Annotated in this window: 418 protein-coding genes, 1 tRNA gene, 33 pseudogenes and 1 riboswitch (2 of these 453 running past the window's edge); of the genes and pseudogenes, 216 read left to right on the top strand and 236 right to left on the bottom strand. The window is 70.4% G+C overall.

The genetic code is table 11. From position 1 onward, the window contains the following. A protein-coding gene (locus FNV62_RS47910; protein ID WP_143629725.1) for an SRPBCC family protein crosses the window boundary here: on the bottom strand, window positions 1–111 show its start. It extends 303 nt beyond the left edge of the window; the window shows 111 of its 414 coding nt (coding positions 1–111); the start codon lies at window positions 109–111; its stop codon lies beyond the left edge, outside the window. A gap of 29 nt (window positions 112–140) precedes the next feature. Continuing rightward, on the bottom strand, window positions 141–1,151 hold the full coding sequence (locus FNV62_RS47905; RefSeq protein ID WP_060899495.1) for an aldo/keto reductase: 1,011 nt from the start codon (window positions 1,149–1,151) through the stop codon (window positions 141–143). A gap of 147 nt (window positions 1,152–1,298) precedes the next feature. Here FNV62_RS47905 and FNV62_RS47900 point away from each other — a divergent pair, with 147 nt between their 5' ends. Both FNV62_RS47900 and FNV62_RS47895 read left to right on the top strand, forming a co-directional pair. Further along, window positions 1,299–2,198, top strand: a complete 900-nt coding sequence (locus tag FNV62_RS47900; protein WP_143604357.1) for a LysR substrate-binding domain-containing protein — start codon at window positions 1,299–1,301, stop codon at window positions 2,196–2,198. A 50-nt stretch (window positions 2,199–2,248) separates the two neighbouring features. Beyond that, window positions 2,249–2,800, top strand: coding sequence for a hypothetical protein (locus FNV62_RS47895; protein WP_143629723.1), 552 nt, complete (start codon window positions 2,249–2,251; stop codon window positions 2,798–2,800). A gap of 160 nt (window positions 2,801–2,960) precedes the next feature. Here FNV62_RS47895 and FNV62_RS47890 read toward each other — a convergent pair whose 3' ends face one another. From FNV62_RS47890 to FNV62_RS47870, 5 genes are all read right to left on the bottom strand, one after another. Next, window positions 2,961–3,836 carry a PhzF family phenazine biosynthesis protein gene (locus FNV62_RS47890; RefSeq protein ID WP_143604355.1) on the bottom strand — a complete coding sequence of 292 codons (876 nt, stop codon included), beginning with the start codon at window positions 3,834–3,836 and terminating at the stop codon, window positions 2,961–2,963. 245 nt (window positions 3,837–4,081) lie between these two features. Continuing rightward, a complete protein-coding gene (locus FNV62_RS56360) occupies window positions 4,082–4,303 on the bottom strand; it encodes a hypothetical protein (protein ID WP_225900651.1) in 222 nt (73 codons plus the stop codon). 272 nt (window positions 4,304–4,575) lie between these two features. Then, on the bottom strand, window positions 4,576–6,318 hold the full coding sequence (locus FNV62_RS47880) for a hypothetical protein (RefSeq protein ID WP_143629721.1): 1,743 nt from the start codon (window positions 6,316–6,318) through the stop codon (window positions 4,576–4,578). 565 nt (window positions 6,319–6,883) lie between these two features. Beyond that, complete coding sequence (locus FNV62_RS47875) at window positions 6,884–7,774, bottom strand: hypothetical protein (RefSeq protein WP_143652402.1); 891 nt, start codon at window positions 7,772–7,774, stop codon at window positions 6,884–6,886. Between the two features lie 494 nt (window positions 7,775–8,268). Then, on the bottom strand, window positions 8,269–8,832 hold the full coding sequence (locus FNV62_RS47870) for a hypothetical protein (protein ID WP_143629719.1): 564 nt from the start codon (window positions 8,830–8,832) through the stop codon (window positions 8,269–8,271). Between the two features lie 572 nt (window positions 8,833–9,404). Here FNV62_RS47870 and FNV62_RS47865 point away from each other — a divergent pair. Continuing rightward, window positions 9,405–9,827, top strand: coding sequence for a hypothetical protein (locus FNV62_RS47865; protein WP_143629718.1), 423 nt, complete (start codon window positions 9,405–9,407; stop codon window positions 9,825–9,827). Here the strand turns inward: FNV62_RS47865 and FNV62_RS47860 are convergent. Then, window positions 9,728–10,732, bottom strand: coding sequence for a helix-turn-helix domain-containing protein (locus tag FNV62_RS47860; RefSeq protein ID WP_164657676.1), 1,005 nt, complete (start codon window positions 10,730–10,732; stop codon window positions 9,728–9,730). The genes FNV62_RS47865 and FNV62_RS47860 overlap by 100 nt on opposite strands. A gap of 240 nt (window positions 10,733–10,972) precedes the next feature. Between FNV62_RS47860 and FNV62_RS47855 the strand changes: the two genes are divergently transcribed. Beyond that, window positions 10,973–11,470: a peptidoglycan-binding protein gene (locus FNV62_RS47855; protein WP_143604350.1), complete on the top strand. Its 498-nt coding sequence runs from the start codon at window positions 10,973–10,975 to the stop codon at window positions 11,468–11,470. Here FNV62_RS47855 and FNV62_RS47850 read toward each other — a convergent pair. From FNV62_RS47850 to FNV62_RS47835, 4 genes are all read right to left on the bottom strand, one after another. Next, entirely contained in the window at window positions 11,445–12,410 is a 966-nt protein-coding gene (locus FNV62_RS47850; RefSeq protein WP_164331875.1) for a helix-turn-helix domain-containing protein, read from the bottom strand. The genes FNV62_RS47855 and FNV62_RS47850 overlap by 26 nt on opposite strands. A gap of 194 nt (window positions 12,411–12,604) precedes the next feature. Then, window positions 12,605–13,009 carry an actin-binding ADF family protein gene (locus FNV62_RS47845; protein ID WP_063818438.1) on the bottom strand — a complete coding sequence of 135 codons (405 nt, stop codon included), beginning with the start codon at window positions 13,007–13,009 and terminating at the stop codon, window positions 12,605–12,607. Window positions 13,010–13,173: 164 nt separating this feature from the next. Further along, window positions 13,174–14,067, bottom strand: coding sequence for an SCO6745 family protein (locus FNV62_RS47840; protein ID WP_143629712.1), 894 nt, complete (start codon window positions 14,065–14,067; stop codon window positions 13,174–13,176). A gap of 43 nt (window positions 14,068–14,110) precedes the next feature. Then, the gene (locus FNV62_RS47835; RefSeq protein WP_205522478.1) at window positions 14,111–14,647 is read right to left on the bottom strand and encodes a YbhB/YbcL family Raf kinase inhibitor-like protein; all 537 of its coding nucleotides are present in this window, start codon (window positions 14,645–14,647) and stop codon (window positions 14,111–14,113) included. 93 nt (window positions 14,648–14,740) lie between these two features. Here FNV62_RS47835 and FNV62_RS47830 point away from each other — a divergent pair, with 93 nt between their 5' ends. Continuing rightward, on the top strand, window positions 14,741–15,421 hold the full coding sequence (locus tag FNV62_RS47830; RefSeq protein ID WP_097287969.1) for a GntR family transcriptional regulator: 681 nt from the start codon (window positions 14,741–14,743) through the stop codon (window positions 15,419–15,421). A gap of 271 nt (window positions 15,422–15,692) precedes the next feature. Further along, entirely contained in the window at window positions 15,693–16,358 is a 666-nt protein-coding gene (locus FNV62_RS47825) for a nitroreductase (protein WP_143604347.1), read from the top strand. 39 nt (window positions 16,359–16,397) lie between these two features. On the opposite strand, the gene FNV62_RS47820 is transcribed toward FNV62_RS47825, so the two are convergent. After that, window positions 16,398–16,997, bottom strand: coding sequence for a cation transporter (locus tag FNV62_RS47820; protein WP_143629709.1), 600 nt, complete (start codon window positions 16,995–16,997; stop codon window positions 16,398–16,400). Between the two features lie 455 nt (window positions 16,998–17,452). On the opposite strand from FNV62_RS47820, the gene FNV62_RS47815 reads away from it, so the two are divergent. After that, window positions 17,453–18,406 carry an alpha/beta hydrolase gene (locus FNV62_RS47815; RefSeq protein ID WP_143604343.1) on the top strand — a complete coding sequence of 318 codons (954 nt, stop codon included), beginning with the start codon at window positions 17,453–17,455 and terminating at the stop codon, window positions 18,404–18,406. Further along, a complete protein-coding gene (locus tag FNV62_RS47810; protein ID WP_097287966.1) occupies window positions 18,403–19,257 on the top strand; it encodes an alpha/beta fold hydrolase in 855 nt (284 codons plus the stop codon). Before FNV62_RS47815 ends, FNV62_RS47810 begins: the two co-directional genes overlap by 4 nt. Before the next feature lie 75 nt (window positions 19,258–19,332). On the opposite strand, the gene FNV62_RS47805 is transcribed toward FNV62_RS47810, so the two are convergent. Next, window positions 19,333–20,091, bottom strand: coding sequence for a peptidoglycan-binding domain-containing protein (locus FNV62_RS47805; RefSeq protein ID WP_097287965.1), 759 nt, complete (start codon window positions 20,089–20,091; stop codon window positions 19,333–19,335). Window positions 20,092–20,312: 221 nt separating this feature from the next. Here FNV62_RS47805 and FNV62_RS47800 point away from each other — a divergent pair, with 221 nt between their 5' ends. Further along, on the top strand, window positions 20,313–22,730 hold the full coding sequence (locus FNV62_RS47800; RefSeq protein ID WP_143605792.1) for a SpoIIE family protein phosphatase: 2,418 nt from the start codon (window positions 20,313–20,315) through the stop codon (window positions 22,728–22,730). A gap of 24 nt (window positions 22,731–22,754) precedes the next feature. Here FNV62_RS47800 and FNV62_RS47795 read toward each other — a convergent pair whose 3' ends face one another. From FNV62_RS47795 to rpmF, 3 genes are all read right to left on the bottom strand, one after another. Next, window positions 22,755–23,147 carry an SCO5389 family protein gene (locus FNV62_RS47795; RefSeq protein WP_143604336.1) on the bottom strand — a complete coding sequence of 131 codons (393 nt, stop codon included), beginning with the start codon at window positions 23,145–23,147 and terminating at the stop codon, window positions 22,755–22,757. Between the two features lie 68 nt (window positions 23,148–23,215). Then, the gene (locus tag FNV62_RS47790; protein ID WP_097287963.1) at window positions 23,216–24,178 is read right to left on the bottom strand and encodes an ATP-binding protein; all 963 of its coding nucleotides are present in this window, start codon (window positions 24,176–24,178) and stop codon (window positions 23,216–23,218) included. A 1-nt stretch (window position 24,179) separates the two neighbouring features. Beyond that, window positions 24,180–24,350, bottom strand: a complete 171-nt coding sequence (gene rpmF, locus FNV62_RS47785; protein WP_060898204.1) for a 50S ribosomal protein L32 — start codon at window positions 24,348–24,350, stop codon at window positions 24,180–24,182. A gap of 206 nt (window positions 24,351–24,556) precedes the next feature. On the opposite strand from rpmF, the gene FNV62_RS47780 reads away from it, so the two are divergent. Then, window positions 24,557–25,237 (top strand): DUF6445 family protein, encoded by a 681-nt coding sequence (locus FNV62_RS47780; protein WP_143604334.1) that lies wholly within the window; start codon window positions 24,557–24,559, stop codon window positions 25,235–25,237. A 112-nt stretch (window positions 25,238–25,349) separates the two neighbouring features. Here the strand turns inward: FNV62_RS47780 and FNV62_RS47775 are convergent, their stop codons facing one another. After that, on the bottom strand, window positions 25,350–26,852 hold the full coding sequence (locus tag FNV62_RS47775) for an amino acid permease (protein WP_054236592.1): 1,503 nt from the start codon (window positions 26,850–26,852) through the stop codon (window positions 25,350–25,352). A 177-nt stretch (window positions 26,853–27,029) separates the two neighbouring features. Next, window positions 27,030–27,830 carry an SDR family NAD(P)-dependent oxidoreductase gene (locus FNV62_RS47770; RefSeq protein ID WP_143604332.1) on the bottom strand — a complete coding sequence of 267 codons (801 nt, stop codon included), beginning with the start codon at window positions 27,828–27,830 and terminating at the stop codon, window positions 27,030–27,032. 242 nt (window positions 27,831–28,072) lie between these two features. Here FNV62_RS47770 and FNV62_RS47765 point away from each other — a divergent pair, with 242 nt between their 5' ends. The 5 genes and pseudogenes from FNV62_RS47765 to FNV62_RS57720 all read left to right on the top strand — a co-directional run. Further along, complete coding sequence (locus FNV62_RS47765; protein ID WP_063818405.1) at window positions 28,073–28,834, top strand: SDR family NAD(P)-dependent oxidoreductase; 762 nt, start codon at window positions 28,073–28,075, stop codon at window positions 28,832–28,834. A gap of 12 nt (window positions 28,835–28,846) precedes the next feature. Then, window positions 28,847–30,445 (top strand): helix-turn-helix domain-containing protein, encoded by a 1,599-nt coding sequence (locus tag FNV62_RS47760; protein ID WP_097287961.1) that lies wholly within the window; start codon window positions 28,847–28,849, stop codon window positions 30,443–30,445. Between the two features lie 166 nt (window positions 30,446–30,611). Further along, window positions 30,612–31,001, top strand: coding sequence for a luciferase family protein (locus FNV62_RS47755; RefSeq protein WP_060898215.1), 390 nt, complete (start codon window positions 30,612–30,614; stop codon window positions 30,999–31,001). A 361-nt stretch (window positions 31,002–31,362) separates the two neighbouring features. Beyond that, window positions 31,363–31,959: pseudogene (locus FNV62_RS57725) on the top strand (diacylglycerol kinase); the annotation flags it as partial. A gap of 5 nt (window positions 31,960–31,964) precedes the next feature. After that, a pseudogene (locus FNV62_RS57720) lies at window positions 31,965–32,438 on the top strand (YihY/virulence factor BrkB family protein); the annotation flags it as partial. 144 nt (window positions 32,439–32,582) lie between these two features. Here FNV62_RS57720 and FNV62_RS47740 read toward each other — a convergent pair. Continuing rightward, the gene (locus tag FNV62_RS47740) at window positions 32,583–33,242 is read right to left on the bottom strand and encodes a TetR/AcrR family transcriptional regulator (protein WP_143629707.1); all 660 of its coding nucleotides are present in this window, start codon (window positions 33,240–33,242) and stop codon (window positions 32,583–32,585) included. 293 nt (window positions 33,243–33,535) lie between these two features. On the opposite strand from FNV62_RS47740, the gene FNV62_RS47735 reads away from it, so the two are divergent. Further along, window positions 33,536–35,776 (top strand): MMPL family transporter, encoded by a 2,241-nt coding sequence (locus FNV62_RS47735; protein ID WP_143629706.1) that lies wholly within the window; start codon window positions 33,536–33,538, stop codon window positions 35,774–35,776. A gap of 217 nt (window positions 35,777–35,993) precedes the next feature. Here the strand turns inward: FNV62_RS47735 and glpK are convergent, their stop codons facing one another. From glpK to FNV62_RS47720, 4 genes and pseudogenes are all read right to left on the bottom strand, one after another. Next, on the bottom strand, window positions 35,994–37,511 hold the full coding sequence (gene glpK / locus FNV62_RS47730; RefSeq protein WP_143629704.1) for a glycerol kinase GlpK: 1,518 nt from the start codon (window positions 37,509–37,511) through the stop codon (window positions 35,994–35,996). A 22-nt stretch (window positions 37,512–37,533) separates the two neighbouring features. Beyond that, window positions 37,534–38,379, bottom strand: a complete 846-nt coding sequence (locus FNV62_RS47725; RefSeq protein ID WP_143604325.1) for an MIP/aquaporin family protein — start codon at window positions 38,377–38,379, stop codon at window positions 37,534–37,536. A gap of 489 nt (window positions 38,380–38,868) precedes the next feature. Next, window positions 38,869–39,066: pseudogene (locus tag FNV62_RS56350) on the bottom strand (SMI1/KNR4 family protein); the annotation flags it as partial. Between the two features lie 77 nt (window positions 39,067–39,143). Beyond that, the gene (locus FNV62_RS47720; RefSeq protein ID WP_225900650.1) at window positions 39,144–40,589 is read right to left on the bottom strand and encodes an MFS transporter; all 1,446 of its coding nucleotides are present in this window, start codon (window positions 40,587–40,589) and stop codon (window positions 39,144–39,146) included. A 77-nt stretch (window positions 40,590–40,666) separates the two neighbouring features. On the opposite strand from FNV62_RS47720, the gene FNV62_RS47715 reads away from it, so the two are divergent. Further along, the gene (locus FNV62_RS47715) at window positions 40,667–41,146 is read left to right on the top strand and encodes a winged helix-turn-helix transcriptional regulator (RefSeq protein ID WP_143604322.1); all 480 of its coding nucleotides are present in this window, start codon (window positions 40,667–40,669) and stop codon (window positions 41,144–41,146) included. 270 nt (window positions 41,147–41,416) lie between these two features. Then, window positions 41,417–42,424, top strand: coding sequence for a helix-turn-helix domain-containing protein (locus FNV62_RS47710; protein WP_143629701.1), 1,008 nt, complete (start codon window positions 41,417–41,419; stop codon window positions 42,422–42,424). A 143-nt stretch (window positions 42,425–42,567) separates the two neighbouring features. On the opposite strand, the gene FNV62_RS47705 is transcribed toward FNV62_RS47710, so the two are convergent. The 3 genes and pseudogenes from FNV62_RS47705 to FNV62_RS47695 all read right to left on the bottom strand — a co-directional run bounded on the left by FNV62_RS47705 (window position 42,568) and on the right by FNV62_RS47695 (window position 47,658). Then, the gene (locus FNV62_RS47705; protein ID WP_164331874.1) at window positions 42,568–45,945 is read right to left on the bottom strand and encodes a S8 family peptidase; all 3,378 of its coding nucleotides are present in this window, start codon (window positions 45,943–45,945) and stop codon (window positions 42,568–42,570) included. Window positions 45,946–46,233: 288 nt separating this feature from the next. Continuing rightward, window positions 46,234–47,027 (bottom strand): annotated as a pseudogene (locus FNV62_RS47700) (IS5 family transposase); the annotation flags it as partial. Window positions 47,028–47,073: 46 nt separating this feature from the next. Beyond that, complete coding sequence (locus FNV62_RS47695; protein ID WP_097287952.1) at window positions 47,074–47,658, bottom strand: DinB family protein; 585 nt, start codon at window positions 47,656–47,658, stop codon at window positions 47,074–47,076. Between the two features lie 5 nt (window positions 47,659–47,663). Between FNV62_RS47695 and FNV62_RS57295 the strand changes: the two genes are divergently transcribed. Beyond that, window positions 47,664–47,792 carry a hypothetical protein gene (locus tag FNV62_RS57295; protein ID WP_257040535.1) on the top strand — a complete coding sequence of 43 codons (129 nt, stop codon included), beginning with the start codon at window positions 47,664–47,666 and terminating at the stop codon, window positions 47,790–47,792. A gap of 9 nt (window positions 47,793–47,801) precedes the next feature. On the opposite strand, the gene FNV62_RS47690 is transcribed toward FNV62_RS57295, so the two are convergent. Then, the gene (locus FNV62_RS47690; protein WP_143629699.1) at window positions 47,802–48,044 is read right to left on the bottom strand and encodes a hypothetical protein; all 243 of its coding nucleotides are present in this window, start codon (window positions 48,042–48,044) and stop codon (window positions 47,802–47,804) included. 590 nt (window positions 48,045–48,634) lie between these two features. Between FNV62_RS47690 and FNV62_RS56345 the strand changes: the two genes are divergently transcribed. Beyond that, window positions 48,635–48,847 carry a hypothetical protein gene (locus FNV62_RS56345; RefSeq protein ID WP_225900958.1) on the top strand — a complete coding sequence of 71 codons (213 nt, stop codon included), beginning with the start codon at window positions 48,635–48,637 and terminating at the stop codon, window positions 48,845–48,847. Between the two features lie 407 nt (window positions 48,848–49,254). Here the strand turns inward: FNV62_RS56345 and FNV62_RS56340 are convergent. The 4 genes and pseudogenes from FNV62_RS56340 to FNV62_RS47665 all read right to left on the bottom strand — a co-directional run. After that, window positions 49,255–49,575, bottom strand: a pseudogene (locus FNV62_RS56340) (DUF488 domain-containing protein); the annotation flags it as partial. A 92-nt stretch (window positions 49,576–49,667) separates the two neighbouring features. Further along, the gene (locus FNV62_RS47675) at window positions 49,668–53,381 is read right to left on the bottom strand and encodes a S8 family serine peptidase (protein ID WP_225900649.1); all 3,714 of its coding nucleotides are present in this window, start codon (window positions 53,379–53,381) and stop codon (window positions 49,668–49,670) included. 378 nt (window positions 53,382–53,759) lie between these two features. Continuing rightward, a pseudogene (locus FNV62_RS47670) lies at window positions 53,760–54,102 on the bottom strand (SMI1/KNR4 family protein); the annotation flags it as partial. Window positions 54,103–54,114: 12 nt separating this feature from the next. Further along, entirely contained in the window at window positions 54,115–54,621 is a 507-nt protein-coding gene (locus tag FNV62_RS47665; RefSeq protein WP_143629698.1) for a VIT family protein, read from the bottom strand. A gap of 254 nt (window positions 54,622–54,875) precedes the next feature. On the opposite strand from FNV62_RS47665, the gene FNV62_RS47660 reads away from it, so the two are divergent. The 7 genes from FNV62_RS47660 to FNV62_RS47630 all read left to right on the top strand — a co-directional run bounded on the left by FNV62_RS47660 (window position 54,876) and on the right by FNV62_RS47630 (window position 60,292). Then, window positions 54,876–55,850: a LysR family transcriptional regulator gene (locus FNV62_RS47660; protein WP_143629696.1), complete on the top strand. Its 975-nt coding sequence runs from the start codon at window positions 54,876–54,878 to the stop codon at window positions 55,848–55,850. 267 nt (window positions 55,851–56,117) lie between these two features. Further along, the gene (locus FNV62_RS47655) at window positions 56,118–57,095 is read left to right on the top strand and encodes an aldo/keto reductase (RefSeq protein ID WP_143629695.1); all 978 of its coding nucleotides are present in this window, start codon (window positions 56,118–56,120) and stop codon (window positions 57,093–57,095) included. Then, window positions 57,092–58,012 carry an NAD(P)-dependent oxidoreductase gene (locus tag FNV62_RS47650; protein WP_143629693.1) on the top strand — a complete coding sequence of 307 codons (921 nt, stop codon included), beginning with the start codon at window positions 57,092–57,094 and terminating at the stop codon, window positions 58,010–58,012. The genes FNV62_RS47655 and FNV62_RS47650 overlap by 4 nt, the downstream gene beginning before the upstream one ends. A gap of 109 nt (window positions 58,013–58,121) precedes the next feature. Further along, complete coding sequence (locus tag FNV62_RS57290; protein WP_164450336.1) at window positions 58,122–58,454, top strand: MFS transporter; 333 nt, start codon at window positions 58,122–58,124, stop codon at window positions 58,452–58,454. Between the two features lie 35 nt (window positions 58,455–58,489). Beyond that, window positions 58,490–59,557 (top strand): MFS transporter, encoded by a 1,068-nt coding sequence (locus tag FNV62_RS47640; RefSeq protein WP_260691646.1) that lies wholly within the window; start codon window positions 58,490–58,492, stop codon window positions 59,555–59,557. Beyond that, the gene (locus FNV62_RS47635; RefSeq protein WP_225900648.1) at window positions 59,539–59,679 is read left to right on the top strand and encodes a hypothetical protein; all 141 of its coding nucleotides are present in this window, start codon (window positions 59,539–59,541) and stop codon (window positions 59,677–59,679) included. The genes FNV62_RS47640 and FNV62_RS47635 overlap by 19 nt, the downstream gene beginning before the upstream one ends. 43 nt (window positions 59,680–59,722) lie before the next feature. Next, entirely contained in the window at window positions 59,723–60,292 is a 570-nt protein-coding gene (locus FNV62_RS47630; protein WP_143629689.1) for a GNAT family N-acetyltransferase, read from the top strand. Between the two features lie 61 nt (window positions 60,293–60,353). On the opposite strand, the gene FNV62_RS47625 is transcribed toward FNV62_RS47630, so the two are convergent. Beyond that, complete coding sequence (locus FNV62_RS47625) at window positions 60,354–61,193, bottom strand: LysR family transcriptional regulator (protein ID WP_143629687.1); 840 nt, start codon at window positions 61,191–61,193, stop codon at window positions 60,354–60,356. A gap of 93 nt (window positions 61,194–61,286) precedes the next feature. On the opposite strand from FNV62_RS47625, the gene FNV62_RS47620 reads away from it, so the two are divergent. Next, the gene (locus FNV62_RS47620; protein ID WP_144316578.1) at window positions 61,287–62,024 is read left to right on the top strand and encodes an SDR family oxidoreductase; all 738 of its coding nucleotides are present in this window, start codon (window positions 61,287–61,289) and stop codon (window positions 62,022–62,024) included. 30 nt (window positions 62,025–62,054) lie between these two features. On the opposite strand, the gene FNV62_RS47615 is transcribed toward FNV62_RS47620, so the two are convergent. Together FNV62_RS47615 and FNV62_RS47610 are read right to left on the bottom strand one after the other, a co-directional pair. Beyond that, entirely contained in the window at window positions 62,055–63,311 is a 1,257-nt protein-coding gene (locus tag FNV62_RS47615; RefSeq protein WP_144316231.1) for a glucarate dehydratase family protein, read from the bottom strand. A 243-nt stretch (window positions 63,312–63,554) separates the two neighbouring features. Continuing rightward, the gene (locus FNV62_RS47610; protein ID WP_143629684.1) at window positions 63,555–64,496 is read right to left on the bottom strand and encodes an LAETG motif-containing sortase-dependent surface protein; all 942 of its coding nucleotides are present in this window, start codon (window positions 64,494–64,496) and stop codon (window positions 63,555–63,557) included. A 469-nt stretch (window positions 64,497–64,965) separates the two neighbouring features. Here FNV62_RS47610 and FNV62_RS47605 point away from each other — a divergent pair, with 469 nt between their 5' ends. Beyond that, window positions 64,966–65,640, top strand: coding sequence for a TetR family transcriptional regulator (locus FNV62_RS47605; protein WP_164331974.1), 675 nt, complete (start codon window positions 64,966–64,968; stop codon window positions 65,638–65,640). Window positions 65,641–65,772: 132 nt separating this feature from the next. After that, window positions 65,773–66,201 (top strand): Zn-ribbon domain-containing OB-fold protein, encoded by a 429-nt coding sequence (locus FNV62_RS47600; RefSeq protein ID WP_107096582.1) that lies wholly within the window; start codon window positions 65,773–65,775, stop codon window positions 66,199–66,201. A gap of 60 nt (window positions 66,202–66,261) precedes the next feature. On the opposite strand, the gene FNV62_RS47595 is transcribed toward FNV62_RS47600, so the two are convergent. The 3 genes from FNV62_RS47595 to FNV62_RS47585 all read right to left on the bottom strand — a co-directional run bounded on the left by FNV62_RS47595 (window position 66,262) and on the right by FNV62_RS47585 (window position 68,965). Beyond that, window positions 66,262–67,068: a pectate lyase gene (locus FNV62_RS47595; protein WP_143610405.1), complete on the bottom strand. Its 807-nt coding sequence runs from the start codon at window positions 67,066–67,068 to the stop codon at window positions 66,262–66,264. Window positions 67,069–67,103: 35 nt separating this feature from the next. Then, window positions 67,104–68,084 (bottom strand): polysaccharide lyase family 1 protein, encoded by a 981-nt coding sequence (locus FNV62_RS47590; protein ID WP_143629681.1) that lies wholly within the window; start codon window positions 68,082–68,084, stop codon window positions 67,104–67,106. A gap of 356 nt (window positions 68,085–68,440) precedes the next feature. Beyond that, the gene (locus FNV62_RS47585) at window positions 68,441–68,965 is read right to left on the bottom strand and encodes a hypothetical protein (RefSeq protein WP_054236519.1); all 525 of its coding nucleotides are present in this window, start codon (window positions 68,963–68,965) and stop codon (window positions 68,441–68,443) included. Between the two features lie 363 nt (window positions 68,966–69,328). Here FNV62_RS47585 and FNV62_RS47580 point away from each other — a divergent pair, with 363 nt between their 5' ends. From FNV62_RS47580 to sigJ (FNV62_RS47570), 3 genes are read left to right on the top strand one after another with little or no spacing between them, the layout of a single operon-like run. Further along, entirely contained in the window at window positions 69,329–69,754 is a 426-nt protein-coding gene (locus tag FNV62_RS47580; protein ID WP_097287937.1) for a hypothetical protein, read from the top strand. Further along, window positions 69,751–70,575, top strand: a complete 825-nt coding sequence (locus FNV62_RS47575; protein WP_225900647.1) for an SDR family oxidoreductase — start codon at window positions 69,751–69,753, stop codon at window positions 70,573–70,575. The genes FNV62_RS47580 and FNV62_RS47575 overlap by 4 nt, the downstream gene beginning before the upstream one ends. A gap of 7 nt (window positions 70,576–70,582) precedes the next feature. Beyond that, the gene (gene sigJ, locus FNV62_RS47570) at window positions 70,583–71,515 is read left to right on the top strand and encodes an RNA polymerase sigma factor SigJ (protein ID WP_313905090.1); all 933 of its coding nucleotides are present in this window, start codon (window positions 70,583–70,585) and stop codon (window positions 71,513–71,515) included. Window positions 71,516–71,556: 41 nt separating this feature from the next. Here sigJ (FNV62_RS47570) and FNV62_RS47565 read toward each other — a convergent pair whose 3' ends face one another. The 3 genes from FNV62_RS47565 to FNV62_RS47555 all read right to left on the bottom strand — a co-directional run bounded on the left by FNV62_RS47565 (window position 71,557) and on the right by FNV62_RS47555 (window position 73,802). After that, the gene (locus FNV62_RS47565) at window positions 71,557–72,507 is read right to left on the bottom strand and encodes an SDR family NAD(P)-dependent oxidoreductase (RefSeq protein ID WP_143610403.1); all 951 of its coding nucleotides are present in this window, start codon (window positions 72,505–72,507) and stop codon (window positions 71,557–71,559) included. A 225-nt stretch (window positions 72,508–72,732) separates the two neighbouring features. Next, window positions 72,733–73,119 carry a PPOX class F420-dependent oxidoreductase gene (locus FNV62_RS47560; protein WP_099919007.1) on the bottom strand — a complete coding sequence of 129 codons (387 nt, stop codon included), beginning with the start codon at window positions 73,117–73,119 and terminating at the stop codon, window positions 72,733–72,735. Between the two features lie 44 nt (window positions 73,120–73,163). Continuing rightward, window positions 73,164–73,802, bottom strand: coding sequence for an HAD family acid phosphatase (locus FNV62_RS47555; RefSeq protein ID WP_054236522.1), 639 nt, complete (start codon window positions 73,800–73,802; stop codon window positions 73,164–73,166). Between the two features lie 230 nt (window positions 73,803–74,032). On the opposite strand from FNV62_RS47555, the gene FNV62_RS47550 reads away from it, so the two are divergent. Continuing rightward, window positions 74,033–75,379: an NAD(P)/FAD-dependent oxidoreductase gene (locus FNV62_RS47550; RefSeq protein WP_054236523.1), complete on the top strand. Its 1,347-nt coding sequence runs from the start codon at window positions 74,033–74,035 to the stop codon at window positions 75,377–75,379. A 15-nt stretch (window positions 75,380–75,394) separates the two neighbouring features. Here FNV62_RS47550 and FNV62_RS47545 read toward each other — a convergent pair whose 3' ends face one another. After that, window positions 75,395–76,156, bottom strand: a complete 762-nt coding sequence (locus FNV62_RS47545; RefSeq protein WP_054236524.1) for a type 1 glutamine amidotransferase domain-containing protein — start codon at window positions 76,154–76,156, stop codon at window positions 75,395–75,397. Window positions 76,157–76,292: 136 nt separating this feature from the next. Between FNV62_RS47545 and FNV62_RS47540 the strand changes: the two genes are divergently transcribed. Continuing rightward, window positions 76,293–77,123, top strand: a complete 831-nt coding sequence (locus FNV62_RS47540; RefSeq protein WP_143610401.1) for an SAM-dependent methyltransferase — start codon at window positions 76,293–76,295, stop codon at window positions 77,121–77,123. A gap of 115 nt (window positions 77,124–77,238) precedes the next feature. Then, a complete protein-coding gene (locus FNV62_RS47535; RefSeq protein ID WP_054236526.1) occupies window positions 77,239–78,621 on the top strand; it encodes a S1 family peptidase in 1,383 nt (460 codons plus the stop codon). Between the two features lie 91 nt (window positions 78,622–78,712). Here FNV62_RS47535 and FNV62_RS47530 read toward each other — a convergent pair whose 3' ends face one another. Together FNV62_RS47530 and FNV62_RS47525 are read right to left on the bottom strand one after the other, a co-directional pair. Next, entirely contained in the window at window positions 78,713–78,901 is a 189-nt protein-coding gene (locus FNV62_RS47530) for a hypothetical protein (protein WP_060896602.1), read from the bottom strand. A gap of 103 nt (window positions 78,902–79,004) precedes the next feature. Beyond that, window positions 79,005–80,177: an ROK family transcriptional regulator gene (locus FNV62_RS47525; protein WP_143629679.1), complete on the bottom strand. Its 1,173-nt coding sequence runs from the start codon at window positions 80,175–80,177 to the stop codon at window positions 79,005–79,007. A gap of 184 nt (window positions 80,178–80,361) precedes the next feature. Between FNV62_RS47525 and FNV62_RS47520 the strand changes: the two genes are divergently transcribed. Then, entirely contained in the window at window positions 80,362–81,564 is a 1,203-nt protein-coding gene (locus FNV62_RS47520; protein ID WP_143610399.1) for a Gfo/Idh/MocA family protein, read from the top strand. A gap of 25 nt (window positions 81,565–81,589) precedes the next feature. Here the strand turns inward: FNV62_RS47520 and FNV62_RS47515 are convergent, their stop codons facing one another. Beyond that, on the bottom strand, window positions 81,590–82,285 hold the full coding sequence (locus FNV62_RS47515; RefSeq protein WP_060896594.1) for a L,D-transpeptidase family protein: 696 nt from the start codon (window positions 82,283–82,285) through the stop codon (window positions 81,590–81,592). Window positions 82,286–82,466: 181 nt separating this feature from the next. On the opposite strand from FNV62_RS47515, the pseudogene FNV62_RS47510 reads away from it, so the two are divergent. Then, window positions 82,467–83,885, top strand: a pseudogene (locus tag FNV62_RS47510) (pyridoxal phosphate-dependent decarboxylase family protein). Here FNV62_RS47510 and FNV62_RS47505 read toward each other — a convergent pair. Further along, window positions 83,851–84,627, bottom strand: a complete 777-nt coding sequence (locus FNV62_RS47505; protein ID WP_143604287.1) for an SDR family NAD(P)-dependent oxidoreductase — start codon at window positions 84,625–84,627, stop codon at window positions 83,851–83,853. The pseudogene FNV62_RS47510 and the gene FNV62_RS47505 overlap by 35 nt on opposite strands. An 18-nt stretch (window positions 84,628–84,645) precedes the next feature. On the opposite strand from FNV62_RS47505, the gene FNV62_RS47500 reads away from it, so the two are divergent. Beyond that, the gene (locus FNV62_RS47500) at window positions 84,646–85,182 is read left to right on the top strand and encodes a hypothetical protein (RefSeq protein ID WP_143610397.1); all 537 of its coding nucleotides are present in this window, start codon (window positions 84,646–84,648) and stop codon (window positions 85,180–85,182) included. Between the two features lie 2 nt (window positions 85,183–85,184). Here FNV62_RS47500 and FNV62_RS47495 read toward each other — a convergent pair whose 3' ends face one another. From FNV62_RS47495 to FNV62_RS47475, 5 genes are all read right to left on the bottom strand, one after another. Further along, complete coding sequence (locus tag FNV62_RS47495; protein ID WP_143629677.1) at window positions 85,185–86,099, bottom strand: SDR family oxidoreductase; 915 nt, start codon at window positions 86,097–86,099, stop codon at window positions 85,185–85,187. A gap of 123 nt (window positions 86,100–86,222) precedes the next feature. After that, entirely contained in the window at window positions 86,223–86,852 is a 630-nt protein-coding gene (locus tag FNV62_RS47490) for an MBL fold metallo-hydrolase (RefSeq protein WP_054236533.1), read from the bottom strand. Further along, window positions 86,852–87,937, bottom strand: a complete 1,086-nt coding sequence (locus FNV62_RS47485; RefSeq protein ID WP_054236534.1) for an S-(hydroxymethyl)mycothiol dehydrogenase — start codon at window positions 87,935–87,937, stop codon at window positions 86,852–86,854. The genes FNV62_RS47490 and FNV62_RS47485 overlap by 1 nt, the downstream gene beginning before the upstream one ends. Before the next feature lie 31 nt (window positions 87,938–87,968). After that, complete coding sequence (locus FNV62_RS57285) at window positions 87,969–88,298, bottom strand: glycosyltransferase (RefSeq protein WP_240361415.1); 330 nt, start codon at window positions 88,296–88,298, stop codon at window positions 87,969–87,971. Between the two features lie 417 nt (window positions 88,299–88,715). After that, window positions 88,716–88,889, bottom strand: coding sequence for a hypothetical protein (locus tag FNV62_RS47475; RefSeq protein WP_164331872.1), 174 nt, complete (start codon window positions 88,887–88,889; stop codon window positions 88,716–88,718). A gap of 295 nt (window positions 88,890–89,184) precedes the next feature. Between FNV62_RS47475 and FNV62_RS47470 the strand changes: the two genes are divergently transcribed. The 3 genes from FNV62_RS47470 (at window position 89,185) to FNV62_RS47460 (ending at window position 92,668) form a co-directional block, all read left to right on the top strand. Next, on the top strand, window positions 89,185–90,324 hold the full coding sequence (locus FNV62_RS47470) for an inorganic phosphate transporter (protein ID WP_097289442.1): 1,140 nt from the start codon (window positions 89,185–89,187) through the stop codon (window positions 90,322–90,324). A gap of 45 nt (window positions 90,325–90,369) precedes the next feature. Further along, window positions 90,370–90,606 carry a hypothetical protein gene (locus FNV62_RS47465; RefSeq protein WP_143629675.1) on the top strand — a complete coding sequence of 79 codons (237 nt, stop codon included), beginning with the start codon at window positions 90,370–90,372 and terminating at the stop codon, window positions 90,604–90,606. A 154-nt stretch (window positions 90,607–90,760) separates the two neighbouring features. Beyond that, complete coding sequence (locus tag FNV62_RS47460) at window positions 90,761–92,668, top strand: SMI1/KNR4 family protein (protein WP_143629672.1); 1,908 nt, start codon at window positions 90,761–90,763, stop codon at window positions 92,666–92,668. A gap of 48 nt (window positions 92,669–92,716) precedes the next feature. Here the strand turns inward: FNV62_RS47460 and FNV62_RS47455 are convergent, their stop codons facing one another. Then, window positions 92,717–92,863: a hypothetical protein gene (locus tag FNV62_RS47455; protein ID WP_164331871.1), complete on the bottom strand. Its 147-nt coding sequence runs from the start codon at window positions 92,861–92,863 to the stop codon at window positions 92,717–92,719. Window positions 92,864–93,038: 175 nt separating this feature from the next. Between FNV62_RS47455 and FNV62_RS47450 the strand changes: the two genes are divergently transcribed. Beyond that, complete coding sequence (locus tag FNV62_RS47450; protein WP_143629671.1) at window positions 93,039–95,816, top strand: hypothetical protein; 2,778 nt, start codon at window positions 93,039–93,041, stop codon at window positions 95,814–95,816. 63 nt (window positions 95,817–95,879) lie between these two features. Next, a pseudogene (locus tag FNV62_RS58210) lies at window positions 95,880–96,031 on the top strand (TetR/AcrR family transcriptional regulator); the annotation flags it as partial. Window positions 96,032–96,044: 13 nt separating this feature from the next. Here the strand turns inward: FNV62_RS58210 and chvE are convergent. Continuing rightward, window positions 96,045–97,133, bottom strand: coding sequence for a multiple monosaccharide ABC transporter substrate-binding protein (chvE, locus tag FNV62_RS47445; protein WP_143629669.1), 1,089 nt, complete (start codon window positions 97,131–97,133; stop codon window positions 96,045–96,047). An 806-nt stretch (window positions 97,134–97,939) separates the two neighbouring features. Between chvE and FNV62_RS47435 the strand changes: the two genes are divergently transcribed. Next, window positions 97,940–99,694 carry an ABC transporter ATP-binding protein gene (locus tag FNV62_RS47435; protein WP_097287924.1) on the top strand — a complete coding sequence of 585 codons (1,755 nt, stop codon included), beginning with the start codon at window positions 97,940–97,942 and terminating at the stop codon, window positions 99,692–99,694. A gap of 134 nt (window positions 99,695–99,828) precedes the next feature. Here FNV62_RS47435 and FNV62_RS47430 read toward each other — a convergent pair whose 3' ends face one another. Next, window positions 99,829–100,119, bottom strand: a complete 291-nt coding sequence (locus FNV62_RS47430) for a hypothetical protein (protein WP_054236541.1) — start codon at window positions 100,117–100,119, stop codon at window positions 99,829–99,831. A gap of 172 nt (window positions 100,120–100,291) precedes the next feature. Between FNV62_RS47430 and FNV62_RS47425 the strand changes: the two genes are divergently transcribed. Next, window positions 100,292–100,657, top strand: a complete 366-nt coding sequence (locus tag FNV62_RS47425; protein WP_054236542.1) for a nuclear transport factor 2 family protein — start codon at window positions 100,292–100,294, stop codon at window positions 100,655–100,657. A 24-nt stretch (window positions 100,658–100,681) separates the two neighbouring features. On the opposite strand, the gene FNV62_RS47420 is transcribed toward FNV62_RS47425, so the two are convergent. Further along, the gene (locus FNV62_RS47420) at window positions 100,682–101,296 is read right to left on the bottom strand and encodes a MarR family winged helix-turn-helix transcriptional regulator (protein ID WP_263986809.1); all 615 of its coding nucleotides are present in this window, start codon (window positions 101,294–101,296) and stop codon (window positions 100,682–100,684) included. A 59-nt stretch (window positions 101,297–101,355) separates the two neighbouring features. Here FNV62_RS47420 and FNV62_RS47415 point away from each other — a divergent pair, with 59 nt between their 5' ends. After that, on the top strand, window positions 101,356–102,300 hold the full coding sequence (locus FNV62_RS47415) for a hypothetical protein (protein WP_143629667.1): 945 nt from the start codon (window positions 101,356–101,358) through the stop codon (window positions 102,298–102,300). 17 nt (window positions 102,301–102,317) lie between these two features. Further along, a riboswitch (ZMP/ZTP riboswitch) is annotated at window positions 102,318–102,404 on the top strand. 23 nt (window positions 102,405–102,427) lie between these two features. Then, a complete protein-coding gene (locus FNV62_RS47410) occupies window positions 102,428–103,279 on the top strand; it encodes a bifunctional 5,10-methylenetetrahydrofolate dehydrogenase/5,10-methenyltetrahydrofolate cyclohydrolase (protein WP_097287921.1) in 852 nt (283 codons plus the stop codon). A 117-nt stretch (window positions 103,280–103,396) separates the two neighbouring features. Here FNV62_RS47410 and FNV62_RS47405 read toward each other — a convergent pair whose 3' ends face one another. Together FNV62_RS47405 and FNV62_RS47400 are read right to left on the bottom strand one after the other, a co-directional pair. Next, complete coding sequence (locus tag FNV62_RS47405) at window positions 103,397–104,383, bottom strand: CU044_5270 family protein (RefSeq protein WP_143604273.1); 987 nt, start codon at window positions 104,381–104,383, stop codon at window positions 103,397–103,399. Then, on the bottom strand, window positions 104,376–104,939 hold the full coding sequence (locus FNV62_RS47400) for an RNA polymerase sigma factor (protein WP_143604272.1): 564 nt from the start codon (window positions 104,937–104,939) through the stop codon (window positions 104,376–104,378). Before FNV62_RS47400 ends, FNV62_RS47405 begins: the two co-directional genes overlap by 8 nt. Window positions 104,940–104,948: 9 nt before the next feature. Between FNV62_RS47400 and FNV62_RS56335 the strand changes: the two are divergent. The 4 genes and pseudogenes from FNV62_RS56335 to FNV62_RS47380 all read left to right on the top strand — a co-directional run. Further along, a pseudogene (locus FNV62_RS56335) lies at window positions 104,949–105,206 on the top strand (hypothetical protein); the annotation flags it as partial. Between the two features lie 244 nt (window positions 105,207–105,450). Beyond that, a complete protein-coding gene (locus FNV62_RS47390) occupies window positions 105,451–106,650 on the top strand; it encodes an IS30 family transposase (RefSeq protein WP_186003052.1) in 1,200 nt (399 codons plus the stop codon). Beyond that, a complete protein-coding gene (gene ctaD / locus FNV62_RS47385) occupies window positions 106,634–108,229 on the top strand; it encodes a cytochrome c oxidase subunit I (protein ID WP_225900645.1) in 1,596 nt (531 codons plus the stop codon). The genes FNV62_RS47390 and ctaD overlap by 17 nt, the downstream gene beginning before the upstream one ends. After that, window positions 108,226–108,573, top strand: coding sequence for a hypothetical protein (locus tag FNV62_RS47380; RefSeq protein WP_143610390.1), 348 nt, complete (start codon window positions 108,226–108,228; stop codon window positions 108,571–108,573). Before ctaD ends, FNV62_RS47380 begins: the two co-directional genes overlap by 4 nt. On the opposite strand, the gene FNV62_RS47375 is transcribed toward FNV62_RS47380, so the two are convergent. From FNV62_RS47375 to FNV62_RS47365, 3 genes are all read right to left on the bottom strand, one after another. Further along, entirely contained in the window at window positions 108,560–109,519 is a 960-nt protein-coding gene (locus FNV62_RS47375; RefSeq protein ID WP_225900644.1) for a polyprenyl synthetase family protein, read from the bottom strand. The two genes, FNV62_RS47380 and FNV62_RS47375, sit on opposite strands and share 14 nt — an antisense overlap. A 144-nt stretch (window positions 109,520–109,663) precedes the next feature. Then, window positions 109,664–110,344 (bottom strand): HAD family hydrolase, encoded by a 681-nt coding sequence (locus tag FNV62_RS47370; RefSeq protein WP_143629661.1) that lies wholly within the window; start codon window positions 110,342–110,344, stop codon window positions 109,664–109,666. 476 nt (window positions 110,345–110,820) lie between these two features. Beyond that, a complete protein-coding gene (locus FNV62_RS47365; RefSeq protein WP_054236550.1) occupies window positions 110,821–111,492 on the bottom strand; it encodes a TetR/AcrR family transcriptional regulator in 672 nt (223 codons plus the stop codon). A gap of 171 nt (window positions 111,493–111,663) precedes the next feature. Between FNV62_RS47365 and FNV62_RS47360 the strand changes: the two genes are divergently transcribed. Next, on the top strand, window positions 111,664–112,932 hold the full coding sequence (locus FNV62_RS47360) for a YncE family protein (RefSeq protein WP_097287915.1): 1,269 nt from the start codon (window positions 111,664–111,666) through the stop codon (window positions 112,930–112,932). On the opposite strand, the gene FNV62_RS47355 is transcribed toward FNV62_RS47360, so the two are convergent. Beyond that, window positions 112,925–114,793: a cellulase family glycosylhydrolase gene (locus FNV62_RS47355; RefSeq protein WP_225900643.1), complete on the bottom strand. Its 1,869-nt coding sequence runs from the start codon at window positions 114,791–114,793 to the stop codon at window positions 112,925–112,927. The genes FNV62_RS47360 and FNV62_RS47355 overlap by 8 nt on opposite strands. A 116-nt stretch (window positions 114,794–114,909) precedes the next feature. Further along, on the bottom strand, window positions 114,910–116,895 hold the full coding sequence (locus FNV62_RS47350) for an elongation factor G (RefSeq protein ID WP_186003171.1): 1,986 nt from the start codon (window positions 116,893–116,895) through the stop codon (window positions 114,910–114,912). 247 nt (window positions 116,896–117,142) lie between these two features. Here FNV62_RS47350 and FNV62_RS47345 point away from each other — a divergent pair, with 247 nt between their 5' ends. The 7 genes from FNV62_RS47345 (at window position 117,143) to FNV62_RS47315 (ending at window position 124,819) form a co-directional block, all read left to right on the top strand. After that, window positions 117,143–117,613, top strand: a complete 471-nt coding sequence (locus FNV62_RS47345) for a (2Fe-2S)-binding protein (protein WP_054236554.1) — start codon at window positions 117,143–117,145, stop codon at window positions 117,611–117,613. Beyond that, a complete protein-coding gene (locus FNV62_RS47340; protein ID WP_143629657.1) occupies window positions 117,610–120,012 on the top strand; it encodes a xanthine dehydrogenase family protein molybdopterin-binding subunit in 2,403 nt (800 codons plus the stop codon). Before FNV62_RS47345 ends, FNV62_RS47340 begins: the two co-directional genes overlap by 4 nt. Beyond that, the gene (locus FNV62_RS47335; RefSeq protein WP_097287912.1) at window positions 120,009–120,860 is read left to right on the top strand and encodes an FAD binding domain-containing protein; all 852 of its coding nucleotides are present in this window, start codon (window positions 120,009–120,011) and stop codon (window positions 120,858–120,860) included. The genes FNV62_RS47340 and FNV62_RS47335 overlap by 4 nt, the downstream gene beginning before the upstream one ends. A gap of 5 nt (window positions 120,861–120,865) precedes the next feature. Continuing rightward, window positions 120,866–121,750 carry an AAA family ATPase gene (locus tag FNV62_RS47330; protein WP_054236557.1) on the top strand — a complete coding sequence of 295 codons (885 nt, stop codon included), beginning with the start codon at window positions 120,866–120,868 and terminating at the stop codon, window positions 121,748–121,750. Between the two features lie 68 nt (window positions 121,751–121,818). Continuing rightward, complete coding sequence (locus tag FNV62_RS47325; protein ID WP_143652395.1) at window positions 121,819–122,964, top strand: vWA domain-containing protein; 1,146 nt, start codon at window positions 121,819–121,821, stop codon at window positions 122,962–122,964. Window positions 122,965–122,997: 33 nt separating this feature from the next. After that, on the top strand, window positions 122,998–124,188 hold the full coding sequence (locus FNV62_RS47320) for an XdhC family protein (RefSeq protein WP_143629656.1): 1,191 nt from the start codon (window positions 122,998–123,000) through the stop codon (window positions 124,186–124,188). Further along, complete coding sequence (locus FNV62_RS47315; RefSeq protein WP_060898193.1) at window positions 124,172–124,819, top strand: SRPBCC family protein; 648 nt, start codon at window positions 124,172–124,174, stop codon at window positions 124,817–124,819. Before FNV62_RS47320 ends, FNV62_RS47315 begins: the two co-directional genes overlap by 17 nt. Before the next feature lie 5 nt (window positions 124,820–124,824). Here the strand turns inward: FNV62_RS47315 and FNV62_RS47310 are convergent, their stop codons facing one another. The 4 genes from FNV62_RS47310 to FNV62_RS47295 all read right to left on the bottom strand — a co-directional run bounded on the left by FNV62_RS47310 (window position 124,825) and on the right by FNV62_RS47295 (window position 129,814). Continuing rightward, a complete protein-coding gene (locus FNV62_RS47310; protein ID WP_143629654.1) occupies window positions 124,825–125,325 on the bottom strand; it encodes a metallophosphoesterase family protein in 501 nt (166 codons plus the stop codon). 27 nt (window positions 125,326–125,352) lie between these two features. Further along, window positions 125,353–126,519 carry an acyltransferase family protein gene (locus FNV62_RS47305; protein WP_143605785.1) on the bottom strand — a complete coding sequence of 389 codons (1,167 nt, stop codon included), beginning with the start codon at window positions 126,517–126,519 and terminating at the stop codon, window positions 125,353–125,355. 105 nt (window positions 126,520–126,624) lie between these two features. Continuing rightward, entirely contained in the window at window positions 126,625–126,867 is a 243-nt protein-coding gene (locus FNV62_RS54855) for a hypothetical protein (RefSeq protein ID WP_181360961.1), read from the bottom strand. Between the two features lie 502 nt (window positions 126,868–127,369). Beyond that, the gene (locus FNV62_RS47295) at window positions 127,370–129,814 is read right to left on the bottom strand and encodes a SpoIIE family protein phosphatase (protein WP_143610384.1); all 2,445 of its coding nucleotides are present in this window, start codon (window positions 129,812–129,814) and stop codon (window positions 127,370–127,372) included. A 179-nt stretch (window positions 129,815–129,993) separates the two neighbouring features. Here FNV62_RS47295 and FNV62_RS47290 point away from each other — a divergent pair, with 179 nt between their 5' ends. Next, window positions 129,994–132,153 carry a SpoIIE family protein phosphatase gene (locus tag FNV62_RS47290; RefSeq protein WP_143629652.1) on the top strand — a complete coding sequence of 720 codons (2,160 nt, stop codon included), beginning with the start codon at window positions 129,994–129,996 and terminating at the stop codon, window positions 132,151–132,153. Between the two features lie 149 nt (window positions 132,154–132,302). Here FNV62_RS47290 and FNV62_RS47285 read toward each other — a convergent pair whose 3' ends face one another. After that, complete coding sequence (locus FNV62_RS47285) at window positions 132,303–133,712, bottom strand: S1 family peptidase (RefSeq protein ID WP_179858408.1); 1,410 nt, start codon at window positions 133,710–133,712, stop codon at window positions 132,303–132,305. A gap of 669 nt (window positions 133,713–134,381) precedes the next feature. Here FNV62_RS47285 and FNV62_RS47280 point away from each other — a divergent pair. From FNV62_RS47280 to FNV62_RS47265, 4 genes are all read left to right on the top strand, one after another. Continuing rightward, window positions 134,382–134,597 carry a hypothetical protein gene (locus FNV62_RS47280; RefSeq protein WP_054236564.1) on the top strand — a complete coding sequence of 72 codons (216 nt, stop codon included), beginning with the start codon at window positions 134,382–134,384 and terminating at the stop codon, window positions 134,595–134,597. 92 nt (window positions 134,598–134,689) lie between these two features. After that, the gene (locus tag FNV62_RS47275; protein ID WP_144316228.1) at window positions 134,690–135,499 is read left to right on the top strand and encodes an HlyD family efflux transporter periplasmic adaptor subunit; all 810 of its coding nucleotides are present in this window, start codon (window positions 134,690–134,692) and stop codon (window positions 135,497–135,499) included. Next, complete coding sequence (locus FNV62_RS47270) at window positions 135,496–137,718, top strand: NHLP family bacteriocin export ABC transporter peptidase/permease/ATPase subunit (RefSeq protein ID WP_054236566.1); 2,223 nt, start codon at window positions 135,496–135,498, stop codon at window positions 137,716–137,718. The genes FNV62_RS47275 and FNV62_RS47270 overlap by 4 nt, the downstream gene beginning before the upstream one ends. Before the next feature lies 1 nt (window position 137,719). Beyond that, the gene (locus tag FNV62_RS47265) at window positions 137,720–140,545 is read left to right on the top strand and encodes an NHLP bacteriocin export ABC transporter permease/ATPase subunit (protein ID WP_097287904.1); all 2,826 of its coding nucleotides are present in this window, start codon (window positions 137,720–137,722) and stop codon (window positions 140,543–140,545) included. 93 nt (window positions 140,546–140,638) lie between these two features. On the opposite strand, the gene FNV62_RS47260 is transcribed toward FNV62_RS47265, so the two are convergent. Both FNV62_RS47260 and FNV62_RS47255 read right to left on the bottom strand, forming a co-directional pair. Continuing rightward, a complete protein-coding gene (locus FNV62_RS47260) occupies window positions 140,639–141,175 on the bottom strand; it encodes an SRPBCC family protein (protein WP_143604254.1) in 537 nt (178 codons plus the stop codon). A gap of 5 nt (window positions 141,176–141,180) precedes the next feature. After that, the gene (locus FNV62_RS47255) at window positions 141,181–141,534 is read right to left on the bottom strand and encodes an ArsR/SmtB family transcription factor (protein WP_143629648.1); all 354 of its coding nucleotides are present in this window, start codon (window positions 141,532–141,534) and stop codon (window positions 141,181–141,183) included. 210 nt (window positions 141,535–141,744) lie between these two features. Here FNV62_RS47255 and FNV62_RS47250 point away from each other — a divergent pair, with 210 nt between their 5' ends. Beyond that, window positions 141,745–143,244, top strand: a complete 1,500-nt coding sequence (locus FNV62_RS47250) for an MFS transporter (RefSeq protein WP_060900900.1) — start codon at window positions 141,745–141,747, stop codon at window positions 143,242–143,244. A 33-nt stretch (window positions 143,245–143,277) separates the two neighbouring features. Here FNV62_RS47250 and FNV62_RS47245 read toward each other — a convergent pair whose 3' ends face one another. Next, window positions 143,278–144,873: a bifunctional phosphatase PAP2/diacylglycerol kinase family protein gene (locus FNV62_RS47245; RefSeq protein WP_144316227.1), complete on the bottom strand. Its 1,596-nt coding sequence runs from the start codon at window positions 144,871–144,873 to the stop codon at window positions 143,278–143,280. Between the two features lie 143 nt (window positions 144,874–145,016). Between FNV62_RS47245 and FNV62_RS47240 the strand changes: the two are divergent. Continuing rightward, window positions 145,017–145,313 (top strand): annotated as a pseudogene (locus FNV62_RS47240) (STAS domain-containing protein); the annotation flags it as partial. A gap of 19 nt (window positions 145,314–145,332) precedes the next feature. Here FNV62_RS47240 and FNV62_RS47235 read toward each other — a convergent pair. The 6 genes from FNV62_RS47235 to FNV62_RS47210 all read right to left on the bottom strand — a co-directional run bounded on the left by FNV62_RS47235 (window position 145,333) and on the right by FNV62_RS47210 (window position 152,876). Next, window positions 145,333–147,303, bottom strand: coding sequence for a DUF2264 domain-containing protein (locus FNV62_RS47235; RefSeq protein ID WP_225900642.1), 1,971 nt, complete (start codon window positions 147,301–147,303; stop codon window positions 145,333–145,335). Beyond that, a complete protein-coding gene (locus tag FNV62_RS47230; protein ID WP_143604248.1) occupies window positions 147,300–148,493 on the bottom strand; it encodes a LacI family DNA-binding transcriptional regulator in 1,194 nt (397 codons plus the stop codon). Before FNV62_RS47230 ends, FNV62_RS47235 begins: the two co-directional genes overlap by 4 nt. 58 nt (window positions 148,494–148,551) lie before the next feature. Next, on the bottom strand, window positions 148,552–150,201 hold the full coding sequence (locus tag FNV62_RS47225; RefSeq protein ID WP_143629646.1) for an extracellular solute-binding protein: 1,650 nt from the start codon (window positions 150,199–150,201) through the stop codon (window positions 148,552–148,554). A gap of 29 nt (window positions 150,202–150,230) precedes the next feature. Next, window positions 150,231–151,118 carry a carbohydrate ABC transporter permease gene (locus FNV62_RS47220; protein ID WP_097287897.1) on the bottom strand — a complete coding sequence of 296 codons (888 nt, stop codon included), beginning with the start codon at window positions 151,116–151,118 and terminating at the stop codon, window positions 150,231–150,233. Further along, complete coding sequence (locus tag FNV62_RS47215; RefSeq protein WP_143605784.1) at window positions 151,115–151,969, bottom strand: ABC transporter permease; 855 nt, start codon at window positions 151,967–151,969, stop codon at window positions 151,115–151,117. The genes FNV62_RS47220 and FNV62_RS47215 overlap by 4 nt, the downstream gene beginning before the upstream one ends. Window positions 151,970–152,366: 397 nt before the next feature. Continuing rightward, window positions 152,367–152,876, bottom strand: coding sequence for a subtilase-type protease inhibitor (locus FNV62_RS47210; RefSeq protein ID WP_143604244.1), 510 nt, complete (start codon window positions 152,874–152,876; stop codon window positions 152,367–152,369). 309 nt (window positions 152,877–153,185) lie between these two features. Here FNV62_RS47210 and FNV62_RS47205 point away from each other — a divergent pair, with 309 nt between their 5' ends. The 5 genes from FNV62_RS47205 to FNV62_RS47185 all read left to right on the top strand — a co-directional run bounded on the left by FNV62_RS47205 (window position 153,186) and on the right by FNV62_RS47185 (window position 157,707). Beyond that, the gene (locus tag FNV62_RS47205; protein WP_143629644.1) at window positions 153,186–153,737 is read left to right on the top strand and encodes a hypothetical protein; all 552 of its coding nucleotides are present in this window, start codon (window positions 153,186–153,188) and stop codon (window positions 153,735–153,737) included. A 50-nt stretch (window positions 153,738–153,787) separates the two neighbouring features. Then, window positions 153,788–154,615, top strand: coding sequence for an LLM class F420-dependent oxidoreductase (locus tag FNV62_RS47200; RefSeq protein ID WP_097289435.1), 828 nt, complete (start codon window positions 153,788–153,790; stop codon window positions 154,613–154,615). Between the two features lie 64 nt (window positions 154,616–154,679). Next, on the top strand, window positions 154,680–155,126 hold the full coding sequence (locus tag FNV62_RS47195) for a TIGR03668 family PPOX class F420-dependent oxidoreductase (protein WP_375336812.1): 447 nt from the start codon (window positions 154,680–154,682) through the stop codon (window positions 155,124–155,126). Between the two features lie 246 nt (window positions 155,127–155,372). After that, window positions 155,373–156,956 carry a purine-cytosine permease family protein gene (locus tag FNV62_RS47190; protein ID WP_143604240.1) on the top strand — a complete coding sequence of 528 codons (1,584 nt, stop codon included), beginning with the start codon at window positions 155,373–155,375 and terminating at the stop codon, window positions 156,954–156,956. An 82-nt stretch (window positions 156,957–157,038) separates the two neighbouring features. Then, complete coding sequence (locus tag FNV62_RS47185) at window positions 157,039–157,707, top strand: cyclase family protein (protein ID WP_143629642.1); 669 nt, start codon at window positions 157,039–157,041, stop codon at window positions 157,705–157,707. A 320-nt stretch (window positions 157,708–158,027) separates the two neighbouring features. Here the strand turns inward: FNV62_RS47185 and FNV62_RS47180 are convergent, their stop codons facing one another. Continuing rightward, the gene (locus tag FNV62_RS47180) at window positions 158,028–159,206 is read right to left on the bottom strand and encodes a PucR family transcriptional regulator (RefSeq protein WP_143604237.1); all 1,179 of its coding nucleotides are present in this window, start codon (window positions 159,204–159,206) and stop codon (window positions 158,028–158,030) included. 113 nt (window positions 159,207–159,319) lie between these two features. On the opposite strand from FNV62_RS47180, the gene FNV62_RS47175 reads away from it, so the two are divergent. Next, window positions 159,320–160,489: a lactate 2-monooxygenase gene (locus FNV62_RS47175; protein WP_054234226.1), complete on the top strand. Its 1,170-nt coding sequence runs from the start codon at window positions 159,320–159,322 to the stop codon at window positions 160,487–160,489. Next, window positions 160,486–161,505 carry a 2-hydroxyacid dehydrogenase gene (locus FNV62_RS47170; RefSeq protein ID WP_143604235.1) on the top strand — a complete coding sequence of 340 codons (1,020 nt, stop codon included), beginning with the start codon at window positions 160,486–160,488 and terminating at the stop codon, window positions 161,503–161,505. The genes FNV62_RS47175 and FNV62_RS47170 overlap by 4 nt, the downstream gene beginning before the upstream one ends. Before the next feature lie 21 nt (window positions 161,506–161,526). Here the strand turns inward: FNV62_RS47170 and FNV62_RS47165 are convergent, their stop codons facing one another. From FNV62_RS47165 to FNV62_RS47140, 6 genes are all read right to left on the bottom strand, one after another. After that, window positions 161,527–163,434, bottom strand: a complete 1,908-nt coding sequence (locus FNV62_RS47165; RefSeq protein WP_143629640.1) for an RICIN domain-containing protein — start codon at window positions 163,432–163,434, stop codon at window positions 161,527–161,529. A 567-nt stretch (window positions 163,435–164,001) separates the two neighbouring features. Next, the gene (locus FNV62_RS47160; RefSeq protein WP_054234229.1) at window positions 164,002–164,379 is read right to left on the bottom strand and encodes a toxin Doc; all 378 of its coding nucleotides are present in this window, start codon (window positions 164,377–164,379) and stop codon (window positions 164,002–164,004) included. Window positions 164,380–164,382: 3 nt separating this feature from the next. Then, window positions 164,383–164,628 (bottom strand): hypothetical protein, encoded by a 246-nt coding sequence (locus FNV62_RS47155; protein WP_054234230.1) that lies wholly within the window; start codon window positions 164,626–164,628, stop codon window positions 164,383–164,385. A gap of 79 nt (window positions 164,629–164,707) precedes the next feature. After that, the gene (locus tag FNV62_RS47150; RefSeq protein WP_060899227.1) at window positions 164,708–165,022 is read right to left on the bottom strand and encodes a hypothetical protein; all 315 of its coding nucleotides are present in this window, start codon (window positions 165,020–165,022) and stop codon (window positions 164,708–164,710) included. Next, window positions 165,022–165,594, bottom strand: coding sequence for a TIGR03086 family metal-binding protein (locus FNV62_RS47145; protein ID WP_097287889.1), 573 nt, complete (start codon window positions 165,592–165,594; stop codon window positions 165,022–165,024). Before FNV62_RS47145 ends, FNV62_RS47150 begins: the two co-directional genes overlap by 1 nt. A 50-nt stretch (window positions 165,595–165,644) precedes the next feature. After that, window positions 165,645–166,061, bottom strand: coding sequence for an SRPBCC domain-containing protein (locus tag FNV62_RS47140; protein ID WP_143629636.1), 417 nt, complete (start codon window positions 166,059–166,061; stop codon window positions 165,645–165,647). A gap of 119 nt (window positions 166,062–166,180) precedes the next feature. On the opposite strand from FNV62_RS47140, the gene FNV62_RS47135 reads away from it, so the two are divergent. Together FNV62_RS47135 and FNV62_RS47130 are read left to right on the top strand one after the other, a co-directional pair. Then, window positions 166,181–166,492 (top strand): ArsR/SmtB family transcription factor, encoded by a 312-nt coding sequence (locus FNV62_RS47135; RefSeq protein ID WP_097287887.1) that lies wholly within the window; start codon window positions 166,181–166,183, stop codon window positions 166,490–166,492. Next, window positions 166,489–166,947 carry an SRPBCC family protein gene (locus FNV62_RS47130; protein WP_143629634.1) on the top strand — a complete coding sequence of 153 codons (459 nt, stop codon included), beginning with the start codon at window positions 166,489–166,491 and terminating at the stop codon, window positions 166,945–166,947. Before FNV62_RS47135 ends, FNV62_RS47130 begins: the two co-directional genes overlap by 4 nt. A gap of 14 nt (window positions 166,948–166,961) precedes the next feature. Here FNV62_RS47130 and FNV62_RS47125 read toward each other — a convergent pair whose 3' ends face one another. Beyond that, window positions 166,962–167,591, bottom strand: coding sequence for a hemerythrin domain-containing protein (locus FNV62_RS47125; protein WP_143629631.1), 630 nt, complete (start codon window positions 167,589–167,591; stop codon window positions 166,962–166,964). Beyond that, on the bottom strand, window positions 167,588–169,213 hold the full coding sequence (locus FNV62_RS47120) for an MFS transporter (RefSeq protein ID WP_225900640.1): 1,626 nt from the start codon (window positions 169,211–169,213) through the stop codon (window positions 167,588–167,590). The genes FNV62_RS47125 and FNV62_RS47120 overlap by 4 nt, the downstream gene beginning before the upstream one ends. Window positions 169,214–169,386: 173 nt before the next feature. Between FNV62_RS47120 and sigJ (FNV62_RS47115) the strand changes: the two genes are divergently transcribed. Continuing rightward, the gene (gene sigJ, locus FNV62_RS47115; protein WP_143604222.1) at window positions 169,387–170,349 is read left to right on the top strand and encodes an RNA polymerase sigma factor SigJ; all 963 of its coding nucleotides are present in this window, start codon (window positions 169,387–169,389) and stop codon (window positions 170,347–170,349) included. Next, a complete protein-coding gene (locus FNV62_RS47110; RefSeq protein WP_144316226.1) occupies window positions 170,346–171,893 on the top strand; it encodes a cytochrome b in 1,548 nt (515 codons plus the stop codon). The genes sigJ (FNV62_RS47115) and FNV62_RS47110 overlap by 4 nt, the downstream gene beginning before the upstream one ends. Here FNV62_RS47110 and FNV62_RS47105 read toward each other — a convergent pair. Then, window positions 171,804–174,902: a glycoside hydrolase family 2 TIM barrel-domain containing protein gene (locus tag FNV62_RS47105; RefSeq protein WP_143629627.1), complete on the bottom strand. Its 3,099-nt coding sequence runs from the start codon at window positions 174,900–174,902 to the stop codon at window positions 171,804–171,806. The genes FNV62_RS47110 and FNV62_RS47105 overlap by 90 nt on opposite strands. Window positions 174,903–175,156: 254 nt before the next feature. Here FNV62_RS47105 and FNV62_RS47100 point away from each other — a divergent pair, with 254 nt between their 5' ends. The 3 genes from FNV62_RS47100 to FNV62_RS47090 all read left to right on the top strand — a co-directional run bounded on the left by FNV62_RS47100 (window position 175,157) and on the right by FNV62_RS47090 (window position 179,465). Beyond that, window positions 175,157–177,541, top strand: a complete 2,385-nt coding sequence (locus FNV62_RS47100; protein ID WP_097287882.1) for a SpoIIE family protein phosphatase — start codon at window positions 175,157–175,159, stop codon at window positions 177,539–177,541. Window positions 177,542–177,639: 98 nt separating this feature from the next. Further along, complete coding sequence (locus tag FNV62_RS47095) at window positions 177,640–178,896, top strand: arsenic transporter (protein WP_054234242.1); 1,257 nt, start codon at window positions 177,640–177,642, stop codon at window positions 178,894–178,896. 35 nt (window positions 178,897–178,931) lie between these two features. Further along, the gene (locus FNV62_RS47090; protein WP_143604217.1) at window positions 178,932–179,465 is read left to right on the top strand and encodes a universal stress protein; all 534 of its coding nucleotides are present in this window, start codon (window positions 178,932–178,934) and stop codon (window positions 179,463–179,465) included. Here FNV62_RS47090 and FNV62_RS47085 read toward each other — a convergent pair. Continuing rightward, window positions 179,386–180,351, bottom strand: a complete 966-nt coding sequence (locus FNV62_RS47085) for a helix-turn-helix domain-containing protein (RefSeq protein WP_143629625.1) — start codon at window positions 180,349–180,351, stop codon at window positions 179,386–179,388. The genes FNV62_RS47090 and FNV62_RS47085 overlap by 80 nt on opposite strands. Window positions 180,352–180,415: 64 nt before the next feature. Here FNV62_RS47085 and FNV62_RS47080 point away from each other — a divergent pair, with 64 nt between their 5' ends. Further along, window positions 180,416–181,243, top strand: a complete 828-nt coding sequence (locus FNV62_RS47080) for a phytanoyl-CoA dioxygenase family protein (RefSeq protein WP_181360960.1) — start codon at window positions 180,416–180,418, stop codon at window positions 181,241–181,243. Between the two features lie 2 nt (window positions 181,244–181,245). Here the strand turns inward: FNV62_RS47080 and FNV62_RS47075 are convergent, their stop codons facing one another. The 3 genes from FNV62_RS47075 to FNV62_RS47065 are packed head-to-tail and all read right to left on the bottom strand — an operon-like array spanning window position 181,246 to window position 185,576. Further along, window positions 181,246–184,029 (bottom strand): helix-turn-helix transcriptional regulator, encoded by a 2,784-nt coding sequence (locus FNV62_RS47075; protein ID WP_143604213.1) that lies wholly within the window; start codon window positions 184,027–184,029, stop codon window positions 181,246–181,248. Beyond that, complete coding sequence (locus tag FNV62_RS47070) at window positions 184,026–184,949, bottom strand: alpha/beta fold hydrolase (RefSeq protein ID WP_143604211.1); 924 nt, start codon at window positions 184,947–184,949, stop codon at window positions 184,026–184,028. Before FNV62_RS47070 ends, FNV62_RS47075 begins: the two co-directional genes overlap by 4 nt. 21 nt (window positions 184,950–184,970) lie before the next feature. Continuing rightward, window positions 184,971–185,576, bottom strand: coding sequence for an NADPH-dependent F420 reductase (locus FNV62_RS47065; RefSeq protein ID WP_097287878.1), 606 nt, complete (start codon window positions 185,574–185,576; stop codon window positions 184,971–184,973). A 355-nt stretch (window positions 185,577–185,931) separates the two neighbouring features. On the opposite strand from FNV62_RS47065, the gene FNV62_RS47060 reads away from it, so the two are divergent. Together FNV62_RS47060 and FNV62_RS47055 are read left to right on the top strand one after the other, a co-directional pair. Further along, window positions 185,932–186,732: an endo alpha-1,4 polygalactosaminidase gene (locus tag FNV62_RS47060; RefSeq protein WP_375336811.1), complete on the top strand. Its 801-nt coding sequence runs from the start codon at window positions 185,932–185,934 to the stop codon at window positions 186,730–186,732. 114 nt (window positions 186,733–186,846) lie between these two features. Next, window positions 186,847–188,538, top strand: coding sequence for a phospholipid carrier-dependent glycosyltransferase (locus FNV62_RS47055; protein ID WP_181360959.1), 1,692 nt, complete (start codon window positions 186,847–186,849; stop codon window positions 188,536–188,538). 10 nt (window positions 188,539–188,548) lie between these two features. Here FNV62_RS47055 and FNV62_RS47050 read toward each other — a convergent pair whose 3' ends face one another. Both FNV62_RS47050 and FNV62_RS47045 read right to left on the bottom strand, forming a co-directional pair. Beyond that, window positions 188,549–189,082: a flavoprotein gene (locus FNV62_RS47050; RefSeq protein ID WP_054234249.1), complete on the bottom strand. Its 534-nt coding sequence runs from the start codon at window positions 189,080–189,082 to the stop codon at window positions 188,549–188,551. Window positions 189,083–189,131: 49 nt separating this feature from the next. Beyond that, window positions 189,132–189,590 (bottom strand): DUF1348 family protein, encoded by a 459-nt coding sequence (locus tag FNV62_RS47045; protein WP_143604206.1) that lies wholly within the window; start codon window positions 189,588–189,590, stop codon window positions 189,132–189,134. A gap of 124 nt (window positions 189,591–189,714) precedes the next feature. Here FNV62_RS47045 and FNV62_RS47040 point away from each other — a divergent pair, with 124 nt between their 5' ends. Then, complete coding sequence (locus FNV62_RS47040; protein ID WP_143604205.1) at window positions 189,715–190,296, top strand: TetR/AcrR family transcriptional regulator; 582 nt, start codon at window positions 189,715–189,717, stop codon at window positions 190,294–190,296. Between the two features lie 118 nt (window positions 190,297–190,414). On the opposite strand, the gene FNV62_RS47035 is transcribed toward FNV62_RS47040, so the two are convergent. Together FNV62_RS47035 and FNV62_RS47030 are read right to left on the bottom strand one after the other, a co-directional pair. Next, the gene (locus FNV62_RS47035; RefSeq protein ID WP_054234301.1) at window positions 190,415–190,609 is read right to left on the bottom strand and encodes a ferredoxin; all 195 of its coding nucleotides are present in this window, start codon (window positions 190,607–190,609) and stop codon (window positions 190,415–190,417) included. A gap of 19 nt (window positions 190,610–190,628) precedes the next feature. After that, window positions 190,629–191,816, bottom strand: coding sequence for a cytochrome P450 (locus FNV62_RS47030; protein WP_225900639.1), 1,188 nt, complete (start codon window positions 191,814–191,816; stop codon window positions 190,629–190,631). 408 nt (window positions 191,817–192,224) lie between these two features. On the opposite strand from FNV62_RS47030, the gene FNV62_RS47025 reads away from it, so the two are divergent. Both FNV62_RS47025 and FNV62_RS47020 read left to right on the top strand, forming a co-directional pair. Further along, window positions 192,225–192,854: a LysE family transporter gene (locus FNV62_RS47025; protein ID WP_054234253.1), complete on the top strand. Its 630-nt coding sequence runs from the start codon at window positions 192,225–192,227 to the stop codon at window positions 192,852–192,854. 107 nt (window positions 192,855–192,961) lie between these two features. After that, window positions 192,962–193,405 (top strand): nitroreductase family deazaflavin-dependent oxidoreductase, encoded by a 444-nt coding sequence (locus tag FNV62_RS47020; RefSeq protein WP_060895683.1) that lies wholly within the window; start codon window positions 192,962–192,964, stop codon window positions 193,403–193,405. A gap of 66 nt (window positions 193,406–193,471) precedes the next feature. On the opposite strand, the gene FNV62_RS47015 is transcribed toward FNV62_RS47020, so the two are convergent. Then, window positions 193,472–194,458, bottom strand: coding sequence for a cation diffusion facilitator family transporter (locus FNV62_RS47015; RefSeq protein WP_225900638.1), 987 nt, complete (start codon window positions 194,456–194,458; stop codon window positions 193,472–193,474). Window positions 194,459–194,569: 111 nt separating this feature from the next. Here FNV62_RS47015 and FNV62_RS47010 point away from each other — a divergent pair, with 111 nt between their 5' ends. Beyond that, entirely contained in the window at window positions 194,570–194,887 is a 318-nt protein-coding gene (locus FNV62_RS47010) for a DUF4235 domain-containing protein (RefSeq protein WP_079064799.1), read from the top strand. Between the two features lie 45 nt (window positions 194,888–194,932). Here FNV62_RS47010 and FNV62_RS47005 read toward each other — a convergent pair whose 3' ends face one another. The 3 genes from FNV62_RS47005 to FNV62_RS46995 form a co-directional block, all read right to left on the bottom strand. Beyond that, a complete protein-coding gene (locus FNV62_RS47005) occupies window positions 194,933–195,325 on the bottom strand; it encodes a VOC family protein (protein WP_054234255.1) in 393 nt (130 codons plus the stop codon). A 73-nt stretch (window positions 195,326–195,398) separates the two neighbouring features. Then, window positions 195,399–195,860 (bottom strand): pyridoxamine 5'-phosphate oxidase family protein, encoded by a 462-nt coding sequence (locus FNV62_RS47000; protein ID WP_097287872.1) that lies wholly within the window; start codon window positions 195,858–195,860, stop codon window positions 195,399–195,401. Then, on the bottom strand, window positions 195,857–196,624 hold the full coding sequence (locus FNV62_RS46995; RefSeq protein WP_054234304.1) for a TetR/AcrR family transcriptional regulator: 768 nt from the start codon (window positions 196,622–196,624) through the stop codon (window positions 195,857–195,859). The genes FNV62_RS47000 and FNV62_RS46995 overlap by 4 nt, the downstream gene beginning before the upstream one ends. Window positions 196,625–196,821: 197 nt before the next feature. Here FNV62_RS46995 and FNV62_RS46990 point away from each other — a divergent pair, with 197 nt between their 5' ends. Continuing rightward, entirely contained in the window at window positions 196,822–198,315 is a 1,494-nt protein-coding gene (locus FNV62_RS46990) for an APC family permease (RefSeq protein ID WP_143604203.1), read from the top strand. A 12-nt stretch (window positions 198,316–198,327) separates the two neighbouring features. After that, complete coding sequence (locus FNV62_RS46985; protein ID WP_143629621.1) at window positions 198,328–199,995, top strand: amidohydrolase; 1,668 nt, start codon at window positions 198,328–198,330, stop codon at window positions 199,993–199,995. 61 nt (window positions 199,996–200,056) lie between these two features. Here the strand turns inward: FNV62_RS46985 and FNV62_RS46980 are convergent, their stop codons facing one another. After that, window positions 200,057–201,778 carry a fatty acyl-AMP ligase gene (locus FNV62_RS46980; RefSeq protein ID WP_143629619.1) on the bottom strand — a complete coding sequence of 574 codons (1,722 nt, stop codon included), beginning with the start codon at window positions 201,776–201,778 and terminating at the stop codon, window positions 200,057–200,059. 347 nt (window positions 201,779–202,125) lie between these two features. On the opposite strand from FNV62_RS46980, the gene FNV62_RS46975 reads away from it, so the two are divergent. The 3 genes from FNV62_RS46975 to FNV62_RS46965 all read left to right on the top strand — a co-directional run bounded on the left by FNV62_RS46975 (window position 202,126) and on the right by FNV62_RS46965 (window position 204,605). Beyond that, entirely contained in the window at window positions 202,126–203,430 is a 1,305-nt protein-coding gene (locus tag FNV62_RS46975; RefSeq protein WP_143604200.1) for a PucR family transcriptional regulator, read from the top strand. A gap of 261 nt (window positions 203,431–203,691) precedes the next feature. Then, the gene (locus FNV62_RS46970) at window positions 203,692–204,054 is read left to right on the top strand and encodes a DUF1304 domain-containing protein (protein WP_054234260.1); all 363 of its coding nucleotides are present in this window, start codon (window positions 203,692–203,694) and stop codon (window positions 204,052–204,054) included. After that, on the top strand, window positions 204,051–204,605 hold the full coding sequence (locus tag FNV62_RS46965; RefSeq protein ID WP_067360187.1) for a TetR/AcrR family transcriptional regulator: 555 nt from the start codon (window positions 204,051–204,053) through the stop codon (window positions 204,603–204,605). The genes FNV62_RS46970 and FNV62_RS46965 overlap by 4 nt, the downstream gene beginning before the upstream one ends. A 4-nt stretch (window positions 204,606–204,609) precedes the next feature. Here FNV62_RS46965 and FNV62_RS46960 read toward each other — a convergent pair whose 3' ends face one another. Beyond that, a complete protein-coding gene (locus FNV62_RS46960; RefSeq protein ID WP_143604199.1) occupies window positions 204,610–205,464 on the bottom strand; it encodes a hypothetical protein in 855 nt (284 codons plus the stop codon). Between the two features lie 134 nt (window positions 205,465–205,598). Further along, the gene (locus FNV62_RS46955; protein WP_143629617.1) at window positions 205,599–206,555 is read right to left on the bottom strand and encodes a GlxA family transcriptional regulator; all 957 of its coding nucleotides are present in this window, start codon (window positions 206,553–206,555) and stop codon (window positions 205,599–205,601) included. Window positions 206,556–206,624: 69 nt separating this feature from the next. On the opposite strand from FNV62_RS46955, the gene FNV62_RS46950 reads away from it, so the two are divergent. Then, window positions 206,625–207,575 carry an NADP-dependent oxidoreductase gene (locus FNV62_RS46950; protein WP_097287866.1) on the top strand — a complete coding sequence of 317 codons (951 nt, stop codon included), beginning with the start codon at window positions 206,625–206,627 and terminating at the stop codon, window positions 207,573–207,575. Here FNV62_RS46950 and FNV62_RS46945 read toward each other — a convergent pair. Beyond that, window positions 207,572–208,678: an NAD(P)-dependent alcohol dehydrogenase gene (locus FNV62_RS46945; RefSeq protein ID WP_143629616.1), complete on the bottom strand. Its 1,107-nt coding sequence runs from the start codon at window positions 208,676–208,678 to the stop codon at window positions 207,572–207,574. The two genes, FNV62_RS46950 and FNV62_RS46945, sit on opposite strands and share 4 nt — an antisense overlap. Before the next feature lie 32 nt (window positions 208,679–208,710). Continuing rightward, window positions 208,711–210,168 (bottom strand): aldehyde dehydrogenase family protein, encoded by a 1,458-nt coding sequence (locus FNV62_RS46940; RefSeq protein WP_143629614.1) that lies wholly within the window; start codon window positions 210,166–210,168, stop codon window positions 208,711–208,713. A 105-nt stretch (window positions 210,169–210,273) separates the two neighbouring features. On the opposite strand from FNV62_RS46940, the gene FNV62_RS46935 reads away from it, so the two are divergent. Together FNV62_RS46935 and FNV62_RS46930 are read left to right on the top strand one after the other, a co-directional pair. After that, entirely contained in the window at window positions 210,274–210,711 is a 438-nt protein-coding gene (locus tag FNV62_RS46935) for a MarR family winged helix-turn-helix transcriptional regulator (RefSeq protein WP_054234266.1), read from the top strand. A 164-nt stretch (window positions 210,712–210,875) separates the two neighbouring features. Next, window positions 210,876–211,256, top strand: coding sequence for an anti-sigma factor antagonist (locus tag FNV62_RS46930; protein ID WP_054234267.1), 381 nt, complete (start codon window positions 210,876–210,878; stop codon window positions 211,254–211,256). A gap of 44 nt (window positions 211,257–211,300) precedes the next feature. Here the strand turns inward: FNV62_RS46930 and tuf are convergent, their stop codons facing one another. The 4 genes from tuf to FNV62_RS46910 all read right to left on the bottom strand — a co-directional run bounded on the left by tuf (window position 211,301) and on the right by FNV62_RS46910 (window position 215,407). Beyond that, window positions 211,301–212,494 carry an elongation factor Tu gene (gene tuf, locus FNV62_RS46925; RefSeq protein WP_144316225.1) on the bottom strand — a complete coding sequence of 398 codons (1,194 nt, stop codon included), beginning with the start codon at window positions 212,492–212,494 and terminating at the stop codon, window positions 211,301–211,303. Between the two features lie 114 nt (window positions 212,495–212,608). Then, complete coding sequence (locus FNV62_RS46920; RefSeq protein WP_054234269.1) at window positions 212,609–213,562, bottom strand: ribose-phosphate diphosphokinase; 954 nt, start codon at window positions 213,560–213,562, stop codon at window positions 212,609–212,611. A 952-nt stretch (window positions 213,563–214,514) separates the two neighbouring features. After that, complete coding sequence (locus tag FNV62_RS46915) at window positions 214,515–214,895, bottom strand: BlaI/MecI/CopY family transcriptional regulator (protein WP_121413877.1); 381 nt, start codon at window positions 214,893–214,895, stop codon at window positions 214,515–214,517. Between the two features lie 230 nt (window positions 214,896–215,125). Then, window positions 215,126–215,407, bottom strand: coding sequence for a class I SAM-dependent methyltransferase (locus FNV62_RS46910; RefSeq protein WP_164331869.1), 282 nt, complete (start codon window positions 215,405–215,407; stop codon window positions 215,126–215,128). Window positions 215,408–215,707: 300 nt separating this feature from the next. Between FNV62_RS46910 and FNV62_RS46905 the strand changes: the two genes are divergently transcribed. Both FNV62_RS46905 and FNV62_RS46900 read left to right on the top strand, forming a co-directional pair. Next, window positions 215,708–216,136 (top strand): DUF6153 family protein, encoded by a 429-nt coding sequence (locus FNV62_RS46905; protein WP_143629611.1) that lies wholly within the window; start codon window positions 215,708–215,710, stop codon window positions 216,134–216,136. A 75-nt stretch (window positions 216,137–216,211) separates the two neighbouring features. Further along, window positions 216,212–217,846 carry a multicopper oxidase family protein gene (locus FNV62_RS46900; protein WP_143629609.1) on the top strand — a complete coding sequence of 545 codons (1,635 nt, stop codon included), beginning with the start codon at window positions 216,212–216,214 and terminating at the stop codon, window positions 217,844–217,846. 254 nt (window positions 217,847–218,100) lie between these two features. Here FNV62_RS46900 and FNV62_RS54850 read toward each other — a convergent pair whose 3' ends face one another. Next, entirely contained in the window at window positions 218,101–218,724 is a 624-nt protein-coding gene (locus FNV62_RS54850; RefSeq protein WP_205521831.1) for a group II intron maturase-specific domain-containing protein, read from the bottom strand. 1,004 nt (window positions 218,725–219,728) lie between these two features. Between FNV62_RS54850 and FNV62_RS46890 the strand changes: the two are divergent. The 4 genes and pseudogenes from FNV62_RS46890 to FNV62_RS46875 form a co-directional block, all read left to right on the top strand. Then, window positions 219,729–219,923: pseudogene (locus FNV62_RS46890) on the top strand (sulfite exporter TauE/SafE family protein); the annotation flags it as partial. Window positions 219,924–219,976: 53 nt separating this feature from the next. Beyond that, window positions 219,977–221,059 (top strand): IS630 family transposase, encoded by a 1,083-nt coding sequence (locus tag FNV62_RS46885; RefSeq protein ID WP_181360996.1) that lies wholly within the window; start codon window positions 219,977–219,979, stop codon window positions 221,057–221,059. 53 nt (window positions 221,060–221,112) lie between these two features. Next, the gene (locus FNV62_RS46880) at window positions 221,113–222,390 is read left to right on the top strand and encodes an IS701 family transposase (RefSeq protein WP_143629607.1); all 1,278 of its coding nucleotides are present in this window, start codon (window positions 221,113–221,115) and stop codon (window positions 222,388–222,390) included. A gap of 271 nt (window positions 222,391–222,661) precedes the next feature. Further along, window positions 222,662–223,225, top strand: a complete 564-nt coding sequence (locus tag FNV62_RS46875) for an RICIN domain-containing protein (protein ID WP_164331868.1) — start codon at window positions 222,662–222,664, stop codon at window positions 223,223–223,225. A gap of 567 nt (window positions 223,226–223,792) precedes the next feature. Here FNV62_RS46875 and FNV62_RS46870 read toward each other — a convergent pair. Then, window positions 223,793–223,906: pseudogene (locus tag FNV62_RS46870) on the bottom strand (IS5/IS1182 family transposase); the annotation flags it as partial. Between the two features lie 315 nt (window positions 223,907–224,221). Here FNV62_RS46870 and FNV62_RS46865 point away from each other — a divergent pair. Then, window positions 224,222–224,928 (top strand): annotated as a pseudogene (locus FNV62_RS46865) (IS5 family transposase); the annotation flags it as partial. Between the two features lie 99 nt (window positions 224,929–225,027). Here FNV62_RS46865 and FNV62_RS46860 read toward each other — a convergent pair. The 3 genes and pseudogenes from FNV62_RS46860 to FNV62_RS46850 all read right to left on the bottom strand — a co-directional run. After that, window positions 225,028–225,303: pseudogene (locus FNV62_RS46860) on the bottom strand (transposase family protein); the annotation flags it as partial. 59 nt (window positions 225,304–225,362) lie between these two features. Continuing rightward, the gene (locus FNV62_RS46855; RefSeq protein WP_143629604.1) at window positions 225,363–226,838 is read right to left on the bottom strand and encodes a sensor histidine kinase; all 1,476 of its coding nucleotides are present in this window, start codon (window positions 226,836–226,838) and stop codon (window positions 225,363–225,365) included. Continuing rightward, complete coding sequence (locus tag FNV62_RS46850; RefSeq protein WP_143629603.1) at window positions 226,825–227,505, bottom strand: response regulator transcription factor; 681 nt, start codon at window positions 227,503–227,505, stop codon at window positions 226,825–226,827. Before FNV62_RS46850 ends, FNV62_RS46855 begins: the two co-directional genes overlap by 14 nt. A gap of 128 nt (window positions 227,506–227,633) precedes the next feature. On the opposite strand from FNV62_RS46850, the gene FNV62_RS46845 reads away from it, so the two are divergent. The 5 genes and pseudogenes from FNV62_RS46845 to FNV62_RS46830 form a co-directional block, all read left to right on the top strand. Further along, on the top strand, window positions 227,634–229,163 hold the full coding sequence (locus FNV62_RS46845) for a glycosyltransferase family 39 protein (RefSeq protein WP_143629601.1): 1,530 nt from the start codon (window positions 227,634–227,636) through the stop codon (window positions 229,161–229,163). Window positions 229,164–230,613: 1,450 nt separating this feature from the next. Continuing rightward, a complete protein-coding gene (locus tag FNV62_RS46840) occupies window positions 230,614–231,072 on the top strand; it encodes a hypothetical protein (protein ID WP_143629600.1) in 459 nt (152 codons plus the stop codon). Between the two features lie 435 nt (window positions 231,073–231,507). Next, complete coding sequence (locus FNV62_RS56330) at window positions 231,508–231,870, top strand: hypothetical protein (RefSeq protein WP_221939461.1); 363 nt, start codon at window positions 231,508–231,510, stop codon at window positions 231,868–231,870. A 40-nt stretch (window positions 231,871–231,910) separates the two neighbouring features. Next, entirely contained in the window at window positions 231,911–232,048 is a 138-nt protein-coding gene (locus FNV62_RS58205) for a hypothetical protein (protein WP_346014286.1), read from the top strand. A gap of 183 nt (window positions 232,049–232,231) precedes the next feature. Further along, a pseudogene (locus FNV62_RS46830) lies at window positions 232,232–232,471 on the top strand (VIT1/CCC1 transporter family protein); the annotation flags it as partial. 53 nt (window positions 232,472–232,524) lie between these two features. Here FNV62_RS46830 and FNV62_RS46825 read toward each other — a convergent pair. Beyond that, window positions 232,525–232,923, bottom strand: a pseudogene (locus FNV62_RS46825) (DinB family protein); the annotation flags it as partial. Window positions 232,924–233,369: 446 nt separating this feature from the next. Here FNV62_RS46825 and FNV62_RS54845 point away from each other — a divergent pair. Next, entirely contained in the window at window positions 233,370–233,531 is a 162-nt protein-coding gene (locus FNV62_RS54845) for a hypothetical protein (protein WP_186003169.1), read from the top strand. A gap of 107 nt (window positions 233,532–233,638) precedes the next feature. Here FNV62_RS54845 and FNV62_RS46820 read toward each other — a convergent pair whose 3' ends face one another. Both FNV62_RS46820 and FNV62_RS46815 read right to left on the bottom strand, forming a co-directional pair. After that, a complete protein-coding gene (locus tag FNV62_RS46820) occupies window positions 233,639–233,842 on the bottom strand; it encodes a hypothetical protein (protein ID WP_143610344.1) in 204 nt (67 codons plus the stop codon). A gap of 220 nt (window positions 233,843–234,062) precedes the next feature. Further along, complete coding sequence (locus FNV62_RS46815; protein ID WP_097287851.1) at window positions 234,063–234,386, bottom strand: hypothetical protein; 324 nt, start codon at window positions 234,384–234,386, stop codon at window positions 234,063–234,065. A 112-nt stretch (window positions 234,387–234,498) separates the two neighbouring features. Between FNV62_RS46815 and FNV62_RS46810 the strand changes: the two genes are divergently transcribed. Continuing rightward, window positions 234,499–234,828 carry a hypothetical protein gene (locus tag FNV62_RS46810; RefSeq protein ID WP_143629598.1) on the top strand — a complete coding sequence of 110 codons (330 nt, stop codon included), beginning with the start codon at window positions 234,499–234,501 and terminating at the stop codon, window positions 234,826–234,828. 129 nt (window positions 234,829–234,957) lie between these two features. On the opposite strand, the gene FNV62_RS46805 is transcribed toward FNV62_RS46810, so the two are convergent. Beyond that, window positions 234,958–235,533 carry a TetR/AcrR family transcriptional regulator gene (locus tag FNV62_RS46805; protein WP_143604186.1) on the bottom strand — a complete coding sequence of 192 codons (576 nt, stop codon included), beginning with the start codon at window positions 235,531–235,533 and terminating at the stop codon, window positions 234,958–234,960. A 137-nt stretch (window positions 235,534–235,670) separates the two neighbouring features. On the opposite strand from FNV62_RS46805, the gene FNV62_RS46800 reads away from it, so the two are divergent. The 6 genes and pseudogenes from FNV62_RS46800 to FNV62_RS46775 all read left to right on the top strand — a co-directional run bounded on the left by FNV62_RS46800 (window position 235,671) and on the right by FNV62_RS46775 (window position 239,095). Beyond that, complete coding sequence (locus FNV62_RS46800; RefSeq protein WP_143629597.1) at window positions 235,671–236,288, top strand: class I SAM-dependent methyltransferase; 618 nt, start codon at window positions 235,671–235,673, stop codon at window positions 236,286–236,288. A 32-nt stretch (window positions 236,289–236,320) separates the two neighbouring features. After that, window positions 236,321–236,968 (top strand): DUF2218 domain-containing protein, encoded by a 648-nt coding sequence (locus tag FNV62_RS46795; RefSeq protein WP_143629596.1) that lies wholly within the window; start codon window positions 236,321–236,323, stop codon window positions 236,966–236,968. 80 nt (window positions 236,969–237,048) lie between these two features. Next, window positions 237,049–237,289 (top strand): annotated as a pseudogene (locus FNV62_RS46790) (permease); the annotation flags it as partial. Between the two features lie 147 nt (window positions 237,290–237,436). Beyond that, complete coding sequence (locus FNV62_RS46785) at window positions 237,437–237,835, top strand: DUF6153 family protein (RefSeq protein WP_054234285.1); 399 nt, start codon at window positions 237,437–237,439, stop codon at window positions 237,833–237,835. Between the two features lie 85 nt (window positions 237,836–237,920). Continuing rightward, on the top strand, window positions 237,921–238,574 hold the full coding sequence (locus FNV62_RS46780) for a DUF305 domain-containing protein (protein WP_143629594.1): 654 nt from the start codon (window positions 237,921–237,923) through the stop codon (window positions 238,572–238,574). Between the two features lie 65 nt (window positions 238,575–238,639). Then, window positions 238,640–239,095 (top strand): SAM-dependent methyltransferase, encoded by a 456-nt coding sequence (locus FNV62_RS46775; protein ID WP_143629592.1) that lies wholly within the window; start codon window positions 238,640–238,642, stop codon window positions 239,093–239,095. 51 nt (window positions 239,096–239,146) lie between these two features. Here the strand turns inward: FNV62_RS46775 and FNV62_RS46770 are convergent, their stop codons facing one another. Together FNV62_RS46770 and tnpA are read right to left on the bottom strand one after the other, a co-directional pair. After that, entirely contained in the window at window positions 239,147–239,344 is a 198-nt protein-coding gene (locus FNV62_RS46770; protein WP_143604182.1) for a hypothetical protein, read from the bottom strand. 341 nt (window positions 239,345–239,685) lie between these two features. Next, window positions 239,686–239,976 (bottom strand): IS200/IS605 family transposase, encoded by a 291-nt coding sequence (gene tnpA, locus FNV62_RS46765; protein ID WP_240361542.1) that lies wholly within the window; start codon window positions 239,974–239,976, stop codon window positions 239,686–239,688. Here tnpA and FNV62_RS46760 point away from each other — a divergent pair. Together FNV62_RS46760 and FNV62_RS46755 are read left to right on the top strand one after the other, a co-directional pair. Next, entirely contained in the window at window positions 239,975–240,160 is a 186-nt protein-coding gene (locus FNV62_RS46760) for a hypothetical protein (RefSeq protein ID WP_164331414.1), read from the top strand. The two genes, tnpA and FNV62_RS46760, sit on opposite strands and share 2 nt — an antisense overlap. Then, window positions 240,157–241,152, top strand: coding sequence for a bacterial transcriptional activator domain-containing protein (locus FNV62_RS46755; RefSeq protein WP_313905089.1), 996 nt, complete (start codon window positions 240,157–240,159; stop codon window positions 241,150–241,152). Before FNV62_RS46760 ends, FNV62_RS46755 begins: the two co-directional genes overlap by 4 nt. A gap of 82 nt (window positions 241,153–241,234) precedes the next feature. Here FNV62_RS46755 and FNV62_RS46750 read toward each other — a convergent pair whose 3' ends face one another. After that, the gene (locus FNV62_RS46750) at window positions 241,235–242,566 is read right to left on the bottom strand and encodes a cytochrome P450 (RefSeq protein WP_143629589.1); all 1,332 of its coding nucleotides are present in this window, start codon (window positions 242,564–242,566) and stop codon (window positions 241,235–241,237) included. Between the two features lie 286 nt (window positions 242,567–242,852). After that, window positions 242,853–243,329 (bottom strand): hypothetical protein, encoded by a 477-nt coding sequence (locus FNV62_RS46745; protein WP_082417489.1) that lies wholly within the window; start codon window positions 243,327–243,329, stop codon window positions 242,853–242,855. Between the two features lie 143 nt (window positions 243,330–243,472). Between FNV62_RS46745 and FNV62_RS46740 the strand changes: the two genes are divergently transcribed. Further along, on the top strand, window positions 243,473–244,636 hold the full coding sequence (locus tag FNV62_RS46740) for a pentapeptide repeat-containing protein (RefSeq protein WP_143604179.1): 1,164 nt from the start codon (window positions 243,473–243,475) through the stop codon (window positions 244,634–244,636). On the opposite strand, the gene FNV62_RS46735 is transcribed toward FNV62_RS46740, so the two are convergent. Beyond that, window positions 244,609–244,896 carry a hypothetical protein gene (locus tag FNV62_RS46735; protein WP_143629587.1) on the bottom strand — a complete coding sequence of 96 codons (288 nt, stop codon included), beginning with the start codon at window positions 244,894–244,896 and terminating at the stop codon, window positions 244,609–244,611. The genes FNV62_RS46740 and FNV62_RS46735 overlap by 28 nt on opposite strands. Window positions 244,897–244,999: 103 nt before the next feature. Here FNV62_RS46735 and FNV62_RS46730 point away from each other — a divergent pair, with 103 nt between their 5' ends. The 7 genes from FNV62_RS46730 (at window position 245,000) to FNV62_RS46700 (ending at window position 249,059) form a co-directional block, all read left to right on the top strand. Further along, window positions 245,000–245,230 carry a hypothetical protein gene (locus tag FNV62_RS46730; protein WP_143629586.1) on the top strand — a complete coding sequence of 77 codons (231 nt, stop codon included), beginning with the start codon at window positions 245,000–245,002 and terminating at the stop codon, window positions 245,228–245,230. Continuing rightward, window positions 245,227–245,451, top strand: a complete 225-nt coding sequence (locus FNV62_RS46725; RefSeq protein WP_143629584.1) for a LexA family protein — start codon at window positions 245,227–245,229, stop codon at window positions 245,449–245,451. Before FNV62_RS46730 ends, FNV62_RS46725 begins: the two co-directional genes overlap by 4 nt. A gap of 482 nt (window positions 245,452–245,933) precedes the next feature. Then, a complete protein-coding gene (locus FNV62_RS46720) occupies window positions 245,934–246,653 on the top strand; it encodes an ankyrin repeat domain-containing protein (RefSeq protein ID WP_221939460.1) in 720 nt (239 codons plus the stop codon). A gap of 147 nt (window positions 246,654–246,800) precedes the next feature. After that, window positions 246,801–247,748 (top strand): alkylmercury lyase family protein, encoded by a 948-nt coding sequence (locus tag FNV62_RS46715; protein ID WP_143604177.1) that lies wholly within the window; start codon window positions 246,801–246,803, stop codon window positions 247,746–247,748. Window positions 247,749–247,758: 10 nt separating this feature from the next. Continuing rightward, window positions 247,759–248,007, top strand: a complete 249-nt coding sequence (locus tag FNV62_RS46710; protein WP_143604176.1) for a hypothetical protein — start codon at window positions 247,759–247,761, stop codon at window positions 248,005–248,007. A gap of 96 nt (window positions 248,008–248,103) precedes the next feature. After that, window positions 248,104–248,535 carry a heavy metal-responsive transcriptional regulator gene (locus FNV62_RS46705; protein WP_143604175.1) on the top strand — a complete coding sequence of 144 codons (432 nt, stop codon included), beginning with the start codon at window positions 248,104–248,106 and terminating at the stop codon, window positions 248,533–248,535. Between the two features lie 451 nt (window positions 248,536–248,986). Continuing rightward, window positions 248,987–249,059, top strand: a tRNA-Arg gene (locus FNV62_RS46700). A gap of 44 nt (window positions 249,060–249,103) precedes the next feature. On the opposite strand, the gene FNV62_RS56325 is transcribed toward FNV62_RS46700, so the two are convergent. The 3 genes from FNV62_RS56325 to FNV62_RS46685 all read right to left on the bottom strand — a co-directional run bounded on the left by FNV62_RS56325 (window position 249,104) and on the right by FNV62_RS46685 (window position 254,395). Further along, on the bottom strand, window positions 249,104–249,331 hold the full coding sequence (locus FNV62_RS56325; protein ID WP_225900637.1) for a hypothetical protein: 228 nt from the start codon (window positions 249,329–249,331) through the stop codon (window positions 249,104–249,106). A 258-nt stretch (window positions 249,332–249,589) separates the two neighbouring features. Beyond that, window positions 249,590–251,797, bottom strand: a complete 2,208-nt coding sequence (locus tag FNV62_RS46690; protein WP_164331867.1) for a SpoIIE family protein phosphatase — start codon at window positions 251,795–251,797, stop codon at window positions 249,590–249,592. 273 nt (window positions 251,798–252,070) lie between these two features. Continuing rightward, a complete protein-coding gene (locus tag FNV62_RS46685) occupies window positions 252,071–254,395 on the bottom strand; it encodes a SpoIIE family protein phosphatase (protein WP_306459643.1) in 2,325 nt (774 codons plus the stop codon). Between the two features lie 1,299 nt (window positions 254,396–255,694). Here FNV62_RS46685 and FNV62_RS46680 point away from each other — a divergent pair. Next, window positions 255,695–258,724: a SpoIIE family protein phosphatase gene (locus FNV62_RS46680; protein ID WP_225900635.1), complete on the top strand. Its 3,030-nt coding sequence runs from the start codon at window positions 255,695–255,697 to the stop codon at window positions 258,722–258,724. A 515-nt stretch (window positions 258,725–259,239) separates the two neighbouring features. Here FNV62_RS46680 and FNV62_RS46675 read toward each other — a convergent pair. From FNV62_RS46675 to FNV62_RS57280, 4 genes are all read right to left on the bottom strand, one after another. Next, a complete protein-coding gene (locus FNV62_RS46675; protein ID WP_225900634.1) occupies window positions 259,240–259,923 on the bottom strand; it encodes a site-specific integrase in 684 nt (227 codons plus the stop codon). 11 nt (window positions 259,924–259,934) lie between these two features. Beyond that, window positions 259,935–260,237 (bottom strand): MFS transporter, encoded by a 303-nt coding sequence (locus FNV62_RS46670; protein WP_164331413.1) that lies wholly within the window; start codon window positions 260,235–260,237, stop codon window positions 259,935–259,937. Between the two features lie 228 nt (window positions 260,238–260,465). Beyond that, window positions 260,466–261,854: a hypothetical protein gene (locus tag FNV62_RS46665; protein WP_143605774.1), complete on the bottom strand. Its 1,389-nt coding sequence runs from the start codon at window positions 261,852–261,854 to the stop codon at window positions 260,466–260,468. A gap of 237 nt (window positions 261,855–262,091) precedes the next feature. Further along, on the bottom strand, window positions 262,092–262,217 hold the full coding sequence (locus FNV62_RS57280; RefSeq protein ID WP_258320976.1) for a hypothetical protein: 126 nt from the start codon (window positions 262,215–262,217) through the stop codon (window positions 262,092–262,094). 1,212 nt (window positions 262,218–263,429) lie between these two features. On the opposite strand from FNV62_RS57280, the gene FNV62_RS46660 reads away from it, so the two are divergent. From FNV62_RS46660 to FNV62_RS46645, 4 genes are all read left to right on the top strand, one after another. After that, window positions 263,430–263,666, top strand: coding sequence for a hypothetical protein (locus tag FNV62_RS46660; protein ID WP_143604173.1), 237 nt, complete (start codon window positions 263,430–263,432; stop codon window positions 263,664–263,666). Next, window positions 263,663–263,851: a hypothetical protein gene (locus FNV62_RS46655; protein ID WP_143604172.1), complete on the top strand. Its 189-nt coding sequence runs from the start codon at window positions 263,663–263,665 to the stop codon at window positions 263,849–263,851. The genes FNV62_RS46660 and FNV62_RS46655 overlap by 4 nt, the downstream gene beginning before the upstream one ends. 187 nt (window positions 263,852–264,038) lie before the next feature. Next, on the top strand, window positions 264,039–264,479 hold the full coding sequence (locus tag FNV62_RS46650) for a hypothetical protein (protein ID WP_143604171.1): 441 nt from the start codon (window positions 264,039–264,041) through the stop codon (window positions 264,477–264,479). A 963-nt stretch (window positions 264,480–265,442) separates the two neighbouring features. Then, the gene (locus tag FNV62_RS46645; protein WP_143604170.1) at window positions 265,443–265,727 is read left to right on the top strand and encodes a hypothetical protein; all 285 of its coding nucleotides are present in this window, start codon (window positions 265,443–265,445) and stop codon (window positions 265,725–265,727) included. A 238-nt stretch (window positions 265,728–265,965) separates the two neighbouring features. Here the strand turns inward: FNV62_RS46645 and FNV62_RS46640 are convergent, their stop codons facing one another. Further along, complete coding sequence (locus FNV62_RS46640) at window positions 265,966–267,303, bottom strand: YncE family protein (RefSeq protein WP_143604169.1); 1,338 nt, start codon at window positions 267,301–267,303, stop codon at window positions 265,966–265,968. Between the two features lie 121 nt (window positions 267,304–267,424). On the opposite strand from FNV62_RS46640, the gene FNV62_RS46635 reads away from it, so the two are divergent. Together FNV62_RS46635 and FNV62_RS46630 are read left to right on the top strand one after the other, a co-directional pair. Then, on the top strand, window positions 267,425–267,568 hold the full coding sequence (locus tag FNV62_RS46635; RefSeq protein ID WP_205521828.1) for a hypothetical protein: 144 nt from the start codon (window positions 267,425–267,427) through the stop codon (window positions 267,566–267,568). A gap of 563 nt (window positions 267,569–268,131) precedes the next feature. Then, window positions 268,132–268,641: a hypothetical protein gene (locus FNV62_RS46630; RefSeq protein ID WP_225900633.1), complete on the top strand. Its 510-nt coding sequence runs from the start codon at window positions 268,132–268,134 to the stop codon at window positions 268,639–268,641. A gap of 305 nt (window positions 268,642–268,946) precedes the next feature. On the opposite strand, the gene FNV62_RS46625 is transcribed toward FNV62_RS46630, so the two are convergent. Beyond that, window positions 268,947–271,400 carry an Ig-like domain repeat protein gene (locus FNV62_RS46625; RefSeq protein ID WP_143604168.1) on the bottom strand — a complete coding sequence of 818 codons (2,454 nt, stop codon included), beginning with the start codon at window positions 271,398–271,400 and terminating at the stop codon, window positions 268,947–268,949. Window positions 271,401–272,315: 915 nt separating this feature from the next. Here FNV62_RS46625 and FNV62_RS46620 point away from each other — a divergent pair. Then, complete coding sequence (locus tag FNV62_RS46620; RefSeq protein WP_164331866.1) at window positions 272,316–272,477, top strand: hypothetical protein; 162 nt, start codon at window positions 272,316–272,318, stop codon at window positions 272,475–272,477. A 116-nt stretch (window positions 272,478–272,593) separates the two neighbouring features. Here FNV62_RS46620 and FNV62_RS46615 read toward each other — a convergent pair whose 3' ends face one another. From FNV62_RS46615 to FNV62_RS46590, 6 genes are all read right to left on the bottom strand, one after another. Then, complete coding sequence (locus FNV62_RS46615; RefSeq protein WP_097287833.1) at window positions 272,594–273,085, bottom strand: DUF4231 domain-containing protein; 492 nt, start codon at window positions 273,083–273,085, stop codon at window positions 272,594–272,596. A 278-nt stretch (window positions 273,086–273,363) separates the two neighbouring features. Next, entirely contained in the window at window positions 273,364–273,510 is a 147-nt protein-coding gene (locus FNV62_RS46610; RefSeq protein ID WP_164331411.1) for a hypothetical protein, read from the bottom strand. Between the two features lie 154 nt (window positions 273,511–273,664). Next, window positions 273,665–273,958 carry a putative quinol monooxygenase gene (locus FNV62_RS46605; RefSeq protein ID WP_054228394.1) on the bottom strand — a complete coding sequence of 98 codons (294 nt, stop codon included), beginning with the start codon at window positions 273,956–273,958 and terminating at the stop codon, window positions 273,665–273,667. Window positions 273,959–274,013: 55 nt separating this feature from the next. Next, window positions 274,014–276,575: a glycoside hydrolase family 32 protein gene (locus FNV62_RS46600; RefSeq protein ID WP_143604166.1), complete on the bottom strand. Its 2,562-nt coding sequence runs from the start codon at window positions 276,573–276,575 to the stop codon at window positions 274,014–274,016. After that, complete coding sequence (locus FNV62_RS46595) at window positions 276,572–276,715, bottom strand: hypothetical protein (protein ID WP_164331865.1); 144 nt, start codon at window positions 276,713–276,715, stop codon at window positions 276,572–276,574. Before FNV62_RS46595 ends, FNV62_RS46600 begins: the two co-directional genes overlap by 4 nt. A 62-nt stretch (window positions 276,716–276,777) precedes the next feature. Next, complete coding sequence (locus tag FNV62_RS46590; protein WP_143604165.1) at window positions 276,778–277,785, bottom strand: carbohydrate kinase family protein; 1,008 nt, start codon at window positions 277,783–277,785, stop codon at window positions 276,778–276,780. 247 nt (window positions 277,786–278,032) lie between these two features. Here FNV62_RS46590 and FNV62_RS46585 point away from each other — a divergent pair, with 247 nt between their 5' ends. The 6 genes from FNV62_RS46585 (at window position 278,033) to FNV62_RS46560 (ending at window position 283,363) form a co-directional block, all read left to right on the top strand. Further along, window positions 278,033–279,049 (top strand): sugar ABC transporter substrate-binding protein, encoded by a 1,017-nt coding sequence (locus FNV62_RS46585; RefSeq protein WP_143604164.1) that lies wholly within the window; start codon window positions 278,033–278,035, stop codon window positions 279,047–279,049. A 131-nt stretch (window positions 279,050–279,180) separates the two neighbouring features. Next, window positions 279,181–280,176, top strand: a complete 996-nt coding sequence (locus FNV62_RS46580; RefSeq protein WP_054228398.1) for an ABC transporter permease — start codon at window positions 279,181–279,183, stop codon at window positions 280,174–280,176. Beyond that, complete coding sequence (locus FNV62_RS46575; RefSeq protein WP_143604163.1) at window positions 280,173–281,009, top strand: ATP-binding cassette domain-containing protein; 837 nt, start codon at window positions 280,173–280,175, stop codon at window positions 281,007–281,009. Before FNV62_RS46580 ends, FNV62_RS46575 begins: the two co-directional genes overlap by 4 nt. Window positions 281,010–281,084: 75 nt before the next feature. Then, window positions 281,085–282,107, top strand: coding sequence for a LacI family DNA-binding transcriptional regulator (locus FNV62_RS46570; RefSeq protein ID WP_143604162.1), 1,023 nt, complete (start codon window positions 281,085–281,087; stop codon window positions 282,105–282,107). 79 nt (window positions 282,108–282,186) lie between these two features. After that, entirely contained in the window at window positions 282,187–282,486 is a 300-nt protein-coding gene (locus tag FNV62_RS58200) for a hypothetical protein (RefSeq protein ID WP_143604161.1), read from the top strand. Beyond that, window positions 282,404–283,363, top strand: coding sequence for a hypothetical protein (locus FNV62_RS46560; RefSeq protein WP_225900957.1), 960 nt, complete (start codon window positions 282,404–282,406; stop codon window positions 283,361–283,363). The genes FNV62_RS58200 and FNV62_RS46560 overlap by 83 nt, the downstream gene beginning before the upstream one ends. A gap of 584 nt (window positions 283,364–283,947) precedes the next feature. On the opposite strand, the gene FNV62_RS56320 is transcribed toward FNV62_RS46560, so the two are convergent. Further along, entirely contained in the window at window positions 283,948–284,169 is a 222-nt protein-coding gene (locus FNV62_RS56320) for a transposase (RefSeq protein ID WP_211180466.1), read from the bottom strand. 415 nt (window positions 284,170–284,584) lie between these two features. Here FNV62_RS56320 and FNV62_RS46550 point away from each other — a divergent pair, with 415 nt between their 5' ends. The 3 genes and pseudogenes from FNV62_RS46550 (at window position 284,585) to FNV62_RS46540 (ending at window position 288,550) form a co-directional block, all read left to right on the top strand. Further along, complete coding sequence (locus FNV62_RS46550; protein WP_143604160.1) at window positions 284,585–286,420, top strand: FAD-dependent oxidoreductase; 1,836 nt, start codon at window positions 284,585–284,587, stop codon at window positions 286,418–286,420. 894 nt (window positions 286,421–287,314) lie between these two features. Continuing rightward, a pseudogene (locus FNV62_RS46545) lies at window positions 287,315–288,085 on the top strand (transposase family protein). Between the two features lie 99 nt (window positions 288,086–288,184). Further along, window positions 288,185–288,550, top strand: coding sequence for a hypothetical protein (locus tag FNV62_RS46540; RefSeq protein WP_164331864.1), 366 nt, complete (start codon window positions 288,185–288,187; stop codon window positions 288,548–288,550). Window positions 288,551–288,608: 58 nt separating this feature from the next. On the opposite strand, the gene FNV62_RS46535 is transcribed toward FNV62_RS46540, so the two are convergent. Further along, window positions 288,609–289,562, bottom strand: coding sequence for a hypothetical protein (locus FNV62_RS46535; protein WP_373559546.1), 954 nt, complete (start codon window positions 289,560–289,562; stop codon window positions 288,609–288,611). A gap of 393 nt (window positions 289,563–289,955) precedes the next feature. Between FNV62_RS46535 and FNV62_RS46530 the strand changes: the two genes are divergently transcribed. Beyond that, entirely contained in the window at window positions 289,956–290,660 is a 705-nt protein-coding gene (locus FNV62_RS46530; protein WP_097287820.1) for a TetR/AcrR family transcriptional regulator, read from the top strand. A 121-nt stretch (window positions 290,661–290,781) separates the two neighbouring features. Here FNV62_RS46530 and FNV62_RS46525 read toward each other — a convergent pair whose 3' ends face one another. The 3 genes and pseudogenes from FNV62_RS46525 to FNV62_RS58195 all read right to left on the bottom strand — a co-directional run. Then, complete coding sequence (locus tag FNV62_RS46525; protein ID WP_225900632.1) at window positions 290,782–291,186, bottom strand: SsgA family sporulation/cell division regulator; 405 nt, start codon at window positions 291,184–291,186, stop codon at window positions 290,782–290,784. 298 nt (window positions 291,187–291,484) lie between these two features. Beyond that, on the bottom strand, window positions 291,485–291,874 hold the full coding sequence (locus FNV62_RS46520; protein ID WP_143629581.1) for a hypothetical protein: 390 nt from the start codon (window positions 291,872–291,874) through the stop codon (window positions 291,485–291,487). Window positions 291,875–292,104: 230 nt separating this feature from the next. Then, window positions 292,105–292,266 (bottom strand): annotated as a pseudogene (locus FNV62_RS58195) (IS701 family transposase); the annotation flags it as partial. A 465-nt stretch (window positions 292,267–292,731) separates the two neighbouring features. On the opposite strand from FNV62_RS58195, the gene FNV62_RS46510 reads away from it, so the two are divergent. Then, window positions 292,732–292,869 (top strand): hypothetical protein, encoded by a 138-nt coding sequence (locus FNV62_RS46510; RefSeq protein WP_164331863.1) that lies wholly within the window; start codon window positions 292,732–292,734, stop codon window positions 292,867–292,869. Window positions 292,870–292,975: 106 nt separating this feature from the next. Continuing rightward, a pseudogene (locus tag FNV62_RS54840) lies at window positions 292,976–294,169 on the top strand (IS3 family transposase); the annotation flags it as partial. Window positions 294,170–294,500: 331 nt separating this feature from the next. On the opposite strand, the gene FNV62_RS46490 reads toward FNV62_RS54840, so the two are convergent. Both FNV62_RS46490 and FNV62_RS46485 read right to left on the bottom strand, forming a co-directional pair. After that, complete coding sequence (locus FNV62_RS46490; protein WP_225900631.1) at window positions 294,501–294,929, bottom strand: hypothetical protein; 429 nt, start codon at window positions 294,927–294,929, stop codon at window positions 294,501–294,503. A 185-nt stretch (window positions 294,930–295,114) separates the two neighbouring features. Then, window positions 295,115–296,074: pseudogene (locus FNV62_RS46485) on the bottom strand (DUF1152 domain-containing protein). A gap of 188 nt (window positions 296,075–296,262) precedes the next feature. Between FNV62_RS46485 and FNV62_RS54835 the strand changes: the two are divergent. Together FNV62_RS54835 and FNV62_RS46475 are read left to right on the top strand one after the other, a co-directional pair. Next, window positions 296,263–296,805 (top strand): hypothetical protein, encoded by a 543-nt coding sequence (locus FNV62_RS54835; RefSeq protein WP_186003168.1) that lies wholly within the window; start codon window positions 296,263–296,265, stop codon window positions 296,803–296,805. A gap of 344 nt (window positions 296,806–297,149) precedes the next feature. Next, window positions 297,150–297,341 (top strand): hypothetical protein, encoded by a 192-nt coding sequence (locus FNV62_RS46475; RefSeq protein ID WP_164331404.1) that lies wholly within the window; start codon window positions 297,150–297,152, stop codon window positions 297,339–297,341. An 85-nt stretch (window positions 297,342–297,426) separates the two neighbouring features. On the opposite strand, the gene FNV62_RS46470 is transcribed toward FNV62_RS46475, so the two are convergent. The 3 genes from FNV62_RS46470 to FNV62_RS46460 all read right to left on the bottom strand — a co-directional run bounded on the left by FNV62_RS46470 (window position 297,427) and on the right by FNV62_RS46460 (window position 299,117). Then, window positions 297,427–297,666: a DUF5302 domain-containing protein gene (locus FNV62_RS46470; protein ID WP_143610317.1), complete on the bottom strand. Its 240-nt coding sequence runs from the start codon at window positions 297,664–297,666 to the stop codon at window positions 297,427–297,429. A gap of 389 nt (window positions 297,667–298,055) precedes the next feature. Further along, window positions 298,056–298,151, bottom strand: coding sequence for a DUF5131 family protein (locus FNV62_RS56315; RefSeq protein WP_225900926.1), 96 nt, complete (start codon window positions 298,149–298,151; stop codon window positions 298,056–298,058). A gap of 66 nt (window positions 298,152–298,217) precedes the next feature. Beyond that, window positions 298,218–299,117, bottom strand: coding sequence for an alpha/beta fold hydrolase (locus FNV62_RS46460; protein ID WP_143604154.1), 900 nt, complete (start codon window positions 299,115–299,117; stop codon window positions 298,218–298,220). Window positions 299,118–299,199: 82 nt separating this feature from the next. On the opposite strand from FNV62_RS46460, the gene FNV62_RS46455 reads away from it, so the two are divergent. Next, the gene (locus FNV62_RS46455) at window positions 299,200–299,679 is read left to right on the top strand and encodes a MarR family winged helix-turn-helix transcriptional regulator (protein ID WP_143629580.1); all 480 of its coding nucleotides are present in this window, start codon (window positions 299,200–299,202) and stop codon (window positions 299,677–299,679) included. A 269-nt stretch (window positions 299,680–299,948) separates the two neighbouring features. Next, window positions 299,949–300,761, top strand: coding sequence for a hypothetical protein (locus FNV62_RS46450; protein ID WP_143629578.1), 813 nt, complete (start codon window positions 299,949–299,951; stop codon window positions 300,759–300,761). Between the two features lie 114 nt (window positions 300,762–300,875). On the opposite strand, the gene FNV62_RS46445 is transcribed toward FNV62_RS46450, so the two are convergent. Beyond that, window positions 300,876–301,325 (bottom strand): hypothetical protein, encoded by a 450-nt coding sequence (locus tag FNV62_RS46445; protein ID WP_144316224.1) that lies wholly within the window; start codon window positions 301,323–301,325, stop codon window positions 300,876–300,878. A gap of 31 nt (window positions 301,326–301,356) precedes the next feature. Between FNV62_RS46445 and FNV62_RS46440 the strand changes: the two genes are divergently transcribed. Continuing rightward, window positions 301,357–301,494 carry a hypothetical protein gene (locus tag FNV62_RS46440; protein ID WP_164331862.1) on the top strand — a complete coding sequence of 46 codons (138 nt, stop codon included), beginning with the start codon at window positions 301,357–301,359 and terminating at the stop codon, window positions 301,492–301,494. A gap of 682 nt (window positions 301,495–302,176) precedes the next feature. Here FNV62_RS46440 and FNV62_RS46435 read toward each other — a convergent pair. Continuing rightward, window positions 302,177–302,560 (bottom strand): hypothetical protein, encoded by a 384-nt coding sequence (locus FNV62_RS46435; protein WP_143629574.1) that lies wholly within the window; start codon window positions 302,558–302,560, stop codon window positions 302,177–302,179. 262 nt (window positions 302,561–302,822) lie between these two features. Here FNV62_RS46435 and FNV62_RS46430 point away from each other — a divergent pair, with 262 nt between their 5' ends. Next, window positions 302,823–303,518, top strand: coding sequence for a TetR/AcrR family transcriptional regulator (locus FNV62_RS46430; protein ID WP_097287810.1), 696 nt, complete (start codon window positions 302,823–302,825; stop codon window positions 303,516–303,518). A 197-nt stretch (window positions 303,519–303,715) separates the two neighbouring features. Here the strand turns inward: FNV62_RS46430 and FNV62_RS57715 are convergent, their stop codons facing one another. Then, window positions 303,716–303,922: an Arc family DNA-binding protein gene (locus FNV62_RS57715; RefSeq protein WP_143604152.1), complete on the bottom strand. Its 207-nt coding sequence runs from the start codon at window positions 303,920–303,922 to the stop codon at window positions 303,716–303,718. Between FNV62_RS57715 and FNV62_RS46420 the strand changes: the two are divergent. After that, window positions 303,921–305,023, top strand: a pseudogene (locus FNV62_RS46420) (RNA-guided endonuclease InsQ/TnpB family protein). The gene FNV62_RS57715 and the pseudogene FNV62_RS46420 overlap by 2 nt on opposite strands. A gap of 132 nt (window positions 305,024–305,155) precedes the next feature. Here FNV62_RS46420 and FNV62_RS46415 read toward each other — a convergent pair. Then, a complete protein-coding gene (locus FNV62_RS46415) occupies window positions 305,156–306,799 on the bottom strand; it encodes an APC family permease (RefSeq protein WP_143604151.1) in 1,644 nt (547 codons plus the stop codon). A 710-nt stretch (window positions 306,800–307,509) separates the two neighbouring features. On the opposite strand from FNV62_RS46415, the gene FNV62_RS46410 reads away from it, so the two are divergent. After that, window positions 307,510–308,118 carry a response regulator transcription factor gene (locus tag FNV62_RS46410; RefSeq protein WP_143604150.1) on the top strand — a complete coding sequence of 203 codons (609 nt, stop codon included), beginning with the start codon at window positions 307,510–307,512 and terminating at the stop codon, window positions 308,116–308,118. A gap of 282 nt (window positions 308,119–308,400) precedes the next feature. On the opposite strand, the pseudogene FNV62_RS56305 reads toward FNV62_RS46410, so the two are convergent. The 6 genes and pseudogenes from FNV62_RS56305 to FNV62_RS57275 form a co-directional block, all read right to left on the bottom strand. After that, a pseudogene (locus FNV62_RS56305) lies at window positions 308,401–309,447 on the bottom strand (ATP-binding cassette domain-containing protein); the annotation flags it as partial. Between the two features lie 416 nt (window positions 309,448–309,863). Beyond that, entirely contained in the window at window positions 309,864–311,576 is a 1,713-nt protein-coding gene (locus tag FNV62_RS46400; protein ID WP_143629572.1) for an ABC transporter ATP-binding protein, read from the bottom strand. A 166-nt stretch (window positions 311,577–311,742) separates the two neighbouring features. Next, window positions 311,743–311,859: a SapB/AmfS family lanthipeptide gene (locus FNV62_RS46395; RefSeq protein WP_054233519.1), complete on the bottom strand. Its 117-nt coding sequence runs from the start codon at window positions 311,857–311,859 to the stop codon at window positions 311,743–311,745. 81 nt (window positions 311,860–311,940) lie between these two features. Further along, window positions 311,941–314,589, bottom strand: a complete 2,649-nt coding sequence (lanKC, locus tag FNV62_RS46390; RefSeq protein ID WP_144316223.1) for a class III lanthionine synthetase LanKC — start codon at window positions 314,587–314,589, stop codon at window positions 311,941–311,943. A gap of 238 nt (window positions 314,590–314,827) precedes the next feature. Beyond that, window positions 314,828–315,076 (bottom strand): annotated as a pseudogene (locus FNV62_RS56300) (IS630 family transposase); the annotation flags it as partial. A gap of 124 nt (window positions 315,077–315,200) precedes the next feature. Next, window positions 315,201–315,251: pseudogene (locus tag FNV62_RS57275) on the bottom strand (hypothetical protein); the annotation flags it as partial. 243 nt (window positions 315,252–315,494) lie between these two features. Between FNV62_RS57275 and FNV62_RS46380 the strand changes: the two are divergent. The 3 genes and pseudogenes from FNV62_RS46380 to FNV62_RS46370 all read left to right on the top strand — a co-directional run. Further along, a pseudogene (locus FNV62_RS46380) lies at window positions 315,495–316,350 on the top strand (SAM-dependent methyltransferase). Between the two features lie 311 nt (window positions 316,351–316,661). Beyond that, window positions 316,662–317,339 (top strand): LAETG motif-containing sortase-dependent surface protein, encoded by a 678-nt coding sequence (locus tag FNV62_RS46375; RefSeq protein WP_143610308.1) that lies wholly within the window; start codon window positions 316,662–316,664, stop codon window positions 317,337–317,339. A gap of 420 nt (window positions 317,340–317,759) precedes the next feature. Continuing rightward, a pseudogene (locus FNV62_RS46370) lies at window positions 317,760–318,098 on the top strand (IS5/IS1182 family transposase); the annotation flags it as partial. On the opposite strand, the gene FNV62_RS56290 reads toward FNV62_RS46370, so the two are convergent. From FNV62_RS56290 to tatA, 8 genes are all read right to left on the bottom strand, one after another. Continuing rightward, window positions 318,095–318,319, bottom strand: coding sequence for a hypothetical protein (locus FNV62_RS56290; protein WP_225900630.1), 225 nt, complete (start codon window positions 318,317–318,319; stop codon window positions 318,095–318,097). The pseudogene FNV62_RS46370 and the gene FNV62_RS56290 sit on opposite strands and share 4 nt — an antisense overlap. Window positions 318,320–318,329: 10 nt before the next feature. Next, entirely contained in the window at window positions 318,330–318,632 is a 303-nt protein-coding gene (locus FNV62_RS56285; protein ID WP_240361541.1) for a hypothetical protein, read from the bottom strand. A gap of 176 nt (window positions 318,633–318,808) precedes the next feature. Further along, window positions 318,809–319,900 carry a fatty acid desaturase family protein gene (locus tag FNV62_RS46360; RefSeq protein WP_225900629.1) on the bottom strand — a complete coding sequence of 364 codons (1,092 nt, stop codon included), beginning with the start codon at window positions 319,898–319,900 and terminating at the stop codon, window positions 318,809–318,811. A 124-nt stretch (window positions 319,901–320,024) separates the two neighbouring features. Then, window positions 320,025–320,228: a cold-shock protein gene (locus tag FNV62_RS46355; RefSeq protein ID WP_143629568.1), complete on the bottom strand. Its 204-nt coding sequence runs from the start codon at window positions 320,226–320,228 to the stop codon at window positions 320,025–320,027. A 407-nt stretch (window positions 320,229–320,635) separates the two neighbouring features. Further along, on the bottom strand, window positions 320,636–320,758 hold the full coding sequence (locus FNV62_RS57270; RefSeq protein ID WP_258320975.1) for a hypothetical protein: 123 nt from the start codon (window positions 320,756–320,758) through the stop codon (window positions 320,636–320,638). A gap of 134 nt (window positions 320,759–320,892) precedes the next feature. Further along, a complete protein-coding gene (locus tag FNV62_RS46350; protein ID WP_143629566.1) occupies window positions 320,893–323,694 on the bottom strand; it encodes a SpoIIE family protein phosphatase in 2,802 nt (933 codons plus the stop codon). A gap of 622 nt (window positions 323,695–324,316) precedes the next feature. Beyond that, a complete protein-coding gene (locus FNV62_RS46345) occupies window positions 324,317–326,020 on the bottom strand; it encodes an LCP family protein (RefSeq protein WP_225900627.1) in 1,704 nt (567 codons plus the stop codon). Between the two features lie 643 nt (window positions 326,021–326,663). Next, entirely contained in the window at window positions 326,664–326,948 is a 285-nt protein-coding gene (gene tatA / locus FNV62_RS46340) for a Sec-independent protein translocase subunit TatA (RefSeq protein WP_060895339.1), read from the bottom strand. Between the two features lie 212 nt (window positions 326,949–327,160). Here tatA and FNV62_RS46335 point away from each other — a divergent pair, with 212 nt between their 5' ends. The 3 genes from FNV62_RS46335 to FNV62_RS58190 are packed head-to-tail and all read left to right on the top strand — an operon-like array spanning window position 327,161 to window position 327,757. Beyond that, window positions 327,161–327,340: a hypothetical protein gene (locus FNV62_RS46335; protein ID WP_097287800.1), complete on the top strand. Its 180-nt coding sequence runs from the start codon at window positions 327,161–327,163 to the stop codon at window positions 327,338–327,340. 8 nt (window positions 327,341–327,348) lie between these two features. Then, complete coding sequence (locus FNV62_RS46330) at window positions 327,349–327,531, top strand: hypothetical protein (RefSeq protein ID WP_211179161.1); 183 nt, start codon at window positions 327,349–327,351, stop codon at window positions 327,529–327,531. Further along, window positions 327,497–327,757: a transposase gene (locus tag FNV62_RS58190; protein WP_143604141.1), complete on the top strand. Its 261-nt coding sequence runs from the start codon at window positions 327,497–327,499 to the stop codon at window positions 327,755–327,757. The genes FNV62_RS46330 and FNV62_RS58190 overlap by 35 nt, the downstream gene beginning before the upstream one ends. Here FNV62_RS58190 and FNV62_RS46325 read toward each other — a convergent pair. After that, window positions 327,690–328,082 carry an undecaprenyl-diphosphate phosphatase gene (locus FNV62_RS46325; protein WP_240361412.1) on the bottom strand — a complete coding sequence of 131 codons (393 nt, stop codon included), beginning with the start codon at window positions 328,080–328,082 and terminating at the stop codon, window positions 327,690–327,692. The two genes, FNV62_RS58190 and FNV62_RS46325, sit on opposite strands and share 68 nt — an antisense overlap. Window positions 328,083–328,318: 236 nt before the next feature. Continuing rightward, the gene (locus FNV62_RS46320; RefSeq protein WP_143604140.1) at window positions 328,319–328,981 is read right to left on the bottom strand and encodes a lytic transglycosylase domain-containing protein; all 663 of its coding nucleotides are present in this window, start codon (window positions 328,979–328,981) and stop codon (window positions 328,319–328,321) included. Window positions 328,982–329,773: 792 nt separating this feature from the next. Here FNV62_RS46320 and rodA point away from each other — a divergent pair. Next, window positions 329,774–330,973 (top strand): rod shape-determining protein RodA, encoded by a 1,200-nt coding sequence (rodA, locus tag FNV62_RS46315; RefSeq protein ID WP_097287797.1) that lies wholly within the window; start codon window positions 329,774–329,776, stop codon window positions 330,971–330,973. A gap of 30 nt (window positions 330,974–331,003) precedes the next feature. Here the strand turns inward: rodA and FNV62_RS46310 are convergent. The 3 genes and pseudogenes from FNV62_RS46310 to FNV62_RS56275 all read right to left on the bottom strand — a co-directional run. Then, window positions 331,004–332,188 (bottom strand): annotated as a pseudogene (locus FNV62_RS46310) (cation-transporting P-type ATPase); the annotation flags it as partial. 49 nt (window positions 332,189–332,237) lie between these two features. Further along, window positions 332,238–332,594, bottom strand: coding sequence for an ArsR/SmtB family transcription factor (locus FNV62_RS46305; RefSeq protein WP_143604139.1), 357 nt, complete (start codon window positions 332,592–332,594; stop codon window positions 332,238–332,240). Between the two features lie 24 nt (window positions 332,595–332,618). Continuing rightward, window positions 332,619–333,134, bottom strand: a complete 516-nt coding sequence (locus FNV62_RS56275) for a hypothetical protein (protein ID WP_225900625.1) — start codon at window positions 333,132–333,134, stop codon at window positions 332,619–332,621. Between the two features lie 83 nt (window positions 333,135–333,217). Between FNV62_RS56275 and FNV62_RS46295 the strand changes: the two genes are divergently transcribed. Next, window positions 333,218–333,559, top strand: coding sequence for a LytR C-terminal domain-containing protein (locus FNV62_RS46295; protein ID WP_164331859.1), 342 nt, complete (start codon window positions 333,218–333,220; stop codon window positions 333,557–333,559). Window positions 333,560–333,731: 172 nt separating this feature from the next. On the opposite strand, the gene FNV62_RS46290 is transcribed toward FNV62_RS46295, so the two are convergent. Then, window positions 333,732–334,391 carry a zinc ribbon domain-containing protein gene (locus FNV62_RS46290; protein ID WP_143610301.1) on the bottom strand — a complete coding sequence of 220 codons (660 nt, stop codon included), beginning with the start codon at window positions 334,389–334,391 and terminating at the stop codon, window positions 333,732–333,734. A 195-nt stretch (window positions 334,392–334,586) separates the two neighbouring features. On the opposite strand from FNV62_RS46290, the gene FNV62_RS46285 reads away from it, so the two are divergent. Beyond that, on the top strand, window positions 334,587–334,883 hold the full coding sequence (locus FNV62_RS46285; protein ID WP_143629564.1) for a hypothetical protein: 297 nt from the start codon (window positions 334,587–334,589) through the stop codon (window positions 334,881–334,883). A 159-nt stretch (window positions 334,884–335,042) separates the two neighbouring features. Here the strand turns inward: FNV62_RS46285 and FNV62_RS46280 are convergent, their stop codons facing one another. Beyond that, window positions 335,043–335,207: a TerB family tellurite resistance protein gene (locus FNV62_RS46280; protein WP_143629562.1), complete on the bottom strand. Its 165-nt coding sequence runs from the start codon at window positions 335,205–335,207 to the stop codon at window positions 335,043–335,045. Between FNV62_RS46280 and FNV62_RS56270 the strand changes: the two are divergent. Both FNV62_RS56270 and FNV62_RS46270 read left to right on the top strand, forming a co-directional pair. Beyond that, window positions 335,207–335,359: pseudogene (locus tag FNV62_RS56270) on the top strand (TerB family tellurite resistance protein); the annotation flags it as partial. The gene FNV62_RS46280 and the pseudogene FNV62_RS56270 overlap by 1 nt on opposite strands. Window positions 335,360–335,730: 371 nt before the next feature. Then, window positions 335,731–336,996, top strand: coding sequence for an alpha/beta hydrolase family protein (locus FNV62_RS46270; RefSeq protein ID WP_164331858.1), 1,266 nt, complete (start codon window positions 335,731–335,733; stop codon window positions 336,994–336,996). Between the two features lie 255 nt (window positions 336,997–337,251). Here FNV62_RS46270 and FNV62_RS46265 read toward each other — a convergent pair whose 3' ends face one another. Continuing rightward, on the bottom strand, window positions 337,252–337,773 hold the full coding sequence (locus tag FNV62_RS46265; protein ID WP_225900624.1) for an SMI1/KNR4 family protein: 522 nt from the start codon (window positions 337,771–337,773) through the stop codon (window positions 337,252–337,254). A gap of 326 nt (window positions 337,774–338,099) precedes the next feature. On the opposite strand from FNV62_RS46265, the gene FNV62_RS46260 reads away from it, so the two are divergent. Next, the gene (locus FNV62_RS46260; protein ID WP_143629556.1) at window positions 338,100–339,398 is read left to right on the top strand and encodes a serine/threonine-protein kinase; all 1,299 of its coding nucleotides are present in this window, start codon (window positions 338,100–338,102) and stop codon (window positions 339,396–339,398) included. 92 nt (window positions 339,399–339,490) lie between these two features. Then, a complete protein-coding gene (locus tag FNV62_RS46255) occupies window positions 339,491–339,634 on the top strand; it encodes a hypothetical protein (RefSeq protein WP_164657675.1) in 144 nt (47 codons plus the stop codon). Between the two features lie 125 nt (window positions 339,635–339,759). Here the strand turns inward: FNV62_RS46255 and FNV62_RS46250 are convergent, their stop codons facing one another. After that, window positions 339,760–341,829: a SpoIIE family protein phosphatase gene (locus FNV62_RS46250; protein ID WP_225900623.1), complete on the bottom strand. Its 2,070-nt coding sequence runs from the start codon at window positions 341,827–341,829 to the stop codon at window positions 339,760–339,762. 45 nt (window positions 341,830–341,874) lie between these two features. Here FNV62_RS46250 and FNV62_RS54830 point away from each other — a divergent pair, with 45 nt between their 5' ends. The 3 genes from FNV62_RS54830 to FNV62_RS46235 all read left to right on the top strand — a co-directional run bounded on the left by FNV62_RS54830 (window position 341,875) and on the right by FNV62_RS46235 (window position 344,100). Then, a complete protein-coding gene (locus FNV62_RS54830) occupies window positions 341,875–342,432 on the top strand; it encodes a hypothetical protein (protein WP_179858391.1) in 558 nt (185 codons plus the stop codon). Further along, window positions 342,433–343,245: a maleylpyruvate isomerase family mycothiol-dependent enzyme gene (locus tag FNV62_RS46240; RefSeq protein ID WP_143629554.1), complete on the top strand. Its 813-nt coding sequence runs from the start codon at window positions 342,433–342,435 to the stop codon at window positions 343,243–343,245. It begins immediately after the preceding gene. 249 nt (window positions 343,246–343,494) lie between these two features. Beyond that, window positions 343,495–344,100 carry a dihydrofolate reductase family protein gene (locus FNV62_RS46235; RefSeq protein ID WP_164331857.1) on the top strand — a complete coding sequence of 202 codons (606 nt, stop codon included), beginning with the start codon at window positions 343,495–343,497 and terminating at the stop codon, window positions 344,098–344,100. Between the two features lie 15 nt (window positions 344,101–344,115). Here the strand turns inward: FNV62_RS46235 and FNV62_RS46230 are convergent. Further along, window positions 344,116–344,883 (bottom strand): annotated as a pseudogene (locus tag FNV62_RS46230) (IS5 family transposase). A 175-nt stretch (window positions 344,884–345,058) separates the two neighbouring features. Here FNV62_RS46230 and FNV62_RS56265 point away from each other — a divergent pair. From FNV62_RS56265 to FNV62_RS46210, 4 genes and pseudogenes are all read left to right on the top strand, one after another. Next, complete coding sequence (locus tag FNV62_RS56265; RefSeq protein ID WP_143629552.1) at window positions 345,059–346,192, top strand: serine hydrolase domain-containing protein; 1,134 nt, start codon at window positions 345,059–345,061, stop codon at window positions 346,190–346,192. 65 nt (window positions 346,193–346,257) lie between these two features. Next, window positions 346,258–346,689, top strand: a pseudogene (locus tag FNV62_RS56260) (GTP-binding protein); the annotation flags it as partial. A gap of 185 nt (window positions 346,690–346,874) precedes the next feature. Then, window positions 346,875–347,537, top strand: coding sequence for a DUF4230 domain-containing protein (locus tag FNV62_RS46215; RefSeq protein WP_097287784.1), 663 nt, complete (start codon window positions 346,875–346,877; stop codon window positions 347,535–347,537). Between the two features lie 231 nt (window positions 347,538–347,768). Next, window positions 347,769–348,350, top strand: a complete 582-nt coding sequence (locus tag FNV62_RS46210) for a VanZ family protein (protein WP_097287783.1) — start codon at window positions 347,769–347,771, stop codon at window positions 348,348–348,350. Window positions 348,351–348,454: 104 nt separating this feature from the next. Here FNV62_RS46210 and FNV62_RS46205 read toward each other — a convergent pair whose 3' ends face one another. The 4 genes from FNV62_RS46205 to FNV62_RS46190 all read right to left on the bottom strand — a co-directional run bounded on the left by FNV62_RS46205 (window position 348,455) and on the right by FNV62_RS46190 (window position 350,499). Beyond that, window positions 348,455–348,832: a peptidase inhibitor family I36 protein gene (locus tag FNV62_RS46205; RefSeq protein ID WP_054233494.1), complete on the bottom strand. Its 378-nt coding sequence runs from the start codon at window positions 348,830–348,832 to the stop codon at window positions 348,455–348,457. Next, complete coding sequence (locus FNV62_RS46200; RefSeq protein WP_143604127.1) at window positions 348,829–349,557, bottom strand: hypothetical protein; 729 nt, start codon at window positions 349,555–349,557, stop codon at window positions 348,829–348,831. The genes FNV62_RS46205 and FNV62_RS46200 overlap by 4 nt, the downstream gene beginning before the upstream one ends. Window positions 349,558–349,560: 3 nt before the next feature. Further along, window positions 349,561–349,947 carry a hypothetical protein gene (locus FNV62_RS46195; RefSeq protein WP_097287780.1) on the bottom strand — a complete coding sequence of 129 codons (387 nt, stop codon included), beginning with the start codon at window positions 349,945–349,947 and terminating at the stop codon, window positions 349,561–349,563. Between the two features lie 288 nt (window positions 349,948–350,235). Further along, window positions 350,236–350,499: a hypothetical protein gene (locus tag FNV62_RS46190; protein ID WP_054233491.1), complete on the bottom strand. Its 264-nt coding sequence runs from the start codon at window positions 350,497–350,499 to the stop codon at window positions 350,236–350,238. 127 nt (window positions 350,500–350,626) lie between these two features. Here FNV62_RS46190 and FNV62_RS46185 point away from each other — a divergent pair, with 127 nt between their 5' ends. Further along, window positions 350,627–351,664, top strand: coding sequence for a PHP domain-containing protein (locus tag FNV62_RS46185; protein ID WP_143629548.1), 1,038 nt, complete (start codon window positions 350,627–350,629; stop codon window positions 351,662–351,664). Between the two features lie 512 nt (window positions 351,665–352,176). Then, entirely contained in the window at window positions 352,177–353,136 is a 960-nt protein-coding gene (locus FNV62_RS46180) for an SDR family NAD(P)-dependent oxidoreductase (RefSeq protein ID WP_143629546.1), read from the top strand. A 13-nt stretch (window positions 353,137–353,149) separates the two neighbouring features. Here the strand turns inward: FNV62_RS46180 and FNV62_RS46175 are convergent, their stop codons facing one another. Then, entirely contained in the window at window positions 353,150–353,983 is an 834-nt protein-coding gene (locus FNV62_RS46175; protein WP_143629544.1) for an alpha/beta fold hydrolase, read from the bottom strand. A gap of 115 nt (window positions 353,984–354,098) precedes the next feature. Then, entirely contained in the window at window positions 354,099–354,464 is a 366-nt protein-coding gene (locus FNV62_RS46170; RefSeq protein WP_143629542.1) for a MerR family transcriptional regulator, read from the bottom strand. A 91-nt stretch (window positions 354,465–354,555) separates the two neighbouring features. Here FNV62_RS46170 and FNV62_RS46165 point away from each other — a divergent pair, with 91 nt between their 5' ends. Together FNV62_RS46165 and FNV62_RS46160 are read left to right on the top strand one after the other, a co-directional pair. Beyond that, window positions 354,556–355,044 (top strand): hypothetical protein, encoded by a 489-nt coding sequence (locus FNV62_RS46165; protein WP_143652384.1) that lies wholly within the window; start codon window positions 354,556–354,558, stop codon window positions 355,042–355,044. 297 nt (window positions 355,045–355,341) lie between these two features. Then, window positions 355,342–355,893, top strand: a complete 552-nt coding sequence (locus FNV62_RS46160; protein ID WP_143629540.1) for a DUF3455 domain-containing protein — start codon at window positions 355,342–355,344, stop codon at window positions 355,891–355,893. Window positions 355,894–355,918: 25 nt separating this feature from the next. Here FNV62_RS46160 and FNV62_RS46155 read toward each other — a convergent pair whose 3' ends face one another. Further along, window positions 355,919–357,301, bottom strand: a complete 1,383-nt coding sequence (locus tag FNV62_RS46155) for an ROK family transcriptional regulator (protein ID WP_143604125.1) — start codon at window positions 357,299–357,301, stop codon at window positions 355,919–355,921. Between the two features lie 169 nt (window positions 357,302–357,470). Between FNV62_RS46155 and FNV62_RS46150 the strand changes: the two genes are divergently transcribed. The 4 genes from FNV62_RS46150 to FNV62_RS46135 are packed head-to-tail and all read left to right on the top strand — an operon-like array spanning window position 357,471 to window position 362,077. Beyond that, the gene (locus FNV62_RS46150; RefSeq protein ID WP_097287772.1) at window positions 357,471–358,787 is read left to right on the top strand and encodes an ABC transporter substrate-binding protein; all 1,317 of its coding nucleotides are present in this window, start codon (window positions 357,471–357,473) and stop codon (window positions 358,785–358,787) included. 14 nt (window positions 358,788–358,801) lie between these two features. Then, window positions 358,802–359,803 carry a carbohydrate ABC transporter permease gene (locus FNV62_RS46145; protein WP_143629538.1) on the top strand — a complete coding sequence of 334 codons (1,002 nt, stop codon included), beginning with the start codon at window positions 358,802–358,804 and terminating at the stop codon, window positions 359,801–359,803. Beyond that, window positions 359,796–360,689 (top strand): carbohydrate ABC transporter permease, encoded by an 894-nt coding sequence (locus FNV62_RS46140; RefSeq protein WP_143604123.1) that lies wholly within the window; start codon window positions 359,796–359,798, stop codon window positions 360,687–360,689. Before FNV62_RS46145 ends, FNV62_RS46140 begins: the two co-directional genes overlap by 8 nt. A gap of 29 nt (window positions 360,690–360,718) precedes the next feature. Then, window positions 360,719–362,077 (top strand): GH1 family beta-glucosidase, encoded by a 1,359-nt coding sequence (locus FNV62_RS46135; RefSeq protein ID WP_097287770.1) that lies wholly within the window; start codon window positions 360,719–360,721, stop codon window positions 362,075–362,077. 78 nt (window positions 362,078–362,155) lie between these two features. On the opposite strand, the gene FNV62_RS46130 is transcribed toward FNV62_RS46135, so the two are convergent. Next, entirely contained in the window at window positions 362,156–363,139 is a 984-nt protein-coding gene (locus FNV62_RS46130; protein ID WP_143629536.1) for a phosphotransferase family protein, read from the bottom strand. 21 nt (window positions 363,140–363,160) lie between these two features. Next, a pseudogene (locus FNV62_RS46125) lies at window positions 363,161–366,340 on the bottom strand (cytochrome P450). A gap of 160 nt (window positions 366,341–366,500) precedes the next feature. Between FNV62_RS46125 and FNV62_RS46120 the strand changes: the two are divergent. After that, entirely contained in the window at window positions 366,501–367,133 is a 633-nt protein-coding gene (locus FNV62_RS46120; protein WP_143652380.1) for a PAS domain S-box protein, read from the top strand. On the opposite strand, the gene FNV62_RS46115 is transcribed toward FNV62_RS46120, so the two are convergent. Both FNV62_RS46115 and FNV62_RS46110 read right to left on the bottom strand, forming a co-directional pair. Then, the gene (locus FNV62_RS46115; RefSeq protein WP_225900622.1) at window positions 367,073–367,966 is read right to left on the bottom strand and encodes a DUF3626 domain-containing protein; all 894 of its coding nucleotides are present in this window, start codon (window positions 367,964–367,966) and stop codon (window positions 367,073–367,075) included. The two genes, FNV62_RS46120 and FNV62_RS46115, sit on opposite strands and share 61 nt — an antisense overlap. 85 nt (window positions 367,967–368,051) lie before the next feature. Then, window positions 368,052–369,050 carry a quinone oxidoreductase family protein gene (locus tag FNV62_RS46110; protein ID WP_143604118.1) on the bottom strand — a complete coding sequence of 333 codons (999 nt, stop codon included), beginning with the start codon at window positions 369,048–369,050 and terminating at the stop codon, window positions 368,052–368,054. A 135-nt stretch (window positions 369,051–369,185) separates the two neighbouring features. Here FNV62_RS46110 and FNV62_RS46105 point away from each other — a divergent pair, with 135 nt between their 5' ends. Beyond that, a complete protein-coding gene (locus tag FNV62_RS46105) occupies window positions 369,186–369,815 on the top strand; it encodes a CGNR zinc finger domain-containing protein (RefSeq protein ID WP_143610285.1) in 630 nt (209 codons plus the stop codon). A 122-nt stretch (window positions 369,816–369,937) separates the two neighbouring features. Here FNV62_RS46105 and FNV62_RS46100 read toward each other — a convergent pair whose 3' ends face one another. After that, window positions 369,938–370,534 carry a TIGR03086 family metal-binding protein gene (locus FNV62_RS46100; protein WP_097287764.1) on the bottom strand — a complete coding sequence of 199 codons (597 nt, stop codon included), beginning with the start codon at window positions 370,532–370,534 and terminating at the stop codon, window positions 369,938–369,940. 117 nt (window positions 370,535–370,651) lie between these two features. Between FNV62_RS46100 and FNV62_RS46095 the strand changes: the two genes are divergently transcribed. From FNV62_RS46095 to FNV62_RS46085, 3 genes are all read left to right on the top strand, one after another. After that, a complete protein-coding gene (locus FNV62_RS46095; protein WP_054233474.1) occupies window positions 370,652–371,923 on the top strand; it encodes an aromatic acid exporter family protein in 1,272 nt (423 codons plus the stop codon). Between the two features lie 52 nt (window positions 371,924–371,975). After that, the gene (locus FNV62_RS46090; RefSeq protein ID WP_143629534.1) at window positions 371,976–373,016 is read left to right on the top strand and encodes a hypothetical protein; all 1,041 of its coding nucleotides are present in this window, start codon (window positions 371,976–371,978) and stop codon (window positions 373,014–373,016) included. 137 nt (window positions 373,017–373,153) lie between these two features. After that, window positions 373,154–374,383, top strand: coding sequence for a lactonase family protein (locus FNV62_RS46085; RefSeq protein ID WP_181360957.1), 1,230 nt, complete (start codon window positions 373,154–373,156; stop codon window positions 374,381–374,383). Here FNV62_RS46085 and FNV62_RS46080 read toward each other — a convergent pair. Then, entirely contained in the window at window positions 374,351–375,076 is a 726-nt protein-coding gene (locus FNV62_RS46080) for a DUF2470 domain-containing protein (RefSeq protein WP_143605764.1), read from the bottom strand. The two genes, FNV62_RS46085 and FNV62_RS46080, sit on opposite strands and share 33 nt — an antisense overlap. 98 nt (window positions 375,077–375,174) lie before the next feature. Next, window positions 375,175–375,792, bottom strand: coding sequence for a TetR/AcrR family transcriptional regulator (locus FNV62_RS46075; RefSeq protein WP_054233471.1), 618 nt, complete (start codon window positions 375,790–375,792; stop codon window positions 375,175–375,177). A gap of 122 nt (window positions 375,793–375,914) precedes the next feature. Here FNV62_RS46075 and FNV62_RS46070 point away from each other — a divergent pair, with 122 nt between their 5' ends. Beyond that, the gene (locus FNV62_RS46070; protein WP_097287762.1) at window positions 375,915–377,399 is read left to right on the top strand and encodes a cytochrome P450; all 1,485 of its coding nucleotides are present in this window, start codon (window positions 375,915–375,917) and stop codon (window positions 377,397–377,399) included. On the opposite strand, the gene FNV62_RS46065 is transcribed toward FNV62_RS46070, so the two are convergent. The 10 genes from FNV62_RS46065 to FNV62_RS46020 all read right to left on the bottom strand — a co-directional run bounded on the left by FNV62_RS46065 (window position 377,367) and on the right by FNV62_RS46020 (window position 388,875). After that, the gene (locus tag FNV62_RS46065) at window positions 377,367–378,209 is read right to left on the bottom strand and encodes a pentapeptide repeat-containing protein (RefSeq protein WP_143604115.1); all 843 of its coding nucleotides are present in this window, start codon (window positions 378,207–378,209) and stop codon (window positions 377,367–377,369) included. The two genes, FNV62_RS46070 and FNV62_RS46065, sit on opposite strands and share 33 nt — an antisense overlap. A 282-nt stretch (window positions 378,210–378,491) precedes the next feature. After that, a complete protein-coding gene (sigJ, locus tag FNV62_RS46060) occupies window positions 378,492–379,394 on the bottom strand; it encodes an RNA polymerase sigma factor SigJ (protein WP_143604114.1) in 903 nt (300 codons plus the stop codon). Window positions 379,395–379,425: 31 nt separating this feature from the next. Next, window positions 379,426–380,727 (bottom strand): alpha/beta fold hydrolase, encoded by a 1,302-nt coding sequence (locus FNV62_RS46055; RefSeq protein ID WP_143629532.1) that lies wholly within the window; start codon window positions 380,725–380,727, stop codon window positions 379,426–379,428. Between the two features lie 134 nt (window positions 380,728–380,861). Next, complete coding sequence (locus FNV62_RS46050; RefSeq protein ID WP_067360334.1) at window positions 380,862–381,887, bottom strand: LacI family DNA-binding transcriptional regulator; 1,026 nt, start codon at window positions 381,885–381,887, stop codon at window positions 380,862–380,864. 76 nt (window positions 381,888–381,963) lie between these two features. Continuing rightward, a complete protein-coding gene (locus FNV62_RS46045; RefSeq protein WP_143604112.1) occupies window positions 381,964–383,388 on the bottom strand; it encodes a BNR repeat-containing protein in 1,425 nt (474 codons plus the stop codon). Between the two features lie 77 nt (window positions 383,389–383,465). Next, on the bottom strand, window positions 383,466–383,786 hold the full coding sequence (locus FNV62_RS46040; RefSeq protein ID WP_143605763.1) for an L-rhamnose mutarotase: 321 nt from the start codon (window positions 383,784–383,786) through the stop codon (window positions 383,466–383,468). A 17-nt stretch (window positions 383,787–383,803) separates the two neighbouring features. Continuing rightward, on the bottom strand, window positions 383,804–384,886 hold the full coding sequence (gene rhaS / locus FNV62_RS46035) for a rhamnose ABC transporter substrate-binding protein (protein WP_054233463.1): 1,083 nt from the start codon (window positions 384,884–384,886) through the stop codon (window positions 383,804–383,806). A 100-nt stretch (window positions 384,887–384,986) separates the two neighbouring features. Continuing rightward, window positions 384,987–385,967 (bottom strand): ABC transporter permease, encoded by a 981-nt coding sequence (locus FNV62_RS46030; protein WP_054233462.1) that lies wholly within the window; start codon window positions 385,965–385,967, stop codon window positions 384,987–384,989. Then, window positions 385,960–387,000 (bottom strand): ABC transporter permease, encoded by a 1,041-nt coding sequence (locus FNV62_RS46025; protein ID WP_054233461.1) that lies wholly within the window; start codon window positions 386,998–387,000, stop codon window positions 385,960–385,962. Before FNV62_RS46025 ends, FNV62_RS46030 begins: the two co-directional genes overlap by 8 nt. A 357-nt stretch (window positions 387,001–387,357) precedes the next feature. Then, on the bottom strand, window positions 387,358–388,875 hold the full coding sequence (locus FNV62_RS46020; protein ID WP_054233460.1) for a sugar ABC transporter ATP-binding protein: 1,518 nt from the start codon (window positions 388,873–388,875) through the stop codon (window positions 387,358–387,360). A 329-nt stretch (window positions 388,876–389,204) separates the two neighbouring features. Here FNV62_RS46020 and rhaI point away from each other — a divergent pair, with 329 nt between their 5' ends. The 7 genes from rhaI to FNV62_RS45985 all read left to right on the top strand — a co-directional run bounded on the left by rhaI (window position 389,205) and on the right by FNV62_RS45985 (window position 398,239). Beyond that, entirely contained in the window at window positions 389,205–390,365 is a 1,161-nt protein-coding gene (rhaI, locus tag FNV62_RS46015; protein WP_054233459.1) for an L-rhamnose isomerase, read from the top strand. 172 nt (window positions 390,366–390,537) lie between these two features. After that, a complete protein-coding gene (locus FNV62_RS46010; protein WP_143604111.1) occupies window positions 390,538–392,577 on the top strand; it encodes a bifunctional aldolase/short-chain dehydrogenase in 2,040 nt (679 codons plus the stop codon). Further along, a complete protein-coding gene (locus FNV62_RS46005) occupies window positions 392,574–394,022 on the top strand; it encodes a rhamnulokinase (RefSeq protein ID WP_211179159.1) in 1,449 nt (482 codons plus the stop codon). Before FNV62_RS46010 ends, FNV62_RS46005 begins: the two co-directional genes overlap by 4 nt. A 141-nt stretch (window positions 394,023–394,163) precedes the next feature. Beyond that, on the top strand, window positions 394,164–394,919 hold the full coding sequence (locus FNV62_RS46000) for a (Fe-S)-binding protein (RefSeq protein WP_143604110.1): 756 nt from the start codon (window positions 394,164–394,166) through the stop codon (window positions 394,917–394,919). After that, window positions 394,916–396,418: a LutB/LldF family L-lactate oxidation iron-sulfur protein gene (locus tag FNV62_RS45995; RefSeq protein WP_097287753.1), complete on the top strand. Its 1,503-nt coding sequence runs from the start codon at window positions 394,916–394,918 to the stop codon at window positions 396,416–396,418. Before FNV62_RS46000 ends, FNV62_RS45995 begins: the two co-directional genes overlap by 4 nt. Further along, complete coding sequence (locus FNV62_RS45990; protein WP_054232485.1) at window positions 396,415–397,062, top strand: LutC/YkgG family protein; 648 nt, start codon at window positions 396,415–396,417, stop codon at window positions 397,060–397,062. The genes FNV62_RS45995 and FNV62_RS45990 overlap by 4 nt, the downstream gene beginning before the upstream one ends. Window positions 397,063–397,084: 22 nt before the next feature. Further along, a complete protein-coding gene (locus FNV62_RS45985) occupies window positions 397,085–398,239 on the top strand; it encodes an ABC transporter ATP-binding protein (RefSeq protein WP_143629528.1) in 1,155 nt (384 codons plus the stop codon). Between the two features lie 198 nt (window positions 398,240–398,437). Here FNV62_RS45985 and FNV62_RS45980 read toward each other — a convergent pair whose 3' ends face one another. Beyond that, a complete protein-coding gene (locus FNV62_RS45980; RefSeq protein WP_143604108.1) occupies window positions 398,438–399,154 on the bottom strand; it encodes a hypothetical protein in 717 nt (238 codons plus the stop codon). A gap of 151 nt (window positions 399,155–399,305) precedes the next feature. Here FNV62_RS45980 and FNV62_RS45975 point away from each other — a divergent pair, with 151 nt between their 5' ends. Then, a complete protein-coding gene (locus tag FNV62_RS45975) occupies window positions 399,306–400,145 on the top strand; it encodes a DUF1206 domain-containing protein (RefSeq protein ID WP_143610277.1) in 840 nt (279 codons plus the stop codon). Window positions 400,146–400,188: 43 nt separating this feature from the next. Here the strand turns inward: FNV62_RS45975 and FNV62_RS45970 are convergent, their stop codons facing one another. The 3 genes from FNV62_RS45970 to FNV62_RS45960 are packed head-to-tail and all read right to left on the bottom strand — an operon-like array spanning window position 400,189 to window position 402,469. Then, a complete protein-coding gene (locus FNV62_RS45970) occupies window positions 400,189–401,124 on the bottom strand; it encodes an ABC transporter substrate-binding protein (protein WP_097287750.1) in 936 nt (311 codons plus the stop codon). Further along, entirely contained in the window at window positions 401,121–401,792 is a 672-nt protein-coding gene (locus FNV62_RS45965; protein ID WP_097287749.1) for an ABC transporter permease, read from the bottom strand. Before FNV62_RS45965 ends, FNV62_RS45970 begins: the two co-directional genes overlap by 4 nt. Next, window positions 401,789–402,469 (bottom strand): ABC transporter permease, encoded by a 681-nt coding sequence (locus tag FNV62_RS45960; protein ID WP_097287748.1) that lies wholly within the window; start codon window positions 402,467–402,469, stop codon window positions 401,789–401,791. The genes FNV62_RS45965 and FNV62_RS45960 overlap by 4 nt, the downstream gene beginning before the upstream one ends. Window positions 402,470–402,630: 161 nt before the next feature. On the opposite strand from FNV62_RS45960, the gene FNV62_RS45955 reads away from it, so the two are divergent. The 3 genes from FNV62_RS45955 to FNV62_RS45945 all read left to right on the top strand — a co-directional run bounded on the left by FNV62_RS45955 (window position 402,631) and on the right by FNV62_RS45945 (window position 405,240). Continuing rightward, on the top strand, window positions 402,631–403,422 hold the full coding sequence (locus FNV62_RS45955) for an ABC transporter ATP-binding protein (protein WP_060899305.1): 792 nt from the start codon (window positions 402,631–402,633) through the stop codon (window positions 403,420–403,422). A 3-nt stretch (window positions 403,423–403,425) separates the two neighbouring features. Then, window positions 403,426–404,736 carry an FtsX-like permease family protein gene (locus tag FNV62_RS45950; protein ID WP_143629526.1) on the top strand — a complete coding sequence of 437 codons (1,311 nt, stop codon included), beginning with the start codon at window positions 403,426–403,428 and terminating at the stop codon, window positions 404,734–404,736. Between the two features lie 210 nt (window positions 404,737–404,946). Beyond that, complete coding sequence (locus tag FNV62_RS45945) at window positions 404,947–405,240, top strand: ANTAR domain-containing protein (protein WP_225900924.1); 294 nt, start codon at window positions 404,947–404,949, stop codon at window positions 405,238–405,240. Window positions 405,241–405,409: 169 nt separating this feature from the next. Here FNV62_RS45945 and FNV62_RS45940 read toward each other — a convergent pair whose 3' ends face one another. After that, a complete protein-coding gene (locus FNV62_RS45940; protein WP_143604101.1) occupies window positions 405,410–406,204 on the bottom strand; it encodes a SigB/SigF/SigG family RNA polymerase sigma factor in 795 nt (264 codons plus the stop codon). A gap of 634 nt (window positions 406,205–406,838) precedes the next feature. Here FNV62_RS45940 and FNV62_RS54825 point away from each other — a divergent pair. The 3 genes from FNV62_RS54825 (at window position 406,839) to FNV62_RS45925 (ending at window position 408,719) form a co-directional block, all read left to right on the top strand. Next, window positions 406,839–407,153, top strand: coding sequence for a hypothetical protein (locus FNV62_RS54825; protein ID WP_205522323.1), 315 nt, complete (start codon window positions 406,839–406,841; stop codon window positions 407,151–407,153). A 91-nt stretch (window positions 407,154–407,244) separates the two neighbouring features. Beyond that, the gene (locus FNV62_RS45930) at window positions 407,245–408,534 is read left to right on the top strand and encodes a cytochrome P450 (RefSeq protein ID WP_143629524.1); all 1,290 of its coding nucleotides are present in this window, start codon (window positions 407,245–407,247) and stop codon (window positions 408,532–408,534) included. Next, on the top strand, window positions 408,531–408,719 hold the full coding sequence (locus FNV62_RS45925; RefSeq protein WP_054232492.1) for a ferredoxin: 189 nt from the start codon (window positions 408,531–408,533) through the stop codon (window positions 408,717–408,719). Before FNV62_RS45930 ends, FNV62_RS45925 begins: the two co-directional genes overlap by 4 nt. A 48-nt stretch (window positions 408,720–408,767) precedes the next feature. On the opposite strand, the gene FNV62_RS45920 is transcribed toward FNV62_RS45925, so the two are convergent. Further along, a complete protein-coding gene (locus tag FNV62_RS45920) occupies window positions 408,768–409,079 on the bottom strand; it encodes a DUF1330 domain-containing protein (RefSeq protein ID WP_060896013.1) in 312 nt (103 codons plus the stop codon). Window positions 409,080–409,146: 67 nt separating this feature from the next. Here FNV62_RS45920 and FNV62_RS45915 point away from each other — a divergent pair, with 67 nt between their 5' ends. After that, window positions 409,147–410,133: an LLM class flavin-dependent oxidoreductase gene (locus tag FNV62_RS45915; RefSeq protein WP_143629522.1), complete on the top strand. Its 987-nt coding sequence runs from the start codon at window positions 409,147–409,149 to the stop codon at window positions 410,131–410,133. A 49-nt stretch (window positions 410,134–410,182) separates the two neighbouring features. Here the strand turns inward: FNV62_RS45915 and FNV62_RS45910 are convergent, their stop codons facing one another. Next, window positions 410,183–411,019: an SDR family oxidoreductase gene (locus FNV62_RS45910; protein ID WP_143629521.1), complete on the bottom strand. Its 837-nt coding sequence runs from the start codon at window positions 411,017–411,019 to the stop codon at window positions 410,183–410,185. Next, a complete protein-coding gene (locus FNV62_RS45905; protein WP_225900621.1) occupies window positions 411,016–411,552 on the bottom strand; it encodes a VOC family protein in 537 nt (178 codons plus the stop codon). The genes FNV62_RS45910 and FNV62_RS45905 overlap by 4 nt, the downstream gene beginning before the upstream one ends. Window positions 411,553–411,809: 257 nt before the next feature. Here FNV62_RS45905 and FNV62_RS45900 point away from each other — a divergent pair, with 257 nt between their 5' ends. After that, window positions 411,810–412,604, top strand: a complete 795-nt coding sequence (locus FNV62_RS45900; protein ID WP_097287737.1) for a hypothetical protein — start codon at window positions 411,810–411,812, stop codon at window positions 412,602–412,604. A gap of 127 nt (window positions 412,605–412,731) precedes the next feature. Here the strand turns inward: FNV62_RS45900 and hypE are convergent, their stop codons facing one another. The 17 genes and pseudogenes from hypE to FNV62_RS45820 all read right to left on the bottom strand — a co-directional run. Beyond that, complete coding sequence (gene hypE, locus FNV62_RS45895; RefSeq protein ID WP_225900923.1) at window positions 412,732–413,721, bottom strand: hydrogenase expression/formation protein HypE; 990 nt, start codon at window positions 413,719–413,721, stop codon at window positions 412,732–412,734. Window positions 413,722–413,815: 94 nt separating this feature from the next. Continuing rightward, on the bottom strand, window positions 413,816–414,940 hold the full coding sequence (gene hypD / locus FNV62_RS45890) for a hydrogenase formation protein HypD (protein WP_054232498.1): 1,125 nt from the start codon (window positions 414,938–414,940) through the stop codon (window positions 413,816–413,818). Next, entirely contained in the window at window positions 414,937–415,245 is a 309-nt protein-coding gene (locus tag FNV62_RS45885; RefSeq protein ID WP_097287735.1) for a HypC/HybG/HupF family hydrogenase formation chaperone, read from the bottom strand. The genes hypD and FNV62_RS45885 overlap by 4 nt, the downstream gene beginning before the upstream one ends. 20 nt (window positions 415,246–415,265) lie before the next feature. Continuing rightward, on the bottom strand, window positions 415,266–417,668 hold the full coding sequence (gene hypF / locus FNV62_RS45880) for a carbamoyltransferase HypF (RefSeq protein WP_143610272.1): 2,403 nt from the start codon (window positions 417,666–417,668) through the stop codon (window positions 415,266–415,268). After that, a complete protein-coding gene (gene hypB / locus FNV62_RS45875) occupies window positions 417,665–418,435 on the bottom strand; it encodes a hydrogenase nickel incorporation protein HypB (RefSeq protein ID WP_060896006.1) in 771 nt (256 codons plus the stop codon). The genes hypF and hypB overlap by 4 nt, the downstream gene beginning before the upstream one ends. Before the next feature lie 3 nt (window positions 418,436–418,438). Next, window positions 418,439–418,834 carry a hydrogenase maturation nickel metallochaperone HypA gene (hypA, locus tag FNV62_RS45870; protein WP_097287732.1) on the bottom strand — a complete coding sequence of 132 codons (396 nt, stop codon included), beginning with the start codon at window positions 418,832–418,834 and terminating at the stop codon, window positions 418,439–418,441. A gap of 160 nt (window positions 418,835–418,994) precedes the next feature. After that, window positions 418,995–419,099, bottom strand: a complete 105-nt coding sequence (locus FNV62_RS58185; RefSeq protein WP_371643157.1) for a DUF6893 family small protein — start codon at window positions 419,097–419,099, stop codon at window positions 418,995–418,997. An 11-nt stretch (window positions 419,100–419,110) separates the two neighbouring features. Beyond that, window positions 419,111–419,671, bottom strand: a complete 561-nt coding sequence (locus FNV62_RS45865) for a hydrogenase maturation protease (protein ID WP_054232503.1) — start codon at window positions 419,669–419,671, stop codon at window positions 419,111–419,113. Beyond that, on the bottom strand, window positions 419,668–421,110 hold the full coding sequence (locus FNV62_RS45860) for a hypothetical protein (protein WP_143610271.1): 1,443 nt from the start codon (window positions 421,108–421,110) through the stop codon (window positions 419,668–419,670). Before FNV62_RS45860 ends, FNV62_RS45865 begins: the two co-directional genes overlap by 4 nt. Next, entirely contained in the window at window positions 421,107–421,805 is a 699-nt protein-coding gene (locus tag FNV62_RS45855) for a DUF6084 family protein (RefSeq protein WP_097287730.1), read from the bottom strand. The genes FNV62_RS45860 and FNV62_RS45855 overlap by 4 nt, the downstream gene beginning before the upstream one ends. After that, entirely contained in the window at window positions 421,802–422,458 is a 657-nt protein-coding gene (locus FNV62_RS45850; RefSeq protein ID WP_143610270.1) for a DUF5947 family protein, read from the bottom strand. The genes FNV62_RS45855 and FNV62_RS45850 overlap by 4 nt, the downstream gene beginning before the upstream one ends. Continuing rightward, the gene (locus tag FNV62_RS45845) at window positions 422,455–423,069 is read right to left on the bottom strand and encodes a hypothetical protein (protein WP_143610269.1); all 615 of its coding nucleotides are present in this window, start codon (window positions 423,067–423,069) and stop codon (window positions 422,455–422,457) included. Before FNV62_RS45845 ends, FNV62_RS45850 begins: the two co-directional genes overlap by 4 nt. Next, entirely contained in the window at window positions 423,066–424,850 is a 1,785-nt protein-coding gene (locus tag FNV62_RS45840; protein ID WP_054232508.1) for a nickel-dependent hydrogenase large subunit, read from the bottom strand. The genes FNV62_RS45845 and FNV62_RS45840 overlap by 4 nt, the downstream gene beginning before the upstream one ends. Before the next feature lie 83 nt (window positions 424,851–424,933). Further along, window positions 424,934–426,022 (bottom strand): hydrogenase expression protein HypE, encoded by a 1,089-nt coding sequence (locus FNV62_RS45835; protein WP_060895999.1) that lies wholly within the window; start codon window positions 426,020–426,022, stop codon window positions 424,934–424,936. Between the two features lie 49 nt (window positions 426,023–426,071). Next, window positions 426,072–427,883 carry an enoyl-CoA hydratase-related protein gene (locus FNV62_RS45830; protein WP_143629519.1) on the bottom strand — a complete coding sequence of 604 codons (1,812 nt, stop codon included), beginning with the start codon at window positions 427,881–427,883 and terminating at the stop codon, window positions 426,072–426,074. Window positions 427,884–428,042: 159 nt separating this feature from the next. Further along, window positions 428,043–428,357 (bottom strand): hypothetical protein, encoded by a 315-nt coding sequence (locus tag FNV62_RS45825; RefSeq protein WP_164331971.1) that lies wholly within the window; start codon window positions 428,355–428,357, stop codon window positions 428,043–428,045. A gap of 120 nt (window positions 428,358–428,477) precedes the next feature. Then, window positions 428,478–428,750: pseudogene (locus tag FNV62_RS45820) on the bottom strand (family 43 glycosylhydrolase); the annotation flags it as partial. A gap of 124 nt (window positions 428,751–428,874) precedes the next feature. Between FNV62_RS45820 and FNV62_RS45815 the strand changes: the two are divergent. From FNV62_RS45815 to FNV62_RS45805, 3 genes are all read left to right on the top strand, one after another. Further along, window positions 428,875–429,765: an LLM class F420-dependent oxidoreductase gene (locus tag FNV62_RS45815; protein WP_143629517.1), complete on the top strand. Its 891-nt coding sequence runs from the start codon at window positions 428,875–428,877 to the stop codon at window positions 429,763–429,765. Window positions 429,766–429,938: 173 nt separating this feature from the next. Continuing rightward, window positions 429,939–430,337, top strand: coding sequence for a hypothetical protein (locus FNV62_RS45810; protein WP_143610265.1), 399 nt, complete (start codon window positions 429,939–429,941; stop codon window positions 430,335–430,337). 71 nt (window positions 430,338–430,408) lie between these two features. After that, the gene (locus tag FNV62_RS45805) at window positions 430,409–430,813 is read left to right on the top strand and encodes a hypothetical protein (RefSeq protein ID WP_143629515.1); all 405 of its coding nucleotides are present in this window, start codon (window positions 430,409–430,411) and stop codon (window positions 430,811–430,813) included. Window positions 430,814–430,815: 2 nt separating this feature from the next. Here FNV62_RS45805 and FNV62_RS45800 read toward each other — a convergent pair whose 3' ends face one another. The 3 genes from FNV62_RS45800 to FNV62_RS45790 form a co-directional block, all read right to left on the bottom strand. Continuing rightward, window positions 430,816–431,694 carry a class I SAM-dependent methyltransferase gene (locus FNV62_RS45800; protein ID WP_143629514.1) on the bottom strand — a complete coding sequence of 293 codons (879 nt, stop codon included), beginning with the start codon at window positions 431,692–431,694 and terminating at the stop codon, window positions 430,816–430,818. 92 nt (window positions 431,695–431,786) lie between these two features. Further along, window positions 431,787–432,380: a helix-turn-helix domain-containing protein gene (locus FNV62_RS45795; protein WP_097287718.1), complete on the bottom strand. Its 594-nt coding sequence runs from the start codon at window positions 432,378–432,380 to the stop codon at window positions 431,787–431,789. A gap of 129 nt (window positions 432,381–432,509) precedes the next feature. After that, on the bottom strand, window positions 432,510–433,175 hold the full coding sequence (locus FNV62_RS45790) for a lamin tail domain-containing protein (RefSeq protein ID WP_313905088.1): 666 nt from the start codon (window positions 433,173–433,175) through the stop codon (window positions 432,510–432,512). A 421-nt stretch (window positions 433,176–433,596) separates the two neighbouring features. Between FNV62_RS45790 and FNV62_RS45785 the strand changes: the two genes are divergently transcribed. Continuing rightward, on the top strand, window positions 433,597–434,055 hold the full coding sequence (locus tag FNV62_RS45785; RefSeq protein ID WP_054232515.1) for an ATP-binding protein: 459 nt from the start codon (window positions 433,597–433,599) through the stop codon (window positions 434,053–434,055). Between the two features lie 70 nt (window positions 434,056–434,125). On the opposite strand, the gene FNV62_RS45780 is transcribed toward FNV62_RS45785, so the two are convergent. The 4 genes from FNV62_RS45780 to FNV62_RS45765 form a co-directional block, all read right to left on the bottom strand. Continuing rightward, on the bottom strand, window positions 434,126–434,461 hold the full coding sequence (locus FNV62_RS45780) for a hypothetical protein (protein WP_097287716.1): 336 nt from the start codon (window positions 434,459–434,461) through the stop codon (window positions 434,126–434,128). Between the two features lie 240 nt (window positions 434,462–434,701). Continuing rightward, complete coding sequence (locus FNV62_RS45775; RefSeq protein ID WP_164331856.1) at window positions 434,702–435,070, bottom strand: hypothetical protein; 369 nt, start codon at window positions 435,068–435,070, stop codon at window positions 434,702–434,704. A gap of 97 nt (window positions 435,071–435,167) precedes the next feature. Then, window positions 435,168–435,602 carry an ATP-binding protein gene (locus FNV62_RS45770; RefSeq protein WP_054232518.1) on the bottom strand — a complete coding sequence of 145 codons (435 nt, stop codon included), beginning with the start codon at window positions 435,600–435,602 and terminating at the stop codon, window positions 435,168–435,170. A gap of 113 nt (window positions 435,603–435,715) precedes the next feature. Continuing rightward, the gene (locus FNV62_RS45765; RefSeq protein WP_054232519.1) at window positions 435,716–435,976 is read right to left on the bottom strand and encodes a WhiB family transcriptional regulator; all 261 of its coding nucleotides are present in this window, start codon (window positions 435,974–435,976) and stop codon (window positions 435,716–435,718) included. Window positions 435,977–436,234: 258 nt separating this feature from the next. Between FNV62_RS45765 and FNV62_RS45760 the strand changes: the two genes are divergently transcribed. The 3 genes from FNV62_RS45760 to FNV62_RS45750 all read left to right on the top strand — a co-directional run bounded on the left by FNV62_RS45760 (window position 436,235) and on the right by FNV62_RS45750 (window position 437,585). Continuing rightward, window positions 436,235–436,939 carry a GAF and ANTAR domain-containing protein gene (locus FNV62_RS45760; protein WP_060895989.1) on the top strand — a complete coding sequence of 235 codons (705 nt, stop codon included), beginning with the start codon at window positions 436,235–436,237 and terminating at the stop codon, window positions 436,937–436,939. 132 nt (window positions 436,940–437,071) lie between these two features. After that, window positions 437,072–437,338, top strand: coding sequence for a DUF6400 family protein (locus FNV62_RS45755; RefSeq protein ID WP_097287714.1), 267 nt, complete (start codon window positions 437,072–437,074; stop codon window positions 437,336–437,338). Further along, a complete protein-coding gene (locus tag FNV62_RS45750) occupies window positions 437,325–437,585 on the top strand; it encodes a hypothetical protein (RefSeq protein ID WP_054232522.1) in 261 nt (86 codons plus the stop codon). Before FNV62_RS45755 ends, FNV62_RS45750 begins: the two co-directional genes overlap by 14 nt. A gap of 10 nt (window positions 437,586–437,595) precedes the next feature. Here FNV62_RS45750 and FNV62_RS45745 read toward each other — a convergent pair whose 3' ends face one another. From FNV62_RS45745 to FNV62_RS45730, 4 genes are all read right to left on the bottom strand, one after another. Next, window positions 437,596–438,696, bottom strand: a complete 1,101-nt coding sequence (locus tag FNV62_RS45745; protein WP_143604081.1) for a PP2C family protein-serine/threonine phosphatase — start codon at window positions 438,694–438,696, stop codon at window positions 437,596–437,598. A gap of 362 nt (window positions 438,697–439,058) precedes the next feature. Further along, on the bottom strand, window positions 439,059–439,655 hold the full coding sequence (locus FNV62_RS45740; protein WP_205522475.1) for an ester cyclase: 597 nt from the start codon (window positions 439,653–439,655) through the stop codon (window positions 439,059–439,061). A 95-nt stretch (window positions 439,656–439,750) separates the two neighbouring features. Next, window positions 439,751–440,782 (bottom strand): medium chain dehydrogenase/reductase family protein, encoded by a 1,032-nt coding sequence (locus tag FNV62_RS45735; protein WP_143629510.1) that lies wholly within the window; start codon window positions 440,780–440,782, stop codon window positions 439,751–439,753. Between the two features lie 218 nt (window positions 440,783–441,000). Beyond that, window positions 441,001–442,647 (bottom strand): APC family permease, encoded by a 1,647-nt coding sequence (locus FNV62_RS45730; protein WP_143629509.1) that lies wholly within the window; start codon window positions 442,645–442,647, stop codon window positions 441,001–441,003. 200 nt (window positions 442,648–442,847) lie between these two features. Between FNV62_RS45730 and FNV62_RS45725 the strand changes: the two genes are divergently transcribed. Further along, the gene (locus FNV62_RS45725; RefSeq protein WP_143629507.1) at window positions 442,848–444,020 is read left to right on the top strand and encodes a S1 family peptidase; all 1,173 of its coding nucleotides are present in this window, start codon (window positions 442,848–442,850) and stop codon (window positions 444,018–444,020) included. A gap of 76 nt (window positions 444,021–444,096) precedes the next feature. Here FNV62_RS45725 and paaK read toward each other — a convergent pair whose 3' ends face one another. Next, entirely contained in the window at window positions 444,097–445,452 is a 1,356-nt protein-coding gene (gene paaK, locus FNV62_RS45720) for a phenylacetate--CoA ligase PaaK (protein WP_097287711.1), read from the bottom strand. Continuing rightward, on the bottom strand, window positions 445,449–445,901 hold the full coding sequence (gene paaI, locus FNV62_RS45715) for a hydroxyphenylacetyl-CoA thioesterase PaaI (RefSeq protein ID WP_143604077.1): 453 nt from the start codon (window positions 445,899–445,901) through the stop codon (window positions 445,449–445,451). The genes paaK and paaI overlap by 4 nt, the downstream gene beginning before the upstream one ends. 84 nt (window positions 445,902–445,985) lie before the next feature. On the opposite strand from paaI, the gene paaN reads away from it, so the two are divergent. The 4 genes in view from paaN to FNV62_RS45695 are tightly spaced (at most 38 nt apart) and all read left to right on the top strand, a layout consistent with a single transcriptional unit that may run on beyond the window. After that, complete coding sequence (gene paaN / locus FNV62_RS45710; RefSeq protein ID WP_143629505.1) at window positions 445,986–447,710, top strand: phenylacetic acid degradation protein PaaN; 1,725 nt, start codon at window positions 445,986–445,988, stop codon at window positions 447,708–447,710. After that, a complete protein-coding gene (locus tag FNV62_RS45705) occupies window positions 447,703–448,926 on the top strand; it encodes a thiolase family protein (protein ID WP_143629504.1) in 1,224 nt (407 codons plus the stop codon). Before paaN ends, FNV62_RS45705 begins: the two co-directional genes overlap by 8 nt. Window positions 448,927–448,964: 38 nt before the next feature. Then, a complete protein-coding gene (locus FNV62_RS45700; protein WP_060895981.1) occupies window positions 448,965–449,711 on the top strand; it encodes an enoyl-CoA hydratase/isomerase family protein in 747 nt (248 codons plus the stop codon). Beyond that, window positions 449,708–450,164, top strand: the 5' portion of a protein-coding gene (locus FNV62_RS45695; RefSeq protein WP_143629502.1) for a 3-hydroxyacyl-CoA dehydrogenase family protein. The gene runs 419 nt beyond the window's last position; only the first 457 of its 876 coding nucleotides appear in the window; the start codon lies at window positions 449,708–449,710; the stop codon falls past the right edge of the window. The genes FNV62_RS45700 and FNV62_RS45695 overlap by 4 nt, the downstream gene beginning before the upstream one ends.

Genomic DNA, 450,164 nt, shown 5'->3' with positions numbered 1-450,164 from the left:
GCTCGTGGGAATGTAGGGCAGCCAGTCGGGCAGGGAGTCGAAGCCGCCGATGAGCTGCCAGACGCGCGCGGCGGGCGCGGGGATGTCGATGGTTGCGGTCGTAGTCGCCATGGTCGTCTCCTGAACGGGTGAGGTAGAGGTCAGGCGCTGGGTACGGGGGCGTCCTGAGCGATCAGCCCCTCCGTGCGCAGAGCCGTCCAGAAGGCAGCCGGGACCTTCTCGCCGCGTGCGGCGACGTCCTCTACGATGCGGCTCGGCCGGGAGGCACCGGGGACGGCCGCGGCGACCGCGGGGTGAGCAAGGGAGAACTGTAGCGCGGCCGCCTTGATGCCGACGCCGTACTGCCCTGCCAGTGCCTTGATGTGCTCCACCTTGGTGATGACCGGGGCGGGGGCCTTCTGGTACTCGAAGTGCTGCCCGCCGGCCAGGACGCCGGAGCTGTACGGTCCGCCGACGACGATGTCCACGTCCTGGGCCTCCGCGGCCGGCAGCAGCCGCTGCAGGGCGCGCTCATGGTCGAGCAGCGTGTAGCGGCCGGCGAGGAGGAACGCGTCCGGCTTCGGCTCGTCGAGGTCCAGCGTCAGCTCCAGGGGCTCGACCCGGTTGACCCCAAGGCCCCAGGCCTTGATGACACCCTCGTCGCGCAGCTTCTGCAGGACCCGGAATGCGCCGGTACGGGCGGTCTCGTACGCGGCGAGCCACTCGTCGCCGTAGAAGTCCTGCGCGACGTCGTGCACCCACACGATGTCGAGGCGGTCTGTGTTCAGCCGCTTGAGGCTGTCCTCGATGGAGCGCAGCGTGGCGTCGGCCGAGTAGTCGTTGACGATCTTGTTGGGGCGTCCGTGTTCGAACAGTCCGCCCTTCTCCCCCAGGTCGCGGGCAGCGGGGTCCTCGATCTCGTCGAGGATGACGCGGCCGACCTTCGTGCTCAGGACGAACTCGTCGCGGGGGCGGCCGGCCAGGGCTTCACCGAGCCGGATCTCGGACAGGCCCGCGCCGTAGAAGGGCGCGGTGTCGAAGTAGCGGATGCCGTTGTCCCAGGCGGCGTCCACGGTGGCCGCGGCCTCCTCGTCGGGTATGGCCCGGAACATGTTGCCCAGCGGTGCGGTGCCGAAGCCCAGGCGACCGGGCAGGAAGGACTTGATGGCCATGGTGCGGATCCTTGCTGTACGAGTTGCGACGGATGTGCTTTATGCGCCGTTCGCGCGGTCCGTCTGTCTGACACCTTCGAGGCTAGGATCTAGACTTGAGACTGTCCAAGACTTACTTGGACACACTTGAGTCCCTAGAGGTCTGACATGCTTGACCTGCGGCAACTCCGCTACTTCGTCGCCGTCGCCGAGACCGAACACGTCGGCCAGGCCGCCGAGCGGCTGCACATGTCCCAGTCACCACTCAGCCGGCAGATCGCGCAACTCGAGCAGAACCTGGGCCTCACCCTGTTCGAGCGGGGTCAGCAGAGAATCCGGCTCACCCGGGACGGCCAGGTGTTCCTGGCCGAAGCCCGTGCGCTACTGCGGCATGCTGATCGTCTGGAGAACCTGGGCCGACGGCTGGGTCGGGGAGAAGAGGGCGGCCTGTGCATCGGCTACGTCGCCGACGCCATGCACACCGGCATCCTGCCCGGCGCACTGCGCGCTCTGCACAACGAACGCCCCGGCATCCACGTCGCGCTGTACAACCTTTCGCCCATCGAGCAGTTTGAGGGCCTGCGGCAGCGCAGCCTCGACATCGCGCTCGTCCATGAGCCTCCGACCACGGATGACCCTGACCTACTGGCCGCACCCCTGCTCGAGGACCCGCTGCTCCTGGCCCTGCCCGCGGGGCATCCACTCGCCGACCAGGAAAAGGTGACTCCCGGGGACCTCGATGGTCAGCCGTGGATCGCAGTCGAGAATGCCCAGGACCCCGCCTGGCGGGACACGTTCGTCGCCACCTGCACGGCAGCCGGCTTCACCCCCGACATCCGCCTCGAAGCCGCCGAGCCACTGACCGCGCTCGGGTTGGTCGCGTCCGGGCTCGGCCTCGCACTCGTGCAGAAGAGCATGGTGCGCGCCACCACTGAGGATGTCGCGGTGCGCGAGCTTCCCTGGCATGACACATGCATCCAGCTGTGGGCCGCATGGCACCGAGTCGACCTGCGGCCCCTGGTGACATCGTTCCGCGCCACAGTCCTGCGCACCAGCAGCACCGCCTAGGGCCTGTCCAACAGCCGCTCGCCCTGGCACAGAGCCGATACCGTGCGGCCATGCCCGACCACGCAGAGCGCCCGCTCCTCTTCCTGGATGTCGATGGAACGCTTCTGCCCTATCGCGGAGCGCGGCTCCCCTCGACCCCTCAAGGATGGGAGGAGTGGCAGGACGTATCGAATCCTCAGCTGGCGAAGATCGACCTCGGACACGGTCCGCGTCTGCTCGCGCTGCCCTGCGTTCTGATGTGGGCCACCGCATGGATGGAAAGTGCCAACGAGGTGATAGCTCCGCTGCTCGGTCTGCCTGAGCTTCCGGTGGCCGACTTGCCAGACGCGCCGCAGGAGTACGAGGTCGGCGTGCTGAACTGGAAGACCCAAGCCCTCGTCCAAGCCGCAGCGGGGCGCCCGTTCATCTGGGTCGACGACTCGATCACCGAGCTCGATCAGACATGGGTGTCAACACGCCATCGCGGGCACGCGCTTCTCCATCGTGTCGATTCCACGATCGGCCTGATCGATACGGACTTTGCGGTCATCGACAACTGGCTGCGAGACCGGCGCACTCAGGCTCAGCAGCGGGAGGATGGGCAGGGAGAGCAGCAGGGATAGAACGGGCTCCGCCCTTTCGGCGTCGTCGCCCGGTACCAGCCGGGAAGGTTACGCGCCCGGTTTCTCCGGCCGGGCTTCTCGACCACCTGGCTGAGATAAGGCCGTTCGGATCACCCTCACCGTGACGCCGATCCGAACGGCCGCAAAGCGGGCCGGCGCTTCAGCTGATGCGAGCTCCCGTGCCGCTGACACGGACGCGCGCGTCACCCGCGCGCAGCATCACCGTGAGTTCGCCGGGGCGGCCCAGGTCCTCGCCCTGATGCAGGGTGAGGACGGCGTCCTCGGGGACCAGGCCGAGTTCACGGGCGTACGCCCCGAACGCGGCGGCCGCGGCGCCGGTTGCCGGGTCCTCGACGACGCCGCCGACGGGGAACGGGTCACGGACATGGAAGACGGTGGCCGACTCCCGCCACACCAACTGGACCGTGGTCAGGTCCAAGCGGTGCATCAGGGCTTCGAGGCGCGCGAAGTCGTACGCCAGATCTGCGAGGCGCGCGCGTGTCGCCGCCGCGAGAACGAGATGGCGGGCACCGGCGAACGCGATACGGGGCGGGAAGGCGGGGTCGAGATCGGCGGCCGGCCAGCCGAGCGCGGCGAGTGCCTCCGTGAGGTCGGCGTCGGCGATCTCCTCGATGTGCGGCTCGACACTGGTGAGAGTGGCCCTGACGGTCCCGCCCTCCTCGGCCACCTCCACCGGCACGGCGCCGACGCGCGTCGCGAACACCAGCTCCCCGGGGCCTATCCGCTCGGCGAGCGCGACGGCGGTCGCGACGGTGGCGTGCCCGCAGAACGGCACCTCGGCCTTGGGGCTGAAGTAACGGATGCTGTACGCCCGTCCCTCCTGGCCGCCGAGGCCCTCCGGGGGCGCGGTCAGGAACGCGGACTCCGAGTATCCGAGGTCGGCGGCGATGGCCAGCATGTCATTGTCGTCCAGGGCGGTGGCATCCAGCACGACACCGGCGGGGTTTCCACCGTCAGGGGCACTGGAGAAGGCGGTGTATCGCAGTACCTCGGGTCGCGGCGCATTCGTCGTCATGCTTGCGGCAACGCGGGGCGTGCTCGCGGCTATTCCTGGACGCGAGTGGAGGCGAGCATGGGCCCCTGCGGGGAGCCGCACATCGATACATGGCCGTGAATTGGTCCCCGAGCGGTTCGGTCAGCCATGAGGGAAACGGGGGCACAGGTCTCCCCGGTGATCACAGAGCGTCGCAACTCCGCGATCACCAGGGGCGAAGCCGTTCTGTCACCGAGGTACCCCACCGCCCCGATCCGCGCGGTCTCTTAGATGGTGACGCAGATGTTGTCCTCGATGGTGCGGCCGTCGCGCTCCAGGCCGCCGCAGACGAGACGGTTGGACTGCTCGTAGCCCACCGTCCACTTGTGGGACGCGGCGCTGACTCGAGGAGAGCGGAATTCACCCCAGTAGGCACGCAGAGTCCCAGGCAGGCCGTCCTTGGTGTAGACGGTGATGTCCTGGACGAACTTGTTCTGATGTGCGGTCATGACGCAGATGTACGTGCCGCAGTGGGAATCGACTCCGCGCGTCGCCGCGCCGGCCGGCACTGCGGCTGCGAGAGGGGCGACGGAAAGCGCCGCCGCGAGGATGAGGCCGAAGCGAGTGATCTTCACGCCCGGCCCAACGCCCGAAACAGCCGGCAGACACGCAAACATCACCCTCCGGCTCGCTGTGGCACCGCCGACTGCGGTCGTTCCCACATAGAGGCGGCCCCGCTCAAGCTCGCCACGTCAGTCTTTCGCCGGCATCGGCAGGCCTCTCACCCCTCCAGGTCCGCCGCCAACTCCGCCCTCCAGTGCGCGGACATCCGCCGGCTCAGGATCGTCGCGGCAGCCGCCGGCGCCCCCGCATGGACGAACTCGCGCAGTGCGCGAGCCGCCTCCACGCGCAGGGCCCACGCGCTGAAATCGGACTGGGTCACGGGGTCGTTGTCGTCGCGCCAGGCGCGCTGCCCGCTCACCCTCTGCCGGGCCGCCCACGCCTCGGCGGTGAGAGTACGTATACGCAGGTCAAGGAGGCTGTCCGGGGTGAGGTCGACCGTCTCGCCGAAAGAGGTGCGGGCCAACGCGTCGCTCACTTCGTCGTACACGTCGAACCGGGTCTCCGCCGCCAGTCGCCTCAACTGAGCGGCCATCGCCGTACGCAGCCGGGCCGGCGGTGTCCGTTCGATCAGTGCGGCCAAGTCGAAGTCCCGGACTGTGCCGACGTACTGGCCGGCGGCCCTGTCGACGTCCTCCAGCACGGGCAGGAGCAGAGCGCTCGTCAGCTCCGCGTCCGTATCGTCGTCCGGCCGGTACGTGATGCCGAACTCCTCCTCCAGTCCGGCCAGGAAGCGGGCGTACGCCGCCGTCGACCCGGGCCAGAGGTCACCGCCGCCCTCGCGCGGCGACAGGACATGACGCACGTCCTCCGGCCCCGGTACGCCGTCCTCGGCGACCGTGACCTGGACCTCCGGCCCCCGTCTGGTCAGGGCGACCGCGCGCGTGCCCGCGGACACTCTGCGCAGCACCTCAGGGCGGGCGAACTGGGCGGCGCCACCCTCCTGGGTCGCGTACGCCCATCCGCCGACGCTGCCCGCGCGAACCATCGGACGGTACGCCGCCCACGTCGAGTCCGCCGCCTTCCGGGCCCGGGCGCGCGTACGCGGGCGGACGGTGTCGGGGATCGCGCCCAGCCTTCGCAGCAGTTCGGCCGGCGTGAGGTGCTCCGCGAAGACGACGTCGGGCTGGTTCGGCGGGGGCGGTGACGGGATCCTGTGCCGGACCAACGCGAGGTACGCGCCGCTCGACCGGCCCACCGGAACGAGCGGCTCTGAGGGAGCCGGCGGCTCCGGCTCCGGTTCGGCGGACTCGGCGGCAAGTGCGAGCGGGGAGACCGGGTCGGGGACGGCGGTCGTCTCGGCCTCCCACAGCAGGGCGCCCTCGTACGCCAGCGGTATCCGGCCGTCGAACGGGCGGCCCCTTTCCAGGGCGTCCGCGAGGTCGGCGAGTGCGTGGCGCAGGGACGCCCATCCCGTGAAGGAGGGCGTGTCCTCGTCGAAGTAGCGGCCGAGACGGCCCCAGTTGCGGCCGGGGTGACAGGAGAGGAACAGGCCGTCGGAGGACTGCCAACCGATGCCAAGGGTGACGAGCAGCCAGTCGTGATGCCAGTACGTGGCAAGCTCGTCGTCGTCGCCCTCCTCGCCATCCTCGTCGAGGGCTTCGTCGTCCGGGACGTCCGCGCCGATGCCGCGCAGGAACGAGGTGCTCTTGACGATGTCGGCGACGCAGGACAGCGGGCCGTAATGTGTCAACACGGGCGCCCCCGGCTGGAGTTCCACACCGTCGTGGCAGCTCAACGAGGCCACCAGGTCGGAGTGGAACCGGACCCCGAGCGCGCGCTCGGCAGCCCTGATGTCCGACGGCGCCGCCGGCGGCCGCAACAGGGCGTGGCTGACGGGCGCGTGCCGCAACAGCCACGCGTCGATACGGCCCCACGAGTCCTCAACGGCGGGAATACTCATGATCGGACCATAAGCGCCGCCACTGACAACGGGCCCGGGCAAGGCGGCGGACAGCCTTCCAACGGGGCAGGTAGACAACCTGCCATCGTGTCCCTGCGCCTTTTCCACAGTCCCGGCCGCTGAGGTGGCATTCCTCGGCTGGTGCAAGCCGTTGCGCACCACCACCGGCTGTCCCTGCTCGTCAGCAGTGTGGCGGGGACCTCAGATCCGTCTCACTCGTGGACCAGTCTCGATGTGTCTCATGACCTTGGCCCGACGAAGACGTCGACGGTGTCGCCGGGGACGAGGTTGGTGGCCGCCGAGACGAAGGCGACGCGGCGGGCGTCCAGTCGTGGTTCGGGTCCAGCTGGTCCGCCGTCTCGAAGGCGACATGGCGTCCGTCGGCGCTGAGCGACGCCATCAGGCGTCCTCGAGGAGACCTCGTCCAAGAGGTCCCATACGTGGCCGAAAACCTACGCCCGGTCCGTTGCAACTGGCGTGCGTCGGCCGGGCGTTCCGGGTCGCCGTCCAGAGCGCACGCTCAATCCGGTCGGCGTCCGGGGGTGACGCCCGAGTCGGGCGTTGGTCAGTCGGATTGTTCGGGCCCCGTGGACGGGGTGCTTTCGGCCGGCCCCCCGAAGTCCGGGCTGGTGAAGTCCGGGCTGGTGAAGCTCGGGCGCGGGCCGGCCGCGGGTCCGCCGTCGGGGCTGCTGAACCCCGGCCGGTCGTAGCCGAGGTGCGGCATGCGGCCGGTGGTCGGTGTCGGTGACGGACGGGTCAGTGCCGCCGAGCCCGGATCGGCGAGGGCCTCCCGGAGGAACGGCATGATGCCGCGCTCCAGCAGGGCCTCGCGCCAGGCTTCCCTGGCCCGGGCCACCTCCGCGTCGAGCTCGCCGGGCGCTCCGGCCCGGAGCGAGGACGAGCCGTTGCGCAGAGCGGTGAGCAGCAGCCCGACCGCGGCGACCAGGATCGCGGCCGCCGTGACCGCGCCGAAGACCCACCCGGCGGTCAGCAGGGTCTGGGCGAACGCCAGCTCGGGGGTGAGGACCTTCAGGACGAATCCCACGAGCAGGAAGATCGCCGCGGCTGTTCCGGCCAGGACGGGCGCGAGCACCGCGACGACGGCGATCGCGCCCGCTCCGGCGGTCTCGTCGTGCTCTCCCATGGTGGCGGCGAGCCCCATCGCGCCCGCGCCGGGCTCCGCGGAGCCGGAGGCGGAGCCGGACGCGTCGGCGGACGACCGGGGGGACGGCGCCCGGCGGCTCAGTTCCTCGCGGACATTGGCATAGTGCGCGTACTCGGTCGCCGCGGCCGCCGTGATGAGTGCGGTGGCGTTGACCGCCATCGTGCGCAGCTGTTCGGCATTGAGCCGCCGGCCGACAGCGGCGAGTTCCGGGCGGTGTGGGGCGGAGCGCAGCGCCTCATCGAGGATCCGCTCGTATTCCTGGCGGTCCTCGCTCAGCAGGTGCTGCGGAATCGGGTCCTGCCACCGCGAGCGGTGTTCCCGGCGGTCCTCGCCCGGCTCGCGGTGCGGCAGACCGGCGCCCTCGCGCCCGGGGCGTCCCTCCTCTCGCGCCCGTGGTCGCGCGCTCGGTGTGTGCGGCGGCGGGACGGGGCTGCTCGTGCGGTCGGTGAGCTGTGCTCTCGTCTCCCCTTGCGACTCATTCCGCACGGATGCGTCGGACGCCTTCGCCGGGTGTGGCCGGATGCCCAGGACAGAAGTCAGCAGACGGCGCGCAAGGGGAGGTCGACGAGGGCTCGCGACGCCGCTCGGCCTTGCCGCAGCGCGGTTCGTGCCGGCTCGGGTTCCTTCGGGCGGTTCGGAAGTGCTGGAGGGCGAAGGAGTTGGCGAGATGACGGTCCGCGCCCCGGTGTCGACCGGCCTGAACGACCCGGTGGGCGGCCGAAAGCCTGGTGACCGGCGCGAGATGACCGCCAGGACGCGGCCGGCGAAGGATTCAGCGGCCGGCGTCATACCTGCCCCCCTGCGTCTGATGATCCCTGTGGCGCGGTGATGCCTGTGTCCGGCTGCGCACTGTCTGCGGGAGGACCTGCTGCCTGCGGCCGGAGAGGAACACCGTTGGCGTGGCCGTAACCGTACGCCTGCTGCGCTTGCCCCTGTAGGGCTTGCTGCTGTGCCTCCTCGGCCACACCGCCCAAGGCGGCCCGGCCGGCGCTCTTGACCGCCAGTGGCACCAGCGTGGCGAGTTGCTGAACAGCTGACAGTGCCCCTAAGCCGACCATATAGGCCACGAGCGGGTTCACACTGTGCGGGTAGGTCGCCGCGAGGGCGCCGGTCGGGGCCCCACTCACGAACAACCGCAGCACCGCGGCGACGCAATAGCCCGGCCAGCCGGGCGCGGGCAACTGCTCCTCGCCCGGCCGCACATCGGGCCGACGCCGAGGAGGCTCGATCGTGTCCGGCTGCACGTTCCATGGCATCTTGCGGTGCCACTTGACGGACTTGATGACGTCGACGGCCTCCATGGTGGCACCACCAGCCACCCCCACCCACGCGGCCATCAACCAGTCCATGAGCTGAGATTAGAAGGCCGCACAGTGTCAGGGAACGACCTCGCAATATTCGCCCCAGTCACACGGCATCTTCACCCTGTGTGATCACAAGGGGCAGCGGCCTCGGCGCGCGCCGCCAAGGAATACGCCGGCGCAACGCCCTCATCGCTGAGATGTTCGAACCGTCGAACGGTATGCCCCAGGCATAAACCGGCCGGCCTGAGCAGCGGCCTGCCGGACACAGCCCGCGCTGCGACCTGCTTCGTGATCAACCCCGGCGGCCGTTGCGGATGGAAGAGAGGGGCCATCGTCCGCGGACCCTGTAGAGGCGGTGCAGCAGCCGCGCGCGGAACGACCGTCTCCCAGCCGTGTTTCCGCCCGGCCTGTTCGATCGCCCACCGTCCCAGCCGTCCCCCCGTTCTGTCTCCGCGAGTGGAGTTCCCGCAGGTCAGCATCTGCCGCTTCCCGGGAAACGGTCACTTCCCGGCTGCCCCTAGCGGCCTCGGGGGCGGGACCGCCACCGTCGGAGGAGCAAAGGGCGGCACGCAAGGACTCGCCGCCCCGGACCCGGAACGAAGGAATTCGAAACGATCATGAACGTACGCATCCGCATCGCGTTCTCCTGTGCGACGCTCGCCGCGGTCACCGGGATCGCCGCGACCTCCGCCGTGGCGACCGCCGCCTCGCCGAACTCCGCTGCCAGTGCCGTCACCTGCTCCAAGTGGAAGTCCATCTCCGCGGACCACAACTCCGTCGGCGTGCGGTACATGGAGTGCGACCGGAAGGTGGGCGGAAGGCAGCAGACCAGCGCTGCCCTCTACATCTGGGACAACAAGACGGACGGCAAGTACGCCCGGGTGAACGTGGCCACGGGGTACGCCCACTGGAACGGCCTCGACCAGACGTGGTTCCGCTACTACTCCTGGACGAGCACCCGCCACCACAGCCCCAAGTACGAGACGGGCTGGCACTCCGGGAACGACGTCGAGGTACTGCTCAAGGCGGTCCGCGGCTGACCGTACCGCAGCGGCGACGGGGTCGTCGGGGGATTCGGGGGTTCCGTGAGCCGCTCGGTACCGCCCGGCCGCGTGCAGCCGTGGTCGCCGACGGTCAGGGTGGTGGCCCTGGCGCCGGACGGGGTCATCGCCACCGTCATCGCGGTGTAGACGTCGGTGTCGTAGTGGACCTTCGCCTGCAGGGTTCGGCCGTGGTCGGCGACGACCTGGGCGACGTCGCCGGGGCGTCCCCAACTGATCCGGGCCCACGCGGCTTTGCAGGCGTCGCTGTACCGCAGCTCCACGTACACACCGTGGATCCTGGTGAGGGCTGCGGTCCACGCGTCACCGGCGCAACCGGTCTGCTTGGGGTCCTTCGCAGTGCAACTGTCGCTGAAACAGCTGGTCTCCAGCTGCCGGGTCGGTGAACTCGCCGCAATCTCCCGGCCGTTAGGGTCCCGGGGACCAGAACCTTGGTCGAGGGCGACGAACACACCGGCGCCCGCGCAGGCGAGCAGTGATGCCGCGGCGATCGCGACCCGTCCCCGACGGTGCAACGCGGGTTGGGACGGGCGCGCGACCGGCGCCGGTGTGCTGCGGGGTTCGTCATCCACGGAGTCGGCCGGTGCCGTGGCGGCGGCCCGTTCCGCAGCACCCCGTTGTTTCCATGCGATCGTGGCGTCTTCCCACAGAGCGGTCAGCCGTGCCGGCTCGGCTCCGACGAGCTCGCCCAGCGCCAGGACGGCCTGCCGGGGCGGCAGCGCCTTGCCGTTGAAGTAGCGCTCCCAGGAGGACTTGCTGTACGAGGTCTGCCCAGCCAGGGCGGTCAGACTCAGCCCGCTGTGGTCCTTGAGGCGCCTGAGCTCTGTGGCCAGACGCCGGGCATCCGGTCGCAGAGCGTCAGGTAACTCAACCCATTCCCTCATCGATGTCCCCCAGCGGCCGACGCACCGTCCGGCACGCGGCACGGTGCGTACAGCGGCACCGTGCAGAGAAGCGAATGTGCTGCTGGAACAGCCTTCGGGCAGAAGATTAGACCGCCCGGCGGGTGATATCTCCGGCATCACTGTATTTTTTCACCCTGCCCGCGGTCGGTATTCGGTCAATGCCGTACGAGGTCCACCGGGGGCGTGCGCCGACCTGCCACGGGCCGCTAAGACTGAGGGGTGGGCTTTGTCGAGGCGGCCAGGGCGGTCGTGTGCGCGGTGGCGCTCGCGGCGGTGTGCGCCGGCGGAACCCAGTCGGCCGGCGGGAGCCGCCTGCACGGGGAGGGACCGCCGGTCGACGACTGGCAGGCGGCTCCGCGTCTGGAGAAGGGGCACACTCCGTCCAGTGATCTGGTGGGGCTGTGGCAGGGGATCTTGTGGGCGGACGGCTACCTGCCACGCACCAGCGTCACGTGCTCCTACGATGCCACGACGGTGGCGGCGACCCGCGTCTGGCAGAGCAACCACCGTCTCTCCGCGGACGGCGTCGTCGGCCCGGCCACGTACGGCACGGCAAGTCGGCGTCTCGCCGTCGTCCCGCCCTGGACGGTGTACCACGGAGACCGCTTCGATCTGCCGCTGCGCCGAAACAGGGACGGTGTCTACGAGGTCTGGGACGTCGGGCGGTTCCGTGAACTGCGCCTGGACGCGGTCACCCTGGCCCAGTGCCGCCGGTGACGGCGTCGGCCCAGCTGTCGGACTCCGACACCCCCAGCTGGTGGTGAGCCACGACCACGGCGGCTCGCGTCGCATCGGGTCCGCCGGGGATCATCGCCGTCCACGCAGCACCCGCGGGCGCCGTCTGCCGTGCTCCGTCGTCCCCGGCGACCAGCAGCCCCGAGGTTCCCCGGGCCGGCTGGACCTCGGCCCAACCGGCGTGACAGGCCGGGCTCCAGCGCAGCGTCAGGGTCCGCCCGAGCGCCCGGAGACGGTGCACCGAGACCGCGTCCTGGTCGCACCGCTGCCGATACGGATCGAGTCCCCGGCAACCGACCGGCCCACACGGCGTACCCGACCCGGGCGCCGTCGAGTGCAGCGGCCAGGGCCAGGCCGGTGCGCCGGTCGGCGCACCCTGCGGAACCGGCACGTGGTCTCCACCCCAGTGATGCCATGCCAATACGGCCGCCAATACGGCCGCCAGCACACACGTCCCGACCGCCGCGACCGCCGCATGCCGTCGGCCGCGTGAACGTGCCGTCGTATGCGGCCCCGCTTCCTGCCCCGCCGGGCCGGTCGCTTCCTGCCCCGCAGAGCCAGTCCCTTCCTGCTCCGCCGGGCCGGCCCCTTGCTGCCCCGCTTCAGCCTTCGGTGACGGGCCCCGGTCCAGTGCCGTACCGGGTCGGTCGGTATCCGCCCAGACTTCGGCAGCCGCTTCCCAGACCACCCGTAATCTGCCGCGTTCCGCTTGCCCCAGCCGGCCCAGCGCGTCGACGGCTTCCCAGGGAGGCAGCGAGCGGCCACCGAGGTAGCGCTGCCAGGAGCTGACGCTGAATCCGGTCTTGGCGGCGAGTGACGCCAGGCTCAGCTCACACCGGTCCTTGCACTGCCGCAACTCCCCCACCAGCCGCTGCAACTCCACCGGTACGTCGTCGTGCTCGCGCCGCCGACGGGCTGCCATCCGCTCCTCCCACCCCGAAAGGGCAGCGGGCCTGCCCCCACCGCGCCATCGTACGAGCGCGCCGAGCCACTTCCGTCCGACCAGTGACGGGCGAACGGGTAGCGGGACGGTCCGGGCGCTGGTCCCGGTCGGCCCCACCGATCCGGCATGTCGTCGATCCGGACCGCGTCACCGCCGCCAGGGGGAGGGGTGGGTCAACAGGCCTGGGAGACAAGCGCCTTGTACTCCATGTCGGACAGGTCTGTGGCCTGTACGTGGACCTGGACACCGTCGAGCAGGTTCCGGAGTGTGCTGTAGCCGGAGAAGTGCGCGATCCTCTCCTCGGCGTTCGTCCCCGGCGGGCACCAGGAGATCAGCACGATCTTCTCCTGACGGGTCCCGTCCGCTGTTGCGAAGAGCAGGTCGTGGACGACGTACCGGGGCTCGTCTGCCGGCAGGACCTTCAGTAGTTCGTCGTGTGTCAGGTTCCCCTTTGCGTCCGGGATGACGGTCTCCAGGTTGTCGCTGAGCCGGTAGATCACTGTGTTGATGTCCCGCCTGCTTTTCAGCTCCTGGAAGGCGCTGACACAGCTGTCGTCCACTGGGATACCACCGCTCACGACGAGTCCTTCTGATTCATTGGGAGAGCAGGCCATGCGGCTCAACGAACCGGCTCCCCGGGAGGTTCTGGGCCGCTTGCCCGGTTCGTTGCGAGGCAAGACTGCGATCAACCGGTCAGGCCGTATCCCTCCTGGTCGGCTGTACGCCCCTGAGCCCCGGGGTCTCAGCCCTTGCCGAAGTGCGCCGCGGGGAAGGCGCCCGCTGCCCTGAGGGTTCTGGTGAAGCCGCCGGCCAGCTCGGTGAGGCGCGCGGTGGCGGCAGGGCCGAGGTGGTCGTACGGGGCGGCGTCGAGGCGGTCGGTGAGCGCCTCGGCCTCACCGCGCAGGGCCGCGCCCGCGTCCGTGAGGTCCCCCGCCTTGTCCAACAGCCCGCGCTCGCACAGCCGGTCCCGGGTGGCGGACCACTGCTCCGCGGACCACCCGCGGGTCCGCATGAACAACGCCGACGTCGGCGCCGTACCGGTGGCGTTGTGCAGGACGAGGGCCTCGATCCCGGACAGGCCGGCCACCGCCAGAGCGGCGAGGTGACCGTCACCCCGGTGCTCGCGCAGCAGCGTCGCGGCGTGCCACAAGGCCAGGTGCGGTTCCTCGGGCACGGAAAGGCCGGCGTTGGCGGCGTACAGCGGCCGCGCCTCGCGGCGGCATGCCTCGGTGGCGCGCAGCGCCAGCTCGGCCGCCTCGACCATCTCCTTCGACGTGAGGACCTCCTCCCCGAGCAGCCGCCGCAGCGTCCCGTCCGCGCCGCGCAGCCGGGCCGCGAGCACCGCCTCCGGCGTGGTGACGGCCCACGCGGCGGGGATGTACCGGGCCACGTGCTCGTGGTTGAAGTTGTAGAACGTCGCGGTGACGGTGCCCGCGCCGACCTCTCCGAGCGGGGCCGCGCGGCCCGCGAAGTAGGCCATGGCGCCGCGCTCCAGGCCGAGCGCCGCGAGTTCGTCCTGCTGCTCCGGCGCGAAGTACACGGATGTGTGCACGGGATTGACGACGTTGTGGCAGCGGCGTCCCGCGCTCGCCTCGAATGAAGTCGTCTCGAATGAAGTCGTCTCGAATGAAGTCATCAGGACGAGCCGCCCGGAAGGATCTGCCGGCCGCACCCGGGCCTCACTCGCCGGCCCACGGCACGAGGACGGCTCGGGCGAGCGTGTGCTGGAGAATGAAGAAGCTGAGGGCGGCCGGGGTCGACTCCGGGGTGATGCCGAGGGCTGTCACGGACGGTATGTCGAGTGCGTTGACGGCGATGTAGTAGCGGTGCTTGCCGGTTCCCGGCGGTGGCGCGGCGCCGATGTAGGCGGTCGCGCGCACATCGTTCGAGACGTGGAAGGCGCCGTCCGGCAGGCCGCCGTTGCCGGGCGTGCCGGCGCCAGTGTCGAGGGACGTCACGTCGGCGGCGATGTCGGCCACCGCCCAGTGCCAGAAACCGGACGGGGTCGGGGCGTCCGGGTCGTACATCGTGACGACGAAGCTGCGGGTAGCGGCCGGGAAGCCGCCCCACGACAGCTGGGGGGAACGGTCCTCGGCTCCGGCGGCGCCGCTCATGGCGGCGAACTGCGCCACCGGCAACGGACCCCCGTCGGTGACGTCCGCGCTCGTGACGGAGAACTCGGGAACGGCGGGCATGGCGTCGTACGGACTGCTCATCGGGTCTCCCATCGAGCCAGGCGTTCTGACTTTCAATAATCAACCACACTTTTAAAAATACTGCCAGCTGTCAAATGTTGTAAGCTCCGTCCCGTGGCGAGAGGAGCCGGGCAGCAGACCCGCAGCGAGGTGGTGCAGGACCGCATCCGGGCCGACATCCTGGGCGGACGGCTCCGGCCTGGCCGGCGGTTGAAGTTCCCCGAGCTCAGCGAGCAGTACGGGGTGAGCACCGGGGCCGTACGCGAAGCCCTGCTCAAGCTGGTCGCCAAGAACCTGGTCAGCTCCGAGGCGCACCACGGTTTCCAGGTCACCGACGTCACCGCCCGCGGGCTGGCCGACCTGACCGACACCCGCACCGAGATCGAGTCCCTCACCCTGAGCCGCGCCATCAGCGAGGGCGGCCTCGCGTGGCAGGCTCAGGTGCTGGCCGCCCACCACACGTTCGAGCAGACCCCACGCGGCGACGGTGACCAGCCCAGCGAGGACTGGCTGATCGCCCACGCCGACTTCCACACCGCGCTCCTGGCCGGCTGCGCCAACCCCCGGCTACGCGACCTGGCCGCCTCCCTGAGGGAAGAGGCCGAACTGTACCGGCGGTGGAGCCGACCCACACCGGAAGAGACGCAGCGCTGGACCGACGAGGCCGTCCACAAAGAACACCGCGACCTGCTCGACGCGGTCATGGCCCGGGACGGCGAGCGGGCCGACGCCGTCCTGCGCCGCATGATCAGCTCCACGTCAGGCATGGTCCTGGACACCGAGCCGCACGCGTGATGCCCGGCTGAGCATCGTGGCGAGGTGGGGTGCGGCGGCCGTCCTAGCGGTTCACGGCGCGGTCCACGGCGCGGTCCACGGCGACGCGCACGCCGGTCGCGGCGGCCCAGGTCGCGTGGTCGCCTTCGCTCCTCCAGACAGTGGCCAGGTCGAGGTCAAATCCCTTTCGGGCAAGCCCTGTCCGCCCACAGGGGGGCCGGTCCAGGCGTGAGGCCGCGTCGAGTTCGGCGCATGCCGGTGAGTTTCGACAGCAGCGAGAGGACGACAGGACGTGGATGTGTATGAAGCCGTCGACAGTCGCAGGGCCGTGCGGGCGTTCAGCGATGAGCCGATACCCAAAGAGGTACTTGAACGAGTGCTGGCTGCAGCGACGCGGGCTCCATCGAGTGGGAATCTCCAGCCTTGGCATGTGTACGTCGTGAGCGGCGAGCCTTTGGCCGAGCTGAAGGGACGCGCGACGGCCAGGGCACTGGCGGGAGACCCGGGTGATGAGCGGGAGTATCCGATGTACCCGGCCGAACTGACCTCACCGTATCTGGACCGTTTCTCCGCCGCGGCTGCGCAGCGGTACAAAGCGCTGGGAATCAGGCGCGACGACCCCGACAGGCCCATGAAGATCGCCGCAGTGAACTCGGACGCGTTCGGGGCGCCGGTCGTACTGTTCTGCTACCTCGACCGGACGATGGGGCCCGGACAGTGGGGGGACGCGGGGATGTACTTGCAGACGGTCATGCTGTTGCTGAGGGCGGAAGGGTTGCACAGCTGCCCCCAGGTGATGTGGACGATGTACCGCGAGACGGTCAGCAAGGTGGTCGGAGCCGATGACGGGCTCGTGCTGTTCTGCGGTGTCTCGGTGGGATTCGAGAAGGAGGGCGTGCCACGACTGCGCACCGGGCGGGCGGACATGACAGAGACAGTGCGCTTCATCGGAGTATGACCCGCTGACCGTTGATCCTCACGACAGACGGGCCGTCAGTCAGTGGCCGCCGGTGAGGATTTCACGGACCTCGCGGACTGCGTAGTAGACCAGCACGTAGCCGGCCGCCGGGTCGGCCCACCACCAGCCGACGGCGCTGTTCAGGGCCAGGCCGAGCAGGACCGCGGCGGCCAGCAGGCCATCGATCAGCGTGACGCTGCCCTCGGTCGTGAGCACCGGGTTGTCCAGGGCGGCGCCGGTGCGGGCCTTGCCCGCGGCGAGGGCGAACATCACGACGGCGGTGACCGCGGTCCACCCGATGCCCAGCGGCGAATGGCGCGGGTGGTAACCGGCGGCCAGCACCCAGGTGGACTGCACCAGCAGGTAGACCGCGAGCGCCGCGAATCCGACGCCGATCAGCCGCAGCGCGCGTCGCTGACGTGCTTCACCGGTGCCCGACAGTTCCCAGATCACCACCGTCGAGGCGCCGATCTCGATCAGGGAGTCCAGTCCGAACCCGGCCAGCGCCACCGACCGGGCGGAGACCGCCGCGACGGCAAGCACCACGATGCCGATGGCGTTCCAGGCCAGCGTGGTGTATTCCAGGACGAACCCCTGGCGGAGCAGGGAATCGCGGGAGATCTCTTTCGGAGCGGTCACGTCCTGATTCTCTCCGACCCGCAGCACGGTGAAGTTGGGTGTTCCAGGCCGGCCGGTACCGATCAGTCGGAAGTCAGTGTCGCGGGCTGAGCCGTAGGCCGGCCAGGGCGAGGAGATCGGTGAGTTCGATGTGACCACCGCCGGTCCCGTCGTCCCACTTCGTCCAAAGCCTGGACGCCTCACCGTCCCACGTGTCGATGTCCTCGCTCGGACGCTGCGCAGCAGCCGCTCACCGATCAGGTCGGCGGCGTGCAGCTCCTCGTCGTCGGTCACCCGCTGATGCTCGTATGGCTCTCAATGCCGTGGCGGCGGGTTTTCGTGCGCCTCCATGCCGAGGTGTCGCGGCGATGTCACACCGGAGTCCTCATGAACCCTCTTGGATGCGGACGCTCGACAAACACGCGACAGACGCGCACGGGAGGCCCTTATGACAGGGCTTATGACTGGAGGCCCTTATGAACGACGTGACCGATCCGGTGTCCGGGGAGCGGGAGAAGGTCCGTTTCAGCAGCGGCGGCAGCGAGTGCGCCGCCTGGCACTATCCAGGGAGCGACGGAGCCTGTGTGATCATGGCGGGCGGGTTCGCCGTGACGAAGGAACCGGGCACCGACCTGTTCGCGCGGCGGTTCCACGACGCCGGGTTCGGCGTGCTGGCCTTCGACTATCGCGGATTCGGTGAGAGCGGTGGCCGACCGCGCCAAGTCGCCTCGGTCGGCGGACAGTTGACGGACTGGCGAGCCGCTGTCGCGTTCGCAGCGACCCTGCCGGGAGTCGACCGGAACAGGCTGGCGCTCTGGGGGTTCTCCGCATCCGCCGGTCACCTCCTCCGGGTAGCGGCGCGCACCCCGCACCTCGCCGCCGTGATCGCCCAGACGCCGAACGTCGGGGGTCCGGCCGCCGCACGCCTCGCGGCGCGCCACCAGAAACCACTCGCCCTGCTGCGCCTGCTCGGCAGGGGCGTCCTCGACGCGGCCGGCGGCCTCCTCGGCCGTCCGCCCCTGCTGGTGCCACTCGGCGGCGAGCCCGGCACCGTCGCCGTCCTCACCACACCGGACACGGCCGACGCCCCACGCGCGCTCAATCCCGACGACAGGTATCCGGACTGGCGGCAGGAGGTCGCGGCCCGCTCGGCGCTCGGCCTCGGGTTCTACCGTCCCGGCCGTGACGCCTCCCGCGTACGGTGTCCGCTGCTCGTCGTCGTGTGCGAGCAGGACCAGTCCGCCTCGCCCACGGCGGCCGTGCGCGCGACGCGGCGGGCGCCCCGCGCGGAGCTGGTGTGGTTGCCCGGCGGGCACTACGCGCCGTTCCTGGACGCGCACGAACGGGCGGTCGACGCCGAGTTGTCGTTCCTGCGCCGACATGTGCTCGATTCCCCGGTGGCCTCCGTCGCCTCCGTGGAGCGCGGATGACGACGGAGGAGATCGAGCTGTCGGCGGGGACGGTCGCCTACCGGGACACGGGTGGCGACGGTCCGGTGCTGGTGTTGCTGCATGGGCTGATGATGGACGCCTCGCTGTGGGACGAGACGATCACCGAGCTGGCCGCCGACCACCGGTGCGTGGCACCGACCCTGCCGCTCGGGGCGCATCGGCACGGCATGCGGGCCGACGCCGACCTGTCGCTGCCCGGGGTGGCCCGGCTGGTCGCGGAGTTCCTCGACCGCCTCGATCTGCGGGACGTCGTCCTGGTCGGCAATGACACCGGCGGAGCGCTCGTCCAGCTCATGATGGTCGACGGTTCGGCACGGGTGGCGGGGGTGGTGCTCGTGTCGTGCGACGCCTTCGACAACTTCCCGCCCGGGCTGACGGGCCGGACGCTCGTCCTCAGCGGCCGGCTCCCACCTCGGCTGTTCGGGATGTTCATGCAACAGATGCGGCTGCGGCCGCTGCGCCGCACGCCGGTCGCCTTCGGGTGGCTCACGCTCCGGGGAGACGCCGCCACCGCTCGGTGGATCAGGCCGGTCCTCGAACGGCCGGAGATCCGCCGTGACGCCGTGCGCACACTGCGCGCGGCGGCGGCGGACACCGGTCTGCTGCTCGCCGCGGCCGATCGACTGCCGCGCTTCGACCGCCCCGCCCTCGTCGTCTGGGCGCGCGGCGACCGCGTGATGCCGCCCGAGCACGGCCGGCGCCTCGCCGCGCTGCTCCCGCGGGGGCGGCTGGTCGAGATCGACGACAGCTACACGCTCGTCCCGCTGGACCGGCCGACGGAACTGGCCCGGGCCATAAGGGAGTTCACTCGGTCGTCCGCGGCCACCTGAAAGTCCTGACGATCCTGACGCGCTCGGCAGCCGTTCGGCAGCAATACAGCCGTAGAGCCGTAGAGCCGTACGGGGTCACAGCGTCGTACGGGATTCGAGGTCGGCGCGGGTGTCGTTGCCGTAGACGCCCGTCTCGTCGCCCCGGATCCCGTACCAGAGCTGGAAGCGCGCGACCGCGGCCGTGAGCGTGGCGTCGTAGGTGCCGTTCGTGGAGCCGTGGTCGTAGACGTTCGGGATCCGGAGCAGCCGTTGCTGCAGGTCCTTGACCGCGGGGCCGCTGTCCCCCTCGCGGAGGGTGCCCGCGCCGTCCGGGTCGGCGCTCGCGGACGGGGCCTGGGCGGCTGCCGTCGTGGGCGCGCCGGTCGGGGCTCGTCCGGCCTGTGCTCCGGCCTCCTGCTCACCACCGGGCAGCAGGAGCGCGAGGGCGAAACCGACGAGGGCCGCCCCTGTGACCCCGATGACGACCGCCGCGCGGCGCTGCCCCGTGCCCCACCCGGACGCCCGCGCGCCCACGGGGCCGCGGGCGCGGTGGACGGCGGGAGCGGAGGAGGGCCCGCGAGCCCCCACCGGTCTCCCGCCCCGGGTGTAGTCCTCGCCCACCAGGACGGGTGGCAGTTCCTCGGTCGCGTCCTCGGCCACCGGCGGCGTCACTGTGACCGTCGTGGCCGGTACGGCGATGACCTCGTAGTTCTCGTCCGCGTCGGGCCCGTGCTGTTCCTCGCGCACCTCCTTCAGAAGTTGCGCGAGTGCCTCCGTCCGGCGGCGCCGCTGAACATAGGTGGGTTCGATCGCCCGTCGCCCCCCGGGCTGCCCTGGTTCGGGCGGTGTCGGCACACTGCTCTCCTTCCGTGCGCGCGGTGTCACGCCATCCCCGTGGAGTGATACGCGGCCTGAGGCCCCGGGGTTCAACGGCACCCCAGGCCCTCCGCGCCCACGTGGTCGTACAACGTGAAGAATGGGCAAATAGCGGGTAGGACCACCTTCGGGGAGCGGAGAGGGTCGCCGTGGCTGCGAGCGAGGAACGAGACGTGTCGGCCGCCCGCCGGCGCTTCGACATGGCGGACGCCGCGCCGCTGCTGCTCGACGCCAGGATGACGGTGACCAGCTGGACCGCGGACGCCGAGCGCCTGCTGGGGTACGCGCCCTCCGAGGTCCTGGGCCGCCGCGCCGCCGAGCTGCTGCTTCCGGAGGACGCGGCGCGGATCCCCGACCTTGTGGCGCGGTGCCACGACGGCGGCGGCTGGGCCGGACTGCTGTCCGTGCTGCACCGGGACGGGCACGCGGTCCGGGTGATGGTCCGGGCCGTCCCGATACGCGAGAGCGGCGGGCCGACGCGCTGGGTGGTGCTGCTCGCCGATCTGGCGGGTGGCCCCGGCTGGGACATGAGCCGGTCGGTACTGGAGCGGATGAACGCCCGCTCGCCGGTGGGCATAGCCATCGTGGACACGGACCTGCGCTATGTGTGGTCGAACGCCGCGCTGGAGCAGTTCGGCGGGGGCCCGCCGCACCAGCGTCTGGGGCGCAGGCTCGCCGACATCCAGCCGGGACTGGACGCCGAGACGCTGGAGGCGCAGATGCGCCGGGTGCTGGAGAGCGGCCGGCCGGTCGTCGGGTACGAGCACGTGGGCCGCGTACGGTCCGCGCCGCATCGCGAGTCCGCGCACTCCCTGTCGTTCATCCGGCTGGAGGACGACCACGGCCACCCGATCGGGGTCTACTACACCGTTGTCGACGTCACCGATCGCTACCGTGCGCGACGGCGGCTGGCGCTGCTCGACCGGGCCGGCGAGCACATCGGGCGCAGTCTGGACGTCCAGCACACCGCGCAGGAGCTGGCCGACGTCGCCGTACCGGGGCTGGCCGACTTCGTCACCGTGGACCTGCTGGAGTCCGTACTCAGGGGAGCCGAGCCGGTGCCCGGCCGGCTGAGCGACACGGACGTGGTGTCACTGCGACGTGCCGGACAGCAGTCGGTCCGGGCCGGTATCCCGGAAACCGCCGTCGAGGTGGGTGAGGCCGCGACCTACCAGGCGACCTCTCCCCCGGTCCGCGCTCTGGCCGAGGGCCGGTCCTGGCGTGAGGCGCGGCTGGATCCACAGGCCAGGAAGTGGAGCACGAGCGCCCGCGAGGGCCCGGCCGCCTCCTTCCTCGACCTCGGGCTGCACAGCGCGATGATCGTGCCCGTCCGGGCCCGTGGCGTCACGCTGGGGATCACCACGTTCTTCCGGCGCGACTGCGAGGACCCCTTCGACGAGGACGATCTGAGCCTGGCGGAGGAGTTCGTCGGCAGGGCGGCCCTGTGCCTCGACAACGCCCGTCGTTACACCCGTGAGCGCGACGCGGCGCTCGTCCTCCAGCGCAATCTGCTCCCGCACCGCTTCCCGGAGCAGAACGCGGTGGAGGTCTCGGCCTGCTACCGGCCCGCGGACGAGCTGACGGGCCTCGCCGGGGACTGGTTCGACGTCATTCCGCTGTCCGGGGCCCGGGTGGCACTGGTCGTGGGCGAGGTGACCGGTCACGGCATCGACGGCGCCGCCGCCATGGGGCGGCTGCGGGCCGCCGTACAGACCCTCGCCGATCTGGACCTGTCGCCCGAGGAGGTGCTCGCGCACCTGGACGACCTGGTCAGCCGGGCCGCCCGGGAGGAGGGCAGCGGCGCGGACACCCTTACCAGCGGGATGCAGGCCGTCGGAGCCAGCTGTCTGTACGTCGTGTACGACCCGGTGAGCGGGCGGTGCGCGATGGCGGGCGCGGGGCATCCCGCACCCGCGGTCATCGCTCCCGACGGCACCGTCACGTTCGCGGACCTTCCCCGCGGTCCCGTGCTGGGGGTCGCCGGACTGCCCTTCGAATCGGTGGAGTTCACCCTGGAGGAAGGCAGTGTGCTCGCCCTGCACACCGACGGGCTGATCGCCACGCCCCGCACGGGACGGGATCCGGACGCGGGCCGGGAGCGGCTGCGGGGCGCGTTGGCCTCGCACCGCCAGCCGTTGGACGGCATGTGCCGCACGATCGTGGACGATCTCGTGCCGTCGCGGCCGTACGACGACGTGGCGCTGCTGATGGCGCGCACGCGCCGGCTCGGCGCCGAGCAGGTCGCGACCTGGGACCTGTCCTCGGATCCGGCCATGGTGGCCGAGGCCAGGAAGGTGGCGACGCAGCAGCTGAGCGCGTGGGGCCTGGACGAGCTGGCCTTCACCACCGAGCTGGTCGTGAGCGAGCTCGTCACCAACGCGATCCGGTACGCCTCGGGGCCGATCCGGCTGCGTCTGATCACGGAGCGGGCGCTGATCTGCGAGGTCTCCGACGGCGCCGCGACCGCCCCGCATCTGCGGCATCCGAAGACCACCGACGAGGGTGGCCGCGGGCTGTTCCTGATCTCCCAGTTCACCCGGCGCTGGGGAACCCGCTACACCCCCGAGGGGAAGGTCATCTGGGCCGAGCAGTCGCTGACCACCCAGCCCACGATGTGACGGACGGACGCGTGGCCGTGGGTTTCAGCAGTCGCGGAACTCGGGTGACTGGTTGAGGATCTGCGAACGCTGCGAGGTGAACCGGGAGTGGGTCGCGCCGCCCCGGTCCTCGGGGCGGAAGACGGCGACGCGGTGGCAGTTCATGAAGGCGAGGGTGACGCCGAAGTGCCGCTCCAGGCTGCCGCGGATCGCGTCGCTGGCGAGCGCCCGCAGCAGCTGGCCGCGTTCCTTCTCGGAGGGCGGCGGAGTGTGGTTGTCGGTGAACTCAGCCGTCCCGTCGCGGAGTTGTAGAGCCAGGTCGGCGATGAGGTCGTAGGCGTACGGCAGGGACGTACGGACGGTGTCCACGAAGTCCGCTTCGCGGACCGGACCGCGTTCGGCTTCGGCGAGCAGCTTCGGGGCGACGTCGAGTGACATGAGAGTGGCAGTCCTGTCGGTAGGTGGTTCGTGGTGCGCGGGTCGCCATCGGGTCGGGTGTGGGGGGATCAGTGGGCGGACGGTTCGAGGGCGGTGGGGCCGTGTCGGAAGTCGGGGTCGATCTGTGCGGAGAGGTCGGTGCCGGTGGCCCGGTCGGCCCAGGCGGCGGCGTTGCGCAGATGGAAGGCGACGGCGTGTTCCTGGAAGGCCGTCCAGTCCTTGGTACGGGCGTCCAGGGCCGTCCGCATGCGGCGCAGCGCGTGGATGTTGTGCGGTTCGAGGTCGCCGTGGGGTCGGCCCTGCTCCTGGGCGCGCACCCAGGAGGAGTGCCGGACGTACGTCAGGAGGTCGTCGCCGACGTGTTCCTTGAGGAAGAGCAGGTCGTCCTCGCCGGTGACCTTGTTGCCGATCACGGCGACCGGGATGCCGAACTCCTCGGCGTGGTCGCGGTACTGGCGGTAGACGGAGACGCCCTTGCGGGTGGGTTCGGCGACCAGGAAGGTCATGTCGAAGCGGGTGAACAGTCCGGAGGCGAAGGCGTCGGCACCGGCGGTCATGTCGACGACGACGTACTCGCCGGGCCCGTCGACGAGATGGTTGAGGTACAGCTCCACCGCTCCGAGTTTGGAGTGGTAGCAGGCCACGCCGAGATCGCTCTCGTCGAACTCGCCGGTGACCATCAGCGGTACGCCGCCGACCCGTTGGAGGTGCGGGGTGTGCACCGGGTCGTCGCCGAGGAGGCGCAGCAGGCGTGAGCCGCGGCCCGGCGGGGTGGTCTTGATCATGGCTTCGGGTGAGGTGATACGCGGGTTGCTGCCGCGCAGGTGGGCCTTGATCTCGCCGAGCCGCGCACTGAGGGGCGGGGCGGCGAAGGTCTCGTCGTCGCCGAGGCCGAGGGCGTGTGCCAGGTGCTGGTTGATGTCGCCGTCGATGGCGACGACGGGCGCGCCGGAGTGCGCCAGCTCGCGGGAGAAGAGGGCCGACAGCGTGGTCTTGCCGCTGCCGCCCTTTCCGACGAAGGCCGCGCGCATGTCAGCCCTCCGGGCGCAGCAGGCCGCGCTCGTACGCCTTGGCCAGTCGCTGCGGTACGAGGTGGGAGGCGCCGTCGACGGTGATCGGGACGAGTCGCGCCGTGGCGGCCTTCCACTGGGCGCGGCGGTGGCGGGTGTTGCTGCGGGACATCTTGCGTTTGGGCACGGCCATGTCGGTCTCCAAAGTAGGTGGACACGACCGACGCTATCTGAAAATGGATCTCATTTCCAAGCTGGCGCGCGGGGCGCGTGGGATGCGCACGGAGCACGCGCGAGCCACGGAGGGCGCGCCGACAGCCGTGCCACCAAGCGAAGTTGACAGATTGTTGACCAAATCCAAGGCGAGTGGTGACCGACGGCGCCACTATGGTCGGCCGCATGTCCTCACACCCCCCACGGACTCCGGCCCTCCCTGTCCTCCCGTATCGGAAACCGACCCGTGACCGGGACTACTGGGTCTTCGACGATGTGCTGCCCGACGTGGACGCCGTCCGGGCGCGCTGTCTCGCCAAGGACGAGTGGGCCAAGGGCTACCCGTACACCTCGGAGAGCTGGCCGGGCCTGCGGACGATGCCGGGGCTCGAACCGGGCGAACTGGCCCGCGTGGAACGGCTGGTGAAAAAGGCCACCGGCGCGAAGCAGCTGTGGGTGCAGAGCACGCCCTCCGGGGGCACGCTCAACCACAACTGCGTCCAGGTGGTCGGCAAGGACGAGGGCCAACCGCGCCCGCACACCGACTCCCGCGCGCTGTGCCGGTACGCCGCCGTGCTCTATCTCAACCCGGTCGTACCCAAGAGCTGCGGAACGAGCTTCTACCGGCAGAGCCTGCCCGGCGGCCGACTCGGCGGGAACGTGGTGGCGGCTCCGCACAACAACCTGGTCGACGCGCTCGGTACGCGGTTCGTGGCGCCGGACTCCTTCGTCGAGGACCTCGAGGTCCCGCACCGCTACAACCGGCTGCTCCTCTACCACGCCAACCTGATGCACAGCGCCACCGGCTACTGGGGCAGCACGATGGAGGACAAGCGGATGACCGCGGTCTTCTTCTGGATGGCCTGAGACGGCGTACCAATGACGTGAGTCCGCGCATCGACGGTGAGCCCGCGCACCAATGCCGAGCGGCCCCGGACCTTGGAGTCCGGGGCCGCTCGGCTGTGCGGGGCGGTGGTGCTCAGTTGCCCATGAGTTCGCGTTCGATGGAGGCCAGCTCGTCGGCGCTGCCCTGGACCTTGGGTCCGGTGAACCACTTGCGGGCCGACAGCATCCACCAGGCACCGGCGAAGCCGAGGACGACGACCACCGCGATCGGCGCGTAGTTGAAGGACTTGGCGGTGACCGGGCTGACCTGCGGGAGCATGAAGAGGACGGTCACGCAGGCGACCCAGCCCACGGCGACGACCGCGACGGGCTTGCTCCAGCGGCCGAGGTTCCAGGGCCCGGCCGCGAAGTCGTCGCCCTGGCGCAGCCGCAGATAGATCGGGATGACGTAGGCGATGAAGAGTCCGATGACCGCGATCGAGGTGACAGCGGCGTACGCGGTGGGGTTGATCAGGTAGGGCAGGCCGAGGAGGAAGGCTCCGCCCGAGGCGAGCCACACCGCGTTGGACGGCGTGCGGGTGCGATCGCTGATCCGGTGCCAGAACGCCGAGCCCGGCAGCGCGCCGTCCCGCGAGAAGGCGTAGATCATCCGGGAGTTGGCGGTCACCGAGGACATGCCGCAGAAGAACTGGGCGCCGATGACGATGAGCAGCAGCAGCTTGCCGCCGGTGTCGCCCAGGGCGTCGAGGAAGATCTGCACCGGGGGCACACCGGTGGAGCTGCCGAGCGCACCGTCGTAGCTCTGGATCGCGAAGGTGACGCCGATCAGCAGGATCCAGCCCGCCACCAGCGAGACGAGGATGGAGTTGACGATGCCGCGCGGTCCGGAGCGGGCCGCGTCGTGGGTCTCCTCGGTCATGTGGGCCGAGGCGTCGAAGCCGGTCAGGGTGTACTGGGCGAGCAGCAGGCCCAGCAGGGAGACGTACAGACTCGATCCCCAGCCGGTGTTGTTGACGAAGTGGCCGAAGACGAAGCCCGCCGACTGGTGGTGGGAGGGGAAGACGACCAGCGCGAGGACGACGACCGCCACCCCGATGACCTGCCACCACACGCTGATGTTGTTGAGCAGGGCGACGAGCCTGACGCCGCGCACGTTGAGGAGCGCGTGGACGAGCAGGGTGATGCCGAAGAGGAGCACGGTGTGGCCGGGGGTGGCGGTGAAGCCGAACTGGAGGTCGAGGAAGGCGTTGAGGAACTGGGCCAGACCGAAGTCGATGCCCGCGGTGACGGCGACCTGGCCGAGGAAGTTGAACCAGCCGGTGAACCAGGCCCAGGCCGGACCTCTGCTCTTGGCGAGCTTGGCCGCCCAGTAGTAGAGGCCGCCCGCGGTCGGGTAACTGGAGCACACCTCGGCCATGCCCAGGCCGACGGTGAGGGTGAGGACACCGACGATCGGCCAGCCCCACACCATGACGGCGGGACCGCCGGTGTTCATGCCGAAGCCGTAGAGCGTCATACAGCCCGAGAGAATGCAGATGATCGTGAACGAGACGGCGAAGTTCGAGAACGGCGACATGCTGCGCTCGAGTTCCTGCGCGTAGCCGAGCTCGTGCAGCCGGGCCTCGTCGTCGGTCATCGTGGGTGCCGCGCTGTCGTTCGGTCCGGGTGAGCCGGTCTTGTCCAGGGTGTTGTCCGAAGCCACGGGTGATCCCCTTTGTGTGCTGGGCCGGTTGGGAGGGTGTACGGCGCGGACGACGCACCTCGCGCGAAGGGCGCGAGCTGCGCGGTGGCGGGGGTGGCGGGTGGGTGACGGCTACTGCGACGTCATGCCGCCGTCGACCGCGACGACGCTTCCGGTCATGAAGCTCGCCTCGTCGGAGGCGAGGAAGAGGGCCACGTTCGCAATCTCGCGGGGCTGCCCCGGACGCCCGATGGGCTGGAAGGAATCGATGGTGTCGTAGACGTGCTCAAGGCCGCCGAGGAGCTTGGCGTGCGCGTGGTTGATCGGCGTGTCGACCCATCCGGGGCAGATCACGTTGCAGCGGATGCCCTGCTTGACGTAGTCCAGTGCCACGCCCTTCGTGAGCATCACGCTGGCACCCTTGGAGGCAGAGTAAACAGTGAGGAAGGGCTCGCTGACCAGCCCGTTGACGCTGGAGATGTTCACAATCGAGCCGCCGCCCGCGGTGAGCATGTGCGGGATGACCGCACGGCAGCCGTAGAGCTGGCCCTTGACGTTCACATCGAGGGTCTTGTCGATGATGTCGTCGGGGACCTCGTGCAGCAGCCCCGGCAGGTTGACGCCCGCGTTGTTGACCAGGACGTCCACGCGGCCCCAACGGGCCACCACGGCCTCGACCATCGCGTCGACCTCGGCGCTGGAGGACACGTCCACCCCGCGGCCCTCGGCCACTCCGCCGGCCGTGGTGATCTCCGCGGCCGTCTCCCGCGCGGTCCGCTCGGACAGGTCGGCGCACAGCACCTTGCCGCCCTCCTCCGCCAGCCGGTGGGCGATCGCCCGGCCGATGCCGGAGCCGGCGCCGGTCACGACGCAGACCTTGTCCGCGACCCGGCCCGTGGGCGGCGCGGAGGGGGTGGTGGTCGGAGTGGCCATGGGCTCTCTTTCCGGTCGCGTGACGGGTCTTGATGCTTGGAACATTCGCCAACGACCCGTCCGGTCGAGCTGCGGGGAGCAGGCGATCACGGACCGGAGAGCGCTTCTGGTCTGTGCTTTCGCCGTGGGGGTGCCCTAATGTTGGGGCGTCCGGGCCCATAAGTCATTGGACGATCTCCCAACAATCGGGCGTTCGATCCGTGGGACCTTCCGAACGCCCGCACGATCACCGGGGGCACGAATTGATCGATCTCGACGGCAAGGTGGCCGTGGTCACCGGCGCGGCCAGCGGTATCGGACGGGCCATCACGCGCGGGTTCGTGGCGGCCGGGGCGAAGGTCCTCGCCGCCGACATCGACGAGGCGGGGGTGTGGCGTACGGCCGAACTGTGCGACGACCCCACCGCGGTCGAGCCGCTGCGCGCCGACGTCTCCGACCCCGACGACGTCGCCGCGGCCGTGGAGGCGGCCGAGCGGACCTGGGGCCGCGTCACCACGATGGTCAACAACGCGGCCGTCTCGATTCCCGGCAATGTGCTGGAGACCTCCGTCGAGGACTTCGACCGCATGCTCGCGGTCAACCTGCGCGGGGTCTTCCTCGGCTGCAAGTACGCGGTGCCCGCGCTGCTGCGCGCGGGCGGCGGCTCGATCATCAACATGGGCTCGGTCAACAGCCTCGTCGCGGAACCCGTACTGGCCGGATACACCGCGAGCAAGGGCGGCGTCCTGATGCTGACCAAGGCGGTGGCCCGCGACTTCGCCACCTCCGGTGTGCGCTGCAACTGCATCTGCCCCGGCTGGGTCGACACGCCCATCAACCTCGCCCACGCCGAGCGGATGGGCGGAATCGAGTCCGTCCGGGACACCCTGCCGTCCTGGCAGCCGATCGGGCGCGAAGGGCGCCCTGACGAGATCGCGGCGGTCGCGCTGTTCCTGGCCTCGGACCTGTCCACGTTCATGACCGGGTCGGCCGTCGTCGCCGACGGCGGCATGACGGCGATCTGAGGACGGACCGCGATGACCACCCACACGGCCGGCGGCGCAAGCGGCACGCTGGAGACACTGACCGCCGCACTCGGCAACGACGTGCTGCGCGCGGTACTGCTGCCCGAACCGTCCCTGCCCGTGGGCGGCGTACGGGTGCACGAGCCGGGCACGGCGCAGAGTCCTGGGCGCGGTGACATCGTCCTCGCCATCGGCATGGACGACGTGACGGCCGTGATCGCGCTGCTGCGCCGGCTCGGCGGAGTGGCCGCGGCGGTGGCCACGAAGTGCCGTGTCCAGGACGACGCGGACGTGCTGCGGGCCGCCGCGGACTCCGGGTGCGGGGTGCTCGTACTGGACGAGGGCATCGACTGGCTGCAGGCGGTGGCCCTGCTGCAGGGTGAGATCGCCCGGCACGCCGCCGACTCCGGTCCGGAGCCGTCCGGGGGCGTCGACCTGTTCGAACTCGCCGACATGGCGGCCGACGCGGTCGGCGGCCCCGTGACGATCGAGGACCCGCGGGGCTGGCTGCTCGCCTACTCCAGTGACCAGACCGGAGGCGATCCGGTGCGGGCGGAGACGCTGCTGGGCCGCCGTGCGCCGACCGGGTTCTCGCAGGCGCTCGCGGCGCGCGGGGTCCCGCAGGAGATCGCTCGCAGCGAGGGCCCGGTCGTGGTGCGCGGGGTGGCGGAGGGCGCCGCCGACCGGCTCGCCGTGGGGCTGCGCGCCGGGAGCTTCGGCCTCGGGTCGATGTGGGCGGTGGTGTCCGGGGCCGAGCGGCGGCAGGTGACGGCGTTCGCGCGGATCGCCCAGCGGGTCGCGGTGCATCTGATGCGGCGCAGGACCGAGGACTATCGCACCCACCGGGTCGAGATGGAGCAACTGGCCGTCCTGCTGCACGGCGGTCCCACCGTCACCGGCTCCGGCGACTCCATCGAACTCCCGCGCGGCGCCCACTGGGTCGCCGCGCTGGCCGTCGCCCCCAACGACCCCTCCGCGCGCGCCATCTCCCGCTCCCGACTGGAACACGGGCTCGCGCTGATGCAGCGGTCCCGGGATCTGACCGTGCACGCCGGGCAGTTGTCCAACCTCTGGTACCTCATCCTGACGGTCGGCCGTCCCCAGGAGAACTCCGCGGCGACGGTACGGGACTGGCTGCGGGACCTGCTCGACGACGGGACCGGGGATCGTATGCCCATCTACGCGGGCGTCGGTTCGGCGGCCGACGACCGCGGCGGACTGCCCAGGTCGCGCAAGGAGGCCGAGCGGGCGCTGGCCGTGGCCCGCCTCGCGCCTGCGCCCGGCGCCCCGCTCGCCTTCGAGGACTGCTGGGCGCGTGCCGCCCTCATCCGGGTGCTCGACCCGACCGTGGTCGCCGACCTGGAGACGGTGACACCCCTGTGGCGTCTGCGCGAGCAGGACACGGCCCACGGCACGGACTACCTCCCCACGCTGCACGCCTGGCTGGAGCACCAGGGCAACATCCGCACCGCCGCGCAGCGGTTGCACATCCACGCGAACACCCTGCGCTACCGGCTGACGAAGATCGAACAGACCGTCGGTATCAATCTCGCCGATCCCGACATCAGGCTCGTCCTCGCCCTCCAGCTCAAGGCACTCGACCCCGCCTGACCCACCCGTCCCGTACCACCTCGCGGTCGACCTCGGAGAACGCTGCCCGCTCGGGGAGAAACGCCCCTGACCTCCACCCTCCATTTCCGGACATGCGTGGGCTACGGCTCAGTTACGGCTTGCTCAAGTCCTGGTGGCCGGACGGTGAGCTCGTCATGATGGGCGCATGACGTTGGCCTCGCGTGCCATGACGCAACTGGCGGGCTGGCCGGACCTCGCGGAGGCCCGGCCGAGCTGCGGCACAGGGCGGGCGCTGAGTTCGGCGCAGGGCGAGATCGTGCACTTCCATTCGGATCACGATGTCGACCTGCATCTCACAGCGCGTGCCATTCACCGTTTCCAGGATCATCTCAGGGGCGCCACCGCGGTCCGGATGGTGCCCGAATCGCGGTGGGTGACCATACGCCTCGAAGTGGACGCCGACATCGGTCTGCTTCTCACTCTGGTGAGCCTCGCTCTTCAGTCCCACCAGACATGGCCGGTTCCGGGCGACTCGCCGTCGGCGGGCTGCAACGACCTGCGCAGCTTGGTGCTTCCGCGCGACAGCGTCGGCTGAGACGTCACCGACGCAGGGCCAGGTTGGGCGGTGGGGCTGATCAGCATCACGCCGGCACCGGCGCCGCCGGTCAGGGAGCCGAGCCCGGTGCGCGGCAGGTAGGTTCCCGAAGTCGTACTCCTGGTCCACGTCGTCGGCGGACTGTCACTGTGCGAGGTCGTGGCAGTGGGCGGCGGTACGCCGGGGAGACCGGCGCACAACTGGCCAGGACGCACCTTACGTGCGGGTCCGGGGCGCGCGTTCGTGGATTCCCACGTCACAGAGCGTCTGCGTCTCCGCTTCGGGGGCACACGGCGGGGCATCGGGTGCGAACGTCACCCAGCCGAAGACCGCCGCGAGGCGCCGACCCGTGGGAGTCCCGATGCCGACCGCCGTGCCGGAGAGAGCCGCGGGAGCGACTGGGGAAGGGCCGGAAGCGGTCCGGCCGGGCCGCTCGTCCGTCCTGCCCCGCGGTATCGGCAGGACCGCCGCGCGCATCGGCGTACCGACCGTCTGCCAGGCCGCCCTGATGGTGGGCTTCGGGCTCCTGATCACGGGCCCCGCCCGGAACGTGTGGCCGCTGACGGTCGAGGACAACGTCAGCGAGGGATTCGAGCGGATCCGTACGGGCCCGCTCACCACCCTGTCGTACCTCGGCTCGGAGGCGGGCAACACCCTCACGGTGGTCGCCATCACCCTGCTGAGCTGCGTGGCCCTGCTGCTCGTACCCCGGCTGCCGATGTGGCGCCAGGCGGTCTTCCTCGCCGTCGCCGTCTCGCTCCAGTCGCTGGTGTTCCTGGCCGTCACCGAGTCGGTGGACCGTACCCGCCCGGACGTGCACCGCCTCGACGCCTCTCCGCCCACGTCCAGTTACACCTCCGGCCACACCGGCGCGGCCACCGCGCTGTACGCCGGACTCGCGGTGCTCGTGCTGTCCCGGGTCCGCAGGCCGTGGCGGTGGCCGCTGGCCGGGCTGCTGTTTTGCGCGGGCTCGTGATGTCCCTCAGCGCCGGGATCCCGCTCGGCCTCGGGTTCATCGTGATGGTGGCCGGCGGCGACCTGGCCGCCGCGGCGGTGACGGTCTATCACCTCGACGGCGACGCCAGGACCGTCTGCGAGATCCTGCGCTGGCCCTTCGGCCTGCTGCTCGCCCTCCTCTCGGCCGGCGCGATCTTCCGCCGGTCCCCCCGACGCCGACAGCCCGGCTACACCTGGCTGTCGGTCGGCGCCGCCGTGTATCTCGTGCTGTGGACGGCCCTGACCTGGCTGCTGAGCCTGTACCTCGGCATCAGTGGGTCCTTCGACACGATCTACGGCCCGCTCAGCGCCTTCATGTCGCTGCTGCTCTGGGCCTACCTGACCTCCATCGCCCTCTTTCTGGGGCTCTCCTTCGCCGCGCAGTTGGAGGCCGCGCGGGCGCTGCGGCCCGGTCCGATCACAGCCGACCCGGGAGTCTGAATGGCGCTCCGCGCCGCCGAGGACATGCCGGGTTGAGGGAGGGTCTGGAGCCCGAACTCACCGGTGCCAGGCTCCGGACACGGGGTGGTGCGCAACACCCTTAGAGGGTCAGCGCGTTCTGCGCACTCCGGGAACGCCGCGCCTTCAGGACTCCGTGGGCATGCGCAGCAGGTCGGCCAGCTCGGCCTCGTAGAACCGCTCGGGGTCGAACCCCATCCCGGTGAAGTGGCCGGCGAGTTCCAGGGACAGGACGCCGTGCAGGCGGGTCCAGAAGGTCAGGGCCCGGTGGAGCGTGGCGGGCGGGGCGGGGTGGCCGCCCGCCCAGTCCCGGTGTTCGGCGAGGTGGGCATCGAACGGGGTCGTCGGGCCGTCCGCGGCCAGTTCGGCGCACGCGTCGAGCAGGCCCGCCATGATCTCGGAGGCGATCGCGGTGATGTCGTCGGGCGCGTGGTAGCCGGGGACAGGGGTGCCGTAGACGAGGAAGTACCGCTGGGGGTCGGCCAGGGCCCAGCCGCGCAGCGCGTGCGCGAGGCCGGTCGGGTCGGCACCCGCGGCGCGGGCCGCACGGACGGTGTCGGCGAGGCTGCGGTACGCGTCCCTGACCAACTCGGTGATCAACTCGTCACGGCTGGCGAAGTACCGGTACAGCGCGGGCCCGCTCATGCCCATGCGCTTAGCGATCGCGTTGAGGGAGAGCGCGGACGCCCCCGCCGTGGCGATCTGCTCCCACGCACGCTCCTTGATCTCCGCACGCACCTGGGTGCGGTAGCGCTCGCGTGGCGTCGTCGCCTCTGCTCCGTCCATGACCTGCCCTCCCTCACCGTCTAGTTAGAGGCTATCACGATGGTTATTGACACTCCCTCCGAAGGTGAGTTACAACTTCTAACGAACCCGATAGCAAGTAACTCGCGGCGGAAAATTCATGAGTCGCCAGGCCGCCCTACGCCTTGGCGATGAGCACTGTGACGCGGACCTCGCGACCGCAACCCTGGCAAGACATCAGGGACTAAGAGGCCTGGCGGGGCACTGCGCCGGCTCCGCCGTACATCCGGCTGTCTCACGCCACTTCCACCGTAAGAACGCAAAGGAGAACGCTCGTGTTTGAACGCTTGGCCGAACTTGCGATTCGCCGGTCCCGGCTGGTCCTCGTCATCGCCGTCGTGGCCGTGGCCCTCATGGGCGTGTTGGGAGCCGGCGCATTCGCAAAGCTGCGCGGAGGCGGCTTCGACGACCCCGCCTCCCAGTCCACCCGGGCCGCGAAGGTCATCGACGAGAAGTTCGACGGAGAGACGAACCTCGTCCTGCTCGTCCAAGCCCCCGACAGCCGCGTCGACACCCCCGCCGCCACGCGGAGCGGACAGACCCTGGTGGCCGAACTCAAGAAGGAGAAGGAGCTCACCAACGTCGTCTCGTACTGGGACACGGGCAGCCCCGACCTCCGCTCCCGGGACGGCCGCGAAGCCATGGTGCTCGCCCATGTGACAGGCGACGAGACACAGCAGCGGGAGAACGCCAAGAAGATCCTCGACACCTACACCGGAACCCACAAGGGCGCGCTCACGGTCCAGGCCGGGGGCGGCGCCGCGGTCGGCCACGACCTGTCGAAACAGGTGGTCGACGATCTGGTCCTGGCCGAGACCATAGCCATACCGCTCACCCTCGTGCTGCTCCTGTTCGTCTTCGGCAGCGTGGTCGCGGCCCTGCTGCCGTTGGCCATCGCCGTCATCGCCGTGATCGGCTCGTTCGCCCAGCTCTCCCTTCTCGGCAGCGTCACCGACGTCGCCGACACCGCGACCAACCTCACCACCGCCCTGGGCCTCGGACTGGGCATCGACTACGCCCTGCTGATGACCAGCCGCTTCCGGGAGCAGCTCGCGGCAGGGGCGAGCGTGGACGACGCCGTACGGCGCACGGTGCACACGGCCGGCCGCACCGTCGCGTTCTCCGCCGCGACCGTGGCGGCGGCGCTCGCGGCGCTCCTGGTGTTCCCGCAGTACTTCCTGCGTTCGTTCGGCTTCGCCGGAGTCGGTGTCGTCGCCATCGCCGCCCTCGGCACCCTGTTCGTGATGCCGGCCCTGCTGGCCGTCCTGGGTCACCGGGTCAACAGCGGGCGGCTGCCGTGGGCGAAGCCGGGGCACTCCGGCGCCCGGGCACCGATGTGGGGACGGCTGGCCCGCACCGTCATGCGCCGGCCCGCGCTCACCGCGCTTCCCGTACTCGCCGTGCTGCTGGCGGCGGCGAGCCCGCTGCTGGGCATCACCTTCGGCACACCGGACGAACGCGTCCTGCCCAAGGACGCCGCCAGCCGCCAGGTCTCCACAGCACTGCGGGCGAACTTCGACGGCAGCGAGGACTCGGCCGTCAACATCGTCATCGACCAGCCCGTGAGCAAGGCCCCGCTGGAGTCGTACGCGGTCGAACTGTCCGGACTCCAGGGCGTCGTACGCGTCGAGACCAGCGCCGGAACCTACGCCGGGGGACAGTCCACAGCGACCGCACCCGGCGACACCACCCTCGGTCGGCCCGACGCGCAGCGCATCAGTTTGGTGAGCGCCCTGACACCGAAGTCGGACGCGGCCCAGGACCTGGTCAAAGAGGTGAGGACACTCACCCCGCCCACCGGGACACACCCCCTGGTGGGCGGAACCGACGCCGTACTGGTCGACTCCAAGGACTCCATCGGCGGCCGGCTCCCGATCGCCGTGGCCCTGGTCGCCCTCACCACCTTCGTCCTGCTCTTCCTGTTCACCGGTAGCGTCGTGCAGCCGCTGCGCGCACTGGTCCTCAACGTGATCAGCCTGGCGGCGACCCTCGGCGTCATGACCTGGATCTTCCAGGACGGCAACCTCTCCTCCCTGCTCGGCTTCACGGCGCAGCCGATGGAAATGTCGATGACGGTGCTGATGTTCTGCATCGCCTTCGGCCTTTCGATGGACTACGAGGTGTTCGTCACCAGCCGGATCAAGGAACTCCACGATCTGGGCAAGGACAACGAGACCGCCGTGGCCGACGGCCTCGGCCACACCGGACGCATCGTGAGCGCGGCGGCATTCCTCCTCGCGGTGAGCTTCTTCGCCTTCGGCACCGCCAAGATCAGCTTCATGCAGATGTTCGGCCTGGGCAGCGGACTGGCCGTCCTCATCGACGCCCTCGCCGTACGCGGCGTACTCGTCCCCGCCGCCATGCGCCTGCTCGGCCGCTCCGCCTGGTACGCACCCGGCTTCCTTCGCAGGCTCCACGACCGGTTCGGCCTCAGCGAAGGTGGCCCCGAACCCACGGCCGCCACGGAACCCGCAACAGCAACGTCGTCGTACGTGAGGGACGCAACGGGAGCCTGACCACCCAGCACCCCATTGCAGGGCTGTTCAGTTGTGACTGAGTGTCCTGGTGGGCCGCGGTGGCCAACCAGGACACTCAGACGGCAAGCGCCCACCCGGTCTCACGGTGAATGCCGGTAGGGGCAGACACCCGAATGCGGTCCCGCACCTGAAGCCGCCCAGCGCGCATGCCTCGGCCTCGCCGGACTGGCCGCCGCGGCCTGGCCGTACGCCCGGTCTACTTGACCTTGACCCAGTTGAGCGTGCGTTCCACGGCCTGCTTCCAGCCCTCGTAGCCCTCCGCTCGCTGGTCCTCGGACCACTGCGGCTCCCAGCGTTTCGACTCCTGCCAGTGGGTGCGCAGTTCGTCGGTGTCCTGCCAGAAGCCGGTGGCCAGCCCTGCCGCGTAGGCGGCGCCGAGCGCGGTGGTCTCGGCGACGACCGGGCGGCTGACCGGTACGCCGAGGACGTCGGCCTGGATCTGCATGCACAGGTCGTTGGCGGTGACACCGCCGTCGACCTTGAGCACGTCGAGGTGGACTCCGGAGTCCTGCTCCATGGCCTCGACGACGTCGCGGCTCTGGTAGCAGATGGCTTCCAGCGTCGCCCGGGCCAGGTGGCCGTTGTCGTTGTACCGGGCGAGGCCGACGATCACGCCCCGGGCGTCGGAGCGCCAGTACGGCGCGAACAGACCCGAGAACGCCGGGACGAAGTACATGCCGCCGTTGTCCTCGACGGTGCGGGCCAGGGTCTCGCTCTCGGGCGCGCTACTGATGATCTTCATCTGGTCGCGCAGCCATTGCACCGCGGACCCGGTGACCGCGATGGAGCCCTCCAGGGCGTAGACCGCCGGGCTGTCGCCGAACTGGTACGCCACGGTGGTGAGAAGGCCGTGCTGCGAGCGGACCGGTTCCGTGCCGGTGTTGAGCACCAGGAAGTTGCCGGTGCCGTAGGTGTTCTTGGCCTCGCCGGGCGCGTAGCAGACCTGTCCGACGGTGGCCGCCTGTTGGTCGCCGAGCACCCCGCTGATGGGGATGGCGGCGCGCAGTGGCCGGGATGTGCGCGTCACGCCGAACGCCTCGCGATGCGACGAGGGGTTGACGGTGGGCAGCATCTCCCGGGGGATGTGGAAGAAGCCCAGCAGTTCGTCGTCCCAGTCGAGGGCCTCCAGGTCCATCAGCATGGTGCGGCTGGCGTTGGTCACGTCGGTCGCGTGGATGCCGCCGTCGGGGCCGCCGGTCAGGTTCCACAGGACCCAGCAGTCCGTGTTGCCGAAGAGAGCGTGCCCCTGATCGGCCGCCTCGCGGACGCCGTCGACGTTCTCCAGGATCCACTGGATCTTGCCGCCGGAGAAGTAGGTCGCCGGCGGCAGGCCCGCCTTGTGGCGGATGACGTCTCCCTGGCCCGAGCGTTCCAGCGCCGCGGCGATGGAGTCGGTGCGGGTGTCCTGCCAGACGATGGCGTTGTAGTAGGGGCGGCCGTTGCGCGGGTCCCAGACGACCGTGGTCTCCCGCTGGTTGGTGATGCCGATCGCGGCCAGGTCGGTCGGGGACAGGTTCCCGTGCCGCAGGGCGTTCTGCATCACGGAGTTGGTGCGCTCCCAGATCTCCACCGGGTCGTGCTCGACCCACCCGGAGCGCGGAAGGATCTGGGCGTGCTCCTGCTGGTGCTTCGCCACCTCGTTGCCCGCATGATCGAAGATCATGAACCGGGTGCTGGTGGTCCCTTGGTCCACCGCGCCGACGAAGTCAGCCATGGGTGCCACCTTTTCGTAGGTGTCAGTCCTTGGGAGCGGGGATGCGGCCCGGCGGCTCCGGCTCCGCTGTCGGCAGGAACCGGCCGACGAAGAACTTGTACAGGGCCGCGCCGACCAGACCGCCGACCAGGGGACCGAGGATCGGCACCCAGAAGTAGAAGTTCCCGTACTGATCTCGCCATGCGCTGCCGTACCCCGTGAGGAAACTGGCCAGACGGGGACCGAAGTCACGTGCCGGATTGATCGCATAGCCCGCGTTGGTGCCCCAGGCCATGCCGATGCCCACGACGACCAGGCCGATGATGAACGGGCCCAGGTTGGCGCCGGGGGGTGTGTTGAGCAGGTCCGTGATGGCCAGGATCAACAGCAGCAGGATGGCGGTGCCCATGACCTGGTCGCGAAACGCGCCCCACTCGTAGACCGGCAGGTTCGTGTTGCCGTTGGCGGGGAGCGTGGAGAACACGAACTGCGTCTTGAGGGTGTGCCCGGGGTCGGCCTTCGCCAGCGCCTCGGTGTAGTTCCACCGCACGAGGAGTGCCGCGACGAAGGCGCCGGCCGTCTGCGCCAGCGCGTAGGGCGCCACCTTGCTCCACGGGAAACCCTTGAACGCGGCCAGGGCTAGGGTCACGGCGGGGTTGAGATGCGCGCCGCTCAGCCGTGCCGCGACGTAGACACCCATGGTGACGCCGATGCCCCACGCCCAGGAGATGCTGTCGTGGTTTCCGAGGCCGCCCGGTGGAGTCGTGAGCGCTCCGCCGGCCACCACCTGGGCCACCACGCCGCAACCGAAGAGGATGAGAATCATGGTGCCCGCGAATTCGGCCGACAGCTCGCCTATCAACCCCGACCTGCTAAACCGCTCACTCATGGAAGCCCGCTTCCCGCCGGCTCAGGACCGGCCGTCGACTGCCCGAGTCCGCATGGCATCAGGATAGGGCGATCAAGGAATAACCGCACAAACCGTAAGATGTCATGCACTCAGACCTGGTCACACATGGGGACACCCCTTCGGGGCCGGCCGTCCCGGCGCGCTCTCGTTCCCGAACATCACACACGGGCTGTACGACAAGGACGCTCACAGCCACGCAATGAGCCATAACTCTACGTAGTGATGATAACAGGACAAATCGATATCGCCAGCGGAAAGCTTTCCCGCGGACTGCGACACTCCGTGACTGCGCCGGATGGTCCGCCGTCGGCACCGGCGCCGAGTCCTGCCGTCGACACAACTGGCCTTCCCTGACCCGGTCCTGCCCTCGCCCTGCATGACGGCGCCGCCCGTGCCAGGCGCCGTCGGACACCCCGGTCCGGTGGCGTCTCGGTGTCGTCCCTAGGAGTCAACATCTCGATACCCCCGGACCTTGAGGAACTCCCGGTACGACGGGGGCATCCGGCGGCCGAAGCGCTCCTCCATGGCTGCGATCCGATCCTCCGACACGGGCGGGAACCCCAGCCACCGCTCTTGCCGGGCGGTCGCGTCGTCCTCGCCCCGCGTCTCGCCGTCCGGCAGGGAATCTGCCTACGCCCCGCTCCACCTGAGCAGGAAGGACCGCACGTGCGAGGCACCATCTGCTGCTCGCCCGTCCGGCTTCCCGGGCGGCGAACAGCTCTCGCGCGCCGGGCAGCGGCCGGTCAGGATGTCTGCGGCAGAGCCCGCCCCGTCACCTCGGCCTCCTTCGGCGCGGCGGGTCCCGTCCGCTCGGGATCCTGGCCCCGCCCTCGGCTGAGCCGCGCCCCGACCGCCGAGGTCACCAGGCTCAGCGCCGCGGCTGTGTACCAGACGACCCGGAAGTCGTGGTGCGAGGTGGCATCGACATGGGAGCCGACGACCGCGACCAGGACGGCGACGCCGATCGTGGCGGAGATCTGGCGCACCGAGTTGACCAGCGCCGACCCGGTCGCCGCACGGTGTCCCGGTACCGCGTGCACGCCGGCGGCCACCAGTGTGCCCAGGGCCAGGCCCACTCCCGCACCGGTCAGCAGTTGGCTGGGCAGCAGCTCACTCACGTAGTCCGGTGTGACCGACGCGAAGATCGCGAACCAGACCATGCCACCGGCGAACAGCACGCCGCCCGCCGCGATCAGCGGTCCCTGCCCGAAGCGCTGCGCGGCGCGGGTGGTCAGCACGGTGACGACGGGCACGAGCGCGGGGCCGGGGGCCAGGGCGAGACCGGTGCGCAGCGCGCTCCAGTGCCAGACCTCCTGACACCACAGCACGTTCGACAGCAGCATGATCGAGAAGGCCACGCCGAACAGGAGGCTGCCCGCGTTCGCCGCACCGAAGCGCGGCAGCCGCAGCAGGTCCAGCTCGAACAGCGGACGGGGGTGCCGCAGGGACCGGAGCACGAACGCGGCGCCGCCGATCACGGCGACGGCCAGCAGCAGTAGGGTCTCGCCGCTCGTCCAGCCCTGGTCGGGTGCCTGCACCAGCGCCCCGGCCAGCGACGCGATCGAGACGATGACCAGCAGGGCGCCGAGGAGGTCGGGCAGCGGCCCGGTCTCCCGCGCGGCCGGCTTCGGCAGCGCGGATCGGCCGACGACGAGCGCCGCGATGCCGATGGGCAGGTTGACGGCGAAGACCCACCGCCAGTCCACCTCGGTCAGCAGGCCACCGGCGACGGGCCCGGCGGCCGCGGCGAGTCCGCCGACCCCGGCCCAGCCGCGGGTGGCTTGGGTGCGGCGCTCGGCCGGCACCGCCGCCAGCAGCAGGGCCAGGGAGGTCGGGATCTGGGCCGACGCCCCTACGGCCTGCACCACCCGGGCCACGATGAGGGTTCCCAGGTTCGGGGCCAGGGCACAGCCCAGCGACGCGAGCGTGAAGACGGCGATCCCGGCGAGGAAGACCGGCCGCTGCCCTATGCGGTCACCGGCACGCCCGGCCACCACCAGCAGCGCGGCGAAGGTGATCGCGTAGGCGTTGAGGACCCAGGACAGCGATCCGAGGCCCGCTGCGCCGCCGCCTGCGGAGAAGTCCTCTCCAATGGCGGGCAGCGCGACGTTCACGATCAGCAGATCCAGGTTGGTCATGAAGACGGCCACCAGGACGACTACGGCGGCCGCCCGAGGGTGCTTTGACAATCGAAGCAGCATGGACATGATGCAACCCAAGCACAGGGTGATTTGGAATTCAAACCCCGCCGGGTGACACTGGGACAATGACCACACGCATCGACCCCCGGGACATGGCGGGGCGCCCGTGCTCCCTCGCCGCGGCCCTCCAGATCATCGGTGACCGCTGGGCCCTGCCGGCGATCCGCGAGGTCATGCTCGGCAACCACCGCTTCCGGCAGATCGCCAGGAACACCGGCGCTCCCACGGACCGGCTCGCCGCGCGCCTGAAGGCACTGGTGGAGAGCGGCGTCCTCGAACGGCGCCCGCTGCCGGACGACGCCCGCTACAGCGGCTACTACCTGACGGAGGCCGGGCGCGATCTGGGGGCCATCACCCGCGAGCTGATCGGCTGGGGCGACCGCTGGGTCGTCACCGCACCGCCCGGCCGGATCCGGCACCGGGATCACGAACTCGTCACCCACACGGTGTGCGAGACCTGCGGCGAACAGGTCCACGGGGAAGATGTCCACCGTGACGACCTCGTACCCGGCTGGGACCAGTCGGGCCCGGTGACGACCCCGTAGACCGAACGACCCCACCGCGGCGAAACGAAGCCGAACTGCCGCTGTACGAACCTCGCCACCGCGCGGCCCACAGTCTGTGACACTCGAGCGGCCCAGCCCGGGGCCACCGGATGTGCTGACGGCACCGCCTCGTCACGGTGAACCGGATCGCCGGTGACAACCGTCGTGGTGCCTGGTCCCAGAGGCTGGTGGAATCATCCGCCGGGACGACCGCGTTCCCCCCGCGGAAACCCGGGCGGAGGCGGCCCGGATGGTGAGAAAGGTGGCGACATGCTGGAGACGGTGGGCCTGACGGCCGACGAGAGCGAGGTGTACCGCCTTCTGGTCGCCACCGGGACGGCGTCCGCTCAGGACATCTCCGGCCGCTCAGCCCTCGACGTCGTGACCGCACGGATGCTGCTGCGCGCGCTGGAGCACAAGGGCCTGGCATCGGCGGCCGAGGACAGTCCGGACAGTCCCGAATGGTTCACGGCCGTGCCGCCCCAGGTGGCCCTCATGCCCCGGCTCCAACGCCACTTCGACGCCCTGGAACAGACCCGGGCCGCGGTCTACGAACTGGCGGAGACACACCGCCGCAGCGCGTGGGCCCGGAGCACGGGCGAGGCCGTCGAGATCATCACCGGCGCTGCGGCACTGCGCCAGCATCTGCGCCAGCTCCAGCACGGCGCCGGCCGCGAGATGATGTGGTTCGTGAAGGCCCAGTACGTGGCCATGTCACCGGAGAGCAATCAGGAGGAGTTCGACGCGCTGGACCGGGGCGTGCTCTACAGAGCCCTGTACGAACAGGCGTACTTCGACGACCCCGACGCGGTGGACTATGTCGTCAAGGGCGTACGCGCCGGAGAGGTGTCCAGGGCGGTACCCCTGCTGCCGCTGCGGATGGCGATCGCCGACCGCTCGGTGGCCATCCTGCCGCTGGCCGCCTCGGGCACGTCCGGCAACCCCCGGGAACTGCGGGCCGCGGTGGTGCGGGAGAGCAGCCTGCTGGACGCGCTCATCGCCCTGTTCGAACACCACTGGGAGATCGGTGCCCCGCTCCGAGTGACCGAGGAGGGCCAGATCGGCGGCGCCGGCACCGCCGATGCGGCCTCGCCGGTCGGGGAGGACCGGCACCTGCTCTCCCTGATGGTCGCCGGCATGACCGACGAGGCGATAGCCGGACAGCTGCGGGTCAGCAAGCGCACCGTCCAGCGGCGCATCCAGGGCCTGATGAGCCTGGCGGGCGTCGCGACCCGTATGCAGCTGGGCTGGCACGCGGCGCGCCGCGACTGGCTCTGAGCACGGCGGACGCCGCACCGCACACGAACAGGGCCCGCCGGACGTGTCCGGCGGGCCCTGTCCCCGTTCGTCCGGCCGCTGCGGCCGGACGGCGCTCCTCGCGGAAGCAGCGACTCGAGGACGGGACTACTCCGTGAAGGCGGCTACTTGAGCAGGTAGCCCTTGATGACGGTCTCCTTGAAGGAGTTGCCCGCCGCGTCCTCGACGTGGACGCGCAGGCTGACCGAGCCGCCCGCGGCGCGGCGCGGATGCTCCACGGTCACGGTGCGCTCCATGCCGGAGCCCTCGACCCGCACCGACTGCCAGGACTTCCCCTCGTCGAAGGAGACCTCGGTGGTGAAGACGCGGATGGGCGACGCCGGGGCGCCGGCCGTCCGCTGGATCAGGACCGGGATGTCGAGCTTGCGACCGGCCTCGGCCCGGTTCCACTCGTCCAGCTTCGGCGCCATGCGCACCGCGTACAGCGGCAGCGCCTGCCGGGTCGCCGTGGTCTGCGACCGGAACCGCCATTCCGCCCGCACACTCGTGGAGACGGAGCTGGGGGCCAGGTCACGGTTGTGCTCGACCGTCAGCCGGTAGTCGGCGGGGGTGGCGTCGGCCGGGACGTCGCTCATGCTCCAGTCCTGGGAGACCAGCTCGCCGTTGCGCCACAGCTTCACCTCGGGCAGGCCGGACGTGGTGTCGGCCACCAGGTCGAGGTTGCCGTTCGCGGCCGACTGGAAGGGCCGGTACATCGTGTCGCCCTCACGGAAGGCGGCCATCTGGGACGAGAGGCCCACGGCCTGGATCCCGCCGTTCCAGCGCTCCTCGACCTGGGAGCCGGCCTTGTAGCCGTGCAGGTCGCTCAGGTAACTCTGCCCGCGCGTGTCCGGGTCGAAGAGGTTGTTCTGGTCGAAGGCCGCCTGCCAGCGCAGGCCGTCGGCCGCCGAGAAGTAGTCGACGCGCCGGGTCGGGACCGGAATTCCCTCCATCGCCCGGCCGCTGAAGCGGACGTTGTCGACGTACGTCCACACGATGCGCGTGGCCGTGGTGCCGGGCGTGGTGGCGGCGAACGTGGTGTTCACCCTGGCCAGCTCCGACCTGCGGGGGTTGTAGGCGGGATCCGCCGGGATGCCGCCGTGCACCGGTCGTGTGAGGTAGTAGACCGAGGCGGGGTTCCCGTCCGCGCCGGCCGGGTCGCCCCAGACGCTGGTGACGAGGTAGGTGAACTTCGAGTCCTTGTACCGGGTTGTCGGCACCGCGTACACGCCGTCGATGTGGTCCGTGCCGATCGCGTTGTACATGGTGACCGAGAGAAGCTGGTCGGCCATGCTGATCGTGCCGATCTCGGCCGACATGATGCGTGCGGAGCGGCTCGGTGCCGACACCGTGACGGGCTTCGCCTTCTGGGCGTCGATGGTCACCTGTCGGTCGGCGCTCATCACGACCTTCGGCACTCCGACGATGGTGCCCTCGGTGAAGGATGCGTCGAAGTAGAAGCCGCTCACCGAGTAGGTGTCCTTCGGCAGTCGCACCACTGTGCTGCTCTTGCCTAGCGCCTCGACCTCGTACGCCTTGCCGTCGGCCGAGTTGACCAGCAGGTAGGCGTTGTCGGGGGCGGCGCCCGTGCGGCTCTTCATGCCGATGCGCAGGTCGTACGACGGCTGCTCGACGTCCATGCCGAACGGGACGCGCACCGACACCTGGTCGTCCGCGGTGCTCGCGGTCACCACACCGCTGTAGGCGGCGTACGTCGTGGTGGCTTCCGGGGTCGCGGTGAGGGTGACGGCCGCCGTTCCGTGCGCGGGCACGGTGACCGAGTCGGCGCTGAGCCGGAACAGGCCGGCGGGAGCGGGCACGTCCTTCTTCCCGCTGCTCGGGTTGTCCTTCAGCTGAAGGGTGACCGGCGCGGCGCCCGGGTTGCGGTAGGTGATGGTCTTGGTCACCGGGGGACGCTCGCCGTCCGTCCAGCGGATCAGCCCGAAGTCCAGTGCGGTGGTGTCGGCGGTGACGTCCTGGTCGACCGCCCGGGCGACGTCGACGCGTCCGGCGCCCTGGAAGTACGCGCCGTGCTCCTTCGCGCCGGTCGCCGACTGCATCAGCTGGCGCTTGACCTGCTCCGCCGTCCAGTCGGGGTGCTGCTGGAACAGGATGGCGGCGGCTCCGGTCACATGGGGTGTGGCCATGGACGTGCCGCTCATCGCGACATAGCCGTCGTCGGCGGTGGTGCCGCCCGCCCTTGCGGCGACGACGTTGACGCCGGGGGCGATGATGTCCGGCTTGAGGCCGGAGTCGCCCACCCGCGGGCCGACCGAGCTGAAGCCGGCGAGGTCGTCGTCCTCCTCGGCCGCGCCGACGGCCAGCGCCCGGTCGTCGGAGGCGGGCGAGGAGACCTTGCCGGGACCACTGTTGCCGGCCGCGGCCACGACCAGCGTGCCGTAGTCATGGGTCACGGTCTCGACCATGGCCTCAAGGGCGTCGGTCTCCGGGGTGTCCGTGTCGCCCAGGCTGAGGTTGATCACCTTGGCGCCATGCTGGGCGGCCCAGGCCAGGCCCTTGACGATGTCGGAGTTGTCGCAGTTGCCGTCCGCGGTGCACACCTTGCCGGAGAGGATCTGCACACCGGGTGCCACACCCTTGTACTTGCCGTCGGAGGCCGCACCGGAACCGGCCACCGTGGAGGTCACGTGGGTGCCGTGGCCGTTCAGGTCGTCGGTGTTCGGCTCGGTGGTGAAGTTCGCGGACTCGGTGACGAGGCCCTTGAGGTCCGGGTGGTTGGGGTCGTAACCGGTGTCGAGCACGGCGACCTTGACGCCGGTGCCGGTGTAGCCCTTCTCCCAGGCGTGCGGGGCGCCGATGCGCGGCACCGTGCTGTCGAGCTGGATCCTGGAGTGGCCGTCCAGCCAGACCCGGCGCACACCCGCTCCGAAGGACGTGGCGTCCGCCCGGCCGGGGGCGATGCCCTTCCAGAACCCGGCGGCGTCCGCGCGGTGTTCGCCGAGGGTCGCGAAGGGGGTCCCGCCGATGGGGCGGACGGTGTCGGCACCGGCGGCGGTCAGCCGGCGCCGGGCGGTGCCCGCGTCCCCGGCGTACTCGACGATCAGCGGCAGGCTCGACCGCTGCGCGTACTTGCCCCGGATCAGGGCGGATACGTTGAACAGCGCCTTGTCGAGGCGGCCCGTCGCGAGCAGCGGGAGCGTGTCGGCGGGTATGACCGTCCAGTCGCGACCGGCCTGGCGCTTGATGAACGCGACTCGTTCGCGGCCCTCGGCGGGCTCGACCGACACACTCTGCTTGCCCGAAGTGTCCGTCTCCAGCGTGACGCGGTCGCCGGTGATCAGGGTGAGCTGATGCCGGGAGATGATCGGCGACCGGGCCGCTCCGGTCTGCGCGGTGACTTCCGTTCGCCCGCTGTGCGGGCCGAGGTCCTGAGCGGCGCCGGGGGCGGCGGTCAGACCGGCCACGAGCGCCACGAGGGCGGCGGCCGCCGCCGTATGCCGAGGCCGGGGAGGGCGGATCCCGGGGCGCCACCTGTTGTTCATGTCTCTCATGGGAGGACAGCGTGGTGCCGTCAAGTGCCGAGGTCAGCAGTTTGCCCTGTCCACCAGGCGTCAAGTCACCTTTACGCCAACCCCTATACCTCATAAAGAGGGAAAATTGGCCAGGTTGGCGGCTCATGGACGAACCGAGCGAGCCGCTCCCCGGGTGGTGTCAAGCCGGCCGCCGGAGATCACGCACAGCCTTTCCTTGCCCGCTCGACCGGAAGCCCTTCGGCTGCCCTCGGCGGCGAGTACTGTGCCGTAGCCCGGAGGCCTTGGCTTTTTGTTGAACTTGTAGCAGGTCAGGGCGGCGACCAGGCCGAGGAAGGCGAGGAAGTGCGAGCCCTTTCGTTCGTATCGGACGGTGAGGCGGCGGTAGCCGAAGCGCCAGGCGATCAACCGTTCGATCTTCCAGCGGTGCCGACCGAGGCGTTCGCCGGACTCGATGCCGGGCCGCGCGATGCGCGCGACGAGCCCGCGCTCGCGCAGCCAGGCCAGGTGTTCGGCGGAGAGATACGCCTTGTCCGCGCGGAGTTTGACGGGTCGGCGCCGCCGTGGTCCCCGGCGGGACCGGACGGCGGGTATGCCGCGGATGAGCGGCTTGAGGGCGAGGCTGTCGTGCATGTTCGCGCCGGACACGGCGACGGCGAGCGGGATGCCCTGGGCATCGGACAGCACGTGCAGCTTGCTGCCCTGCTTGCCGCGATCGACCGGGTTCGGCCCGGTCAGCGATCCCCCCTTTTGGCGCGGACGGAGGCCGCGTCGACGATCGCCGAGGTCCAGTCCACCTCGCCCCGGGCCCCGAGTTCGTCCAGCACCGTCCGGTGCAGCCGACGCCACTGGCCGGCCTCGGTCCATACCGTGAAGCGGCGATGCGCGGTGGCGGGCGACGTGCCGAACGTCGGCGGCAGATGCCCCCAGGCACAGCCGCTGGTCAGCGCGTACGCCACTGCCGTGAACACGGCCCGCTCGTCACACGGAGCGGTCCCACCACCTTGCGGACGAGCAGCGGACGACGGCAGCAACGGGGCGGCCAGCTCCCAGAGTTCATCAGGAACCAGACGCTTCGACAGATCAGCACCCACGACCGGCGTCATGCCGCTCGAACATCAAGTCACGTGGGACAGCCCTCTACGCCTTGGCTGATGAGGCCGATCTGGCGGCCTGCTCGATCTTCGCGCAGTAGGCGGTGCGGGCGTCCTCATCGATCTGCATCTCGTGTTCGGGGCGCATCCCGGTTCGGCCGTCGACGCCTTCGCGCAGGATGTCGGCGTGCCCCGCATGCCGGTTTGTCTCGCCGAGGACATGGACCATGATGGCGAACAGGTTCGTGTTGAGATAAGGCTCCGGCCACCACGGCACGTGGCCGGGGGCGTCAAGGGGAAGGTCGTTGATCGTCGCGTCCGAGTGTTCCCACGTGCGCCGGTAGAACCCGATGATCTGATCGCGGGTCTCGTCCTCGGTCGCCCACAGATCGCTGCCGTTGTAGTCCTGCCATCGGGGCAGCGGTTCCGGAGAAGGGCGGTCGAAGACCTCGCCGAAGTACCCGGCCTCGACGGTGGCCACGTGTTTGACCAGGCCGAGGAGGTTGGTCCCGGTCGCTGTCAAAGGTCGGCGGGCGTCGTATTCGGACAAGCCGTCGAGTTTCCAGAGCAGCGCCTTGCGGTCCCGCCGCAGTCTCTCGTGCAGGTTGTCTTTCGCGAATGCATCGATCATGCGGCATGAGCCTGCCACGGGCTGCTCGTGGTCTCAAGATCCCATACGTGGTCCGCAACGACTGGCAGAGCCGAGGCCTGGCCATGGCCGCCGCCCTGACCTGCTACAAGAAGCTCGCGAAACGTGCCACGTGAGACAACCTCTTAGTTGCTGTCGTGGCAGTCGAGTTGGGCGTCGATCTGTGCGGCGGTTCTGGAACCGTCGCGGGTCCAGTACTGCCCATCGGGGATATACGCTGCCTTGACCTTGCGGACGTTGAACACATCACCGGTGCCGTCCTCGACTCCGGCGAACGTGACGGAGATGTCGAGGTTCGCCGGCAGGGTCTTCGGCTGTGCTCCCGAAGACGTCTTCAGGAAATCGTCTGCATTCCACAAGGTGATCACACCTCGCTTCCCCTGAGGTCTTCGGGCTGCTTGCCATGCCCGCCAGGATGGTCGTCGCCGGGTCGGACATGCTGTAGGCGCCGTACACCCATGTGCCGACGGCGGCGAGGGCCGCCAGGCCGAGTACTGACCCCATCAGTACAAAGCGCCACACTGGTCGTTTACGAGGCTGTTCAGCATTGGAGGTATCCCCTGTCCCTCCAATTGGCGCAGCGCTCCCACCTGTTGTGGCACGGGTCGCTTCCCGCTCTGAGGTACATGTAGGCGAATCGGTACCCGTACCGCATCCATTACCGCCTGTGCCGGTTCTCGTGACGTATCCGGGCCCTGTTTGTGAATTCACTGCGGTCATAACTGCGGTTATAGGTGAAGTACGTCGTGCCGAGGGTGGTTCCGCCGCAGGCGTGGAGGCCGAAGCCCCCGGTGCACACCCGCATCATCCCGTAGCGGTAGCGGCATCGATAGCCCAGGTAGCGGCTCCCGATGTAAGCGAGGCCGACTCCGACGATGCGTGCCTGCCGGCGGTTTCGCCACCGGCAGTAGCCGTTGTGGGCGCGCCTTCCGTAGTGCGGTGCAGGCGGAAGCGAGCCGTGCCGGCGGAGATCCCGACCACAGCGGCGGCCTCCGTCGGCGTCAGCCCGGCTCCGGCGGCCGTCGCCCAGGCGCTGGCGGCGGTCCACGCCACCGTCCGCCTGGAGATCGATATCCGGTGGCTCCTTGACCGGCAGGAGGAACTGCTCGGCAAGAACTCGCCGTACGGGACTACTCGGCACTGGTGGCCGCCGTCGCACGACACCGGGTGAATACCCCGCAGATCGAGGTCGGATCGCCGGACGCGTACTGGCAGGCGGCCGCGGTGCTGGAGCAGATCGTGCCGCTGCGGGCCCCTGCCGGCCCGCAACGAGTAGTGGTTACGGCCCCCGGCCGGGGATCGGCAAGGCCGAGGCCTCACCCGGAGGGCCGGATCGGACAGACCCCAGTAGTGCGGGCGCGGGGCCGGGGCTCGGGACGAGTTCGCCCAGTCCGTGACCCGCGTCGGCGGCACGCCATCATTGAGCCAGTTCGTCAGGCAGGTGTGCCGCAGGTCGTACACCCGTTTGCCGAGCGGTGAAGCAAAGTCCTCGGGGCGAAGAACCTGCTGCCGAGCGGTCCGCCAGGCCCGCCGGGTGACGGAGCAACGGATCCAGCGGCTCGCTGTGCCGGCGGCGCCGAGCCACTGGGCGTGCACGGCGGCCTCACTGTGGCCGAGGTCCTTGGTGGGGGTGAGCAAGGTGACCTTGTCGTGGGCGGCGAAATCACGCAGGTGCCGCACGGCCGGCCGGTGATCGGCGTCCGCCAGTTCGCCGATGTAGCGATCCCGGAACTCCGCGAACGGCTCCTGGTCGTGGTGGGGCCAGTGGCGCAGGTCCGCCGACGGCGCCACGTCGCGGAGCCATTCGTCCAGGTGGGCCCGTCGTTTGCTCATTGCGCGGAGCCACACGCGGTCCACGAGCACTCGCTTGCCGTTCCGCGACGAGGTGTCCTCATAGATCCTCCGACAACTGGGAACGCCGCGTGGGCAGGGCCGCCGGCTGCGGTCCCACCCACGCGGTGCTGTCCCAGGTGACCTCCCGGGGTATGGCGTCAGCGCAGGCCGAAGGCCCGAGTGATCGTCTGCGAGACGGTGTTGCCCGCGCTGTCCCGCGCGCCGACCCGGAGCGTGACGAAGTCGGCGGACCGCGGCGCGCGCAGGTTCGTCCGCCATCCGTCGTCGCACCGGCTCAGGTCGGTCCGCTGCCAGGTCGCACCGTCGTCGTACGACACCTCGACGGTCGGCTTCCCGATGGTGGCGGTGGTGCCCGGCAGGTGCGAGGCGGTCACCGTCAGGCCGGCGTGCCGGTCGGCACGGCCGGACTTGTCGGTGTCCACGCCGTAGTCCAGCTGGATGAGCGGCAGGGACACCACCGCGTCGCTGCCGGTGACCGCGGAGGTGAAGTCCCACTCGGTCAGCGTGTGCGTCGAGTACGGGTTGGCCCAGGTGCCGCGGTCGTTGTCGAGGACCAGCCGGTAGGGCAGGCGCTCGGCGCCGAGGCCGGGAACCTGCAGGTACTCGGCGTTGCCCCAGTCGAGCTGCTGGTCGCCCTGGTAGAGCGACATCCAGTCCTTGACGTCGAAGTTCGCGCCGGCCTCGCCGACGTGGCCGGACCCCGAGTCACCCCAGCCGGGCGCGGTGATGTACATCGTGTCGAGGTAGCGCACCGGCTGGTAGTTGATGGGGCCCATGCGGGGCCGCTGGATCGGGCCGAACCAGCTGACCTTGCCGGTCTTGCGCGCCGGGTAGTTCAGCGGGTCGATCGAGTGCTGCCCGGTCTCGCCCTGGATGAAGGCGTCGTCAAGCCACGTGGTGCCTGCGGTGACCCAGTCGGTGCGTTCTCCCTGGGCGGGCGCGGTGAGCTGGTTGCCGACGGCCCAGCCGCGCCAGACGTCCGGACGGAACTCCATCGCCTTGCCCTGCCGGTAGTTCCGGAAGGAGACGTTCACCCGGCCGAGGTCCTTGGACTCCTCACGCCAGGTCGGGTCCGTCGGAACGGCGCCCGTCCAGTGGTGCACGACGTCGTAGACGTAGTCGGTCGTGGGGTGCGAGGTGACCTTCAGCGAGACCGCGCCGTGCCGAAGTTGGCCGATCAGGTCGGCGCCCTGGTCGGCGTTGAGCGTCGCCACCGTCACCGGGGCCGGGCTCTCCGGGCTCCAGGGGTTCTCGTCCCAGGGCTGCAGGCGGCCGACGCCGTCGTTGACGACCAGCAGCAGCCGGGCGCCGGCGGCCGCGGCGGCCTCCGCCTGAGCCTTGATCCCTTCCGTGCCGGCGCCGCGCACCACGACGGCCTTGCCGCGCACGTTCTGCCGCGCGAGCTCCTCGGCCGTGCCGTCACCGGCGAAGACCGCCGTCAGGTTCCGGGTACCGGCGGGCAACGGCGTGGCCGCGCGCTTGACCAGCGGGTCGTTGAAGGTCGTCGACTTCGTGCTCACGGTCAGCGCGGGCTGCTCGAGGCGGAAGCGGGCGCCGGTCTCGAACTCGCCGTCGGTGACCTTCTTGCCGGTCGGGAGCGCCCAGATGCTGTCGTACGACGGGTCCGGCAGCATCGACGTCTCCACCAGGCTGTCGGTGAAGGACCGGTGGGCGTCCAGGCGCGGGGCGACGGCGGTGGTCTGCTGCGGCACGCGCGCCAGGATCCGGCGTGCCTTGCGGCCGTCCAGGGTGACGGTACGGTCCTGGTCCAGCTTCACGTCGTTGAAGGCGAGCAGCACCATGCCGCGCGAGTGCGGGCCTTCGGCGCCCTGCACGTCACCGGTGAGCCAGCCGCTGTAGCTGCCGACGGGCAGCCGCGCCGTGCCGGTGCCGGACGCGTCGAGGTCCATCACCGTGAAGAGGTGCTCGGCGGTCAGGACGACCCGGCCCTCCAGCGGCTTGCCCGAACGGTCCTTGGCGACCACGGTCAGATTCTGCCGCTGGCCCTCGCGGGCCGCGCCGATCAGAGTCCGGGCGCGGACCGCTCCGCTGCCGTCCGTACCGGTGATCATGGCGCTGACCGACTGGTCGCCGCCCAGCTTGTCCAGATCCGCCGTCAGGGTGACCATGGCGGTGCCGTGGGCGGGCACGATGACGTGGTCGGCGGAGAGGCTGAACAACCCCGCCGGGACGGTGCCGTTGACCGCCAGGTCGAGGTTGGCCGGTGTGTCGCCGACGTTGGTGTACGTCACCGTCCGGACGTCGGTCTGCCCCGGCTTCGGCGGCCAGGTGTAGAAGCCGGAGTAGGCGCTCGTGGTGGCGAAGACCGTGGTGTGCACGGCCGCCAGCGCGTCGAGTCGGCCGGCGCCCGCCTGGTACGGGGTGTACGCCGGGGTTGTCTTGGCGCTGCTGACCAGCGCCTCCTTGAGCTGGGTGCCCGTCCAGTCGGGGTGCTCCGAGGCGAGGAGCGCGGCGGCACCGGCGACGTGCGGCGTCGCCATCGACGTGCCGCTCATCGTGGTGTAGTAGCCGGAGCCGCGCTTGTAGTGCGAGCGCGCCGCGACGATGTCGACGCCGGGCGCGGTGATCTCCGGCTTCAGCCCGCCGTCGCCGTCACGCGGGCCCTGGCTGGAGAAGTCGGCGAGCGTGTCGGTGGAGTCGACGGCGCCGACGGTCAGCGCGGAGTCCGCGGCACCGGGGCTGCTGATGGAGTGCGGGCCGCCGTTGCCCGCCGCGATCACGAACAACGCGCCCGTGTCGTGGCTGAGTTCGTCGACGGCCTGGCTCATCGGGTCGGTCTTGTCACCGCTGCCGCCCAGGCTCATGCTGATGATCCTGGCCTTCTGGTCGCGGGCGGCCCACTCCATGCCCGCGATGATCCAGGATTCCTGGCCGCTGCCCTCGGAGTTGAGCACCTTGCCGACGGCCAGCCGGGCGCCGGAGGCGACACCCCGCTCCTTGCCGTCGGAGGCACTGCCCGTGCCGACGATGGTCGAGGCGACGTGCGTGCCGTGGCCGTTGTAGTCGGCGATGTCGTCCTCGCCGGGGACGAAGCTGGCGCTGTCGGACACCTGCCCGACCAGGTCCGGGTGTTCGGTGTCCGCGCCGCTGTCGAGCATCGCGACCTTCACGCCCTGGCCGGTGTCGCCCTCCGCCCATACCTTCTGCGCGCCGATCTGGGCGGTGGAGTCGGCCAGATCGGCCTTCACCTTGCCGTCGAGCCACACCTTGGCGACGCCGCCCGCGAAGGACGGCTTCGCGGACCGGGCCGCCGCGCCGGAACCCCCGGTGAGCGAGGACCAGAACTCCGGTGCCTGCTTGTGGTTCTGCGCGAGGGCCGCGCCCTGGATGCTGTCCAGGCGGCGGACGTCGGTCGAGCCGGCCATCTTCGTCCGGGTACGGGCCTTGGCGGCGGCTCCGGTGTAGCGCACGATCAGCGGCAGCCGGGAGCTGTGCGCGTCGTCATAGCCCTCGGCGATCAGCCGCGTCACGTTGAAGAGCTGCTTGTCGAGTTTGCCGGCGCTCACGTACGGCAGGACGGCGTCGGGGTAGACATAGGTGGCGCCGTCCACGACAGCGCGGTGGAAGCCGGTGGTGGATCCGCTGGCGGCCTGAAAGGAGCGCACGACGGTGCCGTCGGCGGCGGTCCCGATGGTGACCTTGTCACCCGTGATCAGGGTGACGGTGTGCGTGCCGGCATCGCCGGGGGTTTGGTGTCCGGCGTCGTTGTGCGACACCTCACCGGCGGAGTACGCGGACACAGCGGCAGTCGCCGGTATGACGCCGACTGTCAGCGCGGCCGCCATGGCGAGGGCGATCGGCCCGGGCCGGGGGATGGGAACCTTGGGCAAGGAAGACTCCTGAGACGCGGCGAAGAGCGAAAGATCACTGGATCCTCCGGCCTCCCCCGGCGTCGTTCAAGGGGTCGCACCTGTCGCTCTTGTGCCATGGCACAGTTGCGCCGCGAGCATGCGGGTCGTCGGCCGCCACGCGTCCGGGGGGAGGGGACGACGGCGGACCGCTCAATGAATTCAGCGTGTCGAGGGACGGAGCAACGGGCCTGCGGGGCATCCCGGTCGGCGGCTTGGCGCACGCCCTCCGCCGGGGCGGACGCCAGGTGCGACGGGCCCGCGCTCTCACGTCATCGATGGGTGATGGGCCTTCCCCGCGGGGGCCGACAGCCCCACAGCCGGTACCCACTCGCCGTCACTCAGCCCGCCTGCCTGACCCTCGGCTGCGCGCTCATACGCTGACCGTGCCCTGCGTGTCGTGTCGTTGGCGAAACACCGGCTCCCCGTCGCTCCGGTGCGCCCGCAGGCTGTGGAACTCCCGGTCCATGTCCCGTATGAACTCAAGGAAGTTCGCATGCCGCTCGGGTGGCGTGGCCCGCCGGCTCGCCCATGTGTACACGGCCCACTCACCGGCCTCATCCAGGTCCTCGGGATCCATGAGGACGTGGGTGATGTCGGACTCCACGTCGAGCTGCAGCCCGCGCCGCCAGACGTCCGCCCCCCGCCGCTCCTCGGGCCCGGCGTCCTCGTCCAGGTACTTCTCGAACATGTCCGCGAGTCCTGGGGCTCCCCGTCAGGTGACCGCACCGAGCATGGCGCTGACGCCGGCGATGATCGCTCCGCCGATCGCGATGGAGACGAACGAGCGGAGGAAGCCAGTGCCGAAGAAGCGCCACCGGATCCAGGCCAGACTGACCAGTTCGAGGGTGATCGTGGCCAGCGCCACGGCGAGGGCAGCGTGGTACTGGGGTATCAGGAAGGGCAGGGTGTGCAGCACTCCGCCGAGAAACGTGCCTGCCCCGGTGATGGCTCCGCGCAGATGGGGATTGCCGCGGCCGGTCAGGTCTCCGGTGTCGGACAGGCCTTCGGAGAAGGCCATGCTGACACCGGCGCCGATGGCGGTGGCCAGCCCCGCGAAGAACGCGTAGCGCGGTTGGTGCGTGGCGAAAGCGACGGCGAAGATCGGTGCCAGCGTGGACAGCGAGCCGTCGATCAGTCCGGTCATGGCGGGTTGCGCACGCTGCAGGAGAAACGAACGCCTGTCCTGGTGCTCGGACGGCCGCAATAGCGTCGTGGTCATGGAAGGGGTCTCCTTGCCGATCATGGTTGTTGAGAGCGCCGCAACAGGGAGGAGCGTGGGGGCGGCGGCGCCGGTCGGCGGACCGTGGAGCCTGCCGGGCCTGGCGGACAGGGCCCGCCCCTGGCGTCCCGCCAACGGGTCGCTCCCCGTCGTGGCGCGGTCGTGTTTCGACGGTGGCAGACACTGAGGGCCCCTGGTAGCGGCCGTAAACTTGAGGGGATACAACCCCGGCTTGCAGCTGGGAGGACGGTGCCATGGCGCTCAGCACACATGTCCCCGACCTGGCCGCGCTGGAGTTGCTGCTCGGCGTCGCCCAGGAGGGCAGCCTCAACAGCGCCGCCAGGGCGGCGGGGGTGAGCCAGCAGGCGGTGTCGGCGCGGATCAGGGCGATGGAGGCCCAGACCGGCGTGACGCTGGTGCACCGTAGTCCGCGCGGGTCCAGGCTGACCGCGGAAGGCGTGATGATCGCCGAGTGGGCCGCCCGGCTGCTCGAAGCCGCGGCCGAGGTGGACGCCGGGATCGCTGCCCTCCGGGCGGACCGGCGCGCCCGGCTGCGGGTCAGCGCCAGCCTGACCATCGCCGAACAGCTCCTGCCGGGCTGGCTGGCCTCCTTCCGGGCGGCGGGACGAGTGGGCGATGCCGCCCCGGAGATCGTCCTGACAGCGATCAATACGGCCACGGTCATCACCCACGTCACCGAGGGCACCGCTGACATCGGATTCACCGAGGGCCCACAGCGGCCGGCCGGGCTCCACGGCAGGGTCGTCGGCCACGACCGGCTCGCGGTGGTCGTCGCTCCGGACCACCCCTGGGCCGGCCGCCGCCGACCGGTCGGCGCCGCCGAGCTGGCCGCCACTCCGCTGGTGAGCCGCGAGGCCGGTTCCGGCACCTGGGAGACCCTGGCGTCCGCGCTGGCCGCCGTGCTCGGCCCCGGTTCCTCCCGAGCCGGCCCGGCGCAATGGCTGCCCACCACCGCGGCGGTCCGCGCTGCCGCGCTGGTCGGCTCGGCACCGGCGGTCATCAGCGAACTGGCCGTCGAGGACGACCTGACCACGGGCCGGCTCATCAGGGTTCAGACGCCTGAACTCGACCTGAGCAGAACCTTGCGCGTCATCTGGGACGGTGCCACCAGCCCGCCCAGCGGTGTGGCACGGGATCTGATCACCCACATCCTCACCCACCGCGATCAACGACGCGGCGGCAGGCAGACGCGCCGTCCCGCCCAGTGACCACGCGGGCCCACCCAGTGACCACGTCGGCCCGGCGCGTGTGCCGACGGAGTACGCGCACGGGTCCCTGCCCCGCCTCCTCAGCCACCCACGCCGGCCCCGGCGCACGTCACAGGGCCCGCTGCGCCCCGCGCCGACCTCCACCAGCCACAACGCCAGGTTGTATCCCGGCAAGCAGACGGCCCCTACCGGCCGGTCCCCGCGGATGTGAGCGTCGACAAGGAAGGCCCCAGCCAGCAAGGGCTCCGGCCATCCGAGGAGGACGACATGCAGACGGTGACACTGGGAGCGACGGGCCTGGAAGTGACCCCCCTGGCCTACGGCACCTGGCAGTTCGGCGGGGACTGGGGGCCCGTGGACGAAGGCGCGGCGCGCGAGGCGATCGGCTGCGCCAGGTCGATGGGCATCAACTTCTTCGACACCGCACAGGCCTACGGGTTCGGCCGGTCCGAGCGGCTGCTCGGGTCGGCTCTGGCCCACGACCTGCGCTCGGCCCGTGATTCGGTGGTGATCGCCACCAAGGGCGGACTGCGCATGGACGGCGACCGGCTGGTCCGCGACGCCGGCCCGGCGTGGCTGCGCAAGGGCGTGGAGGCCAGTCTGGAAGCACTGGGCACCGACCACATCGACCTGTATCAGGTGCACTGGCCCGACCCGGGCACCCCCGTCCCGGACACGGCAGCCGCGCTCGCCGAACTGGTACGGGAAGGCATGATCCGCCACGTAGGTGTCTCCAACTACAGCCCCGCGCAGATCGCCGAGTTCGCCACGGTGCTGCCGGTGGCGACCATCCAGCCGCCCTACCACCTCTTCCGCCGCGACATCGAAGCCGACCTGCTGCCCTATGCCGTCGCGCACCACATCGGGGTGCTGGCCTACGGACCACTGGCCCACGGGCTGCTCGGTGGAGCCCTCACCGAGGGCACCAGGTTCGATCCCGGTGACTGGCGCGCCGACCATCCGGCCTTGACCGGTCCCGGCTTCGCCCGCAATCTCCACGTCGTCGCGGCCCTTCGCGCCTTCGCCGCCCATCGCGGCGTATCGGTCGCCACGCTGGCGGTCGCCTGGGTGCTGGCCCACCCGGCCGTCCAGGTCGCCATCGTCGGCGCCCGCACCCCGGCCCACCTGACGCAGAACCTCGGCGCCCTGGACCTGACCCTCACCCGGTCCGACCTGGCCGAGATCGACCGCATCATGACCGCCGCGGTACCGGTCGGCGGTCCCACCCCGGAAGGCATGGCATGACCACCCCTCAGACCCCCGCACAGCACAGCACCTCGGTCCGCCCGAGCGGCGGCCACCGCACGAAGACACCGGTGATCGCGTTCCTGGGCACCGGGCGGATGGGCGGCCCGATGGCCGCCAACCTGGCCCACGGCGGCTTCGAGCTGCGGGTGTGGAACCGGACCACCAGCCGCACCGCGGACCTCGCCCGGCAGGGAGTGTTCGTCGCACGCAGCCCGGCCGAAGCCGTCCAGGGCGCCGGAATCGTCATCAGCATGATGGCCGACGGGCCCGCCACCGAGCGGGCCGCGACCGGCCCGGACGGGTTCCTGGCCCGGTTCCCCGGGCTGATCTGGGTGCAGATGGCCACTATTGGAGCCGGCTGGTCGGCGAGACTCGCGGTCATGGCCGCCCGGCAGGGAGTGACGTTCGTGGACGCTCCGGTTTCCGGAAGTGAAGGGCCGGCCCAGGAGGGACAACTGGTCATCCTGGCCAGCGGGCCCGATCGGGTACAGGACGTCCTGGCGCCCGTGTTCGGCGCGCTGGGCCGGGCCACGCTCTGGCTGGGCCCGGCCGGCGACGGCACCAAGGCGAAACTGGTGTTGAACAGCTGGCTCGTCAACCTCGTGGAAGCGACCGCGGAAACCCTGTCCTTCGCCGGCCACCTGGGCCTGGACCCCGCCTCGATCGTGGAACTGCTGCGGTCGACCCCGCTCGGAAGTCCGTACGCGGTGCAAAAGGCCACGACCATGCTGGCCGGCAACTTCACCCCCGCGTTCGCGCTCAAGCACGCCCTCAAGGACGCCGAACTCGCGGTGCAGGCCGCGCACTCCAGTGGCACTCGACTCGCGCTCACAGAAGCGCTGCTCCCCCGCTGGCGGCAGACCGCCCTCCTGCACGCCGACAACGACCTGTCCGCGGTCTACATCACGGCCTGACCGAGCCGGCGCAGCGAAAGGACGCACGGCGATGAGGACGAACGCCTGCCCCACGGGCCCGACCACGCGGTACGCAGCAGCGAGGCAGCCCTCTGACACCGTCACCACGGTGGCGGACCAGGAGCGCCCCGGCACCGCCGCCGCCCCGACGGCCGAACACGGGCGGCTGGGGCTGGCGCTCATCCTGGTCGCCGCCTTCATGGTGGTACTGGACTTCAGCATCGTGAACGTCGCGCTGTCGTCGATCCAGCGTGAGCTCGGCGTTTCGGCCGCCACGGTGCAGTGGGTGGTCACGGGCTACGCCATCGCCTTCGGCGGCCTGCTGATCCTCGGCGGCCGAGCGGGTGATCTCTACGGCCGCCGACGCCTGTTCCTCGCCGGGATCGCCGTGTTCACCGCCGCATCACTGGCCGGCGGACTGCCCGCGACCCGGTACTGCTGATCGCCCCCCGGGTGGTGCAGGGGAGCGGGGCCGCGATGGTCGCGCCCGCCGCACTGTCACTCATCACCACGGGCTTCCCCGAAGGCCCGCGCCGCACCAGGGCGCTGGGCCTGTACGGCGCCACCGCCTCGGTCGGCTTCGTCGCCGGCCAAGTGCTCGGCGGCGTACTGGTGGAGTTCCTCACCTGGCGCTCGGTGTTCCTGGTGAACGTCCCCGTGGGGCTGGCCGCCCTGCTGCTCGCCCCCCGTATCCTGCGGGAGTCGAGATCGCCGCGTACGGGGCGGCATCTGGACGCTTCGGGTGCGCTGCTCATCACCCTGGCGGTGGGCGCCCTGGTCTTCGCCGTCTCCCGCGGCGGCGGCACGGGCATCGGCACGGCCGACGTGCTGGTCCCGCTCGCACTGTCGACCCTGGCCGCGGCAGCCTTCATAGCGAACGAACACCACCATGCCGACCCGCTCATGCAGCCGGCGCTGCTGCGTCTTCACGGGCTGCGCAGCGCCGGCGCCCTCATGCTGCTGCTCGGCCTGTGGAACGGCGGCGAGATGCTCGTGCTGTCCGTGTATCTCCAGCAAGTACTGCACATGTCCCCGCTCGCGGCCGGACTGACCATCGCCCCACAGGGAGTCTTCGGGCTCGCGACCGGCCTGCTGGGCGCCCGGTTGGCACGGCACCTCGGCATACAGAAAGTGCTGGTGGCGACCGGAGCCGCCGCCACCATCGGCTTCGCGGCCCTGACCCAGCTCCCGGGGAGCGGTGGATCCCACCTGCCGCTCGCGGCGGTGACGGTGGTCGGCTGCGGCACGGCCGGCATGGCGTTCGGCAGCATGGTCACCGCCAGCGCCGGTGTCGCCGACCGCGACCAGGGCCTGGTCGGCGGAGTGATCAACACAAGTCGGCAGCTGGGCGCCGCGATCGGAGCAGCGCTGCTTCCCGCGGTCGCCGACGCGGTCGACCGCACGCGGCACGCCTCCACGGCGGTCGGTGACCGAGCGGCCATGCTCGCCGGGCTGGCGGCGGCCGCCCTTGCCACGCTGGTGGCGACGAACGCGTGGCGTCGATCGCGCCACGACGGCGTCGCGCGATGCGCACCACGAGCTTGATCTGCTCCCGGCCCAACCGGGAACTGGACATCATCCTCACGGGCACCGGCGTGGCCCAAGCCGTTGCCACCACCATCGAGACCACTTTCGACAGCGACTACTCGGGCGGCACCACCGCCTAGAACCCGCCGCGACAGCGCCACCGCGGCCACGTACTCTCGGCCGATGGACAGAATCGATGTACGGCTGGGGGCAGACGCCACATCGTCAGCTCCCGCTCTCATACTGCGCCCCTGGAACCCGACAGATGCTGCCGATCTGGTGGAGCTGTATCAGGATGACGCCCTGCGCCGATGGACGAGCTCGGCCGTGAACGACGTGGCGAGCGCGGCACGGTGGATTCAGGACCAGCAACAAGGATGGGAGGCGGGAGACCGTTTCGGATTCGCCGTCCTGGAAGCCCAAGCCGGGGGCGCTGAGGGACAGTTGGCGGGTCACGTGGTCCTCAAGAACGCCACCCCGGGCGCTTCGTCCGCCGAGGTCGGCTACTGGACCGCGGCGCATGCGCGCGGCCGGACAGTGGCGCCCCGAGCACTGCGGGCGCTGACGAACTGGGCCCTCACCGCCTTCCCCGGTGACGGGCCGAAGCGCCTTGAACTCCTGCATCAAGTGGACAACACGGCGTCGTGCCGCGTCGCGCAGAAGTGCGGGTACGAACTGATCACGGTCCTGCCCGCGGCACCGCCCGCCTACCCCCTCGCCGGTCACCTGCACGTACGGGACCGCGACCGCTGACCCGGCCGGGCAGCCACCCCCGCACTGCTGATGACGGCTCCCCCACGAGGAGAACAGCCGGTCAAAGACGTGTCGCCACCCGGATCAGGTCGGCGACCGCGCGAAGTCGGCTCTGCGACGGCCAGGCGATCACCGTTGTCACGGGCGGAGCGTCCAGGACCGGCACGGCGGCGAGATCCCGGCGCAGGTCGGTGCCGGCGGACTCGGGCATGATCGCGGTGGTACGGCCGAGCGCGATCAGCTGGAAGAGCTGTGTCAGGTTCCGTACCTCCGCCCCTGGCCCCTCCGGGTAGCTGCCGCCAGGACCGGGCCAGCGTGCCATCGGGAGTTCCGGGAGCGCGGTGACCTCGGCCGTCCTGACCTGAGAGCGGCCCGCAAGTGAGTGCGAGCTGGGCAGGATCGCCACCTGTCCCTCGGTGTAGAGGGTCTCGGTGTCGAGTCCGACCGTCGAATCGAAGGGCAAGTGCAGCAGAGCCACGTCGGCCTGCCCGTCCTGCAACAGTTTCTGATGCTGATGCGCCTCACAGAGCAGCAGATCGACGGTGGCCGCGCCGGGCTCCGCGCGGTAGGCATCGAGCAGTTTTGCCAACAACTCGCCGGTGGTGCCGGACTTGACGGCGAGGACGAGACGGGGACGCCTGTGCGCAGCCTGCTGGGTACGCCGCTCGGCCGCGGCTACCGCGCTGAGGATCGCACGCCCCTCGGACAGCAGCACGGCCCCGGCCTCGGTGAGCGTGACCTTGCGGCTGGTGCGCTCCAGCAGCGTGACCCCGAGCTGTCGTTCGAGCCGGGCGATCGTGCGGGACAGGGGTGGTTGGGCCATCTCCAGACGCTGAGCGGCCTTCCCGAAGTGCAGTTCCTCGGCGATGGCGACGAAGTACCGCAACTCGCGTATCTCCATCCGTTCACAGTAACTCCGGCGCACGGCCGATCGATGCCGCTCAGGTATCGCTGGATGACCGAGATGGTGTTGGTGCCGGGTCGAAGCGCAGCCATGCTCGCTGTCATGAGTGAGAAGACGATCGCGCTGGTCACCGGCGCGAACAAGGGAATCGGGTACGAGATCGCGGCCGGGCTGGGCGCATTGGGCTGGAGCGTCGGTGTCGGCGCTCGGGACGGGCAGCGCAGGGCGGACGCCGTGGCGAAACTGCGCGCGGCGGGTGTCGACGCGTTCGGCGTTCCCCTGGACGTGACCGACGACGAGAGCGTGAGGGCCGCGGCGCGGTTGATCGAGGAGCGCGCGGAACGCCTCGACGTGCTGGTCAACAACGCCGGCGCTGCCAGCAGTTGGCCGGACGAGCCCACGACGACCGACCTCGAGACCGTGCGGCGGCTGGTGGAGACCAACGTCATCGGAGTCATCCGGGTCACCAACGCGATGCTGCCGCTGCTGCGCCACTCGGCGCACCCGCGGATCGTCAACCAGTCCAGCCATGTCGGCTCTCTGGCCCTGCAGACCACCCCCGGTGTCGACCTCGGAGGCATCAGCGGGGCGTACGCGCCGACGAAGACCTACCTCAACGCCGTCACCATCCAGTACGCCAAGGAGTTGAGCGGCACCAACATCTTGGTCAACAACGCCTGCCCCGGCTACGTGGCCACCGACCTCAACGGGTTCAGCGGTACTCAGACCCCTGCGCAGGGCGCGGTGATCGCCATTCGGTTGGCGGCTCTGCCCGACGACGGCCCTACCGGCCAGCTGTTCGACGACAAGGGAGTCGTACCGTGGTGATCCCCTGAGGTGTCGTCCACGGCCTCCGGATCACCAGCGTGGAAGTCGCAGTTCGTACTCGGGATGGAATCGCCGCATGTAGCCGGTGTCGTCGCGGCCGCGCAGGCCCGAGTCGAGATAGCGGCGGTGCAGGCGCTTCAGGGCGTCGTGGTCCAGTTCGACGCCGAGGCCGGGACCGGTGGGGACCTTGACCGCGCCGTCCCGCAGTTCCAGCGGGCCGGGGACGATCACGTCGTCCGCGGAGTTCCACGGGTAGTGGGTGTCGCAGGAGTGGTCGAGGTTCGGGAGGGTCGCGGCCACGTGGGTCATCGCGGCGAGGCTGATGCCGAGGTGGGAGTTGGAGTGCATCGAGAGTCCGATGCCGAACGCCTCGCACACGGCCGCGAGTTCACGGGTGCGGCGCAGCCCGCCCCAGTAGTGGTGGTCGGTGAGGAGGACCTGGATCGCGTTCTGTTCCACGGCCGGGCGCAGGTGTTCCCAGGCGATCACGCACATGTTGGTGGCCAGCGGCATGGGTGAGGTCTCGGCGACCTCGGCCATACCGGCGAGGGTGGGGGTGGGGTCCTCCAAGTACTCGACCACGCCCACCAGTTCGCGTGCCACCTGCCGCGAGGTCTCCACGGTCCAGGCCGTGTTGGGGTCCAGGCGGAGCGGGCTGCCGGGGAAGGCCTCGGCGAGGGCCTTCATCGCGGCGATCTCCTCGTCCGGCGGGAAGACTCCGCCCTTCAGCTTGAACGAGTCGAATCCGTACCGCTGTCGCATCACCCTGGCCTGCTCGACGATGCCCGCCGGGTCGAGGGCCTCGCCCCAGCCGTCGCCGATCGCCGGGCGGCCGTCGAGCGCCGGGTGTTCGGCCCACTTGTAGAAGAGGTACGCGGCGAAGGGCACGGAGTCGCGGACCCTGCCGCCCAGCAGATCACTGACGGGGCGTCCGGTGAGCCTGCCCTGCGCGTCGAGGCAGGCCACCTCCACGGCGGAGGTGATCCAGCCACGCTCGTGGGAGCCGGGCACGGTGGGCAGCAGGGTGGCGTCGATGGCGGCGGCGACGGCCGTGGTGTCGAAGACGTCCATGCCGACGATCACCTTCCCGGCGGCCAACAGACGTTCGAGCCGGTCGTCGCCGCCGGGGGTCTCGCCCAGGCCCACGGTGCCGTCCTCCAGGACGAGTTGCAGGACACAGCGCAGCGCGAGGGGCTCGTGCACTCCGCTGGAGTTGAGGAGCGGCGGATCGCTGAAGGCGATCGGTGTGACGATGAGCTGACGGATGCGACTGTCGGTCGAGTTCATGTGCGGACTGCCTCCAGGTCGGGGTCGATCGCACTATGTTCATGTCCGTGAGCCCGCTTCATCAATCTGAATCGCGCAACGGGCCCCGGTGCTCACGTACTCGGTGAGTGCCGGGGCCCGTCGGAGAGTCGTCGCGATCCGATGCTTCAGATGTCAGACGACAGATGACAGATGACAGATTTCAGATTTCAGATTTCAGATTTCAAAAACGCCTGTCAGACGACAGACGCCCGACGACAGACGTCACGAGCTGGTGCGCGTCGAGCGTCGACGCCGGGTGACGACGGTGATCGCTCCACCGGCCACGACCAGGGCCGCGGCGCCGGCGGCGATCGGCAGGGTGTTGCCACCGCCCGTCTCCGCGAGGTCGCCGGGCGGCGTCGACTGGCCGCCGTTCGGCGAGGGAGCCGGCGGCGTGGTCGAGTCGGAGGCCGACGGGGTGGCGGGCGTCGTCTCCGGGGTCGACGGCTCGTCGGGCGTCGTCGGGGTCGGGCTGCCCGGGGTCTCCGCGGGCGGCGTGGAGGCCGGCGGAGTCGAGGCCGGAGGCGTGGTCTCGGGCGTGCTCGGCGGCTGCGCCGTGCAGTCCTTCTTGCCGCCGTTCCACGCCATGATCAGCTTGTCCTTGATGACCGCGCGGTCCGGCCCCTTGGGCAGGTCGCCGTGCTCGAAGCCGTCGTTGGCGTCGAGCTTGCCGTCGAACTTCACGGCGCCGCGGTAGAGGTCGATCTGCGCGTAGCAGCCGGCGTCGGGCACCGCGAGGTCGAGGAAGTCGGTCTCGCCCGGCTTGACCTTGACGCTGTCGAAGTCGTGGAAGACCTGCTCACCGGAGGTCTTGAAGGTGGCCCCGTGGGTGCGGTACGCCGCGAGAGAGGCGGTGCAGGAACCGGCGTCGCCCGCCGCGCGCACCTTGATGTGCACCTTGCCGTCTTCGGTGGGCTTCAGGTTCTGGTCGTCGACGCGGACCCAGTCGTAGAAGTTCGTCCCGTCCAGGGAGAACTCGCAGCGATCCGCCGCGGTCACCGTACCGGCGCCCTGCCCGGGCTTGTAGGCGCTGTTGCCGCTGTCCCAGCCGTCTCCGCCGGGGGTACCCGTGGCCCAGGCGCTGGTGGTGCCCGCGGAGAGGGCGAGGACCGCCGCGCCCGTCCCCAGCAGGCAGCGAAGGGTGACACGTCTCGCTATGGACATGCAGATCCCATCTTGATGATCCAGGACCCGGTCATCGGCGGCAGGGCAGCACAAAGCAGCCGGGGGCCGCACCGGGGATGAGTGGTCGAAGAAACACTGGGCCCACTGGTCACATGGGCCACAGCTCGACCACATAGTCGATCACTGTGCAGGGGCTGTCAACCTCCTTGAAAACACGATGAGTTCACACTCAGCCACATTTCCGACACATAGGGAATCAGTTCTTCCGCGGCGACTCGACGGCGGCAGGTCCGCGGGCGCCCGCGTCAGGCCGAGCCCCGACGCCGAGCGCCGACACCGACGCCGACGCCGACGGGGCACGCGATCGACCAGCACCTTCACCGGGGGCACTCAGTTCCCTCGATCTTGTGCACTCAGTGCCACACGTTCCGCACGATGCTAGGTTCCGACCATGAGCGAGGAACCCCGTGGCGGCGACACCCCGGACACGACGACGGCGAAGCCGCCCATGCGGGACGCGCTGGTCGCGGCGGCCTTCCAGCTGTTCCTGGAGCGCGGGTACGAGCAGACCACGGTCGACGACATCGTCGCGCTCGCCGGTGTCGGCCGACGGTCCTTCTTCCGCTACTTCCCCTCCAAGGAGGCCGTGGTCTTCCCGGACCACGAGCGCTGCCTGACCGACATGACGGCGTTCCTGGGCGCCGGCACCGGCGAGGAGGAGCCGGTGCGCAGGGTGTGCGACGCCGCCCGGCTGGTGCTGCGCATGTACGCCGAGAACCCGACCTTCTCCGTGCAGCGCTACCGCCTCACCAAGAAGGTCCCCGGACTGCGCGCGCACGAGCTGTCGGTCGTCTGGCGTTACGAGCGCGCGCTCGCGGAGTATCTGCGCGGCCGCTTCGCCGGCCGGCCCGACGGCACCCTGCAGGCCGACGTCATCGCCGCGGCGGTGGTCGCCGCGCACAACAACGCCCTGCGCTCCTGGCTGCGTTCGGACGGACAGAGCGATCCCGACACGGCCGTGGACCACGCGCTGGGATACGTGCAGGCCTCGTTCGGCGGTTCCCCCGGAGACGGTGGCGCGCCGGGCGAGGAGCAGGAGGACGTGGTCGTCGTGATCTCCCGGCGCGGGGCACCGATGTGGCGCGTCGTACGGGAGATCGAGTCCGCGTTCGGCCGGGATTGAGACACCGAATCGCACCCACTTCCTCATGTGAGGGTACCGAGTGCCTTTACGAGTGGCACTCAGTGCCATACCCTGTGGCTCGTGCGCGGCGCTCCGGGCACCTCAGACTCCGGCCCAGTGCAGGGAGATGACATCGTGTACCCCTCAGGAATCGCCCTACATCCGGGCGTCGGACCCGCGACGGACATACTCGGCAGCGACTCCGCGCCGAACGGGACGTCGAGCTCGGACGCCCTCCTCTTCCAGCGGTGCCGCTGGTGCGGGACGGCGATGTACCACCGCCTACTCTGCCCGGTCTGCGCGGGCAGCGACCTGCGCACGGAGACGAGCGCGGGGGCCGGCGTCGTACGCCACTCCACCATCGTCCACCGCAACACCCCGGCGGCTCGCAACGTCTCCCTCATCGAGATGGCGGAGGGGTTCACCGTGCGCGGCCGGGTGATGGGCGCGCCCGCCGACGTCCACAGCGGCGACCGGGTCCAGCTCTCCACCGCCCAGGACCCGGTGCGCAGCCAGCCGGTGTTCCAGCTCATCGACGGCCCCTATCGCGGCTGGAGTTGACATGGAGTGGCTGGACGAACCGGCGCGCCGCCGGTTCGTCCAGCCACCGAGAGAGAACCCTCAGCCGTACGTGATGTCGGACGTCGCGTACTTGCAGTAGGTGCTGTCGGGGCCGGTCCCGTTCGTGGTCGGTTCGGCCCCCGTGTTGTTGCCGATGTACTTCTGGCAGGGGATGATCTTCTTGCTGGAATCCCCGACGATCTTGATGGCCTTGAGGGTCGCGCTGTCGCCGTAGTTGGTGTTGATGCCGACGAGCTTGCTTCCCTTGTAGGTGGCCTCGATCCCGTTGAGGTTGATCGCCCGCTTGTACTGCGTCTTGCAGTTGCCGCACGAGCGGACGAACGTACCGAAGGTCTGCACCGCGAAGTTCGAGACATTCAGCGTTCCGGCGCCGTTGAACTGGAACACCTTGTCGCTGGCTTCCTTCGCGCCGCCGCCCGAGACGGTATAGACGTTGGACGACGAGGAGCCCAGGAACGTCGCCGCGTCCTCGCCGACGTCCTCCCACCAGACGTTCTGCAGCGTGCAGCCGCCCAGGCAGTGGATGCCGTCCGCGGCGGGGGCGCCGATGATGACGTTCTTCAGAACGGTGCCGGCGGCCAGCTCCAGGATCGGCCCCTGGTCCTCGCTCTGACTGCCGGAGCCCAGGTCACCGGTGCCGTAGAGCCGCTTCATCCCGTAGTCCTTGGTACCGGACACCGAGATGGTGGCGGAGACGGCCTGACTGCCGTTCGCGGTCGGCCAGGTGGCGGCACTCGCCGGAGACAGGCCACCCTCTGCCATGATCATGACAGCCGACAGGCCGACTGCGGCCAGGGAGCCGGTGAGGGCGCGCCGTCGGGCGCGCGGGCGTGTTGATGAGGTCATGTCCCGATTCCTCCTTCTGAACGAACGTGGGGCGGTCAGAGCTTTCCGGCGCCCGCGCCGGACGTCACCGAGGCGACGACACTCGAGGCGGGCTCGGCGGTGTAGCCGTAGGGCGGGGTGGTGAAGGTGCCCACCCGCGAGATCTCGGTGGCGGCTCCCCCGAGGTCGTTGCCGCGCAGGTTGGCGTATCCGTCGACGTCGCTGTCGCGGTTGGTCGTGACGGCGATCGTCGTGGTGCGGAAGACGTTGTTCTCGACGAGCATCTGGGCGCCCATGCGGGAGTGCACGGCGGTGTCGGCCCCGACGACGTAGTTGTCGTAGAAGTGGCCGGTGCCGAAGCGCAGGCTGGGGATGCGGGAGTTGACGTTGTTGAACCAGTTGTGGTGGTACGTCACCCGCAGATGCCCGGTGTCCTCGCTCGCGTTGTTGTCGCTGTGCCCGACGAGCGAGCCCTTGTAGTGGTCCTTGAAGGTGTTCCAGGACACGGTGACGTAGTCGGAGCCGTGATTGATGTCGAGCAGACCGTCGTAGTAGTCCTTGCCGTGGTCAAGGTCGGACGAGAAGGAGTTGTGGTCGATCCACACCTTCGTCGACGCCTGCACGGTGATGCCGTCGGCCGGCTTGAGCGGCTTGCTGATGTTCAGGTTGCGGACGACCACGTTGGTCACCCTCTTCAGCCGCAGTCCGCCGCCGGTGAAGCCGGACGACGAACCCGCGCCGAGAACAGTGGTGTTGGAGCCGATGTCGACCTGTCCACTGAGCGTGATCAGGCCATTCACGCGCACCACCTTGGCGGTGTCGCCCGTGACGGCCGCCTTGAAGGCGTCGAGGGTCGAGACGGTGACGGCGGTGGCTCCCCCGCCGCCGGTGGTCCCGGCACCGAAGCCGACCGGCGAGGTGTCGGCCGCCGAGGCGGGCGACGGGAGGACGAGAGCGGTGGTGACGGCCAGGGCGGCCGCGGTGGCCGTGGCCAGGGTCAGTCTGCGAGTGCGTGTCCGTGGGGGGCGAGTACGCATGCGGGTGCGTCCCTTCGGGAGTGCCGTAGGTCATGTACGCGAACGATGTACACCATGGCGAACAGCATGAGGTGCTCATGACATCCACACCGAGAATCGTCAGCTCCAGGGGGTGTGCACATTCCCAGGTGATGCGGCTCGGAGATCTGATGTCTCGCATATGAGATGCCAGGCGCGGGTCAGGCTGTTGAACGGGAAACGTAAGGGGCAAGCGCTTTCTAGTCAACGCTTCGCACCGAACACATCCGGTCAACTCCCTTGCCCCGCCGGGTCGGTGGACACAAGGAAGCCGGGCCCGATCCGCGGAGGGATCGGGCCCGGCGAGGTTGCTCCGCCGCGTCGCGACGGGTGGCGCGTCAGCTGAGACCGAGGTCGGACAGGGCGGTGGTCCAGTCGTTGATGATGGCGTCCTGGGCGTCGGAGAGCGAGACCGTACCCGCGCAGACGGCCTTCTTGAGCTTGTTCTCGACCGTGTCCTTGTTCGCCGCGGTCTTGGTGCCGTACTGCGGCTCGGGCCAGAGGTTGAGCTCGCTCTTCGGAGCACCACCGAGCTCCAGGGGCACGAAGTGGTCTTCCTCGTAGTCCGAGGTGCTGGTGTCGGTGTAGCCGTACTCGACGATCTGCTTCTTCTTCAGGGCGGTGGTGTACGAGCTGGAGGGCCGTACGGTCGCGGTCCAGCCGGAGACGCAGATCGTGGAGCCGATGGTGGACTGGGTGACGTCCGGGTTGAGGTCGCCGGGCTGGCAGCTGGGGTCCGGCAGGGGAAGGTACGCCTGGCTGCACGTCGCGGCGTGGGCGCTGCCGGTGGCGACGGTGAGGCCGGCGGCGGCGAGAGCGAGGGCGGACAGGGAGGTGACGAGGGGGCGGGATATGCGCGACATCGTGGGGGTCTCCCGATGTGGTGCCCGGCAGGAGTTCCGGGCGGTCGTGCGCATGACAGCACCAGGAGCGTCTATGCGGGTAGACCCTTTGACCGGACCGGGAGACGTTTGATTGAAGGTTTGTCCATGACCTGACAGCAACGGATGAAGTCATGGCCTCGGCTTGGTTGTTCAACGCGGTACGGCCGAACGGCGGGCCCGTCACTCCGGACGCCGCCCCACCGAGGAGGCGCCTGGCAACAGGCGTCGAAGTCCGGCACCGTGCGACCGGCGGGGCCAGGGCCTGGGCGGTGGCCGTCGGCCGGCCTCACACGGTCGGGGCAACCCGCCTCACATTCGAGGGGGCTGTCTCGTCATAGAGGTATGAACTCGAAAATCAGGTACGCCAGTCTCGGCCTCCTGGCCGTGACCGGGCTGTACACAGGCGTCTGGGCCTACTGCTCCCCGACGAGCTGGTACGCGAACTTCCCCGGCCTCGGACTGAGCTGGCTGCCCCAGCTGGGCCCCTACAACGAACACCTCGCCAAGGACGCCGGCGCCATGTTCCTGGCCCTGGCCTTCCTGACCGCCATCGCCCTGCGTTCCGTGCACAACACCCGGCTGGTCCAGACGACAGGTGCCGTGTGGTTGCTCTTCAACGTGCTGCACTTCAGCTACCACGTCCAGCACCTCGACATGTACAACACACGCGACCAGATCCTCAACGTGGTCTTCCTCGCCGCACTCATCCTGCTCGCGGCCCTACTGCTGTTCCCCGCCCTCCCCGCACGACAGGACCGCACACGATGAACCACAACGGCGACGACGGCGGCACAGGCAGCGTGAGCGCGAGGGAGGAGCCCGGCATGCGGGTGGCGGTGGCAGGCGGAACCGGACTGGTGGGACGGCATGTGGTCGAGGAGCTGACGGCGGCCGGGCACCACCCGGTGGTACTGGCCCGATCCACGGGTGTGGACCTCGTGACCGGCACCGGACTCGACGGGGCCCTGGCCGGCGTCGACGCGGTCGTCGACGTCACCAACGTGACGACCACGAGCGGCAAGAAGGCCGTCGCGTTCTTCGACCGCGTCGCCCACACCCTCCAGGACGCCGGTGAACAGGCTGGGGTTCGCCACCACGTCCTGCTGTCGATCGTCGGGATCGACCGGGTCGGCCTCGGCTACTACCAGGGAAAACTGCACCAGGAAAGCGTGCTCAAGAGCGGGCGGACGCCGTGGACGGTGCTGCGCGCCACCCAGTTCCACGAGTTCGCCCAGCAGACCCTCGACCGCGTCCCTGGACCACTCGCGGTGGTACCCCGGATGCGGACCCAGCCCGTCGCCGCCCGTGAGGTCGCCCAGCGCCTCGTACGACTCGTCTCCGCCCCGGCGCAGGGCATGGCCCCCGAACTGGCCGGACCCCGTGTCGAACAGCTCGTCGACATGACAGGCCGGCTGCTGCGGGCCCGCCACCAGCGCCGGCTGCTGCTGCCCGTGAAAATGCCCGGGGCCACCGGCACGGCCATGACCGGCGACGGTCTGCTCCCCGCCGGGCCCGGCCCCCGCGGCAGTCAGACCTTCGACGAATGGCTCACCCTCCACACCCCTCACCACGCCCACCAGGGAGGATGACGGCCCCGTGTCCACACCCCCGGGACCCGCCCAGGACCCCACCCTCGGCACGCTCATGGCCGAACGCCGCCGCCTGCTCAACATCGGCTACCGCATGCTCGGATCCCTGCAGGACGCCGAGGACGTGGTCCAGGAGACCTACGCCCGCTGGTACGGCCTGTCCGAGGAGGAACAGCGGGCGATCGGCGCACCGTTGGCCTGGCTGACGCGGGTCGCCTCCCGGATCTGCCTCGACCACCTCACCTCGGCCCGCGTCCGTCGGGAGCACTACACCGGTGAGTGGCTGCCCGAGCCCGTCCGGCACAGTGCCACGTGGACCAGCGCAGGCGATGAGGGCGGGGCCGACCCGGCCGACCGGATCACCCTCGACGAGTCGGTCAGCATGGGCATGCTGGTGGTCCTGGACTCGTTCACTCCCGCGGAGCGCGTGGCCTTCGTCCTCCACGACATCTTCGGCATGCCGTTCACCGAGATCGCCGACACCGTGGGCCGCACCCCCGCCGCCTGCCGCCAGCTCGCCTCCTCCGCCCGTCGGCGCATCGCCGACCGGCGTCCCGGCAGCAGCACCGCACAGGAGCACCAGCAGATCGTCACCGCGTTCCGCCACGCCTGCCAGACCGGCGATCTCGACACGCTGGTCGCGCTCCTCGACCCCGCCGTCGAGTCGCGAAGCGACGGAGGCGGCAGGGTCCGTGCCGCCCTGCGCCCGGTCATCGGCCGGGACAAGGTCGCCCGCCTCTTCCTCGGCCTCATGCGCAACGAACCCGGAGTCGAACTCGTGGAGGAGGACGTCAACGGCACCCCCGGCGTCAGCGTCCGCATCGCCGGTACCACGATCGCCGTCGTCGCCCTGGACATCCACGACGGTCTGGTCACCGACGTGTGGATGGTCGTCAACCCCGACAAGCTCCATGCCTGGACCGGCCACGAAACCCCCTGAGGAGCGGAGCCGAGCCCCCGGATCGTCCCGCTCGCGTGGGTCTACCGCGGCTCGAAACTCGGCTCGACGCCCGTCAGGTCGCGGCTGAGGTCCCACAGCCGAGCCGCGACCCGGGCGTCGGCGAAGTGGTCCCGGACAGGTTCGAGCCGCGGCTCGCCACGCAGGCCGAAGACCGTCGGCCCCCACAACTGCCCTCCGCCCACCCCGGGGTCGAGGACGGCCCGCACCACGGGCCACGCACCGGCCTCCTTGCCCTGAACGAGGAGGCCGGCGGGCAGGCCGCGCAGCCGTTCACCGGTACCGCGCACGTGCACCGGCGGTCGGGAAGGGGTCAGGGAGTCCAGCGCGCCGCCGGGATGAGCCACCACACTCAGCACCGGGCTGCCTGCCGCTCGCAGACGGCGGTCGAGCTCGAATCCGAAGGTCATCTGCGCCAGCTTCGAACGCCCGTAGGCGCGCTTCGGCCGGTAGTCCCTGCCGGACTGCGGATCGTCCAGGTCCAGCCGCTCGGACCGCGCCGCGAAACTGCCGACCGTCACGACGCGGGCCGCCGGTGCGGCCGACAGCAGCGGCGCCAGCCACCGGGTCAGCGCGAAGTGCCCGAGGTGATTGGTCCCGAACATCAGCTCGTTGCCGTCCCCGGTCCACCGTCGCGGCGGCTCGTCCAGCGCCACTCCGGCGTTGCAGACCACCGCGTCGAGGCACTCCGTCTCCAGCGAGTCCACCGAGGTCCTGAGCGATGCCAGATCGGCGAGGTCCAACCGGAGACGGCGCAGCCGCGCACCACGGACGCGGGATCGGATCGACCCCATGGCGGCTTCGGCCTTCGCCGGATCCCGGCTGCCCAGGACGACGGTGGCCCCGGTCCCGGCGAGTTGCTCGGCGACGAAATACCCGATGCCCGCGTTGCCGCCGGTGATCAGGAAGGTGCTGCCGTCGGCGCGCGGCAGTCGACGGACATCCCACGGCCGGGTACGAGACATGGACGACATGAGGCGGGCTCCTGGTGCCGAGTACGACGGGACTGCTCCAAAGTCGCAACAGCGGCTGACAGTTCACCTACAGGTCACCGACAACCCCGACAGGCCCCCGACATCCCCACCCGAGCTCGACGTCGCCCTGCACCACGGACCACCACTGAGTTGTCCCGAGGGCATGACCGTGACACGGACAGGAGGGGGTGGGGGCCCGGCGGTGGCCGGGCCCCCACCCCCTCCTCACGTGGTCAGGGAGATGCGAATCCCGACCGTGCCGTCCGTGCCCCGCCGCAGACGGCTGCCGAAGAGGGTGAGACGGCCGAGGATGCCGTACTTTCCGGCGATCAGCCGGCGGTAGCGCGCGGTGGCGGCCGGGTCGAGGATCTCCGCCGTGGCGGGGACCTGCTCGCCGGTCGGATTGCCGCGCACGTCGCACGGACCCACCAGGACGTCGGCCCGGTTGCGGATCCGCTTCACCTTCCAGGAGTCCGCGCTGGTCCAGGCGCCGAGGGCCGCACCGTCCCGGACCACCCACACGGGCGTCGCCACCCCCGTACCGTTCTTGCGGTAGCTCGTGATCAGCAGGAACTTGCTTGAAGCGAGCGCGTCCAGTTTCGTCTCGTCCATGCGGGGAGTCTAAGCAGTCACGGCCGGGAGTCCAGGCCGCCCGTTCAGGACAGCTGGCCGTTGTAGTCCGGCAGCTTGAACGTGCGCTCGGCGTGGCCGCCGACAAGGTCGGAGTCGTTGTTGCCGACGTTGGCGATGATCGTGTAGCCCCGCGACTCGATCTCCGCGCGCTTGCTGGTCTTGTAGGCGCTGACCTCTTCGAACAGATCTGGCAGGTCGCGCGTGTAGAGACCGGAGACCGGGTAGCCGACGCTCGTCAGGTTCCACTCCGTCAAGGAGGAGATGATGCCCGGACGTGCGCTGATGAAGAAGATGTCGACGCCGCGGGAGCGCGCGTAGCGGGCGAGGTCGAGCGAGGGCTTGACCGCCGGGGTCGGCAGTTCGTACCACGGGTGGAAGTCCGTCTCCAGCGTGGTGTTGTCGATGTCGAACACGAGGGCCAGCTTCTGCCCGGCGGCGTTCGCGGTGCGCTGTTCCACGTAGGGCCGTGCCTGGTCGATGACCGCCTTGACGTCGCTCTGCCAGGTGGCGTAGTCGACCGCGGCCGTCGCCGCCGTCGCGCTCACCGCCGTCTGGGCCGGAGCCGCGGCGGCGGTCCCCGCAGCGGTGGCCGTCCCCCCGATGCCCAGCGCCACGACCACCGAGACCGCGCCGATCCGGCGCCCCACACCGCGTCCTGTCATGCTCGTCCCCTTTTCATGTCGGAGCGGCGAGGTGCCTCGACCATCGCCGCTGGACAGATGATCGTGCCTAAGGATGTACAAGAAGGGAAGACGAAGTTACTGATCGGTAGAAGAACTCGTGGCCGCCGCCCTCCCCTCCGACTCGGGGTGGCACTTGGTGCCATCCCGTGTGAGCCTGGGCTGACGGGTGGCGGGCCACGATGTCTGGCACACGGAGAGAGGTAGCTGGGATGGACGCACCGAACATCGTGATCGTCGGCGGCGGGTTCGCCGGCGTCGAGTGCGCACGCGGACTCGAGCACGCCCTTCAGCCGGGTGACGCCCGGATCACCCTGGTCAGCCCCACCGACTACCAGCTCTATCTGCCACTGCTGCCGCACGTCGCCGCCGGTGTCGTCACCCCGCAGTCCGTGGCTCCCTCGCTGCGCCGGATCCTGCGCCGCACGACGTTCCTGCCCGGCGGGGTGATCGGCGTGGATCCCGCGTCCAAGAGGTGCGTCGTACGCAAGATCACGGGGGAGTTCGTCGATCTGTCGTACGACTACCTGCTGCTCACGCCGGGCAGCGTGACCCGCACCTTCGACATCCCCGGTCTCCTCGATGAGGCACGCGGGATGAAGACGCTCGCCCAGGCGGTGTATCTGCGTGACCATGTGATCGCCCAACTCGACCTGGCCGCAGCCACGTCGGACGAGGGCGAACGGGCGGCGCGACTGCAGTTCGTCGTGGTCGGCGGCGGATACGCGGGCGCCGAGACCGCGGCCTGTCTGCAGCGCCTGACCACCGCCGCGTCGAAGCGCTACCACCCGCGCCTGGATCCCGGGCTCATCAAGTGGCACCTGGTGGACGTCGCCCCCAAGCTGCTCCCGGAGCTCGGTGACAAGCTCGGCGCGAGTGCGCTGCGTCTGCTGAGCGAGCGCGGTGTGGAGATCTCCCTCAAGACGACCGTCGCCTCGGTCACGGAGGGCAAGATCACCCTCACGGACGGCCGGGTACTGCCGTCAAGGACACTGGTGTGGACGGCCGGTGTCGCGGCGAGTCCGCTGGTCGACTCGCTGGGCGCGGAGACCGTACGCGGCCGGGTCCTCACCGAGGCGGACTTCAAGGTGCCAGGCCTGGACGGGGTGTTCGCGCTGGGCGACGCGGCCGCCGTGCCCGACCTGGCCAGGGCAGACGGTTCCTACTGTCCGCCGACCGCCCAGCACGCCGCCCGACAGGGCCGGCACGCGGCGAAGAACCTGTCGGCGCTGCTGCGGGGGCAGCCCACGACGCCGTACAAGCACAAGGACCTCGGCCTGGTCGTCGACCTCGGCGGCCACGACGCGGTGTCCAAGCCGCTCGGTATCGGTCTCAAGGGAGTGCCCGCACAGGTCGTGGCCCGTGGATACCACCTGTACGCGCTGCGCACGGGCTCGGCCCGGTTCCGTACGGCCGCCAACTGGTTCCTCAACGCGGTCGCGGGCGACGACTTCGTGCGCACCGGCTTCCTCGCCGACCGGAAGGGGACCCTGCGGGAATTCGAGCACACCGACACGTATCTGACGCCGGAGGAGGTCGCCGCCCGCCTGAGCCGTTAGGGCCTGTCCGGCGGATCACGCCGCCGACGCGGGGCTGCTCAGGAGGGCGAGGTAACGGCGGGCGAAGAGGTAGGCGTCACCCGGCCAGCGGGCCGAGAGATAGCGGCCGTCCTCGACGACGAACGCGTCCGTGTCGTCGGTGGCGGTGCCGCGCCGGGTCAGGGTGCGGGGGCCGCGTACGAACTGCGTTCCCGGATCGGCGAGGGCCGCCCTGACCTCGTCCTCGACGTACGCGGGATAGGTGCGGTAGTAGCGGCCGAGGCGCCAGGCGGTGGTGAAGTAGGCCGTGCGTTCCATGTATGCGGGCAGGCAGGTCGTGCGCCGGTCGGCCAGGAGGCTCCGGCCGGTGGTGAGGTCGCGGGCGCGGGCGAGCACCAGGACGCCGTGGCAGATCGCGCCGACGGGCCGTCCGAGGGCCCAGAAGCGGGCGATCTGCTGGTGAAGCGCCGTCGAGCCGAGGTACTGCCGCATGCCGGGTGCGTGTCCGCCGGGCAGCAACAGGCCGTCGTACCGCTCGATGTCGACCTCGGCCCAGGAGACAGTGGTGGTGAACTCTGATGACTTCGTGAGCTGCTCGTAGAACCGCCGGGGTTCCTCGGCGGCGCCCAGTTGGCCGAAGAGCACCCCCGTCAGCAGCCGTGGGTCCGCCGCCGGCCGGGTGCCCGCGCGCTCGGTGGCGAGCACCACCTCGTGCCCCGCATCGGTGAGGATCCGCCAGGGAACGGCCACTTCAGTGACGTCGAAGTCGCGGTCGGGGACCGGCATCAGCACACGCATGCGCCCATCATGGCAGGCCCCGGGGTTGCCGCCGGTACGGCCGGCAGGAGAGTGACAACTTCCCTTTTCCAATGGCTTGTTGACGCCTACATTGCCGTTGACACGTCATCACAGGAAATGCCCAGGAGCTGATTCCGTGCCCGAGAACCCGGCCGCCTCGGAACTCCCCGCCGAGGGGGTGCTCAGCCGGATCATCACGACCCGCCCGCACACGGCCCGGATCTGGAACTACTGGCTCGGCGGCGGCGACTACTACGAGGTCGACCGGGCGGCCGGCGAGCGGATCCGCCAACTGCACCCGGGCATCGGCGACTACGCGCGGGCGGACCGGCTGTTCCTGGGACGCGCCGTACGCCATCTGGTCACCGAGTGCGGAATACGCCAGTTCCTCGACATAGGCACCGGCCTGCCGACCGCGGACAACACGCACGAGGTGGCGCAGCGGCTCGCACCGGACGCCCGGATCGTCTACGTCGACAACGACCCGCTGGTCCTGGCGCACGCCCGCGCCCTGCTCACCAGTGCCCCCGAGGGTCGCACCGACCATCTCGACGAGGACCTGCGCAATGTGGACGCCATCCTCGAACGCGCCGCGAGGACACTGGACCTGAGCGAGCCGGTCGGGCTGATGCTGCTCGGGGTCGTCATCTTCATCGGCGACGACGCGGAGGCGTACGACATCGTGCGCCGGCTGCTGGAGGGGCTGCCCTCGGGGAGCCATCTGGTCCTCTCGCACACGATCACCAGCCCGGCGATGCCTGACGTGGACGCCGCCGTCTCCTACTGGAACCAGCACGGCACCCCCTGGATCACCCAGCGCACCCCCGAGGCGGTCGCCCGGTTCTTCGACGGTCTCGATCTCCTGGAGCCCGGTGTCGTCTCCTGTTCACGCTGGCGTCCGCAGCCGACGGACGGGGACGAACCGGTGGAGGTGGCCATGTTCGGCGGGGTGGGCCACAAACCCTGAACCGGAGAACGGCCGGGGGTGAACGCGAGGGCACGGGCGCACGTATGGAAGGAGGGCTCACGACCGGAGCCCCGGCGGCGTCGACGCCGCACCGTACGGCTTCGGGAGCCCATGCATGAGGCACGCACGACGACGGATCGTCCGACGAGGGACGCGACTCGCGGCCGTCGGCGGGGTCCTCTGCGGAGGGTTGATGGTGACGCACGCCATGGCGAGCGAGCCGTCCGCCGCGTCACGTGCCCCCCAGAGCGCCACCCTGGCCGCCGCGGGCAAGGGCGCGGGGCTGGTGTCGACCCTCGGCACCTCGCGTACGGCGGGCAGTTGGATCGCCGCCGACGGGCGCCCCGTGGTCGCGGTGACCGACTCGGCCGCGGCGGCCGAGGTGCAGAAGGCGGGCGCCCGCCCCAAGGTCGTGAGCCACAGCATGGAGGACCTCAAGTCCGTGACGAAGGCGCTGAAGGCGGCGCCACGGGTCGCGGGCACCGCCTGGGCCATGGACTACGTCCACAACGAGGTGGTGGTGCAGGCCGACCGCACCGTGTCCGCCTCCGACTGGTCCCGGATGAAGAAGCTCGCCGCGAGCATGGGCAGTTCGGTCCGCATGGAGCGGACCGAGGGCACCTTCACCACACGGCTCAACGCCGCCCTGCCGATGTTCTCGACCGGCGGGCGCTGTTCGGCGGGCTACAACGTGACCAACGGGCGCAACGAGTTCATCCTCACGGCCGGGCACTGCGGGCCGGCCGGGTCCGTCTGGTTCGGTGACAACCAGGGCGCCAAGCAGCTGGGGCAGACGGTCACCACGGCGTTCCCCGGCAGCGACTTCTCCCTCATCCAGTACAACAACGGCCAGAACGACACCGGGAACAACATCGTGTCCATCGGGGGCGGCAAGGGCGTCCAGATCATCGGAACCGCCGATCCGACGGTCGGCCAGCGGGTCTTCCGCAGCGGCAGCACCAGTGGACTCCACGACGGTCAGGTGAAGGCGCTCAACGCGACGGTCAACTACCCCGAGGGCACCGTGACCGGTCTGATCGAGACCAACGTGTGCGCCGAACCGGGCGACAGCGGCGGTCCGTTGTTCTCGGAGGGCATCGCGCTCGGCGTGACCTCGGGGGGCAACGGGGACTGCACCGCGGGCGGTACGACGTTCTTCCAGCCGATCACCAAGGCGCTCACGGCGCTCGGGGTGAAACTGACCGGACCGGGAGCGGCCGCCCAGGGCGCGGCGGGAGCCACCGCCCAGTCCTCCCCCGCCCCCGCCTCCTCGCAGGGTGCGGCCGTCGTACCGGGATCCGCCGCGCCCGGCTCGGTCCAGGCGGTCGGGTCGGGCGCCTCCGAGCCGCTGCTCACCCGCCTCACGGACCCGCAGAACATCGGTCCGGGGCTGCTGGTCATCGCCGGCAGCATCATCGCGCTGGTCGCCACGCGGTACATCCGTACGGAACAGGATCGCAACCGCTACCGGCGGCAGTACTCGCAGAGTTGGGGCTGAGGCGGGGACGGCGGACGAGGAGACGGGGCGCAGACTCCCAACGAGGAGTCACGCCCCGTTCGTCACGGGCCCGCTGGGCGGCCGAGCGGGTTCACGCCGCCTGTGTGGGCGACTGCGGGGCGGCTTCCGCCCACTCCAGGACGAGCCGCTGGTACTCCCGCCGCTCCTCCATGCTCAGCGTCCCACCGGCCCGGAACCACAGGGCCCGGATCTCCTCGTTGACATCGGCGGCGGACCGCACGGAGTCGGTTTCAGGAGTGGTGGACATGGTGTGAAGCATACGGGCCTTGGCGTGAAGGCGCTGTGAGTAAAGGTACACCTTACGACAATACGGACCGTGAACCTGATCACTCGTCCGACGTGGGATCACCCCCCGCACCTGCTCACCTCCTCTCCCCCGCCCCCAGCACCAGCACCTGAATGGCCAGCACCGCGGCCCCGCGCGCCCAGTCGTGGAAGTCGGAGACCTTCGTCTCCAGATGGACCGGATCGGCCTGCGGGTGGCGGTGTGTGAGGATCGTCTCCTCGACGACCGGGCCCGCCACGTCGACGAGTCCGACGCCCTCTCCGGCGAGCAGGATCTTCTGCGGCATGGCGAAGTTGGCGATCTGTGCGACGAGGGTGCCGAGCGCGCGGGCCGCCTCGTCGAGGACGCGGGCCGGCAGCGGGTCACCCGCCGCGGCACGGGCGAGGATCTCCTCATAGGTCAGGTCCTCGCCGGTGGCGGCACCGACCTGGTAGCGGATGCTGGGGATGGTCAGCAGGGAGATGGCGCTGCCGCGTTCCCCTTCGGGGGTGAGGGGGCCGTACGGGTTCACGATCCAGCGGCGGCCCACGCCCCGCCCGTCCTCGACGGAGGCGACCCGGCTGCCGCCGAGGACGAGGCCGTAGCCGATCCCGGCGCCGATGGTGAGGACCACGAAGCGGTCGAGTCCACGACCGGCGCCGAACCAGGTCTCGGCCTCCACGAGGGCGGCGACGTCGTTCTCGACGACCACCGCCAACCCGGTGCGCGATGCGACGAGTTCGGCCAGCGGGACGTCCGTCCAACCGAGGAAGGCCGACTCGGCGACGACCGATCGTCTCTCGACACGGCCGCCGACTCCGATGCCGATTCCGGCCGGCTCGGGAAAGGACCGGGTGAGTTCCTCGGTCATCTCCGCCAGCAGGTCGGCGACTTCGGCCGGGGTGTGGGTGGTGAGCGGGCGGTCGTGACGCGCCACGATGTCGCTGCGCAGGGTGGTGACGACGCCGTAGACCATGTCCTCGGTGATCTTGAATCCGATGAAGGAGCGGGACTCGGCGACGATGTCCAGGGGTTGTGAGGGACGCCCCTGCCGTACCTCCGCGCTCTCCCCCTCCCCCGACTCGGCGGCCTCGATCAGCAGGCCGGACTCGATCAGCGGTTTGGTCAGCCGGGTGAGGCTGCCCGCCGACAGGTTCAGGCGGCGCGCGATCTCGCTGCGCGACAGCGGCCCGTGCACGAGCACCTCGATCGCCACCGCACGCTCACCCGGACTCAGCGGCAGCCAGCCGGCGGCGGCATGTGTGGTCATGAGGGTCGGACTCCCACAAGATTTTATTTCGCCTCGGAATTAATGACATCACTCTATGGCGCGACAGTTCGCCGGAAAAGATGCGTACAGGACTCTTGACGCCTTGATTGTTCCGCATCAAAAGTAAATGAGTCCAGGACGAGCCCGACCCGTGAAGTCTCCACCAGTGAAGGATGTTGCTCAGATGACGTTCTCTCTCGGCATCGTCGGCGCCGGCCAGTTCTCCGGCCAGTTCGCGAAGCTGTTCCTCGCCCACCCCGGCGTCGCCGATGTCCACGTCACCGATCTGCTCCCCGAGCGGGCGGAGGAACTGGTGGCCGCCGAAGGGCTGTCGGGCACCTTCCCCTCGTACGAGGCGATGCTGGAGTCGAAGGCGGTGGACGCCGTCGCGATCTTCACCCAGCGCTGGACCCACGGGCCGCTGGTGCTCCAAGGACTCCGGGCGGGCAAGCACGTGTACTCCGCGGTGCCGATGGCCATCACCCGGGACGAGATCGCCGCGATCATCGACGCGGTGCGGGCGACCGGACTGACGTACATGATGGGCGAGACCAGCCAGTACAACCCGGCGACGGTCCACGCCCGCAACCAGATCGCCGAGGGCGCCTTCGGGCGGCTGTTCTACGCCGAGGGAGACTACGTCCACGACATGGATCTCGGGTTCTACGAGGCCTACCAGTACAGCGGCGGCGAGAACTGGAAGGCGACCGCCAGCTATCCCCCGCTCCTGTACCCGACGCACTCGGTGGGCGGGGTGCTCGGCGCCTGGCGGACGCACGCGGTGAGCGTGTCGGCCATCGGAGTGCGCGACGAGCGCGGGGACGGGGTGTTCGACAAGGAGGTCAGCCAGTTCGGCAACGACTTCTCCAACGCGACGGCGCTGTTCGAGGTGGCGGGCGGCGGCTCGTTCCGTACGAACGAGTTCCGGCGGGTCGGATATCCCTCGCACATCCGGGAGTCCCGCTTCCGGTTCTTCGGGACCGACGCCAGCATGGAACAGCTCGCCACGGTGAGCTTCTGGCAGGACAAGAAGGGGGTGCGGGACATCACGGAACTCCTTGAGCCCAAGCCGACGCTGGCGCCGGACGATCCCTCGCTCCAGCACATCGCGCCGGCTCTGCGGGCCGCGTTCACGTCCGGGTCGGCGCCCGTGCACGACCGGGCGCGGCTCCCCCGGGAGTTCGACCACCTGCACAACGGGCACGAGGGCAGCCACCACTTCCTGGTGGACGACTTCGTGACCGCGGTCAACACCCGGACGCTGCCGTCGGTGAACGCGTGGGTCGCAGCCCGCTACACCCTGCCGGGCATCGTCGCGCACGAGTCCGCGCGGCAGGGCGGGGTCAGGCTGGAGATCCCGGACTTCGGGGACGCGCCCGGGGCGTGAGGTCCCCGGGCGGGGCCGGGTGCCGTCAGGTGCCCGGCTTGCGGCCGTACACGAAGACGTCGTCGCCGGTCTTCAGCAGCGACCAGTACTTCTTGGCGGTGGTCGTGGTCATGTTGACGCACCCGTGCGAGCCGGGCGGGTTCCACATGCTCAGGCCGACCGAGTGGAAGGCCTGGCCGCCGTCGAAGAACTGGCTGTAGGGCATGGGCACGTTGTAGATGTTCGAGACGTGGTCGATGTCCCGCCAGTAGATCTTCTTCAGACCGGTGCGGGTCTCGTACCCGTCGCGTCCCGTGCGGACCGGCACCGGACCGTAGACGAGCCTGCTGCCGTCCTGGATCCAGCTGAGCTGGAGCGTCAGGTTGACGCAGGCGATGCGGCCCTTGTTGACGGGACACTTGCCGTCCTTGTTGGGCTTGTTGCCGACGGCCTTCTGCTTGTTCATCAGGTCCATCACGCCCCAGGTGACGGACCCGGCGTAGCCCGCGTTCGGGGTGATGCCGTGCTTGGTCTGGAAGGCCTGGATCGCCTTGCAGTCGGCGGTGGACTGCCGGCCGTCGACCGGCCGGCCGAGGAACTTCTCCACCTGCTTCTGGTACGGGCCGGTCTGTGTCGTGCAGCTCGCGGCCTGCGCGGGCGCCGTGCCCAGCGCGAGCGTCAGCGGCGCGACCAGTCCGGTGATGCCCAGAGCGACGGCTCCCCGTCTGCGTATGTCCCCCATGTCAGGCCCTTCTGTCTGCGTGTTCCCGGGTGTTTCCCTCGTTCTCCGCCTGCTAGACCCGCGTCGGGGCACAGGCGTTGTACGGCTGTCCGGTCTGCGACGAAACGGTGACATCGGGAGCAGTCCAGTTACCCCGGATTGGACCAGGCTCCGGGTGCGGCGCCCGATCTACGCTGCCGCCATGCACCGCACACTCGCCGACGATCTCTCCCGGCTTCCCGAGCTCCTGCAGTCCGCCCGTGACTTCGCCGCCGGGGAGGTGGACGGGCTCGACGGGCGTCCCGTCGCCCACCCCGGCAAGGTGCCCGAGGCCGAGCCCCTGCCCGCCGAGGGGCACGGCGCGCAGGGGGCGCTGAGCCGGTTCGCCGAGCGCTGGGCGCCCGGATTCTCCGGTTCCGCGGGGCCCCGCTACCTCGGTTTCGTCACCGGCGGCGCGACGCCCGCCTCACTCACGGGCGACTGGCTGACCGGCGCGTACGACCAGAACGTGTCCGGTGGCGCCGGATCCTCGGCGAGCGCGCTGGAGCGGGAGACGGTGGGCTGGCTGCGCTAGCTGTTCGGACTGGGCGAGGCGCACAGCGGGGCGTTCGTGACCGGCGCGAGCGTCTCGAACACGGTCGGTCTGGCGATCGCGCGGGAGTGGCTCGGCGAGCGGCTGGGCGTGTCCGTGTCACGGGAGGGCGCCGCCGCGCTCGGACCGGTCGACGTCCTGTCCGGCTCCCCGCACTCCAGCGTCACCAAGGCGCTGTCGGTGCTCGGCATCGGCCGGGACCGGCTGCACACGGTGCCGGTGCTGCCCGGGAACCGTGAGGCCGTCGACGTCGAGCGGCTGGCCGCCGCCCTCGATGCGCTCGACGGGCGCCCGGCGGTCGTCGTGGCGAACGCCGGAACCGTGAACACCGTCGACTTCGACGATCTGCGGGCCATCGCCGCGCTCAAGGAGCGGTACGACTTCTGGCTGCACGTGGACGCGGCGTTCGGCGGCTTCGCCGCCCTGTCACCGTCGTACGCGCATCTCGTCGACGGGCTCGACGCGGCCGACTCCGTCTGTGTCGACCTGCACAAGTGGCTCAACGTCCCCTACGACGCGGCCGTGCAGTTCACGCGCCGCCGGGACCTCCAGGTCCGGGTCTTCCACAACGAGTCCCCGTACCTGGGCCTGCCGACCGACGACCCCGACTTCCTGCACCTCACACCGGAGAACTCGCGCCGGCTGCGGGCGCTCCCGGCGTGGTTCTCGCTGACGGCGTACGGACGCGAGGGGCATCGCGAGATCGTCGAGCGGAACATCGCGCTCGCCCAGCTGCTGGGCCAACGCATCACGGACGTACCGGAGTTGCGGCTGCTGGCGCCCGTACGGCTCAACGTCGTCTGCTTCACCCTCGCGGCCGAGCCCACGCGGGAGCGGGTGCACGCGCTGGCGGCGGCGGTCGAGGCCTCGGGCGAGGCCTACGTGACGCCGACCGTGTACGCGGGGACCCAGGGGCTGCGGGCCGCCTTCAGCAACTGGCGTACGACCGAGGCCGACACCGAGAGGGTGTTCTCCGTCCTGCGCTCGGCCGCCCTCACGGCCTCACCGCGCTCCGGAAAGCCGTGTTGACCGCGGTGAGGCCGCCGTCCACGCACAGCGTGGTCCCGGTGATCCATGCCGCGTCCCGGGAGGCGAGGAAGGCGACGGCGGCCGCGATGTCGTCCGGTTCGCCGACCCGTCCGAGCGGATAAATCCCCGACGCCTGGGCGAGATCGTCGTCGCGGCCCTCCCACGCCGGGGTGCGGACCGTGCCCGGCGCGACCAGGTTGACCCGCACACCACGGGGCGCCGCGTGCCCCGCGAGGGTGCGGGTGAGGGACATGAGGCCCGCCTTGGCCGCACTGTAGGCATGGTTGCCGAAGTCCTGGATGCCGTTCACCGAACCGATGTTGACGATGGCGCCCCGGCCCGAGGCCACCAGGTGCGGAAGGGCCGCGCGGCTGCAGCGGTACGCGCCGGTCAGGGTGACGTCGAGGTCACGGGCCCACACCTCGTCCGGTTCGTCCTCGAAGAGCGGCGCGTCGGGAGAGCATCCGTACGCGTTGTTGACCAGGACGTCGAGCGAGCCGAAGGAGTCCACGGCGTACGCGACGGCCGCCTCCACCGCCGCGCGGTCCCCCACGTCACACGCCAACTCCTCGGCCCGCTCCCCCAGTTCACGGATCGAGGCGGCCGTCTTCTCCGCCTCGGCCGGGTCGACGTCCGTGACGAGCACCCGGGCGCCCTCCTCGGCCAGCCGTCGGGCGGTGGCCGCGCCGATGCCGCGGGCCGCGCCCGTGATCAGAACTCCGTATCCTTCAAAGCGCCTCATGACAGATACCGTGCGCCCATGTCCGCGTTCATACAACAACTTCCGGCACTGATCGGCGTGGTCATCGGTGCGCTCGGCTCGTATCTGGCGATCGTGCGAGGCGATCGGGCCCGCTTCCGTCGGGAGCAGACGGCCCGATGGGAGGAACGGCGGCTCGCGGTGTACGCCGACTACGCGCGATCGCTCAAGAAGAGCGTCACTCTGACCTACCGGGTGGCGTCCCACCTGGGCAACGACCCGCACCCGCACCCCTTGTCCCCGGAGGAGGCCGAGCCGCTGCTGGCCGAGGCCACCCTCGCGCGGGATCCGTCCGGGGAGACGCTGATCCTCCTCGGCAGTCCGGAGGTGGTGGAGCGGGCCCGGGCGTGGGTGGTCGGGGTGATGGAGATGGAGCAGTTCCTGCGCGAGGGGACACGTGACCCACAGGCATGGCAGACCCTGTTGGAGCGACAGCGCGCCGGGCGCGAGGGCTACTACGCGGCCGTGCGGGCCGATCTGGCGCTGCCCCCGGGCCACTCCGCGCGCTGGCCGCTGTCGCCGGTGGGTCCCACCTGAGCTCACCGGTACCCCGTCACATCCGCCGGCCTGCCCGCGTCCTGGACCTCGACGAGATAACGCCAGGCGTCCGGCCTGCTGCCGTCGCGGTCGGTGAAGCCGTACTCCTTGGCCAGCTGCCCGCTGGAGAGCGAGCGTCCGTTCCAGCGCGCGACGTCCGGGTCGGCGGCCAGCGCGGCCACGGCACGGCCGACGTAGAAGGGCGTCTCGGAGATGGCGAAGTGCGGGACGCGCTCGAGGGCGTGCCGCCAGTTCTCCTCGCTGACGTCGAAGGTGTCGAGCATCATCTCCGAGCGCAGCCAGCCGGGGGTGAGCGCGAGGGCGGTGGCGCCGCGCGGGCCGAGTTCGTGGCCGAGGGAGAACGCCATGCGCAGGACGGACGCCTTGGCGAGGTCGTAGAAGAAGGAGACGCGGTAGGTGTCCCGGTTGTACTCGGCGGTGCCGTCGGTCATCTCGACGACGAGGCCGCCGGGGGTGCTCAGCAGCAGGGGCAGTGCGTGGTGGCTGGTGATCGCGTGCGTCTCGACGGCCCGGCGCAGCAGCCGTAGGCCCTGGTCGAGGTCGGTCTCCCAGAGTGGGGTGTCCCACGCGAAGTCCTTCTCGCCGCCCCAGACATCGTTGACGAGGAGGTCGAGGCGGCCCTGCTCGTCCGCGATGCGGGCGACCAGGGCCTCGACCTCGGCGGGGACCAGATGGTCGGTGGGCACCGCGATGCCGGCGCCTCCGGCCTCGGTGACCAGGTCCGCCGTGCCCTCGATCGTCTCGGGGCGGTCGTACTCGGAGCGCCGTTCGCGCGTGCTGCGTCCGGTGACGTAGACGGTGGCGCCGGCCGCGCCGAGCTCCACCGCGATTCCCCGGCCCGCTCCTCGGGTCGCTCCCGCGACCAGCGCGACCCTGCCGTCCAACGGCCCTGGCATGTCCGACCTCCGTGCTCGTGGCGTTCACGGGCTGCCTTCGCCCGTGTGTCCCCACGAGAGTCCCTCGGAAGCCGGACATCTCCTGTCGTGATTCGCTGGTGTGTCGCGACGGGACCGGCCCGGTCAGTGACCGCGCTTGATCCACTCCTCCAGATGCGGGGCCTCGGCACCGATCGTGGTCGAGTCCCCGTGCCCGGTGCGGACGACCGTGTCGGCCGGGAGGGTGAGCAGGCGCTCGCGGATCGACTCGACGATCGTCGGGAAGTGGGAGAAGGAGCGCCCGGTGGCACCGGGGCCGCCCTGGAAGAGCGTGTCACCGGTGAAGACGGTGCCCAGTCCCGGGTCGTAGAGGCAGACCGCGCCCGGGGCGTGGCCGGGCGTGTGCAGGACGGTCAGGTCCGCGCCGGCCGCCTCGATCACCTGCCCGTCCTGCAGCCAGGCGTCGGGGAGCCGGTCGGGGTGGGTCTGCTTCCACAGCTGCAGATCGTCGGGGTGGAGCCAGATCGTGGCGCCGGTGCGCTCGGCGAGGGCGGGCGCGGCGTCGATGTGGTCGTTGTGGGCGTGGGTGCACACGATGGCCAGCAGCCGCCGGTCGCCCACCGCCGCGGCGATGGCGTCGGCGTCGTGCGCGGCGTCGATGACGATCGCCTCGTGGTCGTCGCCGACGATCCACACGTTGTTCTCGACGTCCCAGGTGCCGCCGTCGAGCGAGAACGTGCCCGAGGTGACGAGGTGTTCGACCCGGGCGCTCATCACAGCACCACCACCGAACGCAGCACGTCACCGTGGTGCATCCGCTCGAAGGCGGCCTCGATCCCGTCGAGGGCGATCGTCTCGCTCACGAACGCGTCCAGGTCAAGTCGCCCCTGGAGGTGCAGGTCGATGAGCATCGGGAAGTCGCGGGAGGGCAGGCAGTCGCCGTACCAGGACGACTTGAGCGCGCCGCCGCGTCCGAAGACGTCGAGGAGCGGCAGTTCGAGCTTCATCTCGGGGGTGGGCACGCCGACGAGGACGACCGTGCCGGCCAGGTCGCGGGCGTAAAAAGCCTGCTTGTACGTCTCCGGGCGGCCGACCGCGTCGATGACGACGTCGGCCCCGAAACCGCCGGTGAGTCCCTGGATCGCCTCGACGGGGTCGGTCGAGGTGGAGTTGACGGTGTGGGTCGCGCCGAGCTTCGAGGCGGTGGTGAGCTTCCGGTCGTCGATGTCGACGGCGATGATCTTCGCGGCGCCGGCCAGCCGGGCGCCGGCGATCGCGGCGTTGCCGACGCCACCGCAGCCGATGACGGCGACGGAGTCCCCGCGGCCGACGTTGCCGGTGTTGAGGGCGGCGCCGATGCCCGCCATCACCCCGCAGCCGAGCAGACCGGCGACCGCCGGGGAGACCGCGGGGTCGACCTTGGTGCACTGTCCGGCGGCGACCAGGGTCTTGTCCGCGAAGGCGCCGATGCCCAGGGCCGGGGACAGTTCGGTGCCGTCCTTGAGCGTCATCTTCTGCTTGGCGTTGTGCGTGTTGAAGCAGTACCAGGGCCGCCCGCGCAGACAGGCCCGGCACTGCCCGCACACCGCACGCCAGTTGAGGACGACGAAGTCGCCGGGAGCCACGTCCGTGACGCCGTCGCCGACCGACTCCACGATCCCGGCCGCCTCGTGGCCGAGCAGGAAGGGGAAGTCGTCGTTGATGCCGCCCTGCTTGTAGTGCAGGTCGGTGTGGCAGACCCCGCACGCCTGGATCTTCACCACGGCCTCTCCCGGCCCCGGATCCGGCACGACGATGGTCTCGACGCGCACCGGTTCGTTCTTGCCCGGGGCGATCACGCCACGTACTTCCTGCGCCATGGTGGTGAACCCTTTCGTAGATCGACGTTCGTCAACCGACCCTACGGTGTGACCCACCGGTAACCGACCGGTAGAACGCCAGGTGGCATGCGGCCGCCTCGGTCCAGGTGTGGCGGGTGGCCGGCTCCCTGCCAAGGGCGGCGCGTACCGGATCGTCCGAGGTGAGGGCGTGGGCGAGCGTGGTGGCGAGGGCCTCCGGCGTGTCCGCGAAGCGGGCGGCGGGCCCGAAGACCTCACGCAGGACGGGCAGATCACGGACGACCAGCGGGACGCCCGCGGCGAGCGCCTCCATCGCGGCGAGTCCGAAGCCCTCCTTGAGGAACTTGAGGAAGGGGAACGCGAAGACGTCGGCCGCGGCCACGAGCGACGGCAGATCGGACTCCGGTACGGCGCCGAGGACGACCGGCTCGATCCCGAGTCCGACGACCCGGGGGCGTACACCTCGATGAGGTCGAGGGAGCCCTTGCGCTGCTCGATCCCGCCGACGGTCAGGACGTACGGGCCGAGGCGGGCGCGTCAGGCGGCGCGGGCGGCGGGATCGGTGGTCGCGCACCGTTCGTAAGCCACTCCGTTGGGGATGACGGCGGGGTCGAGGCCCCAGCCCGCGCGGAGTTCGTCCGCGACGGACCGCGCGACGCAGAGCGCTGCGTACGGCTCGACGACGGCCCGTTCGCGGCGGGTGGCCAGTTCGGGGGTGGTGAAGTGGTCGAGGTGGTGGACGGTGGGACGCAGGGGCCCGCCGCGTTGGCGGGACAGCGGGCCCCGCGAGCCGGGGGGCTCACACTGTGCTCCTGAGCGGGTCGAGGGTCGCGCCGATGGCGAGCACCGCGCCGGCCGGCCCCTCATGGACGACCACGAAGCCGCCGGTCGCCGTGCGCGGCTGGGACGGGTGGGACACGTGGAGGTACGCCTGGTCGCCGTGGGCCACGGCGTCCAGGGCCGGCGGCCCCACCTCGTCGAGCCCTTGCCCTGGAACTCGGGCAGGGCGGCGACGGGCGCACGGCGTGGCGGCCGAACTCGCGGCACGGCGTGGCGGCCGAACTCGCGCTGATCGGGAGGGTGGCGACGCTTCGCCCGGCGACCGGCCGTCGGCGATCGCGCGAGCGGCGCCGGGGCCGATGTGAGGCGTGACCCGGTCGCGGGCCCCCGGTCGCGGGCCCGGGAGGAGCCGCCTAGCGTGGAAGACGTCCGGGGCGGGGGACGGCACGGCGGACGTGGGGGCCGTCCTGTTCTTCGGAGGTCCCCCCGTGGGTACCGTCTCGTTCCTCCTCGTCGTGGTCGTCCTGACGGCCCTGGCCTTCGACTTCACCAACGGGTTCCACGACACGGCCAACTCGATGGCGACGTCGATCGCCACCGGGGCCCTGAGACCGCGCGTGGCCGTCGCCGTCGCGGGAGCGCTGAACCTGGCGGGCGCGTTCCTGTCCACGGAGGTCGCCAAGACCATCTCGGGCGGCATCGTGGACGACGCCAAGGTCTCCCTGGTGATGATCTTCGCCGGGCTGGTCGGCGCTCTCCTGTGGAACCTGCTGACCTGGCTCGCCGGGCTGCCGTCGAGTTCGTCGCACGCGCTGTTCGGCGGGCTGATCGGCGCGGTGTGGGTGGGCGCCGGCGGATCCGCGGTGCAGTTCGGGGCGATCGTCGAGATGATCCTGATCCCCGCCGTCGTCTCGCCGCTGGTCGCCTGTGTCGTGGCCCTGCTGGCGACCTACTTCGCGTACGTCATCACCCGGCGGACGGCGCCCGACCAGGCGCGGCGGGGATTCCGTCGGGGGCAGGTCGGTTCGGCGTCGCTGGTGGCGCTGGCCCACGGCACCAACGACGCGCAGAAGACCATGGGGGTCATCACCCTGGCCCTCATCTCGACCGGGGCGCTCGCCCATGACTCCGCGCCGCCGTGGTGGGTGGTACTCATCTCCGGAACGGCGATCGCGCTCGGCACGTACACGGGCGGGTGGCGCATCATCCGCACCATGGGCAAGGGGCTCACCGACATCGAGGCGCCTCAGGGCTTCGCGGCCGAGACCAGCGCGACGGCCGTGATTCTCGCCTCGTCCCACATGGGATTCCCCCTGTCGACCACGCAGGTGTGCACCGGCAGCATCCTGGGCGCGGGCCTGGGCCGCAGGCTGGCCCAGGTGCGGTGGGGCGTGGCCGGGCGCATCGCACTGTCCTGGCTGCTCACGCTGCCCGCGGCGGCGGCCGTCGGCGGCGCGGCGGCCTGGACCGCCGGCCACGGCACCGCGGGCGTGGCCCTGGTGGCCGCCGTCGCGGCCGCGGCGGCGGCCGGGTTCTGGGCCCTGTCGCGCCACCGGCCCGTAACTCCGGACAACGTCAACGAACTGCCCACCCGGTCGGCCGAGCCCGTGGCAGAGCCCGCGGCGTAAATGCCGACCGTCCCGTCCCGTCCGGCAGCGAAAGGAGGCGCGGCGATGGACATCCACTGGGCCGCCCTCGGTGGCGTGTTCGGTGTGAGCCTCGGGATCACGCTGCTCACGGTCGTACTGTTCTCCCTCGGTGTCGCCGCCCAGCCCCGTGGCGACGGCGGAGGCCACGGCGGAGAACGCTCCCGCGGCGCCAACCGGACGGCCACCGCGGCGGCACTGCTGTGCTTCGGCGCGTGCGTGGCGGTCGCCGTCTACGGGCTCACCCTGATCATCGGCGGCTGACATCCGTCGTGCCCGAGGCACCGTCCGTCGTGCCCGGGGCACCCGACGTGCCGGACCGGGTCGTCCACCCCTGCAGGCCCGAGGCCTGGCCCGCGGACCCGAAGTGCCCGAGACGGCCGGGGCGTTGTCAGTGGTGACCGGCAGGATCGCCGACATGACGGACCTCATGGACGACTGGCGGTCCTTCCTGGTGCGCTGGAGCCAGGAATGGGCAGACGCACAGGACCCCGACGCACCGGCGAGCGAGCGCCATGTGCGGGACGAGGAGCCTGTGCGTACGCGCTGGCTGGGGTTCCCGCCCGCGTCCGAGGAGCGCATCCGCGCCCTGGAGGAGCGGCTCGGGCACCGGCTGCCGCCCTCGTACCGGACGTTTCTGGCGGTGAGCGACGGCTGGCGGCACGCGGGCGGCTTCGTCTGGCTGCTCGCCGGTACCGACGCGGTGCGCCGGCACGAGGACGCGGCGGGCCTGGCCGAGTACTTTCCCGCGGATCCGGACGACGACCCCACGCCCGAGGACGTGTTGCTCGCCGGGATGTGGGAGCGGGCGTTGCAGCTGGACGTGGAGTCGGACGCGGTCTACGTGCTGCTGGACCCGGGGGACGTGGACGACGCCGGTGAGTGGGCGGTGTACTGCTACGCGTCGTGGCGCGCGAGTCCTCCGGAACGGTACGCGTCGTTCGGCGCGTTCATGGAGGCGATGTACCGCGAGTTTCACAGCCTGCAGGTCAGCCGCTCGAAGAGTGCGGGGACGGAGTTCGTCAACGCGACGACGAGGGCCCTGGACGCGTCCGTCGAGGCCGCGCGGCTGGACGCGCTGGGCGGGAGGTACGAGCGGGCCTCGGCGTCGCTGGCGGAGGCGATCGCGTACGGCAGGCCTCGGGCGACAGGGCTGCGCGACCAGATCCGCCGGTTGCTCGGGGAGACGTACCTGGTGTCTTTCGACGGGCTCACGGCCGACCCGCTGTACGCGCCGGAGTTTCTGGCCGTGCCGGCGGCCGAGGACGTGTGGCATCACCAGGACCGCCCGTCGTCGGCCCGCCACCTGGGGGGCGCCTCCGACGAGGTGCGCGAGGCGACGGACGAGATCCTGCGGCAGGTGGGGGACGGCACCTTCCGGTATACCGCCGAAGGCCCCTTCGGCCGTGCCGTGGAGGAGGCGCGGGAGCTGGCGCGCTGGGGCGACGGGGACTCGGCCTGGCGCATTCTGCGCGCCGCGCTGCCCGAGTGGCGGCCGATCGGCCCCGAGCACCTCGCGCCGGTCGGCCTGTGCGCCGACCCGCTCCTCGGCCCCTTGATCACCCCGGAGCGTGGCCGGGAACTGCTGGCCACACCCCGGGCGGGACAGCGGGGCGACACACCGGCTCCCGCGGCCGACCTGGATCCGCCGGGCCTGGCGTGGCTGGCGGAAGGCGATCCCGGTAACTTCCTGACGTCGTACCGCTTCGTCCTCGTGGAGTCGGTGGAGCCGGCCGAACTGCCCGGCCGTATCGGCGCCCCCGGCGACGCCGTGCTGAACGCGCCGACGACCTTGTGGGACTCGCGCACGCGTTTCCCCGGCAACGGCACCGTGACGTGGGAGGACGAGGCGCTGGCCGCCGTCGGCCGGGCGGGCCCCGGCTGGAGCTTCGCCTTCGAGGCGGCGCCGGTCGGGAGGTTCGACGAGCGGTGGTTCGTCTCCCCGGGCATCGCCGCTTCCCGGGGCACCCGTGCGGTGACGGTGTGGAGCGAGCCGAGCCGCGCCCACCGTCCCGGTGTCTTCCATCTGTCCGTCACGGAGGACGGCGAGGAGCGCTACGCGTTCACCGTTCGGGCGACCTCGGTGAGCGGACGGGGGTCCGTGCCGGCCGCGCTGGACCCGGACCGTCTCTTTCCGCGGGACGACGCGCACGCCGAGGGGCTGGGCGAGCGCCGTGCCCTGGAGGCCCTTGCCGCCGAGTTCGGCGTCCGGCTGCCCCGGTTCGCCCTCGGTCGGGGACGTCTCCACAGCTTCCGGACCCGGCCCTGGAACCGGCCGCCGGGCCCCGGCGAGGGCTATGTGACGTGGGGCGTGGTCCGCGCGTGACCCTGATGCCATACGCCGGTGGCCGAGGCGGGATGCCGGTCCACGAGGTCACGGGACGGTCCGCACGCGGCCAGGGTTGAAGCGGTGGGCAAGGGCGGCGGTGAGGGAGTCGCCGGCGCCCCGGGCGGTGCCGAGGATGCGGGCGCGGTGGCCGGTGCCGACGAGGGCCGTGCGGACAGGGGGAGTTCGGCCCATGGAGGGGGCCTTTTCCGGCGTCCGCGCGGGGCGTTCCCGTGACCCGATTCTTGTCCTGCTCGGGCACACCTCCCTGGCACAGGCAACCCACAGGTCCCGTTTCCCTTCCTTCGAGGCGCGAGGGGCTCCCGGTATCGACGGGGCGCCCGCGCTCGAAGTGTGAGGAGGGGGATCCTTGAACCGTACCCGGCGCATAGCGGTCACCGCCGTGGCCGTTCTCGCGGCCCTGGCGGGCTCACCGGGACTGGCCCAGGCTCAACATCCGTCCAAGGTGCAGCCGTTGACGCAGAGGGCGGACAGCGCACTGCCGCCGGGCTGGCGCGTCACCGGGAAGGGCGTCGCGCGTGAGCTGGTCTGGCGGTCGGACAGGCCCGTGCCCGTGGGCGACGCCCGTGTCGAGTTCCACGCGGCCGGCCGACTGCTCGGCCTACCGAAGGAGGCCAAGGACGGCCACACGTTCCGACTCGCCCTCCACGGAGCCACCCCGCTCAAGGATCTTCAAGTCCTGGCGGCCGGACGCCGGTTGGACGCACCTGCCGACAACACCGGCGAGAGACCGAGGAACTCCCTGACGGTCGCGCAGCCCCCGGCCCCACTCCCGGCGAACTCCGTGGACCCGGGCAGACCGGGCGGGTACCGCACGGTCACCGGCGAGTACCACCTCGACCCGGTGAAGCTCCCCGGCTTCGCCCGGCCGGTCGAGATGCAGGCCGTCGTCGTCGCGCCCACCGGCGCCACCGGCAGGCGACCGCTCGCCCTGTTCCTCCACGGCCGCCACGCCACCTGCTTCAAGCCGGGCGGGTCCGAGGACGACGTGACCCTCGAGTGGCCCTGCTCGGCCGGCACCCGGCCGATCCCGAGCCACAGGGGCTACCTGAAGGACCAGAAGCTGCTGGCCTCGCAGGGCTATGTGACGGTGTCGATCTCGGCGAACGGCATCAACGGCCAGGACGGGGACGTCGAGGACGGCGGTGCGCAGGCGCGCTCCTCGCTGGTGCGACAGCACCTCGCCCAGTGGGCCGGCTGGGCCGCCCACCCGGGCACCGCCCCGGCGGCCGTGCCCGACGCGGCGAAGGCCGACCTGTCCCGCGTGCTGCTCGTCGGCCACTCGCGCGGCGGCGAGGGCGTCAACCGGGCCGCCATGGACAGCCTCTACCCGCCGCCCGCCGCGCAGGACGGCTACCAAGGCCCGGTGCGCTGGAAGATCCGCGGGACCGTCCTCATCGGACCGACGATCTTCGGCCAGAATCCGGTGGCCGACGTACCGTCCACGACGATCCTCCCCGGCTGCGACGGCGACGTCTCCGACCTCCAGGGCGAGGTGTACGTCGACGGGACGCGCGGGGTCGGCCGGGGCACCGCCCTGCACAGCGCCGTCTACGTGGTCGGCGCCGACCACAACTTCTTCAACACCGAGTGGACGCCGGGCAAGTCCGAGGCACCCTCCTTCGACGACTTCTGGGACGACCCGGAACAGCGGCCCGACCCGGTGTGCTCCACGGGCGCCCGCACCCGGCTGACCGCCGACCAGCAGCACCAGGCCGGCGCCACCTACATCGCCGCCGCGGCACGACTGTTCGTCGCCGGCGACGACCGGGTGCGCCCGCTCCTCGACGGCTCGGGCCGGCGCGCCCCCTCGGCCGACCCGGCCCGCGTGCTGACCCACGCGGTCGGCGCCCGCCGCACGGGCGGCTTCCTGCCCGACGCCCCGGTGAAGGTGACCGGCGGCAGGCTGTGCTCGGCGCTCGACCCCGACCCGGCCGTGGCATGCCTCGACCCCGACGCCGCGGGGAGGTCGCCGCACTTCGCGCGGTGGTGGACGGAGAAGGAGGCCGGCCGCGGCGCGGTCGCGCTGAAGTGGTCGGCGCCGGGCGCGCCGACAAAGATCCGTCCCGCCGCTCCGGTGTCCCTTTCGGGCGCCAAGAGCCTTGCGCTTCGCGTGTTCGTGCCGCCGAACACGACCGGCACCGAGCTGGACGTGGCCGTCACCGACTCCAACGGCCGCCGGGCCGAGCTCGGCCAGGTCCAGGTCGACGGGCTGCCGGGCACCGACCGCACCGCCTCCTACTGGGCGCGCGAGCTGCGCGTCCCGCTCACCGCGGCCATCCGCGCCGGCCTCGACCTGAGGTACGTCAAGTCCCTTGATCTGACACCGCGTTCACCGTCCGGACGGGCCTGGCTTCTGGATGCCTGGGGCTGGGCGCCCGGTACCCCGGCGGCCAGGGCCGCGACGCTGCCGCGCGTCGACATCGGCCGACTCACCGTCAAGGAGGGCGACTCGGGCACCCTCACCTACCACATCCCGGTCCAGGTCTCCGGGCACGGCAGCGGCACGGTCCGCTTCTCCGTCCTCGACCCGGACACCGGACAGGCCAAGGACGAGCTGGTCACGGTACGGCCGGGCAGCTCCCCCATCGACGTGCCCGTGAAGGTGAAGGGCGACACACGCTTCGGCTATGACGAGCAGTACGACGTCGTCGCGAAGGCCGTGCGCGGCGCCGTCATCGGCTCGTACCGGGGCGGGGTCACCGCGGTGAACGACGACCCCGCGCCCTCGGTCACCCTGACGCCGGTCACGGACCGGGTGACCGAGGGAGGGACGCTGACGTGGCGGCTCTCGCTCTCCGAACCCGCCGAGGTGGACATCCTGCAGCCGATGCGGGTGCTTGCGGTCACCGAGGGCGCCGAGCTGTCCACCAAGGACGTGGACCCGCGGTGGCTGATGGACCGCGCAGGTGAGCTCCCCGACCCGGAGCGCGCGCTCTCCCGGGCGAACCTGTGGCTGGGGACGGACATCCCGGCCGGGAACACCACCGCCGACTTCACCGTGCCGACGGTGACCGACCAACTGGCCGAGCCGGCCGAGTCGCTACGCCTCGCGCTGACCGACGACAACGCCGAACCGCTTCCCGGCCGTCCCGTGCTGACGGGCACGGTGGTGGACGCACCGTAAACCGCCCTGCGCAGGGGGCATGGACAGCGTGGTCCATGCCCCCTGTGTGTCACCGAGGGACGCATCATGGCGACGGATTCGCCGGTCTTCGACAACGCCCGTTCCCAGATGGGCCCGGCCCTCCACCGACTGCTCGCCACGGGCGCAGCACCGGTACGATCCGCGACGGCGTCCAGGGGAGGACGGTCCTGCGTGCGCTGGGCGGCATGACAGGCCATGGCCGTTCGGCTACTTGAGCTCGGCGTCGGTGTAGTAGCCGCCCGCGACCAGAACACTGTCGTAGTTGGTCTTGTCGACGCTGATGGGCTGCAGCAGGTAGGCGGGCACGACCTTGGCGCCGTTGTCATAGGTCCTGGTGTCGTTGAGCTGAGGCTTCCTCTTGTTGAGCACGTCGTCGACCATGTTCGCGGCGACATCGGCGAGCAGTCGGCTGTCCTTGTAGACGGTCTGCGCCTGCTGACCCGCGATGATCGACTTGACCGAGGCCAGTTCGGCGTCCTGCCCCGTGATGACCGGGAGGGGCTTGCTGAGGGAGCCGTAGTCGTTCGACCTCAGCGCCGCCAGGACGCCGATGGATATGCCGTCGTACGGCGACAGGACCGCGTCCACCGTCTTCGTCTTGTACGACGTGGCGAGGATGTTGTTCATGCGCTTCTGCGCGGTGGCACCGTCCCAGCGCAGGGTGGTGACCTGGTTGAGCGCGGTCTCGCCGGATCGGACGACCAGTTGCTTGCTGTCCAGGAACGGCTGCAGAAGGTGCAACGCGCCGCTGAAGAAGTACTTGGTGTTGTTGTCGTCGCTGGAGCCGGCGAACAGCTCGATGTTGAACGGACCCTTGCCGTGCTCCAGGCCGAGCTTGTCGATGATAAAGCGGGCCTGGAGCCGGCCGACCTGCTCGTTGTCGAAGGAGGCGTAGTAGGTCACGTTCTTGGTGCCGAGGATGAGCCGGTCGTAGGAGATCACCGGGATGTTCGCGTCGGCGGCCTGCTGGAGCACCTTGTTCAGCGACTTGTTGTCGATGGCCGCGATGATCAGTGCGCTGACGCCCTGCGTGATCAGGTTCTCGATCTGCGAGACCTGGGTTGCCGGGTCGTTCTCGCCGTACACCAGCTTGGTCTTGTACCCATTGGCCTGTAGGTCCTTGACGACGCTCTTGCCGTCGGTGATCCAGCGCTCGGAGGCCTGGGTCGGCATGGCGATGCCGATCGTGCCGCCCTTGGAGCTGCCCGTGCTGCTCTGGCCGCCGCAGGCGGACATGGTGAGGGCGACGGAGGCAGTTCCGGCGATGGCGGCGAAGGCGGCTCTGCGATTGCGCATGGTGATCGTTCCTTGTTCTTCTCGTCGTTGAGAAAGATGACGGCGTGTCAGATGTCTGTGAGGAGGCGAGGGTGGAGCGAGCCGGGCGGCCGACGAGCGGGTCGAGCGCGAGTCGGTGCCGTGCCGCAGCCGGAATGAGATCCCCGCGTATGGGTGCCGTACGGGTGGATCCCGGACGCCCTGAACAACCCGAACGTGAGGTGAAGCGGTGCGCCGCGGCGGATCGGCTCGGCGACCTTGCAGATCCGCACGCAACCACCGAGGTCGTCGGGGTCTTTGGTGCGCATCTCCACGGGAGTGAGCCACCAGTATTCCCCGGCGAGATGACTGACGGTCAGGTTCTGGGCAACATTGTGGAGTTGGGCCTCATGAGCCTCGGCGCCTCGCGGATCGCCGATCGACGCGCCGTGGCCCAGACATCCGGGTCTTGCCGATTCGCGTGACCCCTCCGCCGGTGCGCACCTGAACGTACGTCGGGCCGCGCCGCGGGGTTACGTCCACACGTGTTCCAACTCCGGTGATGCACAGGGCAGTTGCCTTTCAACCGTTCGAAATGTCGTCACACGTTCGGAACGTAGGCGTGACCCTAGGAGGGCGGGCGCGGGGTGTCAACGGGGGAGGACTGGTAAGGATTCCGGAAAGGTGTTGTAGATTCGCTCCCTGAAAGCTCGGGCCTGTGCTCCCCGTAGGACTGTGTCACTGGTGAGGCAGGCGAGGCCGCCTCTGACACCGGGTGGCCCGTTCCCCTCCGGAGGCCGCGCCGACGTAGCCTGAATGCTCCGCACCGAACTCCCGCTAGGAGCACCGTGAGCATCGCAGAGCCGCACGCCGGACCGCCCGCCTGGCGGCTGCTCCTCGGGTACGTACGACCGCATCGATGGGCGCTGCTGGCGGGCGCGTTGCTGGCGCTGACGACGGGCGCCACCGGTCTGGTGCTGCCGCTGGTGGCCCGGGGGCTCATCGACGACCTGTCGCACGACCGGCCCATCGGGCGGGCGCTCATCGGCATGGCGGCGCTGGTGGTCACCAACGCCGCGGTGGGGGCGCTGGGTTCGTACGTACTGCGGCGCACCGCCGAGTCGGTGGTGCTCGGCGCGCGGCGCGCCCTGTCCTCGTATCTGCTGCGGCTGCGGATACCGGCCGTGGACCGCAGCGAACCGGGCGACCTGATGGCCCGCATCACCTCCGACACCACGCTGCTGCGCGAGGTCACCACCGATTCGCTGGTGGGCATCGGCACCGGCGGCCTCACCCTGGTGGCGACGGTGGTGATGATGGGCCTGGTCGACGTGGTACTGCTCGGCGTCACCCTGGGGGTGATCCTGTGCGCGGGCACGGTGCTCGGCGTGATCGTGCCGCGCATCAACCGGGCCAGCAAGCAGGCCCAGGACGCCGTGGGCGTGATGGGCGCCTCGCTGGAGCGGATCCTGGGCGCGCTGCGCACGGTCAAGGCGTCGGGTGCCGAGCACCGGGAGGAGCAGACCATCCACGCGGCGGCCGAGGAGTCCTGGCGGCAGAGCGTACGGGCCGCCAAGTGGTCGGCCGCAGCGGGCAACACGGCCGGTCTCGCGATGCAGATCGCCTTCATCACGGTCCTCGCGGTGGGCGGCGCACGGGTCGCGACCGGCGCCATCCAAGTCGGCACGCTGGTCGCCTTCCTCCTCTACGTCTTCTATCTGATGTCGCCGATCCAGCAGGTCGTGGGGGCGATCACCCAGTACCAGACCGGCGCCGCCGCGCTCGCCCGCATCCAGGAGGCGCTGCGACTGCCCGCCGAACCGGACGCGCTGCCCGCACCGCTGCCGACCCCCGGCGCCGCGCCGGCCGCGCTCGCCTTCGACGACGTCCGCTTCCGGTACGCCGACGACCTGCCGTACGTCCACCACGGCGTGACCTTCTCCGTCCCCGCCCGAGGCATGACCGCCTTCGTCGGCCCCTCCGGCGCCGGCAAGACCACCGTGTTCTCGCTGATCGAGCGGTTCTACGACCCCGAGGCGGGCGTCATCACGGTCGACGGCCTTCCCCTGGAGCAGTGGGACCTGCCCCGGCTCCGGTCGGCCATCGGGTACGTGGAGCAGGACGCCCCGGTCCTGTCCGGCTCCCTGCGTGACAACCTGCTGCTGGGCAACCCGGAGGCCGACGACGCCGATGTCACACGTGTGCTGAAGACGACCCGGCTCGACGGGCTGGTCGCCCGGCTGCCGCGCGGCCTGGACACCCTCGTCGGGCACCGCGGCACCAAGCTGTCCGGCGGCGAACGCCAGCGGGTCGCGATCGCCCGCGCGCTGCTGCGCCACCCCCGGCTGCTGCTCCTGGACGAGGCGACCTCGCAGCTCGACGCGGTGAACGAGGCCGCGCTGCGCGACACGGTCGCCGATGTGGCCCGCACGACCACGGTCCTGGTGGTCGCGCACCGGCTGTCCACCGTGACGATGGCCGACCGCATCGTCGTCATGGACGCGGGCCGCGTACGCGCCGTGGGCACCCACCGGGAACTGGTGGCCGGGGACCCGCTCTACGCGGAGCTGGCCGCGACCCAGTTCCTCGCGACGGCGGGCTGAGGAGAGCGGATCGTCGCGCGTTCTCCGTACGAAGTTTCCTTCACTCGACCCGGGACACATATGTCTGCCCCCGGCACGGGGTGCCGGGGGCGGACGCGGGCGGACAGGCCAAGGCCCGACCCGAAGGACAGGGCCTAGGCCTGGAGGCCCGGGAGGAGTCCGGTGACCGGGGCGACCAGGTCGGTGACCTGGTGCAACTGGTTGAGGTCGTTCAGGCGGTTGAGTCCGCCCAGTTGCTCGGAGATTCGCGGGATGTCGGCCTGGTGCTCCGCGGGGATGTCGCTGACGGCGAGCGCGTCGAGCTGGGTGATCGGGTTCAGCTTCCCCGCGTCCGGGGCCTCGGCCGCGGACGCCATCGGCGCGGCGAGACCCGTGACACCGACGGCGAGACCAACGGCGGCGACCATACGTCGTGTTGAGATCATGCTTGCAGCAACGGTCCCGGACGGCGCGCGGTCACGGCCGTCCCCCGCCCCTCACCCGAGAGGCGCATCGCACCGGCTGGGCTTGCCGTGGGCCATGGGGCGGAGGAGGCTCGGTAGAGAGGCCCTTCGCGGTCCCTTCCTTAGCGGATCGCGGCCTTCCAAGGAGGTCGACATGGGCACCATGGCAGGCCCCGCCTTCGACACCGAAGCGCTACGCCGGGGCATAGAAGGACACAATGCGGCGGATCTCCTGTCGCTCTATGCGGACGACGCGGAAATGACCATCGTCGACCGCAACACCCAGCCAAGTCACCCGATGATCAAACACGGTCGCGGCGAGATCGCCGAAATGCTCAACGACGTCTACAGCCGCGACATGACCCACAAGTTGGAAGAGTGTGTCGTCCAGGGCGACCACGTCGCGTTCACCGAGTCCTGCCAGTACCCGGACGGCGTGCGGGTACTCGCCAGCTCGATGATCTCGCTGCGGGACGGCAAGATCGTCGAACATACGCTGCTCCAGGCATGGGACGAGTAGGAAGGAACTGGCCGAAGGTCCAGATCAACTCTCGCCTGACCTGGACCTTCTCGGCGAAGGCCGCGATGGGTCGCTCGCGCTCGCAGCGCCCTCGGCTGCCACGACCAGTTTCCGCAGCAGGTCTGCGAGCGTCCGCTTCTCTGCTGGGCTCAGTACTGCGAGCAGCGCGTTCTCACCCCGGTCCTCCGACACCGCGTGCTGTTCGAACGCGGCGTATCCGGCGTCGGTGATCCGCACCTCCACGCGACGCCGGTCGGCCGTGTGGTGGGTACGGGCGATCAGCCCCTCCTCCTCCAGCGGACCCAGCCGCGCCGACAGGGCGCCGCGGGTCAGCCCGAGCATGTCGGCGAGCTGCGAGGGGCTCGCCGCGTAGGGCGGGCCGAGTCTGCGCAGCATCAGCAGCACCTTGAACTGCCAGTGCTGCAGCCCGTCGGAGTCGAGCACGTCCCGGCGGGCCTGGGCCGCGTGCCGGGCCAGGATCGCGAGCCGGACGAAGATCTCCTCCTTGACCGGGTCCATCCAGTCGAGCTCCTTCGCCCAGACCGCGACGTGCCGGTCGACCGAGTCCGCCGCCGACGCCTGCCCCCGCGCGGACTTCGCCTCTCCCGCCATCACCTCTCCCGCCTTCACATCTTCCATGCGCCACTCCGTAGATGGTTTTCTTGTGGATAGTTTTTCTGATTACTACTTTTCTCGCCATGACGAACACCGCAAGTACCCTTCGTACGGCCGTACCGCTCGACGAACTCATTGCCGCTGCAAGGGAGTTGAGGATCGGCGGTCGTTGGGAGCGCGCTGCGCGCCTGCTCGACTTGGGCGAGGCGACCGATCCGAGGTCCCGTGCCCTCCTCGCCCTGGCCGCCGCCGAAGTCGCCCTGGAGAGCGACTGGTTCGGCGGGACCGCCCTGGCGGAGCCACGGCTCGCCGCCGCCGAGGAATGCGTCGAGGTCCTCATCGCGAGCCTCGACGGGAAACCCGCTGATGAGGCGCAGTCCGACATCCGCTGGGATCTGGACTTCCTCCGGCTGCGTCACGGCTACCTCGGGCAGGTGCGCGTCGACGGTGCCTTCCGTGCCGGACCCGACGGCAAGGATCCGGACGCGCGGGACGCCCTCCGCACGCACGCCGAGCGGCTGCGCGGCGAGGCCCCGGACGACGTGCGCCGGGGCTGGGCCGAGATGTATCTGGGCCTCGTCGCCGACAACCTCTTCGCCGAGCGGGACGTCGCGCCCGGCCACTACGAAGCCGCGCTGAGCGCCGGTGAAGCGGGTGAGGCACGGGGAACGGGTGAAGCCGGCGGCTCACACGACTCCGGTGACGACCTGCTCGTCCGTGAAGCGCTGCGGCACCTCGGCGATCACGACCACGATCACGGTGACCACGCACGGGCACGGGAGCGCTGGAGCAGGGCGACCGAGCTCGGCGCCCGGGCCGGGACCGTCCCCGGCACCCTCTCGCAGCAGCTGCTCCTGGCGGTGCTGACACGCGACGCGGGCGACGAGGCCGGGGCCGTCGCGATGGTCCGCGAGATCGCCCGCTGGGCGGGGGCCATCGGCGCCGTGACCACCGAGGCACAGGCCAGGGGGTTCCTGGCCGGGGTCGACCCGACGGCGCCGCCCGCTCCCGCCGAGTCGGACAGCTGATCGTACGAGCTACCCTGGTCGCGGGCCGTGACTGGCGCTGAGGTGGACTACCACCGGGGAGCGGCCTGACGAACGGGTCTTTGCCGCGCGCCTGGGCGATTGTGTCAGCGACGCTCAGGAGTAGCTCATGTCCCAGGCCCAGCTCATGGACGGCGCGGGTCTCGCGCGCCGTATCGTCGAGGAGACCGCGAAGCGCGCGGCCGCGCTCACCGGGCGCACGGGGACGGCACCGTGTCTCGCGACGGTACTGGTCGGCGAGGATCCCGCCTCGGTCACCTACGTCCGCATGAAGCAGAACCGCAGCCGCAAGGCCGGCATCGAGTCCCGGCACGTCGCCCTGCCCGCCGACACCACCACCGCCGAACTGGTCGACACGCTGAAGGCGCTGTCGGGCGACCCGACCGTGCACGGCATCCTGCTCCAGCACCCCGTCGGACCGCACATCGACGAGCGGGCGGCGTTCGAGGCCATCGCGCCGGAGAAGGACGTCGACGGGGTGACGCTCAGCTCGTACTCGGCGATGAGCTTCGGGCTGCCGGGCTTCGTGTCCTGCACCCCCGGCGGCATCATGCGGCTCCTCGACGAGTACGACGTCGACCCGGCGGGCCGGCGCGCCGTCGTGGTGGGGCGCAGCGCGATCCTCGGCAAGCCGGTCGGGATGCTGCTGCTCGGCCGCGACGCGACGGTGACGTACTGCCACTCGCGGACGACCGATCTCCCCTCGGTCGTCCGCGAGGCGGACATCGTGGTGGCCGCCGTGGGCCGGCCCCGGCTGATCCGCGGTGAGGACATCAAACCGGGAGCCGTCGTGATCGACGCGGGCTACAACCCCGGAAACGTCGGCGACGTCGACTTCGACACCGCCCGCGAGCGGGCCCGGCTGATCACACCGGTGCCGGGCGGTGTCGGCCCGATGACGATCGCGGTCCTGCTGGAGCAGACCGTGACCGGGGCCGAGCGCCAACTCGGCCTCCGGTAAAGCGTTTCCGCCTCGCCCACAGCGTTTCGGATTCGGCTGGAGCGTTTGGGATTCGGCTACGGCCTTTCGGGTTCGGCTACAGCGTTTCGGGTTCGCTCACAGGACTTCGGTCCGCGCTCAACGCATCCACGCGCTGTACGACATCACGTCCCCGGCCTTGACGCCGTACTCGGGATCGTCCTTGGTGACGGTGTCCTCGATCCCGAGTACGGCGCCGCTCCTCGGGTCGAGGACCAACATCCGGCGCGCGGAGTGTGCGGTGTCCTCGTACACGTACGCCTGCCCCTGCCTGCCCAGCCGGTCGGTGACCGCTCCGGCCGGGCGCAGCCCCTTCGCGTCGGCGAGGACGCGGACGAGCGCGGCGTCCTCACGGGCGCCCAGCGTCCAGTTGTCCAGCAACTCGGCTACGGCGTCGAGGAGTTCGGATGTACCCATGGCCTCGATGCGGTCGATCTCGTCGAGGTAGGCACGCAGCCGCTCGGCGTCGTGCGGCGGCCGGGCCACCGGCGGGGCGTCGCTCCAGCTCGGCGGGTAGGTCCGCCGGCTGAGGACGTGCCCGTCCTCGACCGTGCGGGGGACGGGGTCGGCGTCGGTGACGACCGGCCTGCCCGGATGACGGGGGTCGGTCGCCACGACGAGTTCCGTGTGACTGCCGTCGGCCTTCCAGCGGACCACGCGTTCCGCGGGGAGGGTGATCGGCGGCCGGGCCCCCGGCCCGGAGGTCAGGCTCATGCTCCAGGTCTGTACGTGGGTGCCCTGGACGAGCCGCTGCGAGCCGGCGGACGCGGTCACTCGGTCGGCGAGCCGGTCCAGGGGTACGGGGGTGGAGCCCGCCTCGACGATCAGCGGGCGGGGTGCGGCCACGGCCGGGGTGGTGGTCGATCCCGACAGCGTGAGCGTCAGGACGACGGCACCGACGGCGGCCGCGGTGCCGACGCTCCAGACCCAGCGGCGCAGCGGACGGGGGCTCGTGGGTTGCCGTTCGCCGTGCAGCAGTTGGTTGAGGCGACGCTGCGCGTGCTGGTCGAGGGGGCGGTCGTGGAAGCGGGGGTCGGTGGCCGGCACCGGGTTGGCGCGGCGCAGGATGTCGAGTTCGTCAGCCATGGCCGTGCTCCTTCGGGGTGTCGCGGCGGGGCGAATCATGGCCGCCGGCCACGGTGATGTGCATGCGGTCGATCTCGGTTCTGAGCCGGCGGCGGGCGCGGTGCAGGCGCATGGCCGCGGCGCGGCTGCCACAGCCGAGGGCGACGGCGACCTCGTCGACGCCGAGTTCCTCCCAGGCGGTCAGGCGCAGTACCTCCTGGTCGGCCGGGGAGAGCCGGGCCAGCGCCTCGTGCACCCAGTCGCCCGGCGACGCCGAGTCGGGGCTGTCGACGACCTGTCTGCCGTGCGCGCTCTCGTCGTTGCCGATCCGGTCGAGGAGCCTGCGGCGGCGCCCGTAGCCGCGTACGGCGTTGGCCAGGCAGTGGCGTGCCACCCCGTACAGCCAGGGAAGCGGGGACGGCGGGAGGTCGGACCGGCGCCGCCAGGCGACGGTGAAGACCTCCGCCACCACCTCCTCGACATCACTGCTCCGGCCGTCCAGTCGCCTCGCCACGTAGCGGCTGACCGCCCAGTAGTGCTCGCGATAGGCAGCGGCGAAGGTCTCGTCGTTGCTCATGATCCGTAGGTGTCCGGCAGGTGCGCGATCGTCACAGGTGCGGGTGTGACGCTCGTCGCTTCGTTCAAGTGTGACGGCGGGGCCGCCGGCGGACACAGGCGGGGCATGGAAAGCACCACAGTGACGACGCCGCCCGCAGCCCTTCCCGCGCGTGCGCGGCGTCCTGGACTCGCCGCGGTGAAGTGGCTGACCACCACGGATCACAAGACGATCGGCACGCTGGGTGGATTCAACTGGTCGTCGCAACACTTTGATCTCGGAGGTGTGCGACGTGGCCACGGCGGACTGGAGTTTGAAGACCAGCGATGTTCCGGAGGGTCGGCGTCGGCAGTGGCGCGCTGATCGTGCGTTGCGGCCGGCGATGCGTTCGCCGGGGCGGCCTGATCCGTCTCGAGTCGTGCAGCGCCAGTTCTGGCGACTGATCGCCACGGGGGTCACGACGGTGGAGGCGTCGTTGGCGGTCGGCGTGTCGTGGCCGGTGGGTGCGAGGTGGTTTCGTCACGCTGGCGGCATGCCTCCGATCTCGTTGGCCGAGCCCACGGGCCGGTACCTCGCGTTCGAGGAGCGCGAGGAGATCGCGATCCTCAGGGCGATGAACAAGGGCGTGCGCGAGATCGCCCGCGCCCTGGGGCGTGACCCCGGAACGATCTCTCGCGAACTGCGCCGCAACGCCGCCACGCGCAGCGGCAAGCAGGAGTACCGCGCGACGGTCGCCCAGTGGAAAGCACAGCAGGCCGCCAAGCGCCCGAAGACCGCGAAACTCACAGGCAACGACAGGTTGCGTGAGTACGTGCAGGACCGGCTCGCCGGCGGCGTCCGCCGCCCCGACAACACGATCGTCCCCGGACCCAGGACGCTCGCATGGAAAGGGCTGAACAAGCCGCACCGGCAGGACAGACGATGGGCGACGGCATGGAGCCCGGAGCAGATCTCGCACCGTCTCCCTGTCGACTTCCCCGATGATGAGTCCATGCGCATCAGCCACGAAGCGATCTACCAGGCGCTGTTCATCGAGGGCCGTGGCGCGCTCAAGCGGGAACTGGTCACGTGCCTGCGCACCGGCCGGGCGCTGCGGACTCCCCGTGCACGGTCGCAGAACAAACCGCAGGGGCATGTCACCGCGGACGTCATCCTCAGTGAACGCCCCGCCGAGGCCGCAGACCGCGCGGTCCCCGGACACTGGGAAGGAGATTTGATCATCGGGACGGGTCGCTCCGCGATCGGCACGCTGGTCGAGCGCAGCAGCCGCTCCACGCTCCTGGTGCACCTGCCCCGGCTCGAGGGCTGGGGCGAGAATCCGCCCGTGAAGAACGGCACCTCGCTCGGGGGCTATGGCGCGATCGCGATGAACGCGGCGCTCAGGACGTCGATGACGCAGCTGCCCGAGCAGCTACGCAAAACCCTCACCTGGGACCGCGGAAAGGAACTCTCCGGCCACGCCCAGTTCGCCCTCGATACCGGGACGAAGGTGTTCTTCGCCGATCCCCACTCGCCCTGGCAACGACCGACGAACGAGAACACGAACGGGCTGTTGCGTCAGTACTTCCCGAAGGGCACCGATCTGTCCCGGTGGTCGTCCACGGACCTCGAAGCCGTCGCCATGGCGATCAACAACCGGCCGCGCAAAGTCCTGGGTTGGCGGACGCCGGCCGAGGTCTTCGAAGAACAGCTACGCTCGCTGCAACAGCCCGGTGTTGCAACGACTGGTTGAACTCGCCCTGTATCTGGTCACGGCGTTCGGCTTCTTCTGCGTCGGCGGGATGATGGCGCTGCTGATGCGCGCCGAACTCGCCCGGCCGGGGCTTCAGATCATGTCGAACGAGCAGTTCAACCAGGCGTTCACGATGCACGGCACGATCATGCTGCTGATGTTCGCGACGCCGTTGTTCGCGGGTTTCGCGAACTGGATCATGCCGCTGCAGATCGGCGCGCCCGACGTGGCGTTCCCGCGGCTGAACATGCTGGCGTACTGGCTCTATCTCCTCGGCTCGCTGATCGCCGTGGGCGGGTTCCTGACGCCTCAGGGAGCGGCCGACTTCGGCTGGTTCGCCTACAGCCCGCTGTCGGACGCGGTCCGCTCGCCGGGTGTCGGCGCCGACATGTGGATCATGGGTCTGGCGCTCTCCGGCTTCGGCACGATCCTCGGTGCGGTCAACTTCATCACGACCATCATCTGCATGCGCGCCCCCGGCATGACGATGTTCCGCATGCCGATCTTCGTGTGGAACGTGCTGCTCACGGGTGTTCTGGTGCTGCTGGCCTTCCCCGTGCTGGCCGCCGCCCTGTTCGCGCTGGAGGCGGACCGCAAGTTCGGTGCCCACGTCTTCGACGCGGCGAACGGCGGTGCCCTGCTCTGGCAACACCTCTTCTGGTTCTTCGGCCATCCAGAGGTGTACATCATCGCCCTGCCGTTCTTCGGCATCATCTCCGAAGTCATCCCGGTGTTCTCCCGCAAGCCGATGTTCGGCTACATGGGCCTGATCGCCGCGACGATCTCCATCGCCGGTCTGTCCGTGACCGTGTGGGCCCACCACATGTACGTCACCGGTGGCGTACTGCTCCCGTTCTTCTCCTTCATGACGTTCCTCATCGCCGTACCGACCGGCGTGAAGTTCTTCAACTGGATCGGAACGATGTGGAAGGGGTCCTTGAGTTTCGAGACCCCGATGCTCTGGGCCACCGGCTTCCTGATCACCTTCGTCTTCGGCGGTCTGACCGGCGTGATGCTCGCCTCGCCGCCGATGGACTTTCCGGTCTCGGACTCGTACTTCGTGGTGGCGCACTTCCACTACGTGATCTTCGGTACGGTCGTGTTCGCGATGTTTTCCGGATTCCACTTCTGGTGGCCGAAGTTCACCGGCAAGATGCTCGACGAGCGCCTCGGGAAGATCACCTTCTGGACGCTGTTCGTGGGCTTCCACGGCACGTTCCTGGTGCAGCACTGGCTGGGTGCGAACGGAATGCAGCGCCGTATCCCCGACTATCTGGCGGTGGAGGGCCTGACCACTCTCAACACCGTCTCGACCATCTTCTCCTTCCTCCTCGGCAGTTCCCTCCTGCCGTTCTTCTACAACATCTGGAAGACCGCCAAGTACGGCGAGAAGGTCGAGGTCGACGACCCGTGGGGTTACGGCCGCTCACTGGAGTGGGCGACCTCCTGTCCCCCGCCGCGCCACAACTTCCTCACCCTGCCGCGCATCCGCAGCGAGTCCCCCGCCTTCGACCTGCACCACCCGGAGATCGCTGCCGCGGCCGCACGTCCGGAGACGCCCCGCAAGGAACTGCGATGACGACCATGGACCAGCGACCCCCGTCCCCGCGGACACTCATCGACGAACTGGAGGGCCATCTGCTCATCGAGGCCACCAAGGCCGAGGGACGGACGGAAGCGGCTCGCTTCACCCATTCCCTGGCCTGCCTGACGGACACCCAACGCGAAGAGGTGGAAGAACGCTTCGCGGACAGCTACCTGGCCCTCACCCGCCGCTCCTGGGAACGGACGGCACGGCGCGGCCGGGAACTGCGCGCCGAGTACGAGGCGAGGTACCGCGCACTGCGTCGGCGCCTTTGCGTGGTGTTCCTCCTCGGTGCCGCTTTCGCGCTGGTGGCCTTCGTCTCGGTCAGCCGACGGTGACCTCGCGCGCGAGGTCGGCGCGCAGAAGCATCCTGGACGATTCGTCCACCAGATTCCGTATCACCGACAAGTAGGTCTCGTCGCCACCCAGTTCGTCCAGAATGCGGTGCGCTTCGCCGCGGAACTCGTTGATGTCGTCCTCGTAGCGACCAAGAACGACCGGTGCCAGAAGGGTGTCGATGAGTTCCGCTCGGGCGTCACGGGAAGTTCTCGCGTCTGCTTGCAGCCGCAGGATGCGCGCCGTGGAGCGGGACGCGGACGTATCGAGGGCACATGCCAGGAGATAGGTCACCGTGCCGTTCAGAAGGTCCTCGTTGCGGCCGGACAGGATGTCTTCCTGGTCGTTGGACATCTGCCACAGGATGCCGAAGATATCGCCGAAATCCCGCCAGAGCTCCACTCTCGCCTTCTCGGCATCCGCCAATTCGGCGGCCATTGCGGTGACCATGCTGAAGGGGGCGCCGGACTTCCCTCGGTAGGCCGTGACCACCGAGTCGCGCGTGGCCGTCGCCGCATCTCCGCGCAGATCACTCAACTGGCCTTCGGCCGCGAGGATCCAACACTTCACGACCTCGGCCGACAGGGCGCCGCGCACCGATTCCGGGACGGCCTGCGACTGGACGACGAGCAGAGGGAGTGGAGTCCCGCTGACGAACGCGGCGAGCAGCGCCTCAGCTCCGCCGAGGTCTCCCCCGAGGTGTGCGCTCTGTCCGTCGGCCAGGTCGTCGAGATGGCACGCCGAGATCCACCACAACTCATGCACGACGGCCAACGGCACGGCCGGTTCGGGCGCGCCCGTCTCCACGGCATGCACGATCAGCGGCAGTACCGAGAGCGGACAGGTGAACTCCCGGCTCCGTACGAGTTCCGTGACCGCGGCCCGCACCGCGTCGGCCTGAGGGGCGAGTCTTTCCAGCGTGGCCTGCATCTCCGCGTCGATGTCCATCGAATACCTACGATGAAGATCCAAGTAGGACATGGAACGCACGTGGAGACCCCTCACCACCGAGATTGAATCGAGCACCGATTCGATCACCCCGGCCGAAGGGCAACCAGAGCGACTTTCAGCCACGGCATTTGGGATAGTTCTTCATTGGTTCGGCGATGGTGTGGTCGCGGCTTGGGACCGACGTGTGACGGCGAGGATGTCGCGGACCGCTTCGCGCAGGCTCCCGAAGTGACGGTGCACCCCGTCCACCGCGGCGGGTGCGTTGACCCCCCACACCGTCATCCCGGCACGCAGTCCGGACCGCACGCCGGAGGGTGCGTCCTCGATGACCAGACAGTCCTGCGGCCGGGCACCGAGCCGCTTCGCGGCCAGGAGATAAGGGGCGGGCGAGGGTTTGCCTTCCTCGACGGAGGCGGCATCCACGATGATCCTCGGGACCGGCAGGCCGGTGCGGGCGAAGCGGCCGCGCACCCGGTGCTCGTAGTTCGACGTCACCAGCGCCCAGGCCTCCGGCGGCAGAGCGTCCAGCAGCTCGGACGCACCGTCGAAGGCCGCGTACACGCCGGACCGGACGTCCTCGTCCTCGAGTGCGTGCAGCACGGCCAGGCACTCCTGCGGGTCACGGTCCGGAACGACCTGCGCGAAGGTCTCCATCGGCCTCGTCCGCAAGGCCACTTGGTGGACCTCATCGGGGTCGAGTCCGTAGCGCTCCGCCCACACTCGCCACACCCGGCGCTGGTTGTCCACGGCATCGATCAACGTGCCATCGACATCGAACAGGACATACCTCTTGGCTCCGAGCTGAGCAGGTTCACCGATCACGCCCTGATCATGCCATCAGGCCCCCCCCGAGCAGGTCCCCGCCCGCGGTCGACGACCGTAAGGGGGTCCCTCCCCCGCGTCCGTCCTACCTCCGGAGGACATGGCTGAGCTCATCTCCTGCATTCCGAGTAGCGCGATGTTCGGCACGCGCACGACGACGCGGCGGGTCCCGGTCGGACAGGATGGGCGGTGCCCAGGGAGCGACCGTGTTCACAGCTCCACCTCTGGGCCCTCGGGCCGCGCAGGCCCACGGCTTCCCCCGGTCGTGGGCCTGCGCGGCAGGGGCATCCTCGCGCGGAGGCCGCCCCACTGCGCCGAACCCGTGGGGACGGGGAGCGGCGCGCGGGTCCCGAACCCGGTGGTGGATCCCCCGGGATCCGCCACCGGGTTCGAGGACACCCCGACCGGCGGCCGGCACGGCACGGCACGGCAAAGCAACGGTGAGGGCACGGCACGGCACCAACGGTGCGGTCACGTCACGGGGTTCCGGGCCCGTGCGGGTTCCACCCCGCCGGTCGCAGGATCCCCAGCAGCTGACGGACCAGTTCCTCGACCACCTCGTCGAGCGTGGCCGCCACCCAGCCGGCGCGCCAGTCGTGCAGGAGGCCGTTGACGCTGCCGATGAAGGCGGTGGCGGCGATCCGGTAGTCGCGGGGCACCGCCTCGCCGCGGTCGGCGGCCGCGGTCGCCTCGGCGCAGATGAAGTCGACCCAGCGCGCCCGGCGGGCGAGCCGCTGCTCCTCCAGGCGCGGACTGACGCCGATGATCTCGACGAAGGTGATGCGGATGCGGCGCGGGTCCGCCGTCACGTTCGCGGCGTAGGCGCGGAAGATCGCGGTGGCGCGCTCGGCGAGCGGCAGGTCCTGGGCGTCGGCGAGGGCGGCCAGAGCCGCCTGCTCGGCCCAGTCGTTGACCTGGAGGTGGAGGGCGGCCAGCACGTCCTCGAGGGTGCGGAACTCCTCGTAGAACTGACGCGTGGACAAGCCCGCCGCCTCGCTCAGCGCCGCGATGGTCGTGGATCTGAACCCCGGGCTGTCACCGAAGAGTTGGAGCGCGGCGTCCAGGAAGCGCGAGCGTCGCTCGGCCTGCCGTTCCGCGGCGGTCCTGCCTCCGTAACGGCCGGTCGGCTGTTTGATCCTGCCCGCCACGCGTTCCTCCCTCGCCGGAGGGACGAACCGTTCGTCCCTCCGATGATTTTGTCGTGCACGGACCCTTGTGGAGAGGGCCGACCCTTCCTTACTTTCCAGTAAGTCCACTCTGAACGCTGTCGTGTTCAGACTTTTCGGTACCCGCACCCCCCGCCTAGACAAGGGACCACCATGTCTGCCCTCAGACCCAGACACCTCTGTACGCTCGCCGCCGCCGTCGCCCTCACCTTCACCCTCGGCGGTACGGCGACCGCGGCCTCCGCGCAGGCCACCGCCCAGGCCGCCGCGGCCGATCTGCGCGAAGTGATGTTCGTGGGCAACAACTGGGACGGCACCGCGGACGTCATCAAGTCCACCGGCGACTTCGCGAAGGTCGGCCGGATCAACGTCGTCCCGGACAAGGACGCGCGGATGGCGGAGATCAACGCCGATCCGATCAAGTGGATCTACTTCCAGGCCATCCGCAACGGTGTCGGCGAGGGCCACGACCAGTTCGTCGACGACATGTACTCCACGCCCGACGGCAAGTCGGTGGTCGTCTCCCGCCCGAGCTTCGCCGATGTCGTCTCGATCGACCTGGCGACCGGACACATCAACTGGCGTTTCCCCGTGGCCGGTTACCGATCCGACCACATGGCCGTCTCCCCCGACGGCACCCGCGTCGCGGTCTCCGCGTCGACCGCGAACACCGTGCACGTGCTCGACATCAACACGGGCAAGCAGCTGGGCTCCTTCGCCACCGGCGACAAGCCGCACGAGAACATCTTCACGCGGGACGGCAAGTACATCTGGAACATGGCCATCGGCGATGTGAACACCGCACTCGACGACCCGTGGCTGGACTGGACGAAGGGCGACCGGCACATCACCGTCGTCGACGCGACCACCTACAAGCAGGTCAAGGTGATCGACATGCGGCAGCGGCTGGACGCGATCGGTCTCACGGACTTCTCCGACGCGGTCCGGCCCGCCGTCTTCAGCCCCGACGAGTCCAAGCTGTACTTCCAGGTGTCGTTCTTCAACGGCTTCCTGGAGTACGACGTGGCCTCCGACCGGATCACCCGGGTGAAGACCCTGCCGATGAACCCCGCGACCAGCACCGACCGCACCACCTGGGTCAACGACTCGCGCCACCACGGGATTTCGATGAACCCGTCCGGCACGAAACTGTGCGTCGCCGGAACGATGGACGACTATGCGACCGTAGTCGACCGGGCCACCCTCCAGGAGGGCCCGCTCGTCACCGCCTCGAAGCCGTACTGGGCGACCGTGAGCGGTGACGGCAAGGACTGCATCGTCTCCGAGAGCGGCGCCGACCAGGTCACCGCCATCGACTTCGCCACGGGGCAGAAGACGGTGTCGGTGCCGGTCGGCGACCACCCCCAGCGTGTTCGCCTCGGCCATGTGGAGGCGAACTGGACCGGTCCTTCGACTAGTTGACCGTCGACGCGGCCCATGAGCTCAGTTCGGAACGGGCCGCGCTCAGCAGATCGGCGGTCGGGGCCGTCGCCCCGTTCGTGACCAGCGCGTAGTGCAGGGTCCCCGAGTCCGGTGCGGTGAGCAGCAGTCGGCGACTGACGGTGCCGCCCGGCTCGGGGGCCACGGCGATCGGGGTGGTCGTGGTGTAGGCGGGCGGGGAGATCGTCGCCCCGAGGTCGGAGACCACCGTCGTGGACGCGGTCGGGAAGGACGCCGGGAGATGGAGTTCGGTGGGAGCGCTGCCGCCGCCCGAGCGCCACAGGAGCAGCCCGTACTGGCCCGATCCCACCAGCTGGGAGACGTGCGGCAGGGACGACGGAACCGGGTTCCAGGTCAGGGTGGTGGAGCCGTCCCGGGAACGGTCCTCGTAGGTGAAGGCGACCGTGCTGCCCGAGGTCGCGCTCGGATAGAGCCGGTCGAGCAGGCGGGCGTCCTGGCGCAGGACGGCCGTACCGGAGTCGTCGAGGCGTACGGCCGAGAGGTCCTCGTCGTTCCAGGCGTCCCCGGAGGTGAGGACCTTGCCGGCGTTGCCGTTCATCAGCTCGTGATGGCGGCCGCTGTAGATGTCCCACTGCCACTGGTTTCCGGAGAGCACCGGGCCGGAGGACGCCGGTTTGGTCCACCAAGTGGCGCCCGGGAGTCGGGAGTCGAGGGCCTGGTACATCGCCTTGTCGACGGTCGGGGCCTTGCCGGAGACCGTTCCCGACAGCGGATGGCCGAACTCGCTGACGATCGCCGTCGTCCCCGCGGCCGAGGCGCGGTCGCGGACCGTCCCGAAGTCGGTGGCGTACTGGCCGTCCGCGGCATTGCCCCACATGAGGATGCCCGAGATGGCCTTCTGGTCGTAGAAGTGGGTGTTGAAGACATAGCGCGGGCCGAGGGTGCCCGCGTCGAGCAGACCGCCCTCCTGCTTCTGGGAGTCGATGTTGGAGTTCCAGAAGAGGTTGGCCTCGACGAAGGCGGGCTTGTCCTGCCAGCCGGCCGCGTCCATCCGGGCCCGGAACTTCACATAGAACGGCCAGAGCAGGTCCCGCTCCCAGGTGCGGCTGGTCTGTCCGGAGTCGTAGGTGCCCGCGTACGGCTCGTTGAACGGGTCGAAGCCGACGAGGCCCGCGAACTGGGCCGTGGTGAGGTGCTGTCTGACGTAGGTCATGGTGGCCTGGGCCGTGGTGAGGAAGGCGTCCTGGACGCCGTACGCGTTGTGCCAGAAGTCGTACTGTGCCTGCTTCACGGCCCCGTTCTGGGTGATGTTCTGCCCCCAGAAGATGCAGATCCCGCAGGACTCGCTCGGGTAGTTTCCGGCGTCCACGGCCCACTTGGGGGCTCCGTCGCCGGTGTACCAGCTGCCCGAGTTGAAGAGGTAGCGGGAGTAGAGGTCCTGGTGGAAGTCGGGATACACGCGGATTCCGGCGTCGAGGAAGGCGCGTATCTGGTCGGTGACGGCGGCGAGGTAGGCGGAGTCGACCTGGCCGCGTACGGGTTCGGCGTGGGCCCAGGAGAGCAGGAAGCGCACGGAGTTGCCGCCGCCGAGGGCCCGCAGTGCCGTCGCGGACTTCTTGGCGTCGGCGACCGAGGCGAAGGGCAGACCGCTGTTCTCTTCGAGTTTCGTCTCGCCGGAGACGTTGTAGCCGCGCAGGACGACCTCGCGGCCGAGTCCGTCGAGGAAGCGGCCCTTGTCGACCGTGAGAGTGGCCGCCGCCGGCGCGTCGAACCACAGGGAGTCGGGGAGTCCGTCCGCGGCGGCGGGCTGGGCGCCCACCGCCGAGAGGAAGCCGGTGAGGAGCACGAGGACGCCGAGCAGACGCGCACGTAACTTCGACATGTCCACAACATTCGCGGGTGCGCAAGAAGGCGTCAATACTTCTGACTCCAGAGTAAGTTTCATGTTCTGAAGATCTTCTGGAGATCTTTTGGGGAGCCGTGTCGCCGTGTGCGGGCTCAGGCGCCGACCCGCCGCGTCACGTTCAGCAGGTACTGCTTCCGGTCCAACGGGTTGAGGTCGGTGCGCGGGCGGTCGGGGACCGCGCCCCGCAGGACCGGTGCGTAGTGGTCGAAGGCGCATTCCAGCTCGCCCTCGCCCCGGGTCAGCCCCGGGAGCTGCCGCTCCAGCCCATGGACCCGGGCGACCGGGATCCGGCCCTCCAGCACGCACGAAGCGCCCCGCAGCTCGGTGGTCCCCGCGACGGCTCCCTGTTTCGCCAGCACCGGCAGCACCGCGCCCAGCGTGTCCGCCGGGGCCTCCAGCCTGAAGCGGTGCATCGGCTCGTACACCTGGGTGCCCGCCGCCCGCAGCGCGTCCATCACCACCAGGGGGGTGAGGCCCCGGAAGTCGGCGCCCGTGCTGGACATGCTCTTGTCGAAGCCCTGGTGGGCGTGGCTCTGTCGGGGCCAATAGCCGGAGTGGGTCATGGTGACCGTGCAGTCCGCCACCTGCCAGCCGTGGATTCCCTGCGCGAGGGTCTCCTTCACGGTGTCCTCGACCGCCTTGAAGAACGCGTACGGCATCGCTCCGAGCTCGACCTCCAGCCGGAACTCCACCCCGGAGCCGACCGGGGCCGGATCGACGCGCAGGCCGACGGTCGCGAGAAAGGGATTGAGGCCCTTCTTGATGAACTCGACCGCCGCGCCGCTGCCGAGGGGCCGCTCGATGCACAGGGGTGTCGTCTCGCGGAACAGGACGTCGATGCCGAACTCATCGGCCAGAGTCGCCTGGATGACCTCTTTCTGCACCTCTCCGTAGAGCGAGACGGAGATCTCCTTGCGCGTCTCGTCCTGGCGCAGATCGATCAGGGGGTCCTGCTCGGCCAATTGGGTGAGGGCGCCGTGCAGTGCGCCCTTGTCGGCCGGACGGCAGGGTTCGACGACGGTTTCGAGGGTCGGGGGCGAGAAGTGGTGCTCGCCGGCCGACGACTTCCGCGGTACGCCGATGGTGTCGCCGATCCGGATGTCCGCGAGGCCCCAGAGCTTGCCGATCCGCCCCGCCGCCACGGACTGCTCGCGTACCGCCGCACCCCGGTCGAAGACGCTGATCGCGGTGACCCTGCCCTCCTCGCCGTCGCCCAGAGGCAGCCGGTCGCGCGTCCGCAGCGTCCCGGAGAACATCCGCGCGTAGGCGATCTTCTCCCCGGCGGGCCCGCGCTCGACCTTGAAGACGCTGCCCGAGACCGGGCCGTCGACATCGGCCTCGGCGCGCGGCAGCAACTCCCTGATCCCCGCGATCAGTTCGCCCACCCCCGCGCCCGTCACGGCCGAGCCGAAGAACACCGGATGCACCAGGGCCTGCCCGGTCTGCCGTACCAGAGCGGCGCGGATCAGGTCGTACGACACCCGGCCCTCGACGTACGCGGCGAGCAGCGCGTCGTCGTGCTCGGAGAGCAGGTCGAGCAACGGGGCGCCGAGCCGCGCCTCGTCGAACAGGCCGAAGCGCGCGTCGCGCGTGCCCTGCGCCCGGACCTCGCCCAGGGGGACGAACGCCGGGGTGAGCCGCGCCGCGACGGCGTCGAGCACGCGCTCGCAGCACGCCCCGCCGCGGTCGATCTTGTTGACGAAGACGAGCGTGGGGATGCGCAGCCGCCGGAGCGTCCGCATCAGCACACGGGTCTGCGCCTGCACGCCCTCCACGGCGGAGATCACCAGCACGGCGCCGTCGAGCACGCTCAGCACGCGCTCCACCTCGGCGATGAAGTCCGGGTGTCCCGGGGTGTCGATCAGGTTGACGGTCACGTCGTCGACCGCGAAGGAGACCACGGCGGACTTGATCGTGATACCGCGCTGCCGCTCCAGCGCGAGGGAATCGGTCTGGGTGTTCCCGTCGTCGACGCTGCCGATCTCGTCGATGACTCCGACCGAGTGCAGCAGCCGCTCGGTCAGGCTTGTCTTACCGGCGTCTACGTGCGCCAGGATTCCCAGGTTGAGCATATGCACCGGGTGTCATGTCCTTTGATGGGGGAGTGATTCCTTCCTGGGTGGACATGAACGATGTGCGCATTGCTGCTCCCTGATCTCGGTGGACGCGTCCCGGTCAGTGCAACAGGCGGCCTCGCCCGGCAGCAACGGATTAACGCTCAACAAATCCCCGCCGCAGCACTCGCCGCCCTCCCCGCCCGGCCCTAGAGTGACGCACACCACATAAAATGGCTGATACCCCTCACCTGGCTCTCCGGGAGGGCACATGACCCGCATTTCGGTGAAGGTGGACGGCACCACGTACGAGGACGAGGTCGAACCCCGCCTTCTCCTGGTCCACTATCTGCGCGACCACCTGGGTCTGACCGGCACCCCGATCGGCTGTGACACGTCGAACTGCGGGGCCTGCACGGTCGACCTGGACGGGGAGACCGTCAAGAGCTGCTCCGTCCTCGCCGTCCAGGCGGACGGGAGCGAAGTGACCACCATCCAGGGGCTGGCGCACGACGGGGAGTGGCACGCGCTCCAGAAGGCGTTCCACGAGCGGCACGCGCTCCAGTGCGGCTACTGCACCCCCGGGATGATCATGGCGGCCCGCGATCTGCTGCGCGAGAACCCGGCCCCGGGCCCGCAGGAGGTACGGGAGGCCCTGGAGGGCAACCTGTGCCGGTGCACCGGCTACCAGAACATCGTGCGCGCGGTCCTCGCCGCCTCCCGACAGGAGGTCTCGCCGTGACGGACCAGATCGTCGAACCCGAGGTCGGCCGCTCCCGGCCGCGCAAGGAGGACGCCCGTCTGGTCACCGGGCAGACCAACTGGACCGACAACATCAACGTCAACGGACTGCTCCACCTGGCCATCCTGCGCAGCCCCATGGCACACGCCCGGATCGACCGGATCGACGTCGCACCCGCCCGCGAGCGCCCCGGCGTGGTCGCCGCGTTCACCGGCCAGGACCTCGCCGAGGGCCTCGGCTCACTCCCCTGCGCCTGGCCGGTCACCGAGGACATCGTGCTGCCCGACCACCCGCCGATCGCGGTCGACGAGGTCCGGTACGCGGGAGACCCGGTGGCCGTCGTCGTGGCCCGCGACCGGTACGCCGCCGCCGACGCCCTGGAGGCCGTCGAGGTCGACTACACACCCCTGCCCCCGGTGCTCGACCTGGAGGCCGCCCTCGCCGAGGACGCCCCCCTGGTCCACTCCGACAAGGGCACCAACCGCTGCTACGTGTGGCCGCTGGCGACCGGTGCGGACTACCGGTCCGTGCGGGAGCGCGCGGACGTCGTCCTGAAGCGCCGCTACGTCCAGCAGCGCCTGATCCCCAACGCGATGGAGCCGCGCGCGGTCGTGGTCACCCCGCTCGCCGCCTCCGGCGAGTACACCGTCTACTCGGCCACGCAGATCCCGCACATCCTGCGGATCATGCTCGCCGTCGTCACCGGCATCCCCGAACAGAAGCTGCGCGTGATCGCCCCCGACGTCGGCGGCGGCTTCGGCTCCAAGCTCCAGGTGTACGGCGAGGAGGCCCTCGCCCTGACCGTCGCCCGGCGGCTCGGACGGCCCGTGAAGTGGACCGAGTCACGCTCCGAGGGCTACCTCGCGACCCACCACGGCCGCGGCATGATCCAGGACGTCGAGATCGCCGCCACCAGCGAGGGCAGGCTGCTCGGCCTCAAGGTCGACCTCCTCGCCGACATGGGCGCCTATCTGATGCTCGTCACCCCGGGCATCCCGATCCTGGGCGCCTTCATGTACCCGGCGATCTACAAGATGGACGCGTACGACTTCACGTGCACCGGCGTCTTCACGACCAGGACGCCGACCGACGCCTACCGCGGCGCGGGGCGCCCCGAGGCGACGTACGCCATCGAACGGATCATGGACGAGTTGGCCGTCGAACTCGACCTGGATCCCATCGAGTTGAGGCGGCTCAACTGGATCAGGCACGAGGAGTTCCCGTACACGTCCATCGCGGGTCTGACCTACGACAGCGGCAACTACGAGGCCGCCACGGACAAGGCGCTCGCCCTCTTCGGATACGACAAGCTGCGCGCCGAGCAGGCGGACCGCAACCGCCGCGGCGACTTGGTACGCCTGGGCATCGGTGTGTCCACGTACACCGAGATGTGCGGGCTCGCGCCCAGCCGGGTGCTGCGCGACCTGCGGTACGCGGCCGGGGGCTGGGAGGCGGCGAGCATCCGCATGCTGCCCACCGGCAAGGTCGAGGTGGTCACCGGCACCAGCCCGCACGGGCAGGGCCATGTGACCTGCTGGAGCCAGATCGCCGCCGATGTGCTCGGGGTGCCCTTCGAGGACATCGAGGTGGTGCACGGCGACACCAGGGCGGCGCCCCAGGGCATGGACACCTACGGCTCGCGCTCGCTCGTCGTGGGCGGGGCCGCGGTGCACCACGCGGCGCGCAAGGTGGTGGAAAAGGCGCGGAAGGTGGCCGCGCACCTGCTGGAGGCGAGCGAGCACGACCTGGAGTTCACGCACGGCGTGTTCTCCGTGAAGGGCTCGCCCGAGGCGCGCAAGACCATCCAGGAGGTCGCCTTCGAGACGTTCTCCTCGCACGACCTGCCCGACGGCATGGAGCCCACCATCAACGCCGAGCACCTGGTCGACCCGGACAACTTCTCCTACCCGCACGGCACCCACCTGTGCGCGGTCGAGGTAGACACCGAGACCGGACGGACCACCATCCGCTCGTACGTGTGCGTCGACGACGTCGGCAGCGTGATCAACCCGATGATCGTCGAGGGACAGGTGCACGGCGGGGTCGCGCAGGGCATCGCGCAGGCGTTGTACGAGGAGGCCGTGTACGACGACGAGGGCAACCTCGTCTCGGGCACGATGGCCGACTATCTCGTGCCCTCGGCGGTCGACCTGCCCGAGTTCGTGACGGACCGGACGGAGACACCGGCGACATCGAATCCCCTGGGTTCCAAGGGAGTCGGGGAGTCGGGGACCATCGCCTCCACGCCCGCCGTCGTCAACGCGATCGTGGACGCGCTGCGCCCGCTCGGAGTGACCGAGGTGAGGATGCCCTGCACGCCACAACGGGTCTGGGAAGCCCTTCGGTCCGCTCGGGCGGCCGACGGGTCCGCCCGCTCCGGAGAGGAGGCGTCGGCATGATTCCCCCCGCATTCGACTACACGCGGCCCGCGAGCGTCGACGAGGCCGTGCGCACCCTCGCGGACGCGGGCGAGGACGCGAAGGTGCTGGCCGGCGGGCAGAGCCTGCTGCCCCTGCTCCGGCTGCGGCTCGCCTTCCCCGAACTGGTCGTCGACGTCGGCCGGATCCCCGAGTTGCGCGGGATCCGCGAGGACGCCGGCACGCTGGTCATCGGCGCGATGACCTCGCACCACGACGTCATCCGCGATCCGCTGGTGCGCCGGCACGCCGGACTCCTGGCGGCGGCCACCGCCACGGTCGCCGATCCCGCCGTACGCCATCGCGGCACCCTCGGCGGTTCGCTCGCACACGCCGATCCGGCCGGTGACCTGCCCGCCGTGGTCCTCGCGCTCGACGCGACCCTGATCGCGGTGGGACCGCAGGGGCGGCGCGCGATCCCGGCCCGCGAGTTCTTCCTCGACTATCTGCAGACCGCGCTGCGCCCCGACGAACTGCTGGTGGGGGTGGAGATCCCGTCGACCGAGGGCTGGGGCTTCCACTACGAGAAGTTCCAGCGGGTCGCACAGGCCTGGGCCGTGGTCGGCGTGGCGGCGCTCGTCCGGCGGGACGACGGACACCTCGCCGAGTCCCGGATCGGGCTCACCAACATGGGCTCCACGCCCCTGCGGGCCACGTCCACCGAGGCGGCGCTCACCGGCGTCGACGCCGAACCGGGCGCGGTGGCACGGGCCGCCGAGGCGGCGGCGGAGGGCACGCACCCCTCGTCCGATCCCTCGGGCTCACCCGAGTACCGCGCGCACCTGGCCCGGGTGCTCACCCGACGCGCGGTGCTGGCCGCCCTGGAGTAGCGCCCATGCACGAGGTGAGCGGTCCGGCGGAGGTGCGGGCCCGCCTGGAGAAGACGGGGTATCTCGTCGACGACGGGCTGGCCGTGGCCTGCTTCCTGGCGCTGCGGCTGCACCGGCCGCTGTTCTGCGAGGGCGACGCGGGCGTGGGCAAGACCGCGCTCGCGTCCGCCCTGGCCGAGGCGATGGACGCTCCGCTGATCCGGCTCCAGTGCTACGAGGGCATCGACGCCTCCCAGGCCCTGTACGACTGGGACTTCCCGCGTCAGCTGCTGCACCTGCGGGCGGCCGAGGCGGCGGGCGTGACGGATGCCGACCGCCTCGAAGGGGAGCTGTACGACCGGCGGTTCCTCGTCACGCGTCCGCTGCTGCGGGCGCTGGAGACCCAGCCGTCGGTGCTCCTGGTCGACGAGATCGACCGCGCGGACGACGAGTTCGAGGCGTTCCTGCTGGAGCTGCTGTCCGAGTACACGATCACCATTCCGGAACTGGGCACCCTGCGGGCGCAGCTGCCGCCCGTCGTGGTGCTGACCTCGAACCGGACGCGCGAAGTGCACGACGCGCTGAAGCGAAGGTGCCTCTACCACTGGTTCGACCATCCCGGGTTCGCCCGTGAACTCGCCATCGTACGAAGGCGGTTGCCGCGGGTCACGGAACGGCTGGCCGAGCAGGTGACCGCACTCGCGCAGGCCCTGCGCGCCGAGGACCTGGTCAAGCCGCCCGGCGTCGCGGAGACCATCGACTGGGCGGAGGCCCTGGACGCGCTGGGGGCGAGCGAGGTGGACGCGGAGCTGGCGGTGGCGACCCTGGGCTCGGTGCTGAAGTACCGGGAGGACGCCGAGCGGGCACGGGGGCTGGATCTGGCGGCGATCCTCGCGGCACGGGAGACGTGAGCGGCGTGAACGGCCGGGACGGCGGAGACGGCCGGAGCCGCGGGGAGGGCAAGGACGGCGGGGACGAGGTGGCACAAGCGCGCGCCGTCGACGCGTCCGCCGTGGTCGTCGGGTTCGCCCGCGCGTTGCGCGCCGCGGGCGTCGACGCCTCGCCCGACCGCGTACAGGCCTTCCTGGGCGCGCTCGACACGCTCGATCCCGGTGCGCGCTCGGACGTGTACTGGGCGGGCCGTCTCACCCTGTGCGGGAGCCAGGACGACCTGGAGCGCTACGAGCGGGTCTTCGCGGCGTACTTCGGCGGCCGGCCCGGCGGCGCCCCTGCCCGGTCCGCTCCCCCGCCGCGGACCCGGACGGTCCTGCGCGCCGCCGGTACGGTGCCCCGCCCGGCGACGCGGGCCGAGGACGCCGTACCCGTGGCCGTGCTGGCCGACTCCACCAACGTACTGCGCCACCGGGACTTCGCCGAGCTGACCGCCGACGAACGCCACCAACTGCGGCGGCTGCGGGCCGCGTTCACCCTGCGCGGCGAGGCCCGGCGCACCGCGCGGCGGCATCCGGCCCGACGGGGCGCCGTCGATCCGCGGCGCACGGTGCGGGAGTTGCTGCGCGGCGGCGGGGAGCCGGCGCGGCTGCGGCACCGGGCGCGAGCGGACCGGCCGCGCCGGGTGGTGCTGCTCGTGGACGTGAGCGGCTCGATGGGGCCGTACGCGGACGCGCTGCTGCGTTTCGCGCACGCGGCCCTCCACGGCCCCCGCACCGGCGGGGCCGCACGGGGCACCCGCACGGAGGTCTTCACGATCGGTACCCGGCTGACCCGGGTGACCCGTGAACTGGCGCACCGGGATCCCGACACGGCCATGGCCGCGCTCGCGGCGGCGGTTCCGGACTGGCGTGGCGGCACCCGGTTGGGTGAGATGCTGCGCGGCTTCCTGGACCGGTGGGGGCGGCGGGGCATGGCGCGTGGAGCGGTGGTCGTCGTGCTGTCCGACGGGTGGGAACGTGGCGATCCGGCCCTGCTCGCGGAGCAGATGCGCCGCCTGCACCGGCTCGCGCACCGGGTGATCTGGGCGAATCCGCGCAAGGCCCGACCCGGGTACGCGCCCCTGGCCGGTGGGATGGCCGCGGCGCTGCCGAGCGTGGACGCGTTCGTCGAGGGACACAGTCCGGCCGCGCTGGAGCGGCTGGCGGCGGTGGTGAGAGGAGCGGACTCTTGAGTGGGACGCACCCTGTGGTGAGCGGAGCGAGCGATGCGTGAGATCCTCCCGGCGCTGGAGCGCTGGTACGCGGCGGGCGCCCCCTTCGGGCTCGCCACGGTGGTCACGGTCAGCCGCAGCGCGCCCCGGGACCCGGGAGCCGCCATGGCGGTGGGGCCCGGCGACGAGGTCGTGGGCAGTGTGTCCGGTGGCTGTGTCGAGGGGGCGGTGTACGAGCTGGCCCAGGAGGTGGTGGCGACCGGCGAGGCCCGCCTGGAGACCTTCGGGTACAGCGACGAGGACGCGTTCGCCGTGGGCCTCACCTGCGGCGGCGAGATCACCCTGCTCATCCGCCGGGTGACGCCCGCCGAGGACCCCTCCTTCGCCGCGGTGGCCGACTCGGTGGCCGCCGGCCGGCCCGTGACGGTGGCGACGGTGATCGAGGGACCGGCGCCGCTCGGGGCCACGCTCGCGGTGTGGCCGGACGAGGTGGCCGGTTCGCTGGGCTCCACCGGTCTGGACGTGGCGGTCACCGCCGACGCCCGCGGTGAACTGGCCCAGGGCGCCACGATCCGGCGGCACTACGGGCCGCACGGCGAGCGCCGCGAGGACGCCGTGACCGTCTTCCTCCATTCCTTCGCGCCGCCCCCGCGCATGCTCGTCTTCGGCGCGATCGACTACGCGGCGGCGGTGGCCCGCATCGGGGACTTCCTCGGCTACCGGGTCACGGTGTGCGACGCCCGCCCGGTCTTCGCCACCGCGAAACGGTTCCCGGCGGGTGTGGAGGTCGTCGTGGACTGGCCGCACCGCTATCTGCGGGGTACGGCGACCGACGCGCGCACGGTGATCTGCGTCCTGACCCACGACCCGAAGTTCGACGTGCCCCTGCTGGAGGAGGCACTGCGCCGCCCGGCCGCGTACATCGGGGCGATGGGCAGCCGTCGTACCCACGACGACCGCAGGAAACGGCTCATCGACGCCGGTCTGTCGGAGGGCGAACTGTCCCGGCTGCGCTCGCCGGTCGGGCTCGACCTCGGAGCCCGTACCCCGGAGGAGGTGGCCGTGTCCGTCGCCGCGGAGATCGTCGCGCTGCGGTGGGGCGGCAGCGGGGCGCCGCTGACGGCGACGGGCGGGGCGATCCATCCCGGTCCCGTCGTTGCGCCTGCCGGATCCGTCGATACGTCTGGAGTCGATACATCTGGAGTCGATACGTCTGGAGGAGAGCAGCATGGAACTGCATCATGAGTTCACCGTCCCCGTTCCCGTCGACGACGCCTGGCGGGCGCTCCTCGACGTCGAACGGATCGCCCCGTGCATGCCGGGCGCGACGGTGGACGACTACGACGGGAAGACCGTGACCGGTTCGGTGAAGGTCAAGGTGGGGCCCATCACGGTGACGTACCGGGGCACCGCCGTCTTCGAGGAACAGGACGAGTCCGCGCACCGGATGGTACTGATCGCGAACGGCAAGGAGACCCGCGGTCAGGGCACGGCACGGGCCACGGTCACGGGCACGCTCGCCGAACGCGACGGCGGCACGGCGGTGTCGGTGCGGACCGATCTGACCGTCACGGGCCGTCCGGCGCAGTTCGGTCGCGGCGTCATGGCGGAGGTGGGCGACAAGCTGGTCGGGCAGTTCGCGGAGTGTCTGGCGCGGCGCCTCGGGGAACCGACCGAACGGACCGAGCCATCCGAGCCGGTCGAACCATTCCAAGCGGCGCAACCAGTCCAACCGGTGCAGCCGGTCCAACCGGTCGAGCCGATCGACCTGTTGCGGACCGCCGGGCCTCCGGTCGCCAAACGCGTGGCGGTCGCGGTGGCCACCGCCGTACTGGCGCTGGTCTTCGTGCGCATACGACGGCACCGGCACGCCTGAGTGCCTCAGCCGGGGTCGACGCGGTGCAGGGTCACCTCGGTCAGCTGTCCTTCGGTCACGGTCGCGGTCATGTAGGTGTGGTGCGGCTGCCGGCGGCGGTCGGTCGGGGAGCCCGGGTTGAGCAGGCGCAGGCCCGTCCCGGTGATGGTGTCCCAGGGGATGTGGCTGTGTCCGAAGACCAGCACGTCGAGGTCGGGGTAGCGCTCGGCGCAACGCCGTTCGCGGCCCTGGGCGGCACCGGTCTCATGGACGACGCCGAGGCGCAGACCGTCCAGGTCGACGCGGGCGACCTCGGGGAGGCGGGCGCGCAGGGCCGGGCCGTCGTTGTTGCCGTACACCCCGACGAGCCTGTGTGCCCGCTCCTCCAGGAGGTCGAGGGTGGCGGTGTCCACCCAGTCGCCCGCGTGGACGACGACGTCGGCGTGCGGGAGTTCGGCCATCAGCTGCGGCGGCAGCGCCTTGGCCCGCTTGGGCAGGTGGGTGTCGGACATCAGGAGCAGACGCACGGCACCCACCCTAGGAGCGCGGTCGTCTCACCGCGAGGAGTGCGGTCCTGGCAGCGCGCGCCCTGCCGGGAACATGGACTTCCACGACCGGTTCCGCTTGAACGGCAGCTCGAACAGCTTGGCGAACAACCACGCTGCCAGCACCGAGGCGGGCAGTGCCAGTGTCAGCGTGAACCAGAACGCGGGCAGCCCCGGCGATACGAAATGTGGGGCCATCTTTCGGCAGACGATCATGACGATCGGCAGGTGGACCAGGTAGAGGCTGTAGGAGAAGTCGCCGAGGCCGCGCATGGGACGCGTGGCGAGGAGCCGCATGAGGACGGCGGGCCTGCCGGTGGCGACCGCCGCGATCATCATGGTCATGGCGGGCGCCACGGCGAGATCGATCCAGAAATAGTGGTCCACCGTCCACGCCGACCCCTTGCCGACGACAAGGGCCACAACCGGCAGGGCGGCCAGAGCGGCGAGCCAGTGCCACGGCAGGCGCCGGACCTTCTCCGGCGCGACGACGATCCCCGCGCCCACCAGTCCCGCGACGAACACGGGGGCGAGGTTCGGGGTCAGCCAGTTCACGCCCTCCACCGGGGACGCGTTCGGCGCCAGCAGGCCTCGCGCGACCACCAGGAGCGTCACGCTCGCGACCAGGACGACCGCGCCCAGCCGCCGTCGGACGAGCAGGAGGAGCGGGAAGACTAGGTAGAGCTCCGCCTCCACGCCGATCGACCAGAAGGCCCCGTTCGGCGTGGGAGCCGTGAACATGTCCTGGACCACGAAGCCGTACACCAGGATCGTCGTGCCGGTCGGCGGTCCGAAATGCGAGGCGGGCACCACGAACCGGGCGACCGCCAGGCTCAACGCGAGTGCCGCCCAGTAGGGAGGCAGAATGCGCCACGCGCGCCGCCGCAGGAACCGGGAGACGCCGCCCAGGTGCCAACCGTTGCGCGCCGGTGAGATGGCCAGGGAGAAGCCGGACAGCACCAGGAAGAAGACCACGGCGAGACGCCCGTACATCAGCCAGCCCAGCCAGGCGGGACCCCTGTTCTCGGGAAAGCCCGGCATGGTCAGAAGCCAGCAGTGGAAGAGCAACACGTACAGCGCGGCCAGGCCGCGGAGCCCGTCAAGGCCCAGCACCTGGCCCCGACCACGCGTTTCGGGCCGCTCCAGCGGTGGGGAGACGGCGAGTGGGGTTCCCATACTCTTTCTCACGTGTCGTCCCCGGCCGATGTTCAACTACCGTCCGATCATCGGCCTGTACGCCTCGGAGTCGATGAGCTGGAGCAGCCGACCGGACCGGACCGCTCAGATCAGCGTATCGACGGAGGGCCCGGCCGGGTCTCCGGGCGTCCGCGCCAGCCGTCGTATCTCCGCCACGTCCAACGCCGGGTTCGCGGCTGCCGGACGAGCCAGTTCCTCGTCGTCGAAGGGTTCCGTCAGCCGGGGCCTCGGGAGGTTCGGGTGGCGGGCCGCCGCGGACCGTACGGCCGGGTCCGGGTCCTTGGTGAGACGTTCCGCGACGGCCGGCGCGGTCTCGGGGTCGCGCACGGCCAGGGCCCTGACCTCGGGGTCCTCGGGGTCCTCGGGGTCCTCGGGGTCGGCGTAGGCGGCCAGTCGGGCGGTCGGGAAGTTCGTCCGGGGGATGGTTCTGGGCGAGCGTGACGCGTGCGCCGAGGTCCTCGTCGCGCCGGGTTCGCGGCTGCCGGATGAGCCAGTTCCTCGTGGTCGAGGTGGAAACCGCAGTCCGTGGGCACCTCGTAGTCGATCGCAGCCCGCTCCTCCTCGCTCAGCGCCGGGTGCACGGACACCGCGAGCCACACCTTGGGGTCGGGGTCCACGGCGAGCGCACGGCGTTCGGCGGGTCCGAGGTCGGCGCGGTACGCGATGCGCTGCCGTACGTCCTGCGGGGTGGAGGGGTTGAGTGCCAGCCCGGCCAGCCGCCGCGCGGGCAGGTCGGCTTCCTCCCCTATCCGCTCAGGCGTCTTCACCATGCGCAGTGACCCCCGTGTGTGCACCGGCCCCCGCCCCCAGGAGCACCTGGTGACCGACCCTACCCCCCTGCGTCCAGCGGGATTTCGCTCCACACCTGCTTGCCGCCGCTGACCGGCACGGTGCCCCAGGTCGCCGACATGGCCTCGACGAGGAGGATGCCGCGGCCGCCGGTGGCCTCCCAGCCGATGCTGGTGGGCTTGATGGGCGTACGGGGTGAGGTGTCGGCGACGGAGATCCGCAGACGGTGGTTGATGAGGGTGATGTCGAGTCTGACCTGCCCGTCGGTGTGCACGAGGGCGTTGGTGACGAGTTCGGAGACGACGAGGAGCGCGCCGTCCATGCTGTCGTCGGGCACGCCCCAGGCGCGCAGGGTGCGCCGGGTGAAGCGGCGGGCGTGCCGGACCGCCTCCGGGACGCGCCACACCGTCCAGCTCTCCCGCAGCGGGCGGGTCGCCAGACCGTCGTAGCGCATCAGGAGGAGGGCCACGTCGTCTCTGCGGTTGGCGCCCGTGAGCAGTCCGTCGGCCACCACTCCGAGGTGGGCGGGGTCGGACGCGGTCAGTTCGCCGGCCAGTCGGTTCAGTCCGTCCTCGATGTCGACCTCGGCGGACTCGACGAGACCGTCCGTGGTCAGGGCGAGGACCGTGCCGCGCTGGAGTCGCAGCGGGATCATCGGGAAGTCCGCCTGGGTGACGACGCCCAGTGGTGGTCCGCCCTCCGACACGGTGACCTCCGTTGTGCCGTCCGGGTGGCGCAGCACGGGCGGGTGGTGTCCGGCGCGTACGCACCAGGCGGTGCCCTCCTCCAGGTCCACGTCGACGTAGCAGCAGGTGACGAAGAGGTCGGTCTCCAGGTCCATGAGGAGTCGGTTGGCGTGCTGCACGACGACGTCCGGCGGGTGGCCCTCGACGGCGTACGCGCGCAGGGCCGTGCGCATCTGGCCCATCAGGGTGGCCGCCTGGGCGTTGTGGCCCTGGACGTCGCCGATGACGAGGGCGACGTGGTTGTCGGGCAGCGGGATGACGTCGTACCAGTCGCCGCCGACCTCCAGGCCCGCCGTGGTGGGCAGATAGCGGGCGACGGCGACCGCGCCGGGGATCCGGGGCAGGCGCCGCGGCAGCAGGGAGCGCTGGAGCATGCCGACCAGCTCGTGTTCGGCGTCGAAGGCGCGGGCGCGTGTCAGGGCCTGGCCCGCGAGGCCCGCGGACGCGGTGAGCAGCGCGCGCTCGTCGGGGCCGAACTCGTGCGGGTCGTCCCAGCCGATCAGACAGGCACCCGCCATCCGGCCGCCTGCGGGCAGCGGCAGGATGGCGAGACCGCCGGGGCCGACGTCGGCGAGCGCCGGTTCCAGGGGTGCTCCGGCGGGCCAGACGACGGGGCGCCCCTCGATGAGGGCCGCCTCCAGCGTGGGCATGGCGCGTACGGGAGCGTCGGGCCACTCCGAGCGCCACTCGGAGCGCCACACCTCGGGCCAGGCTTCGGGTTCGGGAGGGTCGAGGAGGGTGACGACGAGCCGGTCGCCCTCCAGCTCGGCGAGGGCGATCCGGTCGGCCCGCAGGGGGACCCGCAGCGCGTCCACCACGGCCCGGCCGACGTCGCGGACGGTGCCCGCGGTGGCGAGGGTCGAGGCGAGTCGCTGGACGCGGGCCACGTCGCTGACGCCGGAGCGCAGCTTGGAGGCGTCGGCGACGGTGCCCACGAGGTGCGCCGGACGTCCCTCTCCACCGGGCACGAGACGGCCGCGCAGCCTTAGCCACTTCGGCTCTCCGGAGGGCTGGAGGATGCGGAACTCCAGCTCGCGGTCGCCGATGGACATGTGGTCCGCCTCCACCACGGACATCAGCGTGGGCAGGTCCTCGGGGACGGTCATCGACAGCAGGCTCTCGACCTTGCCGTCGAACTCGGCCGCGTCGAGGCCGAACAGCTCCAGCATCTCGCCGTCGACCTCGAGGTGTCCGGTGTCCATGGCGAGGTCGAACGAGCTGGTGGGCCGGGCGGCGGTGGCGCGCGGTGAGCCGGGTGCGGGGGAGACGGCGGCCTCGGCGATCAGGCCGAGGCACTCCCGGTCCTCCTCGTCGAAGCCGCCCGGGCGCTCGCCGGCCGCCACGAGGCAGCCGCCGTCCGGCAGGGGCAGGACGGCCAGCCAGAAGTCCTGGGACGGCAGCCTGCGGGCTTCGGCGCAGTGGGCGATCTCCGCCGGGCCGAGCCACAGCGGTCGGCCCGAGCGGTACGCGTCCACCGCCGGGGAGCCGCCGGTGAGGACATAGCTGTCGCGCAGGCCGTAGAGCGTCCTGGGGACGCCTGCCGACTCGGACAGGTACAGCTCGTCGCCGCTCTCGGTGGGCGAGTACACCGCGACGACGCTCGCACCCGCGAAGACGAGTGCCAGTTCGAGCACGCGGCGCTGTCGCTCGCGCGGGTCCAGGTCCGGGGTGGGCGTCTTGAGGGCAAGTTCGGCACGCAACGTCCTCTTTCCGCGTTCCGCAGCGCCCTCACTGACCACGTCCGCAATTACAGCGCTTCCGGGACGCTCGCGCAGCCCCTGCGACGGTTCCGGGGCCGTCGGGCCTGCGGCGGAGCCCGCAAGCGGCACCCTGTGCCGCGCGTGGCGTTCGCCGTGCGGGAAGGGCCGTCACGAGGGAGCCTTGATCCCTGAGTCCCGTCGCGCGGCCCTGCGAGGAGGTGGTCGGCGTGTCCGACTGGCAGGGGTCCGTACAGGCGCCGGCGGGTCGGCGGACGCCGGTCGGGCGGCCGCTGCTGTCGCTGACGCTGGCCTCGATGATGGAGGAGGTCCACGCCCACTCCGGGGCGGTGTACCTGCTGACGCCGGGTGAGGCCGTGCTGGAGATGGCGGTCATGGCGGGCATGCCCAGGTCGTTCGCGGCGCCGTGGGAGCGGGTGGGGCTCAACGCGCCGATCCCGGTCGCGGTGGCGGTGCGCGAGCGGCGGCTGGTCTGGGTCGGTGGCGAGGAGGAGATGGCCCGCCGCTTCCCCCGGATCGCCGTGGTCCTGCCGTACCCCTTCGCGCTGGCCGCCCTCCCGGTGGCGACCGCGGGCACCGTGTACGGCGCCGTCTTCGTGACCTGGCCCGGCTCGCATCCCGTGGACCTCTCCGACCGGGAGCGTGACCATCTCACCGCGTCCTGCGCCCGGCTCGCGCTGCGTCTGGAGCGGGCGGCGGCGGAGCGGCGGCCGGTCCATCCCGAGCCGGATCTGCTGGCTCCGTCCGCGGCTCCGGCCACCGGCGTGCTCGGCACGCTGGAGGCGGCGCGGATGGTGGCGCGGTTGCCGTACGGGCTGTGTGCCCTGGACCTGAACGGCCGGGTCAGTTTCGCCAACGCCGCGACGGCGGACATGCTCGGCGTCCCGGTCAGCGAGCTGCTGGGCACCCAGCTGTGGGCGTCGGTGCCCTGGCTCAACGACCCCGTCTACGAGGACCGTTACCGGGCCGCGCTGATCAGCCAGCACGTGACGTCGTTCGTGGCGCTGCGGCCGCCCGGCAACTGGCTGTCGTTCCGGCTCTATCCGAATACGACCGGCCTGAGCGTGCGCATCTCCCGGGCCCGGGCGGTGGCCGAGATGGGGCGCGTCGAGTCGCGGCACGGCGAGGACGACACCACCCCGCGCCTGGTGACCATCAGCCAGGTGCTGAGTCTGGCGGGCGCGCTCACCCAGGCGGCGGGGGTCGAGGACGTGGTGCAGCTGGTGGCGGACGAGATCGCGCCGGCCGTCGGCAGCAAGGCCCTGGTCGTCCTCGGCTCGCGATCCGGCCGCCTGCACGTGCTCGGCCACCGGGGTTACGCGGACGCGCACATCGTGGAGCGCTGGCACGGGGTGCCACTGAGCGCGCAGACTCCGGGCACCCAGGCCCTCAAGACCGGGGTGCCGGCGTTCTTCGACTCCCGTCAGCAGCTGGAGCGCCTCTACCCGGACCGGAGCGCGACGCCCGACGGGATGGCGGCGTGGGCGTATCTGCCGCTGATCGCGTCCGGACGGCCGGTGGGCACCTGCGTCCTCGGGTACGCGGAACCGCACACCTTCCCGGCGGAGGAGCGTGCCGTACTGACCAGCCTCTGCGGTCTGATCGCGCAGGCCCTGGAGCGGGCCCTGCTCTACGACGCCAAGCTGCAGCTGGCGCATGGTCTGCAAGCCGCGCTGTTGCCGCACTCGTTGCCCACGCTGCCCTCGATCGAGGCGGCCGCGCGCTATCTCCCGGCCACTCAGGGGATGGAGATCGGCGGGGACTTCTACGACCTGGTGCCCTCGCACGGTCTGGCCGCCGCGGTCATCGGTGACGTGCAGGGGCACAACGTGACGGCGGCGGGCCTGATGGGGCAGATCCGCACGGCCGTACGGGCGTACACGACCGTCGGCCAGCCGCCGGAGGAGGTCATGCGCAGCACCAACCGGCTGCTGATCGACCTGGGGGCCGAGCTGTTCGCGAGCTGTCTCTATCTGCGTCTCGACCCGGCGCGCGAGGTGGCCGTCATGTCGCGCGCGGGTCATCCGCCGCCGCTGCTGCTGCGGCCGGACGGACGGGTCCGGGTGCTCGACCTGGCCGGTGGGCCACTGCTGGGGATCGACGCGGCCGCCACGTATCCGACGACCGAGGTCCCGCTCGTCCCCGGTTCGGTCCTCGCCCTGTACACCGACGGTCTGATCGAGTCGCCCGGCGTGGACATCGAGGACGCCCTGGCCGACCTCGGTCGCAAACTCGCCGAGGGCGGTGACCTGTCGCTGAACGCGCTGGCCGACCGTCTCGTCGAGCAGACCGGGGCGGTGACGCAGGAGCGGCTCGACGACGTGGCGCTGCTTCTGTTGCGGGTGCGTCCGCACGACTGAGCGGTACCGGAAACCCTCGGCGTCCGGCCCTCTCGTGAGCGGCGGGGGAAACACGGTGGGGTCCGGCCCTCCCGCCGGAGGGCCGGACCCTTCCACTGCCGACCGGGCCGTGTTGGCACGGCCGGGTCAGTGGCTCGTGGTCACCGGTGTCACGGGGTGCTGGTCACCAGGCCGGAGCCGGCGTTCATACCGGTGCTGGACTGGCCGCTGCCGGTCCCGGACTGGCCGCCCGCGGCCGGGTCGGTGGCTGCCGGGTCGGTGGCCGCGGGGTCGGTCGCCGCCGGGTCCGTGGCTGCCGGGTCGGTGGCCGCGGGGTCGGTCGCCGCCGGATCGGTCGCTGCCGGGTCGGTGGCCGCGGGGTCGGTGGCCGCCGGGTCGGTCGCCGCGGCGCTCGCGCCGCCGGCACCCGCGGCGCCACCCGCGCCGAGCGTCGCGCCGGTCGCCTGGAGGGCGGCGGTCACGGGCTGGAAGAAGGTCTCGCCACCGGCGGTGCAGTCGCCGCTGCCGCCGGAGGTCAGTCCGACCGCGCTGCCGTCCGCGGTGAACAGGGAGCCGCCGCTGTCGCCCGCCTCGGCGCAGACGTTGGTCTGTATGAGACCGGTGACGGTGTCGACACCGCCGGGAACGGTTTCGCTCTGGAAGTTGACGGTGGCGTCGAGACCGGTGACCGAGCCGTCGTGCAGACCGGTGGTGCTGCCCATCCGGAGGACCTGCTGACCGACCGTGGCGTCCGCCGCCTGGGTGATCTGGACGGTCTTCCCGTTGCCTTCGTTCACCTCGCTCACCGTCTGGGTGGCGGGGTCGTCGTACTTCACGAGCGAGAAGTCGCCGGCGCCGGGGAAGGTGGCCTGGTCGACGGTCGCGATCGGCTGGCCGTTCTGCGAGTCCGACCACTGCTTGGCCGCGACACCGCAGTGCCCGGCGGTGAGGAAGGCGGGGGCGCCGTCGCTCGCTGTGACGTTGAAGCCGAGGGAGCAGCGGACGCCGCCGCCGTTCGCCTGGGCGAAGATGGCGTCACCGCCCGACACGAACGTCTTGAACGTACCGGCGGACTTCTTGACCGTGGCCACGCCAGAGCCGAGCGAGTCGACGGTCGACGTCAGCTTGGCCCACTTCGCACCCGTGACGGTGCTGTCGGCGGTGACCTGGACCTGGTTCGTCTTGGGGTCGATCGACCAGGCGGTGCCGGGGATGGTCGCGTCGGACTTCAGTGTCTTGGCAGCCGTCTTGAGCGCGGACAGGCTGTTGTTGACGCTGCGGGGAACGGCGCCGGCCTTCTCGACGGTGTTGACGACATTGCTGTTGTTGCCGACGACATTGACGATGACCTGCTGCTTCGAGGCGTCCCAGTACGCGCCGCCGAAGGCGTCACCGAGCTGGGAGGCGAGGAGCGAGGCCAGGTTCGAGGCGTCCGCGGACTTCAGCGTCTTAGGAGCGGCGCCCTTCGCGTCGGTCTGCGAGGCGTTGGCGTGGGGCAGCAGCAGAGCCGCCGCTCCGAGCGCCGCGACGCCTCCGACAGCGATGGCGGCCTTGCGCTTGGGAATCCTTTTGTGACTCAACTCTTTGACCTCCTGGGGACGGGGTCGAGGCCACCGTCCGGCGGCTGACTAGGGGGCGCCTGGATGCCTGTTGATACGCGTGGGCCGCGAGGGCTGTTCAACTGTGTTTAAAAAAGAGCTGAGTTGGCTCGACCAAACCCATGAAATACCAGGCAATCGGGCCATTACACCGAGTGAGCGGCGGATCCGGCACGTTGCGCTACCGATCGGTGACGGTCCGTCTTCCGGCAGGAACGGAATCCTGGCTTCAGGGAATCTGCACATCGAATACGCAGGCGCGTCACGGTGGACAGCAGATCTGCACACTCGCGCGCCCCCCTCCGCGCCATTGCGGTGGGACTGTCCCTTTCGAGTGCGGGGCGACAAGCGCGGGGACGGAACAATGCCGTGCAGCATGTGAAGAACTGACTGCCGAGACGTGCGCACACCTGCACGGTTGGGCCCTGGCCACGCTCAAGTCCGCAGGTGAGAGCCCCGGTTGATTGGATGCGCGCACCTCGAGCGTGCTTTGATCCGTTGCACCGCGGAGGTCGCAGCCAGGCATCCGGGAACGGGCGCCGCACAGCGCCCGGAATCGGGTGCCGCACCCCCGCGGTGGCGGCCGTCATCTGTCCCCAGAGGGGGGCCGCTCTCCCCCTTATGAATATCCATACGAAGGGAAGTTCCCTCATGAACTCCACCCCCCAGGTTGCCACCGCCGAGATCTCGGACGCCGACCTCGACAACGTCTCCGGCGGTCTGTCGCTGAACGCCGTCGGCACCGTCACCGGCCTGGTCGACGGTGTTGCCCCGGTCTCCGGCCTGGTCAACACGGTTGTCGGCACCGTCGAGGGTGTCACCGGCCTCAACACCGCCCCGGTCACGGGCCTGGTCGCCGGTCTCTGATCGCGTTTCAGTGCCGTTGAGTCCCGGAACCACTCCCCGGTTCCGGGACTTCTCGGATGCCGTAAACCTCTCGAACAGGTGAGGGAAGTCCCGTGCAGTTCCGCCAACAGGCCCTCGCCAAGCTGCAGTCGCCCGAAGAGCTCGACCTTCCGGTGCGCTTCGCCCGCCCCCAGGGCTGGCTCGCCCTGTCCGTGACGGTGGTCGTCATGGCGGCGGCGTCCGTCTGGGCCGTGACGGGCACGGTGGCGTCCACCGTGAGCGCGCCCGCCGTCCTCACCCACGGCGAGGGCAGCTACATCCTGCAGAGCCCCGTCGCGGGGCAGGTCACCGAGGTCGTCGCCCAGGAGGGCGAACGGCTCGCCGCGAACGCGCCGGTGCTCAAGGTCCGTACGACCCAGGGCGGTACGACCGTCGTCCGCACGGTCGCCGCGGGACGCGTCACCGCGCTCGCCGCCACCATCGGCGCGATCATCTCGACCGGCGCGAACGTCGCCGCCGTGGAGAAGGTCGCCCACGCCGACGATCCGCTCTACGCGACGGTGTACGTGCCCGCCGAGAGCGCCGCCACCATCCCCGCGAACGCCGCGGTCGACCTCACCGTGCAGTCGGTGCCGACCCAGCAGTACGGGGTACTGCGCGGCCATGTGAAGGCGGTCGGCCGGAGCGTGCAGACCCCCCAGCAGATCTCCTCCTTCCTCGGTGACAGCCAACTCGGCGAACAGCTCTCCAAGAAGGGCAGGCCGGTGGCCGTCCTGGTCCGCCTCGACCGCTCCGCCGCGACGAAGAGCGGCCTGAAGTGGTCCTCGGCCGACGGGCCGCCGTTCGCGCTCACCTCCATGACCCTGGCCACGGGTTCGATCCGCCTGGCCGATCAGCGCCCCGTCGATTGGCTCCTGCCGTGACCACCGCACCAGACACCCGGAGCAGACGCCGCACCGCCCCGCCCAAGCGCACAGTCCCCAAGGCGAAGGGGAAGACGGTCCGCACCCCCACCGTCCTCCAGATGGAGGCCGTGGAGTGCGGCGCCGCCTCCCTGGCCATGGTGCTCGGCCACTACGGCCGCCACCTCCCCCTCGAAGAGCTGCGCATCGCCTGCGGTGTCTCCCGGGACGGCTCGCGCGCCAGCAACCTCCTCAAGGCGGCGCGCAGTTACGGCCTCACGGCCAAGGGCATGCAGATGGACACGGCCGCGCTCGCCGAGGTGAAGGCGCCCGCGATCCTGTTCTGGGAGTTCAACCACTACGTCGTCTACGACGGCATGGGCCGCCGCTTCGGACGGCGCGGCGTGCACATCAACGACCCCGGCAAGGGCCGCCGTTTCGTGCCGATGGAGGACTTCGACACCAGCTTCACGGGTGTGGTTCTGGTCATGGAGCCGGGGCCGGACTTCCACAAGGGCGGCCGCAAGCCGGGCGTCCTGGGCGCCATGCCGGCCCGGCTGCGCGGCACCTCGGGCACGATGCCCGCGGCCGTGCTGGCGAGCCTGCTGCTGGTCGCGGTCGGCGCGGCGGTCCCCGCGCTGAGCCGGACGTACATCGACACGTATCTCATCGGCGGCCGGACCTCGTTGCTGGGCGTGCTGTTCGCGTCGATGGGCGCCTGTGTGGCGCTGACCGTCGTGCTGACCTGGCTCCAGCAGGCGAACCTGCTGCACGGCCGGATCATCTCCTCCACCCTCTCCAGCGCCCGCTTCCTGCGCCATCTGCTGCGGCTGCCCGTCACCTTCTTCTCCCAGCGCAGCCCGGCCGACCTGGTGCAGCGGCTCCAGTCGAACGACGCGGTGGCCGAGACCCTGGCCCGGGACCTCGCGGCGGCCGGCGTGGACGCGATCGTGGTCGTCCTGTACGCGGTGCTCCTCTACACCTACGACCCACAGCTCACGGCCGTGGGCATCGGCGTCGCGCTGCTCAACGTGATCGCGATGCGCGTGGTGATCCGGCTGCGCGCCACCCGTACGGCGAAGCTGCGCGCCGACAACGCGCGCCTCACCAACACCGCCTACACCGGGCTCCAGTTGATCGAGACGATGAAGGCGACCGGCGGGGAGGACGGCTACTTCCGCAAGTGGGCCGGGCAGCACGCGACCACTCTGGAGGAGCAGCAGCGCCTCGGGGTGCCGAGCGCCTGGCTGGGCGTGGTCGCACCGACGCTCGCGACGCTCAACTCCGCGCTGATCCTGTGGATCGGCGGTCTGCGGGCGGTCGAGGGGCACATCTCCGTCGGTCTGCTCGTCGCCTTCCAGGCCCTGGTCACCCGCTTCACCGCGCCCCTCACCCGGCTCAACGGCGTCGCGGGCCGCATCCAGGACTTCGCCGCCGACGTGGCCCGGCTCAAGGACGTCGAGAACTTCCAGACCGACCCGCTCTACGCCCGCTCCGGCAGCGGCGAGTCCACCCGCCGGCTCCAGGGTCATGTCGAGCTGGAGAACATCACGTTCGGCTACAGCCCGCTCGACAAACCCCTGCTCACCGGCTTCTCCCTGACGGTCGGCCCGGGCCAGCAGGTGGCCCTGGTCGGCGGCTCGGGCAGCGGCAAGTCCACGGTCTCCAGGCTCATATCGGGCCTGTACGCCCCGTGGGAGGGCACGATCCGCATCGACGGGCAGCGGCTGGAGGACATCCCGCGCGGCGCGCTCGCCGCCTCCGTCTCCTTCGTCGACCAGGACGTGTTCCTCTTCGAGGGGACGGTCCGCGACAACGTGGCCCTGTGGGATCCGTCCATCCCCGACGAGGCCGTAGTCGCGGCGTTGGAGGACGCGGCGCTGTACGAGGTCGTCACGCGCCGCCCCGGTGGCATCCACAGCCGGGTCGAGCAGGACGGCCGCAACTTCTCCGGTGGCCAGCGCCAACGCCTGGAGATCGCACGGGCGTTGGTGCGCCGGCCCAGCATCCTGGTGCTCGACGAGGTGACCAGCGCGCTGGACGCCGAGACCGAGCAGACGGTCATCGACAACCTGCGCAAGCGCGGCTGCGCCTGTGTGGTGATCGCGCACCGGCTCAGCACCGTGCGCGACAGCGACGAGATCGTCGTGCTGCAGCACGGCACGATCGTGGAACGCGGGCGGCACGAAGCCCTGGTGGCGGCCGGCGGTCCGTACGCCGAGCTGGTCAAGGAGCGATGAGATGACCACGGTTCACGAGGGCGCACGCGAGGGAGACCTCGTCCTCGGCGCGCTCGGCGGCATGGGAACGCCGGTCGACTGCTCCGGCCTCGGCCGCCTCGATCTGGAAGGACCGCAGGTCCTCTGGCTGGTGGCGGCGGGTGCCATGGACCTGTTCGCGGTCGATGCCGTCCAGCAGGGCCACTGGCACCACCTCGGCCGCCTCGAAGCGGGCTCCCTGCTGCTCGGCCCCGTCGCGGGCCCACAACACACCCTCGTGGGGCGGCCGTTGCGGGACTGTGTGGTGCGCCGGATCGTGCTGCGCGAGCTGTACCAGCCGGTGGACACCCAGACCTGGTCCTACGACGACTACGGCAACCCCCAGTACGTACCGCCGACGTCGAGCCCGCTGGAGTACGCCCTCGCCCTCGGCGTCGGCCGCAGCCTGTCCATTCTGTTCCAGGCGCCGATGGCCACGGAGAACGCCGCCGCGCTGACCGACGACGACGTCTTCTGGATGCAGGTGCCGCCCGGGAGTGTCCAGTACGGCTCCCTGTACGGCGCCGAGGCGGCGGCCGATCTGCTGATGGACTCCGGTGTCTGGCAGGGCATGGTCGACCAGCAGTACCGGCTGCTGTCCACGCTCGACCGCTGGATCGAGCAGTTGGAGGCCAGCCACGAGGACCGTACGGCGGCGGGCATCAAGGCGGGCGAGGCCGTCCGCGCCCAGGCCGACCGGACCCTGCTGGCGTCGATCGGCAAGTCGTCCAAGCGCCCGACGGCGGCCGACGCGGACGCCACGTACGCCGCCTGCAAGCTGGTCGCCCGCGCGTCCGGGATCACCCTCGCCGAGTCCGCGCACAGCGGCACGGAGAGCGACCGGCTCGACCCGGTGGAGCGGATCGCGCTCGCCTCGCGCGTCCGCACCCGTGCCGTACGCCTCGACGGGCGCTGGTGGCGCGACAACATCGGCCCGCTGGTGGGCCACCGCGCCGTGTCGGGCTCCCCGGTCGCGCTGCTGTGGCGGCGCGGCGGATACGTGGCCGTACAGCCGTCTTCGGGGCGAGAGACCCCGGTCGAGAAGGCCAACGCGCCGGAGTTCGGGGCGCGGGCCGTGATGTTCTACCGGCCGCTGCCCGAGCGGAAGCTGAGCCCGCTGCGGCTGCTGCGCTTCTGCCTCCAGGGCACGGGCGGCGACCTGCGCAACCTCGCGATCAGCGGTCTCGTCACCGTCGCGATCGGCGCGCTGGTGCCGATCGCCACCGGCCAGGTGCTCGGCGAGTACGTGCCCAAGGCCCAGCACGGACTGATCGTGCAGGTCTGTCTGGCCATCATGGTCACCAGCATCGTGTCGGCGGCGTTCATGCTGCTCCAGAACCTCACGATGCTGCGGATGGAGGGGCGGATCGAGGCGACGCTCCAACCGGCCGTGTGGGACCGGCTGCTCCGGCTGCCCACGAAGTTCTTCACGTCCCGCTCGACCGGTGAGCTGGCCAGCGCCGCCATGGGCATCAGCGCGATCCGCCGCCTCCTCGCGGGCGTCGGACCGACGCTCGCGCAGGCGGGCACGGTCGGCGCGATGAACCTGGGGCTGCTCCTTTGGTACAGCGTGCCCCTGGCGCTCGCCGCGATCGGCATGCTCGTCGTCATCGCGGCCGCGTTCCTCGGGCTCGGACTGTGGCAGGTGCGCTGGCAGCGCCGCCTGGTCGTGCTCAGCAACAAGCTGAACAACCAGGCGTTCCAGACCCTGCGCGGTCTGCCCAAGCTGCGGGTCGCGGCGGCCGAGAACTACGCGTACGCCGCCTGGGCGGGCGAGTTCGCGCGCAGCCGTGAGCTCCAGCAGAAGGTCGGCCGCATCAAGAACCTCACGACGGTGATGGGCGCGGTGTACCTGCCGCTGTGCTCGCTGCTGATGTTCATGCTGCTCGCGGGTCCGGCGCGCGGCTCGCTGTCGGCCGCCGACTTCCTGACCTTCAGCACGTCGATGACGATGCTGCTGACCTCGGTCACCCAGGTGACCGGCGCGTTCGTGTCGGCGGCGGCCGCGCTGCCGATGTTCGAGGAGATCAAGCCGGTGCTCGACGCCACGCCGGAGGTGCGGGTGGCGAGCACCCGCCCCGGGGTGCTGTCCGGTGCGATCGAGGCCCGGCGGCTGTCCTTCCGGTACGCCGACGACGGCCCGCTGGTCCTGGACGACGTGTCGTTCGACATCAAGCCGGGCGAGTTCGTGGCGATCGTCGGCCCCAGCGGCTGCGGGAAGTCCACGCTGCTGCGGCTGCTGATCGGCTTCGACAAGCCGGTCTCGGGCAGTGTGCTCTACGACGGGCAGGACCTGGGAGCGCTCGACCAGTCCGCCGTACGCCGTCAGTGCGGTGTGGTGCTCCAGCACGCCCAGCCGTTCACCGGCTCGATCCTGGACTGCATCTGCGGCACCGAGCCGTACACGCCCGAGGAGGCGATGGCGGCGGCCGAGATGGCCGGTCTGGCCGAGGACATCAAGCGGATGCCGATGGGGTTGCACACCATCGTCTCCGGTAGCGGCGCGATCTCGGGCGGCCAGCGGCAGCGCCTGATGATCGCGCAGGCGCTGATCCGCCGGCCCCGCATCCTCTTCTTCGACGAGGCGACCAGCGCGCTCGACAACGAGACCCAGCGCACGGTCATCGAGAGCACCCGGGCGCTCAACGCCACCCGGATCGTGATCGCGCACCGGCTGTCCACGGTGTTGGACGCGGACCGTGTCATCGTGATGGAGGACGGCCGGGTCGCCCAGCAGGGCCCGCCCGCGCATCTGCTCGCGGACACGGGCGGGCGGCTGCACGAGCTGGTGCGACGGCAGCTGGCCTGAGTCGGCGCCGTCGGTCCCTCCCGGCACCGGGGCGCCGTCAGTCCGTGCCCGGTACCGGAACGCCGTCAGTCCGTGCCCGGTACCGGAACGCCGTCAGTCCATGCCCGGCACCGGGGCACCGGACGGGACCCCGGCCTCGACGTAACGGGCGTAGATCTCCTTCCAGGGCGCGGTGGCCCCGGCGTGCGGGCCCTCGAAACGCTCGCCGCGGGCCTTCGCGTCCAGGGCGGCGAGACACACCTCCCAGCCGGCGCCGTTGCGGGCGGCGGTGTTCTCGGCCGCGAGGACGTGGGTGAGGGTGAAGTGGGTGCGCTTCTCGTCCAGGGCGTCGAGGTCGAAGCGGAGCTCGTCGCCGCCCCAGTCGAAGGAGAGGTGCCGGGGCGGGTCGACGGCGAGGACCCGGCCCGTGGACTCGGGCATGTTCGGGTCGCCGCTGAACGTGATCGTGCCGCCGGGGCGCAGCTCGATCTCGGCCCGGGACGGGAACCACTCGACCAGTTCGTCCGGGTCGGTCACGAACCGCCAGACGCGGTCGACGGGGTGGTCGTAGGTGCGGCTGAAGCGGACGGCGGGGCGGCCGTCGTCGAGGGTGAGGTAGGTGCCGGTGAGCGCGGTGGGTTCGGCGGACATGTGGCTCAGTCCTTAGGAGTGGGGTCTTCCGGGGGGTCCGACGGCTCCCCCGCCGCCCTGTCCAGGCGGCGGCCGAGGGCGTCAAGGCTCTCGTTCCACAGCTTCCGGTACGGGGTCAGCCAGGCGTCGAGTGCGGCGATCGGGGCCGGGTCGAGGGCGTAGACACGGCGTTGCGCGTCCTGTCGTACGCGCACCAGGCCCGCGTCCCGGAGCACCCGCAGATGCTTCGACGTGCTCGGCTGGCTCAGACCGCACGCCTCCACGATCTCTCCGACCGGCCGCGGGCGCTCAAGGAGCAGCGCGACGATCGCACGACGGTGGGGGTCGGCGAGAGCGGTCCAGAGGGTGGAGTCGGACATGGGCCCCAATATGCCTCGACGGTTATATTCCCGTCAAGGCATACACGTCGGGAACCGGCCGACTCCGGCCACCACTGTGACGGCCGCCTCACCCGGCACCCCCAGCGAAACGTTGCCGTTTCGCTGGGGGTGTTCTAGTCTCGAGGTGTACGAAACAGTTTCGTTTATGTTCCTGTCATCCCTGAGCGACTTCCCTGGAGTGGTTCTCCCATGTCCCAGACCCTGACCGAAGGTGCCCGCAAGGGCACCGTGGACGGCTCGTCCACTCCCTCGTCGAAGCGGTGGTGGATCCTCTCGATCATCGGCATCGCCCAGCTGATGGTGGTCCTCGACGCCACCATCGTGAACATCGCCCTCCCCTCCGCCCAGGCCGACCTCGGCTTCTCCGACGGCAACCGGCAGTGGATCGTCACGGCGTACTCGCTGGCCTTCGCCTCCCTGTTGCTGCTCGGCGGACGCATCGCCGACCTCTTCGGACGCAAGCCCGCCTTCCTCATCGGTATCGCCGGATTCGCCGGAGCCTCGGTGCTCGGCGGCGCCTCCACCAGCTTCGGGATGCTGGTCACCGCGCGCGCCCTGCAGGGTGTCTTCGGCGCGCTGCTCGCGCCCGCCGCGCTCTCGCTGCTGAACACGACGTTCACCGACGCCAAGGAACGCGCCAAGGCGTTCAGTGTCTACGGGGCGATCGCCGGTGCCGGTGGCGCGGTGGGCCTCCTGCTCGGCGGTGTGCTGACCGACGCGCTCGACTGGCGCTGGACTCTGTTCGTCAACCTCGTCTTCGCGGTCGTCGCCTTCGCCGGTGGCTGGGTTCTGCTGAGCAATCACCGTGACGCGGCGAACTCCAAGCTCGACCTGCCGGGCACGCTGCTGGTCTCCTCCGGTCTCTTCGCCCTGGTCTACGGCTTCTCCAACGCCGAGACGCACGACTGGAGTTCACCCCTGACCTGGGGCTTCCTCATCGCCGGTGGTGTCCTGCTGAGCGCGTTCGCCTGGTGGCAGACGCGCGCCGAGCACCCGCTGCTGCCGATGCGCGTACTGCTCGACCGCAACCGTGCCGCGTCCTTCGTCACCGTTCTGATCACCGGTGCGGGCATGTTCGGCGTCTTCCTCTTCCTCACCTACTACCTGCAGCTGAACCTGGGCTTCAGCCCCACCAAGACGGGTGTGGCGTTCCTGCCGATGATGGCGGCCCTGATGGTCATGGCCCAGGTCTCCACCACCGTCCTGGTGCCGCGAATCGGACCGAAGGTCGTGATCCCGGCGGGCTTCGCGATCGCGGTGGGCGGCATGGCCTGGCTGACCGGCATCGGAGTCGCCTCCGACTTCTCGACCGCCGTGCTGCCGCCGCTGCTTCTGATCGGCGCGGGCCTCGGCATCGTGATGCCGCCCGCCATGTCGCTGGCCACCAGCGGGATCGCGGCGGAGGACGCGGGTGTCGCCTCCGCGACGGTCAACACCATGCAGCAGGTGGGCGGTTCGATCGGTACGGCGCTGCTGAACACGCTGGCCGCGAGCGCCGCGACGAGCTACCTCGCCGGCAAGGACGCGACCAGCAAGCTGGTGCAGGCGCAGGCGACGATCGAGAGCTACACCACCGCCTTCTGGTGGTCGGCCGGCTTCTTCGCCGCGGGCGCGGTGATCGCCTTCCTGCTCTACCGCCGCGGAACCCTGGACGCGGACCCGGACGCCGTACGGGCCGTCCACATGTAAGTCCCGTGTGATCACCCTGTAGGTCAGGTGTGATCACCCACAGGCCGAGGGGCCGCCGTCTGCAGGGAGACGGCGGCCCCTCTCATGTCTGCGGCGGCGGGCGGTCGCGGCCGCCGGCCGGGGACGCCGGGCGGGTTCGTTCCGCTGGACGGAGGGCCGGTACACGACGAGCGTCCGCCGCTCCTTCTCCAGCCTCAACCCGGTTGGCGCGGGCGCGACTTCACCGTCGTACGCGAGTGTGTCCGTACCGTCGAGGTCCGCCAGCTCGACCCACGGAACCACCTCCGCTCCATAGACCCGGGACCGGCCGAGCGTGCCGGCGAGCGCGGAGACGATCACCCGGGTGCGGGCGAGCCGGTGTTCGCCGTCGATCAGGCGCAGGTCGATCAGCCCGTCGTCCAGGCGGGGCCGGTAGGCGGGAGCGAAGCCCTGGGGTTCGTAGCGGCCGTTGCCCGCGAAGAGCAGCCACAGCCGGCGGCGGTGCCCATTGACGCTCAGTTCCACCGGCGTCGCGGTGCGCAGCACCCGGACGAGGGCGACGGCCGCCGCCGGCCACTTGCCCATGCGCTGCTCCAAGTGCTCCCGCATCCCGACGAGTTCGGGATACAGCCCGATGCTGAAGATGTTGAGGAACCGCACCTCGTGCCCCGCCCCCGACCGTGCCACGCCGAGGTCCACGGCCACCGCCTCGCCCCGCCCGACCGCGACGGCGGTGTCCTCGACATCCCGTACGCCGACGTCCTGGGCGAAGTGGTTGAGGGTGCCGCCGGGGAACACCGCGAGGGCGAGCCCCCGCCCGGCCGCCGCGCGGGCCGCCGCGTTGACGCTGCCGTCGCCCCCGCACACACCGAGCGCACCGCGCGCCGCCCCGGCCCGCTCGACCGCCCTGTCCACCGCCCGCTCCAGCAGCGCGGCGAAGTCGTCGTCCGGGCCGCGCTCGATCAGTTCGGCCCGCGGCAGCAGTCCGCGCAGCCGCTCGACGGGCGACAACGGTGTGCCGGGCGCGCCCGTCCCGGCCGGGGTGTTGACGAAGACGACGAGTCCTTCGCCGCCGGGCAGCGCGGTGGCGGGCGCCGAGGGCCGTTCGCGCGCCGGGACCGCGGGGCGCGGCGGCCACCAGCGGCAGGTGAGCGCGGCGGCTGCGACGCCGATCGCCATCCCGGCCAGCACGTCTCCGGGATAGTGCACCCCGACGTACACCCGCGAGAAGGCGACGGCGGCAGCGAAGGGGGCGACCAGGGCGCCGTATCCGGCCGACTCCAGGGCGACTCCGGTGGCGAACGCCGCGGCCGAGGCGGAGTGGCCGGAGGGGAAGGAGGTGGTGTGCGGCTGACGCTTCAGGTGCCGGATCGAGGGCACGTGCTCCAGCAGCGGACGGGGCCGCCGGGTGCTCCACTTCACGACGGTGTTGACGGTCAGCGAGGCGATCGCGAGCGAGCCCACGCCCCGCAGGGCCGCCCGGCGCGGCGCCCGGCCCCCGACGAGCGCGAGACCGGCCGCCGTGCCGAGCCACAGACGTCCGTGATCGGCCGAGCGGCTGAGCCGTCGCAGCGCCGGATCCGCGCCGGGCACCCGTGCCGCGGCCACCCGCGTGAACAGCCGTCGGTCCCACTCGCCGAGAACGCTCATGTCCCACGGCTACGGCACTCGGCCCGCCTCGGCATCCCCAGTCAATACACCATCCTCAATATTCACCCGTTCGAGTGAACGGGGTCGTGGCCGTGCCGACCTGAGGATGTTTCCGGCCAGGCCGGGGTATCTAGCGAGACCACATGACCCTCGCAGATTCCGGGCTTCCCTCGGCCAACCCCTACGCCCACAGTTATCCGCGCGGTCCGTTCACCGTGGTCGAGGTGACGGGAGAGATCGACATCGCGACGGCGGAGGCGCTGGCCGAGCATCTGTCGGCGGCGACGGCTCGGGCCGAGCCGGACGTGCTGGTCGATCTGCGCCGGGTGGCCTTCTTCGACTGCTCGGGCCTGCGCGTACTGTGCCGCGCCGAGACGCGGGCGCGGGAGCGCGGCGGACGGCTCCGCGTCGTCTCCGACGGGCCGCGCGTCCACCGCCTCCTGCGCGCCGCGCACCTGCTCAGCCGCTTTCCGCCGCTGGCCGACCTCCCGGAACCACCGGGATCGACGTACCCGCAGAACCGCCCGGCAGTTCCTCCTCCGTCCCGTCCGGAAAGCGGATCAGAACCCCGCCCCCGGCCGTGACCCGGGCGCTCGCACCGACGAGTTCGGGATCGCGGCCGAGGACCACCAGGGTGACGAGGAGATGGACCCCGCCGGGGTGAACGGGCAGCACGAGATGGGGAGTCGCCGAATGGACCCCATAGGCGTTGGCGTCCCTGGCACGCGCGACCAGGCCGTTTCCCGACGCGTCCCAGCCGAGCAGTCCGACGACCGCGCTCACCAGCCCGTCCGGGCGTCGCGCCCGCGCCCATCGCGGCCCCGTGCCCTGCCTCGGCGGCCCGGCGTCGTCGGCCAGCGCCCACCCCCCTTCCCGTACGACCGCGCCGCGCGGCCCCGCCACCCGGTGCACCCGGACCTCCCACGGACCGTGCACCACGCTGGTCGTCTCGATGCGGTGCTCGGCGCCCGCCAGACGTGCCGTGTGCCAGGAGGCGGCGCGGCGCCCGGCCGCGCCCAGCGGATGGATCCGGCCGCGCCGGGAGCGCGTGCCGTCCGTCGCGACCAGCGCGAGCTGGTTGTCGATCCCCGCGCCCTCGGCGCCGATCCCGGCCCCCTCGGTGTCGGGCGCGGCCGCGCTCGCGTACGCGAACCTCGTGTAGTGCGGACTGTGCTCGTCCGGTGCGGGCGGGGGCGGCAGACGGTCGCTGCCGTGGTTCACCAGGCGTACGACGCCGTCGGCGGCCGTCGAGTGCAGGAGCCAGCCCGGGACGGGCAGCGCCACGCACGAGTCGGCCGTGTCCACCGGTCCTGGCTCCTCGGGGGCCGTCCACACGGGGTGGTCGGCGGGGAGCAGCAGGCCGAGGAACGCCTTGCTCGCCCAGTACGGGGAGGCGGGTCCCGAGTAGCGCTGGGTGACCGGGAGAAAGGGGCGGTACCAGCCGAGCGACAGCAGCCCCCTGTCGTCGGGCACACCGCGTTCGGCGAAGTGCTTCAGGGCTCCGGAGGCGAGGCGCCGGGTCAGGCCCGGTGCCAGCGGGGTCGCGTCGGCGAGGACGCCCGCCCACAGGGGTGCGGTGGTCGCGAAGCGGTAGGTGAGGGAGCGGCCCTGGTGCACGGGGGCGCCGTCCGCGCCGGAGAAGTACTGATGGACGCCGAGGAATTCGCGTAGTCGGGCACGGTGCTCGGCGACCAGCTCCGGGTCGGCCCGCGATCCGGCGACGCGCGCCCACAGCACCGGATACAGGTGCAGGGCCCAGGCGTTGTAGTAGTCGAACTTGCGGCCGTCGCCGTCCGTGTACCAGCCCTCCCCCCGATACCAGTCCCCCAGCCGCGCGAGACCGGCGTCGATCTCGTCCCGGCTGTGCGGGGCGCCGACCGAGGCGAGGAACTCCTCCGTGATGACCTGGAAGAGCCGCCAGTTGGAGTCGTTGACCCTCGCTCCGATGAAGCCGCTCAGCCAGTCGACGACGCGGCCGCGTACGGAGTCGTCGAGGCGGTCCCAGATCCAGGGGCGCGTCTCGTGCAGGGCGATCGCGACGGAGGCGGCCTCGACCATGGGCTGGCCCCGGTCGGTGATCGGCGGCCACCGGTCCGGGCCGTGCGGGTCCGTCCCGGCGGTGAGCCCCGCCGCGTAACGCTCGATCAGCGCGGGACCCACCCGGCCGCCGGAGCCCGCGATACGGAAGGCGGCGAGCAGGAAGGAACGCGCGTAGCCCTCGAGGCCGTCGGACCAGGGGCCGGAGTGACTGGCCCGGCCGGGCAGCCGGTACTGGGCCGAGGTGGGTGAGGCGTGAGGGAGCAGTCCGTCCAGGAGGCGGTCGGCCGTCGCCTCCCAGTGGGCCCGGGTCCAGCCGGTGACATGTGAGGTGGTGGGGTCGGGGGGCGGCAGGTGCGTCGGGGCGGTGAGCGACACATGCGGGACGGTCATACGGGAGTGGATCCTCCGTCTTCTCTGCCGGGCGGGGGCGGCTGGACGCTGTCGCGCACGACGATGTGGGTGCCGAGCAAGTGGTGGGCGCCCGCCGCGTGTTCGGGGTCGCGCAGGGCGATGCGGACGGCGGCGCGGCCGAGTTCCTCGGCGGGGGTGCGGACGGTGGTGAGCGGGGGGTTGAAGTCCTCGGCGAGCGGGATGTCGTTGTAGCCGACCACCGAGATGTCCTGGGGCACGCGCAGCCCGGCGTCGGCGATGGCCCGCAGGGCTCCGGCGGCGACCATGTCGTCCCCGGCGAAGACCGCGGTGAAGCGCGCGGGGGCGGTGTCCGGGGTGGCGGTACCTGGGTTGGCGGCGTCGCGGGTGGCGGTGTCGCGGGTGGCGGTACCCGAGGTGGCGGTGTCGGGGGTGGCGGTGTCACCGGGGCCCGGGACCCCGCCCGCCTTGAGCAGTTCCGTCATCGCGCGGTGGCCCGCCGCCCGGCCCAGGCCGCAGTCGACGACGTGGGCGGTCTCGGGACCCAGGCCGTGTTCGGCGAGTGCGGCCCGGTATCCGGCGACGCGGGCGTCGAGGGCCGTGTTGCCGGGCAGGCCGCCGAGGAAGACGATCCGGCGGTGGCCGGCCGAGAGCAGATGGCCGGTGATCGCGCGTGCCCCGGCCTCGTTGTCGAACTCGACGACGAGCGCCGGGATGTCGGGATCCGGCGCGGGCCTCCCGCACAGGACGAGCCGCGCGCCGGCCGAGGCGAGGGCCTGGGCGTAGTGCGCGACGCGCTCGCGGTAGGCGTCGTCCTCGACGACCCCGCCGACCAGGATCACCAGCCGCGCCCCCTCCTCGCGCATCAGCTGGACGAACTCCAGCTCGCGCCCCGGGTCACCGCCCGTGGTGCCGACCAGGCAGAGCCAGCCGCGGGCGGCGGCCTCCGCCTCCACGCCCTCGGCGACCTGGGCGTAGAAGGGACTGGTGACCTGGCGCAGGACGACGGCGACCATCTTGCGGCCGCCGCCGACCAGGGCGCGGGCGTGCGCGTTGGCGACGTAGTCGAGGTCGCGGGCGGCGCGCAGCACCCGGGCCCTGGTGGACGCGGGCACCGGGTGGTTGCCGCTGAGCACGCGCGAGACCGTGGCCATGGACACTCCGGCCCGCTCGGCCACCTCGCGGATCGTGACCCGCCCCTTCGACGTCATGTCGTTCCCCATCCCCATGCCCATCCCCCGCGCCTCTCCCTCGACCGCCTCCGCCGCCTCAGGTGTTGGCGGCGTAGTCCTTCGCGAACTCCTCGGCCATTCTGTCGCCGCCCCGGTCGCGCCATTTCCTCGCGGCCGCGTCGAGCTCGGACAGCGGCAGGCGGCCCGCGATGACGCCGGTGACCGTGTCGTCCATCAGCGCCCTGAGCGTGGTGCCCTGGGCGGTGTACGTGCTGGACTGCAACCCGAAGGACGCGTTGCGGATCGCCACCGGGACCACCTTCACCTGCCAGGCGTGCAGGGCGCGTACGGCCTCGGGCATGCCCGGCACGAACAGCACCTGGGGCCCCTCGGCGAGGTACTTCAGCGGCAGGTTGGTGTTGTTCTCGACGTCGCCGAGCTTGGTGGCCTCGGGCGAGCCGTCCTTGCCGCGGGTGAAGTGGGTGCCCTCGACGCCGTAGTGGACGAGCTCCCACTCCTTGCTGCCGAAGGGCGCGGCAAGGTAGTTCAGGACGCGCAGGAGAAGCTCGATACGTTCCTTCTTCGCCTTCTTCAGGACCGTGTAGCCGAAGGAGCGGCGGCCGGCGACGATCCCGCCGGGTGTCCCGTCCACGCTGTACGGCAGCGCGGCGGCCGGGGTCAACAGCCCCTTGGAGTCCAGGTACTTGGGGAGGTACCCGCCGAATCCGTCCTGCATGGAGCCGACCGTGCCGTTGAGGAAGAGCGTGCTCAGGTCCGGCTGGGAGAGGGAGGTGGCGTCGGGGTGGTAGGAGCCGTTCTTGCGGAGCTGCGCCTGGTAGGCGACCGCCGCTTTGTAGCGTTCGTCGCCGTAGTTCGCGTGGAAGGTGCCGTCCTTGTCCACGGCCCAGCCCTGTGGCGCGTTGTGTGCGGCGGAGTGCACCGCGTTGCCGAACAGCGAGCCGGTCGCGGCCCCGAGCGCGTACTTCTTTCCGCTGGTGCCCTTCTTGGCGACGGCGGCGAAGTCCTGGGAGGTCCAGCCCTCCTTCATCCCCGCGTCGGTGAAGAAGGCCTGGTTGAGCCAGAGGGTGGAGCCCGGCAGCGGGCGCTCCAGGGGGATGCCGTAGATCCGGCCGCCGACGCGGCCCATGTCGCGCCGGGCGTGGGTGGGGATGTTGGCGAGGTTGGGATAGGCCGCGATGGCCTCGCCGGAGAGGTACGGGGTGAGGTCCTCGGCCCTGCGCTGCACGAACTGGGCCTCTCGGGGCAGCACGAATCCGGAGAAGATGTTGATGATGTCGGGCAGTTCGCCCGGGTCACCGGCCATCACCGTGGCCATCTTCTTCTGGTAGTCGGTCTGCGAGATGATCGTGTATTCGATCTTCACGCCGAGCGCTTTCTCGACCGCCGCCCAGAACTGGTTCGCGGAGGCGGGCTTGGGCGGCGTGCCGAAGGTCACGGACATGACCTTGACGGTGGAGCCGTCACCGGGCGTGCCCGAGACGGCCGTGACCAGGTCGCCGGGGTAGGCGGTGTATCCGGCCTGGACCCCGGCGTCGGTGGGCGCGAGGTCGGGCTTCGGGCCGGCGAACGCCTTGTACGCGGGCCAAGGGGCCAGCTTCTTGCCCGCGTTGGAGACGTCGCCGTCACCCGAGCCGGTCGAGCAGGCGGCCAGTGCGCCGGGGGCGGCGAGCGCGGCGCCGCCGACGGCCATCGAGCGCAGCAGGGTGCGCCGGGACAGGGAGGGCATGGGAAACCGACCTTTCCTGGTGGACGGAGTCAGCTCTTGACGGCGCCGGTGAGCACGCCCTTGGTGAAGTACTTCTGGAGGAAGGGATAGACGAGCAGGATCGGTACGGTGGCGATCACCAGGACCGCCATCTGCACGGTCTGCGGCGCGTTGACCGTGCCCTCGCCGACCGTCGTGTCGGTGAGCCCGGAACCGGCCACCACGTAGGTGCGCAGCACCTGTTGGAGCGGCCAGTGGTCGCTCTCCAGATACAGGGAGGCGTAGAACCAGGAGTTCCAGTACGCCACCGCGTAGAACAGTCCGACGACGGCGAGGGCCGCCTTCGACAGGGGCAGTACGACCGACCACAGCACCCGCCAGTCCCCCGCCCCGTCCAGCCGCGCGGCCTCGTACAGCTCCTCCGGGATCCCCTGGAAGAAGCCGCGCAGGACGACGAGGTTGAACACGTTCACGAGCACGGGAAGGATCAGCGAGCTGTACGAGTCGAGCATGCCCAGCTCCTTGACCAGCAGGAAGCCGGGGATCATGCCCGGGGGGAAGAGGAAGGTGAACAGGATCAGGAGCAGGACCGGTTTGCCGCCGAAGACGCCGGGGCGCGACAGCGCGTAGGCGAGGGTGACGGTGCAGACGAGGCTGAGCAGGGTGCCGACGAGGGTGACGCCCGCGCTGACGCCGAGGGCATGGGTGACGATGCCGCCGTCGAGGATGTCGCGGTAGGCCTTGAGGGTGGGGTGCTGGGGCCAGAGCACCCAGCCGCCGTTCGCGACGACCTCCCGCTGGGAGGCGAGCGAGGTGGAGAGGATGACGAGGAACGGCACGCACACCAGCAGGACGACGGCGACGAGGGCGACGGCCTTGGCGGCCTGGGTCGCGGGCCTCGGCTTCTCCATCCAGCCGGGCCGGGCATGGGTGCTCACCGGTAGACCCCCTGTTCGCCGAGGCGGTGGGCGACCTTGTTGGCCGCGTAGACGAGCAGGGCGCCGACGACACCCTTGAACAGGCCCGCGGCGGCGGCGAATCCGTAGTCGCCGCCGACGATGCCCTGGTAGTAGACGAAGGTGTCGATGATCTCGGCGGCCTGCGGGCCGACGGCATCCCGCTGGAGCAGCATCTGTTCGAAGCCGACCGAGAGGATGTCGCCGAGCCGCATGATGAGCAGCAGCACGATCACCGCGCGGATGGCGGGCAGGGTGACGTGCCAGAAGCGGCGCCAGGGGCCCGCGCCGTCGATGGCCGCGGCCTCGTACTGCTGCTCGTCGACCTGGGAGAGCGCGGCGAGGAAGATGATCGAGCCCCAGCCGGCGTCCTTCCAGATGACCTGGGCGACGACGAGCGGTTTGAAGGCGTCGGGGTTGCCGATGATGTCGACGGTGTGCAGTCCGGCGTCGCCGAGATAGCTGTTCACCATGCCCGTGTCGCCCAGAACCTGTTGGAACAGGGCGACGACGATCACCCATGAGATGAAGTGCGGCAGGTAGGCCACCGACTGCACGAAGCGGCGGATGCTGCTGCGGGTGAGGCTGTGCAGCAGCAGGGCGAGGGCGAGCGGGACGGGGAAGTAGAAGACGATCTGCAGGACCGCGATCCAGAGGGTGTTGAGGACCGCGTCCCAGAACTCGCCGTCCTCGAACATCCGCCGGAAGTTGTCCAGACCCACCCAACGACTGCCCCAGATGCCGTCGAACGGGACGTAGTCCTTGAACGCGATGACGTTGCCGAGCAGGGCGCCGTAGTGGAAGACCAGGAAGTAGGCGAGCCCGGGGAGCATCAGCAGGAACAGCGCCCTACTGCCGCGTTTCTGAAAGCGTTTCAAGCCGCGACGGGCCTCGATCGGAGGGCGGTGTGAAGGGTCCACCGCCTCTGTACCTGCGTGGTCCCGCAACACTGCGGCCACGGAGCCTCCTCACCTGGGACTGTCGGGTGAGGGGAAATTAAAACGTTTCCAATGCGGGGTCAACACTTCTGACACAACTACGAGTTGAGCTGACCGAGCCGGTGTTGAGGACACCGCGCCGGGGCAGACAGATGTCGGGGGCCGGCCGGCGGCCCCACTCCGCCTGACCGACCCCCGATGCGAGATCGCGTCGTACTCCGTGCTTCGGGGCGCGCACTCCCCACCTACTGACCCCGTTCGACGCTCACGAAGGCCGCGCGATCCCGGTCTCTCAGAACGCGAAGAAGCTCGTCCCGTAGGAGTTCTTCACGCACTCGTTGGCGAAGGTCCGTTCGTACGCGACGCGCTTGCCGCGCCAGACGCCCTGGACGGTGACGACCACCGGATCGAACTGCCGCGTACACAGTGCGCCGTCTCTCAGGGTCAGGGCGTCGAAGTCGCCGTTCACCGCCCGGAGTTCGGCACAGGCGTCGTAGGCGGCGGGGTGGGTGCCGGAGGGGGTCGGGGCGCAGTTCAGCGTGACCGCGCGCTCCGGTGTGACGGTGGCGGCGGTCTCCCCGTGGCCCGTGGTGAGCACCAGGGCCGAGGGGGCGTAGAGCCCTGAGGGGGCGAGAGCCGGCGTGGCGTGGGCCGATGTGGCGTGGGCCTGGCTCGTGACCGTCCGGGTCTCAGCCGTCTGGGTCACGTGGGCCGGGGTGGCGAGGGCGGACCCCCCGAGGGGGCCGCAGACGGCGGCGGCCGTGAGGGTGAGAGTCGCTGCCCAGCGCGCGGTATTCGGCATTGTGTGCATCCTTCCGCTCGATTGAATGCAGTACCGGCTCGATTGGGTGCCGGTGCGGCGAGCGCGAGTCTGCCGAGTCCGGACCGGAAACACACATCGACCCCATGCGTTTCAGTAACCTTGAGTATTGAAGCAGTGGCGTGAAGTTACGAAATTCGAACGTTCAAGCCCCGGAACTGAGGGGTTGTTGATCGCCAGTGGCACCCTCCTGGCCGGATTCCCCCGGCTCCGCAATAGGCCTGAAACATTCCGGTTCAGCCTCCGGCGGACCCCCTTGCTTCTTCCGCGCAATGGAGTAATCGTCATTACATGATTACTTCAGAGCACCACGAGAAGCTGCGCGGCTGGTTCGCCGGCCGCCTGCCCGACGATCTCTTCGAGAGCCTGGTGGAGGTGACGGTCGACCGGGAGGAGATCACCGTCGTCGGCCGCATCCCCGAGCCCGGGCTCGCCGAAGGTGCCTCGGACGCCGAGAAGGAGGCGGCCGCCCAGGCACGTATCCAGGAATTCCGCGAGCGCACCCGCGACGACCGGGTCGCGGTGGCACGGGAAGCCGAGCACCGGTTCGGCAAGAAGGTCTCCTGGGGCGTGGAGTGCGGGGGCGAGCGCGCCCTGTTCACCCACATCGCCGCGCCCGTCATGACCCGGTTGCGCCAGCCCGAGCGCCAGGTCCTCGACACCCTCATCGCCGCCGGGGTCGCGCGCAGCCGCAGTGACGCCCTCGCCTGGTGTGTCCGCCTGGTCCAGCGTCACGCCGACGACTGGCTGACGGAACTGCGCGACTCGCTGGAACATGTGCAGCGGGTCCGGGCCCAGGGTCCGGACGCCACGCCGCGGGACGCCGCACCTGACGAGGAGTGACCGACCACGTCACACTGGCGGCAACAGCCGACAAGACGAGGTGGTCGCGGATGAAGTTCGGAGTGTCGACGTTCATCACCGACGAGGGCATCGGCCCCAGGGCCCTGGGGCCCGCTCTGGAAGAGCGCGGGTTCGACACGCTGCTGCTGGCCGAGCACTCGCACATCCCGGTGAACCGGGAGACGCCGTATCCGGGCGGCGGGGAACTGCCCCGCGTCTACTACCGCACGCTCGATCCGTTCGTGGCGCTCGCCGCAGCCGCCTCCGTGACCCGGGACCTGCTCCTGGGCACGGGGATCGCCCTGGTGGTCCAGCGTGATCCGATCACCACCGCGAAGGAGATCGCCTCCCTCGACCTGATCTCCGGCGGCCGTGCCGTGTTCGGTGTCGGCGCCGGCTGGAACCGGGAGGAGATGCGCAACCACGGCACGGATCCGGCCTCCCGCGGCCGGCTGATGGACGAACGCATTCGCGCCATGATCGAACTGTGGACGAAGGACGAGGCCGAGTTCCACGGCGACTTCGTCGACTTCGCACCGGTCTACGCCTGGCCGAAGCCGGTCCAGCGGCCGCACCCGCCAATCTGGGTCGGGGGCAACAGCGAGCGCACCTTCGCGCGCGTCGCCGAGTACGGGTCGGCGTGGCTGCCCAGCGCCGTACCGCCCAAGGAACTGGGCGCGCGCATCGAACAGATGCGCAAGACGGCCGGTGACCGGCCGGCCGTCGTGGTCTACGCGGGCGGGAGCGACCGGGAGTCCCTGGACACCTACGCGGAACTCGGCGTCGACCGCGTGCTGCTGTATCTGCCGACCCAGCCGGAGGACGAGACACTGCGCACACTCGACGAACTGGCCGAGGCCGTGTCCGCCCACCGCTGACGCTTCCGGGGGCCGGGGATCGCGCGCCCACCGCGTTCCCGCCGCCGGGGAATCGGAGCTCACCGTGCCGGACATGGACGAGAAGGAGGCGCGCCGCCGGTTCGTGGCGGCACGGGTGGCGCGCCTGGCGACGGTGGACGCCGAGGGACGCCCGCACCTCGTGCCCCTCGTCTTCGCGGCGCGCGGCGGCGAGATCGTCACCGCGGTCGACCACAAACCCAAGAGGTCGCCGAGACTGCGGCGGCTGCGCAACATCGCCGCCCACCCCGCCGTGTGCCTGCTCGTCGATGCCTACGACGAGGACTGGGAGCGGCTGTGGTGGGTACGGGCGGACGGCGACGCCCGGGTCCTGCCGCCCGGCACACAGGACGAGTACACGATGGCGATCGACCTGCTGCGCGAGAAGTACGCGCAGTACCGGCAGCGGCCGCCGGACGGCCCGGTGATCGCCGTCACCGTCCACCGCTGGCACGGCTGGCGCGCGACCCCGGAGCCAGGTCCGGAGCACTGAGCCACCGCCGGGCACCTCCCGCGACGGACACACACGCCGGACTGGACGAATGCTCCACCCCGGGCACGGAAGATGGATGTTTTACCTTCTGGCGCAGGTCTCCGGCCCGGCCTTAGCGTCGGCAGACCCGCCAAGGACGACATCCGCCGCCGCACACCCCCGCGGCGACCACGGGGCCGACCTCCCCTCGCGCCACCACGCGCTCCACCGCCCGCTTCCGGGCACAGGCACTTCGCTGGAGCACCCTTGTCCGAGAACTCCCCCGCCACGCCGTCGCCGTCTCTCACCGAGGTGGAGACCTACGGCGTCGAGCGCATCCCCGACGCGGACCGCACCGCGTCGCCGCTCGACCTGTTCAGAGTCGCCTTCGGCGGTGCGAACACCTTCTCCACCTGCGTCCTCGGGGCCTTCCCCATCCTCTTCGGCCTCTCCTTCTGGCAGGGGCTCGCGGCCACCCTCCTCGGAGTCGTCGTCGGCGCCCTGATCCTGTGCCCGATGGCGATGTTCGGCCCGGTCAACGGCACCAACAACGCGGTCGCGTCCTCCGCGCACCTCGGTGTGCACGGCCGGGTCGTCGGCTCGTTCCTGTCCCTGCTCACGGCCGTGGCGTTCTTCTCGATCTCGGTGTGGAGCTCCGGCGACGCCCTGGTCGGCGGCGCGCACCGGCTGTTCGGCCTGGAGCGCAGCAACCTGTCGTACATGATCGCGTACGCGCTCTTCGGCTGCCTGGTGCTCGCGGTGTGCGTGTACGGGTTCCGGTTCATGCTGTTCGTCAACAAGATCGCGGTGACCTCGGCGACCGTACTGTTCCTGCTCGGCGCGATCGCCTTCGCCGGTGACTTCGATCCCTCGTACGCCGGTGTCTTCACGGCCTCGGCCGACTCGGCGACGCAGGCGCTGTTCTGGCCCTCCTTCATCGGCGCGGCACTGATCGTGCTGTCGAACCCGGTGTCCTTCGGCGCGTTCCTCGGCGACTGGTCGCGTTACATCCCGGCGAACGCGCCGCGCCGCAAGGTCGTCGGTGCCGCGTTCCTGTCCCAGATCGCCACCCTGCTGCCGTTCGTGTTCGGGCTCGCGACCGCGAGCATCATCGCGACGAAGGCGCCGAAGTACGTCGACCCGGCGGCCCCCGACTTCGTCGGCGGCCTGCTGGCCATCTCGCCGAGCTGGTTCTTCCTGCCGGTGTGTCTGCTCGCCCTGATCGGCGGCATGTCGACCGGCACGACGTCGCTGTACGGCACCGGACTCGACTTCTCGTCGGTGTTCCCGCGGCTGTCCCGGGTGCAGGCGACGTTCCTGGTCGGAGTCCTGTCGATCGCGTTCATCTTCATCGGCCGCTTCGGCTTCGACCTGGTGCAGTCCATCTCGACGTTCGCCACGATGATCATCACCTGCACCACGCCCTGGATGGTCGTGATGATCCTCGGGTTCTACACCCGGCGCGGCTGGTACGACCCGGACGCGCTCCAGGTCTTCAACCGCCGTCAGCGCGGCGGCCGTTACTGGTTCACGCACGGCTGGAACTGGCGGGGCATGACGGCGTGGTGGGTGGGCGCGGTGGTCGGTGTGCTGTTCACCAACATCCCCGGTCAGTTCGTCGGACCGCTGGGCGATCTCGCGAACGGCATCGACATCAGCCTGCCGCTGTCGCTGGCCGTCGCCGCCGTGCTGTATCTGGCGATGCTGCGACTGTTCCCCGAGCCCCGCGCGGTGTACGGGCCCGAGGGCCCGCGGCTGGCCCGTACCGTCGACGTGCCGGTGCCGCCGATCACCGGTCCCGGTGCGGAGAGCGAGGGCGCGTCCGCGGTTCTCGCCGTCGACGGCGGTTGATCCGCTGACGGAGAACGGGTCGACGAGCCGATGGAAAACTGGCTTATGGAGAACCGGTGGAGAACTCGCTGATGGAGAACTGATGGAGAGCTGGCTCGACCTGTCCGTGCCCGTGGTCACCGGGATGCCCGTCTATCCCGGTGACCCGGAGGTGGAGGTCTCCAGGGCGTTGCGGGTCGCCGAGCACGGAGTGAACGTCCTTCGGCTGCACATGGGGTCGCAGTCCGGTACGCATGTCGACGCGCCGTACCACGTGGACGAGGCGTGGCCCACGTTGGACGATCTGCCGCTGGAGCGGTTCGCGGGGGCGGCGGTCGTCGCCGACGTCCGTGGTCTGCCGGCGCGGGCGCCGATCACTCCGGACCTGCTCTCCCCCGCCCTCGGCCTGCTGCGGTCCGGTTCGATCCTGCTGCTGGCCACCGGGTGGTCGCGGTACTGGGGAACCGAGGACTACCTCGCTCATCCCTGGCTCACGTCCGAGGCGGCGGAGGCCGTGGTCGCGGCGGGTGTCCTCACCGTCGGGATCGACGCGCTGAGCGTCGATCCGACCGGTCCCGTGGACCTGCCCTCCCACCGAGTGCTGTGCGGAGCGGGGGGTGTGATCGCCGAGAACCTGACCGGGCTCGGAGGCGTCGCGGACGCGCAGGCCGCGGGATGTTCGGCAGAGGTGTTCCTGTTCCCCTTGCGCCTCGCCGGGGCCGACGGGGGCCCGGTCCGGGCGACGGCCCGCATCACGCCCCACGCGCCGTAGTCCCTACCTGGGGGTGTGTTCGTCGGGTGCGGGGGGGGCGGGGCCTGGTCGCGCAGTTCCCCGCGCCCCTCGGACGGGGCTGCGCCCCGCATCCCCGCCCGCCCCGATTCGTTCGGCCGCGGGCCGGTGGGGGCCGTTCGCGCAGTTCCCCGCGCCCCCAAAAGCCTCGGATCAGCCCACGTTGAGGGCGCACCCCCGCCCACCCCGGCCCGCACCACTCAGCCCGTCCGGCGCTTGAGGACGAGCCCTTCGGGCGATGCGGGGTTGAAGGGGCGGAGCCCCTGGGGATGGGTCGGGTAGGGGCGGCGGGGGCGAGGAGACTACGGCCTGATCGTGCGGGCGATGTCCAGGGTGAGGCGTTGCCAGGGGTCGCGGGGATCACGGGACGTCAGGGCGTGGATGCGCCGCAGGCGATAGCGCAGGGACTGCGCGTGCAGGTGAAGCACCCGCGCGGCGGCGCTCGCCGAGCCGGCGTCGATGTACGCGGTCAGCGCCTCCATGAGATGCCGCTGCCCCGGGTCGGTGAGCGGCCCGAGAACCAGGCGGGCGACCTGGTCCGGCGCGGCGGCCGGATGCCCGCCGAGCAGGGCGAGGACATGCGCGTCGGCGTCCGTGAGGACACGCCCCGGCCGGTGCGCGTGGGCAGGCGCCGTGTCGAGGGCGTCGGCGGCGAGCCGATGCGCCACGGCGACCCGGTCCAGGCTCTCCCCGGTGATCGCACAGCCCCGCCAGGACCGCGCGCCCAGCACCGCCCCCGCCCTGGCGGCAGCCGCGCCCGGCAGCAACAGAACGGCACGCGAACCACGTACCGTCGCGGACGAGACCACCTCGTCCCCCGGAACGGCCAACGCCTCGAGCAGCCCCGTCGCCGCGTCGAGCGCCATGTCGGGACGCTCCGCGCCCACCGGCTCGGCCACCAACAGACAGTAGGGGTCCGGGAGTTGGACCCCCAGCCGGGCCGACCGGTCGCTCAGCGCGCCCACCGAGGCGTGCCGCCCGGCGATCAGGTCGTCGAGCAGCAGCCGCAGTGCCCGGTCGCGGTCCGCCGCGAGGTCCTCGTCGGTGGCGGCGTACGCCGTGGTCATCTCCTCGGAGAGGGTGTCGAGCGCGGTCAGCAGCATCCGGGTGAGAGCGAAGGCGTCCGCGGCGGCGAGCCGGGGCGCGCGGGCCGCAATCTCGTCGGTGAGGACGGTCGCCGCCACCCGGTAGGCCCGCAGCACCGCCTGCACGGGCCGCCCGTCCGCCGCGCGGGCCGCCGCGATGCCTCGCAGGCGCCGCAGGTCCGACGGTTCGAGGGCGCCGTCGGTGACCCACAGGTGGAGGAGCCGCTCCAGGCCCCAGGCCGCGATGGCCCGTACCTCCGGCAGCCGGCTGTCGTCGAGCGCGGCGTACACCGGGACCTGTTCGTGGACCGCCGAGACGATCGCCGCCACGACGCGCGGATCGGCGACCATCTCCTGCCGGACGTGTTCTCTGGCGGCAACGGGCTGACTTGTCACAGGGTGATGATCCCAGCCGCGCGATGTGCGCACCACGGTGGACGGCTCTTGTCACCTTCGCCAGGATCGACGGCGTACAGCGCGGTCTCAGGGACGAGAGGCGGGACGTACGGATGGCTAAGCATTGGGCCGACTTCCAGTACGAGATCTATCTGAACGGAATGACGGGCGCCGTACCGCGGCTGCCCACCGATCTGACCCGGCTGGAGGAGCTGACCGAGCAGCGGCTCGGGCCCGGTCCGGTCGGCTACGTGGCGGGCAGCGCGGGCAACGGGAGCACCGCCCGGGCCAACCGGGCCGCCCTCGACCGGCGCCGGATCGTGCCGCGCATGCTGCGCGACGTACACGAACGTGATCTGTCCGTCGAGGTGTTGGGTCGTGCCCTGCCCGCGCCGCTGGCGCTCGCGCCCGTGGGCGTGCTGTCGATCATGCATCCGGACGCGGAGTCCGCCGCCGCGCGAGCCGCCGCGGCGCAGGGCGTCCCGTACATCCTGTCGTCGGCCTCCAGCACGCCCATGGAGCAGGTCGCGGAGGCTATGGGCGGGGCGGAGCGCTGGTTCCAGCTGTACTGGGCGAAGGACCGCGAGGTCACCCGGTCCTTCCTGGACCGGGCGAAGGCGGCCGGGTTCACCGCGCTGTTCGTCACTCTCGACACCCCGCTGCTGGCCTGGCGTCCGCGCGACCTCGACCAGGCGTATCTGCCGTTCCTGCACGGTGTGGGCACGGCGAACTACTTCTCCGACCCGGCGTTCCAGGCGGGCCTGGCCAAGCCGGTGCACGAGGACCCGAACGCGGCCGTGCTGCACTTCGTCGGCATGTTCGCGGACCCGGGCAAGACCTGGCCCGATCTCGCGTTCCTGCGGGAGAACTGGGACGGGCCGATCGTCCTCAAGGGCATCCTGCACCCGGACGACGCCCGGCGCGCCGCCGACGCCGGGATGGACGGCGTGGTCGTCTCCAACCACGGCGGCCGGCAGGTGGCGGGGTCGGTGGCGGCGGCCGATGCGCTGCCGCGGGTGGTGGAGGCGGTCGGCGAACGGCTGACCGTCCTCTTCGACAGCGGCATCCGCACCGGCGACGACGTCTTCAAGGCGCTCGCGCTCGGCGCGCGGGCCGTACTCGTCGGACGCCCGTACGCCTATGGGCTGGGCCTGGACGGACAGGCGGGCGTCGAACACGTCGTCCGCTGTCTGCTCGCCGAGTTCGACCTCACCCTCGCCCTGTCCGGGCACGCCCGCCCCGCCACCCTCGGCCCCGACGACCTGATCGAGGAATCCGCATGAGCACGACCCACACGGCCCACACGACCGACACGACCGACACGTCGGTGGCGAAGAACGTTCTGGCCGTGGTCTCGGCCCACGTCGGCGGTCGCACCGCCGGTGCCGCGCTCGCCACCGTCTTCCCCGGCGAGGCCAAGGTCACCGTCGTGGAGACGACCGACGAGGACCCGGCCGCGCTGCGCGAGGCCCATGTCATCATCACGGGTCTCGGCCCGGTGACCGCCGAACACCTCGCCTCCGCACCGGACTTGGAACTGGTCCAGTGCGCGAGCCACGGTTTCGACTACGTCGACCTGGACGCCGCCCGCGCCAAGGGTGTGCCGGTGTGCAACATCGGCTCCAGCGGCGCCGAGAAGCAGAACGTGGCCGAGCAGACCTTCGCCCTCATGCTGGCCCTCGCCAAGCAGCTGGTCCCGGCGCACACCGCGCTGGTCGACGCCGACTGGGCGCTGCCGAGACTGCAGCGGTCCATCACCGAACTGTCCGGCAAGACCCTCGGCATCGTCGGGCTCGGCCACATCGGCGAGGAGGTCGCCCGGCGCGCGGTCGCGTTCGACATGAGCATCGTGTACGCGGGTCCGCAGTCCGTCGGCGCGGAGACCGAGGCACGGCTCGGCGGCGCCCGTCATGTCGAACTCGACGAACTGCTGCGCACGTCGGACTACGTCACGCTGCACGCCCCGCTCACCGAGGAGACCCGGCATCTGCTGAACGCCGAGCGGCTCGCGCTCCTCAAGCCGACCGCGTTCGTGGTCAACACCTCGCGGGGCGCCCTGATCGACCAGGACGCCCTCGCGGACGCGCTCGAGGCGGGCACCCTGGCCGGGGCGGGCATCGACGTCTTCGACCCCGAACCGCCCACCGCGGCCCTGCGGTTGCTCAAGTCCCCGAACGTGGTGTTGTCGCCGCATGTCGCGGGCGTCACGCGCGAGACGCTCGTACGGATCGCGCTGGCGGCGGTCCAGAACGCCGCCGACTTCGTGGCGGGCAAGCCGCCCCGGGACGTGGTGTCCTAGCCCCGCCGCCCGGCGCGCCCGTTACCGTCCCAACCCCTCCACCAGGGGGGAGAGTTGAGCGGTCAGCGGCAGCGCGGGCCGGGCGCTCGCGCGGTCGTCGACGGTCACGGAACGGGGCTCGGCCGAGGACTCCGAGGGGGTCGCCGACGTGTCGTCCCGGCCGTCCGTCGGCGGCTCGCTGGGCGACGCGCTCGGCTCATCGGCCGTGCCCTGCGGGGACGGCGGCCTGCTGACCGGCCGGGTCGAGGCGCTCGCCGTCCCCGCGATCGACAGCGACCCGGGCTCGGCCGAGGCGGAGTCGGTCCGCCACCGCTGCGCGTCAGAGCCGTCCCGGTCCTTGACCACGATGTCGGCGTTCGGATCGGTGGAACTGGGCGTGACCGCGAGTCCCTCGCGTGAGCGGGACAGCAACTCGCCCCGCACGGTGAGGTCGTAGCGCACGTCGCCGCCCCGCGCGGCGCTCTTCGCGACGCAGCGGTCCAGGGCGACGACACCGTCGTCGGCGTGCGAGTCCAGGCACAGCGCGGGGTCGGCGACGCTGCGCAGCAGGCCGTCGCTCTCGTACGACCACTGCTGGGTCCAGGCGGACGAGCAGACGGCCAGCTCGGCCTCGGCACCGGCCTCGGCCTTTCCGCCCCGGATGTCGAGGCAGAGGTCGGCGGCGAGGTTGCGCAGCCGGGTCTGCTCGGTGCTGGTGGGCAGTCCGGCCGAGGTCGGGGGCGAGGAGTCGGCGGAGGGGTCCGGGGCGACCGGGCTGGGCGAGACGGTGTGGCTGCTGCCGACCCCCGTGGAGGCGGTCGGGTCGGCGCCACCTTCGCCGTGGGACCACAGACTGATGGTGAGCACGGTGACGAGCAGCACCGCCGAGGCCGTGCCCGCCCCGGTGAGCAGGACCTTCGAGTGCTTCTGGGCAATCTGGGCCAGCCGCCCGGGGGCGGGAATCTGCGCCAACAGACGATGACGGCCGGCACTTCCAGGACGCCCACCGGTCCCGAGACGCCCGCCGGCACCCACGCGCCCGCCGGTACCCACGCCTCCCTCGGCGACCGCCCGTCCGCCGCCGAACGCGAACCCCTCCTCGGGGCGCACCGCTTGCCGCCCGCGCCCCGGGCGTGCGTCGAGGTAGCGTCGCGCGCCCCAACCGAGCACCGCTTCGGCGAGCAGAATCCCCAAACCGCCCTCGAAATAGCCGAGTTGCTCGGCCGCGTGCCGACAGTGGCGGCACTCCCCCAGATGCTGTCGGACATCCGGCAGCAAGGCGCCCCCACGACGAATCGGGACGTCGAGCAGGCGGTTGTAGAAGCCGCATTCCTTGCTCGGCGCGAGTTCCCGGTGGGCGCGCACACATCCCTGGCGGAATTGCTCACGGGCCTGCTCCAGAGCGGCCGACGCGGTGTCGACGTCCAGGCCCGACAGACCGGCCGGTACGGAAATGTCCTCGGCCTCGACCTCGGTGTGCCACAGCAGACACTGGGCGAGGGGCGGCAAGGCATGGAAAGAGCGCTCGGCGAGCTTCCGATTTTCGGCGGTCATGGACTGCGCCGCCCGCATACCCCGCCCCCCGGCGGGTTTCCTCAAATCCGGCAGAACGCCGGATATCCGGTCCTCACCGGACCACTCATTGACGGTGTCCCGCACGGTCACGAGCAGTCGGGGCCGCAGGGCCGCTCCGGACTCGCCACGTATCAGGCAGTCGAGGGCGTAGTGGAAGGAGGTCGCGGCGACCATCGAGGCGACGTTCGAGGACGAGGCGAGGCAGATGGCCGCGTAGTCGTACGTCGGCTGCCAGTGCCGCGCCATCAGCAGGGCGACGGACTGCGTGGCCTCGCCCTCCGTCCGGCCTCTCAGCCGCGCGGCGAGGCTTTCGTCGGACTCCCCGGGAGCACCGCCGGGGGGATAGGAGGGGCGAGGGGGGTGGGGGGTGGGCACAGAGCGGGTTCCTTCCACGGTGCAAGGTGGTGCACAGAATTTCCTTGGTCGCCGAAAAGGGAGCCCCTGCCTGGTGCACACCTTTTGACGGAGCGCCGGGAAAATGGCCGCCGGCCCGGAATGATGAACACCGATTTCATACCCGGCCATTGACCCGCGCGGTAAGTTCACCCTCGCACAACACGCTCATGACCAACAAGGCACTTGAGCAACATCTGCATATTGAAAGATAGTCAGTAACTACGCCAACTCGCGTCGCTCGCACCGGCTTTCGAAATTTCCCGCACCACGTTCACGCGCCTCACCGCGGCACCACGTTCACGCGCCTCACCACGGCACCACGTTCATACGCCATGGGCCCTCACGCGCCCCGTGTGAACCGCGCGCTCACTCCGGAGCCCGTCGCACGCTCCCGGCGCGCGGTGCTCCGCAGTCCACTGGAACCCGGCCCTTCTCGGAGGCCCCGCGCAGGACGGCGGCTCTCCCGCGCGAAACCGGCCGCCGGCCCCGATCCTCCCGCCCTCGGCCGGCGGCCTCGGGGGCGAGAGGGGGGCCGCGCGGCGGGTATCAGATCTGCCAGGTGCGCAGGCGGTCGGCCGCGCCGTAGACGTCGGTCTTGCCGGAGATCAGATCCCGGGCGAGGTCGACGAGCGCCCCGTAGGGCGGGTCGATCCCGACACCGCTGACGAACATGTACGCCACCGCCGCCGAACAGGCGAAGCGGGCGTTGGCGGCCGGTAGCGGCTTCAGCAGGGCCAGGGTGTGCAGCAGAGCGGCGGCGCGCCAGGCCGGGTCGGAGTCGACTCCGAGGCGGGGCGGGTCGACGCGGTGCCGTGCCACGGCGGCGACCAGGGCCGAGAAGTCGTTGACCGTGGGCTGGTCGGGCAGCACCTCTTCGTGGCGCTGCAGCAGCCACGGCACGTCGATATGGATGACGGGAGCCATCGCTCAGGCGGCCCGTCCCTCGCCCCTGCCGGGAGGTTCGTCCTCGGGGAAGGCGGCCGCGAACTCGTCGGCGTGCGCCGTGAAGAAGCGGCGGAACACCTCCGCGCCCTCCTTCAGCGCCCGGTGCCGCACGATGTCGGCCGCGGCCGCCTCGCGCACCAGTGCCTTCATCGACGTACCGCGCTCTTTGGCGATCTGCCGGAGGTCCTCGAGTTCACGGTCACTGAACTCCACATTCAAGGCTGGCATGTCGCCACGGTACCGCGAGGGTACTTACTCGTAAATATCACCTGCTCAAGAGGTATGCGCAGCGGTACCGCCAGCCGATTCAGCGGGGCTGCTCGCGGGCCGCCTCCGCCAAGGTCAGCCAGCGGGCGGAGGCGGCGAGCGGCAGGCACACCCAGTCCTTCATGGGGCGGCCGCCCATCGGGTCGAAGAGGTGGGCGCCGGTGACCGCGAGCGCCTCGGCGTGTTCGGGACTGTCGCGGTGCAGGCGGACGACGAGTTCGCCTTCGTGGAGACCGACGAAGGCCTTGCCGTTCGGGTCCTTCAGGCACGGCATGCCGAACATCTTGGAGAGTCTCGCCCCGCGGGGGGCGAGATCCTCCGCGAGGCGGCCGAACAGCTCGCCGGCGTCCGCCATCAGGCGACCTTCCGTCCGGTGAGGGCGAGCAGGCGCTCCAGCGCGGTGGCGCCGGCGACGGGCTCGACCTCGGGTCCGAAGGATCCGTTCGCCCGGGCCCCTTCGGCGATCTGTCCGACGATGGCCGTCGCGGTGGCGACCACGTCGTCGTCGGCCGTGAACGGCTGCCCGGTGGCCGTGGCCAGGTCCCAGCCGTGCACGGTCAGCTCCATGATGGTGATCATCCCGGCGAAGGGGGCCGGGAAGGTGTTCGGCCCGAAGGAGGTCTCGCCCTCCCAGGCGCCGGGCTCGGCCCAGGCCGCGGTGAGCTGGTCGAGGAGCGGCGGATACACCACCCAGGGCGCCTCGGTCAGCGTCGTCGGGGCGTCGGCGGGCAGCGCCTGCTTCTTGGCGGCGTACCCGCTCATGGTCAGCACGCCGAGCAGGTGCTCGCTGAGCCCGTGGACATCGAACGCGGCGCAGGGGGTGGGCAGTTCACGCTTTCCGGTGAGGTCCGACTGCCGGGTGTGCAGCCGCAGGTTACGGGCGGCGCGGGCGAGCTGGTCGGCGAGTTCAACGGGGTTGACGCTCATGAGGGTTGCTCCCATTCAAGACGGGGTGGAGGTGATGGAGGAGGGGACGATCAGCCGAAGAACGGAGCGGGCTTGCCCGTCTCCGCGTACGCCTTGAGCGCCGTGAACTTGGTGGCCCAGCCGTAGGTGAAGTCGCGGTAGGCGTCGCCCTGGTCCGGGAACCCGGCGTGCGTGAAGCGCAGCTGGACCCCACCCTCGGGGACGTCGAGGATCTCGTACGTCTGCGTGGTGCCGGACCACGGGCCGTTCTCACCCGCGAGGACCAGGCGCCGGTCGCCGGACTCGGTGATCCGCAGCCGCCAGGGCTCCGGCACACCGGGGAAGCCCAGCGCGTGCTCCGCTCCGACGCCCTCCCCTATCGCGGCGTCCGTGGTGAACCAGCCGCGCACGCCGGTCTCGGTGGCGAGCGCCGCGCGGACGGTGTCCGCCTCGGCCTCGATGGTCAGCTGCATCGCGATGTCGGCCATCGGACGTCCTCCCAGGCATGTCGTGAGTGTCCGGTGTCGCCCCGAACATCTTTCTTTAGTCGACACTAAAATAAGATCCACCGCCGACGCAAGTTGCAGCCATGACTAAAATAAGCAGCGTGGATCAGGTGAAGGCGATCAGCGAGCCGCGGCGGCGGGCGATTCTCCAGCTGGTGTGGCACGAGGAGCTGCCCGCCGGAGAGATCGCCGAGCGCTTCGACGTCACCTTCGGCGCGGTCTCCCAGCACCTGAAGGTGCTCCGCGAGGCGGGGCTGGTCGTCGTCCGGAAGGACGGCACCAAGCGGTACTACCGCGCGGACCGTGCTGGGATGGGACCGCTGGCCGCCTACCTGGAGTCCATGTGGGGCGACTCACTGGACGCCCTGGCCGCGCTCGCCGAACAGGCCGAGCGGGAGGAGGAGCAGAAGTGACCATCACCCCCGACGGCTCCGTCGTCGTACAGCTACACATCAAGGCCCGTCCGGAGACCGTGTTCTCCTTCTTCACCGACGCCGACCGATGGCTGTCCTGGCAGGGCATCGAGGGCGTGTTCGACCCGACTCCCGGTGGCGCGTACCGGATGCGGGTCGTCGGTGAAGCGACCGCCTCCGGACGCTTCGAGGAGGTCGACCCCTACACGCGGATCGTCTTCACCTGGGGCTGGGAGAACGAGGGCGACCCGGTGCCGCCCGGCAGCAGCCGGGTCGAGGTCACCTTCGCCCCCGAGCCGGACGGCACCCTGCTCACCTTGACCCACTCCGGGCTGCCCGAGCCGGCCCGCGGGCCGCACCAGGAGGGCTGGGAGCACTACCTGGACCGGCTCGCCGTACGGGCTCCCGGTGGCGACCCCGGCCCGGACCACTGGATGGAGCAGAACCCCGCCTGAGCGTTTCCGGGCTCTCAGGCCACCCAGAGCCCGCGCCTGCGGTAGCCCGCCTCCCAGAACAGCTTGTTGAGGACGCGTACGGGCGGCGGGAGCGCGCCGAGGAACCGGGCGCGGTCGGCGGGCGGTGCTCCGTCGACGATCCACGGCACGAAGAGCGCGGCCCCGCGCACGCCCTGTGTCTTGCGGATACGGCCGGTGAACGCGCCCCAGTCCGCGGGCGTCAGCACCTCCCGGATGAGCGGCAGGGCGCTCTCCTCCTCGTGGGCGAGGTGCTCGTCGAGGGTCGACGCCAACGAGCGGACCAGGGCGGGGAGTTCGGCCGAGCGGTCCTTCAGGGCCGCGTCGACGGCGGTGAGCCGCGGGTCGAGGAGGGCGTGCTCCGCCTCCATCTCGGCGAGGAGGGCGATGTCCCGGGGACGGCCCGCGACCTTGCGCTCCACGCGCGGCCACAGATCGCTGTCCTCGGCGGTGTGGTGGATGTGCAGCTGATGCCTGAAGTTGTCCCAGCCCGCGCGGACCTGGGGGGTGAAGGCGGTGCCTTCGACCGCCGCGTCGCCGAGGCGTTCCAGGTCGCGGCGGAAGGCGTCGTGGGCTGCGTACATGACGGTGAGGTCGACCGTGCCGGCCGCGGCTTCGGTGGTCATGAGGTTGCTTCCTCCAGTTGGGGTTCGTGGACGGGCAGGGCGTGCGGGTTGGCCGACGGGCCGAGGTGACGGCGTACGGCGAGACAGGTGAGCGCGCCGGTTAGCAGGACGGCGGCCGAGACCAGGACGGCGGGACCCATGGCGTGCACGAAACCGTGCCCGAAGACCTGGGCGCCCAACACGCGCATGCGGTCGGCGATGTCGTGCGGTACGCCCTCCGGCGGCCGTGCCGCCTGGCGCGCGTTCACATCGGTCCCCGCCCGGGAGAAGCCGCCGACGAAGCCGTCGCGGTACGCAGCGGGCAGTCGTCCAGCGCGCTGTCGGGCCTGGTCGGTGAGCGAGGAGGCGAGCTGGGCCTGGAGCACGGCGCCGACGACGGCGCCCGCGAGCACCGAACCGACCTGTCGCAGCGCGTTGTTGACGCCGGACGCCGCTCCGGACAGCTTCGCCGGTACGTTGCGCATGACCTCCGTGGCCATCGGTGCGAAGGTGCAGCCCGCGCCCAGACCCGCGAGGAAGAGGGGGAAGGCGACGGCCGTCCAGCTCGACCCGACGTCGGCCGCGCCCACGATCCACACCAGGGCCGCCGTCCAGGCGAGCAGCCCGGTCATCAGGATGAACTTGCCGCCGATCTTGTCCGCGAGGACTCCGGCGGGCCCGGCCGTCACGAACGAGCCGAGCGCGAGGGGCAGCAGCACGAGCCCGGACTTGAGCGCGCTGAAGCCCAGTACGGACTGCAGGTAGATCGTCAGCGGCAGGAACATCCCGACCACGCCGAAGGACACGGTGACGCCCACGAAGTTGATGAGGGTGAAGTTGCGGTCCTTGAAGAGCGAGAAGGGGACGAGCGGATCGTCGCCCTGCTGGCCGCGCTCATGGCCGAGGAAGGCGGCGAAGAGGAGTGCCGCCGCGCCGAACAGCGACCAGATCCAGGCGTTCCAGTCGTAGCGCTGTCCCTCCGTCAGGCCGAAGGCCAGACAGAACAGGGTTCCCGAGGCGAGCAGCACGCCCAGGGTGTCGAAGCGGTGGCGTACGGTGCGCCGTGAGCCGGGGATGACCGCCGCGGCGAGGCCCAGCACCACGACTCCGAGCGGCAGGTTCACGAAGAAGATCCACCGCCAGTCGAGGTGGGTGATCAGCGCGCCGCCGATGATCGGGCCGAGGGCGCCGGAGACGCCCGCGACCACGCCCCAGACGCCCATCGCGGCGCCCCGCCGGTCGGCCGGGAACACCTCCGTGATGATCGACAGGGTCTGCGGCATGAGCAGCGCCGCGCCCAGGCCCTGGACCGCCCGGAACGCGATCAGCTGCGCCGGATTCTGCGCGAGGCCGCAGGCGAGGCTGGCGAGGGTGAACAGGGCGACGCCCGCGAGGAACAGGTTGCGTTTGCCGCGCAGGTCGCCGAGGCGGCCCGCAGTGATCATCAGGACGGCCAGGGCGAGGGTGTAGGCGTTGACGACCCACAGGATCTCGTCGAGGGAGGCGTCGAGGTCCTGGCCCATGTCGGGGATCGCGATGTTCACGATCGTCAGGTCGAGCAGGGTCATGAAGAAGCCCAGGGAGAGCGTGATGAGGATCGCCCATGGGTTGCCGTGCCACTTGTCGTGCCACTTCTTGAACACGGTGTCTGTCTCCTTGTGTCGAGGCATCGGACTCGCGTTCAAGAGGGCGTGGGCTTCCGCCGATGTGACGCCCGGCGGACTCCGTGAGACGTACGTCACATATCGCTCTCCGGACGTCACATTCGGGCCCGCTTCTCCCCTCGCAGTAGTGAGCGCACCAAGGGAGGCAAGGCATGTCCGAAAGCCCCGCGACCGGGACGGCCGACGGCGCGACGCAGGTGTTCGTCGACCACCGCGAGCTGCTCTTCGCGATCGTCTACAACATCCTCGGCGGCGTCGCCGACACCGACGACGTCCTCCAGGAGACCTGGCTGTCCTGGACGGGCCGCGCCCACCGCACCCCGCTGGAGGGCATCACCAACCCCCGCGCCTATCTCGTACGCATCGCCGTGAACCACGCGCTCGCGCGGCGCGCCGCGATCACCCGCCGACGCGAGACGTATGTGGGCCCCTGGCTGCCGGAGCCGCTGCTCGACGAGCCGGCCCCCGAGGACTCGGCCGACGACCGGGCCCTGCGCTCGGAGTCGGTGTCGCTGGCGATGCTCGTGGTCCTCGAGTCCCTCACCCCTCTGGAGCGCGCGGTCTTCGTCCTCAACGAGGTGTTCGGCTACGCGCACACCGAGATCGCGGAGGTCATCGACCGCAGCCCCGCGGCGGTACGCCAGCTCGCGCACCGCGCGCGGGAGCACGTGCACGCCCGTCGGCCGCGCTACCAGGCCCATCCGCGCGTCCGCCGGCAGGCGACCGAGCGCTTCGTCGAGGCGGCGCTCGGCGGGGACATCGCGGCGCTGATGGAGATCCTGGCACCGGACGTCACGGTGTGGACGGACGGCGGCGGGAAGGCCTCGGGCGGGCTGCGTCCTGTGCACGGCCGGGACAAGGCGGCGCGGCTGTTCGCCGGGTACGCGACCCGGCGCGGCTCCGGCTTCGACCTGCGCTACCGGCGCGTCAACGGCGACGACTCCGCCGTGCTCTTCGAGGGCGAGTCGCCGTACGCGGTCATGGTCATGGACCTCACCGCGGACGGCGAGCAGGTGTCAGGCGTCTACATCGTCACCAACCCCGAGAAGCTCGCGCATGTGCGGCGCGACGACGAGAACCAGGAGACCGGGATCGCGGAAGGGGAGCGCGCATGACCGCCACGGACCACCGGCCCGCGAAGGCGTCCTCCGGCGAACGGGTCGCCGACTGGTTCGACGGCCGGCTCGGTGTGTACGCCCTCGGCCGGCGCTATCTGCGCAAGGTCTTCCCGGACCACTGGTCCTTCCTCCTCGGCGAGATCTGCCTGTACAGCTTCGTCGTGCTGATCCTCACCGGGGTGTACCTGACCCTGTTCTTCCACCCCTCCATGAACGAGGTGACGCACCACGGCGGTTACCTCCCCCTGAACGGCATCCGGATGTCGGAGGCGTACGCCTCGACGCTCCACATCAGCTTCGACGTGCGCGGCGGACTGCTGGTGCGGCAGCTGCACCACTGGGCCGCGCTGGTCTTCCTCGCCGCGATGCTGACGCACATGATGCGGCACTTCTTCACGGGCTCGTTCCGCAGGCCCCGCGAGGTGAACTGGGTGTTCGGCTGGACCCTGCTGCTCCTCGGTCTGTTCGAGGGCCTCTTCGGCTACTCGCTGCCGGACGACCTGCTGTCCGGGACGGGGCTCAGGTTCGTGGACGGGGCGATCCTGTCGGTGCCGGTGGTCGGCACGTATCTGTCGTTCTTCCTGTTCGGCGGGGAGTTCCCCGGCCATGACATCGTGGCCCGCTTCTACTCCCTCCACATCCTGCTGATACCGGGGATCATGGCGGCGCTCGTCGTCGCCCATCTGATCCTCGTCGTGTACCACAAGCACACCCAGTTCGCGGGCCCGGGGAAGACCGAACGCAACGTCGTGGGCACCCCGTTCCTGCCGGTCTACCTGGCGAAGGCGGGCGGCTTCTTCTTCCTGGTGTTCGGTGTCCTCGCGCTGATCTCGGCGGTCGCGACCATCAACCCGGTCTGGTCGTACGGCCCCTACCGCGCCGACCAGGTGTCGACGGGCGCCCAGCCGGACTGGTACCTGGGCTTCGCCGAGGGTCTGGTGCGCGTCATGCCGGGCTGGGAGATCAGCGTGGCCGGGCACACGCTCGTGCTCGGTGTGCTGATCCCCATCGTCGTCTTCCCGCTGCTTCTGGTCGCCATCGGCGTGTACCCGTTCATCGAGTCGTGGGTCACGGGAGACCGGCGCGAGCACCATCTCCTCGACCGGCCGCGCAACCGGCCGGTCCGTACGTCGATCGGAGCGGCCTGGATCAGCCTCTATCTGATCCTGCTCGCGGGTGGCGGCAACGACATCGTGGCGACGCGCTTCCATCTGTCGATCAACACCGTCACCTGGGCGGTGCGGATCTCCCTGTTCGTCGTCCCGGTCGTCGTCTTCGTGGTCACCCGGCGCATCTGCCTGGGGTTGCAGTTGCGGGACCGGGAACTGGTGGCGCACGGCCGTGCGACCGGCGTCGTCAAACGCCTGCCGCACGGCGAGTACGTCGAGGTGCACCGCCCGCTCGGCCCGGCCGAACTCCACACGCTGACCGAGCACGAGCACCGGGACCGGTCAGACCACCGGGACCTCCAGACGGCTGATCCGCAGCCCGCCCTCGACGGCGCCGGGGTGCCCGCTCGCCATGAGGAGCCGCAGCCGTGAGCCGCGCACCCCGTCGAAGGTGATCACGGTCGGTGTGTCGGACGCGGTGGCCCAGTCGACGGCCGTTCCCTTCACCGGCACGTACCGCTTTCCGTCCCACACCGCGACCTCGACCGACGCGGGCAGGGTGTGCGTCGCGTCGACGGTGAAGGAGACCTCGACGCGGTCGACCGCGCGGGGGCGGGCCCAGGTGACCGAGACCCAGTCCTCGGGGCGGGCCCCGCTGAAGGCGGGCAGCAGGGCCGTCGCCGACTTGTAGAAGGCGTTGGACCACCCCGTCGCCGCGTCGCCGTCGAGCATGGCGGCGGGCAGGGTGTCCGGGCGGCCGGAGTAACTGGCGTCCGCGAGCGGGTCGTTCGGGGCGCCGGGACCCGGATCCGGCCGGAAGACCGCGGGCGGGGTGGTCGCCTTCGCGCGTGCCGAGGTGGTGCGTACGGTGAGGGTGGCGCCCCGCACTCCCTCGGAGCGTGCCGTCACCTTCAGCGAGCCCGGCCGCGTGCCGGATCGTACGATCGCCAGTGTCTTGCCGTGGAAGGCCGTTCGGGTGCTCGCCTGATAGCGCTCGGCGCTCTCCTCCCTGCCGTTGTCCAGCCCGGCGAGCGAGCCGCCGTCGATGTCGAAGGCGATCAGGTGCTCCGCGTCGGGCACGACCACACCACGGGCGTCGACGACCTCGGCCGTCACGAAGAGCAGGGAACGGCCGTCGGCGGCGAGCGACGTGCGGTCCGGTGTGAGGCGTATCGCGTGCGGCGCCCCGGCGGTGCGCAGGACGTCCGTGGCGACCGTACGGCCGTCGCGGCGGGCCACCGCCTTCAACTCACCCGGCGCGTAGGGCACTTCCCAGGTGAGGTGGAGCTTGCCCGCGCTGCCGTTCGGGCTGGTGTAACTGCCCGGGTAGGGGCCCGAGGTGAAGGTCTTGTCGTCGCCGGTCGCCTCGGTGGTCTCGAGATAGGTACGGCCGTCGGTGGTCGTCTTGGTGTCGAACCTCCGTGTGCCGAGGGACTTCCCGTTGAGGAAGAGCTCCACGGTGTCGACGTTCGCGTACGCCCAGACCTCGACCGTGTCGCCGGCCTCGTGGTTCCAGGTCATGGGCACCAGATGGACCATGGGCTCGCTCACCCACTGGCTTCTGAACAGGTGGTACATGTCCTTGGGGAAGCCCGCGGTGTCGACCGCGCCGAAGAAGGACGCCTTCACCGGGAACACGTCGTACGGCGTGGGTTCCCCGATGTAGTCGATGCCCGACCACAGGAACTCCCCCGCGAACCACTTGCGGTCCCGGTCCTTCTTGTGCCCGTACTCGCCGCTCATCGTCCAGGACGCGAGGTTGTTGTCGTACGAGGAGACCGCGCGCCGGCCCGGGGTGTGGTTCTCGCCGGTGTTGAGGTGCTGCGGCTCCTGATAGGTGGAGCGGGTCGAGGTCTCGGACGACGACTCCGACTCGAAGAGGAAGAGGTGCGGATAGGCGGCGTGCAGGGCGTCCACCGACTGGGCGGTGTTGTAGTTCAGACCGAGCCCGTCCAGCTTGGCGAGCATGAGGTCGGCAGCGGAGCCCTTCGTGGGCACGCGGCGGTATTTGTCCGAGCCGATGACCAGCGGCCTGGTGTCGTCCGCCGCCTTGATCGCGGCGATGATCCGGTCCGCCATCGCGAGGCCCGGGGTGGAGGTGGAGTCGGGGATCTCGTTGCCGATGGACCACAGGACCACGGCGGGCGAGTTGCGGGCCGCGAGGACCATCTCGGAGGCGTCCCGCTCGCACCACTCGTCGAAGAACCGGCCGTAGTCGTACCTCGTCTTGCCGGTCCGCCAGCAGTCGAACGCCTCCACCATCATCACGATGCCCAGTTCCTCGCAGACCTGGATCATCTGCGGCGAGGGCGGGTTGTGCGAGGTGCGGAAGGCGTTGACGCCCATCGACTTCATGATCGTCATCTGCCGGCGTACGGCGTCCACGCTGATCGCGGCGCCCAGCGCGCCCTGGTCGTGGTGCAGGTCGACGCCCTTGATCTTGGCGTGGACGCCGTTGAGGTGGAAGCCCTCGTCCGGGTCGAAGCGGAAGGTGCGGATGCCGAAGGGGGTGCGGCAGGTGTCGACCCTCGCGTCGCCGACCCGCAGTTCGGTCTCCAGGGTGTAGCGGTGATCCGGGGTCGCGAAGTCCCACAACCGGGGCTTGGCGACGGTGAGTTCATGGGTCTCGTCCGCGCGGTCGGCAACCGCGACCCTGGTGGACGTACGGGCCGCCGTACGGCCGTCGGGGTCGACGATCCGCGAGATCACCTCGACCTCGGCGGCGGCACCGGACTCGTTGACGACGGTCGTCCGCACCCGTACGACCGCCCGTTCCGCCGTGATGTCCGGCGTGGTGACATACGTGCCCCAGCGCTGGACGTGCACGGGTTCGGTGACCACGAGCCGGGCCTCGCGGTAGATGCCACTGCCCGAGTACCAGCGGCTGCTGGGCAGTTGGTTCTGGACCTTCACCGCGATGACGTTCTCGGTGGTGCCGTCCGTGTGCAGCAGACCGGTGAGGTCGAGGGCGAACCCCGTGTACCCGTAGGGGTGGCGGCCGACCTCCTCGCCGTTGCAGTAGACGTGCGAGTCCATGTAGACGCCGTCGAACTCCACGGAGATCCGGCGGCCGGCGAGGGCGGTCGGCAGCGTGAAGGTGGTGCGGTACCAGCCGAGGCCGCCCGGGAAGAAGCCGGTGCCACTGGTGGTGCCGTGTTCCGTGGTGGGGGTCTGTTCGATGCTCCAGTCGTGCGGAACGGAGACTTCCCGCCAGGCCGAGTCGTCGTAGCCGGGCTGCGCGGCGCCCTCGTACGCGCCGGTGGGGTCGGTGATCCCACCCGGGTTGACCAGCGCGAAGCGCCAGCCGTCGCGCAGCTCGACCAGGCGGCGGCCCGCGGCACGCCCCGGCGAGTCGGCCCAGGCGTCGGCGGCGCCCAGGAGCGATCCGGCCGCGGGTGCGGCGGTTCCTGCGATCAATACCGATCTTCGAGTGACCGACATGGCGGCTCTCCCTACTCAAGGGCCCATAAGTCATCACAACTGATCGTGAACAAACAGATTCTGACGGGGTGACACACGGCCCCGTCAAGGGTGCGGCACCCACTTCCGCCTCGCGCATCACATCGGCCGGAACAAGTCGTACCGATGCACCCCTGGGGCCACCCGTGTGCCGGGTGCGGAACGCGCGTACGCACTAGGCTGGAACCCGAGTGACGCGCCTGTTCACTGTGAGTGTCCGCAATGGAGTGGCGACGATGAGCCCGGTCCACCCGCTCGACGAGGCCGCCACAGCACGGGCGGTCATCGACGGGAACGGCACCCTGCTCCGATGGAGCGAAGGGGCCCGCCGTCTACTGGGTCATGCCCCGGACGAGGTCGAGGGGCGCCCCGCCGCCGATCTGCTGGCCACGGACACGCCCGTACCGGCCGAACCGACCGGTAACCGCTGGAACGGCAGCCTCGATCTGCGCCACCGCGACGGGCACACCGTCTCCGTGTGGCTGCTCGCCCACCGCAGGAAGCCGCAGGACGGCGGCCCGGCCACCTGGCTGGTGGTCACCCCGCTGGAGGCCCGCGGCCCGCGCTCACCGGACGACCCACTGACGACGGCGGTGCTGGCGCAGTCCCCGTGCCCGATGGCGGTCTACGACGACCGACTGCGCCTCTTCGGGGTGAACGACGCGATGGCCGACGTGATCGGCCTCCCCGAGTCCCGCATCCAGGGCCTGAGGTTCTCCGAGATCGGCGGGAAGGAGGAGAGCGAAGCCCTCGAGGCACAGCTGCACGAGGTCCTCGTCACCGGAACCGGTCGTGACGTGGAGACGTTCATGCAGACCGGCGGCGAGTACCACGCGCACGCCTGGCTCGCCCGGATGGCCCCGCTCACCGACGCCGAAGGCCAGGTACGGGGAGTGTGCCTGGCCGCGCACGACTTCACCGAGCAGTACAACGCCCGGGAGCGGCTGCAGCTCGTCAACGAGGCCAGCATGCGCATCGGCACCACCCTCGACGTCACCCGAACGGCCCAGGAGCTCGCCGACGTCTGTGTGCCCGCCCTCGGCGACTTCGTCAGCGTCGATCTGCTGGACCCGCCGGAACACGGGGGCGAACCCCACCCGGAGCCGCCGACCTTGCCGATCAGGCTGCGCCGCGCCGCCCACCAGTCGGTGAACCCGGGCTGCCCGGAGGCGGTCGTCAAACCCGGCCAGGTCGATGTCTACCCCGTCCACTCACCGCAGGCGGACTCCCTCACGGCCTCCCGGACCATCGTCGCCCCCGACGACACCGCCACGCTGGCGGAGTGGCTCTCCTGGGACGAGGTACGCGGCGCCCGCATCGCCGAGTACGGCCTGCACACCAGCATGTCGGTGCCGATCAAGGCGCGGGGCCAGACCCTCGGGGTGGCCGTCCTCACCCGGTTCCGGCGCCCCGATCCGTTCACCCCCGACGACATACTGCTGGCCGAGGAGGTGACGGCCAGGGCCGGCGTCTGCATCGACAACGCCCGGCGCTTCTCCCGGGAACGGGAGACCGCCCTCGCCCTCCAGCGCAGTCTGCTCCCCCAGTCACTGCCCCGGACGGCCGCCGTGGAGGCGGCCTCCCGCTATCTGCCCGCCGCACGGGCCGGAGTGGGCGGCGACTGGTTCGACGTGATCCCGCTGTCCGGGATGCGGGTCGCCATGGTCGTCGGAGACGTCGTCGGCCACGGCATCGCGGCCTCCGCCACCATGGGCCGGCTGCGCACCGCCGTCCGTACGCTCGCCGACATCGACCTCGCCCCCGACGAACTGCTCACCCACCTCGACGACCTCGTCGTACGGCTCTCCACGGAGGCCGGCGCGGAGGGCACCACCGGCGAGGTCGGCGCGACCTGCCTGTACGCGGTCTACGACCCGGTCTCGCGGCGTTGCGCCCTCGCCCGGGCCGGACATCCCCCGCCGGTCATGCTCCCGCCCGGCGGCCCGCCCCGGCAGATCGAGCTGCCGGCCGGTCCGCCGCTGGGACTGGGCGGACTGCCCTTCGAGTCCGTCGAGCTCGCCCTTCCCGAGGGCACGGTGCTCGCGCTGTTCACCGACGGCCTGATCGAGAACCGCGAGCGGGACGTCGAGGCCAACCACGAGCTGCTGTGCCATGCCCTGGCGGAGTCCGCGGACTCCCTGGAAGGTGCCTGCCACGACATCCTGCGGACCCTGCTTCCGGTGGGCGGCGCCCAGGACGACGTGGCGCTGCTGCTCGCCCGGACCCACGGGCTCGCGCCCGCCCAGGTGGCGACCTGGGACATTCCCGCCGACCCCGCCCTGGTCGCGCCGATCCGCAAGCAGGTCGTCGAGCAGCTCGCCGCCTGGGAGCTGAGCGCCGCGACGTTCACGGCCGAGCTCGTGGTGAGCGAACTGGTCACCAACGCGATCCGCTACGGCGAGCCGCCCATCCGGCTGCGGCTCATCCACGACGCCGAGACCCTGATCTTCGAGGTCTCCGACAGCAGCCACACCGCGCCGCATCTGCGCCGGGCCAAGACCTATGACGAGGGCGGGCGCGGGCTGCTGCTGGTCGCCCAGCTCACCCAGCGCTGGGGCAGCCGCCACACGGCCGACGGCAAGACTATCTGGGCGGAGCTGACGCCCCTCGGGGAGTTCTGACGACATCGACGCAGGTCCGAAGGGTCGGTGAGCGGGGCGGGGTGCGGCATCTGATGTGATGGTCGGGCACCACGACTTGTGTCCCGGAGGACCGAACCCTGAACACCCCGCTCGCCGAATCCCTGTCCGTCGTCCTGCTCGTCGCCGTCCTCGTCTGCGCGGTGGTCCGCCCCTTCGGCTGGCCCGAGGCGGTCGTCGCGGCCCCGGCCGCCCTGCTGGTGATCGCCACCGGCGCGATCTCCTGGGACCACGCGGGCGCGGAGGCGGGTCACCTCGGGCCGGTGATCGGCTTCCTGGCGGCGGTCCTGGTACTCGCCAAGTTCTGTGACGACGAGGGGCTCTTCCACGCCTGCGGCGCGTGGATGGCCCGCTGGGCGGCGGGGCGGCCGGGACGCCTGCTGACCGCGGTCTTCGCGCTCGCCTCGGCGATCACCGCGGTGCTCAGCCTGGACGCCACCATCGTGCTGCTCACCCCGGTCGTGTTCGCCACCGCCGCCCGGATGGGCGCCCGCCCGAAGCCGCACGTGTACGCCTGCACCCATCTGTCGAACACGGCCTCGCTGCTGCTGCCGGTCTCCAACCTCACCAATCTGCTCGCCTTCACCGCGAGCGGTCTCAGCTTCACCCGGTTCGCGGCGCTGATGGTGCTGCCGTGGCTGGTGGCCATCGGGGCCGAGTACGTGGTCTTCCGGCGCTTCTTCGCCGGTGACCTGGCAGCGGCCGTGCCCGAGCCGACGACCGGGGAGCCGCCGGAGCTGCCCCTGTTCGCGCTGGTCACCGTGGGCTGCACCCTGGCGGGGTTCGTCGTCGCCTCCGCGCTGGGCGTAAACCCCGCCTGGTCCGCCGCGGCGGGGGCGCTGGTGCTCGCCGCCCGGGCCCTGCTGCGCGGGCGCGCCACCCCGCTCACCGTGCTGAGGGCCGCCGCTCCGGCCTTCCTCGTGTTCGTGCTCGCGCTGGGCATCGTCGTCCGGGCCGTGGTCGACAACGGACTCTCCGACGCCCTCGGGCATCTCCTCCCGGACGGCAGCGGACTGCCCGCACTGTTCGGAATCGCGGCGCTCGCCGCCGTACTGGCCAATCTCATCAACAACCTGCCCGCTGTCCTGGTGCTGCTGCCGCTGGCCGCCACCTCCGGCTCCGGCGCGGTGCTCGCCGTGCTCCTGGGGGTCAACATCGGCCCCAACCTCACCTACGCCGGATCCCTGGCGACCCTGTTGTGGCGGCGTATCGTGCAGGAGCACGACCACGGCGTCGATCTGCGGGAGTTCACCCGGCTGGGTCTGATCGCCGTGCCGGCGGCGCTGGTTCCCGCCGTACTGGCACTGTGGTTCTCGCTCCACGTCATCGGGGGCTGAGCCGTCGCACAAGTGAGGGCCGGAGGCTGATGCTCATGCGGGTCGTCGTCTGGCTCGTCGAGGGGACCTGGCCGGCCTGCGTGGACGCCGTGCGCACGCACGCGCCGCAGGCGACCGAGGTCGTGCTGCTCCACGTCAGCGAACCCGGGGTGCCCGGACTGGCGCACGGCGCCTTCGCCGGGCTGCTCGGCCGGGGGCACGCCGAGCGCGATCCCGGGAACCGGCTGGAGGATCTCGGCGCCCGGTCGGCGGCGCGGCTGCTCGACGCGGCGGCCGAGCGCCTCGGCCGCCCCTGCACCCGTCAGGAACGCACCGGGCGCACGGAGCGCGAGGTGGTCGCCGCCGCCGAGGGCGCCGATCTGCTCATGGTGGCCCGGGACGGCGACCGAGCCCGGCTCGGACCGCACAGCCTGGGCCGGGCCGGGCGGTTCGTCGTCGACCACGCGCCGTGCCCGGTGCTGCTGATCTGGCCGGAGGCCACGCCCGCCGTCACGACGATCCCGCCGCCTCCCCCGCATTCTCCGGATTCCCCGCATCCCCCGCGTCACCCGCGTCCCCCGCACTCCTAGCGGTGTCCTTCCGGTAGGCGCCCGGTGGAGTCCCGTAGCGCTGCCGGAAGACGCGGCTGAAGTGGAACGCGCTGGTGAATCCGGAGGCCGCGGCAACCCGTTCCACCGGGAGCTCGGTGGCTTCCAGGAGCCGGGCCGCGTGCACCAGCCGGGCCTCGCGCAGCGCCCGCATCGGGGAGCGGCCGAGTTGCTCGGTGAAGAGGTGGGCGAACCGGGACGGTGAGAGCGCGACCGCCCCGGCCAGCGAGCGGACGGTGTGGGGCGCGCCCGGGTCCGCGGCGATCACCGCCTCCGCGTGACGGACGCGGGCGTCGAGATCGGGGTGGCGGCGCTCCGCGCGGGCGGCGGCGAGCAGCACGATCTCCTCCAGGGAGCACAGGGCCAGCTCCCGGGCGGCGGTGCCGTGCGCGACCGCGACCTCGCCAGGGGCGGGCTCCGCGGCCTCGGGCGGCGGGCCGTCTCCCGTCCAGCGGGCGTCGGCGAGCATCCGGCGGAACGCCGCTTCGATACGTTTCCGGGCGGGCGCGGGTGTGACGGCGTACAGGCCGTCGTCGAGTGCGTGGGGCCGCAGCCATCCGGTCCAGGAGGGGCGGGCCTGGCAGTGCGCCCACCAGAACGCCCAGTGTCCGGCGCCGGGTTCGACGGCGTAGCGCTGCGGCACGCCGGGCCCCAGAACCACCAGGTCTCCGGCGCCGGCCACCGTCCGGGCCGCTCCCTGCCGGAGCCGCCCCCGTCCGCCCGTCGTCCAGGTGAACAGCCAACTGTCGCTGCCCCGAGGCCGGTTGACGCGGTACCCCGGTCCCTGGTCGAAGCGACCGACGGTCACCAGGCCCGGCGGCGGGGACGGGGCAGCAGGCTCGGGCAACTCCTCAGCACGCACGGACATCCTCCCGGAAGGCTCGTCGACCTAGCGTGAAACACCTGGGACTCCGGTGGGAAGGGACGGTCGGATGACAGTCACGGACATGGACGGGCCGCGGTGGTCGGACTTCGAGGAGAACGGCTTCGTGGTGGTGCGCGGCCTGTTCAGCGGCGCCGAGATCGACGAGCTGTGCGCGGAGTTCGCGGCCCTGCACGCCGCCGGGCCGGTCCCGGGGCACTTCGAACCCCGGGCCACCGGGGCCACCGGGGCCGCCGGGGGCGGCGGACCGGTGGATCCGCTGGACGCCCATCCGCGGGTCATGCATCCGCACCGCATCAACGAGCTGTCCCTGCGCCGCCTCCTCGATCCGCGGTTGCGGCGGATCCTGGAGACCCTGCTCGGCGAGGAGGTCCTGGCGGCACAGAGCATGTTCTACTTCAAGCCGCCCGGGGCCCGGGGGCAGGCGCTGCACCAGGACAACTTCTATCTGCGGGTCGAGCCGGGCACTTGCGTGGCCGCCTGGATCGCCTGTGACGCGATCGACCGGGAGAACGGCGGCCTGGAAGTGGTGCCGGGCACGCACCGCATGGACCTGTTCTGCCCGGAGGAGGCGGACGCGGAACTGTCGTTCGTACGGGAGTACGTCCCGCCGCCGCCCGGTCTGGCCGTCGTGCCCGTCGACATGGCACCGGGCGACGTGCTGTTCTTCAACGGCAGTCTGGTGCACGGCTCCGGGCCCAACCGCAGCGCCAACCGCTTCCGCCGCTCCTTCATCGGCCATTACGTCGGCCGCTCCACCCATCACATCGGCCGCCATTACCCCACGCTGACGATGGGCGGTGAGCCCGTCGCCCTGCCCGAGAGCGAGGGCGCGGGCCCGTGCGGCACGGAGTTCGCCCCGGCGGCACCGCACTGATGTCATTCCCCCGGCTCGGGCAGCGCGTCGCGGAGTTGGGCACGGGAGGTGATGCCGAGCTTGGGGAAGATCCGGTAGAGGTGGAAGCCGACCGTACGGGGCGAGAGGAAGATCCGTTCGCCGATCTCCCGGTTGGTCAGGCCCGCGGCGGCGAGGCGGGCGATCTGCAGCTGCTGCGGGGTGAGTTCGGCGAGGCTGTCCGCGGAGCCGGCCGGCGGGCTCGCCGGGGTGACGCCCGCGGCGCGCAGTTCGGCGCGGGTGCGGTCCGTCCAGGGGCGGGTGCCCAGCCGTTCGAAGACCTCCAGCGCCGCGGCGAGCAGGGGGCGCGCCTCCACCGCGCGGCGCCGGCGGCGCAGCCACTCGGCGTAGTCGAGGCGGACCTGTGCCCGTTCGAAGGGCCACCGGTCGCCCGCCGGGTCGGCCAGGGCCGCCGTGAAGTGCCGTTCGGCGTCGTCCGGTTCGGCGAGCAGGGCGTCGGCCCGGTGCACGATCGCGGTGAGCCGCGCGGACGTCTCGCCCTCGGCGAGGCGCCGCCTGGTCGTGTCCAGGACGAGCCGTGCGTCCTCGGCCCGGCCGGTGCGGACGGCGGCTGCCACGAGGTCGGCCAGGTAGTAGTGCGAGGCGTGGAAGTGCAGGGGCTCGGGCTCCGGCTGCCGGGTGTAGACGGCGCGGAAGCGGTCGTAGGCCGCCGCGTGGTCGCCCTCCGCGAGTGCGGCGGCGCCCAGCGCGTAGTGCGTGCGCACCTGGAGGCTGCGGCAGTTGGGCAGGTCGATGCCGTGCACGGCGCGCTGTACGGCGGCGCGGGCCTCTTCGGTGTCGCCGCGCAGGGCGAGCAGGGTGGCGCGGAGCACGGGCGCTCCCACCACCACGTTCTCCAGTCCGCCTTCGGCGGCCAGGCCGTACGCCTCGTCGAGTGCCGCGCGGGCCTCGGTCCAGGACCCGCTCTCGTAGAGGGCCAGCGCGAGGGCCTGGGCCACGGTGGCGTTGGCCCCGGAGGTCGGGGAGCGGCGCAGATGGTCCATGGCCGCGCCGAGCAGCCGTATCGCCTCGGCGGTCTCGTCCAGGACCCAGGCCGTCCCGCCCAGGACGACCATCCGGGCCAGCGGAAGGTCCAGTTCCGGGCGCGCTCCGGGCTCCGCGAGGGGATCGGTCCAGGCGCGCGCGAACATCGCGAGGGCTCGCGCCCGGTTCCGCACCGGATCACAGCCGGCGAGGGCCCAGAGTCGGCCGATCTCGTCTTCCTGCGGCGGCACGCGCTCCGCGATCCGCAGGATCTTCTCGCGGTGTTCCGGGGCGCCGGAGTTGTACGCGGGGGTGGTGGCCGTCGCCAGGGCGTCGAGGGTCAGTACGGGGTCCTCGTCGACGGCGGCCTCGGCGACCGGCAGCAGGAAGCCGAGCGAGCCCGCGAACCGGGTGGTGACGGCGAGCGCCCAGCCCGCCCGGAGCGAGGCCTCGGCGAGGAGGGCCGGTTCGTCGGTGAGGGTGGCGACCTGGGCGCTGAGTTCGCCGACCCAGCGCGGGTGACCGGCGTACATCGCCATGGTCGCGGCCCGCACCAGGCGCCCGGCGCGGACGGTGGGGTCGGGACTGAGGCGGGCCGCGCGTTCGAGGGCCGTCGCGGCGGCCGCGTAGCCGCCGCGGCGCTGTGCCCGGGCCGCGCTGTCGTCGAGTTCCCGGGCGGCCTCCTCGTCGACGCCGGAGGCGGCGGCCGCGTGGTGCCAGGCACGGCGGTCGGGATCGCCGACGAGGACGTCGGCGAGCGCCCGGTGGGCTGTGTGGCGTTCGGTGTAGGTCGCGGCCCGGTAGACCGCGGAACGTATCAGCGGATGGCGGAAGCGGACGCGGTCGGCGTCGACGCGGACGAGTCCGGCGCGTTCGGCGGGCAGCCAGTCGTCCGGGGTCGCCCGGTCTCCCACGGCCGAGAGGATCACGGGCAGCTCGGCACTCTCCGCGGCCGCCGCGAAGAGCAGCAACTCACGGGTGGCCGGGGGAAGTTCGGGAAGGTCCGCGGCGAAGATGGCTTCCAGCCGGTCGGTGAGGGGCAGCGCGTCCTCGTGGGCGGCGGCCGGGTCGCGCGCCACGGCCCGGGCGAGTTCGACGAGGGCGAGGGGGACACCCGCCGCCTGTTCGAGGACGCGGGAGCGGGCCCGTCCCGCGGGTGGCCGGGGCTGATGGTCGAGGAGCCGTCCGGCTGCGGCCGGGTCGAGCGGCTCGATCGTCAACCGATCTACCTGACGGTCGAGTTGTGCGGGTACGGCGGTGTCGCGCGCCGCCAGGAGCAGGGCGACCGGCTCGCCTTCGAGGCGTCGGGCCATGAAGGCCAGGACGTCGAGGGTGCCCAGGTCCAGCCAGTGGGTGTCGTCGATCACCAGGAGGAGCGGGCCGTGCTCCGCGACGTCGGAGAGCAGGGTGAGGGCGCCGAGCGAGGTCAGCAGGGGGTCGGAGACCGTCGGCGTGCCGTCGTCGAGTCCGAACACGCCGAGCAGCGCGGCCCGCTGGCGTCCGGGCAACCCCTCGGCCAGGTCGAGGAAGGGTCGCAGCAACTGGTGCAGTCCGGCGAAGGGGAGGCCCGACTCGCCCTCGCTCCCCCGGCAGCGCAGCACCCGTACCCCGGACCGGCGGGCCATGCGGGCGGCGGCTTCGAGGAGGGCGCTCTTGCCCGCGCCGGGTCCTCCCGTCATCAGCAGGGCCCCGCTCCGCCCCGTCGTGAGAGCGTCCACCAGCCGTGACAGCAGGGCCAGTTCGTGGTCCCGGCCGACGATCCACTCGTCACCGAGCGGCGTCATGAGTCGGACCCGGGGAACGCCTCGGAGGTGAAGGCGAGGAGGGCATGGGCGACCGCGCCGGGGCTCTCCAGGAGCATCTCGTGCGTACCGTCGATCCCGACGACCCGCACGGTGGTCCGCCGTGCGGCCAGTTCGGCGAGGTCCCTGGCGAGCCCCTTCCCGTACGCCGTCATCAGTTCGTCGAGCCAGGGCAGGCCGGGGGCGGGCGGTACGGGTCGCACGGCCCGTCCGAGGAGCAGTGGCCGCCGCGTCCGCGCGAAGGCGTCGAAGAGGTCGAAGAGGTCGAGTGCGTCGACGGCGGCCAGCATCTCCAGCACGAGCGCGCGTTCGGGGTGCACCTCCAGCCGTCCGTCGGGCGCGGGCCGTACGCTGCGCAGCAGGCCGGCCTCCAACAGCTCGTAGGGAATGCCCAGTTGGTCGGAGAGTGCGCGCTGCTCGGCGAGCAGGTCCTTGAGCCCGTCCGCCGGCAGCGGTCCGCCCGACACCGTCGCGGTCGCCGACTCCCGCACCTGGGTGAGGCGCTCCTCGACGTACACCGGGTCGAGGCCCACGTACTGGTCGGGGCGGCCCCAGCCGTATCCGTCCAGGTTCACCGCGCCGGGCGTGACGTCCGGATGCTCCAGCCCGTACCGTACGGCGATCATCCCGCCGAGCGAGTGCCCGACGGGCAGCGCGCCGGGCAGTTCGTACCGTTCGAGCACCGCCTCGATGTCGTCCAGTACCCGGGGAAGACTCCAGGTCCCCGACGGTGAGAGACCGTGTCCGCGCAGGTCCACGGCGAGCACCCGGTGCCGGGGGACGAGGAGGGGGGCCACGGCGGCCCAGTCGGCGAGCGTGCGCCTGGCTCCGTGCAGCAGAAGCAGGGGTGGGCCGTCACCACCGTGGTCGTGTACGGCCAGTTCGATGCGGTCTCCGGTCATGTCCTGACAATACGGCGTGGGTCAGGGCTCCAGGAGCAGATTGAGCGTCGGCAGGGGGCCGCCCGGGAACTGTTGCAGCCGTCCGCCGGACGCCAGCGGGCCCAGATTGATGACCGCCCACCCCACCCGATCCGCCAGCCGCGTGACGCGCTCGTTGGCCCCGGGGTGGTTTCCCGAGAGGAAGATCACCCGCCGTCCGACAAAAGTGCGCGGATCGGAGCCGAGCACGGCCGGTGTCAGGGTGTTGAACGCCTTCACCAGGCGTGCTCCGGGGACGAGTTCGGCGACGACCTCGCTGGAGGTGCGGCCGTCGAGGTCGGCGACCTTGAAGTCGGGCGGTCCGAGCGGGTTGGTGGTGTCGATGACGATCCGCTCCTGCCAGTCGAGGACGTCCGCGGCGGCCACCGCCTCGCTCAGCCGTCGCCACGGCACGGCGAGGACGACGATCTCCTCCTTGGCCGACTCCGCGACGGTGGCGGGCGTCAGGGCCGGACCGATCGAGGCGGCGAGGTCCCGCAGTGACTGCGGGCCCCGGCTGTTGCTGATGACGACCTGCTCGCCCGCCGCCACGAACCGATAGGCGAGGGCCTGGCCGATGGCTCCGGCACCGATGATTCCGATGGGCATGAGGTGTCCTCCTCCTTGAGTTCCGCGGCTACGACAAGAGGGTGACGGTCAGCATCACGCCGCAGGTCACAGCGGCGCTTCTGTCATGTGACTGGGCCGTGTCCGCGACCCGCGCGGGTGTCGCGGGGGGCGCCTTGACGCGGGTGTCGTCCAGGCGATTTGATCCTGAGGTGCCCAGGCGCCGCGCCGGGCACGCAGAGGTGCGCCCAGCCGGTAGCGGACACCGTTCGAGTCCGGCCAAAGTCGCCAGGACCGCGGGAGCGTCCGAGGCGGGGTCGTACCCGCGATCGATGGAGCCGACATTCCCGCCCAACGTGTTTCCCGCGCCACCGGCCTGGGGGCGGCCGCCGCCCTGGTGGCGCTCGCGACGCTGGTGAGCTGTACGACCGGGTCTGACCAGGGGACGCCACCCCAGCAGGGTAAGGCCTCCCCGTCGAGCCCGGGGGCCGTACAACTCCCCCCGCTCCACGCGGGCTTCGACTACCAGATCGGCGGCGCTTATCCGCCACCGTCCGGCGTCCGCATCGTCACCCGCGATCGTTCGGACTCGCCCGCGCCCGGCGTGTACAACATCTGTTACGTCAACGCCTTCCAGGCGCAGCCGGACGAGTCGAAGGCGTGGCCGGCCGATCTGCTGCTGCGGGACGCCCACGGCAAGGTCGTCATGGACCGCGACTGGAACGAGGCGCTCCTCGACCTCCGCACGCCGGCCAGGCGCACGCGGGTGGCCGCGCGGGTCAACCGCTGGATCGACGCATGCGCCGACAAGGGATTCGACGCCGTCGAGCCTGACAACTACGACAGCTACACCCGTTCCGGCCATCTGCTGACGGCGAACGACGCCACCGCGTTCATCACGCTCCTCTCGGCCCACGCACACGCCCGGGGGCTGGCCATCGGACAGAAGAACACCTCTGAACTGGCCGGGCTCAGGTCGAGGACCAAGCTCGACTTCGCGGTGGCCGAGGAGTGCGGCCAGTACGACGAGTGCGGCACGTACGCAAAGGCGTTCGACGACCGGGTGGTGGACATCGAGTACACCGACAGCGGTCTGCGCAAGGCCCTCGCCGGCTACGGCGGGCGGCTGAGCATCGTGCGCCGTGACGTGCAGGTGTCGACGCCGGGCAGTGCGGAGTACGTCCGCCGGACGCACTGACGGACGCCGCCGCGGCCCGCGAGGGGTCACCGTGCATACTCGCACCGAAGCCGGGTGGATTCCGGATGAGCGGGTGCGCACGGAGCGGACGTATCAAAGGGCATGTCGACATCCATGGCCAGCAGGCAGGGCGACCACCTGCCCACGAGCACCACCAGACCGCCGGGCCGGTTCGATCGGCTCCGGCGGCACCGGCGGTGGCTGCTCGCGCTGGCGGTGGTCGCCCTGCTGGCCCAGATGGCGGTCGCGATGGTCACGGCGGCCGCGCAGCAGACGCCGACGATCGACGAGCCGGTGTACGTGGGCACGGCGGAGACCTATGTGCGGGAACACACCCTGCACTTCAACCCCGAGCATCCGCCGCTGGGCAAACTCATCATCGCGACCGGACTGGTGTTCGCCCATCCGCACCTGGATGCCCACTTCACAGGTGATCAGACCGCGCTCGGGCGGCGGCTGCTGTACGAGTCGGGCAACGATCCCTGGCGGGTGATGCTGTGGGCGCGGCTGCCGGTGATCGTGCTGACGCTGCTGTTCGGTCTGGTCGTCCTCGCGTTCGCCCGTGAACTCGTCGGCGCCGTGGGCGGGTTGGTGGCGCTCGCGCTGTACACGTTCTCGCCCGACGTCATCACCAACGGCTCGCTCGCCACACTCGACGTACCGGCGGCCGGTTTCCCGCTGACGGCGGTGTGGCTGGTGTGGCGGGCCCGACGTCGGCGGCCCCTGCTCCACCTCGCTCTCGCGGGGGCGGCGCTCGGCGCGGCGCTCGCCACCAAGATGAGCACCCTGCCGGCGGTGCCGGTGCTGCTGCTCCTGGTGTTCCTCTCCTTCTGGCAGGCACGCCGCACGCCGGGCCTGGGCCTGCGCGCGCAACCGCGGCTCGTCGGCCTGGGTGTGGCGGTGGCGGCCGGTACGGCACTGGTGGCGCTCGCCGTCGTCTGGGCGACCTATCTCGTCGTCGACCCGCAGCTGCGTTGGACGGCTCCCGCGAACCTCCCGGCCGTGCACGGTCTGCGCGGGCTCGTCATCGACTGGCTGCCGGTGCCCCGGCCCTACCGCGACGGGATGCGGATCCAGTTCGGCTTCGAGAACGACGTGTGGACCGGCTTCCTGTTCGGACGGCTCTACCACGGCTCGCTCTGGTACTACCTGCCGGCCGCGCTGCTGGTGAAGACGCCGCTCGGCATGATCGCGCTCTGGCTCATGGGCCTCGGCGTGATGGCCGCCGTGCCCCGGCTGCGGCCCGCCGCCCCCTACGTCCTACTCCCCCCGGCCGTACTGCTGGCCGTGGCCATGACCGGGTCCCGGGACCTCGGCGTCAGATACGCCCTCTTCGTCCCGGTGTTCCTGGCGGTGGCGGCGGCCGGGGTCGTCGCCCTGCGCCGGCGCTGGGCCCACCTCGTCACGGCGGCGCTGGTCGGCTTCGTCGCGATCAGTTCGCTGCGCGCGTTCCCGTACTACCTGCCGTACTCCAACGAGGCGTTCGGCGGACCCTCGCAGACCCGCCTGCGGCTGCACGACTCGAACGTCGACTGGGGGCAGGACCTGGGCCGCCTGGCCGACCGTCTGTCCGAGCGGTATCCGCACGAGCGGGTCTGGCTGGTCTACAAGGGCAGTGGTGTGCCCTCGTACTACGGGATCGAGGCGGCCGATCCGCGCAAGGTGCCGCCGAGCGAGGTACACGGACTGCTCGCCGTGTCGGACACCGCCGTCGCGAAGGCCGACGGCCGTCTGGCGGCGCTGCTCCACGGCGCCACGCCCATCGACGACGTCGGCCACTCGATCACGATCTACCGTCGCGCGTGACCCCCAGGCGTCACGCGCGAGAAGCGAGCAGGTCCAGGGCCGCTCCCCAGGGGAACTCCGCGCGCAGACCGTCCTGCCCCGGCTCCCCGGAGTAGCGGTCGCCGAACCGGACACCCATCCCGCGCAGCCGCTCGACGCTCCCCCGGTACGCGGGGTGTGACGCCAGCGCGTCGCTCACACAGGGGAGCACGGCGATCGGGACGTCGAGGCCGTACGCCTCGTTCAGCGTGCCGAGCGCGAGGGTGTCGGATATCCCGGCCGCCCACTTGTTGACGGTGTTGAAGGTGGCCGGGGCGACGGCCACCGCGTCGGGGGCCGGGAAGGGGCGCGGGTCGCCCGGGGCCCGCCAGGCGGACCTGATCGGGCGACCGGTCTGCGCCTCGACGGCCGGCGCGTCGAAGAAGCCCAGCCCCTGCGGGGTGGCGATGACCCCGACCTCCCAACTCCGTTCCTGTGCCGCGGTGATCAGTTTGCTGACGTCCCGCGCGACAGCGGCCGCGCACACCACGACGTACAGGAAGGGCTTTTCGGCGTGTTCAGTCACGTGGGCACCCTAGTGAACACACGGGATCGCCGGTGGACGCGCGGGGTGCCTAGTGGACCGGGAAGGTGTCCCCGTGTTCGGCTTCCGGGCGCGGGCCGAAGATGCGGCGCTCGTGCTCCTCGATGCGTACGTCGTTGATACTGGCCTCGCGCCGGGTCATCAGCCCGTGCTCGTCGAACTCCCACAGCTCGTTGCCGTACGACCGATACCACTGCCCGTCGGCGTCGTGCGACTCGTACTGGAAACGGACGGCGATGCGGTTGCCGTCGAAGGCCCACAGGTCCTTGCGCAGGGCGTACTCGTGTTCACGCGCCCACTTGGCGGTGAGGAGTTCGACGATCTCGGCGCGACCGGAGACAAAGGTGTCGCGGTTGCGCCAGACCGAGTCCTCGGAGTAGGCGAGGGCGACCTTGTGGGGGTCACGGGTGTTCCAGGCGTCCTCGGCCGCCTGGACCTTCTGGACCGCGGTCTCGCGGGTGAAGGGCGGGAGGGGCGGGCGGTCGTTCATGGGGCTGTCCTTTCAGGTACACGCGCATCCGGTCCACGCGCATCACATGAGTGGAGAACGTGCGTTCTCTCTCATGACTGCTAACGTAGAGAACGTTGGTTCTCACGTCAAGGAGCAGCCCCGCATGGACAGCACAGCCGCCCGCGAACAGGCTCTCGCCGCCGCCCGGGAGTTGGCGTTGGACGCCGCGGAGGAGCTCTTCTACGCCCGTGGCATCCAGACCGTCGGCATGGACGACATCCGCGGCGCCTCGGGGGTCTCCCTCAAGCGGCTCTATCAGCTGTTCCCGGCGAAGGAACTCCTCGTCGAGGCGTATCTCGAGCGGCGCGACGTGCGCTGGCGGCAGCGGCTGGCCGAGCACGTCGACGGGTACGAGGAGCCCGGGCGGCGGATCCTGGCGGTGTTCGAATGGCTGGGGCAATGGTTCGCCGAGCCCGACTTCCGGGGGTGCGCCTGGATCAACTCCTACGGCGAACTCGGCGCGACCTCACCCCGCGTGGTCGCCCAGGTCCGCGGCCACAAGGGAGCGTTCAAGGACTACCTGGGCGGTCTGGTGACCGACTCGGGACTTCCCGGCGCCCTCACCGACCAGCTGTTCCTGCTGGCCGAGGGCGCCATGGTCACCGCGGGCATCACACGAAGCACGGCGCCGGCCGAGCAGGCGGCCGACGCGGCACGGGCACTCGTCGAGGCCCAGCGGCGATAGAGCCGCCGCTCGACGGGGACGGCGGGCTCGCGCCGGCCGTCCCCGCCCAGTGGTCTCGGCGCTCGTCGAGTGGTCCTCGGCGTTCGTCGAGTCGTTCTCAGGTCTCGTCGTGTGCTCCTCAGCTCTCGGAGACGGTGATGGCGCCCACCGGGCAGGCCCGCGCGGCCTCCCGGACCAGCGGGTCGCCGCCGCCGTCCTCTCGGCCGGGCAACAGCGCGCTGAAGCCGTCGTCGTCCTGGGTGAAGACGTTCGGCGCGGTCAGCGCGCACTGTCCCGCGCCGATGCAGACGTCCTTGTCGATGGCGATCTCGATGTTCATGGCCGCCAGCCTCTTACCAGGTCACGGGGAGTTCCAGCATCCCCTGGATCGTGTCTCCCGCTTTGAAGGGGATCTCGTCCGCCGGTACGGCCAGACGCAGTCCGGGCAACCGGTCGAAGAGCGACAGCAGGGCGATCTCCATCTCGGCGCGGGCGAGGTTCTGGCCGAGGCACTGGTGGATGCCGAAGCCGAAGGCGACGTGATGACGGGCCGAACGGTGCCAGTCCAGGGCGTCCGGCTCGGGGAAGGTGCCCGCGTCACGGTTGATGACGGAGGTCGAGAAGACCACGCCCTCGTCGGCGCGGATCGTCGCCCCGGCCACCTCGATGTCCTCGGTGGCCACCCGCAGCAGCCCGTCGGCGATGGACAGGAAGCGCAGCAGTTCCTCCACGGCGGCGGGCATGAGCGTCGGCTCGGCCCGCAGTTCCGCCAGCTGCTCGGGGTGGTGCAACAGGGTGAACGTACCGAGCGAGATCATGTTCGCGGTCGTCTCGTGCCCGGCGACCAGCAGGATCGTCGCCAGGCTGATCAGCTCCTCGCGGTCCACCTTCCCCTCGCGCAGCTGTTCGTGGATGAGTTCGTCGAGGAGCCCGTCCCCCGGGTCCTTCTCCTTGCGGTCGATCAGTGCCCCGAAGTAGGCCTCCAGCTGGTCGCGCGCGTCCTGGGTGTCCGCGGCGGTCGGGCCGCGCAGAAGCCTGCGGGACTGCTCCTCGAAGAAGTCGTGGTCGGCGTACGGGACGCCGAGCAGCGCGCAGATCACCATCGAGGGCACCGGCAGCGCGAAGGCGCTGACCAGTTCGGTGGGCGGGCCCTGCCGCTCCACGGCGTCCAGCAGCCGGTCGACGGTTTCCTGGATGCGCGGGCGCAGGGCCGCGGTCCGTTTCAGGGTGAAGCTCGGCACGAGCATGCGGCGCTGGGTGTGGTGGGCCGGATCGTCGAGCCCGAGCAGCGCGACCCGCCGGTTGCGGGACTGGGCGAACCGTTCCGTGGGCATCGGGAACGCGGGGCGGGTGCGGTCGGAGGAGAGCCGGGGATCGGTGAGCAGTTCACGGGCGGTGCCGTGCCCGGTGACGACCCACACGTTGCGCCCGTCGAACAGGGAGACGCGCGACAGGGGGTGCGCCTCGCGCAGGGCGTCGTAGGCGGTGGGCGGGTGGTAGGGACACGTACGGTCCTGGGGGAAGGCAACGGGTTCTGTCATGAGTGACCTCGCAAGCGATGGTTCCCTCTTGCCGATCTTCATTAGATGCCCCAGGCACCTATAGGAGCCACGCAAAGTTCGGCCAGATGCCCCGGACGGACCATCTGGCCGATCACCGTCGCCGGTTGGGGCGGTCGCCGGGCTCCCACGGGCCTCGGTCGCCGCCCAGGTGCCGTCCGTACGGTGCGTGTGTGGCTCGATCCAACCGCTACCTCCACGGTACACACCCGCTTTCGGTGGCTCGGTGACGTCCTCGCGTAATTCGCTTGCACGGGCGGCCCGACGGCCCCAGGATCTGCCCATGCCCACGATCGAAGCCCTTCTGCCGCCGACCTCCGCCGCCGCCGCTCGTCCGGTGCGGGTCCAGCAGCAGCCCGGCCGTCCGCGGAGGCCCTCGCTTCCCCGGTCGTGACCGCCGCGCTCGTCGCGGGGCTTCTCGCGGGCTATGGCATCGCCATCCCCGTCGGAGCGGTCGCGACCTATCTCGTCTCCCTCACCGCGCGTACGTCCCTGAGAACCGGCGGGTGCGCCGCGCTGGGCGTCGCGACCGCCGACGGGCTGTACGCCCTGGTCGCCGCCCTCGGGGGCGCCGCGCTCGCCGCCGCGCTGCAACCGGTGCTCGCGCCGTTGCGCTGGGCCTCCGTTCTGGTGCTGCTCGCCATGGCCGTACGGGGCGCGGTCGGCGCGGTGCGCCAGTACCGCGAACAGCGGCTCGCGGCCCGGTCCGTACGGGACCCGGTGCGCCCGGCGCGGGCGTACCTGACCCTGCTCGGGATCACCCTCCTCAATCCCACCACCGTGATCTACTTCGCGGCCCTGGTCCTCGGCAGTCGGACGGCCGAGGCGGTGCGCCCCCTGGAGCAGGGGGTGTTCGTGCTCGCCGCGTTCGTCGCGTCCGCGAGCTGGCAACTCCTGCTCGCCGGCGGCGGTGCGCTGCTCGGCCGGGCGCTGACGGGACGACGGGGGCGGCTGGTCACGGCGCTCGCGTCGAGTGCCGTGATCGTGGTGCTGGCGGTACGGATGCTCGTCGCACCATGAGGAGTGGACCTCGCGCACCAGCGGGCCGGGTGCGGATGATTCGCGTCCGTGCTGGTGTTGAATCATGCCGAGACAGGATCAGCACGAGCGACGATGGGACGGAAGTCATGCCTCTTGAGGGTGAGTACGAACCCAGCCCGACGCAGTGGGTGCGTGACCAGGTGGAGTTGTACGAGGGCTCCGGCGGCACCAAGGGGACCACGCTGCTGGACACGGGACTGCCGGTCATCATTCTCACGACCCGGGGTGCCAAGAGCGGCAAGATCCGCAAGACCCCGCTGATGCGGGTCGAGCACGACGGACGTTACGCGGTGGTCGCCTCGCAGGGCGGCGCCCCCAAGCACCCGGTCTGGTACTTCAACGTGCAGTCCGATCCGCACGTGGAGCTCCAGGACGGCGCCGAGCGCCAGGACATGACGGCGCGTGAGGTCACCGGTGAGGAGAAGGCCCAGTGGTGGGAACGCGCGGTCGCCGCGTACCCCCCGTACGCCGACTACCAGAAGAAGACGGACCGCGAGATCCCCGTCTTCGTGCTGGAGTCGACGGACTGACCGACCCGGACCGAACTTCCTCGGAAATCGGTGCGCATGATCCCTCGCGCGCCGGGCACCCGTGCCTCAGGCCCCGCCGCGCTCCCCCGTCGCGGCGGGGCTTTCCGCTGCCACGTTCCCGCGCGCCGCGTCCTGTGGCGCACCCGGGTCGGTGACGTCCAGGAAGATCTGATCGGCCTCCGGGACGGTGTGGGCGACGGAGCGTTTGATGCGGACGGCGACCTCCTCGACCTCCTCGCTGTCCAGGCCCGGCACGAGGTCGATGCGGGCGGCGACCAGGGTCGAGTCGAGGCCGAGCTGCATGGTGAGCAGCGCCTCCACGCTGTCGATCTCGGGCTGCGCCTCCAGCAGGGTCCGGATCCGACGGCTCGCCTCCTCGTCGGCGGCGCGCCCGATGAGCTGTTCGCGCGCGTCCCGGCCGAGCCAGTAGGCGACGCACACGAGGAGCACCCCGATGGCGAGGGAGGCGCAGGCCTCCCACACGACCTGGCCGGTGACCATGTGCAGCACCATGCCGGTAATCGCGAACATGACACCGATCACGGCGGTGCCGTCCTCGGCGACCACCGTACGCAGGGCGGGGTCGCGCATCCCGTCCGCGCCGCCGCCCTGCCGGCGCACCTGGTGCAGCGCCCTGAGCAGGGAAGCTCCCTCGGCGAGCAGGGCGACGCCCAGGACCGCCAGTCCGGCCACATAGCCGTGGAAGGACTCCTCGGCGCCGTTCCGCAGCGCTTCGACGCCCTGGAAGAAGGAGAAGCAGCCGCCCATCACGAAGATGCCGACGGCCGCGAGAAGCGACCAGAAGAACCGTTCCTTGCCGTAGCCGAAGGGGTGTCGATGGTCGGCGGGGCGGCGGCTGCGACGCAGCGCGGCGAGGAGGAACACCTCGTTCATGCTGTCGGCGACGGAGTGAGCCGCCTCGGAGAGGAGCGCGGGTGAGCCCGCGAGGAGGCCACCCACCGCCTTGGCCACGGCGATCAACAGGTTGGCGCCCAGGGCGACCAGCACGGTGAGGCGTGTCCTGCGGTCCGACGTGTTCGGTTTCCGGTTCACCTCGGCCGGTTTCCCAGGAGTGCCCGCCTCACACTTCGGCGTACACCCACGCCCTCTACCCCGCGCCAGGATTCGGTGACACCGTCGGCCTCGACCGAGAAGGAGGACCAGGTGTCCAAGAAGGTGTCCAAGAAGCCGAGGAAACTCAAACTCCCCCTCGCCTACAAGCCCCTCGGCTTCGCGCTGGGCTGGGCGAGCGGCGCGCTGGCCGGGATCGCCTTCCGGGCGACCTGGAAGGCGATCCGGCACGAGGAGGACGCGCCCGACGCCCTGGACAAGGACCGCGGCTGGGGCGAGGTGCTGCTCGCCGCGGCCCTTCAGGGCGCCTTGTTCGCGGTGGCGCGCAGCGCCGCGGACCGTACGGGCGCCAAGGCCGTCGAACGCTCGACGGGGGTCTGGCCGTCGTCGGACAAGGGCGGGCGGGACTGAGGACCGGCGACCCGCCGCGAGCGCGACTTGGCGCGGGTGGGGCGGTCAGCCCTGTTTGGGTGTGGTCGACGGCAGGAGGCGCAGGGTGAAGGAGTGTCCTGACGGGTCGGCGTAACCGCGTTCCTCGAACGGACCGGACGGATCCTTGGTCTCGATCGGGCGCCCGCCGAGGCCGACGATCCGGCGTTCCGCCTCGTCCAGGTCGGCCACCTGGAAGTCCAGGTGCACCTGGAGGGAGTTCTCGGGCCGCGGCCAGCTGGGCGGCGTCGCCATCACGTCGCGGCGGAACGCCATCCGGATGCCGTCGACGCCCCTGATCTCCACACGGTTCGCGGTCGCGTCCGTCTCCTCGGCCTCGATCAGCTCGCTGTAGAAGGCGGCGAGCTTCTCGGGCTCGGCGCAGTCCAGTACCACGACGCCTGCGGTGACCAGTGCCATGTGTCCTCCGTACGGGGTTCCGGGCGCGGGCGGCGGCCGCCCGCTGTGTTCCCGGTTACCCCGCAGGACGAATTCAGTCCGCCAGGAGCCACTCCCCGTCGCGCATGAGGTCGCGCCCGGTGAGTTCGTCGGCCTCGCGCCAGGCCTGCACGCGCCGCGGGCTGATACGGAAGTAGAGGTACGCCGTGGTCAGTCCGCGCGGGTCGAAGCCGGTCTTCTCGGCGAAGGCGTCGCCGACTCCGTCCGGCAGCGCGGCGGCCTCCAGCGCCTCGGCGGTTCCCTCGACGAGCACCACGTCGCGGGTCGGGCCGATGCCCAGGCGCACCTTGCCGGTCGCACGCAGGTTGCGGCCGGTCGGACTGGCGGCCGGGGTGGCGAGCAGCAGGGTCGTGCCGTCCCAGAGGAAGGACAGCGGGATCAGGTACGGCGTTTCCCCGGCGCCGTCGGCCGTGGACACCCAGCAGTCGACGTCGTTCTCCAGCCGGTGGAGGGTGTCGTGCTTGCGCTGCTTCAGGGAGCGGGCGGGCGGGTTCATGGGCGGGCGGACTCCTGATCTTCTGCTCGGGCGTGGGAAGGATCGGCGTGACCGGCGCGCTCGGTGACCTCTTCCAAGCGGGCCGCCGCCGCGGTCAACAGCATGTCCAGCGCCACCGGATAGGCGCTGCGGCGCATGTCCACCAGCAGATGGCGGGCGGTCGCCGCGATGTGCGGGTGGGTGTCGGCGGGCAGCCGGGCGTACGTCGCCCGCCACACGCCCGCCTCCGCGTCACGCGCGGCGCGCGGAAGCGCGAGGCTCGCCGCGTCGAGGGCGGCGAAGGCCAGGGACTGGTCGACGAAGGCGTGGTAGATCCGCACCGCGTCCGGGTCCGGGAAACCGGCTCGGCGCAGCACGCCGAGGATGGTTTCCACGGCCTCGATCTCGTGGACCCGGCCGGTGACGCGGTAGGAGCTGAGCACCGCGGCCTGCGGATGCGACAGCGCCCCGGCGTGCATCCGCAGGCCGAGATCCCGCAGGTCGGCGCGCCAGTCCCCGGCGGGGCGCCAGGTGCGCAGGGTGCGGCCGATGAGTTCGTCGGCGATGGCGAGGAGCAGGTCGTCGGTGTCGCGGAAGTACCGGTACAGGGCGGTCGGGTCGGCGCCGAGGGCGAGGCCGAGGCGGCGGACGGTGAGGGCGTCGGCGCCGTGCTCCTTGAGCAGCCGCAGCGCGGTCTCGACGATCAGCTCCTCGGAGAGCACGACTCCGGTCTTGGTGGGGCGCCTGCGCCGCCGGGCGGCGGGCGGGACGACCCGGTCGTTCATGGACGTCATGGACTCTCCCTCCGCTGCCGCGCGGGCTCCGCGCCTCCGGTGCCGCACGGGCTCCGCCTCCGGTGCCGCGCTCCGACCTCCGGTGCGGGCACCTTATGTCAACGGCGTTGACCTGTTAAGGCCTCGGGCAGTTTCATTTCCGGTCATCGGGCCGGAATCAGGCCCCCTGGGTGCGATCGGAGCAGGCCATGACGCAGCAGCCCTACGGTGAGGACCCCCCGTCCCTGCGCAAGTCGCTCGGCGTCGTGGACGGCGTCGCCATCGCCGCCTCCAGCACGGCGGCGACCACCAGCATCGGCATCGGGCTGGGCGTGACGGCCGGCGTGGTCGGGCTGCATCTGCCCGCCATCATGCTGCTGGCCTTCCTGCCGATCCTCGGGATCGCGGGCGCCTACAGCCGGCTGAACCGGGTCGAGCCGAACGCGGGCAACGGCTATGTGTGGGTGGGCCGTTCGCTCACCCCCTGGCTCGGCTTCCTCGTCGGCTGGGTGAACATCGTGGCCACGGTGGCGTTCCTCGCGTACACCACGGCCGTGACCGGCTCGGCGATGCTCCAACTGGCCGGTGAGGCCGGGCTGCACACGGTGGCGGGGCTGGTGCTGGACCCGGGTTCCACCGCGCAGACGACCGCGGTGGGCATCGTGGTCCTCGTCGCCGTCACCCTCACCGCGGTCACCGGGGTCAGGACCGCGGCCCGGCTGCAGAGCGGGCTGCTCGTCTTCGAGTACGTCGTGCTGCTGGGCTTCTGCGGCTACGGCATCGTCACCGGTCCGCACCCCTTCCGGCTGAGCTGGTTCGACCCGTTCGCGATTCCCTCGGCGTCGGCGCTGGCGCAGGGGCTGCTGCTGTCGGTGTTCTGCTACTGGGGCTTCGAGGCGGCGTTCACCGTGAACGAGGAGGTGCGCGACCCGCGCGACGCCTCACGGGCCGGACTCATCACGCTGGTCACCATGCTGGGACTGTTCCTCCTCGGCTCGGTCGCCTTCCAACGCGTGCTGTCCGAGCAGGAGTTGGCCGGGCACGGCGCGCAGGGGCTGGCGTTCTTCGGTGACCGGCTCGCCTCCCAGCCGCTGGCCGCGTTGCCCCTGGTCGCCCTGATGTTCTCGGCCGTCGCCTCGCTGCAGGCCGGGGTGATCCCGACGGCTCGCGGGATGTTCGCGATGAGCCGGGACCGCACGCTCGGACCGGTGTGGTCCAAGGTCAGCGCGCGGTACGGGACTCCGGCGACCGGAACGCTGCTGATCGGCGCGCTGGCGACGGTGGTCGCCGCCCTCGCCCTGGTGATTCCCCGTCTCGCCGACATGATCATGGCGACGGTGAACGCGGTCGGGATCGTCGTCGCGCTGTCCTACGCGCTCACCGCCCTCGCGGCCGCCGCCCGCTTCCGGGGCCTGCTGCGGGAGGACTGGCGGCAGGGGATACGGGCCGTGGTCCTGCCCTCCTTGAGCGCGGCGGCCCTGCTCGCGCTCGGCGGCTATCTCGCCTGGTCCTTCTACACCTCCACCGACCACTTCGAAGTCAGCGCGGACAACGGCTGGTTCCTGCTGCTCACCCCCGCCCTGATGATCGCCTCCGGTTTCCTGGCCGCCGCGTGGGCGAAGTGGGTCCGTAAGTCCCCCTACTTCCGTACGGGACACGGCACCGACGCCGACGCGCCCCAACTGCTGGCCACATCCAACTAAGGAAAGATGCACATGCACGCCGATCTCCTCTTCACCGGCGGCCCGGTCCTCACCCCCGAGAACCACGAGGGTCCCGGGGGTCCCAGGGGCCCCGAAGGCCGCGGCGCGACAGCCGTCGCCGTCACCGGCGACCGGATCACCGCCGTCGGAAACTCCGAGGTCCACGACCTGGTCGGCCCGGAGACGGAGGTGGTCGACCTGGCGGGACGGCTGCTCCTGCCGGGCTTCCAGGACGCCCACGTCCACCCGGTCCCGGCGGGGCTCGAACTCAGTCAGTGCGACCTCACGGGGGCGAAGACCGCCGAGGAGACCCTCGCCGCCGTACGGGCCTACGCCGACGCGCACCCGGAACGGGAGTGGATCACGGGCGGCGGCTGGTCCATGGAGGCCTTCGCGGGCGGTACGCCGACCAAGGTGCTGCTGGACGCGGTCGTACCGGACCGGCCGGTGTACCTGCCGAACCGGGATCACCACGGCGCCTGGGTCAACAGCCGTGCCCTCGAGCTCGCGGGCGTCACCCGCGACACGCCCGACCCGGCCGACGGGCGCTTCGAGCGGGACGCCTCGGGCGAGCCGAACGGGATGCTCCAGGAAGGGGCCATGCACTACGTCGGCCGGCACACTCCCCGGGCCACCGCCGCGGACCGGCTCGCCGCGCTGCTGCGTGCCCAGCGGGAGCTGCACGCGCTCGGCATCACCGCCTGGCAGGACGCGCTGGTCGGCGCGTTCGTGGGGATGGAGGACCCGTCGGACGCCTATCTGACGGCCGCCCGCGACGGTTCACTGACCGCACGTGTCGTCGGCGCGCTGTGGTGGGACCGGGAGCGTGGGGCCGAGCAGATACCCGAACTCGTCGAACGGCGGGCCGCGTTCAGCCACGGCCGGTTCCGCGCCGACAGCGTCAAGCTGATGCTGGACGGGGTCGCCGAGAACGGCACGGCCGCGCTGCTCGACCCCTATCTGGACCGGTGCGGCTGCGCCACCGCGAATCGGGGGAAGAGCTTCATCGATCCGGCTCGACTTCCGTCGTACGTCACCGAGTTGGACGCGCTCGGCTTCCAGTGTCACTTCCACGCGCTGGGCGACCGGGCCGTACGCGACGCCCTGGACGCCGTGGAGGCGGCACGGAGGGCCAACGGGCGAAGCGACACCCGTCCGCACCTCGCCCATCTCCAGGTGGTGCACCCCGACGACGTACCCCGCTTCGCGCGTCTCGGTGCCACGGCCAACATCCAGCCCCTGTGGGCGGCGCACGAACCGCAGATGGACGAGCTGACCCTGCCCTTCCTCGGGCCGGAACGGGCCTCCTGGCAGTACCCGTTCGGAGCGCTGCTGCGTTCCGGGGCGAGGCTCGCCGCGGGCAGCGACTGGCCGGTCAGCAGCGCCGACCCGCTTCAGGGCATCCACGTCGCGGTCAACCGGGTGGCCCCGGACGGGACCGGGCCGGTGTTCCTGCCGGACGAGCGCATCGACCTGACGGCCGCCCTCATGGCGTACACGGCGGGCTCGGCGTACGCGAACCACCTCGACGACACCGGGAGCGTACGGGCCGGGGCGCTGGCCGATCTCGTGGTGCTGGACCGCGACCCGTACGCCGGTCCGCCGGAGGAGATCGCGTCCGCGAAGGTCGCCCTGACCTATGTGGGGGGTGAGCGCGTCCACACGGCGTCGGGAGCCTGACGTCCCTTGCGGCCGTAGGAGTGCGGTCCGGCCTCCGGGCGCCAAGCCGTACGCGTCGGGCTCACCAGGGATCGAACCCGCCGTCGAGGAAGCGGGCCCGGCAGGCCGCACGGGCCACCTTGCCGCTGCTGGTGCGGGGCACGGAGCCGGGCGGGACGAGCAGCAGGGCGCCGAGCCGCACTCCGTGGCGGGCGGAGACCGCGGCGCGTACGTCGCGCTCCCTCGCGCGGGTCTCTTCCTCGGTGGGGTCGATCTCGCGGCGGTGCTCGGCGACCACGACGAGTTCCTCGCCCGTGTCGTCGGCGCGGGTCACGCCGAAGGCGGCCAGCCGGTCCCGGCGGACGAGGTCCACGGCGCTCTGGACGGTCTCCTCGATGTCCTGGGGGTAGTGGTTGCGTCCGTCCACGATGATCACGTCCTTGAGTCGGCCGGTGACCAGCAGCCGTCCGTCGAGCAGAGCGCCGTAGTCGCCCGTGCGCAGCCAACCCCCGGGGTCGCGCAGAGCCCGATCGGCGCGCTTCCAGTAGCCGCGCCCGATGTTGGGACCGCGCAGCTCGATCTCGCCGACCCGCCCCTGAGGCAGCGCGGCGCCCTCGGCGTCGACGATCCGCACCTCCTGGCCGACGGGCGCGCCGCAGGACACGAGCACGGCCGCCGCGCCCGCCCGGTCCTGTGTGCTCTCGATCCGCCCCTCGGCGAGCGCGCCCGCGTCGCAGTCCATCGTCGTGGGCTCCGCCGTGGGCGCGTCCGCCGTCACGAACACGGTGGCCTCGGCGAGTCCGTACGCGGGACAGTGCGCCGCCGGGTCGAGGCCCGCGGGTGCGAAGGCGGCACGGAAGCGGTCGATGGTGCCCGGCCGCACCGGCTCGCCGCCGTTGATCAGGGCGCGTACGCGGTCGAGGCGCAGCTCGTCGGCCAGGGCGGGGTCGGTGCGGGCCACGCAGTAGTCGTACGCGAAGTTGGGGGCGGCGCTGATCGTGCCGTCGTACGCGCCCAGCAGGCGCAGCCAGCGCCCGGGGTTCTCCAGGAAGGCCGCCGGGTCCATCAGGACGGAGGGGAAGCCGCCGAGGACGGGCGCGGCCACGCTGAGGACCAGGCCCATGTCGTGGAAGAGGGGCAGCCAGCCGACGGTCGTGGTGGCACCGGGATCGTCGAGGTCGCCCGCGAAGGCGTCGATGGCCTGGCGGGCGTTGGCGACGACGTTGGCGTGGCTGATCATCACACCGGCGGGGTCTCTGGTGGAGCCCGAGGTGTACTGGAGATAGGCGATGTCGTCGGGGACCGGCGCGGACTCGACCTCGTCGAAGGCGAAGCGCTGGAGGGGGAGCCGGTCGACGGGGACGACCGGTACGGCGGGCAGCGCGTGGTCCAGGACGAAGGTGTCGACCGCGATGACGGTGGCCGAGTCGGTGAGCAGGCAGCCCGGTTCGCAGTCGGCGAGGACGGCCGCCAGTGCGCCCGCGTGACCGGGGAGCCGGGGGCTGAAGAGCGGTACCGCGATCACGCGTGCGTAGAGGCAGCCGAGGAAGGCCGCCACGTAGTCGAGTCCTTGGGGCATGAGCAGTGCGGCCCGGTCGCCGGGCGCGGCGAGGGTCACCAGCCGGTCGGCGACGGAGCGGGCACGGGCGTCCAGGGCCCGCCAGCCGAGGGTGCGGTGCTCTCCCGGGGACGCCGTGTCGGGGAAGTCGACGTGGCTGAAGGCGCGTTGCTGCGGGCGGTGGCGTGCCCAGTACCGCAGGTGGTCCGTCAGTGGTGCGTCGGCGGGCGGCCGGGCGGGGGTCATGGGATGGCTCCAACTCGTGCGGGCGGAGGGGCTGTTGCCCGGCGGGGTGGGCAAGCAAGGGGGACGGGCCCAGCGTCCGCCGAGGAGTGCCGGTCGGGTTAGACGACGTGTTGACAGTTCGTCACCCGGCCTCTGTCAGTCGGCTGACAAAGACCCGGCCCCGATTCGGCGCCCGGGGCCAATCCGCGGGGGCTCCGGGCCGTCGACCGCCGACGCCGTCGGGTCCCCGTTGTCACCGAGTGACCATCCACACACCCACGTCTGTCCGCCGTTGACGGGGCGCGGCTCGTTACTTGCCGGTATCGTCTCCGAGCCCCCGACCGCGCCCGCAGAAGGGAGCCGCAGTGATGACCGGATTCCACACCTCGGAGAGCGAGGACGCGGGCCGCGGAGCGGCCGAGGCGACAGACTCCGTGACGGACGCGACGGACGCGGTGGCCGCACCGGAGACGGGCGACGAGCCCAACGGCCCCTTCAGGGCGATCCCTTCGGACCTCCACCACCATCTCCGGCCGTTCTTCACCGACATCAGGGAAGAGGTCGTACGGGCGATCAAGACCGAGATCCCGGAGTACGCGCGCCCGACGGACGACACCTACATGCAGGTCGTGCAGCGGGGTGTCGAGCACGCCCTGCAGGGGTTCCTGGAACGGATGGCTCAGCCGGACACCGACTGGGAGCCGGTGAAGGAGACCTACCGGCGCATCGGGCGCGGCGAGGCGGACGAGGGGCGCAGTCTCGACTCGTTCCAGTCCGCGCTGCGGCTCGGCGCGCGGGTGACGTGGCGTCGGATCAACGCGCTGGTCGACGCCGAACTGCTGCCGCGCAATGTGCTGGCCGCCTTCGGCGAGGCGCTGTTCCTGCATCTGGACGAGATGGCGGCCGCGACGACCGCGGGCTACACGGAGGCACGGCTGCACCGGGCGGGCGAGCTGCAGCAACGGCGGGCCCGGCTCCTCGATCTGCTCACCGCCGATCCGCCGGCGTCGGCCGAGGCGATCAGCGAGCTCGCGCACACGGCGGGGTGGCCGGTGCCGAGTGCGCTGGCGGTGGTCGCGATCGACCGTGGGCCGCGGCCCACGGCGGCGGCCCGGCCCATCGTGCCGCCGGAGTTCCTCGCCCGGTTCGACGTCCGGCCGGCCGTCCTCGTCGTGCCGGATCCGGAGGGGCCGGGGCGGGCGCGGGCGGTCTCCGGGGCGCTGCACGGGTTACGTACGGCGATGGGGCCCACCGTGGCGCTGCACGAGGGCGCCCGGTCGCTGCGCTGGGCGGCCGAGGCGCTGGAGCTGGTGCGGCGGGGCATCCTGCCCGACACGGAGATGGTGCGCTGCCAGGAGCACCTGGCCACGCTCCTGCTCTTCCGGGACGAGGCGTTGGTGGACGCGATGGCCGAACGCCGGTTGAGCCCGCTGGACCGGATGCGCTCGCCGCAGCGCGAGCGGCTCGCCGAGACGCTGCTGACCTGGCTGCAGAGCGGCCACAACGCGAGTGAAGTGGCGGCGCGGCTCGCCGTGCACCCGCAGACGGTGCGCTATCGGATGCGGCAGCTGGACGAGTTGTTCGGCGAGCGGCTCCATGATCCGACGGCCCAGTTCGAGATGCAGCTCGCGCTGCGGGCGCTGACGCTGCGGCGGGCCGCCGGGGCCGGGTGACGGTCACGCCCTGCGGAGTGTGCGGTTGGCGCCCGCGGCGGCCGTCGTCGCGAGCGGCCGGCCGAGGCACACCAGGACCGCGGCCGCCCACCGGAGTCCGCGCGCGGTGAAGCCGTCGCAGTCGCTGCCCCAGTGGCCGCGCGGGGCAACCTGAAGCGCCCCGTGACTTCCTGGACAGTCGTCCAGCTATAGTGGACACCTGTCCAGAAAATATCTGTACGGGACATCGTGGACAACCGTGTACGAGGGAGCTTGCTGACGATGGAGACGGTCGCGAACGTGCTGGTGGGCCTGGTGGCCGCGCTGCACGCGTACATACTCGTGATGGAGATGTTCCTCTGGGAGAAGAAGCCGGGGCGCGGCCTGCACGGCTTCGACCCTGAGATGGCCCGGGCTACCGCGCCGATGGCCGCCAACCAGGGGCTCTACAACGGGTTTCTCGCGGCGGGCCTGGTGTGGGGGCTGATCGCCGCCGATCCGACCGGGTTCCGCGTCCAGGTCTTCTTCCTGGTGTGCGTCGTGGTCGCCGGGGTGTACGGGGCGCTCACCGCCAACCGCCGCATCCTCTTCGCGCAGGCCCTGCCCGGCGCGCTCGCCCTGGCCGCCGTCCTGCTCGCGCGGTGACGCCCGAGGACCCGCGGGCCGCCCGCACCCGCGAGAAGCTGCGCCGGGCGCTCCTCGCGGAGTGCGCCGAGCACCCGCTGGAGGAGGTCGGCGTCGCCGCGCTGGTGCGGCGGGCCGGGGTCGGCCGGGCCACCTTCTACGTGCACTACGCCGACCTGGAGGCACTAGCCGTCGACGCCTGCGCCGATGTCGTACGGGAGGCCGTGGAGGCGCTGCACGCGTGGCGCGGGCGGCCCGACCCGGTGTCCGCGCCACCCGCCCTGCTCGCGTTCTTCGCCGACCTCGCCCCGCACGCCGGCCTCTACCGCGCGCTGCTCAGCCCGGGTGGGGGCGGCCCGCTCGGGCATGTCCTCCATCGCGACCTGCGCGCCCGCAGCCTGGCCGAGCGCACCCTCGCGGGCGCCGCGGACGCCCCGCTGGTGGCCTCCGCGGTCGCCGCCACGTTCGCCGGGGTGCTCGCCGACTGGCTGCATGGACTCCTTGAGGGCACGCCGGAGGAAGTCGCCGACCAGGTCTGGCAGTTGCTGGTCGCCCTGCACATGAGCCGCTGAGGTCTCACTTGCAGGCCACCCGTTCCTTCGTGGCGGGCCAGGCCTCCACCCCGTGGTTCGTGCGTACGTACGCCGTGGCCTTGTCGTCCGTCAGCCAGAGCGCCCAGTCGTGGAAGCGGTATCCGGTGTCGTGCGCGCCTGCGGGCATACGGACGTCCCCCTCGTACGCCGCGGTGAGCAGGTGGCTCCCGAGCACCCCGCGCGGATCGCGGGCGTACTGCCTGACGTCCTTGCGCCCGCCCAACGCGAGGAAGTGGACGCTCTCCCAGTCGCAGTGCTCCGGCCCCGTCGAGCTGCTCACCGTCGTGGTGGGCAGGCGACGGCCGTCCCGGGCGGTCCAGATCTCGAACCTGTTGTCCGTGAAACTCGCGGGGAGTTCGGCCGGGTCGCAGGAGGCGTTGGTCTCCGGGCCCCAACCGGGGCGGTGCGGCTGGTCCTTGGCGACGACAACGGCGACCTTGGTCCTGCCGTCGACGTCGTACGAGAACAGGACGCGGCCCGCCGCCCTCCGCTCCACCCGGTAGCCGTGATCGGGCAGTTCGGGCTGGTCCATGTCGAAGTACGCGTTCAGGCCCTCCTCCGGCGTCGAGCCGCCGTCACGCTCGGCCCACCCGTCGCCCCCACCACCCGAGTGGATCGGGCCGTCGCACTCCAACGCCCGGCCTGCCGCACCCGAGCTCTCCTCGAATTCTCGGGCGCTGCCGTCCGCGCTCTCCCTGAACGGCAGGTCCAGCCGCCCCGCGTACGGCGTTGCCGGGGGCGTACCGGTGACGACGAGGTCCTCGCGCACCCCGTCGTCGTCGCACCCCACCGCCGCCAGTCCCACCAGCGCCACCGCCGCCACGATCCCTCTGCGCATCCCGCCCCCTGTTCGACGCACACTCGCTGTCCCTCCTCCGACGCACGAGGGACCGTGATCGTTCGCACGAGGGACCGTGATCGTTCGCACGGGGGACGGTGAGGGATCGTACGGGGGACGGTGAGGATCGTCGCTCAGCGAGCCGCCTGGAACGTGCGCCGGTAGGCCCCCGGCGAGACGCCGATCGCCGCGTGCAGGTGCTGGCGGAGCGAGGTGCCCGTCGCGAAGCCGACCTCGCCGGCGATCTGGTCCACCGAGAGGTCGCTGGACTCCAGCAGATGGCGGGCCCGGGCGACGCGCTGCTGGATGAGCCAGCGGCCGGGGCTCATGCCCACCTCGTCGTTGAAGCGGCGGGCGAAGGTGCGCAGGCTCATGCGGGCGTGTCCGGCCAGATCGGCCAGGGTCAGTGGGTCACCCAGTCGGGCGAGGGCCCACCCACGGGTCGCCGCCGTGCTGGTCGCCGCCGCGTCCGGCACGGGCTGCTCGATGTACTGGGCCTGACCGCCGTCGCGCCAGGGCGGCACCACACAGCGCCGGGCCACCTTGTTGGCCAGCTCACTGCCGTGGTCGTTGCGCAGGATGTGCAGACAGACGTCGACGCCGGAGGCGGCACCTGCGGAGGTGAGGATCGTGCCGTCGTCCACGAAGAGCACGTCCGCGTCCAGGAGCACCTCCGGGAACAGACGCCGGAAATCGTCGGCCAGCTGCCAGTGCGTGGTCGCCCGCCGCCCCTGAAGGAGACCGGCCGCCGCCAGCACGAACGCGCCCGTGCAGATGGAGACGATGCGGGTGCCCGGGCGGATGAGCGCGAGCGCCGCGGTGACCTCGGCGGAGAGCTCCGCGGTCACGGCGGCCGGGTCGATCGCGGGGATCACCACCGTGTCCGCCGTGCCCAGCACCTCGGGGCCGTGCTCGACGGTGACCGAGAAGTCCGCGTTGCAGCGCACCGGGCGGCCGTCGACGGTGCAGGTCAGCACCTCGTACCGGCCGTCCGCGGCGCCGAAGATCCGGCTGGGGATGCCCAGCTCGAAGGGGTAGACGCCGTCCAGTGCCAGGACGGCCACGCGCTCCACACGCTTCACTCGGCCCATGGCACGATCTTATCGAAGGTTGGCAATCTTGCCATTTCGCGGAGCGCGCCGGCCCGGCACGCTGGGTCCATGAGCACTGCGAACACGATGCGCGCGATCAGTCAGGACGTCCTCGGCGGGCCCGAGGTACTCAAGGAAGTGGAGATCGATCGGCCGACGCCCGGGCCGAGCGAGGTACTGGTACGGGTGCGGGCGGCCGGGGTCAACCCGACCGACTGGAAGCACCGGGCGACGGGCGGGTTCCTGGGACAGCCGCCCTTCGTGCTGGGCTGGGACGTCTCCGGAGTGGTGGAGGCGGTCGGGGTCGGCGTCACCCTGTACGAGCCCGGCGACGAGGTCTTCGGCATGTTGCCCTACCCGTTCGGGCACGGCTCGCACGCCGAGTACGTGACCGCGTCCGCCCGCTCCTTCGCACCCAAGCCGGCCGGGATCGACCACACGGAGGCGGGCGCCCTGCCGCTGGTCTCGCTGACCGCCTGGCAGGCGCTGGTCGACACGGCCGATCTGCGGCCGGGACAGCGGGTGCTGATCCACGCCGCGGCCGGCGGCGTCGGGCATGTGGCCGTGCAGATCGCCAAGGCACGCGGCGCGTATGTGATCGGCACGGCGAGCGCGGGCAAGCACGAGTTCCTGCGCGACCTCGGCGCCGACGAGCTGATCGACTACCGGGAGACCGACTTCACCGAGGCGGTCCGGGACGTCGACGTCGTCCTGGACACGATCGGCGAGGAGAACACCTTCCGCTCGCTGCGTGTGCTGCGCGAGGGCGGGATCGTGGTGTCGATCCTGCCGATGGGCCGTGAGGAGCTCTACAAGGAAGCCGCGGCGCTCGGTGTGCGGGCGGCGCGGATGCTGGTCGAGGCGGACCACGCGGGCATGCGGGCGGTCGCGGACCTCGTCGACGCGGGCAAACTGCGCGCGACGATCGCCGGGACGTTCCCGCTGGCCGACGCCGCCGAGGCACACGCGCTCGGCGACACCGGCCGGACCACGGGGAAGCTCGTCCTCACGGTCGACTAGAAGGTCAGTACGGGCTTGATCGTCTTGCCCGCCTTCATGTCCCGCACCGCCTGCTCGATGTCCGCGAACGGATAGTGGCTGATCAGGCGGTGCAGCGGGAGCCGTCCCTCCTTCACGAGCTGGACCAGCGCGGGGATGAAGGTCTGGGTCTCGCCGTCCCCCAGAGTGAGGCCGACGATCCGCCGGCCGGGGATCAACCCGTTGACGTCCAGGGCGACTTCGGTACCGAAGGGCGGGGCGCCGACCACGACCAGGGTGCCGCGCGCGGCGAGCGCGTCGGCGCCCTGGCGCAGTACGGCGACGCTGCCGGTGGTCTCGACGACACCGTCGGCACCGTGACCGTCCGTCAGCAGCGCGACGGCCTCGCCGAGGTCGGTCTCGCCCGCGTCGATCGTGTGCGTCGCACCCAACTCCTTGGCCAGGGTGAGGCGTTCGGCGACCCGGTCGACCGCGATGATCCTCGTGGCGGGGGTCAGGGCAGCGGCCATCACCGCGGACAGGCCGACCGCTCCGGCACCGAGTACGACGAGGGTGTCGCCGAGCCTGGGCTTCAGCACGTTCCAGACCGCACCGACCCCGGTCTGCACCCCGCACCCCAGAGGCGCGATGGACTCCAGCGGCACATCGGGGTCGACCTTCACCAGGCTGCGCGCGTCGACCAGCGCCCGCTCGGCGAAGGAGGACTGCCCGAAGAAGTGCCCGCCCAGCGGGACCCCGGCACGGCTGATGGTGCTGGTGCCGTCGGCGCGTCGGCCGCCGATGAGGTTCAGCGGCAGCCAGGTGGCGCAGTAGGCGGGGTGCCCGTCACGGCAGTTGTGGCAGCCGCCGCAGGAGGTGAAGGACAGGACGGCGTGGTCGCCGGGGGCGACGCCGGTGACGTCCGGTCCGACGGCCTCGACGACGCCCGCTCCCTCGTGGCCGAGGACGCCGGGCAGGGGGAAGGGCAGACCGCCGCTCGCCACACCGAGGTCGGTGTGGCACAGGCCGGTCGCCACCATGCGGACGAGGACTTCGCCGGGGCCGGGCTCGTCGAGTGCGACATCGGCGAGCGTGAACGGCGCGCCTGAGGACTCGACCACGGCCGCGCGGGTGGGGGTGGACATCGTACGAACTCCCTTTGGTGATGGTTCGCGGCTCAGTCGAGCGAGACGACGACGGACTTGACCTTGGTGTAGGAGGCGAGGGCCTCGGGCCCGTACTCCCGGCCGAAGCCGGAGTCCTTGACCCCGCCGAAGGGGACCGCGGGGTCGAGCATCGCCCAGTCGTTGATCCAGACGATGCCCGCCTGGAGCCGGTCGGCGACGCGGTGCGCGCGGGTGAGGTCGGTGGTCTGGATGCCCGAAGCCAGGCCGTACGGGGTGGAGTTGGCCAGTGCGACGGCCTCGTCCTCGGTGTCGAAGGGCTGGACGGTGAGGACCGGGCCGAAGATCTCCTCCTGGATCACCCGGGAGTCGTTCGGCAGGCCCGCGAGGACCGTGGGCTTGTAGTAGTAGCCGCCGTTCAGGTCGAGCCGCTCGCCGCCGCAGACGATGCGGGCGCCCTCCTTGCGGGCCAGTTCGACGTACTCCTCGACCTTCCGGAGGTGCCTCTCCCCCGCCATCGGTCCGACCACGGTCTCGGGGGCGCGGGGGTCGCCGACCGGGACGCCGGGGACGGCGTCGGCGAGGATGCTCAGCAGGGTGCTGTACACCGAGCGTGCCACCAGCAGCCGCGGGCCGCCCATGCAGAACTGCCCGGTGTTGAAGACGAATCCCTTGATGACCGCGCCGACCGCCTTCTCCAGGTCGGCGTCCTCGAAGACGACGTGGGCCGCGTTGCCGCCCAGTTCCATGGTGACCGGCTTGAGCGCCTCGCCCGCGACGCTCGCGGCGTGCCGCCCGACGGCGGTCGAACCGGTGAAGGCGAGCTTGTCGATGCCGGGGTTGCGCAGCAGCGCCTCGCCGGCGACCGGTCCGCTGCCGGTGACGACGTTCACCACACCGTCCGGGACCCCGGCCTCCTGGAGCAGGCGGGCCATGTACAGGGCGCTGAGCGGGGTCTCGTCGGCGGGCTTGTGCACCACGGTGTTGCCGGCCGCGAGAGCGGGGGCGAGCTTCGAACTGGAGAGGATCAGCGGGAAGTTGAAGGGCGTGATCGCGGCGACCACGCCGAGCGGCCCCCGGCGCGTGTAGGCGAAGGCGCCCAGCGGGGTGTCGCGGGTGGCGCCGTCCAGGGTCTGGGCGAGCGCGGCGCAGTACTCGTACTCGTCGGCCGCCGTGAGCACGTCGACGGGGCGGCACAGGGAGATGGGCTTGCCGACGTCGAGACTCTCCAGGGCGGCGAGCTCGTCGGCGTTCTCGCGGATGAGCTCCGAGGCGCGGTGCAGCACCCTGCCCCGCTCCCGTCCGCTCAGGCCGGCCCAGGGGCCGTGGTCGAAGGCCTCCCGTGCGGCGCGTACGGCGGCGTCCACGTCCGCCGCACCTGCCTCGGCGACCGTCGTGACCACCTGGCCGGTGGACGGGTCGATCACGTCCGTACGCGCTCCGTCGGCCGCCTCGCGCCACTGTCCGCCGATGAACAGCCGCCCGGGCCCGCTCTCGAAGGTGGTCGTCATTGCCCACTCCTCAGCCTTGGTCGCCAAGATTTCAACCAACAGGATTCCTGTTGGTTCGCAGTCTCATTACGGACAGGATTCCTGTCAATGCCTTAGGCTGAACCCATGGTCGGCACCCAGGTAACGAAGGCACCTCCGTCCCTGCTCTACATGGTCAAGCAGGTGGAGCTCGTCGTGCGCTCCCACCTCGACGAACTGGTGAAGCCGGCGGGGATCACCGCACTGCAGTACACGTCACTCACCGTGCTGGAGCGACACGACGGCCTCTCGGCGGCACAGCTCGCGCGGGACTCCTTCGTGACCGCGCAGTCGATGGCCGACCTGGTGCGCTCACTGGAGAACCGCGGACTGATCCGCCGCGAGCGCAATCCGCACAACCGGCGCGAGCTGCTGATCCTGCTCACCGACGAGGGGCGCGCGCTGCTGGCGCGGTACACCGACGCGGTACGTGAGCTGGAGGAACGCATGGTGCGCGAACTCAGCGCACACCAGACGGATCAGTTCCGCCAGGCGCTGTCCAAGGCGTGGCACGCTCTGTCGTGATCCGCGCGGCCGACCCGAGGGGCAACTCGCCCGCCAAATCGCAGACATATGTCAATCGAACATGCTGGAATTCACTCCAACGAGGGTAACTTGCAGAGCAGGGAACGGTTTTGCGGGCCCTGCCACCAGGAGTGGGCCAGCAGCCGGTTGGAGGCGATGTCGCCGTGACGTACGACCCCGCACCGCCCACGCGTCATCTACGCGTCCGCCTGGACCGGGGTCACACGGTGCTGGAGTTCCACGGGGAGATCGACATCGTCGCGGCGCTGGAGATCACGCCGTACCTGGACGCCGTGACGGGGCACCCGGAGCCGCAGATCGTGATCGACCTGCGGCCCGTGGAGTTCTTCGACTGCTCCGGGCTGCGTCTGCTGTACCGCGCCAGGAGCCGCGTTCTCGACCGGGGCGGCCGGCTGCACCTGGTCTGCACCCGGCCGCTGACACTGCGCGTCCTCAAGGTGACCGGCCTGGCCCGGCTCCTGCCGCCCTCGGCGTCGCTGGACGCGGCGCTGGGGCAGCCGGAGGCCACGTCGGGCACGTTATGACCGCCGCCGACCGGACGGTGCGACCTCGGCCGGCTCCCCCTCGCTCACTGCAGGATCTTGGTGACCTGCCCCGCCCCCACCGTCCTGCCGCCCTCCCGGATGGCGAACTTCAGGCCCTCCTCCATGGCGATGGGCTGGATGAGCTGCACGTTCATGGTGGTGTTGTCGCCCGGCATGACCATCTCCGTGCCCCTGGGAAGGGTCACGACGCCGGTCACGTCCGTCGTGCGGAAGTAGAACTGCGTCCGGTAGTTGTCGAAGAAGGGCGTGTGCCGTCCGCCCTCGTCCTTCGACAGGATGTACGCCCGCGCCTCGAACTGCGTGTGCGGGGTGACCGAACCCGGCCTGATCACGACCTGCCCCCGCTCCACGTCGTCGCGCCTGACCCCGCGCAGCAGCAGGCCGACGTTCTCCCCCGCCCTGCCCTCGTCGAGGAGTTTGCGGAACATCTCGATGCCCGTGACGGTGGTCTTCGTCTTCTGCTCGTGGATGCCGATGATCTCGACCTCGTTGTGGACCTTCAGCACCCCGCGCTCGATCCGGCCGGTGACGACCGTGCCGCGACCCGTGATGGTGAAGACGTCCTCGATCGGCATCAGGAAGGGCCGGTCGACGTCCCGGACCGGCTCGGGCACGAACTCGTCGACAGCCGCGAGCAGTTCGAGAACGGAGGCACTCCACTTCGGGTCGCCCTCCAGCGCCTTGAGCGCGGAGACCTGGACGACCGGAACGTCGTCGCCGGGGAACTCGTACTCGGTGAGCAGCTCACGCACCTCGAGTTCGACGAGTTCCAGGATCTCCTCGTCGTCGACCATGTCCGTCTTGTTGAGGGCGACGACGATGTACGGGACGCCGACCTGCCGGGCGAGCAGCACATGCTCCTTGGTCTGGGGCATCGGCCCGTCCGTCGCCGCGACCACCAGGATCGCGCCGTCCATCTGCGCGGCCCCGGTGATCATGTTCTTGATGTAGTCGGCGTGCCCCGGGCAGTCGACGTGCGCGTAGTGCCGGTGCTCCGTCTGGTACTCGACATGGGCGATCGAGATGGTGATGCCGCGCTGACGTTCCTCGGGCGCCTTGTCGATCTGGTCGAACGGCGTGAAGGGGTTCAGATCGGGAAACCGGTCGTGCAGAACCTTCGTCACGGCCGCCGTGAGTGTCGTCTTCCCGTGGTCGATGTGCCCGATGGTGCCGATGTTGACATGCGGCTTGGTCCGCTCGAACTTCGCCTTCGCCACTGCGAGCCCTCCTGATCACCTGGGTGACGCCGAGCGTTGCTGCGCCGCTTCCTGGCTGGGGGCCGAGCGAGGTGCCGAGTACTGAACGAGGTCAGGAAGGGTCGCTCTTCCTGTTTATTCGCTCGGGGGCGCGTCGAACAGGGCGCTGACGGACTCACCGTTGTGAATGCGGCGCACGGCCTCGGCGAGCGCCGGGGCGATGGACAGGATCCGCAGCTTCTCGGTGTGCTCCTCGTCCGGCACCGGCACGGTGTTGGTGCACACGATCTCCAGGATGTCCTCCTGCTCGCTCAGCCGCTTGAGCGCGCCCGCCGCGAACAGCCCGTGGGTGCAGGCGACCCGGATGGATCGCGGCCCCAACTCGCGCAACCGCTCCAGGAGTTCGAGGACCGTACTGCCCTTGGCGATCTCGTCGTCGAGGACGATGACATCGCGCCCGGTGATCTCACCGATGACGGAGCTGATGCTCACCCGGTCGTCGGCGAACCGCTGCTTGGCACCGGCGGCCACCTGGGCGCCGATCAGCCGGGCGAAGGCCGCGGCCTCCTTGGCGTTGCCCAGGTCCGGCGACACGACCGTCGTACGCGACAGATCGTGACCGCGGAAGTGCGCGGCGAGCTCCCGCAGGGCGTGCAGATGGTCGACCGGCACCGAGAAGAACCCGTGGACCTGCGGGGAGTGCAGCGTCATCGCGAGGACGCGGCTGGCCCCGGCCGCCACCAGCAGGTCGGCGACCAGCCGCCCACCCATGGAGATCCGCGGCATGTCCTTCTTGTCCGAACGCGCATACGAATAATGCGGCATGACCACGGTGATCCGCCCGGCCGAGGCACCACGCGCCGCGTCGCACATCATCAGCAGTTCGACGAGGTGCTCCTGCACGGGGGTGACCAGCGGTTGCACGAGGAACACATCGCGCTCGCGACAGTTGGCCTGGAGCTGGACCTCCAGGCAGTCGTTGGCGAACCGGCTGACCCGGGTCGGGCTGAGGGGCACGCCGAGATGGGCGCAGACCTCTGCCGCCAGCTCGGGATGGGCACTACCGCTGAACACGGCGATGTCACGCACGACCGCTCCTCGCAAGATCGATCCGGGTGCGCCGCCGGTTGGCATGATCGACCCGGGATGCGTGCCTCATGCTACTGGGCTCCGCCCGAGTACTCCCACCGGGGGAAATTCGGTCGCGCACGGTCACGGGGCATACGCCAGGGTGGTGAGACGCCCGCCGCCCTCCTGGCCTTGATCCAGTCATCCCGGAAGTTGCTCCGCCAAAGCTGCCCGCCCTGCGGACCAACGAACAGGTGACCCTCCTGTCCTTCGGCGGCGTAGCTCTTCAGGTCGACCTGCCCCATGGTTTGGGTTCCAGCCGCGGTGGCTAACTGGCGGCGGGGATGGTGTCTTGTTCGGAGAGAGTTCGTACTCGATCGGGGGGCGGTAGCCCAGTGCTGAGTGGCGCCGCTGTCGGTTGTGGAAGACCAACGCCTCACTAGGAACGTTTCCGCAGGTCAGGGCATCCTTCTGGTGGGGCGGATGGGACTCGAACCCACGGCCGACGGATGATGAGTCCTTTGAGGATCGTCCACGATCTTCCCGATCCTGCTGCAGCCGTCCTCTTTTCACAGGTCAGAGCCATGTCTTCATGCGGTGGCACCCGAACTCTTCCTCATCCTTCCCAGTCGTTCCGGCCCCTTGCGGGCACCCGGGCACCACCTCGGCCCCCGTGCAGTCCACAGATGCGGTCCCACAAGAGAATCGGACGCTTCGACGATCGCCCACACGGAAGGGCACCGGTCATCGCTCCGAGTGTGCCGCGCTCCAAATACGAGAGCAGCGGAGTTCCTTACCGGGCACGGTCAGCGCGAACCCGGCCAAGACGGCGGATGTGAGCGCCGAGGCTCCCAGCACCTGCCAGACCACGATGCCCAGCCGGGGCGCCCGCTCGGCCCAGCCGACCCACGCAGCAGCCAGGGCACCAGGGTGCACAGCAGCACGGCGTACACGAAGAGGACGGCGGCGACGATCACGAGGACGCCTCCCCCGCTTCCCGTGCCACGGCCTGTCCGAGCAGCCGGTGCAGTTCCTCGGCTTCGCCGGGCTGCATCTGCTGCACGAAGCGGGCCAGCGTCGCGGTGCGGTCGTCGGCCACGGACAGCGCCTCCCCCATCAGTCCGGCGACGTACTCCTCGCGGCTCTGGGTGGCTCCGTATTTGTAGGCCCGGCCGTCTTTCTCTTTCGCCAGCCAGCCTTTGCGGTAGAGGATCTCGGTGACGGTGTGGACGGTGTTGTACGCGGGCTCCGGGTCCCGGTCCAGGCGCTCGAGGACCTCACGGACGCGCAACGGTTTGCCCGCGGACCACACCGCGTCCATGATCGCGGCTTCCAGCTCGCCGAACTGCGTCATGGGCCCACCTCCCCGATCGGAATGTTCTCCGGACATCCTAAGCAGCCTAGGTGGTCGCGCGGCCGGTACCGATGATCGACGGGGGTGCGGGGTTGGCTCGGCCGTTGATCACGAAGTAGAAAGCGGCGGATGTCCTCGACGGTGAAGCCCGCCTCCTGGATGGCGCGTTCGGTGTCGCGGGTGAGGTGGCAGCCGCCACCGATGAGCCGCCATGGGAGGGCCAGCGCCTTCTACACCCGGCGGAAGCCGGGCCGCTCGGAGCCGACGTGCTCGTAGAAGAGCAGCTTCCCGCCCGGTTTCAGCACCCGCCTCGCCTCGGCGAGGGCGCCCGGCACGTCCGCGAAGGTGCAGAGCACCAGTGAGAACACCGCCACGTCGAAACCGTCGTCCTCCGACGGCAGCTGCTCCGCCCGGCCCGCCGCCACCTCCACCTGCACGGGCGCGTCCGTCGCGGCCTTCTCCACGTGAGCCCGGAGTCTCGGCTTCGGCTCCACCGCCACCACCTGCGTCACCTCGAGCGGATAGTGCCGGAAGTTCTCCCCCCGTCCCGGCTCCGATCTCGACCACCCGACCGCGCACACCCGTCAGCAGCTCCTGGCGGTGCTCGATCGAGCCGTGCGCCTCGGTGAAGGCGTTGATGCGCGGGTAGGGGCGGGCGAAGGCTGTGTCACCTTCCGACTGACCGGCACCTTGGCGTTCGCCTTGCCGCCGGTGCTGTACGCGGCGAAGACGACGACGTTGTACGAAACCGATACCCCCTGGGGGTAAGATGGCTACTCCGGCGTCCGGTGCGCACGGTGAAGGTGGAGCTCATGGGGATACGGACAGCGCACAGCGGCGGTTCAGCCGTTCGCTGTGTGTACGGGGTGTTCTTCACCCTGTGCGTCGCGCTGGCCGTGCTCGTCCATCATGAGATATCCGGGATGACCGACTCGCCGATGCCGGCCATGGCCCACGCGGCCATGCCGGGCGCAGCCCATGACGCTCACGTGCTGCCGGACGGCACGGCGTCGTCCGTCTCGGACGCATCCACACACAATCTCAACGACAGCGGATGCGCCACGCCAGGCATGCAGCACTGCAGCTCGGCGAGCATCACCACCGTGCATCTCGCCATACCGGGGCCGAGCGCGTTCGACGCCTCGGCCGATCTCCTGAGGGCCTTGTCCCGACGCGCACCGGGCTCCGTGGCGAGCAGAGCTCCGCCCGATCTGTCCGTCCTCTCTCAACTGCGCATTTAGGCCGCGCCGGACGGCGCGCGATGTGCCGTCCCTCCGCGACCACATCGGCAGTTACGACACAGAGGACACCACGTCATGAACAGCATCAACCGCCGCTCCGTCCTGCTCGCCGGGCTCGGAGCCGCCGGAACCGGCGCCCTCGCCGCCTGCAATGGCGGCTCCGGTAACACCGGATCCGGCAGCGGCAGCGGCAATGCCTTGGTCAGCCCGACCGCCTCGGCGGTCGCCGCCGCCGAGAAGAAGCGCACGAGCAGTGGACGGCAGCGGAAGCTCACCCTGACCGCGTCACCCGCGATCATCGACCTGGGCGGCGGCGTCATGCCCAAGACCTGGGCCTTCGACGGCCGTACGCCGGGCAAGGAGGTACGCCTCTCCGTCGGCGACACTCTGATAGCCGAGCTGTCCAACCAGCTCCCGAACAAGACGGCCACGTCGATCCACTGGCACGGCATCGCCCTGCGCAACGACATGGACGGCGTGCCCCCGGCCACACAGACCGCGGTCCGGGCCGGATCCACCTTCACCTACAGGTTCATCGCCGACACCCCGGGTACGTACTTCTTCCACCCCCATGTCGGCGTCCAGCTCGACCGTGGCCTGTACGCCCCGCTGATCGTCGAGGACCCCAAGGAGCCCCTGTCGTACGACGACGAGTGGGTCGTCCTCCTCGACGACTGGGTCGACGGCGTCACCGGCACCCCCAACGAGGTCTTCTCCGAGCTCAAGCTGGGCATGGCCGACATGAGCGGCATGGACATGAGCAGCAACCCGAACCCCAGCAGCTCGGACAGCATGGGTGACATGGGTGACATGGGCGGGATGGACATGGGCGGTTCCGCCTCGGCCTCCGCCTCCTCCGGCGGCATGTCCAAGAAGTTCATGCTCATGGGCGCCACCAGCAGCCTGCTCGGCGGCGACGCCGGTGACGTGAAATACCCGCACCACCTGATCAACGGCCGCGTGGCCACCGACCCGGATGTCTACACCGGCAAGCCCGGCAAGAAGGTACGACTGCGCATCATCAACGCCGGCTCGGACACCGCCTACCGGGTCGCCCTCGGCGGCCACAAACTGACCATCACCCACACCGACGGCTTCCCCGTCCAGCACCAGGAAGTGGACACCCTGCTGGTCGGCATGGGCGAACGCTACGACGTCCTCGTCACCCTCGGCGACGGCGTCTTCCCGCTCGTCTCCCTGGCCGAGGGCAAGAACGCCAACGGCCTGGCCCTGATGCGCACAGGCTCGGGGAACAAGCCGTCAGCGACCGTCCGTCCGAAGGAACTCGACGGCATGATCATGACGGCGTCCCAGCTGCGGGCCGCCGACGATGTGCGTCTCAAGTCCTCGAAGACCGACGTCACGCACCAGATCAAGCTGACCGGCAACATGATGAAGTACAACTGGGCCATCAACGGCACGCCGTTCGACATGAAGAATCCCGAGGCGCACCCGATCGTCATCGAGGAGGGCCAGCGGGTACGGCTCGACTTCGTCAACACGACCGAGATGTGGCACCCGATGCACCTGCACGGCCACACGTACCAGCTCGGAACCTCCGGGCCGCGCAAGGACACCGCGATCGTGCTGCCCAAGGAGACGGTGTCCGTGTTCCTCGACGCCGACAACCCGGGCCAGTGGATGATGCACTGCCACAACGCCTACCACGGCGAGGCCGGAATGATGGCGAACGTGGCCTACAAGGCCTGACGTTCTCCTCGTGCCACCTGGACGGGCCCACCGGTCGCGTTGCCGTTCCTCGGCATTGCCGAGGAACGGGCTGACCGCGCCGGCCGGGCCCGGTCCCGATACCGGGGCAACGAGCCCCGGAGGGAGCCTGTGGTGACGTGGTCGACCGTGCTGTTCGCATTCACCGTCGGGTTGCTGCAATCGGTAGCCACTGCGCCAGCGGGCGTTTCCGGCGCTGTGTTTCAGTTCTCCCGCACACGGCTTTCCGACATCGTTCACCGGCTGGCATGCGCCGTTGCCCTGCGCACGTTTCCGGTGAGACGGTAGACACCGAGCCGGGTGATCCACCCATAAGTAAATCGGGTGGTCCAGTTCCTGCCCGTAAGTCTGTGTTTCGCGCTGGCGGAGATCGCCAGCCGTTCGTGGACATAGTCGTCGACCAGGTTGAACTTCCGTCCGGAGTTCCCGTGACGGAAGTACGCCGCCCAGCCCCGCAGGACCGGGTTGAGATCGGCGACCACGGCGGATACCGGCCGCTCAGTCTTCGAACGAGCGGTCGCCGCACGGACTTTGTCCCGCAGTACCCGCATCGCCCTGGCCGAGGGCCAGCGTTGCAAGTAGTACCTGCCCCGCCATTTCCACGATTCCATCTTCCGGTGGTGGAAGCCGAGAAAGTCGAAGCCCTGCCCGCCTCGGGTGAGGCGGACGATGCCGGTCTTCTCGGGATGCAATCGCATCCCGAGCCGCTCCAGCACTCGTGCCACCAATTCACGGACCTGTTCGGCCCGTTGCTCCGTCGGAGACGAGGTCACCCCGCCCTCCAGGACTCCCATCCGCAGCCAGGCCCGGATCAGCTTCAGCATCGACCGGTCCACCACACGCCATGCCACTTGGGCCATCAGCGCCTCATGGTCGATCGTGCCGAATCAGTCGCGGATATCGGCCTCGAGCACCCACTCCCGCCGCTGGTTCGCGGCGACACGCACAGCTTCGCATGCGTCGATCGCGGACCGCTTCGGCCGGATCCATAGTTCGCCTCGGTGAACTGGGCCTCGAATACTGGTTCAAGGACCAGTTTCGCAGCCGTCATCACCACTCGGTCCGCCACCGTGGGGATCGAAAGCGGCCAGAACTCCCCCGGCCGCCCCAGGTTGGGAATCTGGACCCGCCGCAACACTGCCGGACGATACGTATGCGTCCGCAGTCTCTGCGAAAGGTCCTGGAGGAATGTGCAGGGCTCGGACCTTGTCCAGAGGACGGCCGCCCGGCCCTGCGGCGTCTTCCTCCCGGCGGATGGAACTAGCCGAAACGGCACTCATCCGGGTCCCTCCCCGTTTGCGAATCGCGTCGATGAAGCAGGGGCCCTTCGCTCCCAGCGGGTTGTGTTGTCCCGCCGATCGTCACTACTACGACCCCCTCCGACTGCCTCTCGGCAACCCGCCCTTTCCCGGTTCTGCCGGTTACAGGCAGGCCACTCTTCCCGGGCCGCAATACCCGGGGCCGAGGAGGCTCTCTCCAGTTCCCAGGACAACCTTCCGACCATTCCACGCCCCTTACGCCGGGAGGTTCTTCGACGACCGCTCCAGGTCCGAGATCGTCTTCCGTGGCCTTCGCCAAACAAGCACAGGCTCGGCTCCTCCTTGGCCCGCCCGCGGGCGGGGGTTAAATCACGACGCCGCAGGCTTCACTTCATGTTGCGGACTGGTCGGTTGCACGCCCCCGAGGGCGCTTGTCACTCCACTTCGACGTCACCATTTCGGGCGACGCCGGGAGTCAGCTACCGGGGACCCTGGCGTCTCCCCGGACCGGACTTCCACCGGCTGGCTATCCTGAGCTTGTCGTTCGGTTACATCGTTCACATCCCTTCTGAACTGGGAAGACGCCCGGACTGCTGGACGTACACCTGCTGTTCAACGTCGTTGCCGGCCCCGGTGCCCTGCCGCGTTACCACAAGGCGGGACGGCTGGGCGGGCCGCTGGCCCGCCTGCTGATCGCCGGCACCGTGCCGGTGGTGGTCCTGGGCACGGTGATCCGGGTGTTCGCCGTGCCTGGCGCGCGCGTGTTCCGTCTGTTCATCGCCGTTCTGCTGTCGCCACTAGTCTTCTGAGTCAGGAATTCCGTTCATATATGTAGGCTTGCCGTATGGCACGGATGGGGCGGCCGAAGGCCGAGTTGACGCTGTCGGACAAGGAACGGGCCGCACTTGAGGGGTGGGTGCGGGGTCGTTCCACGCCGCAGGCGTGGGCCTTGCGGTGTCGGATCATCCTGGCCTGCGCGGAGGGCGCCTCGAACAAGGACGTGGCGGCTCAACTCGGTTCCACGCCGCATGCGGTGGGCCGTTGGCGGGCCAGGTTCGTGCAGTACCGGATCGCCGGTCTGGGTGACATGCCACGTTCCGGTGGCCCCAGGACAGTGACGGACGAACAGGTCGCCGCGGTGGTCGCCAAGACGCTGGAATCCACTCCGAAGAACGCAACGCACTGGTCGACACGGTCGATGGCGAAAGAGATCGGCCTCTCACAGTCGTCGGTGTCACGGATCTGGCGGGCGTTCGGCCTGCAGCCGCACCGGTCCGAGACCTTCAAGCTGTCGACCGATCCGTACTTCGTCGACAAGGTCCACGATGTCGTCGGCCTCTATCTGGACCCGCCCGAGCGGGCACTGGTGTTCTGTGTGGACGAGAAGTCGCAGATCCAGGCCCTGGACCGGTCCCAGCCGGTGCTGCCGATGATGCCAGGGGTTCCCGAAAGGGCGACTCACGACTATGTGCGCGCCGGCACCACCACCTTGTTCGCGGCCCTTGAGGTCGCGACCGGCAAAGTGATCGGCTCTCTGCACCGCAGGCATCGGGCCGAGGAGTTCAAGAAGTTCCTGATCAAGCTCGACAAAGAGGTACCTGCCGGCCTGGATGTCCACCTCATCTGCGACAACTACGCCACCCACAAGACTCCCGCCATCAAGAAGTGGCTGCTGGCCCACCCCCGGTTCCACCTGCACTTCACACCGACTGGCTCGTCCTGGCTGAACCTCGTCGAGCGATGGTTCGCCGAACTGACCAACAAACAGATACGGCGAGGCGTTCACCGGTCCGTGCAAGCCCTGGAGAAGGACATCCGCAACTGGATCGCCGCATGGAACACCGACCCGAAGCCCTACGTCTGGACGAAGACCGCAGACGAGATCCTCGAACGCCTCGCCAGCTATCTGAACAGGATTCCTGACTCAGAAGACTAGTAGGACTCCGTTATGTCTTTCTCTCGGTCCTGTTTGAGGGGATGCTGTGGGGTGTGGATGCATTTGAAGTGAACCGTGCTCGGGCGAAGTTGGCGTTATTCGTGGCTGATGTGTTCGCGTCGGTGCCGCGCAAGGATCAGCGGGCGAAGGGTGACTGCTATCTGCGGGGCCTGATGCTGGACGGGCGGCGCAAGTCCATCCAGGCCATGGCGGAGCGGCTGGCGGACGGCAACGAGCAGAACCTGCAGCAGTTCGTGAACCAGTCGACCTGGGATCCGGTGCCGGTGCGGCGGCGGATCGCGGAGCGGATGGTGCCGCAGATCGGCCCGGCTGCCTGGACGGTCGACGACGTGTCGTCCCCCAAGGACGGAAAGATGTCGGTGGCGGTCGCGCCCCAGTACTGCGGCACTTTGGGCAAGCAGGCCAACTGCCAGGTCGCGGTGAGCGTGCACGCGGTCTCCGACACCGCGTCCTGTCCGCTGCAGTGGCGGTTGTTCGTGCCCCAGGAGTGGGCGCACGATGCCGCACGGCGGAAGAAGACCGGGATACCGGAGGGGGTCGGGCACCGGGAGAAGTGGCGCCTGGCCCTGGACACCTTCGACGAACTGGCCGGGTGGGGTCTGGTGCCGCCGGTGGTGGTGGCCGATGCCGGCTACGGGCAGAACGCCGACTTCCGCGACGGCCTGAGCAAGCGGGGCATCAGCTATGTCGTGGCGGTCCGTTCGGACATGACCGTCCACCCGCACAGCGCCGAGCCCCTCACGCCGCCGTCGTCGGGCAAGGGCCGCAAGCCGCAGCCCCGCTACCGGCGCAAGCCGTCCCCGGTGTCCGCGCTGGCGATGAGCCACGGACGGCCGGCTTTCCACGAGGTCACCTGGCGTCAGGGCTCCCGCGGGCCGATGCGCTCGCGCTTCCTGGCCCTGCGGGTGCGGCCCGCCGGCGTCAGGGCCCGCCGTCTGGCCCAGCCAGCCGCCACCACCGAACACCGGCACTGGGACGGTGTCCTGCCCGAAGTGACACTGCTGGCCGAATGGCCCGAAGGCGCCGAAGCACCCAGCGACTACTGGCTGTCCAGCCTGCCCGCCGGCACCCCGCTGCCCGAACTGGTCCGTCTGGCCAAGATCCGCTGGCGGATCGAGCACGACTACCGGGAACTCAAGCACGGCCTCGGCCTGGACCACTTCGAGGGACGCTCCTGGGTCGGGTGGTATCACCACGTCACCCTGGTCACCGCCGCCCACGCGTTCCTCACCGAACAGCGCCTGGCCCCAAAAGCCGATACAGCGGACTCACCCTCTACCAGATCCTCGATGCCATCCAGGACCTGCTGAACTGCTGGACCGGCAGCTGCACCACCTGCCACCGCCCCTTACCCAGAACATCCACCACCAGCCCAAACCCAAGAGCCAGAGCAACCTAACGGAGTCCTACTAGGACGGATCTAGGACGGATCTAGGACGGTAGTCCTTAGCCTCGATCCTGATGTTCACCGACAGGCCAGCAGCTGAGGTCCCGATTCGGGACAGCAGCTTCGACAACAGGGGGTTTGCCGTGACCGTATCCACGTCGGGTTCCATATCCACCGCTCCGGTTCGTGGCCGTATGAGGCTCCGCGCCCTTGGATCTGCCACTGCGGCGCTCGCCATGGCGCTCGGGCTCGCGGTCGCGAACACCGGAACCGCAACCGCGGAGGCTCAGGCCTCCAACTGGACGTACGGACACGTCTACCGCTTCATCAGCATGAGCCCGGACTACTATCACTCCAGTACCTGCCTGGACGACTCCGGCTCCAGTCCCTCCGGCTACCTGCGCAACTTCACCTGCAATGGGCAGAACTACCAGCAGTGGAAGGTTACCGCCCTCAGCAACGGCTGGGCCCAGCTGAAAAATGTGAACACAGGTCGCTGCCTGGACTACTCACACGCGTACCAACTGCGTACCTACGTATGCAACGGTCCCAGCTTCACTGGCGGCTGGCAGGGATGGGCGATGATCAACCGCAGCGCCTTCAACGGCTCCCAGGTCCTCAAGAGCGCCACAAACGAGGACCCCAGCAGCATGTGCGTGGACATCTCCTCCGGCGGCGGCACCCGCGGTTTCGCCTGCAACGGCTCCTCTCAGGACGCCGGATACCAGAGCTTCTGGGCCGAGGACGATTCCATCTGACAATTCTCTGTCCAACTCATCACGCTACCGGAGCGGGCCACCTTGAGAGTGCGGCCTGCTCCGGGGCAGCCCGCGCGGCCTGAACACCGCAAGCCAAAGCTGCAGGGCCGCCCTGCTGGGCAGCCTGACGGGCCAGTGGGCAGAGCTGGACATGTCTGCGGCCGGCCACCCCACAGTTCGGGGTGGCCGGCCGCAGCCGTGCGGTCAGGCCTGGGGAAGAACTCCGCCGACGGCGACGAGTTCATACCGCTGAGCGTTCCGGAGATCCGCCGGCTGGTGGGGCACTTCGTCGCCGCACCCCACCACCATGCCAACGAACACCACCTGCACTGGTCACGCTTCCGCCGACGAAGCCAAGCCCGCGCCCGCAAATCCCACTATGAGCGCCGAGGACACAACTCCCAGATGCGATCGACGCCTACCTGCAAGAGCCTGCGGACCAGGACTTCGCCGTCCATCACATGGCTGTAGCCGTCGAACGTCTGGCCAAAGCGTGCCTAAGGGTTGTCCCGCAAACGATCTTCTACGGGTTGAGGGTTGCAGCGGGCTGATCGGTGGGACCTTCCCTTATCCCGTCAGGACTAGGTTGTGTAGGCGTGCGACGCCGCGCATGGCGTGGTGGACTCCGTCGCCTTTGAGGCGGCAATCGCGGAGGATCTTCCAGCCCTTCATCCGGGCGAAGGCACCACCACATCACCCTCGTGAGCGCCGCCCACGCTTTCCTCACAGAACAACGCCTGGCCCCAAAAGCACCCGAACCGGTCTCACTCTCTACCAAGTCCTCGACGCACTACAGGACGTCCTGAGGGGTTGGACCGGCACCTGCACCACCTGCCATCAGCCCCTGCCCAGGCGAACACACAGCACACCAAGATCGACACAGACCTAACGGAGTCCTACTAGTGCTCTGACCGCATTGGTTCGCCGGGTTGGCCGTCGTGGCGGTTGGATGTGCGTTGACGCCCGTTCCGACCGCTGAAGGCGCGGCGGCTGAGCCTGCGCCGGATCATGGACGCCATCCTGTACGTCGACCGGACCGGGATCCCGTGGCGCTATCTGCCGCACGACTTCGCGCCGTGGGAGACCGTCTACGGATACTTCGCGGCGTGGCAGAAGGATGACATCTTCGACGAACTCAACGGCATCCTGCGTCAATTGGTGCGCCAGGCCGAAGGCCGGGACGCCGAGCCGAGTGCCTGTGTGCTCGACGCCCAGAGCATCAAGACCTCCGCGAACGTGACGGCCGCGGGTCAGGGCATCGACGCAGGCAAGAAGATCGCAGGCCGCAAGCGTCACCTCGGCGTCGACACTCTTGGCCTGCTGCCGGCGGTCTGGGTCACCGCTGCCGGCGTCTCCGACAACGTCGGCGGCATCCACCTGCTCTCCCGGATCGCCTCCGGAACCCGCAGGTCAGAAAAGCCTGGACCGACACCGGGTACCGCACCAAAGCCATCGAGCACGGGGCCCGCCTGGGCATCGACGTCGAAGCCGTCCACCGGGATCCCACCGCGAAGGGCTTCAAGGTGATCCCGCGACGCTGGGTCGTCGAGCGAACCTTCGGCTGGCTCATGCACCACCGCCGGCTCGCCCGCGACTACGAGACCCACCCGCACCGCTCCGAAGCCATGATCCGCCTCGCGATGATCGACGTCATAAGCACACGCCTCACTCGTGAATCCACCCTGAACTGGCGCGACACCTGACTTCGAACCAAACACCATCGCCAGGACAAATCGCTCTTTAAAAGCGTGTTGCAGAAGGCCGTGATGTAGCAGGTCAAAGCCCTACCACGGGTGTTCTGATCACGCGGCAAGGGCGAGGTTGTGCATGTGCGCGACGGCCCGGACCGCATGGTGGAGGCCGTCGCCGTGCCGCCGGCAGTCGCGCAGGATCTTGTAGTTCTTCAGCCGGCCGATCGCATGCTCGACCCGCGCACGGACCCGGCGATGCTCCGCGTTGTCGGCTTCCTCGCCGGTCAGCAGGGGCCGGCCGGGTCGTTTCCGGTGCGGGACGACCAGACCGGTGTTGATGGAGACGCCATCGCCGAGCACGGTGACGCCCTGAAACTGCTGCGGCAGCGGTGGGCGCGGTCATCTGGTGGTCCTCCGGCTCCGAAGGGCTGCCGAGGTGAAGCACGTCATTCCTCGGCCGGGGTGGGGGCTCGGGGAAGGCGTAGCTCGAAGCATGCTCCGAGGGGCCGGGGGGTGAGGGTGAGGGTGCCTCGGTGGCGGTGGGCCAGGTCGCGGGCGATGGCGAGGCCCAGGCCGGTGCCGCCGTGGTCGCGGGAGCGGGCGTCGTCGAGCCGGACGAATCGTTCGAAGATGCGCTCGGCGTCCTCGGCGGGCACACCCGGTCCGTCGTCGTGCACCGTGAGGACGACCCAGGCGTCCTGGTTTCGGATGGTGATCTGGATGCGGTGTGCGGCGTGGCGGGCGGCGTTGTCGACGAGGTTGCGCAGCAGCCGTTCGTATTCGTCGAGGTTTCCGTGTGCAATTGCGGGGGCGGTGCTGTCGCAGGTGAGCGTCAACGGTCGTTCGGTGAGGGGGTATTGCTCGGTCAGCCGCAAGGCGAGGGCCGTCAGGTCGACGGTGCCGGGGCGGGCCATGGGGGTGCGGGCGTCGAGGCGGGCGAGGAGCAGCAGGTCTTCGGCGAGGGCGTGGAGGCGGCGGGTCTGTCGGGCGGCGGTGGTGACCGCGGCGGGCCAGTGGGTGCGTTCCGGGTAGGCGAGCGCGACTTCCAGACTGGCCAGCAGTGTGGTGAGCGGGCTGCGTAGTTCGTGGGCGGCGTCCGCGACGAAGCGGCGTTGCTGGGCGGCGGCGTCGTCGAGGCGCTGGAGGGTGCTGTTGATGGTGGTGGCCAGGGCAGTGATCTCGTGTCCCGTTGCGGGGACGTTGACGCGTTCGCGGGGGTCGCTCGCGGTGACCGAGGCGGTGAGGACGCGGATGGTTTCGACCGGCCGCAGCGCGATGCGGACGGCGAAGTAGGCGACGGCGGCGATCAGTACGAGGCTGACGAGCCCGGCGCGCAGCAGCACGCGGTCGGTGATCTTGGTGTTTGCCTCGGCCGTGTACGGGAGCACCACCACATAGACCCGCAGCTTGGCGTCGGCGGCGACGCCCAGAGCGGCGGCTTTGTCGCTGCTGAGTTCATCGGGCCAGATATCGGCGGTCATGACCCGCTGGGTCCCGCCGGCCATATCGAATTTGTCCCTGGGGTTGTAGTGGCGGTTCACAGGTATGCGGACGGTGGTGAGCGATATCAGCGCGGCGACCCCGGTTGTCGGCGGGGTGGGCATCACGTGGTGGGTGCCGGGGTAGGCGAGGCTCAGGGCCCCGCCGGAAGCGACAGCGGTGCGTCGGCCGGTCGCGACGACCTCGTACGGCACGGCGCTTGTGGAGACGGGAATGACACCCTGTCGCAACTGTTCGCAGAGAGACCCGAGCTGCACCTGGGCTTGTTCTTCGGCGATCTGCGTGCTCTGGCGGTAGACGTCGTGGTGTACCCACCAGCCGATGCCGACCAGGATGACGGCGGCGGTCGAGGCGGCGGCCAGGGCCGCGCCGGCTCGTACCGAACGCGGCCACCAGCGGCGTCGCGGCTCAGTCGCGTTCACGGTCGTCCACCAGCCGGTAGCCGGTACCCCGTACGGTCTGCACGGACTGCCGGTGGAACGCGGCGTCCACCTTCTTGCGGAGGGCGCTGACGCGCGCCTCCACCAGGTTGGGATCCAGGGCCTCGTCGGGCCACGCGTGATAGAGCAGATCCGCTTTGGAGACCGCCTGGCCCGCCCGGCGGGCCAGCAGCTCCAGCACGGCGAACTCCCGGGGTGTGAGTTCCACCCGGGCCCCGGCCCGGCGGCAGACCCGGCCGGCGACATCCAGCGAGAGGTCGCCCACGGCAAGGACGGGCGGGGCGATCGTGGCGGCTCGTCTGATCAGGGCCCGCAGCCGTGCGACGAGCACCATGTAGGAGAAGGGTTTGGCCAGGTAGTCATCGGCCCCCGTGTCCAGGGCCTCTGCCTGATCCCAGTCCCCGTCCTTGGCGGTGAGTACCAGGATGGGGGTCGCGTTCCCCTCCCGGCGCAGCTGGGCGCAGACCTTGTAGCCGTTGAGTCCGGGCAGCATCAAGTCCAGTACGACAAGGGCGTATTCGCCGGTCCGGGCCATCCACAGTCCCTGCCGGCCGTCATGGGCGAGGTCGACGCTGTAGCCCTCGGCGGTCAGACCGGTGTGCAGGGTGTGGGCAAGGTCCACCTCGTCTTCGACCACCAGGATGCGCATGCGGTGCAGCCTCGCACAGCGCCGGCCCGGCTTCCTGATCGGCCGGTCAGGGTGGGTCAGCATCCGGTCAATGAGGTCCGGGCACGCTGGCGAAACGTCTTCGCCACTGCTGAAAGGCCCTGTCGCCGATGTCCGTTGCTGAACGTGGCCCCGCCGTGGCGAGGACGGTTTCCCTTCCCGTACCCGCCCGTCGACCATCACCGAGCCCGGCCAAGGCCGTTGTCGTCATCGCGCCCTTGTCGCTGACCATCGCTCTGGGGCTCTGGGGTATCCGCAGGAAGAACACCATGTGGGGGGACGAGTCCGTCACTTATCAGCTCGCGCACCGCGATCTTTCGCAGATATGGCTCACCGCCCAGCATGTCGATCTGGTCCATGCCCTCTACTACGCCGTGATGCATGAGATCTTCGGTCTCTTCGGGGGAGGGCTGCTGACGTTGCGGCTGCCGTCTGTGCTGGCGATGTCCGTGGCGGCGAGCGGAGTCGGGCTTCTGGCGCTACGCCTGGCGGGACCGCGTGCCGGGCTGCTGGCCGGGCTGGTGTTCCCGCTCCTTCCCCAGGTACAGAAGTACGCGCAGGAAGGCCGCTCGTATGCCATGGTCTGTGCCCTGGTCACCTGGGCCACCTATGCGCTCGTGGTCAGCGTCCCGCATCGCACCTGGTGGCGGTGGGCGGTCTATGGCTCCACCATGCTGCTGGCCTGTCTGCTCCATGAGTTCGCGGTCCTCGCCTTGGTTGCACACGGCGTCACGCTGGTCGTCTCCCCTGTTCCACGACCGGTGCTGAGGGCGTGGAGTGTGACTGCCGCGGGCGTTGTGGCCGGGCTGTTGCCGCTGGCGATCTGTAGTGCGGGGCAGTCGGGGCAGGTGTCCTGGATCGGCGGACCGGTGCGGCTTCGTTATTTCCTGGTTGTGGCGGTCGTGGGCGTGGCGTGTGCCCGAGCGTCCCTGGGGGTGAGGGGACCCGTGCGGCTTTCCGTGTTGGCTGTGCCGATTCTTGTGCTTCCGGGCCTTCTGCTGCTGATCGCCTCTCTGGTCAAGCCCCTTTTCGTCGACCGGTATGTGCTCTACAGCAATATCGGAATCGCCTTGCTGCTGGGTGCCTGGATGGATGACTTCCACCGGCGGCAGCAGTCTTCCCGCAACGCGTGGATCGCGGCGGTTGCCGTACTGGCCGCGCTCGTCCAGCCGAGCCTTTCGCTGAGGACGCCCCAGAGCCGGAGCAATGACGTCACCGCCCTCGGCGCCACCGTGCGCAAGGAAGGCCGTCCCGGCGACGGGCTGCTGTATCTCTCCGGCCAGCACCGGATCTTGACCGCGGCCAACCCCGAGGACACCCGTTTCCTGACGGATCTGGCCCTGGCACAGGACCCCGTTTCGTCGAACACACTTGCAGGTGTCGAGCTTCCCGCCCAGGACATTGCGGCACGCATGCTGGAATTCGACCGGATCGTCGCGGTCCGCACGGCGGGTGCGTACTCGCCGACCAACCCACAGGAGGAAGCGAAGACAAACACCCTGCGGCGCCACTTCCACGAGTACGGAACAACCCATGTCAACGGGGCGCGAGTCACCGTCTATGTCCGAGACCACGACCCGTCTCCGAGGGCCGATCCTGGATCCAGTAGCCCGGGAGAGAGCGGTGGGGTGATGAGGTGACCGCGACGGGTGCCGGCCCGAAACCAGCGGGTTCGCGGATTCTGAAGGTCGACCGGAGGCGAACCTGCTGGTCGTGACAAGCCGTTGACGGGGTGGGCACTCGGGTTGAGCGCTGCTTGAATGCTCCAGTGATCGAACTAGTGGGTCTCCTCGTAGCGGCCGGGTTGACGGCGTGGCTGTTTCGCCGGAAGGCGAAGCAACGTGCAGACAGTGCCGCTCAGGGAAATGTGATCAAGGTTCCCTGCATGCTCAGGCATCCCTCGCTTGAAGGCCGGTGGCTCCGGGGGCGGATGTTGATTGGCCCCTCCACGATGGCCTGGGAGTCCCGCACCAGGGCCGGGGCGGCAGTATCACTTCCGACAGGGTTGCGGCAGGTCAGCGTGCGTTCACCTGCGCTGCGCGAAGCAATGAAGATCAACGGTGGGTCCAGGATCGTTGAGTGCAACTCCTCCGAAGGCGCTGTTCTCATTGCCGTGATGCCGAATGAGTTGGATCACGTACTCACTGCCCTGAGCAGGAACGGAGCCGAGTAAGCAGCGGTACTTTCAGGCTCGTCGGCGCCGTGTGTATCGCCGTCGTCCGGCTGCCCGGTGAGCAACGTCAGACGGCGCGGCTTCCTGAATCCCGCATAGCCTCGCAAGTTGCTGGCCGAACTAGCACAATCTGCCAGTAACCCGGAGAAGTTGAAGCGCACGGATGACAAGCAGCGAGAAGGCCCTCACCTGCTCGCTTGCGGTGATTCCCCGTACCGAAGCCCTCACGGAACCCGCGTGAACTCCAATTGGGCGGCCACTGCCGTCACGCTGTCTCGACCCGGAGCCACAGACCTTGACTTGCCGGTCGCTGCTGCCGTGGGAGGCCGCGGCTGTTCTGTGCCGCTGCCCAACTCATCGCGACCGCACGCCAACGGCGCCTGCGCCTCGCCAGCCACTGGCCATGGACGGACAAGATCACCGACACGATCAGTCGGCTCGGCACCTTCCCGGACCCAGGCTGACCGACAACAGCCCGGGGAGATCCGCGACGTCGCGGATGTCGGCGATGTCGATCTCCTCGAACCCAGACGAGCACCAGAGCCACCGACCGGAAGGTGGCAACCGGCGCCCACCCGATGCGACGAGCGGGCCGCCTGCGTGCCCGCACACGCACCGCGACGACGAATGGGGCAGCAACCGAAACTGACGACCGAACACGAAAGGCTGAGAGCAGAGCGAAAGCCAGGTAGCGATTTGGGGAGTGCCAGCCATTGAGACCTGTGCAGCCTGAATCCGTCCTGGTCAGAGGTGCTGGCGCGGGTGGTCGGTGGCGCACTTGTGCTGGTCGCGGGCGGGAGGCTGGAGTGCAGATCGTCTGACACGTCCCGGATGGGGGTTCTTGGCTTCGCCCGTGCGGTGTTCGGCGGGGCTCCTACGGTTCCCTGAGGGCGTCTGGCCGTTGGGGAGGGGAAGGCGTGTCGTCGCTGGAGAAGATCGCAGGTCGCCGGGCTGAGCTGGAGGAGCTTGCCGAGTCGCTGGCCAAGCAGTTGACCGAGGTGGATGCCGAGCGTGAGGAACTCACGGTCGCGGAGCGGGTGCTGCGCCGGCTGTACGAACAGGAGGCCGAGGCCGAGGCCGCGGGACAGGACGCCGGTTTGCCGCAGCAGGTGCAGGTCGCGGGCCGGTCAGTTCTGAAGGTGCCGCACCGCCGGGAGGTGGCGGATGCGTCCGCGCTGCCGGGCGACTACCGGCGGATGCTGCAGATTGTGCAGGCCGCGGGCGGCCCGGTGATGGTCAAGGATGTCGGCGCCGAGCTGGGCATCGACGTGGTGGTGCCGGGCCGGCTGGAGCCGCCCCGCGGCAAGCTGTCGAAGCTGGCGGTCCGGGGCCGTCTGCACAGGCTGCCGAACGGCACCTTCACCATCCGGGCGTAAATCTCCCGCCACGGCCCCGTAACCGAGCGGCCCCCGGCCCTGGTTGATGAAGTGTGCCTACAAAATTCACCCCGGCCGGGGACCACAGTGAGCTTGCCCACCAGTGTCGGCTGGAGCTGTCCACGCAGACCCTCACCTCCCTGACCGGGCTGCTGTCCGCCCAGCCGAAGAAGATCCGCTCGCGATGGCGCAAGCGTCCGGCCGGGCGGATCGCGGTGATCGTGTCGGCCGCGCTGCGGCATGACCAACGGCTTGCCGACCTCGCCGGCGGCAACGGCCTCTCGCGCACCACCGTGGACCGGTGGCTGAGATCGACCTGCTGGCCGCGCGGGCCCCAGGCTGGAGCGGGCGCCGGCGAAAATCGCCCGGGCGGGTGGCAGCGTCGTCCTGATCGACGAATCGCTGATACCCACCCAGCGCCGCACCGGCCACCCGATGAGACGCCGCTGGTCGGCCAAGCACAAACGGCACGGGCTGCTGGTCATCGCCCTGACCGATGTCAAGGGGCTGCTGCTGTGGACCTTCATCGCCCGGCCCGCGCGGCTCGGAGATCACCGCCTGCCGCCACGACGACCTGGTCGGCGGACTCCGCGCGGTCGGCCTCGCCGCGATCGCCGCCTCGGCTTCGTCGGCCTCGGCTTCGTCGGCCTCGACAGCGGTGGCGACGACAGTGGTGGCGACGACAGCAGCGACCCGCCGGTCATCACTTCGAGCGTCGCGAGGAAGACCGCGAAGTCCACCGGGAAGTCCCGTCCGAAGCACCCGCCGGACCCCTCCGACCCGCTCCGCGCGGGGTGAACGACGGCAGCAGACCGCGGCCCTGAACGCGGCCGCCTTCGTGCGGGTCTTCGCCGACAAGAAGTCGGGCAAGACTGCGGAGCGCGAGGAACGAGGGAAGTGCCTTGACTACCTCCGGCCCGGCCACACCCGGGTGGTGCCCTCACTCGACCAGTTGGGCGCTCTATTCAAGACCTGAGCCCCATCGTGTCCGGCCTGCGGTGAAGCATCCGTCGCACGGCCTCTGGATGCCATCGACCGCTGACGTTCACCGACCCACGGCCCTGCCCGGCCATCGTCGACCGCCTGACCTTCAACGGCGCAATCATCCAACCCGGACCAAGTCCTAGACGAGGCCCACGAAGGCACCCTCGGCTCCCGCCTGAACTGGCTACGGGCCGCGGTGCTGGGCGCCAACGACGGCATCGTCTCCACCGCGGGCCTCGTCGTCGGCGTGGCCGACGCCACGGACGACCGCTCCGAGCTGCTCACGGCGGGCCTCGCGGGGCTGCCGGCCGGCTCCATGTCGATGGCGGCGGGCGAGTACGTCTCGGTCTCCACCCAACGGGACTCCGAGAAGGCCGCCCTGGCGCTGGAGCGACGCGAAGGCAGGCCGCCACCAGCTGAGAGGCAGACGCGCCGCTCGCGCGGTCCTCGTGACCGCGCAAGCACGTCTCATGCACCGGTAACTCCGTCGATCCGCTCACGGATGACATCGGCATGACCGTTGTGACGTGCGTATTCCTCGATCATGTGCACCATGATCCAGCGCAGCGAGACTCCCTGATCACCGACGTGACCCGCTTCCTGTTCAGACAGGCGGCCGGAGTCGTCCAGCGACGCGTCAGCGATCAGCTCACGGCCCCGGGCGATCTCCGCCTGCCAGACAGCCATCACCTCGTCGAGTGCCCGGTCCGGCAGAAGGACAAAGCCGTCGAGGTTGCTCTCCCCGAAGACCGGCGGCAGGTCCTGGCCTGCGAATACACGCTGGAACCAGTTACGCTCCACCTCAGTCAGATGCTGAACGAGGCCCAGCAGCGTCATCGACGACGGTGCCGCTGCGGCCAGTCGTAGGTGTCGTGTTCATGGACACACCCTCGCAGGAGCCGCTGCGACCTTACGACCGTCTTCGCTGGCGACGAACACACGTACGCATCGCCTCCCAAGGCCACCCAGTGGCATCGACTGGCCGGTCCAGATCGACTCCACCATCGTCCGCGCTCACCAGCACGCCGCGAACACCAGTCGAAAAGGGAGATGCACCGGCGGGACCCGCAGGTGTGGGCGGGCAAGCTGAAGCAGCCGATGGACAACCCGGTCAACGTGGTCGGCGAGACCGCGGTGCTGCGCGCGACGTTGTGGCAGTACCTGCGCGAGCAGGCCGACGCCGGACAGAGGTCACCCGAACGGCTTACACGCCCTCGCCTAGCGCATGCGGCCCTCACTCATTCAGCCCACACTGACAGTGGACCTTCTGCCGTCGCGCCGTTCCCGTGATCACCGCTTCGTCGGGAGGCATCGTGGTCGTGCTGGCTCTGCTCGTGCCCGTAATGCTCCTGCTCCTGATGCTGGCGCTGGACCTCTTCGAAGACCTCCTGTTCCCCTCACCACCACCGCCCACTCCAGATGACAAGCCCACGAAGCAGGGCGACAGCCACGATCACGGACAGCAAGACACCTAGCGGTCAACGCTCCCGGGTTTCTGAACCTCGAATCCCCAGGTCACGGCGCGGATGGTCGACACTTTCGCACACCTACGGAACGCGCTCAGCGGCGGACGTGGACAGGATCAAGCCGCCCGGGACTGCTGTTCGTGCGGTCGGCGTGCCGCATGGTGAGCGGTGTGCGCCCGGCCGCCGGGAATCAACCGTAGGCGGCGGCCGGCGGCATGACGCGGCTCTGGCGGCCTGGCGGTGAGACGGTCCTCGACGCGGTCCATGCCGTACAGCAAAAGCCCCAGCAGGGGCAGCAGCAAAACAGCAACGACGATCACGACACACGTCCTTCCCGGCTGACTGCACCGCCCCGGGTACCCATCACGAGCACGGCCAGTCAGCGGGATACGCGCAGGCCTGGTAACCGCGACGTCAGGGAGTCCAAGATCGGAGACAGGCCGAACGTGCCGAGGCCGGATGACACCGGACGCCGTCGGCAGGGAAGGACCCTTCGACCTCCCCAGGTGTCATGGCCTTTCCCCGTCCGGCTGCGGACGACTACCCGCCCGCCCCGGGCTCATGCTCACGCGATCGCCACCTCTCCACGGCTGTCTGCAGATGGTTCTGCAGGTCAGGCGGCATCGGCTCCGGCCCGGTCACCGCCGCGGTCATCACGTCGGCCACCACCCGCAGCTTGACGTTGCTGTTCTGGGAGACCTCCACCAAGTCTGGGAGACCTCCACCAAGGTCTCCCACGCGTCCTCGGCCGGACAGCGGAAGATGGGCATCAGCGCCCCGGGCCAAATCGATCACCGGGCGGCTCTCGATCGCATGCCCGAGCTGCTCGTTCTCGTGCTCAAGCCGCTCTATCCGCTCAGACATGTCAGGGACGGCACGGGAGCCCACCAAGTTCGTCCCGTGCCGACCAGACGCTCGGCACGCTATACGGATCCAAGAGGTAGGGCGCTGGGGAAGTGACCACACCGAGGCGGCGATGCACACCGCCGTGGTCGCCGCCGACCTCAACCGGCCCCTGCTCGCACCGGCCGCCACCGAGGACATCCGCGCCGATGGCAGCGCCCGCCTGCTCGCCGAGCAGCGCGCCGTCCTGGAACCGGCCACGGGCTCATGTCGCTCTGCCCGCAGTGCCGACGGCCGGCCGCAAAACTCACGCACCGGCGCGCCGTCTACGCCGCTGCCCGATTCCGGCTCGGGTGAGACGGGCCCGGCGCTGCGGGGTCGCCCTCCAAGTCTCGTCAGCTCTGCGGCTGCCGTTCGCGTGAACGAGCCGGCTGCATCGGAAGCCGGCCAGAGCAACTTGTAGCGACGAAAGCTTGTTACGGGCTGCACGGTCCCGTGCCCGGCCACGCGCAGTTCGGCATGGATGCGCGTCGAGGTCCACTGAGACGCATCGCCATCCCTCCGAGCACCCGAAACGGACCCAGGGCCGGCGTCAGCCCGGCGGACGCAGTCCGGTCAGCGTGACCGCGACGAGGCGCCGGACCGCCGACTTGGAAGCGAGGGCACCGGCCGCGGCGAGGGCGTGCAGGCAGAAGCTCGCCAGTTCGTCCGGGGAGACGTCGTCCCGGATGTCCCCGGCCTGCGCACCCTCGGCCAGCAGTTCCCGGAGGAAGTGCTGGAGGTGCTGCTCCGCTCCGGCGACGTGCCCGCCTCGGTGCAACAGCGCTCCGAGTTCCGCGCCGTGGCCGTGGCGCCGCTGCTGGATGAACGCGTACGCCTCCAGTACCCGTTCGAGCCGCTCGCCGGGGCCGCCGGGGCCGTGCCGGAGTTGGGCGAGTTCGTGGAGGTGTCCGGAGATCTGGCGCTCATGCCAGGCCACCATGATCGATTCGACGTCCGGGAAATACTTGTACAGCGTGGCCCGGCCGATACCGCTCTCCCCGGCGATCTTCGACATCGTCACCGCACGCAGCCCGTGCTCCATCACCAGCGCCGCCGTGGTCTCCAGAACCGCGTCGCGTACGGCACGGCGGTGCTCCTCGATGGTCTCGTTCCACAGCTTCGGCACCGCCCCAGCATACGACCCGCCGATGTCGATACAGAATGGATTGACAGCGACAGAGTGTATCGATAAAAGTTGTGTCGTTACGGGGACCTGGACGCCCGCCCCTCGCGGGCACCGCCCCCGACGGGAAGGACACCCGCATGACCGGCTCACCCCACCGCCCCGGCGGCCTGGCACCGCATGAGCCCGATGACCTCTACGCCGTCCCGCCGCCCTGGGACATCGGACGGCCCCAACCCGCGTTTCTCGCCCTAGCCAAGGTCGGCGCCCTGCGGGGCCGTGTTCTCGACATCGGCTGCGGAACGGGCGAACACGCCCTCATGGCAGCCGGACTCGGCCTCCACGCCACCGGTGTCGACCTCGCCTCCCGCGCCCTGTCCACCGCCGAGACCAAGGCACACGACCGCAGCAGCAAGGCTCGCTTCCTCCGTCACGACGCCCGCCAACTGGCTGGCATGGGCGAACAATTCGACACCGTGCTCGACTGCGGGCTTTTCCACGTCTTCGACGATGACGACCGCAACGCGTACATCGACGGCCTGCGGTCCGTGATCCCGCCGGGCGGCCGCTTCTTCATGCTCTGCTGCAGCGACCGGGAGCAGAGCAGCTGGGGGCGCGTACACAAGGTGACGCGAGAGGAGATCGAGACCGCGTTCGCCGACGGCTGGCGGATCGAGTCCATCGAGGCCACCACGATCGAGGTCACCACCGACCCCGACGGCCTCCGGTCCTGGCTGACCGCCGCCACCAGGATCTGAGTTCTCCGCCCGCGACCGAGCCGAGGAAGTCCATGCTCACCGCCGAAGCCCACATCGATACCGAACGCCCCAACCGCTACCTCGTACAACTGTGCAAGCACTTCGCCAACAAGGGTCGTCATCTGGGCCATCGCCCACGCACCCACCGCGGCGGTGGCGCTCAGGCACCGTCCGAGTCCCACACATCTCCCGAGATTCGGCCCGACCAGATCCACGTCGAATGGACCGACACCCAAGGAACGGTCCGCCTGCCTTGGGGTACCTGCGCCCTCCAGGCAGCCCCTGGCGCGTTGACACTGCGCGCCCAGTCGCCGGACGAGGAGAGTCTGCGGCGACTGCAGGACCTCGTCACCACCCACCTCAGCAGGTTCAGCAGGCGCGATCCGCTGCAGGTGGACTGGCAACGGCCCGAAGCGCCTGCCGTTCAGGCCGCCGCGCCGGCTCCCGCGGTTCCCCCACGAGGCGCGGCGTTGCGCCGCCGCCATGACGGGTGGACCGGGGTCGTCGCAGTCGTAGCGGTGGCCGCTGTCGTGGCCGTGCATCTGGGGCTGGGCGGGGCCGTTCTGGCAGACACGAGGTGGAGTGGTTGGGCCGTCGGCTTCGTGTTGACGGCTGCCGTGGTGAAGATCGGCGTCGTCGGCGGTCTCGCCGTACGTCGCGGCCGCCGCCGTACCGGATAGGAACCGGAGTCCCGGCCTGACATACCCCCGGGGGGATACTCGCCCCGTGAGCACTACCGCCTCCGGACGGGTGCAGGTCTGTGGATGCGATCGGGCACGCTCTGTCCATTGCCGGATCGATGACCTGGGAGGTCACCTGGGCACTGATCCTCGTCCTCCTGCCCGTACGCGGCCGTGGCCCTCGCGCGCTCCGTCTTCCGCAAGGGCGCCGACTTCACCGCGGCCATGGCCTTCGAGATCGCCTCCACCAACATAGGGATCACCTGGAACTGCACGACTTGGCTCAACATCGCGTTCCTGCTGCTGGCCGCGAGTCTGCTCGTACGGTTCTGACGCACCTGCGGCCCAGCGATGCTGCAGATGATGGACGACTCACCCGATCAAGCTGAACACGAGCACGGCGGCGACCGTATGTACAACGGACACCATCACTGAACCGATGTCTCACGCCTATCTGGGATGAGCCCGATGACGAGCCCGCAGCAGCACCCTCCGCGACCGCCTGTCGGGCGGTGGCGGGCGCTGCTCGTGCTCGGACTCTTGGCAGGGCTGCTCGGCATGCACGCCCTGGCTCCCGGCGGTGGCCTCCACAAACACGAACGCGCCGAGCGACAGCACATGGCGGCGGCGGTCAGCGCCCCTCATGACTGCTCCGGAGACGGCCACTGCGGCGGAGGCCACCTCCAGCACGCCGACTCGACCTGCCTGTCAGGTGCAGTGACCGACGGGCCGGCATTGCCTGCCCTCGTTCCCGACCCGGTAGCCGTACCGGTACGTGCCGACACCGTGTGCTCGTACGCGGCTCCGGCCCCGGACGGCGCCCGCGCCCCACCGTCCCTGGCGGAACTCCAACTCCTGCGGATCTAGACACCGCGCGCCACCGCGCCCACTGCTCAGCGACGCGGTGCGCCTCGGCACATCCAGATCCCTTTCCCACAGCAGGAGTTCCCGCATGCGCAACACCCGTACCCTCACCCGCCGCGCCGCTCTCGCGGCTACGGCTGTCACCGCCACTCTCGTCCTCGCCGCCTGCGGCAACGACAGCGACAGCGCGAGCAGCGGGCACGAGGGCCACAGCTCCGCGTCCTCGTCCGCGAGCGCCGACGCCACCACCGCAGCGCACAACGCCCAGGACGTCTCCTTCGCGCAGGGCATGATCCCGCACCACCAGCAGGCCCTGGAAATGGCGACGCTCGCCGCCGACCGAGCCTCCTCCGCCGAGGTGAAGGACCTCGCCGCGCGCATCGAGAAGGCCCAGGACCCGGAGATCCAGACCATGAGCGGCTGGCTCAAGTCCTGGGGCAAGGACGTAACGACGTCCGACAGCTCGATGGAGTCGATGCCCGGCATGGACCACTCAGCGCACTCCGACATGCCCGGAATGATGGACAACAAGGACATGGCCAAGCTGGAGAAGGCGTCCGGCGCGGACTTCGACACCATGTTCCTGACCATGATGATCGAGCACCACAAGGGTGCTATAGAGATGGCCACCACCGAGAAGGACAAGGGCGAATACGGTCCCGCCACGTCCATGTCCGACGGCATCAGCACCGCGCAGACCGCCGAGATCACCGAGATGAACAAGCTCCTCGGCAAGAACTGACACTCCCCGGGGAGGGTGCCGGTGCGGGCACCGGCACCCTCCCCCACTGCGCCGACGAGGCGAACATGGGCGATCAGAAGAACCCGAACGACAAGCGCGTGGCCGATGCCCAGCGCGCCCACTGGCAGGCGGCCTACACCCAGCACCCGCAGATGTACGGCACGGAGCCATCCGAACCCGCACGTCATGCCGCCGAGGTCGTCCGTACCGCCGGCGCAAGCACGGTGCTCGAACTCGGCGCGGGGCACGGCCGGGAGGCCCTGTGCTTTGCCCGCAAGGGATTCACCGTGCACGCCACCGACTTCAGTGCCACCGCCCTGGAACAACTCACCGCAGCCGCCCGGGGATCCGGCCTCGCCGACCGGATCACGACCACCGTCCACGACGTACGCGACCCGCTGCCCGTGCCCGATAGCACGGCCTGCCTCATGAGACAGGCCGAAGTCTGGAGAAGGAAGGATGGCGCTGCCGGTTCCTCGCTGGCGCGGGCCGGTTGCAGAGCTGGCACGGTACCGACTTGAGCACCTCGTTCGCGGATATCGCCGAGGCTTCGCGCGCGGGACTGTCTGCGGTCAACGACCTCGTGCGGCTCCGCGCCGCTTTTGTGCGGGCGGGGGCGGGGAGAAGGTGTCTTCCTCCTCGTCCAGCGGCGGCAGGTCGACGGTGTAGCGCGGCTGGAGAAAGAGATCGTTGTGCTGCGGCGCGGGCCGCGAGTCTGCCGTGTCCTGTGCGGGCTGGGCAGGATCGAGATGAGGGGAGACAGAAGTCATGTACAACCATCCAGGGTCGAGGGCCGCGCGGATCCAAGGCGGAGCTGTCGACCGGTGATGATCAGTATTCGTCTGCTCCGCGTGCGCCTGCCCATTAGATCCTATTGGCGGCGGCGCGTGGTCAGCGCGCAGTGCGAGGAGCGATGCAGTGGGATCGGGTTGTCCGCGCCGATCTGGACGCCCAGTCGCCGGAGTGAGCGCGTCGCATGGGCCGCTGCGCTGCGCTGGTCTGCCATCCGCTGAATCTTCGCAGGGAATCCCGGCCTTCAGGCCGGGCGGGAATGCGATCCTCGGTCTGGAGGCGCGCAGCGCCGGAGATCACTGCGCCTTTGTGGTGACGGTCAGGCTGGGGGGCGCTTCTGGTTGTCGATGTAGTCCTTGACGATGCTCAGTGGTGCGCCGCCGCAGGAGCCCGCGAAGTAGGACGGGGTCGAGAACACAGACCCGGTACCGGTCCGCTTGATCCGGCCGGTGCACTCCGCGCGCAGGTAGCGGAAGCTGACGCCCTTGAGGCTGTTGACGAGTTTGGACAGGGCGATTTTCGGCGGGTAGTGGATGAGCAGGTGGACACGGTCCCCTTCGCCGTTGAACTCCCGCAGCTCTGCGCCGAAGCCCTCGCACACGTCCCGCATGATCACCTCGCAGCGCGTCAGCATGTCGTGCTGGAGCAGCGAGCAGCTGCGCCACGTCATCACCGACCGGCCCCTGCCGGACCCGGTGCGCACCTCGGTCGGCGCGATCATCGCCGCCCGGCTCCGCGCCGCCCAGGCCTACCCGCCGCCCGACGCCCCTCGCCAGCGGAAGCAGCGGACATGAGCGCCGAGGTCTTCCCGGCCCTGCTCGCCGCGGCCACCGATCCGGCCGGACTGCGCCTTCTGCCGACCGCCGGGGTGCCAGCCGAGGCCGAGGACGACCCCGGCACCGAGACGACGACGGCCCCCACCCCAGCGGCCCCGGAGACGGACGGGGGCGAGAACTCCGGCGAGGAGGGCACGGCGCAGGAGGTTGAGGAGAGCGAGGCACACGACCCGCATGCGGCGGAGATTCGAATCCTGGGCCCGGTCGAGGTAACGGGCGTGGACAGCACCGGCCACGGCCCGCGGATCGCCCAGCTCGCCGCGCTGCCGTACTTCCGGCCCGGGCGCAGCGCGGACGTCCTGTGCGCTCACATGGATCCTGTCAGCCCCAGGTCGGTGAGCACCCTCAATGCCCGGCTGCAAGGACTGCGCCGCTCCCTGGGCAGCGATCCCGCCGGCAACCCCTACGTGCCGCGCCGCCGCTCCGGCGACGATCCCTACCGGCTCTCCCCCAGCGTGCGCTGCGACTGGACCCGCTTCCTTCAACTCGCCGAGCGCGCCCTGCCCCTGGGCCCGGCCGGCCTGCCGGACCTGGAAAGGGCGCTCGCTCTGGTGCGGGGCCGGCCGTTCGGAGGCAGGCCCCTGCCCTGGGCCGAGCCCTACCAGCAGGAGATGATCACCCGGATCATCGACGTGACACACACCGTGGCCACCTACCGCACCCCCGCGGGTCCGCACCACGACCCCAGCGCGGCCCGACAGGCCGTCGCGACCGGTCTCGACGTCGACGACGCGGCAGAGTTGCTCTACCGGGACTGGATGCGAATCGAGGCCGTCGCCGGGAACCGTCAGGGCTCCACACCGCCGTCACGCGCGTTCAGCAGGTCAACCGGGCTTTGGACTGCTCGCTGGAGCTGGCGACCGAACAGCTCGTCAACGACCTGCTCAACGGCTCGAGTGCGGCAGTGCGCATCCAGGATCCGCAACTCCATTGTCAATGACTATGCGTAGTACCGGTCCTCGCTGGGCTCTTTCAATCTCTTCTGAGTATGCGCTGCCGTCCTCCGTACCGTTCCGCTCGTACCGTTCCGCTTCAGGTAAGTGGCGATACCAAGGTTGCGGGGGTGGGGCCGTCGGGGCGGACGGTGATGCCGTACACCGCCTTTGTGGGGGTGGAGCAGAAGGCCGGGGTGTGGACCGGCAGCAGGTGTTCGAGCAGGACGGTCGATTCTCGGAGCGCGAATTGCAGACCGAGGCAGGCGCGGGGACCGATACCGAAGGGGAAGTAGGCGCCCGGGTGGGCAGGTCGGCCGTCTGGGATGAGGAAGCGCCGGGGGTCGAAGTGCTCTGGGTCTGGCCACAGTTCGGGATCGCGGTGCGTGAGGTACGGGCAGATCAGGAGGTCCGTGCCCGCCTCGACGGCGTATCCGGCAACGGTGTCGTCCTCGGTGGCGTGACGGGGCAGGATCCAGGCGGACGGGTAGAGCCGGAGCGTCTCGTGGACCAGAGCCTGGATGGCCTGGCGGCGCCCGGCTGAGCCTTCACCGCCGGCGGCGAGAGCTTGTTCGCGGGCGGCGGGGTACTGGTCGAGGAGCAGGTAGAGCCAGGTCAGGGTGGTGGCGGTGGTCTCGTGCCCGGCCACGAGCAACGTGACCAGCTCGTCGCGGATCAGCTGGTCGGTGTACTCGGGGCGCTCGGTGGCGGCGTCGGTCAGGACGAGCAGCAGGCCCGGGCCGTCGGGTCCTGCCGCCCCGCTGCGAGCGGCCTCGATGGCGTGCCGGGCGACCGCATCGATCCGGGCGAGCTCGGCGGCAACGGCGTCCTGGGCGTCGGTGACGTCAGCGGGCAGAGTCGGTAGGGCGGTCGCCACGGCGGCCACGGCGGCCAGTTCGCGCTCGGTCCCGTCGTCGAGGGGGTGCCCGGTAAGAGAGCGCCAGATGGCGTCCAGGGCGAAGCGGCGCATCTCCTGCCCGACGTCGAAGGTCTGCCCGGTACGGGCGTAGCCGTCCCAGCGCCCGGCGGTGGTCCGGGCGGCCTCGGTGATCCGCTGTTCGTAGCGGCGCATCCCGGTACCGGTGAACTGGGACTGCAGCAAGCGGCGTTGGCGCTTCCACGCCTCACCGGTGGCGGCGAGGACGCCGTCGCCGATCAGTACACGGGCGCGGTGGGAGCGCTTGACGTACCGCTCCGGGTGCCGGGCGAGTACGTGCTGGACCGCCTGGGGGTCGGTGACAAGAACGGTGGGGGCCGGCCCGAGGCGGAACGCGGCGACGCCGCCGAACCGCTCGCGCACCTGGGACAGCAGCTCGACCAGTTCGCCTCCTCCCGATCGCCACCGCTCCACGAGTTCAGGCTCGGCTTCGGGGACCGGCCGCCCGGTTCCGGGAACGTACGGAAGGGAGCCGAGGCTGGCTTCGGTGTCCATGTTTCTTTCTCCTGGTCAACCGCTGGGCTTGGCCGTAACGGAGCACTGGCACCACGGACTGTACGGGAGAGGGCACAGATGGTGGCAGTCCGCCCCCGCGTGGCCACTCTCCGGGCATGGCCCGGATTCCGCCGCCCTGCGCCGCGCAGCCGGACCCTAGACCAAGGCAGTGGCAGTGGCGGTGGCGGTGGCGGTGGCGGTGGTCAGCTGCCAGGAACAGAAGCTGTCGAAGCCGCAACCGGGCTACTGAGGTGTCCCGTAAAGGAACTTCGGGGTCCGCAGCGGGCTATCCCATGACTGCTCGGGCTGCGTCGAGAAAGGCCAGCCTGTTGTCTTCCAGGTAGTCACGCACGCTCTCGCCGTCGGGCAAGCCGTCCCACACGGTCCGGTTGAGGTCGAGGAAGTACTTGCGTGCTGCGTCATGCACAGGAAGGGGGAACTGGATACGGATCAGCCGCTCGGCGACCCACAGTCTGTTCATGGCGTCTTGGGTCGTGAGGAACCAGGCGCTGGTGTCGTCCCATTCGTGCGGTCGGCTGAAGGCGGCGCGCTCCGCCTCGGCCCCCACCTCGACGAACCGCTCCAACAGCGCAAGCCGCTCCGCCCGTCGGGCCTCCGACAACTCGGTCTGCTGCCGCCGCTGTTCTGTCCGTTCCGCCGACCGCTGCGTCGCGAACTGAACGAGGAAGGACAGCACGCCACCGAGCGCAACGCCGCCCAACGATATGAGTGACACCCAGACCTGACCAGACATGGCGACCATCGTTCCACGCTGCCGATCTTCAGCAGCCGCGGGCGTACCGATGAGGATGGTTGACCAGCTGACGGGCACAGAACACCCCAGTACTGCTGCTCCACTTGGTCCATCTTGATCGTGTCCTGAGGTGCGTCTAGGCTCCCGTGCCCATGGAGACGGGGGAACAGGATCACGGCCAGCGGCCGTGGCGCGAGCGGCCGGTCGGCCGTCGTGCCGTCGTGCCGCTGCTGGCCGGGGTGGTGGGACTGGCCGTTCTGGGAACCGTGTTCGTCGTTCTGCCGGGTGTGGTGGTCGACCACGATCTCGCCGGGGCCGTCGTCGTACCGCAGGATCGGCTGAAGGCCGTGAACGATGTCCGGACGACTCTTCTGCAGATGATCGGCGGCCTGGTCGTACTCTTCGGCGCCTACGCCACGTGGCGGCAACTCCGGGTCAGCCAGGATGGCTTGCGCGCTGCCCAGGAGGGCTACGTCACCGACCGGTTCAGCCGGGCGGTCGATCAGCTCGGCAGTGACAAGCTGGATGTGCGCGTCGGCGGGCTCCACGCGCTGTGGCGGGTCGCGGAGCAGTCCGCCCGTGACCGCGAGGCCGTCATCTCCATCCAGGCCGCGTATCTGCGGACGCACCTGCCCTGGCCGCCCACCGGGCCGGACGCGCCGGCGGCGGACGTGCCCATCAACGACATCGCACCGCTGGAGGCCCGTGCCGCCGACTCGCAGGTGGCGCTGACCGGCCTCGGCGTGCTGTGCCGGCGCCGGGAGCAGTCCTGGGTCAATCTCAGCGCCAGCGACTTGCGCCGGGCCGACTGCGACGGGCTGTGGCTGCCCGAGGTCAATCTCGACCGCTCCTGCATGGAGGCGGCAGGCCTGTACCACGCCAACCTGACCCAGGCATCCCTGGTCTCGGTCAACCTGCGGCACGCCGACCTCAAGACCGCAATCCTCCGCCGCGCCCGCTGCGCACTGGCCGACCTGCGCGGCGCGCGGCTGGCCGAGGCCGACCTGCGGGAGGCCGACTTCACCGAGGCCGACCTGCGCGAGGCGAACCTGCGCAAGGCCAACGCGCGCGGTGCGGTCTTCCGCCGATCCGACCTTCGCCTGGCAGACCTGCGCGGCACCGACTTGAGCACGGCCGACCTACTCCAGGCACGCGTGACCGACGCCCTGGCAAGCACCCACACCCGCTGGCCCGCCGGCTTCGACCATGCCGCCGCCGGCGTCGTCGTCACCGAGGACCCCGGCCCCGAACCCTCGCCCCTGCTCCAGCCGCCGGGGATCACGACGAACTACCCCCCGCTGCGATCCATGTCGTGACGAAGAAACCCGTGTAGCGCCGGCCGTACCCCGGAGATGTCAGCGGACTCCAGGACCACCGCCGCCGGATCGAGGACGTCGATCAGGCGACCGGCCCGCACGGACTCCGGGACATCGCGCAGCCAGGCTCGGAAGGCCGACCCGCTCCACTGCGCCCGGGCCAGCCCTTCGGCGAGGAGACGCTCCCCCGTACTCGGGGACCCCCCGCCGTCGTACTCCTCGAGGAGCGTGCGGGCGTCCCGCTCGAGGGCGTCGATCATCGAAACGGTCGTCACACGCGGTCGAACGAGCCACGGCGGGCGCCGGTGGCGGGCCAGCGCATCGACTTGGCCAGAAAATCGAACACGTGGCCTAATTATGGGCATGGAGCATGCACCCTTCCCCCCTGACCTGATCAAACTCCAGGCGGAGTGGCAGCTCACGTATGCGGCGCTGGCCGTGCCGCACCCGGTGCACACCACCGCACTGCGCCGCCGCCTGCAGACCCTGTCCGGCCAGCTGCTGTTCCACCCGTACTGGTCCGGCCCGGGCTGGACACCGGCGGCGCGGGTGGAACTGCGCCGCCAGGCCCGCGCCGTGGAGTGGCGGCCGTGAACCGGCGCCCGGAGCACCTCACGGCGCGGGAGGAGCAGATCCTGCGGTGCATACGGCGGTGGATCGAGGAACACGGTGAGGGCCCGTCCGTCCGACAGCTTGCCGACGACATCGGGCTCAGCAGCACGGCGTCGGTCGCCTACCACCTCGGCAATCTCGAAGAGCGCGGCGCCCTGGTGCGTGACGGGCGAGGCTGGCGCACCTGCCGCCTGGTGCAGTGACCGCACGCTCACGGACGGAGCCGCCGCCCCGCGGCTCAGAGAGCGGAGGGCAGGTTGTCAGCCGTGACGTCGCCGCGGACAGCTGGTACCAGGTACGTATGCGAAGCCCGCGGTATTCGTACGTGAGCAGGACCTCTGGGTGAAGTCCTGCTCACGTGGGCTCAACCGCAGGGCCCAGGACACGCCGCTCACCCTGGTCGTGAAGGCGGTGATGTCTCTGCTCCGGTAGTGCTCGTCCCCATGCGCGGGGAGCGCGGGGGCCGGAGTCTGATCGTGTGGACTTCCCCGTCGACGTAGCGCTCGCCGAGTTCGTCCCGACCCTCCCGGTCGGGACGAACTGGCGCTATGAGCCCAAACTATGGACAGGGTTCGTAGTTGTCCGTTGTCCACGGTCTGAGCGCTACGGCGGAGCGCTGTCTCGGACGAGAATGTCTGCGACAGCACTCCTAGCCCCAGGATCCAGCCGCCCGGGAGGAATCGACGTGGACGCGCTCGAACATGGCCCTGCGGCCGAGCTTGCCTTCGCCATCCGTGCTGGCGACATCGACGCCGTCCGACGCATCGTCGCCGATACGCCGGAGCTCCTGGCAGGGCCCCTCGGTGGTCCGTTCAAGACCCGCACCGCGCTCCACGTGGTGGCCGACTGGCCCGGCTACTTTCCCAACGGTCCGCAGATCGTCCGGCTGCTTGTGGCTGCCGGCGCCGACCCGAACACACGCAGCCCGGGAGACGAGACCCCGCTGCACTGGGCGGCCAGCAGCGATGACGTCGATGTCGCGGCCGCCCTGATCGACGCCAGCGCCGACATCGAAGCACCCGACGGTTCCATCGGCACTCCGCTCGACAACGCCGTCGGCTATGCCTGCTGGCACGTCGCGGCCCTTCTCGCCGCCCGGGGTGCCGGGGTCAACAAGCTTTGGCACGCCGCCGCGCTGGGCATGCTTGAGCGCCTCCAGCAGTTGCTCGACGCCGCCAACCCCACCTCGGAGGAGGTGTCCCAGGCGTTCTGGCACGCGTGCTGTGCCGGACAGCGGCGCGCTGCCGAACACCTCCTGGCCGTTGGCGCGGATCTGAACTGGGTGCCCGACTACGCCGAGGGCACCGCGCTCGATGCCGCCAGGGGCTGTGGCACCCGCAGGGACAACGTGATCGGCTGGCTTGAGGAACAGGGCACCCGCTCGGCGGCTGCAAACCACGGCTGACATTCTGGGATTCCCCAGTGGCGTTGCCGGCTGGCCTTGAGGCCGACTGCGCGCAGCTACGTGAAGGCGTGGTGCCGTCATCGTGCCCTTAACCTTCCAGTGCGGTGGAAGGTCTAGCTTGGGCCGCGTGACCTGGAGGTGGCGCTGATGCGCGTGGAGATGATGACAGTCCCGGACTGCCCGAACGGCCCGGTGCTCAAGGAGCGGCTGGTGCTCGCGCTCGCCGGCCGTACCGACGTGGAACTGACCGAGCACGTGGTCGACGACCAGGCCGAGGCCGAGCATCGGGGCATGTACGGCTCGCCGACGCTGCTGGTCGACGGGCGCGACCCGTTCGCCGCGCCGGGCACCGAGGCCGGCCTGTCCTGCCGGCTCTACCGCGGAGCGGACGGCCGGATCGGCGGGGCACCGTCCGTCGAGGAGCTGCGGCAAGTCCTGGGCACCAGAACCGGAGCGGACCAGGCTGCCGGTCGGGCCGGTCAGGGCCGTCTCGCACCGGTCGAGCGGGGCCTGCGAGCGGTGCAGCAGACCGTCCTGCGCTCCTTCGTCACCACCGGCGCCCCGCCTGAAGCCGCCGAGCTGGATTCAGCAGCCGAACCCGTCGGCGTCCCCGCCACCCAGGTACTCGCCGAGCTGGCCGCCGAGGACTTCCTCACCCTGGACGACACCGGCCGCGTCCAGGCCGCGTACCCGTTCTCCGCCACCCCCACCGAGCACGTCGTCCAGATCGCCGACGGGCCGACCGTGTGGTCGATGTGCGCGATCGACGCGCTCGGCATCCCGGTCATGCTGGGCACCGACGCCGTCATCACCTCCACCGACCCGGTTACCGGCGACCCCGTCCGCGTGGAGTTCACCGACGGAAAGACCACCTGGCAGCCGGCCACCGCGGTGGTCTACTACGGTGCCCGCCCCGGCACCGGCCCGGCCGCCGCCGTGTGCTGCCGCTACCTGCGCTTCTTCACCACGCGAGCCACCGCCGAGCAGTGGACCGGCCAACAGACCCAGCTCAGCGGCACTGTCCTGGACCAGACCGAGGCAGAGAGCCTCGGCGCTGACATCTTTGGCCCTCTCCTGACCACACCGACTCGTTAGCCGCACCGCCATGAGCCCGCCCCAGCGCCGCGATCCGACCACTCCGAGGGGAACACTCGGTCTGCTCCTGGCCGTCGCTGCGGCGGCCATCGTTTGCTGCGTGGGGCCTGCCCTGATCGTCGCCACCATTTCGGGCACCCTCGCCGCTTGGCTGGGCAACTGGTGGGCCATCGCCGCCGCCGTACTGCTGACCGCTGGCGCAGTGGGCTGGTGGCGGCGCCGTCGACGCGCCTGCCGCCCACCTCATCCACCGCGCTGATCGACGAGCGCGAGCGTCTGGTCGCCCAGCTTTCGCTCGGCCGGCCGAGATCAGACCTTCCATCGCGCTGGAAGGTCAAAGCGTAGCCTCGGTGCTATGCGCATCGGTGAACTGGCCTCCGTGAGCGGACTGACAGCCAAGACCATTCGCTTCTACGAGCAGGCCGGGCTGCTGCCCGACCCGCCGCGCACGTCCGGCGGTTACCGCGACTACCCACCGCAATCCAGCACCCGGCTGGCCTTCATCCGCGAGGCCCAGTCGGCCGGGCTCACCCTCGCCGAGATCCGCTCGATCCTGACTCTGCGCGACTCCGGCGAGGCGCCATGCGCCCACGTCACGGACTTGATCCAGCAGCATCTGGGAGACATCGAGGCGCGCATTGCCGAGCTGCGCACAACCCGCGCCGCCCTGCGAACCCTGGCCGAGCGGGCCGCCACGACCAACCCAACCAGCTGTACGGGCACGGACATCTGCCGCATCATCGGTGCCCACATCGATGACAACGAGGGATTGTCAGTGGCTGAATGACATGGTGTGCCAACGCCGACCGTGAGCTGCCCGCCAACGGTGACTGGAGCTTCTTTGCCCGAGCCCTACGCGCGGCGACCATGTACGAGTAGCACCCCGCTTGGACAGTCCCCAGGCCTAGCGCCCACGCAGGTTGCTTCGGGACGAAGAAGTCTCGTCACCAAGGAGCGGTGGGAGGGGGGCGGTGCGCTGGCGCGACTGGAGTCCCGAGGCGAACCCGAGGACCTTTCAATTCCCGCCCCCCTTGGCCGCCGTGCCCGTCAAGGGGGACATCGAACCGGCCCATCGCCAGAAGCTGACATCCACCACTGACAACGTCTTGGCGTCGGCCAGCGCCACCCGCCCAGTCGCGCCGGAACCGTGCCACAAACGTGCCAGATGCAGGGGTCAGCCACGGTCAACGAGGGTGCCTTACGGTTGAACTGACGATCGCCTCACGAGGTATCGAAGTCGCAGGTCAGTCGCAGGATTCCCCAGCCTCTCTCCTAAAGCGGGTGTCGCAGGTTCAAATCCTGCCGGGGCACAACGCGTACCGCTCTGGCCTGGGGTCATCCCCCAGGGAGGGCTCCTACTCGGCCTCGGACGTCTCGTCCGGGGCCGTTTGCGTGAGCGATCCGTGAGCGGACGGGGAGTTGATCTCCCGAATATCGCCCGACGGATCAGCATCATCTGGCACGGAGGTGGCGCGGGCGCGCGGTACGAGCCGGGCTGCGGCTTCAGCGACGGCGAGATCAGCCTCGGGGAGCAGGCTTGTGTACGTGTCGGCCGTGATGGTGATCGAGGAGTGGCCGAGCATCTCCTGGATGCTCTTCAGGTCGGCACCGGCTGTGTGAGCCGGCGTTGCCGCGCCGTGGAGCTGGACCGGACGGAGGCCGATCTCCTCGTACAGCTCGACGAACGGCCGGGAGACGTTGGCAGGGGGAGCATCTCGCCGTTCTCCTCGGTGAAGACGCGTACGGACTCCGCCCAGCGTCCTCGTACACCTCCCAGTCGTCCACCACGAGTTGCTTGGCGACGGTGATGAGACCGGCGTCCCTGCCGGGCTGAGGTCGGGTCAGAGCTGCCGGTTGCGTTGCCGGCCTTCGTCGGATCCTCGGCCGGACCGAGCGGGGTCAGGCGGGCGGACCGGCGATGCGCAGGGCCGCCGAGGAGGGGGTTCGGCGGAATCGGTGGCACCGGTGGGGATACCGATGCGGGCGGCGAGGATGGTGATGTCGTCTTCGGCGGGGCTGGGGGCGAAGTGGTCCATGAGGGTGTCGCACAACTGGTTGAGGTCGTTGTGCGCGCCGGAGAGAAGGCGGATGAGTTCGTCCAGACGCTCGTCCAGGTCGATCCCGCGGGTTTCGATGAGGCCGTCGGTGTAGAAGACGACAATGCTGCCCGGGTCCAGGACGACCTCGGTGGTGGTAAAGCGAATACCGCCGATACCCAGGGGAGCGCCGGTGGGCAGGTCGAGCAGGCGGGCGCTGCCGTCGGGCGTCACGAGGGCGGGCGGGGGGTGGCCGGCGCGGCCGAGCCAGCAGCGACAGACTGTGCAGTCACAGATCCCGTACAGGCAGGTGGCCAGGAGCGGGCTGTCGAGTTCCTGGAGCGCGTCGTCGAGATGGTGCAGGAGCTGATCGGGGGGCAGGTCGAGGTGAGTGAAGGCCCGCACGGTGGTGCGCATCTGCCCCATGATCGCGGCGGCTTGGATGCCGTGGCCCATCACGTCGCCGATGACCAGGGCGCCCTTACCGGGGGCGAGGGTGGCGACGTCGAACCAGTCCCCTCCGACCTCGTGGACGTCGGAGGCGGGCCGGTAGCAGTGGGCGATCTCGATGCCCGCCGGGGGTTTCGGGAGGCTGGGAAGCATGCTGCGCTTCAAGGTGAGCGCGACGTCGTGCTCGCGGTGATACAGCCGGGCGTTGTCGATGCAGACGGCGGCGTGGGCGGCCAGATCGCCGGCGAGCGCAAGGTCGGCGGCGTCGAAGGCAGGCCGGTCGCCATCCCGCAGGAAGGTGGCGACGCCGAGAACCAGGCCGCGGGCCGTGAGGGGCACCATCATCATCGACGTCACGCCCAGGGACCGGAGCCGTTCGGGAATCGAGGAGTAGCGTGCGGCCTGGGCGACGGCACGGGCGTCGATGCGGCGCAGGAGGAAGGGCCGACGGTCGATGACAGCCTGCGCGTAGGGCGCGCTGGCGGGGAAGTGCAAGGTGCGGCCGACGGGGGTGAGGATATCGGCGGCCGCGTGATCTCGGGCGGGAGCCTTGCCGAGGCGGCGCAGAGTGGCGCCGCCCCACAGGCTGGTCATCGGCTCGGTGGCTTCGGTGAGGTCGGCCAGGGCGTCGACGGTGGCGATGTCGGCGAGGCGGGGCACGGCGATGTCGGCCAGTTCCTGTCCCGTTCGGGCCGCATCGAGGGTGGTGCCGATCCGCAGCGTGGCCTCGTTGAGCAGCGCCAGGCGTTGACGGCCGGCGACGGCCTCCCGCTCGCTCTTCTCCTGGGTGGTGACATCGATGATCGAGGCGTTGATCCCCAGCGGTTCGCCTTCCGCGTCCTCCAGGCGGAAGTAGGAGCAGGACCACACGCGCTCGTGGTCGGGGCTGGCGGGCGTGCGGCCGATACGGCGGAAGTTCACCACGGGGTCACCGGTGACCAGCACCCGACGCATCGCCGCTTCCATCTGCTCGCTGTTGACCCCGGGTAGCACCTCCGACGGTCGGCGCCCTATGTGTGCCGCGGCGGGTAGCCCGTTCATCGCTTCCAGGGCGCGATTGATCTGCTGGAACCGCAGCTCGGTGTCGAAGATCGCCAGTCCCACCGGCGAGCGGGCGAACAGCGCGTCCAGCGGGCCACCGACTTCGCGGAGCTGACGCGCTTCACGGGCCTGACGCGCTTCACGGGCATCGGCAGCCAGGAGCAGTACGTCCCACCCCTCCTCCTCGCCCTGTGCGGCCACGGGGCACGCCCACACCTCCATCCCGATGGTGGAGCCGTTCTTGTGCCGCATGGGAAATTGCCCGGTCACGCTGCGCCCAGCGGCAACCGCGTCGTGCACGGCGCGTGCCTCCCGGCGATGGTCGAAGAGGACGAGATCGGTGAGGTCACGGCCGATGACCTCACCGGTGGCGTAGCCGAGCAGTTCGGGGGCTGCCTTCGCCCACTGCCTGATCCGTCCGGTGCCGTCGGAGACGATCAAGGCGACGGGCAACAGATTCCACCATGCCGCGGCCTGTCCGACCGCAGCCGTCCGCTCCCCGGCCTGCCTGGGATCCGGCATCGCGAGTGCTCCAAGCTGCTGCCTTTCCATTATGAACGGGTTTGTGAGCAGCGGCACCGGCGTCTGCAGCGGTAGTGGCTCATACCTCGGCCGTGCCGGAAGCGAGCGGTCGGCAACGGTCATTCGCACATCACAGTGGCGAGAAAGCCCGGCTCAGGCGATACGGTGGCCACGGGTCGGGTGGGCAGGGCAGACGCTTGGAGATCATCCTCAGACTTGCAAGGCTGATGTCGCTGCCGATCCTGAACGCCCTCCCGGGCCGGATTGCCGTACCTACGGCATGTGCAGCACCTGCTCGCCCCAGATGGTCTTGCCGGTGCGGGTGTAGCGGGTGCCCCAGCGCTTAGTGAACTGGGCGACCATGAACAGGCCGCGGCCGCCCTCGTCGAATACTCGGGCCCGGCGCAAATAAGGACTGACGCTGCTTCCGTCGCTGACCTCGCAAATCAGCGTCTCACCCTTGATGAGCCGCAGCCGGATCGGCCCTCCAGCGTGCCGCATCGCGTTGGTGACCAGCTCGCTCACCACCAGCTGCGTGACGAACGCGGCCTCCGCCAGTCCCCACAGGGCGAGCTGCTCCGCTGCGAGCCGGCGAGCGTCGGCGACGACGGCGGGATTGCTGGGCAGGTCCCAGCTGGCGAGGCGGTCCTCGCCGAACACGCAGGGGCGTGCCAGGAGCAGGGTGACGTCGTCGGCATGCGGTTCGGGGCACAGGGTGTCCAGGACGGTGTCGCACAGAGCATCAAGCGAGGTGGCCGGGAGGGCGAGGGCGCTGCACAGGTCGGAGCACCCTTCGTCGACATCACGATCCCGGGTGGTGAGGAGACCGTCGGTGAACAGTGCCAGCAGGCCCCCTTCAGGCACGATGACGTCCGCCGCCTCGAACGGCAGACTGCCGAGTCCCAGCGGAGGGCCACAGGGCATGTCGATGACACCGCTGGTGCCGTCCGGGTGGATCAGCACGGGGGCGGGGTGGCCGGCGCGGGCCAGGGAGCAGGTGCCGGAGACCGGGTCGTAAACGGCGTACAGACAGGTGGCACCGATGTCGCCGGGGATCTCACCGGAGGGCTCGCCACCGTGCTCACCCGCGGTGTGGGTGATGATGTCGTCGAGGTGAGTGAGGAGTTCCTCGGGGGGCAGGTCGATGTCGGCGAGGGTGCGCACGGCGGTACGCAGGCGGCCCATGGTCGCAGAAGCGTTGATGCCGTGTCCGACGACATCGCCGACCACCAAGCCGACTCGTGCTCCGGGGAGGGGAACCACGTCGAACCAGTCACCTCCTGCCTGGGCGCCGCCGCCCGCAGGCAGGTAACGGGCGGCCGTCTCCACGGCGGGGTGCACGGTCGACTCCCGGGGAAGCAAGGCCCGCTGCAGTGCCAGCGCGATGCCGCGCTCCCGCGTGAACCGGCGAGCGTTGTCCAAACAGATCGCGAGCCGGTCGACGAGGTCCTCGCTGATCGCCGTGCAGTCGGGGCCGAAGGCTTCTTCATGCGAGGCCTCGTACCTGACGAACAGGACTACCCCGAGGGAAACGCCCTGAGCACGGATCGGCGCAGCGATGAGCGAGTGGGGGCCGAACGTCTCCGCGAGCGACGCCTGAACGGGATCCTCGGCCAGCCAACGGATGACCTCGGGATCCTTGGTGCTGTGACGAACGGCCCGGTTCTCGGCCAGACACCGCGCGACCGGCGACGACCATGGATGGGTGTGCATTTCCGTAGCGCTGATCACCGCATCGAGCGCGTGCCCGGCGGCCCACTGGTATGCCGCCATGCGCAGGGCAGTAACACCCCGAGGAAGGACGGGCGCGGGCAGCTCCCCCTGGAAGACGGGCTCCAGAAGGTCCACGCTGACGAAGTCGGCGAAGCGAGGGACAGCGAGTTCCGCGAATTCTCGTGCGGTGCCCACGATGTCCAGGCTCGTACCCACGCGGGTCCTGGCCTCGCTGATCAAGGCGATGCGCTCCCTGGAATCGTACTGCTGGGAGTAGTCGGACGCCGCAACGCCCACCGCACGCACCGAGCCGTCCGCGTCCTTGAGCGGGAAGACGTCCATGGCCCAGGCGTGAGCCTTGGATTCCCCGGGGAGCCTGACGATGGGCTCCACCGCTTCCGCTTTTCCGGTCCGGGCCACTCGAAGGACCCGCCGCTCCACCTCCTCGATCGCGTTGCCCTGGAGAATCTCGGTCAGGCGCCGGCCCCGGGCCTCCTCCTCGGAAAAGCCCCCCACTCCAAGCATCGGCTGGTTCCCGCGCAGGAGGCGCGCGTCGAGGTCGCAAATGGCAACGGCAAGCGGCTGCTGCTCGAATATCCACTGCGCGAGCAAGGCATGCCGTGGTGTGCCTGTCGCGGCCTCGGGCACGGCCGTCAGCAGGAGCAGGAAGCCGCAATCCCGATCGATGTCCTGCAGCGGGCACAAGTGCACCTGCGCGTGCAGCGCGAGGCCGTCGCGGTGCCGCAGCGTTCCCTCTGCCGTCAGCAGGTCGTCCACCGGCCTGCCGATGATTTCAACAGGGGCGTATCCGAGCAGTTCCTGCGCACCACTGCTCCAGTGGGTCACGCAGCCGTCCCGGTCCAGCACGCCTGCCGCGGCGGACACGTCCAAGCGAGCACCGGTGAATTGGCGAGTGTTCCGCCTGCCCCAGGTGTGCATGGTGGTCTCTGATCTCTTGTCGCAGGCAGTATCCACAGTGCTCCTGGGACCATGGGATGGCAAGCTTCAGGCGGCCTGCCTCGCCCCACCTGCGCACCCGTCGGGCCTGCACGCGGTCCAGTAACCCCACCCCGTCCGACCCGGGGCAGACCACCGCTCGCATGCCGGAAAACACCGTGGCCGGCCCACCCCCGAATCCGCCGACAGCCGGTCGAGGTCGGAGATGTTCAGCAGGTACAGCACGCGCATGGAGCATCGTCTCCCTCATCTGCCCGGACAGGTCGATCCGGGTCGGCGAGGAAAGGAAGGCGGCGACGCGACCCGTGCCGAGACGGTGAGACGAGATCACTCACAGTTAACACAGGCTCGCTGACGACGACGCGTGGCGGGGCTGCGAAAGGCGCGCGGACGAAGAGATCACCGGCGAGCAGGCGGCCGCGGACCGTCACGGCTGAACTGGCACATCGGCGGTAATGCGCGGCATGTCCAAGCAGGCACTCGCTCAGGCCATGGACTTCGACTCGCCCTACGTCAGCCACATGGAATCCGGCCGCCACAAGCCAGGCGGGGACTTCGCCCGCCTCGCCGACGAGGCCTTGAACGCCGGCAAAGCGATCTGGCGGTGCTGGGCAACCACGAGCAGGCCGGGACCAAGGAGACACGGTGAGCGCCGCTCACCCACACCGTGTTCCCTACGCAACGCACACGACGTCCCCCTCCTCGACCAACTGTCTCTGCGATGCGCGATTTCGCACCGATCACCAGTGGCGCTGCTACGCAGACGCTCCGCGAACGGATTCGGCACACATGAGACCGGGAAGCTCCGTGAACACGCGAGTCGCAGGTTCAAATCCTGCCGGGGGCACAGAACACAGGGCCAGTCCAGGAGGTACCCCCTCCCAGGCTGGCCCTTCGCCGTTTCAGGCGCCGTGCCACATGCGTGCCGCTCCAAGCCCTGATCGACGCGGTCACTACGGGACACGGTCTTGATCTCTACTGCCGGGTCTGCCGAACTGCCAGTAGCCCCGACGCGCCAAGCCAGCAGACAGGACTTCAGCCGTAACTAAGGGTGAGTCAACGCCACACAAGGTTGATCGGATACGAAAGGTTCCTCATGACGAGGAAATCGCCTAAGTTATTCCGATTAGCATGAAATGGCTGCGTACAGATCGCTGCAGGTCCACATCCGATCACATGCGGCCCAGCGGGTACCCAAGCGGTGAACGGAGGCGACGGTCGGCAGTGGTGAATACCAGAGGCGGCGAAGCGGACAACACCGGCCCGTCCATACCCCACATCCCCCATCCACTGCACCAGCCGCAGGGCATGCGGACCAAGACCGTACGGCCCTCGAAGCGACACCGCATGAGGATGCGGCTGCTCGACGCCGTGGACGAGGACCGGCACAATGCCGAAGTGCTGCTGACCGCCCTCCAGCAGGCGGTAGCCGAGGTGCAGGGCCTCGGCGGCATGGTGCATCTCCCGGGCGGCGGCATGAGCGGCATCCTCTACCTGGTCGCCGACAGTGGCCTGCCGGAGTCGATGACCCGGCCCTGGCTGATCATCCCGGTACGGGGCACGGCGCCGCCCAGCAGCGCCGCCCGCAACGACACCATCACCTGGCAGCCTGACCTGGCCCCGCCTGACCCAGTGCCAGGCCGGGACCCCGCCGCCCTGTGGCCTTCCCGACTCCCCGCCGGCATCGGTCACCTGGCCGTCCCCATTCCGGGCGGTGGCCGGCGACGCGGCGCGCTCTCCGTCCTCTTCGCCCCGGGCACCGAGCCCGGCGCGGCGGAGCGCGGGTTTCTGAACGAGGTGGCGGCCTGGATGTCCGGGAGGCTCAAGTCGTCCGGGATCCTCAATCCGTCCCCCACCCTGCTGCGCGCCCTGGAGAACGGGCCAGAACCACGGGAGGCCGTCCCCCCGTGGGGCGTGGAAGCGGTGCCCTCCATCACGTACACCTGGGACCTGCGCACCGGTGAGCTGACCTCCGACCGGCCCGTCGTGGAGGTGCTGGCCGGCATCGATCCGGAGGTGATGAGCGGCGGCATCGAGGCGTGGGCAGAGCTGATCCACCCGGACGACCTGCCAGGGGCGGTAGCCGGCTTCGACACCGGCATCCAGATGCGCGGCGGCTTCCAGAACGAATATCGGATCCGGCGCCAGGACGGCACATACCTCTGGATCGAGGCCCGTGCCCGGACGATCACGGACGAAGAGGGGACGCCGGTGAAGGTGATCGGCACCCTCCGGGACAGCAGCGAAACGCACGCCGCCGTCGAGTCGGTGGGGCGGGCGCTGCGACACATGAGCGACGGCTTCGTCTCCCTGGACACCGACTGGCGCATCGGATTTCTCAATCAGGCCGCCGAGCGGCTCTTCGGTGCCGCGGGAGATGTGGCCGGAGCCCTGCTCTGGGACATTCCCACGGTACGGGCCGTGCCGGGGCTGGAACAACGGTGCCGGGCCACGGCGGCCGAGGGCCAGCCGGCCGGTTTCGACGTACCGGGGCCGGACGGGACGTCTTGGTACCACCTGCGGCTGGTACCGGTGCCGGAAGGCCTCACGCTCTACATCACCGACACCACCGAGCGACATCTACGGGAGGTCGAGCGGGCCGCCGCGGAGCGGGCGGCCGGGAAGCGGGCGGCCCTGGTGCAGCGAATTACGCGGGAGCTGGCCGAGGCTGTCACGGCCCAGGACGTGATGGCGGCGGTGGCCGAAGGCGTGATGACACCCCTCGGGGCCACCGGACTCGTCATGCTCGACGTGTTCGGCGACCGGCTGACCGTGGTCGGCTCCCGTGGGTATTCGGAGCGCTTCACCCGACTGCTGGACGGGCACTGGACAGTGAGGGACGCCGCCAACCCGGTGGGGGACGCCCTGCGCACCCGCACCACCCTCTTCATCTCCTCCCCGGAGGAGTTCCTGCAGCGGTACCCGGAGACCGAGATCCTGGTCCGGGAGAGCGGCAAGCAGGCGTGGGCCGTTCTGCCGCTGACCGCATCAGGGCGCGACATCGGCGCGGCGGTGATCTCCTTCGGCCGACCGCGGGTGCTGGACGATGACGAACGAACGCTGCTGACCGCTCTCAGCGGACTGATCGCGCAGGCCCTGGAGCGGGCCGGGCTCTACGACGAGGCGACGACCCGGGCCCGTACGCTCCAGCGCAGCCTGCTGCCGCAGGCATTGCCCAAGCTCCCCGAGGTGACGGCGGCGGCGCGCTACCAGTCGGCCAAACAGGGAGCCGACGTCGGCGGCGACTGGTACGACGTGATCCCGCTCTCCGCGGCCCGGGTGGCGCTTGTGATCGGAGACGTCATGGGCCACGGCATGGCCGAGGCCGCCACCATGGGCAGGCTCCGCACGGCCGTCCGTACCCTCTCGGAGCTGGAGCTGCCGCCCGACGAAATCCTCGGCCACCTCAACGACATCGTCGGCGAGCTGGGCACCGATGCCTTCGTAACCTGCCTGTACGGCATCTACGACCCGGTGACCCGGCGTCTGTCGTACGCCAGCGCCGGTCAGCCGCCCCCGGCGGTGGCCCACCCCGACGGCACCGTCACCTTCCTGTCCATGACCCCGGACCCGCCACTGGGGGTGGCCGCTCCGCCCTTCGAAGCCCTCGAGACCCTCCTGCCCGCCGACAGCCTGCTCGCCCTGTACAGCGACGGCCTGGTCGAGAGCAAGGACAGGGATGTCACCACCGGCATGAGCCGCCTCGCCGAGCTCCTCTTTCAGTCCGTGAACGCCATGCCGACCTCACCGGCGGACGCGTCCGACCTGGACGCCCTCTGCGCCACCATCACCTCCGCACTCCTTCCCGCCCACGGCGAGCTGATAGACGACGCCGCCCTGCTGCTGGTCCGCACCCACCCGCTGGACGCGGAGAACGTCGCCGAGTGGCCGTTGCCGGAGGACCCGGTGGCGGCGGGCCAGGCCCGGGAGCTGGTCCGCGCCCAGCTCACCGACTGGGGCCTGGCCGATGAGGACCTGATCATGACCACCGAACTCCTGGTCAGCGAGCTGGTCGGGAACGTCATCCGGCACGCCTGCGGCCCCATCCGGCTGCGCATGCTCCGCAGCCGCGCACTGATCTGCGAGGTCTCCGACGCCAGCCTGACCACACCGCACATCCGCCACACCTCCGCCACCGATGAGGGCGGCCGCGGCCTCCAGCTCATCTCCGCACTCTGCCAACGCTGGGGCACCCGCCACACCCGCACAGGCAAGTCCATCTGGACCGAACTGCCCCTCCCCACCGCCTCGGTTTGATCTTTAACCGCGCACGTCACCGTTCGCCCGGACAAGCGCCTGAACTGGCCGGGAATGGCCGCAGATTCCCCAGCAGAGAGTTCCGAGGCGCGGCGCTCCGGCACTCCCGTCACGGGACGGCCGTGGCATCCGGCCGACGACACAAGCCGGTGGCGTGGCTGAGGCCGGTGGGGGTGCAGCGAGACATACGCGCGCCTGGTCGGACGGCGCACCCGCCATCGTGGCTGGCTGTCGTCGGCTGAGGCTCGTGCCACTGCCGTGCCAGATACAAGGGTCAGCCACGGTCAATGAGGGTGTCCTGTGGTCCAGTTGCAGGGTGCCGCACCAGGTACCGAAGCCCAGGTCAGCCCCCTAGCTTCCTCGCCTCTCTCCTAAAGCGGGTGTCGCAGGTTCGAATCCTGCCGGGGGCACAGGAAAAGGGCCAGCTCAGGAGGGTTTCCTCCCAGGCTGGCCCTTCGTCGTGTTCGGGGTCGTGCCACGCACGTGCCACTAATGCCACGCGGATGCCACATCCCCTAGTCGGGGGCTGCCTCTCCCCCACCCTTGCGGATCATGGCTCCGAGCCGATCAGCGATGGCCCGGTCTCGGTCGCTGGTCATGTGCTGATAGATCAGCGCGGCGCGCGAGCTGCTGTGGCCCATACGGGTCATCAGCTCACGGGTGCTGGCACCGGCGGTCGAGGCCAGGGTGTTGCCCGTGTGGCGAAGATCGTGGAAGTGGAGTTCCGACATGACGCCCGCCGCCTTCCTGGCCGACACCCAGTCATCGCGGAAATTGCTTCGCCGGAGTTGGCCTCCCTGGGGGCCGATGAAGACGTGTCCGTCGCGGCCAGGCGCGGCGAACTGTTCCAGGTGGCGCGTCACGTCGTCGAGCAGCTCAGCGGGCAACGAGATGGCACGTACGCCAGCAGCCGACTTCGGCGCTTTGTCGAAGAGCCGACCGTGCTGCAACTCAGCCTGAGATCGGCGGACGCTGACAGTCAGGGCTTCCAGGTTGATGTCTCGGCGGCGGAGGGCGGCGAGTTCACCGAACCGCAGAGTGGTGAACTCGGCCAAGAGGACGAGCAGCCGGTAGCGCGGCACGATGGAGTCGGCGACGGCGAAGACTTCGGCGATCGTGAGGACCGGCCGTTCGGGCACGTCGTAACGGTCGGCACCCTTGATACGGCATGGGTTGCGCCGGATCAGCTCGTCGTCCACAGCCATGTTCATCAAGGCCCGGAGAGCAGGGCGGCAAGGTTGACGTGGACCGGCAGGGCGAACATCGCGACCGTGCCGGCACCCTGAATGAGCAGGCCCGCGCTCAGCATCTTCACCCCGCCGAACCGGCCCAGCAGCTTCGCGACGTACATGCCGCCAAGGGGCGCGGCCGCGCCCTCGCCGAGGTAGCCCAGACCGGCCCGCAGGACGGTGAAGCCCAGCACGTCCTGCATGTACAGGCTGAGCAGCACGGTCGTACACGTCGTCCTGGGCGACAGGCAGCAGGAGGGCGCCGAGGAGGCGAGCCGATCCACCACAACGTCCTGGGGTCTGTCCGGCCGATCGGGCCGGTTGCAGAGAACGGCGCGTCTTGGCTGAGCCGAGCGGGGCGACGGGGGTCCCCTCTGGGGGAGTGCGTGCCAGGGCTTGCGACGCCGGGCAGGCAGTGACCCACCACGGGCGAACGGGTGATGGCGGGGTGTCGCAGGCCGCCCAGGCCCACCGGTGGCTTCGGCGGGCCCGGGCATGGCCGATTCGCGCTCTCAGTTCACGGTGAAGGAGTAGTCGTAGGGCGCGAGTTGTATGCCGGAGCGGGTCGTCGCGTAGACCGTGAGGTCGTAGACGCCGTCCGAGGTCGGCGTCCAGTCGACGCTCGCGGTGTGGTGGGCGCCCGCCGCGACCGTGACCTCCGAGTCCCCGTTGAAGGAGTACGTGTAGCTCACGACGCCCTTCACCTTCGGCGTGAACGTGAAGGTGCCCGGGACTCCCACCCCGCCGCCCGAGCCGTTCTCGGGGTAGGCGTCCGAAGCCACGGTGGGAGTGGTGTCGTAGCTGATGCTCCACGAGGCCGCGTCGCTGACCCAGCCGTTCGCGCTCTTGCTGGTCACCCAGAGACGTTCGCCGTAGAGGCCGTCCAGCGCGAGCTTCACCTCCGCCGTGCCGTCCGCCGCCGCCGCGACGTCGACGGTCTTGTCGCTCTGACCGCCGGTGGTCCGCACGGAGTAACTGACGACCGGGCTCGTCGACTGGAGCGCGGAGTTGGGCCGGATCGTGAACGTGGTCGGCTTGCCGAACTCGGGCGACGGGACGGCCGGAGTGACGGTGGGAGCCGTGGAGCTGATGTAGAACCTGTAGCTGGTGATCTCCGACGGGCTATAGGCCCGGTCCAGGCTTCGCACCCACAGGGTCATCGGACCGGCGGAGCCGCTCGGCGGGACCAGGCTGAGCGTGGCCGAACCGCCGAGGGCGTCGGCGCGCGTGAAGTATTCCGGGTCCGAGTACGGGTCGAGGGGCTGCGGAATGCCGTGGTCGCCGATGGTCGTGCTGATGACCGGGAGTTCCTGCTGCCAGGAGTACTCGAACCCGGTGACATCGTCGACGCCATTGGCGCTCAGCGTGAACTTGGCCGGCTCGCCGCCCTGGTTCCACTTGTCCGGCGGGTAGTTCGGCGAGGAGACGGTAGGGGCGTTCGCCGGGCGGCTGTTGTCGGTCGTGACATAACAGGGGGCCGACCAGTCCGAGGCCGCGCCCCCGGCCACCGTCTGCGCCCGCCACGCGTAGATCTGCCCCTCGGCGAGCGACCCCGAGGGCAGGACGCCGCTGGCCTCGAAGCCGGGTGTGGCGTGGTCGCGGGTGAACGTCGTGGTCTGCGCCGGGTCGGTGACCGGCCAGACCTGATACTGCACGCTGACCTGGGAGTTGTCGCTGGTGTCGGTGGTCCCGGGAATGCCCTCGACGATAAGATTGTCTCCGCCCCAGAGGTACGTGGGCCGGTCCGCGTCGGTCGAGCAGCTCCGGTAGTTGGTGAACAGCTGAGTGGGCGTGGTGGGTGTCCCGCCGGCCGCGCTCGCGGGTGACGCGGCGGCGGTCAGTGCCAGGCCGAGGGTTCCCAGAGAAGCGAGGACGGCACGCGATCGCGCGCCGAAGGACATGGTCAAGTGGTCCCTCCCGTTTGGATGCCCGCACACGATGCCGTGATGCACACAGGTGTTCGGGCGGCGAGGGGATCGTATGGGATGGCGCAGGCCGACGCATGAGAATTATGGGAGTTGAGCGAACCGCGCGGGACTTGCCGGCCGGACAGGGGGCGCGCCGTCGGTGCGGCCTTTGCCGATTGCGCCGACCACGCGTTTCACTGCCGTGAGGCAACCGACGTGTGGGTGAGTGGTCTAGCCACGCCTGCGGAGGACCGGTGCCAGGACGGCGACCGTCAAGGAGAAGGCGGCCAGAGCAGCCACCGACGCCTCGTCGTCACCGGCCAACAGCTTCTCCAGCACATGCCGTTCCATGGTCACCCCCACCGGGATCCTGCGGTACAGCAGCCAGGTTCCGCAACCCCAGCAATCACCCGCGTCCAGTAGCGTCCCTCCGGGGCCTGGTAGGCCGTCACTGACCGATCCGGCTAGAGCTACGGATCAGAAGGTGCACGACGCAGATAGTCGCGTGCCACATCCGTGCCAGATGCAGGGGTCAGCCGCGGTCAACAAGGGCGACTGCCGGGCGTCGACATGCCCACTAGCTCGGCCACGGAAGCCGCAGGTCACCGGTAGGACGCGTCACCCTCTCTCCTAAGGCGGTGGTATGCGACGCGTGTGAGATGTACCAGCGTGTGGAGGCGCCATGTCGTCATCGGGCGATGCTGACTGAGGGGGACGCGCGCCGACTGGTGCTTGCCGAGATCGAAGGCATACGGGGCTGCATCGAGTACGACCTTCAGATCTTGCGCGTAGAGGCCTTGCAGTTCGGGTGGATCTTCTACTGGGGAGCGGTCGGTGATGGACAGAGTGGACAGCGCCCTCGGTTGGGAGGCAACGGTCCATTCTTGGTGGATCGTGAAAACGAGCGGTTGATCCCAACTGCTACCAGCGTTCCCGTGGTCCGTCAGATCGCCGACTACGAACGACGACTACGACGCGAAGCTCACGTCCGGAACACGGCAGCGAAGCGAGCTGCACAGCAGCGCAGTTCCGCAACCCCAGCGACTGCCCCTGTCCGCTGCCGTCCCTCCGGGGCCTCGAAGCAACCGGAATGACCGTCGCTGGCCGAACTGGCTAGAGCTACGGATCAGAAGGCGCCCGTGCCCCTGCCGTGCCCGATCGCCCGGTATCTGACGGGGAACCACGGTGATTGACGGGCAGCGTCCAAGAGAACGGCCCCCAGCCGATTTACCTGGTCAGGGGCCGTTCATCCGCGGTGGGTGTGGAATTTGAACCCACGGTGACACGGCTGCCACGACGGTTTTCAAGCCTTCTCCCGGCGCTTGAGCTGTGCTTTGGTCTTTTCCTGCACGATCTCGCTACAGGCAGTATGGCTATGTGAGCCAGGACCAGGGGGCGGACCGATTGACGGCAGCGCTTCGTGACTCGGAATCGGAATCGTGGTCTCGAAGAGCCGCGGCCGGCCGACAACTTGCGGCGTGGGCCGAGCGGGAAGAGGTCGGCCCAATCCTTGCGCGGCTCCTATTGGACGCCCACGACACCGCAGTTACGCAGGAGACGGCACAGGCCTTGCTCGAACGGAGGGACCTGGTCGGTCTGCGCACGGTGCTGGCGGCGCTGTCGCGGGCCGAGGAGTGGTGGACCGCCGACCAGCTCGACGGCGAGGTGTTCGGCTACCAGAGTTGGATGATCGCCGACGACCGGACGGACGAGCTCGTGGACCAGCTTGTGAGACTCGCCGCCGACCAGGACAAGGGAGTCCGTGACGAAGCCCTGCGGCTGTCACGGCCTGGGGAGCGGCCATGAGTAAGCGTCGGTACGTAGCCAGAGGTGTGCCGGGCGGCTACCGGATCTGGGACAATCGAGGGCGCCGATGGTGGGGCGATCTCTACGAGCGGTGTCCCGATCTCCTACTGGTCGAGCTGAACGGCGCGGCCGACAGCGAAAAGATCACGGCTCCGCTCAAGCAGTACCGAGCCCAGAAGCGGTAGCGGCAGCGCCGGGGCCGTCTCCGGGCCGTCCGAGGCGAACCAACGTTGACAGACGATGACAGCCGATCACCACATCGGTGCTGGTCAGAAAGACACCGCAAGGAAGAGCCCGAGGTCAGAGACTTGGCGCCTCACTTCCAGAAGAACTGATCTCGCGGCGGTACACGGCCAGTCGTAAGGTCGGCGCGTGACAGACAAGCGTGCAGGCACAGGTTCTCCTGACTGGGCCTACAACTGGGCAGACGGTACAGGTCTGCTCGGGATGGACCAGCCGGAGGAAATCGACGCGGCATTTGAACGCGGCGAGCCGCACGTCGGAGTGGCCGTGATCGGCCTTGCCCTCAATTACTCCGATCCCGTGGCCATCCTTCCCCGGATCGCCCGCGCTCTCCGCTCGGACTCGGAAGAACTGCGCCGACAGGGCACGGTCGCGCTAGCGCACGTTGCACGTCTTCACCACTCGGTCGATACCGAGTGCCTGGCCCTCTTGCGAACCCGCCCCAGGGGCAACGAAGCCGACGACGATCTCTGGACGTTTGTCCCGCACCGGCGCTTGCCACTCTGGCTCTGGCGTCATCACCTGCCCCAACACACGAAATGGCTACTTTGGGACCGCTGGCGCGCTTGAGACCGCGCACCCCCAGCCATCCACCGTTGGAGGCGAGTGCTAGCCGTGCTCGTTGCATGCCCGATCCGGCGGGATCTCCCGGGGTCTCACGGGGAACCGTGGGGCCAGTCGCGCTCCAGCCCAGGTCAGGGACTTCCCAGGTCTGCCGCCATCCACATACGCCGTCTTCCAAACTGGCGCTCCAGGCCAGAGAGAAAAGCCACGCTTGTCAAGACCGCGTCCGGCGGCTGACAAGCGCGCACAGCAGCGGTCGACGCCGGACCCCAGTGGACGATCGGCCGAGGCGTAGGACCGGTTGATCGACGTCGACGGTCCCCGGTGATCGACCTGATAAGGATGCGGCTGCACCTCAAAGCCTCTGCGGGACACGGGCGCCGTCCTCAACTCATGGACGGCGCCCGGCTTGGGTGAGTCTTTGGGTCAGCCCTAGACTCCGAGCTGTGCCGACCCCCCAAGACAATGTCAAGCGTGCCTTCAGGTCCATGGACGGCGAGGCGTTGATCACGGGAGGCTTGGGCGCAGCTCTGGGGATCGTCTTCGGATTGTCGGCTTTAGGAGAGCGCTATAGGCAGCGCCGTCTCCACCGTCTGGGCCTCTGGAGCGCTCCCTCCAGCGATCGCCCAAGCGACGACCAGACCCCTCCGGAGCCGTTGTAATACAGCAGCGAAGTACAGCGACTGTGGCGGCCACGGGCGACCGTCGCGAGCCGTCGCCACCCCCGTAATCAGGTCCGGAGGCCTCAGCGACCTACCTGCCTGTAGTTCGCATCGAGGAGCTGTGGCACGGTCCCCGGGTTGTGCCACTCTCGTGCCAGAACGCACGGGGACTCACGGGGAACCGGGGTTCGCCAGGGAGGTACCGCCAGCCTCTACCTAACGCAGGGAATCCGCAGGTCACGCCTGTGATCGCCCAACCTCGCTCCGAAAGCGGTGGTCCGTACCTGGCGGGTGAGATCATCCGAGGATGGCAGACGCGCAACTACCCCTAGGCTGGACCCTCCAGCGGATCCGCGACGTATCCGGGGACCGGGAAGCAGTCGCGCTGGATCCAAACCGGGCGGTGCAGTGGGTGGCCGGCGCCGGAGCCCCCGAGGTGCTGCACCCAGAGATCATTCTCGGGTTCCACAGTCTGTGCCTCGTGAAGCCTGTTCAAGACGACGACTGGTACATGGGCAGCCTGTACGACGACGGCAGCATCGACTGTTGGTCAGCCTACGGCGATCTGTACGAGGCACTACGCGGTCTGTAGCGGCATGCGGGCCGGACACCCGGCGCCATGACTCATGACGGCCTGGGCCGTCTCGGGGCCGTCGGAGGGTGCTCAACGCCAATCAACGCTGACAACCACCGACGGCTAAGTCGCAGGTCGCAGCGTTGATCGATTAGACGGCCGCAGGTCAGAGATCCGGCCCTTCACTTCTTCGGCTACTGAGGTCAAAGGCCCCGTACCTGGCTGGGCCGGGGCCTTTGCTGGGTGCTCAGGGTGGCTACTTGGTGATCGTCACTGTCGTCTGGGTCGTTGCGGGCATGTGCTGGCCGTCGCCCTTGTACGTGGCGGTGTAGGTGATGTCACCCGTCTCGCGCGGTTGTTCCGTGAACATGAACTCGCCCGTCGCCGTGGAGATGGAGAAGGTGCCGACCGGAGTGCCGCTCGGGTGTTCCGCGTCCGTGCGGGTCACTTCCACCGTCGTGCCTGCCGGGAGGGGCTCCGCTGCCGACAGCCAGCCAGTGATGGCCAGGTCCTTGCCCTTGCGGGAGGTCGCGGGGGCCTGGAAGCTGAGGGTGGTGTCCAGCTTGCCGGCGTCTGGGAGGACGTGGAGCGTGGGGGCGCTGCCGTAGGACAGGCCCGTGATCGCGAAGAGGCGGTTCTCGTCCGGGGCCCAGGCGAGGCCGTCACGCTGGAGGTCGTTCACGGCGTACTCGTGGAACGACGGCCAGGTGGAGCCCGGGCGGTAGGTTTTTACGAAGTCGCCGGATGCGCCCGTCGCCACCGTTCCGTCTGTCGCCACGGCCACCGCGTTCGGGAACTGCCAGCTCGAGTAGGAGCCGTTCGACGACAGGTCCGACAGACGGACGATCTGGTGGTCGTTGGGGTTGTTCGCCGCTACGACGATGTTCTGGCCGTCCGCCGTCACCGCGAAGTCGTTGAGGTACGAGATCGACGGCGACGAGGTGAAGAGGCGCTCGGTGCGCTTCTGCAGGCCGCCGGTCGCCGTGTCGTAGACCGCCAGGGTGGCCGGGCTCACGCCCTCCTCGCCCGCCACCAGGACGTTCGGATCGGCGGGGGACGACGCCAGGGCCGGGGCGTAGTACCAGTACCGGCCGCTCGGGACGACCGTCGCCGCCGGGGCCGGAGAAGCCACGTCAAGCGAGCCGATGCCGCCGCTGCTGCCGACCGTGTAGCCGAACCACAGCTTGCCGCCCGCCATGGCCAGGCTCTGGGGCGAGGTGTCCGCGCCGGTCGGGTAGCGGTTGGTCTCGGTGAGGGTGGCGGTGTCGATCTCGGCGATCGCGCCGACCGTCGACAGGGCGACGTACAGCTTCCTGGAATCCGCCGAGAGCACGAGGCCCGCGGCCCCCTCCTCGGCGGTGATCTGCTGAACAACCGCGCCCGCGTAGTCGGTGACAACGATGCTGCCGCCAGTCGGGTCGCTGACGAACACCCGGTCGTGCACTCCGTCGACGACGATGTCCCGGAACGAGGCGCTGGGCAGCGCCACGCTCGTCTCCTCGGCCGTGGCGGTCACTGTCCCCGCCCCGATCAGGGTCAGCGAGCCGATCAGTGCCGCTGCCATCGCGACGGCGGTGCGTTTGTGGATGCGCAAGTGAACTAACCCTCCTGGGAGTTGGGGTGGCCGTTTTCGACCTCCCGTTCGAAGAGCGCAGGGTGGTGAGCATGTGTTACTGGGAGGTCGTCGACACCTCGCGCGTCGCTGAGCCGGCCGTATGGCCAAGGGCGCGGGTGGGCAGATGGGGTTCGTGGCCGCCTTGGTGCGGTCGGCGCTTCTGGTGCACCCCGTCTACGCCGAGTCGAGCCGCGAGTGCGGGATCACCGCGCAGCGGGGCCAGCCGTCTGGAGCGCAGTACTGAACGAACGCGGACAACGCCGAACGGTGTCCCGATCGGAAGGAACAGAACTCGAAGGCGTGCGCGTAGCGAGCGACCGGCTAGGCCTCATCACCCTCAACAACCTCGCCGACGTGGTAGCGCGCAAGCAGTACAGCAACCAGATACCGCAACCCCACCAATCGTTCCCGACCCGCAACATCCCTCACAGGCTTCGTACTGACCGCTGTGACCGTCCCCGCCCCATCCACATAGAGCTACGGATCAGAAGGTGCTCGTGCCCCTACCGTGCCCGAGCTACCGGGAACTGACGGGGAACTACGGTGACTGACGGACAACGCGGATGAGAACGCCCCACGACCGATTCACCTGGTCAGGGGCCGTCAACATATGTGGTGGGTGTGGGATTTGAACCCACGGTGACTCGCGCCATGACGGTTTTCACGGTCGATTCAGGGTCTCGGCTGACGGTTGAGGCTCCGTCGTCCCTGGTAGGCGCGCCCAGTGATGTACCCACGCCGGTGAGGATGCAGCGCAGTTCCGACAGGCAGCACAACCAGTGAGCCCCCTAGAGAGTCGTACGCGGCATGATCAACATGCGCGCACGGCACGCTCTCGGCGCCTCCACGCTCGTCGTGGCTCTGGCGTCATTGTTGCTCTCCTGCTCCGGCAGCCCGGGCACGACTTCGAGCGATGGGGAGTCGCCCGTCCGCAATGTCCGCAAGGCGGCATCGGCCCCCGCGACCGAGGAGCCGCCCGCCTCGAGCACGGCGGAACCGGCACTGGGAGGCGAGAAGGTCCGCGATGTGTTCGCTCGGCTTCAGGCCACCTACAACGACGGGTGCACGACCCCGGGGAACTGCGAGTACTTCCTGGGGCGGGTGCTCGATGAGCTCAACAGCCTCGACAAGGCGTCGAAAGCAGACCCCCAGGGCCCTGAACACTTCAAGGAACCCCTCGCATGGATCGCGAAACTGCGGGCCGAGCTGGGCGAAGACAGCTCCTTCGAGAACCTCAAGAAACACCAAGACCTGCTCACCGAAACGCGGGACAAGATCAATACTTGGATGCAGGGTCACCCAGAGGACTACCGATGAGGCCGAGGCCGAGCATGGGCTTCACGAGCTCGCAGCATTCGGGGAGCGACGAGGGCAATGCTCGATCTCAACGCCTTCGGGGACAATCGGGGTGAGTGTGTAACTGCGTGACAACGTAGGCACACAACGACAGACAACCGTGCACGCCTGCGGACGATAACAGCAGATGAGAGGTGCACCGGCCCAGGGTCGAGCCTCCACCCAAGTTGCTTCGGGACGAAGAGGTCGGACCGCATTGCGTCCGCGTGGACGTGCGAGATGGGGGCCCCGCGGCTGCGAGGCCCCCTCTTGCGCTCAGAGTGCGACTACAGGCTTGAGCACTGCCCAATCCGCGAGCCCGTCACGGTGTTCGGGTTCCCGTCGTTGGTCGGCGCCGGAGTGTTGCCAGTGCAGGACAGGGATCCACCGATGGTGTTGCCCTCGATCTCGGCCCGGGTGTCCTCCGGGAACGGACCGGTGCCGGTCGTGCCCACCACCTGAACCGACCCGCCCACCTGGTTGGCGACGACCTCCAGGCCGCTCCGGTTGTTGCCCAGCAGGACGGAGCCGGCGATCTTGTTACCCGTGCACCCGTCGTCACCGGGGTCGCCCACCATGACGAATCCGCTCGCACCGGTGACGTTCACTGTGCCGGTGACCGTGCTTCGGCACACGCTGAGCAGCGTGCCGTTGAACGACAGGACCGAACCACGGATCGTCGAATTGCTGATGAACAGCGCACCGTCGGCTGCGCCGTGCACGGTCCCGCCGATGGTGGCGTTGACGATGCAGGTGCTCTCACCGCTCGTGAACACCGCGCCGGGCGACCCGGTGATGTTGTTGGTGCAGCTCACTGTCTGGGTGATCGACTCCACGCTGCCCGCCAGGTAGTTCCCATCACCGCTGTACTGGGCGTTGATGGTGTGCGTTCCTGGCATCAGGCTGGAGAAACTGACTTGCGCCTGGCTGCAGTTGGCGCCGCCGCCCGGCGACAGCGTGCCGGTACCGAGCAGCGTACTGCCGTCCTTGACGGTCACCGTCCCGCTGGGAGGCGCCGTCGGGTTGGTGCTGGGCGGCGCGGCGCAGACGGTGTCGGTGTAGGTCACCGAGTGGCCGAACAGCGACGGACTGCCGGAGGAGGTGAGCGTCGTGGCCACCGCCGCCGTGTTGACCGTCTGTTTCAGGGTCATCGCCTTGTCGCCCTGGTAGTTCGGATCACCGCTGTACATGGCGTCCACGTCGTGCGTGCCAGGGCTGAGGGTGGCGATGCTGTCGGAGGTCGCCGTCCCGGTCGTGGTGTCGACCGTCACCGGACTGCCGAGCTGGGTGCCGTCGACCTTGAACGTGACCGTGCCGCCGTCCGGAGGCGGTACGACAGTCGCGGTGAAGCTCACCGGCTGCCCGTACACGGACGGGTTGGCGGACGCGGAGAGCGTCGACTTGGTGTACTGCGGGACGCTGAAGAAGATCGTGTCCGTCGGCTGCGCGGTGGTCTGGTTTACACCGTTGAGGTTGCCGATGAACGCACCGTAGAAGGTGGTACCCACCGCCTTGAGCTGCTGGTAGTCACCGAAGAGCCGCTCCTTGGGATTGCCGGCGATGCCCACCTGTGTCGTGTACGACTGGAGCACGGTGTCGGTGAACGTTGCCGCGTGATCGGTGCTCCGGGCGAGGTGCGCGGAGAGCTGGGGGAAGCCGCTGGTGTTGGTGCCGTCGGAGCTCAGGTAGAGGACACCGATCGTCCCGTCACTGAGCACCGCGACCGAGGGAAGCGCGGCGTTGGTCGAGTTGGAGACGGTGTGCTCCGCTCCGACGGTGAGGCCGCCCGCGCCGTCGTCCGTGAGCCGACGCATCCTGATCTGGTTGTTGCCCGAGACGTCCACGCCATAGGCCACGTACACATCGCCGTTGGTCGGGTCGACGGCGACATGGTCGACACCACCCAGAAGTGCGTTGACCGAGCCGAACTTGTACGTGACGCCCTGGTGGGTGTCCGCCGTGGCGATGGCGATGCCCTGCGGGTTGCTGCCCAGCGTCCAGGTCTGCCCGCCGTCGGTCGATCGATTGAGCCGGTAGGTGATGTTCTGCGGATTGCCGAGGGGCCCCGCAGTGGTCTGGGTTTGGAAGAGGGCGTAGATCGTGCCGTTGCGCGGATCGGTGGCCAGGCGGATCCCGCCGCTGGTGTTGGTGTCCGTGACGACCGCGCCCGGCGAGTTGTCCCTGGTGAAGTCGGGCGGCCTGGCGTTGCGTGAGACCGCGACGTGCGCCTGTGCCGGCCGGGTGCTCGTGCCAAGGTCCTCGTACCCGACGTAGACGCTGTCCTGGTCCGCGTGGTCCGGGTCGCGGTTCACCAGCAACCAGGGCTGGTCGGCATTGGTGTTGGTGGCGTTGGTGAGCTGGGTGGTGCCCGCGGTGGTGTTCCAGCTCCACGACGACGGCTTGGTGGGATCAGCGGTCGAGCCGGTCACCACCTGACTCGCATTGGTGAGAAAGGCGCCGTAGAGCGTGCCGTCGCGCCCGTAGTCGATGGTCTGGTCACAGGGGCAGTTGTTGGTGGCCGTCCCCAGTCCCGGAGGTACTGGGATGGTTGGCTCGTCCGCCCAGGTGATCCCGCCGTCGGTGGAGTACAGCAGGTCGGCGGGGTTGTTCCACTCGGCCGCGGCCGACGGGAAGCGGGTGACGGCGATCTGGTTGGGATCGGCCGGGTTGACCGCGATCGAGGGCTCGCCAAAGGTGGTGCCCCCCTTGCCGACGTATCCGTCCGCGTCGATGACATACACCCCTGGGGCCCTGACCGACGGCCGCACTCGGGTGGGGGCGGTGGGCTTCGGGCGGGGCGTGCGGTCGGGCGGTTGGTCGCCGGCGGGGCCGTGGATCGCTGGTGCCGTCGGGCTTTCCTGCGCCCACACAGGTGCGGGCGTCAGCAGCGGACCGACGGCCAGAGACAGCGCGAGGGCTGCACCGAGCTGCCGTCTGAGCGAAATCGGTTTCTGCCGATCTCTTGCGGATTGCACGAGTCAGTCCTCTCGTCCACGCGAACAGGCTGATCGCACTCTGTAGACGAGAGGATCCGTGCAGTCACCAGGCGTGCCCGTCGATCACCCATTCGTCTTCGGATCACCCCCCTTCAGCCGATCCGCCCGGGACTCACGCGGCAGCTGTAGATCGCGATCTGAGTGCCGGTCATGGTGCTGCGCCCGCGCTCGGGATGGCGCCGTACATCGTCACCTTGGTGTTGTTCCTGGCCTCGGTCGCGGGTGACGCCGCCGACCTCCACGGTGTCTGGCGCGGCCTGGCTCAGGCCGCGAGCGTCGGAGCCTGGCCCCTGTGGATGTTAGACGACGTGTCAGCGGACTGGACTGGCTTGGCCGTCACCGGGACCCCGTACCGAGCCTCTGGCGGGACCGAGGTCCCGTGCTACTCCTTCTACTCCTTCTCCTGAACATCGAACATGACGTCGTCGGGGTGCCTCCCGAAATGCTGAACAACTGCCGTCGAAACTCAAACTCGTGAACAAAGCCACGCCGTACCGTCAGGGCGCCGGCAGGTCCCCGTGGCATGCCTGTCGATGGCGGACGTCGTTTCACAAGAGATCGTGTATCGGGACCGAACCTGATGCGCGACGGCTGAGGACCTGACTTCCGCTGCCCGGTCTGGGGTTCTCAGCCGTGGCCCGGCCCCGGTATCGCTCTGGCGTGGACGGGCTACTCGCTGCGCTGCCGACGTCCGAAGAGGGTTTCGCGCAGGGTCGGGTACTGGCGCAGGCCGAGCGTGGCTGGCCCGGTGCCCTACGACAGGCCGTGGAAGGCTTCCTGACGGCCCAACAGCAGGACGTCGACGCCGGGGACGCGGGCTAGCTGTGCCGTCTCATGAGGTTGGTGTCGCCTCAGCGGCGAGGCTCGCGCCCGGCCATACGTACGGGCCCGCGGCGCGCTTCGTCCTGAGACGCTTCCCATGGTGCGTCAGTGTGTGCTCACCCGCTCGATGCCGGAGATCCAGCGACGGGGGGCTGGGGCGCAGAGCGCCGTGTCTCCGCCCATTCGCCGGCCTCAGACCGAACCAGCTCCTCGGTCCTCGATGCCAGCACGGCCGAGGAGTCCGCGCCGTCGTACGGGGCAGACCCACAGCTCCAGTTGACGAGCTCGCCCTGGAGCGCCATCAGCATGGAGTTCGTCCGTACCCAGTTCTCACCCCACCGGAATAGCTGCCGGAGCCCCGCCGAGACCACCACCAACGCACCGAGAATTCCCGTCACCGTGACGGAGGCACCGGCCGCCGCACACGCCGGTATGGACGCGGACAACAGCAGTAGCACGGCCTCCGAAAGGTAGTGGCCGAGCCGCTGCCGCCGCTTGTGCCACTCGTACCACGTCATGCGTTCCCGCACGTTGGGCGGGAGTTCGGCCCCGTCCGACCCCCGCAACTCCGTCCACCAGAAGCTCGCTTCACCTGCGCCGCCTGTCACGCGCGCGACCCTACGGCATGGTGTCCCGCACTGTCCGGGGCATGCCGCACAACCTGCCATGCCGTCTGAGACGGGGCAGTGATCAGCCGGACCTGTGGAACCAACGTCGTCCGGACCCGGAGGAGTTCGAACGAGGCCCGGCCGTACATAGTGGTTGCGCGGTGAACGGAGGGCCGGATTCGCCCGCCAGTTGAGGGTTCGGACCACTCCTCCCCGTCAAGGGCGCCTACGGCGTCATGTATCCGCTCTGACCGCCGGTACGGCGTGGCATTGCGGCTCTACCGCTCGGCGGTGCCGTCCTTCCCGTCAATCTCGTAGATCCGCCCTTGAAGCCGTTCACCGGCCCAGTCCAGCCCGACGACGTCGGTGTTGTGCGCCCGTTCTTCCAAAGCGTCACCGCGCAGGTCCTCGCCCTGGACGACCATCAGCGGTCACAGGCAAGCGTTCCGCATCGGCAGGAAGGCCAGGACGGCCACCGTGGCGATCGCCGGACCGGACAGCGGCATGACGATGCGTCGGTACCGGGCCCGCGGCGCGGGCCTGGTACCGACGTCAGTCACCGGATCGGGCGAGGTCAGGTCAGGTCACCGGATCGAGGAAGGTCAGCACCGAGGCGTCTTCCTCGATCAGCGGGACGAGCGCCGCGTTGAACGGGCCGCCGTACGGTGCCTTCAAGTGGGCTTGGAAGGCGTCCTCGTCGCGGTACACCTCGAAGATCCAGAAGGCGCGTGGGTTGGCCGACCTGGTGTAGACGTCGAAGGCGATGTTGCCTTCTTCCTCGCGCACCTTCTTGGCGTACTCCAGGATCAGGCGGGCTACCTCGTCCTGCGCTCCCTCGCGGGCTGTGAACTCGGCGAGCAGGGTCTTGTTCACGGTGTGATGTCCTCCGTGGTCGAAGTCGTTCAGGGACAGTCGGGGTCAGTCGGCGTCAGTCGCGGTAGGAGTCGAGGTGCCAGACGCGGGCCTGGTCCAGCTTCACCGAGCCGTTCTCGGCGAAGATCTGCACTCCCTGGCTGGCGGGGTCGGGGAAGATCTGGTCGGTGATGACGGCCTCGCCGCTGCCGCCGAAGACCTCGACGGACGACCAGTCGACGAGGATCCGCAGCTTCACCTTGCCGTTCTTCGCCTTCAGAGGCGCGGTCTGGACGCCGGGGAAGGTGCTGTTGAAGTCGACAGCGCCGGAGTGGGTGCGGTCGACGTACATCTCCTGTGTCGTGGTGTCGTAGCCGATGACGGTCTCCTCTCCCCCGGCACCGGTGCGCACCCTCAGGCCGAACCGATCGGCGTCCTTGAGGGAGAAGGTCGCCTCGATGTCGAGGGCCTTGCCCTGGGCCGCGGGGCCGATCAGGGTCTTGGAGGTGTTCTTGACGGTGACACCGGCTGCGGTCGCCGGGCCCTTCTGCCGCAGGGACGTCACGCTGTTCACAGGCCGGCTGGTCAGCCGGATGCGGCCGTCGACCGTACGCAGGGCCATCTCCCGGGGGATGCTCTGCGCGCCGCGCCAGGGTGACGTGGGGATCACGCCGCTGTAGTCCCAGTTGTTCATCCAGCCGATCATGTACCGCTTGCCGTCCGGCGCGTCCTCCCAGGACACCGCCGCGTAGTAGTCCTTGCCGTAGTCGGCCCAGTCGGCGCGCTGGACGACGGACTTCGCGGGGGTGTCGGCGGCGGTGAACTGATCGGCGAGGAGGTGGCCCCAGCCGGCGGTGTTCATGTCGGCGATCTGGATCTGCGCCTGCTTGCCGGCGTAGGGGCGCATGTCGAAGGAGGCCCAGTCCAGGGTCTCGCTGTTGGAGCCGGTGGCGCTGCGGACGACCTGGCCGTCGACGATCAGGTTGACGGACGTCTCCTGGGAGACGGGCTGGGCCCGGGTGTCGGAGAGCATGATGTGGTCGACGTTGAGGTGGCCCCAGCCACCGCTGTTGTCGTCGACGATCTTGATCTGTGCCTTTTTGCCGGCGAGGTCCTTGACGTCCCAGGAGGCCCAGTTGAGTGCCTCACCATCCTGTCCGGTGGCGCTGCGGACCACGTTGCCGTCGACGAGCAGTTCGACTGCGGTCGGGTTGTCGGAGCCGGCGGGGTGGTTGCCGCCGCCCACAAGGAAGTTGACGTAGTCCTTGTCGAGGGTGAACTCGGGCGAGGTGAGGGTGCCGGTGGTGGAGTCGCCGTTCAGGTAGCTGTTGACCAGGCCGCTGCCGAGGAAGCCGGAGACCTCCTGCTGGTTGGGGAGGGTGCCGGTGGCCGGCGCGGTGCCGAAGGCATCCCCGGTTGTCGTCCAGTCGCCGTAGGTGCCGCCCTCGAAGTCGGCGAGGACCGTGCCCGCGGGCGGCGGGCCCTGCTCCAAGACGGTGCCGTCCACGTGCGGGTGACGACCGCCACCGACCTTGAAGTTCAGGTACTTGCTGTCGACGGTGAAAGAGGGCGAGGTCAGGGTGCCGATGGTGCCGTCACCCGAGTGGAAGCTGTTGGCAAGACCGTTGCCGTCGAACCCGTCGACTGTGCCCTGGCCCGCCACCGCCCCGGCTGCCGGCGCCTGGCCGAACGCGCTGCCCGTGGTCGTCCACGAACCGAAGTCCGTGCCCTCGAAGTCCTGCACCACCGTGCCGGTGGGCGGGGTGTACGTGCCCTTGTCCTCGGCGGTGAACTCCTTGCCGTCGAAGTCGCCGACGAAGTACTGGGCGGCCGAACCACCGGCGATACCACCGGGGTTGATGTTGACGACCAGGACCCACTTGATCTTCTTATTGTCCCCGTCGACCGCGAGGGGGAACAGATCCGGGCACTCCCACACGCCGCCCGTCGCACCCGCCGGCCCGAACTCGCCCTGCAGCTTCCAGTCCTTGAGGTTCTTGGACGAGTAGAAGCGCACCTTGTGCTCGGCGGACATCGACACCGTCATCAGCCAGCTCTTCGTCGGCGCGTACCACTGGACCTTGGGGTCGCGGAAGTCCTTGGAGCCGATGTCGATGACGGGATTGCCCTGGTACTTCGTCCAGGTACGGCCACGGTCGGTGCTGTAGGCGAGCGACTGCGCCTGGATGCCCGTGGCCTTGCTGTAGCTGGTGTAGATCGCCACCATGGCCGGGTTCTTCTTTGTGCCGAAGCCGGTGGTGTTGTCCCGGTCGACGACCGCGCTGCCGGAGAACACCATCTCGTTGTCGTCGTGCGCAAGGGCGAGCGGCAGCTGCTTCCAGTGCACCAGGTCCTTGCTCACCGCGTGGCCCCAGGACATGTCGCCCCACGAGTTGCCGTTGGGGTTGTACTGGTAGAAGAGGTGGTACTCGCCCTTGAAGTACACAAGACCGTTGGGGTCGTTCATCCAGTTCTTGTCCGGCGTGAAGTGGAACTGGGGGCGGTGGGTCTCGGAGTACGGCGGGGTGTCGGCGGCTAAGGCCTGGGGGGCGAGCGGGGCCGCCGACAGGGCGCAGACGGTCGCCACCGCCGCGATCATCCGTGTGCGGGCACGCCGGGATACACGTCCAGAGCTCATGGTGTCTCCTGTGCTGCGGCCGTCCGCGCAGCGAAGCCTGCTGCCCGGCGCGGATCCGGCCGAAAAGTGACGCCCTTGCCGGCGTCGTCGTCCACGGCATCGGCATCGGCATCGGCATCGGCATCGGCAAGAGGTGTCATCGTTGACTTGTGTCATCGATGACATCGAGTGGCCCGATGATGGGGGCAATCCGGCTAATGCGTCAACGGTTCGGACGTGATGTCCTGCTGAGCGGCGTGCTCGCCCGCCATGCTCGGTCGGCCGTGGCGAGCTGCGCCAGTTGGCTCTGCCACGGGGGGTTGGGGCCGGCGACCGAGCAGGTCAGGGCCGCGACGCGGGTGCCGAAGCGGCAGGCTTCCTCGACGTCGTCCAGGCGGAGTTCCGTCAGCCGGCCACCCAGAAGCCCTCGAGCGCCAAGGTGGTGCAGCAGTCCGGCGGTGAAGGAGTCGCCTGCCCCGACCGTGTCGGCGACGCTCGTCGAGACGGCGGGCACGTGGACCCGTTCGCCGTCGAGCGAGGCCAAGGCGCCGTCGGCACCGCGCGTGATCACGACGAGCCGCGCCCCTGCCGCGTGCCAGATGTCGCACGCTTGCTCGGGCGGCGTGCCCGGCAGCAGGAGTTCCAGGTCGTCCTCGCTCAGCCGCAGTACATCCGCGAGGTCACACCAGTGCGCCAGCCGGGCGCGGTAGACCTCGGGGTGCACCAGGAGCGGGCGGACGTTGGGGTCGATGCTGATCGTGGCCCGAGGCGCGGCGGCAGCCAGGAAGTCCTCCAGCACGGCCGCTCCGGGCTCCTTGACCAGGGCCAGCGAGCCGGTGTGCACACAGGCGGTGTCGGCCAGGTCAACGCCGGCCAGCTCCGCACCGGTCCACTGCCAGTCGGCGGTGGCCTGCGCATGGAAGGAGAACGCGGCCTGACCCTCGGCGTCCAGTTCGGCAACAGCCAGCGTGCTGGGCTCGGCGGCTGCGACGGCGTACGACAGGTCCACGCCGGACGCCTCGAGATGGGCCCGGAACAGGCGGCCGAACACATCGCCGGACAGGCGTGCCAGGAAGCGGGCCGGGGTACCCAGCCTGGCCAGGGCCACCGCCGTGTTCGCAGGTCCGCCACCGGGCAGCACCCGCAGGGCGAGCTCGTACGGGACGCTTGTGGGTTCGGTGAAGGCGTCCGCGACGCACTCCCCCAGGACGGTGATCTGGCGCGGGCTCATGGGCTGCTCTTCTCTCGGAATGCGCGGACAGAAACAGGCACGTCCCGGGCAGCCGGTGAACGGCTTCGGGCGGGCGACGGCTGCGGGCGTTGCCGATTTGTGACGGGTGCAAGGCATTGACGTTGCCTGGGAACGGAGTCCATCATCCTCGCCAAGCAGTGTCAACGATGACATAAGTCAACGATGACACCGAGGCACGGCATGCCCCGATGCCGGCCGTTCGCCCGCAATCCCGCAGGAGTCGTTCATGTCACGCATCTCTCGTCTGCCCTCCCCCTTGCTCAGAGCCGCTGCCTGCACGGGTGTCGCAGCCCTCGCCCTGACCGCCTGTGGATCCGGATCGGGATCGGGCACCGCGAGCACCGGATCGGGCAGCGTCAAGGTCGGTCTGATCACCAAGACCGACACCAACCCGTTCTTCGTGAAGATGAAGGAGGGCGCGGAAAAGGCCGCCAAGGAGAACGGCGCCCAACTGTCCACCGCGGCAGGCAAGTTCGACGGGGACAACGCAGGTCAGGTCACGGCCATCGAGAACATGGTCGCCGCCGGCGTGAAGGGCATCCTGATCACCCCGAGCGACTCCAAGGCGATCGTGCCCGCGATCCAGAAAGCCCGCGCCAAGGGTGTCCTGGTCATCGCCCTGGACACCCCGACCGAGCCGGAGAGCGCGGTCGACGCCCTCTTCGCCACCGACAACCTCAAGGCCGGCCAGCTGATCGGCGAGTACGCCAAGGCCGCCATGAAGGGCAAGACGGCGAAGATAGCCGCCCTCGACCTCGCGCCGGGTGTCTCCGTCGGCGTCCAGCGGCACAACGGATTCCTGAAGGGCTTCGGCGCCACCGACAAGGACGTCGTGTGTGCCCAGGACACGGGTGGCGACCAGGCCAAGGGCCAGACCGCGATGGAGAACTGCCTGCAGAAGGCGCCCGGCATCAACGTCGTCTACACCATCAACGAACCGGCGGCCCTGGGTGCGTACACCGCGCTGAAGGCCAAGGGCCGGGAGAAGGACGTCCTGATCCTCTCCGTCGACGGCGGCTGCACCGGCACCCAGGCCGTCAAGGACGGCAAGATCGCCGCCACGTCGCAGCAGTACCCGCTGAAGATGGCCGCCGAGGGCGTCAAGGCCGTCGTGACGTACGCCAAGGACGGCAAGAAGGCGTCCGGTTACACCGACACCGGCGTCACGCTGATCACCGACAAGGCGCAGGACGGCGTCACGTCGAAGGACACCGCCTACGGCCTGGAGAACTGCTGGGGCTGAGCCACCGCCTGATCCGTACGCCCCCTCAGCGGGGTGGCCGTCCCTCCCTGACCGGGGGACGGCCGCCCGCTCGTCCTCTTGTCCTCCGACCAGGAAGGACAACGACCACTGTCTTCCGACAAGGACTTCGCATGACAGCCACGACCACGCCGTACGCCGAGCTCAAAGCACCGACCACGGCCCGCAGACTGCTCACGGCGCCGACCACCGGACCCCTGGTCGCCCTCCTCCTGGCCTGCGCCTTCTTCTCCGTCTCGACCGACCAGTTCCTGACCGGCGGGAACTTCTCGCTGATCGTGCAGCAGGTCATGGTCGTGGGCACCCTCGCCATCGGACAGACCCTGATCATCCTCACCGCGGGCATCGACCTGTCCTGCGGAGCCGTGATGGCGTTCGGCAGCATCGTGATCGCCAAGATGGCCGCCGAGGGCTCCCTGCCCCCGCTCGTCGCCATCGCGCTGGGCATCGCCGTCTGCGGCGGCTTCGGGCTGCTCAACGGGCTGCTGGTGCAGAAGATCCCGCTGCCGCCGTTCATCGTCACCCTCGGCATGCTCAACGTGGCGTTCGCGCTGACCCACATCTACTCCGAGGAGCAGACGGTCACCAACCTGCCCGGCCCGCTGACCGCCCTCGGAAAGACCTTCCCCCTCGGCCACACCGACATCACCTACGGCTCCCTGGTCACCATCGCCCTGTTTCTCCTCCTCGCCTACGCGCTGAGCAGCACCGGCTGGGGCCGGCACGTCTACGCCCTGGGCAACAGCCAGGAAGCGGCGCGTCTCAACGGCATCCGCACCTCTCGCCTGACCATCGGCATCTACACCGTGGCGGGTCTCCTCTACGGCATCGCCGCCCTGCTGCTCATCTCCCGCACCGGAGTCGGCGACCCCCAGGCGGGGCAGACCGACAACCTCGACAGCATCACCGCCGTGGTCCTCGGTGGCACCAGCCTCTTCGGCGGACGCGGCTCGGTCCTGGGCACCTTCATCGGCGTCCTCATCGTCGGCGTCTTCCGCAACGGCCTGCAGCTGATGGGCGTCGCCTCCATCTACCAGACCCTGATCACCGGAGTCCTGGTGATCCTCGCGGTGACCGTCGACCAGCTCTCCCGGAAGAAGGCCCGATGACCGCCACCTCCTCCCCCACACCCGTGCTGCAGGCCCGCGGTCTGGTCAAGCGGTATGGCCAGGTCACCGCCATCGACGGCGCCGACTTCGACCTGCTCCCCGGCGAGGTCCTCGCCGTCATCGGCGACAACGGAGCCGGCAAGACCAGCCTGATCAAGGCCCTCACCGGCGCGGTGTCCCCCGACGCGGGCGAGATACGACTCAACGGCGAGCCCATCACCTTCTCCGGCCCGCAGAGCGCACGCGCCCACGGCATCGAGACGGTCTATCAGGACCTCGCCGTGGCCGCCTCCATGGACATCGCCTCGAACATGTTCCTCGGGCGCGAGCTGCGCCGCCCCGGCGTCCTCGGCAGTGTCTTCCGCATGCTGGACAAGAAGCGCATGCGGCAGGAGGCCGCCGAGCACATGGCCGACCTGAAGATCGGCCTGCGCTCGCTGACGCAGTCGGTGGAGACGCTCTCCGGCGGACAGCGGCAGGCTGTCGCGGTCGCCCGTTCCGTCGCCTGGGCCCGCTCCGTCGTCGTCATGGACGAACCCACCGCCGCCCTCGGCGTCAAGGAGTCCGGCCAGGTCCTCGACCTCATCCGCCGAGTCCGCGACAAGGGCATGCCGGTCGTCCTGATCAGCCACAACATGCCCCACGTCTTCGAGATCGCCGACCGGATCCACGTCCACCGCCTCGGCCGGCGCGCTGCCGTGATCAAGCCCTCCGACTATTCCATGGCCGAGGTCGTCGCCATCATGACCGGCGCTCTCACCGTCGATGCGGCCGGAGATACTGTCGTAGCGGATTCCAAGGCCGCGAAGGCCGCCGGAGTCCAGGCCACCTGACAGCACAACCCCGCTCTCGCAGTTTCCGGCCGAGGCCGCGGCCGGAACCGAGAGCCCTCAGGAGACGGTTTCTCCATGGCAGCGAACCGCCGCCCCACCCTGGCCGACGTCGCCCGCGAAGTCGGCGTCAGCGCCAAGACGGTATCCCGAGTCCTCAACGAGGACGGACCCGCCTCCGCGCAGACCAGGGAACAGGTACTGGCCGCAGTGGCCAAGCTCGGCTTCCAGCCGAACCTCATGGCCCGCAACATCCGCGTCGGCGGCCCGGACACCACCATCGGCCTGGTCATCCCCGACCTCGCCAACCCCTTCTTCGGAGCCGTGGCCCGCGCCATCGAGGACACCGTCCGCGAACGCGGGCTGACGCTCCTCATGGGCTCCTCCGCGGACGACCCCGAGCGCGAACGCGCCCTGACGGACAAGTTCCTCGCCCGCCGCGTCAGCATCCTGATCATCGTCCCGTCCGTCGGCGCCGACCACTCCCACCTCAAGTCCCACCGTACGGCGGGACTGCCAGTGATCTTCCTCGACCGACCCGGAGTCGGCCTCGCCACGGACAGCATCGTCAGCTCCAACCGCGCGGGCGCCCACGACGGCGTCGCCCACCTCATCACCCACGGACACCGGCGCATCGGCTTCGTCGGCGACCTGCCCGTAAAGCTGTACACCCGCCGCGAGCGCCTGGCGGGCTATCGCTCGGCGCTGCAGGAAGCCGACATCCCCTACGACCGCTCGCTGGTCACCAATGCCCACGACCAGCAAGGGGCCGAGGCCGCGACCTCCCAGCTCCTCGGCCTGGCCGATCCGCCCACGGCCCTGTTCGCCGGCAACAACATCATGGCGCTGGGCATAGTCGCCGAACTCGCCCGCAGCAAACGCAAGGACGTCGCCGTCGTCGCCTTCGACGACGTCTCACTCGCCGAAGCACTCGAACCCGCCCTGACCGTCGTCGCCCAGGACGCGGAAGAACTCGGCAGGGCAGCCGCGACCACCGCCCTGACCCGACTCGACGGCGACCGCACCCGGACCCGCACCATCACCGTGCCCACTCGGCTGATCGTCCGCGGCTCGGGCGAGCAACCCGCGCCCAAGCCGTAGACGGCTTGCCCCTGCCGGAATCGGAGGCAGCACTCAAAGAGCGGAGGGGAGCCTCGACCGCTCGGGCCTGACTCCGCGTATGGTCTACGGCCTCACCGTCGACGACCTGCACACGTTCTTCGTGCTCGCGGGCGCCACCCCGATCCTTGTTCACAACTGCAAGGTCGCCTTGGGGTGGCAGAGCAATGGGGCGCTCGACGCGTGGGCTCGGCCTCCCGAGAACAAGTTCACCACCTTCTCCCTCGCGCGCGCAGGATTTCGCTTCGCTGGCGAGGAAGGCCATCGCCGACCCGAACGTGGAACTGCACGTCAACATGACGGGACTGGAACGATTCGGAGACTTCATGGACGCTGCCAAGCGCGGCCTGCTGGCTGGTGAAGCCGACGATTCCACAGACTACGAGATGTCCTTGATCGCGAGAGCCGTCGCCAATGGTCAACGCGCGTGGAGTTCGGTAAAGTTCTATTCCGCGTTCCGATGGCACCATGCAGTTCAAGCCGATGGATATGCCGGATCTGTCAAAGTTGGGGAAACTCAAGCCCGTAGACGGGGGCAAATTCGGGTACTGCCACCGCCGTTAAGGAATCCGATGAATATGGACGCCCACCGGAAAGACCTGTACCCGGACGTGACTGCTTCGGGTGGCCTTGGGCCAGCCATGCGAGGGGCAGCACAGCTGCGCGGGTGCGACACCGGGCTGGGACCGTGGGCCGTCGACGTCGTCAGCATCCAAACGGCGAGGGGTTTCCTGTCGGTCGATCCTGCGACCGAGGAACGCCTTTTCCGATTGAGTGTCGGCATTCCCGGGTTCGACTGGGAGATCGGCTCCACGGGGGATCTTGGATTGCTTGTGGAAGCGGTCGCCGCATGGCGGGAAGGCATACCGCTCGACGAGCTGGAGGAGAGATTCGAGTTCATGGAGCTCGACGAATTCGTCGGGGCGCTCGAACGCGGAGAGCCCACCTCTTCGCAGTGGGCTGAACTCCTGTCGTCCGACTTCAACCGGCGCCAATGGAACCTCCTGCGCCGCCTCCGTGCGGATGAGGTACTGCGGGACATGTTCCCGACCATCTCGCACGGTGCCGTGCGCCTGTGCGTGGATGCGATGGACGGAAGGAGCCGTCAGGTTCTGGTGGACGAGGTGAACGGGGAACTCTATGAGGTCATGCGGGTAGGGGTGCCAGGGGCCAGCTGGGTCGAGGTGCCGGCCGGTGATCTGATCGCCTACCTGCGGGCTGCCTTGAACGAAGAGTGATCTCGACAGATCGATGAGGTCGAACCCCGCCAGGTAATTCCTGGCGGGGTTTCTTTGTGCGTGCCCACGTGGGAGCACAGGGCGGCTTCAGAGGGCACGTCCGGGCGATGAACGGACGTTGGCTGATGCTCCGTTTTCAGTCCCCGCCGCTTCAAACCGGGCAGGCGGTTCTCCCGCATCCGGCTTTCCGACATCGTTCACCGCCGTGCATGCGCCGTTGCCCCGCGTACGTTTCCGGGGTATTCGAATGTGAGCGGTGCGGGTCGGCTCTTACACTGACCAGTCGTCACGGTCTGTGCTCAGTGGGTTGGTTGGACCCTGGATGCAGGACGCCCGTGGTCCTGGTTGATTATTTCTGTTCTCTACGCAGAAGGATCACCAAGGAGCCACGGGCTTGGTCAGCGATATGACGTTGCTGCTGGACCTCGCCGGGGTGTCCGTCATCCGGGTCGAGCGGCTCGAGGATGGCAGGAGCCGGGTTCATCTGGCCACGGCGGACGCCTCGGCCAGGGCCTGCCGGTGTGTGAAGTGTTCGCGTCCCGGGTCAAGGGGGCGGTGACCACCCGGCCGCGTGTGGAACTCCCTCACCAGGCCGTGGTCACGTCAGCGGCGGAAGAACGCGTGGACACGCCCAGGGCCGGAAGTCGGCCGGCACCGCCCGCCACCTGGTGCCATGTGCCCACCAGGTAGCGGATCGCGTCCAGCATCGCCCGGTGGCAGTACGCCTCCGGCTGCCCGACCCGGCCACTCATCCAGCCCGGTACCGGCAGCGACGGCCGGACCACCGCCCACTCCGCGTTCGTCATATCCGTCGGATAGCGCGGCGGCCGCAACCCGTGATCGGCGGCGTTCCCGAACTGGTGCGCCAGGCATCTCTCCCGGATCTGGCAGTTGCCACTTCCGGTACGAGAAGGGGGAGCCGCTGGAGGGCCCGGCGTGCACGCCGGGCCCGTTCCGGGAGGCGTACGCCTATGAGCACGTGGGTTGGCCGTTGAGGACCCAGGCGCAGCCCTTGCGCGGCGTCCTTCACCCCGACGACCTTGACGGCGTTGGACGAGGCTCGCACCCCGCCCCTGGGGTGCGAGCCGCGGATACGAGTCGACGGGCCGGCCTTGCACGAACACGCTCGGCATCGCTGTCTCCTTGTGTTTGTGGGGATGCTGTGGGTGACAGGCAATAGGGCTTCCGGCTTCCGGAGCCCCTCCCTACCCTCAGGTGTCCATGACAACAGAACACGCGCAGCAGTCCCAGGAGCACAACGGACACAGCCGCAGACGCTTCCTGACGGCGACCGGCGGAGCGGTCGCCGGATTCGTCGGCGGGGAGGCGATCGGCGCCTTAGCAGCTGCCGGCGGCGCGGCCGCGGCCTCCTCCGGCAAGCGCGTCGCCGTCCTCGGCGGCGGAGTCTCCGGCCTCAGCGCCGCTCACGAACTCGCCGAACGCGGCTACGAGGTCACGGTCTACGAGTACTACGACGTCCTCGGCGGCAAGGCCCGCTCCATGGACGTCCCCGGGACCGGAACGGGCGGGCGCAAGCCGCTTCCCGGCGAGCACGGCTTCCGCTTCTTCCCCGGCTTCTACCGGAATCTGCCGGACACCATGCGCCGCATCCCCTTCCCAGGCAACGCGAACGGCGTCCACGGCAACCTCCGCAGCGGTACGGAGGAGTTGTTCGCGCGCGGCTCGGGCCGCCCGGACCTGCACTTCCCACTCCGCCGGGGCACCACCCCGCCCGCCCCCGGCGACCTCACCCCGTCCTGGATCCGCGACCAGATCCTGTCGGTGCTGGATCTCACCACTCATCTGCCCGCCCACGAGGCCGCCTACTTCGCCGACCGCCTCCTGGTCCACCTCACCAGCTGCGACGCCCGCCGCGAGGGTCAGTGGGAGAAGGTCGCATGGTGGGACTTCATCCGGGCCGGCGAGATGAGCCGCGAGTACCAGGTGCTCCTCGGCATCGGCCAGACCCGCAACCTCGTCGCCACCCGCGCCGAGATCGCCTCCACCCGCACCGTCGGCCGCGTCATCATCGAGGCCCTCATCCTGTGGGGCCTGCTCGGCCGCGGCATGGACGGCGACGCGGACGTCGACCGGGTGCTGAACGCCCCGACCAGCGAGGCGTGGATCGACCCCTGGGAGACACATCTACGCTCCCTGGGCGTCGAGTTCGTGCTCGACACCGAGGTCCGGGAGGTGGTGTACGGCGGGGGCCGGGTGACCGGCGTACGGGTGGCGGCGCGCGACGGCAGTCGGCAGCGCACCATTACCGCCGACCACTACGTCTCCGCCCTCCCGGTCGAGCACGCGCGCGTGACCTGGGGCCCCGCCCTGCGCGCCGTCGACCCGCAGCTCGGGCGGTGCGACGCGCTGAAGACGGACTGGATGACCGGCGTGATGTTCTACCTGCGCACGCCCACCCCCGTCGTGCACGGCCACATCAACTGCCTCGACTCACCGTGGGCGGTCACCGGAATCGGCCAGGCGCAGTTCTGGGACGTACGGGATTTCTCGCGTGACTACGGAGACGGGCAGGCCCACGAGTGCCTGTCCACGATCATCTCCGAGTGGGACAAGCCCGGCATCCTGTACGGCAAGACGGCCCGTGAGTGCACCAAGGACGAGATCGTCGCCGAACTGTGGGCCCAGCTGAAGGACGGGCTGAACGACTCCGGCAAGACAACACTCAGGGACGAGGACCGACTCGGCTGGTTCATGGACCCGGCGGTGACCGGCCTCGGCGGCCCCGATCCGCAGAACCGCGAACAACTCCTCATCCACCCCACCGGCACCCTCTACCACCGCCCGTCGGCGAGGACAGCGGTGCCGAACTTCTTCCTCGCGGGCGACTACGTCCGTACGGACGTGGACCTGGCGACCATGGAGGGCGCCAACGAGTCCGCGCGACGCGCCGTCAACGCACTCCTGGACGCGGACAGTTCGGGCGCCGAACGGTGTCACATCTGGGAGTTGTTCCGGCCGCCGGAGATGGAGCCCCTGAAGCGGGTCGACGAGGTGCGCTATCAGCTGGGGCTGCCCAACACCTTCGACCTGGGGTAGCACCCGGCACCGACTTGCGCCGGAAGGGCCGCTGCCCCGAGCGGCTGCGGCCCTTCAACCGAAACGGCGTGCTGCTGCTAGAGCATCCGCACCGCACCGGACGGCGGGTCGTACGACAGGGCTTCCGCTCGCACGAATTCCGCCGGTAGCCCACTTGGGGGAACTGACGACAGGCGGTGCATGGGGTGACGGAATACTCGGCGAGAGGGATCAGCGTGCAGGCGTACGGCCACCGCTTGCCCTTTGTGGGTGATTGCCGGTCCCCAGCGGTGCCTGGGGAGCGTGCCGGGGAAAGGACGAACACCACCGGAAAATGATCACAGGAGGCCACCATGGAACAACAAATGCAGTACAGACAAGGCGAAAGGGTGAGGTACCAGAACGACCAGCAGCAGCAATGCGACGGCACTGTGCAGAGCGTCCAGGGGCAGGGCTCAAGCGCTCGCTACACGATCAAAAACCAGAACACCAACCAGAATGAAGAGGTGACCCACACCCGCGTGCAAGGGCGCCTTCAGTAACGGCGCGTTGCCCTCGTGCCCTGTTTGAGGCACGGCTGGATTCGAAGTGCTGCCCGGGCCCGGCACGGGATGTCGGGCCGGGGCAGTGGCTTGTGCGCTTCCGGGTGGGTGCCTTTGCCGCGCTCAAGCCTGGTGGCCGGTGTCGGTACGTCAGCTGCCGTACAAGATTCGCCATGATTCCCGATTCGGGAACCAGCTCGGACCACCTGAACCGGCGGCGGCACCTTGGAGATTTGCTGGGGACCTTCGCTCTTCAGCACGGGACATCCGCACAGTTCGAGACGCGTTTCCGCAGCGCATCGAATTCCGTCAGTGCCCGCAGGCAGGCGCTAAAGCGTGTTGCAGAAGGCCGTGATCAGGGCATTTTCCTTGTGTGGCTGGGGTGTTGAGGGCTGGTCCGTTGTGGGTGGAGACGTTCACCGGGCTGCGGATGAAGCAGTTTGAGCGGTTGCTGAAAGTGGTGCGGGAGCGGGGTGGCGACGGGCCGCGCATCGGGCGGCCGTGGTGTCTGCCGCTTGCGGACCGGGTGCTGGTGGTGGCTGTCTGTTATCGGACGAACCTCACGATGCGGCAGCTCGCGCCGCTGTTCGGGGTGTCGCCGGCCACGGTGTGCAGGGTCATTCACCGGTTGTGGCCCCTCCTCGCGCTCGAGCCGGCCTCACGTCCCGTCGATGCCGCGGACCGGCTGTGGATCGTGGACGGCACACGTGTCCCGGTCCGCGACCGCAAGGTCGGTGCCTCGAGCCGCAACTACCGGTTCTCCGCGAACGTGCAAGGTCATCATCGACGCCGACACCCGCCTGGTCGTGGCGACCGCCCGTCCGGCCCCGGGCACCAGGGCCGACGCCCACGTGTGGCGCGACTCCGGCCTGCCGGAGCAGTGCCAGGGCGTCACCGTGCTCAGTGACGGCGCCTGCATCAACACCGGTCTGGTCGTCCCGCACCGGAAACGACCCGGCCGGCCCCTGCCGGCCGGCGAGGAAGCCGACAACGCGGAGCACCGCCGGGTCCGTGCGCGGGTCGAGCATGCGATCGGCCGGCTGAAGAACTACAAGATCCTGCGCGACTGCCGGCAGCACGGCGACGGCTCCACCATGCGGTCCGAGCCGTCACGCACATGCACAACCTCGCCCTGGCCACGTGATCAGAACACCCGGGGTAGGGCTTTGACCTGCAACATCACGGCCTTCTGCAACACGCTTTAGGTCGGTCCCGCGGCGGGCTGACCACTAAAATCCGCCTCGTGGTCGACGGCCGCTGCCGCCCGCTGGCATTCCTCCTGACCGGCGGGCAGGCCAACGACGCACCCGCCTTCACCGAGGTGATGGCACGTCTGCGTGTGCCCCGTCGACGGGGTAGGCCCCGCACCCGGCCGGATGTGGTCCTGGCGGACAGGCCTATTCGTCGCGCGCGATCCGCGAGCACATGCGCAGCCGTCGTATCCGCGCGGACATCCCGATCCGGGCGGAACCAGGGCACCCACCGCTTGCGGCGAGGCAGCCGGGGCGGGTGCCCTCTCGCTTTCGACCGTGAGGCGTACAAGCAGCGCAACACCGTCGAACGGTGCATCAACCGCCTCCAGCAATGGCGAGGGATCTCCACCCGCTAACGAAAAGACCGCCACCATCTACCCGGCCGGCCTCCACGTCGCGGGCATCTTCCTCTGGTCAGCCCGCTGATGCAGGCGAAACAGCCTGGCGGTACGCCTCGCGATACCTGCGCAGCCTGGGGGCGCGTACGGCGGGCAGCCGGACCAAGGTGTCCTCGAAGGCACGGTGGTGGGGCGTCAGTGGGCACCAAGGGCGCGACGGCAGGGGGTAGTCGTCGCGCAGGACGCCCTCCGGGAGGACTCCAGTCGCGGGCAGCGGCGAGGTCTCGCCCGGGTGGGCGAGGTACGCCCAGACCCCGCTGTCCAGCGGCACCACAGCTCCCTCATCGCCTGGCGGACGCCAGGGCGCCGCCGTGAGGGGGTGGCGGGGGACGAGGAGAACATCGGGACGGGGCCGGGGCAGGTGGATCCCCGGGCCGGCCAGCCCCACGGACCGGACCCCGGGACCGGCGGGGAGGTACCGGCCGACGGCGTGGCCGAGCAACTCGGCGACGGGACCGACGGGGAGACTCACCGGGCGGTCCTCGGTGACCGCCACGAGATGGGCCAGTGCGACCCCGACCGCCGCCTCCCAGCGGCGGCTCCACGAACCGTCGGGTTCGACAGGTGGGACGCGATACTCAGCGCGTTCCAGATCGTCCCAGTCTGGAGACGGACCGGCCGAGAGTCCCGAGAAGCGGCGTGCGACCGCGTCGGGCTCAAGCCACACCGTCTGCCACATTCCGCAGTCGTCCATGCGGGTTGCCACGGCCCGTCCGCATCCCTGGCACGCCAGGTTGGGACCGGCCCGGCCATCCACACCCTGGCAGTAGCCTTCGCACTTGTCGGGGATCAGGGTCATTGACCGGGAGTCGCCGGGGGCGATGACGATCCTGTTTCGTGCGCCGAAGGAGACGGAGTACACCGGCGCGAACACGCCCTGCCGAGCAGCCGCGTCAGCTCCGACCTCCTTCCACAGCCGCCAGGGCGGTCCGGTGGGCTGGGGGTCGACGGCATACGTCGCGGGCTCCATCAGCGGAGGGTGGAGTTCCTCCCATCCTCCGTGGTGGACGTGGACGGGGAGGGCGACCCGGGACACCGGCGCCGTAAGCTCCGTGCCGCACCCGGCACACGCGAACACGTCCAAACAAGCTCCCCCTCGCCCCGAATCCACGGGGATTGTGCCTCGCCCGCAGCGGAGAATCCACCGGGATTTGGAAAGGCTCGTAGGTTGCTTCGTTCGGATCACCTCGCCGCCATCGTCCTCCGGCCAGCAAAGCGATCCGAACGAAACGGCCTCGCGGCCTGAGCCGGAGGCTCGTCGTCTTCGGCGCGCCCTGCGTGCGTGCTTCTGGACCACGTTCCGTCCGCACCGTGAGCACGATCACAGCCTAATTCGAGGGGCCCCTCATGTTACTCTGGATGTATGAGTCACCAGCACGTCCTGTCCGCGCCCCAGGCGCCGGCCAAACCGCTACGCCGCGACGCGCAGCGCAACAGGGACGCGATCGTGGCCGCTGCCCGCAAGGCTTTCGCCGAGCAGGGGCTGGACGCTTCCCTGGAGGGTGTTGCCCGCGAGGCGGGTGTCGCGATCGGCACGGTCTACCGGCACTTCCCGCGCCGGCTCGACCTTGTCGAGGAGCTCTTCACCGCGAAGTTCACGGATCTGCTCGCTGCGGCCGAAGAGGCCGCGGCCATGGACGACGCCTGGGAGGGGTTCTGCTCCTACCTGGAAAAGCTCTGTGAACTGCAGGCCTGTGACCGGGCCTTCAACGACCTGGTCTCGGCCCGCCTGCCCGTCCATGCGCTCGGCAGGGGAATGTTCGAGCGTACGAAGGAACGGGTCGCTCAGATCTTCCGGAACGCCCAGGAGCAGGGCGTCCTGCGTGACGACGTCACTCCGGAGGACATCGCTTTCGTGATCTGGTCCCAGGTCGGGATCATCCAGGCCACCCGTGCCGTCGCTCCCAACGCCTGGCGCCGGCATCTCCACCTGCTGCTCGACGCCTTCCGCGCCGAGTGCGCCCACGAGCTGCCCGAACCCGCGCTGACCCCTCAGCAGTTCGCGCAGACCCTCACCACTCTCGAGTGCCCCGAAGAGGAGTGCCGCGAGTGCCGCGACGAGGCATGAGCCTCGGCTGACGACGTCGCGCAACACGGCATACAGCGGGGACATGCGGCGGGCCCGGTGCCGCGGTCGGCATCCGGGCCCTCACTCCTACGAGGGGCGTCACCATCCAGGAGGATGGCGTTCAGTTTTCCGCCAGCAGCTGTGCCAGTTCGGCGTCCAGGTCGAACCGGCTGGATTCGGTTCCCGGCGGCACCGCGGACCGCGTTTCGCGCAGGAAGGATTCCACGCCCTGCGCGGGCAACTCGAGCAGGGCCGATCCCGCAGGTGAACTGAGAACCATGCGCACCACATCGCGTCCCGAGTCACTGGTCGGCCACATGCGCACGTCTCCGTGCCCGGTGTGCTCGCTCAGAGCCTGAGCCAGCATGTCGCGGCTGAGGAACCACTCGACCGTTCCGCTCTGGTCCAGGGGGTGGAAGACGGCACGCACGGCATAGGGATCATCCGCGTCGTACTGCAGTGCTGCAGGTATCGACACCGACAGGTCGTGCGACAAGACGAGCCGCACGGGCAGCTCGTGTGCCACGGTTCTGACCGATCTCACTGTCCCTCACTTCCATGTCTCCGCTCGCCCGGCCCTGCGATGGCTCCGTGTGTGCATCGAGGCGCGGGGGTGGTGGTACCGCCGGCGCGACCGGAAGCGCCGGTGGACGCGAGCAGCCCACGCGGTTCCCGCGTGTTGTCCTTGTTCGCCCAGGGGGCGATTTCACCGGCTCGCGCTCGATGTCGGCTCGGCGAGCGGTCGGTTTGACGAGCCGCAACGGCGCACCCCAAAGCCACGTCGTTGCGACCGGTCAAACCGACCGTGCTGGCCTGCGGCTGCATCAGTGCTGGTCCGCAGACCACGCGACCTGGTCCAGGTACCAGCGCTCGGCGCTGACGCGGTACGTCGTCACCTCGTCCCAGCGGTACCCGTCCCAGACGTACAGGTGGCTACCGTTCCAGCGCTCTTCCCCGTAGTGGCCCTGGCGGTCGTCGTTCGTGTACCAGCCGCGGGGTGCGCCCCAGCCGTCGTCCTGTGCGCCGTGGTGAGTGCTCTGGTATCCGCTCGCGCGGTCGCCGCCGGTGGTGAAGGCGGTGATCGCGGACTGCGTGTGCTCCCCGGGCGCCGAGGCCGTCGCTGCTGACGCCGTGCCGCTGACTCCGAGAAGGGCTCCGCCTGCCAGCGCCGTAGAAGCGACAGCGGTCGAGACGCGCTTGATCCACTTGTTCATGGTCATCTCCTTGTGATGTGCCGCGATTCCGTTGACCGGGCGGCCGTCCTGTCCGTGATCCGGGGAATCCGGATCGGCCGGGTGTCGAACGGGGAGGATCATCCGGAGGGGGTCCTCATGTTCGGCGCTGCCCAGCGTACTCGAGGGGGCCCTCATGTTTGCGGTGAGGCTCATCACAGCACGTCGGAGGGGTCGAATGGCACGAGCGGGGCGACGGCGGTCGAGGCGGCGGGCGCCCAGCCTGACCTGCAGGAACGGGCATCCGGAACCCGGGGCGCCGACGCGTCCGGCAGCCGTGAGGCCATGGCCTGGATGGACTTGCGGCGACCGCCCACCATCAGTCCCCGCAGGCAGCAATCGCCCTTGGCCCGCTGATCCTTCCGCGGGCTCACCCTCTACCAGACCCTCGATGCCCTCCAAGACCTCCTGAACTGCTGGACCGGCCTGTGCACCATGTGCCGCCAGCCCCTGCCCGGACCCCGGACCAGACACCAGCCGGCAAGATCCACCTCGACCTCACGGAGTCCTACGCCTGGTCGAGCGGCGTCAGCAGCCGCGTCGCCGCGATGTGGTCTTGCGCGTTTTCCACGCCCCGTTCGCCGGGGACGGGATCGGGCTGAACGGACTCGAGTGCAGGGTGCTCCTGGAGTGACTGACCGAGGAGCGGGCGCTCGCCGACAGCAAGCCGTGGACTACCGACCCGCTGGAAAACACCCTGATACGGCTGCGGGCCGACGCCGCCGACGGAAAGCCGGCTACCTGGCTCAGCGCACAGACCGCGCACACCATCGTCGCGGTCCTGCAGGACGCCCCCGCCTCACCGGCCACAACGGCGCAGGACGGCGCAGGACGGCGAGATGCTCTCCGCCCTGGTCCAGCATCTGGCGGAATGGGCGACCAACCCCGCGGACGTGCCACGCTCGCGGTACGGAACAGGCCGGCGTTTCCGGCAACAGACACTCGCGCTCACCGAGCACCCCACCGTACTGTCCTAGCTCAGCCGCCCGTTCTTCCCTTTCAGTGCAAGACCACGTCCACGGGACAGCTCGTGGTGAGCCGCTCGGGCCTGATGGAGGCTCGATTCCTTGAGGGGATCGAGTCATGGCACGTCCGTCCCCCTACCCTCCTGAGCTTCGTGAGCGTGCGGTGCGCATGGTTGCGGAGATCCGCCCGAACTACTCACCCGAGTGGGCCGCGATGAAGGCGGTCGCAGCCAAGCTGGGGATCGGTGCGGCCTAGACCGTGCGGACCTGGGTCCGCACGGCCGAGGTGAATGCCGGTCAGCGGCCCGGAGGCACGTCCCAGGAAGCCACGGAGATCAAGCGGCTGCGGGCCGAGGTCGCCGAGCTGCGACGGGCGGACGAGATCCTCAAGGCGGCGTCGGCTTTCTTCGCGGCCGAGCTCGACCGGCCGTCGAAGCGCTCGTAGCGTTCATCGACACACACCGCCAGGTGTTCGGGGTCGAGCCGATCTGCCGGGTCCTGACCGGCCACGGGCTGAAGGTCGCGACGAGCACCTGCTACGCCGCCAAGAACCGCACTCCCAGCGCCCGGTCGGTCCGCGACGCGGAGCTGAAGACGCAGATCAGCCGCGTCCACACGGACAACTTCAGCGTCTACGGGGTCCGGAAGGTATGGCGGCAACTGCACCGCCAGGGCATACCGGTGGCCCGCTGCACCGTCGCCCAACCGATGCGTGACCTGGGCCTGGAGGGCGCCCGACGCGGGAAGAAGATCCGCACCACCATCCGGGACGACGGCCAGGAGAGGGCTGGCGACCTGCTCCGGCGCGACTTCACCGCGTCACATCCGAATGAGCGGTGGGTGGCCCGACTTTACCCATGTCGCCACCTGGTCCGGGATCGTCTACGTCGCGTTCGTCGTGGACGTGTTCTCCCGGGCGATCGTGGGCTGGTCCGCCGCCACCAGCAAGCGGGCCAAGCTCGTCCTCGACGCCCTCGACATGGCCTTGTGGCACCGCGACCGCGCTGGAACTCCCGCCGGACCGGGGCTGATTCATCATACGGACGCGGGCACTCAAACCACGTCTTCCGCGTTCACCGCGCAGCTCCTCGACGCCGGCATCGACGCCTCGATCGGCACCGTCGGCGACGCCCTGGACAACGCGCTCATGGAATCCCAGATCGGCCTCTACAAGACGGAGTTGATCAAGCCACGCAAGCCCTGGCACGGCCTTGCCGACATCGAACTCGCCACCGCGGAATGGGTCGACTGGTTCAACTACCAGCGCCTCCACACAGCGATCGGAGACATCCCGCCCCACGAGCACGAGACCAACTCCGATCCCGGAGCGCTTCAATGCAGACGATACTGGGGCGCCAACTGCACCAACGGAGGCAAGGAGTGCGACGAGTACCCCTTCGCAACCACCTACGAGGGGGCCGCGGAACACGACTATGACCCCGAAGTCAGGAAATTCAACTTCTCGGTGAAGCCGATCCCGAAGGACGACAACCGGGCCGGCGGGAATCTCCAGCAAGGCTTCTACGGCAACAACCGCGTCATCGACGGAAACTACGACGGCTTCATCGTGAAGACCGTCACCTGACCTGGTGCCACCAGTTGCCGGGGCGGGGCCGGGCACTGCCCCGCCCCATTTCGCGCGATCAGGATCCAGCGGGCCAGAACTGGACGAGATAGCGCTCGACCCCCGTGCCGGTGCCCTCACCGTCGGACAGAGCAGCAGCCTCAGCCCGGCCCGCACAGCTCACCCGGACCTGCCACGCACCGCCGGAATCGGCCAGCGTGATGACATCGTCGGCTCGGCCCAGGCTCATAGACCACACCACCACCTGGCCGCTGGTCGATTCGAAGTCGGCTTCGGCCTGCTCGTCCCAATTGGCTGGGTCTTGTTCGGGCGGCGGGCCGTCCCACACTTCGACCGTGACGGCGGCAGTGTGGGTGTGGCCACCGCTGGTGATGTCCAGCCGCCCCGGATGAGTGCTGAGGAATGTGTCGTAGTCGAAGTCGTCAGGGAACGGCACCGCCAGGTCCGCGTCATCGGACTCCTGCAACCCGAACGCGTTGTACCCCACATCCGCATCGATGTGCTACTTGCGGACAAGCTCTGCCATGAGCGCCACTTCGACGTCAGAGGGGCGACGCGGGCACTCGTTGGTGGGACGGTCGACCCAAGACCGTCCCACTCATGCCAAACCCTCGCTGCACTCCCCACCGCCAGGCCGTTGACCAGGAGAAATACAGAAGTCCGGCTGGAGTACTAGTGCGGGAAGTGGCGGGGTGGTCGAGTGACTATGGATTCGCGGAACTCGGCAATCCGCGAGTGGACTTGGCGCATCAGGTGGGTGTCCTCGATCCGATCCAGGTAGAGGCAGCGGGCTGCCAGGCCCGGGAGGTCGAAGGCGAAGTACAGGGACATCAGCGGGTTCACGAACAACTCACTGCCCCGGGTGCGGTCAGTGAACCGGACATCGCCGAACGAGCCGCGCACGGCTGCCGCGATTGAACCGTTCACGATGCTGGGGTACTCCGGGGTGTGGTGCTGAGCGTGCGTCACCGCGTCAAGGTAGAGCGCGCCCTCACGGGTGGCCCGCGGTATCGAGAACGCACCGAGGTACGCGCCGTCGCGCTCCAGCGCGGCGATATTCTCCAATACCTGCACATGGTTTACACCGTGGTACGCGTCTACACCGAAGCCGACCGACACGACGAGCCGCGTCGGTATGCCGTCCAGCGCAGCCAGCGCCGCCACGCTCGTCAGGTCTTCCTCTGGAGTGCCGAGCCCGGCTTCATCGCCGCGCATCAGAATGTCCGTACCGCCGTCGACCAGCACCACAGCGTCGACGCAGTGCAGCTCGATCAGTGCTTAGTAGGCGGCGCGCAGCGGGCGCACCCCGGTCTGGGGGAAGGCGTACACGGTGAACGGGTAGCCGTGCTGACGCAGCCACTGAGCGAGGGTCCGCTCCGGGAAGTAACTCTGGTGCAAAGCGGAGTCGGGAGTGACAGCGGCCAGGTCCGGGGCAACCCAGTCATCGATCGGAAGACCGTCAAGTGCGCTGAAGGAGAGGTTCGCGAGATATACCTGCTTGCCCTGATGCAGGAGGGAGAGAGCCAACGGCAGGCCGGAGTAGATGTCGAAGCCGCCACCCGCGCCCGCGACGAGGATCCGTTCGGCATCAGCGAGCCGGGTGAAGAGTGGGTTGGAGTGGAGGGACGTCATGACGATCATTGTCCGGGGACCCGGCCCCGGGCGCTCCCGAGTTCTCGACGCGACGACGGAGCCACGGAGTAACCGGAATCAAGACCTCCGACCCTTGACCGCCCAGAGTCAACCTGTTGCGGTAATAGCCCTGACTGCGGACACGACCGGGTGGCCGTACCGGCGGCGCAGGGCCCACGCTGGAGTCCGTGTTCGCCGCCCACCAGATGTCGGCGCCGTGGGCGCTGTGCTCGTCGATCACCCAGGAGGAGACCGCGCGCGAGTGGCTGACGTGGGCATCGGCCGGAATGGAGGGCGTGGTCTTCAAGCAGCTGAACGACACCTACCGCCCGTCGGTGTGGGGCTGGCAGAAATACAAGGTCCGCGAGACGAGCGAGGCGATCGTCGGCGCGGTCACCGGCTCCCCTGCCACTCCCCGCACGCTGTTGCTCGGCAGGCACGACACCGATGGTCGCCTTCAGTACGTCGGCCGAACCACCACCCCCGCCCGGGCAACGGGTAATGCGTTCGCCGGCCTGCTCGCTCCGGGACGGCACGGGCATCCATGGACAGGTTGGTCTTTCTCCGTCGGGTGGGGCACCAGGGAGACGCTGAACGTCACGCCGTGGAACCTGAGCTGGTGGTGGAAGTCGGCGCCGACGTCGCCCGCGACACCTCCGGCCGGTGGCGACAACCAGCACGCTGGCACCGCGCCCGCCCCGACCTCTCCCCCGCCGATGTCCCCCGCCTGACATCACCACCGCCCTGGCGGCAGCGCAGCGCGGCGTCCCCGGCCGACGCGCGAGGAGCACCGGCGGCACCCGATCCCCTCGCCCGCCGCCCGGGACCTGTCCCACCCACCCACTTTCCTTGTTCTTCCTGTTGTGGGGCGTGGTCCAGGTGCGTAGAGGGTGCGGACGGTTGTCGGCCGGGATGTCGGAGGGGGTTACGGCCTGGTCCGCGGAGGCGTTGTCGCTTCGTGACCGTGGTCGGGCCTTCGTGGTCGGGGCTCTGGTCGGGGCCGACTGCTGCCGTGACCAGTACGCGGCGCCGGGCAGGACGGTGCCGCACCGGACGGGAAGCGAGCGGAAACGTGATGATCAGCCTGGACGCGGGCAGCGGGGACCGGCTGGCGCTGGCCGTGCTGGTGCAGTACCGGATGGCCACCACAGAGCAGATGACGGCCGATCAGGAGCTTCCATGCGGGCCGCCTGCCGGTGCCGTAGCGATTCCTGGCCACGGCCCTCGCCGAACCTGCGCGGCAAAGGCCTCACCCGATGGCTCGTGAGCGGACGACCCAGGGTGGACCTGGGCGGGCCGGCACGACGGCCGGATCGTGCCCTGCGAGTCACCTATCCGGCGGCCGTTTGGACTCAGCCGCCGCTCTTGCGCCGAAACGACCGCTGACTCGCGGCCGGGCCGTGCGCCCCGCGGATCTTCGACGCGCCGGTGTTCGCAGCGAGGGCGGCCGCGTCCGCCTGCATGCCCCGCTTGCGCGCCAGGGCGTCCCGGAACTTGCGTTTCAAGTCATCCTGCCCGTCGTCGGGTGCCGGCGCGGGCTCCTCGATGTCGGCCAGCTCCGGACCTTCTTGCGGTGAGGGCTCTGCAGTCATGGTGACCTCCGGGTTCGGGCAGTGGGAAGCACAGCTTGTCATGGAACACGGTGTCCGCAATCAGGCCCCTCAGTCCGGGCGCGCGTCCGCGAAGGTTGGTGAGGCCTACACGCCTGCAGCAGCTGGTCACAACGGGTCGAGGTCGCCGACAAACACGACGAGGAGAGCTTCCTCTTCACCCGATGACCAGCAGCAGAGATCTCACTGACCTTCGGCCGTGCTTCGAACCGGCGGGCAACAAGCGCCGCGAGGAATGCTTCCGGCGCTGACCGACGCCGGCGAACGATCGCCGATGCGCGCTCTGTTGCTGCCAGACGATGGGCTGTGCCTGTGTCGGGGTTCATCGCGACCGCTGTCGCCGTCATCGGAACACCGATCTATGACCGCACTCAGCCTCGCCCAGCGGCTCGCCGACCACCGCACCCCTTCGAGACGCGGTCGCACCCTGTGGTCGGGTTCCATGCCGCCTCGGTCCACTCGATCACGCTCGCGCCGAAGCTGCGGCTGAATCCGCACGTCACGACGTCGGGTTGGTCCTTTGCGTTGGTCTCCTAGAACCGTTGGGCGGCGTCGATGTTTCCGACAAATTCGAGAATGGCCTTCGCCAGCTCGTCGGGAGCCTCCATCGCGGCGTAGTGGCCGACCCCGTCGAGAGATACCGAGCTGACCTCGGTCGCCGCCGCGGCCTGCGTCATGGTGGCGGCCGTGAAGGAGCGTCCGCCGGCGCCGACCGCGAGCACAGGTACGGTCAGGCCCGGCGCGTCGGCGAGAGCCTTGATCTCGGAGCCCTCGCGCAGCATCGACCGGTAGAGGCCGATCGCTCCTCGCCAGCCGTCGGGCCGCGCGTAGCTGCGGACGAATTCGTCGATGTCGGCGTCGGTGCTCGCATCCGGGGTCGCGCTCGTGGCCGAGAATGCGAACTGTCCCAGGAACTCACGCTCGCGACCGGCCAGCAGCATCTCGGGAATGCCGGGCGCGGCGAGAACACCGATGTACCAGGCGCCACCGTGGGTGATGTCGGCCAGCGCCTCCACGCCGAACCCGGGCAGTCCCGTCTCAATCGCGATGAAGCTGAGCACGTCGTGCGGGTGCGTGGTCGCGAGTCGGAACACAGTCGCTCCGCTGATGTCCTGTCCGGTGAGATGGACCGGGCCGACGTCGAGTTGCTCGATCAGAAGGTGCAGGTCCTCGGCCGAGGTGGCGCTGTCGTACTCGCCCGGCCCGTTGCCGGAGTCGCCGAAGCCGCGCAGATCGACGGCGAAGACCCGGTGGCGCTCGGCGAGCAGCGGGATGAGCTTGTGGAAGGCCCACCAGGTCTCGGGGAACCCGTGGACCAGCAGGATCGGGGTTCCGCTGGTTCCCGCCGCGACGTAGTGAAGCGTGGTTCCGTTGACCTCGACGCGGTGGTGCGTGATCCCCGGGAGTGTGGCACCGGCCGGTGTGGCGTTCATCGTGCCCCCTATTTCGACAACCTTGTTGTCTATGACATTAGACAACAAGGTTGTCGTTGTCTAGTGGTCGTATTCTTCTTCCATGCCACGATCCGGTGCTGACCTCGCACTGCTCCTGCTCGGAGGCTTCCGCTCACTGGCGGATGCCGCGACCGCCGAACTGGCCCGCCGTGGCTACGAAGACGTGCGTCCCGTCCACGACTTCGCCATGCGGGCCATCACCGCTGGTGCGGACAACGCTTCAGAACTGGGACGACGTCTGTCCGTCTCCAAGCAGGCGGCGGCGAAAACCATCGCGGTGCTGCAGGAGCGCGGATACGTGGCACGTGACACGGACCCCCTTGACGCCCGTCGCAAACGCCTTGAGGTCACCGCACTCGGCGTCGAAGTGCTGCGACAAGGTGAATCGATCTTCGACGAGTTGCGCGACCAGTGGGAGCGGCAGATCGGTTCTGCCGAACTCGCGAGCCTTGAGGCGCACCTGGCCACGCTGGTTGGCGCCCTGCCCGTGCGCCTGGATGCACCGGGCTGGATTGCACATGACCTCGGCGGGCCGGCCTAGCAGTCCTCCTGCCCACGAGCGCGCGCCTTGGCAGTCGATTCGCCGAAGATTCCATCCGCCCAGGCCGAGAACTGTCGATACGGCCGCCCGCAGGGCTCCGGCGTGGCCGGGGCAGGCATTGCTGCTGGCCGATGACAAGTACTACGGCCCCGAAGGCGAGCCCTTCCTCAACGGCTCGCGGCTGCTCTACGTCGTCACTTCATCGCCGCCCCGGAGTAGCCTTCGCCCGCCAGCAAGCCCCGCTCGCCCTCCGCTGTCGCCCCCGCCGCGTGGCCAGCGCGCCGACCAGCCTCAACGAGCTGGCCGGACCCAAGCACGGGATGGTGGCGCTGCCGCTGCACATCGTGTGGTCCGGACTGCGCATCCTCAATACGGACCGGCCCTGCCAGCGCAGGAGCCTGTACAGAACAGTGCTCGCCGAAGGCATGCGTGACGATCTATGCCGCTTCCTCAACAAGGGCATCCTGCTTGAGCTGTGGCCGGTACTCCGCAAGCTCATCAGCACGGCCATCAAGGACGTCCGGGAAGAAGCATTCCCCGAGGAGCTGCTGGCGGAGGCCGAATACCGGATGACCGATCTGCCCAAGGCGCCGGCCGATGAGTGGGAAAGCGTCACCATCGACATCACGGACGCGTACGGCAAGCGGACTTACGTGCAGCTTCGACCGGACCAGCTCCGAACAAAGCCATGCGGCCGGTCGGAGGTGAAGCCGGTACTGCCCGGCATGCAGGCGTGGCGTCCGTTCCTCGGGCGGGGTTTCTGCCGTCCGGTCGCCCGGCTGGCCCCGGCCCGCCCTCTCGAGATTCTCTCGTACAGCAAGCTCCAGTGCCTCCCGTGCCACCCCAACGGCCCAACCGGCTCATCGCGACAACCGGCGCTCCCGGCCGTGTCCCTGCATCAGCTGGAAAACCCGAAGCCACTGACCCAAGTGGCGCCACCGCCACCCCTTGCAGACAGTAAGAAACATGAACCGGCACCGACGCTCACCCCGTCGAACCTCGTGGATCGCGAGCGGTGCCGCCGTGCTGGTCGCCGGTGGCATCGGCGTCGGCATTTGGGCGATAGTGACCCCCGACCATGAAGCCCCTCGGCCCACGCCGTCGGACATAACACGGCCCACGTCGACACGCACACCGAGGCTCAAGCCGACAGCGACGGCTCGTCCCCGGCAATCAGCCCCCTCGAGCAACCGGCCTCAGCCGACGCCCCACCAGACGGCGACGGCCCCCTCGTCCGGGCCGAAACCGAAGCCACCGGCAACACAGTTCCCCGCGCCCAAACCGTCGGCGACAGCAGTGCCGAAGCCCACGCCAAAACCGCCCGTACCGTCCCTGCCCGCGCCCACGCCCACGCCCACGCAGCCTCCAGCACCCCAACCACCGACAACAGCAACAGCAACAGCAACAGCAACAGCAACAGCAAAGCCCATACCGACACTGACCGCGCCGCCCCCGCCCAGGCCCACACCGATACGGCCCTCTGCGCCCAAGTCACCGACGACAACACCGAAGCCCGCACCAACGCCACCTACGCCCAAGTCCACGCCGCCCCCGCCGCCCGTGCCGCCTCCGCCTCCGTCACAGCCGCCGACACCGACACCGACGCCGACGCCGACGCCGACGCCGACACCGACACGGTGGTACACGAACGCGGCGGCGACGGCCGCTGCTCAGCGCATGGCCGCTGCCAGAGTGGTCGGCGATCCTGCCTGTTCGATGGCGGCCGTCGGCCAACCGGACCCGGCGCTGCTTCCAAAGGGCCTCACGTCGGTCGGCACCGGACAGGCCGGCAACTACTGGTGCCTGATCTGGTAGCGCCCTGGGTCCGGTCGTGTCGGGTGCCCTCGCGGCCCGAGCGCAGCACTCACGCCTCACGGAAGCGGGGAGACATACCGGTCTCCTCTTCGCGCCGTATGACGTCGAAAGCCTGCCGGCTACCGGCCGGATCCATGGTCCTGGCCGGTGCTCCTGGGCCGAGCGGGAAGCCGGGCAGCCTGGCCGGGCAGTCGAGGATCGAGCGTGCAGGCAGGACCCCGTTGGCCGTGAGGTCGCCTCCCGTGTCCTGCCCCTCAGCTGTGTGTGCTGGTGGCGCAGGGCCCCGCGGTGTGCCGGCGGCGGTGGTCATGGTGACGTCGACAGTGCCGGTTCCCGCGGAGGGGGCGACGGTGGTGAGCGACAACGGCGTCCCGCCCTGAACGGCGACGCCGCCACAGCTCACCCCTGACCGGGCGTCGGTCTCAAGGCAGGGACCGGCGTGTGGGGAAGCGATCGGCAAGGGAAGCGGTTGACGAGGTTCATGTGTCGGTGCGGGCCTGGCCGTGGTCGGCGTGGCCGGCGCTGAGGGCCAGAGTGCCTTCGCCTTGCGTGCGGCGTTCGTCTCCATGCAAGTGTGAACCGCCGTGGGGCGCACGATCCGGGATCCTGGTCGGCCGGGGGTGCGGCCGTGTTGCTGTGTGGGCAGGCGCCGGCGTTCCGGAGTGGGGCGGCTCGGGCCGCGTCAGCTGTGGTTCAGGGACCACACGACCTGGTCCTCGTGCCAGCGGGCGGTGCTGACACCGTGCCACGAGGTCGCTGCGTCGACCTGGTCCTCGTACCAGCGGGCGGCGCTGACGCCGCGCCACGAGGCCGCTTCGCCCTCGTGGTCCGCAGCCCGTACGTAGCGCACAGTGTCCTGCCCACGGTGGTCGTCGCGGCGGCCGTCGTCCTTGTGGTGGCCGACTTGCTCGGTGCTGGTCGCGGACGTGGCGGACACGTACTGCGTGTGCTGCACGGGCACCGGAGTCGTGGCTGCCGACGCCGAGCCGCCGGCGCCGAGAAGGGCTCCGCCGGCCAGTGCCGTGGAGGCGAGTGCGATCGAGACGCGCTTGGTCATGCTGTTCATGGTCATTCCCCTTGCGAGACTGCCGCGGTTTCGCCGAGCTGGCGGCCGCCGCTTCTATGTGAACCGAGATCCGGAAATCCCGGGTCAGTCGGCTTGCCGCAAGGTCATCCGGAGGGGTGCCTCACGTTCGGCTCTGCCACCGTACCCGAGGGGTGCCTCATGTTTGCAGTGAGGCTCATCACAGCACGTCAGAGGAGTGAGATTGCGATCGGAAACATGACAACAATCGAATTCGAGGGGGGCCTCATGTTACGCTCGAGCCATGAGCCACCACCACGCCCCGTCCGCGAGCGAGACACTGGCGAAACCCCTACGCCGTGACGCACAGCGCAACAGGGACGCGATCGTGGCCGCCGCCCGCACGGCCTTCTCCGAGCAGGGCCTCGGGGCGTCCCTGGAGGGCGTCGCCCGCGAGGCCGGCGTCGCGATCGGCACGCTCTACCGCCACTTCCCCACACGGCTCGACCTGGTCGAAACACTCTTCAACGCGAAGTACACGGAACTGCTCACCACCGCGGAAGAAGCCGCTGCCATGGACGACGCCTGGGAGGGGTTCTGCCGCTACCTGGAGAAACTCTGCCAGCTGCAGGCCTGCGACCGCGCCTTCAACGACCTGGTCTCGGCACGGCTGCCCCTTCACGTGGCCGGCCGCAAGATGTACGAACGCACCAAGGAACTCGGCATCCAGATCATGCGCAACGCCCAGGAACAGGGCGTCCTGCGCGGCGACGTCACCGCGCAGGACATCGCCTTCGTGATCTGGTCCCAGGCCGGGATCATCCAGGCCACACGCACCATCGCCCCCCAAGCCTGGCGTCGCCACCTCCACCTGATGCTCGACGCCTTCCGCACCGAGGGCGCCCACGAACTGCCCGAACCCCCTCTGACCAGCCAGCAGGTCGACCAGACCCTCGTCACTCTGGAGTGCACCGAAGAGGACTGCCGCGAGCAGTCCTGACCACACGAGAGACAAGTCCGCGGACAACAGCTGCGCATCACACCGGACCGGCGCCACACCGGACCAGTACCTCGGACGACCGGCCGGGACGGCCCCGGACAGCACTCCGGGCGGCAGGACCACGGGCCGTCCGACCGCCGTCTTCCGGCTGCCCCAGCCCGCGCTGTCACCGGGATTCCCGGAGGATGCCCTGGCCTTCAGGCCGGGGAGGAATCCGGTTTCCCGCGGAGCGGGGCAGGGGAAGCCGGATCGCCGCTGGGCGATCCGGCGTCCGGCCGGGGAGCGGTGAGGGCGACCTCCAGGAGGTGGAGGATTTCGGAGTTGAGGGACCGCCGGTCCGCAGCGGCGCGGGCGGTCACCTGTTCGTGTAGGTCTGCCGGGATCCTGAGTGAGAAGCGAATCATGACGACGCCCATGGAAGCCGACGGGGCCGGGCGCGCCCGGTACACCTACCGGCTTCGCGTGTCGTCGAGTGCCCGTACCGCGCTGGAGGCGGAGTGGGCACTGGCGCGGGAGCGTACGCCGTGGCTGCGTGAGGGCAGCTCAGTTCCTCAGCAGCAGCTGATCCGGGACTTCGGCAAGTCCCGCGCGAAGGCGCACAAGGACATCCGGGAACGCCTGCCTCAGCGGCAGCGGGCCGGTATGCCGGGGTGGAAGAAGAAGCACGAGGCCTTGCCGACGCTGAACTGCACCCGGCGCGGGTTGCGGCCCCAGGACGACCGCCTGCATTTGGCGGGTGGGATCGTGCTGACGGTGGTGTGGTCGCGCAGCCCGCCGGGCGAACCTTCCTCGGTGCGCGTGTACCGGGACAGCGTCGGGCACTGGTACGCATCGTTCGTGGTCCCACCGAGGTGCAGCCGCTGCCGGAGACCGGCCGGGTGCTCGGCGTGGACTGGGGCGTGAAGGAGACCGCGACCACCACCTCCAACGCCCATGGTCTGCCGCACGCCCAGCACGGCCGTAAGGCGCAGGCTGGGCTGACCCGTTACGACCGGATGATGGCCAGCCGCCGGCCGAAGAAGGGGCAGGCCGCCTCGAAGGGCTACCGCGAGGCGAAGAAGTGGCGGGCGAAGACCTACGTGAAGATCGCCCGGCAGCGGCACGACACCGGCCGCAAGTGGGCGAAGAAGGTCGTGACCGACCACGACGCCATCGCCGTCGAGGACTTCAGGCCGAAGCTCCTCGCCACGTCCTCGATGGCCCGCAAAGCGGCGGACGCCGCGCTCGGCGCCACGAAGAAGGCCCTGGTCGAGATGGGCCGCAAGCACGGACGGGACATCCGTCTCGTGCATCCTGCACACACCACCATGGACTGCGCATCGTGCGGAGCGAGAACCAAGCACGCACTGCCGCTGTCCGAGCGCACCTACACCTGCACCGCATGCGGAGTCGTCTCCCCCAGAGACAAGAACTCCGCCCGCATGATGCTCGTCCGGGCAGGTCTGAACCCGGCTGGTGCCGAGGGCGTAAGACCACCGGGAGCACTGCTCCCAGAGGCAGCCTGAGCCAGGAATCCCCGCCTGAAGGAAGGGATCCCCTCCCTTCAGGCGGGGAGCAGTCAAAGCCGGGACAGTGTGCTGTCCTGTCCTGGAACCGGCCGCTTCGGGACCGCCCCGGTATGAGGGAGTGCGGACGGGTCAGTGGCCGCCCGCGTCGACGACCTCGATGTCCTCGATGTTCTGCTCGATCGCGTCGGTCGGCAGGGCCACGCGGATCGCCCAGTGGTAGATCGCCAGGGAGAACACGGCCACGACGGCGATGTCCGTCCACATCGGCAGGTTGCCCTGGCCGCCACCGAAGGTGCCCTGCCAGGAAATCACACCGATGCCGAGCAGGTAGACCGGCAGCCACTGGGCGGACTTCCAACTGATCCGCGGAGCGTTCGGCAGGCCCTTCTTGGACGCGTAGAGGGCGTAGCCGCCGAGCAGGAGGTAGCCCAGGACGATCGCTTCGCCCAGCTTCTCCAGGGTCTGCCAGCCGCTCCAGTAGATGATCAGGCTCGCAACGATGAACGCCAGTGGGGAGAGCACACCGCCGAGCGGCAGCCGGTAGCTGCGCTCACGGTTCGGCAGGCGCCGGCGCATCGCGCCGAAGGCCAGTGGAGCGCCCGCGTACATCAGCACGCTGGCGGAGGTGATGAAGCCGACCAGCTGCTGCCAGCTCGGAAACGGCAGGAAGCAGACCACGCCGGTGACGAAGGACATGATCAGGCCGTACACCGGGACCCCGCGTGCGTCCGTGCGCTCGAAGACGCGCGGCGCGTAGCCGTTCTTGCTCAGACCGTAGGAGATACGGGAGGTGGAGGTGGTGTAGATCAGACCGGTGCCGCCCGGGGAGACGATGGCGTCGAAGTACAGCACCACGGTCAGCCAGCCCAGACCGACAAGGGTGGCCAGACCCGCGAAGGGGCCACTGATACCGACGAAGTCGAGCTTGTCCCAGCCCTGGGCGAAGCTGCTGCCGGGCAGCGCGCCGATGAAGACGACCTGCAGCAGGACGTAGATCAGCGTGCCGATGGCCACTGAGCCGAGCACCGCGCGAGGGATGTCGCGCTTGGGGTTGCGGCTCTCGCCCGCCAGCTGGATCGCCTGCTCGAAACCGAGGAGGGCGAAGACGATGCCGCTGGTGCTGATCGCGGCGAGCACGCCCTTGGAGCCGAACGGCGCGAAGCCGTGCGAGGTGAAGTTGCTGCTGTGGAAGTGGGTCGCAGCGAGGGTGAAGATGGCGAGCAGCGGCACGAAGATCTTCAGCCAGGTGGCAGCGCTGTTGGTCCGGGCCAGCACCGAGACACCGAGGAAGTTCACGGCGACGAAGACGCCCATGAGGATCACCGCGACGATGAAGCCGCTCGTCGTCAGGGTGCCGTTGTCATTGAGGAAGCTCTTGGCGAAGTGCCAGTGACCGGCGTAGCCGATCATGGCCTCGACCTCGATCGGCGCCACGGTTGCCGCCTGCAGCCAGGCGAACCAGCCAAAGGACATGCCTGCCAGGCCGCCGAAGGCGTAGTGCGGGTAACGGGCGGTACCGCCGGCGACGGGGAACATTCCACCCAGCTCGGCATGGACAAACGCCAGCAGCACGATCGCGACCGCGCCGATGCCCCAGGAAATCAGAGCCGCCGGGCCGGCGGCGACGACGGCGTTCTTCGCGCCGTACAGCCAGCCGGACCCGATGATCGAGCCGGCGGACGCCCAGAGCAGTCCGATCAGTCCGACGTTCCGTCGGAGGGAGCTGCGGTTCTGGCTCGTGCTTGGTGGGGCGAGCTGGTCGACAGATGCCATGGGGCGGCCTCGCAGTGTTAGTGGTGCGTTAAGAGTCGCCACAGGCTAGGTTCGGAATGTCACCATGCAACAGCCCATACAGCTGAATGGTTATTTTCATCACGTCCATTCATGATCGTCTGCTCATGATCGTCTGCGCGGCTCGGTGACCACCGCTGGACGTGGTGGATCCCGTGCGGCGACCCGCTGGCGTGCATCTGACCCTGGCGGCGAAACCATGATCAGGATGCAGTCGTCGCCGTGGTGCCGACCAAGCCGTGGTCGCGGCCGGCCGCAGTTCCCCTGCGTGAGTGGGCGTTGCGGGACCGTGAACGCCGTGGCATCACCGCCGCGGTTGCGAAGGGCGCCCAGCCTCGGAAGGCGGTGCCGTCCGCTGATCCGGACGAGCGGGTGTGGCGGTTGGAGGCCCGGGGGGGGCCGAGCTCGAGGCAAGTGAGCGCAAGCTCGCCACCGAGCGGGACATCCTCCGCGAGGCGGCCAAGTATCTCGCCGGAGAGACGAACTGGTGAGGAGCCGCTTCCGGTTCGTTGACGACCATCGGGACACCTACGAGGTGAAGCCGGAAGCACGCCGCGGCGTGCGGGTGCTGCGCGTGCGCCCCCTCGCATCCTGATGGCTGGTTCTTCGCGCTCAGAAATGTTGCGGGGGCCCAACAATGGGCACGCGCTCAGCATCACAGGACTGGCGTACGGCAGGTTGAAGGGGCGGCAGTGATCCAGGTACTTCTCGTGCACGACGGATGTCTCGTCAGATCGGTCCTCGCGCAGTGGCTGTCACGGGAGCCCGACCTGCGGGTGGACGACGTCCCCTGGCGCCGGGCGTCCCGTCACGTGCGCGCGTTGCGGCCCGACGTGTGCGCGGCGGATCTGGACTGCTCGGACACGGCCGGCATTCCGCCCCTGGGCGAGTTAGGTCTGCGGGGCGGCGGCCAGGTCCTGTCCCGCTTACTCGTACTTGCCACTGCGAACAGGCCTGGCCTGCTGAGACGGGCCCTTGAGGCGGGCGCGCTGGGCTACGTCGACAAGACGGGGACGCCCGAGCAGCTGCTGCGCGGAATCCGGAAGGTCGCTAAGGGGGAACGTTTCGTCAGCGAGTCGCTGGGGTTCGGATTCCTCAAGGCCGCCGAGATGCCGCTGACCCGCCGGGAGCTGAGCGTGTTAACCCTCGCCGCCGAGGGGGCCTCCGTCGCGGAGATCGCCGGGAGCCTGCACCTGTCCCACGGGACCGTGCGCAACTACATGGCGGCCATCACCCGCAAGACCGGCGCCCGCAACCGCATCGACGCCATCCGCATCTCCCAGAGCCAGGGCTGGCTGTGAGAGCTGCCCGGGTTCCCAGCCACCCACGAGGTCGCGGTAGAGGGGCGAGCGGCGCAGCACCTCCTCATGCGTCCCGAAGGCCGTGCGCGGGCCGTCCATCACCAGCACCCGGCCGGCGCGGCGGGCCGAGCTGATGCGGTGGGCCACGACCACCAGGGTGCCGCCCGGCCGGGCCGCGAACGCCCGCTCCGCCCGTTCCTCCGCCACCGGGTCCAGATGGCAGGTCGCCTCGTCCAGCAGGACGAGGGGGGCGGACGACAGGTACGCCCGCGTGAGCGCGATCAGCTGGCGCTCCCCGGCCGACAGCGTCGCTGGATCCACGCTCGCCCCCGGCCCGCCCAGGGCGTTGAGCAGCGGTGTGAGCCCCACCGCCTCGGCCGCGGCGAGCAACTCCGCCTCGGGGACGGGATCCGGCCGCAGATGGGCGAGGTTCTCCCTGAGGCCGCCGCTGAACACGTACGCCTCCTGCGGGATCAGCACGCGCCCGGCGGCGGCCTCGCGGCCCGGCACCCGGCACCCGCAGATCCGTATGTCTCCGCGTACCGGCTTCAGCAGTCCCGCGACCAGCCCGGCCAGCGTGGACTTCCCGACACCGCTCGGCCCTACGACGGCCAGATGGGCGCCGCTGGGCAGCGCGAGGGTGAGGTCGTCGACGACGGGGGCGCAGGCGGGGCCGTAGGAGAAGGTGAGGGACGTGAGCGCGAGGGCCGGGGGCACTGCCGGGGTGGAGGGGCACGGAGGCGGGGTGTGCGGGGTGAGCTCGGTGACGGCGGGGCGGGAGACCGCAGGCGGGGGCGGCGTCAGCCGGCGCAGCACCACGGTCAGGCGCGAGCCGCTGGTGCCCAAGCCGTGGATGAGGCCGGTGAGGGCGGGGAGGAGCGACTGGCTGACGTAGGCGAGCGCGCCGAGCACGGCGCCGGGGGTGACTCCGTGGTCGAGGAGCCAGGGGGTGCCGGCCAGGAGCAGGACCAGAGGCAGGTGGCCGCCGACTGCGAGACAGACGACGCGGGCCACGCCCCAGCGAGCCAGGGCGCGGGCCGCCCGCTGCTCGGCGTCGGCGAGGGCGCCGGCGTCCGCGGCGATCCGGTCCTCCGCGCCGGCCGCCGTGACATCCCGTAGCCCCGGGCAGACGGCGCCCAGGTTCTCCGCCAGGGCCTCGTCGGCGGCGAGGTACGCCTCCTGCCGTCGCGCCAGCGGACGCAGGGTCGCTGCGAACAGAGCCACTCCGGCGACGAGCGGCGGCACGACGGGCAGCAGCAGCAGCGGGGCGAGCGAGCACAGGCCCGCCAGCGCGCCGACGGACGTGAACACGAACGAGCGCGAGACCATGACCAGGCCCGCGAAGGTGTCCCGGGCGATCTCGACCTGCTGGGTCAGGCCGGACAGCGCCCCGCGGTCCCCCTCCCACACCCCGCGCCGCACCACGCCGGTGACGAGCCTGTCCCTGAGCGGCTCCACCAGCGCGGCGACCGCCCCGTACACCCGCCCGGTGCCGTACGCGCCGACGAGTACGCCGAGCCCGGCTGCCGCGAGCCAGCCGAGCCCCACGGCGGCCCGTCCGGCCAGGAACCCGTCGTCCAGTGCACGCGCGAGGGCGTAGCCGAGGAGGAACGTCTGACCCGTCTCCAGCACCGACCAGCCGGCGAGCCGCACCATCGCCCGTCGGCCGACGTACAAAAAGCGCAGGGCGAGCAGGGCGCGGTGGCCCAGGTGTCCGTGCAGCCGGTGGAGTCCGTCCCGGTGGGTCACGCTCCTGCCTCCTCCCCTGCGGCCCCGAACACCGCCCGGTAGCCAGGCAGCCGCCGCCACAGCTGTGCATGCGTGCCCACCGCCCGGACCCGCCCCGCGTCCAGCCATGCCACCGTGTCGGCACGGGCGGCCGTCGCGGCCCGGTGGGCCACCACCAGCCGGGTGCCGGTCGCGGCCCTGCCCAGGACGGCCTCGGAGACCTGGTGCTCGGTCACCGTGTCGAGGCTGGAGAGCGCGTCGTCGAGGACGAGCAGACGACCGCGCTGGGCGAACGCCCGGGCGAGGCCCAGGCGTTGGGCCTCGCCGCCGGAGTGCGGGGCGTCGGCGACGGCCGTCGCATAGCCGTCGGGCAGGCGGCGGACGAACGCGTCGGCGCAGGCCGTACGAGCGGCCTCCCGGACGCGGGCGGGAGAAGGGCAGCGCAGCCCCAGGGCGATCGTGTCCTCGACGGTCGTGCCCAGAAGGGCGGGGCGGTCGAAGGCGTACGCGACCGCCGCGCGCAGTTCGGCGCGGGAGAGGGCGGGCAGCGCGACGCCGTCCAGCAGCACCTCGCCGGCGTCCGGGTCGGTGAGCCGACCCGCGAGCGCGGCCAGCAGCGACTTGCCCGCACCGGAGCGGCCGACCAGGGCGAGCGTCGTCCCGCCGGGCACGACGAGGTCGACGCCGTCGAGCACCGTGCGTGCGCCGCGTCGGGCGCTCACCCCGCGCAGCTCCAGGTGGCCGGGGCCGTCGGGCGGCAGGCTCCGGTCCCCGTGCGTAGGGGCGGGTTCAGCCAGGACCTCGCCCAGGCGGCGGGCCGCCGTGCGGGCGCGGACCAGGCCGGAGAGCTGCCCGACCAGCACGCCGACCCCGGTGGCGAGGACCGCGTAGCGGGAGGCCGCCAGGACGTCTCCGGCGGAGAGCCGGTGCCGGCTGAGCAGCATGCCCGCCACGGCCACGACGGCGAGGTGCAGCAGAGGCGCCACCGCCACCGCCCGCGCCGCCGCCCGCCCCTGTACCCGCCACATCCGCCGACCTGCCCGGGAGAGTTCGGGCAGCGGTCGCAGGATCCGTTCCGCGTCCCGGTCCGCCGTGCCCGCTGCGCGGATGGTGCGGGTGCCGCCGACGGCCTCGGCGAGCGCGGACGCGATGCGCCCCTGCACCCGCTGGTAGTCGGCCACGCACGTCGAGGTGTCCCGGGCCAGGGAGCGCAGCAGGAGCGTCAGCAGCGGCGCGCCGGTAAGGAACGCGGCCGCGAGCCACGGGTCGATCACACCGAGCGCGACCACGCCCCCCACCGGGCCGGCGAGTGCGGCCAGCAGCGCGGCGCGGGCGCCGGGCGCCGTGCCGGCCTGGGCGGCGTTTCCCACGAGTCGCGCGACGAGGTCACCGGGGCCGAAGCGGAGCGTCGCACGCGGCCCCAGGGCCAGGACATGACCGGTCACCCGGCGGCGCAGGAAGGCGGTGGTGCGGGCGTCGAGGGTGCCGGCGAGCACGGTCTCGCACGCGTCGAGCCCGGTCAGCAGCAGGACGAGAGTCGCGCAGATCAGCACCCAGCGGGTCGCCGGGGCGTGGGCGAGCAGGAGGTCCAGGGCCCGGCCGAGGGCGGCGGGCAACAGCAGTCCCGCGCCTGTCGTCGCCACGCTCACCAGGCAGAGCGCCGCCCAGCGGGGCCCGCTGTGCCGGCTCGCCGCGGTGAGCAGTCCACCGGTCGTCGGGTCCATCGACATCGCGCACCCCCTCGGAGCTTCCGCGCCTCTGCGTTTCTGCGTTTCTGCGTTTCTGCGTTTCCGCCCGATCGGGCGGACGACCCCGGGCGGCCCCATCCCTCGCGGGAGCGGGACCGCCCGGAGTGTTCAGCGTGAGCCGTTCGTCAGAGCGTTCGGCACCGCTTCGTCAGAGACAGAGCAGAACGCTGGCCGCGCTGATGCACGACAGGAGGCTGACGGTGCTGTTGCCGCCGCCGCCGGTGTGCTCGTCGGATTCCATCGTCTGCAGGTCGAGCAGGGCCATGGTGTGTCCTTTCGTCGGTGTCGGTTGTTCGTCCCGTGGGGACAGGGTTGCGTCACGACTCCGCCGGATGGCAGAGCCATGTCATAGGGGCCGCCGATGCGGCGGCGGAAGGAACGGCAGGTGCGCGGCAACGCCCTCGTCGCCCGAGCCGAAGGCTGCGGCGAGGGCGAGCAGCGCGCCCGCCGTTCCGGTGGCGAGGTCCATGGAAAGGCGCATCATCTGGTGCCCGGGGAAGGCGAGTTGGCCCTGGTACGGCATCGCCGACCAGCCCAGCCCGGCGATCTGCTCGTCGAGCCGAGCCCGCGTCGCCCCCGGCGCGGTGGTGCGGGCGAGGTGCAGGATCATCCCGGCACGTCCCTGGAAGAGGCCGGGCTGCGCGTAGAAACGGGAGGTGGCCGCGGTGAGGATGCCGGCACGGGCCCGCGCGAACTCCGCGCCGGCATCCGGGACGTGCGCCGCATAGTCGTCGAGCATGAGCCCCACGCCCACGCTCCCGTCCCCGAGATACGGCATGGTCCGCCACCCCTCGTCGACCTCCACCGCGCCCCCCTCACGCTCGGCACAGCACTCCAGGTCCCGCCGCAGCGCCACGCCGGCCGCCTCCAGCAGCGCACGCTCGCCGGTCTCCTCGTACCGCCGGAGGAGGAACAGCGCGGGCCCGCTCGCGCCCCGCATCAGCCCGGCCCGTCGCCGGGGCGCGGCCGGCGCCGGTTCGGCGAGGCGACGTACGAGGAGGTCGGCGGCCTCGGCGGCCCGCTCGTGCAGTTCCGACTCGCCGGTCGTGGCGGCCAGTCGCCCCAGCACCAGGCCGAGGCCGGCCAGGCCGCCCTGGAGGTCCGAGGACAGATGCTGCCAGCGTTCGCGCAGGATGCCGTCGACCAGGTCGAGGGCCCGCTGCCGGTGTCCGAGCAGGTCGAGGGTGTGGGCGACGCCCGCGAGACCGTCGTACAGACCGAGCGGGGTGCCCGTCGGGGCCGGGGCAGTGTGGTCCAGGAGCCAGCGTTCGCCCTCGTCGTGGCGTTCGGCGCCGACCGCCGCCAGGGCGTACAGGACGCCGGCCGCGCCGTGCGCGAGGCCGAGGCCGCCGCCGTCGGAGAACTGGGCGACGTCGCCGGGGTAGAGCCGGTCGTCGCGCTCCGGGGTCGCCGAGGCGAGGATCGCCTTGATCATCGAGTCGCGGCTGTGCGGCCAGTCGCCCGGCTCCACCCGGGAAGCGGGGGCCGACGGCACCCGCTCCGGTGCGCCGGTCCCGCCGACAGGGGCCCCGGTGCCGCAGACATCGCGGGTGATCTCCGCGACCGCCTCGTCCAGGAACTCCCTTGGCACGTCCGGGAACTGCTGCGCGATCACCTCGGCCAGATGGGCCGCCTTGCCCCGGTCCACCACGAGCAGCGTGGTGACGGGCAGGAACAGGGCGAGCCGCAGACACGCCAGCGCGTACCGGTCGACGTCGGCGCCCCGGCGGTCCGGTGGCGCGAAGAACCCGGGATGCGCCACGACTTGGCGGCCGTTCTCCTCGGCCGGGGCGGCCGCCTCGAAGTCGATCAGGAACACCGACTCCTCTTCGGGCGCGACCATGATGTTGAAGACGTGCAGGTCGTTGAAGACGATCCCGCGCGCGTGCACCTTCTCCACCGCGCACTCCACCGCCCGGTGGATGCTCACCGCCCATGCCGTGTACGCGGCGACGGCCTGCGGGTCGGGGTCGGGAGAGAGCAGCGGGTGCCGTTCGGCGAAGAAGGAGTTCAGCGGGCGCCCCGCCACGAAGTCCATGACCAGGAAGCGGTGGTCGCCCAGGGTGAACCAGTCCCGCACCTCGGGCACCACCCCGCTCCCCGCCACTGCCTCCAGAGCCCGCTTCTCCCGCTCGAGCCGGGCGATCGCGTCCGCCCCGTCGGAAGCCAGCCCCGCGTGCGGCCGCCCCTCCTTGAGCACCACCTTGCGCCCGTTCCGGGTGTCGGTGCCGGCGTACACTCCGCCGCCGTTGGAGAAGTGCAGCGCCTTCTCGATGCGGTACGGCAGCTCACCCACCGTCGTGGTGTTGCGCGCCGCGAGATGCGGCTCGAGGAACGCGGGCAGCGCCACCCACTCCGGCACCTGGAAGGACGGCGCCCGCCGGTCCGGCACCAACGTGCCCGAGCCGTCGCGCACCGCCGGCACGAGCGAACCCCGCTCGTCGACGACGTACATGCGCGCGAACGCGCCGTAGCGGACGTACAGCGGCCCGTCGTGCCAGCGCAGGTCGGTGAGGATGTAGGGGCCCTCGAAGCCCTCCAACAGGGAACCCAGCTCGCGCAGGACCGTGTGCAGCTGCTCCTCGTCGGCCGGGTAGACGGTGACGAACTTGCCGCTGGTGTCGCGGCCCGCGTACTTGGTGTTGCGCAGATGCAGCAGATGCGGGCCCGGCACGAACTTGAACGGGATGCGGCGAGGGAAGCAGTAGTCCCACACAATCGCCGCGATCCGATCGGCGTTCGCCCGGGTGGCCGAGGCGTGGATCTTCCAGCCCTGGGCCGGCGCCGCCGCCGGGGCGCCGTCCGCGCCGAGCGGCGTGAGTGTCAGCCAGTCGCCGACACGGGCCGTCGCCCAGCCCTCCGGGATGGGCCTGCGTGCCGTCTCGAACACGGGAACAGTCCCCTGAGCCGCCCCTGCGACGCCCGTCGCCAGCCGGTCGGGTGTCTCGTAGAAGTGCGCGTCCGCCAACGCGTACACCTCGTACCGCTTGTCCATGCCTCCCCTTCCGTGGCCCGCCCAAGAGACTCGCAAGCCGGCCTGGGGCACCGACAGTCACGACTGTCACGAGCTCACTGTGCGAAACGCACGGGTAAAGACATGTTCGGCTCGTTTCGATCGCGGCCCCGCGCCGCCTCCTGGACACATGTGCTCCGCGGGTTGCTCTCGTGGGGCGTCGAGCCAGGCTCATGCCGACAGATCCCGATATCCGGCCCGGGTCGCCGGGAACGATCGGCACCATCGGGGTGCCGAGCTGCTGGTGGGCGGCGATCAGTGGATCCCTGTAATCAGTCCAGGTGAAACTGCGTCTGCCGCCCCGTTTGTGATCGATGTGCCGCTTGGGCCGGTAGATCAGACGTGAGCGTTCGCCCTGCTTGTAACAGGCCAGAGCGGCGATCGAGAACCGGCGCTGGGCACGTCCGCGCACCCTGATGACGGGCGTGCGCCCTCGCCTGGCCCAGGTCCGCGTGGTGGGCGGCGTCATCGAGAAGCCCGCCTCGTCCTCGAAGCAGACCCCCGCCACGGTGCTTCCACCTGCGGCCAGGTCTCTTCACCCAGCCGCTCACGGCGTCCTCGTCGCGCTCCACCGCACGACGGGCCGGAACCTGATGGCTGAAGCCATGACGATGCAGCATCTGCGCGATCGCCGAAAAGGTCATGCCTTTGTGGGAACGGCGCCCGATCAGGGTGCTGATCCGCGACAGCGTCCAGGTCTGGCCCGGCCAGCCGTGCGCCACCGGCCCCTCGGCCAGATCCTGCTCCAGCCACCGCAGCCAGCGCCTCTCTCAGCTTGAGCCTGGACACCGGTCCCTTCGACGCCAGGGCATGCTCCCCGCCAGGGCTCGGCCGTCAAGGCTCTACGGAGCCGGGCGAGAAGCCGCCTCGTTGACGAGGGGCGAGTCATGACGACAGCGAAGCCGTCCGAGGCCTGGGACACGGCCGTCGGGGTCGCCCGGGTGCGGGCACGGGAGACCCGGCGCGAGAACCCCTTGTTCCTGGACCCGTTCGCGGAGGCATTTGCCGCCGCCGGCAGCCTGCCGGTGGACGGGAAGCCGCCGCGAGCGCCCGTGGACGACGCGGCCCGGCGGCGCTGGGGCCCGGCGGCGCTGGGGCGCGGTCGCGTTCTCGATCGTGGTCCGCACCCGCTTCCTCGACGAGCTGCTGCGCGACGGGGCCGACGCGGGCTGCCGCCAGGTGGCCCTGCTCGGCGCCGGCATGAACAGCCGGGCCTACCGGCTCGACTGGCCGTCGGAGACCCGCCTGTTCGAGATCGAAACGGCGGAGCCGCTGGGCTTCAAGGAGTCGGTGCTCCGGGCCGAGCCGGCCGATCCGCGCTGCGAGCGGATCACCGTACCGGTCGACCTGCGCGAGGACTGGACCGGTGCCCTGGTCGCTGCCGGGCACGATCCGGCGCTCCCCACGGTGTGGATCGCCGAGGGCCTGCTGATCCACCTGCCGCAGGATGCGGTCGAACGCCTGCTCGGGCAGGTGGGGGAGCTGTCCGCGACCGGCAGCCGGATGGGCCTGACGCTGGGTCAACCCGGTGTCGTCGAGCGCTTCGCGCAGGACACCGGCACCGCGGCGTCGATGCGGGTCTCCGAGATGCCGCCCGACCCGGTCACCTGGCTGGCCGGTCTCGGGTGGGACACCCGCGCGTACACCGTGCGTGAACGCGCGGCGGCGTACGGACGCCCGGTCACGGCACCCGAGGAGCAGCCGCCGAGGCACGGCGTCCTGATCTCCGCGGCACGCCGCTGAGCACGGCGCGCGTCCGCGGTTCCTGACTCATGGCGGTCTCCTACGCCTCGTGGTGAAGTCCACCGTAGGTGTCGGCCGCCATGTGCCGGGAGACCTTCAGCGTTACGGGCAGCCCTCTCGGCGGCTTGTTGCCTTGAGCTGGGTGACCTCTCAACTAGGGGCCCGTTCAGGTTCCCCGTGGGGAGAGGTGACATGATGAGCCGCTCCGACCGGCCTTTGGGCCCCTCGAAGCCATCCGCGGGCGTGCGCCCGCGGCCAGCGGGGGCCCCGATCCGGGCACCCCACGTGGAACGTTCCCTGGGGAGGGACCCGTGATATCCAAGCGTGCCGTCACCGCTGCCGCCGTGGCCGCAACAGCTGCCGTGCTCCTGGCCTCTGGTGACGCCTATGCCTGCAGCATCGGCGACTTCACCGCGAAGGCGACGTGCGACACCAGCACCGGCGAGGCCCGGGCCGCCATCACGATCACGGACAAGGACCCCTCCGGCACGCCCGCGGACATCACCGTGCGGATCCGGATGGCGGTCGGTACCGACGGCGAAACCGTCGGCACCGGACACATCGACCACCCCACGGCGGCAGGTGCGAGCACGACGATCCTGGTGCCGTGGCTCCAGGGCTACCAATGGAACGTCTCGGTGACGGCGGGCAACCTCGTCGACGAGCGCCTGACGGACCTGCCGATCTCCCCGGACACCCCCTGCGTGCCGGCCACTTCCCCCACGTCCGGCACCCCGACGGTCGGGCCGGCCCCCTCGGTGTCGCCGACCGCCGGCGTCACGCCGACCTCGTCGGCCGCCGCGCCGTTGGCCTCGACGTCCTCAGCCCCTTCGACGTCCGCTTCCTCGCCCGTTGCGGGGACCAGGCTCGCCGAGACCGGAGGCGGCAGCGACACCGGTCTGATCGCCGGATCGGCCGCCGCGGCGATCGCCGCCGGCACAGGCCTGCTGTTCGTAATGCGCCGCCGCACGACGGCCGGACGGCACTGACCACGGACCCGCGCCGGGCCGGGCCGAGGACAGGGGTCGTATGCATCTGACGATACGTACGGCCCCTGCCCAGCGACCCACCCGCTTGCATGGGTCCAAGCGGTAGCAACTGTTCAAAGCTCTGCGGGCCGGCTGTGAACGCGAGAACGGGAGGCGTTTGTAGGGGCATTCGGGAGTCACCTCGGGGGCCCGGCTCGTGATCAATGTCGATGAGTTCGGGAGTCCCTGCGGCCACCCGTTCGAGGCGGGTCGCCATCTCACCCGCTCCACGTTGTGGCCTGTAGGGCATAGGCACCAGATTTCCCACGTCTGTTCGCCAACTGGCTCCAACAAAAGCTGTTGATCATGTGGCTGTTGGCTTGTCTGTTCGTTGGTCTGGTTGCGGGGAAACGTCAGTCGCGGCCTTGGATCGTTCCCGATGAACTTCTGCCCCTGCTCGACAAGATCCCGGCCATCGCGGGCCGGGTCGGCAGACCTCGCCGACGCCCCGATGCGCTGCCGGCCGACCGCGGCTACGACCACGACAAATACCGCCGCCTGCTCCGAGCCCCCGGGATCCGCCCCGTGATCGCGAAGCGAGGCGAGCCTCACGGCACCGGCCTGGGCATCTTCCGCTACGTCGTCGAGCGGACGATCGTATGGCTCCACGGCTTCCGACGCCTTCGCACTCGCTGGGAACGACGCGACGACATCCACGAAGCATTCCTCGGACTCGCCGTCTGTCTGATCACCCACCGCCACGTACAGCGGCTTAGTTAGGACCGGTAGGTGAAACTCGACGGGTGCCGTGCCGACTCCCGCAACTTGGCGGCGGTCAGGGAGGGTTGGGCGACGGCGTCGGCCGCCTCCCTCCAGTGTGGCGCACCGGAGGCGGCCAGAAGGACGTCCGTCACCCCTGGGCATGACGCGACGGCGAGGATGCACGCTTGTGCGGGGGTCAGGCCCGGCCGGATGAGGTCGGCGAACTCCTGGCCGACCATACCGGGGAGCTCACCGCGGTGCAGCGGGGGCCGACGCCATCACCCGCAGTCCCACGTCGGCGGCGGCCGGGAGCGGACCCCGGCCGTGAAGGGCCCGCGCGATCGGCGTCATCATCACCAGGCTGACCGGCATCTGGACCGCGACCAGATGATGGTGCTGTCCGCCCGCGGCTTCGGCGGCCAGGGCGAGCAACTCCCCCACCGTGAACGCCTCCTCCAGGCCCGCCCACGTGGCGACCCCGTACCCAGCCACGCGCCCGGCCGCCACCTCCTCCTCCAGAATCGCGAACGCGTCCCGGATGGCAGAGAGCAGGGCGGAACGGTCGCCGGGGTGGGCTCGCTCGGGGTTGTGCAGCAGGACCAGGTCGAGCCGGATGGAGTCGGTGCCACACGGTGTGCCGGCGCGTGGCCACCGGAGTGGTGTGCCCGCCGAACTCCGTCAAGACGACGCTCAGCGTATGTCCGTCGGCCGGCACCGGCGGCAGCTGCTCAGTACTCCATTTCGGGGCGCAGGGGGCCGCCGACCGCATGGAGGTGCCGCAGCACTTGGGCGTAGGAGTTGAGGAGTCCGGTCTCGTAGTAGGCGATACCGTGCCGGGCGCAGAAGGTGCGCACGAGTTCCTGGGCATGGCGCAGGCTGGGCCGCGGCATGGAGGGGAACAGGTGGTGTTCGATCTGGTAGTTCAGTCCGCCAAGTGCGAAATCGGTGAACCGGTGGCCCCGAATGTTGCGTGAGGTCAGTACCTGCCGACGCAGGAAGTCGATCTTGTCGTCCTTGGCGAAGACGGGCATGCCCTTGTGGTTGGGGGCGAACGAGCACCCCATGTACAACCCGAACAGCCCTTGGTGCACGACGAGGAAGCACACGGCCTGGACGGGAGACAGGACCAGGAACACGGCGGCGAGATAGCCGCCGAGATGCGCCGTCAGCAGTCCCGCCTCGGCCAGTTTGGCCGCCCGCGAGGTTGCGGTACCGGTGCGGTCCAGCAGCGCCCGTACTCCGGCGATGTGAAGGGCGAGTCCTTCAAGGAGCAGCATCGGGAAGAACAGCCAGGCCTGGTGACGGGCCAGCCATGCGTACGCTCCGCTGCGGACCCGGGCGTGGTCCTGGGTGAAGGCGATCGCGCCGTCGGCGATGTCGGGGTCGCGGTCGACGTGGTTGGGGTGGGAGTGGTGCCGGTTGTGCTTGTTGATCCACCAGCCGTAACTGAGGCCGATCAGCAAGTCGGCGTGCACACGGCCGAGCACGTTGTTGACGCGCTTGGAGGCGGCGATCTGGTGGTGTCCGGCGTCGTGCCCGATGAACCCGGTCTGGGTGAACATCACCGCGAGGAAGGCTGCGGTGAGCAGCTGCCACCACGACTGTCCGATCAGGGCGAACGCGGCCCAGCCCGCGGCCAGCAGGAACAGGTTCGCCCCGACCTTGACGCAGTAGTAGCCCGGCCTCCGCTTCAGCAACCCGCTCTGTTTCACCTCGCGGGACAGTGCGGCGTAGTCGCTGCCCCGGCCGCCGGGCGGGGGTTCAGCCATGTCGGTGTGGTCCGCCGGACCGGTGCCCCGGATGGTGATGTCAGTGGTCACAGTGTTCCTTTCGGCGTGCACGGGCGCTGCCTCCGACACGACGGCGGGGCACCGCAAGCGGCAGCCGTTCGGAAGCAGCACGAGGCAGGTCCGCGGCGCGGGGTCTGCCTCAGAATGAGGTGTCTCAGAGCGCGCGGACCCGGTCGGCATGCATGCCCTTGGGGCCCCGGCTGGCGGTGAACTGCGCCCGCTGGTTCTCCTCCAGGGAGCAGAAACCCCCCGTGTCGATCACTGAGTGGTGGCCGAAGGTGTAGGCGCCGCCCTCATCGGGGGCGATGAAGCCGAAACCTTTGTCCGGATTGAACAACTTCACGGTTCCTTGAGCCACGTCACGTCTCCTTCGAGGTGGCGAGAGGTGCGGAGAACGCGCGCTCGCACGATCCCGGGCTGTCAGCCGCCAGCCGTCGAAGAAAACCCCCGAGAACGGCGAAGCACCCGCTGTCAGAACTCCACGGGCGCTTCCACGTTCGCAAACTTCAACTACAACCACTCGCTACAACGTCCGGAGCGCCGCGAAGGTTCCCGGTTGGACGGGGAAGGGTCCGGCGACGCCCGGGCGGGTTGGTTCCGGGTCCGGGTCCGGGTCCGGAAGGGACCGGACACTCCGCATCACTGCGCGCCCGCTTCAGACCGATGCCGTGATGTGACCTCGTTCCGGGGTGAGTTGTGAGTGTCCTGGGCCCCGGAAGGGAGGACGGACAGGACGAGCAACGGCCCATCGGCCCATCCGGCGACCTACGAGCCGAAGGGCATCCCGTGCTCACTGACGTGCTTGGCCCGCAACTCCTTCAGCCGACTGGGGAACGCGTTGTGGCGGTTCTGGCCGAGGTACGAACAGGTGGTTGCCGCTGGTCCCACGTCACAAGCACATAACTGGAGGCGGTTCCTGAACGCCCAGGTCAAACTCGCGCCCTCAGGCGTCGTCGTGCTCAAGGGTGCAGGGTCTCCGGCGCGTGCGCAGAGGGGACGCGACGCTCGTGGGCCATGCGGGCTCACGCGTCGAGATCATCGAACTGGTCGAGAAGAAAGTCGACCGGTGTCCGGCTCGGGGTGGCGGATGTGCCGTCGTGGAGAAACTGTTCCGCCCAGATGACCTTGCCGCGGGTCGTGTACCGCGTTCCCCATCGCTGGGCGAACTGCGCCACCAGAAACAGCCCCCGCCCGCCTTCGTCCGTGGTCGCCGCCCGCCGTAGCCGCGGCGAGGTGCCGCTGCCGTCCGACACCTCGCAGATCAGACAGCGTCCGTGCAGCAGCCGCGCACTGACCGGCGGCAAGCCGTACCGGATCGCGTTCGTGATCAGCTCGCTGAGGATCAGTTCCGTGGCGAATCCGGCCTCCTCCAGTCCCCACTCCCGCAACGTCTCCCTGCACCGCGCCCGCACCGAGGGAACCACCGCCGGGTCCGACGGCACGTCCCACTCGGCCACGCGCGAGGGCGGGAATATCCGGGTACGCGCCACCAGCAGCGCGATGTCGTCGGAGGAGTGTGACGGCTTCAGCGCGTCGATCACCGCCTGACACGTCTCCTCCGGAGTGCGGCGCTCGGAACCGTCCAGTGCCTGGCGCAGTCTCTCCATCCCGACGTCGATGTCGTGGGTGCGGTCCTCCACCAGGCCGTCGGTGTACAGCACCAGTTGTGAACCCTGTGGCAAGGAGAACTCGGCGGTCTCGAACGGGTAGCCGCCCAGGCCGAGCGGCGTCGAAGCGGGAACGCCAGGACAGGTGACCGTCCCGTCCGGACGCACCACCGCCGGTTCCGGGTGTCCCGCACGGGCCATCGTGCAGGCCTCCGACACGGGGTCGTAGACCGCGTAGAGACAGGTTGCTCCGGTCACCCCCTCCCCCTCGTGGCCCTCCGCGGCATCGCCCGCGTTCTCCTCGTTGTCCATGCTGAGGACGAGGTCGTCCAGCTTCCCGAGCACCTCGTCAACGGGGAGGTCCAGGGTGGAGAAGTTGTGCACCGCGGTACGCAGCCGGCCCATCGTCGCCGCCGCGTGCAGCCCGTGACCGACGACGTCACCCATGACCACGGCCACCCGAGCGCCCGGAAGCGGGATGACGTCGAACCAGTCCCCGCCCACACCCGCCTCCGCGGGCAGATACCGCCAGGCCACCTCCAGTGCGTCCTGATCTGGCTGTGCCCGCGGCAACAGACTGCGCTGCAGCGTCACCGCCATCGCGTGCTCCCGGGTGAACCTCCGGGCATTGTCGATGGCCAGGGCCGCCCGCGCGGCCAGTTCCTCCGCGAAGGAGAGATCCTCCGGCTGGAACGCCGGGGAATCCACTGTCCGATAGAAGTTCACCACGCCCAACGGCACGTTCCTCGCCTGGAGCGGTACGGTCACCAGCGAGCGCAACCCGCACTCCAGGGCCTTCCGGGCGCGCTCCGGATCCTGCTCCCGCCAGCCGTGTGCCTGCCGCAGGTCCGCCTCCAACAGGACTCGTCGCTCCTGCAGCGTCCGCATTTGCGGCGTTCGGCGCGAGAACGTGATCACTTCGCCCAGCGGATACACTGGGATCATCGGCTGTTCACCGCCGATCGCCGCCCGGCGCAGATGCCGCCAGCCCTCCGCCGTCGGCTCCCACCCCCGCAGTACCGCGTCGAGCAGGTCCACCGTCACCAGGTCAGCGAACTCCGGCGCCGCAACGTCGGCCAGCTCCTGCGCCGTACGTCCCACGTCCAGCGTCGTGCCGATCCCCACCCCGGCCTCGTACAGCAGCTTCAGCCGCTCCCGCGCGACCTCGGCCCGCCCCGAGACCACCGCCAGCTCCGTGGTGTCCCGCAGGGTCACCACGCTGCCTCCTCGGTCGGCCTGCCGGTACGTTGGCCGCTTGTTCACCGCCAGCAATCGGTCCCCTGCGCGATGCACCTCATCGGTGACCGCCTCCGGCGACGACAGCAGACGCGTGATCGGCTCCGGCAGTCCCAGCTCCCGCACCGGGCGCCCCTGCACGTCCGCCGGCAGGTCGAGCAGACGCCTCGCCTCGTCATTGGCCAACAGCAGCCGTCCGTCGGTGCCAGTGATCAGCACTCCTTCCCGCACCGCGTGCAGGACCGCGTCGTGGTGCTCGTACAGCTGCGCCAGCTCCGCCGGGGCCAGGCCGTGTGTCTGCCGACGCAGCCGCCGGGCCACCAACGTCGTTCCTGTCATGGACAGCGCCAGCGCGGCCGCGCCGCTGCCCAGGATGATCGGCAGCTGCGGCAGCCACAGTGCCGCGACGTCCTTGACCGTGATTCCGGCGGAGACCAGGCCGACCACCTTTCCGCGCGAGTCGGTCACCGGGACCACCGCCTGCACGGCGGTTCCTTTGCCCGCGGGCAGAGGCGGTCCGCCGGCCTGCTCGACGACGGTACGGCCCTTCAGCGCCGGTGCGATCGTGCCGACAAACTTCTTCCCGATCTCGCTCGGATAGGGATACGTGTAACGAATCCCCTGCGTGTTCATGGCGACGACGAAGTCCACATCCGTGCGTTTCCGCACCTCCTCGGCCCGCGGCTGGAGCACCGCCGTCGGATCACGGCTCCGCAGCGCCTCGGCCGTGCCAGGAGCACTCGCGAACGACTGGGCCGCGACGACCGACTCACGACGCCCCCGCTGCACCGCGTCGCGCGCCGTCTGGAGCACCACGGCCGCCACCGCGGCCACGACCAGCAGGACCACGATGACAACCTGGAGAAGGAATACTTGACCGGCCGCACTGCGCAGGTCCAGCGGGGAAGCACGGTGTTGCCGCGAGCGTCCGGTGAGCGGATGACGTTCCGGGCTCCGAGGACGCCCAGAAAATACCTCCATACACCCTTCATAACACCGCAGCGGGGAAGCCGACGCTGATCACGTTCGTCGCGCCGCCGCGTGACTGAATTCGGCACTTCAGGGCGACGGTGGTGGGCCGAGGGAGATGCCGCCGGCGTGGCGTTCAGTCCGCCTCGGCCTGGCTGGGGTGCGCCTTGCGATGGGTACTGGACCAGCCTGGGCATGTGCGGTGTGCAACCTCGCTGCCGCTGATGGGGATGCCCTTCATAGGGCGGCGCGGGGTTCGCCTCCTCCTCACCCCAGAGGCGGCACAGCACCCTGCGGATGTCGGCTTCCGTCCGCTGTCACTGGCCGACGGGCATGGCATCGCTCCGGGCTGGCTACCCGGTGAACTGACCAAGAGCGGTTGGCCCCACGTGTGGCAGCACAAAGCCGTGCGGGACGTGATGTCCGTCCCGCACGGCTGCGGTTCTCGATGAACGACTTGAACCTTCAGAACCCCGGGGATCTGCCGCTTGACGAACCCCAGCTTGTCGGCTGCCGTCTCGGCGACGCCCTTGGGGGCGTACGCCACCTGCAACATCACATCGGTCTGGTGCTCGTCCAGGGGCGAAGAGCCTCGAGGGTCCGTGATCTTCAGGCGAGGAGGCGGCCCCGTTGATCACGGCGCGGAGTCCTGCTTGCCGCTCGCCGCGGCGTATGCCTGGGCCGGGGTCATCGCCACCCCGTTGAGCTGAACGGTCTTGTACGGGCTGACCTTGGCGCACTTGGACTCGTCAGCGGTCTGGGCATGGGCGTTGGAGACGGCGGCGTGGGTGTCGGCGGGGGCGGCCGACGAGCCGCCCGAGTACGTTGCGCCGGAGGGCCAGTCGCTGCCGATGACCAGGGCCAGCCCGTTCGCGCTGCCCTCGGTGAGGTGCTGCGCGGGCAGCTCCAGGGCGGAGGCCACCGTCTGTGCCTCGGCCTTCCGGCCGGGGCCGTAGGTGAGTGTGGTGGTCGCCGTCTGCTCGGGCGCGTTGCTGGTGCTGGTGCCGGGGCTGAAGCCCTTGGCGATGAGGGCGGAGGCGACCACCGAGGCACGCCCGCGGGTAGTGGTGCCGTTCTCCACCCGGACGGCGATCTGCGAGGCGGGCGCCGTGGCCGTCGCGGAGGGCGTGGCGGGCGCCGTCTTCTTGTCGCTGCCCGAGCTCAGGGACTGGTCGTTGGCGATGGAGGCGAACAGCGACTTCGCGCCGGAGCCGACGACGACGCGGTCAGCGTTGCTCGGGTCGGGAGCGGTCTGCATGGTGGTGAACGTCATCCGCTTGGACGGGACCTTGTCCAGGGCGGTCGCGAGACCGATGAGTTTGCCGACGCTGCCCAGGCCGGTGTCCACGGTCAGGGCCTTGGTGGCGGCGTCGGCCAGCGAGTAGACCTTGGTGGGGTTGGCCAGCGTGCCCGCACTCTTGAAGTTGCGGATCATCGCGCTGAGGAACAGATGCTGGGAGACGGTCCGGCCCAGATCGCTGCCGTCACCGAAGCCGTGCCGGGAGCGGACGAACTCCAGCGCCGCCTCGCCCTTGAGGGTGTGGGGGCCCTTGGCGAGCTTGAGGTGCGAGTAGGTGTCGTAGACGTTGTCGCTGACGCACACCGACACCCCGCCCACCGCATCCGACATCTTCACCACGCCGGAGAAATCGAGCATCACGAAGTGGTCGATGGGTACGCCGGTCAGCTGGTGCACGGTGGTGACCTGACAGGCCGGCCCGTACTGCAGGGCGCTGTTGATCTGCCCGTAGTAGCCGGGCGTCGACTGGCCGCTGTCCGGGTCCTTGCAGGCGGGCACACGCGTCATGGTGTCGCGCGGCACACTCATCACGGTGGCGTTGGAGCGGTCGGCGGACACGTGCACCACCATCTCCACATCCGCGTTGTGCCCGGCAGTCGAACTGGCCGAGCCACAGCCACCGCCCAGCTTGCAGTCGGCCGCGTTGTTCCGCCCGTCCGAACCGATCACCAGGATGTTGATCGGTGTACGGCCGAAGGCGTCTGCCTTCTCCTTGCCATTGGCGCCGTCATCGATCGACACGCTGTGGATGTTGCCGTTCAGGTGCTGCCACAGCCACGTCCCGGTGCCCGCGACGACCAGGATCAGCGCGGACACCGTGAACAGGGCTATGCGGCCGAGCCGCTTGCGCCGGGCCGCGGGTTTGGGCCGCCGTCCCGACCTGCGGCCCTGAGACTGAGGCGCCTGCCGGGCCGCAGCCCGGCCGCCCCGCGGCGGCCTGGCAGGCCCGCTGTCGTCCGCCCTCCGCGGGCGGGGCGGAGCGGCGGAGCGGCCGCGCGTCGTCTGGCGAACCGAGCCACCGTCCCAGGAGTCGCCCATTCCCTCTCCCTACGCTCGTCGCCGACGCCAACCGCCAGCGCGGCGGCCTGACAGCACGGACCCCGGTCCCGCACGTAGGGGAGCACCCTCGGTTGGGACAATTGCGCAATATAGCAACTGTCGCTGATGGCACCGGCACCGTCTCCCACAAATCCGCTCAGCGAAAAATCCGATTGTCGAGCGGGGGCACCGGCGGCGGCACCCCCGGCCAGCCATAAGCCCCCGTCCGAACGCAGGCATGGAAGGGAAGGGGAACTGGATGACATCCACAGCGCCTCGATCCGAGGAAGGAACTGACGGACGTCACCGATGCGTTGCGCGAAGCTGCGGATGTCGGCCGGGAGAAGACACCGACCGCAGGCCGGAGCCAAGGAGGCACCGGCCGAACCGGCCGCACGCACGAAGTTCGGCTCCGACACCACCTGGCGCAGCGACCGAAATCCTCCAAGGCGGACCATCAATCGCGGCGATGACCGCTACCGGCCTATCCGAGTAGCCGCTGATCTCAAGTGCTGGACACCAGCCCATGAGACCCACCGCCTCACGACGCCTCGAACCCAACGCTGCGGCTTCCGCGCACAGGGCGAGCCGCTGCGGCACGGCTTCGACGCGGTCGGCCGCCGACGAGCCGGCAACAGGAGGCTCAGTGGGCCGTGTGGCCCTCCGTGGTCGGCCGAGCCGTCGCGGTCTCGCCGGGAGCGGACTGGATGACGCGGGGCGCCTCCGCGGCGGAGGAGGACGCATCCTCGGCCGGGGCGGTGGACTGGGCGGTGCCGTCGTCCTTCATGGCCTTGGCCTCACTCTTGAGGATGCGCATCGACTTGCCCAGCCCTCGGGCGGCCTCGGGGAGCTTCTTCGAGCCGAACAGCAGGATGATCACGATCGCCACGATCAGCAGGTGCCAGGGTTCAAGTCCGTTGCGGAGCATCTGACCCCACCCCTTCTCTTCGCCGGACAGTGGCGCACGCCGGAGCGGCGTACCATCTGCCATCATTGCCACATTGCGCAACTGTACAACCATGGGGTGAGGTCAGTCGTCCCCTCCGTATGAGTCGGACGGACGAGGGCACGCCCATGACCGCCACGCGGGGTGAGAACACGCCTTCCCCCACCCGCAGCCCGTGGACAACAGCGCTCCTCATGACGCTGGCCATCGGGGTGCTCGGCACGGCCAGGCCGGGCTGGATCCACCTGAAGCTGAACGGCAACATCAATACCTTCGACACCTTCGATACCTTCGATGCGGACGGCCTCTCCACCAGGCCGATTCGTTTGGATCACTCCCGCTGGCCGAGGTTGTCGTTGATGATGTCCGTGTGACTCACCGCATGAGCGCTCTGATCTCGGCCTTCGGCGTTCTTGCCGGCATGGTGCTGCTCGTGGGTGCCGTTCGCGAGTACCGCTCCGGGGCATCGGTCGTCTGGATGGCGGCAGGAGCTGTGATCTTCCTCAGCGCCTTGTACGCGCTTGTACGGGATGTACGGCGACTCCGCACAGGGCAGACGACCTGACGAGCGGCGCCGGTCCCAACCGTGCCCTCCGGTCGTTGGTCCGGATGTGCCGTTGACTGACGGGCGGTGGGCGCGGATCGAACCGTTGCTCCCGGACCGGACGCCGAAGCGGGGTGGCCGGTGGAGGGACCACCGCGAGGTGATCAAAGCGATCGCCTTCAAATCCAGACCGGAACACCTCCTGCGCGCCTCCGCCCCGTCCCGCCACGCCGCAACTGCTCGGTGATGAAGAGCACGATGCCGCTGAGGGCCAGGAAGATCGCCGTCGGCACGGGCCGCCCGAGCGTCGTGCGGAACAGTTTGTCGAGCGCGATGCCGGCGACGCCCACCGGAATGGTGGCCATGATGATCAGCCGGGCGAGCCGCTGGTCCACGGTCTGGATACGCCACTGCGTGACCGATGTGGACAGCCCACGGATCACTCGGATCCAGTCCCGCCAGAAGGAGACCACCAGCGCCAGCGCCGTGGCCAGGTGGAGACCGATCAACTCGTTGACGTGGAGGGATCCGTCGGTGGAGACGTTCAGATCGCGTTTCCAGTGTCCGCCCAAGAGGGCGGGTATCAGGATGCTGTGCCCGAGGTGGAGCCCGGGAACAGTGCGGTGACGCCTTGCAGCAGACCGACATCCGGACGGGGAACCACCGTGCTGTACGTCAGCTCGCCGCCGAGACGTTCGGCGACCTCGCCCGGGGTCAGCCACTCTCGGCCCGCTGCAGCAGGGAACGCCTCCCCGCCTCCTGGGCACCGTTGGGCAGCTTGGGGCCCGGGGGCGACGGCCGAACCGGCTCAGCCGCCGCTCTGCCTGCCCGCCTTTGCCCAGTTGGCGTGCAGATTGTCGAGGTACGACTGGGCCTGGCTGCCGGGGGTCGCGCCGCGGGCGAAGGCGAGCATGTTGCCCGCGCCTGTGTTGTAGCCGAGGGCCAGCAGATCGTTCCTGCTGTAGGAAGCGGACCACCGGGCGGGGAGTTGGGCGGCGAGGTCGTGCAGATACCAGGCTTCAGCCTCGACGGCGAGATCCCGGTCGTCGGGCAATTCCTCCCACTTCCGGTCCGCGAAGTCCCGGCCCTGCTTCACCTCGTCGAAGGTGGCACGGTGCATGTTCGCGATACCGAAGGCGGCGTCCGGCTTGTACTTCTGCCAGGCGCGCTCAAAGGCAGAGTCGTGCGGCTTGTACGCCTCGTTGTACAGGATCGCCATCACCAACTGGGCGCTGACGCCGGCCTGCTGAGCCCTGGCGCGGACCTGGGTGGCGTAGTCAGCGGGGTCGTACGACGAGGCAGAACCGCTCGGCGCGGCGGAGGAACCGGCCGAGCGGGTGGGTGAGGCCGATGCCCTGGCCGGGGGCGGCGAGTCCGACTGCGGAGTGTGGGCGGCGCGGACGACGACGTAGAGAGCCACAGCGAGGACCACGACCACCAGCCATCGCCGCCGTGAGGTGGCATCGGACATGTTTCGCCCCCTTTTCCCGCCCCGCTTCGGGCCAGCCACTTGTACAGCACGCGCGTTAAGACACGTGTGAAGCGTCGCTGATGCTTCACAGGATTCAGTGCAGCAGGGCTACTGCCACCGTGGCGATGTCGCGCCGGCGGCAGCATGGGCCGCCTACGAGACGAAGAGTCCTCCGGTTCACAGGCGGCGCACCAGGACCGTGGTGACCGCCGGAGGCCGACCACCGCGGATGGCCGCCGTCAGGCACGCACAACACCGGTGAAGGGATGGCTCGTACGGTCGCGGGCTCCCTGAGAACGGTGGCGGAGAGGGCCTTGAGCAGAGTGAGGACGGCCACGGTTCCCGCGCTGGTCACCGCAGACCGCACCGTGAGCGGCACGGCCAGGCAAGCCGCCGCCGCTCCAACACAGCCACCGGCAAGTCGACTCCACTCGACTCGGGACAGTCCGCAGCCTCCATCAGACCCGGCGGTTCAATCTGCTTCGAGTGCCTGGGCGCCGCGGCCAACGGCCTGAGTACCTGAACACGATGTGTTCAACGAATAGTCGTCCCATGGTTATCGAACGGGTACTGGTAGATGTCTCATACAGGTGCCTCCGCCCTTCGGCGGTTCGCCATGAAGATTCATGCCCAGAAGCTACGATTTCCAAGGGATCAGCCAAGGAGCAGCACGTCATCTTGGAGGCTCGCTTTTACAGGACGCGTCCCAGGCAGCGGCAACCACGGCGTCGCCCACGGCACCAACCGCACTACCCGCAGGTGACCGCAGAAGCGGGAAAGCCAGAGGTTCACATGACCGGCGCGAACAGCTTCTCCGTCTCCGGCTACGGCCCCCAGCGCGCGGGCTGGACGCGGCTGTTCAACCGTGACTCGCTGGCTCGCCGACTGGACTGGCCGATACTGCTGTCGGCCACTGCGCTGTCGCTGCTCGGCTCGCTCCTGGTCTACTCCGCGACCCGCAATCGCATCCAGATCAATCATGGCGACCCGTACTACTTCCTCGTCCGCCACCTGATGAACACCGGCATCGGGCTCGCCCTGATGATCGGCACGGTCTGGCTCGGCCACCGCGCCCTGCGCAACGCCGTACCGATGCTTTACGGCCTCTCGCTGTTCGGCGCGCTACTGGTGCTCACTCCGCTCGGCGCCACCATCAACGGCAACCGCAACTGGATCGTCATCGGCGGCGGCTTCTCGATCCAGCCGTCCGAGTTCCTGAAGGTCACCATCATCCTGGGCATGGCGATGCTGCTCGCGGCCCGGGTCGACGCGGGTGACAAGCAGTACCCGGACAGCCGAACCGTCGCCCACTCGCTGGGCCTGGCCGCCGTGCCGATCATGGTCGTCCTGATGATGCCCGACCTCGGCTCGACCATGGTCATGACGGTCACGATCCTGGGCGTGCTGCTCGCCTCGGGCGCCTCCAACCGCTGGATCTTCGGCCTGCTCGCCGTCGGCGTCCTCGGTGCCATCTCCGTGTGGCGGCTGCACATCCTGGACCAATACCAGATCAACCGCTTCGCGGCCTTCGCCGACCCGAGCCTCGACCCGGCGGGCGTGGGTTACAACACCAACCAGGCCCGCATCGCCATCGGTTCGGGCGGCCTGACCGGCGCAGGCCTCTTCCACGGCGCGCAGACCACCGGCCAGTTCGTGCCGGAACAGCAGACTGACTTCGTCTTCACCGTCGCGGGTGAGGAGCTGGGATTCGTCGGCGCCATTCTTATCATCCTCTTGATCGGCCTGGTGCTGTGGCGTGCCTGCCGGATCGCCCGCGAGACGACCGAGCTGTACGGCACGATCGTCGCCGCCGGGATCGTCGCCTGGTTCGCCTTCCAGTCCTTCGAGAACATCGGCATGACCCTCGGCATCATGCCGGTGGCGGGTATTCCCCTGCCGTTCGTCTCCTACGGCGGCTCGTCGATGTTCGCGGTGTGGGTGGCGATGGGCCTGTTGCAGTCGATCCGGGTGCAGCGGCCCGTGTCGGCGTAGAAGGTTGACGCGGGAAGGCTGAGAGCGCGCCGGTAAGGGGATCTCCCCCTGGTCGGCGAGTTGCAGGGTCCACCAGGCGTTGAGCGCAGCCCAGTGCAATACGTCGGGGGCATCACGCCCGTCCGCGTCCAGGGCACGGTCGACGACCGGCCTGTCCTGGGTGAGGGTGCCGGTCTTGTCCAGGCACAGCACATCCACGGCGCCCAGATCGTGCAGCGCCGGGAGCCGCTTGACGATCACTCCGTGCGTGCGGGCCAGCAGCGACGCGCCTCGGGCCAGACAGGTGGTGACGACAACCGGCAGCATCTCCGGAGTCAGCCCGACCGCCACCGCGACGGCGAACGGCACCGTCTCCAGGCCGCGGTCGCGCAGCGCGGCGTTGGCCATCAGCACCAGCGGCGGAGTCAGCAGCATGAAGCGGATCAGGATCCAAGAGATGCCGTGCACCGACCGGTCGAAGGCACTCGCCTCGCGCTGCCCGGCCGTACGTCCGTGGGCGGCCACGAGTTGCGTGTCCGCTCCGGTCGCGACGACGACCGCGGTGGCACTGCCGGAGGAGACGCTGCTGCCCTGGAAGCACAGCTACGGCTGCTCGAACATCCCGATGCCGTCCGGGTGGAAGATGTCCGCGGCACTCTTCACGACGGGCGCCGATTCCCCCGTCAACGCCGCCTGATGGACGGTCAGTCCGCTCGCGCGCAGCAGTCGCACATCTGCCGGGACCAGATCGCCCGCGCCGAGCTTGATGATGTCGCCGGGGACCAGCTCATCCACAGGAATCTCCCGGGCCGACGGAGCCACGTCCTCGTCGGCCCGCCGCAGCACGGTGGACGTGCTGGCGACCAACTCGCGCAGCCCGGCCATCGACCGGTCGGCCCGGCGCTCCCCGGAGGCCCGCAGCGCGCTGCTGACCACAACCAGCAGCAGAATCACACAGGCAGTGGACCAAGCGAAGACGGCGGCGGACACGAGACCGAGGCAGAGCAGCACCGCGGTGAACGGATCGCGCAGGCTGCGCACGACGAGCCGTGCCCAGGAGGCGTCCTGCCGTGCCGGGAGCAGGTTCTCCCCGGAGCGGACCAGGCGGACCGCGGCCTCGTCGTCCGTCAGCCCGCGCGGCCCGGTGTCCAGCTGCCGCAGGACCTGCAGTGCCGTCGCCACGCCGAACGACGAGTCGACCGTCTCGCCGGCATGCGCCACCCCAGGTGCCGACACAGTCCCGGACAGCGGCGCTTCGGCGCCCTGTCGCGAGGCCGAGGTGATCCTAGGCACCGGTCCCGTGCAGCCGACGCGCCGACGCCTCTTGGGCTCGCGCGGCCAACTGCCCGACCATCACCCGGACGACGGTCACCACGTGCGGGTCGTCGACGTAATAGATCTGCCGCCGGCCTTCACGGCGAGCACGCACGAGGCCGGCGAGTTTCAGCTTCGACAGGTGCTGGCTGACGGCGGGCAGGGCGCCGCCCACCCGGTTGGCCAGGTGAGTGACGTCGCACTCGCCCTCGGAAAGGGCCCACATGATGTGCAGCCGAGCCGTCGAAGCGAGCAGTCCGAAGGCGGCGGCCGCCGCCCCCAGCACCTCGGTCGAGGGGTCCTGAACGCCACCGCCGAACTTCGCCACGGTCCTCTCCCGCCCACACCTGCGTCACACCCAACGCACATCTGAGCACCCAGTGTAGGCGCCGACGCGTCGGCATCCGGCCGCGCCGGGACACCCGGCGGTCCTCAACGGGGACGACCGCGCGCCGTCGGGCGTCTGCGGCTCATCCTCGTAGTCATTGTTGACGACCACTTCGGGCTCGTCGTCGAACGCCTCGTTGAGCAGCGCGCCGCCGACCAGCCCGGCCGCACCGGCGCCGATGAGCCCGCCCGCACCGAAGCGGCGGCCGCCGCCCTGCCGCTGACCGCGAACGTGGTGCTCGCCGTACCGCGGACGAAGCAGGACTCGCCGCGCCCAAGATGCGTGGGTGCTCGACGGCGAACACGGCAGCGCAGGCGGATCCGGATGCTCGTGGCCACTGGCGCACCACTGCTCGTGCTGCTCACGGCCGGGATGGGCCGCCTCTGGCTGACGCTGACCGGCACCATCGACACGTTCGACGCGAACGGGCGACCACCAGCACGCCGTCGCGGTGTCGATCCCACGTGACACGCTGGTCACGATTCCGCCGTGCCGGCTGACGGACGGTTGCCGTTTCCCCGTCACCGAGCGCTGGCGAGATCACCTCAGGTGGTGGGATCACCGTGGCGGTCTACGACGGCACCAGACAGAGTGGACTGGCCTCCCGGGCGGCCCGGACTCTGTCCCGCCACGACTTCACGGTCGCCAGGACCGGCAACACCGGCAACCAGAACCACGCCGCCACGTTCGTCCAGTACGACGCGACCCTCAAGTCCCAAGCTCAGAAGGTCTCCCAGCTTTTCCCTGGCGCCCAGCTCCGGCAAGTCACCAGACCGGGCATCAACGTGGTCCTGGGGCAGAGCTACGCCGCGTCCGCCATGTCCGTCTCACGCGCGCCCGCCTCGTTGGCCGCCAACGCCCGCTCCGCCGTCGACGACCTTTGCTCCAACCTCTCCCACGGATAGCCAATAGTTACGAGCAGTGCGGCTCGGACCTCACGCGGAGGACACCGGCGGGGCGGAAGCCGTCACGGCCAGCCGCTCTCTGCCCTAACCGTCGAACACCGACCCCTGCCGAGCCAACGGCTACGACGATGTGGCCTGACAGCGGGAGCCCTGGGCAAAGCGGGCCACGCCTCTACCTACGCGTGCCACACCCCGGACAGAAGGCCGCCCCGTCCGGCACCACAGCGGAACACGCAGCGCACTGAACCGACTGAGCCAGCTGATAGCCACACCCGGAGCAGAAGCCGGCGCCATGGGTCTCGGTACGGCAGTGCGGGCAGACCAACTGCCGGGGCGTCGTGGGGTCATAGCCCTGACCGGCCTGCTGCCCCGCGGCGTACGCCCGTTGCGAGGCCATGTCGTTGAGTCCGCGCTGCTGCGCCGCCATGGCCTCGGCCGCGGTGTCCGGGGCGCAGCGCAGACACAGACCCTGAGCGGCGTTCCAGCAGCGGCCACACACGTAGTCGGTGCAGCGTGCGCACCGGTTGAAGTGCCCCCGCGCATCGCCGATCGCTCGCTCGAAGGCGTGGTCGCGGGCCCTTCCCCAACCCGCGCCCGCGAGACCGTCGGCCGCGGACGTGAGCCCGCTGCCGGTACGGCCCAGCAGCCCCCAGGCCATGTCGACGCCCTTGCCGAGCCAGGTGGCCGCCCGCTCGCCGGTGTACGGCTCGAATGGCGAACGCCAGGTGTCATAGCAGCGCGAGCACGAGAACTCGAACTGGAAACCCGCCCCGGTGCCGTTGCGCTCGGACAAGTCACGGTAGTTGTTGCTGAAGTAGATCTCGCCGCTCACGTGGTCCCCCCACAGGTCAGGCCGCCGTCACACATGCCGTACGACGCCGGGGAAGCGGTACCGGTTCTCGCCACCGCCCAGACCATCCGCTTCCACGGTCGGGCCTCGCCCGCCTTACGTCTCTGTGTCCGGATCCTCGCGCTCATACGCGCGCTCCGGGGCGGAACACGTCAACAGTTGCGCAATAATAGAACCATGACGGAGTCAAGGGTGAGGGCCGGGACCGTGGGCGACACGACCACCGCGGAGCGCGTACTCGAAGAACTGGCGAAGGGCTGCCCAACGCCGCCCGAGAACCAGGTCCGGACCGCCTACCAGTCCGTAGGCGTGCACGACCGGGCCGGATGGCCGTGGCCAGGCACCATCGTCGGCTGGTGGACCAGCCCTGACGGCGTCACCACGTGCCAAGTGCGACTGTCGGGCGCCTCAGCCCCACGATGGGCGGTCTACGATCCGGACCGGATCATCCTGCTGGTGCAGAGCGGCACGTAGGAATCGTCCGGCTGAACGGGGCTCAGTGCGCAGACAATTCCCCGCGGGACGCGCCATCTCGCAACCCGACTGGTGGCCCCTTCGCGCAACCCAAAGGGCCACCGGCCGGGTCCGGCCGGGCAGCGAAAGCTCGCGAGCACTCGCCTCGGCAAGACCCGATCACAGGTCGAACTCGTGCGGCGGCAGCCCCAGCCCGAAGCAGACGCCCCGGTCCACGGCCCGCTCGGTGGCGTCGAAATCGCCGTCCGCGCTGTCGCTCACGATGCTGATCTGGATCACCGCACGCACCTCCGGCGGCTTCTTCTTCGCCTTGGCGACCGACATCGCACACCATCCGCGATGCGAGCATGGCGATCTGCGCGCTCGTCGCTGCTGTCGGCGGGAAGATCGATTCGTCCGAGCGGCAGCACGTCGCGCAGCTGATCTTCACCAACGAGGCGCTGCAGAACTTCCCCGCCGCGGACCTCCAGCGCCGTCAACCTCTACAACACTCCAGCGCCCAGGCTCGTGGCGTGTTCGGCCGGCCGGGTGTGGCCGATCTGCTCGACATCTGCGAAGGAGCCGAGCCGAAGAGCGAGTGGCTGTCTGTTCACCCGGCGACGTGACCTGGTACTGCAACGGTGTCTGCGCTGATTGCCGGGCGAACACCAAGTCCGCCTTCGGCGCCGGCGTGACCAGTGGGGAGGTGCTCGATGAGTGTGGGGCCGCGCCCACCTCGCCCGGAACCGGGATGCCGGTGCCGGTCCATGAGAGTGACAAGCGTGGCGATCGGCGTCGCGGCAGGACCGGGGTGGAATCAGTACGGCCGACCTGCCGACCAAGATCGATCGAAAGGTGTCGAACAGTGATGCCTCTGCTAAGGGGCGGGCCGGCTCGCGCCCTGCTCTGCCCGCTGACTGTGCTGGCCTTCCTCACGGGGGCGGTGAACGCGGCAGGATCCGTCGCCGCGCCCGCGGGGGCCTCGCCGCAAGGGGACTTCTACCAGTATCCGAGCCGCAAGACGCTGGAGAGGTCGTCACCGGGACATCTTTTGGCGTCCGAGCCGATGACGGTGTCCACCCGCCTGCAGAGCGTCAGCTCCCGTGCGATGCGGATCATGTACCGCTCGGTCGGACTGCACGGGGAGCCCATCGCTGTCACGGGCTTCCTCCTCGTCCCCCGCGGTGCTGCTCCCCGCGGAGGTTGGCCGGTGATCTCCTGGGGCCACGGCGCGACGGGTGTGGGGCCGGTCTGCGCCCCTTCCCGGCACGCGAACCTGTACCCCTCCTCCGACCAGTACGCCGAGACGGACATGATCGAGCACCTCGTGCAGGACGGCTACGCGGTCGTCGGCGCGGACTACCCGGGGCTGGGCTTCCCTGACACGGTGGAGAACTTCCCCCAGACGGATCTCGAGAGCCGGTCCGTGATCGACGCCGTGCTGGCAGCGCGACAGGCGTCGACGCAGCTCGGGCGGCAGTGGTTCGCCGTGGGCCACTCGCAGGGAGGGACGCCGGTCTTGAGGGTCGGCGAGGACGCGGCCCGGTGGGCACCGGGACTGCGCTTCCTGGGCACCGTGGCACTCGCGCCGCCGAGCCACTTCGCAGCGGTCATGGACGAGATGGGCGCCGCCCGGCCGCCGGTCAACGTGGGGCTGGCCGTGCTGGGTTCGTACATCGCGGTGGGAGCGCACCTGTACTCACCGCGCATCCGGTACACGAACGTCCTGGCACCGCAACTCGCCGCGCAGATCCCTCTGGCGAAGAAGCTCTGCGCCGACGAACTCGACATCTACCTGAACAACGTGCAGTTGCAGCGCGTGGGGAATCCCCACTGGGCCCGCAACGCGACGCTGCGCCGGTTCATCGACAGCCTCGAACCGGCCAAGGGCCGCTCCGCCGGGCCGATCCTGCTTCTGCAGGGCGAACGGGACCAGACGGTTCCGGTCGAGGTCACGACCGCGCTCAACAAGGAACTCTGCGACCTCGGCGACGTCGTGAACTACCGCATCTACGCCGACGCCAACCACGAGAGCGTACTGAGCGCCTCCTACAAGGACGTGGCGGCCTGGCTGCGCGACCGACTGCAGGGGCAACCGGCCCCGTCGACCTGCCAACCGCGTGCAGCCCATTGACGGCATAGCGCCCGGTGACAACCGCACAGCCCCGGAGCCTCCCCGCGATCGTCGGCGGACCGCCCGGGGCTTCGCCTTGTCGACCTTCAGCCGCTCCGATGTCGGCCCGGCGAGAGCCGGCCGGTGACGCAGGCGTCACCGGCATCCCACTCGATCCGGTTCGGCCGGCGGTGGATGCGGTCCGAACCCGCATGCCCGGCATCCTCCGCGAGGGTCCACCCGTTCTTCGGACAGGAGATACCGCAGCGGTCATTTTCAGGGCAGGAATTCGAAGAACGGACCGTCAGGCGCGAAGTTGCGAGAACACAACACCACGTCCCTACCCTTGAGATAAGCCAGCAACCACTCACTGAACGTCATCTCGTAGAGAGTCCAGGCCGGACTGTCGAACTCCTGGACCACGACGCGCCAGGGCGATGAGGGGTTGTCGGGGATGCAAAGGAAAACCGCCTCGCCCGTCGTGGCCGACGCCACCGGCATCAGATCCCCGGGGTTCCCCCCTACCGGACTCGGCAGGAACTCCGCCATGTCCTCCTCGCGCCAGAGCTCGAGATCCCCCCTGATGTCTTCTCCCAGGCTGTGCAGAAGATGGCCGGCGGGGTGCTTCAGATACAACTGCCTGTTGATCTCGATCGAACCGTAGGCGTCCACGATCTCACGGAAGTCCGCAGGAAATTCGATACCGAGTTCCTGCTCCAGCTCGATCCACGGAGCCGGATCCGACCAGTTGAACCGGGGTTCGCCCAACAGGGCTGTGATCTCTGGAAGCGTTGCCACCACTGGATTCCTTCTAGCACGTCGAGCCGATGCCGGTCTTGGAGTTGACCGCAGTACAGGCGACAGTCTCCTCGACCCCCTGGGGTCCGTACATGAGGGTCGGGTGAAGTTCTCCCCGGTCAAAGGTGTCTCGATCGGGCGGTACTGCACAGTGCACGACGGATCGGAAGCCCGGTGGCACGGACGAACACCCCGAAGAAGATCATGTCGCGGTCGGCCTGCCAGTAGGCTGGGGCTGCTGCGGCACCCCCACCATCATCCGTCCCCTCGCAGGGACATGGCCTGCAGCGGTCGAGTCGTCTCACTGCGTGAGGATGAAGTAACAGGTGCTGATAGCGGGCCGGTACCGGCTGCAAACCACCATCGGACGGGGCGCGATGGGAGAGGTCTGGCGGGCGTACGACGAGACACTCGGCAGAGCAGTGGCAGTCAAGCTCCTGCTCGCCCAGAACTCCGACCCCACCGCCTCCTCTCGCTTCCGTCTGGAGGCCCAGACCGCGGGCCGGCTCAGCCACCCCCATGTGGTCGGTGTCCTCGACTTCGGCGAGCAGGAGGGCCGTCTGTTCCTGGTGATGGAGCTGGTCGAGGGCGACAGTCTCGCCCGCGTGCTCTCCCAGGCAGGATCGCTGTCGGCCGAGAAGGTGGCCCTCATCGCCGCCCAGGCGGCCGCGGGGCTCGCCGTCGCACACGAACAGGGCATCGTGCATCGGGACATCAAGCCCGGCAACCTTCTCCTCGACGCCGACGGGTCCGTGAAGATCGGTGACTTCGGCATAGCGCGCTTCGTGGACGACCCGGGTGCCGCGCTCACCGCGACCGGTCAGATCGTCGGGACCAGCCTGTACCTCGCTCCCGAGCGCGCCCTCGGCAAGCCGGCCGGACCGGCGTCCGACGTCTACTCGCTCGGCTGCCTGCTCTACCAACTCCTCACCGGAAGACCGCCGTTCCACGCCGACAGCGCCGTCGCGATCCTCCACCACCACCTCGACACGGCCCCCGTACCACCGCGGGAGCTCGGCGTCGGTCTGCCGCCCGCCTTCGAGAACTACCTGCTCGGTCTCCTCGCCAAGCGGCCCGAAGACCGCCCCACGGCACGTCAGACGGCCGAATGGTTCGCCGCGGGTGCCTGGAGGGGGCGCCCCGAGCCCCTCCCGGCAGCCGCGCCGCTCACCGCGCCGGAGGTGCCGCGTTCGACCGCCTCGGGGGCGTTCGCAGGGCCCGGAACGAACACGGCCGGAGCGGCCCCCGGCTCCGCGACCACGTACGCCTTCCCGTCCGCCGTTGGCAGCACCGCTGGAGCCCACCGGACGCCGCGTCGGCAGCGCTCGGGAGTTCGCGCCTTCGTCGTACACCGGTCGAGGACGGTGAGCACCGTCGCCGCGCTGGTGGTCTTCCTCGCGGCGCTGCTGGTCGGCATGACGTGGTTCTCCCCCGACCACAGCTCGGCGGAGACACCACCGACGGACCCGCCTCGCACCACGAGCCCCGCCCCGGGCGCGTCCTCGACCCTGAGCACTCCCCCGACCGGTGGTGAGGAGCCCGGCAACAGCGCCGACGACAGCTCGGGCAGGCAACAGCGCACCCAGAAGGGGAAGAACGGACACAGCAAGGACGACAAGGGCTGATCCCACGTCACCGCACTCGCCGCAAACCCGGCAACCGCCGCAGCCCGGCAGATCGTAGTAGCTTCCAGATGCGCTGCCTGATCCTTGGGCCGTTGCCGCTGGACCATCGGGCCCCTGCCGGGTTGCACGGAGTCCAGGTCGCGGAGCTGCTCGCCGATGCGGTCCAGCACGTACTCGTCGACCGCCGCACGCAGGCCCTGCGTGGAGCCGAAGTGCCGTGTCACTGGCGCCGGTGAGAGGCCGGCCGCGGCTGCCATCGACCGCGTCGAGGCGCCGCGAAGGCGCGCTCGGCGAACAGCTCCGAAGCTGCCTCGCGCAGCCGTGCCCGCCCGGTCGGATCGCTCTTCTGCGCGGCTGGGGTTCAACCGGTGCTGGGGTTGAGGCGGGCGGCGAGGAGTGCGATGTCGTCGTCGACGGAGGCGGGCGTCAGGTGGATGAGCAGGCGGTCGCACAGCTCGTCCAGGGTCGGGGCGGGTTGTTCGAGGAGGTGGATGAGTTCGGAGAGTCGTTCGTCAATGTCGCTGCCGCGGGCCTCGACGAGCCCGTCGGTGTACAGGACGAGGATGCTGCCGGGCTGGAGGGTGACATCGGTGGTGGTGAAGGGGGTGCCACCGACGCCGAGTGGGACACCGGGCGGCACGTCGAGGAGGCGGGCGGTGCCGTCGGGTGAGACGACGACGGGCGGGGGGTGCCCGGCGCGGGTGATGTGGCACCGGCCGTTCGCGGGGTCGATGACGGTGTAGAGGAAGGTGGCCAGCATCGGCTCGGTGAGGTCTTCCAGTGCGGCTTCCAGCTGGTGCAGCAGGTTCTCGGGTGCGAGGTCGAGCCGCGCCAGTACGCGGACGCTGGCGGAGAGCCGTCCCATGACGGCTGCGGCCGCGGCGCCGTGTCCCATGACGTCGCCGATGGCGAGCGCGACCTTTCCGCCGTCGAGTCGGATTACGTCATACCAGTCGCCGCCGACTTCGTTGACGTCGCTGGCGGGCAGGTAGCGGTGGGCGACCTCCATCCCCGGGAGCTGGGGAATGTGCTGGGGAAGCAGACTTCTTTGGAGCACGAGGGCGGTGCCGTGTTCACGGCGGTAGAGACGGGCGTTGTCCACGCAGATGGCGGCGCGGGCCGCGAGTTCGCCGGCGAGGCTCACGTCGTCGTCCGTGAACGGGCCGACGGGCCGGCTCCGGTACAGGGTGCCGAGACCGAGCACGACGCCGCGGGCGATCAGCGGCACCATCATGAACGAGTGCACGCCCTGCTCGAGAAGTTGTGCGGGCGCCGGTGAATAGCGGGCCGCTGGGGCGATGGCCTTCTTGTCCAGGTGGGCAATCATGAAGGTCTCGCGGTCGGCGAGGACCTGTGTGTAGGGCGCTCCGGCAGGGAAGATCAGGGTTCGCCCGAGCGGGGCGAGGATGTCCGCGATACGGGAGCCGGCCGGGGGAGCTTTCCCGAGGCGGCGCAGAGCGGTGCCGCCGACCAGGCCCGGGCCGAGGTCTCCACCGGTGGTGAGGGTTTCCAGGACGTCGACGGTGACAGCGTCCGCCAGGTCGCGCACGGCGATGTCCGCGAGCTCCTGCGCGGTGCGTTCCAGGTCCAGACTGGTCCCGATCTTGACGCTCGCCTCATTCACCAGGGCCAGGCGGCGCCTGCCTGCTTCCGCTTCCAGCTGGTCCTGTTGTTGGGCGGTGATGTCGATCAGGAAGGCGGTCAGCCCGATCGGTCGGCCGTCGGGGTCCTCCAGCCTGACATAGGAGCACGACCAGACGCGCTCATGGCCGGGATCGGAGTGGGTGCGGCCCGTGCGGCGAAAATCAAGGACCGGCTTCCCGGTGACCATGACCTGCCGCATCGCGGATTCCATCTCGGCCGCGTTCACCGCGGGCAACACCTCCACTACGCTGCGTCCGATGTGGGCATTCTCCTCCAAGCCGTTCATGGCCTGGAGAGCCTGGTTCACGCGCAGGAACCGCAGCTGGGTGTCGAAGACGGCAATGCCGACGGGAGAGCGGACGAACAACCCCTCCCACACCGCGGAGGAACCGCGGATGCCACGGGCGGTGTGAGCGTCGGCAGCGAAAACCAGCACGGTGGTGCCGCCGCGGTGGCGGGCCGGGACGGGCGCCGCCCAGATCTCCAGCTCAAGTGGATGTCCGTCGCGGTGCCAGGCGGTCACCGTGGCCATGACCCCATGGCCGGCGGTCGCGCTGTCCCACAAGGACCGGCCGAGGCTGCGGTCGGCGCCGGGGTGCAGCAGGTCGGCGATGGGCCGACCCACGACCTCCCGCGACGGATACCCGAGCAGAGCCTGCGCCCCGTGGTCCCAGCGCACGATCGTCCCATCGGCGTTCGTGGCCACGACCGCGACCCGTAGCTCCCCCAGCCAGCCACCCGCATCCCAGGCAGCACCACCGGCCACATCATCCACGGGTGCCCGCATCACCACACTTCCCATCTGCCCCGCACAGCCTCTCTTCCAGTATCCGTGCGGACCCGCCGCCTCGCGCTTCAGCGCGAGGCGGCGGATTGCCTGCCGACCTGGCGAGGTGGTACTGGACGCCGCACGGCCACTGCCGTCAAGGGCGGCCCCAACCAGACCGATCCCGCCGCCTTCGCGGCCGCGTTCCGCGAGATCGTGACGCGCGCCCACGCCCGCGGCATCCGCGTCGTCGGCGGCACGATCACTCGGTACGGCGGCAACGGCGGCTGGACCGCGGCCCGCGAGGCCGTACAGCAGCCCGTCAACGACGTGACCCGGTACGACGGCATCTTCGACGCGATGGCGGACTTCGACGCCACCGTCCGTGACTCCGACGTTCCCGACCGGATCCGGCAGGCCTTCGACTCCGGCGACCACCCGCACTTCAACGACGCCGGACTCCAGGCGATGGCCGACGCGATCGACCTGACCAGCACACTGACTCGATTTTTCGTGTCAGTGTCCTCTGCGGGACGCGACCCCCTCGGATTTGCCTTGGAGTGGACTCCAGCCTCCAGACTGATCACGACAAGATCCGTGCTGCGGACAGAAGGACGGCAGTAGATGGAGACGACGAGCCAGACGGGGCATCCTCTGCCCTACGACACCTACCGGCAGGCGATAGAGCGGGAGACCCTGCAGTTTGCCGAGGTGGTCAAAGGTGCGGACCCCGCGACCGCCGTGCCCTCCTGCCCCAACTGGACGCTGGCCGAGCTCACCCGGCACGTGGGAGCGCTGCAGCGCTGGTTCTGCACGCTGCTGACCCAACTGGTGCAGGCGCCTCCACACAGTCGCGACGTGGAGCTGGGGCTGCCGGAACGTGCCCAGGATTATGCCGACTGGGTGGCAGCGGGCGTACCCCAAGTGGCCGCCGTGCTGCGGGCCACGGATCCCCAGGCGGCGATGTGGGCGTGGGGTGAGGACCAACACGCGCGGTTCTGGGCCCGCCGGATGCTGTTCGAAACGCTGGTGCACCGGGTGGACGCGGAGCGTGCCGTCGGACGGAAGTCGGACATCGACCCCGCGCTGGCGGCGGACGGGGTTGACGAGTTCCTCGTCAACCTGCCCTACGCGGGCCTCTTCGCCCCGGCCGTGGCGAAGCTGCGGGGCAACGGCGAGACCATCGCCTTCCAGTGCGCGGACTCCGCCGACGAAACCGGCGAGGAGTGGCGGGTGCGGCTCGATCCGGACGGTTTCCGACTGCTGACGCGGGCCGGAGCCGGCGCCGCGCCATCCAAGGCGCAGACGGCAGTACGGGGGCAGGCGGCCGACCTCCTCATGCTGCTCTACGGGCGGCGGTCGTACCAGGAGACCGTCTTCGACATCTCAGGCGAGGTCACGGCACTCGACTGCTGGTTCGCCCACACAGCCTTCTGATCCGCGCCAAGGAGCGCGCTGGTGGAGCTCGGCGACGGGCTCGACGACCAACGGCTCCCCTTTGAACTCGTTCCCGAACCGCTGTGGGGCACGGAGCCCCGCCCCTGGACACGGGGAGAGCCGACGCAGGGGTATGCGGGCAAGGATGACGGGGATCGTTCCCGACGGCCCCTAGTGCTGCGCCGCGGAATTTCCGCCGATGAGTTTCCGGCGGTTGTGCCGTCTACCCGTCGACGAAGGGAGCGCACCATGCGCAAGATCATCGTTTGCACGTTCCTCACGCTGGACGGCGTCATGCAGGCGCCGGGCGGTCCGGACGAGGACGCTGAGAGCGGCTTCGAGCACGGCGGCTGGCAGAAACCGGTGGCCGACGACGAGGTCGGCACGGCCATCGCCGGCTGGTACGAGCACTCCGACGCGATGCTGCTCGGCCGCAAGACGTACGAGATCTTCGCGTCGTACTGGCCGACCGCCGATCCCGACAACCCGTTCACCCATCGGATGAACAGCATGCACAAGTACGTGGCGTCCCGGACCCTGACGTCCGTCGAGTGGCAGAACTCCACGCTGCTGGAGGGCGGCATCGTCGATGCCGTACGCAAGCTGAAGGCCTCCGACGGCGGCAACATCAACGTCGTCGGCAGCGGCGACCTCGCCCAGACCCTCATGCGGCACGACCTCGTCGACGAGTACCGGCTGACCATCCATCCGGTGATCATCGGCACCGGCAAGCGGCTCTTCGCCGACGGAGCGATCCCCACCGCCCTGGAGCCCGTCAGCGTCTCGACGACGAAGGGCGGCACCATCGTCGGCGTCTACCGGCCGAACGGCAAGCCCAGCTACGACAGCTACTAAGCGGTTTCGTTCAGATCACCGAGCGGGCCAGAGAAAGATGCCCGCGACGTGGAGTCCGGCCAGGTAGATGGTCGCGGTCTTCTCGTAACGGGTGGCGATGCCGCGCCATCGCTTCAGGCGGTTGACGCACCGCTCAACGGTGTTGGGCTGCTTGCGGGTCTCGCGGTCGAAGGCCGGTGGGTCTGCCGCCCCGGCTTCCTCGCCGCAGTCGGTGACGTCGCCGGTCGGCCGGGACAGGGATCACCGTCCGGATCGCGCTTGCGCAAGTGGCTGCGAATCGCGCGGGAGGAATACGCCTTGTCGGCCAGGACCATGTCCGGTGCGAGGCCGTCCACGGCGGCGGGGAACGCGCAGGCGTGCCATCAATTCCATGAAGGCGGGCCAGTCGCCTGCCTGTCCGTCGGTGAGATGGAACACCAGCGGTTGTCGGCGGCAAGGTGGATCTTCGTGGTCGGTCCGCCGCGGGACCGGCCGACGGCATGGTCGTCCGGCTCGCCGGTCCTCGTTCGCGTCGGCCTGGGCCACCAGGGCAGTGAACTCCCGCTCCCAGGTGCCATCGACGGCCCACATCCGCGGCCGGTTGCAGACACCTCGCGAGTTGCCATACTTCCTTCTCGGCACATGAAGCCACTGGGTACCCGTCTGAAACTTGAAGGCGATCGCGTCGATCACCTCACGATGGTCCCGCCGGCGGCCACCCCGCTTCGGCGTCCGGTCCGGGAGCAACGGCTCAATCCGCGCCCACTGCACATCAGTCAACGGCACACCCGGACCGACGACCAGCTGATCCAAACGACAGACCCTAGGTGAACCCCTGATCCCGGCGTCGGGGCGGGCGGCCGTTTGTTCCGGGAATCCCCCTCCTTCCCCGGGGGGATCCGTCGTACTGGCGTGGACGGGCACCATCGTCCACGCCAGTACGACGGGGACCACGGGGAACAGCGAGGGCGGGAGAACGATGAGGGGCTCACGATTCGGGGCGTTGGCGCTGCTGACGGTGTGCGCGCTGGTTCCCACGGCGGGCGGTGCGGTCGCCGCACCGCCCGCCGTGGGCCCGGACGCGACCGCGTTACAGGCGGCGCTGGACCGGGTGACGGCAACCGGAGCGGTCGGCGCGGTCGCCGAGGTCCGGCAGGGTGGCGCCGTATGGCGCGGCAGCAGCGGCAAGTCCAGGCTCAACGGCCGGCAGGCCGCCCCTGTCGATGGCCGCTTCCGCGCCGGAAGCGTCACCAAGACGTTCACCGCCACTGTCGTGCTCCAACTGGTGGGCGAGGGGCGGCTGCGCCTGTCCGACACCGCCGAGCGGTGGCTTCCCGGCCTCGTCCCTGCCCCCGGAGGCGACAAGATCACGGTCCGGGAACTGCTCCAGCACGCCAGCGGCCTGCCCGAATACACCGACGGACTACTCGACGGCGACGCCCCCCACGACCGCTTCCGCACCTGGACACCCGCCGAGCTGGTCCGACGGGCCGTCAAGGACGGCGACCGCAACCGCCCTCTGCTGTTCCCGCCGGGCACCGATCACCACTACTCGAATACGGACTACATCGTGCTCGGGATGATCATCGAAAAGGTCACCGGCCGCTCCTACCGCACCGAAATCGACCAGCGCATCATCCGGCCCCTCGCACTCCGGGACACCCGCCTGCCGGGCTCCTCTCCCTTCCTCACCGGGCCCCACTCCCACGGCTACGAACCAGTGGAGAAAGAGGACGGGACACTTGTCCCGGTCGACTACACCACCGTCAACATGTCCATCGCCGGCGCTGCCGGCGAGATCATCTCCACCACCGCCGACCTCGACCACTTCTTCCGCACCCTGCTCAGCGGCGGCCTCCTGCGCCCGGCCGAGCTGCACGAGATGACCGCCGACACCAGCGGCGACGGCTGGGGCCTCGGCCTGGAGATGGCCACGCTTCCCTGCGGCACCATCGTGGGCCACGGCGGCGGCACTCCCGGCTACCGCACCATCTCCTTCCACACACTCGACGGCACCCGCCAAGTCACGGTGGACTGGACCGACTGGGGCACCGACGCCGACGCCAGCCCTGCGGCCCTCGCCCTGATGACCGCCGCCCTCTGCCCCTCGTAGCCACCGGGCCTTCACCACCCTCGTCCGGGCCCGGCACCCCGACCAGGCGGAACCGCTGCGCTCGGCCGCACGGCTCCGGCGGCGTCTTCACGTACGAGGCCGAGCTCGGCGCCCTGCCCCGGGCCTTCCACCAGGCGATCGAGGAGACGGTCCACGCGACCCTGCTCACCGGTCGGCGCGGCCGGCCGGTCACGGACTACCGGGTGACGCTCGTCCGTTCCGGATTCGCCGCGCCGCTCAGCACGGCCGCCGACTTCCGCGGCCTCACCCCGGTCGTGCCGCGACGCGCGCTGGAGAGGGCGGGGGCGCGGGTGTACGAGCCGTACCACGCCTTCGAGGTGGAGCTCCCGTTCGATGCGCCCGCCCCGGTCGCGGCTCGGCTCGTCGCCGGTGAGCTGCCGGCCCGGCATGTGCGGGAGGTCGAGCTGCGGCTGCCGGGGCTCACGCACGGGGAAGGGGTCTGGTGGTCCTGCCCGTCGGGGGACCGCCGTGTGTAGTGCGGCGGATGCGGTACGCCGGGCGGACGCGGCGCTCATTCGGTGTACGGCGAAGTGTGGTGGCCGGTGCCACCACAGTGGACGCGCTCCCGCCCACGCTCCCCGTCAGCGACGTCAATCCGCCAACAGGGCGGCCTAGGAGGCGATTTGGCGGGCATTCGGTGAGCAGGAAGGAGGACCGTCGAATGACGACGTCCATCAAGCGCCTGCCCAAGCGCATGCCCGCGTGGGCCAAGGCGATCACTGCCGTCGTGCTGGTGCTCGTGGTGCTGTTCGCCGGGCTGCGCCTGGCCGTTCTGCCTGGGCTGCGCGACCTGTTCGGCACCCAGACGCACGACCGCTCCGGACCAGCCCTCCTCAAGTCGATCCAGGACATGAGCCGTTACGACGCCGCCTCGGGCAACTTCCAGGTGGTGGTGGACCTGGAGAAGGATGCCAAGTACCTGCCCGACGCGATCCGCGGCACCCGCACGCTGTACGTGGGGGCCGGCACGGTCGAGGCGTACGTCGACCTCGGTTCGCTCGCCAAGAAGGACGTGACGGTCGACGCCGACCGCACCACGGCCACCCTGCGGCTGCCGCACGCGTTCCTCGGCAAGCCCGCACTCGACCCCAACCGCTCCTACGCCGTCTCCAAACAGCGTGGGCTGCTCGACCGGCTCGGCGACTTCTTCTCCGACAACCCGGACAGCGAACAGGCCGTGCAGAAACTCGCGGTCAAGCACATCGGCGACGCGGCGAAGGACAGCGAACTCACCAAACGGGCCGAGGAGAACACCACCGGCATGCTCGACGGCCTGCTGCGCTCCCTCGGCTTCAAGGAGGTGAGCGTGAGCTACGGCGCCTGAGCCGGGCCGCACTCCGGCAAGGATCCGGTGGGGCAAGGCCGTCGCCCCACCGGGCCCCACCTCACGCACGGCGACGAACAGCGCCGGGATCCCGCCGGGCGCCCCTGCCCCCGACTGCCCACGGGACGCCCTTTCATGACCCCCTCCTTCCGTCGCGCGGGGCTCGGCATCGAAGGAGGCTTTGCGGGTAACCGCCCTTACCTGGAGAACCGTTGAAACCGGGAGAATCGAATGGTCCGTACGGCGTCACTCTTGAGCACCCTGCGCACCACCGGTACGGCGAAGTCAGGTCGACGGCCATCGGTACCCGCGCAGGAGCGCAAGGCGCTCCCGCTGCCCGTGCGGCTGCTCATAATGCTGCTGGCCTTCGTGGCCATGGTGGCGTTCGCGGTCGCGCTGGCCCGGCTGACGCTGGAGCCGTCACCGGCGTCGAAGGCGCTGATCCACACCAATCTGCACCCCGGCAGTTCTCTGCGGGCCTATCTCGACCAGCCCGCGCTGCGCGACGCCGTGAAGCAGATCGGCGGGAACGTCGTGCTCGGTGTGCCGTTCGGCGTGCTGGTGCCCGTGCTGATTCCGAAGGCCCGGGGGATCCTGCGCGTTCTGCTGCTCACCGCGGTGGTGATGCTGCTGGTCGAGTTGGTCCAGGGCACGCTGATCACCGGACGCGCCTTCGACATCGACGATGTCATCCTCAACACGTCCGGAGCGCTGGTGGGTTATCTGCTGCTGGGACGGCGGATGGGCCGGGCGGTGCATCCCAAGCGCCGTCGGAAGGGCCTGCGCAACCGGCGCGGGGCCCCGAAGGCATGAAGGGCCGCACCGCATGACCGTCCGTCCGCGGCACCCACCGCGGGCGGACGGCGTTGATCGGCCGGAGTCGATCGGGCCGGGGTCGATCGACTGGGGTCGGCCTCTCAGCAGCCCATGGACCAGGTGTGCGAGTCACCGCGGTCGTTCGCCACGGCGTTGTAGCCGACCTCCTCCCCCGGTCCGAGACAGATGGTCATGGCGCCGCCCTGCCAGGCGTCCTCGTAGACCTTCACGTGGTCCTTGACGCCGGGGCCCGAGATGCCGTGGTTGGCCCAGGAGGAGTCGGTGTCGGCGATCCAGCTCTCCCACCACCCGTCGTCCCCCGACCAGTTGGCGCGCTGACCGTCGAAGTTGGCGTTCTCCCAGACGCAGAAGTTGCCGCTGGGGCAGTCGGCCGCGCCGGAGGGGGTGGCCAGGGCGAGGCCGCCGGTGAGGGCGAGCAGGGCCGCGGCTGCGGAGAAGGCGAGACGCTGGGTGATCACGAAGGGTCACTGCCTTTCTTCAGGGTTACCTGGACGGTCCGCTCGGCGTACAGATCCGCCGCGCGGCGCAGTGCGCGGGTGCGCAACTGCCGGTAGGTGGTCAGTTGTCCGTGCCGCTCGGCGCGGACCCTGGCCAGCAGGGCCGGTTCCAGCCGCGCCCGCAGCCGGGTGAGGCCGCTCTCACGTGCGCAGCGCGTGGAGACGGCGGGGTCGGGGCGGTCGGGGCGGGCCTCGTGCGCCGGGGTGACACAGCGGGTCCAGCGGGCGGTCGCGGCGCGGTAGTCGGGGTCGCGCTTCATGCGCTGCTGGGCCTCGGCCCGCAGGTTGTTCACCACGACTCGTGTACGGAACCAGAGCCGCTGGTCGCCGTAGAGATCGCGCTCGGCGGCGGCGAGGCAGCCGTCCGTGTGGGCGGTGACGGTATAGCCGGTGGCGAGGGTGACGGAGAGCTCGGGGTGGCCGTGGCCGAAGAGGGCGCTCTGCAGTCGGCGGTCCTGCGGGGCCGAAGCGCTGTGGTCCTGCGGTGCCGAGGCGTTGGGCAGGGTCAGTCCCTGCCGGGCCAGACAGCGGTCGACGAGTACCTGCTGGGCGGCGTCGATGAGGTCGTCGCGGTCGCGCTCGGTCCTGGGCAGCGGGGGCACGGCCCGCTGCGCCGTCGCCGTGGAGCACCCCGTCAACGCCAGCACCGCGAGCGCGGCGGCGGCGAACGCGCGAAGGAGTCGCACGGGTCAGCCGACCTCGCAGCCCATCATGGTGTCGGCGACGCCGTCGAGCCGGGCGCCCCAGGGCCAGTTGTCGGCCAGGTCGTGCGCCCGGATCAGCCGGGCGTAGCAGGTGCCGCGGCCCCAGTCGATGGCGTACACGGCGGTGTCGGCGTTGGACCTGAAGGACGCGGCCTTGTCGTGCAGGAACTCCGGGACGTCCGTATAGCCCGGTGGGGTGTAGCACCAGGACGAGCCGTGCTGTCCGGCGGCGGTCCAGAAGCACACGTCTCCGGCCCGCGACGCGCCAGGCGTCGCCGCGCTCGCCGGTACGGCGGTGAGCAGGGCGGTCGAGGCCAGCAGGACGGTCGAGGCGAGGAGGGCGGCGGCGGGCACGGCGAAGCCACGGGGCATGACGACTCCCGGAGGGAAGAGGGGGCGCCGGGGCGGTCGCGATCACCCGGCAAGATCAACCGTGCCCTCGGGGGAATCGGCCCATGCCGAGTTCCCGCCCTTTCGTGATCTTTCCTGGGGTGCGGGGTCATTCCTCCCGCGACAGCTCACACCGGCGCGAGTCCCGAGGTCCGCGCGCTCCCCGCCTCCTCGATCCAGCTGTCCGGCGCCACGCCCTGATCCGCCGGACAGGCCCTGGCGCCGTGATCCGCCGGACAAGCCCTGGCGCCGTGATCCGCCGGACAGGCCCTAGCGCCCCGATCCGCCGGACCGGCCCTGGCGCGGCGCCCAGGTGAACTTGTCGCCGCCCACCCAGCGCACCACGTCCGGATCGTCGAGATCGTGGATGTGGATCCCTTGGGAGCCGGCGAACGTCAGGACATCGGTGATCGACTTCGCCTCGCCGACCATTTCCCCGTCGATCTCCACGATCCGAAACGGCGGGTCGCACGGCTGCACCCCGAGCACCATGACCCGCGGGTAGGAGATGTGGGGGCTCGAGATTTCGGTCATGCCTAGAGCGTAGATCGATTCCCGCGAGGGGGCCGAGGTGAGTGGCACTCCGCCGTGCGGGCCGACGGCGGCTGGGCAAGGCTTGAAGGGGTTGAAAGGGGTGGGGAGCTCACGGAAGGTGATGCCGATGGACCCCGTCGAGGCCCTGGACCGGATCGCGTTCCTGCTGGAGCGCACCCAGGCCCCCACCTATCGCGTACGGGCCTTCCGCACCGCGGAGGCCGTGCTGGCCGCGCTGCCCGCCGGGGAGGTCGACAGGCGTGTCGCCGCCGGGACCCTGGAGTCGCTGAAGGGCATCGGGCCGAAGACGGCGCAGGTCGTGCGCGAGGCGGTGGCCGGTCAGCCGCCCGGCTATCTCGAGACGCTGGAACAGCAGGCCGCGGGCCCCCTCGCCGAGGGCGGCGAACGCCTGCGGGCGCTGCTGCGCGGCGACTGCCATCTGCACTCCGACTGGTCGGACGGCGGCAGCCCGATCGAGAAGATGGGCCGGACCGCCGCGCGTCTCGGGCACGAGTGGGCGGTGCTCACGGACCACTCGCCACGGCTGACCGTGGCGCGGGGCCTGTCCCCCGAGCGGCTGCGCGAGCAGTTGGCGGTGGTGGCGGAGCTCCACCGCCGGTGGGCCCCCTTCCGGCTGCTCACCGGCATCGAGTGCGACATCCTCGAGGACGGATCGCTCGACCAGGAGCCGGAGTTGCTGGAGTCGCTGGACGTCGTGGTGGTGTCGGTGCACTCCAAGCTGCGCATGGACGCCAGGTCGATGACCCGCCGTATGGTCACCGCCGTACGCAATCCGCTCGCGGACGTGCTCGGTCACTGCACGGGCCGGCTGCTCACCGAGCGGCGGCGGCCCGAGTCGGAGTTCGACGCGGACGCGGTCTTCGCCGCCTGCGCGGAGGCCGGTACCGCCGTCGAGATCAATTGCCGCCCGGAACGGCTCGACCCACCGCGCCCGCTTCTGCGCCGGGCGCTCGACGCGGGCGTGCTCTTCTCGATCGACACCGACGCGCACGCACCCGGCCAGCTCGACTGGCAGATCCACGGCTGCGCGCGGGCCGAGGAGTGCGGGGTGCCCGCCGAGCGCGTGATCACCACCTGGAGCGAGGACGAGCTGCTGGCCTGGACCCGCTCGCGGACGGCGCCGACCCGTGTCACCAGCACCTGACGGGCGTACGCTGGGGAGCGAGAACAAACCCGCGCCCGAGCCCTCGGACGCATGAAGTCGTACGGCGAGCCGAGACGTGAGGCGTACGGCGACCCGAGAACCGTCCGCCCCTCTTGCCCCCTCCGGGTGACGCGGATCACCGCGCCCGCCCTGGTCACGTGGGAACACCCATCGGTAGTTCCCCGTTAAACCAACCGTGGGTGCGGATGGGCCGGTGTCCCCGGGCCTCATCTATTGCCCACAGGGACGATCGTTCGGCTGAAGCCCTGTGGAGCCTCTCGCCGAGAGGTGACCGCCATCGGTGCCCACCACAGACGACCCCGACCGAGATTCCCCCGTCCGGTCGGGGTCTTTTCATGTCTGGCGCCCTGCCCGGTCCCCGCCGTGCACTGCCGCCCCGCCGTGCACTGCCGCCCCGGCCTGCGATGCCGCCCCGCCCCGCGCTGCTGCCCCCGCCGTGGGCGGCGGCCTCCGCTTGACTTCGAGTGCTCTCCAATCCGTAGCGTCGGAACATGACCACTGCACAGCACAAGATCGGCTCGGGGTTCGGCGCCCACAGCACCGCCGACGACGTCCTCCAGGGCGTCGACCTGACCGGGAAGCTCGCGATCGTCACCGGCGGGTACTCGGGGCTCGGCCTGGAGACCACCCGCGCGCTCACCAAGGCGGGCGCCCACGTCGTCGTTCCGGCGCGCCGCCCGGCCGCGGCCCGGGAGGCGGTGGAGGGCATCGAGGGGGTCGAGGTGGACGAGCTCGACCTCGGCGACCTCGACAGCGTCCGCGCCCTCGCCGAACGCTTCCTCGCCTCCGGCCGCACCATCGACATCGTCATCGACAACGCCGGGATCATGGCCTGCCCGGAGACCCGCGTCGGTCCCGGCTGGGAGGCCCAGTTCGCGACCAACCACCTCGGCCACTTCGCGCTCGTGAACCGTCTGTGGCCCGCGATCGAGCCGGGCGGCGCGCGGATCGTCTCCGTCTCCTCGGGCGCTCACCACAACTCGGGGATCCGCTGGGACGACGTGCACTGGCGCACCGGCTACGACAAGTGGGAGGCGTACGGGCAGGCGAAGACCGCGAACGTCCTGTTCGCCGTCCACCTCGACCGGCTCGGCCGGGAGTCCGGCGTCCGGGCCTTCGCCCTCCACCCCGGCGGCATCCTCACCCCGCTGCAGCGCCACCTCGCCAAGGAGGAGATGGTGGAGCGCGGCTGGATCGACGAGAACGGCAACCCGCTGAACCCGTCCGGCTTCAAGTCGCCCCAGGAAGGTGCGGCGACCCAGGTGTGGGCCGCGACCTCACCCCAGTTGGCCGGCCTGGGCGGGGTGTACTGCGAGGACTGCGACATCGCCGAGGTCGCTCCGGCGGACGGCGAGCGAACCGGCGTACGCGACTACGCGATCGACCCCGAGCAGGCCGCGCGGCTGTGGACGCTGTCGGCGGAGCTGACCGGGGTGAACGCGTTCGCGTGACGCGCCCGGGGCGTCAGTCGCGGGCCGTGAACTCCCGCAGATCCGCGAGGAGTTGCTCCGCGTGCGTGGCGAAGAGGCCGTGGCCCGCGTTCTCGTAGACCTTGAGTGTGCCGTTGGGCAGCAGTTCGGCCGCCCGGCGGCCGGTCAGGTCCAGCGGCGCCGACGTGTCGTGGGTGCCGTGGACGACCAGTGCGGGCAGGTCGAGCTTGACCAGTTCGGGGGCGACGTTCAGGATGGCCGCGAGGTCTCCCAACGCCGCCCCGCCGCGCGCGGTGGCGCCGTGACAGCGGTTGATCATGGACTGCACGTAGGCCGGGGAGAGTTCGTTCCCGGGGAGGTCGAGGGCGAAGAACGAGCGGGCCCCGTCCACGAAGAAGGCGGCCCGGTCGCGGCGGAAGACCTCGTTGCCGGCCTCGACGACGCCCGGGTCGATGCCCTCCGGATGGTCCGCGGACCGGACGGCGCCGGGCGCCATGCCCGCGACGAGTGCCACCCTCGCCACCCGCTCGACGCCGTGCCGGGTCAGACAACGTACGACTTCCGCGGTCCCGATGGAGTGCCCGACCAGTGTCACCCCGGACAGGTCGAGGTGACGCAGCAGCCCGTCGACGTCGTCGGCCAGAGTGTCGAGGTCGAACCCGCCCCACACGTCGTCGGACCGGCCGTGGCCACGCCGGTCGAAGCCGACGCACCGGTAGCCCTCCGCGGCGAGCGGCAGCATCTGGTACTCCCACATCTCCGTGCCGAAGTAGGCGCTGTTGACGAACACGATGACCTGCCCGGTGGCGGGACCGTAGTCGACGAAGTGCAGGCGGGTGCCATCGACGGGGCTCTCGAAGTACGGCATGGGAAACCTCCCGGAATCCGGTGGCGGGACGAGTGGGTACGTCCTTCATGGTTCCGGAGCGCCGGGGCGGGGTCGATTACCCCCGAGGTCATGCCTGCGCGTGCGCGCCCTGTGGTCAGCTCGGTCGGCCCATAGGCCGCAACGGGCACCCGGTGTCGACGCGCGTGGCCAGTTCGGCCCGCAGGGTGGCGAGTTCGGCCATGCGGGCGTCGATGACCTGGATCTTCTGCTCGAACAGCACGGACAGCGCCTCCGCGGAGTCCGGCGCCTCCCGCAACTCCTCGCCGTGCCGCGCGATCTCCGCGAGCGAGAATCCCAGCGTCTGCGCAGTGCGGACGTACTGCAACCAGGGCACCGCCTCGGCCGGGAAGTCGCGATAACCGTTGGCCAGCCGCCGACCCGTGACGAGGCCGACCTTCTCGTAGAACCGAATGGTGTCCCTGCTCATGCCCGCCTGCGCGGCGAGCTCTCCGATACGCATGTCCCTCCATCGGACGGCGGGCTTGACCTTGGACCGTACTCCACTGTTTAGCGTGAGGCATCGCTGCCCCGAGACCAGTTGGAGCCTCATCGTGATCCGCACCCTCGCCCCCGAACGCCCCGCCTATCTTCGCGCCGTACGGGCGAGCGCCTGGTACGACCTCGTCGTCACCGCGGGCTTCGCGACGCCGTGGACGTACGCTCTGGTGCACGATGCGCTGTCGTCGTCGGGCAACGCGCTCGGGCTGGGAGCCCTGCCCGAACTCGACCCGGTGCAGACGCTGTACGCGAATCTGATGGGCTCGGTCGTGGTGGTCTGGGCCGTCCTGCGCATCGTCCGGCCGCTGCCGGTGCACGGACTGCTCGACGGCATCGCGCGCACGCTGTTCGCGGCGTGGCAGGCGTACGCGCTGGCCCACGGTGCCATGCGGCTGCTTTGGCTGTTCTTCGGCGTCGAGGTGATGTTCGGCCTCGTCCAGTTGGTGCCGTGGTGGCGAACTCGGAAGACGAACCTGTTGAGCACCGAAGCCGGCCCGGCCGTTGGGCATCCACCCGCGGAGGGCCAGCGACAGCCGTCTTGAGGCACATGCACCGACGCCCCGAGTACGCGGCGGTGTGCCCGGCCACGTGCCCCGGAGACCCTCGTGGAGCCGAGACCCGTACGGCGATACTCCCTACTCGTCATCGCGTCGACGATCCCGGTACGGGTGGGAACGCCCCTCGGTGATCCCGCCGAGGACGCCGTGGCTGTCGCCCGGTCCGGCACGGCCGAAGAACGCCGAGGAACAGGGCGTTGCCGTGTGCGCACCGACGACAGCCCGCCCAGTCACCGCGGTGCCACTCGACCTCGTTCAGAAAACGTTCTGGAGACACATCCGATGAAGCTCGCCAAGCGTCTCGTCCTCACCACGACAGTTGTCGCCGCCGTGACCGCCGGCACGCTGTTCAGCGCGACGGTCGGCCAGGCCGCGACCTCGCAGCCCGCCCGCACCGGCGTCGACGCTCCCGCCGCGCTGAAGGTCCCCGACGGCAACCGGCTCACCGGCGTCTTCTCCGCCGCGGGCGTCCAGACCTACACCTGCGCCGACGGCGCCTGGAAGCTGCTGGAACCCGCCGCCACCCTGTGGGCCAAGAACGACCGCACCCACCGCCCCGTCGCCCTCCACTCCCGCGGCCCCGTCTGGGTGTCCACGGTGGACGGCAGCGCGGTCAACGCCGCCGCCATCGCCAACTCCCCCAAGACCGGCACCATCCCCGAGCTTCTCCTGCAGTCCACCGCCACGCGCGGCACCGGGGTCTTCGCCGGCGTCTCCTACGTCCAGCGCCTCGACACCCACGGCGGCGTCGCGCCCACCACCGCCTGCACCGGTACCGACCAGATCAGCGTCCGTTACTCGGCCACCTACGCCTTCTACAAGCCCGCCAAGTGACGCGGTGGGGAGCGACGGCCCCGGGTCAGTGCGGGGCGCGCTCCTCCAGGGCGGTGCGCCAGGCCGGGGAGGGGCCCTCGCTCACCGGCTCGGCGCGTCGGCCGCCCCGCGCGAAGAAGTCGGCGAGCGGCAGGATCGCGGCGCCGACGGTGACGGCGTCCGGGCCGAGCCGGCCGAGGTCGATGGAGACGCGCTCGGCCGGGTAGCGCAGGGCGTACGAGGCCGCGTACCGGCGGACGGCGGGCAGAAAGCGGGTGCCGAGCTGGAGGCCCGCCCAGCCGCCGATCAGGATCCGCTCGGGCTGGAAGAGGTTGATCAGGTCGGACAGGCCCGCGCCCAGGTACTCGGCGGTCTCCTCCAGGACGGCGAGCGCGACGGGGTCGGGCTCGACGCCCTCCTCGGCCGGGTAGGCCGCGGTGAGCATCGCGGTGAGCGCGGTCTCCTCGTCGGTGCCCTCGGGCGGGCGTCCGCCCTCCTCGCGCCAGCGGTCGAGGAGGGCCTCCGCGCCCGCGTACGCCTCCAGGCAGCCCAGGGCGCCGCACCGGCAGCGGCGCCCCCTGACCCGTACCGTCAGGTGGCCCCACTCCACCGAGCGGCCGTGCTCCACGTCCTCGGTGACCAGACAGGCGCCGACGCCCGAGCCGAAGAGGACGACGACCGCGTTGCGCGCGCCGCGTCCGGCGCCGAACCACATCTCGGCCTGGCCCAGGGTCCGGGCGCCGTTGTCCGCGAAGTACGGCACGGTGTCGGGGAGTTGGCAGGCCGAGCGGAGCAGGGACTCCAGCGGGACGGCGTCCCAGCCGATCGTCTGACCGTGCACCACCGCGCCCTCCTCGGGCGTACGGGCGACGATTCCCGGGACGCCGATCCCGACGCCGAGCAGCCGCTCGGGAGCGATGCCCGCCTCGTCCAGCACCTCGGCGACGCCGTCCCGGATGTGGCCGACGATGACATCGACGTCGTACTCCCGACGCTTCGAGGACGGTCCTCCGCCCAGCGACGGCCCCTCCACCTGGGCCGCCCCCTCGCCCTCCGACGCCCAGTCACCCGCGTACCCCTGCTGCTCCAACGGCCTCTCCGTGCGGGCGAGTTCGGTGAGGGTCAGGTCGAAGAGCTCGACGCGGACGCGGGTTTCGCCGACGTCGACGCCGATCATGTGGCCGCTGCCGGGTACGACCCGCAGCAACGTACGCGGCCGGCCGCCGTCGGAGTCGACGCTTCCGGCCTCCTCGACCAGACCGTCCGCGACGAGTTCCGCGACCACGTTGCTGATGGAACCGGAACTCAGGCCGGTGGCCGGGCCCAGCTCGAAGCGGCTCAGGGGGCCGTCGAAATACAACCGTTGCAGCACGGCGGTGCGATTGCCGCGTCGCAGGTCACGCACTGTTCGTCCGTTCCGCACCGCCATGAGAATCCCTTCCGGCCTGCCCGACCTGCAAGATACCCCTGCGCGATCCCTTGACGCGACTTTCTTCCGGGTCTTAACTCACGTCCTAAATTAAGACATGAGGGTCGTTCGAGAAGTGAACGCGGGCGCCCCTCGTGGCTCTTCCCCCGGGAAAGGGACATACGCAGCCATGCGCAGAATCCGAGCCGCGGCCGCCGGTGCGGTCACCGTCTCCCTGCTGACCGCCGTGACCGCCTGTGGTGGCGGCTCGTCGACGGGCGGTGGGTCCAACGACTCACCGAAGACGCTCACCTACTGGGCCTCCAACCAGGGCGCCAGCATCGAGGTCGACAAGAAGGTCCTCCAGCCGGAACTCGACAAGTTCGAGAAGCAGTCCGGGATCAAGGTGAAGGTGGAGGTCGTCCCCTGGTCGGACCTGCTGAACCGGATTCTCACCGCGACCACGTCGGGTCAGGGCCCCGACGTCCTGAACATCGGCAACACCTGGAGCGCCTCGTTGCAGGCCACCGGCGCGCTGCTGCCGTGGGACGCGAGCAACTTCGCCAAGATCGGCGGCAAGGACCGCTTCGTCGACTCGGCGCTCGGCTCGACGGGCGCGCAGGGCAAGGACCCGGCCGCGGTCCCGCTGTACTCGATGGCGTACGCGCTCTACTACAACAAGAAGATGTTCGCCGACGCGGGCATAGCGACGCCGCCGACCACCTGGGACGAGCTGATCGCCGACGGCAAGAAGCTGTCCAAGGGCGGCAAGTGGGGCCTGGGGGCCGAGGGTTCGAACCCCTCGGAGAACATCCACCACACCTTCGTCTTCGCCAAGCAGCACGGCGCCGACTTCTTCACCGCGGACGGCAAGCCGGACTTCACCTCGGACGGCACGGTCGCGGCGGTCAAGCAGTACATCGACCTGATGGCGAAGGACAAGATCATCGCGCCCGGCAACGCCGAGTACGCGCAGAACCAGTCCGTGAGCGACTTCGCCAAGGGCAAGAACGCGATGCTGCTGTGGCAGTCGGCGTCGGCCAACCTCAAGTCGCAGGGCATGAGTGACGACGCGTACGGCATCGCCCCGGTCCCCGTGCAGTCCGGCACCCCGGGAACCGGTACCAACGTCAACTCGATGGTCGCGGGCATCAACCTGGCCGTCTTCAAGAACAGCCACAACCTCGACGGCGCCACCAAGTTCGTGAAGTTCATGACGAGCGACGCCGAGCAGAAGATCCTCAACACGGCGTACAGCTCGATCCCGCCGGTGAAGACGGCCCAGACGGACGCCACCTTCAACACCCCGGCGAACGCGGTCCTCAAGGACACCTTGGCCAAGAGCGCCGCCGCGCTTCCGCAGGTCGCCGACGAGTCCCAGTTCGAGACGACGGTCGGTACGGCCGTCAAGACACTGTTCGCGGCCGCGGCCGCCGGACGCGCGGTGACCACCGAGTCGGTGAAGGCGGAGCTCGAGAAGGCTCAGCAGCAGATGCCGGCGAAGTGAGCGCGGACTCCCTCATGACCACCACGACCGCCGCCTCCGCCGACTCCGGCGAACGGGCGGTGCCCAAGGACTCCCCCGGGGCGGCGCGCGGACCGCGCCGCCCCGGGCGGATCCGGCGCATCGCACTGCCCTATCTGCTGCTCCTGCCCGCCCTGATCCTCGAACTCCTGGTCCACCTGGTGCCGATGGTGATCGGCATCTTCATGAGCTTCAAGGAGCTCACCCAGTTCTACATCCGCGACTGGGGCACCGCGCCCTGGTCCGGATTCGACAACTACAAGGTGTCGGTGGACTTCAGCGCGCCCGTCGGCAAGGCGCTGCTGCACTCGTTCCTCGTCACCGTCGGTTTCACCCTGCTGTCGGTGGGCCTGTGCTGGCTGATCGGCACGGCGGCAGCGATCTACATGCAGGACACCTTCCGCGGCCGCGGTCTGCTGCGGGCGCTCTTCCTCGTCCCGTACGCGCTGCCCGTGTACGCGGCGGTCATCACCTGGGTGTTCATGTTCCAGCACGACAACGGCCTGGTGAACCACGTCCTGCACGACCAGCTGCACCTCACCCACAAGCCGTCCTTCTGGCTCATCGGCGACAACAGTTTCTACGCCCTGCTCACCGTCTCGGTGTGGAAGGGCTGGCCGTTCGCGTTCCTCATCGTCATGGCCGGCCTCCAGAACATCCCCGGGGAGCTGTACGAGGCCGCCGCCCTCGACGGCGCCGGTCTGTGGCAGCAGCTGCGCCGCATCACCCTGCCGTCACTGCGCCCGGTCAACCAGGTGCTGGTGCTGGTCCTGTTCCTGTGGACGTTCAACGACTTCAACACGCCGTTCGTCCTGTTCGGCAGGACCGCTCCGGAGGCCGCGGACCTCATCTCGGTGCACATCTACCAGGCCTCGTTCGTCACCTGGAACTTCGGCACCGGATCCGCCATGTCGGTCCTGCTGCTGCTCTTCCTGCTCGTCGTGACGGGCGTCTACCTGCTGCTGACCTCCCGAGGAAGGAAGACGGCCGATGTCTAGCACCGCGCAGACGGCGTCCCGCGCCTCGAAGGCGCCCCGCTCGCCGATGGCTCCCCCGCGGTCCTTCCTCTGGTCCCGCAGGATCTTCCTCACCCTGCTCACCGGCTTCGTCCTGGTGCCGGTCTACGTCATGGTCTCCAGCTCGCTGAAGCCGCTCGCGGACGTCTCGGGGAAGTTCCGCTGGCTGCCGAGCGGGCTGACGATCCGCCCGTACATCGACATCTGGTCGACAGTCCCGCTGGCGAGGTACTTCCTGAACTCGCTGATCGTGGCGGGCGTGGCGACGGTCTGCTCGGTGGTGATCGCGGTCTTCGCGGCGTACGCGGTGAGCCGCTACAGCTTCCGCGGCAAGCGCGTCTTCACGGTGACCGTGCTGTCGACGCAGATGTTCCCCGGCATCCTCTTCCTCCTCCCGCTCTTCCTCCTCTACGTCAACATCGGCAACGCCACGGGCATCGCGCTGTTCGGCTCGCGCGGCGGCCTGATCCTCACGTATCTCACTTTCTCCCTGCCGTTCTCGATCTGGATGCTGATCGGGTACTTCGACTCGGTGCCGCGCGATCTGGACGAGGCGGCCCTGGTGGACGGCTGCGGGCCGCTCGGCGCGCTGCTGCGGGTGGTCGTGCCCGCAGCGATCCCCGGCATCGTCGCCGTCGCCGTCTACGCCTTCATGACCGCCTGGGGCGAGGTGCTGTTCGCGTCGGTGATGACCAACGACACCACGCGCACGCTCGCCGTCGGGCTCCAGGGCTACTCCACGCTCAACAACGTGTACTGGAACCAGATCATGGCCGCCTCGCTCGTGGTGAGCGTCCCGGTGGTCGCCGGGTTCCTGCTGCTCCAGCGCTACCTCGTCGCCGGCCTGACGGCCGGAGCCGTCAAGTGACCGACTCCTCATCCCCTGAAGGGACTTCCGTGACCATCGACCTTGCCGCACTCCCCGAGGACTTCCTGTGGGGCACGGCCACGTCGGCCTACCAGATCGAGGGAGCCGTCGCCGAGGACGGCCGCTCGCCGTCCATCTGGGACACGTTCTCGCACACCCCGGGCAAGATCGACAACGGCGACCACGGTGACATCGCCTGCGACCACTACCACCGCTGGCGCGAGGACATCACGCTCATGCGCCAACTGGGCACCAACGCCTACCGGTTGTCCATAGCCTGGCCCCGCGTGGTGCCGGGCGGCGACGGCCCGGTCAACGCGAAGGGGCTCGACTTCTACGACCAGTTGATCGACGCCCTGCTGGAAGCGGGCATCACCCCCTCCGTCACCCTCTACCACTGGGACCTGCCGCAGGTGCTCCAGGACCGCGGCGGGTGGCCCGCACGCGACACCGCACACCACTTCGCCTCGTACGCGGCGGTCGTCGCGGAGCGTCTGGGCGACCGTGTCCAGCACTGGACGACGCTGAACGAGCCGCTGTGCTCGGCCTGGATCGGCCATCTGGAGGGCCGGATGGCTCCCGGCCTCGCGGATCTGGCGGTCGCGGTGCCCGCCTCGTACCACCTGCTCCTGGGCCACGGCCTGGCCGTGCAGGCCATCCGCGCTGCTGCACCGGGCGCCCAGGTGGGCATCGTCAACAACCTCTCCAGCGTCGAGGCCGCCACCGACCGCCCCGAAGACGTCGAGGCGGCCCGCCGACTGGACGGACACACCAACCGCTGGTGGCTGGACCCGGTACACGGCCGCGGGTTCCCCGCGGACATGCGTGAGGTCTACGGAGTCGAACTCCCGGAGCTGCCGGGCGACTTGGAGACCATCGCGCAGCCCCTGGACTGGCTGGGCCTCAACTACTACTTCCCGTCCACCGTCGCCGACGACCCCTCAGGACCCGCGCCGCGCGTGCGCACGGTGCGCCGCCTGGGCGTTCCCCGCACCGGCATGGACTGGGAGGTCGACGCCTCCGGCATCGAGCGCCTGCTGCTGCGCCTCACCGACGACTACGGCGCCCGCAAGCTGTACGTCACCGAGAACGGCTCGGCCTATCCCGACGTCGTGCGCCCCGACGGCACCGTCGACGACCCCGAGCGCACGCGATACCTGGAGCAGCACCTCGCCGCCTGTGCCGCGGCGGCCGGCAAGGGCGTCCCCCTCGCCGGATACTTCGCCTGGTCGCTGCTCGACAACTTCGAGTGGGCCTACGGCTACGACAAGCGCTTCGGCCTCGTGCACGTCGACTACGAGACGCAGCGGCGCACGGTGAAGGGGAGCGGGCACCGGTACGCGGACATCATCCGGGCCCACGGGGAGCGCAGGCGCAACGCGGCCTGACGTACGTCCCGGCCTTCGCGCTGGACGCGCGTGTTCCCTCGAACGGAGCTCGCGTCCAGCCGAAGGCGAGGGACGAGGTCACCCCTTCGACGTGCGGGCTCCATGCCGGCCGATGTCGTCCAGGGCCGCCACGAGCTGCGGAGCCACCACCTTCCGGGTCCAGGCGACATCGTCGTCACCCACGGCGCGGGGCACGGTCTCGATGAGCATGATCAGGTAGAGGTAGCTGCGGTAGAGGGCGAGGCGTCGGCGGGCCGCGGTGTCGAAGTCCGCGCGGCCTCCCGCCTTCCGGTAGCCGGTCAGGAAGGCCGTATCGTCCTCGATGTCGCCGAGGAGGGCGAGGGAGACGAAGTCCGCCAGGGGGTCGCCCCAGAACATGCGCTCGCCGTCGATCAGGCCGCCGATCCGGGGTGTTCCTTCCGGCCGGTCCACGAGGATGTTGCCCGGCCACAGGTCGAAGTGGACCAGGCGGGGGGTGGTGACCTCCTCCAGGGCGTCGTACGCCGCCCTCGCGGTGCGGGCCACCTCGTCCACGGGCCGGGGCAGCCAGGCCCGATAGCGGCGGGCGTCGTCGAGGACGGCGTCGTACATGGTGGTGAAGGCGGTGCGCCAGTCAGGGGCGAGCGGGCCGAGGGCCCCGGACGGGTAGCCGAACCCGGGTCCGGTGACCTGGTGGAGCCGGGCCACCAGGCCGCCCAACTCCGCACGCAGGGAGGCCTGTTCGACAGGAGTGAGTGTGCCGTTCCACGACTGGCCCGGGCAGGCCGTCATGAGGAGGTGACGGTCCCCGGTGGCCACGACGCGCGGCGCCGGCACGTCGACGGTGGCCGCCGAACGGTAGAACTCCGCCTCGGACACCAGGAGTTCGTGCTCATGGCGCATGCCCGGGGCGGTCCGCGGGGGCGGGACCTTCAGCACATGGCGGGTGCCGTCGGTGAGGAGGAGTTCCTCGACGGTGTTGTAGGTGCCGCCGTCGAGCGGGCGGCAGCGGGCGAGGCGGTCCGGCGGCAGTCCGGCCGCCGCGAGGATCCGTCGCGCCCGCTCCCAGGAATCCTCCGTCATGCGCCCCACCCGCCCCTTCGATCACCCGGCCGCGTACACGTCCTCCACGTAACGCCCGTTCGCGATCAGCTCGTTCAGCCACCTCTCGGCGGTCGCCTCGTCCGCGTCCGGCGTACGGTCCCGGTACAGCGTACGGAAGGCCTCGCGGACGCCGGGTGCCATGCGCGAGCCGTCGCCGCACACGTACACCCGGGCTCCGGCCCGCAGCAGCTCCCAGATCTCGTCCGCCTCGGCGGCGATCCGGTGCTGCACGAAGGTCACACCGTCGACGGGCGCCGCGCTGAAGGCCGGGCGCAGGGAGACCGCCCCGGCGGCCTCGGCGGCGTGGAGTTCCTCCGCGTGGAGGTAGTCCGCGTCCGGGGCGTCGCAGCCGAAGTAGCAGAGGGCGGGCGGTAGTTCGGCTCCCGAGGTCAGCCGGGCGCGGCGGTCGGCGATGGCGCCGCGGAACGGGGCGAGTCCGGTGCCGGCCGCGACCATCACGACCGGCGCCGAGTCGTCGACGCGGAAGGCTTCCCGGCAGGGCTGGACGCGGGCGAGGACGGTGTCGCCGGGCTTGACCGCGTGCAGATGGCCGGAGCCGACTCCGGTGTACGTGCCCAGGCCGGAGCGGGCCGGGGCTTCCAGCAGGGAGACCATCAGGTCGGCGTGGCCGGGGTCGGTCGCGGGTGAGGACGACACCGAGTAGTGGCGGGGCCGCAGCGGGGTGAGGAGGTCGAGCAGGGCCGGCCAGTCCAGCGCGCCGCGCAGGGCGGGGTGGGCCTCGAACACCTCGACCAGGGTGCGTGGGTCGTCCACGAGCGCCGCGAGGGCCGTTCGTTCCGGCGGGCACGGGTTGGCCGCGGCGAGGGCGGTGAGCTGTTCGGGTGTGGGTCGCTGCCGCAACTCGACGTGATGTGTGAGGAGTTGATGTGCCGTCAGGGGACGGTCGACCGCGATGCCGTCGCGGCGCGGGCGGGTGGCGCGGATGTCCAGGACCGTGTCCAGGTCGAGGCCGAGCGCGGTGGCGGTCCGCTCGACGAGGTTCGGGTCGTTGACGGGAAGCACCGTGAGGTGGTCACCGGTGCGGTAGGTCGTGCCGTCGGGCAGGGCCAGACGGACGAAGCGCTTCGTGCGCGGATGCGTCGGCGCGGTGAGGTCGTACGCCTCGGTGACGGTCATGGGGAGCAGTCCGTGCCGCTCGGCGAGTGCGTCCAGGGGGCCGCCGGTCAGCGCCCGGACCTCGTACGCCGCCGTGGGCTCCACCGCATCGGTGGCGTCCGGGTCGCCGTACCGCTCCAGCAGCGCGGTGCGCAGCCGGGCCGTGAAAGTGCGGACGGTGCCGGCCAGGTCGCCCGAAGCGTCGGCCGCGGCGCGCTCCAGGAGCCGGGTGCCGCCCCCTTCCGCGAGGCGCTCGTCGATGCGGGCCGGAACGTGCTGGTAGGTGGCGGCCCAGTTGCGGTCACCGACGCCCAGGACGCCGTACGTCACGCCGGCGGTCCGCGGGGCGGTGTCGAGCCAGGCCGCGAAGGCGGTGGCGTCGTCGGTGGGCTGCCCGTTGTAGGAGGCGGCGGCGATGACGACGGGGCGGTCGGTGGGCAGCCCGTCGGTGTACGCGTCCAGCGGCGCCACCTCCGTGTCGCAGCCGATCCCGGCGGCCTCGTCGGCGAGCGAGGCGGCGAACTCGCGGCAGGTGCCGTAGTTGCTGCCGTGCAGGAAGAGGGCGCGGGTGCCGGGACGCACCCGGGTGGGCAGGGTGGACGCGTCGGCCGAAGCCTACGCCGGGTGCTGGGCGGCGGCGCCGGGCAGCGGCGCCTGGACGCGGTCGGCGGCCGTGCGCGGGGTGAGCGTGAGGGTGAACCCCTCGGGCTTGAGGGTGAGCGTCTCCTTGACCGTCAGCGCGTAGTCGGCGTGGTCGTGCAGCCGGTAGCGGTGGACGAGCATGGCGAGCAGCATGGTGGCCTCATGCAGGGCGAACTGCCGTCCGATGCAGGCGCGTTCACCGGTGCCGAAGGGCTTGAACGCGTGCGGGGAGCGCGCGGCCTCCGCCTCCGCCGTGAAGCGCGCGGGGTCGAACAGCTCGGGGTTGTCGCCCCACACCGGCTGCCGGTGCAGCATCGGGCCGAGCACGGTGACCGCCTGTCCGGCGCGCAGCGGGATCCGGCCGCCGAGCAGGGTGTCCTCCCGGGCGTGCCGGCTGAACGCGGCGGCGGTCGGCCACAGCCGCAGCGCCTCGTTGAGCACCTGCCGGGTGTAGGTGAGGCGCCCGATCTCGTCGAACGTCGGCTCGGGGTCGGCGGCGTCGCCCCACAGCGCGTCGGCCTCGCGTTGCACGAGCTGGAGCACGGCGGGGTGCTTGGCCAGGTAGTAGAGCGCGAACGACATCGCGCCGGAGGTGGTCTCGTGGCCCGCGATCAGGAACGTGATCACCTGGTTGCGGATGTTGGCGGTGTCGAGCGTGGTGCCGTCGGCGGGGTGCTCGGCGGTGAGCATCAGTCCGAGGAGGTCCCCGGCGTCGGCCGCGTTCGGTCCGGAGTCCACGCGGGCGGCGATCACCTCGTCCACGACCTGTGCGAGGTGGTCGGCGTCCGCGCGGAAGGCCGCGTCCGCCGCCGAGTGGTCACTGCCCGGCGTGCGGCTGAGCCTGGTCATGCTCCACTCCAGGCAGCGGACCATGGACTCGACGAAGGGGTGGGGCTCGTCGCGTTCGAAGGAGCCGAAGTCGTAGCCGAATCCGGCGAGCCCGATGGTGTCGAGGGTCATGCGGGTCATGTCGTCGGGGACGTTCACGGGCTGTCCGGCGCGGGCACAGCGGTCCCAGGAGTCGATCAGCCGGCGTGCGACGCGCAGCATCACGGGGTGGTAGGTGCGCATGGAGCCCAGCGCGAAGGCGGGCATGAGGATGTCGTGGGCCTTGGCCCAGTTCGGCTCGTCGTTGTAGGCGGTGAACAGTCCGTCGGCGGCGAACGCGCGGACGTTCTCCAGGGCGGGTCCGACGGCCTTGGCGAACCGGGTCTCGTCGGCCAGGTCGGTGACCAGGTCGAGATCGCCGACGAAGAGGGTGTCCCGGCCGTGCAGCCGTCGTACGAGCGCGGGGCCGTGCGCGCGCATCAGCTCCATCACCTGCTGGAGCGGGGTTCGGCCGGGTCCGGTGTCGGAGATGTCGACGACCGGTATGTCGTGGAGGGGGTGTGTGGGTTGCGGGTGCGGCGCGGTGGGGGACATGGCGCGACAACTGCCTTTCGCGGTACGGAAGTCCTGCCCTCCCAGCTTGATTGTCGGACCCGTCGTGCCCGCACCGCCTCACTACATGATTCTGTAGTCCCCGGGGCCGGGTCGCGCTTGCCACGGCGGCAGCGGGATGGCAGGAGGCCGGGAGGTGGCGATGGACGCGGTGGACGCGGTGGTGTGGCGCAACCGGGCCATGACGTTGTTCGACCGCATCCCCATGCCGGTCGCGGTCTGTGATGTGTACGGGGCGATCATCCTGGCCAATCCGGCGATGGCGGCGGAGTGGGGCGCCACGTCGAGCGGGCTGCGGGGGCGCGGGGTCCTGGACCTGTTCCGGCCGCAGGAGCCCTGGCAGATCGAGCGGATCGCCCAGGCCTTGCGGCTGCGCCGACGCTCGCGCTATCCGGTCTCGGTGCGCTGGGAGGCGGCCGACGGGGTGCCGCGCGAGGGCGAGCTGACCGCTGACCCGGTCAGTGACTCCGTCGAGGCGAGCACCGCGCTGCTGGTCATGGTCCGCGTGCTCGGCGAGTGCCCGGGCGTGGAGCAGCCGCCCGAGCCGGCGGCCGGCACGGCCGAGGTCCGCATTCTGGCGCTGCTCGCCGGGGGCGCGACCACCGCGCGGGCCGCCCGGGAGACGGGCCTGACCGTGGACGGCGTCAACTACCACCTGCGGCGTCTATCCGAGCGCTGGGGCGCGGCCAACCGTACGGAACTGGTCGCGCGCGCCTACGCGCTGGGCGTACTGACTCCCGGAGTGTGGCCGCCCGCGGCCGTGCCCGCTCCCTGAGGGGCGCCGAAGCGCGCGAGGCAGTGCCACACCATTTTCAGGTCCTGGAGTTCATGGCGGCCGGTGCGGGCGGCGTCCCCGATGATCCGGGGGTCGAGCAGGCCGTCCTCGGCGATCCGGGCGCCGAGCGCGACGAACTCCGGGCCACGGAAGTCCGGGTGGCGCCGCAGTTCCTCGACCGGGAGCCGGTAGCCGGGGTGCCACTCCACGGGGCACGGGAGCCGCCGGGCCACCGCCTCGACGGCCGTGCCGCGGTAGCTCGCGTCCAGGACCAGGGCCTCCATGTCCCTCGCCAGGTCGACGGGGCCGTGCACCTGCGCCTCGATGTAGTCGTTGAGCGCGTCCTGCTCGTCCGCCTCGGCCAGCTCGATCAGGGACATCCCGGCGGCGACCCCGAACGCGGACGGCTCGGCCGCGCTGTCGGGATAGCAGAAGGTGGCCCGCCGCAGGGCCGCACCGGTCAGCCGGAAGTGCGAGGAGCCGAAGCGGGGCGCCGCGCCGGCGAGTTGGCGCCGGAAGTTCAGTCCGCCGTACACGGGTCGTTCGTGCGCGGGTTCGGCGTCGTACGCCGCGCCGAAGATCCGGCTCTCCCAGCGCCAGCGGTCGCCGCCCGGGTGTGCCGTGAGCCCGCCGTTGCTCGTGCCCGTGACGAACTGCGAGACATACGCGCCGTCCCGGGCCAGTACCTCCAGGATCGGAAGCCCGCCCACCAGCCGGTCGGGGTGGAAGTTCAGGGTGATGCGCAGCGTCGGGTCCACCGCCGGGCCCCGGGAGACAGCCGCCACATGGCGCAGCGCCCGCTCCTGGGGTGTGCGCCCGCCCCTGAAGTCCACGTGACCCCTCCCCGCCCTGTTCCCGCACCTCTTCGCCCCACTCCATGACACTTAGAGATCACTCGTCGGGCGGGACCGCCGCAACTCATTTCTCCTGAACGGCCAGCACGATCTTGCCCCGGTTGTCGCGCCGCTCCAGGCGTTCGTGGGCCGCGCGCGCCTGGTCCAGCGGGACCACCGTCTCGACCGGCACGCGGTACGTGCCCGCCGCGACCCGCCGGGCCAGCTCGCGCAGGTCCTCGCGGGGGTCGTAGCCGTGGATCTGCAGATTGGTGAGCTGGAAGCCGAGGACGGCGGCGTTCTTCGGATAGAAGTCGCGGGTGTCGATCGTGCTCGGCTCCAGGGCGACGTTGGCGAGGGCGACCACCCGCCCGCCGTGCCCGACCTCGCGCAGACTCCGTCCGAAGGCGGGGCCGCCGACGGTGTCGAGGACAACGTCGGCGCCGCGCCCGCCGGTCAGCCGCAGCACCTCCTCGACCTCCGCGTCGCCCGGGTGCGCGGAGGTGTCGAGGGTGTCGTGGGCGCCGAATCCGGCGGCCCAGGCGGTCTTGTCGGGTGACCCCGCGAGCGCGACGACACGGGCGCCGGTCCCGGCGGCGATCTGGACGGCCGCGCTGCCCACCCCGCTCGCGGCGGCCTTCACCACCACGGTGTCGTCCTTGGTCACCTTCGCCAGATGGCGCAGGCAGTACCAGGCGGAGAGCCAGGCCACGGGCAGGGCGGCGGCCTCGGTCAGCTCCAGACCGTCCGGCACGACCGTGACCTGTCGGGCGGGCACGACGGCCAACTCGGCGTAGAAGCCGGGTGCGTTCACCCCGTCCAGGGCCATGACCCGCTGTCCGACCTCGATGCCGGTCACCCCCTCCCCCACCGCGGCGACGACGCCGGCCGCCTCCACCCCCGGGATCAGCGGTGGCCGTCCGGCCCGGTGGTACCGCCCGGCACGGACCAGCGCGTCCGCCCGGTTCACCCCCGCCGCCACGACCCGCAGCAGCACCTGGCCCGGGCCCGCGACCGGGTCGGGGACCTCCGTCGGCACCAACACCTCGGGCCCGCCGAACTCGTCGATTCGCACCGCACGCATACCGCACCTGCTTCCTGGTGGACGCACCGGAGCACCGCGGAATCCGAGGGGACCCACGCGAGCAGTGACACCGGTTGAAGTGGTGTCACCATGCGACACCACTTCAACCGGTGTCAAGGGCGCTACACTCGGACCATGCCCTCCGCTCCCGCCGCCACCCCCGAGCCCGCCTCGCCGTTCCCCTTCATCGGCGGACGCCCCTGCCTGAACTTCGTGGCCACGCTCGGCAAGCGGCACGCCACCCCCCTGGAGCGGCTCCCGGACCCCGACGCCCTCACCCGCTGGATCACCGAGGCGGGCCTGAGCGCCGGGGCCGACGACACCCCGGTGCGCGTCACCGAGGGCGATCTCACCCACGCCCGCACCCTGCGCGAGGCGCTCTACCGGCTCGTACGCGCCGCGATGGCCGGGGAGGCACCCGACCCGGCCGATGTCACGCGGGCCAACGAGGCGGCGGCCCGCCCCGACCTCGCCCCCCAGCTCGCCGAGCCGCGGGACGACGGCGCGGACCCCCGGCAGCCCCTGCGCTGGACGGCCGAGCGTCCCGGACCCGCGGCCCTCGCGACCGTGGCCCGGGACGCCGTCCTGCTCGTCGGCGGCCCGCTCCTCGCCAGGGTCAAGGAGTGCGAGAACCCCGAGTGCTCGCTGCTCTTCCTGGACGACTCCCAGGCCCGTCGGCGCCGCTGGTGCTCCATGGACCGCTGCGGCAACCTCGCGAAGGTGGCCGGCTACCGGTCCCGCAGCCGCACCGGCTCCAGCCGGTGACAGTGGACCGCGCCGTCCGCGCCTGCTCCAACCGGTGACGGTGGGCGGCCCCGCCGTCCGCGCCCGCGGCGTTGTCGACCGGTCGACAACGCCGCGGTGTCCTCCGTCTCTCGGTCCGCGGGTCAGGACAAGGCGGGCGTCCAGTGCGGGTCCCGGCCGAGGAAGGCGAGCAGCGCCTCCGCCCGGCCGGCGGTCGCCGGCACCGCGCGGGCGGCGGCGAACACCCCGTACGCGTCGCGCAGATGATCGGCGAGCCGATCCGCCGCAAGCCTGATCCCTTCCGCCAGCTCCTCCTCCAGCGGCGCGTCCTGGCCGGTGGCGACGGCGATGTCCCAGGCGTGCACGGCTGCGTCCATGGCGGCAGCGGCGGCGGCCAGCGGGAAGGGCAGCGGTCCGAGCGGGGTCGCGACCTCCGGGGAGTCGGCCGGCAGCTGCGCGTAGGCGTCCGCCACGCCCCGCAGCACCTTCTCCAGGGCCGTCTGCGCGTCGGCGTCCAGCGCGTCGGCGGGCCGGAATGGGTCGGAGTCGGGCCATCCGGTGCCGGTGATCGCGGCGCCGTACGCCTGCTGATCCAGGCGCGCGTGGTTGAGGACCTGGCGCACCGTCCACTCGCTGCACGGCGTCGGCGACCCCCACGCCCGCTCCGGTACGGCGGCGGCCACCTCGCTCAGGTAGGTGTGTGCCCTGGTCAGCAGTTCGAAGCCCGCGAGATCGCGCATTCCTGGTCCCCTCCTGGATGCCTTCCGGCCGGTGAGAACAAACTAGGCTCCCTTGCGGACAGTTACGGTCCTCTATCAGCACGTTCGGCACGCCTGCGAAAAGGGAAAAGGCCAAGGATGCGAGACGTACGTGGTGCGTGGGCCGTGGCGGGCGCACAGCTCCGGAAGTGGCACGAGGAACCCGTGGTCGTCCAGTCGGTGCGGTCGGCGGGGGCCGCGACCGTCGCGTACGTGATCGCGCTGCGGCTCAGTCCGGAGCCCGCCCCGCTCACCGCCCCGCTCACCGCGCTCCTGGTCGTGCAGGTCACGCTCTACGCCACCCTCACCACCGGCATCCGCCGGGTGAACTCCGTGGTGGCGGGTGTCGTCGTCGCCATCGCCTTCAGCGTTCTCGTGGGTCTGACCTGGTGGAGTCTGGCCCTGCTCATCCTCGCCTCGCTGGCCGTCGGCCATCTCGTCCGGGTCAGCGAGTTCGTGCCCGAGGTGGCGATCAGCGCCATGCTCGTGCTCGGCGTGACCAGGGTCGGGGACACGGCCTGGGCCAGGGTGCTGGAGACCCTGATCGGCGCGGTGGTCGGACTCGGCTGCAATCTGCTCTTCGCTCCGCCGGTGTGGGTGGGCGCGGCCGGCGAGTCCATCGAGGATCTGGCACGGCGGGTACGCCAGTTGATGCTGCGTATGGGCGAGGAGGCGGCCGGCCGCACCCCCGTCGAGCACGCCACCGCCCGGCTGCACGAGGCGCGCCGCCTGGACCACGACATCGTCCAGGTGGACGCGGCGCTCCGGCAGGCCGAGGACAGCCTCAAGCTCAATCCGCGCGTACGGGAGGGCCTGCTGCACCGGATCGTGCTGCGCACCGGCCTCGACACGCTGGAGATCTGCACGGTGGTGCTGCGGGTGCTCGCCCGCACCCTCACCGACCTCGCCAAGGAGCGCGATCCCGAGCCGCTGTTCGAGCCCCAGGTGGGGGCGACGCTGGAGCAGCTGCTGTCCGAAGTGGGCGACGCCGTGGTGAGTTTCGCCGTCCTGGTGACCACGGACATCAGTCAGAACGCCGAGTCGGCCGAGGACCGGCTCGCCGCGGAGCTGTCCACAGCCACGGCGACCCGCGACAAGCTGGCCCAGCTGCTGCTCGACGAGGTGCAGCGGGACGCCCGGCAGTGGCAGCTGCACGGCGCGGTCCTCACCGAGATCAACCGCATCCTGGACGAGCTGGACACGGAGCACCGCTCGCGGCGGCTCATGGAGGAGCTCGACCGCGGCACCCGCGAAGAGCGCGAGCGCCGTGACCACCTCGTCCGACTGCGGCAGCGCCTTCGGACGCTCCGCGGGCCGCGACAGCCGCGCTCGGACCGGAACCGTCCCCCCGTCTCCGGTCGTTCTCTCTGAGGACAGCCGTTCCGTTCTCGGGGGCGGGGGCGACGACGGGGGGAGCGGACGGATGGCCGACGACGCTGTGCGGATCGACGGGAACACACTGCGCCTGCCGGGCGGGGTGCGGGTCCGGTTCATGCGGACGCTGCGCCTGCCCGAGACGGGCACGCACGAACTGCCGCCCGGGCTGGGCGAGTTCCCCGTGCGCCGCGTCGAGGACCACGCGGACACCGTGCCCGCCGAGTGGCGTGCGCGCGGCGGTGTGATGCTGCCGGTGTATCTGCGCGAGGCCATGTGGCTGAGCTTCGCGGGCTCGACGGAGCCGGCCGCGCTCCAGGTCGGCGTGGGCAAGGTGTGCGCGGTCTCGGGCAGGCCGTGGAGCTCCCTGCTCGCCCAGGACCCGCAGAACTACGTGGTGCTCCCCCGCCAGCCCTGGCTCGACGGCATCAACTCCGGGAAGGGCACGGTCCGCCAGTTCGTGGCCGTGCCGCTGGGGCTCGGCGCCACGGTCGAGGGCCAGGTCACCGGCGAGGAGGTGTGGGGCGGCCTGCAGCTGCAGTCCTTCCGGCTGAATGACGCGGAGCTCGCGAAGTGGCGTGAGCTGGAGCGCCGCAGGACCGTGAGCACGAGGTCGGTGAAGAGCGAGTCCGCCTTCGGCGCCGCCCCGCCGGCTCCCGGCGCCGCCATGGCCGCCGCGCCCGCCTCGGCGGCCCGCGCGAGGAGCGCCCCGGCCATGGGACTCGGCGTGGGAGGCTCGATGCGCCAGGAGGTCTACGCCGACGAGCGATCGCGCGGCGCCTGGGCCAGGGAGCCCGCCGGCCGGGTGTTCGTGCATCTCGTGACGCCTCCCGAGTGGCGCCGCATCACGGGCGAGGCTCCCCCGCCGTCCCCCGTCGACCGCGCGGCGTACACACGGGCCGGGCTGCCCTGGTTCGAGTACTACGACGACGCGGCCCAGGACGTCGCCCCCACGGACACCCTGGGCTCGGTGCGGCCGGTCGGCGAGTGGCTCGGCGACGACCACGAGCCCTGGCAGGAGCCCGCGCCCCACCAGGTGAAACAGCTGGGCGACGCGCCGGGCGAGCCGGTCGAGGACGGTGACTGGTAGGCAGCCCCACCCGGTCGTCGGGCAACCCCGCCCGTCGTTGCACAGAGCGCAACAAGCATTGCCGTTCTTGCACTCCTCGGGTGTCGCACGCCAAGGTGGCTGTGACGACCGAGGCGACCGACACCCGAGGTGCAGGTATGAACAGTGGCGCGGATCCGGCGCGGGACGCGGGCGGCGGCTGGGGCAGGCGCCGGTTCCTCGGGGCGCTGGCGGGGATCACCGCCGTGGCGACGGTTCCGGCACCGGCCGCGCCGCGTACCCGCCCCGCGGCCGCCACGACCCCACCCGCCGAGGGCTCCCCCGCCACCTCGGCCCCCGGGCCGGCCTCTTCCTCCTCCGCCGTCCGCCGGCTGTTCCTCGGCACGTACACCTCGGTCCAGGGCGGTGGAAAGGGGATCGGTCTGGCCACGTACGACCCGGTGACGGGCAGCGTCACGGCCACCGGCACGCTCGCCGGCATCGGTGACCCGTCGTACCTCGCCACGCATCCGAAGGGCCACACGCTGTACGCCGTCGACGAGCGGCCGGAGGGCGCCGTGACGGCCGTACGGCTCGCCGACAACCGAGTGCTGGGCACCCGGAGCACCGGCGGCGCGGGCCCGTGCCACCTCTCCGTGCATCCGAGCGGACGGTGGCTGCTGAGCGCCAACTACACCTCGGGCAGCGTGGCCGTGCACCCCGTCGACGCCTCGGGCGCGCTCGGCGAGCGCACCGACCTGGTCACCCACTCCAGTCCGGCACCGGGCCCCGGCCAGGACGGGCCGCACGCGCACCAGTTCGTGACCAGTCCGGACGGCGGGCACGTCCTCGCCGTCGACCTGGGCACCGACACGGTCTACACCTACCGCCTGGACCAGTCGAAGGGAACGCTCACCGAGGTCTCCCAGGCGCACACCCGGCCGGGCGCGGGGCCACGCCATCTCACCTTCCACCCCGCCGGCCGCTTCGCCTATCTCGCCAACGAGGTCGACAACACGGTCGTGGTCTGCGCGTACGACCCGGCGAGCGGACGGCTGACCCCGGGCGACCCGCAGTCCACCGGCACGGGCGCGGGCACGAACTACCCGGCGCAGCTCCTGGTGACGTCGAACGGGTCGTACGCCTATCTCGCCAACCGCGGCCACAACAGCCTGACGCGGTACGGGGTCGAGGCGGCCGGTGCCCGGTTGAGGCTCCTGGACACCGTGCCGGTAGGCGGCGACTTCCCGCGCCACCTCGCCTTCTCACCGGACGAACGGCTGCTGTTCACGGCGAATCAGCGCTCGAGCACGGTCAGCGTCTTCCACGTCGAGGGCGCGAGCGGTGAACTCCGGCTCGCGGGCAAGCCGTTCGCCTCACCCGTCGCCGTCTGTGCGCTGCCGCTGTAGCGCGCGGGGGCAGTTCGCGGAGCTCGCCTGCGTGAGCAGCACATGCATCCGCTCGGTGAGCTGCGCGACGTCGTCGGCGGGCGAGTGGAAGGACAGGCGTACGTCGCCGTTGCCGCGCGCCCGTTCGATCCGCAGCGTCAGTCCGTGCCGGTCGACGGCGAGCGGCTGGACGCGGACCGCGCCGTGCAGGCTCTCGGGCTCGACGAGGCGGGTCAGCCGCTCGACGGCGTCCGGGTGCGCGTCGGCCAGATGGGTGAGCAGGCTCGCCTCGGCCGTCGCGAGCGGGTCGGGGACGGCGTCCGCGAACTCGTCGAGGTCCACCACGAGCGCGCCGGACGCCTCGCGCAGCACCACGCGCGAGGGCCGGAACTCCAGGTGCCCGTCCGCCAGGACGAACCGGCCGGCCATCCAGAGCCGGGCGCGGATCCGGTTGCGGACCGGCACGGGCGCGACGTCCGCGAACTCCAGGACGGCGGAGGGCTCTCCGCGCGGCGCGCAGACCGCCGTGGCCGTCAGCACGCTGTCGTCCGGCACGTGCAGGAGAACCCGGCCGTCCGCGGTGACGGTGTGCGCACCGACGAGTTCCTCCCTGCCGCCCTCCGCGGTCACCGCGCAGGACCATGCCGCGGCGAGCACCGAGCGGGCGCGCTCGGCAGCGGCGGGTGCGGCCGTCCAGGTATGACGGTCACCCATGCGGTCACCCATCCCAACCTCCCTTAGGTAAGCCTTGCCTAACCTATCGGAGATCCGGGTGTACGCCAACCACGCCACACCTGCGTCCCTCGCACGAGTTACGGCGCGATGGCGCCCAGAAGCGCCCGCGCGCACAGATCCCGCAGCTGCTCCCGGGTCAGCTCCGCCCCCCTGAGCCACTCCAGGCACACGGCCGTGGTGAAGGCGAGCCAGCCACGGACGGCGATCCGCAGCTCCGGCCGGTCCTCGATCCCCCCGGGAACATCGGGGTCGGCGTCGAGCGCCGCCAGGATCTGCTGCTCCTGCGCGGCCAGCGCCCGTTGGTAGACCCTGCGCACCGCCTGGTCACCGGCCGCGTCGGCGCGATGGAAGGCGCGGAAGCCGTGCGCGTGGGCCTCGACGTACGCCAGGAAGGTGTCGAGTCCGGCGCTCAGCTGCTCGCGGACGGGAGTCCCCGGCACCGCCGCCGTCAGCCGCAGCATCCGCTCGCTCTCGCGCTCCACGACGGCCGCGAAGAAGTCCCGCTTGGTGGGGAAGTAGTGGTACAGGAGCCCGCGCGAGACCCCGGCGATCTCGGCGACCTGCTCGATCCACACCTCGTCGTACGGGCTCTCCGAGAACAGCCGCGCCCCGACGGACAGCAGCTGCTCCCTGCGCTCCTCGGTACTCAGCCGACGGCGCGTCCGTCCCCCTCGCTCCCCCTGTGTGCCCATCATGGCCGCACCTTACTTGACGTCGGTTCAACAACAGGATCACACTGAAAACCACTATTGAACCCGCGTACAACATGGTCAGGACAGCAGCGTCGACGTGCCGCAGGCACAAGGGAGATCGCGTCATGGCGGAGACGACAGGGGCCGTGCTGCCCAAGGGGTTCCGGAGCGCGGAGCTGGGCTGGCCCGAGCTGCACCGCATCCCCCGCCCGCCCTACCGGCTCCCCCTCGTCGGGGATGTGATCGGCGCGCACGTCCGCTCTCCGGTGCAGGACTCGATGCGATTCGGGCGCCGGCTCGGGCCGATCTTCCGGCGCAAGGGCTTCGGCAAGGAGATCGTCTTCGTGTGGGGCGCCGAGCTCGCGGCCGAGCTGGCGGACGAGACCCGGTTCGCCAAGCACGTCGGCCTCGGGGTCGCCAACCTCCGGCCGGTCGCCGGGGACGGTCTGTTCACGGCGTACAACCACGAACCGAACTGGCAGCTGGCCCACGACATCCTCGCTCCGGGCTTCAGCCGTGAGGCGATGGAGGGCTACCACCCGATGATGCTCGCCGTGGCCGAGCGGCTGATGGACCGCTGGGACGGGGAGCGCGCGGCGGGCCGGGCGGTGGACGTACCCGGCGACATGACGAAACTGACGCTGGAGACGATCGCCCGCACCGGCTTCGGCCACGACTTCGGCTCCTTCGAGCGCTCCAGGCCGCACCCCTTCGTCACCGCGATGGTCGGCACCCTGACCTACGCGCAGCGCCTCAACGTGCTCCCCGCGCCGCTGGCCCCGATCCTGCTGCGCGGGGCCACCCGCCGCAACGTGGCGCACATGGCGTACCTGAACCAGACGGTCGACGCCGTCGTGGCCGCCCGTCAGCACTCCTCCGGCGAAGGGGACCTGCTCGACCGGATGCTGGAGACCGCCCATCCCGAGACCGGGGAGCGGCTGACGCCCGAGAACATCCGACGCCAGGTGATCACCTTCCTGATCGCCGGCCACGAGACGACCTCGGGCGCGCTCTCCTTCGCCCTGCACTACCTCGCCCAGCACCCGGACGTCGCCGCCCGCGCACGGGCCGAGGTGGACCGGGTCTGGGGCGACACCCTCCTGCCCGCCTACGACCAGGTCGCCAAGTTGCGCTACGTCCGCCGGGTCCTCGACGAGTCGCTACGGCTGTGGCCGACGGCACCCGGCTTCGCGCGCGAGGCCCGGGAGGACACCGTGCTGGGCGGGGTCCACCCGATGCGGACGGGTGCCTGGACCCTGGTCCTGACGACGCTGCTGCAGCGCAACCCGGAGGTGTGGGGCGCGAACGCCGAGGAATTCGACCCGGACCGCTTCGACCCGGGGGCCGTACGGTCCCGAGCCGCCCACACCTTCAAGCCGTTCGGCACCGGGGCGCGGGCCTGCATCGGCCGGCAGTTCGCGCTGCACGAGGCGACGCTCGTCCTGGGGCTGCTGCTGCGCCGCTACGATCTGCGGCCCGAACCAGACTACCGGCTGCGGGTCGCCGAGCGGCTGACGCTGATGCCGGAGGGGCTGCGGCTGCACCTCGAGGACCGGGCACCCGCGGCGGACCCGGTGTCACTGCGTCCAGTGGCCCGGGCGGGTGACTGACCGCGGCAGCCTGGTCCCGGCGCTGCCCCTGGCCGCGTTCAGCTGGGGCTGGGTCAGGAAGAACGCGTCGGTCAGATCCGCGTCCGTGAGATCCGTGTCGCGGAAGTCGGCGCCGATCAGGTCCGCGCCGCGCAGATCGGCGCCGGTGAGGTCGGCGGCGATGAGGTAGGCGCCGCGCAGGTTGGCACCCCGCAGGTCTGCGCCCCTGAGGCGGGCGCCCATGAGGTCGGCGCCGCGCCGCTCCTTCTTCTTGCCACGGCCGACTCCCGCGCGCACGAGTTCGCTGGTCCGCAGCAGGAGCGTGTTGACCTGCTGTCGGTGCGCGTTCACGTCCAACGCCCCGAGTTCCTCCGCGGATCGGTTCGTCAGTCGCTCCGTCTCGGCGAGGGCTCGGCGGAGGTCGGCGTGGATCGGGCGGGCCGGGGCGAGGGTCAGGGCCTCGTTCAGGTACCAGAGCAGTTCGTGGAGCTGGCGGACGACCGGGAACACGTCGAACATCTGCCGGGCTCGTTCCCGCGGGCCTGTGCGCCAGTCCTGGCCGGCGAAGGTGACCTGGGAGACCTGCTGGCCGGCGCCGAAACAGTCGTACACCGTGCACCCGTTGAACCCCTTCTCCCTCAGCTGCGTGTGGACTCCGCACCGGGAGTCCGTCCGCAGGTTCTGGCAGGGTGTTCCCGCGTCCTTGTCGATCGCGAAGTCCGCCGAGCGGGTGAAGGGCAGGGCGACACAGCACAACCCGAAACACCGACCGCAGTCGGCCCGCAACTCGAGGAGCCGGTCATCGACTGCCGTCACGCTGTCTTCTCGCATGTCACCAGCGTACTGAGCCGGCAGGCGCCCTCCGTGAGGGGTTCTCTCGCCCCCGCCGCCCCATCCCTGGGGGCTCCGCCCCCAGACCCCCGCTTCGGCCTGAACGGCCTCGTCCTCAAACGCCGGACGGGCTGAAAGATGCGCGCCAGCGCCCCTTCAGGGGCGCGGGGAACTGCGCGCCCAACCCCCACCGGCCCGCAGCCAAAGAACACACCCGGGGGCTGGGGGCGGAGCCCCCAAGGATGGGACGGGTAGGGGCGGCGGGGGCGAGAGAACCCGGGGTCAGCCCGCCAGGTCAGGGAGGGCCAGGTCGGACAGGCGGGCGGGGTCGGCGAGGATGTACATCTCGACGACGCGGCCGTCGGAGATGGTGACGCCCATGACGGACAGGGGGCGCCCTTCGGGGGCCGTGACGACACCGACCGCCCCGTTGACCAGCGCGAGCCGGGAGAACTCCGCGAACTGGCGGAACATGAGCGCCTGTTGGGCGACGCCCGTCGCACCGTGGACCACCTTGGACGCCGCCGCCCCACCGACGAGCACGCCGGAGTCGACGCGGAGCACGACATCGGGATGGAGGACGGACACCAGCGCCTCGAAGTCCCCGGCGCGCGAGGCCGCGAGGAAGGCGTCGAGGACCAGCTTCTGCCGGGCCGGATCGAGCTCGGGCTCCGGCGCGGCAGCGCCCCGTACCCGCCGCCGCGCCCGACTCGCCAGCTGCCGCGTCGCGGCCGACGAGCGGCCCACGACGGGCGCGATGTCGTCGAAGGGCACCGCGAACATGTCGTGCAGGACGAAGGCGAGGCGCTCGGCGGGTTCCAGTGTCTCCAGGACCACCAGCAGGGCCAGCCCCACCGAGTCGGCGAGCAGCACCTCCTGCTCGGGGTCGATCCGCTCCAGGGGGCTGACCAGCGGGTCGGGGACGTAGGTGTCCAGCGGCTCCTCGCGGCGCGCGGCGCGCGTACGCAGCAGGTCCAGACAGACCCGGCCGACCACCGTGGTCAGCCAGCCCGCGAGGTTCCTGATCTCACCGACGTCCGTGCGGCCGAGCTTCAGCCACACCTCCTGGACCGCGTCGTCCGCCTCACTCAGCGAGCCGAGCATCCGGTACGCCACCGCCCTCAGGCGACCGCGGTGCTCCTGAAACCGGTCCGCGAGGTGCTCGAGGAGTTCGTCGTCGTCCATCGCGTTGTCCTCTCCCCCGAACGGCGCCCGGTCAGACCTCGTCGCGCGACAGCGCCAGCAACCGGTCCAGCACGCGCGACCCCCCGGCCCGTACACCGTCGTGCTCGAACTCGTCGGTCACCCAGGTCCGCAGATTACCGATGGCACGGGCCGTGCGCAGGGAGTGCTCCGGGTCGACGTACATGTCGTCGTGGTAGATCGCCGCGGCCACCGGCACCTCGTTGGCGGCGAGGCGGGCGGGGTCGTACAGCGGCCGCCAGTCGGTGCGCGCGGCGAGTTCCTCGGCGGTCTCGCGGAGCGGACGCAGCGCGGGGTCGGTGTCGAACACCCAGGGGTGCACGGACTCGCCGGTGAACAGCAGCGGTCCGTCGTCCGCGAGGGCCTTCGCCGCGTCGAACTGGGGGAACTCGGCGCGCACCCGCTCGGCGGACCAGGCGGTCGGCCGGTCGTCCTGGGCGTAGCAGGCCTCGTGGACGAGCGCGTACAGGGGGTGGCCGGCGTACGAGAGGAGTCCCTGTACCTCCTCCTGGAAGGCGTCGGAGAGGGCCGGGCCCTGCGGGGTGCGGACGAAGGCCTCCTCCAGGAGGTAGTGCAGACGGTGGCTGCCCTCGCCACCGCCGAGGAGGATGCCGAGGGACTGGAAGGCCTCGACGGTCAGGCGGTAGCCGTTGCTCAGGACGGTCTCGTGGCGGAGGAGGTGGTCGGCGATCTGCCGGGCCCGCTCCACGTCCTGGGGGTAACGCGCGTAGTGTGCCGCGACCTTGCGCTCGATACGGGGATACGCGGCCCGGTAGACGTCGTCCGCGTGCGCGTCGAGGGAGGGCAGGCCCCCGGTGATGAGGGCCGCGCGCAGACCTTCGGGGGCGGTCGAGAGGTAGTGCACGACGCAGAAGCCGCCGAAGCTCTGGCCCAGTACGGTCCAGGGGTCGCCGCCGGTGAGCCGGGGGCGGATGGCCTCGCAGTCGCGGACGATGGAGTCGGCGCGGAAGCGCGCGAGGTAGTCGGCCTGCGCGCCGGGGCCGCCGCGCAGCGGCAGCGTCTGGCGATTGGCGGGCGTGGAGTGGCCGGTGCCGCGCTGATCGAGCAGCAGCACCCGGAACTCCTTCAGCGCGCGGCCGAGCCAGGCCTGCTTGCCGACGAAGCGGTTGGCGCCGAAGCCGGGACCGCCCTGGAGGTAGACCATCCAGGGGAGGTCCTGCTGCGCCTTGTCGCTCGCGACGGCCTCGCGGGCGAACAGCTCGATGCTCTCCCCCGCCGGGTCGTCGTGGTCGAGGGGCACGGTGAAACGGTGGTCGGTGAGGACGACACCGGGCTGGCGATAGCTGACGGTCAACAGGGCTCCCGAGACGTACGGATCCAGGCTGCGTCCCAGTTGAGCACATGATCCCCGACCGGCCGAGAGCGGGGATCAAGAAAGTCGTACTGAATGGTCGCTCAGCAGGCCAGGCGCGCGGACCGTGCCGCGCGTCAGCGCGCCGACAGGCTGGAGCGGCGCACGACCAGCTCCGGCTGGAGCACCACGCGCCGGTGTTCGTGCGGTGTGGGTGCCGTCTCGGCCTCCGTCTCCTCCAGCAGCAGTTCGGCGGCGAGAGCGCCCATGGTCATGGCGGGCTGCCGTACGGAGGTGAGCGGGACGGCCGCCGCGGCGGCGAACTCGATGTCGTCGTAGCCGACGATCGCGAGGTCGTCGGGGACGCCGACGCCCGCCGCGTACATGGCCTGCAGGACGCCGAGCGCGAGCAGGTCGTTGGCACAGAAGACGGCCGTCGGGCGCTCGGCGAGGCCCAGCAGCCGTGCGCCCGCGTCGCGGCCCGCGGCCACGTCGAGGCGCTGGGTGGGCAGCTCCCGCATCGCGGTGGGCGCCAGGCCCGCCTCGGCCAGCGCGTTCAGGGCGCCCACACGGCGGTCCCTGACCTGGTTGAGGCCGGGCGGCCCACTGACGTAAGCGATCGACCGATGGCCCGCGTCGACCAGATGCCGTACGGCCAGCGCGCCACCCGCCACGTCGTCGACCGAGACCGAGCACTCGGTGGTGCCCTCGGCGACCCGGTCGACCAGCACGAAGGGGATGCCGTTGCGGCGGAACGTCGCGATGTTGCGCCCGGTCGCGTCGGCGGGCGTCAGCAGCACGCCGCGTACCCGCTGCTCGGCGAAGAGCGACAGGTAGTCGGCCTCCTCGCTGGCGCTCTGCGCGCTGTTGCAGACCATCACGCCGAGCCCGGCGTCCCGCGCGGCGCGCTCGGCGCCGCGGGCGACGTCCACGAAGAAGGGGTTGCCCATGTCGAGGACGAGCAGGCCCATGATCCGGCTGCGTCCGGCCCGCAGCTGGCGCGCGGACTCGCTGCGGACATAGCCGAGCCGGTCTATCGCCGACTGGACACGGGCCCGGGTCTCGGAGGCGACGCTGTCCGGGCGGTTGATGACGTTCGAGACCGTGCCCACGGAGACTCCGGCGGCGCGGGCGACGTCCTTGATACCCACCGACTGTGCCATCAGGCAGGAACCTCCAGGGGGACGAGAAGCGGCGGGCGGGCCTTCACATTACCCGCGAGTCCGCCGACTTCGCTGGTCATGCGGGCAGCCGGAAGTCGACGACGTGGAGCGCCGAGGGCGTGGTCCCGCTGGACTTCTCCTGGTACATGACCGACAGTGTCCCGTCCTGCGAGACGCGCGTCTCGTCGATCACCACCTCACCGAAGGCGTTGAGGCCGCTGCCGTCGTACAGCAGTGTCCAGTCCGTGTACCCGGAGGACTTCGAGGCGCCCGCGATCCGGCCGAAGGGCATGATCGCGTAGGCGTTGTCGTACTTGTCCAGGATCAGCTTCGTGCGCTGGCTCGAGCCGAGGGCGATCGGGATCTCGGTCTTGGTCCAGTTGCCCGGGGCGTTCTTGCGGAGGTGGAAGGCGCGGCCGTTGTTCGTCCGGTCGGTGACGTAGTTCGTGGTGCACTGGCCGAAGCGCCCGGGCACATAGCTGATGATCGCGTGGGGCAGGCCGGTGGAGTCGGTGGCCTGGCTCTCCTGGTTCATCAGGGAGTGGTCGGGGTTGAGCGCGTCGACGACGAGTCCGGCGTCGGTGACACCCACCGTGTCGGAGCCGCCCGTGGTGCCGACGAGGGTGCCCGCGTTGTTGCGCCAGGTACGGCCGCGGTCGGTCGAGTAGACGTAGCCGGTGTCGTGGTTGGTGATGCCGCCGCCGTTGCACATCACGGCGCCGTTCTGCTCGCGCCAGGTGAAGAAGGCGTGCAGGCGTCCGTTGACGTCGTAGTCGATGCCGTGCAGGTACATGTTGCGGGCGGTGCTCGAGCCGTGCTCGCTGGTGTACGTGCCGGTCGAGCCGGACCACTCCCCGAGAGCGGTCCAGGACGAGCCGTCGTACTCCGCGAGGGCGTTGCGCCCGTTTCCGGAGATGCCCACCCGGTAGCTCAGCTGGAGCTTGCCGTCGGGCGTGGAGACGAACTGGGGGTAGGTGAACTGCGTGGTGAGCGCGAGGCCGTCGAGCGAGATCTGTACGGCTCCGAAGACGGCGGAGGTCCAGGCGGTGGAGGCGGGGTTGTCGAGCAGCCCGGCCACCGACTTCACGTAGAAGAAGCCGTCGCTGTGGGAGTCCATGTTGAGGTGCAGCCGGCCGTCGGTCTTGGACACGCCCATGGAGATCACGTTGTGCGAGTCGGAGCTCTTGAGCCGATGGGCGAGGGTGACCGTCGACCAACCGGACGCGCCGAGCGCCCGGCGGGCGACGACCGCGCTGCGGTCGGTGGTGTACCAGACGGCGTACTGGTAGCCCTTGTAGGTCAACAGGCCGTTCTTCTGAAACGAGTTGTTGTTGACCAGGCCGTCGTACGACACGAAGAACAGGGCCTGGGCGTCGAGTTGGGTGCTGCCGGTGAGGGAGACCGAGGGGCCGGGGTCGGCCGCGCGCGCCGTACCGGCGCCGATTCCGGGGCCTGCCACACCGGTCAGCAGGGCGGTGGCCAGCAGGGTGCGTCTCTTCATGTCCGGACTCCTGGATAGGGCTTCGCGCGGGTGGCGCTGGGCGGGTGCCGGCGGGTGGCGGGGGCGCCAGGAAGGTGTCAGGCGAGGTGGAAGACCTCGGTGAGGGGCTTCATGGCCTCGTCGGGTCTGGCGCCGTCCAGCGATTCGAAGAACGGCGCCATCTCCGCCTGCCAACGGGCATTGATGTCGGTGGCTTCCATGCCGGCCTGCGCGGCCGCGAAGTCCTGGGTCTCCAAGTAGCCGACCAGCAGGCCGTCCTCGCGCAGGAAGAGCGAGTAGTTGTGCCAGCCGGTGGCCGAGAGCGCGTCGAGCATCTCGGGCCACACGGCGGCATGTCGCTCGCGGTACTCGTCGAGGCGGTCCGCACGGACCTTCAGCAGGAAGCACACACGCTGCATCAAGGGACCCCCGGATCCTAGAAGTTGAACTGGTCGATGTTCTTGGCGTTGAAGACGGTCGGCTTGCCCAGGTTGATCACGCCGCCCTTGCCGATGGTGAACGAGCCCATGTCACCGGCCTTGAAGGTCTCACCCTCGGCTCCGGTGATCTGCCCCGAGGACAGCGCCACGGCCGTACGCGCGGCGAGCTCGCCGAGCTTCGCCGGGTCCCACAGCTCGAACGCGTCGACGGTGCCGTTCTTGACGTACTTGCGCATGTCGTTGGGGGTGCCGAGGCCGGTCAGCTTGACCTTGCCCTTGTACTTGGAGCCGGACAGGTACTGGGCCGCGGCCTTGATGCCGACGGTGGTCGGGGAGATGATCCCCTTGAGGTTCGGGTGCTCCTGGAGGAGACCCTGGGTCTGCTGGAAGGACTGCTGGGCGTCGTCGTTGCCGTAGGCGACCTTGACCAGCTTGATGTCCTTGTACTTGGGGTCCTTCAGCTCCTCCTTCATGAACTCGATCCAGGCGTTCTGGTTCGTCGCGGTCTGCGCGGCGGACAGGATCGCTATCTCGCCCTTGTAGCCGATCTGCTCGGCGAGCAGTTGGACCTCGGTGCGGCCCAGGTCCTCGCCACTGGCCTGCGAGACGAAGGCGTTGCGGCACTCGGGGTTGGTGTCGGAGTCGTAGGTGACGACCTTGATCTTGTTGCTCATGGCCTGCTTGAGCGCGGTGCACAGGGCGCCCGGGTCCTGCGCGGACACGGCCATCGCGTTGACCTGCTGCTGGGTGAGCGTGTTGACGTAGCTCACCTGGCCGGAGGTGTCGGTGGCGCTGCTGGGGCCGACCTCCTTGTACTTGGAGCCCAGCTCCGTCAGCGCCTTCTCGCCGCCCTTGTCCGCCGAGGTGAAGTAGGGGTTGTTGACCGCCTTGGGCAGGAAGCCGACCGTGAGGCCCTTCTTGAGGGCCGCGTTCGGGTCGGCCTTGCCGGTCGCGGCGGCCGAGCCGCCCCCGCTCTTCACGTCGTTCTTGGTGGTGCCGCCGCAGGCGGTGACGGCCAGGGCGAGCGAGGTGACGGCGGCGAGTGCCGCGCCAGTACGACGGAGGGATGACTTGCGCATGGCATGGGGTCCTTTGATACGAGGGTGAGCGAGAGTGCCCCTTCAGGGGCGCGGGGAACTGCGCGACCAGCCACATCGGGTCCCGCAGACGCAAAACGACCTATCCAGTGGAGCGAGCCGCGGCCCTTGCAACAGCGACTTGCTGAGCAACCCGAGGGCCGAGCACAGAGACGACGAGCAGAACACCGGTGACGACGATCTGCGACTGCGCGGAAACATTCAGGAGACTCATCACGTTCTGCAGCGCGCCGAGCAGGAAGACTCCCGCGATCGCGCCGCCGAGCGTGCCCTTGCCGCCGTCGAAGTCGATGCCGCCGAGCAGGACGGCGGCGACGACGGAGAGTTCGAGGCCGTTGGCGTTGTCGTAACGGGCGCTGGCGTAGTGCAGGGCCCAGAAGACGCCGGTGAGCGAGGCCATGAAGCCGGTGGCGACGAAGAGGATCAGTTTCTGCCGCTTGACGCGGATGCCGGCGAACCGGGCGGCCTCCTCGTTGGCGCCGACCGCGAAGGCCGAGCGCCCGAACGGGGTGGCGTGCAGTACCACCACCGCGATCGCCAGGAGTACGAGGAAGGGCAGGAAGGCCTGCGGGATGAAGGTGTTCCCGATGCGTCCGGCCGCGAAGTCCTGGTACTGGGTGGGGAAGTCGGTGACCGCGTCCGAGCCGAGCACGATCTGTGCGATGCCCCGGTAGGCGGCGAGGGTACCGATGGTGACGGCGAGGGAGGGCAGCCCGAGCCGGGTCACCAGCAGACCGTTGACCAGTCCGCACACCACTCCGAGGAGCAGGCAGATCGGGATGATCGTCTCGATCGCCATGCCCTGGTTCCACAGGGCGCCCATCACCGAGCCGGACAGTCCGGCCGTGGAGGCGACGGAGAGGTCGATCTCCCCGGCCACCACGAGCAGGGTCATCGGCAGCGCGATCAGCGCGATGGGCAGGGTGTTGCCGATCAGGAACGACAGGTTGAGCGAGTTGCCGAAGCCGTCGACGAAGCCGAAGGAGAACAGCAGCAGGACGATGAGGAGGGCGCCGACGACCGTGTCCCAGCGGACGGCGCGCGCGAGGGACGAGTCAGCCATGGCGGGCGTTCCTCTTCTTCAGTGCGGAGGCCACGCGCAGCGCGACGATCCGGTCGACCGCGATGGCGAGGATGAGCAGGATGCCGTTGATGGCGAGCACCCAGACGGAGCTGACGCCGAGGGCGGGCAGCACACTGTTGATGGAGGTCAGCAGCAGCGCGCCGAGCGCGGCGCCGTAGACGCTGCCGGAGCCGCCGGTGAAGACGACACCGCCGACCACGACCGCGCTGACGACGGTGAGTTCGTAGCCGGTGCTGGTACCCGAGTCGACGTTGCCGAACCGGGCGAGGTAGAGGGCACCCGCGAGTCCGGCGAGGCCGCCGCACACGACGTACGCGGTGAGGATCCGCTTGCGGACGGGGATGCCGGCGAGCCGGGCGGCCTCCGGGTTGGAGCCCAGCGCGTACAGCTCTCGGCCGCTGCCGAAGTGCTTGAGGTAGTACGCGGTGACGAGCAGGACCGCCAGCGCGATCAGGGCGAGGTAGGGGACCGCGGAGATGCCGCCGGAGCCGAAGTCGACGAAGCCGCCGGGGAGGTCGGCCGCGGTGATCTGGCGGGAGCCGACCCAGATGGAGTCGACGCCGCGGATGATGTAGAGCGTGCCGAGGGTGACGACCAGAGCGGGCACCTGGCCGAGGCTGACCAGCAGCCCGTTGACCAGTCCACAGCCGATGCCGAGCAGGACGGCCAGGAAGACCGCGACGACGGGGTTTCCGCCGCCGTGCAAATAGGTGCCGGCGGCGAAGGCGCTGATGCCGAGGGTGGAACCGACCGACAGGTCGACGTTCCGGGTGATCACGACCAGCGACTGACCGGTGGCGACCAGCACCAGGATCGTCGCGTTCAACAGCAGGTCCTTGATGCCCTGTTCGGACAGGAACTCGCTGTTGCCCATCTGGGTGATGGCGATCATCACCAGGAAGACGACCAGGATGGCGAGTTCACGCATCTTGAAGACACGGTCCACCAGCCGGGTACCACTCGACTTGGGCACCTCGGCGGCGGGCGCGGGATTGGGTGCGGTCACCGTCATGCCGTCCTCCTTTCGTTCGCTTCTCCGCCCGCGCGGCGCAGAGGTGCGGGCATCGTGTTCGTCTGCGGCCCGGCGGCCGCGCGTGCGTCGCTCACGCGGCCCTCCGGGGGATGTTCGGGTTCTGGCGGACGACCGTCGAAGTGAGGGGAACGGCCCCCTGAGAAGAGGCGGGTGTGTCGCGGGCGGCCGAACCGGCGGCTCCGAACTCCCCACCGGCGGCACGCCCCACGTTCGCGGAGGCGAACCGACCGCCCGCCCCGGCCGCTGCTGGTGCTGCTGGTGCTGCTGGTGCTGCTGGTGCTGCTGGTGCTGCTGGTGCTGCTGGTGCTGCGTCGAGGGTGGCGGGCCTGGTGGCTGTCACGCGGCAACCCTCCCCGTCGCGGCGGCCATCACGGTCTCCTCGGTGGCTTCGGAGCGGGGTATCTCGGCGGTGAGCCGGCCCTCGTGCATCACCAGCACCCGGTCGGCCATGCCGAGGATCTCGGGCAGGTCGGAGGAGATCATCAGGACGGCCACCCCGTCGGCGGCCAACTCGGAGAGCAGCCGGTGCACTTCGGCCTTCGTGCCCACGTCGATGCCCCGGGTGGGCTCGTCGACGATCAGCACCTTGGGGCCGGTGGCGAGCCACTTGGCGAGGACGACCTTCTGCTGGTTGCCGCCCGAGAGCGTGTTGACCGTGTCGGCGATCCGGGCGTACTTCACCTGGAGCTTGACCGCCCAGTCGAGGGAACGGCTGCGCTCGGCGCCGCGGTCCACCAGCCCCGCCTTCACGGTCGTACGCAGCCCGGTGAGCCCGATGTTGCGCTCGATGGACATGTCCATCACCAGGCCCTGGGCGCGCCGGTCCTCGGGGACGAGGGCGAGCCCCGCGGCCATGGCCGTGGAGGGCGCCCCGTTCGTCAGCGACTTCCCGTCGACCTCGACCTCTCCGGCGTCCCAGCGGTCGACGCCGAAGACGGCCCGGGCGACCTCCGTACGCCCGGCGCCGACGAGTCCGGCGAGACCGACGATCTCGCCGCGCCGCACGTCGAAGGAGACGTCGGTGAAGACGCCCTCACGGGTCAGCCGGCGCACGCTCAGGGCGACTTCGCCCGCCTCGACGTCCTGCTTGGGGTAGAGCTCGTCGAGGTCGCGGCCGACCATCCGGCGTACGAGGTCGTCCTCGGTCATGCCGTCGAGGGGCTCGCTGGATATCCGGGCGCCGTCGCGCAGGGTCGTGACCTGTTGGCAGATCTGGAAGATCTCCTCCAGGCGGTGCGAGATGAACAGCACCGCCGAACCCTGCTCGCGCAGGGTGCGCACGACACCGAAGAGACGGGCCACCTCGCTGCCGGTCAGGGCGGCGGTCGGCTCGTCCATGATCAGGACGCGGGCGTCGAAGGAGAGCGCCTTGGCGATCTCGACGATCTGCTGGTCGGCGATGGACAGTCCGCGCGCCGGGCGGTCGGGGTCGAGTTCGACACCGAGTCGCTTCATCAGGGCGGCGGTCGCCTCGTGGGTGGCCTTGTGGTCGATACGGCCGAGGGCGCGCCGGGGCTGGCGGCCCATGAAGATGTTCTCCGCGATCGACAGGTCGGGGAAGAGGGTGGGCTCCTGATAGATCACCGCGATGCCCGCGTCGCGGGCGTCGGCGGGACCGTGGAAGACGGTGGGCTCACCGTCCAGCAGCACCCGACCGGCGTCCGGTCGGTGCACGCCGGCGAGCGTCTTGATGAGGGTCGACTTGCCCGCGCCGTTCTCACCGGCGAGAGCGTGCACCTCGCCGGGGAACAGTTCCAGGGACACGTCCCGCAGGGCGCGTACCGCGCCGAAGGACTTGGAAATGTCCTCCAGCGCCAGTACGGGGGCCGGACCCGCGTCGGACCGGTGGGTCATGTGAGCTCCTCAACGACGCGGGCGGCGAGGCCTCACGACGTCGTGAAAGGTTTCAACTAGGTTGCCGGGACGTTAGGCAGGTAGCCCAGGTCACGTCAATGGGTTCGGGTCGAAATTTTCGATAGCCGATGGTCACAACCGAGTCACGGAGGGCTGACTTCACCCAGGGGCTTGACACGCCTTCGGGCGGCTCATAGCTTCGGCCTTCTGAATCGTTTCAGATCGTTTCAGGCGGAAGAGCTGTTCCGATCAGGCAGAAGTGCAGTTCGGACCCGACTCCACAAGTCGTTCGAAACCGAAGCCACACCCGAAGTCACAGGAGCCCCGAAGTGACCGAGCTTGCCGCGGTGAAGACCGCCCTCAAGACCCAGGCAGTAGAGACGCCCTCGTGGGCGTACGGGAACTCGGGAACCCGCTTCAAGGTGTTCGCGCAGCCCGGAGTCCCGCGCAATCCGCGCGAGAAACTGGACGACGCCGCCCAGGTGCACGCCTTCACGGGGGCCGCGCCGACCGTCGCGCTGCACATCCCCTGGGACAAGGTCGACGATTACGGGGCGCTGGCGAAGTACGCGCAGGAGCGCGGCCTGAAGCTGGGCGCGATCAACTCCAACACCTTCCAGGACGACGACTACAGGCTCGGCTCCATCTGTCACCCGGACGCCGCCGTCCGCCGGAAGGCTGTCGACCACCTGCTCGAGTGCGTGGACATCATGGACGCGACGGGTTCGAAGGACCTGAAGCTCTGGTTCGCCGACGGTACGAACTATCCCGGTCAGGACGACATCCGCGAGCGCCAGGACCGGCTGGCCGAGGGCCTGGCCCAGGTCTACGAGCGACTCGGGGACGACCAGCGGATGCTGCTGGAGTACAAGTTCTTCGAGCCCGCCTTCTACATGACGGACGTCCCGGACTGGGGCACGGCGTACGCGCACTGCCTCAAGCTCGGCCCGAAGGCGCAGGTCGTCGTCGACACCGGGCACCACGCGCCCGGCACCAACATCGAGTTCATCGTCGCGACGCTGCTGCGCGAGGGCAAGCTCGGCGCGTTCGACTTCAACTCGCGGTTCTACGCCGACGACGACCTGATGGTCGGTGCGGCCGATCCCTTCCAGCTGTTCCGGATCATGTACGAGGTGATCCGCGGCGGTGGCTTCACGCCGGACGTCGCCTTCATGCTCGACCAGTGCCACAACATCGAGGCGAAGATCCCGGCGATCATCCGTTCCGTGATGAACGTGCAGGAGGCGACGGCGAAGGCGCTGCTCGTGGACGGTGCGGCGCTGGCCGACGCGCAGCGTACCGGGGATGTGCTCGCGGCCAACGCGGTGATCATGGACGCGTACAACACCGATGTGCGGCCGTTGCTGGGTGAGGTGCGCGAGGAGCTGGGGCTGGACGCGGATCCCGTCTCGGCGTATCGCCGGTCCGGGTGGGCGGAGAAGATCGCGGCGGAGCGGGTCGGTGGGCAGCAGGCGGGGTGGGGGGCGTGAGCGGCTGAATCTCGTCTGCCCTGTGCGGACCGTTGCAGGCTGCGGGCCGTATGTGGCTGGTCGCGCCCACGCGGCGGAGCCGCAAAATGTCACAGCCCCGCGCCCCTTCGGGGCGCTTCACCGCAGGTACGTCATATCTCACCCTTCTTTCTTTCCTCTAAGGACCAGGAACATGGCATCCCATCCCGAAGCCGCCGCTCTGTTGGCCCGGTCGCACCGGCTCGGTGCTGATCCTCGTAACACCAACTACGCGGGCGGCAACGCCTCCGCGAAGGGCACCGACACCGATCCTGTGACCGGCGGTGATGTCGAGCTGATGTGGGTGAAGGGGTCGGGTGGGGATCTCGGCACCCTGACCGGGGCGGGGCTCGCCGTGCTGCGCCTTGACCGGCTGCGGGCGATGACGGCGGTCTACCCGGGGGTCGAGCGCGAGGACGAGATGGTCGCCGCGTTCGACTACTGCCTGCACGGCAAGGGCGGCGCGGCCCCGTCCATCGACACGGCGATGCACGGGCTGGTGGACGCTGCCCACGTCGACCATCTGCACCCCGACTCCGGGATCGCGCTGGCCTGCGCGGCGGACGGCGAGAAGCTGACCGCCGAGTGTTTCGGCGACAGTGTGGTGTGGGTGCCGTGGCGCCGGCCCGGCTTCCAGCTGGGTCTGGACATCGCGGCGGTCAAGGAGGCCAACCCGCGGGCGATCGGCTGCGTCCTGGGCGGGCACGGCATCACGGCGTGGGGCGACACGGCGGAGGAGTGCGAGCGGAACTCGCTGCACATCATCCGCACCGCCGAGGCGTTCCTCGTCGAGCGTGGCAAGGCGGAGCCCTTCGGGCCCGTCGTCGAGGGGTACGCGGCCCTGGAGTCCGCCCGGCGCCGGGAGCGGGCCGCGGCGCTGGCGCCGTTCGTCCGGGCCCTCGCCTCGCAGGACAAGCCGCAGGTCGGCCACTTCACCGACTCCGACGTCGTCCTCGACTTCCTCGCGAGCGCCGAGCACCCGCGCCTCGCCGCGCTCGGCACCTCCTGCCCCGACCACTTCCTGCGGACCAAGGTCCGGCCGCTCGTCCTCGATCTGCCGCCGACCGTGGAACTGGACGCGGCGATCGCGCGGCTGAAGGAGCTGCACGGCGAGTACCGCGAGGAGTACGCGGCCTACTACCAGCGGCACGCCGACGCCGACTCCCCCGCCATGCGCGGCGCGGACCCGGCGATCGTGCTGATCCCCGGTGTCGGCATGTTCTCCTTCGGCAAGGACAAGCAGACCGCGCGCGTGGCCGGCGAGTTCTACGTCAACGCGATCAACGTGATGCGGGGCGCCGAGGCGGTCTCGACGTACGCGCCGATCGAGGAGTCGGAGAAGTTCCGCATCGAGTACTGGGCGCTGGAGGAGGCCAAGCTCCAGCGGATGCCGAAGCCGAAGCCGCTCGCCACCCGGGTGGCGCTGGTGACGGGGGCGGGCAGCGGGATCGGCAAGGCGATCGCCGAACGGCTCGTCGCCGAGGGCGCGTGCGTGGTGATCGCCGATCTCGACGCGGAGAACGCCGCCGAGGTCGCCTCCTCGCTGGGCGGGCCCGACAAGGCCGTCGCCGTCACCGTCGACGTGACCTCCGAGGAGCAGATCGCCGAAGCCTTCAGGGCGGCGGTGCTCGCCTTCGGCGGCGTCGACCTGGTGGTGAACAACGCCGGTATCTCCATCTCCAAGCCGCTGCTCGAGACCACCGCGAAGGACTGGGACCTCCAGCACGACATCATGGCCCGTGGCTCCTTCCTCGTGTCGAGGGAGGCGGCGCGGGTGATGATCCAGCAGGAGCTGGGCGGGGACATCGTCTACATCGCGTCCAAGAACTCGGTCTTCGCAGGCCCGAACAACATCGCGTACTCCGCCACCAAGGCCGACCAGGCGCATCAAGTACGGCTCCTTGCCGCCGAGTTGGGCGAGCACGGCATCCGGGTGAACGGCATCAACCCCGACGGGGTCGTGCGCGGCTCGGGCATCTTCGCGGGCGGCTGGGGCGCGCAGCGCGCGGCGACGTACGGCATCGAGGAGGAGAAGCTCGGCGAGTTCTACGCCCAGCGGACCATCCTCAAGCGCGAGGTGCTGCCCGAGCACGTGGCGAACGCCGTGTTCGCCCTGACGGGTGGGGATCTGACCCACACCACCGGTCTGCACGTCCCGGTCGACGCGGGTGTCGCGGCGGCCTTCCTGCGATGAGCGAGCACGTGAAGAGCTTCGCCGCGGTCGACCTCGGCGCGTCCAGCGGGCGCGTCATGGTCGGCCGCGTCGGCCCCGAGTCGCTGGAACTGACGGAGGCGCACCGCTTCCCGAACCGGCCGGTGCGGGTCCCCGAGGGGCTGCGGTGGGACATCCTCTCGCTGTACGCGGGGGTGCTCAACGGACTGCGGGCGGCCGGGCAGGTCGACTCCGTCGGCATCGACAGCTGGGCCGTGGACTACGGGCTGCTGGACGCCGACGGCGCGCTGCTCGGCAACCCGGTGCACTACCGCGACGCCCGCACCGAGGGGGTCGCGGAGAAGGTGTGGGCCACCGTGCCCGCCGCGGAGCTGTACGCGGCGACCGGGCTCCAGTACGCGCCCTTCAACACCCTGTACCAGCTCACGGCGGCCCGCTCGACGGCTCAACTCGCCGCCGCCGAGCGGCTGTTGCTCGTTCCCGACCTGCTGGCGTACTGGCTCACGGGCGAGGCGGGCACGGAGATCACCAACGCCTCGACCACCCAGCTGATCGACCCGCGCACCCGTGACTGGTCCCACGACCTCGCGGACCGGCTCGGCATCGACCTCACGCTGTTCGCGCCGCTGCGACAGCCGGGCGACCCGGCCGGTCTGCTGCTCCCGCGGGTCCTGGAGGAGACCGGGCTGAGGGGCCCGGTCCCGGTGACGACCGTCGGCTCGCACGACACCGCGTCCGCGGTCGCCGCCGTCCCGGCGGCGGGCCAGCGGTTCGCGTACATCTGCACCGGCACCTGGTCCCTCGCGGGCCTGGAGCTGGAGCGGCCGGTCCTCACCGAGGCGAGCCGCGCGGCCAACTTCACCAATGAACTGGGCCTGGACGGCACGGTCCGCTATCTGCGGAACATCATGGGGCTGTGGCTGCTCCAGGAGTGTGTACGGGAATGGGGGCAGCCCGATCTGGGTGCGCTGCTGCGGGCCGCCGCGGAGGTGCCCGCGCTGCGGTCGGTGGTGGACGCGGGCGACGCCACGTTCCTGGCCCCCGGCCGGATGCCGGACCGGATCACCGACGCCTGCCGGGAGTCGGGACAGCCCGTGCCCGAGTCGCGCGCCGAGATCACCCGTTGCATTCTCGACTCCCTCGCCCTCGCCCACCGCAGGGCGATCCGCGAAGCGGAGGCCCTCGCCGACCACCCGGTCGACGTCGTCCACATCGTCGGCGGCGGCACCCGCAACGAGCTCCTGTGCCAACTGACGGCCGACGCCTGCGGACTGCCGGTCGTGGCCGGCCCGGCGGAGGCCGCCGCGCTCGGCAACGTCCTCGTCCAGGCCCGCGCACACGGTCTGGTCGGCGACCGTACGTCGATGCGGCGGCTCCTCGCCCGTACACAGCCGTTGCGGCGGTACGAGCCCCGGGGCGACGCGGCGGCCTGGCGCGCCGCCCAGGACCGACTCACCCGCGGGTGAACCGGAACTCCCGCCCGCCGTGACGGGCGCCTTTCACCCGTCCGCGAGGGGGACTCGTCCGTGTCCATGAGCGGGGGCTCCCCTGCCGCCCGCCCTCCGCGTACCCTGCACTCATCCGATGATCGATCCCAAGGAGCCGCGATGCGTGTCGCCCTGTTCCTGACCTGTGTCAACGACACGCTCTATCCGGACACCGGCCGCGCCGTGGTGAAACTGCTGACCAGACTGGGCGTCGAGGTCGACTTCCCGATGGCGCAGACCTGCTGCGGGCAGGCCCACTACAACACCGGGTACCGGCATGAGGCCGAGCCACTGGCCCGGCATTTCTCCGATGTCTTCGGTGACTACGAGGCGATCGTGACACCCTCCGGGTCGTGCGGCGCGATGGTGCGGGAGCTGTATCCGCGGATGGGTGAGCGGGCGCGGGCGGAGGGCCGCGGGGACACCCTCGCGGCCACCCTCGCCCCGGTCGTGCCGAAGACGTACGAGCTCACCGAGTTCCTGGTGGACGTGCTCGGCGTGACGGACGTCGGCGCCTACTACCCGCACACCGTCACCTACCACCCCACCTGTCACGGGCTGCGCAGTCTCGGGCTCGGCGACCGGCCGCGCCGGCTCCTCCAGGCCGTCAAGGGTCTCGAACTGCGCGAGTTGCCGGGCGCGGACGAGTGCTGCGGCTTCGGCGGCACGTTCGCCGTCAAGAACGCCGACGTCTCGGCCGCGATGGGCGCCGACAAGGTGCACAACGCCGAGTCGACGGGCGCGGAGGTGCTGTGCGCCGCCGACAACTCCTGTCTGATGCACATCGGCGGCACGATGACCCGGCTGGAGACACGGATGCGGCCGGTGCACATCGCGGAGATCCTGGCCAGTACGGAAGAGGAGCCGAGCGCATGAGTGGCACCTTCGTCGGCATGCCGTCGTTTCCCCCACCCGCCCACCCGGCCTTCCCCAAGGCGGCGCACGAGGCCGTCAACAACCCGACCCTGCGCGGCAATCTGCGCCACGCCACCCACACGATCCGCGCCAAGCGGGCGGTCGCCGTCGCCGAACTCGACGACTGGGCCGCGCTGCGCGAGGCCGGCAAGCAGATCAAGGACCACACGCTCCGTCATCTCGACCGCTACCTCGTGCAGTTGGAGGAGTCGGTCACCGCGGCCGGGGGCATCGTGCACTGGGCCGCCGACGCCGACGAGGCCAACCGGATCGTCGCCGACCTGGTGAAGATGACCGGGGAGAGCGAGGTCGTCAAGGTCAAGTCGATGGCCACCCAGGAGATCGGCCTCAACGAGGCCCTGGAGGCCGAGGGCATCCACGCCTACGAGACCGATCTCGCCGAGCTCATCGTGCAGTTGGGCAAGGACCGGCCCTCCCACATCCTCGTCCCGGCCATCCACCGCAACCGCGGCGAGATCCGCGACATCTTCGCGCGCGAGATGAGCGAGTGGGGCCGCCCGGCGCCGGAAGGCCTCACCGACACGCCCGCCGAACTGGCCGAGGCCGCCCGACTGCACCTGCGCGAGAAGTTCCTGCGCGCCAAGGTCGGCATCTCCGGCGCCAACTTCATGGTCGCCGAGACCGGCACCCTGATGGTCGTGGAGTCCGAGGGCAACGGCCGGATGTGTCTGACCCTGCCAGAGACGCTGATCTCGGTGGTCGGCATCGAGAAGATCGTTCCGACCTGGCAGGACCTGGAGGTCTTCCTCCAGACCCTCCCCCGCTCCTCGACCGCCGAGCGCATGAACCCGTACACCTCGATGTGGACGGGCACCACAGAGGAGGACGGCCCCCAGACCTTCCACCTGGTCCTCATCGACAACGGCCGCACCGACACCCTCGCCGACGAGGTCGGCCGCCAGGCCCTGCGCTGCATCCGCTGCTCGGCGTGTCTCAACGTCTGCCCGGTGTACGAGCGCGCGGGCGGTCACGCCTACGGCTCGGTCTACCCGGGCCCGATCGGCGCGATCCTCAGCCCCCAACTCCGTGGCACCGCAAGCGAGATCGACGCCTCGCTCCCGTACGCCTCCTCGCTCTGCGGCGCCTGCTACGAGGTCTGCCCGGTCGCCATCGACATCCCGGAGGTCCTCGTCCACCTGCGCGAACGGATCGCCGAGGGCGGTCCGGTGACGCGGGAGGGCAACAAGGTCGTCCTCAAGCCCGCCAAGGGGCACGCTGCCGAGCGGGCGGCGATGCGGGCGGCACGCTGGGCGTTCAGCCACCCGGGCGCGCTGCGCACCGGTCAGCGGCTCGCCTCCCGAACGCGCCGCTTCCATCCACGCTCGCTGCCCGGTCCGGGCAAGGCGTGGAGCGGCACCCGGGATCTCCCGACGGTGCCCGCGGAGCCGTTCCGCGACTGGTGGCAGCGTACGCACGGCGGAAAGGACACCGACAAGTGAGCAGCAGGGATCTGATCCTGGGGCGGGTACGGCGCGCGCTCGCCGATGTGCCGCGGGACGACACGCCGTACGAGCAGGCCATTGAGCGGGGGTACCTGCGCGAGCACGGGTCTCGGAGCGTCGAGCAGACGGTGGATCTGCTGGCGGAGAACCTCGCCGACTACCGGGCGCTGGTGCACCGCTGCGCGGCCGACGAGCTGGCCCCCACCATCGCCGGGCTGCTCGCCGGACACGGTTCGACGTCGGTGGTCCTACCGGCGGGACTGGACGCGCGGTGGCTGGCGGCGTCGGAGGTGACGCGCGTCCCGGACCGGGCCGAGGACACCTCGGGCGAGCTGGACCGCGTCGACAGCGTCGTGACCGCGTGCGCGCTCGCGATCGCCGAGACCGGCACCCTCGTCCTGGACGGTGGCCCTGACCAGGGACGCCGTCGCATCACGCTGGTCCCCGATCACCACATCTGCGTCGTCCGCGTCCCCGACCAGGTCGTCTCCTCCGTGCCCCAGGCCCTGGAGCGACTGGATCCGACCCGCCCGCTGACCTGGATCTCCGGCCCGTCGGCGACCAGCGACATCGAGCTTGACCGGGTCGAGGGGGTGCACGGTCCGCGCACCCTGGAAGTGGTGCTGGTGAGCGGGGAGTGACCTGCGCGGTTAGCGTGAGGGGATGATCCGGTTCGAACAGGTCACCAAGCGCTATCCGGACGGCACGACGGCCGTGGACGGCCTCTCGTTCGAGGTCGCGGAGGGCGAACTCGTCACGCTCGTCGGCCCGTCGGGCTGCGGCAAGACGACGACCATGATGATGGTGAACCGGCTGATCGAACCGACCTCGGGCCGGATCTTCGTGAACGGCCAGGACATCGCCACGGTCGATCCGGTGCGGCTGCGGAGGCGTATCGGGTACGTCATCCAGCAGGTGGGCCTGTTCCCGCACCGGACGATCCTCGACAACACGGCGACCGTGCCGACGCTCATCGGCTGGAAGAAGGCGAAGGCGCGGACGCGCGCCGCGGAGCTGCTCGACCTGGTGGGCCTGGACCCGAAGACGTACGGCTCGCGCTATCCGGAACAGCTGTCGGGCGGCCAGCGCCAGCGGGTCGGGGTGGCCCGGGCGCTCGCCGCCGATCCACCCGTACTGCTGATGGACGAGCCCTTCGGGGCCGTCGACCCGGTGGTCCGGGAACAGTTGCAGGACGAGTTCCTGCGCATGCAGGAGGCCGTGCGCAAGACGGTGCTGCTGGTCACGCACGACATCGAGGAGGCGGTACGGCTCGGCGACCGCATCGCGGTGTACGGGCAGGGCCGCATCGAGCAGTTCGACACGCCGGGGGCCGTGCTCGGCACCCCGGCCACCCCCTATGTCGCCGAGTTCGTCGGCGCCGACCGCGGGCTGAAGCGGCTGTCGGTCACCGACATCGAGCCCGACGACCTGGAACAGCCGCCCGTCGCCCGCCTGGACGAGCCCGCCGAGACGGCGGTCGCCCGCCTGCACGCGCAGGGCGCGCGATGGGCGGTCGTCCTGGACACGGAGGACGACCTGCACGGGTGGGTGGGCGTCGACGAGTTGACGGCGGGCGGGTCCGTCGGGGACCGCGCCCACCGGATGAACTCGTGGGTCCCGGTGGGCGCCCCGCTGAAGCAGGCCTTCGGCGTGATGCTCCAGCACGACGCGGGCTGGGTCGCGGTACTGGACGGGGCCCGCTTCCTCGGCGTACTCACCCCGGCGAAACTGCACGAGGCACTGCGGCGGTCGGTGGACGCGGATGCGCGGGGAGTGCGGCGGGGGCAGGTGTCGATCGACTCGATCTCCGATGCGTGAGCGCTCCGCTGGGTTGGGCGGGGGGGTGCGGGTTGTTCGGCGGTGCGGGTTGTTCGGCGGTGCGGGTTGGGCGGGGGGTGCGGGTTGTTCGGCGGTGCGGGTTCGTTGTGGCTGGGCGCGCAGTTCCCCGCGCCCCTTTGGGGCGCCCGCGGCAGTACTGCCCTGATCGGGCCCAGCAGACCGCGCAGGCGTCCCACGTCAACGTATGTCTCCTGAAGCGGAGTTCCCTTCCGTCGCGCTACCGAAGACGGCCTTCAGGCGAGCCGCCAGGGCCGCCAGACGGGCGGTGAGTGGGGCGCCGCCGAGCTGCCGGGCCAGGCAGGCGAGGATCTGCTCGACGGCCCCGCGGACCCGTTCCTCATCGATCGGGGGGCGGGCCAGCTCCACCTTGATCACCGCCGCGGCCTGCCGAATGACGTACTGCGAGTAGAGGTCGAACCCCAGCCGATCGACCTCGACCCGCAGGGTTTCCACCACCTGTACGGGGTCGGCACGCCGCGCCGGCTGGAAGTGCGTCCGGTACAACTGCTCGGGCCGTGCGTCGGTTTGATTCTGGGTCACATTCCCTTGGGAGCCGATCGCCACCTGGCTGTCGGTGATCGGGCCGAAGACATAGACCAACGGAGTCGTCGGCTCGTCGGGACGCAGGGGGCTGATCCGCTCGGGATTCGGCGCGCGGGCCAGGCGCAGCAGGGACTCGTAGTCGCGGTAGTCGATGAGCGGGGGTCCGGCGGCGCGCGGTGCCTGTGCCGGCCCAGCCGTCGGCGGTGCACCATGCGGCGTCCATGCCGGTACCCCGGCCATCCCCCGCCGGTGGATCGGCTCCCCCGCCTCATGCGCGGTCTCCCTCGCGGGCTGGGACGACACGCCGGGGAGCGGGCGCTCGTTCTCGTACCGGAATCCCGCACTGGCCATGTGAACCCCCCGTGGCAGAGCACCTCCTTGAAGCGTAGCGAGACAAACCCGGGGAGGAAGGCCTCATCCGGCATCGGAACACCGCAATCCGGCCACTTCCGCACACGTGTGTCTCTCCGATGCGAGGGCACCCGTTCCGCGGGAGGTCCACATGAACGCAAGTGCGACGGCACGGACCGGACGCATCAAGGCTCGGCGCGCGGCGAGGGGCTCGGGGGTGGAGTACGCCGCCCGGGCGGGTCTGACCGCGCGGGGCGTGATCTACCTGCTGGTCGGTGTGCTGGCGCTGCGGATCGCCTTCGGGGACGGGAAGAAACAGGCGGACCGCAACGGTGCGGTCGCGGAGATCGCGCAACAGCCCTTCGGCGCGGTGCTGCTGTGGGCGCTGGCCGTCGGCCTCGTCGGCATGGCCTTGTGGCGGCTGTCCGAGGCGTGCTTCGGTTCCGCCGGGCCGGACGGCCGGGCGGCGAAGAAGCGACTGCTGTCGGCCGGGCGCTTCGTGTTCTACGCGTTCGTCGCCTACTCGGTGCTCTCGTTCGCGGCGGGCTCGGGCAGCGGCGGGAAGGGTCCGAGCGACCAGCAGTCGCGGGACGTGACGGCCAAGGTGCTGAATCTGCCTGCGGGGCAGTGGATCGTCGGAGCCGCCGGAGTCGGCATCGTCGTGGCGGGTCTGCTGATCGGCGGGCGGGCCGTGCTGCGCAAGTACCACAAGAAGCTGAAGCTCGGTCAGATGTCGGCGCGCACGCGGCGGCTGGTGGATGTGACCGGCGTGGGCGGTGGCGCGGCGCGCGGGCTGGTGTTCGCCGCGGCGGGGTGCTTCGCCGTGCGCGCGGCGATCGACTACGAACCCGACCGGGCGAAGGGGCTGGACGACACGATCCGCTCGTTCGCCCACACCCCTGCGGGACCGTGGCTGCTGGTGTGCGTCGCCGCCGGACTCGTGCTGTTCGGTCTGTTCTCCTTCGCGATGGCGCGCTGGCGCCGGATCTGAGGGTGTTCGAGGGCGTCCGAGGGCACTGAGGGCACTGAGGGCATCACTTCAGCAGGCCCTTGTCCTTCAGATAGGTCCGCGCCACGTCCTCGGGCAGCCGTCGCCAGCTGTCCACCTGCTGGTTCATCGATGCCAGGTCCGCGGTGGTGAGCACGTCGTTGACCTTGCCGAGTGCCTTGATGACGCCCTCGCTGCCGGCGCGCGAGCGGTTGACGACGGGCACGATGTAGTCGGCGTTCTGCAGATGTTTGTCGTCGGCGAGGAGGACGAGGCCGAACTCGTCGAGCGTCGCGTCCGTCGTCGTGGTCAGGACCATCTGGTCCTGACCACTCTGCACGGCCCGCTTCGCCTGGGTGGTGCCCACACCCTTCGGGTCGACGCCGGTGATGTCGATGCCGTACGTCTTCTTCAACCCGGGCTCGCAGTAGGGCCGTTGGACGCACTCGTCGCCCGCCGCGAGCCGTACCGGAAGACGGGACGCGCCGAGGTCGCTGAGTGTCTTCAGGTGATGCTGCCCGGCATACGCCGCCGTCACCGCGAAGGCGTTCTGGTCGACGGCCCTGCCGGGGTCGAGGACGGTGAGGCCGCGCGGTGTGGCCAGCGATCGGAGCGCCTTCATCGTGGTGGCGAGATCGGGTGAGCCGACGGGCGGCGCGTCCGCTCCGTGGGTCTTGGCGTTCAGCCAGTCCGCGAAGGTGGCCGCGTACTCCGGTACGACGTCGATCTGGCCGGATTCCAGGGCGGGTTCGTAGAGTTCGCGGTTGGCGACCGTCAGCATGGAGGTCTTGTATCCGGCCTGGTCGAGCAGCAGCGCGTACATCTGGGCCAGCAGGTCGCTCTCGGTGAACCCGGCCGAGCCGATGGTCAGGTGCTTGCTGTCGCCGGGCGGCGCGGTGACCGCGCCGCGGTTCTCCAGGGACGGGCCGGTGGCGCAGCCGGTCAGCAGGACCAGGCTCAGCAGGGCGCCACCTCGCCTCATCGGATGCCCCTCGCCCAGCGCGGTGCCAGCCGTTCGGCGATCTCGAAGATCCCCTCGACGATCAGGGCGAACACGGCGACGAGGATCGCGCCGGCGAGGACCTGCGGGGTACTCGCCAGGTTGAAGCCCGCGGTGATGATCCGGCCGAGTCCGCCGCCGCCCGCGAGCGCGGCGATCGTGGCGGTCGCGACGAGTTGGACCGCGGCGATCCGTACGCCGTTCATGACCATCGGGAGCGAAAGGGGCAGTTCTACGTGGAACAGCATCTGTCGACCGGTCATCCCCATGCCTCGCGCCGAGCTGACCACGCTCCGGTCGACCTCGCGCATCCCGACGTAGGCGTTGGTGAGCAGCGGCGGTACGGCGAAGAGGACCAGCGCGACGACGGTCGGACCCTCGCCCCACTTGCCGAGCGGGGTGAGCAGCAGCAGGACCAGTACGGCGAAGGTGGGGACGGCGCGGCCGATGTTGGAGATGTTGACGGCGAGCGCGCCGCCCCTGCCGAGGTGGCCCAGGACGAGCGCGACGGGCAGCGCGATGAGGCAGCTGATGACGAGGCAGACGACGGTCAGGACGAGGTGCTGGGCGAGGCGGTGCCAGACGCCGTCGTCCCCGGACCAGTGCGCGGGGTCGCTGAGCCAGTCCCAGGCCCCGGTCAGGGCGTTCATCCGCGGGCCGCCCGGGTCCAGGGGGTGAGGAGCCGCTGCACCGCGAGCAGGAGGAGGTCCGCGGCGACGGCGATGACGACGCAGAGTACGGACGCGGTGAGGACCTGCGCCTTGAAGTAGGTGTTCATGCCCGCGTAGATGAGATTGCCGAGTCCCCCGAAGCCGACGATCGCGCCGACCGTCACCAGTGAGACCGCCGAGACGGTGGCGATGCGCAGTCCGGCCATCGAGGCGGGCACCGCGAGCGGAAGTTCCACGGTGAGCAGGAGGCGGATGGGCCCGTATCCCATGCCGCGGGCGGCCTGCCGGGTCTCCTCGGGGACGGCGCGCAGGCCCGCGAGGATGTTCCGGACGAGGAGGGTCAGCGAGTAGAGGACGAGTCCGGAGACGACCAGCGTGGCCGACAGCCCGTACACGGGCAGGAGCAGCGAGAACATGGCGAGGGACGGGATGGTGTAGAGGATCGTGGTCACCGCGAGGACGGGTCCGGCCGCCCAGCCCCAGCGCCGGGCAAGGACGGCCAGCGGCACCGCGATGACGAGTCCGACGAGCACGGAGACCGCCGTGAGCTGGAGGTGCTGGACGACCGCGTCCAGGAGGATCTGGCGGCGCGTGCTCAGATACTCACCGCAGATCCACTCGTTGCGGGCGAGACAGTCGTCCGGGGGCGCGGTCACGCGTCCATTCCATCGGGGGCGGGCGGGAGTCGGCGCGTTCTGGTGACCCGTACGGGGTGTCGCTGAGTACACCCCGCGATACGGGTTCTGCGCCCCATGTGGGTCGAGCGTTCGCTCCGTAGCGTCGTGAGCGAGGCACAGGGCGTGCCGGACGGAGAGTGATGACGATGTTTCGCCGCACCTCGCGACGTACGAACGGATCGGAACCCGCCCAGGAGGCACTGCGGCTGGTCAAGGTCGGCAAGACCTACGGCGCCGGGGAGAGCGCCGTGACCGCGTTGGACGGGGTGAGCCTCGGCCTGGCGCGCGGCAGCTTCACCGCCGTCATGGGGCCCTCGGGGTCCGGCAAGTCCACGCTGCTGCGCTGCGCGGCGGGGCTGGAGCGACCCGACAGCGGCATCGTGCGGGTCGACGGAACGGAGATGACGGGCCGCGGCGAGGCCGAGCTGACGAGGTTCCGGCGCGGTCGGATCGGTTTCGTCTTCCAGCAGTACAACCTGCTGCCGACGCTGACCGTCGCCCAGAACACGATCCTGCCGCTGAAGCTCGCCGGGCGGCGCGTCGACCGGGCCCGGGCGCGGGAGATCCTGACGGCGGTCGGTCTGGGCGACCGGCTCGGCAGCCTGCCCGACCAGCTCTCCGGCGGGCAGCAGCAGCGGGTGGCGATCGCCCGGGCGCTGGTCGCCGAGCCTCGGGTGATCTTCGCGGACGAGCCGACCGGCGCCCTCGACAGCCGCGGCGCACGGGAGGTGCTGCGGCTGCTTCAGGAGGCGGTGCGGGTGCACGGCAGGACGGTCGTCATGGTGACGCACGACCCCCTCGCCGCCTCGTACGCCGACGCGGTCGTGTTCCTCGCGGACGGGCGGATGGCCGGCCAACTGCACGCGCCGACGGCGGACGCCGTGGCCGAGCGTCTGGCGCACCTCGGCGACGACACGAGGGTGGGGGTGTGAGCCGTGTTCGCTCTGGCCTTGCGTTCCCTCCGGCAGCGCCCCGGGCGCGCCACGGCGACCCTGCTGTCCGCCTTCCTCGGCGCGGCGGTCGTCATGACCTTCAACTCCCTGCACGACACGGCCGCGCGGCCGGGCGTGGACTCCGTGAGCGCGGAGTCGCTGTCCACCGCGGCGGGCGTCGTCGGCGGCTACGGGACCCTGCTGGTGTTCTTCGCGATCGCCTCGACCCTGACGGTGAACGTCCGTCAGCGCGGCGCCGAGATGGAGCTGCTCAGGTGCTCCGGGGCGACTCCCGCGCAGATCCGGCGGATGGTCGTGGGTGAGGCGGTGGCGATCGCGCTGGTGGGCGCGGTACTGGCGATCGGTCCGGCGATGCTCGGCGGACGCGCCCTGCTGGGCGTCTTCCAGGACAGCGGCCAGGTCGCCCGGTCCGTCGACTACTCCTTCGGTCCCGTCGCCCTCGGGTCGGGCATCGCCATCACGGTGTCGGCCGCGGCGGGCGCGGCGTTCCTCGCGGTGCGTCGGGTGACGCTCCGCCGTCGCCCCCGGGGTCGGGCACGGACGTTCCTCGCGTACGCGGCTCTGCTCGCCGGTGGCGCGGCGGTCTGTTCCACCTTCGCGTTCTCGGCCGAGGACGCCGCGCTGATGGCGCCTCCCGCGTACGGGGCGATCCTGCTGTCCGTGGGGTGCGCGCTGCTGGCGCCGCGGCTGCTGGGGGGCCTGCTGGACCGGCTGCCCCTGACGGGCCCGAGCGGGTATCTGGCCGTACGGAACCTGCGTCGGCGTGCCGCGGAGATGTCCGGTGTCCTGATGCCGCTGATCCTCTTCACCTGCATGGCGTCGGCGACGCTGACCATGCAGGCGGTCGAGAGCGACGCGATCAGGGCCTCCGGTGTTCCGAAGTCGGTCGACGCGAAGAACCTCGAGACGCTCAACCTCACGGTCGTCGGCGTCATCGTGGTCTTCTGCTGCGTCATGCTGATCAACTCCCTGTACGCGGCGACGACTTACCGCGGCCGGGAGTTCGGGCAGCAACGGCTGGTGGGTGCGACGCCGGGGCAGGTGCTCGGGGTGGTCGGCGCCGAGGGCCTGATCCTGACGGTGACGGGCGTCTTCCTGGGCACGGTTGCCGGGCTCGCCGGGGTCCTCGCGTTCAGCGCCGTGCGCACGGGCTCCCCGTGGCCTGGCCAGGGGCCTGGTATCTGGCTCGCCGTCGTCGCGGTCGCGACGGCGGTGACCCTGGGGACCGTCCTGTTCACGGCCCGCCGCACCCTGCGGACGCCGGCCGTGGCGGCGGTGACCCTGGTCGCGTGAGCGGGCGGCGGACTGCGGGGGCGGTATATGGGCGCGGTCCGCACTGGCACCTGACCGGCCGAGTGGCCACGATGGACTCCGAGGACGACGGCTTCCGCCACCAGGATCCAGGCCCCGGAGGGGACGATGACGTCAGACGCCCGTTCGGGAGGCGCCGAACCGTGCGACGCGCCGCAGGAGTCGGCTTCCCCTTCCGACACGGCGGACCGGATGGTCGAGTTGCGGGAAGAGGTCGACCAGCTGAAGGAGGCCGTCACCTCGCACGCCACGGTGGACCAGGCCATCGGCATGGTGGTCGCCCTCGGCCGGGTGTCGCCCGACCAGGGCTGGGCCGTACTCCGGGAAGTCTCTCAGCACACGAACGTCAAGCTGCGCACTGTCGCGGAAATGATTCTCGTCTGGGGGCGGCAGGGAGATCTGCCGCCCGATATTCGCGCGGCACTGGAGGACACGCTCGACAAGTACGGGCCCACGCAAATCCCGGACAGTCCCCCCGCCCCGTAGGCGCGAATTTGTTTGGATCTGATCCACCCAGGTAGTTCAGAGAGAGGTGGCCCGCTGGCCAACCGCTCCCGGGAGGGTTCGGCAGTGAGCTCGCCTCCGACCGCCCGGACGGGGCGACCCCCCGGGCGGCCGGGTGTTGTCCACCACCACTCGCACGCCCGGGCAGACCCTAGGCCGCATCGGCGAGCACCTGTTCGCGCAGGGTGGCGCAGCAGTCGCTGAGGAGGCGCGAGACGTGCATCTGTGAGATGCCGAGCTGGTCGGCGATGCAGCTCTGCGTCATGCCCTGGAAGAAGCGCAGGTAGAGGATGGCCCGTTCGCGCTCGGGGAGTTCGTGCAGGGCCGGTTTCACCGACTCGCGATCGATGACCAGGTCGAATCCGGTGTCGCGCGCGCCCAGCGCGTCGTTGAGCGCGTAGCCGTCGTCCCCGCCGGGCAGTTCGGCGTCCAGGGAGAGGGCGGAGAAGCTGTCCAGGGCCTCGAGACCGGTACGCACCTCGTCCTCGCTCAGGTGCGCGTACGCGGCGATCTCGGCGACGGTGGGCCGTTGGCCCTGCATCGTCTGCGACAGGTCCTTGAGGGCCGCGCGCACCCTGTTGCGCACGTCCTGGACGCGGCGCGGGACGTGCAGGGTCCACATGTGGTCGCGGAAGTGCCGCTTGATCTCGCCGGTGATGGTCGGGACGGCGTAGCTCTCGAAGGCGTTGCCGAGCTCGGGGTCGTAGCGGTCGACGGCCTTGACCAGGCCGAGCGCGGCCACCTGGTTGAGGTCCTCGACCGACTCGCCCTTGCCCCGGTAGCGGCCGGCGACACGCTCCGACATGGGCAGCCAGGACCGGATGATCTCCTCGCGGAGCGCCTGCCGCTCGGGCCCGGCCGGCAGCCCGGCGAGGCGGACGAAGGCCGCGGCGGTGTCGGGGGCGTCGTCATGGGGATGTCTTTTGGTGCCGGACGTCATGCGCATAGTGCTCACAACTCCCTCAGGGGTTGCCGACGGGGCAGTCCCCGCGGGAGGGCGCGCACAAAAAACCGGACGGGAGACATCCGGCGATCTGGCGGACCAGCTCCCACGGACGTGCCTCCTGTCCGAAGCACTCCTAGGACAATTCCCGCATATCGGTCAGCCAAACAATGTCGAAACAATCCCGGAGAATCATCCAAGGGGCGTGGCGCCGGGCGAGGGGGCGATTCCGGAGCGTCACGCGTCGTCCACGAATCCATATCCGTACGCCGTGAATTCACTGCGCGATATCCGCGCGACCTCCGCGCCCGCCGCGAGACAATTCACCGCGCGATGCGCCGCGCGAACAAGCGATTCGACGCCGGATTCACGACGCTGATCCGAGACAGGGCACGCGGCGCCACGCTCCGCGACGGCGCCAGGCGCAGGTCGCCGGGACGCCGGTGTCGCGCGGGCTTCCACGAACCCAGGCCGGCAAGGTCGTGCCGAACCGTCGAGAGCCCCGGATTCACCCGGACCCCCGCCGACCGTTGACGGGGCAGCCGCACCATGGAAATCTTATACTCAGTGAAGAGAATGCAGTTCTCGCCTGTGGCCGTAACCGTTCAGGCAACGCCCGTATCGGAGGACTGACGCGATGGCCCCTTATCCGAAGCCGGCCGAGGGCAGCTGGACCGAGCACTACCCGGACCTGGGAACGGGAGTGGTGTCCTACGAGGACTGCGTCTCACCCGCGTTCTGCGAAGTCGAGGGCGAGGGGGTCTTCAAGCGGGCCCGGCTGAACGTCGGCCGGGTCGAGGACCTGCCGCGCAAGGGGAGTTGTTTCACCGGCAAGCTCACCTTCGTCCAGCAGGAGAGCGAGTTCTTCAACAACGCGGCGCCACTGGCGCTGTACGGCGTCGACACCGGCGCCGGCGCCGAGATCCACCGCGTCGCCGAGCCGCTGCCCTGACCCGGCCCGGCGACCGCCCGAGCCCAGCCGACCCACCATTCACGACCACCGGGACCCACACGTTGCGGTGCCGAAGGGAGCGTTGCACACGGTGAACGACTTCGAGGCGATGAACTTCTTCCGGGACGACGGGCTCGTCGCGGACCCCTACCCGTACTTCGAGGCGATGCGCGGGAAGTGTCCCGTACAGCGCGAGAGCCACCACGACGTGGTGATGGTGACGGGGTACGACGAAGCGGTTCAGGTGTTCAACGACAGCGAGACGTTCTCGTCGTGCCTCTCGGTGACCGGCCCCTTCCCCGGGTTCCCGGTCCCGCTCGAGGGGGACGACGTGAGCGAACTCATCGAGCTGCACCGCGCCGAACTCCCCTTCAGCGACCAGCTTCCGACCCTCGACCCGCCGACGCACACGGACCACCGCGCGCTGCTGATGCGGCTGATCACACCGCGACGCCTCAAGGAGAACGAGGCGGCGATGTGGCAGCTGGCCGACCGCCGGCTGGACACGTTCCTCGCCCCGGGCGAGGGCGACTTCATCAGCGGGTTCGCGGGCCCGTTCACCCTGGAGGTCATCACCGACCTGCTCGGCGTGCCCGAAGAGGACCGCGAGGAGTTCGTCAGGGGGCTGGAGCACCGACCGCAGGCGGACGGCGGTGTGGGCAGCACGGAACGGGAGATGGAGCACACGCCGCTGGAGTATCTCTACGAGCGGTTCGCGTCCTATGTCGAGGAGCGGCGCCGCGAGCCGCGCGACGACGTGCTCTCCGGTCTGGCCTCGGCGACGTTCCCGGACGGCTCCACGCCCGACGTCGCCGATGTCGCCCGGGTGGCGACCAATCTCTTCGCCGCGGGCCAGGAGACCACCGTCCGGCTGCTCAGCTCCGCCCTCAAGCTGCTCGTCGAACGCCCCGAGCTGCAGCGGCGACTGCGCGAGGAGCGCGCCCTCATCCCCAACTTCATCGAAGAGGCGCTGCGGATGGAGAGCCCGATCAAGGGCGACTTCCGGCTGTCCAGGGTGCCGACCACGGTGGGCGGTGTCGACATACCGGCCGGCACCACCGTGATGGTCCTGAACGGGGCCGCGAACCGCGACCCCCGCCACTTCGAGGAGCCGGACACCTTCGACCCCTCCCGCGCCAACGCCCGCCACCACATCGCGTTCGGACGGGGCATCCACACCTGCCCCGGTGCGCCGCTGGCCCGCGCCGAGGGCCGGGTGGCCATCGAGCGGCTCCTCGACCGCACGGCCGACATCAGGCTCTCGGAGCGCGTACACGGCCCCGAGGGCGAGCGCAGGTACCACTACATCCCGACGTACATCCTGCGCGGTCTGACCAACCTGAACGTCGAGTTCACCCTCGCCGAGGAGCCGGCACCGTGAAGGCGAAGGTCGACGAGGACCGCTGCCGGGGACACGGGGTCTGCTGGTCGCTCTGCCCCGAGGTGTTCGACCTGACCGACGACGGCTACGCGGTGGTGCTCACACCGGACGTACCCGCCGAGTTCGAGGACACCGTGCGTACGGCGATGGGCAGTTGCCCCGAGCGCGCCATCACGCTGGACTGACGGTCGCGGCCCGCGCACACCGCACGGGCCGCGACCGGCAAGGCTCTTTCACGCGGATCGCGACGGCATCTCGAACCCGGAGACGATCACGACGTTGCAGTCGGCCGCGGCCAGCCGCAGCGGCTTCGCCTCCGCGTACGCGTCCGACGCGTACCAGGCACGCGCCGCTTCCACGGACTCGAATTCGAGGACGACCGTACGGTTGCCGTGCCAGCTGCCCTCCAGGACCTGGGGCCCTGTATCCACCGCCAGGACGGCTGCCCTGCCGTGCGCGATCGATCCCGCGGACGCCCGGCCATAGGCCTCCATTCCGGCCTCGTCCTTGATGGCCTCGGTGAGGATGACATATCCCTTGGGCATGGGTTCCCCTTTATGTCGATGAGCACTATTTGATGACGGTTGGTCAAGAATGGGAGGGAAATAAGTCATGCGGGATCTCGAGCTGTCCTGCGGGCTCCCGCCGGGCCCGGACTTCGCGGACCTCGCCGTACTGGCCGAGGAGCTCGGCTACTCCAGGGTGTGGATCTACGATTCGGCGCCGCTGTGGGAGGACCCCTTCGTCCATCTCGCCCTCGCCGCGCGGCGGACGACCCGCATCGGGCTCAGTACGGCCGTCCTCATCCCCGGCCAGCGGTCGGTGATGACCATGGCCTCCGGCATCGCCACCGTCGCCCGCGTCTCCGGCGGGCGCTTCCGGGCGTGCTTCGGTACGGGGTTCACCGCCCGCCTCGCGGTGGGCCGGCGCCCGATGACGCTGGACGCCCTCGCCGACTACATGACGGCCCTGCGCCGGCTGCTCGCCGGCGAGACGGCGATCACGGACGGCAAGCCGGTGCGGATGCTGCACGCGAGCGGCCTCACCGCCTCGCGACCGATCCAGGTCCCGCTCTGGATCAGCGTGTTCGGCCCCCGGGGCACCGCGCTGGCCGAGAAGGTGGCCGACGGCGTCATCGGGCCTCCGCACCCCGTGCTCCCGACCGCGACCATCATCTCCGGCACCGTGCTCGACCCCGGCGAGGACCGGGACTCGGACCGCGTCCGGGAGGCCATCGGACCGTGGCGGGTCGTCGACTGGCACAACGCGTACGCCAAGGGCGGTGCCGAGGCGGTCGACGCCCTGCCCGGGGGCCGGGCCTGGCGGGCGGCTCTCGAGGAACTCGCCCCCGAGGAGGAGCGCCATCTGCTCACCTTCGAGGGCCATGTCACGCACCTCCCCGACCGCGACCGCCGGCTCCTCGATCACATCGACCTCAAGACGATGGTCGGCGACGCGTCCCGGGTCGGCAGAAGCCTGGCGCGGCTCGCCGACCTCGGCTTCCACGAGGTCGTCTACACACCGAGCGGCCCGGATGTGGCCCGCGAGCTGCGCGCCTTCGCCACCGCCCACCGGCAGCGGCCGGCGGCGGACCGCTGAACTCACGGGCACTACGGGGCGTACGGGCCTCACGTGCACTCGTAGGGACTCACGTGCGACCGGCTCGGGTCCGGACGGCGGCGCACACACCACCGTCCACGAGAAGGTCGATCCCGCTGAGGAAACCGGCCTCGGACGACAACAGGAAGGCGACGGCCGCGGCGACGTCCTCGGACCGCCCCAGCCGGCCGAGCGGGGTCTGCCGCAGCAGCAGCTCCATCCCCGGATGGGCGGCGGACTCCTGCCGCCCCTGAGGCGTGTCGATCAGCCCGGGGGACACCGAGCAGACACGGGCACCGAGCGGCCCGATGCGCACCGCCTCGCGCTGGACGAAGCGGTGCACCCCGCGCTTGGCCCACGCGTACGCGATCCCGGTGTCCTCGATGCCCGGCCCGACGGCCTCGTGGACGCGGTCGAGGAACCGCTCGTCGAGCGGGTCGTCCAGCACCGCGTCGACGGCCGGGTCGGGGTCGGTGCCGCCGAGCAGCGGGGCCATCGACGCGAAGCACACCAGGGCCGTGCCCTCGGTGGCGAGCGGGCGGAGCGTCTGCGCCAGCAGCGCGGTCCCGACGAGGTCGACGGTGAAGATACGACGCCAGTCGGCCATGGTGGGCGAGATGCCCGCGGCGTGGGCGACGGCGCGCAGGGTGCCCAGTTCGCCGACGCGTGCGGCGAGCCCGGCCAGACCCGCGGCATCGGTGATGTCGAGGGCGAACGGTTCGACGACGGCCCCCTGCGCGGTGGCGGACAGGTCCTTGGCGGCCGCGGTCACGGTCGCCTCGTCCCGGTCGACGAGGAGCAGCCTGTCCACCTGGTCGGCGAGCCGCCGCGCGCAGGCCAGCCCCATCCCGCGGCCGGCGCCGGTGACGATCCCGACGGTCGTCATGCGCTCATCCCCCAGAACCGTTCCAGGCTCCGCTGTGCCACCCGGCTCACCAGCTCGACGCGGTAGCCGCTGGCCGGGCTGCGCAGGAACGCGAACGGGGCGCCGTCGGCACCCTTGCGCGTCGCCTCCCGGACGAAACCGTGGCGTTCCAGTTCGGCGGCGTCCGCGGCGACGTCGTCGGACCAGTAGCCGACGTGATGAACGGCGCCGTCGGCCGTCGGCTCCCACAGGGTTCCCGGGACGCGCCGGACGATCTCGAGACGCGGTGTCGTCGTCGAGAACACGCACCCGAGCTCGACCACGGCGTCCGCGTCCGGCAGCGTGACCGGGACCGGCCCGCTGATCTCGCCGCACCACTTGTACCCGAACAGGGAGGAGAACTCGGCCAGGGTCGTCTCGAAGTCCTCGACGACGATACCGAGATGGAACTGGTCCTGAGCCTTCAGCACCCGGCCGACGGCCGCCTGCCCGTACTCCGTCGCTTCCAACGTGTCTCCCTCGTCGTTGAGTTCAACCACAGCAAAGAAGTTCATTCTTCGAAATGAGAACGATATTCTCACGTGCGGTCGGGGAGCGCAATGGAAGGGCGGGGGCCGTCGCGAGGCCCGGCGGCGACCTTTCTTCGTATCATCGGATGCGTGCCGTTTCCCAACGGATCCGGGGGTCACGGCGTGGGTGTTCAGGTTGTGTTCAGGCCCCTCGCGGGCCCTGGCAACTCCTGCACCAGAAGCCCCAAAGCAATGGCAAAAACCCCTGTGGCCAGCACTGTTCGCCATGTCATCGTGCGGGCATGAGCACAGAGCACCTCACCCGCCGTCGTCGCGCCGTCGGCCCCACCCATCTGGCGAGCAAGGTCCCGGAAGTCACCGTCTACTTCTGGGTGATCAAGGTGCTGACCACCGGCATGGGTGAGACCGCCTCGGACCTCCTCGCCAAGAAGCTCGGGCCGATCCCCGCCGTCGGCCTCGGCGGCCTGGCCCTCGTGGTGGCGCTCTTTGTCCAGCTCAAGGCCCGTCGCTACGTCGCCTGGATCTACTGGACGGCGATCGTGATGGTCAGCGTGTTCGGCACCATGGCCGCGGACGTCCTGCACGTCGGCCTGGGCGTCCCGTACACGATCTCCACCCCCTTCTTCATGGCCGCGCTGGCAGCCGTGTTCGCCGTCTGGTACGCCAGCGAGAAGACCCTCTCCATCCACAGCATCCACACCCGCCGCCGCGAGCTCTTCTACTGGGCCACCGTGCTGGCCACCTTCGCGCTCGGCACCGCCGCCGGTGACCTCTCCGCCACGGTCGGCCTCGGCTACCTCGGCTCGGCCGTGCTGTACGCCGTCGCCATCGCCGTCCCTGCCGTCATGCACAAGTGGGGCGCCCTCAACGCGGTGGCCGCCTTCTGGACCGCGTACGTCATCACCCGCCCGCTCGGCGCCTCGGTCGCCGACTGGATGGCCCTGAGCCACGCCCGCGGCGGCCTCGCCCTCGGGCTGGGACCGGTCACCCTGTCCTGGACCGTCGCCATCATCGGCTTCGTCGGCTACCTGGCCGTGTCCCGCAACGACGTCGGGGACGCCGAGCGCCTCGCGTAGGACACCGGCCCTACGGGTGTGACCACCGGGGCCGCGCTCACAGTGGTGGACGACCGCGGATCGACGGGCGCGCGGTCGTCCAGGTGGGGTTCACCACCTGACGCCCGCGCCGCCGTCCCGCCACGCCTCAGCAGATCCTCGGCAGCTGTTCCCCGATCGGCAGGTCGACCACCCGGGTGCCGCCCAGCCCGGTGCGGGCCACCACCATGCCCGGATGGGCGTCCACGACCTCGCCGATGATCCTGGACTCCGTACCCAGCGGGTGCGCCCGCATGGCGTCCAGGACGGCGTCGGCGTGCTCGCGGGGCACGAACGCCACCAGCTTGCCCTCGTTGGCCACGTACATCGGGTCGAGGCCCAGCACGGCGCAGGCGTTGGCGACGGCCGGCGGGACCGGGACGTCACGCTCCCGGATGACGACGCCGGTGCCCGAGGCGGCCGCGATCTCGTTCAGAGCGGCGGCCAGCCCGCCCCGGGTGGGATCGCGCAGCACATGCAGATCCGGGGTGACGGCGAGCATGGCGTCGACCAGACCGCCGAGCGCCGTGCAGTCGCTCTCGATCTCCACCCCGAACTCCAGGCCCTCACGCACGCTCATGATCGCCACGCCGTGCACGCCGATCGCACCGCTGACCATCACGACATCGCCGGGCACGACCCGCTGCGGGCGCAGATCGACGCCCGCCGGGATGAGCCCGATACCGGCCGTGTTGATGAAGATCCCGTCGCCGTGACCGGCCTCCACCACCTTGGTGTCGCCGGTCGCGACCTCGACGCCCGCGGTCCGCGCCGCCGCGCCGAGCGCCTCGGCCACACGGGCGACGGTCTCCATCTCGACGCCCTCCTCCAGGATGAAGCCGCAGGAGAGGTAGGCGGCCCGGGCACCGCTCATGGCGAGGTCGTTGACGGTGCCGTTGACGGCGAGGTCACCGATGCTGCCGCCGGGGAAGAACAGTGGCCGCACCACGAAGGAGTCGGTGGAGAAGGCCATCCGGACACCGCCCAGCGACAGTGCCGCGGCGTCGCCCAGCTGGGCGAGCACCTCACCGCCGAACGCGGGCGCGAAGACGTGCTGGACGAGTTCGGCGGACAGGGCGCCGCCGCCCCCGTGGCCCATGACGATCCGCGGCTGGTCGCGCAGCGGGGCCGGACAGGTCCAGGCGGCGGGGTCGAGTACGGGCGTACGGAGTTCGGTGGTGGTGCCGGTGGTCTCAGACAACGGGGGTCGCCTCCCGGGGCGCGGGGGTGAGGTCCAGGCGCCGGTAGAGGTAGTACGCGGCACAGGCGCCCTCGCTGGAGACCATGGTGGCGCCGAGCGGGGTGCGGGGGGTGCAGAGCGTGCCGAACGCCTCGCACTCGTGCGGCTTGAGCAGGCCCTGCAGGACCTCGCCGCTGCGGCAGGCGGCCGGTTCACGGGTCTGGATGCCGTCGACCGAGAAACGGTACTCGGCGTCGTACTCCCGGTACTTCGGGGACAGCCGCCAGCCACTGTCGGGGATCACCCCGATGCCGCGCCAGGCCCGGTCGGTGACCTCGAAGACATCCTCCAGCATGGCCCGCGCCGCCGGATTCCCTTCCGGGCGGACGGCACGGGGGTAGGCGTTGTCGACGGTGTGTTCGCCGCGCTCCAGCTGCGCCACGGTCCGGCGTACGCCTTCGAGGATGTCCAGGGGTTCGAATCCGGTCACGACGATCGGGACCCGGAAGCGCTCCGCCAGTTCCGGGTACTCCCCCACCCCCATCACGCTGCACACGTGCCCGGCCGCCAGGAAGCCCTGGACGCGGCAGGTCGGCGACTGCATGATCGCCTCGATGGCGGGCGGTACGCGCACGTGGGACACCAGCAGGCTGAAGTTCGGGATGCCGAGCTTGCGGGCCTGGTACACCGTCATCGCGTTCGGCGGCGCGGTCGTCTCGAAGCCGATGCCGAAGAAGACGACCTGGCGGTCGGGGTTCTGCTGGGCGATCCGCAGGGCGTCGAGCGGCGAGTACACGACCCGTACGTCGCCGCCGGCGCCCCGCACCTGGAACAGGTCCCGTCCCGTGCCGGGCACCCGGAGCATGTCGCCGAAGGAGCAGAAGATCACTCCGGGCCGGGAGGCGATCTCCAGCGCCTTGTCGATGACCTCCAACGGGGTCACACACACGGGACACCCCGGCCCGTGGATCAACTCGACCTGGTCCGGCAGGAGTTGGTCGATGCCGTGGCGGATGATGGTGTGCGTCTGTCCGCCGCAGACCTCCATCAGCGCCCATGGCCTGGTCACCGTGGAGTGGATGTCGTCGAGCAGCCGACGTGCCAGGTCGGGGTCCTGGAACTCGTCGAGGTACTTCACTTCCGCGCCTCCTCTCCCGCGGACGGCAGGGCCTCGCCCGCCTCCGCGGCCATCTCCCAGGGGTCGCCGAACTCCTCCTGCAGCAGGCCGAGGGTGGCGAACAGTTCGAGCGTCTGCTTCGCCGAGTCCTCGTCGAGGCGCTGCAGGGCGAATCCGACGTGCACGATGGCGTACTCGCCGACCTGGAGGTCGGGCAGGTACTCCAGGCACACCTCCTTGACCACACCGCCGAAGTCGACGTTGGCCATCCGGGTGCCGTCCCGTTCCTCGATGTCCAGCACTCTGCCGGGTACCGCCAGGCACATGAGCCTCTCCTCTCTGTTGGTCAGTCGTTGGCTCGGGTACGGTCCTCGGCGCGCGCGGCCACCACGAGCTGCCCGAGGGCCAGACCGCCGTCGCCCGGCGGGACCAGGCGGTGGCGCAGGACCGTGAAACCGTCCGCACCCAGGGCCGCCGCGCAGGCGGAGGACAGCAACGAGTTGGCGAACACCCCGCCGGTCAGGGCCACCGTCTCCACCGCGTGCCGTTCACGCGCCAGCGCACAGACGCGGAGCACGAGACCGGCGACGGCCCGATGGAAGCGCGCCGAGACGACGGCCGGGCCGGCCCCCGCCCGCAGGTCCTCGACGATCGCCGCGAGCACAGGTGCGGGATCCGCGAGGACGGGCGAACTGTCGGTCGGCCCTGCCGGTCGTAGGGCGAACGCATACGCGACAGGGTCCCCGGCGGGAGCCTCCAGCGCCGCGGCCTCCAGCTCCATCGCCGCCTGGGCCTCGTAGCCGGCCGCATGGCACACGCCCACGAGGGAGGACACGGCGTCGAAGAGGCGGCCCATGCTGGAGGTGGGGACGCAGTTCAGGTCGCGCTCCAACTGCCGCTCCAGCACACGCCGTTCGTCGGGCGGGCAAGCGCTCACGCAGGCCAGCTCGTCCGACCAGTCGATCCCCGCCGCACGCAGATGCGCGAGCGCCATCCGGTACGGCCGTCGCACCGCCGCGTCACCACCGGGCAGCGGCGCATAGGCGAGGTGCCCGAACCGGGTGAAGCCGTCGTAGTCGGCGAGCAGGATCTCCCCGCCCCACACCGCACCGTCGTCGCCGTAACCCGTGCCGTCGAAGGCGACCCCGATCACCGGCCGGCTGCCGTCCATCCCGTGTTCGGCCATCGCGGCGGCGACATGGGCGTGGTGGTGCTGCACGCGTACGACGGGCCGGCCCGACGCGTTCCGGTCGGCCCAGCGCGCCGAACGGTATGCGGGGTGCCGGTCGGCCGCGAGCAGTTCGGGGCGTACGGGGGTGATGGACTCCAGTTGGGCCACGGCGCGTTCGAAGGCGTGCTGGGTGGCGAGGTCGTCCATGTCGCCGATGTGGGCGGACAGCCAGGCCCGGCGGCCCTCGCCGAGGCAGAGCACGTTCTTGAGGTCCCCGCCGACGGCGAGGGCCGGGCGCACCGGGACCGGCAGGGTCAGCGGCAGGGGCGCGTAGCCGCGGGCACGGCGCAGCGGCAACAACGCGCCGTCGCACACGCGCACCACCGAGTCGTCGCACGGCACATGGATCGGCCGGTCGTGGGTGAGCCAGCCGTCGGCCAGCCGCGCCAGCCGCTCCAGCGCCTCCCCGTCGTCGGTGACGATCGGCTCACCGGACACGTTGCCGCTGGTCATGACGAGCAACGGGGGCCCCTCGGGGTCGCCGGGCAGTCCGAACAGCAGGTGGTGCAGGGGGGTGTACGGCAGCATGACGCCGAGGTCGGGGCTGCCGGGCGCGACGGAGTCGGCGGGCCGTGGTGCCCCCGCCACGGGTACCTCCCTACGGCGACGCAGCAACACGATGGGCCGGGTGGCGCCGTCGAGCAGGCTCCGCTCCTCGGCGCCGATCCGCACGAGGTGCCAGAGGTCGTCGAGGCTCCGGGCCATGACGGCGAAGGGTTTGTCCCCTCGGGCCTTGCGGCGGCGCAGCAGGGCGACGGCTTCGGGGTTCGTGGCGTCGCAGGCCAGGTGGTAGCCGCCGAGGCCCTTGACCGCGAGGATCGCGCCGCCCGCCAGGAGCCGGCGGGCCTCGGCGACCGGGTCCGCTCCGACGACTGGTTCCGGAGGGCCGCTCACGCCCGGTCGGGGGACGAGCAGCCGAAGTCGGGGGCCGCAGGCCGGGCAGGCGACGGGTTGCGCGTGGAAGCGGCGGTCGGCCGGATCGGCGTACTCGCGGGCGCAGTCGGAGCACATCGGGAAGCCGGCCATGGTGGTGTGGGAGCGGTCGTAGGGCAGGCCGGTGACGATGGTGAACCGGGGGCCGCAGTGCGTGCAGTTGATGAAGGGGTGGCGGTGGCGCCGGTCGGCGGGGTCGGCGAGTTCGCGCAGACAGTCGGCGCAGGTGGCCGTGTCCGGCGGGATCAGGGTGCCGGCCCGGCCGCCCGTGCGGGAGGCGAGGATGGTGAACGCGGCGTCGCCGGTGACGGGTACGTCGTCGTGGTGCACGGAGTCCACGCGGGCCAGCGGCGGTGCCTGGACGGCGATGCGGTCGCAGAAGCGGGCGACGGCCGAGGGGGCGCCCTCGACCTCCGCGATGACGCCCTCGGGGGTGTTGGTGACATGGCCGGACAGTTCGAGGCCGGTGGCGAGGGTGTAGACGTACGGGCGGAAGCCGACGCCCTGCACCACACCCCGTACGGTGACCCGTCGGCGCAGCGGTGTCCCGTCGGCGACGGCGGCCGCGGAGGGCGGACCGCTCACGAGTGGGAGTGCGCCATGGCGCCGGTGCCGTGCGGGTGCTCGTGGCCGTCATGTCGGTGGGTGTGTGAGGCGCCGTCGGGTCGGCGTGCCATGACGGGCTCATGGAGCGGGACGCCGTCCGCGGCAGCCAGCGCCCGGTCGAGCAGGGCGCCGACGCCCCGGTCCCGGCGGGCCGAGGTCAGCAGCACGTCCACTCCGGGGTTGACCCGCTCGACGTTCGCGCGGAACGCCGCCTCGTCGAACTCGACGGCCTCGGCGATGTCGGTCTTGGTGACCACCACCAGGTGGGCGAGGCCGAAGGCGGTCGGGTACTTGAGCGGCTTGTCCTCGCCCTCGGTCACGGAGGCGAGCACCACTCTGAGGGTCTCCCCGAGGTCGTAGGAGGCCGGGCAGACGAGGTTGCCGACGTTCTCGACGAACAGCAGCCGGGTGTCGTCGGGCAGCCAGCCCTCCAGGTGGCGGCCGAGCATCCCGGCCTCCAGGTGGCACAGCCCGTCCGTGAGGACCTGCTTGACCGGGACGCCGGAGCGGGCCAGCCGCTCCGCGTCGTTCTCGGTGGCGAGGTCGGCGGTGAGCGCCGCGACCGGCACGGACCGCTCGCGCGCGAGTCCCAGTTCCCGTTCCAGCAGGGCGGTCTTGCCGCTGCCGGGGCTGGAGAGCAGGTTGACGACCGTGGTGCCGCGGGCCGCGAGGCCGGCGCGCAGGGTGTGCGCGGTCTCGTCGTTCTTGGCCAGGACGGCTTGCTGCAGGTCGACCACACGGCACATGGTTCAGCGCTCCTCGGAGATCGGTTCGCGGGGGTGGGCGTGCGTCGGACCGTCCTCCCACTGCACGCTGAGGATCTGGAGTTCCCGGCCCGTCAGTAGCTCCGTGGTGGCTCCGCCGCACCGCGGGCAGGTCAGCGCGGGCGGCATGCCGACGGCCCATTCGTGCGCGCAGGATGCGCAGCGGGCCCGTCCCGGCACGGCTTCGGTGAACAGTTCGGCGCCTTCCAGCACGGTTCCGGCGCAGGCCAGTTCGAAGCAGAAGGAGAGGGCGTCGGGTACGACGCCGGCCAGCTCGCCCACCTGAAGCCGCACCGAGCGCACGGCCGTGACGTCGCCGGCCCGCTGCGCCGCCTCTTCCACCTGGCCGATCACCGCCATCGCGAGGGACATCTCGTGCATCGATCGGTCTCCGTCTCGGGCAGGGCGTCCGCCGCCCCTCATTAGAGGGGAGGCGTCCGAGGGCGGCGGACCGGCACGCCGTCGTCGGCCGGCCACGTACGCCGTTCGCCGCAACGGCACGGCGGAGACAACAGAGGGCGTACGAGCGGGAGGTGTCGGCTCACATGCTCCGGATCCGCAGGTAGCGTCTGAGGTCGGGCAGGATCTGCACGAGGACGGCGGTGACAGCGGCGGCCAGCACGCCGCCGACGAGGGTCTTGATCATGGCTTCTCTCCTCACTTCGCGGCTTCGCCGACCGTGGCCCGCGGCGCGGACTCTCCCGGTTCGTCGGCCCGCAGCAACTCTTCGATCAGCCGGACGGCCTCCGGCACGGCGGCCGAGACCGGCGGGCTGAGCCCGATGCCCTCCTCGACGGAGGCGGGTTCGCATCCCACGACCAGCGTGCGGCGCGGCGGCTGCCCACCGGTCGTGGCGCAGAGGGTCCCCAGCAGTGCGAGCACCGTGTCGGGGGTCATCCGGTGGCCGTCGAGCGGGACGCCGTGCGGCTCGCCCGCGTCGGCGCTGTCGTGCTCGATGACGTACAGGGTGCCGGGGCGCTCGCCGCGCGCGGTGGCGTCCACCAGGATCAGGGTGTCGTAGCCGTCGAGGACCTGGTACGCGAGGTGCACGCCCCGTACGCCGATGTCCACGGCCTCGACGTGCGGGGGCAGTTGCCGTCCGGTGAGCGCGCGCACGGTTTCCACGCCGAAGCCGTCGTCCCCGAGGAAGATGTTCCCGATCCCGGCGACGAGAACCTTGCCGCTCTCCTGGCGGGGTGGGTCCGGGGGCGGGCTCATGCCTCGTCCTCCAGTGGTTCGACCTCGTCGGGCTGGAAGTAGAGGAAACGGCCCTGTTCGCGGCGGATGTCGGCGCCCGGATCGTCCTCGACCGTCACGGCCAGGTGCACTCCGCCGTCCACGTCGTGCAGCACGGCCTCGACCTTCGCCGTACGGCCCGCCAGGAACAGGTCCTGTGCGTCGGTGCGGCGCAGCCCGGGGCGCAGCAGCACCCTGCTTCCCGCGCCCAGCGACCGGCCGTCGACGACGATCCGGTCCTGCCCCGGGTCGAAGCCGGCGTCGCTCGCCGGGTCCCACCACGGGGTGTCGGGTCGCGGCACGCCGAACTCGTCGGGGAAGCCGTCCGCGGCCGGAGCGGACGCTGTTCCCGTGCCCGTCCCGGTCACCTCGCGCAGACTGCGCACCGCCCCGTGCAGGCGCTCCAGGACCTCGGGCGGCATGGTGTCCGCCAGGTCGATCACGGCGGCCGCCCGGTCGTCGGTGCCCCGGGCCTCGCGCTTCTCCTCGTCGGTGAGCGCGGCGGTGCGCAGGGCGAGGATCTCGTCGATCTCGGTGGCGTCGTACAGGGCCCCGGGGCTTTCCGGGGCGATCGCCGGGTGGTCCTCCAGGATGATCGGCGAGGACAGCACCACGTCCGCGCGCCCGGGTTCGCCGGCGAGGACCGGCCAGGTGTGCAGATTGCGGCAGGACGCGACCGCGCCCTTCGCCCACTCGGGGGGATCCGTCATCGACAGGAACGACCCCGCGCCGAGCCCCATGAGGAGGTGGGTGGCGACCAGGGAGCGCGGGAGGGCCGCGTCCCGGTCGGCCGCGGTGCCGTCCGGGGGTGTCCAGGTGCTGGTGTTCTCGACGATCGCGGTCAGCCGCAACACGCGGTAGGGCCCGTCGAGTTCGCTCGCGGACAACCGGAGTACGCCGCTCGTCTCCTCGTAGCGGCGGACCATCCGGCCGACGACGCGACCGCTCTCGTCGAGGACGGGCTCGGTGTCCTCACCCGCGGGGCGGTCGAAGGGGACCCTCACTCCTTCGCCCAGGAGTTCCTCGACGGGCACGACCGCCTCGACGCGCTCCTCCGTTCCCTCGTCCCAGGGGACCAGCGTCCGGTCGCCGAGCCGGAGTTCGGCAACCGTCTCGAAGCCGCCGTCCGGGCGCGCCTGTTGGACCGTGCGGCGCCGGGCGCGCAGGAAGCGCAGCTCGACCGCGAGGGTGGCGTCCGCCTTGGGTTCCATCAGGCATTCGGTGTGCTGGAATTCGTGCTCCTCGCGGTCGGCGCCCCAGGCGGGCGGGACGAGCACGCCGAACTGCCAGCGCAGCCGGTTCTTGGCCGCGGAGGCACGGTACGGGTAGAGCACATAGCCCTCGAAGAGGACGGCGTCGGCCACCTGCCGGGCGACGGCGAGGCGGGCCTCGGTCTCCGGGGCGAACGTGGTCACGCTCACGGAGCGGTCCTTCCGGTGGTGCTGGTGATGCCGGTGAGACTGAATCTTCGGGGTGGTGCGGGAGCCGCTCCGCCGCTCTCGTCGAGCAGGGCCCGCACGGTCGCCTCCCAGGAGGGCAGGGCCCGTCGCGAGCGGAAGGCGAGCAGGGCGTCCATGGTGTCGCGGGGCAGCCGGATCCAGCCGCAGCCGGGGAAGTGCTGCTCGACCATCTCCCGCCAGGTGGCCACCGGCATCCGGAAGACCGCTTCCCGGTCCCACGGGACGGGTTCGACGCGGAAGCCGCCCGCTCCGGTGAACGCCGTGCCGGAGAACAGCATCAGCAGCGGCACCTCACCGCTGGTCAGGGCGTCGAAGTAGCGGGTCGCGGCGATGTCCATGTCGTACGTGCACGGCACGACGAGGTCCGTCTCGGTCTCTCCGGTGAAGGCGGGGACCATGACGGAGACCTGGGCGAACTGCACCGGCTGGAGGGTGCTGCCCCAGCGCGAGCGCTCGCCGAAGAGGTCGGCGAGCCCCTCGGCCTCCGCGGTCTCGTAGCCGCGTTTGGCGGGCTCGATGCGGATCTGGCAGCGCAGCGCCATGGCGTGGATCGGTTCGTCTCCGGTCGCGGTGATGCGCAGCCGGAAGACCAGGGTCGGTCCGGCGGCGAACCGGTCCGCGCGCACGCCGGTGCAGGTGAAGGCGAACTCCGTCACGCCGGGCCCTCCTCGCGTACGGGGCGGGCGCGTCGCCCGACGTGTTCGAAGAAGGTGCCGAGGGCGGCGCGGGCCTCGGCGCCGCCGTCGAAGCCCTGCCACAACAGGCGCATCCGGCCGACCAGTTCGTAGCAGATGTCGACGGGCACGAGATAGCACTCGCAGCGGCCCTCGTGGCGGCGCAGCAGCAGCGCCTCCACATCGGGTTCGAGGAGTTCGGCGAGGCGGCTGTCGCCGAGGACGGCGCTCCACGTCGCCGGATCGAGCTCGCTCTCGGTGGCCCCGGCCGGGCTCGGATAGAGGGCCACCAGCCGGTCGAGCGCTGCGTTGCGGAAGAAGAAGGCGACGCCGACCGGGATCTGCAGCGCCTCCCAGGCCCCGTCGTCGAGGTGGTGGTCCGGGTCGGTGAGAAAGCGGTCCGGAACCGCGCGGAAACGGCCGCGTGCGGCGCCCGGCTGTTCCATCAGCAGGGCGCAGGACGTACAGGCGCAGACGATGGCCCGCTGCTCGATGTCCACCAGGTGGCGGTGGCGTGCCTCGTCCACCGCCACCGCGCACAGTCCGCAGCGCTCCGGCCGCGGTTCACGTCCGGTCAGGAACCTGCGCAGCCCGGAGTCGCGCGTGGCCGGTCGGAGAACCGGGGGCGCGTTCACGGTGCCTTCGCCGGAGCCGGGGCGGCGGCGGTGCGGGTCCCGGGGCCGGTGCCGATCTGGAGCAGCGTGGGCTCCCCCGAGCGGCCGGCGGCCTGTACCTCGACCGCCGTGACCTCCGGCGCGAAGCAGGCCAGCGCGCCCTCGGCCGCCTGCTGGGCCGTCGTACCGCTCGCCGCGCAGCCGCATCCGCCGCCTCCGGCCGCCCGCAGCCGGAGGGTGCCCGTCTCCTCGTCGAAGTCCACGACGTCCAGTTCGTGGTCGCGGACGCTGTCGAGCGCGCGGGTGATGCGGGTCGTCCGGTCCTCGGGGTGCAGATCGTGCAGGACGAGGAGGCTCGCGACCAGTTCGTCGCCGAGCAGGCCCGCCAGGGGATCACCGGGGGTTCGGCGGCCCACGGGCGTGGACAGCAGGTGGAGCATCCGGGCCAGGCCCGCACCGTAGAAGTCCATGAGGGCCTGGACGAGTTCCTCGGCCGCCGCGCGGGCGGCCGGGTCACCGGTGGTGGCCAGCCGGTCGAGTACGTCCTCGATCCGCTGCCCGGTGCGCACCGCGTCGACCGCCGGTGCCGCCTTCGCCGCCTTCGCCGCCTCGATGGTCGTGCCCGCGCTCATCCGCCCAGTCCGCTCAGGCCGGTGGGCATGTGCATCTTCTGGACGGTCTTGCCGCCACCGACGTACATGTGCACGCCGCACGGCAGACAGGGGTCGAAGCTGCGGACGGCACGCATGATGTCGATGCCCTTGAAGTTCTCCGGGGAGTTCTCCTCGAAGATCGGCGTGTTCTGCACGGCGTCCTCGTACGGGCCGGGTGTGCCGTAGGTGTCCCTGGTGCTGGCGTTCCACGGGGTCGGCGGGTACGGGTGGTAGTTGGCGATCTTGCCGTCGCGGATCACCATGTGGTGGGAGAGCACACCGCGCACCGCCTCGGTGAAGCCGACGCCGATGCTCTCGTCGGGCACCTCGAACTTCTCCCAGGTCTGGGTGCGTCCGGCGCGGACCTCCTCCAGCGCCTTCTCCGCGAAGTGCAGGGCGACGGCGGCGGTGTAGGCCTGGAAGTAGGTGCGCGCGCGGTTGCGTTCCAGCGCGTTGCTCCAGCGCGGGATCTTCCACTCGAAGGTGGTCTCGGGCTTGGTCATGGTGCGCGGCAGGTTGATGACCACGCTGTGGCCGGTCGCCTTCACATAGCCCGTGTCGACGAGGCCGGACAGGGCGGTGGACCACAGGCGCGCGATGGGGCCGCCGCCGGTGTCGAGGGCGAGGTGGTCCTTGCCGTCGAACCAGCGGGGCGACATGACCCAGCTGTACTTGTCGTCGAAGTTCCGCTTCTGCGGGGCGGGGATGGTGTGCTGGTTCCACGGGTGGCGCGGGTCGACCGGGTTGCCGAGCGGGTCGTGGGTGACGAACTGCTCCTGGCCCTCCCAGTCCTCGTAGTACGAACTGCCCAGCAGGATGCGGATACCGAGGTTGATCTTGGTGAGGTCGTTGGTGACGAGCTTGCCGTCGACGATGATGCCGGGGGTGACGAACATCCGCCGACCCCAGTCCGTCATGTTGGCGTAGGTGAAGTCGCAGTACTCGGGGTCGTTGAGCGCGCCCCAGCAGCCGAGCAGCACCCGACGGCGTCCCACTTCCTCGTACCCGGGCAGGGCCTCGTAGAAGAAGTCGAACAGGTCGTCATGGAGGGGGACGACCCGCTTCATGAACTCCACGTAGCGCATCAGACGGCTGAGGTAGTCCGTGAAGAGCTGGACCGAGGCGATGGTGCCGACGCCGCCCGGGTAGAGCGTGGAGGGGTGCACATGGCGGCCCTCCATGAGGCAGAACATCTCCCGGGTGTAGCGGCTCACCTGGAGCGCCTCGCGGTAGAACTCGCCTTCGAGGGGGTTGAGGGACCGCATGATGTCGGCGATCGTGCGGTAGCCGTGCTCGGCGGCGTGCGGCGCCTCGGTGCGCTCGGCGAGTTCGAGGACGCCCGGGTTGGTCTCCTTGACCATCTTCTCGCAGTAGTCGACCCCGACCAGGTTCTCCTGGAAGATGTTGTGGTCGAACATGTACTCGGCGGACTCGCCGAGGTTGATGATCCACTCACCGAGGTGCGGGGGCTTAACGCCGTACGCCATGTTCTGCGCGTACACCGAGCAGGTGGCGTGGTTATCCCCGCAGATCCCGCAGATGCGGCTGGTGATGAAGTGCGCGTCGCGGGGGTCCTTGCCGCGCATGAAGACGCTGTAGCCGCGGAAGACGGACGAGGTGCTGTAGCACTCCGCGACCCGCTTCTGCTTGAAGTCGATCTTCGTGTGAATGCCCAGGCTGCCCACGATCCTCGTGATCGGGTCCCAGGCCATCTCCATCAGGCCGCTACCGTCGCCGGCCGCCTTCGTCTTCGGTGCCATCGTGTGTGTCGTGCCCTTCTTCGCGGGTGGTCCGGGAGGGTGTGGACGGGGTGGTGGAGCTGCGTCTCAGGTGGGGCGGGGGTTCACCACGGCGGCCGGTATCCGGTGGTGATCTTGTCTCCCGTGTGGCGCCACTTCGGCTCCTTGTCCACGGTGTTGGTCGTGAGCGACCTGAGTCTGCGGATCACCGCCCCGTAGGCGCCGCTGGCCGTGACGGACAACTTCGCGCCGGGAGGTTCGTCCATGAACGGCATGAACTTGTCGGGGAACCCGGGCATGGTGCAGGCGATGCAGATGCCGCCGACGTTCGGACAGCCGCCGATGCCGTTCATCCAGCCCCGCTTGGGCACGTTGCACTTGACGACCGGGCCCCAACAGCCCAACTTCACCAAGCACTTGGGCGAGTCGTAGGTCGTCGCGAACTCACCCTGCTCGTAGTAGCCCGCGCGGTCGCAGCCCTCGTGCACGGTGGCGCCGAACAGCCAGGACGGGCGCAGCTTGTCGTCGAGCGGGATCATCGGGGCGGAGCCGGCCGCCTGGTAGAGCAGGTACGTCAGTGTCTCGGCGAAGTTGTCGGGCTGGATGGGGCAGCCGGGGACGCACACGATGGGGATGCCGGCGTGCGACTTCCAGTCCCAGCCGAGGTAGTCGGGCACGCCCATCGCGCCGGTCGGGTTGCCCGCCATGGCGTGGATGCCGCCGTACGTGGCACAGGTGCCGATGGCGACGACGGCGAGCGCCTTGGGCGCGAGCCGGTCGATCCACTCGCTGGTCGTGATCGGCTGGCCGGTCTCGGGGTTGTCGCCGAAGCCGCACCAGTAGCCCTCGGGCTTGATCGACTCGTTGGGGACGGACCCCTCGACGACCAGCACGAACGGATCGATCTCGCCCCGCTCCCCCTTGAAGAACCACTCGATGAACGTGTCCGCGCCGCCGACCGGACCGCATTCGAAGTCGATGAGGGGCCAGTGGACGGCGATCTTGGGCAGACCCGGCAGATCGCTGAGCGCGATCTGTTCGATGCTCGGCTGCATGGCCGCCGTCAGCGCGACGGAGTCTCCGTCGCAGCTCAGCCCGGCGTTGATCCAGAGGATGTGGATCGTGGGCGTCTCGTCGGCGGGCGCACCACCGGCGTTCGTCGCGCCGGCCGTACTGGGTGTCGCCGCTGTCATGGGACCGCCTCCTCGGGGAGGTGAGGGACAAAAACGTATATTTCGACCATCAGCTCTCTTGGTACCAGCCGTCCGGCCGACGCGAAAGGTCTTCCAGGGCCGTTCCAGTGACGCGCGCCCGCGTGGACCGGTCCGCTCCCGCCGCCGTCCTCGCGGCGGTGGTCGCCGCGAGGCCGAGGTGCGGCGGAGTGGACTGCGGTCGTCGCTTGTGGACGAACGCCCGGCGCAGTGCGTGATAGGGGGCGTCCGGGTCGTCGAAGGTGCGGCGCATCCTGGTCAGCTCCCGCTCGCGGAAGGCGGCCAGGGGCTCGCCGCACTCCTGACGTTCCAGTTCGGCCTTCTTCGCGGCGATCCGGGACGGTGATCCCGGCAGCGCCGCCAGCCGGGCCGCGAGGCGGCCGACCTCCGCGGCGAAGTCCCCGGGGCCGCAGTCGACCACCCGGTCGACGAGCCCGAGGTCGCGGGCGCTCGCCGCGCTCATCGGCAGGGCCTCGCCCAGCAGTCGGTCAGCCGTCGCCGCACCCACACGGCGCGGCAGGGTGTACGTCCAGTACTCCGAGCCGTACAGGCCCATGAGCCGGTAGTGCGGGTTGAGTACGGCGCCGGCGCGGCACCAGACCTCGTCGGCGGCGAGGGCGAGCATCATCCCGCCCGCCGCGGCGTTGCCCGCGACCGCGGAGACCACGAGCCGGTCCGTGGTGGTCAGGACCGCCTCGACGAGGTCGTCGATGGCGTTGATGTTGGCCCAGGACTCGGCGGCGGGGTCCTCGGCGGCCTCGATGACGTTGAGGTGGATTCCGTTGGCGAAGAAGTCCCGCTGCCCGCCCAGCACCAGCACCGAGGTGGGCCGCGCGCACGCCTGCCGGTAGGCGTCGAGAAGGCGTCGGCACTGCGTGGTGCTCATCGCGCCGCCGGGGAACGAGAACGAGAGGACTCCGACGCTCCCTTCCTCCCGGTACCCGATGTCCGTCCAGGTGCGCCGGCGCGGGTCCGCGGAATCCGGTGCGGCGAGCTCCGGCAGGGACGGCAGGCGGTCGCCGAGGGCCTGTACGGCGGGCAGTTTGTACGTGGGCGGCCGTCCCGAAGCGCGCCTGCGCCGCAGCTCGGGGATCCACACGGCGCCGTCCTTCGTGGCCCGGCAGATCGCCCCGGCCCGGGTGGCGAGCAACTCCCCCGGGGCGCCGCGCAGGCCGCCCTCGGGGTGGCCGCCGTGCAGGTACCACTCGGCGCCGCACAGCACGTCCAGCACGCCGGGCTGCGAGTCCGCCGCGCGCAGCTTGCGCAGGACGGTCTCGGTGGAGTCGGCGTCCCAGTCGATCCGCCGGACGCTCTGGTCGAGGTACGGGCGGATGCGCACCGGGGTGTACTCGGCGTGGGCCGGGCCCTGTGGGCGCGGGGTGTGGGTGCCGGAGGCGAAACGTTCCACGGCGAGCAGGACGGCCGTGAGCGCGGCGTCGGCGATCTCGCCCCGGTACAGGTCGCTCTTGCCCACCGGCGGGACCACGCAGTCGGCGGACGCCCAGACGTCCCCGGCGTCCATGTCCTCGACCGCCTGAAGGACCGTCACCCCCCATCGGTCGGCGCCCCGCTGGATCGCCCAGTCCAGCGAGGACGGCCCCCGGTCCCCGAAGGGCCCCGGGTGGACGATGAAGCACGGGTACGCGGCCCACACCTCGCGGGGGATCGCCGTCCTCAGCATGGGCGCGAGCACGAGGTCCGGCGCGTGCCGTCGGACGGCCTCGGCCAACGGGCGCTCGGGCAGCGCGAGTTCCACCGCGACCGTGTGCCCGTGGTCGCGCAGTTCGACGTGGACGCGCTGGGTGAGGCTGTTGAAGGCGCTGGCCACGAGCAGGATGTGCACGGCGGGCTCCGGCGGCGGACGGTGCGGGCGGCGACGCCCCGGTCGACTGCGATGCTCGGACACGCCGAACCGCCGGGCCCGACGACAGGCTGAGGGGTCACCCGAAAGCGGACGCCTACCCGCCACCCGGCGGCCCGGTCCTGATCCGGACGACAGGCCCTAAGTGCGGTACGTCGCCTCGTCGAAGTCGGCCGGCAGCCCGCCCCCGGTCAGGACCCAGGCCCAGAGTCCGACGAACGCACCGGTGAACCCGAGGGCGCGGATCCGCTCGCCCTCCATCTCCTCGGCGTGTTCGTCGGAGAGCACGGTCGCGTCGAGTGCCGGGCCGAGGGGACGCCGGCCGGGGCTCGTGTCGTAGCGGAAGCGCAGGACGGATCCGTCGAGGTCGAGACCGAGGCGCAGCCGCGTGGTGTCGCCGAGGGGTTCCCCGCCCGCTTCGTCGACGGTGAGCTCGCCCCGGTCGCGGGCCGCCAGGCGCGAACGTGCAGCGCGCGGCGGTCACCCGGCGCGCCACCAGGCTGGGGGCGGCGAGGCTCTGCGGGGAGTGGCCGCCGCGAAGCCGCGGGTGGGAGGCGCGGTCGGTCAGCGACAGCCGTGGAACAAGCCGTCGGCGTGGCTCAGGTTCTGCGCCCACACCCCGCCGGAGTCGGGACACCCGGTCAGGTCCAGCAAGCGGGTGCTGTCCAGGGCACCGCCCAGGGGCCGCCCGTGCACGAGGTCCCTGGAATGGTGCAGCCGTACCCCGGGACACCACTCGAACGTCGAGGTCGCCCGGTGGAAATCGGCTCCCACGCGGAGGATGGACGGGTCCGGATGCGAGCCGGCCAGGACCGGATTCCGGACGACCCGCGTGGTCCGCTGCCGCATATGTCTCCTTCGGCGGGCGATGATCGAGAGCGGGTGATCGAAGAGGACCGTAGTGTCGAACACGTTCGCAGGCAAAGGTGGTTCCGCCGCCGACAGCCCGTGCACACCGAAGGGATCGGAATCGATGAACGACGTCACGACCGAGAGCCAGGTCCGCTCGCTCAAGGAGGCCGTCGGGCGGTACGGCATCTGGAGCGGGGGCCTGCGCTCGGAGGATCCGCAGGGGCGTGGCGAGCGCGCCGAGGCCGCCGCCGAACTGGAGCAACTCGGCTTCGGCGCAGCCTGGTTGGGCGGCAGCGGCACCGCGCAGAACGCGACGCCGCTCCTCGCGGCGACCGAGCGGCTCATCGTGGGGACCAGCATCCAGAGCATCTGGGCACAGGACGCCCTCGCGAGCGCGGCGGGCTTCGCGGAGGTGGAGACGGCCCACCTCTGTCGCTTCGTGCTCGGCCTCGGGGTGAGCCACGCCAAGATGGCGGACCAGTACCGTCGCCCCTACGCGAGCATGGTCGCTTATCTGGACGAGCTGGACGCGAAGGGAGTGCCCGCCGGACGCCGGATGCTCGCCGCCCTCGGCCCGAAGATGCTGGAGCTCTCACGTGACCGCGCCGCCGGGGCGCTCCCCTACCTCGTGACGCCGGAGCACACCGCGCAGGCTCGCGAGATCCTGGGCGAAGTCCCGCTGCTGGCACCGGAGTTCAAGGTCGTCCTGGAGACGGACCCGGACCGCGCCCGCACGCTCGCCCGGGGCGTCCTCGCCTTCTATCTGTCGCTGCCGAACTACACCAACAGCTTTCTGCGGCTGGGCTTCGCCGAGTCCGACTTCGCGGACGGCGGCAGCGACCGCCTCGTGGACGCGATGTTCGCCTGGGGCGACGAGGACGGTATCCGCGCCCGTGTCGAGGCCTTCCACGCGGCGGGCGCCGACCATGTGGCGCTCCAGGTGGTGACCGGACAGACCCCCGACTCCCTGCCGCGCGAGGAGTGGCGCCGACTGGCGGGCATCCTGCTCTGACTCTCCCCCGCGCTTCCAGGTCCTCGCTGGTCCCCTCCGTGGCAGCTCACATGGTGTAACGCGCTACACCATCGATCCGGGGGACCGGTCCCTCGTGGCGGCGGACGGGCGACGGGATCGTTGACGGCAGAGATCGCAACGGACCTGCGCGTCCCCTGCCGAAGGAAGATCCCGTGAAGTCACTGCTCGCCGCCGTGCGGTCGTTCGTCGCCAACCTGCTGCTCTGGTCGTTCTTCGTGAGCGGTCTCGCCGCGAGTTCCGCCTCCGGCGCCGTCCTCGACGGCACGCGGAAGGACGTGGCCACGTACGCCGGTATCGCCGTGTCGCTGGTGGCCGGCTCGCGCATCGCGAAGAAGCCGAAGATCAAGGCGTTCCTGTCGACGCCGCCGGTGCTGTGGTTCCTGTTCCTGTTCAACGGCGCCGTGGCCGCGGTCTGCTACTTCACCATGGACGGCGTGAAGGGGATCATGGCCGCCGTCGGCATGGGTCTGGTCTCGCTGGGCGCCGCCGGCGGCCTCGTCGCAGGCCGCCGGAAGAAGCCGGTCCAAGCGGTCGACCAGCCCTGGTACTGACCGGCCGACCCACCCCGCTTCCGCTGCCCCCTCGCCCGGTCACGCCCGCATACCTCCGAAGGGACCCTCCCATGGCCGCCGACCGCCGACGTGGACGCCGCGTCGCCACTCTCGCCACCACCCTGGCCGCCGTCGCCCTGACCGCCGGGCTCGCCACCGGTTGCGACGGCGTCGACAACTCACTGCACTGCCTGCGGAACGCCGACACGATCGCCGACAGCCTCAAGGCCATCAACGAGGCCGGCCTGGACGCGGCGAAGGATCCCACCCGGACCGACAAGTCCATCGAGACCATCAACAAGAACCTCGACAGGATCGGGGACAAGACGGGCGACGGCAAGGTCGACAGGGCGGTCGACAAGCTCGACAAGGCCGTCGCCGACTACAACAAGGCCATCCTGAACGGCGACACGAACCCGGACTCCAGCAAGATCAATGACGCGGCCGACGAGTTGAAGAACGTCTGCACGTCGTGACGTCAGGTGCGGCGTGCGGCCCACACCGTGCGCTCGGTGCGCACACTCAGGTCGATGCGGCGCAGGATGCTGTGCGGGCCGCCGGTGTCGAGCAACCGGTCGAGAGCGGTCAGGTCCTCGGCCGTCAGGGCGGATGCGACGCTGCCGCGCATGCGGCGCAGGCTGCTGAGTGCGTAGCGGCCTGCCGCGTCGGTGCGGGGCGGGCCGATGTCGACGGTGACGGTGCGCTCGCCTTCGAGGGTGAAGCCGGCCTTTGTCAGCTTGGTTCCCCAGTCGGCGCCGCGGTGGGGAACCTGCTTGGCGTGATGGTGGTCGAGTGCGGCATGGCAGCGCTCCTCCAGACCGGGAGCGTCCTCCGGGGCGTCCTCGGGCAGGAACCGGGGGAAGCCGGCCAGTTCGACGACGGCGAACAGCCCGCCCGGTGCCAGCAGGTCGTGGACCTGGCGCAGGGTGCGGTCGGGGTCGGGCATGTGGTGCATGGAGGCCGACGCCCAGACCAGCTCCGGCGTGCCGAGTTCGGGCCACGCCGTCGCGTCGAGGTCGGCCCGCACGATGCGCACGCGGTCGGCCGCACCGACTGTGGCTGCTTTCTCCCGCAGACGGTGCAGGTGGGCGGCTGACAGGTCGACAGCCGTCAACTCCGCCTCGGGAAAGCGCTCGAGCAGAGCGAGCGTGCCGGCTCCGGTCCCGCAGCCCAGATCCACGATGCGGCGGGGGCTGGTCCCGACGGGCAGCCAGGCGGTGATGGACGCGATGTGTTCGGCGAGCACTTCCGCGTCCAGGTCGAGGATCTCCGCCTGGTCGCCTGCGTTGCGCTCGTGCTCGTGCTCGTGAACATGGTGCCCGCCTTGGGGCGCAGTGTGCGGGGAGAGGTGGTTCATGCGGCCACGCTAAGCGCGCCCTCCGCGTGGAACCTGGCGGGTTGCTGAATGCGCAAGACGATGGCCCGCTGGACCGCGGAACACGCAAACGGTCACGGTGACGGGCGGTTCGCTTTCCCGACGTCCTCGCCACGCTGGTGGCCGCGGCGGGCGTCGCGGTCGAAGATGCCCAGGATCTCGCACGGTCCGCCCTCGGCGCCGATGGCGTGCGGGAGCATCGTGGGGAACTCCGCCGCCTGGTTGGTCTCGATCCGCAGACGCCGATTGCCCAGAAGCAGGCTCGCGGTGCCGGAGAGGACGACGAGCCATTCGCGGCCCGGGTGGGCCCGCATGCGCGAGGGGTTGTCGGGCGGCGGGTCGGTCATGCGCTGGCGTACGACGGTCATGCCGGGTTCTGCCTTGATGGGCCAGCGCATCAGCCCGTGGGCCGCGTCGATCATCGGGTGGGAGACGACGTCGTCCGCGGCGGTCTCGACCAGCTGGTCGAGGGAGGTGTCCAGGGCGCGGGCGAGGGTGACGAGCTGGTCCAGCGCCAGGCGGCGCCGGCCGTTCTCGATGCGGCTGAGCGTGGACTGGCTGATCCGGGCGCGGGCGGCCAGCTCCTCCAGGGACCAGCCCTGGGCCACGCGCAGGGCGCGGATGCGTTTGCGTACCAGGCTGTCCAGCTCACCGTTGTCTTGCGCCATGGGCAACATCGTATGCCGTTGCGGCAAGGTGCCGTCAGGTACGCGTGGGAGGGCCCCGCCACCGGGGCGGGGTCCTCCACCAGGGCGGACGCGCCGCCCTACGGCTACACGGTCAGCGACGGAACAGGATCAACGGCGGCCGTCGTGACGCTCACCGGGGCGCCCTCCGAGGTCGTGGCGGTCACCGACGTCGTGACGCCCGCCGACGTCGTGGCGGTCACCGACGTCACGAGGGCCACCGTGCTCGCCGCGGTACTCGCCACCACGCTCACCCCGGTGTTCACCGGCACGCTCGCCGCCGCGGTACTCGACTCCACGTCCATCCCCGTAGGCGCCGTCACGGTTCCCGGGGTGACGGGCGCCCCAGGAGAGGGTGTCGACCAGGCGGCCGTGCTCGTCGCGCAGGGCGGCCGTGTCGGAGCGGTCGCCCCACACGGAGGTGCGGCGGTCCTGGTAGAGGTCGTGGGAGGTGTCGCGGCCCATGCCGGTGTGGACACGGACGACGGAGCGGCCGTCCAGGCGGTAGTGATGGAAGGTGTACGTGTGACCGTCACGGTCCGACAGCGTCCAGCCGCTCAGGTTCACCGCACGGCGGGCGCCGTTGGCGACCTCCACCCACTCGCTGTTGAGCGACCGGTTGGAGCGGAACCCGTCGCCCAGGAAGCCGTGCTGCACGTCGGCGATCCTCACGGCAGCCTCGCGATCCGTGCGGTCGGCCGCGGACGCCGGCAGCGTCGCCGCCCCGGCCACCGCCACCACCGTCAACGTGGCGGCGGCGAGACGACGAACGGTCACAAAAGCAGAAGCGGACACAAAGCCCTCCTACTGGGTGCTGGCATCCCGCGGCCGTCCTACGCGGTCCGTTCCGGGGTGCGTGTGCGGGTGTGCGGCCTGCTGGCCGACGCGCACACATTGCTCTCACCACCCGACGATTCGGGCGATACATGAGTGCTGTTACCTATCGGCCATATTTTCGTGACACTCACATGTAACGTCCATTTATGTACTGAATGCGATGATTTACCGTTTCGTGAGGAGGCTTTCCCTTGCGGGCACACGCCTCGGACGGGTCCACGTGACGCTCCGCCCCGCCACGCCCGACCCGGCCATCACCCGAAAGTTGATCACGGCCCCCGGAGGGCGTCCTGCCGCAACGGACAGGTTTGCGCTGAGCTACCCAGGTCAGGCGTAGTGGTAGAGCGCAGAGGAGAGAGGCATGTGTGCGGAGCACCGGACGAACTCCCCCGACACCACGACCGTTCCCGGCCGACTGCGTTCACCCGGACCGCGCAGCCCGGCCGAGGTGCGCGAGGCGGTCAGGCACGCACTCGAAGAGGACGTACGACGGTCCGGCGGGCGCGACGGCGCGGGCGATGCCGTCGCCGTCGGCGACGCCCTGCTCGTCGCCTCGGAACTCACCACCAACGCGATGCTGCACGGCGGCGGTGTCACCGAGTTCGAGGTGATGCTGGTCGACCGGGAAATACGCCTGTCGGTGAGCGACCACAGCCGGGAACTGCCCACACCGGCAGAGCACCCCGACGAGCCGGGATCCATGAGGATCGGAGGCCATGGCTGGCCGATCATCTGCCGCCTCGCCCGCGACATCACCATCGCGGAGCTCCGCGCCGGCGGCAAGTGCATCACGGCCGTCGTACCACTCTCACCGCACTAGGACTGGGATCACGAGGGCTGGGAGTACGACGCCGTCGTACTCCTGTGATCGGCCGCGGCCCGGAACGAGTTCACGCCGTGAGGACCTGGCGGGGTGTGCCGGTCGCGAAGGGTGCGCCGCGCACGACGGGGCGCACCGGATACGTGGTCTTCGCCGGATCCACCACCGGGTCGCCCAGCTCGATCCGGCCCGCCGCGTGCAGCGCGTCGCACTCGTCCGTGGGCAGCGCCACGTAACAACCACCGCGCCCGGAACCGGAACTGAAGGGCTGCCAGTACCCGTACCGGCGCCGCCCGCTGGCATGCACGGTGAGGCAGACGGGGACGCGCTGGACGGTGATCAGACGCAGGACCTCGGCACCGCCGGGGCCGAGGGGAGCGGGCGTGCGCGGGAGGGATCGGAGCATCGTCAGCGGTCTCCGTTCAGGGCTCGCGGCACGGCGCGGCGTCGGAGAGCGGGCGTCATGTGCGGGCGGCCTTTCGACGGACGGGTTCGATCGCGTACCGCCGGGAGCGGTGACGTTCTCGCTGCTCAGCATTGTTGCGGAGGGCACTGACAATGCGGTCGGTGCTGCTCCGGCGCACTCCCCCGATCCCGGGCCCGGTCCAGATCCCGGTCCAGATCCCGGTCCGGTTCCGGGTCCCGTTCACCGCTGGCGCGGCAGTGTCCGTGCGCGAGGGGCAACGGAGGCGGGGCCGCCGCGAGCGTCCTGCTCGCCCTGGACGAAGGGGTCGTCGGCGGGGTCATAGGGCCCCGCGTGGTCGGCGAGCGTCCCGGTGACCCGCTCCCACTCCTCGACCTCCGCCCGTGCGACGACCGCGTCCCGGCCGGTGGGCGAACCGCCACGCGCCGCCTTCCGGGCGGTGGCCCGCGCGGACCTCGCCTCGTGGTGGCACATTCCCGTGGCCGAGCGGCGTACCCGCGCCCAGGCGGCACGCTCTTCGTCGGAGGGCTCCGGCACCTCGTCACCCGTGTCGTCGACGGGACCGGACGCTCGGTGCTGCTCCAGGCTCACTGCTCCACCTCGTTCGGGTGCGGGGGCTGATGTGTCCTTCGGCAGTCCCGTGTGCCCCGTTCGCGCGAACCGACACCTGCCGGCGGCGACGAAGGGCTCACCAGGGCAGGAAGGCGTGCACATCCTTGCCGTCGGGCCGCACCACGACGCTCACCTGGTGGCAGAGCGCGTGGAGGAGGTGCCAGCCGATTCCGCCCGCGCCGTGGGCCGGGTCGACGCGGCGCGGCGCGGGCGGCGTCGTGCTGCTGTCGCGGAGCGTGACATGCACGCCGTCGAAGGTGGGGCGGATCCGGAGTTCGAAGGGGCCGGGAGCGTACTGGACGGTGTTGGCCGCCAGCTCCGTCACCACCAGCAGGATGTCGTCCCAGTGCTCGGCCGCTCCGGGCGGTGACGTCCGCGCGAGTTCGCACAGATAGTCGTCCGCCACGAGGCGGGCGTCGGTCACGTTGCGCAGCTGTCCGGGGAAGGTGCTGGTCAGGCCCTGGGGCTCGTCGCTCGGCACCTTCTCGTCCCCGTTCGGGTCGCTTTCCATCGCGCCTCCCGGGTCTCGTCGGCGGGATGTCCTGCTCTTCATCGCCCCACGCGTCTTCGTACGGGGTGTCCTCGCACCGCGCGGGCGTCGCCCACCCTTCGCGACCCGCGTGCCTACGATCCGGTGTCCCGGGACCTGCGGGCGACCGTACGTCGCCTCAGCGCGCGTCGTTCGGTCTCGCTCGTACCGCCCCAGACGCCGATGGTCTGCCCCGTGTCGAGCGCCCAGCTCAGGCACTCCTCACGGACGGGGCAGTGTCGGCAGACGGCCTTCGCCTCCTCGACCTGCGGCAGCGCGGGGCCTGTGCTGCCGATGGGGAAGAACAGATCGGGGTCGACGCTCCGGCAGGCCGCGGACTCGCGCCAGTCGTTCATGGGGGCCTCCTGTGATCGCGATGGTCCTGCGCGATCTGTTGTTCGTGGGACTTCGGTCCTCCTTCGGGTCACCCTTGATCGCACCTGCGAAACAGACGGTTTCGCGGGAACAGCACGGTTTGAACGAGGAATGACGGGGACAGCCGTGTACGGACACGGCTCCCCCACCCGCCCGTCCGGCGCGGCGGGGACGCCCGAGTGGCAAAATGGGACCGCGGATGAGCGTCGGCGGCGCTTCGACGAACAAGCAGGTGGCACATGTCGCACGAGCCCGGCGAGGTCTGGGAGCAGTTCGCCGTCGCCCTGGCGGAAATGGCGCGGGATCTGCTGGCCCAGGACACGGTCCAGGGCACACTCGACCGCGTCGTGGAGCACGCGACGGTTCTGATCAACGGATGTGACGACGCCGGCATCCTCACCGTGCGGCGGGGCGAGGTGCGTCCTCTGGCGGCGACGAGCGACGTGGTGCGACGTGCGGACCGGATCCAGCAGGATCTGCGGGAAGGCCCGTGCTTCGACGCCGTGACCGACCGTCAGCAGATCTACACCATCGAGGACTTGAACCGGCCGCATGAGCGCTGGTCCCACTTCGCCCCCGAGCTGAGAAGGCTGGGCATGGGGAGCGTGATGGGCTTTCTCCTCTTCACCGAGGACGACGAGCTCGGGGCCCTCAACCTGTACTCCCGCCGACCACGCACCTTCGACGAGGCCGCTCAGCGGGCCGGCTGGATCCTCGCCTCGCACGCGGCCGTCGCCTTCTCCGCGGCCCGTACACATCAGCAGCTCGGTGATGCCCTGGAGACCCGTCACGAGATCGGCGAGGCCATGGGCATCCTCATGGAGCGCTACGCGCTGACCGAGGACTCGGCGTTCAAGCTGCTCAAGAAGGCGTCCCAGGACCGCAACGTCAAACTGCGCGAGATCGCCCGCCGCATCTGCGAAACCGGCGAAAAGCCCAGCTGACCCCTCCGGTCACAACGGGCGGCGATCCGGCACGAGCGACCCCGCGGAGACCGCCGAAACAGCCGCCGACCTGCTGTGACTTCGGCCACCCCCTCTTGCCCCGGCAAAGAAGGCATACCTAAGTTTCGTTTCATGGCCCCACATAACCCCCCGCATCCCGACGGCACCCCCGCGCTGGTCGACTTCTCCGTCGACCTCACCGCACAGGAGGTGCAACGACAGGCCCAGGTCCTGGCCGCCCTCGGCCCCGACTGGGACCCGATGGAGGTCATGCGCGGCGAGGAGGCCGCGTACGACCTGCTGTACTCCGGTCTCGACGAGGAGCAGCAACGCCTGTACGACGACCTGGTCGCGGCCGGCGTGCTGCCCCCGCGCGGAGGCGGCCATGCTGCCGCTTGACCCGCAGGCGGACCGCGGGCGCCGCGCCTGGGTGAGCTGTCCGAACTGCAACGACAGTCGCGGCTGCGCACCGTGCGAGCAACGGCGCACCTGCTCCGACCACTGGCGCTATCTGCTCTCCAACACCGGCAGCCTGCTCCACCTTCAGTGCCCGTCCTGCACACACGTGTGGGTCCACGAGAGCGGCTTCGGTGCCACCCGCTCCCTGTGGAACCGCATCACGAGCGGCCGCCCGGATCCTCGCTGACCGCTCCGGCTCAGAGCGCGTGCGGGTCGGTGGGTGCCCGCGGTTCGTCGGGGATGTAGCAGGCGATGAGTGCGGCCGTGTCGTCGTTGAGACGGTTGTCGCTGTAGGTGAGCAGGTCGTGGTGGAGCCGGTCGAGGAGTTCCCGGGGCGGGAGGACTCCCCAGGAGCGGATGCGCTGGACGAGCGGGTAGAAGGCGCCGTCACTGTCGCGGGTCTCGGTGACGCCGTCGGTGTACAGCAGGAGCTGATCGCCCGGCCGAAAGGGATGTTCGTCGGCGCGGTACGGCTCTCCGACGAGCACGCCGAGGTTGAGGGGCGGTGAGGACCGGTCCGTCTCCAGTTCGGTGACTTCGGCGGAGCTGATGAGCAGAGGGGGCGGGTGGCCGCAGTTGACGATCCGCACGACACGGTCGGGGGTCACGATTTCCGCGAAGACCGCGGTGACGAAGCGCTCAGCCATGTCGCTGCCGGCGTAGTCGGCGGCCCGGCGGCTCATGCTGGTCTCCACCCGGCCCGCCAGGGCGGCGAGGTCGGGTTCGTCGTGGGCGGCTTCCCGGAAGGCGCCGAGCAGGGCGGCGGCGGTCTCCACGGCGAACAGACCCTTGCCCCGGACGTCGCCGATCACGAGGCGCAGACCGTGTGTCGTGGGCACCGCCTCGTAGAGATCGCCGCCGACGCGTGCCTCCGCGTCGGCGGAGAGGTAGAAGCTCTCCACCAGGATGTCACCGACGCGGTGCGGAACGGGCCTGAGCAGGACGCGCTGGGCGATCTCGGCCACGAAGCGCACGGTGGCCAGCGTGCGCTCCCGTCGCATCCGGCTGACGGCCAGGATGGTTCCCAGGGTGCCGATGAGAGCGGTGCAGAAGTAGGCGGCCACGTAGTGGCGGTCCCACTGGTAGCCGACGGAACGTCCCGCACAGCACGGGGTACCGGCCAGAACCCCTTCGAGCACCACGGCGAAGACGGTGACACAGACGACCGTCACGGGGCCGTGGGCGAAGGCGGCCACCAACGGGAGAGCGATCAGCAGGAAGCTCACCGGCCACTCCACGGGCGTGATGGGCTCGATCAACAGGACGGCCGCGACGTAGAAGAGGGGGAGCCAGCGCATCCACATGGGGGGTGCCGGCAGCGAGCGGCCCGTGCTGTTCGGGTGCGGCGTGGCGCTCTTTGCCTCCGCGCCGCGGACCCGCCACCTCACGGTGTCCCGCGACGCTGTGCGAGGGGCGGGAGCTCGGACACCAGCGAGGCAGGGGGATGCACCGAGAGCGGGCCCGAGAGTGGACGACACGACTGACGGCTCGTTTGATGCAGCCTGTTCACACGGAACTCCTGGCACACGGTTTCGGCAAGACGCCCAGCCTGCTGGGACTCGGTACGGCGTACCGGTCATTGCTCCACTCAACGGCATGTCAGGCACCGGACCGTGCCGACGACACACCCGTGACCGCAGCTGCCGCGGGGGGGCCTGCTTCAGAGTGCCTGGAGCTGGGTGAGCAGGCTCAGGGTGTCGGTGTTGACCCAGTACTCCGCGAACTTGCCGTCCCGCATGCGCAGTGTGTCGGTGCCGGTGAAGGTGACCACGGTCCCCGGCTGGGCCTTGGCGCCGGGGAAGCCGCCGGCGTAGGTGCCGGTGGCCGTCCAGCGCACCGATGCGTAGCGGCCGTCGACCAGCGGGGGAACCTCGATGGTGAAGCGCAGGTCGCGGAATGCCGCGCGGGTCTGGCCGATCCAGGTCACCAGGCCGTCGACGCCGCGGATGGAGCTGCCGTCACCGCCGTCGAGGAGGGCGGCGTGGACGCGGAAGCCGGGAGAGATGATCCCCGGGGCCCGGGCGAAATCGCCGTTCCACAGCCGCAGCCACGCGTCGAGCATCGCCTTCGGCTTCTGCTCGGCCGCCCGACGGTCGTGGGCCGTGGCCGTCCCGACCGCGGTTGTCGGTGAGGTGTCCGCGGCGGCCGTCGTGGCGGTGAAAACGAGGACGGCGATCGCCGCGGGGACGAGCAGCCGAGCCCGGTGACGCCTCGGGGTGGCGGGGGTGGCCGTGCGGGTGGTGGGGGTGGCGGTCATGGCGGTTCCTCGCGTTTCTGGGCAGGGAGGGATGGCAGGGGCAAGGTGGGCGATCGCCGGCAAGGTGTGCGACCGGGCGGCTGCGGAAGAACCCGCTACGGGTTCAGCACGACCTTCCCGGCGACGGTGCCGGACTCGGCCAGTCGCAGGGCGTCGGCGACGCGGGTGAGGGGCAGTTGGGCCGCGATCTGGGCGGTGACGTCACCGCGCTGGAGGGCTCCGAAGACCTGGGTGAGGTCGGCGCGCAGCTGGGCCCGGAACCGGTTCTTGGCCAGCGCCCGCCCGGCCCACACATTGAAGAAGTAGGCGCGGCGGCGGTTGGGCAGCGCGTTCCACAGCCACACCCGGCCGAGCAGCTTGAGCACGGGCCACTGCTTGGAGCCCTCGTCGTCCCGGGTGGAGGCGCTGCCGTACGAGACGAGCGTGCCGCCGGGCGCGAGGAGGTGCCAGGAGTCGACCGCGCTGCGGCCGCCGACATGGTCGAAGACGGCGTCCACCCCGGCGGGGGCGAGCTCGCGGACCCGTGCGGCCACGTCCTCGGTGCGGTAGTCGACGGGGATGACGCCCCGCTCCCGCAGCGCGTCGTGGTGACGCGCGGACGCCGTGCCGATCACCTTCACGTCCGCGGCCTGGGCGAGCTGAACCAGGACCGAGCCGACGCCGCCGTTGGCACCGTGGACCAGGATGGTCTGCCCCGCGCGGACGCGTGCCTTGCGGTGCAGCATCTGCCAGGCGGTGATGCCGTTGACCACCACGGTCTCCGCCTCCGCCGCGCCGATCCCGTCGGGCACCGGCACCACGTCCGCCGCGTCGACGAGCACGTGGCTCGCCCAGGCGCCGACCTTGACCAGCGCGGCCACCCGGGTGCCGGCCAGAGCGGGCTCGACGCCCTCGCCGGTCGTGAGGACGGTGCCGACCAGGTCGTAGCCGGGCACGAACGGGAACGCCGGCTGGTCGTAGTACCGGCCGCGGCGCATCTGCTGCTCCGCGAAGGAGACCCCGGTCGCCTCCATCCGGATCAGGACCTGGCCGGGGCCCGCGGCGGGCACGGCTCCGTGCCGGATCTCCAGCCCTTCCGGCTCCACCTTGCCCGGCAGGACGACCTCGACGAGTCCTTCGGCGTTCATGACGACCTCCACTGCGCTCTGAGTCGGTTACTCGCTTTCGCGTTCGTTAGAAGTTATAACTCGACATGAAGGAGAGAGTCAAGAAGTTCAGTGACACCCTCTAACTACAGCTTGAGTCTCTATCGCGCAGACCCCGCGTGAGCGCTACCGCGCCCACGTACGTGCGGAGATGAGGGAACGCGCAGGGGAGCAGCTCACCGACGCCCCGCTCCTCGTACTCAGTGCAGCGCGGCCTGCTCCGGGACGACCACCTGGTCGACCATGCGCTGGATCCGTTCCGTGGGGAGGGCAACCGCCATGGCCCAGTAATAGATGGCGAGGCTGAGGACTGTGACCGCCGCCAGGTCCCACCACAAGGGGAACCACGGATGCCTGAGGGGGCCGAAGTCGCTGGCGTAGACGACGAGGCCCATGCCGACCAGGTAGGCGGGGAGCCACTGGGCGGCACGCAGATCGAGTTGGGGAGTGACCGGGTTCATCCTGAAGACGCGGTTGGCGATGAGGACGACGTAGCCGATCAGGATCGCGATGCCCAGTTTCCAGTCCGTGGTCCAACCCGACCACAGGATCAGGAAGTTGGCGACGACGAAGGCCAACGGGGACATCCAGCCGCCGCCCGGCAGCCGGTACGGACGGTCGACGTTCGGGAGACGGCGGCGGAAGACCCCGAAGGACAGGGGCGCACCGGCGTACATCAGCACGCTGGCGCTGGTGATCAGCCCCACGAGCGAGCGCCAGCTCGGGAACGGCAGGAAGCACACACAGCCGACCACGAAGGCGGCGATGAGACCGACCCACGGCACCCCGCTCCGGTTGGTCGCCTCGAAGGCCGACGGCACATAGCCGTTGCGGCTGAGTCCGTAGGAGACCCGCGAGGAGCCGGTGATGTAGATCAGGCCGGTGCCCGCGGGCGAGACCACCGCGTCGAGGTAGAGGACCGTGGCCAGCCAGCCCAGACTGATGAGCGTGGCGACCTGCGCGAACGGACCGGTCAGGGTGTTGAAGGCGGCGGTGGCCCAGGTGCCCTGGATCTGGGAGGCGGGAAGCGCGGCGAGGAACGCGACCTGAAGCAGGATGTAGATGATCGCGCCGATGACGATGGAGCCGATCACCGCACGCGGGATGTCGCGTTTCGGGTTGGCGCTCTCACCGGCGAGCTGGTCGGCCTGTTCGAATCCGAGCAGCGCGAAGATGATGCCGCTGGAGGAGACCGCGGACAGGATGCCCTTGGCGCCGTAGGGGTTGAACCCGTCGGCGGCGGTGAAGTTGCCGACGTGGAACTGGGCGACGGCGAACACGAAGATCGTCAGCAGCGGGATGCCGACCTTCCACCAGGTCGCCGCGCTGTTGGTGCGGGCCAGCAGGCGGATGCTGAGGAAGTTGATGGCGGTGATCACCGCCATCAGCCCGACCGCGACGGCGATCCCGGAAGCGGTCAGGATGTGCTGACCCCCCTGGGTCTTCAGCCAGCCGTTCGCCCATGAGTAGTGCTGGCCGTACGTGATCATGGCCAGCACCTCGATCGGCGCCACCGTGGCCGCCTGGAGCCAGGAGAACCAGCCGAACGACGCTCCGGCCGCGCCGCCGAACGCGTAGTGCGGGAAGCGGGCCGTACCGCCGGACACCGGGTACATGCCGCCGAGTTCGGCATGCACCAGGGCCAGGATGAGGATCGCGACGCCGCCGATTCCCCAGGAGATGATCGCGGCCGGGCCCGCCGCCGCGAGCGCACCCTGCGCGCCGAACAGCCAGCCGGAGCCGATGATCGACCCCTCCGAGGCCCAGATCAGCCCGATGAATCCGACTTCTCGCCTCAGGCCGGGAGGCCCGGCATGCGTGGCGGGTGCCGCTTCGGTAGTGCCCATGACCCTCACCCCTGCACCAAAGGGGACGAACATCGCAATACGGCGATATTGATACTTTAACTTCCGAGTGATGCGAGCACGAGAGGCGCGACGAGCCCGTTCCGCATCGACAACCATTGACATGCACGCAACATGCTTCCAACACTGAACCCCAAAGGTCCATACCTTCTCCGGCAGTTGAGAATGGAAGGGGTTCACCCATGCGACGTGTCACGCGTCTTCGCTGGGGCCTGTCCGTCCTGTTAGCCCTCGGCACGTGCACTCTGGGGCTGTTGCCCGTCGACACGGCGACGGCACAACCGTCCAGTCCCCGCCCCCTCTCCCCCGGCCTGGTCACCGCCATGCAGCGGGACCTCGGCCTCACCGCGTCGCAGGCCCGCACCAGGGGCGAGCGTGAGACCGCCGCCGCCGAACTCGCGCCGCGGGCCGAACGGGCGGCGGGGCGGACGTTCGGCGGTTCCTGGTACGACCCGGCGCGCGGCACCCTCGTCGTCGGAGTCACCGACACGGGCACCGCGGCGGCCGACGCCGTACGAGCCACCGGCGCCACGGTCGTGCGGGTCGCGCACAGCGCCCGGACGCTGGACGCGGCCAAGGCCGCCCTCGACGACACCGCCACGTCGGACGGCGCCCCCACAGCCGTCCGCAGTTGGCATGTCGACCCCCGCACCAGCACCCTGGTGGCCGAGGTCCGAAAGGGCGCGGAACACAGCGCCGCGGTGACGGCGTTCCTGGCGCCCGCGCGCGAGGCGGGTCTGCTCACGGTCCACACCTCCGCCACCGCGCAGACGCCGCGCACGTTCTCCGCGGGCACCGTCGGCGGCGACCCGTACTACATCAACGGCAACACCCGCTGCTCCATAGGCTTCTCCGTGGTGGGCGGCTTCGTGAGCGCCGGGCACTGCGGCTCGGCCGGCAGCTCGGTGGCCGGCTGGGACGGCTCGGCGATGGGCACCTTCGCCGGATCGTCGTTCCCGGGCAACGACTACTCGTACATCCGGATCGGCAACGGCTGGTGGACCGTACCCGTGGTGCTCGGCTGGGGCACCGTCAGCGACGTACTGGTCCGCGGCTCGGCCGTGGCCCCCGTCGGCTCGTCCATCTGCCGCTCAGGATCCACCACCCACTGGCACTGCGGCACCGTGCTGACCCAGAACGAGACCGTCAACTACAGCCAGGGATCCGTCTACGGCCTGACCGGCACCAGCGTCTGCGCCGAACCCGGTGACTCCGGCGGCTCGTTCATCACCGGCGACCAGGCCCAGGGCGTGACCTCGGGCGGCTGGGGCAACTGCACGAGCGGCGGCCAGACCTGGTTCCAGCCCGTGAACGAGATCCTCAGTACGTACGGACTCACCCTCGTCACCGCCTGACCGCCACGAGCCGCGGGCCGAGCGCTCCCCGCTCGGCCCGCGGTCGGGGAGAAACGCTCCCGCGGTCACCGGCAGGTCACTGCTGACGAAGATCCTTCACCCGGCGGAGCTTGCCCAGTGAGCGCTCCAGGGTCTCCGGGTCGACGATCGCCACCTCGACGGTGACACCCACGCCGTCCTTGACGCCCTGGGCGATCGTCTTCGCGGCCGCCTCCCGCTGCTCGGCCCCTGCCCCGGGACGCGCCTCGACACGGACGGTCATGTGGTCCATCCGGCCGCGCCGGGTCAGCTGCACCTGGAAGTGCGGGGCGACTCCGGGCGTGCGCAGCACGATCTCCTCGATCTGACTGGGGAACACGTTCACACCACGCAGGATGATCATGTCGTCGGAGCGGCCGGTGATCTTCTCGATGCGTCGGAAGGCGGGCCGGGCGGTGCCGGGCAGCAGCCGGGACAGGTCGCGGGTCCGGTAGCGGATGATCGGCAGGGCCTCCTTGGTGAGGGAGGTGAAGACCACCTCGCCCTCCTCGCCCTCGGGCAGCACGGCGCCGGTGAACGGATCGACCACCTCGGGGTAGAAGTGGTCCTCCCACACGTGCAGTCCGTCCTTGGTCTCGACGCACTCCTGCGCCACCCCCGGGCCGATCACCTCGGACAGGCCGTAGATGTCGACCGCGTGGATGTCCATGCGCTCCTCGATCTCACGGCGCATCGCCTCCGTCCACGGCTCGGCCCCGAAGATGCCCACCTGGAGGGAGGTCGTGCGCGGGTCGACGCCCTGCCTCTCGAACTCGTCGAGCAGCGTGAGCATGTAGGACGGGGTGACCATGATGATCTCGGGCTCGAAATCCTGGATGATCTGCACCTGGCGGGCCGTCATGCCGCCGGAGGCGGGGATCACCGTACAGCCGGCGCGCTCGGCGCCGTAGTGCGCGCCCAGGCCGCCGGTGAACAGGCCGTAGCCGTAGGAGATGTGCACCTTGTGCCCGCGCCGGCCGCCGGCCGCACGGATCGAGCGGGCGATCATGTCGGCCCACATGGAGAGGTCGTTCTCGGTGTATCCGACGACCGTGGGGCGGCCCGTGGTGCCGCTGGAGGCGTGGATGCGCCGCACGTCCGCCATCGGGACGGCGAACATGCCGAAGGGGTAGGTCTCCCGCAGATCCGCCTTGGTGGTGAAGGGGAACCGCGACAGGTCCTCCAGGGAGCGGCAGTCCTCGGGCTTGATCCCGGCCTCGTCGAACTTCCTGCGGTACAGCTCCACATTGTCGTACGCGTGCCGCAACGTCGCCCGCAGTCGGTCGAGTTGGAGCTCCCTCAGCTGTTCGCGGGTGAGGCGCTCGCCGTCGTCCAGCAGATCCTGGGGAAGCGGCTCTCCCAGGCGGGCCGGGCGGGGTCCCGTGGCCGCGCCGGCCGTCGCTGCGGTGTTCATCGCGACTCCTTCGTCGTCGTGCCTCTGATACTGCGGCTGCGTCCGCGGAACTCCGCGACCACCTCGTCGCCGCGCAGCACGCTCACGTCGTAGATGCCGCTGCGGCCGAACCGGGTGCGCTCCCGTGCCGTGGCCACCAGGACATCACCCTCGTACGCCGGGGCGACGAAGTCGATGTCGGCCCCGGCCGCGACGGTCACCGGTCCGTGGCTGTTGCAGGCGCAGGCGAAGGCGCTGTCGGCGAGCAGGAACAGATAGCCGCCGTGGGCGATCCCGTGCCCGTTCACCATCGCCGGCGTCACGGTCATCCGGAGCACGGCGGTCCCTTCACCCTGCTCGAGAAGCTCGATGCCCAGCGCCCGGGACGCCTCGTCCGCGGCGAACATCGCCTCGGCGGGCGTCGCTCCGGCCGAGGTCGCTCCTGTGGCCTGCGTCACCTTTTTCACCATCTTGTGTCCCGACCGAACATTCGGTTAGCGTGCGGCACGGCCTAGTAATCCAGCATCACCACTGCCTGTCAAGAGGTGGAACGCATGCCCCAGAACCTCCCCGAGCGTCCGCACTTCTTCGCCCGTCACCGTGCCCTGCTGGAGCAGGCGGTCGCCGCCACCGCGAGCCGTGGCCACTGGACCCCGTATCCGGAGTCGCCCAGCAGGTCGGTGTACGGGGAGGACGCGGCGAAGGCCGGGGAAGCGGCCTTCCATGAGCGGCTGGGCGGTCACTTCGAGCTGCCCGGTCACCCGGCGAGCGGCACGACATCCGCCACGGAGACCTCCCCGTACGGCTTCCCGCTCGGTGTCACCTACCCCCGCCTCGCACCGGACGAGGCCGTGGCCGCCGCGCGGGCCGCCACCGGCCCCTGGCGTGCCGCGGGCCCCGACGCCCGGGCCGGTGTGGCGGCTGAGATCCTGGCCCGCCTGAACGCCGCGAGTTTCGAGATCGCGCACGCCGTGCAGCACACCACCGGCCAAGCCTTCGTGATGGCGTTCCAGGCGGGCGGACCGCACGCTCAGGACCGCGGACTCGAGGCGGTGGCGTACGCCTGGGCGGAGCAGAAGCGCCATCCGGGGGCGGCCCGCTGGAGCAAGCCGCAGCGCAAGGGCGGTGCGCTGCTGATGGACAAGAAGTTCACGCCGGTCGGACGCGGGGTGGCGTTGCTGATCGCCTGCAACACCTTCCCCACCTGGAACGGCTACCCCGGTCTGTTCGCCAGTCTGGTCACCGGCAACCCGGTCGTCGTCAAGCCGCACCCGGGCGCCGTCCTGCCCCTGGCGATCACCGTGCGGATCGCGCGCGAGGTACTGACCGAGGCAGGCTTCGACCCGAACGTGGTGATCCTCGCGGCGGAGGAGGCCGGGGAACGTACGGCCGCGGCGTACGCCCTCCACCCGGACGTACGGATCATCGACTTCACCGGCTCCACCGCCTTCGGCGACTGGCTGGAGACCCACGCCCGCCAGGCCGCCGTGTACACGGAGAAGGCGGGCCTGAACACCGTCGTCCTGGATTCGACGGACGACTACCGCGGGCTGCTGGGCAACCTGGCCTTCTCGCTGTCCCTCTACAGCGGGCAGATGTGCACCACCCCGCAGAACCTCCTCGTCCCCCGCGAGGGCTTCGCCACCGACCAGGGCGTGAAGACCGCCGACGAGTTCGCCGCCGACCTCGGCGGAGCGCTCGACAAACTGCTCGGCGACCCCGCCCGCGCGGCCGGCACACTCGGGGCGATCGTCAACGACGGGGTGCGGGAGCGACTGGAGGAGGCGGCCGGGCTCGGTCGTACGGTGCGGGCGTCCGCGCCGGTCGAGCACCCCGAGCACCCGGACGCGGTCGTCCGTACTCCGCTGGTGGCCCGGCTGGACGCGGACGCCGACCGGGAGATCTACACGCGCGAGTGGTTCGGTCCGATCTCCTTCGTGATCGGCACCGACTCCACCGAGCACGGTCTGCGGATCTTCCGGGAGACCGTGCGCGCGCACGGCGCGCTGACCGCCGCCGTCCACTCCACCGACGAGGACGTGCTCGCCGCCACCGAGCTGGCGGCCCTCGACGCGGGAGTGCATCTGTCGGAGAACCTCACCGGCGGCGTCTTCGTGAACCAGTCCGCCGCCTTCAGCGACTTCCACGGCAGCGCCGCCAACCCGGCGGCCAGCGCCACCCTCTCCGACCCCGCCTTCGTCACCGGCCGCTTCGCCACGCTCCAGTCGCGTCGGCCCGCCACCGCCGAGGAACACACCGAGGAGTCCGCAGATGCCTGACGAGGTCTTTCTGATCGACGGCGCCCGCACCCCGCAGGGCCGGTACGGGGGCGCACTGGCCTCCGTACGGCCGGACGACCTGGCGGCCCTGGTCGTCGGCGAGGCGGTGCGGCGCAGTGGGATCCCCGGCGAGGCCGTGGACGAGGTGATACTCGGCGCGGCCAACCAGGCGGGTGAGGACAACCGGGACGTGGCCCGCATGGCCGTGCTGCTCGCCGGCCTCCCGCACACCGTGCCCGGTTACACCGTCAACCGGCTGTGCGCGTCCGGACTGACGGCGGTCGCGAACGCGGCCCAGGCGATCCGGTCCGGGGAGGCCGACCTCGTCGTCGCCGGCGGTGTGGAGTCGATGACCCGCGCGCCCTGGGTGATGGCCAAGCCCGGCACCCCGTGGGCCAAGCCGGGCGAGGTGCACGACACCTCGCTGGGCTGGCGCTTCACCAACCCACGTTTCAGGGCCATCGACCGGGCCGTGCCGGCGGGAGGGGGTCCGGAGACGGCCAAGGTGACCCTGTCGATGGGGGAGACCGCCGAAGAGGTCGCCGCGCTCGACGGCATCACCCGCGCCGACTCCGACGCCTTCGCGCTGCGCAGCCACCAGCGGGCGGTGGCCGCGCAGGAGGCCGGCCGCTTCGACCGCGAGATCGTGCCGGTGCGGGTGAAGGACGGCGAGGTCACCCGCGACGAGGGCCCGCGCCCCGGTACGACCCTGGAGAAGCTCGGCACCCTGCGGACCATCTTCCGGCCGGACGGCATCGTCACGGCCGGTTCCTCCTCGCCGTTGTCCGACGGCGCCGCCGCGCTGGTGGTGGCGAGCGCGGCGGCCGTCGAGCGGTACGGGCTCACCCCGCGCGCCCGGATCGTCACCGCCGCCTCGGCCGGCGTACAGCCGAATCTGATGGGGCTCGGCCCCGTCCCCGCCACCGAGAAGGCCCTTGCCCGGGCCGGCCTGGAGAGCGGCGACCTGGACGCGGTCGAGCTGAACGAGGCGTTCGCCGCGCAGGCACTCGCCGTGATGCGGAGGTTGAAGCTCGACGAGGAGAAGGTCAACGCCGACGGCGGTGCGATCGCGCTCGGCCATCCCCTCGGCTGCTCCGGCGCCCGCATCCTGCTCACGCTGATCGGCCGGCTGGAGCGCGAGGACGCCCGCCGGGGCCTGGCCACCCTGTGCGTGGGTGTCGGCCAGGGCGTCGCGATGCTCGTGGAGCGCGTATGAGCGCCGCGGACGAGTCCCCCGCTGGTCGAGGAGCGCGTATGAGCGCCATGTACGAGACGTTGCTGGTCGAGGAGCGCGACGACCGGGTCGTCGTCACCCTGCACCGTCCGGAAGCCCGCAACGCCATCAGCGGGCTGATGATCCGCGAACTGCACGCCGTGTGCGACCTGCTGGAACGTGACCCGAAGTTCCTGCTGCTGACCGGGCACGGCGGTGTCTTCGCGGGCGGCGCCGACATCGCGGAGCTGCTGCGACGCGGGCGCGACGAAGCCCTTCAGGGCATCAACAGCCGCCTGTTCGAGCGGGTGCGCAGACTGCCCATGCCGACCCTCGCCGCCGTCGACGGCTGGGCGCTGGGCGGCGGCGCCGAACTCTCGTACGCCTGCGATCTGCGCATCGCGGGACCGGACGCGGTGTTCGGCAACCCGGAGCCGGGGCTCGGCATCCTCGCCGCGGCAGGGGCCTGCTGGCGGCTGCCCGAGCTGGTCGGCGAGTCGGTGGCCAAGCAGGTGCTGCTCGCCGGACGGAACCTGGACGCGCGGGCGGCGCTGGCGGCCGGGCTGGTCATCGATGTCGTACCGGCCGACCGACTCCTCGACGAGGCGCACGCGCTGCTGGACCGGATGGCCCGCTCCTCGGCCGCGGCCCTGCGCCTGACCAAGCTCGTGGTCGACTCGCCGGGCGCCCATCCGGTAGCCGACGACCTGGCGCAGGCCGTGCTGTTCGAAGGACAGGACAAGCGGGAGCGGATGACTCGCTTCCTGGAGAAGAGGAGCAGCGCATGAACACCGCCGCGACAGGCACCGCGTCCGCACCCTCCGTCGTGGGCGTGATCGGCGGCGGCCGGATGGGCGCCGGTATCGCCCAGTCGTTCGCGGCCGCGGGATCGTCCGTGACCGTCGTGGAGAGCGGTGAGCACGCCGCGGCCGCCGCGCTGGACCGGGTCGCCACCGGGCTGACGCGGGCCGCCGAGCGCGGCGGGCTCGACGCGCCCGCCGAGGACGTACTCGGCCGGATCACCGTCGTCGGCTCGGTCGACGAGCTGCCGCGGACGTCCGACCTCGTCGTCGAGGCCGTCCCCGAGGACGCCTCGCTCAAGGCCCGGCTGCTCGCCGCCGCCGAGCGGGCCCTGAGTCCGGCGACCGTCCTGGCCAGCAACACCAGCTCCCTGTCGGTCACCGATCTCGCGTCGGCTCTCTCCCGCCCCGGGCGCTTCCTCGGCATGCACTTCTTCAATC

The sequence above is a fragment of the Streptomyces sp. RLB3-17 genome (assembly GCF_007113425.2).
GTDB lineage: Bacteria > Actinomycetota > Actinomycetes > Streptomycetales > Streptomycetaceae > Streptomyces > Streptomyces mirabilis_D.
Note: the sequence above shows the minus strand (reverse complement) of the source record. Positions and strands in the feature narration are given on the sequence as shown.

Excerpts from the sequence above, each read along its gene's own strand:
- FNV62_RS47865 (WP_143629718.1), top strand. The coding sequence starts at position 9,405 with ATGAACGTACGCATCCGCATCGCGTTCTCCTGTGCGACGCTCGCCGCG.
- FNV62_RS47590 (WP_143629681.1), bottom strand. The coding sequence starts at position 68,084 with ATGCGTACTCGCCCCCCACGGACACGCACTCGCAGACTGACCCTGGCC.
- FNV62_RS45745 (WP_143604081.1), bottom strand. The coding sequence starts at position 438,696 with ATGCGCTGGCTCCCCCTCTTCTACGTCGCGGCCGTCCTGTTGATCGAG.
- FNV62_RS47255 (WP_143629648.1), bottom strand. The coding sequence starts at position 141,534 with ATGTCCGACTCCACCCTCTGGACCGCTCTCGCCGACCCCCACCGTCGT.
- FNV62_RS47710 (WP_143629701.1), top strand. The coding sequence starts at position 41,417 with ATGCTGGAGACGGTGGGCCTGACGGCCGACGAGAGCGAGGTGTACCGC.
- FNV62_RS47055 (WP_181360959.1), top strand. The coding sequence starts at position 186,847 with ATGGCCAGCAGGCAGGGCGACCACCTGCCCACGAGCACCACCAGACCG.
- FNV62_RS56330 (WP_221939461.1), top strand. The coding sequence starts at position 231,508 with ATGAGACGCCGCTGGTCGGCCAAGCACAAACGGCACGGGCTGCTGGTC.
- FNV62_RS46045 (WP_143604112.1), bottom strand. The coding sequence starts at position 383,388 with ATGAAGAGACGCACCCTGCTGGCCACCGCCCTGCTGACCGGTGTGGCA.
- FNV62_RS46630 (WP_225900633.1), top strand. The coding sequence starts at position 268,132 with ATGATCAACATGCGCGCACGGCACGCTCTCGGCGCCTCCACGCTCGTC.
- FNV62_RS46900 (WP_143629609.1), top strand. The coding sequence starts at position 216,212 with ATGAACAGCATCAACCGCCGCTCCGTCCTGCTCGCCGGGCTCGGAGCC.
- FNV62_RS46155 (WP_143604125.1), bottom strand. The coding sequence starts at position 357,301 with ATGGCGGTGCGGAACGGACGAACAGTGCGTGACCTGCGACGCGGCAAT.
- FNV62_RS45945 (WP_225900924.1), top strand. The coding sequence starts at position 404,947 with ATGGTCGAGTTGCGGGAAGAGGTCGACCAGCTGAAGGAGGCCGTCACC.
- FNV62_RS46030 (WP_054233462.1), bottom strand. The coding sequence starts at position 385,967 with ATGGCTGACTCGTCCCTCGCGCGCGCCGTCCGCTGGGACACGGTCGTC.
- FNV62_RS47080 (WP_181360960.1), top strand. The coding sequence starts at position 180,416 with ATGACAGTCACGGACATGGACGGGCCGCGGTGGTCGGACTTCGAGGAG.
- FNV62_RS56325 (WP_225900637.1), bottom strand. The coding sequence starts at position 249,331 with ATGCTCGGCCACTCCTCGATCACCATCACGGCCGACACGTACACAAGC.
- hypA (WP_097287732.1), bottom strand. The coding sequence starts at position 418,834 with ATGCACGAGATGTCCCTCGCGATGGCGGTGATCGGCCAGGTGGAAGAG.
- FNV62_RS46520 (WP_143629581.1), bottom strand. The coding sequence starts at position 291,874 with ATGAACAAGTGGATCAAGCGCGTCTCGACCGCTGTCGCTTCTACGGCG.
- FNV62_RS47005 (WP_054234255.1), bottom strand. The coding sequence starts at position 195,325 with ATGGCACTGGTCACCGCAGGCGTCGTGGTACTGGACTGCGCCGAGCCC.
- FNV62_RS46190 (WP_054233491.1), bottom strand. The coding sequence starts at position 350,499 with ATGACCGAAATCTCGAGCCCCCACATCTCCTACCCGCGGGTCATGGTG.
- FNV62_RS45780 (WP_097287716.1), bottom strand. The coding sequence starts at position 434,461 with ATGCTCCGATCCCTCCCGCGCACGCCCGCTCCCCTCGGCCCCGGCGGT.
- FNV62_RS46655 (WP_143604172.1), top strand. The coding sequence starts at position 263,663 with ATGAGTAAGCGTCGGTACGTAGCCAGAGGTGTGCCGGGCGGCTACCGG.
- FNV62_RS47185 (WP_143629642.1), top strand. The coding sequence starts at position 157,039 with ATGGAGAGCTGGCTCGACCTGTCCGTGCCCGTGGTCACCGGGATGCCC.
- FNV62_RS47835 (WP_205522478.1), bottom strand. The coding sequence starts at position 14,647 with ATGAGCAGTCCGTACGACGCCATGCCCGCCGTTCCCGAGTTCTCCGTC.
- FNV62_RS46850 (WP_143629603.1), bottom strand. The coding sequence starts at position 227,505 with ATGCGCATCCTGGTGGTCGAAGACGAGGTGGACCTTGCCCACACCCTG.
- FNV62_RS47000 (WP_097287872.1), bottom strand. The coding sequence starts at position 195,860 with ATGAACCCGCCCGCCCGCTCCCTGAAGCAGCGCAAGCACGACACCCTC.
- FNV62_RS46635 (WP_205521828.1), top strand. The coding sequence starts at position 267,425 with ATGGCCAAGGGCGCGGGTGGGCAGATGGGGTTCGTGGCCGCCTTGGTG.
- FNV62_RS46780 (WP_143629594.1), top strand. The coding sequence starts at position 237,921 with ATGCGCAACACCCGTACCCTCACCCGCCGCGCCGCTCTCGCGGCTACG.
- FNV62_RS47500 (WP_143610397.1), top strand. The coding sequence starts at position 84,646 with ATGTCCGCGTTCATACAACAACTTCCGGCACTGATCGGCGTGGTCATC.
- FNV62_RS47615 (WP_144316231.1), bottom strand. The coding sequence starts at position 63,311 with ATGAACTCGACCGACAGTCGCATCCGTCAGCTCATCGTCACACCGATC.
- FNV62_RS46810 (WP_143629598.1), top strand. The coding sequence starts at position 234,499 with ATGCACACCGCCGTGGTCGCCGCCGACCTCAACCGGCCCCTGCTCGCA.
- FNV62_RS46415 (WP_143604151.1), bottom strand. The coding sequence starts at position 306,799 with ATGGCATCTGTCGACCAGCTCGCCCCACCAAGCACGAGCCAGAACCGC.
- FNV62_RS46455 (WP_143629580.1), top strand. The coding sequence starts at position 299,200 with ATGCCACGATCCGGTGCTGACCTCGCACTGCTCCTGCTCGGAGGCTTC.
- FNV62_RS47815 (WP_143604343.1), top strand. The coding sequence starts at position 17,453 with ATGAACGACGTGACCGATCCGGTGTCCGGGGAGCGGGAGAAGGTCCGT.
- FNV62_RS46235 (WP_164331857.1), top strand. The coding sequence starts at position 343,495 with ATGCGCAAGATCATCGTTTGCACGTTCCTCACGCTGGACGGCGTCATG.
- FNV62_RS47305 (WP_143605785.1), bottom strand. The coding sequence starts at position 126,519 with ATGGGAACCCCACTCGCCGTCTCCCCACCGCTGGAGCGGCCCGAAACG.
- FNV62_RS46760 (WP_164331414.1), top strand. The coding sequence starts at position 239,975 with ATGATCACCTCGCAGCGCGTCAGCATGTCGTGCTGGAGCAGCGAGCAG.
- FNV62_RS46535 (WP_373559546.1), bottom strand. The coding sequence starts at position 289,562 with ATGGAGCCCGCGACGTATGCCGTCGACCCCCAGCCCACCGGACCGCCC.
- FNV62_RS47280 (WP_054236564.1), top strand. The coding sequence starts at position 134,382 with ATGAACTCCACCCCCCAGGTTGCCACCGCCGAGATCTCGGACGCCGAC.
- FNV62_RS46530 (WP_097287820.1), top strand. The coding sequence starts at position 289,956 with ATGAGTCACCAGCACGTCCTGTCCGCGCCCCAGGCGCCGGCCAAACCG.
- FNV62_RS45835 (WP_060895999.1), bottom strand. The coding sequence starts at position 426,022 with ATGACAGCGGCGACACCCAGTACGGCCGGCGCGACGAACGCCGGTGGT.
- FNV62_RS46430 (WP_097287810.1), top strand. The coding sequence starts at position 302,823 with ATGAGCCACCACCACGCCCCGTCCGCGAGCGAGACACTGGCGAAACCC.
- FNV62_RS47655 (WP_143629695.1), top strand. The coding sequence starts at position 56,118 with ATGCAGACGGTGACACTGGGAGCGACGGGCCTGGAAGTGACCCCCCTG.
- FNV62_RS46240 (WP_143629554.1), top strand. The coding sequence starts at position 342,433 with ATGGAGACGACGAGCCAGACGGGGCATCCTCTGCCCTACGACACCTAC.
- FNV62_RS47605 (WP_164331974.1), top strand. The coding sequence starts at position 64,966 with ATGCGGGACGCGCTGGTCGCGGCGGCCTTCCAGCTGTTCCTGGAGCGC.
- FNV62_RS47795 (WP_143604336.1), bottom strand. The coding sequence starts at position 23,147 with ATGTCACTCGACGTCGCCCCGAAGCTGCTCGCCGAAGCCGAACGCGGT.
- FNV62_RS45730 (WP_143629509.1), bottom strand. The coding sequence starts at position 442,647 with ATGGGCACTACCGAAGCGGCACCCGCCACGCATGCCGGGCCTCCCGGC.
- FNV62_RS46185 (WP_143629548.1), top strand. The coding sequence starts at position 350,627 with ATGGACCCCGTCGAGGCCCTGGACCGGATCGCGTTCCTGCTGGAGCGC.
- FNV62_RS47715 (WP_143604322.1), top strand. The coding sequence starts at position 40,667 with ATGACCACACGCATCGACCCCCGGGACATGGCGGGGCGCCCGTGCTCC.
- FNV62_RS46980 (WP_143629619.1), bottom strand. The coding sequence starts at position 201,778 with ATGACCCCCGCCCGGCCGCCCGCCGACGCACCACTGACGGACCACCTG.
- FNV62_RS46815 (WP_097287851.1), bottom strand. The coding sequence starts at position 234,386 with ATGTCTGAGCGGATAGAGCGGCTTGAGCACGAGAACGAGCAGCTCGGG.
- FNV62_RS46945 (WP_143629616.1), bottom strand. The coding sequence starts at position 208,678 with ATGTCCACCCCCACCCGCGCGGCCGTGGTCGAGTCCTCAGGCGCGCCG.
- FNV62_RS46785 (WP_054234285.1), top strand. The coding sequence starts at position 237,437 with ATGACGAGCCCGCAGCAGCACCCTCCGCGACCGCCTGTCGGGCGGTGG.
- FNV62_RS47455 (WP_164331871.1), bottom strand. The coding sequence starts at position 92,863 with ATGGGCCGAACTCCCCCTGTCCGCACGGCCCTCGTCGGCACCGGCCAC.
- FNV62_RS47525 (WP_143629679.1), bottom strand. The coding sequence starts at position 80,177 with ATGACCACACATGCCGCCGCCGGCTGGCTGCCGCTGAGTCCGGGTGAG.
- FNV62_RS47170 (WP_143604235.1), top strand. The coding sequence starts at position 160,486 with ATGAGCACGACCCACACGGCCCACACGACCGACACGACCGACACGTCG.
- FNV62_RS46140 (WP_143604123.1), top strand. The coding sequence starts at position 359,796 with ATGTCTAGCACCGCGCAGACGGCGTCCCGCGCCTCGAAGGCGCCCCGC.
- FNV62_RS47465 (WP_143629675.1), top strand. The coding sequence starts at position 90,370 with ATGGACATCCACTGGGCCGCCCTCGGTGGCGTGTTCGGTGTGAGCCTC.
- FNV62_RS47530 (WP_060896602.1), bottom strand. The coding sequence starts at position 78,901 with ATGCTTCACACCATGTCCACCACTCCTGAAACCGACTCCGTGCGGTCC.
- FNV62_RS47230 (WP_143604248.1), bottom strand. The coding sequence starts at position 148,493 with ATGACGTCGAAGGGGCGGGTCACGATCCGCGAGGTGGCCGAGCGGGCC.
- FNV62_RS46150 (WP_097287772.1), top strand. The coding sequence starts at position 357,471 with ATGCGCAGAATCCGAGCCGCGGCCGCCGGTGCGGTCACCGTCTCCCTG.
- FNV62_RS47905 (WP_060899495.1), bottom strand. The coding sequence starts at position 1,151 with ATGGCCATCAAGTCCTTCCTGCCCGGTCGCCTGGGCTTCGGCACCGCA.
- FNV62_RS47650 (WP_143629693.1), top strand. The coding sequence starts at position 57,092 with ATGACCACCCCTCAGACCCCCGCACAGCACAGCACCTCGGTCCGCCCG.
- FNV62_RS46510 (WP_164331863.1), top strand. The coding sequence starts at position 292,732 with ATGCTCTCCGCCCTGGTCCAGCATCTGGCGGAATGGGCGACCAACCCC.
- FNV62_RS45750 (WP_054232522.1), top strand. The coding sequence starts at position 437,325 with ATGCTGCCGCTTGACCCGCAGGCGGACCGCGGGCGCCGCGCCTGGGTG.
- FNV62_RS47345 (WP_054236554.1), top strand. The coding sequence starts at position 117,143 with ATGACCCGCATTTCGGTGAAGGTGGACGGCACCACGTACGAGGACGAG.
- FNV62_RS45985 (WP_143629528.1), top strand. The coding sequence starts at position 397,085 with ATGATCCGGTTCGAACAGGTCACCAAGCGCTATCCGGACGGCACGACG.
- FNV62_RS45840 (WP_054232508.1), bottom strand. The coding sequence starts at position 424,850 with ATGGCACCGAAGACGAAGGCGGCCGGCGACGGTAGCGGCCTGATGGAG.
- FNV62_RS46065 (WP_143604115.1), bottom strand. The coding sequence starts at position 378,209 with ATGCGAGAAGACAGCGTGACGGCAGTCGATGACCGGCTCCTCGAGTTG.
- FNV62_RS45885 (WP_097287735.1), bottom strand. The coding sequence starts at position 415,245 with ATGTGCCTGGCGGTACCCGGCAGAGTGCTGGACATCGAGGAACGGGAC.
- FNV62_RS47225 (WP_143629646.1), bottom strand. The coding sequence starts at position 150,201 with ATGCCCTCCCTGTCCCGGCGCACCCTGCTGCGCTCGATGGCCGTCGGC.
- paaI (WP_143604077.1), bottom strand. The coding sequence starts at position 445,901 with ATGGTGAAAAAGGTGACGCAGGCCACAGGAGCGACCTCGGCCGGAGCG.
- FNV62_RS45725 (WP_143629507.1), top strand. The coding sequence starts at position 442,848 with ATGCGACGTGTCACGCGTCTTCGCTGGGGCCTGTCCGTCCTGTTAGCC.
- FNV62_RS46795 (WP_143629596.1), top strand. The coding sequence starts at position 236,321 with ATGCTCACCGCCGAAGCCCACATCGATACCGAACGCCCCAACCGCTAC.
- FNV62_RS46705 (WP_143604175.1), top strand. The coding sequence starts at position 248,104 with ATGCGCATCGGTGAACTGGCCTCCGTGAGCGGACTGACAGCCAAGACC.
- tnpA (WP_240361542.1), bottom strand. The coding sequence starts at position 239,976 with ATGCGGGACGTGTGCGAGGGCTTCGGCGCAGAGCTGCGGGAGTTCAAC.
- FNV62_RS47505 (WP_143604287.1), bottom strand. The coding sequence starts at position 84,627 with ATGAGGCGCTTTGAAGGATACGGAGTTCTGATCACGGGCGCGGCCCGC.
- FNV62_RS47040 (WP_143604205.1), top strand. The coding sequence starts at position 189,715 with ATGGACAGCACAGCCGCCCGCGAACAGGCTCTCGCCGCCGCCCGGGAG.
- FNV62_RS45970 (WP_097287750.1), bottom strand. The coding sequence starts at position 401,124 with ATGAGGCGAGGTGGCGCCCTGCTGAGCCTGGTCCTGCTGACCGGCTGC.
- FNV62_RS47260 (WP_143604254.1), bottom strand. The coding sequence starts at position 141,175 with ATGTCCGCCGAACCCACCGCGCTCACCGGCACCTACCTCACCCTCGAC.
- FNV62_RS47215 (WP_143605784.1), bottom strand. The coding sequence starts at position 151,969 with ATGCTCCCCGGGCTCGCCTACTTCCTGGTCTTCCACTACGGCGCCCTG.
- FNV62_RS46990 (WP_143604203.1), top strand. The coding sequence starts at position 196,822 with ATGACGCAGCAGCCCTACGGTGAGGACCCCCCGTCCCTGCGCAAGTCG.
- FNV62_RS46345 (WP_225900627.1), bottom strand. The coding sequence starts at position 326,020 with ATGGGCGACTCCTGGGACGGTGGCTCGGTTCGCCAGACGACGCGCGGC.
- FNV62_RS45705 (WP_143629504.1), top strand. The coding sequence starts at position 447,703 with ATGCCTGACGAGGTCTTTCTGATCGACGGCGCCCGCACCCCGCAGGGC.
- FNV62_RS46845 (WP_143629601.1), top strand. The coding sequence starts at position 227,634 with ATGTCCGTTGCTGAACGTGGCCCCGCCGTGGCGAGGACGGTTTCCCTT.
- FNV62_RS47125 (WP_143629631.1), bottom strand. The coding sequence starts at position 167,591 with ATGACCACCGAAGCCGCGGCCGGCACGGTCGACCTCACCGTCATGTAC.
- FNV62_RS46100 (WP_097287764.1), bottom strand. The coding sequence starts at position 370,534 with ATGCGCGATCTCGCGGGCTTCGAACTGCTGACCAGGGCACACACCTAC.
- FNV62_RS47390 (WP_186003052.1), top strand. The coding sequence starts at position 105,451 with ATGCCTCCGATCTCGTTGGCCGAGCCCACGGGCCGGTACCTCGCGTTC.
- FNV62_RS46435 (WP_143629574.1), bottom strand. The coding sequence starts at position 302,560 with ATGAACAGCATGACCAAGCGCGTCTCGATCGCACTCGCCTCCACGGCA.
- FNV62_RS46320 (WP_143604140.1), bottom strand. The coding sequence starts at position 328,981 with ATGTCCGATGCCACCTCACGGCGGCGATGGCTGGTGGTCGTGGTCCTC.
- FNV62_RS47175 (WP_054234226.1), top strand. The coding sequence starts at position 159,320 with ATGGCTAAGCATTGGGCCGACTTCCAGTACGAGATCTATCTGAACGGA.
- paaN (WP_143629505.1), top strand. The coding sequence starts at position 445,986 with ATGCCCCAGAACCTCCCCGAGCGTCCGCACTTCTTCGCCCGTCACCGT.
- FNV62_RS46470 (WP_143610317.1), bottom strand. The coding sequence starts at position 297,666 with ATGACTGCAGAGCCCTCACCGCAAGAAGGTCCGGAGCTGGCCGACATC.
- FNV62_RS46590 (WP_143604165.1), bottom strand. The coding sequence starts at position 277,785 with ATGAGCCCGCGCCAGATCACCGTCCTGGGGGAGTGCGTCGCGGACGCC.
- FNV62_RS46730 (WP_143629586.1), top strand. The coding sequence starts at position 245,000 with ATGGAGCATGCACCCTTCCCCCCTGACCTGATCAAACTCCAGGCGGAG.
- FNV62_RS47640 (WP_260691646.1), top strand. The coding sequence starts at position 58,490 with ATGGTCGCGCCCGCCGCACTGTCACTCATCACCACGGGCTTCCCCGAA.
- FNV62_RS46005 (WP_211179159.1), top strand. The coding sequence starts at position 392,574 with ATGAGCGAGCACGTGAAGAGCTTCGCCGCGGTCGACCTCGGCGCGTCC.
- FNV62_RS56290 (WP_225900630.1), bottom strand. The coding sequence starts at position 318,319 with ATGGTCGGCCAGGAGTTCGCCGACCTCATCCGGCCGGGCCTGACCCCC.
- FNV62_RS46775 (WP_143629592.1), top strand. The coding sequence starts at position 238,640 with ATGGGCGATCAGAAGAACCCGAACGACAAGCGCGTGGCCGATGCCCAG.
- FNV62_RS47160 (WP_054234229.1), bottom strand. The coding sequence starts at position 164,379 with ATGGCTCCCGTCATCCATATCGACGTGCCGTGGCTGCTGCAGCGCCAC.
- FNV62_RS47620 (WP_144316578.1), top strand. The coding sequence starts at position 61,287 with ATGCTCGCTGTCATGAGTGAGAAGACGATCGCGCTGGTCACCGGCGCG.
- FNV62_RS46665 (WP_143605774.1), bottom strand. The coding sequence starts at position 261,854 with ATGTCCTTCGGCGCGCGATCGCGTGCCGTCCTCGCTTCTCTGGGAACC.
- FNV62_RS47425 (WP_054236542.1), top strand. The coding sequence starts at position 100,292 with ATGGGCACCATGGCAGGCCCCGCCTTCGACACCGAAGCGCTACGCCGG.
- FNV62_RS46120 (WP_143652380.1), top strand. The coding sequence starts at position 366,501 with ATGGACGCGGTGGACGCGGTGGTGTGGCGCAACCGGGCCATGACGTTG.
- FNV62_RS56360 (WP_225900651.1), bottom strand. The coding sequence starts at position 4,303 with ATGACCGCACATCAGAACAAGTTCGTCCAGGACATCACCGTCTACACC.
- FNV62_RS47660 (WP_143629696.1), top strand. The coding sequence starts at position 54,876 with ATGGCGCTCAGCACACATGTCCCCGACCTGGCCGCGCTGGAGTTGCTG.
- FNV62_RS46715 (WP_143604177.1), top strand. The coding sequence starts at position 246,801 with ATGCGCGTGGAGATGATGACAGTCCCGGACTGCCCGAACGGCCCGGTG.
- hypE (WP_225900923.1), bottom strand. The coding sequence starts at position 413,721 with ATGGGCCACGGGGGCGGCGGCGCCCTGTCCGCCGAACTCGTCCAGCAC.
- FNV62_RS46145 (WP_143629538.1), top strand. The coding sequence starts at position 358,802 with ATGACCACCACGACCGCCGCCTCCGCCGACTCCGGCGAACGGGCGGTG.
- FNV62_RS47105 (WP_143629627.1), bottom strand. The coding sequence starts at position 174,902 with ATGTCGGTCACTCGAAGATCGGTATTGATCGCAGGAACCGCCGCACCC.
- FNV62_RS45955 (WP_060899305.1), top strand. The coding sequence starts at position 402,631 with ATGACGATGTTTCGCCGCACCTCGCGACGTACGAACGGATCGGAACCC.
- FNV62_RS46550 (WP_143604160.1), top strand. The coding sequence starts at position 284,585 with ATGACAACAGAACACGCGCAGCAGTCCCAGGAGCACAACGGACACAGC.
- FNV62_RS47895 (WP_143629723.1), top strand. The coding sequence starts at position 2,249 with ATGCCCGACCACGCAGAGCGCCCGCTCCTCTTCCTGGATGTCGATGGA.
- FNV62_RS47585 (WP_054236519.1), bottom strand. The coding sequence starts at position 68,965 with ATGTCGCGCATATCCCGCCCCCTCGTCACCTCCCTGTCCGCCCTCGCT.
- FNV62_RS47840 (WP_143629712.1), bottom strand. The coding sequence starts at position 14,067 with ATGACTTCATTCGAGACGACTTCATTCGAGACGACTTCATTCGAGGCG.
- FNV62_RS58200 (WP_143604161.1), top strand. The coding sequence starts at position 282,187 with ATGGTCTACGGCCTCACCGTCGACGACCTGCACACGTTCTTCGTGCTC.
- FNV62_RS45770 (WP_054232518.1), bottom strand. The coding sequence starts at position 435,602 with ATGGAAAGCGACCCGAACGGGGACGAGAAGGTGCCGAGCGACGAGCCC.
- FNV62_RS47410 (WP_097287921.1), top strand. The coding sequence starts at position 102,428 with ATGTCCCAGGCCCAGCTCATGGACGGCGCGGGTCTCGCGCGCCGTATC.
- FNV62_RS45980 (WP_143604108.1), bottom strand. The coding sequence starts at position 399,154 with ATGGCCAGTGCGGGATTCCGGTACGAGAACGAGCGCCCGCTCCCCGGC.
- tatA (WP_060895339.1), bottom strand. The coding sequence starts at position 326,948 with ATGCTCCGCAACGGACTTGAACCCTGGCACCTGCTGATCGTGGCGATC.
- FNV62_RS47100 (WP_097287882.1), top strand. The coding sequence starts at position 175,157 with ATGAGCCCGGTCCACCCGCTCGACGAGGCCGCCACAGCACGGGCGGTC.
- FNV62_RS47550 (WP_054236523.1), top strand. The coding sequence starts at position 74,033 with ATGGACGCACCGAACATCGTGATCGTCGGCGGCGGGTTCGCCGGCGTC.
- FNV62_RS45765 (WP_054232519.1), bottom strand. The coding sequence starts at position 435,976 with ATGAACGACTGGCGCGAGTCCGCGGCCTGCCGGAGCGTCGACCCCGAT.
- FNV62_RS46645 (WP_143604170.1), top strand. The coding sequence starts at position 265,443 with ATGGCAGACGCGCAACTACCCCTAGGCTGGACCCTCCAGCGGATCCGC.
- FNV62_RS46095 (WP_054233474.1), top strand. The coding sequence starts at position 370,652 with ATGCGAGACGTACGTGGTGCGTGGGCCGTGGCGGGCGCACAGCTCCGG.
- FNV62_RS47870 (WP_143629719.1), bottom strand. The coding sequence starts at position 8,832 with ATGGACTGGTTGATGGCCGCGTGGGTGGGGGTGGCTGGTGGTGCCACC.
- FNV62_RS47860 (WP_164657676.1), bottom strand. The coding sequence starts at position 10,732 with ATGAGGGAATGGGTTGAGTTACCTGACGCTCTGCGACCGGATGCCCGG.
- FNV62_RS47780 (WP_143604334.1), top strand. The coding sequence starts at position 24,557 with ATGTCCTCACACCCCCCACGGACTCCGGCCCTCCCTGTCCTCCCGTAT.
- FNV62_RS47575 (WP_225900647.1), top strand. The coding sequence starts at position 69,751 with ATGAACCACAACGGCGACGACGGCGGCACAGGCAGCGTGAGCGCGAGG.
- FNV62_RS47155 (WP_054234230.1), bottom strand. The coding sequence starts at position 164,628 with ATGCCAGCCTTGAATGTGGAGTTCAGTGACCGTGAACTCGAGGACCTC.
- FNV62_RS46350 (WP_143629566.1), bottom strand. The coding sequence starts at position 323,694 with ATGGAGGTATTTTCTGGGCGTCCTCGGAGCCCGGAACGTCATCCGCTC.
- FNV62_RS46025 (WP_054233461.1), bottom strand. The coding sequence starts at position 387,000 with ATGACGGTGACCGCACCCAATCCCGCGCCCGCCGCCGAGGTGCCCAAG.
- FNV62_RS46180 (WP_143629546.1), top strand. The coding sequence starts at position 352,177 with ATGACCACTGCACAGCACAAGATCGGCTCGGGGTTCGGCGCCCACAGC.
- FNV62_RS45865 (WP_054232503.1), bottom strand. The coding sequence starts at position 419,671 with ATGAGCCCGCCCCCGGACCCACCCCGCCAGGAGAGCGGCAAGGTTCTC.
- FNV62_RS46460 (WP_143604154.1), bottom strand. The coding sequence starts at position 299,117 with ATGAACGCCACACCGGCCGGTGCCACACTCCCGGGGATCACGCACCAC.
- FNV62_RS46575 (WP_143604163.1), top strand. The coding sequence starts at position 280,173 with ATGACCGCCACCTCCTCCCCCACACCCGTGCTGCAGGCCCGCGGTCTG.
- FNV62_RS46440 (WP_164331862.1), top strand. The coding sequence starts at position 301,357 with ATGGCCGCTGCCAGAGTGGTCGGCGATCCTGCCTGTTCGATGGCGGCC.
- FNV62_RS46075 (WP_054233471.1), bottom strand. The coding sequence starts at position 375,792 with ATGATGGGCACACAGGGGGAGCGAGGGGGACGGACGCGCCGTCGGCTG.
- FNV62_RS46735 (WP_143629587.1), bottom strand. The coding sequence starts at position 244,896 with ATGATCGACGCCCTCGAGCGGGACGCCCGCACGCTCCTCGAGGAGTAC.
- FNV62_RS47265 (WP_097287904.1), top strand. The coding sequence starts at position 137,720 with ATGACCACGGTTCACGAGGGCGCACGCGAGGGAGACCTCGTCCTCGGC.
- FNV62_RS46610 (WP_164331411.1), bottom strand. The coding sequence starts at position 273,510 with ATGGTCGTCCAGGGCGAGGACCTGCGCGGTGACGCTTTGGAAGAACGG.
- FNV62_RS46600 (WP_143604166.1), bottom strand. The coding sequence starts at position 276,575 with ATGAGCTCTGGACGTGTATCCCGGCGTGCCCGCACACGGATGATCGCG.
- FNV62_RS56265 (WP_143629552.1), top strand. The coding sequence starts at position 345,059 with ATGAGGGGCTCACGATTCGGGGCGTTGGCGCTGCTGACGGTGTGCGCG.
- FNV62_RS46595 (WP_164331865.1), bottom strand. The coding sequence starts at position 276,715 with ATGACACCTCTTGCCGATGCCGATGCCGATGCCGATGCCGATGCCGTG.
- FNV62_RS47495 (WP_143629677.1), bottom strand. The coding sequence starts at position 86,099 with ATGCCAGGGCCGTTGGACGGCAGGGTCGCGCTGGTCGCGGGAGCGACC.
- FNV62_RS47205 (WP_143629644.1), top strand. The coding sequence starts at position 153,186 with ATGATTACTTCAGAGCACCACGAGAAGCTGCGCGGCTGGTTCGCCGGC.
- FNV62_RS45795 (WP_097287718.1), bottom strand. The coding sequence starts at position 432,380 with ATGGCGCAAGACAACGGTGAGCTGGACAGCCTGGTACGCAAACGCATC.
- FNV62_RS47380 (WP_143610390.1), top strand. The coding sequence starts at position 108,226 with ATGACGACCATGGACCAGCGACCCCCGTCCCCGCGGACACTCATCGAC.
- FNV62_RS45940 (WP_143604101.1), bottom strand. The coding sequence starts at position 406,204 with ATGCGCATGACGTCCGGCACCAAAAGACATCCCCATGACGACGCCCCC.
- FNV62_RS46010 (WP_143604111.1), top strand. The coding sequence starts at position 390,538 with ATGGCATCCCATCCCGAAGCCGCCGCTCTGTTGGCCCGGTCGCACCGG.
- FNV62_RS45995 (WP_097287753.1), top strand. The coding sequence starts at position 394,916 with ATGAGTGGCACCTTCGTCGGCATGCCGTCGTTTCCCCCACCCGCCCAC.
- FNV62_RS47150 (WP_060899227.1), bottom strand. The coding sequence starts at position 165,022 with ATGGCGGACGCCGGCGAGCTGTTCGGCCGCCTCGCGGAGGATCTCGCC.
- FNV62_RS45735 (WP_143629510.1), bottom strand. The coding sequence starts at position 440,782 with ATGAACGCCGAAGGACTCGTCGAGGTCGTCCTGCCGGGCAAGGTGGAG.
- FNV62_RS46195 (WP_097287780.1), bottom strand. The coding sequence starts at position 349,947 with ATGCCCCGTGGCTTCGCCGTGCCCGCCGCCGCCCTCCTCGCCTCGACC.
- FNV62_RS46740 (WP_143604179.1), top strand. The coding sequence starts at position 243,473 with ATGGAGACGGGGGAACAGGATCACGGCCAGCGGCCGTGGCGCGAGCGG.
- FNV62_RS46475 (WP_164331404.1), top strand. The coding sequence starts at position 297,150 with ATGATCAGCCTGGACGCGGGCAGCGGGGACCGGCTGGCGCTGGCCGTG.
- FNV62_RS46215 (WP_097287784.1), top strand. The coding sequence starts at position 346,875 with ATGACGACGTCCATCAAGCGCCTGCCCAAGCGCATGCCCGCGTGGGCC.
- FNV62_RS47065 (WP_097287878.1), bottom strand. The coding sequence starts at position 185,576 with ATGCCCATCGGAATCATCGGTGCCGGAGCCATCGGCCAGGCCCTCGCC.
- FNV62_RS46020 (WP_054233460.1), bottom strand. The coding sequence starts at position 388,875 with ATGACCCACCGGTCCGACGCGGGTCCGGCCCCCGTACTGGCGCTGGAG.
- FNV62_RS54850 (WP_205521831.1), bottom strand. The coding sequence starts at position 218,724 with ATGGCCCAAGTGGCATGGCGTGTGGTGGACCGGTCGATGCTGAAGCTG.
- FNV62_RS46915 (WP_121413877.1), bottom strand. The coding sequence starts at position 214,895 with ATGACGCAGTTCGGCGAGCTGGAAGCCGCGATCATGGACGCGGTGTGG.
- FNV62_RS47695 (WP_097287952.1), bottom strand. The coding sequence starts at position 47,658 with ATGATCGATGCATTCGCGAAAGACAACCTGCACGAGAGACTGCGGCGG.
- FNV62_RS47705 (WP_164331874.1), bottom strand. The coding sequence starts at position 45,945 with ATGAACAACAGGTGGCGCCCCGGGATCCGCCCTCCCCGGCCTCGGCAT.
- FNV62_RS46175 (WP_143629544.1), bottom strand. The coding sequence starts at position 353,983 with ATGCCGTACTTCGAGAGCCCCGTCGATGGCACCCGCCTGCACTTCGTC.
- FNV62_RS47545 (WP_054236524.1), bottom strand. The coding sequence starts at position 76,156 with ATGCGTGTGCTGATGCCGGTCCCCGACCGCGACTTCGACGTCACTGAA.
- FNV62_RS47810 (WP_097287966.1), top strand. The coding sequence starts at position 18,403 with ATGACGACGGAGGAGATCGAGCTGTCGGCGGGGACGGTCGCCTACCGG.
- FNV62_RS47725 (WP_143604325.1), bottom strand. The coding sequence starts at position 38,379 with ATGAGTGAGCGGTTTAGCAGGTCGGGGTTGATAGGCGAGCTGTCGGCC.
- FNV62_RS46335 (WP_097287800.1), top strand. The coding sequence starts at position 327,161 with ATGACGCTGGCCATCGGGGTGCTCGGCACGGCCAGGCCGGGCTGGATC.
- FNV62_RS46710 (WP_143604176.1), top strand. The coding sequence starts at position 247,759 with ATGAGCCCGCCCCAGCGCCGCGATCCGACCACTCCGAGGGGAACACTC.
- FNV62_RS47250 (WP_060900900.1), top strand. The coding sequence starts at position 141,745 with ATGTCCCAGACCCTGACCGAAGGTGCCCGCAAGGGCACCGTGGACGGC.
- FNV62_RS47520 (WP_143610399.1), top strand. The coding sequence starts at position 80,362 with ATGACGTTCTCTCTCGGCATCGTCGGCGCCGGCCAGTTCTCCGGCCAG.
- FNV62_RS47360 (WP_097287915.1), top strand. The coding sequence starts at position 111,664 with ATGTCTGCCCTCAGACCCAGACACCTCTGTACGCTCGCCGCCGCCGTC.
- FNV62_RS47610 (WP_143629684.1), bottom strand. The coding sequence starts at position 64,496 with ATGTCCATAGCGAGACGTGTCACCCTTCGCTGCCTGCTGGGGACGGGC.
- FNV62_RS46285 (WP_143629564.1), top strand. The coding sequence starts at position 334,587 with ATGACGGAGTCAAGGGTGAGGGCCGGGACCGTGGGCGACACGACCACC.
- FNV62_RS45905 (WP_225900621.1), bottom strand. The coding sequence starts at position 411,552 with ATGAACTTCTTTGCTGTGGTTGAACTCAACGACGAGGGAGACACGTTG.
- FNV62_RS47045 (WP_143604206.1), bottom strand. The coding sequence starts at position 189,590 with ATGAACGACCGCCCGCCCCTCCCGCCCTTCACCCGCGAGACCGCGGTC.
- FNV62_RS46210 (WP_097287783.1), top strand. The coding sequence starts at position 347,769 with ATGGTCCGTACGGCGTCACTCTTGAGCACCCTGCGCACCACCGGTACG.
- FNV62_RS47790 (WP_097287963.1), bottom strand. The coding sequence starts at position 24,178 with ATGCGCGCGGCCTTCGTCGGAAAGGGCGGCAGCGGCAAGACCACGCTG.
- FNV62_RS47400 (WP_143604272.1), bottom strand. The coding sequence starts at position 104,939 with ATGAGCAACGACGAGACCTTCGCCGCTGCCTATCGCGAGCACTACTGG.
- FNV62_RS47535 (WP_054236526.1), top strand. The coding sequence starts at position 77,239 with ATGAGGCACGCACGACGACGGATCGTCCGACGAGGGACGCGACTCGCG.
- FNV62_RS46270 (WP_164331858.1), top strand. The coding sequence starts at position 335,731 with ATGCCTCTGCTAAGGGGCGGGCCGGCTCGCGCCCTGCTCTGCCCGCTG.
- FNV62_RS47625 (WP_143629687.1), bottom strand. The coding sequence starts at position 61,193 with ATGGAGATACGCGAGTTGCGGTACTTCGTCGCCATCGCCGAGGAACTG.
- FNV62_RS47485 (WP_054236534.1), bottom strand. The coding sequence starts at position 87,937 with ATGGCGCAGGAAGTACGTGGCGTGATCGCCCCGGGCAAGAACGAACCG.
- FNV62_RS46950 (WP_097287866.1), top strand. The coding sequence starts at position 206,625 with ATGAGCACTGCGAACACGATGCGCGCGATCAGTCAGGACGTCCTCGGC.
- FNV62_RS47630 (WP_143629689.1), top strand. The coding sequence starts at position 59,723 with ATGGACAGAATCGATGTACGGCTGGGGGCAGACGCCACATCGTCAGCT.
- hypB (WP_060896006.1), bottom strand. The coding sequence starts at position 418,435 with ATGTGCCGTGTGGTCGACCTGCAGCAAGCCGTCCTGGCCAAGAACGAC.
- FNV62_RS46995 (WP_054234304.1), bottom strand. The coding sequence starts at position 196,624 with ATGAACGACCGGGTCGTCCCGCCCGCCGCCCGGCGGCGCAGGCGCCCC.
- FNV62_RS47460 (WP_143629672.1), top strand. The coding sequence starts at position 90,761 with ATGACGGACCTCATGGACGACTGGCGGTCCTTCCTGGTGCGCTGGAGC.
- FNV62_RS47235 (WP_225900642.1), bottom strand. The coding sequence starts at position 147,303 with ATGACCGTCCCGCATGTGTCGCTCACCGCCCCGACGCACCTGCCGCCC.
- FNV62_RS46395 (WP_054233519.1), bottom strand. The coding sequence starts at position 311,859 with ATGGCCCTGCTCGACCTGCAGACGATGGAATCCGACGAGCACACCGGC.
- FNV62_RS47560 (WP_099919007.1), bottom strand. The coding sequence starts at position 73,119 with ATGGACGAGACGAAACTGGACGCGCTCGCTTCAAGCAAGTTCCTGCTG.
- FNV62_RS47110 (WP_144316226.1), top strand. The coding sequence starts at position 170,346 with ATGACCGCCACGGACCACCGGCCCGCGAAGGCGTCCTCCGGCGAACGG.
- FNV62_RS46955 (WP_143629617.1), bottom strand. The coding sequence starts at position 206,555 with ATGGGCCGAGTGAAGCGTGTGGAGCGCGTGGCCGTCCTGGCACTGGAC.
- FNV62_RS58190 (WP_143604141.1), top strand. The coding sequence starts at position 327,497 with ATGTACGGCGACTCCGCACAGGGCAGACGACCTGACGAGCGGCGCCGG.
- FNV62_RS47635 (WP_225900648.1), top strand. The coding sequence starts at position 59,539 with ATGCGCACCACGAGCTTGATCTGCTCCCGGCCCAACCGGGAACTGGAC.
- FNV62_RS47140 (WP_143629636.1), bottom strand. The coding sequence starts at position 166,061 with ATGGCCGACATCGCGATGCAGCTGACCATCGAGGCCGAGGCGGACACC.
- FNV62_RS47145 (WP_097287889.1), bottom strand. The coding sequence starts at position 165,594 with ATGAGCGTCAACCCCGTTGAACTCGCCGACCAGCTCGCCCGCGCCGCC.
- FNV62_RS56320 (WP_211180466.1), bottom strand. The coding sequence starts at position 284,169 with ATGACGAACGCGGAGTGGGCGGTGGTCCGGCCGTCGCTGCCGGTACCG.
- FNV62_RS47330 (WP_054236557.1), top strand. The coding sequence starts at position 120,866 with ATGCACGAGGTGAGCGGTCCGGCGGAGGTGCGGGCCCGCCTGGAGAAG.
- FNV62_RS47315 (WP_060898193.1), top strand. The coding sequence starts at position 124,172 with ATGGAACTGCATCATGAGTTCACCGTCCCCGTTCCCGTCGACGACGCC.
- FNV62_RS47770 (WP_143604332.1), bottom strand. The coding sequence starts at position 27,830 with ATGGCCACTCCGACCACCACCCCCTCCGCGCCGCCCACGGGCCGGGTC.
- FNV62_RS54825 (WP_205522323.1), top strand. The coding sequence starts at position 406,839 with ATGGCCCCTTATCCGAAGCCGGCCGAGGGCAGCTGGACCGAGCACTAC.
- FNV62_RS46755 (WP_313905089.1), top strand. The coding sequence starts at position 240,157 with ATGAGCGCCGAGGTCTTCCCGGCCCTGCTCGCCGCGGCCACCGATCCG.
- rpmF (WP_060898204.1), bottom strand. The coding sequence starts at position 24,350 with ATGGCCGTGCCCAAACGCAAGATGTCCCGCAGCAACACCCGCCACCGC.
- FNV62_RS47490 (WP_054236533.1), bottom strand. The coding sequence starts at position 86,852 with ATGAGCGCCCGGGTCGAACACCTCGTCACCTCGGGCACGTTCTCGCTC.
- FNV62_RS47320 (WP_143629656.1), top strand. The coding sequence starts at position 122,998 with ATGCGTGAGATCCTCCCGGCGCTGGAGCGCTGGTACGCGGCGGGCGCC.
- FNV62_RS46110 (WP_143604118.1), bottom strand. The coding sequence starts at position 369,050 with ATGCGTGCGGTGCGAATCGACGAGTTCGGCGGGCCCGAGGTGTTGGTG.
- FNV62_RS45915 (WP_143629522.1), top strand. The coding sequence starts at position 409,147 with ATGCGGGATCTCGAGCTGTCCTGCGGGCTCCCGCCGGGCCCGGACTTC.
- FNV62_RS47595 (WP_143610405.1), bottom strand. The coding sequence starts at position 67,068 with ATGACCTCATCAACACGCCCGCGCGCCCGACGGCGCGCCCTCACCGGC.
- FNV62_RS46985 (WP_143629621.1), top strand. The coding sequence starts at position 198,328 with ATGCACGCCGATCTCCTCTTCACCGGCGGCCCGGTCCTCACCCCCGAG.
- FNV62_RS47880 (WP_143629721.1), bottom strand. The coding sequence starts at position 6,318 with ATGAGTATTCCCGCCGTTGAGGACTCGTGGGGCCGTATCGACGCGTGG.
- FNV62_RS47665 (WP_143629698.1), bottom strand. The coding sequence starts at position 54,621 with ATGACCACGACGCTATTGCGGCCGTCCGAGCACCAGGACAGGCGTTCG.
- FNV62_RS46400 (WP_143629572.1), bottom strand. The coding sequence starts at position 311,576 with ATGTCGATGGACCCGACGACCGGTGGACTGCTCACCGCGGCGAGCCGG.
- FNV62_RS45900 (WP_097287737.1), top strand. The coding sequence starts at position 411,810 with ATGAGCACAGAGCACCTCACCCGCCGTCGTCGCGCCGTCGGCCCCACC.
- FNV62_RS47850 (WP_164331875.1), bottom strand. The coding sequence starts at position 12,410 with ATGGCAGCCCGTCGGCGGCGCGAGCACGACGACGTACCGGTGGAGTTG.
- FNV62_RS46570 (WP_143604162.1), top strand. The coding sequence starts at position 281,085 with ATGGCAGCGAACCGCCGCCCCACCCTGGCCGACGTCGCCCGCGAAGTC.
- FNV62_RS47070 (WP_143604211.1), bottom strand. The coding sequence starts at position 184,949 with ATGACCGGAGACCGCATCGAACTGGCCGTACACGACCACGGTGGTGAC.
- FNV62_RS46770 (WP_143604182.1), bottom strand. The coding sequence starts at position 239,344 with ATGACTTCTGTCTCCCCTCATCTCGATCCTGCCCAGCCCGCACAGGAC.
- FNV62_RS45755 (WP_097287714.1), top strand. The coding sequence starts at position 437,072 with ATGGCCCCACATAACCCCCCGCATCCCGACGGCACCCCCGCGCTGGTC.
- FNV62_RS46330 (WP_211179161.1), top strand. The coding sequence starts at position 327,349 with ATGAGCGCTCTGATCTCGGCCTTCGGCGTTCTTGCCGGCATGGTGCTG.
- FNV62_RS46250 (WP_225900623.1), bottom strand. The coding sequence starts at position 341,829 with ATGCGGGCACCCGTGGATGATGTGGCCGGTGGTGCTGCCTGGGATGCG.
- FNV62_RS47200 (WP_097289435.1), top strand. The coding sequence starts at position 153,788 with ATGAAGTTCGGAGTGTCGACGTTCATCACCGACGAGGGCATCGGCCCC.
- FNV62_RS46940 (WP_143629614.1), bottom strand. The coding sequence starts at position 210,168 with ATGACGACCACCTTCGAGAGCGGGCCCGGGCGGCTGTTCATCGGCGGA.
- FNV62_RS47555 (WP_054236522.1), bottom strand. The coding sequence starts at position 73,802 with ATGACAGGACGCGGTGTGGGGCGCCGGATCGGCGCGGTCTCGGTGGTC.
- FNV62_RS46690 (WP_164331867.1), bottom strand. The coding sequence starts at position 251,797 with ATGCCGGATCCCAGGCAGGCCGGGGAGCGGACGGCTGCGGTCGGACAG.
- FNV62_RS47420 (WP_263986809.1), bottom strand. The coding sequence starts at position 101,296 with ATGGAAGATGTGAAGGCGGGAGAGGTGATGGCGGGAGAGGCGAAGTCC.
- FNV62_RS46975 (WP_143604200.1), top strand. The coding sequence starts at position 202,126 with ATGACCGGATTCCACACCTCGGAGAGCGAGGACGCGGGCCGCGGAGCG.
- FNV62_RS47375 (WP_225900644.1), bottom strand. The coding sequence starts at position 109,519 with ATGGACATCGACGCGGAGATGCAGGCCACGCTGGAAAGACTCGCCCCT.
- FNV62_RS46970 (WP_054234260.1), top strand. The coding sequence starts at position 203,692 with ATGGAGACGGTCGCGAACGTGCTGGTGGGCCTGGTGGCCGCGCTGCAC.
- FNV62_RS45785 (WP_054232515.1), top strand. The coding sequence starts at position 433,597 with ATGTGTGCGGAGCACCGGACGAACTCCCCCGACACCACGACCGTTCCC.
- FNV62_RS46935 (WP_054234266.1), top strand. The coding sequence starts at position 210,274 with ATGGTCGGCACCCAGGTAACGAAGGCACCTCCGTCCCTGCTCTACATG.
- FNV62_RS46750 (WP_143629589.1), bottom strand. The coding sequence starts at position 242,566 with ATGGACACCGAAGCCAGCCTCGGCTCCCTTCCGTACGTTCCCGGAACC.
- glpK (WP_143629704.1), bottom strand. The coding sequence starts at position 37,511 with ATGGCTGACTTCGTCGGCGCGGTGGACCAAGGGACCACCAGCACCCGG.
- FNV62_RS47030 (WP_225900639.1), bottom strand. The coding sequence starts at position 191,816 with ATGACAGAACCCGTTGCCTTCCCCCAGGACCGTACGTGTCCCTACCAC.
- paaK (WP_097287711.1), bottom strand. The coding sequence starts at position 445,452 with ATGAACACCGCAGCGACGGCCGGCGCGGCCACGGGACCCCGCCCGGCC.
- FNV62_RS46105 (WP_143610285.1), top strand. The coding sequence starts at position 369,186 with ATGCCCTCCGCTCCCGCCGCCACCCCCGAGCCCGCCTCGCCGTTCCCC.
- FNV62_RS45845 (WP_143610269.1), bottom strand. The coding sequence starts at position 423,069 with ATGAGCGCGGGCACGACCATCGAGGCGGCGAAGGCGGCGAAGGCGGCA.
- FNV62_RS46040 (WP_143605763.1), bottom strand. The coding sequence starts at position 383,786 with ATGCAGCGTGTGTGCTTCCTGCTGAAGGTCCGTGCGGACCGCCTCGAC.
- FNV62_RS46580 (WP_054228398.1), top strand. The coding sequence starts at position 279,181 with ATGACAGCCACGACCACGCCGTACGCCGAGCTCAAAGCACCGACCACG.
- FNV62_RS47800 (WP_143605792.1), top strand. The coding sequence starts at position 20,313 with ATGGCGGACGCCGCGCCGCTGCTGCTCGACGCCAGGATGACGGTGACC.
- FNV62_RS47755 (WP_060898215.1), top strand. The coding sequence starts at position 30,612 with ATGACGTTGGCCTCGCGTGCCATGACGCAACTGGCGGGCTGGCCGGAC.
- FNV62_RS46280 (WP_143629562.1), bottom strand. The coding sequence starts at position 335,207 with ATGTCGGTCGCCAAGGCGAAGAAGAAGCCGCCGGAGGTGCGTGCGGTG.
- FNV62_RS46090 (WP_143629534.1), top strand. The coding sequence starts at position 371,976 with ATGGCCGACGACGCTGTGCGGATCGACGGGAACACACTGCGCCTGCCG.
- FNV62_RS57295 (WP_257040535.1), top strand. The coding sequence starts at position 47,664 with ATGAGCCTGCCACGGGCTGCTCGTGGTCTCAAGATCCCATACGTGGTC.
- FNV62_RS46080 (WP_143605764.1), bottom strand. The coding sequence starts at position 375,076 with ATGGGTGACCGTCATACCTGGACGGCCGCACCCGCCGCTGCCGAGCGC.
- FNV62_RS46960 (WP_143604199.1), bottom strand. The coding sequence starts at position 205,464 with ATGCGCAGAGGGATCGTGGCGGCGGTGGCGCTGGTGGGACTGGCGGCG.
- FNV62_RS46800 (WP_143629597.1), top strand. The coding sequence starts at position 235,671 with ATGACCGGCTCACCCCACCGCCCCGGCGGCCTGGCACCGCATGAGCCC.
- FNV62_RS46745 (WP_082417489.1), bottom strand. The coding sequence starts at position 243,329 with ATGGTCGCCATGTCTGGTCAGGTCTGGGTGTCACTCATATCGTTGGGC.
- FNV62_RS47085 (WP_143629625.1), bottom strand. The coding sequence starts at position 180,351 with ATGTCCGTGCGTGCTGAGGAGTTGCCCGAGCCTGCTGCCCCGTCCCCG.
- rodA (WP_097287797.1), top strand. The coding sequence starts at position 329,774 with ATGACCGGCGCGAACAGCTTCTCCGTCTCCGGCTACGGCCCCCAGCGC.
- FNV62_RS46875 (WP_164331868.1), top strand. The coding sequence starts at position 222,662 with ATGAGGCTCCGCGCCCTTGGATCTGCCACTGCGGCGCTCGCCATGGCG.
- FNV62_RS46050 (WP_067360334.1), bottom strand. The coding sequence starts at position 381,887 with ATGGCACAGTCGGTGGGTATCAAGGACGTCGCCCGCGCCGCCGGAGTC.
- FNV62_RS47090 (WP_143604217.1), top strand. The coding sequence starts at position 178,932 with ATGCGGGTCGTCGTCTGGCTCGTCGAGGGGACCTGGCCGGCCTGCGTG.
- FNV62_RS46160 (WP_143629540.1), top strand. The coding sequence starts at position 355,342 with ATGAAGCTCGCCAAGCGTCTCGTCCTCACCACGACAGTTGTCGCCGCC.
- FNV62_RS46905 (WP_143629611.1), top strand. The coding sequence starts at position 215,708 with ATGGGGATACGGACAGCGCACAGCGGCGGTTCAGCCGTTCGCTGTGTG.
- FNV62_RS45805 (WP_143629515.1), top strand. The coding sequence starts at position 430,409 with ATGGCCGCCGACCGCCGACGTGGACGCCGCGTCGCCACTCTCGCCACC.
- FNV62_RS47515 (WP_060896594.1), bottom strand. The coding sequence starts at position 82,285 with ATGGGGGACATACGCAGACGGGGAGCCGTCGCTCTGGGCATCACCGGA.
- lanKC (WP_144316223.1), bottom strand. The coding sequence starts at position 314,589 with ATGGACAAGCGGTACGAGGTGTACGCGTTGGCGGACGCGCACTTCTAC.
- sigJ (WP_143604222.1), top strand. The coding sequence starts at position 169,387 with ATGTCCGAAAGCCCCGCGACCGGGACGGCCGACGGCGCGACGCAGGTG.
- FNV62_RS58185 (WP_371643157.1), bottom strand. The coding sequence starts at position 419,099 with ATGATCAAGACCCTCGTCGGCGGCGTGCTGGCCGCCGCTGTCACCGCC.
- FNV62_RS45975 (WP_143610277.1), top strand. The coding sequence starts at position 399,306 with ATGAACGCAAGTGCGACGGCACGGACCGGACGCATCAAGGCTCGGCGC.
- FNV62_RS45740 (WP_205522475.1), bottom strand. The coding sequence starts at position 439,655 with ATGACCGCCACCCCCACCACCCGCACGGCCACCCCCGCCACCCCGAGG.
- FNV62_RS47760 (WP_097287961.1), top strand. The coding sequence starts at position 28,847 with ATGACCACCCACACGGCCGGCGGCGCAAGCGGCACGCTGGAGACACTG.
- FNV62_RS47335 (WP_097287912.1), top strand. The coding sequence starts at position 120,009 with ATGATTCCCCCCGCATTCGACTACACGCGGCCCGCGAGCGTCGACGAG.
- FNV62_RS47775 (WP_054236592.1), bottom strand. The coding sequence starts at position 26,852 with ATGACCGACGACGAGGCCCGGCTGCACGAGCTCGGCTACGCGCAGGAA.
- FNV62_RS45965 (WP_097287749.1), bottom strand. The coding sequence starts at position 401,792 with ATGAACGCCCTGACCGGGGCCTGGGACTGGCTCAGCGACCCCGCGCAC.
- FNV62_RS45910 (WP_143629521.1), bottom strand. The coding sequence starts at position 411,019 with ATGACGACCGTCGGGATCGTCACCGGCGCCGGCCGCGGGATGGGGCTG.
- sigJ (WP_143604114.1), bottom strand. The coding sequence starts at position 379,394 with ATGGACGACGACGAACTCCTCGAGCACCTCGCGGACCGGTTTCAGGAG.
- FNV62_RS47580 (WP_097287937.1), top strand. The coding sequence starts at position 69,329 with ATGAACTCGAAAATCAGGTACGCCAGTCTCGGCCTCCTGGCCGTGACC.
- FNV62_RS47430 (WP_054236541.1), bottom strand. The coding sequence starts at position 100,119 with ATGATCTCAACACGACGTATGGTCGCCGCCGTTGGTCTCGCCGTCGGT.
- FNV62_RS46170 (WP_143629542.1), bottom strand. The coding sequence starts at position 354,464 with ATGCGTATCGGAGAGCTCGCCGCGCAGGCGGGCATGAGCAGGGACACC.
- FNV62_RS47210 (WP_143604244.1), bottom strand. The coding sequence starts at position 152,876 with ATGCCGAATACCGCGCGCTGGGCAGCGACTCTCACCCTCACGGCCGCC.
- FNV62_RS47415 (WP_143629667.1), top strand. The coding sequence starts at position 101,356 with ATGACGAACACCGCAAGTACCCTTCGTACGGCCGTACCGCTCGACGAA.
- FNV62_RS45815 (WP_143629517.1), top strand. The coding sequence starts at position 428,875 with ATGAACGACGTCACGACCGAGAGCCAGGTCCGCTCGCTCAAGGAGGCC.
- FNV62_RS47075 (WP_143604213.1), bottom strand. The coding sequence starts at position 184,029 with ATGACGCCGCTCGGTGACGAGTGGATCGTCGGCCGGGACCACGAACTG.
- FNV62_RS46085 (WP_181360957.1), top strand. The coding sequence starts at position 373,154 with ATGAACAGTGGCGCGGATCCGGCGCGGGACGCGGGCGGCGGCTGGGGC.
- FNV62_RS47890 (WP_143604355.1), bottom strand. The coding sequence starts at position 3,836 with ATGACGACGAATGCGCCGCGACCCGAGGTACTGCGATACACCGCCTTC.
- FNV62_RS45760 (WP_060895989.1), top strand. The coding sequence starts at position 436,235 with ATGTCGCACGAGCCCGGCGAGGTCTGGGAGCAGTTCGCCGTCGCCCTG.
- FNV62_RS46885 (WP_181360996.1), top strand. The coding sequence starts at position 219,977 with ATGGGGCGGCCGAAGGCCGAGTTGACGCTGTCGGACAAGGAACGGGCC.
- FNV62_RS57715 (WP_143604152.1), bottom strand. The coding sequence starts at position 303,922 with ATGATTCGCTTCTCACTCAGGATCCCGGCAGACCTACACGAACAGGTG.
- FNV62_RS45800 (WP_143629514.1), bottom strand. The coding sequence starts at position 431,694 with ATGAACCACCTCTCCCCGCACACTGCGCCCCAAGGCGGGCACCATGTT.
- FNV62_RS46130 (WP_143629536.1), bottom strand. The coding sequence starts at position 363,139 with ATGACGGAGGATTCCTGGGAGCGGGCGCGACGGATCCTCGCGGCGGCC.
- FNV62_RS46070 (WP_097287762.1), top strand. The coding sequence starts at position 375,915 with ATGGCGGAGACGACAGGGGCCGTGCTGCCCAAGGGGTTCCGGAGCGCG.
- FNV62_RS47355 (WP_225900643.1), bottom strand. The coding sequence starts at position 114,793 with ATGTCGAAGTTACGTGCGCGTCTGCTCGGCGTCCTCGTGCTCCTCACC.
- FNV62_RS47405 (WP_143604273.1), bottom strand. The coding sequence starts at position 104,383 with ATGGCTGACGAACTCGACATCCTGCGCCGCGCCAACCCGGTGCCGGCC.
- FNV62_RS47020 (WP_060895683.1), top strand. The coding sequence starts at position 192,962 with ATGCCTCTTGAGGGTGAGTACGAACCCAGCCCGACGCAGTGGGTGCGT.
- FNV62_RS45700 (WP_060895981.1), top strand. The coding sequence starts at position 448,965 with ATGAGCGCCATGTACGAGACGTTGCTGGTCGAGGAGCGCGACGACCGG.
- FNV62_RS47565 (WP_143610403.1), bottom strand. The coding sequence starts at position 72,507 with ATGTCGTCCATGTCTCGTACCCGGCCGTGGGATGTCCGTCGACTGCCG.
- chvE (WP_143629669.1), bottom strand. The coding sequence starts at position 97,133 with ATGCGCAATCGCAGAGCCGCCTTCGCCGCCATCGCCGGAACTGCCTCC.
- FNV62_RS47245 (WP_144316227.1), bottom strand. The coding sequence starts at position 144,873 with ATGAGCGTTCTCGGCGAGTGGGACCGACGGCTGTTCACGCGGGTGGCC.
- FNV62_RS46585 (WP_143604164.1), top strand. The coding sequence starts at position 278,033 with ATGTCACGCATCTCTCGTCTGCCCTCCCCCTTGCTCAGAGCCGCTGCC.
- FNV62_RS47900 (WP_143604357.1), top strand. The coding sequence starts at position 1,299 with ATGCTTGACCTGCGGCAACTCCGCTACTTCGTCGCCGTCGCCGAGACC.
- rhaS (WP_054233463.1), bottom strand. The coding sequence starts at position 384,886 with ATGCGCAAGTCATCCCTCCGTCGTACTGGCGCGGCACTCGCCGCCGTC.
- FNV62_RS45920 (WP_060896013.1), bottom strand. The coding sequence starts at position 409,079 with ATGCCCAAGGGATATGTCATCCTCACCGAGGCCATCAAGGACGAGGCC.
- FNV62_RS47740 (WP_143629707.1), bottom strand. The coding sequence starts at position 33,242 with ATGGACGGAGCAGAGGCGACGACGCCACGCGAGCGCTACCGCACCCAG.
- FNV62_RS46000 (WP_143604110.1), top strand. The coding sequence starts at position 394,164 with ATGCGTGTCGCCCTGTTCCTGACCTGTGTCAACGACACGCTCTATCCG.